The organism is Psychromonas ingrahamii 37 (assembly GCF_000015285.1).
GTDB lineage: Bacteria > Pseudomonadota > Gammaproteobacteria > Enterobacterales > Psychromonadaceae > Psychromonas > Psychromonas ingrahamii.
This window is the reverse complement of record NC_008709.1, coordinates 1,038,084-1,499,456: the sequence shown is the minus strand read 5'-3', so window position 1 is coordinate 1,499,456 and position 461,373 is coordinate 1,038,084. Positions and strand designations below refer to the sequence as shown.

Annotated in this window: 378 protein-coding genes, 19 tRNA genes, 5 rRNA genes, 1 other RNA gene and 7 pseudogenes (2 of these 410 running past the window's edge); 165 read left to right on the top strand and 245 right to left on the bottom strand. The window is 39.7% G+C overall.

What is annotated here, in order from left to right; genetic code table 11:
- From PING_RS06370 to PING_RS06350, 6 genes are all read right to left on the bottom strand, one after another.
- Nucleotides 1–1,345 carry the 5' end (the start) of an EAL domain-containing protein gene (locus tag PING_RS06370; protein WP_011769597.1) on the bottom strand. 1,460 nt of this gene lie to the left of the window's left edge, so the window shows 1,345 of its 2,805 coding nt (coding positions 1–1,345); it begins with the start codon at nt 1,343–1,345; its stop codon lies beyond the left edge, outside the window.
- 335 nt (nt 1,346–1,680) lie between these two features.
- Nucleotides 1,681–1,836, bottom strand: coding sequence for a hypothetical protein (locus PING_RS21770; RefSeq protein ID WP_408635118.1), 156 nt, complete (start codon nt 1,834–1,836; stop codon nt 1,681–1,683).
- 242 nt (nt 1,837–2,078) lie between these two features.
- Nucleotides 2,079–3,938, bottom strand: coding sequence for a diguanylate cyclase (locus PING_RS06365; RefSeq protein ID WP_011769596.1), 1,860 nt, complete (start codon nt 3,936–3,938; stop codon nt 2,079–2,081).
- Between the two features lie 253 nt (nt 3,939–4,191).
- Nucleotides 4,192–7,230: an EAL domain-containing protein gene (locus PING_RS06360; protein WP_041766071.1), complete on the bottom strand. Its 3,039-nt coding sequence runs from the start codon at nt 7,228–7,230 to the stop codon at nt 4,192–4,194.
- Nucleotides 7,231–7,577: 347 nt separating this feature from the next.
- Nucleotides 7,578–7,952 (bottom strand): diguanylate cyclase domain-containing protein, encoded by a 375-nt coding sequence (locus tag PING_RS06355; RefSeq protein WP_011769594.1) that lies wholly within the window; start codon nt 7,950–7,952, stop codon nt 7,578–7,580.
- Nucleotides 7,953–8,233: 281 nt separating this feature from the next.
- On the bottom strand, nt 8,234–8,473 hold the full coding sequence (locus tag PING_RS06350; protein ID WP_011769593.1) for a GlsB/YeaQ/YmgE family stress response membrane protein: 240 nt from the start codon (nt 8,471–8,473) through the stop codon (nt 8,234–8,236).
- Between the two features lie 1,102 nt (nt 8,474–9,575).
- On the opposite strand from PING_RS06350, the gene arcA reads away from it, so the two are divergent.
- A complete protein-coding gene (gene arcA / locus PING_RS06345; protein ID WP_011769592.1) occupies nt 9,576–10,292 on the top strand; it encodes a two-component system response regulator ArcA in 717 nt (238 codons plus the stop codon).
- Nucleotides 10,293–10,471: 179 nt separating this feature from the next.
- Here arcA and PING_RS06340 read toward each other — a convergent pair.
- The 7 genes from PING_RS06340 to PING_RS06310 all read right to left on the bottom strand — a co-directional run bounded on the left by PING_RS06340 (nt 10,472) and on the right by PING_RS06310 (nt 14,647).
- Nucleotides 10,472–10,557, bottom strand: a tRNA-Leu gene (locus PING_RS06340).
- 14 nt (nt 10,558–10,571) lie between these two features.
- Nucleotides 10,572–10,645 (bottom strand) — tRNA-Cys (locus PING_RS06335).
- A gap of 15 nt (nt 10,646–10,660) precedes the next feature.
- Nucleotides 10,661–10,736 (bottom strand) — tRNA-Gly (locus PING_RS06330).
- 259 nt (nt 10,737–10,995) lie between these two features.
- Nucleotides 10,996–11,547: a CDP-diacylglycerol--glycerol-3-phosphate 3-phosphatidyltransferase gene (gene pgsA, locus PING_RS06325; protein WP_011769591.1), complete on the bottom strand. Its 552-nt coding sequence runs from the start codon at nt 11,545–11,547 to the stop codon at nt 10,996–10,998.
- 151 nt (nt 11,548–11,698) lie between these two features.
- The gene (gene uvrC / locus PING_RS06320; protein ID WP_011769590.1) at nt 11,699–13,528 is read right to left on the bottom strand and encodes an excinuclease ABC subunit UvrC; all 1,830 of its coding nucleotides are present in this window, start codon (nt 13,526–13,528) and stop codon (nt 11,699–11,701) included.
- Between the two features lie 92 nt (nt 13,529–13,620).
- Complete coding sequence (gene uvrY, locus PING_RS06315; RefSeq protein ID WP_011769589.1) at nt 13,621–14,265, bottom strand: UvrY/SirA/GacA family response regulator transcription factor; 645 nt, start codon at nt 14,263–14,265, stop codon at nt 13,621–13,623.
- A gap of 291 nt (nt 14,266–14,556) precedes the next feature.
- A tRNA-Ser gene (locus PING_RS06310) sits at nt 14,557–14,647 on the bottom strand.
- A 293-nt stretch (nt 14,648–14,940) separates the two neighbouring features.
- On the opposite strand from PING_RS06310, the gene PING_RS20455 reads away from it, so the two are divergent.
- Nucleotides 14,941–15,087 carry a hypothetical protein gene (locus PING_RS20455; protein ID WP_157035312.1) on the top strand — a complete coding sequence of 49 codons (147 nt, stop codon included), beginning with the start codon at nt 14,941–14,943 and terminating at the stop codon, nt 15,085–15,087.
- Here PING_RS20455 and PING_RS06305 read toward each other — a convergent pair.
- Nucleotides 15,066–15,156, bottom strand: a tRNA-Ser gene (locus tag PING_RS06305). The two genes, PING_RS20455 and PING_RS06305, sit on opposite strands and share 22 nt — an antisense overlap.
- A gap of 292 nt (nt 15,157–15,448) precedes the next feature.
- Between PING_RS06305 and leuS the strand changes: the two genes are divergently transcribed.
- The 5 genes from leuS to PING_RS06280 all read left to right on the top strand — a co-directional run bounded on the left by leuS (nt 15,449) and on the right by PING_RS06280 (nt 20,759).
- The gene (leuS, locus tag PING_RS06300) at nt 15,449–18,028 is read left to right on the top strand and encodes a leucine--tRNA ligase (protein WP_011769588.1); all 2,580 of its coding nucleotides are present in this window, start codon (nt 15,449–15,451) and stop codon (nt 18,026–18,028) included.
- Nucleotides 18,029–18,171: 143 nt separating this feature from the next.
- On the top strand, nt 18,172–18,687 hold the full coding sequence (locus tag PING_RS06295) for an LPS-assembly lipoprotein LptE (protein ID WP_011769587.1): 516 nt from the start codon (nt 18,172–18,174) through the stop codon (nt 18,685–18,687).
- 10 nt (nt 18,688–18,697) lie between these two features.
- The gene (gene holA, locus PING_RS06290; protein WP_011769586.1) at nt 18,698–19,693 is read left to right on the top strand and encodes a DNA polymerase III subunit delta; all 996 of its coding nucleotides are present in this window, start codon (nt 18,698–18,700) and stop codon (nt 19,691–19,693) included.
- Between the two features lie 21 nt (nt 19,694–19,714).
- On the top strand, nt 19,715–20,359 hold the full coding sequence (nadD, locus tag PING_RS06285; RefSeq protein ID WP_011769585.1) for a nicotinate-nucleotide adenylyltransferase: 645 nt from the start codon (nt 19,715–19,717) through the stop codon (nt 20,357–20,359).
- 193 nt (nt 20,360–20,552) lie between these two features.
- Entirely contained in the window at nt 20,553–20,759 is a 207-nt protein-coding gene (locus PING_RS06280; RefSeq protein ID WP_041766068.1) for a hypothetical protein, read from the top strand.
- A gap of 324 nt (nt 20,760–21,083) precedes the next feature.
- Here the strand turns inward: PING_RS06280 and PING_RS06275 are convergent, their stop codons facing one another.
- Entirely contained in the window at nt 21,084–21,386 is a 303-nt protein-coding gene (locus tag PING_RS06275) for a hypothetical protein (RefSeq protein WP_041766065.1), read from the bottom strand.
- An 837-nt stretch (nt 21,387–22,223) separates the two neighbouring features.
- Here PING_RS06275 and PING_RS06270 point away from each other — a divergent pair.
- Nucleotides 22,224–22,466, top strand: coding sequence for a hypothetical protein (locus PING_RS06270; RefSeq protein WP_232279407.1), 243 nt, complete (start codon nt 22,224–22,226; stop codon nt 22,464–22,466).
- Between the two features lie 119 nt (nt 22,467–22,585).
- Here PING_RS06270 and PING_RS21295 read toward each other — a convergent pair whose 3' ends face one another.
- From PING_RS21295 to PING_RS06260, 3 genes and pseudogenes are all read right to left on the bottom strand, one after another.
- Nucleotides 22,586–23,257 carry a PEP-CTERM sorting domain-containing protein gene (locus tag PING_RS21295; RefSeq protein ID WP_041766059.1) on the bottom strand — a complete coding sequence of 224 codons (672 nt, stop codon included), beginning with the start codon at nt 23,255–23,257 and terminating at the stop codon, nt 22,586–22,588.
- A 425-nt stretch (nt 23,258–23,682) separates the two neighbouring features.
- Nucleotides 23,683–23,845: pseudogene (locus PING_RS19775) on the bottom strand (transposase); the annotation flags it as partial.
- Between the two features lie 128 nt (nt 23,846–23,973).
- A protein-coding gene (locus tag PING_RS06260; RefSeq protein WP_086004603.1) for an IS3-like element ISPin2 family transposase occupies nt 23,974–25,135 on the bottom strand; the annotation gives its coding sequence in 2 pieces (ribosomal slippage) (nt 23,974–24,874 and nt 24,873–25,135; 1,164 coding nt in all).
- A gap of 718 nt (nt 25,136–25,853) precedes the next feature.
- On the opposite strand from PING_RS06260, the gene PING_RS06250 reads away from it, so the two are divergent.
- The gene (locus PING_RS06250) at nt 25,854–26,480 is read left to right on the top strand and encodes a recombinase family protein (RefSeq protein WP_011769579.1); all 627 of its coding nucleotides are present in this window, start codon (nt 25,854–25,856) and stop codon (nt 26,478–26,480) included.
- A 181-nt stretch (nt 26,481–26,661) separates the two neighbouring features.
- Here PING_RS06250 and PING_RS06245 read toward each other — a convergent pair whose 3' ends face one another.
- From PING_RS06245 to rsmI, 5 genes are all read right to left on the bottom strand, one after another.
- On the bottom strand, nt 26,662–27,750 hold the full coding sequence (locus PING_RS06245) for an acyltransferase family protein (protein ID WP_011769578.1): 1,089 nt from the start codon (nt 27,748–27,750) through the stop codon (nt 26,662–26,664).
- A gap of 410 nt (nt 27,751–28,160) precedes the next feature.
- Entirely contained in the window at nt 28,161–28,670 is a 510-nt protein-coding gene (locus PING_RS06240) for a tyrosine-type recombinase/integrase (protein ID WP_269571629.1), read from the bottom strand.
- Nucleotides 28,671–28,762: 92 nt separating this feature from the next.
- Complete coding sequence (locus tag PING_RS06235; protein ID WP_041766051.1) at nt 28,763–29,638, bottom strand: DUF6538 domain-containing protein; 876 nt, start codon at nt 29,636–29,638, stop codon at nt 28,763–28,765.
- An 80-nt stretch (nt 29,639–29,718) separates the two neighbouring features.
- Nucleotides 29,719–30,085: RNase P RNA component class A (gene rnpB, locus PING_RS19675), an RNA gene on the bottom strand.
- A 57-nt stretch (nt 30,086–30,142) separates the two neighbouring features.
- Nucleotides 30,143–31,003: a 16S rRNA (cytidine(1402)-2'-O)-methyltransferase gene (rsmI, locus tag PING_RS06225; RefSeq protein WP_011769577.1), complete on the bottom strand. Its 861-nt coding sequence runs from the start codon at nt 31,001–31,003 to the stop codon at nt 30,143–30,145.
- A 110-nt stretch (nt 31,004–31,113) separates the two neighbouring features.
- Between rsmI and PING_RS06220 the strand changes: the two genes are divergently transcribed.
- From PING_RS06220 to PING_RS06205, 4 genes are read left to right on the top strand one after another with little or no spacing between them, the layout of a single operon-like run.
- Entirely contained in the window at nt 31,114–33,075 is a 1,962-nt protein-coding gene (locus PING_RS06220; RefSeq protein ID WP_083761725.1) for a penicillin-binding protein activator, read from the top strand.
- Complete coding sequence (locus tag PING_RS06215; protein WP_011769575.1) at nt 33,044–33,412, top strand: YraN family protein; 369 nt, start codon at nt 33,044–33,046, stop codon at nt 33,410–33,412. Before PING_RS06220 ends, PING_RS06215 begins: the two co-directional genes overlap by 32 nt.
- A gap of 14 nt (nt 33,413–33,426) precedes the next feature.
- Nucleotides 33,427–34,014 (top strand): SIS domain-containing protein, encoded by a 588-nt coding sequence (locus PING_RS06210; RefSeq protein WP_011769574.1) that lies wholly within the window; start codon nt 33,427–33,429, stop codon nt 34,012–34,014.
- Between the two features lie 8 nt (nt 34,015–34,022).
- Nucleotides 34,023–34,592 (top strand): BON domain-containing protein, encoded by a 570-nt coding sequence (locus PING_RS06205; protein ID WP_011769573.1) that lies wholly within the window; start codon nt 34,023–34,025, stop codon nt 34,590–34,592.
- 83 nt (nt 34,593–34,675) lie between these two features.
- On the opposite strand, the gene PING_RS06200 is transcribed toward PING_RS06205, so the two are convergent.
- The 9 genes from PING_RS06200 to PING_RS06160 form a co-directional block, all read right to left on the bottom strand.
- Nucleotides 34,676–34,906 (bottom strand): zinc ribbon domain-containing protein, encoded by a 231-nt coding sequence (locus PING_RS06200; RefSeq protein ID WP_011769572.1) that lies wholly within the window; start codon nt 34,904–34,906, stop codon nt 34,676–34,678.
- Nucleotides 34,906–36,375: a ribosome biogenesis GTPase Der gene (der, locus tag PING_RS06195; protein ID WP_011769571.1), complete on the bottom strand. Its 1,470-nt coding sequence runs from the start codon at nt 36,373–36,375 to the stop codon at nt 34,906–34,908. Before der ends, PING_RS06200 begins: the two co-directional genes overlap by 1 nt.
- An 80-nt stretch (nt 36,376–36,455) precedes the next feature.
- On the bottom strand, nt 36,456–37,655 hold the full coding sequence (bamB, locus tag PING_RS06190; protein WP_011769570.1) for an outer membrane protein assembly factor BamB: 1,200 nt from the start codon (nt 37,653–37,655) through the stop codon (nt 36,456–36,458).
- Nucleotides 37,656–37,668: 13 nt separating this feature from the next.
- Nucleotides 37,669–38,349 (bottom strand): tetratricopeptide repeat protein, encoded by a 681-nt coding sequence (locus PING_RS06185; RefSeq protein ID WP_011769569.1) that lies wholly within the window; start codon nt 38,347–38,349, stop codon nt 37,669–37,671.
- Nucleotides 38,350–38,384: 35 nt separating this feature from the next.
- A complete protein-coding gene (gene hisS / locus PING_RS06180; RefSeq protein ID WP_041766975.1) occupies nt 38,385–39,659 on the bottom strand; it encodes a histidine--tRNA ligase in 1,275 nt (424 codons plus the stop codon).
- Between the two features lie 549 nt (nt 39,660–40,208).
- Nucleotides 40,209–41,318 carry a flavodoxin-dependent (E)-4-hydroxy-3-methylbut-2-enyl-diphosphate synthase gene (ispG, locus tag PING_RS06175; RefSeq protein WP_011769567.1) on the bottom strand — a complete coding sequence of 370 codons (1,110 nt, stop codon included), beginning with the start codon at nt 41,316–41,318 and terminating at the stop codon, nt 40,209–40,211.
- 208 nt (nt 41,319–41,526) lie between these two features.
- Nucleotides 41,527–42,654, bottom strand: coding sequence for a RodZ domain-containing protein (locus PING_RS06170; protein ID WP_011769566.1), 1,128 nt, complete (start codon nt 42,652–42,654; stop codon nt 41,527–41,529).
- Nucleotides 42,647–43,432: a type IV pilus biogenesis/stability protein PilW gene (gene pilW / locus PING_RS06165; RefSeq protein ID WP_011769565.1), complete on the bottom strand. Its 786-nt coding sequence runs from the start codon at nt 43,430–43,432 to the stop codon at nt 42,647–42,649. The genes PING_RS06170 and pilW overlap by 8 nt, the downstream gene beginning before the upstream one ends.
- A gap of 441 nt (nt 43,433–43,873) precedes the next feature.
- Complete coding sequence (locus PING_RS06160) at nt 43,874–44,992, bottom strand: bifunctional tRNA (adenosine(37)-C2)-methyltransferase TrmG/ribosomal RNA large subunit methyltransferase RlmN (RefSeq protein ID WP_011769564.1); 1,119 nt, start codon at nt 44,990–44,992, stop codon at nt 43,874–43,876.
- 610 nt (nt 44,993–45,602) lie between these two features.
- Here PING_RS06160 and PING_RS06155 point away from each other — a divergent pair.
- Nucleotides 45,603–46,574, top strand: a complete 972-nt coding sequence (locus PING_RS06155) for an IS30 family transposase (protein WP_041766039.1) — start codon at nt 45,603–45,605, stop codon at nt 46,572–46,574.
- Nucleotides 46,575–46,663: 89 nt separating this feature from the next.
- Complete coding sequence (gene yciH / locus PING_RS06150; RefSeq protein WP_011769562.1) at nt 46,664–46,990, top strand: stress response translation initiation inhibitor YciH; 327 nt, start codon at nt 46,664–46,666, stop codon at nt 46,988–46,990.
- A 100-nt stretch (nt 46,991–47,090) separates the two neighbouring features.
- On the opposite strand, the gene PING_RS06145 is transcribed toward yciH, so the two are convergent.
- The 5 genes from PING_RS06145 to coaE all read right to left on the bottom strand — a co-directional run bounded on the left by PING_RS06145 (nt 47,091) and on the right by coaE (nt 49,286).
- The gene (locus PING_RS06145) at nt 47,091–47,252 is read right to left on the bottom strand and encodes a HopJ type III effector protein (protein WP_083761723.1); all 162 of its coding nucleotides are present in this window, start codon (nt 47,250–47,252) and stop codon (nt 47,091–47,093) included.
- 46 nt (nt 47,253–47,298) lie between these two features.
- Nucleotides 47,299–47,643 (bottom strand): HopJ type III effector protein, encoded by a 345-nt coding sequence (locus tag PING_RS06140; RefSeq protein ID WP_041766036.1) that lies wholly within the window; start codon nt 47,641–47,643, stop codon nt 47,299–47,301.
- A gap of 17 nt (nt 47,644–47,660) precedes the next feature.
- Entirely contained in the window at nt 47,661–47,852 is a 192-nt protein-coding gene (gene yacG, locus PING_RS06135) for a DNA gyrase inhibitor YacG (protein WP_011769561.1), read from the bottom strand.
- 26 nt (nt 47,853–47,878) lie between these two features.
- Nucleotides 47,879–48,610, bottom strand: a complete 732-nt coding sequence (gene zapD / locus PING_RS06130) for a cell division protein ZapD (protein ID WP_011769560.1) — start codon at nt 48,608–48,610, stop codon at nt 47,879–47,881.
- A 79-nt stretch (nt 48,611–48,689) separates the two neighbouring features.
- Entirely contained in the window at nt 48,690–49,286 is a 597-nt protein-coding gene (gene coaE / locus PING_RS06125) for a dephospho-CoA kinase (RefSeq protein ID WP_011769559.1), read from the bottom strand.
- Between the two features lie 161 nt (nt 49,287–49,447).
- On the opposite strand from coaE, the gene nadC reads away from it, so the two are divergent.
- Nucleotides 49,448–50,302: a carboxylating nicotinate-nucleotide diphosphorylase gene (gene nadC / locus PING_RS06120; RefSeq protein WP_011769558.1), complete on the top strand. Its 855-nt coding sequence runs from the start codon at nt 49,448–49,450 to the stop codon at nt 50,300–50,302.
- Between the two features lie 239 nt (nt 50,303–50,541).
- Nucleotides 50,542–51,381: a DNA ligase gene (locus PING_RS06115; RefSeq protein ID WP_011769557.1), complete on the top strand. Its 840-nt coding sequence runs from the start codon at nt 50,542–50,544 to the stop codon at nt 51,379–51,381.
- Nucleotides 51,382–51,408: 27 nt separating this feature from the next.
- Here PING_RS06115 and mutT read toward each other — a convergent pair whose 3' ends face one another.
- Nucleotides 51,409–51,789, bottom strand: coding sequence for an 8-oxo-dGTP diphosphatase MutT (mutT, locus tag PING_RS06110; RefSeq protein ID WP_011769556.1), 381 nt, complete (start codon nt 51,787–51,789; stop codon nt 51,409–51,411).
- 73 nt (nt 51,790–51,862) lie between these two features.
- On the bottom strand, nt 51,863–54,583 hold the full coding sequence (secA, locus tag PING_RS06105; protein WP_011769555.1) for a preprotein translocase subunit SecA: 2,721 nt from the start codon (nt 54,581–54,583) through the stop codon (nt 51,863–51,865).
- A 372-nt stretch (nt 54,584–54,955) separates the two neighbouring features.
- Here secA and PING_RS06100 point away from each other — a divergent pair, with 372 nt between their 5' ends.
- Complete coding sequence (locus PING_RS06100; protein WP_157035311.1) at nt 54,956–55,408, top strand: DciA family protein; 453 nt, start codon at nt 54,956–54,958, stop codon at nt 55,406–55,408.
- Between the two features lie 51 nt (nt 55,409–55,459).
- Here the strand turns inward: PING_RS06100 and lpxC are convergent, their stop codons facing one another.
- From lpxC to mraZ, 16 genes are all read right to left on the bottom strand, one after another.
- Nucleotides 55,460–56,386 (bottom strand): UDP-3-O-acyl-N-acetylglucosamine deacetylase, encoded by a 927-nt coding sequence (gene lpxC, locus PING_RS06095; RefSeq protein ID WP_011769553.1) that lies wholly within the window; start codon nt 56,384–56,386, stop codon nt 55,460–55,462.
- 84 nt (nt 56,387–56,470) lie between these two features.
- Complete coding sequence (ftsZ, locus tag PING_RS06090) at nt 56,471–57,637, bottom strand: cell division protein FtsZ (RefSeq protein ID WP_011769552.1); 1,167 nt, start codon at nt 57,635–57,637, stop codon at nt 56,471–56,473.
- 34 nt (nt 57,638–57,671) lie between these two features.
- A complete protein-coding gene (ftsA, locus tag PING_RS06085) occupies nt 57,672–58,937 on the bottom strand; it encodes a cell division protein FtsA (protein ID WP_011769551.1) in 1,266 nt (421 codons plus the stop codon).
- 57 nt (nt 58,938–58,994) lie between these two features.
- Nucleotides 58,995–59,732: an FtsQ-type POTRA domain-containing protein gene (locus PING_RS06080; protein WP_011769550.1), complete on the bottom strand. Its 738-nt coding sequence runs from the start codon at nt 59,730–59,732 to the stop codon at nt 58,995–58,997.
- A 4-nt stretch (nt 59,733–59,736) separates the two neighbouring features.
- Nucleotides 59,737–60,657: a D-alanine--D-alanine ligase gene (locus tag PING_RS06075; RefSeq protein WP_011769549.1), complete on the bottom strand. Its 921-nt coding sequence runs from the start codon at nt 60,655–60,657 to the stop codon at nt 59,737–59,739.
- Nucleotides 60,654–62,117: a UDP-N-acetylmuramate--L-alanine ligase gene (gene murC, locus PING_RS06070; RefSeq protein WP_011769548.1), complete on the bottom strand. Its 1,464-nt coding sequence runs from the start codon at nt 62,115–62,117 to the stop codon at nt 60,654–60,656. The genes PING_RS06075 and murC overlap by 4 nt, the downstream gene beginning before the upstream one ends.
- A 57-nt stretch (nt 62,118–62,174) precedes the next feature.
- The gene (murG, locus tag PING_RS06065; protein WP_011769547.1) at nt 62,175–63,242 is read right to left on the bottom strand and encodes an undecaprenyldiphospho-muramoylpentapeptide beta-N-acetylglucosaminyltransferase; all 1,068 of its coding nucleotides are present in this window, start codon (nt 63,240–63,242) and stop codon (nt 62,175–62,177) included.
- Entirely contained in the window at nt 63,232–64,452 is a 1,221-nt protein-coding gene (gene ftsW / locus PING_RS06060; protein ID WP_011769546.1) for a putative lipid II flippase FtsW, read from the bottom strand. Before ftsW ends, murG begins: the two co-directional genes overlap by 11 nt.
- Nucleotides 64,452–65,789, bottom strand: coding sequence for a UDP-N-acetylmuramoyl-L-alanine--D-glutamate ligase (gene murD / locus PING_RS06055; RefSeq protein WP_011769545.1), 1,338 nt, complete (start codon nt 65,787–65,789; stop codon nt 64,452–64,454). The genes ftsW and murD overlap by 1 nt, the downstream gene beginning before the upstream one ends.
- A gap of 1 nt (nt 65,790) precedes the next feature.
- Nucleotides 65,791–66,873: a phospho-N-acetylmuramoyl-pentapeptide-transferase gene (gene mraY / locus PING_RS06050; protein ID WP_011769544.1), complete on the bottom strand. Its 1,083-nt coding sequence runs from the start codon at nt 66,871–66,873 to the stop codon at nt 65,791–65,793.
- 39 nt (nt 66,874–66,912) lie between these two features.
- A complete protein-coding gene (locus PING_RS06045; RefSeq protein WP_011769543.1) occupies nt 66,913–68,382 on the bottom strand; it encodes a UDP-N-acetylmuramoyl-tripeptide--D-alanyl-D-alanine ligase in 1,470 nt (489 codons plus the stop codon).
- A gap of 76 nt (nt 68,383–68,458) precedes the next feature.
- Nucleotides 68,459–69,967: a UDP-N-acetylmuramoyl-L-alanyl-D-glutamate--2,6-diaminopimelate ligase gene (murE, locus tag PING_RS06040; protein ID WP_157035310.1), complete on the bottom strand. Its 1,509-nt coding sequence runs from the start codon at nt 69,965–69,967 to the stop codon at nt 68,459–68,461.
- A gap of 23 nt (nt 69,968–69,990) precedes the next feature.
- Nucleotides 69,991–71,823 (bottom strand): peptidoglycan D,D-transpeptidase FtsI family protein, encoded by a 1,833-nt coding sequence (locus tag PING_RS06035; RefSeq protein WP_011769541.1) that lies wholly within the window; start codon nt 71,821–71,823, stop codon nt 69,991–69,993.
- Nucleotides 71,820–72,134 carry a cell division protein FtsL gene (ftsL, locus tag PING_RS06030; protein WP_041766028.1) on the bottom strand — a complete coding sequence of 105 codons (315 nt, stop codon included), beginning with the start codon at nt 72,132–72,134 and terminating at the stop codon, nt 71,820–71,822. The genes PING_RS06035 and ftsL overlap by 4 nt, the downstream gene beginning before the upstream one ends.
- A gap of 1 nt (nt 72,135) precedes the next feature.
- Nucleotides 72,136–73,083 carry a 16S rRNA (cytosine(1402)-N(4))-methyltransferase RsmH gene (gene rsmH / locus PING_RS06025; protein WP_011769539.1) on the bottom strand — a complete coding sequence of 316 codons (948 nt, stop codon included), beginning with the start codon at nt 73,081–73,083 and terminating at the stop codon, nt 72,136–72,138.
- Nucleotides 73,083–73,541: a division/cell wall cluster transcriptional repressor MraZ gene (gene mraZ, locus PING_RS06020; RefSeq protein WP_011769538.1), complete on the bottom strand. Its 459-nt coding sequence runs from the start codon at nt 73,539–73,541 to the stop codon at nt 73,083–73,085. The genes rsmH and mraZ overlap by 1 nt, the downstream gene beginning before the upstream one ends.
- A gap of 302 nt (nt 73,542–73,843) precedes the next feature.
- Between mraZ and rsfS the strand changes: the two genes are divergently transcribed.
- Genes rsfS through PING_RS05995 form a run of 5 tightly spaced genes read left to right on the top strand, consistent with a single transcriptional unit; the run spans nt 73,844 to nt 78,425 of the window.
- Nucleotides 73,844–74,170 carry a ribosome silencing factor gene (gene rsfS, locus PING_RS06015; RefSeq protein WP_011769537.1) on the top strand — a complete coding sequence of 109 codons (327 nt, stop codon included), beginning with the start codon at nt 73,844–73,846 and terminating at the stop codon, nt 74,168–74,170.
- A complete protein-coding gene (gene rlmH / locus PING_RS06010; protein WP_011769536.1) occupies nt 74,170–74,640 on the top strand; it encodes a 23S rRNA (pseudouridine(1915)-N(3))-methyltransferase RlmH in 471 nt (156 codons plus the stop codon). The genes rsfS and rlmH overlap by 1 nt, the downstream gene beginning before the upstream one ends.
- Nucleotides 74,641–74,646: 6 nt before the next feature.
- The gene (gene mrdA / locus PING_RS06005; protein WP_011769535.1) at nt 74,647–76,533 is read left to right on the top strand and encodes a penicillin-binding protein 2; all 1,887 of its coding nucleotides are present in this window, start codon (nt 74,647–74,649) and stop codon (nt 76,531–76,533) included.
- A gap of 2 nt (nt 76,534–76,535) precedes the next feature.
- The gene (gene rodA / locus PING_RS06000) at nt 76,536–77,636 is read left to right on the top strand and encodes a rod shape-determining protein RodA (protein WP_011769534.1); all 1,101 of its coding nucleotides are present in this window, start codon (nt 76,536–76,538) and stop codon (nt 77,634–77,636) included.
- A gap of 6 nt (nt 77,637–77,642) precedes the next feature.
- Complete coding sequence (locus PING_RS05995) at nt 77,643–78,425, top strand: septal ring lytic transglycosylase RlpA family protein (RefSeq protein ID WP_011769533.1); 783 nt, start codon at nt 77,643–77,645, stop codon at nt 78,423–78,425.
- Nucleotides 78,426–78,480: 55 nt separating this feature from the next.
- Here PING_RS05995 and pmbA read toward each other — a convergent pair whose 3' ends face one another.
- Nucleotides 78,481–79,806, bottom strand: coding sequence for a metalloprotease PmbA (gene pmbA, locus PING_RS05990; protein WP_011769532.1), 1,326 nt, complete (start codon nt 79,804–79,806; stop codon nt 78,481–78,483).
- 324 nt (nt 79,807–80,130) lie between these two features.
- On the opposite strand from pmbA, the gene yjgA reads away from it, so the two are divergent.
- Nucleotides 80,131–80,637: a ribosome biogenesis factor YjgA gene (yjgA, locus tag PING_RS05985; RefSeq protein WP_011769531.1), complete on the top strand. Its 507-nt coding sequence runs from the start codon at nt 80,131–80,133 to the stop codon at nt 80,635–80,637.
- Between the two features lie 114 nt (nt 80,638–80,751).
- On the opposite strand, the gene trhA is transcribed toward yjgA, so the two are convergent.
- From trhA to gyrA, 17 genes and pseudogenes are all read right to left on the bottom strand, one after another.
- Nucleotides 80,752–81,444, bottom strand: a complete 693-nt coding sequence (trhA, locus tag PING_RS05980) for a PAQR family membrane homeostasis protein TrhA (RefSeq protein WP_232279406.1) — start codon at nt 81,442–81,444, stop codon at nt 80,752–80,754.
- A 106-nt stretch (nt 81,445–81,550) separates the two neighbouring features.
- Nucleotides 81,551–82,996, bottom strand: coding sequence for a metalloprotease TldD (gene tldD / locus PING_RS05975; protein ID WP_011769529.1), 1,446 nt, complete (start codon nt 82,994–82,996; stop codon nt 81,551–81,553).
- A gap of 19 nt (nt 82,997–83,015) precedes the next feature.
- The gene (locus tag PING_RS05970) at nt 83,016–83,840 is read right to left on the bottom strand and encodes a carbon-nitrogen hydrolase family protein (RefSeq protein WP_011769528.1); all 825 of its coding nucleotides are present in this window, start codon (nt 83,838–83,840) and stop codon (nt 83,016–83,018) included.
- Between the two features lie 143 nt (nt 83,841–83,983).
- Nucleotides 83,984–87,868 (bottom strand): YhdP family protein, encoded by a 3,885-nt coding sequence (locus tag PING_RS05965; protein ID WP_011769527.1) that lies wholly within the window; start codon nt 87,866–87,868, stop codon nt 83,984–83,986.
- Nucleotides 87,869–87,950: 82 nt separating this feature from the next.
- Nucleotides 87,951–89,426 (bottom strand): ribonuclease G, encoded by a 1,476-nt coding sequence (rng, locus tag PING_RS05960; RefSeq protein WP_011769526.1) that lies wholly within the window; start codon nt 89,424–89,426, stop codon nt 87,951–87,953.
- Between the two features lie 358 nt (nt 89,427–89,784).
- Complete coding sequence (locus tag PING_RS05955) at nt 89,785–90,363, bottom strand: Maf family protein (RefSeq protein ID WP_011769525.1); 579 nt, start codon at nt 90,361–90,363, stop codon at nt 89,785–89,787.
- 2 nt (nt 90,364–90,365) lie between these two features.
- Nucleotides 90,366–90,848 (bottom strand): rod shape-determining protein MreD, encoded by a 483-nt coding sequence (mreD, locus tag PING_RS05950; RefSeq protein ID WP_049752946.1) that lies wholly within the window; start codon nt 90,846–90,848, stop codon nt 90,366–90,368.
- Nucleotides 90,832–91,812 carry a rod shape-determining protein MreC gene (mreC, locus tag PING_RS05945; RefSeq protein WP_011769523.1) on the bottom strand — a complete coding sequence of 327 codons (981 nt, stop codon included), beginning with the start codon at nt 91,810–91,812 and terminating at the stop codon, nt 90,832–90,834. Before mreC ends, mreD begins: the two co-directional genes overlap by 17 nt.
- Before the next feature lie 192 nt (nt 91,813–92,004).
- Nucleotides 92,005–93,048: a rod shape-determining protein gene (locus PING_RS05940; protein WP_011769522.1), complete on the bottom strand. Its 1,044-nt coding sequence runs from the start codon at nt 93,046–93,048 to the stop codon at nt 92,005–92,007.
- A gap of 941 nt (nt 93,049–93,989) precedes the next feature.
- A complete protein-coding gene (locus tag PING_RS05935; protein ID WP_011769521.1) occupies nt 93,990–94,907 on the bottom strand; it encodes a sensor domain-containing diguanylate cyclase in 918 nt (305 codons plus the stop codon).
- Nucleotides 94,908–94,987: 80 nt separating this feature from the next.
- A pseudogene (locus tag PING_RS21290) lies at nt 94,988–95,306 on the bottom strand (ISAs1 family transposase); the annotation flags it as partial.
- The gene (locus PING_RS05930; RefSeq protein ID WP_011769520.1) at nt 95,299–95,697 is read right to left on the bottom strand and encodes a thioredoxin; all 399 of its coding nucleotides are present in this window, start codon (nt 95,695–95,697) and stop codon (nt 95,299–95,301) included. The pseudogene PING_RS21290 and the gene PING_RS05930, both read right to left, overlap by 8 nt.
- A 459-nt stretch (nt 95,698–96,156) precedes the next feature.
- Nucleotides 96,157–96,555 carry a hypothetical protein gene (locus tag PING_RS05925; protein ID WP_011769519.1) on the bottom strand — a complete coding sequence of 133 codons (399 nt, stop codon included), beginning with the start codon at nt 96,553–96,555 and terminating at the stop codon, nt 96,157–96,159.
- Between the two features lie 778 nt (nt 96,556–97,333).
- Nucleotides 97,334–98,620, bottom strand: a complete 1,287-nt coding sequence (gene aroA / locus PING_RS05920) for a 3-phosphoshikimate 1-carboxyvinyltransferase (protein ID WP_011769518.1) — start codon at nt 98,618–98,620, stop codon at nt 97,334–97,336.
- Between the two features lie 8 nt (nt 98,621–98,628).
- Nucleotides 98,629–99,741, bottom strand: coding sequence for a histidinol-phosphate transaminase (gene hisC / locus PING_RS05915; RefSeq protein WP_011769517.1), 1,113 nt, complete (start codon nt 99,739–99,741; stop codon nt 98,629–98,631).
- Between the two features lie 116 nt (nt 99,742–99,857).
- Nucleotides 99,858–100,946, bottom strand: coding sequence for a 3-phosphoserine/phosphohydroxythreonine transaminase (gene serC, locus PING_RS05910; protein WP_011769516.1), 1,089 nt, complete (start codon nt 100,944–100,946; stop codon nt 99,858–99,860).
- A 314-nt stretch (nt 100,947–101,260) separates the two neighbouring features.
- Entirely contained in the window at nt 101,261–103,957 is a 2,697-nt protein-coding gene (gene gyrA / locus PING_RS05905; protein ID WP_011769515.1) for a DNA topoisomerase (ATP-hydrolyzing) subunit A, read from the bottom strand.
- 378 nt (nt 103,958–104,335) lie between these two features.
- On the opposite strand from gyrA, the gene ubiG reads away from it, so the two are divergent.
- Nucleotides 104,336–105,061: a bifunctional 2-polyprenyl-6-hydroxyphenol methylase/3-demethylubiquinol 3-O-methyltransferase UbiG gene (gene ubiG / locus PING_RS05900; RefSeq protein ID WP_011769514.1), complete on the top strand. Its 726-nt coding sequence runs from the start codon at nt 104,336–104,338 to the stop codon at nt 105,059–105,061.
- Between the two features lie 855 nt (nt 105,062–105,916).
- Nucleotides 105,917–108,190, top strand: a complete 2,274-nt coding sequence (nrdA, locus tag PING_RS05895; RefSeq protein ID WP_011769513.1) for a class 1a ribonucleoside-diphosphate reductase subunit alpha — start codon at nt 105,917–105,919, stop codon at nt 108,188–108,190.
- Nucleotides 108,191–108,516: 326 nt separating this feature from the next.
- Here the strand turns inward: nrdA and PING_RS21600 are convergent, their stop codons facing one another.
- Nucleotides 108,517–111,381 carry an EAL domain-containing protein gene (locus PING_RS21600; RefSeq protein ID WP_011769512.1) on the bottom strand — a complete coding sequence of 955 codons (2,865 nt, stop codon included), beginning with the start codon at nt 111,379–111,381 and terminating at the stop codon, nt 108,517–108,519.
- Between the two features lie 18 nt (nt 111,382–111,399).
- Nucleotides 111,400–112,404 carry a substrate-binding domain-containing protein gene (locus tag PING_RS05885; protein WP_011769511.1) on the bottom strand — a complete coding sequence of 335 codons (1,005 nt, stop codon included), beginning with the start codon at nt 112,402–112,404 and terminating at the stop codon, nt 111,400–111,402.
- Between the two features lie 701 nt (nt 112,405–113,105).
- On the opposite strand from PING_RS05885, the gene nrdB reads away from it, so the two are divergent.
- The 9 genes and pseudogenes from nrdB (at nt 113,106) to PING_RS05840 (ending at nt 123,570) form a co-directional block, all read left to right on the top strand.
- Nucleotides 113,106–114,251: a class Ia ribonucleoside-diphosphate reductase subunit beta gene (nrdB, locus tag PING_RS05880; protein WP_011769510.1), complete on the top strand. Its 1,146-nt coding sequence runs from the start codon at nt 113,106–113,108 to the stop codon at nt 114,249–114,251.
- Nucleotides 114,252–114,260: 9 nt separating this feature from the next.
- Nucleotides 114,261–114,512 carry a class I ribonucleotide reductase maintenance protein YfaE gene (yfaE, locus tag PING_RS05875; RefSeq protein WP_011769509.1) on the top strand — a complete coding sequence of 84 codons (252 nt, stop codon included), beginning with the start codon at nt 114,261–114,263 and terminating at the stop codon, nt 114,510–114,512.
- A 691-nt stretch (nt 114,513–115,203) separates the two neighbouring features.
- Nucleotides 115,204–116,174, top strand: a pseudogene (locus PING_RS05870) (IS30 family transposase).
- A gap of 239 nt (nt 116,175–116,413) precedes the next feature.
- Nucleotides 116,414–117,985 (top strand): SEL1-like repeat protein, encoded by a 1,572-nt coding sequence (locus PING_RS05865; RefSeq protein ID WP_011769508.1) that lies wholly within the window; start codon nt 116,414–116,416, stop codon nt 117,983–117,985.
- Between the two features lie 175 nt (nt 117,986–118,160).
- Nucleotides 118,161–119,777 (top strand): cation:proton antiporter domain-containing protein, encoded by a 1,617-nt coding sequence (locus PING_RS05860; protein WP_041766022.1) that lies wholly within the window; start codon nt 118,161–118,163, stop codon nt 119,775–119,777.
- Nucleotides 119,778–119,963: 186 nt separating this feature from the next.
- Nucleotides 119,964–121,634 (top strand): asparagine synthase B, encoded by a 1,671-nt coding sequence (gene asnB, locus PING_RS05855; protein WP_011769506.1) that lies wholly within the window; start codon nt 119,964–119,966, stop codon nt 121,632–121,634.
- A 73-nt stretch (nt 121,635–121,707) separates the two neighbouring features.
- Entirely contained in the window at nt 121,708–122,184 is a 477-nt protein-coding gene (locus PING_RS05850) for a YchJ family protein (protein WP_011769505.1), read from the top strand.
- A 36-nt stretch (nt 122,185–122,220) separates the two neighbouring features.
- A complete protein-coding gene (purU, locus tag PING_RS05845) occupies nt 122,221–123,057 on the top strand; it encodes a formyltetrahydrofolate deformylase (protein ID WP_011769504.1) in 837 nt (278 codons plus the stop codon).
- A gap of 429 nt (nt 123,058–123,486) precedes the next feature.
- Nucleotides 123,487–123,570 (top strand) — tRNA-Tyr (locus tag PING_RS05840).
- Between the two features lie 187 nt (nt 123,571–123,757).
- On the opposite strand, the gene hrpA is transcribed toward PING_RS05840, so the two are convergent.
- Nucleotides 123,758–127,648: an ATP-dependent RNA helicase HrpA gene (gene hrpA, locus PING_RS05835; protein WP_011769503.1), complete on the bottom strand. Its 3,891-nt coding sequence runs from the start codon at nt 127,646–127,648 to the stop codon at nt 123,758–123,760.
- A gap of 471 nt (nt 127,649–128,119) precedes the next feature.
- A complete protein-coding gene (queE, locus tag PING_RS05830) occupies nt 128,120–128,797 on the bottom strand; it encodes a 7-carboxy-7-deazaguanine synthase QueE (protein ID WP_041766954.1) in 678 nt (225 codons plus the stop codon).
- Between the two features lie 183 nt (nt 128,798–128,980).
- On the opposite strand from queE, the gene queC reads away from it, so the two are divergent.
- Nucleotides 128,981–129,646, top strand: a complete 666-nt coding sequence (gene queC, locus PING_RS05825; protein ID WP_011769501.1) for a 7-cyano-7-deazaguanine synthase QueC — start codon at nt 128,981–128,983, stop codon at nt 129,644–129,646.
- A gap of 475 nt (nt 129,647–130,121) precedes the next feature.
- A complete protein-coding gene (locus tag PING_RS05820; protein ID WP_011769500.1) occupies nt 130,122–130,709 on the top strand; it encodes an AAA family ATPase in 588 nt (195 codons plus the stop codon).
- A 356-nt stretch (nt 130,710–131,065) separates the two neighbouring features.
- On the opposite strand, the gene PING_RS05815 is transcribed toward PING_RS05820, so the two are convergent.
- The 15 genes from PING_RS05815 to yceD all read right to left on the bottom strand — a co-directional run bounded on the left by PING_RS05815 (nt 131,066) and on the right by yceD (nt 143,302).
- A complete protein-coding gene (locus PING_RS05815; RefSeq protein WP_157035308.1) occupies nt 131,066–131,248 on the bottom strand; it encodes a hypothetical protein in 183 nt (60 codons plus the stop codon).
- 182 nt (nt 131,249–131,430) lie between these two features.
- On the bottom strand, nt 131,431–131,634 hold the full coding sequence (locus PING_RS05810; protein ID WP_011769499.1) for a cold-shock protein: 204 nt from the start codon (nt 131,632–131,634) through the stop codon (nt 131,431–131,433).
- 846 nt (nt 131,635–132,480) lie between these two features.
- Nucleotides 132,481–133,257: a TatD family hydrolase gene (locus PING_RS05805; RefSeq protein ID WP_011769498.1), complete on the bottom strand. Its 777-nt coding sequence runs from the start codon at nt 133,255–133,257 to the stop codon at nt 132,481–132,483.
- A 164-nt stretch (nt 133,258–133,421) separates the two neighbouring features.
- A complete protein-coding gene (holB, locus tag PING_RS19385) occupies nt 133,422–134,450 on the bottom strand; it encodes a DNA polymerase III subunit delta' (RefSeq protein WP_011769497.1) in 1,029 nt (342 codons plus the stop codon).
- Between the two features lies 1 nt (nt 134,451).
- On the bottom strand, nt 134,452–135,123 hold the full coding sequence (tmk, locus tag PING_RS05795; RefSeq protein ID WP_011769496.1) for a dTMP kinase: 672 nt from the start codon (nt 135,121–135,123) through the stop codon (nt 134,452–134,454).
- Between the two features lie 4 nt (nt 135,124–135,127).
- Entirely contained in the window at nt 135,128–136,126 is a 999-nt protein-coding gene (gene mltG, locus PING_RS05790; RefSeq protein ID WP_011769495.1) for an endolytic transglycosylase MltG, read from the bottom strand.
- Complete coding sequence (pabC, locus tag PING_RS05785; RefSeq protein ID WP_011769494.1) at nt 136,116–136,952, bottom strand: aminodeoxychorismate lyase; 837 nt, start codon at nt 136,950–136,952, stop codon at nt 136,116–136,118. Before pabC ends, mltG begins: the two co-directional genes overlap by 11 nt.
- A 72-nt stretch (nt 136,953–137,024) precedes the next feature.
- Complete coding sequence (gene fabF / locus PING_RS05780; protein WP_011769493.1) at nt 137,025–138,266, bottom strand: beta-ketoacyl-ACP synthase II; 1,242 nt, start codon at nt 138,264–138,266, stop codon at nt 137,025–137,027.
- 170 nt (nt 138,267–138,436) lie between these two features.
- Complete coding sequence (acpP, locus tag PING_RS05775; RefSeq protein WP_011769492.1) at nt 138,437–138,670, bottom strand: acyl carrier protein; 234 nt, start codon at nt 138,668–138,670, stop codon at nt 138,437–138,439.
- Nucleotides 138,671–138,844: 174 nt separating this feature from the next.
- Nucleotides 138,845–139,579: a 3-oxoacyl-ACP reductase FabG gene (gene fabG / locus PING_RS05770; RefSeq protein WP_011769491.1), complete on the bottom strand. Its 735-nt coding sequence runs from the start codon at nt 139,577–139,579 to the stop codon at nt 138,845–138,847.
- Nucleotides 139,580–139,581: 2 nt separating this feature from the next.
- A complete protein-coding gene (gene fabD / locus PING_RS05765) occupies nt 139,582–140,523 on the bottom strand; it encodes an ACP S-malonyltransferase (RefSeq protein ID WP_011769490.1) in 942 nt (313 codons plus the stop codon).
- Between the two features lie 37 nt (nt 140,524–140,560).
- Nucleotides 140,561–141,520: a beta-ketoacyl-ACP synthase III gene (locus PING_RS05760; RefSeq protein WP_011769489.1), complete on the bottom strand. Its 960-nt coding sequence runs from the start codon at nt 141,518–141,520 to the stop codon at nt 140,561–140,563.
- Nucleotides 141,513–142,553: a phosphate acyltransferase PlsX gene (plsX, locus tag PING_RS05755; protein ID WP_011769488.1), complete on the bottom strand. Its 1,041-nt coding sequence runs from the start codon at nt 142,551–142,553 to the stop codon at nt 141,513–141,515. The genes PING_RS05760 and plsX overlap by 8 nt, the downstream gene beginning before the upstream one ends.
- 35 nt (nt 142,554–142,588) lie before the next feature.
- Complete coding sequence (rpmF, locus tag PING_RS05750) at nt 142,589–142,762, bottom strand: 50S ribosomal protein L32 (protein WP_011769487.1); 174 nt, start codon at nt 142,760–142,762, stop codon at nt 142,589–142,591.
- An 18-nt stretch (nt 142,763–142,780) separates the two neighbouring features.
- Complete coding sequence (yceD, locus tag PING_RS05745; protein WP_011769486.1) at nt 142,781–143,302, bottom strand: 23S rRNA accumulation protein YceD; 522 nt, start codon at nt 143,300–143,302, stop codon at nt 142,781–142,783.
- 285 nt (nt 143,303–143,587) lie between these two features.
- On the opposite strand from yceD, the gene PING_RS05740 reads away from it, so the two are divergent.
- Nucleotides 143,588–144,172 carry a Maf family protein gene (locus tag PING_RS05740; protein WP_011769485.1) on the top strand — a complete coding sequence of 195 codons (585 nt, stop codon included), beginning with the start codon at nt 143,588–143,590 and terminating at the stop codon, nt 144,170–144,172.
- Between the two features lie 53 nt (nt 144,173–144,225).
- On the opposite strand, the gene uvrB is transcribed toward PING_RS05740, so the two are convergent.
- Entirely contained in the window at nt 144,226–146,238 is a 2,013-nt protein-coding gene (gene uvrB, locus PING_RS05735) for an excinuclease ABC subunit UvrB (protein ID WP_011769484.1), read from the bottom strand.
- A 970-nt stretch (nt 146,239–147,208) separates the two neighbouring features.
- Here uvrB and PING_RS05730 point away from each other — a divergent pair.
- Together PING_RS05730 and PING_RS05725 are read left to right on the top strand one after the other, a co-directional pair.
- Nucleotides 147,209–147,802 carry a YajG family lipoprotein gene (locus PING_RS05730; protein WP_011769483.1) on the top strand — a complete coding sequence of 198 codons (594 nt, stop codon included), beginning with the start codon at nt 147,209–147,211 and terminating at the stop codon, nt 147,800–147,802.
- Nucleotides 147,803–147,826: 24 nt separating this feature from the next.
- A complete protein-coding gene (locus tag PING_RS05725; RefSeq protein ID WP_011769482.1) occupies nt 147,827–148,369 on the top strand; it encodes a peptidylprolyl isomerase in 543 nt (180 codons plus the stop codon).
- Nucleotides 148,370–148,478: 109 nt separating this feature from the next.
- Here the strand turns inward: PING_RS05725 and minE are convergent, their stop codons facing one another.
- The 3 genes from minE to minC are packed head-to-tail and all read right to left on the bottom strand — an operon-like array spanning nt 148,479 to nt 150,270.
- Nucleotides 148,479–148,745 (bottom strand): cell division topological specificity factor MinE, encoded by a 267-nt coding sequence (gene minE, locus PING_RS05720; RefSeq protein WP_011769481.1) that lies wholly within the window; start codon nt 148,743–148,745, stop codon nt 148,479–148,481.
- Nucleotide 148,746: 1 nt separating this feature from the next.
- Complete coding sequence (gene minD / locus PING_RS05715) at nt 148,747–149,559, bottom strand: septum site-determining protein MinD (RefSeq protein ID WP_011769480.1); 813 nt, start codon at nt 149,557–149,559, stop codon at nt 148,747–148,749.
- A 9-nt stretch (nt 149,560–149,568) separates the two neighbouring features.
- A complete protein-coding gene (minC, locus tag PING_RS05710) occupies nt 149,569–150,270 on the bottom strand; it encodes a septum site-determining protein MinC (protein WP_011769479.1) in 702 nt (233 codons plus the stop codon).
- Nucleotides 150,271–150,391: 121 nt separating this feature from the next.
- Here minC and PING_RS05705 point away from each other — a divergent pair, with 121 nt between their 5' ends.
- The 5 genes from PING_RS05705 (at nt 150,392) to PING_RS05685 (ending at nt 153,273) form a co-directional block, all read left to right on the top strand.
- Nucleotides 150,392–150,688 (top strand): YcgL domain-containing protein, encoded by a 297-nt coding sequence (locus tag PING_RS05705; RefSeq protein ID WP_011769478.1) that lies wholly within the window; start codon nt 150,392–150,394, stop codon nt 150,686–150,688.
- A complete protein-coding gene (locus tag PING_RS05700; RefSeq protein WP_011769477.1) occupies nt 150,678–151,727 on the top strand; it encodes a lytic murein transglycosylase in 1,050 nt (349 codons plus the stop codon). Before PING_RS05705 ends, PING_RS05700 begins: the two co-directional genes overlap by 11 nt.
- Nucleotides 151,728–151,794: 67 nt before the next feature.
- The gene (locus tag PING_RS05695; protein ID WP_011769476.1) at nt 151,795–152,235 is read left to right on the top strand and encodes a YcgN family cysteine cluster protein; all 441 of its coding nucleotides are present in this window, start codon (nt 151,795–151,797) and stop codon (nt 152,233–152,235) included.
- Nucleotides 152,236–152,281: 46 nt separating this feature from the next.
- Complete coding sequence (gene arsC, locus PING_RS05690) at nt 152,282–152,638, top strand: arsenate reductase (glutaredoxin) (protein ID WP_011769475.1); 357 nt, start codon at nt 152,282–152,284, stop codon at nt 152,636–152,638.
- Between the two features lie 254 nt (nt 152,639–152,892).
- Nucleotides 152,893–153,273 carry a DUF2069 domain-containing protein gene (locus PING_RS05685; protein ID WP_041766012.1) on the top strand — a complete coding sequence of 127 codons (381 nt, stop codon included), beginning with the start codon at nt 152,893–152,895 and terminating at the stop codon, nt 153,271–153,273.
- A gap of 60 nt (nt 153,274–153,333) precedes the next feature.
- Here the strand turns inward: PING_RS05685 and hda are convergent, their stop codons facing one another.
- Nucleotides 153,334–154,062: a DnaA inactivator Hda gene (gene hda, locus PING_RS05680; RefSeq protein ID WP_011769473.1), complete on the bottom strand. Its 729-nt coding sequence runs from the start codon at nt 154,060–154,062 to the stop codon at nt 153,334–153,336.
- A gap of 12 nt (nt 154,063–154,074) precedes the next feature.
- Complete coding sequence (locus PING_RS05675) at nt 154,075–155,139, bottom strand: DUF2066 domain-containing protein (RefSeq protein WP_157035307.1); 1,065 nt, start codon at nt 155,137–155,139, stop codon at nt 154,075–154,077.
- 376 nt (nt 155,140–155,515) lie between these two features.
- Here PING_RS05675 and purM point away from each other — a divergent pair, with 376 nt between their 5' ends.
- Both purM and purN read left to right on the top strand, forming a co-directional pair.
- Nucleotides 155,516–156,556, top strand: coding sequence for a phosphoribosylformylglycinamidine cyclo-ligase (gene purM / locus PING_RS05670; RefSeq protein ID WP_041766009.1), 1,041 nt, complete (start codon nt 155,516–155,518; stop codon nt 156,554–156,556).
- A 6-nt stretch (nt 156,557–156,562) separates the two neighbouring features.
- The gene (gene purN / locus PING_RS05665; protein ID WP_011769470.1) at nt 156,563–157,225 is read left to right on the top strand and encodes a phosphoribosylglycinamide formyltransferase; all 663 of its coding nucleotides are present in this window, start codon (nt 156,563–156,565) and stop codon (nt 157,223–157,225) included.
- Nucleotides 157,226–157,331: 106 nt separating this feature from the next.
- Here the strand turns inward: purN and PING_RS05660 are convergent, their stop codons facing one another.
- On the bottom strand, nt 157,332–158,009 hold the full coding sequence (locus tag PING_RS05660; protein ID WP_011769469.1) for an LrgB family protein: 678 nt from the start codon (nt 158,007–158,009) through the stop codon (nt 157,332–157,334).
- 1 nt (nt 158,010) lies between these two features.
- Nucleotides 158,011–158,340 (bottom strand): CidA/LrgA family protein, encoded by a 330-nt coding sequence (locus PING_RS05655; RefSeq protein ID WP_232279404.1) that lies wholly within the window; start codon nt 158,338–158,340, stop codon nt 158,011–158,013.
- 205 nt (nt 158,341–158,545) lie between these two features.
- On the opposite strand from PING_RS05655, the gene murQ reads away from it, so the two are divergent.
- Complete coding sequence (murQ, locus tag PING_RS05650; protein WP_011769467.1) at nt 158,546–159,445, top strand: N-acetylmuramic acid 6-phosphate etherase; 900 nt, start codon at nt 158,546–158,548, stop codon at nt 159,443–159,445.
- A gap of 52 nt (nt 159,446–159,497) precedes the next feature.
- Here the strand turns inward: murQ and galU are convergent, their stop codons facing one another.
- The 4 genes from galU to rnm all read right to left on the bottom strand — a co-directional run bounded on the left by galU (nt 159,498) and on the right by rnm (nt 163,083).
- Nucleotides 159,498–160,325 carry a UTP--glucose-1-phosphate uridylyltransferase GalU gene (galU, locus tag PING_RS05645; protein WP_011769466.1) on the bottom strand — a complete coding sequence of 276 codons (828 nt, stop codon included), beginning with the start codon at nt 160,323–160,325 and terminating at the stop codon, nt 159,498–159,500.
- A 166-nt stretch (nt 160,326–160,491) separates the two neighbouring features.
- On the bottom strand, nt 160,492–161,373 hold the full coding sequence (gene rluB / locus PING_RS05640; RefSeq protein ID WP_011769465.1) for a 23S rRNA pseudouridine(2605) synthase RluB: 882 nt from the start codon (nt 161,371–161,373) through the stop codon (nt 160,492–160,494).
- Between the two features lie 217 nt (nt 161,374–161,590).
- Nucleotides 161,591–162,211 carry an L-threonylcarbamoyladenylate synthase gene (locus tag PING_RS05635; RefSeq protein ID WP_011769464.1) on the bottom strand — a complete coding sequence of 207 codons (621 nt, stop codon included), beginning with the start codon at nt 162,209–162,211 and terminating at the stop codon, nt 161,591–161,593.
- A complete protein-coding gene (gene rnm, locus PING_RS05630) occupies nt 162,208–163,083 on the bottom strand; it encodes an RNase RNM (protein ID WP_011769463.1) in 876 nt (291 codons plus the stop codon). The genes PING_RS05635 and rnm overlap by 4 nt, the downstream gene beginning before the upstream one ends.
- A 691-nt stretch (nt 163,084–163,774) precedes the next feature.
- Between rnm and PING_RS05625 the strand changes: the two genes are divergently transcribed.
- From PING_RS05625 to PING_RS05590, 8 genes are all read left to right on the top strand, one after another.
- Nucleotides 163,775–165,439, top strand: a complete 1,665-nt coding sequence (locus PING_RS05625; protein ID WP_011769462.1) for an anthranilate synthase component 1 — start codon at nt 163,775–163,777, stop codon at nt 165,437–165,439.
- A gap of 4 nt (nt 165,440–165,443) precedes the next feature.
- On the top strand, nt 165,444–166,046 hold the full coding sequence (locus PING_RS05620; RefSeq protein ID WP_011769461.1) for an aminodeoxychorismate/anthranilate synthase component II: 603 nt from the start codon (nt 165,444–165,446) through the stop codon (nt 166,044–166,046).
- Nucleotides 166,047–167,069 carry an anthranilate phosphoribosyltransferase gene (gene trpD / locus PING_RS05615; RefSeq protein WP_011769460.1) on the top strand — a complete coding sequence of 341 codons (1,023 nt, stop codon included), beginning with the start codon at nt 166,047–166,049 and terminating at the stop codon, nt 167,067–167,069.
- Complete coding sequence (gene trpCF, locus PING_RS05610) at nt 167,063–168,472, top strand: bifunctional indole-3-glycerol-phosphate synthase TrpC/phosphoribosylanthranilate isomerase TrpF (RefSeq protein ID WP_011769459.1); 1,410 nt, start codon at nt 167,063–167,065, stop codon at nt 168,470–168,472. The genes trpD and trpCF overlap by 7 nt, the downstream gene beginning before the upstream one ends.
- 59 nt (nt 168,473–168,531) lie before the next feature.
- Nucleotides 168,532–169,719: a tryptophan synthase subunit beta gene (trpB, locus tag PING_RS05605; RefSeq protein ID WP_011769458.1), complete on the top strand. Its 1,188-nt coding sequence runs from the start codon at nt 168,532–168,534 to the stop codon at nt 169,717–169,719.
- Complete coding sequence (gene trpA, locus PING_RS05600; protein ID WP_011769457.1) at nt 169,719–170,531, top strand: tryptophan synthase subunit alpha; 813 nt, start codon at nt 169,719–169,721, stop codon at nt 170,529–170,531. The genes trpB and trpA overlap by 1 nt, the downstream gene beginning before the upstream one ends.
- 61 nt (nt 170,532–170,592) lie before the next feature.
- Nucleotides 170,593–171,162 (top strand): septation protein A, encoded by a 570-nt coding sequence (locus PING_RS05595; protein WP_011769456.1) that lies wholly within the window; start codon nt 170,593–170,595, stop codon nt 171,160–171,162.
- Between the two features lie 2 nt (nt 171,163–171,164).
- Nucleotides 171,165–171,464 (top strand): YciI family protein, encoded by a 300-nt coding sequence (locus PING_RS05590; protein WP_011769455.1) that lies wholly within the window; start codon nt 171,165–171,167, stop codon nt 171,462–171,464.
- Between the two features lie 56 nt (nt 171,465–171,520).
- Here PING_RS05590 and dapD read toward each other — a convergent pair whose 3' ends face one another.
- Nucleotides 171,521–172,549, bottom strand: coding sequence for a 2,3,4,5-tetrahydropyridine-2,6-dicarboxylate N-succinyltransferase (dapD, locus tag PING_RS05585; RefSeq protein ID WP_011769454.1), 1,029 nt, complete (start codon nt 172,547–172,549; stop codon nt 171,521–171,523).
- Between the two features lie 457 nt (nt 172,550–173,006).
- Entirely contained in the window at nt 173,007–173,813 is an 807-nt protein-coding gene (gene djlA / locus PING_RS05580; protein WP_011769453.1) for a co-chaperone DjlA, read from the bottom strand.
- Nucleotides 173,814–174,042: 229 nt separating this feature from the next.
- Between djlA and lptD the strand changes: the two genes are divergently transcribed.
- From lptD to PING_RS05555, 5 genes are all read left to right on the top strand, one after another.
- Nucleotides 174,043–176,415, top strand: coding sequence for an LPS assembly protein LptD (gene lptD, locus PING_RS05575; RefSeq protein ID WP_011769452.1), 2,373 nt, complete (start codon nt 174,043–174,045; stop codon nt 176,413–176,415).
- A gap of 10 nt (nt 176,416–176,425) precedes the next feature.
- On the top strand, nt 176,426–177,745 hold the full coding sequence (gene surA / locus PING_RS05570) for a peptidylprolyl isomerase SurA (RefSeq protein WP_011769451.1): 1,320 nt from the start codon (nt 176,426–176,428) through the stop codon (nt 177,743–177,745).
- Nucleotides 177,745–178,731: a 4-hydroxythreonine-4-phosphate dehydrogenase PdxA gene (gene pdxA, locus PING_RS05565; RefSeq protein ID WP_011769450.1), complete on the top strand. Its 987-nt coding sequence runs from the start codon at nt 177,745–177,747 to the stop codon at nt 178,729–178,731. Before surA ends, pdxA begins: the two co-directional genes overlap by 1 nt.
- 110 nt (nt 178,732–178,841) lie before the next feature.
- A complete protein-coding gene (gene rsmA / locus PING_RS05560) occupies nt 178,842–179,654 on the top strand; it encodes a 16S rRNA (adenine(1518)-N(6)/adenine(1519)-N(6))-dimethyltransferase RsmA (RefSeq protein ID WP_011769449.1) in 813 nt (270 codons plus the stop codon).
- A 2-nt stretch (nt 179,655–179,656) separates the two neighbouring features.
- On the top strand, nt 179,657–180,487 hold the full coding sequence (locus tag PING_RS05555) for a symmetrical bis(5'-nucleosyl)-tetraphosphatase (protein ID WP_011769448.1): 831 nt from the start codon (nt 179,657–179,659) through the stop codon (nt 180,485–180,487).
- A gap of 1 nt (nt 180,488) precedes the next feature.
- Here the strand turns inward: PING_RS05555 and folA are convergent, their stop codons facing one another.
- The gene (gene folA, locus PING_RS05550; protein ID WP_011769447.1) at nt 180,489–180,980 is read right to left on the bottom strand and encodes a type 3 dihydrofolate reductase; all 492 of its coding nucleotides are present in this window, start codon (nt 180,978–180,980) and stop codon (nt 180,489–180,491) included.
- A gap of 684 nt (nt 180,981–181,664) precedes the next feature.
- Between folA and PING_RS05545 the strand changes: the two genes are divergently transcribed.
- The 4 genes from PING_RS05545 (at nt 181,665) to PING_RS05530 (ending at nt 185,106) form a co-directional block, all read left to right on the top strand.
- On the top strand, nt 181,665–182,651 hold the full coding sequence (locus PING_RS05545) for a DUF2333 family protein (RefSeq protein WP_011769446.1): 987 nt from the start codon (nt 181,665–181,667) through the stop codon (nt 182,649–182,651).
- Between the two features lie 477 nt (nt 182,652–183,128).
- Entirely contained in the window at nt 183,129–183,770 is a 642-nt protein-coding gene (locus tag PING_RS05540; RefSeq protein ID WP_011769445.1) for a glutathione S-transferase, read from the top strand.
- Between the two features lie 213 nt (nt 183,771–183,983).
- On the top strand, nt 183,984–184,511 hold the full coding sequence (locus PING_RS05535) for a cytochrome b (protein WP_011769444.1): 528 nt from the start codon (nt 183,984–183,986) through the stop codon (nt 184,509–184,511).
- 25 nt (nt 184,512–184,536) lie between these two features.
- Entirely contained in the window at nt 184,537–185,106 is a 570-nt protein-coding gene (locus PING_RS05530) for a YceI family protein (RefSeq protein ID WP_011769443.1), read from the top strand.
- Nucleotides 185,107–185,172: 66 nt separating this feature from the next.
- On the opposite strand, the gene PING_RS05525 is transcribed toward PING_RS05530, so the two are convergent.
- Nucleotides 185,173–187,659: an ATP-dependent Clp protease ATP-binding subunit gene (locus tag PING_RS05525; protein WP_011769442.1), complete on the bottom strand. Its 2,487-nt coding sequence runs from the start codon at nt 187,657–187,659 to the stop codon at nt 185,173–185,175.
- A 347-nt stretch (nt 187,660–188,006) separates the two neighbouring features.
- Here PING_RS05525 and PING_RS05520 point away from each other — a divergent pair, with 347 nt between their 5' ends.
- From PING_RS05520 to PING_RS05500, 4 genes are all read left to right on the top strand, one after another.
- The gene (locus PING_RS05520) at nt 188,007–188,954 is read left to right on the top strand and encodes a DnaJ C-terminal domain-containing protein (protein ID WP_011769441.1); all 948 of its coding nucleotides are present in this window, start codon (nt 188,007–188,009) and stop codon (nt 188,952–188,954) included.
- Nucleotides 188,955–188,957: 3 nt separating this feature from the next.
- On the top strand, nt 188,958–189,266 hold the full coding sequence (locus tag PING_RS05515) for a chaperone modulator CbpM (RefSeq protein ID WP_011769440.1): 309 nt from the start codon (nt 188,958–188,960) through the stop codon (nt 189,264–189,266).
- 136 nt (nt 189,267–189,402) lie between these two features.
- Nucleotides 189,403–190,779: a Do family serine endopeptidase gene (locus PING_RS05510; RefSeq protein ID WP_011769439.1), complete on the top strand. Its 1,377-nt coding sequence runs from the start codon at nt 189,403–189,405 to the stop codon at nt 190,777–190,779.
- 255 nt (nt 190,780–191,034) lie between these two features.
- A complete protein-coding gene (locus PING_RS05500; RefSeq protein WP_011769438.1) occupies nt 191,035–191,976 on the top strand; it encodes a LysR family transcriptional regulator in 942 nt (313 codons plus the stop codon).
- 74 nt (nt 191,977–192,050) lie between these two features.
- Here the strand turns inward: PING_RS05500 and acuI are convergent, their stop codons facing one another.
- Nucleotides 192,051–193,031 carry an acrylyl-CoA reductase (NADPH) gene (gene acuI, locus PING_RS05495; protein WP_011769437.1) on the bottom strand — a complete coding sequence of 327 codons (981 nt, stop codon included), beginning with the start codon at nt 193,029–193,031 and terminating at the stop codon, nt 192,051–192,053.
- Nucleotides 193,032–193,152: 121 nt separating this feature from the next.
- Nucleotides 193,153–194,637, bottom strand: coding sequence for a carboxypeptidase M32 (locus tag PING_RS05490; protein WP_011769436.1), 1,485 nt, complete (start codon nt 194,635–194,637; stop codon nt 193,153–193,155).
- A gap of 378 nt (nt 194,638–195,015) precedes the next feature.
- On the opposite strand from PING_RS05490, the gene hutC reads away from it, so the two are divergent.
- The 5 genes from hutC (at nt 195,016) to hutH (ending at nt 201,628) form a co-directional block, all read left to right on the top strand.
- Entirely contained in the window at nt 195,016–195,720 is a 705-nt protein-coding gene (gene hutC / locus PING_RS05485; RefSeq protein WP_011769435.1) for a histidine utilization repressor, read from the top strand.
- A 154-nt stretch (nt 195,721–195,874) separates the two neighbouring features.
- Nucleotides 195,875–197,086 carry an imidazolonepropionase gene (hutI, locus tag PING_RS05480; protein ID WP_011769434.1) on the top strand — a complete coding sequence of 404 codons (1,212 nt, stop codon included), beginning with the start codon at nt 195,875–195,877 and terminating at the stop codon, nt 197,084–197,086.
- A gap of 86 nt (nt 197,087–197,172) precedes the next feature.
- Nucleotides 197,173–198,219, top strand: coding sequence for a formimidoylglutamase (gene hutG / locus PING_RS05475; protein WP_011769433.1), 1,047 nt, complete (start codon nt 197,173–197,175; stop codon nt 198,217–198,219).
- 70 nt (nt 198,220–198,289) lie between these two features.
- Nucleotides 198,290–199,969, top strand: coding sequence for a urocanate hydratase (gene hutU / locus PING_RS05470; RefSeq protein ID WP_011769432.1), 1,680 nt, complete (start codon nt 198,290–198,292; stop codon nt 199,967–199,969).
- A gap of 126 nt (nt 199,970–200,095) precedes the next feature.
- Nucleotides 200,096–201,628: a histidine ammonia-lyase gene (gene hutH, locus PING_RS05465; protein ID WP_011769431.1), complete on the top strand. Its 1,533-nt coding sequence runs from the start codon at nt 200,096–200,098 to the stop codon at nt 201,626–201,628.
- Between the two features lie 98 nt (nt 201,629–201,726).
- On the opposite strand, the gene msrA is transcribed toward hutH, so the two are convergent.
- From msrA to PING_RS05450, 3 genes are all read right to left on the bottom strand, one after another.
- The gene (gene msrA / locus PING_RS05460) at nt 201,727–202,317 is read right to left on the bottom strand and encodes a peptide-methionine (S)-S-oxide reductase MsrA (RefSeq protein ID WP_011769430.1); all 591 of its coding nucleotides are present in this window, start codon (nt 202,315–202,317) and stop codon (nt 201,727–201,729) included.
- A 208-nt stretch (nt 202,318–202,525) separates the two neighbouring features.
- Nucleotides 202,526–203,416: a formyltetrahydrofolate deformylase gene (gene purU / locus PING_RS05455; protein WP_011769429.1), complete on the bottom strand. Its 891-nt coding sequence runs from the start codon at nt 203,414–203,416 to the stop codon at nt 202,526–202,528.
- Nucleotides 203,417–203,599: 183 nt separating this feature from the next.
- Complete coding sequence (locus PING_RS05450; protein ID WP_011769428.1) at nt 203,600–206,284, bottom strand: nitrate reductase; 2,685 nt, start codon at nt 206,282–206,284, stop codon at nt 203,600–203,602.
- A 589-nt stretch (nt 206,285–206,873) separates the two neighbouring features.
- On the opposite strand from PING_RS05450, the gene cobA reads away from it, so the two are divergent.
- From cobA to PING_RS05425, 5 genes are all read left to right on the top strand, one after another.
- The gene (gene cobA, locus PING_RS05445) at nt 206,874–207,755 is read left to right on the top strand and encodes a uroporphyrinogen-III C-methyltransferase (protein ID WP_011769427.1); all 882 of its coding nucleotides are present in this window, start codon (nt 206,874–206,876) and stop codon (nt 207,753–207,755) included.
- A gap of 23 nt (nt 207,756–207,778) precedes the next feature.
- Complete coding sequence (gene nirB, locus PING_RS05440) at nt 207,779–210,304, top strand: nitrite reductase large subunit NirB (RefSeq protein WP_011769426.1); 2,526 nt, start codon at nt 207,779–207,781, stop codon at nt 210,302–210,304.
- 10 nt (nt 210,305–210,314) lie between these two features.
- On the top strand, nt 210,315–210,647 hold the full coding sequence (nirD, locus tag PING_RS05435) for a nitrite reductase small subunit NirD (RefSeq protein WP_011769425.1): 333 nt from the start codon (nt 210,315–210,317) through the stop codon (nt 210,645–210,647).
- 73 nt (nt 210,648–210,720) lie between these two features.
- Nucleotides 210,721–212,190 carry a NarK family nitrate/nitrite MFS transporter gene (locus PING_RS05430; protein ID WP_011769424.1) on the top strand — a complete coding sequence of 490 codons (1,470 nt, stop codon included), beginning with the start codon at nt 210,721–210,723 and terminating at the stop codon, nt 212,188–212,190.
- Nucleotides 212,191–212,288: 98 nt separating this feature from the next.
- Nucleotides 212,289–214,058 (top strand): bifunctional protein-serine/threonine kinase/phosphatase, encoded by a 1,770-nt coding sequence (locus PING_RS05425; RefSeq protein ID WP_011769423.1) that lies wholly within the window; start codon nt 212,289–212,291, stop codon nt 214,056–214,058.
- Between the two features lie 262 nt (nt 214,059–214,320).
- Here the strand turns inward: PING_RS05425 and PING_RS05420 are convergent, their stop codons facing one another.
- The gene (locus PING_RS05420) at nt 214,321–215,397 is read right to left on the bottom strand and encodes an endonuclease/exonuclease/phosphatase family protein (protein WP_011769422.1); all 1,077 of its coding nucleotides are present in this window, start codon (nt 215,395–215,397) and stop codon (nt 214,321–214,323) included.
- Nucleotides 215,398–215,978: 581 nt separating this feature from the next.
- Here PING_RS05420 and PING_RS05410 point away from each other — a divergent pair.
- On the top strand, nt 215,979–217,901 hold the full coding sequence (locus PING_RS05410) for an AsmA family protein (RefSeq protein ID WP_011769421.1): 1,923 nt from the start codon (nt 215,979–215,981) through the stop codon (nt 217,899–217,901).
- 237 nt (nt 217,902–218,138) lie between these two features.
- Here PING_RS05410 and aroC read toward each other — a convergent pair whose 3' ends face one another.
- Nucleotides 218,139–219,227: a chorismate synthase gene (gene aroC / locus PING_RS05405; RefSeq protein ID WP_011769420.1), complete on the bottom strand. Its 1,089-nt coding sequence runs from the start codon at nt 219,225–219,227 to the stop codon at nt 218,139–218,141.
- A gap of 112 nt (nt 219,228–219,339) precedes the next feature.
- On the bottom strand, nt 219,340–220,251 hold the full coding sequence (gene prmB, locus PING_RS05400; protein ID WP_011769419.1) for a 50S ribosomal protein L3 N(5)-glutamine methyltransferase: 912 nt from the start codon (nt 220,249–220,251) through the stop codon (nt 219,340–219,342).
- Nucleotides 220,252–220,307: 56 nt separating this feature from the next.
- Here prmB and smrB point away from each other — a divergent pair, with 56 nt between their 5' ends.
- On the top strand, nt 220,308–220,844 hold the full coding sequence (gene smrB / locus PING_RS05395) for an endonuclease SmrB (RefSeq protein WP_011769418.1): 537 nt from the start codon (nt 220,308–220,310) through the stop codon (nt 220,842–220,844).
- A 224-nt stretch (nt 220,845–221,068) separates the two neighbouring features.
- Here the strand turns inward: smrB and PING_RS05390 are convergent, their stop codons facing one another.
- Nucleotides 221,069–221,284 carry a dodecin gene (locus tag PING_RS05390; protein WP_011769417.1) on the bottom strand — a complete coding sequence of 72 codons (216 nt, stop codon included), beginning with the start codon at nt 221,282–221,284 and terminating at the stop codon, nt 221,069–221,071.
- Between the two features lie 236 nt (nt 221,285–221,520).
- On the opposite strand from PING_RS05390, the gene PING_RS05385 reads away from it, so the two are divergent.
- Together PING_RS05385 and PING_RS05380 are read left to right on the top strand one after the other, a co-directional pair.
- Complete coding sequence (locus PING_RS05385) at nt 221,521–223,182, top strand: AMP-binding protein (RefSeq protein WP_011769416.1); 1,662 nt, start codon at nt 221,521–221,523, stop codon at nt 223,180–223,182.
- A 338-nt stretch (nt 223,183–223,520) separates the two neighbouring features.
- Nucleotides 223,521–225,113: an ABC-F family ATPase gene (locus tag PING_RS05380; protein WP_083761721.1), complete on the top strand. Its 1,593-nt coding sequence runs from the start codon at nt 223,521–223,523 to the stop codon at nt 225,111–225,113.
- Between the two features lie 171 nt (nt 225,114–225,284).
- Here PING_RS05380 and PING_RS05375 read toward each other — a convergent pair whose 3' ends face one another.
- A complete protein-coding gene (locus PING_RS05375) occupies nt 225,285–226,181 on the bottom strand; it encodes a LysR family transcriptional regulator ArgP (protein WP_011769414.1) in 897 nt (298 codons plus the stop codon).
- A gap of 296 nt (nt 226,182–226,477) precedes the next feature.
- On the opposite strand from PING_RS05375, the gene PING_RS05370 reads away from it, so the two are divergent.
- Entirely contained in the window at nt 226,478–227,098 is a 621-nt protein-coding gene (locus PING_RS05370) for a LysE/ArgO family amino acid transporter (RefSeq protein WP_011769413.1), read from the top strand.
- A gap of 29 nt (nt 227,099–227,127) precedes the next feature.
- On the opposite strand, the gene PING_RS05365 is transcribed toward PING_RS05370, so the two are convergent.
- The 17 genes from PING_RS05365 to PING_RS05285 form a co-directional block, all read right to left on the bottom strand.
- Nucleotides 227,128–228,348: a class I SAM-dependent methyltransferase gene (locus tag PING_RS05365; protein ID WP_041765997.1), complete on the bottom strand. Its 1,221-nt coding sequence runs from the start codon at nt 228,346–228,348 to the stop codon at nt 227,128–227,130.
- A 243-nt stretch (nt 228,349–228,591) separates the two neighbouring features.
- Nucleotides 228,592–230,157, bottom strand: coding sequence for a Na+/H+ antiporter NhaC family protein (locus PING_RS05360; RefSeq protein ID WP_011769411.1), 1,566 nt, complete (start codon nt 230,155–230,157; stop codon nt 228,592–228,594).
- 142 nt (nt 230,158–230,299) lie between these two features.
- Nucleotides 230,300–231,769 (bottom strand): glutamate synthase subunit beta, encoded by a 1,470-nt coding sequence (locus PING_RS05355; protein WP_011769410.1) that lies wholly within the window; start codon nt 231,767–231,769, stop codon nt 230,300–230,302.
- A gap of 1 nt (nt 231,770) precedes the next feature.
- Complete coding sequence (gltB, locus tag PING_RS05350; protein ID WP_011769409.1) at nt 231,771–236,372, bottom strand: glutamate synthase large subunit; 4,602 nt, start codon at nt 236,370–236,372, stop codon at nt 231,771–231,773.
- Between the two features lie 766 nt (nt 236,373–237,138).
- Nucleotides 237,139–237,660 carry a DUF3833 domain-containing protein gene (locus PING_RS05345; protein ID WP_011769408.1) on the bottom strand — a complete coding sequence of 174 codons (522 nt, stop codon included), beginning with the start codon at nt 237,658–237,660 and terminating at the stop codon, nt 237,139–237,141.
- Nucleotides 237,657–238,193, bottom strand: a complete 537-nt coding sequence (locus PING_RS05340) for a chalcone isomerase family protein (RefSeq protein ID WP_011769407.1) — start codon at nt 238,191–238,193, stop codon at nt 237,657–237,659. The genes PING_RS05345 and PING_RS05340 overlap by 4 nt, the downstream gene beginning before the upstream one ends.
- Nucleotides 238,165–238,701: a DUF2878 domain-containing protein gene (locus PING_RS05335; RefSeq protein ID WP_011769406.1), complete on the bottom strand. Its 537-nt coding sequence runs from the start codon at nt 238,699–238,701 to the stop codon at nt 238,165–238,167. The genes PING_RS05340 and PING_RS05335 overlap by 29 nt, the downstream gene beginning before the upstream one ends.
- Before the next feature lie 10 nt (nt 238,702–238,711).
- Nucleotides 238,712–239,953, bottom strand: coding sequence for an SAM-dependent methyltransferase (locus PING_RS05330; protein ID WP_011769405.1), 1,242 nt, complete (start codon nt 239,951–239,953; stop codon nt 238,712–238,714).
- Nucleotides 239,943–240,692: a DUF1365 domain-containing protein gene (locus PING_RS05325; protein ID WP_011769404.1), complete on the bottom strand. Its 750-nt coding sequence runs from the start codon at nt 240,690–240,692 to the stop codon at nt 239,943–239,945. Before PING_RS05325 ends, PING_RS05330 begins: the two co-directional genes overlap by 11 nt.
- A 24-nt stretch (nt 240,693–240,716) precedes the next feature.
- On the bottom strand, nt 240,717–241,973 hold the full coding sequence (locus PING_RS05320) for an NAD(P)/FAD-dependent oxidoreductase (RefSeq protein ID WP_011769403.1): 1,257 nt from the start codon (nt 241,971–241,973) through the stop codon (nt 240,717–240,719).
- Nucleotides 241,970–242,692 carry an SDR family NAD(P)-dependent oxidoreductase gene (locus tag PING_RS05315; RefSeq protein WP_011769402.1) on the bottom strand — a complete coding sequence of 241 codons (723 nt, stop codon included), beginning with the start codon at nt 242,690–242,692 and terminating at the stop codon, nt 241,970–241,972. The genes PING_RS05320 and PING_RS05315 overlap by 4 nt, the downstream gene beginning before the upstream one ends.
- Entirely contained in the window at nt 242,689–243,114 is a 426-nt protein-coding gene (locus tag PING_RS05310) for a nuclear transport factor 2 family protein (RefSeq protein ID WP_011769401.1), read from the bottom strand. The genes PING_RS05315 and PING_RS05310 overlap by 4 nt, the downstream gene beginning before the upstream one ends.
- 2 nt (nt 243,115–243,116) lie before the next feature.
- On the bottom strand, nt 243,117–244,478 hold the full coding sequence (gene phrB / locus PING_RS05305; protein WP_011769400.1) for a deoxyribodipyrimidine photo-lyase: 1,362 nt from the start codon (nt 244,476–244,478) through the stop codon (nt 243,117–243,119).
- Nucleotides 244,479–244,514: 36 nt separating this feature from the next.
- Complete coding sequence (locus PING_RS05300) at nt 244,515–245,471, bottom strand: YbgA family protein (protein ID WP_011769399.1); 957 nt, start codon at nt 245,469–245,471, stop codon at nt 244,515–244,517.
- 49 nt (nt 245,472–245,520) lie between these two features.
- Nucleotides 245,521–246,171: a ChrR family anti-sigma-E factor gene (locus tag PING_RS05295; RefSeq protein WP_011769398.1), complete on the bottom strand. Its 651-nt coding sequence runs from the start codon at nt 246,169–246,171 to the stop codon at nt 245,521–245,523.
- Entirely contained in the window at nt 246,164–246,784 is a 621-nt protein-coding gene (locus tag PING_RS05290) for a sigma-70 family RNA polymerase sigma factor (RefSeq protein WP_011769397.1), read from the bottom strand. Before PING_RS05290 ends, PING_RS05295 begins: the two co-directional genes overlap by 8 nt.
- A 110-nt stretch (nt 246,785–246,894) precedes the next feature.
- Nucleotides 246,895–247,443 (bottom strand): LON peptidase substrate-binding domain-containing protein, encoded by a 549-nt coding sequence (locus PING_RS05285; RefSeq protein WP_011769396.1) that lies wholly within the window; start codon nt 247,441–247,443, stop codon nt 246,895–246,897.
- Between the two features lie 302 nt (nt 247,444–247,745).
- Between PING_RS05285 and PING_RS05280 the strand changes: the two genes are divergently transcribed.
- Nucleotides 247,746–248,291: a DUF1439 domain-containing protein gene (locus tag PING_RS05280; protein WP_011769395.1), complete on the top strand. Its 546-nt coding sequence runs from the start codon at nt 247,746–247,748 to the stop codon at nt 248,289–248,291.
- Nucleotides 248,292–248,443: 152 nt separating this feature from the next.
- A complete protein-coding gene (locus PING_RS05275; RefSeq protein ID WP_041765994.1) occupies nt 248,444–248,875 on the top strand; it encodes a hypothetical protein in 432 nt (143 codons plus the stop codon).
- Nucleotides 248,876–248,994: 119 nt separating this feature from the next.
- On the opposite strand, the gene PING_RS05270 is transcribed toward PING_RS05275, so the two are convergent.
- The 5 genes from PING_RS05270 to PING_RS05255 all read right to left on the bottom strand — a co-directional run bounded on the left by PING_RS05270 (nt 248,995) and on the right by PING_RS05255 (nt 253,409).
- Nucleotides 248,995–249,579, bottom strand: a complete 585-nt coding sequence (locus PING_RS05270; protein ID WP_011769393.1) for a CREC-EF hand family protein — start codon at nt 249,577–249,579, stop codon at nt 248,995–248,997.
- Between the two features lie 182 nt (nt 249,580–249,761).
- Nucleotides 249,762–250,025, bottom strand: coding sequence for a hypothetical protein (locus PING_RS19765; RefSeq protein WP_083761720.1), 264 nt, complete (start codon nt 250,023–250,025; stop codon nt 249,762–249,764).
- 149 nt (nt 250,026–250,174) lie between these two features.
- Nucleotides 250,175–250,855 (bottom strand): SDR family oxidoreductase, encoded by a 681-nt coding sequence (locus PING_RS05265; RefSeq protein ID WP_011769392.1) that lies wholly within the window; start codon nt 250,853–250,855, stop codon nt 250,175–250,177.
- 451 nt (nt 250,856–251,306) lie between these two features.
- A complete protein-coding gene (locus tag PING_RS05260) occupies nt 251,307–251,990 on the bottom strand; it encodes a response regulator (protein ID WP_011769391.1) in 684 nt (227 codons plus the stop codon).
- 3 nt (nt 251,991–251,993) lie between these two features.
- Complete coding sequence (locus PING_RS05255) at nt 251,994–253,409, bottom strand: ATP-binding protein (RefSeq protein WP_011769390.1); 1,416 nt, start codon at nt 253,407–253,409, stop codon at nt 251,994–251,996.
- 250 nt (nt 253,410–253,659) lie between these two features.
- Here PING_RS05255 and PING_RS05250 point away from each other — a divergent pair, with 250 nt between their 5' ends.
- From PING_RS05250 to PING_RS05240, 4 genes are all read left to right on the top strand, one after another.
- Complete coding sequence (locus PING_RS05250) at nt 253,660–254,109, top strand: YbaK/EbsC family protein (protein ID WP_232279402.1); 450 nt, start codon at nt 253,660–253,662, stop codon at nt 254,107–254,109.
- Between the two features lie 351 nt (nt 254,110–254,460).
- Nucleotides 254,461–254,586: a hypothetical protein gene (locus PING_RS21595; protein ID WP_269571588.1), complete on the top strand. Its 126-nt coding sequence runs from the start codon at nt 254,461–254,463 to the stop codon at nt 254,584–254,586.
- Nucleotides 254,587–255,690: 1,104 nt separating this feature from the next.
- Nucleotides 255,691–257,100 (top strand): PTS mannitol transporter subunit IICBA, encoded by a 1,410-nt coding sequence (locus tag PING_RS05245; RefSeq protein WP_011769388.1) that lies wholly within the window; start codon nt 255,691–255,693, stop codon nt 257,098–257,100.
- 295 nt (nt 257,101–257,395) lie between these two features.
- Nucleotides 257,396–257,935: an MltR family transcriptional regulator gene (locus PING_RS05240; RefSeq protein WP_011769387.1), complete on the top strand. Its 540-nt coding sequence runs from the start codon at nt 257,396–257,398 to the stop codon at nt 257,933–257,935.
- Nucleotides 257,936–258,190: 255 nt separating this feature from the next.
- Here the strand turns inward: PING_RS05240 and PING_RS05235 are convergent, their stop codons facing one another.
- Nucleotides 258,191–260,419 (bottom strand): NADP-dependent isocitrate dehydrogenase, encoded by a 2,229-nt coding sequence (locus tag PING_RS05235; RefSeq protein WP_011769386.1) that lies wholly within the window; start codon nt 260,417–260,419, stop codon nt 258,191–258,193.
- Between the two features lie 388 nt (nt 260,420–260,807).
- Between PING_RS05235 and PING_RS05230 the strand changes: the two genes are divergently transcribed.
- The 5 genes from PING_RS05230 to PING_RS05210 all read left to right on the top strand — a co-directional run bounded on the left by PING_RS05230 (nt 260,808) and on the right by PING_RS05210 (nt 270,531).
- Nucleotides 260,808–261,377, top strand: a complete 570-nt coding sequence (locus tag PING_RS05230) for a pseudouridine synthase (protein ID WP_041766927.1) — start codon at nt 260,808–260,810, stop codon at nt 261,375–261,377.
- Nucleotides 261,378–262,263: 886 nt separating this feature from the next.
- Nucleotides 262,264–262,959, top strand: a complete 696-nt coding sequence (locus tag PING_RS05225; RefSeq protein ID WP_011769384.1) for a hypothetical protein — start codon at nt 262,264–262,266, stop codon at nt 262,957–262,959.
- Nucleotides 262,960–263,055: 96 nt separating this feature from the next.
- The gene (locus PING_RS05220; protein WP_011769383.1) at nt 263,056–263,808 is read left to right on the top strand and encodes a hypothetical protein; all 753 of its coding nucleotides are present in this window, start codon (nt 263,056–263,058) and stop codon (nt 263,806–263,808) included.
- 1,020 nt (nt 263,809–264,828) lie between these two features.
- Entirely contained in the window at nt 264,829–269,553 is a 4,725-nt protein-coding gene (locus tag PING_RS19380; RefSeq protein WP_011769382.1) for a transporter substrate-binding domain-containing protein, read from the top strand.
- 9 nt (nt 269,554–269,562) lie between these two features.
- Entirely contained in the window at nt 269,563–270,531 is a 969-nt protein-coding gene (locus PING_RS05210) for a GGDEF domain-containing response regulator (protein ID WP_011769381.1), read from the top strand.
- Between the two features lie 226 nt (nt 270,532–270,757).
- Here PING_RS05210 and PING_RS20445 read toward each other — a convergent pair whose 3' ends face one another.
- A complete protein-coding gene (locus PING_RS20445; protein WP_157035306.1) occupies nt 270,758–270,934 on the bottom strand; it encodes a hypothetical protein in 177 nt (58 codons plus the stop codon).
- 629 nt (nt 270,935–271,563) lie between these two features.
- On the opposite strand from PING_RS20445, the gene PING_RS05205 reads away from it, so the two are divergent.
- Nucleotides 271,564–272,034, top strand: coding sequence for a hypothetical protein (locus PING_RS05205; RefSeq protein WP_011769380.1), 471 nt, complete (start codon nt 271,564–271,566; stop codon nt 272,032–272,034).
- Between the two features lie 494 nt (nt 272,035–272,528).
- On the opposite strand, the gene PING_RS05200 is transcribed toward PING_RS05205, so the two are convergent.
- Nucleotides 272,529–273,908 (bottom strand): ATP-binding cassette domain-containing protein, encoded by a 1,380-nt coding sequence (locus PING_RS05200; protein WP_011769379.1) that lies wholly within the window; start codon nt 273,906–273,908, stop codon nt 272,529–272,531.
- A gap of 372 nt (nt 273,909–274,280) precedes the next feature.
- On the opposite strand from PING_RS05200, the gene PING_RS05195 reads away from it, so the two are divergent.
- Nucleotides 274,281–274,607 (top strand): immunity 51 family protein, encoded by a 327-nt coding sequence (locus tag PING_RS05195; RefSeq protein ID WP_011769378.1) that lies wholly within the window; start codon nt 274,281–274,283, stop codon nt 274,605–274,607.
- A gap of 221 nt (nt 274,608–274,828) precedes the next feature.
- Here the strand turns inward: PING_RS05195 and PING_RS05190 are convergent, their stop codons facing one another.
- Together PING_RS05190 and PING_RS05185 are read right to left on the bottom strand one after the other, a co-directional pair.
- Complete coding sequence (locus PING_RS05190; protein WP_011769377.1) at nt 274,829–276,466, bottom strand: glycoside hydrolase family 32 protein; 1,638 nt, start codon at nt 276,464–276,466, stop codon at nt 274,829–274,831.
- A 148-nt stretch (nt 276,467–276,614) separates the two neighbouring features.
- Nucleotides 276,615–277,628: a LacI family DNA-binding transcriptional regulator gene (locus PING_RS05185; RefSeq protein WP_011769376.1), complete on the bottom strand. Its 1,014-nt coding sequence runs from the start codon at nt 277,626–277,628 to the stop codon at nt 276,615–276,617.
- Nucleotides 277,629–277,877: 249 nt separating this feature from the next.
- Between PING_RS05185 and PING_RS05180 the strand changes: the two genes are divergently transcribed.
- From PING_RS05180 to PING_RS05165, 4 genes are all read left to right on the top strand, one after another.
- The gene (locus tag PING_RS05180) at nt 277,878–279,335 is read left to right on the top strand and encodes a sucrose-specific PTS transporter subunit IIBC (protein WP_011769375.1); all 1,458 of its coding nucleotides are present in this window, start codon (nt 277,878–277,880) and stop codon (nt 279,333–279,335) included.
- Between the two features lie 119 nt (nt 279,336–279,454).
- Nucleotides 279,455–280,381, top strand: a complete 927-nt coding sequence (locus tag PING_RS05175; RefSeq protein ID WP_011769374.1) for an aminoimidazole riboside kinase — start codon at nt 279,455–279,457, stop codon at nt 280,379–280,381.
- A gap of 121 nt (nt 280,382–280,502) precedes the next feature.
- Nucleotides 280,503–281,159, top strand: a complete 657-nt coding sequence (locus PING_RS05170) for a DUF4328 domain-containing protein (protein WP_011769373.1) — start codon at nt 280,503–280,505, stop codon at nt 281,157–281,159.
- A 260-nt stretch (nt 281,160–281,419) separates the two neighbouring features.
- Nucleotides 281,420–282,997: a BCCT family transporter gene (locus PING_RS05165; protein WP_011769372.1), complete on the top strand. Its 1,578-nt coding sequence runs from the start codon at nt 281,420–281,422 to the stop codon at nt 282,995–282,997.
- An 82-nt stretch (nt 282,998–283,079) separates the two neighbouring features.
- Here the strand turns inward: PING_RS05165 and PING_RS05160 are convergent, their stop codons facing one another.
- Together PING_RS05160 and PING_RS05155 are read right to left on the bottom strand one after the other, a co-directional pair.
- Entirely contained in the window at nt 283,080–283,796 is a 717-nt protein-coding gene (locus PING_RS05160; protein WP_011769371.1) for a 3'-5' exonuclease, read from the bottom strand.
- A 10-nt stretch (nt 283,797–283,806) separates the two neighbouring features.
- The gene (locus PING_RS05155) at nt 283,807–285,684 is read right to left on the bottom strand and encodes a DUF294 nucleotidyltransferase-like domain-containing protein (RefSeq protein ID WP_041765991.1); all 1,878 of its coding nucleotides are present in this window, start codon (nt 285,682–285,684) and stop codon (nt 283,807–283,809) included.
- Nucleotides 285,685–285,993: 309 nt separating this feature from the next.
- Here PING_RS05155 and PING_RS05150 point away from each other — a divergent pair.
- Nucleotides 285,994–286,446 (top strand): annotated as a pseudogene (locus PING_RS05150) (DUF1810 domain-containing protein).
- A gap of 278 nt (nt 286,447–286,724) precedes the next feature.
- Here the strand turns inward: PING_RS05150 and dauA are convergent.
- A complete protein-coding gene (gene dauA / locus PING_RS05145; RefSeq protein ID WP_011769369.1) occupies nt 286,725–288,446 on the bottom strand; it encodes a C4-dicarboxylic acid transporter DauA in 1,722 nt (573 codons plus the stop codon).
- Between the two features lie 389 nt (nt 288,447–288,835).
- On the opposite strand from dauA, the gene PING_RS05140 reads away from it, so the two are divergent.
- From PING_RS05140 to PING_RS05120, 5 genes are all read left to right on the top strand, one after another.
- Nucleotides 288,836–289,141 carry a hypothetical protein gene (locus PING_RS05140; RefSeq protein ID WP_041766921.1) on the top strand — a complete coding sequence of 102 codons (306 nt, stop codon included), beginning with the start codon at nt 288,836–288,838 and terminating at the stop codon, nt 289,139–289,141.
- Between the two features lie 370 nt (nt 289,142–289,511).
- Complete coding sequence (gene mnmA, locus PING_RS05135; RefSeq protein ID WP_011769367.1) at nt 289,512–290,615, top strand: tRNA 2-thiouridine(34) synthase MnmA; 1,104 nt, start codon at nt 289,512–289,514, stop codon at nt 290,613–290,615.
- A 51-nt stretch (nt 290,616–290,666) separates the two neighbouring features.
- Complete coding sequence (hflD, locus tag PING_RS05130; RefSeq protein ID WP_011769366.1) at nt 290,667–291,296, top strand: high frequency lysogenization protein HflD; 630 nt, start codon at nt 290,667–290,669, stop codon at nt 291,294–291,296.
- Between the two features lie 54 nt (nt 291,297–291,350).
- Nucleotides 291,351–292,724, top strand: coding sequence for an adenylosuccinate lyase (gene purB, locus PING_RS05125; protein WP_011769365.1), 1,374 nt, complete (start codon nt 291,351–291,353; stop codon nt 292,722–292,724).
- Nucleotides 292,725–292,857: 133 nt separating this feature from the next.
- On the top strand, nt 292,858–293,985 hold the full coding sequence (locus PING_RS05120) for a ribosomal protein uL16 3-hydroxylase (RefSeq protein ID WP_011769364.1): 1,128 nt from the start codon (nt 292,858–292,860) through the stop codon (nt 293,983–293,985).
- A 211-nt stretch (nt 293,986–294,196) separates the two neighbouring features.
- On the opposite strand, the gene PING_RS05115 is transcribed toward PING_RS05120, so the two are convergent.
- From PING_RS05115 to PING_RS05070, 11 genes are all read right to left on the bottom strand, one after another.
- The gene (locus PING_RS05115; RefSeq protein ID WP_011769363.1) at nt 294,197–294,643 is read right to left on the bottom strand and encodes a universal stress protein; all 447 of its coding nucleotides are present in this window, start codon (nt 294,641–294,643) and stop codon (nt 294,197–294,199) included.
- 481 nt (nt 294,644–295,124) lie between these two features.
- The gene (locus tag PING_RS05110) at nt 295,125–295,628 is read right to left on the bottom strand and encodes an NlpC/P60 family protein (RefSeq protein WP_011769362.1); all 504 of its coding nucleotides are present in this window, start codon (nt 295,626–295,628) and stop codon (nt 295,125–295,127) included.
- Between the two features lie 33 nt (nt 295,629–295,661).
- On the bottom strand, nt 295,662–295,784 hold the full coding sequence (locus PING_RS21765) for a ferrochelatase (RefSeq protein ID WP_157035305.1): 123 nt from the start codon (nt 295,782–295,784) through the stop codon (nt 295,662–295,664).
- Nucleotides 295,785–296,070: 286 nt separating this feature from the next.
- Nucleotides 296,071–296,715: an adenylate kinase gene (adk, locus tag PING_RS05105; RefSeq protein ID WP_011769361.1), complete on the bottom strand. Its 645-nt coding sequence runs from the start codon at nt 296,713–296,715 to the stop codon at nt 296,071–296,073.
- A gap of 208 nt (nt 296,716–296,923) precedes the next feature.
- Nucleotides 296,924–298,828: a molecular chaperone HtpG gene (gene htpG / locus PING_RS05100; RefSeq protein WP_011769360.1), complete on the bottom strand. Its 1,905-nt coding sequence runs from the start codon at nt 298,826–298,828 to the stop codon at nt 296,924–296,926.
- Nucleotides 298,829–299,138: 310 nt separating this feature from the next.
- Nucleotides 299,139–299,564 (bottom strand): universal stress protein, encoded by a 426-nt coding sequence (locus PING_RS05095; RefSeq protein WP_011769359.1) that lies wholly within the window; start codon nt 299,562–299,564, stop codon nt 299,139–299,141.
- 220 nt (nt 299,565–299,784) lie between these two features.
- On the bottom strand, nt 299,785–300,213 hold the full coding sequence (locus PING_RS05090) for a universal stress protein (RefSeq protein ID WP_011769358.1): 429 nt from the start codon (nt 300,211–300,213) through the stop codon (nt 299,785–299,787).
- Between the two features lie 999 nt (nt 300,214–301,212).
- Nucleotides 301,213–301,328, bottom strand: a 5S ribosomal RNA gene (rrf, locus tag PING_RS05085).
- A gap of 193 nt (nt 301,329–301,521) precedes the next feature.
- Nucleotides 301,522–304,413: ribosomal RNA gene (locus PING_RS05080) — 23S ribosomal RNA — on the bottom strand.
- A gap of 538 nt (nt 304,414–304,951) precedes the next feature.
- A tRNA-Glu gene (locus PING_RS05075) sits at nt 304,952–305,027 on the bottom strand.
- A 196-nt stretch (nt 305,028–305,223) separates the two neighbouring features.
- Nucleotides 305,224–306,770 (bottom strand): 16S ribosomal RNA (locus PING_RS05070).
- The 16S, 23S and 5S rRNA genes sit together here with 1 tRNA gene alongside, the layout of an rRNA operon.
- Nucleotides 306,771–307,815: 1,045 nt before the next feature.
- Here PING_RS05070 and PING_RS05065 point away from each other — a divergent pair.
- The 5 genes from PING_RS05065 to PING_RS20435 all read left to right on the top strand — a co-directional run bounded on the left by PING_RS05065 (nt 307,816) and on the right by PING_RS20435 (nt 315,679).
- A complete protein-coding gene (locus tag PING_RS05065) occupies nt 307,816–308,433 on the top strand; it encodes a thermostable hemolysin (protein ID WP_011769357.1) in 618 nt (205 codons plus the stop codon).
- Nucleotides 308,430–310,661 carry an AMP-binding protein gene (locus PING_RS21660; RefSeq protein ID WP_011769356.1) on the top strand — a complete coding sequence of 744 codons (2,232 nt, stop codon included), beginning with the start codon at nt 308,430–308,432 and terminating at the stop codon, nt 310,659–310,661. The genes PING_RS05065 and PING_RS21660 overlap by 4 nt, the downstream gene beginning before the upstream one ends.
- Entirely contained in the window at nt 310,651–311,457 is an 807-nt protein-coding gene (locus PING_RS05055; protein WP_011769355.1) for an SDR family oxidoreductase, read from the top strand. The genes PING_RS21660 and PING_RS05055 overlap by 11 nt, the downstream gene beginning before the upstream one ends.
- An 11-nt stretch (nt 311,458–311,468) precedes the next feature.
- Nucleotides 311,469–312,116: a tetratricopeptide repeat protein gene (locus tag PING_RS05050; protein ID WP_011769354.1), complete on the top strand. Its 648-nt coding sequence runs from the start codon at nt 311,469–311,471 to the stop codon at nt 312,114–312,116.
- Nucleotides 312,117–312,790: 674 nt separating this feature from the next.
- The gene (locus tag PING_RS20435; protein ID WP_011769353.1) at nt 312,791–315,679 is read left to right on the top strand and encodes an EAL domain-containing protein; all 2,889 of its coding nucleotides are present in this window, start codon (nt 312,791–312,793) and stop codon (nt 315,677–315,679) included.
- Nucleotides 315,680–315,761: 82 nt separating this feature from the next.
- Here the strand turns inward: PING_RS20435 and PING_RS21760 are convergent, their stop codons facing one another.
- The 14 genes from PING_RS21760 to PING_RS04980 form a co-directional block, all read right to left on the bottom strand.
- Nucleotides 315,762–315,947, bottom strand: coding sequence for a helix-turn-helix domain-containing protein (locus PING_RS21760; protein WP_198134742.1), 186 nt, complete (start codon nt 315,945–315,947; stop codon nt 315,762–315,764).
- A gap of 235 nt (nt 315,948–316,182) precedes the next feature.
- Nucleotides 316,183–316,259, bottom strand: a tRNA-Met gene (locus PING_RS05040).
- 45 nt (nt 316,260–316,304) lie between these two features.
- Nucleotides 316,305–316,381: transfer RNA gene (locus PING_RS05035), tRNA-Met, on the bottom strand.
- 45 nt (nt 316,382–316,426) lie between these two features.
- Nucleotides 316,427–316,503, bottom strand: a tRNA-Met gene (locus PING_RS05030).
- A 45-nt stretch (nt 316,504–316,548) separates the two neighbouring features.
- Nucleotides 316,549–316,625: transfer RNA gene (locus tag PING_RS05025), tRNA-Met, on the bottom strand.
- A 45-nt stretch (nt 316,626–316,670) separates the two neighbouring features.
- A tRNA-Met gene (locus tag PING_RS05020) sits at nt 316,671–316,747 on the bottom strand.
- Between the two features lie 45 nt (nt 316,748–316,792).
- Nucleotides 316,793–316,869 (bottom strand) — tRNA-Met (locus PING_RS05015).
- 45 nt (nt 316,870–316,914) lie between these two features.
- Nucleotides 316,915–316,991: transfer RNA gene (locus tag PING_RS05010), tRNA-Met, on the bottom strand.
- Between the two features lie 965 nt (nt 316,992–317,956).
- Nucleotides 317,957–318,032, bottom strand: a tRNA-Asn gene (locus tag PING_RS05005).
- A gap of 254 nt (nt 318,033–318,286) precedes the next feature.
- Nucleotides 318,287–318,362, bottom strand: a tRNA-Asn gene (locus tag PING_RS05000).
- Between the two features lie 200 nt (nt 318,363–318,562).
- A tRNA-Asn gene (locus PING_RS04995) sits at nt 318,563–318,638 on the bottom strand.
- A gap of 278 nt (nt 318,639–318,916) precedes the next feature.
- Nucleotides 318,917–318,992, bottom strand: a tRNA-Asn gene (locus PING_RS04990).
- Between the two features lie 382 nt (nt 318,993–319,374).
- Entirely contained in the window at nt 319,375–319,941 is a 567-nt protein-coding gene (locus tag PING_RS04985) for a DUF3379 family protein (RefSeq protein ID WP_011769352.1), read from the bottom strand.
- On the bottom strand, nt 319,934–320,443 hold the full coding sequence (locus PING_RS04980; RefSeq protein WP_232279428.1) for a sigma-70 family RNA polymerase sigma factor: 510 nt from the start codon (nt 320,441–320,443) through the stop codon (nt 319,934–319,936). The genes PING_RS04985 and PING_RS04980 overlap by 8 nt, the downstream gene beginning before the upstream one ends.
- A gap of 276 nt (nt 320,444–320,719) precedes the next feature.
- Between PING_RS04980 and PING_RS04975 the strand changes: the two genes are divergently transcribed.
- The 5 genes from PING_RS04975 to PING_RS04950 all read left to right on the top strand — a co-directional run bounded on the left by PING_RS04975 (nt 320,720) and on the right by PING_RS04950 (nt 324,134).
- Nucleotides 320,720–320,983 carry a BufA1 family periplasmic bufferin-type metallophore gene (locus PING_RS04975; protein ID WP_011769350.1) on the top strand — a complete coding sequence of 88 codons (264 nt, stop codon included), beginning with the start codon at nt 320,720–320,722 and terminating at the stop codon, nt 320,981–320,983.
- A gap of 96 nt (nt 320,984–321,079) precedes the next feature.
- Entirely contained in the window at nt 321,080–321,934 is an 855-nt protein-coding gene (bufB, locus tag PING_RS04970; protein WP_011769349.1) for an MNIO family bufferin maturase, read from the top strand.
- Nucleotides 321,935–322,034: 100 nt separating this feature from the next.
- Nucleotides 322,035–322,763, top strand: coding sequence for a CAP domain-containing protein (locus PING_RS04965; protein WP_011769348.1), 729 nt, complete (start codon nt 322,035–322,037; stop codon nt 322,761–322,763).
- A 175-nt stretch (nt 322,764–322,938) separates the two neighbouring features.
- Nucleotides 322,939–323,688: an HvfC/BufC N-terminal domain-containing protein gene (locus tag PING_RS04955; protein ID WP_011769347.1), complete on the top strand. Its 750-nt coding sequence runs from the start codon at nt 322,939–322,941 to the stop codon at nt 323,686–323,688.
- 8 nt (nt 323,689–323,696) lie between these two features.
- Complete coding sequence (locus tag PING_RS04950; protein ID WP_011769346.1) at nt 323,697–324,134, top strand: DoxX family protein; 438 nt, start codon at nt 323,697–323,699, stop codon at nt 324,132–324,134.
- Between the two features lie 91 nt (nt 324,135–324,225).
- On the opposite strand, the gene PING_RS19370 is transcribed toward PING_RS04950, so the two are convergent.
- A complete protein-coding gene (locus PING_RS19370; RefSeq protein ID WP_011769345.1) occupies nt 324,226–324,705 on the bottom strand; it encodes a hypothetical protein in 480 nt (159 codons plus the stop codon).
- A gap of 230 nt (nt 324,706–324,935) precedes the next feature.
- On the opposite strand from PING_RS19370, the gene ccoN reads away from it, so the two are divergent.
- The 11 genes from ccoN (at nt 324,936) to bcp (ending at nt 334,732) form a co-directional block, all read left to right on the top strand.
- Nucleotides 324,936–326,366 (top strand): cytochrome-c oxidase, cbb3-type subunit I, encoded by a 1,431-nt coding sequence (ccoN, locus tag PING_RS04940; protein ID WP_041765984.1) that lies wholly within the window; start codon nt 324,936–324,938, stop codon nt 326,364–326,366.
- 15 nt (nt 326,367–326,381) lie between these two features.
- A complete protein-coding gene (ccoO, locus tag PING_RS04935) occupies nt 326,382–326,984 on the top strand; it encodes a cytochrome-c oxidase, cbb3-type subunit II (protein WP_011769343.1) in 603 nt (200 codons plus the stop codon).
- 46 nt (nt 326,985–327,030) lie between these two features.
- Nucleotides 327,031–327,222 carry a cbb3-type cytochrome oxidase subunit 3 gene (locus PING_RS04930; RefSeq protein WP_011769342.1) on the top strand — a complete coding sequence of 64 codons (192 nt, stop codon included), beginning with the start codon at nt 327,031–327,033 and terminating at the stop codon, nt 327,220–327,222.
- Nucleotides 327,222–328,187 carry a cytochrome-c oxidase, cbb3-type subunit III gene (gene ccoP / locus PING_RS04925; protein ID WP_011769341.1) on the top strand — a complete coding sequence of 322 codons (966 nt, stop codon included), beginning with the start codon at nt 327,222–327,224 and terminating at the stop codon, nt 328,185–328,187. Before PING_RS04930 ends, ccoP begins: the two co-directional genes overlap by 1 nt.
- A 109-nt stretch (nt 328,188–328,296) precedes the next feature.
- A complete protein-coding gene (locus PING_RS04920; protein WP_011769340.1) occupies nt 328,297–328,776 on the top strand; it encodes a FixH family protein in 480 nt (159 codons plus the stop codon).
- On the top strand, nt 328,773–331,181 hold the full coding sequence (locus PING_RS04915) for a heavy metal translocating P-type ATPase (RefSeq protein WP_011769339.1): 2,409 nt from the start codon (nt 328,773–328,775) through the stop codon (nt 331,179–331,181). The genes PING_RS04920 and PING_RS04915 overlap by 4 nt, the downstream gene beginning before the upstream one ends.
- Before the next feature lie 101 nt (nt 331,182–331,282).
- Nucleotides 331,283–331,495, top strand: a complete 213-nt coding sequence (gene ccoS, locus PING_RS04910; RefSeq protein ID WP_011769338.1) for a cbb3-type cytochrome oxidase assembly protein CcoS — start codon at nt 331,283–331,285, stop codon at nt 331,493–331,495.
- Complete coding sequence (locus PING_RS04905; RefSeq protein WP_011769337.1) at nt 331,488–332,183, top strand: sulfite exporter TauE/SafE family protein; 696 nt, start codon at nt 331,488–331,490, stop codon at nt 332,181–332,183. Before ccoS ends, PING_RS04905 begins: the two co-directional genes overlap by 8 nt.
- 256 nt (nt 332,184–332,439) lie before the next feature.
- Nucleotides 332,440–333,189 carry an FNR family transcription factor gene (locus PING_RS04900; RefSeq protein ID WP_011769336.1) on the top strand — a complete coding sequence of 250 codons (750 nt, stop codon included), beginning with the start codon at nt 332,440–332,442 and terminating at the stop codon, nt 333,187–333,189.
- Between the two features lie 120 nt (nt 333,190–333,309).
- Nucleotides 333,310–334,245: a universal stress protein UspE gene (gene uspE / locus PING_RS04895; protein WP_011769335.1), complete on the top strand. Its 936-nt coding sequence runs from the start codon at nt 333,310–333,312 to the stop codon at nt 334,243–334,245.
- 10 nt (nt 334,246–334,255) lie between these two features.
- Nucleotides 334,256–334,732: a thioredoxin-dependent thiol peroxidase gene (gene bcp / locus PING_RS04890; protein ID WP_011769334.1), complete on the top strand. Its 477-nt coding sequence runs from the start codon at nt 334,256–334,258 to the stop codon at nt 334,730–334,732.
- A 35-nt stretch (nt 334,733–334,767) separates the two neighbouring features.
- On the opposite strand, the pseudogene PING_RS04885 reads toward bcp, so the two are convergent.
- The 6 genes and pseudogenes from PING_RS04885 to PING_RS04870 form a co-directional block, all read right to left on the bottom strand.
- A pseudogene (locus PING_RS04885) lies at nt 334,768–334,962 on the bottom strand (AI-2E family transporter); the annotation flags it as partial.
- A gap of 16 nt (nt 334,963–334,978) precedes the next feature.
- Nucleotides 334,979–335,134 (bottom strand): hypothetical protein, encoded by a 156-nt coding sequence (locus PING_RS20430; protein WP_408635114.1) that lies wholly within the window; start codon nt 335,132–335,134, stop codon nt 334,979–334,981.
- 14 nt (nt 335,135–335,148) lie between these two features.
- Nucleotides 335,149–335,387, bottom strand: a pseudogene (locus tag PING_RS19750) (AI-2E family transporter); the annotation flags it as partial.
- Between the two features lie 38 nt (nt 335,388–335,425).
- Nucleotides 335,426–335,665, bottom strand: a pseudogene (locus tag PING_RS04880) (AI-2E family transporter); the annotation flags it as partial.
- A gap of 38 nt (nt 335,666–335,703) precedes the next feature.
- Nucleotides 335,704–336,789 (bottom strand): AI-2E family transporter, encoded by a 1,086-nt coding sequence (locus tag PING_RS04875; protein WP_011769333.1) that lies wholly within the window; start codon nt 336,787–336,789, stop codon nt 335,704–335,706.
- 66 nt (nt 336,790–336,855) lie between these two features.
- A complete protein-coding gene (locus PING_RS04870; RefSeq protein ID WP_011769332.1) occupies nt 336,856–337,098 on the bottom strand; it encodes a sulfurtransferase TusA family protein in 243 nt (80 codons plus the stop codon).
- 254 nt (nt 337,099–337,352) lie between these two features.
- On the opposite strand from PING_RS04870, the gene bepA reads away from it, so the two are divergent.
- Complete coding sequence (bepA, locus tag PING_RS04865; protein WP_011769331.1) at nt 337,353–338,798, top strand: beta-barrel assembly-enhancing protease; 1,446 nt, start codon at nt 337,353–337,355, stop codon at nt 338,796–338,798.
- A 90-nt stretch (nt 338,799–338,888) separates the two neighbouring features.
- Here the strand turns inward: bepA and PING_RS04860 are convergent, their stop codons facing one another.
- Both PING_RS04860 and arcB read right to left on the bottom strand, forming a co-directional pair.
- Nucleotides 338,889–339,854 carry a S49 family peptidase gene (locus PING_RS04860; protein WP_011769330.1) on the bottom strand — a complete coding sequence of 322 codons (966 nt, stop codon included), beginning with the start codon at nt 339,852–339,854 and terminating at the stop codon, nt 338,889–338,891.
- A gap of 124 nt (nt 339,855–339,978) precedes the next feature.
- The gene (gene arcB / locus PING_RS04855) at nt 339,979–342,240 is read right to left on the bottom strand and encodes an aerobic respiration two-component sensor histidine kinase ArcB (RefSeq protein ID WP_011769329.1); all 2,262 of its coding nucleotides are present in this window, start codon (nt 342,238–342,240) and stop codon (nt 339,979–339,981) included.
- A 403-nt stretch (nt 342,241–342,643) separates the two neighbouring features.
- On the opposite strand from arcB, the gene folE2 reads away from it, so the two are divergent.
- Nucleotides 342,644–343,564, top strand: coding sequence for a GTP cyclohydrolase FolE2 (gene folE2 / locus PING_RS04850; RefSeq protein WP_011769328.1), 921 nt, complete (start codon nt 342,644–342,646; stop codon nt 343,562–343,564).
- 905 nt (nt 343,565–344,469) lie between these two features.
- Here the strand turns inward: folE2 and PING_RS04845 are convergent.
- Complete coding sequence (locus tag PING_RS04845; RefSeq protein ID WP_011769327.1) at nt 344,470–345,141, bottom strand: hypothetical protein; 672 nt, start codon at nt 345,139–345,141, stop codon at nt 344,470–344,472.
- A gap of 5 nt (nt 345,142–345,146) precedes the next feature.
- Nucleotides 345,147–346,418, bottom strand: coding sequence for a tyrosine--tRNA ligase (tyrS, locus tag PING_RS04840; RefSeq protein WP_011769326.1), 1,272 nt, complete (start codon nt 346,416–346,418; stop codon nt 345,147–345,149).
- A gap of 145 nt (nt 346,419–346,563) precedes the next feature.
- Here tyrS and mtnN point away from each other — a divergent pair, with 145 nt between their 5' ends.
- Nucleotides 346,564–347,259, top strand: a complete 696-nt coding sequence (gene mtnN, locus PING_RS04835) for a 5'-methylthioadenosine/S-adenosylhomocysteine nucleosidase (RefSeq protein WP_011769325.1) — start codon at nt 346,564–346,566, stop codon at nt 347,257–347,259.
- A 110-nt stretch (nt 347,260–347,369) separates the two neighbouring features.
- Here the strand turns inward: mtnN and PING_RS04830 are convergent, their stop codons facing one another.
- The 4 genes from PING_RS04830 to grpE all read right to left on the bottom strand — a co-directional run bounded on the left by PING_RS04830 (nt 347,370) and on the right by grpE (nt 352,558).
- Nucleotides 347,370–347,990: an FKBP-type peptidyl-prolyl cis-trans isomerase gene (locus tag PING_RS04830; RefSeq protein WP_011769324.1), complete on the bottom strand. Its 621-nt coding sequence runs from the start codon at nt 347,988–347,990 to the stop codon at nt 347,370–347,372.
- A 541-nt stretch (nt 347,991–348,531) separates the two neighbouring features.
- On the bottom strand, nt 348,532–349,665 hold the full coding sequence (gene dnaJ / locus PING_RS04825) for a molecular chaperone DnaJ (RefSeq protein WP_011769323.1): 1,134 nt from the start codon (nt 349,663–349,665) through the stop codon (nt 348,532–348,534).
- A 128-nt stretch (nt 349,666–349,793) separates the two neighbouring features.
- Nucleotides 349,794–351,716, bottom strand: a complete 1,923-nt coding sequence (gene dnaK, locus PING_RS04820) for a molecular chaperone DnaK (RefSeq protein WP_011769322.1) — start codon at nt 351,714–351,716, stop codon at nt 349,794–349,796.
- Between the two features lie 221 nt (nt 351,717–351,937).
- Nucleotides 351,938–352,558: a nucleotide exchange factor GrpE gene (grpE, locus tag PING_RS04815; RefSeq protein ID WP_011769321.1), complete on the bottom strand. Its 621-nt coding sequence runs from the start codon at nt 352,556–352,558 to the stop codon at nt 351,938–351,940.
- A 215-nt stretch (nt 352,559–352,773) separates the two neighbouring features.
- Here grpE and nadK point away from each other — a divergent pair, with 215 nt between their 5' ends.
- The 8 genes from nadK (at nt 352,774) to ychF (ending at nt 361,424) form a co-directional block, all read left to right on the top strand.
- Entirely contained in the window at nt 352,774–353,673 is a 900-nt protein-coding gene (nadK, locus tag PING_RS04810; RefSeq protein WP_011769320.1) for an NAD(+) kinase, read from the top strand.
- 114 nt (nt 353,674–353,787) lie between these two features.
- Entirely contained in the window at nt 353,788–355,464 is a 1,677-nt protein-coding gene (recN, locus tag PING_RS04805) for a DNA repair protein RecN (RefSeq protein ID WP_011769319.1), read from the top strand.
- A gap of 439 nt (nt 355,465–355,903) precedes the next feature.
- On the top strand, nt 355,904–356,515 hold the full coding sequence (lolB, locus tag PING_RS04800; RefSeq protein WP_011769318.1) for a lipoprotein insertase outer membrane protein LolB: 612 nt from the start codon (nt 355,904–355,906) through the stop codon (nt 356,513–356,515).
- Between the two features lie 382 nt (nt 356,516–356,897).
- Entirely contained in the window at nt 356,898–357,752 is an 855-nt protein-coding gene (ispE, locus tag PING_RS04795; protein WP_011769317.1) for a 4-(cytidine 5'-diphospho)-2-C-methyl-D-erythritol kinase, read from the top strand.
- Nucleotides 357,753–357,846: 94 nt separating this feature from the next.
- Nucleotides 357,847–358,791, top strand: a complete 945-nt coding sequence (locus tag PING_RS04790) for a ribose-phosphate pyrophosphokinase (protein ID WP_011769316.1) — start codon at nt 357,847–357,849, stop codon at nt 358,789–358,791.
- A 281-nt stretch (nt 358,792–359,072) separates the two neighbouring features.
- A complete protein-coding gene (locus tag PING_RS04785) occupies nt 359,073–359,684 on the top strand; it encodes a 50S ribosomal protein L25/general stress protein Ctc (RefSeq protein ID WP_011769315.1) in 612 nt (203 codons plus the stop codon).
- A 2-nt stretch (nt 359,685–359,686) separates the two neighbouring features.
- The gene (gene pth / locus PING_RS04780) at nt 359,687–360,280 is read left to right on the top strand and encodes an aminoacyl-tRNA hydrolase (protein ID WP_011769314.1); all 594 of its coding nucleotides are present in this window, start codon (nt 359,687–359,689) and stop codon (nt 360,278–360,280) included.
- A 52-nt stretch (nt 360,281–360,332) separates the two neighbouring features.
- Nucleotides 360,333–361,424: a redox-regulated ATPase YchF gene (gene ychF / locus PING_RS04775; protein WP_011769313.1), complete on the top strand. Its 1,092-nt coding sequence runs from the start codon at nt 360,333–360,335 to the stop codon at nt 361,422–361,424.
- Nucleotides 361,425–361,517: 93 nt separating this feature from the next.
- Here the strand turns inward: ychF and PING_RS04770 are convergent, their stop codons facing one another.
- The 9 genes from PING_RS04770 to PING_RS04730 form a co-directional block, all read right to left on the bottom strand.
- A complete protein-coding gene (locus PING_RS04770; RefSeq protein ID WP_011769312.1) occupies nt 361,518–362,279 on the bottom strand; it encodes a DeoR/GlpR family DNA-binding transcription regulator in 762 nt (253 codons plus the stop codon).
- Between the two features lie 116 nt (nt 362,280–362,395).
- Nucleotides 362,396–364,108, bottom strand: coding sequence for a polyamine aminopropyltransferase (locus tag PING_RS04765; protein ID WP_011769311.1), 1,713 nt, complete (start codon nt 364,106–364,108; stop codon nt 362,396–362,398).
- Nucleotides 364,109–364,199: 91 nt separating this feature from the next.
- Nucleotides 364,200–365,099, bottom strand: coding sequence for a DUF350 domain-containing protein (locus tag PING_RS04760; RefSeq protein ID WP_011769310.1), 900 nt, complete (start codon nt 365,097–365,099; stop codon nt 364,200–364,202).
- A gap of 12 nt (nt 365,100–365,111) precedes the next feature.
- Nucleotides 365,112–366,050: a hypothetical protein gene (locus PING_RS04755; RefSeq protein WP_011769309.1), complete on the bottom strand. Its 939-nt coding sequence runs from the start codon at nt 366,048–366,050 to the stop codon at nt 365,112–365,114.
- An 8-nt stretch (nt 366,051–366,058) separates the two neighbouring features.
- Nucleotides 366,059–366,826, bottom strand: a complete 768-nt coding sequence (kdsB, locus tag PING_RS04750; RefSeq protein ID WP_011769308.1) for a 3-deoxy-manno-octulosonate cytidylyltransferase — start codon at nt 366,824–366,826, stop codon at nt 366,059–366,061.
- Between the two features lies 1 nt (nt 366,827).
- Nucleotides 366,828–367,007 (bottom strand): Trm112 family protein, encoded by a 180-nt coding sequence (locus tag PING_RS04745; protein WP_011769307.1) that lies wholly within the window; start codon nt 367,005–367,007, stop codon nt 366,828–366,830.
- A complete protein-coding gene (lpxK, locus tag PING_RS04740; protein WP_011769306.1) occupies nt 367,001–367,963 on the bottom strand; it encodes a tetraacyldisaccharide 4'-kinase in 963 nt (320 codons plus the stop codon). Before lpxK ends, PING_RS04745 begins: the two co-directional genes overlap by 7 nt.
- Nucleotides 367,963–369,714, bottom strand: a complete 1,752-nt coding sequence (gene msbA / locus PING_RS04735) for a lipid A ABC transporter ATP-binding protein/permease MsbA (protein WP_011769305.1) — start codon at nt 369,712–369,714, stop codon at nt 367,963–367,965. The genes lpxK and msbA overlap by 1 nt, the downstream gene beginning before the upstream one ends.
- Nucleotides 369,715–369,733: 19 nt before the next feature.
- Entirely contained in the window at nt 369,734–372,124 is a 2,391-nt protein-coding gene (locus PING_RS04730; protein WP_232279401.1) for a DNA internalization-related competence protein ComEC/Rec2, read from the bottom strand.
- Nucleotides 372,125–372,158: 34 nt separating this feature from the next.
- On the opposite strand from PING_RS04730, the gene PING_RS04725 reads away from it, so the two are divergent.
- A complete protein-coding gene (locus PING_RS04725; RefSeq protein WP_011769303.1) occupies nt 372,159–372,668 on the top strand; it encodes a DUF2062 domain-containing protein in 510 nt (169 codons plus the stop codon).
- Nucleotides 372,669–372,856: 188 nt separating this feature from the next.
- Here PING_RS04725 and carB read toward each other — a convergent pair whose 3' ends face one another.
- Together carB and carA are read right to left on the bottom strand one after the other, a co-directional pair.
- Nucleotides 372,857–376,087 carry a carbamoyl-phosphate synthase large subunit gene (gene carB / locus PING_RS04720; RefSeq protein ID WP_011769302.1) on the bottom strand — a complete coding sequence of 1,077 codons (3,231 nt, stop codon included), beginning with the start codon at nt 376,085–376,087 and terminating at the stop codon, nt 372,857–372,859.
- Between the two features lie 42 nt (nt 376,088–376,129).
- On the bottom strand, nt 376,130–377,266 hold the full coding sequence (carA, locus tag PING_RS04715) for a glutamine-hydrolyzing carbamoyl-phosphate synthase small subunit (protein ID WP_011769301.1): 1,137 nt from the start codon (nt 377,264–377,266) through the stop codon (nt 376,130–376,132).
- Between the two features lie 469 nt (nt 377,267–377,735).
- On the opposite strand from carA, the gene PING_RS04705 reads away from it, so the two are divergent.
- The gene (locus PING_RS04705; protein WP_011769299.1) at nt 377,736–379,193 is read left to right on the top strand and encodes an aminoacyl-histidine dipeptidase; all 1,458 of its coding nucleotides are present in this window, start codon (nt 377,736–377,738) and stop codon (nt 379,191–379,193) included.
- 218 nt (nt 379,194–379,411) lie between these two features.
- Here the strand turns inward: PING_RS04705 and glgX are convergent, their stop codons facing one another.
- From glgX to PING_RS04680, 5 genes are all read right to left on the bottom strand, one after another.
- Nucleotides 379,412–381,493, bottom strand: a complete 2,082-nt coding sequence (gene glgX, locus PING_RS04700; protein ID WP_011769298.1) for a glycogen debranching protein GlgX — start codon at nt 381,491–381,493, stop codon at nt 379,412–379,414.
- 303 nt (nt 381,494–381,796) lie between these two features.
- Nucleotides 381,797–382,429, bottom strand: coding sequence for a Spy/CpxP family protein refolding chaperone (locus tag PING_RS19365; RefSeq protein WP_011769297.1), 633 nt, complete (start codon nt 382,427–382,429; stop codon nt 381,797–381,799).
- A gap of 501 nt (nt 382,430–382,930) precedes the next feature.
- The gene (locus PING_RS04690; protein WP_011769296.1) at nt 382,931–383,929 is read right to left on the bottom strand and encodes a hypothetical protein; all 999 of its coding nucleotides are present in this window, start codon (nt 383,927–383,929) and stop codon (nt 382,931–382,933) included.
- 279 nt (nt 383,930–384,208) lie between these two features.
- Complete coding sequence (gene arfB / locus PING_RS04685) at nt 384,209–384,625, bottom strand: alternative ribosome rescue aminoacyl-tRNA hydrolase ArfB (RefSeq protein WP_011769295.1); 417 nt, start codon at nt 384,623–384,625, stop codon at nt 384,209–384,211.
- 41 nt (nt 384,626–384,666) lie between these two features.
- The gene (locus PING_RS04680) at nt 384,667–385,293 is read right to left on the bottom strand and encodes a tRNA-uridine aminocarboxypropyltransferase (protein WP_011769294.1); all 627 of its coding nucleotides are present in this window, start codon (nt 385,291–385,293) and stop codon (nt 384,667–384,669) included.
- A gap of 29 nt (nt 385,294–385,322) precedes the next feature.
- Between PING_RS04680 and rrtA the strand changes: the two genes are divergently transcribed.
- On the top strand, nt 385,323–385,883 hold the full coding sequence (gene rrtA / locus PING_RS04675; protein ID WP_011769293.1) for a rhombosortase: 561 nt from the start codon (nt 385,323–385,325) through the stop codon (nt 385,881–385,883).
- Between the two features lie 271 nt (nt 385,884–386,154).
- Complete coding sequence (locus tag PING_RS04670; protein ID WP_041766904.1) at nt 386,155–387,492, top strand: Na+/H+ antiporter family protein; 1,338 nt, start codon at nt 386,155–386,157, stop codon at nt 387,490–387,492.
- 177 nt (nt 387,493–387,669) lie between these two features.
- Here PING_RS04670 and PING_RS04665 read toward each other — a convergent pair whose 3' ends face one another.
- Complete coding sequence (locus tag PING_RS04665; RefSeq protein WP_011769291.1) at nt 387,670–388,620, bottom strand: AEC family transporter; 951 nt, start codon at nt 388,618–388,620, stop codon at nt 387,670–387,672.
- A 210-nt stretch (nt 388,621–388,830) separates the two neighbouring features.
- On the bottom strand, nt 388,831–388,956 hold the full coding sequence (locus PING_RS21590) for a hypothetical protein (RefSeq protein ID WP_269571587.1): 126 nt from the start codon (nt 388,954–388,956) through the stop codon (nt 388,831–388,833).
- Nucleotides 388,957–388,959: 3 nt separating this feature from the next.
- On the opposite strand from PING_RS21590, the gene PING_RS04660 reads away from it, so the two are divergent.
- A tRNA-Arg gene (locus PING_RS04660) sits at nt 388,960–389,035 on the top strand.
- A gap of 266 nt (nt 389,036–389,301) precedes the next feature.
- Here PING_RS04660 and PING_RS19360 read toward each other — a convergent pair.
- The 9 genes from PING_RS19360 to PING_RS04620 all read right to left on the bottom strand — a co-directional run bounded on the left by PING_RS19360 (nt 389,302) and on the right by PING_RS04620 (nt 402,276).
- Nucleotides 389,302–390,033 carry a hypothetical protein gene (locus PING_RS19360; RefSeq protein WP_011769290.1) on the bottom strand — a complete coding sequence of 244 codons (732 nt, stop codon included), beginning with the start codon at nt 390,031–390,033 and terminating at the stop codon, nt 389,302–389,304.
- Between the two features lie 873 nt (nt 390,034–390,906).
- Entirely contained in the window at nt 390,907–391,470 is a 564-nt protein-coding gene (locus tag PING_RS04650) for a helix-turn-helix transcriptional regulator (RefSeq protein ID WP_011769289.1), read from the bottom strand.
- Nucleotides 391,467–392,840 (bottom strand): type II toxin-antitoxin system HipA family toxin, encoded by a 1,374-nt coding sequence (locus PING_RS04645; RefSeq protein WP_011769288.1) that lies wholly within the window; start codon nt 392,838–392,840, stop codon nt 391,467–391,469. Before PING_RS04645 ends, PING_RS04650 begins: the two co-directional genes overlap by 4 nt.
- 623 nt (nt 392,841–393,463) lie before the next feature.
- On the bottom strand, nt 393,464–393,586 hold the full coding sequence (locus PING_RS21585; RefSeq protein ID WP_269571586.1) for a hypothetical protein: 123 nt from the start codon (nt 393,584–393,586) through the stop codon (nt 393,464–393,466).
- A gap of 559 nt (nt 393,587–394,145) precedes the next feature.
- Nucleotides 394,146–395,465: a DEAD/DEAH box helicase gene (locus PING_RS04640; RefSeq protein ID WP_011769287.1), complete on the bottom strand. Its 1,320-nt coding sequence runs from the start codon at nt 395,463–395,465 to the stop codon at nt 394,146–394,148.
- Nucleotides 395,466–395,643: 178 nt separating this feature from the next.
- Nucleotides 395,644–395,940: a DUF406 family protein gene (locus PING_RS04635; RefSeq protein WP_011769286.1), complete on the bottom strand. Its 297-nt coding sequence runs from the start codon at nt 395,938–395,940 to the stop codon at nt 395,644–395,646.
- Nucleotides 395,941–396,099: 159 nt separating this feature from the next.
- On the bottom strand, nt 396,100–398,604 hold the full coding sequence (locus tag PING_RS04630; protein WP_011769285.1) for a glycogen/starch/alpha-glucan phosphorylase: 2,505 nt from the start codon (nt 398,602–398,604) through the stop codon (nt 396,100–396,102).
- A gap of 898 nt (nt 398,605–399,502) precedes the next feature.
- Nucleotides 399,503–401,155, bottom strand: coding sequence for a phosphoglucomutase (alpha-D-glucose-1,6-bisphosphate-dependent) (pgm, locus tag PING_RS04625; RefSeq protein WP_011769284.1), 1,653 nt, complete (start codon nt 401,153–401,155; stop codon nt 399,503–399,505).
- Between the two features lie 497 nt (nt 401,156–401,652).
- Nucleotides 401,653–402,276, bottom strand: a complete 624-nt coding sequence (locus tag PING_RS04620; protein WP_011769283.1) for a negative modulator of initiation of replication — start codon at nt 402,274–402,276, stop codon at nt 401,653–401,655.
- A 341-nt stretch (nt 402,277–402,617) separates the two neighbouring features.
- On the opposite strand from PING_RS04620, the gene PING_RS04615 reads away from it, so the two are divergent.
- The 5 genes from PING_RS04615 to fur all read left to right on the top strand — a co-directional run bounded on the left by PING_RS04615 (nt 402,618) and on the right by fur (nt 405,104).
- Nucleotides 402,618–403,400 (top strand): alpha/beta fold hydrolase, encoded by a 783-nt coding sequence (locus PING_RS04615; protein WP_011769282.1) that lies wholly within the window; start codon nt 402,618–402,620, stop codon nt 403,398–403,400.
- A gap of 107 nt (nt 403,401–403,507) precedes the next feature.
- Complete coding sequence (locus PING_RS04610; protein ID WP_041765973.1) at nt 403,508–403,729, top strand: DUF2788 domain-containing protein; 222 nt, start codon at nt 403,508–403,510, stop codon at nt 403,727–403,729.
- A 94-nt stretch (nt 403,730–403,823) separates the two neighbouring features.
- Nucleotides 403,824–404,093: a LexA regulated protein gene (ybfE, locus tag PING_RS04605; RefSeq protein WP_011769280.1), complete on the top strand. Its 270-nt coding sequence runs from the start codon at nt 403,824–403,826 to the stop codon at nt 404,091–404,093.
- Between the two features lie 23 nt (nt 404,094–404,116).
- The gene (gene fldA / locus PING_RS04600; RefSeq protein ID WP_011769279.1) at nt 404,117–404,644 is read left to right on the top strand and encodes a flavodoxin FldA; all 528 of its coding nucleotides are present in this window, start codon (nt 404,117–404,119) and stop codon (nt 404,642–404,644) included.
- A 31-nt stretch (nt 404,645–404,675) separates the two neighbouring features.
- Complete coding sequence (gene fur / locus PING_RS04595) at nt 404,676–405,104, top strand: ferric iron uptake transcriptional regulator (RefSeq protein ID WP_011769278.1); 429 nt, start codon at nt 404,676–404,678, stop codon at nt 405,102–405,104.
- A gap of 89 nt (nt 405,105–405,193) precedes the next feature.
- Here the strand turns inward: fur and argA are convergent, their stop codons facing one another.
- On the bottom strand, nt 405,194–406,528 hold the full coding sequence (gene argA, locus PING_RS04590; RefSeq protein ID WP_011769277.1) for an amino-acid N-acetyltransferase: 1,335 nt from the start codon (nt 406,526–406,528) through the stop codon (nt 405,194–405,196).
- 210 nt (nt 406,529–406,738) lie between these two features.
- Here argA and PING_RS04585 point away from each other — a divergent pair, with 210 nt between their 5' ends.
- Nucleotides 406,739–407,122 (top strand): rhodanese-like domain-containing protein, encoded by a 384-nt coding sequence (locus PING_RS04585; protein ID WP_011769276.1) that lies wholly within the window; start codon nt 406,739–406,741, stop codon nt 407,120–407,122.
- A gap of 35 nt (nt 407,123–407,157) precedes the next feature.
- On the opposite strand, the gene PING_RS04580 is transcribed toward PING_RS04585, so the two are convergent.
- The 5 genes from PING_RS04580 to clcA all read right to left on the bottom strand — a co-directional run bounded on the left by PING_RS04580 (nt 407,158) and on the right by clcA (nt 414,267).
- The gene (locus PING_RS04580; RefSeq protein WP_011769275.1) at nt 407,158–407,784 is read right to left on the bottom strand and encodes a trimeric intracellular cation channel family protein; all 627 of its coding nucleotides are present in this window, start codon (nt 407,782–407,784) and stop codon (nt 407,158–407,160) included.
- A gap of 146 nt (nt 407,785–407,930) precedes the next feature.
- Nucleotides 407,931–411,047, bottom strand: a complete 3,117-nt coding sequence (locus PING_RS04575) for an efflux RND transporter permease subunit (protein WP_011769274.1) — start codon at nt 411,045–411,047, stop codon at nt 407,931–407,933.
- A 2-nt stretch (nt 411,048–411,049) separates the two neighbouring features.
- Nucleotides 411,050–412,126 carry an efflux RND transporter periplasmic adaptor subunit gene (locus tag PING_RS04570; protein ID WP_011769273.1) on the bottom strand — a complete coding sequence of 359 codons (1,077 nt, stop codon included), beginning with the start codon at nt 412,124–412,126 and terminating at the stop codon, nt 411,050–411,052.
- A 245-nt stretch (nt 412,127–412,371) separates the two neighbouring features.
- Nucleotides 412,372–412,728 (bottom strand): iron-sulfur cluster insertion protein ErpA, encoded by a 357-nt coding sequence (erpA, locus tag PING_RS04565; RefSeq protein WP_011769272.1) that lies wholly within the window; start codon nt 412,726–412,728, stop codon nt 412,372–412,374.
- Between the two features lie 126 nt (nt 412,729–412,854).
- Nucleotides 412,855–414,267 carry a H(+)/Cl(-) exchange transporter ClcA gene (gene clcA, locus PING_RS04560; protein ID WP_011769271.1) on the bottom strand — a complete coding sequence of 471 codons (1,413 nt, stop codon included), beginning with the start codon at nt 414,265–414,267 and terminating at the stop codon, nt 412,855–412,857.
- 774 nt (nt 414,268–415,041) lie between these two features.
- Between clcA and hemL the strand changes: the two genes are divergently transcribed.
- From hemL to speB, 6 genes are all read left to right on the top strand, one after another.
- Nucleotides 415,042–416,319 carry a glutamate-1-semialdehyde 2,1-aminomutase gene (gene hemL, locus PING_RS04555; protein WP_011769270.1) on the top strand — a complete coding sequence of 426 codons (1,278 nt, stop codon included), beginning with the start codon at nt 415,042–415,044 and terminating at the stop codon, nt 416,317–416,319.
- A gap of 354 nt (nt 416,320–416,673) precedes the next feature.
- Nucleotides 416,674–418,953, top strand: a complete 2,280-nt coding sequence (gene parC / locus PING_RS04550) for a DNA topoisomerase IV subunit A (protein WP_011769269.1) — start codon at nt 416,674–416,676, stop codon at nt 418,951–418,953.
- A gap of 160 nt (nt 418,954–419,113) precedes the next feature.
- Complete coding sequence (locus PING_RS04545) at nt 419,114–419,701, top strand: 1-acylglycerol-3-phosphate O-acyltransferase (protein ID WP_232279400.1); 588 nt, start codon at nt 419,114–419,116, stop codon at nt 419,699–419,701.
- Between the two features lie 12 nt (nt 419,702–419,713).
- A complete protein-coding gene (gene rraB / locus PING_RS04540) occupies nt 419,714–420,079 on the top strand; it encodes a ribonuclease E inhibitor RraB (RefSeq protein WP_011769267.1) in 366 nt (121 codons plus the stop codon).
- Between the two features lie 306 nt (nt 420,080–420,385).
- Entirely contained in the window at nt 420,386–422,299 is a 1,914-nt protein-coding gene (speA, locus tag PING_RS04535; RefSeq protein ID WP_011769266.1) for a biosynthetic arginine decarboxylase, read from the top strand.
- 18 nt (nt 422,300–422,317) lie between these two features.
- Nucleotides 422,318–423,247 carry an agmatinase gene (gene speB / locus PING_RS04530; protein ID WP_011769265.1) on the top strand — a complete coding sequence of 310 codons (930 nt, stop codon included), beginning with the start codon at nt 422,318–422,320 and terminating at the stop codon, nt 423,245–423,247.
- Between the two features lie 75 nt (nt 423,248–423,322).
- On the opposite strand, the gene PING_RS04525 is transcribed toward speB, so the two are convergent.
- The 6 genes from PING_RS04525 to PING_RS04500 all read right to left on the bottom strand — a co-directional run bounded on the left by PING_RS04525 (nt 423,323) and on the right by PING_RS04500 (nt 427,455).
- Complete coding sequence (locus PING_RS04525) at nt 423,323–423,694, bottom strand: DUF2750 domain-containing protein (RefSeq protein ID WP_011769264.1); 372 nt, start codon at nt 423,692–423,694, stop codon at nt 423,323–423,325.
- 1 nt (nt 423,695) lies between these two features.
- A complete protein-coding gene (gene ubiK, locus PING_RS04520; protein WP_011769263.1) occupies nt 423,696–423,989 on the bottom strand; it encodes a ubiquinone biosynthesis accessory factor UbiK in 294 nt (97 codons plus the stop codon).
- A 600-nt stretch (nt 423,990–424,589) separates the two neighbouring features.
- Nucleotides 424,590–424,874, bottom strand: a complete 285-nt coding sequence (locus tag PING_RS04515; protein WP_011769262.1) for an HlyU family transcriptional regulator — start codon at nt 424,872–424,874, stop codon at nt 424,590–424,592.
- Between the two features lie 162 nt (nt 424,875–425,036).
- On the bottom strand, nt 425,037–425,330 hold the full coding sequence (locus PING_RS04510; protein WP_011769261.1) for a YkgJ family cysteine cluster protein: 294 nt from the start codon (nt 425,328–425,330) through the stop codon (nt 425,037–425,039).
- A 72-nt stretch (nt 425,331–425,402) separates the two neighbouring features.
- Nucleotides 425,403–426,284 carry an HTH-type transcriptional activator IlvY gene (gene ilvY / locus PING_RS04505; RefSeq protein ID WP_011769260.1) on the bottom strand — a complete coding sequence of 294 codons (882 nt, stop codon included), beginning with the start codon at nt 426,282–426,284 and terminating at the stop codon, nt 425,403–425,405.
- A gap of 301 nt (nt 426,285–426,585) precedes the next feature.
- Nucleotides 426,586–427,455, bottom strand: coding sequence for a sulfurtransferase (locus PING_RS04500; protein WP_011769259.1), 870 nt, complete (start codon nt 427,453–427,455; stop codon nt 426,586–426,588).
- Between the two features lie 264 nt (nt 427,456–427,719).
- Between PING_RS04500 and ilvC the strand changes: the two genes are divergently transcribed.
- Nucleotides 427,720–429,201, top strand: a complete 1,482-nt coding sequence (gene ilvC, locus PING_RS04495) for a ketol-acid reductoisomerase (protein WP_011769258.1) — start codon at nt 427,720–427,722, stop codon at nt 429,199–429,201.
- A gap of 332 nt (nt 429,202–429,533) precedes the next feature.
- On the top strand, nt 429,534–430,319 hold the full coding sequence (gene tcdA, locus PING_RS04490; protein WP_011769257.1) for a tRNA cyclic N6-threonylcarbamoyladenosine(37) synthase TcdA: 786 nt from the start codon (nt 429,534–429,536) through the stop codon (nt 430,317–430,319).
- A gap of 291 nt (nt 430,320–430,610) precedes the next feature.
- On the opposite strand, the gene PING_RS04485 is transcribed toward tcdA, so the two are convergent.
- Nucleotides 430,611–435,398, bottom strand: a complete 4,788-nt coding sequence (locus PING_RS04485) for an NAD-glutamate dehydrogenase (protein ID WP_011769256.1) — start codon at nt 435,396–435,398, stop codon at nt 430,611–430,613.
- Between the two features lie 735 nt (nt 435,399–436,133).
- On the opposite strand from PING_RS04485, the gene PING_RS04480 reads away from it, so the two are divergent.
- Nucleotides 436,134–436,685: a carboxymuconolactone decarboxylase family protein gene (locus PING_RS04480; RefSeq protein WP_011769255.1), complete on the top strand. Its 552-nt coding sequence runs from the start codon at nt 436,134–436,136 to the stop codon at nt 436,683–436,685.
- A gap of 108 nt (nt 436,686–436,793) precedes the next feature.
- On the opposite strand, the gene PING_RS04475 is transcribed toward PING_RS04480, so the two are convergent.
- From PING_RS04475 to PING_RS04430, 9 genes are all read right to left on the bottom strand, one after another.
- Nucleotides 436,794–438,248: an FAD-dependent oxidoreductase gene (locus tag PING_RS04475; protein WP_011769254.1), complete on the bottom strand. Its 1,455-nt coding sequence runs from the start codon at nt 438,246–438,248 to the stop codon at nt 436,794–436,796.
- Nucleotides 438,249–439,165: 917 nt separating this feature from the next.
- Nucleotides 439,166–440,467 carry an ice-binding family protein gene (locus PING_RS19355; protein ID WP_011769253.1) on the bottom strand — a complete coding sequence of 434 codons (1,302 nt, stop codon included), beginning with the start codon at nt 440,465–440,467 and terminating at the stop codon, nt 439,166–439,168.
- A gap of 731 nt (nt 440,468–441,198) precedes the next feature.
- Complete coding sequence (locus PING_RS04460; protein ID WP_049752944.1) at nt 441,199–441,384, bottom strand: helix-turn-helix domain-containing protein; 186 nt, start codon at nt 441,382–441,384, stop codon at nt 441,199–441,201.
- 570 nt (nt 441,385–441,954) lie between these two features.
- A complete protein-coding gene (locus PING_RS04455; RefSeq protein WP_198134741.1) occupies nt 441,955–443,127 on the bottom strand; it encodes a hypothetical protein in 1,173 nt (390 codons plus the stop codon).
- Nucleotides 443,128–444,248: 1,121 nt separating this feature from the next.
- The gene (gene groL, locus PING_RS04450; protein WP_011769250.1) at nt 444,249–445,883 is read right to left on the bottom strand and encodes a chaperonin GroEL; all 1,635 of its coding nucleotides are present in this window, start codon (nt 445,881–445,883) and stop codon (nt 444,249–444,251) included.
- Between the two features lie 68 nt (nt 445,884–445,951).
- Complete coding sequence (locus PING_RS04445; protein WP_011769249.1) at nt 445,952–446,242, bottom strand: co-chaperone GroES; 291 nt, start codon at nt 446,240–446,242, stop codon at nt 445,952–445,954.
- A gap of 339 nt (nt 446,243–446,581) precedes the next feature.
- Nucleotides 446,582–446,827: a DUF1107 domain-containing protein gene (locus PING_RS04440; RefSeq protein WP_011769248.1), complete on the bottom strand. Its 246-nt coding sequence runs from the start codon at nt 446,825–446,827 to the stop codon at nt 446,582–446,584.
- A 196-nt stretch (nt 446,828–447,023) separates the two neighbouring features.
- Nucleotides 447,024–447,509 (bottom strand): FxsA family protein, encoded by a 486-nt coding sequence (locus PING_RS04435; protein WP_011769247.1) that lies wholly within the window; start codon nt 447,507–447,509, stop codon nt 447,024–447,026.
- Between the two features lie 174 nt (nt 447,510–447,683).
- The gene (locus PING_RS04430) at nt 447,684–448,826 is read right to left on the bottom strand and encodes a 3-phenylpropionate MFS transporter (protein WP_011769246.1); all 1,143 of its coding nucleotides are present in this window, start codon (nt 448,824–448,826) and stop codon (nt 447,684–447,686) included.
- A gap of 541 nt (nt 448,827–449,367) precedes the next feature.
- Between PING_RS04430 and PING_RS04425 the strand changes: the two genes are divergently transcribed.
- Nucleotides 449,368–450,240 (top strand): DUF2914 domain-containing protein, encoded by an 873-nt coding sequence (locus PING_RS04425; RefSeq protein WP_011769245.1) that lies wholly within the window; start codon nt 449,368–449,370, stop codon nt 450,238–450,240.
- A gap of 126 nt (nt 450,241–450,366) precedes the next feature.
- Here the strand turns inward: PING_RS04425 and PING_RS04420 are convergent, their stop codons facing one another.
- The 5 genes from PING_RS04420 to PING_RS04400 all read right to left on the bottom strand — a co-directional run bounded on the left by PING_RS04420 (nt 450,367) and on the right by PING_RS04400 (nt 455,377).
- Nucleotides 450,367–451,578: a DEAD/DEAH box helicase gene (locus PING_RS04420; protein WP_011769244.1), complete on the bottom strand. Its 1,212-nt coding sequence runs from the start codon at nt 451,576–451,578 to the stop codon at nt 450,367–450,369.
- Between the two features lie 240 nt (nt 451,579–451,818).
- Nucleotides 451,819–452,082 (bottom strand): hypothetical protein, encoded by a 264-nt coding sequence (locus PING_RS04415; RefSeq protein ID WP_011769243.1) that lies wholly within the window; start codon nt 452,080–452,082, stop codon nt 451,819–451,821.
- Between the two features lie 237 nt (nt 452,083–452,319).
- Nucleotides 452,320–454,119 carry a sensor histidine kinase gene (locus PING_RS04410; RefSeq protein ID WP_011769242.1) on the bottom strand — a complete coding sequence of 600 codons (1,800 nt, stop codon included), beginning with the start codon at nt 454,117–454,119 and terminating at the stop codon, nt 452,320–452,322.
- 329 nt (nt 454,120–454,448) lie between these two features.
- Entirely contained in the window at nt 454,449–454,847 is a 399-nt protein-coding gene (locus tag PING_RS04405) for a hypothetical protein (protein WP_011769241.1), read from the bottom strand.
- 188 nt (nt 454,848–455,035) lie between these two features.
- Nucleotides 455,036–455,377: a YqcC family protein gene (locus PING_RS04400; RefSeq protein ID WP_011769240.1), complete on the bottom strand. Its 342-nt coding sequence runs from the start codon at nt 455,375–455,377 to the stop codon at nt 455,036–455,038.
- Between the two features lie 223 nt (nt 455,378–455,600).
- Here PING_RS04400 and PING_RS04395 point away from each other — a divergent pair, with 223 nt between their 5' ends.
- The 5 genes from PING_RS04395 to PING_RS04375 are packed head-to-tail and all read left to right on the top strand — an operon-like array spanning nt 455,601 to nt 458,592.
- Nucleotides 455,601–456,641, top strand: coding sequence for a DUF3549 family protein (locus PING_RS04395; RefSeq protein WP_011769239.1), 1,041 nt, complete (start codon nt 455,601–455,603; stop codon nt 456,639–456,641).
- A gap of 11 nt (nt 456,642–456,652) precedes the next feature.
- Nucleotides 456,653–456,970, top strand: a complete 318-nt coding sequence (locus PING_RS04390; protein ID WP_011769238.1) for a DUF3301 domain-containing protein — start codon at nt 456,653–456,655, stop codon at nt 456,968–456,970.
- An 11-nt stretch (nt 456,971–456,981) separates the two neighbouring features.
- Nucleotides 456,982–457,308 carry a hypothetical protein gene (locus PING_RS04385; protein ID WP_011769237.1) on the top strand — a complete coding sequence of 109 codons (327 nt, stop codon included), beginning with the start codon at nt 456,982–456,984 and terminating at the stop codon, nt 457,306–457,308.
- A gap of 2 nt (nt 457,309–457,310) precedes the next feature.
- Nucleotides 457,311–458,087 carry a Zn-ribbon-containing protein gene (locus PING_RS04380; protein WP_011769236.1) on the top strand — a complete coding sequence of 259 codons (777 nt, stop codon included), beginning with the start codon at nt 457,311–457,313 and terminating at the stop codon, nt 458,085–458,087.
- 10 nt (nt 458,088–458,097) lie between these two features.
- Nucleotides 458,098–458,592 (top strand): CreA family protein, encoded by a 495-nt coding sequence (locus PING_RS04375; protein ID WP_011769235.1) that lies wholly within the window; start codon nt 458,098–458,100, stop codon nt 458,590–458,592.
- A gap of 124 nt (nt 458,593–458,716) precedes the next feature.
- Here the strand turns inward: PING_RS04375 and PING_RS04370 are convergent, their stop codons facing one another.
- The 3 genes from PING_RS04370 to PING_RS04360 all read right to left on the bottom strand — a co-directional run.
- On the bottom strand, nt 458,717–459,400 hold the full coding sequence (locus tag PING_RS04370; RefSeq protein WP_011769234.1) for a DUF2982 domain-containing protein: 684 nt from the start codon (nt 459,398–459,400) through the stop codon (nt 458,717–458,719).
- Between the two features lie 1,054 nt (nt 459,401–460,454).
- Nucleotides 460,455–460,570: ribosomal RNA gene (rrf, locus tag PING_RS04365) — 5S ribosomal RNA — on the bottom strand.
- Nucleotides 460,571–460,770: 200 nt separating this feature from the next.
- Nucleotides 460,771–461,373: ribosomal RNA gene (locus tag PING_RS04360) — 23S ribosomal RNA — on the bottom strand (it continues 2,289 nt past the right edge of the window).

Sequence of the window (461,373 nt, the reverse complement as noted above, 5' to 3'; positions counted from 1 at the left end):
GATGCCTTACTATACTGTGGTTTTTTCCAATCAATTCTTCTCGAGAGTAGCCTGAAATTTTACAAAAATTATCATTAACATAAATGATAACACCTTGAATGTCTGCTTTTGAGACAATAGAACTCTTATCTAAAAGTTGTTTATACTGATTTAAGTTCGTATCTGAGACATTAACTAAGTGTATCAGTGGGTTTAATATAGAATGGCCGTTTATCCTTTTTGGAATTTCATCTGGGCTTTGAATAATGTCTGTTTCAGACAAACTCAGCGTCGTTGTAGTGAGCGTTAAAAGGTGATTTTTTGTTTTTGAATAAAAAAACTCTCCATAGCTGAAAAAACCACTCGAAGGGGCGACTTTTTCAATCAGCCCAAGTTCATAATTCAGACATTTTGTTGGGAATCTTTTTCTGCCTGCACAGGAATAAACATAGGTAGCTTCAACGGGATTAGACATTATTTTTGTATATAAATCATCTGATTTTGAGAATGTCTCTACACTGTTTGTTATTGCAAATTTCACTTTATCGCCATTTTCAAAATGACCTATATATAAAAATCCACCGTCTTCATTTATTCTAGCGGCTGATCTGGCAACAGTCATTTCTCCCTCTATTTTTACCAATGGAAATTCAACAACACTCATTGGAAAATGTTGTAGAATATTATCCCCCAGATAATATCTATAAATTTTATCGACAGGCGTGTAATCTATTTCATAGATCACATTATCCACAGCCTTAGTAACAATCATTTCTGTGCCGATAGAAGCACTGCTGAAGGAATGATTTGTGTGTGCATGTAAGCTATCGCTATTCAACGCACAAAGGACGATGCCCTCAAAATAAATTTTATCGTCATAGATAACAAAAGTTTTCCCATATAAAAGATTATCGCCAGCGTTTCCGCCGGAGATGGGGGCATTTTGTTTTTTAGATGAAAACCCTTCGAAAAAAAGTTCAGCATCCCCTTTAAAGGCCTCATTAAAAGCAATAACGGCTTTTGTATTTTGGGAAATAACATCACATGAAGCTTTCTCACCCGTTGTAAAATTTGTTTGAGGGTAATAAAAGAGTTGAAGATTGGTTTTTTCAAAAAGAGAGAAAGAAATTTGAATAGTATTCTTTTTCATGGCGCCAGAAGCTATCTCGCCAGCCGTTGAGCAACCAATGATCGTTGCATGTGGAAGTTTGAACTTTAAAGTATCTAACACTTGCTGAACATGAGCAATATTCAAATCACCACTAAAAACTTGAATTAAAATAGAAATATTAGCATCGTTAATATTTTGATCTATAAAAAGTTCTAAATCATTTTTTGTTCTAAACTGGCAGTTTATTAACTTCATTTAGCACACGCCTTCTTATTGCAGTGCTATATTAAATTTATTTAACATTGCATGCTTCGGTCTGATACGATCATTGATTCCAGTTTAAAGTGGAGTGATTTTACCTTTTAAATCTTTTAAATCTTTTAAATCTTTTAAATCAATTAAATACTATCATTTATATATTTAAAAGGTACAGAAATGAGAATCTCATGCCTAAAAAATGGATCACAATGAGTAAAATCAGATATCTATCACGTCTTAAATTTGATTGTCACTTATTCCATCGTGACATCATTTTTTGCCCATTGATAGCTCTCTCACTATCTCAAAATAAGCCAAGACTGGTTTTACCATCATCTATCAGCAATTTTAATCTTATAGGAGATAGCTTCACAATGATTTCTCTGGTTCATTTGGTACGAAGCGCGATCACCAAAAATTGGGTTTGATGCTGAAAAATCACAAAATGTTTCATAATAGCCCGAGGATAATTTTGCTCCGTAACTGATCTTGAATTCATTATTTACGGTTTTTTCTACATAAAAATACAGGACAGGTTTTCACTAAAATCGGGTTGTAAAAGTAATGCTACACCTGCATTAAGCTTCAAATGGGATATTTATGGGTGCTGATATTATATTGATTAGGGGATTATTTCGTGGAAAATACCACCTGGGTATCTGCATAAAAAGGATCTGCTTTAAAGACCCTGGAAAATTTTCTCTTAGCACTTATTAATGACCACCAAACCTCAAATAAATGCCGCAGATTCTGTTTTTTGACTGGCGTGGTGCATCTTATTCGGCTGTTTTTTTGACGCGCGCTTGTTCTTGTACATCTCATTATCCGCACGGCAAGTCAGGAGATCCAGATTGGCACCGTCCGCAGGCCATTCCGCTATTCCATAACTGAAACTATAAGGCAGACTGTTTTCATTGTAAATAAAGGGGATAGTTTGAAGTTTTGTTTTTATTAATTCAATCTTCTGCACCAGTTTGCTGATATTTATATCTATTAATACAAGGAGGAATTCATCACCGCCAAAGCGGCAAATAATATCAGATTCACGAAATAAGGCGGTCAATTTTTTGGCGAAATCTACAAGTACCGCATCCCCACAAAGATGGCCACATTGGTCATTAATCTCTTTAAAATTATCAAGGTCTATTACGACCAAATGAAATTTTTCATCATAACGCTTTGCGCGATTCTGATGTCTTTCAAATAATTCTTCAAAATATCTGCGGTTGAGCAACCCCGTCAAACTATCATATCGCGCCAGAGTAACATTCTTATCATATAAAAATTGTCGATTAAGAACCTGGATTATTTGACTGCGCACATACTCCATAATAAACAGGTCAGTTTCGTCATAGGCGTCAATATTGCGGCTGCCGACAGTAATGAATCCGATCAATTTTCCTTCGTTAAGAATAGGAGCACCGAGCAGGGAACGTATTTTCAGTTGCTGCAATAAAGCATGCGATTCAATGCTTTTTTGCCTGGAAAATTTGTGGATATCATCGATATAAAAACAGCTTTTTTTATTTTCTGCCATCGCATTCCAGGCCATGGATTTTTCCAATTCCACCTGCACTGGTTTTTTCCATGCGTTGTATAATCCACTGGCAGCCACCATTTTTAAGTTGCCTACAGAATCAAGCATCAGGAAACCGCAGGTTTCAGCCGATTGCATGGCCGAAAGAATACAGTCAAGGACAATCGCATAAAACTGTTCCGATGTGTTCGCATCAGTGATTGCACGGTTTATCTCCATGATCGCGTCTTTAATGTCCATTATCCTTTGCAGTCTATTTTCCATCTGGACGCGATCATCAATGTCATTGATGATACCAATCATTCCAGTTATCTCGCCCTTTTTGTTGAACACCATCGATTTGTTGAAAATCACATTGTGCTCCATCCCATCGGCTGAATGTACTTTTGTTTGATACACTTGTGGTAAGCGCTGCTCAAGAAGATCCCGATCTGCTCGGTGATAAATTTCCGCCAAATGCGGGGGACACAAATCAAATACCGTCTTTGCAAGGATATCCTTCTTTGGCTTGCCCAAATATTCTTCAAAGGCTTTGTTGCAATGGCGATACACCAGTTCAGCATCCTTGAAAAATACCGGACTGCTCAAGCTATCCAGAAGGGTATTAATAAAATCGAGTTGGTTTTCAAGCCCCAATTGCATTGCTATCAAATCTGTGATGTCCTGCGCAGTACCAACCACCCGTTCAATTTCCCCATCCGCTCCCAAGAAAAATCGCAGGGAAATCTTTTTCCATGTCGCATTGCCCTGAGGGTCACAAATTTTAATCTCATATTTTTCACTGCGAAGTGTAAAACTATCAACCCTAGAAGCGATCAAGTTTGATATATTTTCGCCAAGACGCCGTAAATTTTGTTTTTCCGCCGCTTTTTCTGGCGTATAGAAGTCGACGCGCCCTAAATTTGGTTCCCATTGCCAGAACAGGAGATCACCTTCGGCAGCAGACAACTTGATGAAATCAGCGATAGGATCTGGTAGTAATCCATCTGGCATCCGATAGATTTGACTTGAGTCATCAACCTTCCTTACTGCTGATTTTTTATTTTGTACCATTTTTAAAATTCTCCAAGCAAACAGTTAGGAACAGTCATTTTTTGATCTGTGGAGCTGAGTAAAATCTAATTTAGGGGTTAGAAATGCACCAAAAAATTTAGCTTTCTACGCATCAACTCCCACGGCAAAATTATTATAAATTAAAATTCTCCTTAACTGGCGATCAGATTCATCATTTCATTGTTGGTCTTTGATATTACGTCTATTTTTCTTGGAATATTTTAATGCTCTTTATAATCAATTAATTAACCTCTCACGCCACATGAATATGACGCAGCAACAAGCAGCTGAAGTCCTTTTCTGGTAGCGGTTTAGCAAACAAATAACCCTGTCCGTAATCACACCCGGCGGCACTTAGTAAACGCCGCTGCTCCTCATTTTCGATCCCTTCAGCGATCACTTGCATACCCAGCTTGTGTGCCATAATAATGATAGCTTCACAGAGTATCATGTCATCGGAATCCACTTTAAGATTGCGCACGAAGGATTGATCTATTTTGAGGTTGTCGATATGAAATTTTCTGAGATAGGACATCGATGAATAGCCAGTACCAAAATCATCAAGTGACACCTCAATACCGGAATCACGGAACGCCAGCAGCTTGTCGATCACTATCCTACTACTGCCATCAAGTAGAAGACCTTCGGTGATCTCAATAACCACCGCCTGCCCGGGCAGACCGAGTGCCAACAGATGTTCCAACCAGCTGGTAATGTCACTCCCCCCCTCACGGAACTGTACCGGGGATTTGTTGATACTTACCTGAAAGTCATTCTGATACTCACGACGCCAGTGGGCAACCTGATCGGCTGCCTGGCGGAATACCCAGTCACCTATTTCAACAATCGTGCCGGTTTCTTCGGCAATGGGGATAAATTCTGCAGGGCTCACCATACCGAGTTCAGGGTGATGCCAGCGGATCAAAGCCTCAGCTTTACGGATCTGACCTGTCCCTAACGCCACGATCGGCTGATAGTAAAGCTCCAGCTGGTTCTTTTTCAGTGCATAGCGTAGATCGTTTGCCAGTTGCCCCCCACGTTCTACCTGTTCCTGCATAGAGTTGGTAAAATAGTGGTAACAGTTTCGCCCTTTTTCCTTGGCCGAATACATAGCTTGATCGGCATTTTTTAACAGCATTTCGGTTGCCTCCCCATCTTTCGGATAGAAAGTTATGCCGATGCTTGGTGTAATATAAACATTTTGCTCACCCAGCAAGAATGGCTCGGCTAATTCGCACAGGATTTTTTGTGCGACACGCTCAACACTTTGTGTGTTTTTCAACCCACCAATAATTACGGTAAATTCGTCCCCTCCAAAGCGTGATACTAGATCTCTTTTCCGTACACAGTTACGCAGGCGTTGTGCAACATCGATCAGAAGCTGATCGCCCATATTATGACCTAGGGTATCGTTGACTGCCTTAAAGCGATCAAGATCGAGAAACAATAAGCCAACGTTGAGGCCTCTACGCTGTGCTTTATTCTTTTCATGAAGCAACTGGTCATGGAACATCTGGCGATTGGAAAGCCCAGTTAAATTATCGAAGTTCGCTTGTTTCCAGATGATTTTTTCAGATTTTTTCCTCTCGGTAATATCAGAGAACTGCGCAACCCGGCGGTGAACTGATCTATCCTCATTATAAATGGAATTGATCCCCAACAAGGCCATATAGTTTTCACCATTTTTATGGCGGCAACTGACCTCCCCCCGCCAGTGACCGGTACTGTTTAGGGCGAGCTCCATGCGTTGATAAACCCGCTTATCCTGCTGCTTGGAAACAATGAAGGTATGGCTCTTACCGGTTATCTCATCAGCACTATAGCCCGTCATTTCCGTAAACGCCGGGTTGGTGGTAATGATATTGCCATTGCTGTCGGTAACGGTCATTGCCTCACGGCTGTTTTGATAAACCATTGAGGCCAATTGCATCGACTCCTCAGCGAGTTTACGTTTGGTGATATCGGTATGCGTCCCACTCATACGTAATGGCTGCTGATCCTCGCCGTAGTTAACTATTTTGGCGCAATCCAGGATCCACTTGTACTCTCCCTGTCTGGTACGCATACGGTATTCAATTTTGTGTTGCGCAGTTCGCCCTTCCAAGTGGTCAGTCACTGATTGCCAGACTCTCCCACAATCATTGGGATGAACACTATCAAGGTTGATGCTTGTGTCGTTCTGAATATCTTCAAAGCGGTACCCTAGCATTTCTGCCCAGCGAGCATTTCGATGCACTGTATTGGCTTCTATATTCCAGTCCCAGAACCCGAGCTCACTGCCTGACAAAACGGAAAGAAGCTGCTCTTTTCTCCCCCGTATTTTATCTTCGGCATGCTTCCTCTCAGAGGAATCTAAGATGCCGGCAATCACAAATTGGACGGCTCCATCAACCCGATAGCAGGAAATAGTCATATGGACATAAACGCTCTCCCCATCCTTACGGATAAAACGTTTGTCCAGTGAATAACCATCTTCTTCTCCCGTCAGCATCTGGTCATATTGGTATAAATCAAGATGCCGATCATCAGGGTGAGTCAGCTCAGACCAGTTCAGCAGAAGCAGTTCTTCTTCGCGGTAACCAAGTATTTCACAAAGCCTTGGGTTTACCCTTAACCAGCCTTTGCCTGGATAGGTAATGGCAATACCAATACTGCCTAAATCAAATTGGGAGCGAAACAGAAATTCACTTTCCTTTAGCGCATCTGTACTTTGGTTACGTCGCAGTCGCTGGACAAACAACATCCCCAGTAAAGCTGTTATTAAAGGGTAAAGTAGCAGTACCGGCAGGCTAATATTGGAGAGTACCGCCAGTGTCATTTCCCAAGGAAAAATAAAGGTTAGGGCTAACATCACCCCATGGATAATGACCCCAAACAGGTAAATTTCGCGGAACGATAACTCTGACAAAGGATGCGGACGATAATAGCGCCAGGCGATGCCAAGAGTGCCCGACGTTATAATCACTAAAACGCCGATCACAGCAGCTCCGCCCCCCTGAAACAGGCGCAATGTAGCGGTTATCACCATAGCAATTAACGTAGGTATAGTGCCAAAAAATAATCCGGAGATCCCAAGCAACACCGCGCGACTATCAACTATAATACCCGGCGCATACTCCCAGGGTGTTAGCATGATGATAATACCTATCAATCCCAACGCAATACCGGTAAAAATAGCCCAGTAAAAGCCGAATACGGTACGGTTCCGAAAAGCTGCCATATCATAGATGAAAAACATAGCCAATAATAAGGCGGCATTCTGAGTCAACGTGAGAAGCCCAAAAGAGTTCATATACATTTCAATCTATTATTCATTGTTCGATTATTCTCTTATTTTCGAAGGCAAAGTGCACAATAATATCAATTAAGTGGGAAAATAGCCCACAACAATTTGATATATATGATTTTAATCAAATATATCAAATATAATTATAATTTTTTGTATGTGACGTATCTGTACAAATGAAATAATCACCCTGATTAAAATCAGCTCTGTTACATTTTAATCTGGGTATTTTGACTGTTTTTATAGAAACGGGGGGCTTGATCTTTTGCACTAAGCTTTAACTGGCAAGTGTAACGCTGTGCCTTAATTTATTTAATCAAATTCCTGCCTGAGGATTTTGATACACACATGGCTTAATCTGCTTTTTCAATTAAATCCATCGACTTTATGCCATCATCGGGGAACATTAAAATCCAAACCGATGCGCCTATTTGAAGCGTGCTACCAGACAGTTCAACAGGCTTATTAATCACGCTTATAATTCGCTCTGCCACCTGCAAAGTTTCATCTTTTATTTTGGAGTTATTCAGAACTAAAACAAATTCATTTCCCCCTAAACGGGCGACGATATCTGACTGGCGTACTAATTCCAACCGTCTTTTCGAGATCTCTTTGACTCTATTTCGTAATTTTTTTGTTGCGGCTTTGGCATGAGATTTTACTTGCTTGAAATTCAAATAGTGACATGATTTTTGTTTTTTAAAATAACCTTTTATCTGCGGTTTCAACCAATGAAGATACCTTAGTAAAATACTTAAGGTGTTGAGAGGGAAAAATTAATGACTCCTTGTTATCACATTTAACTCATGCTCATCCCCTACTATATCAATATGAATTTTGGTCTTTTACCAATAAACAACTTCTGAGTAACGTTTTTTGAAAAAAGCAGTCATTCATCAGGTGATTTTTATACGGCTTATTTGGCTTTAATGCCTCAGCTGCAAGGGTATTAAAATATGGCAGACCAGCAAGCCCTCGCGGCTGGCAATTGAGTTCAATGTCTTGCAAACTATGACTTAGCCAAACGGACAATGTAAAGCAAAATGACCGCCCCAACCGTCGCTGTAACGATTGAACCAATAAAGCTCCCTGAATGTAGACCCAGTAGTCTAAAGGTAAAGCCACCAATAAATGATCCAACAACACCAATAGCGATATTCCCGATCAGACCAAAACCCGAGCCTTTTGTTAGTTGACCCGCTAACCAGCCGGCAACACATCCAATAATTAAAAATGCGATTAATGACACAATATTATCCTTGTTTTGTATAGATTGTTTTGTATGAATTTTCTAGTTTACACCCATTTTAATAAATTACTTCTTACCCAGCTGGCGTTTAAAGCATTATACAAAGTATCAACGTTCTGGGCAATTTTAGGACAGGAATGACAAAAACAAGGTTTCTAACATCAAATAAATGGCTCTCATATGAAGATATGTAAATTTTCTGAGAATTAAGCTTTTAGTCACTATCCCTAAATTATCCCTAAACCAGGTTAGATAATGTGTTAAATACTTTGTCACAACGCTTTGTATTTTTCCATCAATCCAAATCTTTAAAGTGAGTAATCGCTTATAGATCTTATTTATCGGCTGCCACCCATTTTTTAAAATCTGAGGGGTAATAAGGGCATTGGGGTAAATCATCAAATAGTGTCTGAAACAACTCATTAACAGTAATTTCCGCCTGCGTTGACTGAATTGATCAGTGAACAACCTTTCTTTCGGCTGTTGATTGCTAATAATAGGCAGTTATCAGGTTAAGTTGATTGACCCCTAATTTTGTTTTAATTACTTTTATCTTCAATAAGTTATGCTTATTTATAGGGATAGACAATAATTTTCTAAAAAAGTCTTTTAATAACACCCAAAGGTCTCCGCAGCAAAAATTCAAGCCTATCATTCAATTTAAAATCAATATTTAATAGCATAAAATCATTCGCGTTTAATATTCAACCAATTGATTATTATGTGATTTTAATTTAATAGATAAACTCTTCATACAACGCAGGATCATAATCATCATATTGTTATCATTTAACTATCACGCTACAATCATTTCATAAGCAGTTATGTTGAGCAGTTGATTCATATCAATCATAATCTGTATTTATTACCTTTAAATGACAATCTAGTTGTTATCTAAATGTTAAGTATTTATAGTGAACAGTATTATTTATTAAGAGAACTTTGTTAGCTGCAACATTTATATTAACATTTATTTGCACTGGCGCAGTTTAATCGGGAAATGTATATTTCCACGAACAATCAAAAAACATGAGATATAAAAAACATCTTCACGCCGAATAAGGCAAAGGGATATAAAGATTCGAAAATAGAGAGGTACCTAATGTCAACCGCAAACATACTTATTGTTGAAGATGAGTTAGTCACACGTAACATGTTAAAAAGTGTTTTTGAAGCAGAAGGATATAATGTTTTGGAAGCGAATGATGGTAATGAGATGCACCAGGCCATCAAGGAAAATAATATTAACTTGATTATTATGGATATTAATTTACCTGGTAAAAATGGTCTGTTATTAGCGCGAGAGTTACGTGAACATGAAAATATTGCGCTTATTTTTTTAACGGGTCGTGATAATGAAGTTGATAAAATACTGGGATTGGAAATTGGTGCCGATGATTACATCACTAAACCTTTTAATCCTCGTGAATTAACCATACGTACACGAAACCTGTTAACACGTACTATGCAAGATAATATTTATTTTGAAGAAACAGGTAAAAAAGTAGAAAATTACAAATTTAACGGTTGGACACTTGAAATAGAAAGTCGCTCACTGATTAGCCCTGATGGTAATATCTGTAAATTACCACGCAGTGAATTCAGAGCTATATTACATTTCATTGAAAATCCGGGAAAAATTCAAACACGCGCAGATTTATTAATGAAAATGACCGGACGAGAATTAAAAGCACAGGATCGTACTGTTGACGTTACTATCCGCCGTATCCGCAAACATTTTGAGAGTATTCCTGATGCACCTGAAATTATTGCGACCATTCATGGTGAAGGTTACCGCTTCTGTGGTGATGTAGAATAAAAACAGCAGACTTTATAGCAAAACATATATCAAGGTACACTAAGTGCCTTTTTTATTGCCTAAAATCGATTACAGCCATAAAACAGTGGTTGTTAATAGCAAATAAAATAAATTGTTTTATTTTATTTTTCATCAGGCAAAAAAAAAAGCTTCACGATAACGTGAAGCTTTTTTTAAACTGGTGCCCGAAGCGAGACTTGAACTCGCACACCCATAAGGCGAGGGATTTTAAATCCCTTGTGTCTACCGATTCCACCATTCGGGCAAAACTTTAAAATGTGGAGGCGGAACCCGGAGTCGAACCGAGATGGATGGATTTGCAATCCACTGCATGGCCACTCTGCCATTCCGCCAATATACTTTAAATTTGGAGCGGTACACGAGACTCGAACTCGTGACCCCGACCTTGGCAAGGTCGTGCTCTACCAACTGAGCTAGTACCGCATCGCATTGTTTGCGGTTTTATCATTACGAGTAAACTCGTAACTCCAGTCAGTTCTTTTCAAGGTTGGTCTCGACAAACTTAACTAGTACCACATCACATTTAAACTATTATCTTAAGGTTGTTAGTAAACTAAATCCCCTCTCGATGTGTGCGCATTCTAATGATTATTAGAAATGAGTCAATACACTTTAACAATTTTTTTATCAGTTTTATACTGTTAGCTTCTTTTTTAAACGAAGCGCTGCCTTAATAGACTAATTATAGTGAATTTTTACTCAGTGCTGGCCATGCCGCGCGCAAATAGACAACCATCGACCAAAGTGTTAATCCGGTTGCTATATATAAAGCGATGAAACCTAACCACTCCATGACGATTGAATGCTGCCAAATCAGTAAAAAAAGTGCAGTCATCTGAGCAACTGTTTTTACTTTGCCGATCCATGAAACAGCAACGCTGGATCTTTCCCCAAGTTCTGCCATCCACTCTCGAAGAGCAGAAATGATTATTTCTCGGCAGATCATAACCATCGCAGGAATGGTTATCCAGATAACAGCGTAGTGTTCCACGATCATCACTAATGCCACCGCCACCATTATTTTATCGGCCACAGGATCCAAAAAAGCACCAAAAGCAGTCTGCTGATCGAGTTTTCTAGCGAGGTAACCATCTAAATAATCCGTTATTCCAGCGGTTAAAAAAAGAAAAGCTGCAATTAACTCACCCCAGTTAAAGGGTGAAAAATAAAAAAATACAAAAATGGGGATTAAGAAAAGTCGAAAACCCGTTAATAAATTTGGGATGTTTAACATTAAAATGTCCTTTGATGATCGATCCCCAATTCACTTGGAAATACAAGTTTACAAATTTATAACCAGCTTGATTATAAGCTATTTTTGCATTTTATGGTTTCATTATGCAAATCCTAAAGAGTAATTAATAGGATTACCATTTTAATTTTTATTAATTATGCAAAGCTTCATAAATTGTTTCAGCTAATGAAGCGCTTATGCCGGGAATTTTTTGCAATTCGTCAATACTTGCGGACATAACACCCTGTAATCCCCCTAAGTGGTTTAATAACGCCTGACGACGTTTAGTGCCTACTCCACTGATATTTTCTAATGTACTTGTTCTTCTTGTTTTATCACGTTGCTGGCGATGCCCCATAATCGCAAAACGATGCGATTCATCACGAATTTGCTGTATTAAATGCAGCGCAGGTGAATCACTGCTCAATTCAATAATTTCGTGGGTTCCGGCTAAAATAAGTGTTTCTAAGCCAGGCTTACGGCCTTCGCCTTTGGCAATACCTATCAATAACGGGTATTTATCTTTAAAGTTTTCTTCAAGAGAGCTAATAATATTTTCAGCTTGGTTTAATTGCCCCACCCCCCCGTCGATAAAAATAATATCAGGAATGTTTTCTGTCTCCTGCAGCGCTTTAAAACGTCGCGCTAGCACTTGTCCCATTGCCGCATAGTCATCGCCAGGCGTAATACCAGTAATATTAAAACGACGGTAATCAGATTTTTTTTCCCCCTCACGATTAAACACAACACAGGATGCGACTGTTTTTTCCCCCATCATATGCGAAATATCATAACATTCCATGCGCAAAATCGGTTTACTTAAGTCCAATTTCGCCTCCAGCAGCTGATAACGCTTTAATATGTTGTTTTTTTGGCTGAGATGGCTCTGTAATGCTATTTGGGCATTTTTTTGTGCCAGTTTGACAAACCTCGCACGCTCACCACGCACATCTACTTTTAATGCTGTTTTATAGCCACAATATTCAGTAAATAAATCAGTAAAAATAGCACGTTCAGCAAAATCATCACTGAGCAAAATTTCCCTTGGTATTGCGCGTCCATTTTGCCCGGACAGATAAAACTGGCTTAAAAAAGCGCTTAACACTTCATCTTTACTCGAGTTTTTGGGGATTTTAGGAAAATAATTACGGCTACCTAATATTCGCCCCTGACGGACAAACAGTAGGTGTATACTGGCAAAACCTTGCTCATAACTGAAACCGACAACATCTAACTGTTCAATATCACCGCTGACCCATTGCTGTTCCTGCACTTTTTTTAAGGATTGGATTTGATCGCGTCGCACCGCTGCTTTCTCAAATTCAAGGGTCTGACTTGCCACTTCCATTTCATCAACCAGCTGATTTATCACATTTTGACTTTTACCTTGTAAGAAGGCACTGGCTAATTCAACTTGGTGCTGATATTCAGATTCCGGCATCGCATTGACGCAGGGCGCAAGACAACGTTTTAATTGATACTGCAGACAGGGACGGGAGCGATTGCTGTAATAACTGTCTTCACATTGACGTATTGGAAACAGTTTTTGCATTAAATGCAGACTTTCTCTCACCGCCCCACCACTCGGATAGGGGCCAAAATAGGTCCCTTTTCGTTTACTATTTTGGGTACGCACTAAAGTCAGTTGTGGATGTTTATGGTCACTTAAAAACAGGTAAGGATAAGACTTATCATCACGTAACAACACATTATAATGAGGCTTGTAACGCTTGATAAAGTTGTGTTCGAGGATCAGTGCTTCAGTTTCAGTGTGCGTGACCGTCACTTCAATTCTGTCAATATGACTGACCAGCGCTAATGTTTTAGGGTGTTTTTGGGTAAGGCTAAAATAACTGCTGAGGCGTTTTTTCAGGTTTTTTGCTTTACCAACATAAATCACTTTTTGTTGGTTAAACATGCGGTAGACACCCGGTTCAGAGGTGACCGTTTTTAAAAAATCGGTCGGGCAAAAATCACTCATATAAAAAATAAACCTCGCACAGTAAACTACTTAACAAGGCTAAATTGTGCATTTTCAGTCGCCCTTATTTTTTACATTACATCTGCAACAGATTACAGCATAGCTGTATCAAGCATGCCATAACGTATCGCCAAATGAGTCAAACCAACGTCACCCTTTACATCGAGTTTATCAAACAAACGATAGCGGTAGCTATTAATTGTTTTTGGGCTTAAACCAAGTTGCTCCGATATATCCACCACACGCTGCCCCTTGGTTATCATCATCATAATTTGTAACTCTCTTTCTGATAGCACGCTAAATGGATCATCCGCAGTCGGAGACAGTTGTGAAAGTGCTATTTTCTGTGCAATTTCAGGCGCCAAATAACGTTGCCCGGAATGCACCAAACGGATCGCGTTTAATACTTCATCGGGGCCGGCAGATTTACTTATGTAACCGGACGCACCTGCCTGCATTACTTTTGAGGGGAAAGGATTCTCGGTATGCATTGTTAGCATAATGATTTTTAAATCTTCATTGATACGCAAAATTTTGTGCATTGCATCTAAACCACCCATCCCTGGCATATTAATATCCATTAACACAACATCGGGGTGATTTTTTCGGCACCATTTTACGGCCTCTTCACCACTTTGTGCTTCTCCAATAACTTTCATGCCTCGAACATCATCAATGATACGGCAAATCCCTGTACGAACTAATTCATGGTCATCAACCAACAGGATATTTATCACAAAATTTCTCCGTTAATGCCAAAGCAACAACTAAAACATTAAGCTAAAAATAAAACAAGGACTATAAAAAAGAGATAACAACTGGATAATAGTCTTTTGGTAATCAGGGATTATGATAACGAAAACAACACAGCAGAATAATCAAAGGGGAATAAATATAACATTAAAAATTTGTTTTTATAAGCGAAAAAACACGATTACTGAAGACATTTGAATAAAGTAAAATAGAGGATCAAAATGAAAGACGTCAGAAATGAAAAAACCCACTGCAGGCAGTGGGTTTTCTTAATGTGGCGGAGGAGGAGAGATTTGAACTCTCGGAGAGCTATTAACCCTCGCTGGTTTTCAAGACCAGTGCATTCAGCCGCTCTGCCACCCCTCCGTAACAAAGAAGATAATACAGACTCAAGGCTTAACTTGTAAAGCCTAAAATAACAAAAAAAGTTTGTTTGCACATAAATCAATCAAAAAATGGTTTTTAACAAGATCAATAACAACGGGTAACAGGGTTTGATTGAGTGATAGAAGGCATTGCAAATAAAAATAACGAAGCAGGCGTTTATTTTAAAAAAATTGAGCAGATGTTTATTCGCGTTAAGTGTAATGAACAACGCTAATATTTTTAACCGGGAGGATTAATAACAAGCTTCAGATAAAGATTTAAAAGGTGCAGGAATGAAAAAAGGCTTCTCATATGAGAAGCCTTTTAAAATGGGGCTGAATAAAGAACAGGAGAGATTCAGATTTTCATTACCTACAAAACAAAAAACCCGCTGTAAAAACAGCGGGCTTTTAATGTGTGGCGGAGGAGGAGAGATTTGAACTCTCGGAGAGCTATTAACCCTCGCTGGTTTTCAAGACCAGTGCATTCAGCCGCTCTGCCACCCCTCCGTAACGAGGCGAACAATAGCGATTATAAACTGTAATTGCAAAGCTTATAATAACAAAAAAGAACCGTTTGCCTACAAAAACAACAACCTGCACAGATTATCCGCATAATCTGTTACTTTCTAATCTTAGTTGCCACTAACAGTGGTCGATTAGCTGAATAATTTTTAGCATTAATAAAACAATCATTAGGAAAAAAACAGCTTATTACTCATAGTTATTGTTGCTAAGTCGTTGCTCCTGTATCCTAACGACTTATTTATTATTTCATTTATCATTGCTGGGCAGACACAATATGCAAGAGTTATATAATCCTAAAGAGATTGAAAAAAAATTCCAAACTAATTGGGATGAAAACCAGTCATTTAAGGCCACGGAAGACCCCTCTAAAGAAAAATATTACTGCCTTTCCATGTTTCCATACCCAAGTGGCAAACTGCACATGGGTCACGTACGCAATTACACTATCGGTGATGTTATTTCCCGTTACCAACGCATGCAGGGCAAAAATGTAATGCAGCCTATGGGCTGGGATGCCTTTGGTCTGCCCGCTGAAAATGCTGCCATTAAAAATAATACCGCACCAGCAGGTTGGACTTACGAAAATATCGCTTATATGAAAACACAGCTTAAACAGTTAGGTTTTGGTTACGACTGGAGTCGTGAACTGGCCACTTGCCAACCTGAATATTACCGCTGGGAACAATGGTTTTTTACAAAATTGGTTGAAAAAGATCTGGTTTATAAAAAAATGGCCACCGTTAACTGGGATCCTGTTGATCAGACGGTTTTGGCAAATGAACAGGTTATTGACGGTAGAGGCTGGCGCAGCGGTGCATTAGTTGAACAAAAAGAAATACCGCAGTGGTTTATTAAAATAACCGCCTATGCACAAGAATTATTAGACGATTTAGATAAGCTTGACGAATGGCCAGAGCAGGTACGTACTATGCAGCGTAACTGGATTGGACGTTCTGAAGGTGTCGAAATGGACTTTAAAGTAAGTGGAAAAGAAGAAAGTTTTTCTGTTTATACAACACGTCCGGATACCGTCATGGGAGTCACCTATGTCGCGGTTGCCGCGCAACATCCGTTAGCGCTAGAAGCAGCTAAGAATAATCCAACTCTAGCAGCATTTTGTAAAAAATGTAAAAACGTAAAATTAGCAGAAGCTGAAATTGCGACTATGGCCAAAGAAGGTGTCGATACCGGCTTTAAAGCGATTCACCCTATTAGCGGGTTAGAAGTGCCGATTTGGACCGCAAACTTTGTGCTTATGGGTTACGGCTCTGGCGCTGTTATGTCGGTGCCGGCTCATGATCAGCGTGATTATGAATTTGCCAAAAAATACGACCTAACGATTAAAGCGGTAATTAAACCTGCCAATACCGATCTTGATATCTCCGTTGAGGCTTACACTGAAAAAGGTGTTTGTTTTGATTCTGGCGAATTTGATGGTTTAGACTTTAGTGCTGCATTTGATGCCGTAGAAACAAAATTAGTTGCAGAGAATAAAGGCAAGCGTCAAGTAAACTTCCGTTTACGTGATTGGGGTGTTTCACGCCAGCGTTACTGGGGGACCCCGATCCCAATGCTTAACCTGGAAGACGGTTCCGTTGTGCCTGTCCCGGAAAACGAGCTGCCGGTTATTCTGCCTGAAGATGTACAGATGAACGGTATTGTATCCCCCATTAAAGCCGATCCTGACTGGGCTAAAACAACTTATAACGGCCAGCCGGCAACACACGAAACAGATACCTTTGATACCTTTATGGAATCAAGCTGGTACTACGCACGTTACTGCTCACCGCAAAGCGATGATGCTATGTTAGATCCTGAGAAAGCGAATTACTGGCTGCCGGTTGATCAATACATAGGCGGTATTGAACATGCAATATTACATCTTCTATACTCACGCTTCTTTCATAAATTATTACGTGACTTTGGTTTAGTCGATTGTGATGAACCATACAAAAAACTGCTTACTCAAGGCATGGTATTAGCCGACGCTTATTATTATGAAGATGCCAAAGGTGGAAAAGTCTGGATTGCACCCACGGATGTAGAAACTGAAACCGATGAAAAAGGTAAAGTCATTTCTGCCGCCACAAAAGACGGGCAAACAGTCATTTATGACGGCATGAGCAAAATGTCTAAATCTAAAAATAACGGTGTTGACCCTCAGGTGATGATCGATAAATACGGCGCAGACAGTGTGCGTTTATTTATGATGTTTGCCGCACCTGCTGATCAAACATTAGAATGGTCAGACTCAGCCCTTGAAGGTTCTCTGCGTTTCTTAAAACGTTTATGGAAAATTGCTTTTGACCACTTGGCATTGGGCGCTGTTGCCGATTTAGATCTTAAATCACACACAGAAGCACAAAAAACACTGCGCCGCGAACTACATAAAACAATTGCAAAAGTGACCGATGATATCGGCCGTCGCCAAACCTTTAATACCGCGATTGCATCTGTGATGGAGTTAATGAATAAATTAACTAAAACGGCAACAAAAACTGAGCAGGATCGTGCTATTTTACAAGAAGCACTGCTTGCCATTACTAAATTGCTGGCCCCTATTACGCCGCATATCTGCGCAGAATTATTTGAAGTATTAGGTCAAACTGAAGAGATATTAAATGCACCTTGGCCCACTGTTGACGAAAGTGCCTTAGTTGAAGATTCAAAGCTTATTGTCGTGCAGGTAAACGGTAAATTACGGGCTAAATTGACCGTTGCCGCTGACGCACAACAGGAAACGGTTCAGGCAATTGCGATGGAAAATGAAAATGTGAGTAAATTTACCGATGGGAAAACCATTCGTAAAATCATTTTTGTTCCGGGGAAATTATTGAATATAGTGGCTAACTAAGTAATTGGCACAAACATATAGAAACATTAAATTGTAAAAATGTTTCTATATGTTCACCTAACTAACAGTTACTTAGCAATATATTGTCGGTGTGAGCAAGCTATTTGTTTCGCCGCCTATTTTCACTTCTGAAAAGGTTTCTTATGCAGTCCACAGTACGCACATTTTTTTACACTAAAATAAGCTTAATCTTATTATCTGCTTTATTTATTAGCGGTTGTGGTTTTCATTTAAAGAACAATAATGGTCTTATTGAAAAATACCCCAAAATTTACTTACAAAGTAATGATACAAATGGTCAACTAGCACGTTTTATTAAAATCCGTTTACGGGGTGCCGGCATTCAAATAATGAATCAGCCGGAAGCCAATGTTGCCATATTAAAAGTCTCCCCAGATCGCCAATCATCACGCATCATTTCTCTCTATGTTAACGCGCAGAATGCAGAAAAAGAGATAAGTTATAATGTTAACTATTCAATTCAATCTCCCGGTTACCAAACCCAAGACTTTTCGGTAAATCTATATCGTGACTTTACTGAGAATGCTTCACAAGCGCTCGCAAAATCACGCGAAGCGGAAATATTAACCAAAGAATTGCGCGGTATTGCTGCTGACAGTATTATTGCCACTATGCTCAGCCTAGAAAATAAAAAATAAGCGATAAAAAATGCGTATTTACCCTGAACAATTGAACCAACACCTTACGCAAAAAATACCCAGCTGCTGTTTGATTTTCGGTGATGAGGCGCTACTTTGTTTAGAAGCGACAGAGCAAATTCAGAAAGCGGCAAAAAAACAAGGATATTTGGAAAAATTAAGTTTTAGTCTTGATGGTAACTTTGACAATGATCTTATTTTTGGCGAGTTTCAAACGCTCTCCCTTTTTTCTGAAAAAAAGATTATATTATTAACCCTGACTAAAACAAACAAAGAAAACACTGCTTTTATTCGAGAAATTACGCCCCTATTACATCCAGATATCCTGTTAATTTTACAGGGGCCAAAACTCAACAATCAACAAATGAGCAGTGTTTGGTTTAAAACACTAGAACAAAAGGGAATCTTTGTTGCGACCAACCTACCACAAGCGCATCGTTTTCCCCAGTGGGTTTTTCAGCGTCTTAAAGCACTCAATTTGCACGCAGATAAAGATATTATTGATTATCTTTGTTTGCATTTTGAAGGTAATTTATTGGCAGCTAAACAAGAATTTGAAAAATTGGCGCTGTTATATCCGAAGCAAAATTTAACCCTGCAGCAAGTTGAGCAAAGCATTACTACCCACAACCATTTTAATCTTTTCCAATGGATTGATAGTTTGTTGGCCGGCGATCAGATGCGTTCCGTGCGCATTTTAAAACAGTTAAAAGCCGAAGGAACTGAGCTTTTATTACTCTGTGCAACATTGAATAATGAAGTCCAAAAGCTCCTTAAACTTAGCTATCAAAGCCAACAGCATTCTTTAACGCAATTATTCAACCAGCAGCAACCAAAACTTTGGCCGGCAAAACAACAGTTAATAAGAGATGCATTAACACGTTTGAATATCAACAAGCTTGAAAAAATGATTATTCAGTGTGCAGAAATAGAAATTTCTATTAAAGTAGAAAACAAAGATTCGAATTGGTTAAAACTTAACGAGATTACCTACTCTTTTTTCTGATTTCAAAGGACAGTTATCAATATGGATATCCAACAGCAGGCCATCGGTTTTTTAGGGGGTACTTTTGATCCCATTCATTTTGGGCATTTGCGTCCGGCACTGGAAATCACTGAAGCACTTTCTCTGCAGCAGCTTTTTATTATGCCAAATCATATTGCGCCTCACAAATCAGCCAGCCATGCCAGCGCCAGACAACGCAGCGAAATGGTGGAATTAGCCATAAGCCACCAGGCTAGAATGACCATTGACAAGCGTGAATTAAAACGTCACAAACCCAGTTATACCATTGATACATTAAAAGAATTAAAAATTGAATACCCCAATACCCCAATCTGCTTCATTATGGGAATGGACTCATTAATCTCTTTTGATAAATGGTTTGATTGGAAAAGTATTCTTTCCTACTGCCATTTAATCATCAGTCACCGCCCCGGTTGGCAGAACAAATTCAACAAACAAGTCGGCGCTCTTGTGGCAAAACACCAAACAACCGATAAACACGATTTACATAATATTCAATTTGGTAAAATTTACTTTCAGGCCACCAGCCAATTAGCGATTTCATCAACTGAAATACGGACACTGCTAAATCAAGACATCAGTATTGACTTTTTAACACCGGACAGTGTTATCAACTATATTAAAGAGCAGCATTTATATAAATAACCTTAAGATTTAAATAATAAGTGCATTTTGAATCTTCAAAATGCTTAAGCAGCTATGATTAACCCTGAGCGCCCTATTTCCGGTATTGCTAGGGGTAAAAGAAAGTAATGGTTAATTTTAATCCGCAAGGTTATTTAGAGATGTCGGTGATTTGATATAAGATGACGTTCTGTTTAATATTGCCGGGGCTGAAATGTTCACTATTACTGACATCGTTATTTACATTGTTATTATCTATTTTTTCATTGGCTTATTATATGCGTTAACCTTAAATGCCAAATCGATTGAGCAAAAACCGCTTTGGACAAGCAGTACTGATCCCTTAAAAAGATTATTTGCCATATTGATATGGATGACAACCTGGCCGTTAGTGTTTGTGAAGAATAAAAATAATAAATAATGACCGCTTTTTCTACCTATTCAAGTGATGCACTTATTATTTGAATCTGCCCCCTATTTCAATGCCCTGTAAACGAAAATAAATATCACTTTTTATAGGTTACATTTTCCTGCTACCGAGCCGAACGGGGTTTGCTTTCCCTAATTACCGTTCTCTTAAAAGCAGCTTAATTTTAGGAGAAATAGATTTTCGTTTACTCGCCACCAACACAGAACGCATTTAAAGCGTATAACGACCATGTTAACGCACACAATATAGTTGGCTAAAATGTGAGGAACGAAAATAGCCAACTGCATTTTGTTCTGTTAAACAGCTTGTTAGATTTTAACCCAGTCCCCAAGAACTCTTTTCTGTATCAGACATAGCGTTATAAATACTATTAAATGTATCGCCGAATTCAGTGCTCTCATTCCCAAAGACCTTATAACTTGTGATGAGGTACCTTTTTACTGTCTTAGGCCATTTACCAAAATGATGAGCATCATTTATGATATTTTTTGCATCGAGGTTATTTGTCCCTTTTCTAAGCGCTGACAAACGGCTTTCAAAAGAACCATAACTCCACTCATCAGTTCTGGATTCAAATTCATTTAATAATTCATCTTTATACTTTTCCAATTTTAGCATAAGGCACATCTCCATTTTATTGAGGTAAAGCTAACGGCGTATTAGTCTGCATTCGTACTAATGTGTGGATGAAAATTGTTTATTGAAGGTATTTATAACAGATTTTTTCGTGAACAATTGAGGGTTAAGTTATATTTTTGTTTTTTATTTGATATTTATTGATATAGAAGTCGTACATACCTATCTATAAATGGAGAAAGGCTGGACAGCCAATTTTTTTCTTCAAATTAGATGTTAATAAAAAATGTATATTATCGCCTAATATGATCGAGCAAAAAGGTGTGGCTGTACTCAATTACTACTCTAATCTAATACCGATTTATCTCGGCGCACTGGGTGTCCACAGCCTTTTTATTCGTAAGCTGTCGCTTGTTAGCTATTTGTGTAACCTGCATTGTTGGTCTTCCTCTCTTGATGGCGTGTAGACTATGAGAAACCGAAACGCAGTTTCGCAGTTCGAGGAAGTCATGCTCTTTCAACAGGAAAAAGAATGCTGTATACAGCGACGGCAGAGCCTGTCCCGCTCATAAGCCTGAGCTGCCACTCAATTCACCTAGACGTTTTTTATTCTTGTCTGCTCATAATTTCTTAACTCACCAGCTCGGACAGCACATCCATGTACAGAGCCGAGCCTAATGAAATCAACAAGGGTACGCAGAGCTTAGCCCGCTCATAAGCCTGAACCTGCGTTCAATTCGCTCCATGATTTCCTTTGCTAAAGTCATCGAGCAAACAAGAAAAACGTACAGAAATTTTCGTAGCCGCATTGGTTTGGTGCTTTAGAAACGAAAAGCTTTGGATGCCCCATCTTTTTTACGATATATGGATGACATCATTGTGTTATCACCATCACGGTGGAAATTACGTAAAGCGATAAAAACGGTCAATCAACATTTTGATAAACTAAAGTTAAAACAACACCCTGATAAAACTACAATAGGCAGAATTAAAAAGGGCTTTGATTTTTTAGGTTATCAGTTTGGAAAAGAAAAAATAACTGTTTCAAAAAGAACATTACACTCTTTATTAGGTAAGCACATCCGTCGATTAATGCAGCATGCTTTTAATATAAAGGGATAGCAAAAAAGCATCTACCCAATTGGAAGATGCTTCTTGATGGTTATTGGCAACATTGGGTTACATGGGTTTATTCAGGCATACCGTCGTCGAACATTGATTTTGATAAAAAAACTAACTATTTAAGCTTGTTTCTTAAATCGACGTAACACTAAACCCATCAACCCTAATGCGAATATAGCAACTAATGGTGGCTCGGGTACAGCCGCAACTTGCGCACGTACCAACAGGGTTGAAGAAGTGATAGTATTTGCCGTGTCTCCTCCAATATTTAACCTCCCATTATCCATTAGCCATGAAAAATCTATCCATTGGCTTCGCCGATCATTATAAACACGAAACGCACTATAACCATTTTCCCCGAGGAAAACTCCCGTTGAAAAATCACCACTAGCCGCCCTGTAGTTCGTTCCCATCGCATCCATTACTGGGTCCAATACCGAAACTAACGGAGCGTTACGATCATCCACTCTCCCCTGTCCGGTTCCGTAATAATTAGGATCCACCACCTCAGAACCGAGTCCCAAAAATGCATTTGCCCACATCGCGTACACTTGGCCACTTGTCGGTAGAGACCAACCTTCATATTCCCCGCCAGAACCCAACTGTGAGGCTACGTAGTTATAACTCTGGCCGTTGTTTATACCAAAATCCATCCATTCTAGATTTGTAGTTTGATCAATGAATGAGTTATCAGTTGTATCAGTTATCACGCCTGCATTTGCCACATTAAATAAACAACCAATAGACAAGCTTAAAGTAGCTAAGCCTACTTTTAACGATTTGAATTTCATACGGTTCTCCTTAATTAAATGACTATTGTTGTACTTCACAATAATCCGCCAAACTGAACTTTTCATTCGTTGTAATATGCGAACTGATCGATTTCCCATTATTTTTCACGCGCATTTAATTATAGTAATACTTACAAATCAATTAGTTACGGTACAAGCAACACTTAACTGGAACATAGCGATTAACTATTAACCAATCAACTAACTAAGATTTGCATTAATTGTGCCATGTAAAAATGGTGAACTGATTCAATATAGTGCAAGTTGCCGTAAATATAATGACTTAAAGATGTAAAGAGACTCGACATGATTTCTGACTGTGAGTATAGGTAGAATAAACATCCTTTTTCGTCATATGGAAATATGCTTTGCTTTATGTCTTCCATATTTATCTCTGTTTCACCTCAATGAGGAAGCCAAAGTCAGACATTTCTCGTGCAGTCACGATAGGATGTTTTAAGTTGGTAACGAGTTTTTCCGGAAGACGTTATTGCGAACCTTTTTTCTGACACTGCTGAACGGGTAATATAACGGCACAAGTCTTTCAAGTTCCCCCCTATCCTGCACATTGCTCATTACACCTGCGTGATGAGGGACGGGGCTATAATTTTGAATTTTAAGAAGTTAGGTAAAACGAGGGGCGAGGGCCACCTATGAGTAAGTTCCGGTCAAGCTGGTAGTGACGTGGTCAACTAAATTCACTCACCCTAGTTAAGCTACTTTTTCAAATACCCGTTCATCATTTCAAAAGTGCTTGGGCAACAATAACCTAAGTATGAATGAAGACGATTGCTGTTGTACCACATGGTTATGTAATGCAATATATCTTGTTGTGCTTCATAGCGAGTAGCGTAATTATTCCAATGCACTCTTTCCTGCTTTAGACTGCCAAAAAAGCTTTCAGCGACAGCATTATCCCAACAACAACCTTTTTTGCTCATGCTCCCAATAAAATTATGACTCTTAAGCAATTTACGATATTGGTCACTTGCATATTGAACACCTTGATCTGAATGAACAATAAGCCCTGGAGGTGGGTTTCGTTGCCAAATAGCCCTGGTTAATGCATCACATACAAGACTTGCCTTCATTCGTGATGACATGCTCCAGCCAACCACTTTTCTCGAATATAAGTCAATGATAACAGCAAGATATAACCAGCCCTCGGTTGTCCAAATATAGGTTATATCGCCAACATAAGCTTTATTTGGCTGATCGTATTTGAAGTTTTGCTTAAGTACATTTTTATAAACAGGTTTCTTATGCTCACTGTTTGTCGTCACTTTATATTTCTTTTTATAACGAACCCAAACGCCTGCTTCTTTCATTAATTGTGCTGTTTTCCAGCGTCCAACTGGGAAGCTCAATGCATTTAAGCTTTTCTGCATTCGACGGCTGCCATAGGTGTGATCGCTGCTCTCTGATATTTTTTGTATCATTTCAATCATGTCGCCATGATCTGGATCGAACTTTTTTGTTTCACGACGTTTTAAGTAACTGTAATAATTGCGAATTTCGACACCAATTAAGGGGCAGATAACGCGCACTGGCCAGGTCTTCTTATGCTCAGTAATAAACGAATACTTTATTTCGCTTCTTTTGCAAAGAAGACCGTCGCTTTTTTAAAATTTCACGCTCCATTTTAAGTTTTCTATTTTCTTTTTTGAGTTGACGGATTTCTAATTGTTCGGGCGTTAATTTACCATTGCCTCTGAAAGCGAGGCCGTCGCCTTTTTCGGCTTCTCTAATCCATTTACCCAGTAAACTTGGGCTAATACCTAGGTTTCTAGAGGCTTCAGCATTGTTGTAACCTTGCTCATTGACGAGCGATATTGCATCTAATTTAAATTCTTTTGAATATTTTTTACGTGTTGTCATTCTGTTTCTACAGTTAAGTTCATTATGTCCTAACTGGGGTGTGTGAATCTATTAAACCACGTCATTGTTGCAATTATTGAACTAGACAGAGATGTTTTGATAGTGAAAATTAAGTTATTGAAGCGCCATTATCACGCTATGTAATCGGTTGGATTCTTAGTTGTACTGGGGGGTTCTTTCGAATAATTTCTTGGGAATAAAAGTAATACCCTATCTATTAATTATACCATGTGTGTCAATAGATAGGATACAATGTGCGCTTTATAGTAATCACAACTTTTGGTATTTATGAAGAGGGGCGATACCCTTGACCAATGTTAAGCGTGATTACAACTCCCCGTTCAGCTCCTAAAATGGTCTGCGATGCCCATTATTACAGCTTGTCAGAGTTTATTTCTTCTCATCCTCATTTAAAAAATCGAAAGTGTAATACTTCTAACGACAGATTAAACAATAAATTCAAACTGTTCCCACCTTGTTTCCTTACAGTAATTTTTAATTTTATAAATAAACTCATAATTTAACGCATCGGTGTTAAGTAACCCTTACCTACCCTTTGTTTTACTTGTACGATTTCCTACGCTGATAGAAGCGTACCACCTTGATAACTGTCCACTCTGGTGATTACATTAAAAAGGACAGTTTTGCATTGCACTTTATGTCCACAATAGCGTACAATAAGTGCATTAAAAAGGACACTTAACATTAGGGGCAAGAAATGCCAAATTTTATAGGTTACGTTCGAGTAAGTGACATCAACAAAGCAGACGGTAATTCTCAACGTGAAGCCATCAAAAGTTATGCTGATAAAAACGGTATTGTTATCGCTGAGTTTGTGGAAGAACACATTTCAGGTAGTAAGACAGATATCAGTGAACGTAAACTTAGCGCTTTAATAGCAAGCAAGCAGAGTATTATAGTAAGTGATATCACCCGTCTGGGTCGTAACAAAGTAATGCAGCTGATAGGTGTAATAGCTCAAATTGCTGAGTATGGTGAGTTGCATCTTGCTTATGACGAGCGTGTTATCTGTGCTGATAATGCAGATGACGCAGAGACAATCTTTACGGTAGTAGGTCAATCGTTTGCTAGTGCTGTAGAAGCCAAGAAGCGCTCTGAACGTGCAAAGGCAGGTCATGCTAACCGTAAAGCAAAAGGGTTATCTAGCGGGCGTGCTGTTGGTGCTGTTGTTAAGTCGAAGTTAGACGAGCACTCAGCGTTTATCATTAATGAGTTAGAGAACAAGACAGCAAAGACAGCAATTATAAGGAAGTTGGAAGAGCGTAACTGTAGAGTAACAAGGTCACGCTTCTATAAATGGTTAGAGCAGAGAGGTATCAACTAACCTACATTAACTCAGACTAGGGCTGACAGTTCAGTCTACTAGGGTCAACTTAATCTGACAAATATTAGCTCCATTTCGTTAAGGCGCTTTCGCCTCGAAATTGACTCAGAAATCATTTTTGGAAGATACGGTATTAACACCTAAATCAGCTATCTCGTAAGCGTTACATGGATTTTTCTTGTTATGTTTTCCTTCCACCTGTCACTATGTTTAGTGTTTTTGGAATTGCCATGCTCAGTACTTTGTATGCAGCTAGGGAAATGAGTATAACTGCAATTGGGATTGAAAGGTAGATAGATGTAACTGCCAAGTCAGATGTTGGAACAATTAGTTTATATATAATCTTTTTAAGTATTGTAAGTATTGGTTCATGTACGGCAAACACAAAGAAACTATAATGTGACAATTTTAACAGAACATTCTTTGCAACAGTACTCTGCAAGGCATATTTTGAAAGATAAAGAGCTGTCATTATACCAAATACTATACCAATTTTATGGATATAACTGCTGTAAACTTCCCCTTTTGTTAAAGAATCTGTCACCAAAATAATCAGATAAATAGAAGATATCACCTTCCCATATCGATCTATTGAAAATAAATCAAATTTCATATTACTGAAGTATGCACCTGCATAGAAGAAGAAAAAAGCAGCTAAAGACGGGACATATATAGGCCAAAAACCTATAAACCACAGGGTAAATAAACATGCAAAAACAAAAGTTGATATGTTTTTATTATTAAGGATGAGTAAAAATAATGGAGCTAGAATAACCATTACTATTAAATCCCTTATGAACCAAAACTGATAAGATATTGGCGATTTATTCAACCCAAGTAAATTATTAAAAAAGTCAAAAACATTATATGTAGCTATATATTGATTAGATCCCGAGAAAAACACACTTGTTGATGGTATCGATTGTGCTATAAAAAATACCAATATGCAGATAGCATTCCAAAATAGAAAAGGAATAACAAGAGTCCTTAATCTACTTTTTACTTTTGATTGATATTTTTCTAAAGACCATGTAAATGCTAAGAAAAATAGATATCCTGAAATTAAGAAGAAAAGCGGTACAGCAATTCTTGCTAATCCATTAGAAATAAAAGCTTGTATGAATTCAGAAATGAAACCTATTTGCTCAATACCGGTATTACTGTTTTTTAGCTTTACGCTTGACCCAATTGCATGAATAAATATGACTCCTACAATAAGTGGGAATCTAATAATATCTAATCTCTCAGAAGAGAATCTATCTAACTTCATAATTTACTCATTGGTTACTAAAATACATGACAGTGTGTTGGATTACATGCTCACTAATACGCAAAAATAATCTACCAATAAAGGTGGTTTTTAACAAAATAAATCTTTTTAAACAATATGTTGAATTATATTATACACATATATTTGACATTTACCTTACGTGGCAGTGATAAATGTATTAGTAGAGAGATCTATAAATACATTATATTTCAACATGGTCTGGTCTCCTTATTAGTTACTCTAACTCCATGCCAGTTGCTAGAATTGGTGGAGTCCATATACGCCTCAGGTAGCGAACATTTAAGCTATTGCCACGCTCGCTTCTTCCCGAATATGAGCAATCTGATTAACTAATGGATATGTTAGCTCTTGTCTCGCCCTGTCTTTAAAACTGTCATATCAGAATCCAACTAATCAGAGTAAATAACTGAGTCTACAACAGGCTGTAAGTCCACCAGCGAGATCTTATGCACATATACAGCAGTTTGACCTATTAGCTTGGAATGCCCTACCAGCTCCTGAACCAATTGGATGGTATTACTCTTTGATACTGATTTTGTGATAAATGTGTGTCTGAATGCATGGAACACCCTCTTATTATCGTCTACATCATTTTTAGGTATCTTTAATTCGTCTCTCAGTTTGTTCGCATAATCAGTTATCGGTTTTGCATCTACAACTACAGGTTTTAGGTTGAGAATCCCTGCTTTGATTAATTGCTCGTGAACTGGAATCTTACGAACAGCATTCGGACTTTTACCCTCTTTCAGCTCAAAATAATTTATCCCTTGCTCTTCTTTGATTCCATCTTTTAGGAACTTTACAATCTCACCTCTACGAGCACCAGAATATATTGCGAGCAGTATCACCCACTTTTTCCAACCTGCTTGTTTCAAAGCGTGTGCTTTAAAGGTTTGTATTTCTGAATCAGTATAACAACCACCATGTACCTTTGTAATAGTATGGCGTACATTATCAGTAGGTGATTTATCTAGGATATCGCGCTCATTCGTTAGGTATGTACTAAAAAACTTTGCATAATCGTTAATAAGCCATGAACTGTCTTAGACGATACAAAATCATCTTCATGCATAGCATCAATATCATTTACTGAGAACAAGTAACGCTGTTTAACCGACATATTTTTATATGGTAGCTGATTACCTAATGGCATGCATTTATATGCGTCTAACGCTTTTTTGATATGCTGTTTAGTAATAGTAGTTACACAAATATCACCCCAGTGACTCACTAAGAACAAAAAATAACGGTTATTGTCTTTTGTGACTTTATCAGTCCAACCCTTGAAAGCTTTGAATTTCTCGTACTGTTCTGATAGTAGGTATTTAGGTTTTACTGAGGGAGTTAGCATTGATTGTGCCCTTGACAATAACCCCTCAAATTCAGGCGTACAGCCATGCATAGCGCGTTCTGACTTTGCCTCAAGCAATCGCACAAACAACCTCTGGAAGTCCTTGTGACTCTTGATGTCGATGCTAGGTTGCGTCCTTGTTAGGTCACTAAAGTCAGTCTTGTTATTATCTTGCAAGTCTGAGCGGACTTGATCTTCTACAGTTTGAATTCCTTGAGTTTCATCTGATGTAGCGAACCGTTGATATCGGTTGTAATTATCTATATCCGTGAAGTCTATTAGTTCATCAAATAAGTCTTGGAGTTCATTTCTGGTTGTCTGTTCTGATGTCATATTTTTCAGTTGTCTGAGTAATGGGAGTTTTGTAGCGATAATAACACAAGCATCATTAAACGAATCTGTTTTGAGTGAACGTACTATCTCTGATTTTGATGTAAGAGACTTTAATTCTGTAGGGATTTTGAAGCGAAAGTGATAGGTGTTGTTTCTAATTTGAAGGTGTTTTGTGTACTGCATTGTGTAGCAAACCTTATTAAAGTTATGCCAGAAACAGTAAGAATCCCTACAACCCCTTGAAAAACAAGGGGAGTAGAAGATAATAGAGTCAGCCTATAAGCCGGGTTTTGTCGTTGAATCGTCATTCGTCTAGGCCTGCAATCACTCACAGGCTCAAGCAACCTACCCGCTTCCAGTATGGGCCATACCTCAGGAAGCCTATTTGGTCTTGCTTCGGGTGGAGTTTACCTTGCACCAAACTATTACTAGATGGCCGGTGCGCTCTTACCGCACCCTTTCACCCTTACCTGCATTTATTTACATAAACACATCGGCGGTTTCCTCTCTGCTGCACTTGTCGTTAGCTCACGCTACCCAGGCGTTACCTGGCACCCTGCCCTGTTGAAGCCCGGACTTTCCTCCCCTCTTATTGCAAGCAATAAAAGCGGCGACGATCTGGCCAACTCCGCGGCGGATTATACGGGATAATGGACGCGAATGACAAGGAAAGTCTTTGTTACTGGGTTATAAGTTTTCTAATCCCCATTTATAGAGCTCATTTTTTTTCTGATCGTGAATTTGCGCCGTTAAAGCGGCGGCTTTTTTAAGCGGCAGCTGCTCCTTTAATAAAGTCAGGGTGTTCAGCGCAACCTGTGGAATGGCATCATCATCTTTTTGAGCGCCCGCCACCATTAAAACAAATTCACCACGGCAATGGTTGGTATCCTCTTTTAACCAAACTAACATCTCCTCGGCAGTCAGTGCATAAAAGGATTCAAAGATTTTAGTTAACTCGCGCGCAATAACCAGTTTACGGTCACCACCAAATATACTGATAATCTGCTCAACAGTATCTTGAACGCGACGTGGTGACTCATAAAAAATCATAGTGCGGGATTCTTCAATTAAGGCTTTTAATTTATCTTGTTTACTTTTTCCCTTGGCAGGTAAAAAACCTTCAAAAGAAAATCTGTCCGATGGCATTCCCGCCGCGCTTAATGCCGCTATTGCCGCACAGGCACCAGGAATCGGCACAATATCAACACCTGCTGCGCGGCATTCATTAACGAGGTGGTAACCCGGATCACTTATTAATGGCGTCCCCGCATCGGATATTAATGCGATTGACTGCCCGGCTTTAATTTTTTCTATCAGGACTTGCCCGCGTTGACGCTCGTTATGATCATGTAACGGAAACATGGGTTTTTTGATATGATAATGGCTTAATAATTTTCCACTATGACGTGTATCTTCAGCTGCAATCAAATCGACTTGTTGTAATATTTCTATTGCCCGGTAGGTAATATCACTGATATTTCCAATGGGGGTAGCCACTATATAGAGTTTGGCAGGTAGTTGAGATGAAATTTGGCTCTTTTCAGACATATAATCGCCTTGATAAAGTGAATAAGATTGTTTAACTGATGCGGCAATATTACACTATAGCCATCTTGATACCTACATCGAATACTTGCGAGCTAAAAAGGGATGATATTTTGAATGTTTTAACCTCAGCACAACGCTTTTCATACTTGTTAATGATCTCATTAACAATGACATTTTTAACGGCGTGCAGTACGAGTCCTTCATCCCCCAAGGAGATACCACCAGAACTCTTTTCTGAATTAGCAAACAGTTCGGCATACTACCTGCAAAAGGATCAATTATATCCAGATTCAAATAATGTTGATTGGCAGCTTTTAACCGTTCAAGCCCTTATTGAAGAGGGTCGAGTTGTCCTTGCTGATTCCATTATTAGCCATATGCAAAGCAAGACTCTTTCAGGTAAAGATAAAACATCACTGGGTTTATTAATCGCGCAGAATTTATTTGCAAAAAATCAATTCGACGAATCACAAAAAGCGTTAAGTGCGATTGATCCTGAACAGTTGTCACAACTTGCCTCTATTGCCTCTTTATCGCTACAGGCGGATCTTTATATAAAGCGCGAGAATCATTTAGCGGCATCAAATCTTTTATTAATTCTTACCCCTCTATTACAAAGTGATAAAAGTAAACAAAAATACAATGATATTTTATTAACCCAGCTCTCCTTCTTGCCAGCTAAGACCCTTAATCAATATGAAACAGTAGACGCTGCTAAAAGTCCCATTGAACAGAATTTTGAAAAAGATTTATTTAAAAAAGGCTGGTATGCGCTTGCAAGTATTTTTAAGCGTTACCAATTACGCATTAACCTTTTAAAACAAGGCGTCAGTGATTGGAAAAAAAGCTATCCACAGCACCCGGTACTGTTATTTATGCCGACACAGCTGACTAATATTCATGAAATTCAACCTTTTCAGCCTGAAAATATCGCTGTTTTACTGCCCCTGTCGGGACGTTTCCAAGAACAGGGTAAGTCAATTAAGTTAGGGATATTAGATGCATTTTATCGTCAGCAGCAGTTGAATAAATCGACAAGCACAGATGCTCTTGCAATGAATGCAATTAACTCACCCACACTTCATTTTTATGATAGCCATGCGCAGACGATGAAAGAAATCACCACCCAGTTTGCACAAAATAAGATCGACTTCGTTATTGGTCCATTATTAAAAAATGAGATTGAAACGTTTCTACCTTTAGTTGAAAAAATGCCGGTTTTAGCGCTAAACGGTTTTCCAGAAAACAGTCTGAACAGCACTATTAATAAGCCTGAAACAGTCACGTCTGTAAAGCCTTGGCATTATTCATTTTCACTTTCCCCCGAACACGAAGCCGAACAAGCGGTTCAATTTATCAGTGAAAATAAACACCAAAATCCGCTTATTATTGCGCCTGATTCTGACTACGGTAAACGTGTTGCAGAGGCATTTAAAAATGAATGGCAAACACGGTATAACAGGGAAATTGAACAACATTTTTTCACTTCTAAGTCGAAATTAGATTCTTTTATTGAGCGCGTTTTATACACGGACCAAAGTCAAACCCGTATTAATCAAATGAAAAGCCTGACGCGTCTTTCGCTTGAAACAGCGGTCCGCAGCCGTACCGATATTGATGCGATTTATCTGGTCAGTAAGCGTGATGAACTGATCTTACTTAAACCCTTTATCGATGTCACTGTCAGCCCTTTTGCTGACCGGATACCACTCTATGCCAGTTCTCGTTCTCATCAATTTGACCGCGGTGGTCTGCAAAATAAGGAGTTATCAAATTTCACATTTTCAGATATGCCCTTTCTTATCCATCAACAGGATGAAATAATAACCACGCTGAATGAGGTGTTACCAAGGCAGTCCTATGCTGCGTTACGCTTGTTCGCCTTAGGTTTTGATAGTTACCAATTGATTGGGCAACTAATGCAGTTACAAACCAATAAAGATTATTACTACCCCGGTTTAGGCGGTCAATTAAGCCTGGATTTAAATAATACGGTTCAACCAGCATTGAGTTGGGCAACATACTATCAGGGAGAATTAGTTGAAGTTGCCTCGCCTACTACAAGCGAGTAACTCAAAAGGGGTACTTGCAGAGAAACAAGCCTTATCTTATTTACAAGAACAAGGCTTAAGGTTAATTTGCCAAAATTATTACTGCCGTTTTGGTGAAATAGATTTGATTATGATCGATCAAGATACCCTTGTTTTTATTGAAGTGCGCTATAGAAAAAACAGTGATTTTGGCGGGCCGTTTGCTTCTATTAATAAAAGCAAACAGCGTAAAATAATCACCACTGCGAAGCATTATTTGCGAACATTAGAAGATGAACCCTTTTGCCGCTTTGATGCTATTGCTATCGACAGCAAATCAACCACACCCGCTTGGATCCAAAATGCCTTTCAAGAATAAGATGATATAACATAATGATAAATGAAAAAATTCACGCACACTTTGCCGAAAGTATTCAAACCTCAATAGTCGCAGCTGAAGCGCTACCGGAATTAATTGAAAAAGCAGTAATGTTATTGAGCAAAACACTGATCAAAGGAAATAAAATACTAGTTTGTGGTAATGGCGGCGCAGCCGCTTTGGCGCAGATTTTTGCCTCGCATCTGCTCAATAAATATGAAAAAGAACGCCCTTCTCTTCCGGCTATCGCTATTACGGCCGACTCAGCACTGTTATCAGCCATTGCCACGGACAGCCATTTTAATGAAATTTACGCAAAACAGATTGCGGCACTATCTCAAGATGGAGATCTGTTATTAGTTATCAGTCATGGGGGTAATAGCCGCAATTTAATTAAAGCCGTAGAGACCGCCTTGAGTAAAAATTTACAAATTATTATATTAAATGGCGTGGATGGGGGGGAACTTGCCGGTTTGTTAGGCTCCGATGACATAGAAATAAGAGCGCCGAGTGATAAAGGATCACGTATTGAGGAGATTCATCTTCTGGTTATTAACTGCTTGAGTGATTTGATTGATCAAGAACTTTTCCCACAACAATAAGGATTAATATGCAGAAAATATTTCTAAGCATCTTTCTTGGTACTCTGCTACTGCTGCAGGGCTGTGCCGGTGGTTTAATTGTAATGGCTGGGACTGCCGTAGCAGTAAGCAGTGATGAGCGCAGTATTTCTGAGCAGCTAAGTGATGACTCTTTATCCATGGATGCCTTATATAAAATTAATGAACTTAACATTAATAAGGAAGATATTCGTATTAACTTAATCAGTAATAGCGGTTATCTGCTGATCATAGGCCAAGTGACGAGCCAACAATGGAGTGAGAAAATAGAGAAACAGTTAAACACCTTGCCTAATGTAAAAGGTATTTATAATCAGTTAAGAATTGGTCAACCTATTGGTTTTGCGCAACAAAGTATAGACAGCTGGATCACTACCAAAGTTAAAGGCAAACTGACCGCAAATGATAATGTAAATCCCCTTAAAATAAAAGTGGCAACCGAAAATTCAGAAGTGTTTTTAATTGGTAAAGTAACGAAAGAGATGGCCGATCAAGCAACGGGTATCACCCGTCAAGTTAATGGCGTAAAACGAGTAAATCGCGTTTTTCAACTTAAATAGCTTAGGTCTAAATTAGCGTATAAAAAAAGGCTTAATCCATGATTAAGCCTTTTTTATAAGCCTGAAATAAGGGCTCTTTGCGATTATTTTTCTATTAATGAATAAATAGCTGAAGATTTACTTTTTAATTCATTACACTGCTCACACCATAAATTGGCTGCCCCACAAGCCTGTAATAGCGCAAGTTGGGACCCGCACTGCTCACATAACAAATGAAGTTTTAAGTCACTGTCGCAAGCATCACAATAATAATGTTGTTTCTGTATGCCCTTAGACTCTATTTCATAAGCACATTTAGGGCATTTTAATGCCATTATTTTTTACTTTTTTTATGAAACTTCACCAGACGTTGACGTTTATACATCTGATTTGGTGTCAATTTATTACGACGCCCTGCAAACGGGTTAGTACCTTCACGGAATTCAATACGAATCGGTGTGCCCATAATACCCAGTGAGCGGCGGAAGTAATTCATCAAATAACGTTTGTAAGAATCCGCTAATTTTTTCACTTGATTACCATGAATAACAATCAGTGGCGGATTATAGCCCCCTGCATGGGCATAACGTAATTTAACACGACGACTACCTACCATAGGAGGCTCGTGATCAGCTGCCGCCATGGTCATAATACGCGTTAAAATTGACGTAGAGATACGTTTTGTCGAAGAGTCATAGGCTTCTTCAACAGATTCATATAAATGGCCGACACCCGTTCCGTGCAGCGCAGAGATAAAATGAATTTTTGCAAAATCGATAAAACCTAAACGGCGATCCAGTTCACTTTTAACCCGCTCTTTGTCGTATTCGGTCATGCCATCCCATTTATTGACAGCAATGACTAATGAACGTCCCGCATTCAGGGTAAAACCTAACAAACTTAAATCCTGATCCGAAATACCATCTCGTGCATCAATAATCAAGAGCACAACGTTACAGTCTTCAATCGCTTGTAATGTTTTAATAACAGAGAATTTTTCAACGGTTTCGTTTACTTTTTTACGCTTGCGCACACCGGCAGTATCAATAAGAATATATTCCCGATCATCACGGCTCATGGGAATATAAATACTATCACGTGTTGTTCCGGGCAGATCGTACACAAGAACACGTTCTTCGCCTAAAATTCGATTGGTAAGCGTAGACTTGCCCACATTAGGACGGCCTATTAGAGCCAATTTAATAGGTAAAGCGGCCAGGCGTTCCTGCTCTTTTAGTAATAAAGCTTCATCTTCTTCAACAAATTCAAGACCAGTTTCCAGATCAGAAAAGTCATCTTCCTGCTCGACATCATCGAAGAAACCATCTAAGGCGATCTCAATCATCTGGCGCACACCTTTACCCTGTGCAGCCGCGATATGATAAACCTCGCCAAGTCCAAGCGCATAAAACTCGGCACAAACAGAATCGGCATCAACACCATCTGTTTTGTTAGCAACAACAAAGACTTTTTTATCTTGTTTACGCAGGTGATCTGCGATGGCTTCATCTGCAATGGTCATACCGGCACGTGCATCAACTAAAAACAAAACCGCATCGGCTTCATCAATGGCCAGTAAAGACTGACCTGCCATTAAAGCATCAATACCCTCTTCATCACCGGTAATACCGCCTGTATCAATAACGATAAATTCGTGTTCATCGATTTTCGCCTGACCGTATTTACGATCTCGCGTTAAACCTGGAAAATCCGCGACTAATGCATCACGAGTACGAGTTAAGCGGTTAAACAAAGTTGATTTACCCACATTTGGGCGGCCGACTAAAGCGACAACTGGTAACATATTTCAATCCTATCAAACAAAAAAAAGCCCCTCCGCAATAAATACGAGGGGCTGTAAGTATACAGTAAAAATGTAAGGAATTATTCTACATTTATCGATGGTTTTTCAATCGCAATTAATTTACCACTGCGAGAGAGTAAATAAAGGTGTGTTCCTGTCGTAACAGGCTCTTTATATAATCCATTAGAATCAATTTTTTGTTGCGCAGCAAACTGCCCGGTATCACGGTTGATCCAATGTAAGTAACCTTCCCCATCGCCGACAACAAGATACTCATTAGCAACAGTGACGGCGGTGACATTACGATAAGACAATTGTTCGTTTACCCAAATCTGATCGCCTGTACGGCGGTCAACAGCATACACCCAGCCTCGATAATCCGTTAAATAAAGGCGATTGCCTGATAACGTAATATTATTAAAACCAGAATACTTAGTTGACCAGAGCTGTTCACCCTTGAGCAAGTCAATGGCGGCTAAATTTCCGTTATAAGCGAGTGCAAAAATCTGACCGTTGGAGATGACAGGTTGCATATCGACATCCACAATACGATCTAATTCAGTCGCTCCATGCGGACGAGCGATTGGAAGTTGCCACAATGCCTGACCGGTCTCAAGTAAGGCTGCTGAAACAAAACCATCAGCTCGTCCGTAAATAATTCCGCCTTGAGAAATTGAAGGGGTAGAACTACCGCGTAATGTTAAATTAGGCTGTTTATTGGTCAGTGACCAAAGTTGTTCTCCGGTCTGGCTATCCAGAGCAATCAGCTCTCCACGGCTTGTATGCACAACCACTTTACCGTTTGCGTAGGCGGGTTTAGCGAGCACTTCACCACTGACGCTAGATAACCATTTTAACTCACCACTGTTTTTATCAATCGCTAAAACTTGCGCATTTTCAGTGCCGATAAATAAGGTATCCATTGCCAATGTGATACCACCGGAAAATCGTGCTGAACGGTTTAATTGATTGCTTTCATGTTCACTAAAATCATTGGACCAAAGTAATTCCCCTTCTTTTAGTGTAAAAGCTTTGATTTTTCCTTCACGAGAAGCGGCATAAATAGCATCTGAATCAACAGCAGGTTGTAATTGTGAATAATATTTATCAACACCGTTGCCCACACTTTTTTGCCAGGCAACCTTAGGTTGATAGGACGCTTCAAAAATAGGTAAGTTTGCCATCACCACAACATCTTCTTCACTATTAAAAAGCGAACAGCCCGTTAATAAAAAAGCGGTTCCCGAAATAACAGCAATACTTTTAAGCCATTTTTTCATCTGGTATCTCAATCTATTTTTCAGTTTCAAGAATTGGAGCAGCAATTTTTTTATCATTGACAGTGGCAAGATCATCAAATTGTAATTGCAAAATGGGTCCAATATTTCCCTCAATGGCATTAACCGCATCTTGAAATGCAGTACGCGCTTTTTCAATATCACCCATATTTAAATATATTGACCCTTTAACTTGATTTGCTTTCGCTAAAAAGCTGGGTTCAGTAATTAATGTCAGGGTTTTTAACGCCTGTTCATACTCACCTAGTTGGGCTTCTACGCGGGCTAATCGTAAATTAATAACGGCATTGAGCGGCGCATATTCATTTTGTGATTGCAGTTGTACAAATTGCGCTTTAGCGAGGGCGAAATCTTTTTGCTGTACTGCTTCTTTGGCAAGCAGCAAAGAGGCTAATACACCATAGTTATTATCCTGGTTGCCAGCGATAAAGGCTCTTATACTGTCAAGACCTGCTTCACCACCTTGGCTTTCAAATTTAACTAACATATCCGAATAAGCCTGCGAAGCCTCTTCTTGACCGGTGATCACCGACGCGTTATAAAAACGCCAGCCCCAAAGCCCAGCCAGTCCAATAACGGCTGCAATCATTAATGTATTGCCGTTTTCTTTCCACCATTTTTTAATCGCAATAACCTGCTGTTCTTCTGTTTCGTAACCTTCGATAATATCAACCACTGTTTATTCCTTGTTATAGATTTTTAAAGATAATGTTAAAAATAGCTAGGTAATACCTTAATTAGCTCATTCATTGCAACACTTTGTTGCTCATACTTACCTTGCAAGTCTTTTATTGTGACACAATCGCTCTCTAACTCATTTTCAGCAATGATCAGTGCCAAACGTGCACCACTTTTATCAGCGCGTTTCATCTGTTTTTTAAAGTTACCAGCACCGCAATGGTGCATCATTTTAAGCATCGGCAATTCAGTTCGAATCAGTTCTGCCACCTTAAAACCGGCTATATCTGCACCGTCACCAACAACTATACTATATATATCAACATCTTTTTTAACATCATCATTTAATGCCAGTGTTTCCAGCATCAGAATAATTCTTTCCAGACCCATTGCAAAGCCAACCGCAGGCGTTGCTTTACCACCGAGTTGTTCAACCAATCCATCGTAACGACCACCCGCACAGATTGTACCTTGCGATCCAAGGCTAGTGGTTACCCACTCAAAGACAGTACGGTTATAATAATCTAAACCACGTACTAAACGCTCATTAATAACATATTTAATACCCGCTGCATCAAGATATTTTTGCAGTTGGGCAAAGTGTTCGGCAGATTCGTCATCAAGATAGGCGGATAGTTTTGGTGCATCGACTAATAACGCTTGAATATCCGGATTTTTACTATCAAGAACACGTAATGGATTACTTACCATACGACGCTTGCTATCCTCATCCAGCTGTTCAACATGGGTCGACAAATAGACAACTAATGCTTCTTTGTATAACGCGCGCGCTTCGTTAGAGCCTAAAGAGTTCAACTGTAATTCTACCTGTTTATCTATCCCAAGCGCTCGCCATAAACGCGCTGAAAGTAAAATTACTTCAGCGTCAATATCTGCACTGCCTATACCGAAGGTCTCCACACCAAATTGGTGAAACTGACGGTAGCGTCCTTTTTGTGGGCGTTCGTGTCTAAACATCGGGCCGGTGTACCATAAACGGCGTTCCTGATTATATAATAAGCCATGCTCGTTTCCGGCACGCACGCAGGATGCGGTTCCCTCAGGACGTAATGTTAAGCTATCTCCGTTACGATCGGCAAAAGTATACATCTCTTTTTCAACAATATCGGTCACTTCGCCGATTGAACGTTTGAAAAGAGTCGTATTTTCAACAATTGGCATACGTATTTCAGAGTAACCGTAACTGCTCACGACTTGCCTGAATAATGACTCTAATTTTTGCCAAACGGGTGTTTGTTCAGGAAGGGTATCGTTCATGCCACGAATTGCTTGAATCTTTTTTGCCACAATGATTTCCACATACAGTTGAGAATAAAAGAGTGAGTCATTATAGGGACTTTTCAAATTAGATGAAACCATGCAGCGGGCTTTCTCAGACAATTTTTAATATCTTATTGACTAACTTATGAAAAATCCTGTTATTCCTTAAAAATAACAGGCTGAGTTATGCCCATGATACTTCAAGATGCAAAGTCAGCAAGGAAAATTGTGCCGAGATGCTAGGCATAAAATTGAAGTATAGTTATTCTACAGAGAGATTTTATAACAAAGCAGATTGGTAACATTTTCCTTGCCCTACGGGGTGCTAGCTCGAAAACCAGCGCTGCGTTGAACCAATCGCAAAGGGAATAACCATTTAAGATGTAAATGCTTGCATTTACATCTACCGCTAGAGGATTAACGCAGTTAATCGCTCGAAAGGTCATGTTGCGTCTTGCTCTGGTCTCCGACCTTGCGCCTGACAAAGCATCTTGAAGTAACATGGGTATAGATACCCAAATTACTTAAAAATGCAGGACACTGCATCTTTAAGTGGTTTGGTATAGCGTTAATGATTTAAACTTTTAGGATGATATTGCTCTGATCCGTACGACTGACACGGGCTCGAATTTTCGCTTCAAGCTGATCAATCACGTTATTATTATCAAAACGATCCCGTTGACGCACCCCATCTTCGTAAAAACCACTTTTATTGCTACCGCCAGTAATGCCCAAATCAGACATTAACGCTTCTCCCGGCCCATTGACGACACAACCAATAATCGAGACATCCATTGGCATAGTAATATCTTCAAGACGTTCCTCTAAAGCATTAACCGTCGCAATAACATCAAATTCTTGACGTGAACAGGTTGGACAGGCAATAAAATTAATACCACGGCTGCGAATACGTAATGATTTTAAAATATCAAAACCCACTTTAATTTCCTCTACAGGATCTGCAGCCAAGGATACTCGTAGGGTATCGCCTATGCCTTGGGAAAGTAACATACCTAAGCCAACCGCTGATTTAACCGAGCCACTGCGAAGTCCACCGGCTTCGGTGATCCCTAAATGCAGAGGTTGGTTTATCTGTTTTGCAAGCAGTTGATATGATTCAACCGCCAGCTGTGCATCTGATGCTTTTACACTCACTTTAAATTGATCAAAATTAAGCCGGTCTAAAATATCCACATGGCGTAATGCAGAATCAACCAATGCTTGTGCCGTTGGCTCCCCATATTTTGCTTGAATATCAGCTTCCAATGAGCCGCCATTTACCCCTATTCGAATAGGAATATTATGATCACGCGCACAATCAACAACGCTGCGGATGCGTCGCTCATTACCAATATTTCCCGGGTTAATGCGCAGACAATCAACGCCATATTCAGCGACTTTCAGGGCGATACGATAATCAAAATGGATATCGGCAATCAGCGGGATATTACTTAAGGCTTTAATTTCTCGAAAAGCCTCCGCAGCATTCATAGTCGGCACTGAAACGCGCACCATATCCGCACCAACCGCTTCTAAGCGTTTGATTTGTGCTACTGTTGCAGCAACGTCCGTGGTCAAAGTATTGGTCATAGATTGCACTGTAATTGGCGCATTTCCACCAACAGGTACATTACCCACCATGATCTGTTTTGATACACGACGTACAATTGAAGAAGGATGGCTCATAATACTTTTACTCTTTGCTGATAGACCACTGTTTCAAAGAATAGTCCATTTGGTAATAATATTTCCCCTCAAACCGCATTAAGATGCTCTATTCGCTTTCGAAGAAACGTCCATAAAAGACCTGCTGCTACGTCGTTAGCTGGTTTAGGATTGGGGATAGGGATAGGGATAGGTTTACTATGCAAATTTTTTCTGTTCAAACCAACACTTACTCTGGAATAGAAAACTGCAGCGTTTGTCCCGCGGTAAAATCAGGCTCGATTCTTTTTCCTTGATATTTTACTACAACAGCGCTTGGTGCACCTAATTTTATTTCAAATGGCGCGATTCCGTCGATTGACAAAATATCATCCTGTTTGTAAAGACCAAAAGCTAAACGTTCACCCGTTGCATCAACTATTTCAGTCCAACAATCTGCTGAAAAAGATAAATAAAGAGACTCACTAATAGCCGTTGGTGGCGACTCAAGCTGCTCATTATTTTCAAGCTTAACACTTATATTCTCTGTATTTATTTTATTTGCACTGCTCGTTTGATTGACTGTGCTTTCAATGACAGTCTCGTTGATATTTTTATCAACGGCTGCCTCGCTGATGGTTGTATCAACGACTGCCTTGCTGACGATTGTACCAACGACGGCCTCGCTGACGGTTGTATCAACGACTGCCTCGCTGACGGTTGTATCAACGACTGCCTCACCGATGGTTTCATCAACAGCTGCCTCGCTGACGGTTGTATCAACGACTGCCTCTCCGATGGTTGTATCAACGACTGCCTCGCTGATGGTTTCATCAACGGCTGCGCCCACAGTTGTCTCTGTTAATGCAGGCGAACCCTCGTTATTGATAGCAACCGGATTGAAAGGTTTATTTTCAATATTTTCGCTACTTTCTGCGCTGACTTTAGTCGCTGCTTCCCCCGCGAAAAATAAATCTGGCTGCTTAGCGAACACTATAGCGAGTATCGCGACTAACAATAAAGCAAGTAAAAGCCACCGGGGAATTAATCTTTTTTTGCCAGCGGGCGCCATACTAGCCGTGGCTCTAAGACTCGTGTCCCGCGCCTGATGTTTGGAAAATTGTTGGTATTCAACAAATTCATTCAAGGATTTTAAAGCGACTAATTTTGCATAGTTAGCAAGGTATCCACGTAGATAAATAGGGGCATATTTACCACTTTCAATCAAAGCAGAGATATCATCTTCCAGCTCTCTCACCACACTTTCCTTTAAATTCAAAAGATTAGCAACCTGTTCGACTGATAATGACGCTTTTAGTCTGGCATTATGCAATGCGAGACCCAGTGGGGTAACAATTTGAGGTGTGTCGTTATTCATAGTATCCATGATTTAAATAGTCTAGTGCTTGATGGGATTCGGGAAATTTTTCTAATAATATTCCGGCATATTTATTCATATTTGCATGTTGTCCGGTCGCATAGCTTAACCGAATCCATTGCCATAAACTTTCCGCAGAGTATCCTTTTTGTTTTTGATAATTGGATAAATTTAATTGTGCCTCTGTATAATTTTGTTTCGTGATATTTATCTTTGTTAGTACAAGGTTCAAATATAATTTATTCGGATTATGTGCAAGTGAAGATTGGTAATAAAATAATGCTTTCTCTAGATTTTTTATTTCTTCAGCACATAATCCCGCATTCTCATAGGTATCAGCAACATTACTATAACTAAGCTGTTCAAGTGCAGTTAAAAATGCCTTGTCTGCTTCTGCGTAACGCTTTTGCTGACACAAAAATGTACCATAATTATTGTAAGTATCCGAATTTTTGGGATCTAGGGATAGAGACTTTTTATACATCTGTTCAGCTTTTTCATTTTCCTTGACTGCTTGATAATAATAAGCAAAAACACGATAAACAGTGGCATCTTTAGGCTGGTATTCTAATGCTTTTTCAAGATTTTCTTTCGCTTGCTGCATCTGCTTATTTTCTAAATAAACGAGTGCAAGTTTCACACGTATTCTGGATGCACCCTCTGGGTCCAATGCCATTTTTTGACCCGCACCAGTATTTTTGGTAGTGGTCGTCGTTGCACTCGAAGTACAGCCCGACAAAACGAGCAAGAGCAAAATAGAAAAAAAAGTTTGACGCATATATCCCTTAAAATGGCGTTAACTAATCTAATACATCAAAGTAATAATGCACTAATTTTAGAGTTTCAAATATTCTCAAAGAAGTAATCATATTGTGACGGAAAATACCGGTTCTTTCATTCTTTTTATTGCCATAACGGCATGTCAAGCAGCTGTTCAAGTTATTGAGTCTACTTGTATCGCTACTCGACTTCAAGTTACAAATTAAGAGGAAAGCTCAGACAACTAAGCTGAGCACAATATGCAAAGAATAGCCTATCCTTTTTAAATATTGCAACCAGAGCTGCTACCGAGTTATCTGCTGTAGGAAAGTTCGATAAACAGCGATCTTATCCGTTATTCAGTTTTAATGTGAAATGCCTATTTTTAACTTTATGTCTACAATCCAGACTCTTTTTGAGCTGCTGAGTTGTGCCATTTACAATAAGACAGGCTAAAAAGTTAACCCGCGCTAATCGCGATGTTTTCACCCTGCAGGCGTTTTTTCATGGTGCGTTTAGTCCGATCAATCACATCTCCGACAAGTTGCCCGCATGCAGCATCAATATCATCACCGCGCGTTTTACGGACGGTAACGGTATAACCATATTCCATTAACACTTTATTAAAACGATCCACTCGGCTGTTGCTTGGTTTTTGGTAATCATTACCCGGGAAGGGGTTAAAAGGAATCAGGTTTATCTTACAAGGTGTATCTTTAAGTAAAATTGCCAACTCATGAGCTTGATCAGTCGAATCATTAAAATGGTCCAGCAGTAAATACTCTATATATACTTTACCACGGTTAGCCTTTGATTTTGCGATATAACGTTTCACACCCGCTAAGAAATCAGCAATATTGTACTTATCGTTAATGGGCATCATTTGAGAGCGCAATGTATCGTTGGCAGCATGCAATGAAATAGCTAAAGAAACATCAATGCGATCGCCTAAAATATCAAGCGCAGGAACAACGCCTGATGTTGATACCGTGACACGGCGTTTTGAAAGTGCATAACCAAAATCATCTAACATCAATTCCATGGCAGGAATAAGATTATTAAGGTTAAGTAACGGCTCTCCCATGCCCATCATGACCACATTAGTAATGGGCCGCTTACCGCTTTCCCCTGTTACACCGACAATTTTAGCCGCACGCCAAACTTGACCAATAATTTCGCTAACGCTTAAATTACGGTTGAATCCCTGCTGGGCAGTAGAGCAGAAATTACAGGCTAATACACAACCTACCTGTGAAGAAATGCACAAAGTCGCACGATCTTTTTCTGGAATATAGACAGTCTCAACTTCTTGATCGCCTACCGTCATAGCCCATTTTATCGTTCCATCATTACTGCGTTGTTCGACTTTAATCTCTGGTGCAACAATTTCTGCGCATTCTTTTAATTTTTGGCGCAGTTTTTTATTAACGTTACTCATCAGATCAAAATCTTCACAGCCATAATGATAAATCCATTTCATCACTTGCTCTGCACGAAAGGGTTTTTCGCCCAATTCGACAAAAAACGCACGTAAACCTTCGCGGTTCAAATCCAGTAGGTTTACTTTTTTTATATTCATGAAAGCCTCGTTAACAACAATAAATTATTCAATACTGTCAGGCTCTGTTGAACTTTCTGCAATGAAAGGTTAACAGTCCCGATATAATCAAAATTAGGAAAAGGATTGTACAAAGGTTAGACGCATTTGGCTAGGGTGAAAATAACAAATAAAAATACATTATCTAATGAAAAATCTATTTTCCTATTTAAACAACTGTCAATATTGGTATTTGTAGTTTTTTTAACCAACTGTGATAAATTTCAGGGGACAATTCATCACCCCGTCGATTAATCGTTTTTTGAATTTTCCTTGCGGTAAAAAGTCTAAATTGAGTAGCTTTTACGCATCACCGGCTCTATATCATGGATATTGACGATACTGACCGTTTGCCCTGCCTTAAGATCCGATAAAACCATTTGCCATCCTCTTTAAACCTTAATAAAAAATACAAATGCTAATTATTATCATTTATATTTAATGTTAATACAAAGACTTGCTCCGTTTAATGTTCCAGATCATCTTTATTTACAGTCTTCGATTCAAATAATAAGTGCATAACTTGAATAGGTAGAAAAAACGGTCAGCTGACTATATGCTAATCGCTTTTTCTCCGGCAAGAGATGCAACAATGAAAACATATAACCAACTGACCTACGAACAACGATGCCAGATTTATGCCTTAAAGAAAACAGGTTTGAGTCAAAATAAAATAGCAAAGCAACTAAGTGTTAGCCACTCAACGATTAGCAGGGAGTTGTCCCGTAATACAGGTAAGCGTGGTTATCGTATTCAGCAAGCTCAAATATCATCAGATAAGCGTCGATTAGCCGCTTGTAAAGCCATTAAAATGACAACAAGTCTCATTGAGTTAATTGACTCCAGAATTAAAGAAAAATGGAGTCCAGAGCAGATATCAGGCAGGCTTAGAGAGCAACAAAGCATCAATATTAGCCATGAAACCATTTATCAGCATGTTTGGTCAGATAAAAAAAGTGGCGGTAACTTATTCAAAAAATTACGTAGGAAAGGAAAAATTTACCAAACACGCAATAAAGATAAGCAAGCAGGTAGAGGGTTTATAAAGAACCGCATAAGTATTGATGAGCGCCCACAAGTTGTTGATGATAAAAGCAGAATGGGTGATTGGGAAATCGACCTGGTTATTGGCAAAGGACACAGTGGCGCGTTGGTCACTATTGTAGAGCGGAAAACTAGCTTTACGGTGTCGACACGTGTAGATGACAAATCAGCGAAAACAGTCACAGCAGCGACCATTGCTTTGTTAAAACCGTTTGAAGATTCCGTAATAACGATCACTGCGGATAATGGTAAAGAATTTGCTTATCATGAAGAAATGACTGAGAGTTTGAAATGTGATGTGTATTTTGCAGATCCTTATTGTTCGTGGCAACGAGGATTGAATGAAAACACCAATGGTCTATTACGACAATATTGGCCGAAATCAACAGACTTCAAAAAAGTATCGCAATCAGAAGTTCAAGATGTAATAGTCAAACTCAATGATAGACCAAGAAAAAAAAAAAATTACAAAACGCCAGCCAAATTAATGGCTGAACATAGAGTGGCTATAGCCGCTTAGTGGTTATGCACTTCAAAGTTGAATCTGCCAGTATTTAAAAAAGACTCTGGTAGACTTACGCTCACACAATTCAGAGAATAGGAATTCATATGGACTTCAGCGACCTTAATCTTGTTTATTCGACCGATGGTGGCAAGATTGATAATCCAAAAATTGAAAAAAAAGCAGCTAAAGGTGATGGTATTGTTCGCCTTCATCGTGAAACTAAAGGGCGCAAGGGCAAAGGAGTAACTTTAATAAAAGGGCTAGAATTGGATGAAAAAGCATTAAAAGCACTTGCCAAAGAGATAAAGAAACGCACCGGAACGGGGGGGAGTGTCAAAGATTTCGTGATAGAGATTCAGGGCGACCAACGGGAAATTATTCAACTTCTTTTAGAGCAAAAAAATTACAAGGTAAAATTAGCCGGCAGTTGATAGCAACACGAGCGGCCTTAACAGCATTAAGAAGCAGTATCTTAATCGGGTGCTACTAAGCCCATTCAAGCACTAGAATAATAGGCAGTTGGCGGGATGGTTAAGCATTTTTTTTGTTATAAAGTGCTTGAGATGAAAAATCAATGCCCTGCCAGCCGGAAATCATAAATTGGCGAATATTTTGATGATCCTTCGCCTGCGGATGTTTTAAAACATCTTCCCGGTAATAATGACCAAAACATGCCAGTACTACGAGGTTCATTCTAGCGCTAAAATAATAGTAGGCAGTTGACGGGACGATTAAGCCTTTATTTTTTATAAAGTGCTTGAGATGAAAAATCAATGCCCTGCCAGCCGGAAATCATAAATTGGCGAATATTTTGATGATCCTTCGCCTGGGGATGTTTTAAAACATCTTCTCGGTAATAATGACCAAAACATGCCAGTGTTTGTGGTGCAGTTAAATCGTGTAATTTTGCAAAAGAGAAGATCTTACATGAGCCAGAGTTTTGACCCGCTACATTTAAATGTGGACCATTTTTAAACGCAGTTTCGGTAAAATTATAATTTTTTTCAATTAAATCTAACACATCAGAGAAGGCTATCTCTTGAGGTTGATTTTTTATTTTTTCTAAAAATTCATCAAGCAACATAATAATTATCTCCCCTTTTACGAATCAAAATAAATGGTTTTATCCGCTGGCATGTTTTCGGGACTAACAGACTCACCTTGAATCACCTTCTCTTCAGAAGCCCATTCGCCAAGATCGATCAGTTGACAACGTTTACAACAAAATGGACGGTGACTGTTTTCAATTATCCATTCGACTTGTTTTTTACAGGTTGGGCAGTTAACTATCATACAAAACTCCTAGCAATATAAAACTTCTAGCAACAAATTTGCTGAAACTCAATACTGTCTGACGTATTTTTTTCACTTTCGGCGCTCATAAATCGGATTGAATAACGCTGTTTGTGACCGCTTATAACAGGATACACGGCTTGGTTTTTATCCACTTTGACAACAATAAAACCACACTTTTCAACTTCTGCCTGATAAAAACCATTTTTAGCAATCTGTTTTGTATTGATAGCTTGAGAACGCTTTATTGTTAGAAAAAATGTTAATGCTTTTTCTAAACTGGCAAAATGGCTAAACCAGGATTGTGCATCATTCTGGCGTTTTTCCAGGTCACTGGCTAACCAAAAGTGAAACTGTGGCAAATCAAAATTACAGGTACCACCGGGAATAAAAAAACGCTGTTTTAAAGAAGTTAAAAAACGGTTGTCTTTAAAAAACCGCAGTTTTTTTGACAGGCGCAGTACATCTTGAATGAGTCCCTCAATTTCTGAGATTAAATCAGTCTCTTTTTTATGATCCACTCCATCATGGTTTAACCAATTTTTCATCTGCTCAGATAACAAACGCAAATCTTTGACTAACTCATGACGAATGTCGCTACGTTCAGCTAATTCAAGCAATTCCAATAAGGCTTTAAAAAAAATAGTTGAGTCATTTACATGCTCAAAAGAGATACTCATTTTAAGCTGAGCGAAGAGAAATTCAAAACGTAAATAACTACGATTTTTCTCATTCAGAGGGTATTCAAAAGCGACCATTTTTATCTAGATATCTCGACTAAAAATGGTAACAATACAGTAAAAGTGGGCAAACAGGAAACAAATATCAGTTATTTGATTAGTTTTTCAACTTACGAAATTGAGTATCAAGCTGCTGCACAATTTTTTCTAATGCTGACCGCGCGAGATGGTTGTTATCGATAATAAAATCCGCTTTCTGCAGGCGAGTTTTCCTGTCTATTTGGCTCGCAATAATAGCATAAATAACCTCTTCACCCGCACCATCACGTGCACAAGCCCTTTTTACTTGTAAAGCAGGGCTGGCATCAACAACCAAATCATAATCGGTTAATTTATCCAAATTATTCTCAAATAATAAGGGTGCTTCCAATAAGACATAATCTCCCTTGGCCTTAGCGAGTTGATCAACTATCTGAGCGCGAATAAGAGGATGCAGTAAATTATTTATCCACAATTTTTCCTGCTCATTTTTAAAAATAAGCTCCCGTAAAAAAGGTCGATTAAGCTCCCCGCTCATCAGCACCTCATGACCAAAGTGCTGCTCGATTTCCCGCAATGCCGGTTGTCCCTTTTCAACAACCTGCCGTGCCAAAAAATCCGCATCAATAATCTGAATGCCTAATTCGGAAAAAAAACGGGACACTGTCGACTTCCCACTACCAATCCCGCCTGTCAAGCCAATAATTAATGTCATAATATTCCTTTAGACCCAAATTACTTGAAGATACATCTTCAAATAATTTAGGTCTAGATTAGATTTATTTTTCTTATTTATAAGAGTTGTCACTGTAGAACATTGGTATTAACAATGCATTAAGGTAATATTTGTTTTTTTATTGTTAATGGAAATTCAGCATGGTTGCACAAGAAATAATTCGGAGTGTCAAAATCGCGTTAGATGAAGATTTAAACGGCCTCTCTCCACTTGAAGGTGATATCTCAGCGAATTTAATCCCTGAAGGTAGACAAGCTAAAGCGATTGTTATAACACGTGAAGATGCGGTTTTTTGTGGCCAGGCATGGACCGAAGAAATCTTTCGCCAACTAGGTAATCAAGTGAAAATAACTTGGTTTGTCAAAGAGGGTGATTTTGTTAAAGCCAATAGTCAATTATTTAGTCTTGAAGGAGCAGCGCGCACTTTATTAACGGGTGAACGTACAGCGCTTAATTTTATACAAACATTGTCAGGTATTGCAACAACAGTGAAACAGTATACAGATTTAATCAAGGACACTGATTGTAAATTACTTGATACCCGTAAAACCTTACCCGGTTTACGTCATGCCTCAAAATATGCCGTGTTATGTGGCGGCGGTTTGAATCATCGTTTAGGTCTGTATGACGCCTATTTAATTAAAGAAAACCACATTATGGCTTGTGGCGGCATTGAAGCGTCAGTCAAAATGGCTAAAAAACAACACCCGGAGCGATTAGTTGAAGTAGAAGTGGAGTCTATTGCGGAATTAAAAGAAGCATTAAATGCGGGCGCAGAGCGTATTATGTTAGATAATTTCAGTATTGCAATGATGCTCGAAGCCGTGGCCCTTAATAGTGAAAACCCAAACTCAACGGCAAAGTTAGAAGTTTCAGGTAATGTTAATAGCGACACTATCCTTCCCTACGCAAAAACGGGCGTGGATTATATTTCTGTGGGCGCTTTAACCAAACATGTACGGGCCATCGATTTATCAATGCGTTTTATCGCTTAATACCAAATTCTTTCATTTTTTTTGCATTTATGCAGGTTCAACCACATGATAACTAGATATAAAACACTAGCTTGGTCTTTGCCATTGATTTGATTCATAAAACCCTGTTATTTCACCACTTAGTGAGTGGCCGGCTGAAGTTATACAAAATAGTTCCCTGCGTCTGATTAGTGACATTGCTATGATTTGTATTTATTAAAAACCGCCCTAAGCTTGTTGGACTGTTTAGGGAGTTTTTTATGTCATATAAGATATTATTTTTTCTACTTTGTCTTTTTTCACCTTTATCTCACTCAAACGAAACTTTATCACCTCCGATTCAACTTGCTACCCTTTATCATCAAGATATTAATATCCAGGCATATTGGGTAAGCGAGAAATTGGATGGCGTGCGTGCTTATTGGGACGGCAAACAACTCATTTCCAAGCAGGGTAATGTTTTTAATGCGCCGGGGTGGTTTATTAAAGATTTCCCACAACAGCGATTAGATGGTGAGTTGTGGATTAATCGTCATCAATTTGAACAAGTTTCAGGGATCACGCGAAAACTGCAGCCCATTGATCAAGAGTGGCAAAAAATATCTTTTATGATTTTTGACCTGCCTGGCTCTGATGCTGATTTCACATCCCGTTTACAACAAATACAAAAATTAATTCAGTCAAGTGACTCAGCCTATCTCAAAATGATTAAACAACAACGAGTTGAAAATAATCAGCAGCTGCAATTATTATTAGAGCAGGTACTCAATAATGGGGGTGAAGGGTTAATGCTACATAAAGGGGAAGCTTACTATCAGGCAAAACGCAGTAAAGATTTAATGAAATTAAAAAAATATGAAGATGCTGAGGCGGTTGTTATTCAGTATTTTCCCGGTAAAGGGAGAAACGCTGGTAGGCTTGGATCATTACTTGTTGAAACAAAAGAGGGAATTAAATTCAAAATTGGTACTGGATTCTCCGATCTAGAGCGTGAAAACCCACCGCCTATTGGCGCTACAATCACTTATAAATACACTGGAAAAACAAATAATAATGTTCCCCGTTTTGCCAGCTTTATGCGTATTAGAGACGCTTATTAAAGATTAAAGTATTAAAAATTAAACGGGTTACAGTTTTTTTATAATAGCCGCATTAGCATCGGGAAATGAATAAGTAAGTAATTCAGCTTTATTAACCCATTCCATCCTTTGCCCTTCTTGAGCAAGCGCCTCACCGTCAAATTGACTGACCAGAAAAAAATTAAGATTTAATTGCTTATCGCCATAATCAAAAAAGGTTGACTCTAATAAACGATAATCAACCGCCGTGATTGCGACCTCTTCTTTTAATTCTCTTAACATTGCCTGTTCTGCGCTTTCATTTTTTTTGATTTTTCCTCCGGGAAATTCCCACTTTCCGCCTTGGTGCACATGGTCAGGACGCAAACAGATCAGAAATAAATTTTGTGTGTTTTTTACAACCGCAATACTGATATCAATATTTTTCATAAAAGTCCTTTTAAAAGCATAAAAAAGGCTCTTGTTAAAAGAGCCTTTTTCTAGCCATCAAATTTTAAAAAAACTAATCAAGTTTACCATGACACTGTTTGTATTTTTTGCCAGAGCCGCATGGGCAGGGTTCATTGCGCCCCACTTTTTTTTCGTTGCGTACAAAAGTGTCATCGCCCGTATTTTCATCGCTAACCACTTCCCCCTTATTTACCTGTGCATGCTTCATTTCCAGCTGAGCCTTAGCTTCAGCCTGACGACGTTGTTCTTGAATTACGTCAGCTTCTTCCTTTGACTGCACTTGCACTTTTGAAAGGATAACCACAACTTCACGTTTTAAGTTTTCCAACATTTGTAAAAACAATTCAAATGACTCGCGTTTGTACTCTTGTTTAGGATCTTTTTGTGCATAACCACGTAAATGAATACCCTGGCGTAGATGATCCATTGCAGCAAGGTGCTCTTTCCACAAAGTATCAATAGTTTGCAGCATGACAGATTTTTCGAAACTACCAATAATTGCTGGACCAACCTGTTCTTTTTTCGCGAGATATGAAGCTTTTGCATGCTCAACCACTTTTTCACGAATGCTTCCTTCTTGCAGGTTTGCATCATCAATTGACCATTGTCGAACAGGTAAATCGACTAAAAAATCAGCTTTTAACCGCTGCTCTAACCCTTCAAGATCCCATTGTTCAGTGAGTGAATGGGGAGGAACATATTCATTAACACAATTATGAAATACATCATCCCAGATTTGCTCAATTGTTTCTGTGATCTCTTCACTGTCAATCACACCGTTACGCTGCTGATAAATCACTTTACGTTGTTCATTAGACACATCATCAAAATCGAGAAGAGATTTACGCATATCGAAGTTTCGACCTTCAACTTTACGTTGTGCATTCTCAATAGCACGTGAGACCCAAGGGTGCTCAATTGCCTCCCCTTTTTCCATGCCCAATTTTTTCATCATATTAGATACTTTCTCTGAAGCAAAGATACGCATCAGAGAGTCTTCCATTGATAAATAGAAACGGCTTTCACCAGGATCACCTTGTCGCCCAGAGCGGCCACGTAGTTGGTTATCAATACGACGAGATTCGTGCCGTTCAGTACCGACAATATATAAGCCACCCGCCTTTAATACTTTTTTATGCTCTTCTTTCCAAAGCTCTTTTTCTGCTTCTATTTCCTTGGGGCTCACATCGCCTAACTTATCCAAACGAGCTTCCAGATTACCACCCAGAACAATATCGGTACCACGGCCCGCCATATTTGTTGCAATGGTGACACTGCCTAATGCACCCGCTTGAGCAATAATATCTGCTTCTTTGGCATGAAATTTAGCGTTTAAAACACTGTGTTTTATTTTTGCCTTATCCATTAAATCGGATAATAACTCAGAGTGTTCAATAGATACCGTTCCAACCAAGATTGGTTGTCCTTTCTCCAGACGCGGTTTAATATCATCGACAATAGCTTGATATTTTTCCTGTTCAGTTAAATAAACCAAGTCTCCGCCATCTTTACGGATCATCGCTTGATTGGTTGGAATCACAATGGTTTCTAAACCATAAATAGACTGAAATTCAAATGCCTCAGTATCAGCAGTACCGGTCATGCCGGCCAATTTTTCATAGAGACGGAAATAGTTTTGGAAAGTGATCGATGCTAATGTTTGGTTCTCATTTTGAATTTGTACACCTTCTTTAGCTTCTACCGCCTGGTGTAAACCTTCAGACCAGCGCCGTCCGGGCATTGTCCGTCCAGAGTGTTCATCAACAATAACGACTTCGCCTTTTTCTGTGACTATATATTCAACATCTTTTTCAAACAGGGTATGCGCACGCAATGCTGCATTGACATGGTGTAATAAACTAATACTGGCGGCTGAATAGAGTGATTGATTTTCATCAAGTAAACCACGCTCTTGTAAGATAACCTCTACTTTTTCTTGGCCACGTTCAGTGAGTAAAACCTGCTTATTTTTTTCATCAACAGTAAAATCCCCTTCCCCGATATATTCTTCAGTATCTTCTTTGTCCTGTTGAGTTAACATTGGGATAACAGTATTCAACTCAGTATATAAAGTAGCATCACCATCAGTCGGGCCTGATATAATAAGCGGCGTTCTCGCTTCATCGATTAAGATTGAGTCAACTTCATCGATAATGGCATAATGTAACGAGCGCATAACACGCTGCTGCGCTTCAAACGCCATATTATCGCGCAGGTAATCAAAACCAAATTCATTATTAGTGCCATAAGTGATATCAGCGGCATAAGCAGCTCGTTTTTGATCCCCGGACATACCCGATATATTAATACCAACGGTGAGCCCTAAAAATTCAAAAAGTTTAGCATTCCACTTAGCATCACGACCTGCAAGATAGTCATTTACCGTTATAATATGCACACCTTTACCGCTTAGTGCATTAAGATAAGCTGGCAATGTAGCCGTTAATGTTTTACCTTCACCAGTACGCATTTCAGCAATTTTATTGTCATTTAAGACCATACCGCCAATTAATTGCACATCAAACTGACGCATACCAAAGACACGCTCGGATGCATTACGTACCACAGCAAAGGCTTCAACAAGAATTTTATCTAAGCTTTCACCCGATGCGAGACGTTCTTTAAACTCGATCGTTTTAGCTTTTAATTCCTCATCCGACAGCGCTTTCATTTGTGGTTCTAACTTATTAATTTCATCTGCTACTTTACGTAGCTTCTTCAAATAACGGTCATTACGACTGCCTATTATTTTTGTTATTAGCCCTGTAATCATTTCACTTTCTCATTCTATAAAAATTAAAATTTTGATGTAAACGCGTTTTGCACCAACGATACGTTTGAAAACTGTTAACACTTCTTTAAAACTACGCGTTGATAAAATTATTGCCGATTAAAAAACCGACCAATTTAACATAATGCCTGAACAGCAACTCTATAACCAATCTATACTGAAATGGACTTTAATTAAAGTAAATGGAGATGACTTTTTGTAATTTCAAGCCCTTAAGTCAATTTTTTGTTTATCCTACCTAAAAAAAAGAAATCAGCAGGCATTTATTTTTATCATTAAAAACGTAGAATCTATTTCCTTACTTGAATAGATAACCGCTATACTGGTCATTGTCTCTTCAAAATGATGAAATTAATGAATAGAACCCGACAACCAAAATCCGTTTCTGCGTTATTAAATAAAAGCGGTTTGCAACATGATGTAACAGTGATAATGGCGTTAAACAGTTTACTACAAAGCCATTTGAAACAACATAATATCCCTGGATGCAGGATAGGCAGCTTACAAAATGGGAGCTTGCTTATAGAAATCCCAGATGCAACTTGGATGATGCGCCTGAAATTTATGCGAGCTGAGCTGCTGACATTATTACGTCAACGGGTTCCATCTCTATTACGACTCAAAATCAAGGTAAATCCGGCACTCTCGAGTACTCATAAAATGCAGCATAATCCGCCGAAAAAAGATATTAAACGTGCGGCTAAAATGCCCGCTGATGTTGCAGAATCATTTTTAGCATTAGCTGAAGATGCAGAGCCGGGATTGCAAAAAGCGTTACGCTCGTTAGCCGACTATTCTAAAAAATAAGTTGATAAAAATAACAAAAAAAATCCTTTAGAAAACTAAAGGATTTTTTATTTAGAGAGCAAAAACAGGAGATACGTATTGAATGGGGGATTCACTTACTGGCTCTTCAAAGGTGACCATTTCCCAAGCTTCTTGGTCTGCTAATAAAGCACACAAAAGTTGGTTATTAAGTGCATGTCCTGTTTTAAAGGCTTTAAGATGACCTAAAATAGTATAACCAGAAAGATAAAGGTCACCAATGGCATCCAGTACTTTATGTTTTACGAACTCGTCTTCATAACGTAAACCATCAGGATTTAATACCCGAAACTCATCTAAACCAATCGCATTATCCAAACTAGCCCCTAAGGCTAAATTATTTGATTGTAAATATTCTACACTTTTCATAAAACCAAAGGTTCTGGCGCGGCTGATCTCTTTTACAAAAAGATCACCGGAAAAGTCCATTTTTATATGTTGATTTTGACCTTCAAAAACGGGGTGATCGAAGTCGATTTTAAAATCTAAACTAAAGCCTTTATTCGATGGGTGTAATTCAGCCCATTTACCCTCTTTTTCATCTTCAACCCGAACCATTTTTTTAATACGAATGAATTTTTTCGGACTGTTTATCTCTTCAATACCTGCCGATTGCAGGAGAAAAATAAAAGGACTTGCACTGCCATCCATAATTGGAATTTCAGGGGCGTCAACATCAATAATTATATTATCAATACCCAACCCGGCAAGTGCAGCAGAAAGATGTTCTACCGTTGATATTTTTTGGCCCTGATCGTTAACTAAGCAAGTGCATAAAAGCGTTTCTTGGACCGCTTGTGCATGCGCTTTAAAACTAACAATAGGATCAAGATCGGTACGGCGGTATACAATACCGCTATTGGCTGGTGCAGGGTGGAATTCAATTTTCACCTTATTACCTGAGTGCAGGCCAATACCTATTGACTTGACACTCTTCTTAAGTGTTCTTTGTTTAATCATTGTTCCCCCTACCGCCGCTCTAGCGTTATATAATAAGCGGAATTTTAGCAGTTTGTGATGAATATCGCAAACTGCTAATAATGATTAATCAGCCTGTTTACGTAAAAATGCTGGAATATCCAAGTAGTTTCCTTCGGGTTTTGCCGAACTTACAGGCTCTTCGGTTAACACAGGTTCGCGGGTAATTTCAGGTGCCTGCGGCTCAGCCTTTACCGGCGAACTTTTGACAGCAGAAAGATCTGATTTTCGCTCTCCAAGACCAGTCACAATAACAGTCACATGCAATTCCCCACTATCAATTTCAGGATTTACTGTTACCCCAAAAATAATTTGTGAGTCATCGGAAGCAAACTCTTTCAGCGCATCACCAACAATATGGTATTCATCCCAGCTAAAATCTAATCCGGCGACTATGTGCACTAACACGCCACGGGCATTGGAAAGGTCAACATCCTCAAGCAATGGACAAGAGATAGCTTTCTCGACCGCCACTTCTGCACGGTCTTCACCTGAAGACACACCAATTCCCATTACGGCTGTCGTACCTGCTTCCGTCATAACAGTTCGAACGTCAGCAAAGTCAATGTTAATGGTACTTTCTTCATTATTGATGATCGCAGAAAAACCAGATACGGCATCATATAACACGCCATTTGCAGCACTTAATGCATCGAGGAACGAGACTCCGCGCGGCAGTGATTTTTGCAATTTATCATTCGGGATGATCAGCAATGAATCAATATGTTCAGCCAAACGCTCAATCCCTTGATTGGCATAATTAATACGTTTTTTACCTTCAAAGGTAGAAGGTTTAGAAACCACGCCAATAGTCAAAGCACCCAGTTCTTTAGCTATCTCAGTCACAACCGGAGAAGCCCCTGTCCCTGTACCACCGCCCATGCCTGCGGCAATAAAAACCACATCGGCACCGGTGAGTACCTCACGAATTCTGTCTTTATCTTCTAAAGCAGATTTATATCCAATTTCCGGATTTGCTCCGGCACCGAGTCCATTGGTAATACTCGCACCAAGTTGTAAACGAATATCAGCTTTTGATGAGCGTAATGCTTGTGCATCAGTATTCATGGCAATAAATTCAGCACCCGCTAAACCCTTTTCGATCATGTAGTTAATAGCATTACCACCGCCGCCGCCTATGCCGACCACTTTGATAATAGCTTGTTGTTCATGCTCATCACTGACTATTTCAAACATTTGCTCTTTTTCCACTTTATATAGATTATCAGACATAGTATCACCGCCTTGGTTATACAAAAATTGATTGTTAATATTCTTTTTTAATTCTATTTATAATCACCGAGAAACGACTTCTTATTCTACTTATAATCACCGAGAAACCACTGACATCCGGGCTTTCATCATTTTTGCTAAACGGTGTAGTTTTAAAACGTAACAAACCTAAAACGGTTGAATAAGCAGGTGTCGCAACATCATCGACTAGACCTTGTAAATTCTCTGGTTTTCCTATCCGTACTTGCATATTGTCAAATACTTTCTCTGCAACCTCAACCAAACCTACCATTTGTGCCGCACCGCCTGTTATAACAATACCCGCCGCCAATTTCTGTTTTAGACCTTCCATTCCAGATCCACTGCTTAGTTTGCATAACTCTTTTTTTATTAACTCTAATAATTCACTATAGCGGGCTTCAATCACATCAACTAACATTTGCCGTTGCAGCGTTCGCGCATTCCTCCCGCCCACACTGGTCAATTCAATCATTTCGTCAGGATCGATACTATCGCGTTGTAAACAGCCATATTTAATTTTAATTTTTTCCGCTGAGCTTTGTGGTGAACTAAAGGTAATGGCAATATCATTGGAGACTGAATTTCCAGCATAAGCCAGCACTGAACTATGCCTTAATGCGCCTGCAATATAAACAGATATGTCCATCGTGCCGCTGCCTATATCAACAATACAAACACCTAACTCTTTTTCATCTTCACTTAAAATAGCGGCACTCGACGCAACACCGGAGAAGGTGAGTTGTTCGATTAACAAACCACATAATTCAACCGCTTTTTCTAAATTTTTAACAAAATCATTATGACAGGTAATTAAATGCACATCCGCTTTTAGTTTAACCCCCGCTAATCCCAGCGGGTTACTAATACCTTCTTGAGAATCAATTGAATATTGTTGTGGGATCACATGTAATAAACGTTGATCATCACGTATTTTTATTGATTGGGCGTTATGCAACACACTTTCAATATCATAAGAAGAAACAGCATTATCGTCGATAGCCCAGGTACCCGATTCATTCGTTGATTCAATATGCGCACCAGAAACAGATAAATTCACCGAGGATACTTTACAATTGGCCATCTCTTCAGCAACCGTTAATGCATTTTGAATCGCAGTGACAACGGAATCTAAATCAGTAACAGAACCTTTATCAACACCTTTTGCGGGCACCTCTCCAATACCCACGATATTGATCATATTATTAGCCATTTGTTCTCCAATTAGGAGGACAATTTTACTGCTGCCAATATCTAATCCAACTGTATAGTTACTTTCCATACTCAAACTCACCGTTATCTTCATTAAACTGCATAATCTTGGATTATATATTAAATATCAAGATTTACCTTTTTGCCAACCAATCGCTATTCCAGTATCGTAACGCAAATCTAAATAGTCAATTGTATCAACATTATATTTTTTTTCTATTAATGGAAAGACACTTAAAAAGCGTTGAATACGATCCAGTTTTTGTTCTTTACCTAAGCGTAATGCAATACCATTATTTAAAATAATGTTACTTGAGTTACGCTTATCGCTGCTTAATAATTTAATCTTAAATTTATTCACTTTTAATAACAGTTCAACTTCCAAGTAAGTTTGTAATACTTGCTTAACAAATTCATCTTCACCATTGAGCTTAATATATTGATCCGAAATATCCTCCATAGGGGTGTAAATAATATCGCCAGCCTGATTTAACAGCGCGCTATTGTTCCAAATAGCAATAATTGACTGTTCAACAATGTGAATTTTTATTGTATCAGGCCATTGTTTGCGTATCGACGCAGAATAGACCCATGGCATATCTTCAAGCTGTTTTTGAATTTGTGCAATTTCCAGAGTAAAAAAATTTAAACTATCTTTTTGCTCTTTTAATACGCCGCGCACATCGTCCGATGAAACGTGCTGCATATCACCCGTTAAAATTAAAGAGGTTAAGGGTAAAGATTGTTCATCGGTTAACCATGATTTTAATTTTGAATAACTGTTCTGTAACCCGTACATTAAAATAAGAAAAAAAATCAAACTAATCCATTTGCCAATGTTGATTTTTTTTAATTTATAGATCATATAATTACAGTGTTTGCTTTAAAATTTCGATGGTCAGCTGATCAAAATCGTAACCCGCTTCTTTTGCAGCTTTAGGCACTAAGCTTGTTTCTGTCATACCGGGCACGGTATTGACTTCTAATAAATACCATTGCCCTGACTTATCCAGCATAAAATCCACTCGTCCCCATCCGCGACACCCAATGGCAGCAAAGGCATCTACCGCTAATTGATTTAATTCAGCGAGCTTTTCTTGTTCAAGACCACAAGGACAATAATATTGTGTGTCCGTCGATTGATACTTAGCCTGATAATCATAAAATGTATTATTAGTGTGCATCCGGATAGCCGGCAATGCTTTTCCATTTAAGATTGATACAGTGTACTCTTGCCCGGTGATCCACGTTTCAAGTAATACTGTCTGATCAAATTTAAAAGCCTCAGTCAGTGCTTTAATAAGCTCCTTTGCAGTGCTTACTTTTGCCATACCGAGACTGGAACCTTCACTGACGGGCTTAACTATCGCTATGCCCGATAAACCTGCCAGTATCTGTTCAGCCTGTGCGGGGTCAAATGCCTCTTTAATGATAATTCGGTACTGGGCGGTTGGTAATTGCAGACTTTGCCAAATTTGCTTGGTCTTTGATTTATCCATTGCAATAGCCGAACTTAAAACATCACTGCCTGTATAGGGAATATCCAATGTACTTAAAAATCCCTGTATAACACCATCTTCACCTCCTCGCCCATGCAAAGCAATAAAAACACGATCAAAATTTAATTGTTTTAGCTGCAATAAATCATCAAACTTAGGATCAATAGCATAGGCATCAATCCCTTGCCGCAACAATGCATTTAACACCGCTTTTCCAGAACGTAACGACACTTCACGCTCCGCACTGTGACCACCAAATAAGACGGCAACTTTACCAAAATCTAAACTCATTGTACGCGGCTCGCTTTTTTCATTTTTTCTATATTGAGTTGCAATTCAGCTAATGTTTTAACCACCGCACCAATATTGCCAGCCCCCTGTGTTAAAACAAGATCACCATCGTCAATTATCTGCGCCAGCATAGCAGGCAACACTTCAGGACTGGCAACAAAAATAGGCTCTTTACCACTACGTTGCCGGATAGTACGGCATAAAGAGCGGCTATCAGCGCCGGCGATAGGCGTTTCACCGGCAGCATAGACATCCAGCAGTAATAATTGATCTACTTGCGCTAAGACATGCGCAAAATCTTCATAGAGATCACGTGTTCTTGTATACCGGTGTGGCTGATAAGCCATTACTAAACGTTTATCCGGCCAAGCCGCGCGCGCAGCATCAATGGTTGCTTGTACTTCCGTCGGATGGTGACCGTAATCATCAACCAAAATAGCTTTACCACGTCCAGTTTCAAATTCCCCGTATTGTTCAAAACGACGGCCAATACCGGCAAATTCATTAAGTGCCTTTGAAATGGAGAAATCATCGATATCGTCTTCCATTGCGACAGCGATCGCGGCAGCTGCATTTAATGCATTATGTTTTCCCGGAAGATTAAGCTGAATTTTCATTGCTGGTTTATTAATTCTATGAACTGAAAATTCACTGCGGTTTACGCATTGTGAGAAATCTGAAATACGAACATCCGCTTGTTCGTGGAAACCATAAGTAACAGTTTGTCGCGCAAAACGTGGGATCAATTGTTCAATAACAGCATCATCAAGGCATACCACTGCAGTGCCATAAAAAGGCAAGTTTTGTATAAAGCGAACAAAGGTATCTTTCAATACTTCAAAATTTCCTTCGTAGGTATCCATATGGTCAGCTTCAATATTGGTCACTACTGAAACCATAGGTTGCAAATGTAAAAATGAGGCATCACTTTCATCAGCTTCTGCGATTAAATAGCGACTTTGCCCTAATTTTGCATTGGTGCCTGCGCTATTTAATAGACCGCCGATCACAAAAGTAGGATCGAGTTGAGCTTGCCCATAAATACTCGCGATTAAGCTTGTTGTAGTGGTTTTCCCGTGTGTACCGGAAACGGCAACACCATGACGATAACGCATCAATTCAGCCAACATTTCTGCTCGGCGCACCACCGGAATTCGGGCCTGTTGCGCCGCTAATAGTTCTGGATTATCAGCATTAATGGCAGTTGAAACAACCACCACTGACGCACCATATATATTATCCTGTTGATGACCAATGAAAATCTCAGCGCCGAGTGAACGTAATCGCCTGACGACCGGATTTTCAGCAATATCAGATCCTGAAATTTTATAACCTTCATAGGCTAATACTTCTGCAATGCCGCCCATACCTGCGCCACCAATTCCCACAAAATGAATTTGTTTAACACGACGCATTTCAGGTACTGTAGTGCGTATTTGGGCTAGGTCAATTTTTATCATAATAAATCACTTGTCTAAAATAAAGTTGTAAGCCAGCAATATGTCATTGCGTATTGCTTAAACTAATTGATTACAGATAGATGCAACACTCTCTGTTGCATCAATAATGGCTGCTTTTCTACTCTTTTGTGACATCGCAGTCAATAATTTTCTATTTTGTAGAAATAGACGCAAATAATCGCTTATTTTTTTTGCAGTTAATTCTTTTTGTGCGATTAACACCGCCGCCTCTTGGGAGACTAAATATTGGGCATTTTTAGTTTGATGATCATCAACGGCATGTGGCAAGGGAACAAAAATCGCGGGTAAACCGACAACCGCTAATTCCGCAACAGTTAACGCCCCCGCGCGGCAAATAACCAAATCAGCCCAGTCATAAGCACTCGCCATATCAGTAATAAATTCTTGCACATTTGCCTTAACAAGCCGTTGTTCATAACCTTTTTGCACAGCCTGATAATGTCCTTCACCACTCTGATGCATAATATTAAAGTTTTCATTGTCAAACGAACTAAAAACGGCGGGTAATAAGTCATTTAATACTTTAGCCCCTAAACTCCCACCAACCACGAGTACTTTAAGGGCCACATCCTCAGACGAGATTTTTTTTACAGGCAGATCAACAAGCTGCTTGCGCACAGGGTTGCCCACCAAAATAGCTTTACCACTTTTAAAAGCACCTGAAAAGCCCATTAATACACGCTTGGAAAATAGTGATAGAATTCGATTTGTTAGTCCGGCCACGGCATTTTGCTCATGTAAAATAACCGGAATCCCCATGCTCCAGGCGGCAATACCACCCGGTCCGCTGGCAAATCCCCCCATTCCCAAGACTAAATCAACCCTGCGTTTTTTTAACACAGAACGTGCTTGCCAGATTGATTTAATGATCCGAATGGGTGCCATCAATAAACGTTTTAGGCCATTTCCCCGTATGCCGGCAATATCGATAAAATCTATTTCATATCCATGTTTAGGGACAAGTTGCGCTTCCATACGATCCGCTGTGCCCAACCAACTGACTGCCCAACCCTGCTCTTTTAGTGCATCTGCCACTGCAAGTCCCGGGAATACATGCCCACCGGTACCGCCTGCCATGACCACTAATGTTTTTTTATTGCGCATCAACTTCACCTACTGTTTCTTTTAATTTAGCTTTTTTAGATCCTTTGATTTTTTTAATAAGCGTTTCTGCAGTTGCAATACGGGTTTCATAATCAATACGTAATAATAAACCTATTGCCAGCGAGATAGTAATCAGGCTAGAGCCGCCATAACTCACTAAAGGAAGCGTTAACCCTTTGGTTGGCGCAATGCCAGATGCAGCGCCAATATTAACAGCCGTTTGGAAAAAAAACCAAATGGCAATACCGATAGCAACATAACCAGCGAAAACAAAGGTTTGCTTAAGGGCATTTTTACCAATAGAAAAGGCTTTATAAACCAAATAAAATTCCAAAATAAGGACCAGACTAACACCTATAAAACCTAATTCTTCTGCCAGTATTGCCATTATAAAATCCGTATGTGCTTCGGGTAGATATTCTAATTTTTGGACGGAATTGCCTAAACCTTGTCCAAACCAACCACCCCGGCCAAAGGCCATCAGCGATTGAGTTAATTGATAACTTCGGCCAAAGGGCTCAGCCCAAGGATCTAAAAATCCAAAAACACGTTCCATACGATAAGATGAGGTCATAATCAGCGCAATGATCGCAGTCAACAACGCGGCTCCGATACCAATAAATGAAATCAACTTTGCATTGGCAATAAATAACATCCCCATCATAATAACAATAATGACCACTATTGACCCCAAATCGGGCTGTTTTAGTAACAATAATGAAAAAGCAAATAATACTATCAGGGGTTTCATAAAACCTTTTATGGTATCGATCACTTCTTTTTGACGGCGATACAGATAACTTGCTAAAAAGAAAATAATCGCAGGCTTAGCAAATTCTGATGGTTGTATATTAGCAGGACCTAATCGCAACCAGCGATGCGCACCGTTTACTTCGGTACCCACCAGCAGAACCGCAATCAATCCTAAAAATATCAAACTAAGTATTATTCCTTGATGCTTATACCAGTGTGCCATAGGAATACTTACAACTGCGCACAGCAGTATTAAACAAAGTAATAAATAGAATGCTTGACGCTTAAGAAAACTAAAGGGATCTGCTGAGAGGGCAATACCTTCGGGAATTGAAGAAGATGCAACAATCACCATGCCAATACACATAAGAATAAACGTAGCAATTAAAAGTTGCCTGTCATAGGGCTCAGAGGAATTGTTGGTACTCCTTTGTATAAAAAGATTAAATAATGCCATCAGTTTTTTCTCGCTGGCAATGCCTTGACTAAGCGTTTAAAGTGATCTCCTCGTTGCATAAAGTTTTTATACATATCTAAACTGGCACAAGCAGGGCTTAATATGACCAAGTCCCCTGCTTGTGCCGTTGTGAAAATGTTCTCAACGGCCTGCTCTAAATTTTCAACCAGCAGTGCGCGTTTATGTTGTGCCGCTATTTTTTTTCCGTCAACTCCAAAACAGACGATCATCCCTTGGATCTCTTTCAGCACCAGCGCTAACTCACTAAAATCGGCACCTTTGCCATCACCGCCTAAAATAACATGCACATTACCCGGTATGGTTTCGGACAAACCCAATAATGCAGCCTGTGCGGCACCTATATTGGTGGCTTTTGAATCGTTTATCCAACGAACATTGTTTATCTCAGCAACAAATTCACAACGGTGCGGCAAACCAGAATATGCTTGTAAGGCTGTAAACATTCCGATTTCGCTTAAACCGACAGCCTCACCCAATGCAAAAGCGGCCAACGTATTCATCCAATTATGCTTACCACTCAATTTCAATTGTTTAGCAGCGAGTATTGGGGAACCATTTTTTGCCAAAAAAATCTGCTTATCTGCATCGGTTACCAATCCATAAGCAAGCTTATCAAAACCAAAGCTGGTTTTATTAAGACTATGATTTTTTGGGTAAGTGAGCTTATCATCGCGATTATACAGTGCCATTTTACATTGCTGATAGAGACGATGTTTCGCTGCCGTATACTGCGCATAGGAGTCATATCTGTCCATATGATCTTCACTAATATTTAATAACGTTGCGATATCCGCATTTAATGAAAAGGTAGTTTCTAATTGAAAACTCGATAACTCTAAGATATACAAATCAATTTCAGGAGAAAGTAAATCAAGGGCGGGAATGCCAATATTACCACCAACAGCCACTTTTATTTTTGCAGCGACCGCCATTTCGCCAAGTAAACTGGTCACTGTACTTTTACCATTTGAACCGCTGATAGTAACTAATTTAGCATGTGCATAAGCAGGTTTTGAAAGCTCTCTAGCAAATAACTCTATATCACCAATAATCTCACAACCATTGGCCAGAGCAAATTGTAATGCCGGCGTCGCCAACGCGATGCCCGGGCTTGCAATAATTAAATTAAACTTGGCGAGCAACTCAAAGCTTAATTCACCTTTGATAAGTTTAACTGAACTATCAAGCTTATCCTCACCGGGAGGGCTTTGCCGCGTATCAAATACAGTCACTTGCTCACCTTGTTTTAATAAAAAATTAACACAAGATAATCCGGTTTCTCCAAGCCCTAGTACTGCAATCTGTTGGTTTGACATTTTAACGTACCTTTAAGGTCACTAAACCTATTAATACTAACACTATGGTAATAATCCAAAAACGGACAATAACACGCGGCTCAGGCCAACCTTTTTTCTCATAATGATGATGAATGGGTGCCATTCTAAAAATACGCCGTTTACGCATTTTATATGAACCTACCTGTAAAATAACCGACAGTGTTTCCACTACAAATATCCCCCCCATAATAACCAGCAGGATTTCTTGACGAACCAAAACAGCAATTACACCGAGTAAAGCCCCTAATGCCAGTGAACCCACATCACCCATAAACACTTGTGCAGGATAGGTATTGAACCATAAAAACCCTAACCCCGCTCCTACTATAGTACCGCAGATAACCACCAATTCACTGGCCTTAGGAATGTAGGGAATATACAAATAATGCGCATAATTAACATGGCTTGTCAGGTAGGCAATTAATGCAAATGCAGCTGCAACCATCACAGTCGGCATAATAGCCAATCCATCTAAACCATCGGTCAAATTAACAGCATTACTGCTACCTACCACGGTAAAATAGACTAAGGGAATAAAAGCCAAACCAAGATAAGGCATATATTGTTTAAAAAATGGCATAACAAAAGTCAGTTCCGCCGGCGTTGTTGCGCTTAAAAATAAGACAACAGCAAGAACAAGCGCAGTAACAGATTGCCAAAAATATTTCCAGCGGGCAATTAAACCGTCAGGGTGTTTACGGACCACTTTTAAATAGTCATCCATAAAACCAATTGCACCAAAAGCAAGCGTTGTGAACAGCACTATCCAAACATAAGAATTGTCCAATCTAGCCCATAATAAGCTTGAGAAGGTGATTGCACCAAGAATCAAAATACCACCCATGGTTGGCGTCCCAGCCTTACTGAAATGAGATTCTGGGCCATCCTGCCGGACGATTTGACCAATCTGAAACTTTTGTAAAAAACGTATTAATTTAGGCCCAAAAAACAGCGAAAATGCTAACGCGGTTAATACCGCCATAACTGTTCGCACTGACAGATATGTTAGTACATTTAAAAATGTAAATTGGCTTGAAAGTAACTCTGCTAACCAGACGATCATAGTCTTATACCCTATTATTTAATTATTATTGTTAGCACATCAAGCGCTGAATTTATTGGCTGCCTGCTTGATAAAGTTAACAACCTCTTCCATTTTTGAACCACGCGAGCCTTTCACTAAGATCGTCAGCTTATTTTTTTGCTCTAATAGTCTGTTTTCTAAGTAAGCATTTAATTGTTTCTTATCAGCAAAATGCAGGGCTTCACCCTGCCCTGCTTGCTTGAAAGCCTGGTATGTTTTAAACGTAAGCTTACCGAAAGTGATTAACGTTTGAATCCCTTTTTGCGCTGCATACTCACCAATCAGAAAGTGCTCATGTTCACTAAAATCGCCTAATTCAGCCATGTCGCCAAGAACAAGAAGATGGGAAGAAGCGTATTGTTGGAGCAGATCAATAGCCACTTTCACAGAAGCAGGGTTAGCATTATAAGTATCATCAATCAAGGTCACTAATTTATTGAGTTCACGACTATCAACTCGCCCCTCAACCTGTTGCACTAAACCTAGACCCGCCTGTATATCCTTCAGGTTACAGCCTAATGCAAGTGCCATTGTTGCGGCAGCAAGCGCATTACTTACATTATGTAATCCAGCTAAATTCAATTGAATAGAGATTGCTTGCGGGTCCCTATTAAGCATCACATTAAGCCGAAAAGATGCCTTACCCAAGGAAGAAAAAATAATATTTGACGCACTCACATGGGCTTTTTCACTCTCTTTAGAAAATGTGAATACCTGTCTATTTAATTTTTTTAATTGGGTTAAATACTCACTGGCGAAATCAGAATCTAAATTCACCACCGCGATGCCAGTGTCTCCAAGACTTGACCAAATTTCCCCCTTTGCTTGTGCGACACCCTGCAGCGATCCAAAACCTTCAAGGTGAGCAGGCATTACATTATTTATTAATGCCACATCGGGTTTTGTAAGTTGCGCCGTATAGGCAATTTCACCTAAATGGTTAGCACCTAACTCGACCACGGCATAACGTGTTTTTTCGGTTAAACGTAATAAAGTAAGGGGTAAACCGATATCATTATTAAAATTACCCGCGGTTGCTAACACATTTTCATTATTACCAGTATGGCAGCAAAGTATTGCACTGAGTAATTCTTTGGTGGTTGTTTTACCATTACTGCCGGTAATAGCGGCGCATTTTAACCTGCCTATTTGCTGCCTGACATAACTCGCTAATAGGCCTAATGCAATTCTCGTATCTTGTACCAGAACACAGGGTAAATCACTCCTTTTTTTCTGATCAATTAATAACGCCCCCGCCCCCTGTTGCACGGCTTTTTCTAAAAATTGGTGCGCATCATAGCGTTCACCGCGCAGTGCGATAAAAAGATCACCCGATTTGATTTGTCTGGTATCGGTACTGATATTATTGAAAACTGCCTCTGGGTGCTCACAATTAATTATCTGCCCAGCGGTTGCTTTGGCTATTTCAGCAAGTGTTAGGCTGATCATGTTAATACCTTCTTCTTTTTTTATTGTGGTAAAGGTCATTATTATGCCTGCTCGCTCTGGCGTGACAGTCACTTTTTATCATACTTTACCATTATTTCTTACAGATAGGTTGTGCTTATTTATGTGCAGAATAATCGACCAGATCGGCTGATTTTTGTAATGAAGCTAAACATTCTCGATCGCTATAATGCACGCGTTGTGTGCCAAAGATTTGGTAATCTTCATGTCCCTTCCCAGCCAGCAGCACAATATCATCGGATTGTGCTGAATTTAATAAAAAATTCACTGCTTGGCGGCGATCATGGATCACCTCAACTCTATCGGGTCTGGCAAAACCTTGTAATATATCTTCAATGATACTCTGAGCATTTTCTGTGCGTGGATTATCATCAACCAACACCACTTTTTGAGCATAAGATTCCGCAATGTTAGCCATTTGTGGACGTTTACCCGTATCGCGGTCCCCACCACAGCCGAAAACACAAATCAGACGACCTGAAGATTTATGTTTCTGCAGTGCCAGTAATACCTTCTCTAATGCATCGGGTGTATGTGCGTAATCAACCACAAAGGTGATGTTTTTTTCCGCAAAGTAATACTGTTCCATCCGCCCAGGCACGGTACTTAATTTAGGAAAGATTGTTTGTACATGTTCTATGCTGACATTTTCTACCAATAATTGCGTTAATACAGCAGCCAAATTTGACACATTGAAATCACCATAAAAGGGGGCTGATACGACTCCCTTCCCCCAACTTGAGTGAAATGCAAAAGTGACACCTTGAGCATGATAATCAACATCTGTTACCCGTAGATAAGATTGTTTATCAGTTAAGGCTTTGGCATTAAAACCATAACTGATAGCATCCGGAAAATCAGTTAACCACTGTGCGCCGATTGGGTCATCTGCATTGATGATACGTTGCTTGAGAGGATACTTTTCAAATAGGCTTTTTTTAGCTAAATGATAATTCTCCATCGAGCCATGATAATCAAGGTGATCGCGGGTTAAATTAGTAAATATTGCGCTAAAAAAAGGTACGGCGGAAACACGCCCCTGGTCCAGTCCATGAGAGGAGACTTCCATTATCGTATATTCAGCCCTCTGCTGCTGATAACAATGCAACTCAGAAAATACCGATATAGCGTCTAAGGTTGTATTTAAGCTGCTTTTTAATTGCCCGAATAAACCGTTTCCAATGGTGCCCATTTGCGCGCTCTGTTTACCTAAGAGCATAAAACTGTCAGCTAACAAACTTGCTATCGTGGTTTTTCCATTGGTCCCCGTCACAGCAATCACTTTATGTAACTTGATTTTCCTAAAAAAGAAACGATAGGCTAGTGCACTTAAAATAGCCGCAGGTTTGTAAACTGCGAACACTGGCACACCTGATTTTATAGTTACCTGACCATGCTCGGATCGGTTTTTAGTTTCCGATAAAACAGCACAAGCGCCCATTTTGAGGCTTTTTTCAATAAATAAACGCCCGTCATGTTGTGCTCCCTGAAGTGCGATAAACAGGTAACCACGGCAAATTTGACGACTGTCTAAGGTTAGACCGGAGACCCTAATCGAAGGATCATAGTCACTTAACCAAGGTTTAATCAAATCGTCTAATAACATTATTTGCGAGTCGTTATGCATGATTAATTTGACTCTAAATAAGTATAACTATCATTCTCATCATCAGGACGAACGTGACTTAATAAAAGTGCACTTTTCATCACAGCTGAAAAAACCGGCGCAGCCACATCACCCGCATAATATCGGTCGCCTTGCGGCTCATTAATCATTACAACTATTGCAAAACGCGGGTTACTTGCAGGCGCTAATCCGGCAAAAACCGCGACATAATCATCTCCATACCCCCCCGCTACGGCTTTACGTGACGTCCCAGTTTTACCTGCAATTCGGTAACCTTCAACTTTCGCTTTAGGCGCAGTCCCTCCCTTTTCAGTAACGCCCTCCATCATGGCCACAACCTCTCGGGCAATATTATTTGGGATCACCTGCTCTCCTTGTACCGCAGCTGCATTTTTCAATATCGAGACGGGGTATTGCACACCGCCACTGCCTAAAATGGCATAAGCTCTGGCAAGTTGCAGGGTAGTCGTTGTTATACCGTACCCAAAAGACATGGTCGCCAACTCAAAATCAGACCATCGGCCACGCAGTGGCAAACGACCAAAACTCTCTCCTATTAAACCAATGCCAGTATTATTACCGAAGCCAAAGTCAGAAAAAGTTTGTTGTAATTGATCAGGTTGCAGGCGCAGGGCTAGTTTACTGACACCAATGTTACTGGATTTTTTTAAGATCATGGCCAGATCTAATTTCCCCAGATTATGACCATCGTGAATCCTTCGACCACCGATATTCATCCAACCCGGTGAAGTATCTATCACTTCATCAACATCCGCTTTTTTATAAATAAGGGCACTCGATACTACTAATGGCTTAACCGTTGACCCTGGTTCAAAGGTGTCTGTTATGGCACGATTTCTTAGTTTGTATGGCTGGTACTGAGCACGATCATTCGGGTTAAAGGAGGGCCAGTTTGCCATCGCATAAAGTTCTCCCGTATTAACATCTAAAACAACAATAGACCCCGATGTTGCATCATTTATTTTAATCGCACGTTTTAGCTCACTGTAAGCAACCGCCTGGATTCGCTGATCAATGCTAAGTTGTAAGTTGCCTGCCGCTTTTTTAACTTTAAGCACTTCGATATTATCAATAACATTACCCAGGCGATCTTGACGTACTCTTTTTTGTCCACTTTGCCCCTGGAGATAATTATTATAACTTTTTTCAATGCCTTCGATACCTTGAGAATCAAGATCGGTTAAGCCTAAAATATTGGCATTAATTTCTCCTGTAGGATAAAAACGGTGTGACTCAAGCTGTTCGGAGATTCCGGCTAAGTTCAGTTGGTTGATATATTCTACAATCTGTTGGTTTACTTGGCGTTTAAGGTAAGAAAATCGGGAGTTGGGTTTTTGGAGAATCTCAGCAAGTTGATCCAGCTCAATATCCAAAACGTCAGCTAAAGCGGCCCATTTTTTTGACTCGTAGAAAAACGTTTTATTAACTGTCTCTTTGCCTGTTTCAGGATTAACAACAATACTGTCTAACCATTCCTGCTCCGTAAAAGCGAATGCCGCTTTTACTCTTTTAGGATCCGCCCAAATTGCATAGGCAGGTACACTGATCGCTAACTCTTCGCCATTTCGATCTTGAATGTTACCACGATGAGCCACTGATTCTGTGATGCGTAAACTACGTTTATCCGCTTCGTTGGTTAAATATTCAGGTTCAATAATCTGCAGATAAGCTAAGCGACTGATTAACAGCAATGCAATTGTCGCAACCGTGATTGAAACAAAAATATAACGCCACGAGGAAAAGGTTTCATAAACATTTTTCCCGGGTGTTTTTAGGGCCATTTTTTGCTTTTTCAAATGCCGTTTTATTTTCATCTCAGTTCCACCAATACACTGTTCTTTTTTGTTGCCTGTGACATGGACAATTTTTTAAGCGCAATACGACGAATACGACTGTGCTCATCCAATGTGTGCTCTTCAATTAATAAATTTCGCCACTCCATCATCAAGTCGTCTTTATCCTGTGCTAAGCGCTCTATTTGAGTGACCAATCCACGTGTTTTATGGGTAGTATAAACATTGTAAATCGCGCTACATACAATCAGCATCCCAACCAAAACAGCAAAAAAATGTTTGCGTAAATCGGTGGCTATTAAACATAATAAATGCGTATTGGGTGTGCTCAAGTTATTCGCTCTCTGGTTCTGCTATTTTCTGTGCAACACGTAAAACAGAGCTGCGTGCTCGCGTATTCTCATTAATTTCTTCCGCACTTGGTTTTAGTGCTTTAGCGAGAGATTTAAGCGTTTTGCCATGTTGCATCTGTGCTTCTGTTAAGGGTAAACCGGGGGGGTACTCTCGCCCTTTCTCCTGTTTACGTATAAAACGTTTAACTATTCTGTCTTCTAAAGAATGGAAACTGATCACCGATAACTGTCCACCAATAGCTAATATCTCCAGTGCGCCATCAAGTACTTTATGAATCTCTTCCAATTCACTATTAACATAAATCCGGATAGCCTGGAAACTGCGGGTTGCAGGATGTTTTTTCTTTTCTCTTTTAGGACAGAGACGTTCAATTAATTGAGCCAATTGCAGCGTGCGTAAAAAGGGTGTTTCCGTGCGATCCGCAACGATAGCGCGGGCAATACGGAAGGCAAACTTTTCCTCTCCAAAGGTTTTTAATACCCATCCAATGTCATCAACATCCGCTTTTGCCAACCACTGTGCTGCACTTATACCCGAGGTAGGATCCATGCGCATATCCAACGGGCCATCACGCATAAAACTAAAACCACGATCAGCATCATCAATTTGCGGAGAAGAAACACCCAGATCTAATAACACACCATCTATTTGCCCTGCGAGCCCCAACTCTTTTATATATTCCGCTAACCCGGAGAATGGACCATGGATAATAGTAAAACGAGGATCTTCTTTCATCAGCGCTTCGCCGGTCTCAATCGCACGTGGATCACGATCGATTGCTATTAATCTTCCCTGTGCCCCTAACTGGCCAAGAATATGCCGAGAATGCCCTCCACGTCCAAAGGTACCATCTACATATATACCGTCTGTTTTTAAACCTAAGCCGTTAACCGCTTCATCCAATAATACTGTTGTATGTTTTGCCATTAAAGTGAAAACTCCCTTAACCCTGAACTTAATTCTATTCCTGTCGGCAACCCATCCTCTAAATCATTTTTTATCTGTTGATTCCACATATCTTCGTCCCACAATTCAAATTTATTTAATTGCCCCACCAGCATCACTTTTTTTTGTAGTTTTGCATGTTGTCTAAGGGTTGGTGCGATTAAAGCTCGCCCACTTTTATCTAATTCGCTTTCTGTTGCATATCCCAAAATAAGACGCTGTAAACGACGCTCTTGTGGGTTAGTACTCGATAAAGCACGTAATTTTGTTTCAATCAATAGCCATTCATTAAGCGGATAGATAAGTAAACAAGGCGACTGGATATCGATAGTACAGACAAATTGACCTTGACAAGTATCCCCCAACCAATCTCGATATCGAGTTGGAATAGCGATTCTTCCTTTTGTATCAAGATTAATTGCATTCGCGCCACGCAACATGATTATCTAAAATCCATCTTTTTATTGTAATGAAAACGAGCTAATTTAGAGAAAAAGATCCACTTTTGTGCACTTTCCCCCACATTTGATCAGAAGTCTAATAAACTATGCCATTTTTGCAAGGAAAGGATCTAATTATTTAACGGTATAGTTGGCAGCAGTCACAATAAATGGGGCTAATTAAATCAATCGGTGTGAATATAAAAAGGTCAAATGATCATCAAGACTATCCCGGCAGAGATTGGTCGTGGTATACTATGTGACTGATTAAATTTTTAACTCAATTATTAAAGGAATTCCCTTTGCAAGACGCACAATTAAAAAAATTTGTATTACAACATCTTGAAGATTTCAAAGCGAAAGATATTACTGTAATCGATGTTTCTGCCACCTCAGATGTAACTGATACTATGATTATCTGTACGGGTAATTCTAAGCGTCATGTTCGTTCTGTCGCAGAACAAACCGCACTGGCAGCCAAGAATGCAGGTGAATCCCCGTTAGGTATCGAGGGCTTAGAGGGCAGTGAGTGGGTATTACTGGACTTGGGTAATGTTGTTGTCCACGTTATGCAGGATGAAACAAGACAGTTTTATCAACTTGAAAAACTTTGGGAACAGTCTGCTTAATGAAAATTCAGTTAATCGCAGTCGGCACAAAGATGCCCGACTGGGTTGAAAAAGGATACCAAGAATATGCGCGACGCTTTCCAAAAGAGATGCAACTTGAATTGCTGGAAATCAATGCTGGGAAGCGTGGTAAAAATGCGGATATAAAACGGATATTGAAAAAAGAGGGGGAATTGACCCTTGCAGCAATCCCCAAAGGTAATAAAATTGTCACACTGGAAGTGACGGGACAAGCATGGACAACTGAACAGCTTGCCGATGAGATGGGCAAATGGCAGTTAGATGCAAGAAATATTAGTTTATTAATCGGTGGACCTGAAGGGCTTGCGCCTGAATGCATTACAAAGTCTGAACAACGCTGGTCACTTTCAGCGTTAACCTTGCCCCATCCTTTAGTACGAGTTATCGTCGCCGAAAGTTTATATCGCGCTTTTACTTTAACAATTAACCACCCATACCATAGAGAATAATACGACGTGGTTAAAAAACGCATTCCCATAAGGAATCATTCCGCAGAATCCGCACTCTTTATGCGCCGTACTCTGGTAATTTTTATTGCGATAGTCATTGCAATAGGGGTATTAATTAGCAACCTCTATTACCTGCAAATAACCTCCTTTGAAAAATATCAAACACGTTCAAATGACAACCGTATAAGTGTACAAACGATCTCGCCAAACAGAGGCCTTATTTATGATCGTAATGGCATCATTATTGCCGAGAACCGGCCAGTTTATAATCTGCAGGTGATCGTTAATAAGACAGAAAATTTAGATGAAAATATCCTTGAATTACAAAAATTATTAGCGTTAACGGATCAAGAAATCAAAAATTTTAACGAACAAAACCGTTATGCAAGATCCTTCAAAGCTATCATCATTCGCCAACAATTAAGCGAAAAAGAGGTCGCTCTTTTTAGCGTTAATCAACATAGATTTAAAGGCTTTTCGATTCAAGCGAATCTTAAACGTTTTTATCCTTTTGCTGATACCTTCACGCATGCTTTGGGTTATATCGCCAAAATTAATAGCGCTGACCTGCGACGAATTGAAAAGCGGGGCGAAAGCGCACGTTATCGGGCAACGGAATATATCGGTAAACTGGGCATCGAAAAATATTATGAAGATTTATTACATGGGGAGCCTGGCCAACGTCAAGTTGAAGTAGACAGTTGGGGAAAAGTAATACGTACTCTGAGCTTTACCCCGCCTATCCCGGGAAAAGACATTATATTAAACCTTGATGTCAAACTGCAATTAAAAGCACAACAATTATTGGGTGAAAATCGCGGTAGCGTGGTTATACTGGATGCGAACACAGGTGGCGTTTTAAGTTTAGTCTCCAGTCCAAGTTATGATCCTAACCTTTTTGTGCAAGGCATAAGTCAGCGGGAATATCAGGCACTCCTGCAATCAAAAGACCGTCCGCTGATTAACCGGGCCACTCAGGGACGCTATCCGCCAGCCTCAACCATTAAACCACAAATGGCTTTGCTCGCGTTAGATGCCAGTGTTATAACCGAACAAACAGAAATATTCGATCCTGGTTGGTGGATTGTCCCCAATTCTAAACGCCGCTTTCGTGATTGGAAGCAATGGGGCCATGGTACAGTTGATGTTCACAAGGCCATAGAACAAAGCTGTGATACCTTTTTTTATCAAACCGCCTATAAAACGGGTATTGACCGCATGAGTCCTTTTATGAAAAAGTTTGGTTTTGGCAATTATAGTGGTCTTGATATAGGGGAAGAAACAAAAGCAATCATGCCTTCTCGTGAATGGAAAAAAGCAAGATTTAACGAGCAATGGTACGACGGTGATACAATATCGGTGGGTATCGGGCAAGGTTACTGGACGGTTACACCGATTCAACTAACCAAAGCCACGGCAATCTTAGCCCGGAAAGGTAAGGTAATAGAGCCACATATGCTGCAGTCCATTATTTCAGGGGAGAGTACTTTTACCCCCACACGCGAAGCGCAAAAACCGATCCAGCTAAAGGATGATCATTACTGGGAAGTCGCCTTAGATGCTATGTATGCCGTTACTAATAAAAAAGCCGGTACTGCTGATAAAGCATTTGTCGGCACCTCCTATTCCGTAGCCGGTAAATCGGGTACGGCACAGGTTGTTAATATCAAAGAAAATGAATCCTATGATGCCGATAGCATGAAAGAGCGTCATCGGGATAATGCAATGTTTGTAGCATTTGCGCCCTTTAAAGAGCCTGAAATTGTCGCCAGTGTTGTTCTGGAGAATGCCGGGGGTGGTAGCAGTCACGCAGCCCCGATTGTCCGTTCTTTGTTTGATGAATATTTTAAAAATACGTCACCCTCTCCTGCTACTCAATCGTTAGGCTTATAATAATGCTCAGCACGCAAGCTCAAAAGAGCATTTTTTATCGTTTGCACATAGATCCGCTGCTACTAATAGGATTATTTTCTTTAATGGGGTTAAGCCTAACCATATTATATTCTGTTGCTGGTTATGAGATGTTAATCAGGCAAGTCATTCGTTTAGCCATTGCCCTTGCCGTCATGTTTGTAATAGCGCAAATTCCCCCTGAAATTTACCAACGCTGGACACCGGCTATTTTTGTTATTATTATATTACTGCTAATCGCAGTGCTGGTCATTGGTCATACAGGCAAAGGCGCGCAACGCTGGTTAGACCTGGGTTTTACAAAATTTCAACCGTCTGAAATAATGAAACTGATTATGCCATTTATGGTCGCTTATTATATAAGCGAATACAATTTACCACCACGTTTAAAACAGATTTTTGTATCCTTGTTAATTGTCCTTGTCCCGACCCTCTTAATAGCAGTACAACCAGATTTAGGCACTGCTATATTAGTCGCGTCATCGGGTGTTTTTGCACTTTTCCTTTCAGGGATTTCATGGTTGTATCTTTCAATAGCCGCGACCGCTTTGATCGCATTTGTCCCCGTCCTGTGGTTTTATTTAATGCATGATTATCAGCGAAGTCGTGTATTAACTCTGTTTAATCCTGAATCTGATCCGCTTGGCGCGGGGTATCATATTATCCAGTCCAAAATAGCGATCGGTTCAGGTGGCCTCTCGGGTAAAGGTTGGTTACAAGGAACACAATCTCAGCTTGAATTTTTACCTGAACGCCACACTGATTTTATTTTTTCTGTTTTTTCAGAAGAGTTTGGTTTTATCGGTATCTTAATGTTGTTAACCATTTATCTGTTTATTATTGCGCGTGGTTTATGGATAGCAAACAAAGCCCAAGATGCTTTCACAAAATTAGTTGCAGGCAGTATTACCCTTACTTTTTTTGTTTATGTTTTTGTAAATATTGGCATGGTGAGTGGGTTATTACCCGTAGTAGGCGTCCCCTTGCCGTTAATAAGTTATGGAGGCACCTCAATTGTTACTTTAATAGCCGGTTTCGGGGTGTTAATGTCTATTAATACCCATAAACGTTTTAATACAAACTGATAAAAAATGCGCAAATTTAAAATATCACTCATATTTCTGCTGACTATGATGCTTATTGGATGCAGCTCTCAGGATACTGCCGACGGCCGTTATCAAATAGAGAATGATCACCGTCCGGATAACCCTCCCCCATTGGGTCATGTTGAAGATGTTAATCCTCGTTATGAACCTTATTCTCTGGGTGGCAATAAAGATTATACTGTGCGTGGTATTGATTACAGGGTGCTGACAGGTATTACCAAGCTGAGCGAAAGAGGCATAGCCTCGTGGTATGGTAATAAATTTCATGGCCACTTAACCTCAAATGGTGAACGTTATGACATGTTTGCAATGACCGCAGCCCATAAAAACTTACCTTTACCCAGTTATGTTAGGGTAATAAATTTGGAAAATAACAAACGGATCGTTGTGCGGGTCAATGACCGAGGACCCTTTCACGAAGGACGAATTATTGATCTGTCATACGCTGCGGCCTATAAACTCGATATTTTAAAAACGGGTACGGCAAAAGTTGAAATTCAACTTCTCCATTTCCCTGTACAGGAAGATTTGAGCAATCAGTTTAACGGCGATTATTACATTCAGTACTTAGTCACTTATTCCGCAGACAAAGCTAATGATTTAGGTAAAAAATACAGGGCTGAATATCAAGTAAAAAGTTTATTTATCGAAGAAGATGAACTTTACAAATTACGTTTAGGACCCTTTAATAGTCAGTTAAGAGCAGAAAAAATATTGGCTGAAATAAAAAATGGTTACCCGCAGGCATTTATTGTGCATAAGAAATAATGTTTAAATAAAATAAGCCTATTCGAAAATAGGCTTATTTTTTATACCCAAACTATTATTGCCCGGCTATTTTCATTTTGTTAATTAAAATAGAGCCTGTTTTAAGGCTGCTGCGCGGATCAATATCATTGCCGATCGCTTCAATCCCCATAAACATCTCTTTTAAATTTCCCGCAATGGTAATTTCATGTACAGGACAAACAATCACCCCATTCTCAATCCAAAAACCGCTCGCTCCGCGAGAATAATCTCCACTCACCAAATTCACACCTTGCCCCATTAATTCGGTAACAAACAACCCAGTGCCCATTTCTTTAAATAATCCGGGCAAATCTAAATCACCTGTTTTAACATGCCAGTTATGAATGCCTCCGGCATGGCCTGTACTTTCCATTTTCATTTTGCGAGAAGCATAGCCGGGTAATAAATAGGTCTGCAGTACGCCACTTTCAACAATATTTCGCTGAATCGTTTTGCACCCTTCCTGGTCATAGGGCGCACTGGCTAGACCTTTCATAATATGCGGGTGCTCCGAAATTTGCATCCATTCAGGAAATATTTTCGTCCCTAAACTATCCAGTAAAAAACTTGATTTTTTATACAAACTCATCCCACTGATAGCACCAACGAGATGCCCAAATAAGCCGGTAGCAACTTCTGGGGCAAAAATAACCGCGCTTTCTTGGGTTTTTATTTTAGTTGCACCTAAACGATCTAAAGTACGCTTTGCAGCATCTTCTGCCACCCATTTTGCGCTCAATAGGTCATTAACGTCCCGCCCGCTAGTGTAACTGTAATTTCGTTGCATTTCCTGTTGCTGCTTTGCAATTAACACACAACTTAAACTATGACGACTGGTTGCATAACTGTGCAGGAAACCATTGGTATTACCATATACTTTGAGACTTGAATGACTGTTAAATGCGGCCCCATCGGAGTTCACAATACGCGAGTCACTGGATAATGCGATCTCCTCACACTCTTTGGCAACTGCCAAAAACTCTTCTGTCGTATAGTTGCAGGGATGATAAAGATCTAAATCAAGTGGATTTTTTTCTAAAAATTCAGGATCCAATAAACCGGAGAACGGGTCTTTACTGGTAAACTTGGCAATATCTACCGCAGCTTTAACGCTTGAGTGAATGGCTTCTAAACTTAAATCAGCCGTTGATGCACTTCCCTTACATTGGTTTACATACACGCTAATTCCCATCGCACCATCATGATTAAACTCAATATTTTCGACCTCTCCCAAGCGTGTATTAACAGAAATACCCGTCGCCTTTCCGAGTGCAACTTCAGCCTGATTAACCCCAAGCTGCTGAGCAAATGTTAATGCCTCATTAACCGCATTTTCGAGTTGTTGTTTCTGTTCAATCATTATTAATACACCACTTAGAATAAAATAAAATTTGATCGTGAAAAGTATCCGAATCAGTTAAAAAACAAATTCCTGGTTAATAAGAATACGCCATAAAAATCAGCTAACAAGCTTTTGCCAATAACCCTTCCCGGCAACAATATCATGTTATTAGCCACTTTATGACGCGCACTTATCATGCTGAAAAATCACCTCTTGGCACAGTGAATACTGCATTTTAGAATCGTTCGCGTATAATAGAATAACATGCTTTAAAGCAAGCTTCTTGTGATGATGTTATCATGTAAGTAATTATTCCATTTAACTGTGATAGAAAATAAATTTATGAATAAAAAAGTTGTAGAAGTTGTTGAGGATGAAATCAGTAAATCGCAAATTAAACGTGATGCTGAAGCCCTGAAATTGGTTGGTCGTGAACTAGTTGCATTAAATAAAAAACAACTTGCTCAGATACCCGCAAGTGAATCACTTTTTCATGCTATTTCTGTTGCCCATAAAATTAGCGGCAAGCACGAAGCACTGCGCCGTCAAATACAATATATAGGTAAAGTACTCAGAACCGAAGACATTGACGTGATTCAAACTGCCCTTGATAAATTGAACAATAAACATCAGCAGTTAACCCATGCGACACAAAACTTAGAATTGTTGAGGGATCAGTTAATCGAGCTTGGGGATAATAAAGTAGAGCAGTTATTAGTAGAATATCCGCAGCTTGATCGTCAAAAATTGCGTCAACTTGTGCGTCAGGCAAATAAGGAAAAAAAATTAGAAAAACCCGCCAAGGCTGCCAAGGATTTATTTACTTACCTAAAACCTATTTGTTTATAACTTTCGGCCCATCAAAAAAAAGAGAAATGCTCAACTCATTTCTCTTTTTAGATTTACAACTCTTCCGCCATGCGAGTACTGCTTCAATATCGTGTTATTAAACCAATTATTCACTCATCTGACATATCCAGCAATAGAGATGAAATGGCAGATAGAGCCCGATAAAACAAACAGGTGCCAGATGCCATGAGCATGGGTTAATTTATTCAGCGTGTCCAAAATATAAAAAAGAATACCTGCCGTATAAGCTATTCCCCCAACGGTCAGCCAAATCATCCCTGCAGCGGGGATAGCGGCCTGAAATTGTGAATAATTAAACAGGCAAATCCAGCCCATTAACAAATAAATTGACACTTGTAACCATTCAATACGTTTGCTAACCAACATATCGACGAGTAAACCAATAATAGCTAATCCCCATACTATTATCAGCATCAGCAGACCGTTATTATTTTCTAATGAGACCAGCATGTAAGGTGTATAGGTGCCTGCGATTAACAGGTAAATTGAGATGTGATCGAGCTTCTGGAATATTTTTTTAAGTTTCGGAGAGTGCAAGCTGTGATACAAAGTAGACATAGAATAAAGCAGCACAAGGGTAAAGCCAAAAATAGTAAAACTGACCAATATTCGCCAATTATTCTCTTGCATAGCCAGTGTTAATAATACACCAAAACCAATGAGGGCTAAAACCGCCCCCACCAGATGCGTGATGCTATTGAGTCTCTCACCGTAATACATAACACGGCTGATAAAATAATATAACGATAGACAACCTAATAACAATCCACATAAAAATCCAATCAATTTTTTGCGTTAACATTAACCCTAACTTAATTATTTTAAATCCCTAAAATAACCAGCCTAAGCCTAGCGCTTCACACTAGACCAGTTTACTTTGCAGAAAATTTGTTTAATTAGTCCCGCCAACAGTTAGTTGATCAACTTTCACTGAGGGTTGTCCCACGCCCACAGGCAAACTCTGCCCCTCTTTACCGCATACACCGACACCTGAATCCAGCGCCATATTATTGGCGACCATAGAGATTTGTTGCATCGTATCAAAACCGTTACCAATCAGGGTAGCACCTTTAATCGGTGTAGTGATTTTACCATTTTCAATCAGGTAAGCCTCGGAAGCGGAGAACACAAATTTTCCCGAGGTGATGTCAACCTGACCTCCACCAAAGTTAGGTGCATAAATACCTTTTTTAACACTTTCAATTAATTCTTCATGAGCATAAGTGCCATTAAGCATAAAAGTGTTGGTCATACGCGGCATTGGCAAATGGGCATAGGATTCTCGGCGGCCGTTGCCGGTAGGTGCAACCCCCATCAATCGAGCATTCATTTTATCCTGCATATAACCTTTTAAAACACCTTTTTCGATTAACACATTACGTTGAGTTTTAGTGCCTTCATCATCGATATTAAGAGAGCCGCGACGATCTCCAAGGGTACCGTCATCAATGATAGTACACTGCTCTGACGCGACTTTGTCACCAATGCGTCCCGCGTAAGCCGATGAACCTTTACGATTAAAGTCACCTTCTAAACCATGTCCTACTGCTTCATGTAATAACACACCCGGCCAGCCTGCACCAACAATAACAGGCATTGAGCCTGCGGGCGCGTCGATAGCCTCAATATTAGTCAAAGCTTGATGAACGGCTGCACGCGCATAACCGAACACAACTTCTTCTCCTTCGCTGCTATCAATAAAATAGTCCAAATCAAAACGTCCACCGCCACCTGCACTGCCACGCTCTCGTTTACCCTTTTTTTCAATCAACACCGAGCAACCAAAACGAACTAACGGGCGAATATCAGTGGCTAAGGTACCGTCGGTCGCGGCCACCAGAATTTCTTCATAAACAGCATTTAGAGAGACAGTGACATCGGTGACCGAAGGCTCTAAGGCGCGGGTAAACTGATCAACCTGCTTTAAGAGCGCAATTTTTTTCTCTCTCGATAAACTTATCAGAGGATCGGATTCACCATAAATTAACTTCGAAGGGGTTGGCAGAATAAGTTTTAGCTGTTTTTCCTGACCACTTTTAACAATACTTTTAGCCGCATCAGCGGCCTCTTTAATTGCTTTTAACGAAATTTGATCAGAATAGGCAAAACCTGTTTTTTCTCCTGAAACCGCACGGATGCCAACACCTTTCTCAATGTTATAACTGCCATCTTTGACAATCCCATCTTCCAACAACCACGATTCGTGTCGACTTGACTGAAAATAAAAGTCGGCATAATCAATTTGATTGCTATTAAGAGCTGCAAGCTGAGATTCTAAATCACTAATTTGTAATTGTGCAGGGGCTAAAAATCGTTCGCATACTTTATCGAAGGACATGAATATTTCCTTTAAACTTTTAAAAGCTGGTTAAGGTTGTAAAACGGTTATGCTCAAGTATCGGCATAGCTTGACGAATTTTTTCTATCTGTGATTTTTCAAAGAGGTGGTGAATACTGCCTTCACCCTCTGCTAATTGTTCAAGTACTTCACCCCAGGGTGAAATAATCATGGAATGACCATAGGTTTCATGGCTGCTCTGATTCGCAGCAATAATATAACACTGATTTTCTATTGCCCTGGCTTGTAATAAAGGTAACCAGTGCGCCTGTCCTGTTGTTTGTGTAAAGGCGGCGGGCACTAATAAAATATCCGCTCCCTGTTTGCGTAATGTTTGAAATAAACCCGGGAAACGTAAATCGTAACAGATAGTTAATCCAACTTTGACTGAATAAGCGCCACAGTCCCAGTTAAACAACTTCACTTCTTGCCCGGGAACAAAGGTATCTGACTCTTTATAAATTCCTTTGTGGTCCGCAACCTGTGCGTCAAAAAGATGCATTTTATGGTAGTGACTGATGAGTTCACCCAAAGGCGAAAACACCAAACAAGTTGTAAATATTTTATCCGTTATGGTACTTTTAATCGGGAAACTGCCACAGATTAAATAACATTGGTAATGCTTTGCAAGGGCGCTCAACAGTGACTGATAATAACCCTTTCCCAAATTTTCGGATAAAGCTAAATAATGGTCTTTGTCTGCAATACAGAGAGCATTCTCAGGCAATAGCACCAATTGCCCTGGAATAGGAGACAATGCCGCTAACAAGACCCTTAAACGCGCTAAATTCTCACTAGGAAGACTCAAACTGTGCATTTGTATTGCTGATAGACTAAAACTCATTGTCAGTTTCCTTTCATAGTATACAGATCATGATCCTCAATAATACTGCAGACGTTAACATCTGCACGGCTAATGAGTAAAAACAGGTGCAGAAATAAACTCAAACCACGCTAAAATAGAGAGCCGAGATCCTACCATGAGCATTAACTCTTGGCATTTTTTTGCTTGAGTTCTTCTATTGCATGAAGCACTTCAGTGTTTTGCAGTGTTACTTTACCTTTTTTTCTGTTGATAAGTTTGATTTCAGGTGAATTCAACGGACCTTTAACCGTAAAATCAACTCGAATAATCGTCTCTACAACAGGTTCTAAAATTTTAGCCAACATAAAAACGGCAGCTCCGGTCAAGGGACTTATCACAAATGCAGTTAAAACGGGTAAACTTGAGGTGATTGCAGGGCTGTAACTAATCTGATAATTAGTATCATTATTTGGCAAGTCGATAAGCCCCTTACCTGATATTTTCCCGGCAGAGCCATTTAAATAAAAATCATCATTTTTAACAATACCATCGGTAATACTACCTGAAAAGTTTGCTTGATCAAAATTCAAACCTTTTGAAAATACATTGTTAAATTCATTGTTTAGTGTGCGGCGAATCCCATCAAGACTAAATAAACTTAATAAACGCGCACCGTTATCATTAACCTCAGTGATAGCACCATCGGTTAATTTGGCAGAAAAAGTACCCTTCAAAGAATCTAAATTAAAAGACCAGGGTGCGCCAATCCAATTTAAAGCCCCGCTTAATTCAGCTTTAGAATAGATCATCGGGCTGCTATAACCTAGCCTTTTTACAATATCGTTGACCTCGTTACCGACACTTTTAACAATCAGGTTAGTTTTATATTGATCCCAAACGCCTGATATCTCGGTAAATTCTTTCTCATTCCCAATTTTAATGTAATTAATATTAAGATTTTTTTTGTTAGGAAAAATATGCAGGCGCATTGGCGATAAATTTATATCGCCATAAATACACTCTAAGCAATCAACCAAAATTTCGGGGTAATCCTTCAATAAATTACGATCTTGTGCTTGATTATTTGAGTCCAATCCTTGATCTGCATTGATATTTGATAAATCCAGCGAGTGGAAATTCAACTTTTTAATATCAAAATCGAGCCGCATAGGTTCTCCATTGCGCAACTCCACTGCTGTTTGTAAATTATCAGAGTCAACGGCCATATCCCACTTTTTATGATCGTTGACAGCGCGTACTTTTAAATTATTTAAGGGTTGTGAAAATAAATCAGCATGTTGAATGCTGACGTTAATTTCATCCAACTTAATCCTTTGACTGCTTTTTCCTTGTGTCTTAAGCTTGCCCCTCCACTTGTCAAACAACACCCATTTTTGATACCAACTGGCGATATTAAGGTTATCCAGATTAACATTAATAACCTGCTTGGTTTTATCAATTTCAGAGACATTATCCGTCCCTATATTAAGCACAAAATAGGGAATATTATTGTGTTTTTCTCGATAGTCAACGATTCCACTAAACCACAAGGTGTTTTTTATTTTTGCCTCAATAGTGCTGCTGTTTTGGTCACCTGAAACAACGATATCTGTCGGCCAGGATTGCAACGCATTTTTTTCAAAGGGATAAGGAAGCGCGATATCCACTCCCCGTGTTGCAGAATTAAAGGCAACATTATATTGATAACCACTCGCCAGAAAATTATCAAAGTTTATCGCGGCAGCCCAATCTAATTGTCCTGATATTTTTAGCGGATTCAGAATGGTTTGTGCATCTGTTAATCCCATCAAATCCCAATTTCCTGACAAATCGGCGTTCACTTGATATCTGTCTTGTTGTGCTTCACTGTTAAAAGAAATCTGTATTGGTTGTTCAAATAATTGGCCCTGAAGGTTATTTGCCATCAAGTTGCCATTGATAAAACTAAACTCTCCCCGCACGTTTTTTAAAGGCAGGATCAGATCTTCAGCTAACTTAATATTAACATTATTTTTTGCCAGCTGAATGGTGCCCAAGGTTTTGCTCTTCTGCGTTTTTTGATTAAAAGGGATGGTTAACGTTAGTGCACCGGTTAATTTTTTTTCGACTTCAATAACCGAGAGTGCTTTACCCACACTTTCCTTAAGAGGAGAAGCTTTTAAATAGTCACTTATTTTTTGTGCGTCTTCAGTGATTTCTGCGTTAACAGTTAAAATGCCATTGGGATTTAAATGATCAATGCTCGCCGTCAATTTTTTAACCTCCACCTCCTGCAAAGAGGCGCTATGCGCATTCATAGTCAGTCCATCATTCTCAAAGAGAATATCTAAATCGAGATTGGTGAGTCCTTGCCAGTCGCCATAAAAATCGTATTCGGATCCTCGTAATGGTACCCAAGCCTGGAAAATGCCGTTATTCTGACCGTAGGGATATTGATTTAATGCACCGTACCATAATATTTTCGCCCCCTTTACCTGTCCTTTTTTTAGGGTTGGCTGCAGGTAATTAAAGACTTTATTACCCAGCGCTTTAACGGGTAAATAATATTGTGCTTTACTGGCATCATTGAGATCTGCATAGCTATACAAACTTAAAAAAGGACTTTGATTTTTCTGGTCTTGATTGGGGAAAAAAAGTGAAAACGCAGTAGTGCTATTAAGATCGCGCGTATTTAATACCGTATGCTCACTAAACACTTTAAATCCAGTAGGCATTTGTAACCATTGTAAATCAAGTTGCGCACTTTCAAGCGGCATTTCTCGGCTAAATTGCCCATCAAAAGTGAGACTCTGTTTAGGTAAGGTAATATTTAACTTACCTTTTGAAAGATCACCAATAACGTCAATCTGAGCATCACTTATTCCGGGCATGGCACCTTGAGGTTCGCTCTTAAATTGGCTTAGATGGGCAGAAAACTGCAGCTTATCCGCACTGTTTTTAAACAGTGAAAAATCATCGAGTCGTGCGTTAAGGTCAAAAGCTGACAAGGAATTTATTGTTTTTGCTTGTAAATCAGAACGTAATAAATATAAAGGCATTAAATCTTTTATGTTTACCCCATCAAGTGCAAAATAAGCACTCGCTGCCGTACCGTGCCCTTGAACATTAAGACCTTGCATTTTTTTTTGGTTTGACTCTATATCAAGATTGTAACTGTCTAATAACCACGCGTCATTAGTGTTTGTAAATTGCACCAATCCACTGTTTATCTTCCATAGATAATCTTGCCCCAATTGTGACCAATGCAATTGGGTGTTATTTAATTGCAATTGCAGCTTTTGCAGTCTATTAGAGGAAAATTCAGCCCAAGCTTTAAAACCTAATACCGCATCAAATAGTTGCGCATTAGGATTTACTTGTGCAGTTAAATAATGACTAATATTGAAGTTATCGGCTGCAACATAAAGATGACCAGCCAAAGGCTCATTTTGTCCAACTAAATCCACCACAAAATTCAGAGAGTTATCGGCAAGGCCGTTGAGCATTGAAGCATAACCTCTCCCCTGGTGACGCCCTTCTTCGTTTATCCAATTTAACTTTTCTATCACAACCGTTTTATTGCGTTGCAGGGGATCTGTAAAATGAAGCTGGCTATCTTTTATTGAAAACTTACTCAGTTGCACTAATAAAATTTTCTGCAATGCCGCCGTAGTGACAGAGGAGCTTTCAGATTTAGCATTATTTTTCCCGGTTGGTTTAATTGTAATATCTGCACCCTGCGCAGATATTCGGTTAAACACTAAGGTTTGTTCGCTGAGGCTCTGCCAAAAATTAAGGTAAATAAACAAATGATCAAGTTTAAACTGATAAGGCAGATCAACAGAATCGACCAATTCAATCCCGCTGACATTTAAAATAAGTCCTGAGAAGTCAATACCGGCAGAGATATCTTCAAAGGTTAAATTAACATTATATTCGGAGCTTAACCATTGCATTGCATAGATTTTATAGTCGTCAATTCTGACAAATATAATGCGTGATAAGGTTAATAAAAAAGCTAAAATAAACAGCTTAACTGCAATTAATGCATATATCCGTTTAAGCCATTTTAAAGAGCAGAATTTCAATTTACCGACTCAATATGAAAGAAAATAAAGCCTAGATCAGCACTTCGAATACCTGAATTTTTAAAGGTCATATATCTTCCTATCACATCATTACAACATCAAACTGTTCTTGACCATAGAGAGGCTCAGCATTAATTTTAACCGGTTTTTCCATAAATAAAACTAATTCAGCCAGGTTATGAGATTCATCCCCCGTTAATGCCTCAGCCACTTTAGGTGACGTATAAACAACAAAACGATCAGCATCATAGGCGCGATTCACGCGTAATATTTCACGCAGAACTTCATAACAAACGGTTTCTACTGTTTTAATATAACCGCGTCCACTACACTGCTCACAAACACCACAGAAAATATGCTCTAAACTTTCCTGCGTGCGTTTGCGTGTCATTTCAATTAAACCTAAGGGAGAAAAATCATTGATATTGGTTTTAACACGATCTTTTGACAATGCTTGTTCTAAACTGTTAAATACTCTGCGTTTATGTTCAACTGACTGCATGTCGATGAAATCAATAATAATAATACCGCCTAAATTGCGTAAACGTAATTGCCTGGCAATAGCCTGTGTCGCTTCAATATTGGTATTAAATATCGTCTCTTCAAGATTTCTATGGCCAACAAATGCACCGGTATTAATATCAACAGTGGTCATCGCTTCGGTCTGATCAATAATCAAATATCCACCTGATTTAAGTTCCACCTTACGCTCTAATGCACGCTGCACTTCATTTTCAACATCGAACAGATCAAAAATAGGGCTTTTACCCCGGTAACATTCGATTTTATCCTCCAGTTCAGGTACAAAATCATGGGTAAACTTCTGAATCAGACTAAAATTTAATCGCGAATCAATACGTACTCTGTCTATTTCCTCACCAACAAAATCTCTCAGTATACGAAATGCGAGTCCTAAGTCACGGTAAAGTAGCCTGTTTTTGCTAGCAGTCCGCTTACGACGCGTCAATACTTTACGCCAAACTCGGAGTAAAAAAGCCGCATCGTTAATCAACTCCTTTTCCGGTGCGCCATCTGCCGCTGTACGGATAATAAAGCCGCCCAGATCATTGACACAGCAGCCTTGGGCGATTACCTTTAAACGTTCACGTTCCTGTGCACTTTCAATACGCTGTGATACACCAACATGGCCTGTTCCAGGCATAAAAACCAAATAGCGTGAAGGCAAGGTTATATCAGTTGTAAGACGGGCTCCCTTAGTGCCGAGCGGATCTTTAACCACCTGCACCATAATATCCTGCCCTGGACGGACAAGTTGTGAGATATCTGCAACTTTAAATTTTGCTTTTTCATTCTTGGCAACACATTCTGTAAAGGGCACAATGTCTGAAGCATGTAAAAATGCCGCCTTTTCCAAGCCAATATCAACAAAAGCGGCTTGCATGCCGGCTAACACTCTGCTGACTTTGCCTTTGTATATATTACCAACAATTCCTTTGGTCGCCTGACGCTCTATATGTAGCTCTTGCAGTACACCACCTTCAACTAACGCAACGCGTGTTTCGGTGGGGGTGATATTCATTAATAATTCAACGGACATTAGACCAATTCCTTTAAAATTTTTTATAAGCTGTATCGCTTAATAATATAAACAATATGAAGCAGCAATTTATACCCAAACTTCTTACTACATCGCCAAGAGGCTTGGGTATAAATACTTATTAACAAGCAATAACCTCATGAGTCATCAATTACTTGTCTTTACTTTTCATTCTCTAACGACAAATTTATTATTTAATTTCCTACTCAGATTCGCGCTGTTATGTCAGTTACAAAGGTCTTGATTTAGCAAGCCTTCCTTGCAAATTGGTGCCATAACAAAAAAATCAAACGGGCAAGTTTACAATCAAAGAAAGCGTTCTCAACAGCATTTATTAATTTCATTTATAAATTTTATCTTAATGATTAACTTCTTCCATAAACTCACGAATCAGTTCTGCTGTTTCAAAAAGCGGCAGCCCAACAACGCCACTATAACTACCTGATATATTGTTAATGAACTTTCCGGCAATTCCTTGAATAGCATAACCAGCAGCCTTACCAACAGGTTCACCGGAGCGCCAGTAATCAGAGATATCCTGCTCACTCAATTTTTTAAAACTCACCTCGGTTTTAACCAGAGTACTTTTTGTATAAACACCTTGTACCAGTGCCACTGCAGTAAAGACTTGATGAACTCGCCCCGACAATAATTGCAGCATCTCCCGGGCATGTTTTTTATCACGTGGTTTTTCTAATATTTTTTGATCAATAACAATAATTGTATCAGCCCCTAAAACGGGTCTCTCTTTATCGCTATTTTTGAAACCTGCTTGCGCTTTTTGTAATGCTAAACGTAAAACATAATCCTGCGCTGATTCACCTGTTTCCGGTTTTTCTTCAATGGCAGCTTTCACTCGATCAAATAAGACTCCAATTTGATTTAGAAGTTCACTACGACGAGGTGAACTCGATGCAAGATAGATAGAAACGTTCATGCTTATACGACCTTAAAACGGCGACGAATAAAACGCAAAAAAAGAAAAAACCAGGGCCAAACCAGCATCGAGGTAAAGACTGACCAGAAATAAGATTGATGTAAAATAATATCTTGTAAGCTTGATGCCATCAAATATAACGCCAGTTTCGACAGTAAAGAATACAAACCGACTAAGAGGGTTGTTTGTACCAGAGTGAAATAACGAAAAAGTTGGTAATTGGTAATGACTATGTAGGCTAAAAATGAAAATAATAAGGCATGCATGCCTAACGTAGAGCCTAATAAAAGGTCAAATACTACCCCTAAAATAAACGCATGCACGATGCTAACCCGATGCGGTAATGCGAGTACCCAATAAAAAATAATAAGGATCATCCAATCGGGACGAAAAGCATTCAGCATGATAGGAAGAGGAACAATAGCACAGACTAAACCTGCAAAATAAGTAAAGTAAATGGCCATATAGTTACTGAACAATGACATTTTTCGATTCCAGCGGTTCGATTTTTTTGTCTGTCTCTAGCGTGTTCAGAGAATCAGGGCTTGTCTTTGAATTATCAGCATTCTCTGTGGCCAGTGCCGCTGATGTTGTTAATCTATCCTTTGATAAATCAGATTCATTATATTGATCCTCATTCCATAACAACAATAAATAACGGCTGCGGTGGAGGGGAGCAACAGGTGTTGCGCTCACATCAGCGTAAGCCGCGCCTTCTTGATAATTAACATGGCTTATTGTCGCAACCGGGTAACCTGCAGGGAAACGCCCCCCCAAACCTGACGTGACCAGTAAATCACCTTCTTTTAAATCGGCATTACTTTGTACAAAAGGCACATTTAGCCTATTCCAATCACCACTACCATGGAGCACGGCAATAAGATCATTACGCTGAACGCGCACCGGAATACCATGGCTTACATCAACAATCAGTAAAACCCGACTGGTTGTACTGCCTACCTGAGAAACTTGTCCAACCACACCATCTTCATTAATAACAGGTTGGCCGACATAAACACCGTTTACCGCGCCTTTATCGATCAATAACTGATGAGAAAAGGGATCTGAGCGTAAACTCATCACTTCGGTTATCATTCTTTTGTTGGTAAAGGTGCGATTTGAGCTGAGCAGCTCACGTAACTGCTTATTTTCATTTTCTAATTGGGTGAGTAATAGGCGGTCAGCTTTGAGATGTAAATTGTCTTTTTCTAACTGTTGATTACGCGCTTTTAACTCATGGCGAGTCATCACACTAGCAGAGATGGCACTGAATAATTTTTCAGGCAGATCAGCAACGTATTGCACAGGGCTGACCAGGGAGTTTAAATAAATACGTGATGATGCAAAGAGATTGAAGTTGCTGTCAGCAACAAATAAAAAAACCGAAAAAACTACCACTATGGATAGTCTTAATAAAAATGAAGGGCCGCGCGTAAAAATTGTTTTCATTGTGACAGATTAATTAGGAAAAAGTTATTACAGCAAGTACATTAAACAATGCCTGCTACTTGGGACTCAGGGTAAATTAGAAGAAGCTAGCTATCAATTGCAACAAACAGGTTATCAATCAATTAATAACTAGGCTATCAAGGCGTTAAATCGATCCGTTAATGAGTCTAACGGTCATGACTCGGCGCGTTATCAGTCTGAGTTAAACAGATCACGACCATAGGTATCAATCATTTCAAGTGCCATACCGCCTCCACGAGCCACACAAGTAAGCGGCTCGTCAGCAACAATCACCGGAATGCCGGATTCCTCAGAAAGCAATCGGTCTAATTCACATAATAATGCCCCGCCTCCGGTTAAAACCATGCCCGTTTCAGCAATATCAGCTGCCAATTCAGGTGGTGTTTTCTCTAGCGCCAGCATAACTGCAGAAACAATCCCACTTAAAGGCTCCTGCAGGGCTTCTAATATTTCATTACTATTAAGTGTAAAGCTGCGGGGAAGGCCTTCGGCAACATTCATTCCGCGTACTTCAATCTCTCTAATCTCGTCGATCGGGTAAGCTATTGCAATGCTGTGTTTAATACGTTCAGCCGTGATTTCGCCAATAGTACAGCCATAGTTACGACGGACATAATTGATGATCGCCTCGTCAAATTTATCACCGCCAATACGTACCGAGGCAGAATAAACCACACCATTTAAAGAGATCACAGCAACTTCCGTCGTGCCTCCGCCAATATCCACAACCATCGAACCTTTTGCTTCGGACACCGGCATACCCGCTCCGATGGCGGCAGCCATTGGCTCATCAATTAAATAAACCTCTCGTGCACCCGCACCCTGTGCAGATTCACGAATAGCACGACGTTCAACTTGGGTTGATCCGCATGGCACACACACTAAAACGCGTGGGCTCGGGCGTAAAAAGCTATTGTTATGTACCTGCTTGATAAAATGTTGAAGCATCTTTTCGGTAATATAAAAATCTGCAATGACACCATCTTTTAGCGGACGAATGGCTTGAATATTACCAGGTGTTTTACCTAACATCTGCTTAGCTTCATAACCCACAGCAGCAACACTTTTACCCGCACCGTTTTTATCTAAACGAATTGCAACAACTGAAGGCTCATTTAAGACTATGCCTTGGTCTTTTACATAAATAAGCGTGTTGGCAGTTCCTAAATCGATCGACAGATCGTTAGAAAACATACCCCGGAACATTTTAAACATGAAATTTTTCCATTAATGGCGAATAAATAAAGTAACGTACTTTACCAATCTAGCCATATTTCATCAAGAAAAGAAAGTAAATAGTACAAGGAATTATCACTTTATTTTAACGATTGAATTTTTTCTACGGCGAAAAGCAACAAACAGGGGTTAGCCCGATTATTTACCCCTATTTATTCAAAATAAGATGAGTGAATTTAGAATAGTTTAATGAGTGGCGATTAAAAATAATAAACTCAAAGTGCTACTTGTCAGTAATACCGTTTAAAAGACCCCCATTAACAAAACACCTAGATGATTTATTTACAAACTGACAGATGCTAACTTTTTAAAATAATCAGAAAAGATTTTTAAGCGACCTTTAGGGTTATTAATAATAACCGGTGTATTACTCAATACCACAAATAAAAAACAGAAAACCCTAAGCTTATCAGCGACAAAAAATAACAACCGATCGTCGAGCAAAAAAAACATAATATCGTCTGCAAAGCGGCCATATTATTAAAGCGATCATACAAATCCTGAAAGTAAAAAGCCCTGTTCATCTCTTTACGCTGCATCCGGTATCACCGAGAAGTACTGGTTTATTAGTCGTTAAGAGACAGCACACTTAACTCTTTCGCTGAACAGGCTTTTGCACCATGACGGCAATAAAAAATTATTATTGGCAATCTCAATACCACTGTCTGATCGGCACACTTTAAAAATCGGCAGAAAAACAGTTTATTAATCAACAGCAGCAATCCTTTTTCGACATTTTCTGTTGGTCTTATAACGGGGAGAACCCGCTTCTGGTTCTGCTCAGCAGCGCTTATATCGATCATTGTCTGATCAGTGATTCATTTGAGGTTATCAGCAAAGATTACCAGCTTGTCCCCGACTCAGATCATAGATTGCTGGTTACTGAGTTTGGGATGTAAGATCAAGGATAATACGCAGGTCTAAAGGTTCGACTCAACTCGATTTCTTCCCTTCTTTTTTGCTCTGTAAAGTGATTTATCTGCTTTAGCAATGAGACTTCTTGTATCATTTTCTTGACTGGGTAAGACAGTAGCCAGACCAATACTCACTGTTAATATTGCTTTGGTGGGTGATTTTTTATTGGGAATGTTAAGAGCTGCGATAAGTGTTATAAGTTTACTGGCAATATGCACAGCCTGAGCGTTTGATGTTTGTGGCATAATGATTGCAAACTCCTCTCCACCGTATCTGCAACAGAGGTCGGCAGGTCTTTGAGCTAAGTCTTTAAGCAGATTGCCAATCATTACCAGACTATTATCACCGGCTTGATGCCCATATGTGTCATTGAGCAACTTAAAATGATCAACATCAATCATGGCAAGTGTAAGTGGTTGTTTTGAACGAGCACAGCGCTTCCACTCATTTTCAAGGGTCTCATCAAAATATCGCCTATTGGCAATACCGGTGAGACCATCAATCTGGGATAAGTGAAGGACTTTTTCCTCGGCTAACTTTCGATTAGTAATATTTTTATGAGAGATGACAAAAAATTGGACTTCCTGATGTATAAAAGGTGTTACCTGCATCATGAAAAATCGTTTTTCATCTGGACTATGACAAGCATATTCAAGGTAAAAATCAGGCTGTTGCCCGATAATGACGGCTCGAATTCCATTTACTGCCGTAACGCCGAAATCAGCGTCTGCCCCAGAAGTATTATCATATCCATTAAGGTAATTTATGCCAATCCATTCAGTCTTTATTTGACAATCATTATCCCGGCCAAACTCAGTCCAGCTGTGATTGACAAATTTTATATCACCGTTCTTATCTATAACAACTATCTGGTCGGTGATCGTATTAAGTACTGATTTAAGAAATTCAATTGAATCTGACATTATTAACGCCCGTAATAGATTTACCTATATTAGCCGCAAAGGGTAAGATTATGAACCGTTTTAGCTCACACTTCTCGCCCCTATTGACACATTGATAAAGAAATCAGAGAAAGTCCTGACACCATTTTTTCCTCTATAGTCGTCACTTCTATTTACTTGTTTATGCTTTCTTTTAATTCCACCTTTAAAAAGATCTATCTGTTCTTAAGAGATTTAAAGTAGCATAACGTACTGTTGCTAAATTCTCAGTAGAATTTTTTGTTTTATCCTGCATGCACCTTCATTTATGGATATATCTAATTACCAATGCCAGTTATTTTCAACAGACCAGTGCTCTCGAGCAGCCGTTAAAAGAGATTTTGCATTAAGCTCTCCTGAGCTAATATAAAATTTAAAGGCTGTCTTTGATACACTGGCTATTACTTAACAGCAGAGTAAATTTATTCGCTAAGGTTGCAAGTTGCTCAGCACTGATAATTTCGATATTATCTGAATCAACTATTTTATTACCTAACATTAACACCGTACGCGGATAACCGCGCCCGCCAAGTTTAATCGTCAGTGCTTTATGTTGTGCTGACAGATATTGATCTTTAATGTTCTGCACATTGAGTTGATAAACAGGCATTCCCTGATCGGAAAGTAACTGTGCAAATGCGGGTAAATTTTCAGCTTGTGCCGTGCAGTCGCTGCACCATAAAGCGACTATATTCAGGATAAAGGCATCACTGCCGCTTAAAAGTTGCTCCGCCTTGGTTATGTCGATGGTTAGGTCAATATTTTTAATCATGTTTACATTCCGTTATTTAAAAAAGTTGATTCTAAAAAGAAAAAACACCAAACCTTATATTTTTTATCTAAAAGGTGTAAAAAGAACACCAATTCAACTGCTGTTGATTTGCTTTTTATAGGCCAGTGTATGTTGGTTTACTTTTTAGTTGCAATGCCAGCCTGACGGCCTGTTAATTTATGACAACCACAGGTGAGACTTCAAGCTTTTTTTACTCTCGCTCGCTTATCAATTTATTTTTACAGGCTTAGAGGCAAAAGTTTTCAAGCAGAGATCACGCTTTGTGTCCGGTGGCTAAGCTGCCACCGTTATTGAGTGTTTTCAAAAACAGTGGCAATGGAATAAAGTGCGAGTGTCGCAACTGATACCAATTCCACTCATTTAAGTGATCTGTTTAGCCACAGGAAAAATGCCTGCATAAATGAACAAAAAATGAATAGATTTAGTATTAGGCAAGTATTACTGGCATTCTGCTGCCGCAGCAACAAAAGGGTTATCCCCTAAGTTTAATGAAAAATATTGATAAAGCTTTGTGACACTGCCTGAATCTTTATTTTCAATATCTGCTAAGTAATTGACAGTGTTCGGCTTTTTACCAGAACCATCTTCCGGATCAGTGCCATAACTTTGGGCTGAAACAGAATAACCGTCAGCTATTTCTACTGAATTGACGACCCCCCAATCATCAAATTTATTTACCCAGGCCGACCATTTATTTTTAACACAACTTGCAACATCTTTGGCATCTTTCTGACTTGAAAAAACCTGATCTACTCCCGCAGAACGGATTTGATTTGGGCCTACACTACAAGCTGATATTGATAATACGGCAACAGTCAATATTATTAATTTTTTCACTATTATTTCCTCTTGTTTTGTTTAAATATAATGACTCCCCACGACGGTGCTAGCCTCTTATTCGCAGGTTACTTAGTCGTTGTGGTAAAAGAAACCAAATAAAGGCTAGCATATATAATAATAGCATTATTTTCATGGGGTTAGACACCCATAAAAGTGTTGTTCAAGTCGCTTATTGTAAGGATAATAGATTGAGCAAAGCAATCCATCAAGGTTTAGGAGCAACCCTTTTATTCTTTATTGTGCCTGCATACAGCCCCTTTCCTCCACCAGCGCACTTGTAATACCCTTTTGCAAAGGCATTCTCATAATGCGCATAGGCACGCTTAAAAATACTCGTAAAAAAACCGCCCGAATCTAGGAACGCTCAGTAAGCAGCGATTTGCATAATAAAAGCAGGACAAATTAATGGCTGGTAAACTTAATGTTTTAATTGTGGAAGATTCCGCACTGTAAGCACCTCGAATGATCAGCTAAGCACACCTGCCAACGCCTTTAAATACGCTATCAAGTAAAGTAAAAGCACAATCGCAGACCATGCTATTAAGCGGTTGATAATAGCTTTAGCGTGATCGGAGCATTAGCGAATGTTAAACGGAAAAATCAAGACTGCACGCAATTTTGATGATGCTAATATCCCAAAGCAGCGGCTTTTCTAGATGTCAGTCCATCACCTATCTACCGAAAAACAGGCATGGGAATAATGGGAAATGAAAAGAACAGAAAAACATAATCACGCCCTGCACTGCAGGGCGTGATTATGGGTAAGCGCTATTGATTAGCAACTCACAGAAGCCAACTTTTCAAAATAATCAGGAAAGGTTTTTGAGGTACATTTAGGATCGTTAATAGTCACCTGTGTATTACCCAACGCCACTAATGAAAAACACATCGCCATTCGGTGATCGTCATAGGTATCAATTTCAGCATGAATTAATTTTTCGGGCGCAGTGACCTCAATAAAATCATGCCCTTCAACAACGGTTGCGCCAACTTTACGTAATTCTGTCGCCATCGCGTATAACCGGTCGGTCTCTTTAACGCGCCAGTTATAAACGTTGCGAATTTTGGTCGTACCCGTTGCGAAGAGAGCGGCAACAGCAATCGTCATTGCGGCATCAGGAATGTGATTCATATCCATATCAATGGCTTTTAACTCACCTTTACTGGCTTTAATATAATCATCACCCCATTCTATTTTTGCCCCCATTGCTTCCAATGCATCGGCAAATTGAATATCACCCTGAACCGATTTTTTACCGATACCAGTCACTTTAATACAGCCCCCGGCAATCGCGCCTGCGGCTAAAAAATAGGAAGCTGAAGAGGCGTCTCCTTCAACTAAATAATGCCCGGGCGCACTATAAGTTTGTTTGCCTTTAATAATAAAACGTTCGAAATTATGATTATCAACATCAATGCCAAAATCATGCATGATTTGCAGGGTGATTTTAATATAAGGTTTTGACACCAATTCACCGACTATTTCAATTTCAGTATCTTCCATTGCCATCGGTGCGGCCATTAAAAAAGCGGTTAAAAATTGACTGGAAACACTGCCGTCAATTTTTATTTTACCGCCCTTAAGCCCCGTTCCTTTGATTTTTAAGGGCGGATAATTTTCATTTTCAAGGTATGTCACCTGTGCACCGGCCTGCTGTAATGCATCCACTAAACTGCCGATAGGACGTTCAAACATTCGCGCCTCACCGGTTAGAATGTATTCTCCTTGACCTAAACACAAAGCGGCACATAGCGGCCGCATCGCTGTGCCGGCATTGCCTAAAAAGAGTTCCAATAGACCTGATTCAGCAGTATTAAACGCCCGTCCTAAACCTTCAACAACACACTGTTTTTTATCCTTTGAAAGCTGATAATTGACCCCTAATTTTTTTAATGCATTTAACATATGACGAATATCATCACTGTCTAACAGGTTGGTCAGTGTCGTTGTACCCTGCGCTAAAGCGGCCAGCAAAAGCGCACGATTAGAAAGGCTCTTAGAGCCAGGTAGGTTAATTTCACCGTCCACCTTAGCAATTGGCTGTAATAATAATTGTTCCATCCTATCCTCTATTTTTGATCTAACTTAAGCACTTTAACTAAGGCTTGTTTAAAACGCTGGTTTTCATCGAACAGGCCGATGCTAATACGCAGATGGTCGCTTAAGCCGTAGCCCGTTATCGGGCGTACAATCACACCTTCATGTAATAACGCCTGATAGACAACGTCCCCAGATTGGCCAACATTGACCGTAATAAAGTTTCCCATTGAAGGAATATATTCAAGGTTATGTTGACTGAAAAAAGCACTTAAGTCTGCCATGCCCGCATTATTTAACTTAATCCCCGCCTGTAAATACTCATCATCTTGTAAAACGGTCTCTGCCGCTTTAAGCGCTAGAGCATTACAGTTAAAGGGTTGGCGTACGCGATTAAGGATATCTGCAATTTGCGGATTTGAAACGCTGTAACCGACACGCAAGCCCGCAAGACCATAGGCTTTTGAGAAGGTTCGGGAAACAATTAAATTGGGAAAATCTTTAATCCATGCGATAGCATTACCACGTCGTTCGGGCGCTGCATATTCAAAATAGGCCTCATCCAATACGACTAAGACATGCGCCGGCACCTTACTCAGAAAGGCTAGAATGTCAGCCGCTTCTAGAAAAGTGCCCGTTGGGTTATTCGGATTGGCAATAAAGATAAGTTTTGTTTTATCCGTCACGGCAGCGGCCATTGCCGCTAAATCATGACCGTAATGCTTTGCCGGAACAACCACTGCTTTTGCGCCAATCGCTTGTGTCACTATTGGATAAACAACAAAAGCAAACTGCGCAAATATCACTTCATTTTCAGCGCTTACAAATGCCCGCGCAACCAGTTCAAGCAAATCATTTGAGCCGTTTCCTAGGGTCACCTGATTTAACCCGACGTTATATTTATCGGCAAGTGCCTGCTTAAGGTAAAAACCGTTGGCATCTGGATAACGGGCTAATTCAGAAAATTCACTTTGCAGTGCAGATTTCACTTTCTCACTCAGACCTAACGGATTTTCATTGGAAGCAAGTTTGACAATATCACTGATGCCAAGTTCTCGTTCTAATTCAGACGTTGGTTTACCGGCTTGGTAGGGATGCAGTTTTTGCACCCCCGCATTAGCAAGCGTTAAAAAATCACAGCTCATCTTTAATCCTTAGTTTCTAATAGCAATTTGTATTAACCGATTATCACCCCCTCTACTGAGGGTGTTTAAACTGGATGGTTTTAGGGAACTTTTTAAGTGCTTATTATAAATCAATTTTATGCGTAGTTAGCTTCAAACTTTGCCATAAAATCAACTAACGCCTGCACACCTTCAATTGGCATTGCATTGTAGATACTGGCACGCATTCCACCGACTGCCCGATGACCTTTGAGGGTCAGCAGGTTAGCGTCTTTAGACTCTTTTAGAAAAAGTGCATTTAAGTTTTCATCTGCAAGTTGAAAGGGAATATTCATACGGCTACGCACTGATTTGTCGATATTATTGCGATACAACTTGGAACTGTCGATAAAATTATAAAGTAACTCGGCTTTTGCTATATTTTTCTTTTCTATTTCGACCAAACCACCCTGCTCTTTTAACCACTTAAAAACGAGGCCTGCCAGGTACCATGAATAAGTTGGCGGAGTATTAAACATTGATCCGGCATCAGCCTGCACTTTATAATCAAAAATAGACGGAATAACTTTGCGTGCTTTGCCGATTAAATCGTCACGCACGATCACGATTGCCAAACCCGATGGGCCGATATTTTTTTGTGCGCCAGCGTAAATAACACCGAATTTAGAAACATCAATTGGACGGGATAAAATCGTTGAACTCATATCGGCAACCAGCGGCACAACCCCTGTTTCAGGTACTTCAAAAATTTCAATACCTTCGATTGTTTCATTGGGGCAGTAATGCACGTAAGCGGCGCCAGCATTAACGTTCCAGTCAGCAGCGGCTTTAACACTTACCTTACCCTCGGCTGTTTCGCTGAGAACACTGGTTTCGGTCACTCGGGCGTGTTTTTTCGCTTCATCTACCGCCAACTTTGACCATTGTCCGCTGATTAAATAATCCACATCCAGTTTATCGCCCAGCAGATTTAATGGCACCGCAGCAAATTGTCCGCGTCCACCACCATGACAAAAAAGGACTTTATAATTATCAGGTACAGCCAACAAATCACGCAGATCTTGCTCAGCTTGCTCGGCCATTTCAATATATTCGGGACTACGGTGGCTGATTTCCATCACAGAAACCCCCAGCCCTTGCCAGTTACAAAACTCTTCTTGTGCTTTTTCCATAACGGCTTCAGGTAACATAGCCGGACCTGCGCAGAAATTAAATATTTTACTCATCGGTTTTCTTCTTTAGAATATAAGAGGGTGAATTAAATTATTTAGGGTGGTAAAACTAGCATTAAATGTAAGATGAAGAAACAGCTAGTGCCAACAAAATCAAGTTCGTATGATTAATTTTTGATACCTTGTGTTTTTTTAAAATAAGATTATCAATAAAAAAAGGCATATTTACTTAATATTGACTGCACGCGTTAATCCCCATTGCGATTATTCGTCTGCAAAAACAAAAAACGGCAAAAGCCGTTTTTTTAAACCTATAAACCCAAACTACTTGAACAGGCAGATTCAAGTAATTGGGGGATGACTTACGGTTATACTTCTTCTGTCTGATCAGCAGAAGCTTCAGCGTTTAATTCAGTCGTTTCACTGCCGGTTACCTCGTCTTCTTCATAAACGGGCAGATCCTCAATTTCCTCAATACGTTGTAGAGCAACGATTTTCTCACCTTCAGCGGTGCGAATCAGCGTCACCCCCTGAGTATTACGCCCAACCACTGACACTTCACTAACGCGGGTACGTACTAACGTCCCTCTGTTGGTGATCAGCATGATCTCGTCGTTTGTATCAACTTGAACTGCCCCCACTACTTTACCGTTACGCTCGCTGACTTTAATTGAGATAACACCTTGAGTTGCGCGGCTCTTAGACGAGTAATCTTCAAGGGGTGTACGTTTACCGTAACCATTTTCAGTGGTGGTTAAGATATGGCCGGTTTCGTTTGGAATAATCAAGGACACAACTTTTTCGCCCTCTTTTAATTTAATACCACGAACGCCAGTTGCGGTACGCCCCATTGCACGAACACCTTTAACTTTGATTTCAGGATTACCCTCTTCATCTAGTACCGGCGCACCATTTTCATCAAGTACTGCACTTTCTTCTGCTTCTTTAAAGCGCACCACCTTACCTGCATCGGAGAAAATCATAATTTCATTGCTGCCGTCGGTGATACCAACGCCAATCAACTCATTATCCTCATTAAGATTAATTGCAATCAGGCCACTGTTACGTGGGCGACTATAAGCGCTTAATGCGGTTTTCTTGACCGTGCCGTTTGCTGTCGCCATAAAGACAAATTTATCATCGGCATAATCACGAACAGGTAAAATAGCCGTAATACGTTCGCCTTCTTCAAGCGGCAGAATATTAACAATAGGACGACCACGTGCCTGACGTGATGCTAACGGTAACTGAAATACCTTCAACCAATATAAACGGCCACGTGTAGAGAAACATAAAATCGTATCATGGGTGCTTGCAACTAATAGTTTTTCGATGAAATCTTCATCTTTCATCTTAGTTGCCGCTTTGCCTTTACCACCACGACGTTGTGATTCGTAATCGCTTAATACTTGGTATTTAACATAACCTTCGTGGGAAAGAGTGACCACCACATCTTCTTCAGTGATCAAATCTTCTATGCTTAAATCGGTTTCACTGGCGGTGATTTCAGTACGACGAGGATCAGCAAAGTTGGCTTTAATCTCTTCTAACTCTTCACGGATAACTTCCATCAAACGTTCAGGGTTCTCTAGGATAAATAATAATGCCGCAATAATTTCAAGCAGTTCTTTGTATTCAGTTAATATTTTTTCGTGTTCAAGACCGGTTAGTTTTTGTAAACGTAAATCGAGAATAGCCTGCGCTTGTACTTCAGTCATAAAGTATTGGTTGTCACGAACACCAAATTCAATGGCCAAACCATCAGGACGTGCCGCATCAACACCTGAGGCCTCAAGCATTGCAGACACATGACCTAAATTCCAACCCTGCGCTTGTAACGCGATTTTAGCTTCGCCTGGCGTTGCTGAATGGCGAATCAATGCAATGATAGGTTCTATATTCGCAAGAGAAATAGCTAAACCTTCCAGTATATGTGCACGTTCTCGCGCTTTTTTCAGCTCAAAGACAGTACGACGCGTGACCACTTCACGTCGGTGTAAAATAAAGGCTTCCAACATCTCTTTGAGGTTAAATAACTTTGGTTGACCATGGTCAAGCGCCACAGCATTAATACCGAAGGTCACTTGCATCTGTGTTTGTGCGTAAAGGTTATTTAAAACCACCTCACCCACTTCGCCACGTTTAACTTCAACCACCATCCGCATGCCGTCTTTATCAGACTCATCACGTAACGCGCTAATACCTTCTATTTTTTTATCTTTTACGAATTCAGCAATTTTTTCAATTAAACGCGCTTTATTAACCTGATAAGGAAGTTCATGCACCACAATCGTTTCACGACCGGTTTTGTCATTAACTTCAATATCCGCTTTTGCGCGAACTTTTATTTTTCCTCGGCCAGTGTGGTAAGCATCAATAATACCCTTGCGGCCATTAATAATACCTGAAGTAGGGAAATCAGGTCCGGGAATAAATTCGATTAATTGATCAATAGTAATGTCTGCATCTTCAATCAGAGCTAAACAACCATCGATCACTTCACCTAAATTATGGGGTGGAATATTGGTTGCCATACCGACCGCAATACCTGATGATCCGTTAATTAATAGATTAGGAATTTTTGTTGGCATTACTTCAGGAATAAATTCTGTACCGTCGTAGTTAGGCACAAAATCAACAGTTTCTTTCTCTAAATCAGCGAGTAATTCATGCGCCAATTTCTGCATACGAATTTCCGTATAACGCATTGCAGCAGCACTATCTCCATCGACTGAACCAAAGTTACCCTGGCCATCAACAAGCATATAACGAAGAGAGAAATCTTGCGCCATACGAACAATAGTATCGTATACCGCAGTATCACCGTGCGGATGATATTTACCTATCACATCACCAACAATACGGGCTGATTTTTTGTAAGGTTTATTCCAGTCATTACGCAATACATTCATGGCAAATAAAACACGGCGGTGAACCGGTTTAAGACCATCGCGTACATCGGGTAAAGCTCGCCCAACAATGACGCTCATTGCATATTCAAGATAAGAAGTCTTTAATTCATCTTCAATGTTGATCGGAGAAACGTCTGATACAAATTCGCTCATAGAGGCCAAGATCCTTATTTTATTAATATATCGATTGAATTTTTGTGAGTTGCGCATTCTAACACATATTATTGATGAAGAGATGAATTGAGCGGCATTTTTCAATTAATATAAGCTCAGAATCAATCTATGGCGCAAATAAGCGGCAAGAGGTCCTTTGTGGTCTTTTTTTGTACAGCCCTATGTTTATCTAAAGCTTCTGCAGGGGGTTAATTTTAGCTATTTAACTGCCTTTCCCAACTTAATCCGCTGAAACTTCTCTGATTAGAAGTCATCACCCTTTAAAATATTTTCGAAAATCTATGGGCGGCTTAGGTTAATTGTTTTATCTTTTTTACTCGTTATAATGTCTTATCTACAAAAACCGGGTAAAGATTAATGTCAGTCAATAACAGTACAACTGCAAACAATGTTGATCCAAAAGAAATTGAAAAGTTCTCAGCAATGGCCGAACAATGGTGGGATTTAGAAGGTGACTTCAAACCATTACATATGCTTAATCCAACTCGGTTACGTTATATAGAGCAGGGCGCCGAGGGATTATTTGCCAAGTCAATTGCAGATATTGGCTGTGGTGGCGGTATTCTCAGCGAAAGCATGGCAAAAAAAGGAGCGAATGTAATAGGCATCGATATGGCGCATGCTGCGTTACAAATTGCTAAGCTGCACGCATTAGAGACGCAAACAAAAGTACAGTATCAAAAAATAACCGCAGAGGATTTTGCATCACAACATGCAGGTCAATTTGATCTAGTGACTTGCATGGAGATGTTAGAGCATGTACCGGATCCTGCCTCTATTGTGCAAGCTTGTTGCGATTTGCTCAAACCGGGTGGTACGGTTTATTTTTCTACTATTAATAAAACCTTCAAGGCTTATTTAATGATGATTGTGGGTGCCGAGAATTTATTGAAATGGGTACCTAAAGGCACCCATGAATATGAAAAATTTATCCGCCCTTCGCAGTTATTAACGGCTATTGATAGCACCACATTAAACTGTGAAGATTTATGCGGTGTAGAATTTAATCCGCTGCAGAGCGAGTTTGTTATTACTAAAAATGTCAATGTTAATTACATGCTAAGGTGTACAAAAGCTCTGTAATTATTATCAACAGGGTCAGATCTGCAGGGACGTAGTGACAGAGAAGCATACATCCCCTGCTTCTTTGTCACTATGCTTATTAAGCAAGCATCTTGCCGAATGAAAAATATGACAACAAACTGACATATAAACACTATTTTCACCATTTTCATTATGAAAGTACTTACCCTGCAAAAAGATATCCGTGTGACAATTTTCTTGCGCAGGTAACTTCATCATCTTTACCGCATGTTATTTTTTAAATTTAATTAATAACAAACGGTATTAATAGCAATCGCATTCATTATTAACCTGCCCTTGAAGCACCTATGAGATTAACTTTTGCAGCCTTTGTTGATCTCGATGTCAATATGACCCTAAACTACCCAAAGGTTTGACAAATTTATTGTCAATAACTTGATTGTGAACATACACTCCTATGCTCGCGTTTCTAAAACAGCAGCGATTAAAACGACAGCACACAATAATTGAAAAAACTTTCTTATTTTTGCCCACGTTTAATCGACAGAAAATGCAAAAACAGGAATAGAGTAGAAGTTAGTTGAATTTTATTCCTAATTATATTTACTGATATAATTATTATCCGGGGTTAAAAATAAAGGTTGCATTTCATTGATCTCAGCCCCTCCCTTAAGCTATTTGTTAGTTAATACTAACCTGTTTTTTTATGCGCTAGTTATCCACAATTTTATCCACTGTAAAGCTAAAAACATTTGCTTGAAAAAAACTTAAAAAGCTTTATCTTGTGTCACCTCGCGCTATCAAACACAATATGTTGTGTTTTTGACCAATGAGCAACACTATTAAAACTGCATGTTAAGTAACACAGTTGTCGCTAGATATAAGGTATCCTGAATGAAAAAAAACCTATTTGTCACAAAACGAAATGGCAAAAGAGAACGCATTGATCTTGATAAGATTCACCGAGTTATCACTTGGGCTGCAGAAGGCTTAAAAAATGTTTCAGTCTCTCAGGTTGAATTAAATTCACATATTCAGTTTTATGATGGTATCCGTACCGATGATATACATGAGACTATTATTAAAGCGGCCGCTGACCTTATCTCAGAGACATCACCAGACTACCAATATTTAGCGGCACATCTTGCGGTATTCCATTTGCGTAAAAAAGCTTATCGACGTTTTACGCCGCCAAGTATCTTTGAACACGTTAGTAAAATGTGTTCTAAAGGCAAGTACGATATGCATCTTCTTGAAGACTATAGCAAGCAAGAGTTTGAAGAGATGGAAAAATTTATCGTTCATGATCGTGATTTAAAATTTTCCTATGCCGCAGTAAAACAGCTTGAAGGTAAATACCTCATTCAAAATCGTGTCACCGGTGATATTTATGAAAGTGCACAATTTCTTTACATGATGGTGGCAGCCTGTCTGTTTTCTAATTATGAGCCTGCCATACGTTTATCTTATGTTAGACGTTTTTATGATGCGGTTTCACAATTTAAAATTTCATTACCCACGCCTATTATGGCAGGAGTGCGCACGCCAACGCGTCAATTTAGTTCATGCGTATTGATTGAAACGGGTGATAGTCTTGATTCGATCAACGCGACATCAAGCGCAATTGTTAAATATGTTTCACAACGCGCCGGAATCGGCATTAATGCTGGTCGTATTCGTGCATTGGGCAGTGCTATTCGAGGTGGTGAGGCCTTCCACACAGGTTGTATCCCATTTTACAAACACTTCCAAACCGCGGTAAAGTCATGCTCTCAGGGTGGCGTACGCGGCGGTGCAGCGACGGTTTTTTACCCTGTTTGGCATTTGGAAGTTGAATCTTTATTGGTGTTAAAAAATAATCGTGGTATTGACTCCAACCGCATACGTCATCTCGACTATGGGGTGCAACTAAGCCGCTTATTCTACCAGCGCCTGATAGACAAAAAAAATGTCGCCTTGTTCAGTCCCTCGGATGTCCCCGGTTTATACGATGCTTTTTTTGAAGATCAAGATGAATTTGAGCGTTTATATAATTTATACGAAGGTGATCCTGATATTCGTCAAAAAAGTATTTCAGCCGTTGAGTTGTTCTCTCTCTTAATGCAGGAGCGTGCCAGTACAGGCCGTATTTACATTCAAAATGTAGATCACTGTAATACACACAGTCCCTTTGACAGTAAGGTTGCCCCTATTCGTCAAAGTAACTTATGTCTTGAAATTGCCCTGCCAACGAAACCCTTGCAGCACATCATGGATGAAGAAGGTGAAATTGCCCTGTGTACCTTATCGGCATTTAACTTAGGCGCAATTGAGTCACTTGATGAACTGGAAGAGCTTGCAGAACTTGCTGTGCGCGCATTAGATAGCTTATTGGATTATCAGGATTACCCGGTCAAAGCAGCTGAAAACAGCAGTATGGCACGTCGAACGCTAGGCATAGGGGTTATCAACTTCGCTTATTATTTAGCTAAAAACGGTGTTAAATACTCAGATGGCAGCGCCAATAATCTAACCCATAAAACCTTTGAAGCCATTCAATATTATCTTTTAAAAGCGTCTAACAAACTAGCTTTTGAGCGTGGTGCATGCCCTAAATTTAACGAAACACGTTACTCACAGGGTATTTTACCGCTCGATACATACAAAAAGTCCTTAGATAATATTTGTGATGAGCAGTATCATCTCGATTGGGAAACCCTGCGCAGTGATATTGTTAAACACGGTTTGCGTAATTCTACCTTATCGGCATTAATGCCCTCTGAAACATCGAGTCAAATATCTAATGCAACTAATGGTATTGAACCACCACGCGGTTTTGTAAGCGTTAAAGCAAGTAAAGATGGTATTTTAAAGCAAGTGGTGCCTGAGTATGAAAAATATAAACAAAACTATGAGTTATTGTGGGATATTCCAAACAATCAAGGTTACCTTGAATTAGTTGGCATAATGCAAAAATTCATCGATCAGGCAATTTCAGCAAATACCAATTACGATCCAAAACGCTTTTCTGAAGGGCGAGTGCCAATGACTAATCTTTTAAAAGACTTGTTGGTTGCTTATAAAATGGGTGTTAAAACATTGTATTACCACAATACCCGCGATGGTGCAGATGATGAAAACATCATAGATGAAGCCGATGACTGTGCTGGCGGTGCATGTAAAATATGACTGGTGAGTTTTTATTAATGTCTCATTTTTGTGGATAAGTTGAAGTAATACTTATATTTAAATAACTTAAAGGATGTGTTTTACACATCCTTTCTTTTAGACTCTATTTATATCTCTTTGCTGCATTTATTTCATTATGAGATACAGTAAAAACATGAAATATTCAGTAAAAATAGTACCTCACCCTCAATATGATACTCAGTTTTTACCACTTTTACCTGCGACTTTTTATGGGAGCAGATGTTACCGTTATCAACACCTGCCGATAATTTACGAATAGGAAAGACTGGATAGCCAATCCTTCTATAGGCAATTGAGCAGAACCATTATTCAGGGGGTAGCAAACCTTTAGATCTAGATAAATGCTCGCGTATAAATTCCGTTAATTGACTGGCTGGTGCAGGCTTCGCTATAAAGTAACCCTGAGCGTAATCACAGTTTGCGATACTTAATAATCTTTGTTGGGCTGCTTCTTCTATTCCCTCTGCGGTGCATTTAATACCAAGGTTATGAGCAAAATTAATGATTGCTTGAACGAGCTTATCTTCCTTCGAATTTACACCGAGCAGCTCAATAAACGAACGATCAATTTTTATAAGATCTATTTGAAACCCAACCAAGTGGCTAATAGAGGAGTAGCCTGTTCCGAAATCATCCAAATGAATGTGAATACCGTACTTTTTAAAATCATTTATAACTTTGATTGCTAATGCTTTTTTGTGAATGATTGCGGTTTCTGTAATCTCAATGGCTATCTCTGAGCCTTTAATATTGTAGGTATCCATTAGTTTAGGAAAATTTTTCAAAAATAGTTTATCGAGAAACTGTACGGGTGACATATTAATCGACAAGACTAAGTTATCAAAGCCTGTAAACTCTTCTTTCCACGCTTTCAATTGAATAAATGCGGATTCAAAGACCCACTGGCCCAACTGAATAATAGTACCGTTAGCTTCAGCTAACGGAATAAAAACATCAGGGCTAACATTGCCAAGTATTGGATTGTTCCATCTTAATAGCGCTTCAAAACCAGTAAGTCTCCCATCAGACAATGAGATAATAGGCTGATAATAGAGTGTCAATTCATCGTTTTCGATGGCTTGTCGCAGCAATTTTTCGGTGTCAACTTGCTTAAGCAGTTGAGAACGCATCTCTTCATCAAAAACAATGTGGCAATTTTTACCATTGAGCTTAGCTCGATACATTGCGATATCGGCATCCCTTAGCATTTCGTAAGCATCCTGATACCCTGTCTCAAGTAGCGTGATACCAATACTTGCACCTGTGTGGATATAGTTATTATTTATTGAGAACGATAAGGAAAGTTGTTCAATAATTCGCTCAGCAATTTGTATAAAACGATAATTTTCATCACTTTTAAGCAAAATAACAAATTCATCCCCACCAAAACGTGCAAGCATATCGGTCTCACGGAGACATTTTTTTAAGCGCTCAGCAACATAAATGAGTAACTTGTCACCAGCAGCATGACCGAGAGTGTCATTGACTAGCTTGAATTGGTCCAAATCTAAAAATAGGACGGCAAAATTTAAATTTTTGTTTCTTGAGTGGCCACTTAATAATTCCTGTAAATAACTTACGAACCAAGATCTATTATAAAGACCCGTAAGACTATCGTGAAAGGCATCATATCTTAATTTGTCTTTTGCATCTCTCTGATCGCTAATATCACTGTGACTAGCGGCCATTCGTATTGCCTCACCAGAACTATCCCAAATGGCAAGTCCCCTTGAAAGAATCCAACGATAACGGCCATCATGATGTAATAATCTGTACTCGCATTGGAAATGGGCTGTTTTACCATTCAAACAATCATTTATTGCTGATTTTACCAAAATAATATCCTTTGGATGAATTAGCTTATACCAGTCTTCGATAGTATTTAAGGAACTATTCTCATCTACATTTTTTCCAAGAAGAGCAAAAAACCGGGGTGAAAAATACATCTCATTTTTTGTGATATTCCAGTCCCATAAGCCTTCATTTGTAGCATTGGCAACTAATGCATATCGCTCTTCACTTTCCCTAAGCGCATTTTCGTATAACTCACGCGCCTCCAGATTATCCAAAGAGGTATTGAACCATTTTACCAATTCACCCACTTCATCATCACTTCTTACAGGAAGTCTCTTTGTCTGTTTAAGCGTCTTATTTTGCAGGCCCTTGTAGGCGGTAATAACATCTTTGATAGGCTGTACAATATTATGAGAAAAATACCAACCAGCAATACAGGTCAATAATATTCCCGCGAATACAAGGTAGAAGGTAATAACCCCTATTCTATTTATATCCCGGCGCAGATTTTTTTGAGGAATCAGGCTGAAAATTTGCCAATTATACTTAGTGATTGCACGGCTTTGAATAAAGTAGTCGTTTCCATTCCAGGTATAGCTGTTCAAACGCTGCTGCTTAGCGACAGCAAAAGGAAAGAGCTCTTTTACAGATTGGCCTATCTCATTCTTTTTATGGCTATAAGCTATATTATCTCGTTGATCGATAAGATAGGCGCTAACGCCCCCATCGCTCTCTTTATCCGTAATGCTTTCATTTAAATTTTCTATATTAATGCTGACTAATATCAATGCAATAGGTCGAGTCTTCAATGAGATATGATCAATCTTTTTAATTATCTTTGCTGCGCCTAACACCATTTTATGGCTTGATGATTTATTAACGTTAGGTAATATTCCTGACCAATATATCTGTTTCGGACTAGCAAGTGTTTCTTGCCAAATCAGCTCTCTAATGTCGTTTCTATTTTCTCCTACATTTAAGCTGTCGCCAACATGGTATTGTGTGCCACCAGAAGTGAAAATATCGATTGAAACTAACCCTTGAAGGCTTAAGTAACCATTTAGTATGTAGCCGATTTTGGCCTGTGTGGCGAGATCAGTGTAGGTATTCGACTCAGAGAATTCATCATCAAGTGCATTGGTTATCGCTTCTACACTGGATATATTAACAATTAAACTTTCAACTTGATCTAATTTTGATTCCAACAATTCAATTTTATGATTAAGTAACTCAGTTGAGAATCGTCTTGCGGCATCCTGGATTGCTTGGCTGGCATTATGATATGAAATAATCCCGACGGCTAACAGAGGGATCACGCTAACGATCAACAGAAAACCGATATATTTTGGAAATATTTTTTTGTAACTGATATTCATAACCACCTCGAGCAACTATTATTCTAGTTTAGTGATAATTTTGGCTTCAATGGTAATCTTGAGGGGTGTTTTTTTGCCGGATAGAATGTTGTTGGCAGATAAAATACCTTGATAGCCCTGCTCTGCCGCGTCCTGATCTACTGTCGCGAGAAGCACACCTGATTGAACCGCGTTCAGGGCTTGGGGGATAGCATCAAAAGCCACTACCTGCACATTATCTTTTCCCGTCGATTGAAGGTATTCAATAACCCCCAATGCCATCATATCATTAGCGCAAAATATAGCGCCGATATTGGGGTTTTTGTTATAGAGTTTTGCAGCCAGTTCAAAGGCTTCATCAATTTTCCAATTGGCACTTTCTGTTGCAACGAGGGTTGCAAATTTACTTTCAGAAAATGCTCGGATAGCGCCGTTTTTTCGAAGCTCAGCATTTAATGCACCACGTATCCCTTCTATAATAGCCACTTCTGTTGGTTGAGTTAATTTTTCAGTTAGCACTTTGGTTGACTTGTAGGCTGCCAGTTCATTGTCAACGCTGATAAAAGGAACATTTAGCAGACCCACTTTTTTTGAGTATTCTTGATCCAGAAGATTATCGATATTAATCACAATAATACCCTTATCTTGAGCGTGCTTTAAAATTGGAATAAGCTCAACAGAATCACCCGGGGCAATCACTAGTGCATCTACCTTGAGCTCAATAAGGTCAGCAACGATGCCAATTTGTTGCTGTATGGACGTCTCTTGTGCAGCAGTTTTGACCAATAAGTTAATCCCTAAATCTTTTTCTGCCCGACGAGCCCCCCGTTCCATCTCTTTAAAAAAAGGATTGGTGAGTGTTTTCATCACCAGCGCAATAGTGTGTTTATCTTGTGGTTCGTTCTGTATCACTTTGCTTTTTAATTCTACTGAGAATTTCGGTGCGGCGTCTTCACCGCAGCCCACCATAAAGAGCGTAAGCAGTATAATGCCTGTAAATTGAACAAATAAAGCGGAAGTAAATATTCTGATAGTAGGAGTCATAACCACAGCACCTCAAGGTTGATAATAAAATGACATTGATTTTAATAAGTAATAGAATCAATATACTATATATCAGAAGAGCGATATTACGAACAGCTTATTTCACAAAAATAGATCAGGTCTATTGTAATAAAATTTATTTTATATGAGCGAAAGCACCGTACTGGCCTAGGCTACTTTAACTTATTGTGCAAACATTCCTTTTTTAGCCTCAGCGCCAGTTTATTAAGTGAATTCATGTTCCCCTTAATCATCTTTTCCACATTACAAATAGGCTCAAAATGTAAATAAAAAAATCAGCATTTAGATCAAAAGATGATTTAATATGTTAAGTAATTGAATATAATAAGGTCTCATGAAAGTTTGTATACTTAACAAATAAAACACTATATCTTGTGTCAAAATTAATTCCAACACACTAATTCAAGTGATATAATTTAGCTTGTAGACAGTTAGTAAGGTGTTAATAGGTATGAAAAAGATGAATAGCTTAAAAGTAAAGGGTTTTATCCCCCCCTCTCAGTGATACACATTTTTCAGCACATAACAAAATATAATCAACTATGACGACAAAAGAAATGCTCGCTTAATATTATAAGCTGAGCATTCTATTGATTATAATTAAACTTGCTTAGCCTCGCTAACAACAATAAAATTTTAGACTCTTTATTCATAATTTAAACGTTCATCTGGAGCATTCTATGGCTTATACAACTTTCTCGACAATTCCTAATGATGCAATGAAGGAACCCATGTTCTTTGGCAATCCGGTCAATGTAGCGCGTTATGACCAACAACGCTTTGCTGTATTTGAAATGTTAATTGAAAAGCAGTTATCGTTTTTCTGGCGACCAGAGGAGATTGATGTAAGCCGTGACCGTATCGATTTTTTAAACTTACCAGATCATGAGCAGCATATTTTCATCTCCAATCTAAAATACCAAACATTATTAGATTCAATTCAGGGTCGTAGCCCGAACATTGCGCTACTACCTATTGTTTCATTACCAGAACTTGAAACTTGGATTGAGACATGGTCATTTTCTGAAACAATTCACAGTCGCAGTTACACCCATATTTTACGTAATCTATTTACTGAACCGGCTGAAATTTTTGAAGATATCGTCACTAACGTAGAAATTCAAAAGCGCGCGACGGATATTTCCGGTTATTATGATGCTTTAATCCATGCTACGCAGTTTATGCAACTGCACGGATTGGAACAAACTGACATTGATTATATCAATCTGGAAAATCAAGTTGAAAAATTAAACCTGCGCGCCATTAAGAAAAAACTTTACCTTTGTATCTGCTCTGTTAATGCGTTAGAAGCCATTCGTTTTTATGTTTCTTTTGCTTGTTCATTTGCCTTTGCCGAACGTGATCTATTAGAAGGCAATGCAAAAATAATAAAATTAATTGCGCGGGACGAAGCCCTTCACCTCAATTCGACGCAACAAATTTTAAACCTTTGGGCTGATGGAAAAGATGATCCTGAAATGGCTGAGATTGCTATTGAATGTTTTGCTGAAGGGCGGGAAATATTTTTACAAGCGGCTCAGCAAGAAAAAGATTGGGCTAAGTACCTGTTTAAAGACGGATCAATGATTGGCCTAAATGAACAAATATTGTCCCAATATGTTGAATATATTGCAAATCTGCGTATGCAGGCAATTGGTTATGCCCCTGAGTTTGAAGTTAAGAGTAACCCAATTCCATGGATTAATAATTGGCTGGTAAGTGATAACGTACAGGTTGCTCCGCAAGAGACAGAAATCAGTTCCTATCTGGTAGGGCAAATTGACAGTAAAGTTGACAGTGAAGATCTCAGTACCTTTGAGTTATAAACAGCCATTATGAGTAAAAAAATAACCGTTAACGGGATTGAATATCCACTCGATACCAAAAAAACATTGCTTGAGAATTTGGAAGCTCAAGCAATTCATCAGGAATATCATTGCCGTGATGGCCATTGTGGTGTTTGCCGCTGCAGATTAATTGGCGGCAAAGTTGACTATATAAACTACCCAATGGCCTATCTTCGTGATGGCGAAGTGTTAACCTGCTGCACAAAATCCCAGCAGGATATTATCCTGGAAACCTATTAACCTCATTAATAGTGATAAAGCACCTATTTTGACTCAAAGTTGACAGGATAATTTTCACCAACTTATGGGTCTCTCCCCTTCAGTAATATGACTTTTCATCAACAGCAGATGCCCTATCCTTACCATGTTGATCTGAAAAATAATGCCGCAGTCAATAACCAGTCCCAAAAAATGTCAGTTCAGATAATTAACTTCTAATTCAATATATTGTTTTAAAATAAGCTTATCAATTAAAATACGCATACTTAAACCGGAATACACTGGCGGTTACATTAAGCTAGATTATTAAATATATTGTAATAAATCTTAGCCGTTGGCTAGATTAACTATTTTTGTCGTTTGGTAGTATTCACTGCATCATATTTTTGCAAATTTTCAACCTCTATTTCATCGAAACTAAGCTCTTTAATTAGTTTAATTAGTTTAATTAGTTTAATTAGTTTAATTAGTCAAGTCTAATAATACTAAAAACATGATAAGTAAAGTAATTAACAGTGATACCTTTCACAAATAATTAATATTTCTGAAAAATTATAGCGATCACAGATGATAACTCCCTATATAATAAAAAATAATTAAAATATATATATTAACCCTTCGATTCAAATAATAAGTGCATAACTTGAATAGGTAGAAAAAACGGTCAGCTGACTATATGCTAATCGCTTTTTCTCCGGCAAGAGATGCAACAATGAAAACATATAACCAACTGACCTACGAACAACGATGCCAGATTTATGCCTTAAAGAAAACAGGTTTGAGTCAAAATAAAATAGCAAAGTAACTAAGTGTTAGCCAATCAACGATTAGCAGGGAGTTGTCCCGTAATACAGGTAAGCGTGGTTATCGTATTCAGCAAGCTCAAATATCATCAGATAAGCGTCGATTAGCCGCTTGTAAAGCCATTAAAATGACAACAAGTCTCATTGAGTTAATTGACTCCAGAATTAAAGAAAAATGGAGTCCAGAGCAGATATCAGGCAGGCTTAGAGAGCAACAAAGCATCAATATTAGCCATGAAACCATTTATCAGCATGTTTGGTCAGATAAAAAAAGTGGCGGTAACTTATTCAAAAAATTACGTAGGAAAGGAAAAATTTACCAAACACGCAATAAAGATAAGCAAGCAGGTAGAGGGTTTATAAAGAACCGCATAAGTATTGATGAGCGCCCACAAGTTGTTGATGATAAAAGCAGAATGGGTGATTGGGAAATCGACCTGGTTATTGGCAAAGGACACAGTGGCGCGTTGGTCACTATTGTAGAGCGGAAAACTAGCTTTACGGTGTCGACACGTGTAGATGACAAATCAGCGAAAACAGTCACAGCAGCCACCATTGCTTTGTTAAAACCGTTTGAAGATTCCGTAATAACGATCACTGCGGATAATGGTAAAGAATTTGCTTATCATGAAGAAATGACTGAGAGTTTGAAATGTGATGTGTATTTTGCAGATCCTTATTGTTCGTGGCAACGAGGATTGAATGAAAACACCAATGGTCTATTACGACAATATTGGCCGAAATCAACAGACTTCAAAAAAGTATCGCAATCAGAAGTTCAAGATGTAATAGTCAAACTCAATGATAGACCAAGAAAAAAATAAATTACAAAACGCCAGCCAAATTAATGGCTGAACATAGAGTGGCTATAGCCGCTTAGTGGTTATGCACTTCAAAGTTGAATCTGCCACCTTATTACTTAGCACTGACTAAATAAACGCTATAGGCAAGTCAAACTAATGCTCATGGATTTAAATTTAATGGATTATTACACTGTTTAAGTTAGCAGCCATTGCACTTCTTAGTACGGTCTTATTAAGCTCGAATTCTTTCGCTCGCCCTAATTTTAATGACGCCTATGAAGCCGCCCAGGCTGGTGACTACACGCGTGCAGCTTCATTGTGGAGAAAATTAGCAAAGCAGGGAGATCCTGCCGCGCAATATGCTTTAGGCTGGATGTATGAAAGTGGACAAGGAGTTTTAATAGATATCAAGCAAGCTGCCAATTGGTACAAAAAATCTGCAATCCAGAATAATGTTGCAGCACAATATGTCCTGGCATCTATTTATGACAATAGTACTGAAGCGATAGCAAACCCTGAAAGCGCGGTAGTATGGTATTTAAAAGCCGCTAATCAAGGTCATGTAGATTCCCAATTTCAATTAGGTTTACACTATCAAGATGGTAACGGTGCACTGCAAAATGATCTGCAAAGTTTTCTTTGGTTTAGTAAAGCGGCTGCGCAAAGGCATCTCTCTGCACAGCTCCATTTAGGGAAAATTTACCAATCGGGTAAAGGCGTTAAACAAGATTATCAGGCAGCCATAAAATGGTATAAAGAGGCATCCTCACAAGGCAGTGCCAATGCAACTTTTTACCTTGCTCAACTGTATGAATTGGGCCGTGGCGTTGTTCAGGATAACCAACGTGCGCACTCTTTATACTTAGCATCAGCAGCAAAACATTTTGCGCCTGCAGCTTATAAATCGGGTGAATTTTACGAAAATGGTAAAGCGGGTAAAATCGATTTGAAAGAAGCGATAAAATGGTACGAAAGCGCGGCAAATAAGGGTGATAGTGCTGCACAATATAAACTTGCCAAGCTTTATCAAGGTGGCAGCGGTGTCGAGCAAAACATTCGCCTTGCGATTAATTGGTACAAGCAAGCCGCAATCAAAAATCATCCCCAAGCTTATCATCATCTTGGTCTTATTTATGAAAATGGTGAACAGGGTATAAACGTTGATAAATCTAAAGCCTTTGATTACTATCAAAAGGCTTCAGAGTTAGGGGATGTGTCCGCAAGCGCGCAGTTAGCTGCTTATTATGAGCAGGGTATAGGTGTGCCCATAGATATTGAGTACGCGCTAAAATTATATCAAGAATCCCCTGAAACTTGGGCTAAGGTTAACTATCAAAAACTATCTAAACACAGATTTTGTTTAGAAAATGCCACAACAGAGCTTTTTTCAGTGCGGATAGCCTGTACTAATAGACAGATATTATCCAAAGAAATCAAAAATAAGCAGATAACCGTTATTTCTGAAAACCCTGCCGATTGGTCAGATACGTATTTTACGGGTGCTATCGTTGAAGGAACAAGTCAGCTGGAAATAACCTATACACGTGAAGATTATTTTGCCAGCGCTCATTATACTTTTATCGGCAGAAGTGATCCTGATTTAATTACTCGTATTAAAGAGACTGTGAAACAAAAATATGGTGAACCTGATACCTCTGAAGGTGAACCTATGGAAGGCGAGGCAAGTTTTCAATGGTTATTAGAGGATGGCATTAAATTAGTAGTGCAACGAAAATGGCCAGATACAACAACCTTTCTAACTTATTCACTGCCTAAGCATATTGAGTTACTAAAAGCACAACAAAAACAATCCCCAAATAAAATCGACCTAGCCCATAATAAAGTGGGCAATAAAACAACCAAAAAAGTTGATCCTTCCTTTTTTTAACCTAATTGTTTTAACTGATGCATGTCAAAATATTGTAAAATATTATAAAATCAATTTACCACCGTTTTTTATTAAAAGGTTTTAAATGCGCAGGAAAATATAATAAAAGCAGCAATCAAGTTGAACCGCAATGTGTCATTGGCATTACTTCTCCCCTTTATCAAATGAGCTTCATATGGATTTTTCTATACTACTTTTTATTGGCACCGCCTTCACCTTCGGTATGGTGGTTAACTTTACTAGCTTACCGCCAATGGTTGGGTTTTTAATAGCGGGTTTTGTCCTTAATTTTTTCGGTTTTGAATCGAGTGAAGGGTTGGTTAGTCTGGCGAATTTAGGTGTCACCTTATTACTCTTTTCTATCGGATTAAAATTAGATATCCGCACCCTCTTTAAAAGCGAAGTTTGGGGAGGTGCGAGTATTCATCTTATCGCCAGTATTATTTTTTATACCCTGCTGCTCTTGTCCTTAAAAGTGATTGGTTTAATCTTTTTTATTGATCTCAAAATAATGGAGTTAATACTTGTCTCCTTTACATTAAGTTTTTCAAGTACCGTATTTGCGGTGAAAATTCTAGAAGAAAAAAGTGAAACAAACTCACTTTATGGCAGGATAGCAATCGGTATTTTGATTATGCAGGATATTTTTGCTGTCCTGTTTTTAACCGTTTCGATCGGGGAAATGCCATCAATTTGGGCCGTTGCATTATTAGGGTTACCCCTTATCCGCCCTCTTTTATTTAAACTATTAGATAGAGCAGGCCACGGCGAATTATTAGTATTATATGGTTTCTTTTTAGCCTTGGTTGTCGGAGCAGGTTTATTTGAATTTGCCGGCTTAAAGGCAGATTTAGGCGCGCTAATCGCAGGAATGCTACTTGCGGGACACCCCAGTGCTAAAGATATGGCCAAATCTTTATTTAATTTGAAAGAGCTGTTTTTAATCTGCTTCTTTTTGAGTATCGGCTTGGGTGGATTGCCAAATATTGATCATGTTATGGTTGCAGGCATTTTATCCATTTTGTTATTAGGAAAAATTACACTTTATTTCCTCACCTTAAGCCGATTTAAATTACGCTCACGGACTTCTCTGTTCACTTCGTTTTCATTGGCAAATTATAGTGAATTTGGCTTAATTGTCGCCGCCCTTGCCACCCATAAAGGTTGGTTATCTCAAGATTGGTTGATTATCATCGCCATTGCCGTCTCGTTTAGCTTTATTATCGCCTCGTTATTGAATAAATTTTCGGATACTATCTACAGCCGCTTTAGCCATCCTTTAAAACGTTTTCAGGCAAAACGTTTACATAAAGATGATCGCCCGGTGCGGGTGGGTGATGCACAAATATTAGTGTTAGGGATGGGTCAAATAGGGACAGGCGCCTATGAGGCGCTAAAAATAACCTACGGTGAACGGGTAATGGGGATTGACTACAATCATCAAAAAACCCTAGATCATCGCGCCCATGGAAGACGGGTGATAACCGGTGATGCGTTAGATTCAGATTTTTGGAATAAATTACAACTAACAGATAATATTAAACTTATTTTATTAGCTATGCCGGATCATAATGGTAATCGTTATGCGGCAGAGCAACTTAATAAAATTAGCAGTGCCAATTTTAAAGTCGCAGCACTTGCCCATTATAAAAGCGATCAAGCGGAATTAAATGAATTTGGTGTTAATCAAGTTTACAATATGTATGAGGAAGCAGGCTCTGGTTTTGCGCGCCATGTTTGTTCTGAATTACAGATTTCATTGCTAAAAGATCACCATAAACAAGAGTTATAATCATTCATTTGTCCAAATAGACTTATTTATAACTTATTACTGTGATTTAGTGTGACTTTTATTGATTATTCTGCAAAAATCGTCTATCAAATTATTGTTTTTTGTTTTTTCACAGTAAATGGACAAACATTAATAACTTAGCACTCGATATCTTGTAGATATCCGCTTTAAATAAAAGGTAACATTATGTGTTCTATTTTTGGTGTACTTGACATTAAAAGCGATCCGATCGCTTTACGCCAACAAGCTATTGAAATGTCTAAACTACTTCGTCACCGTGGCCCCGATTGGTCCGGTGTTTACTCGTCTGATAAAGCAATACTGGTTCATGAGCGTCTTTCCATTGTAGATGTCAATACCGGCGCACAACCGCTGTACAATCAGGATAATACACATATCCTTGCAGTGAATGGTGAAATTTATAACCACAAAGCGTTAGAAGCTGAATTAACCTGTGGTTATCAGTTTAAAACAAAATCAGACTGTGAAATTATCTTAGCTTTGTACGAAGAAAAAGGGTGTGATTTTCTGGATGATTTAAATGGTATCTTTGCTTTTTGTTTATACGATGCCAAAAAAGATAAATACCTGATTGGCCGTGATCATATGGGTATTATCCCGCTCTATATGGGCTGGGATGAACATGGCAATTTTTATGTGGCGTCAGAAATGAAAGCATTAACACCTATCTGCACAAAAATTCAGGAATTCCCAACGGGATCCTTTTTAGACAGTGAAGTGGGTGAAATTACTCAATATTACGCGCGTGACTGGATGGAATATGATGCAGTTAAAGATAACGGCGGCAGCGCGGCTGAAATTGGCGAAGCACTTGAAGCATCTGTTAAGCGTCAATTAATGTGTGATGTACCCTACGGTGTTTTACTGTCCGGTGGATTAGATTCATCTGTTATCTCGGCTATCACGCAAAAATTTGCTAAACAGCGTATTGAAGATAATGGTGAAAGCGGCGCATGGTGGCCACAACTGCACTCTTTTTCTGTCGGACTTGAAGGCTCGCCTGATTTAGCCGCCGCTGCAAAAGTAGCCAAAGAATTAGGCACTATTCACCACCCTATTATCTTTACCGTACAAAATGGTATCGATGCGTTGCGTGAAGTTATTTATCATATTGAAACTTACGATGTAACCACTATCCGCGCTGCGACACCTATGTACCTAATGGCACGTAAGATTAAGGCGATGGGCATAAAAATGGTTCTTTCAGGTGAAGGAGCTGATGAAATATTTGCCGGTTACTTGTACTTCCACAAAGCGCCAAATCCAAAAGAATTACATGAAGAATTAAACCGTAAACTCAGTAAACTGCATATGTTTGACTGTCTACGTGCTAATAAATCAATGGCGGCTTGGGGCATTGAGGCACGCGTACCTTTCTTAGATAAAGAGTTTATGGATGTCGCTATGCGTACCAATCCTGAACTTAAAATGATCAAAGATGGCCGTATTGAAAAAAACATTCTTCGTGAAGCCTTTGAAGGTCAGCTGTTAAGTGAAGTTTTATGGCGTCAAAAAGAGCAGTTCTCCGATGGTGTCGGTTACAACTGGATAGATACGTTAAAAGCGCATATTGAAACGCAAGTAACAGATCAACAATTAGAAACTGCGCAGTTCAAGTTTCCAATTAATACCCCCGATACCAAAGAAGCTTACTTCTACCGTACTATCTTTGCCGAGCACTTCCCGCTGGACAGTGCTGCAGAATGTGTACCGCACGGTAAATCAGTTGCCTGTTCAACCGTTGAAGCATTAGCCTGGGATGAGAGTTTCCAAAATAATGCAGATCCTTCTGGTCGTGCAGCAGGCATTCATAATGATGCATACAATCTTGCCTAACTAAATGTAAATGCTTAGTTAACTTTATAAAGCGTTCCGCGGAACGCTTTTTTTATACGCAGCCGAATATAAAATGTCTAAATTAAATCAGCAAACCTGCCCTTGTCAAAGTGAAAAAACATATCAACAATGTTGTTTTCCATTTCATATAAAAACCGTTAAACCTGTTACCTGCGAGCAACTGATGCGCTCCCGTTTTAGTGCCTTTGTGTATCAACTAGGTGATTATTTATATAATACTTATCATCCTGACTACCGGGGGGATTTGAGTGTTGAAGTCTTAACCGAACAAACGGTTGATTGGAAAAACTTACAAATTTTAAGCACGGCAAGTTTTTCCGATTCAGGTTACGTGGAATTTAAAGCCTGGTACTTAGATCAGGGTAAACTCTTCTGTCACCATGAACGTTCTAATTTTGTGAAAGAAAATAATGGTTGGCTTTATTGTGATGGACTTATTTATCCTGAGCAAAAATCAGGTAAGATACCACGCAATGACCCCTGTCCCTGCGGCAGCGGTAAAAAACACAAAAAGTGTTGTGCTAAATAACGCAGCGCATTAGTCACAACAAAGAAGAGATGAAAAATGGAAAAGAAAACACTACTGACGGATTGCCCTGACAGCAAAGGTCTGATTGCTCAAATCACCAATATTTGCCACAAGCATCAGTTAAATATTATTAAAAATAATGAATTTGTCGACCACCAGCATGGGCGTTTTTTTATGCGTACTGAAATTGAAGGTTATTTCAATGATCAGACGCTATTAGCCGATTTAGATTTTAGCTTACCAAAAGGCTCTCATCGGGCATTAATCTCAGCACAAAAAAAACGTATTGTCATTTTGGTCACCAAAGAAGCCCATTGTCTTGGTGATATTTTAATGAAAAGTACTTACGGTGGTCTTGATGTTGAAATTGCAGCTGTTATTGGTAATTACAATACACTCGAAGAGTTAGTGACTAAGTTTAATATCCCCTATCATACCGTCAGTCATGAAGGTTTAAATCGTGAAGAGCATGAAAAAAAAGTGCTAGAGGCTATTTCGCCCTATGCGCCTGACTATGTGATTCTGGCTAAATATATGCGCATTTTAACGCCTGAATTTGTTAAGGTTTATCAAAATAAACTGATTAATATTCATCACTCATTTCTGCCCGCGTTTATTGGTGCTAAACCCTATCAGCAAGCCTTCGATCGTGGAGTGAAAATTATTGGCGCGACGGCTCACTTTGTCAATAATGACCTTGATGAAGGACCTATTATTACTCAAGATGTAACCCACATTGATCATTCTTATACTGCTGATGATTTAGTAAAAGCAGGACGAGATGTAGAAAAATCTGTATTAAGCCGTGCATTACAGCAGGTATTAGATGACAAAATTTTTGTTTATGCTAATCGCACCGTGGTTTTTCAATAAACAAACGTTCAATCTCAGCAGCGCTAAACCTGAGCAATAATGTAAAAGGAGCCAATGTCAGTTTGGTCAATTATTCGACAGGTCATACTTTGGTCGCTCTGGGTGCTATGAGTATTTCACAGCAATCAACGGTGCAAGTCGGTCGGTTAAATTGTGCTGATAACGGCTTTTTCAAATGTTTTCCCTTGGTAAATTGGTCTAAGGATTTATCCGTTAAAATTTCTCAGTAGCACACACTTGAAAATCCCCCTGTCAATGCTGTTATTTAACAGCATTTTCCCTCCTCCCATTTATCTTTAATTTAAACACTTTTTGTTACTTATTGTACAAAACAAGAGAAATATGCAACAAGCTGATTTTATTTACTGTTTTTCTATTTCCAAGGCTTCACAAACGGTCAGTTTCTGCTATTATCCATCGCGAAATGAAGGAGGGGTTCCCGAGCGGCCAAAGGGAGCAGATTGTAAATCTGCCGCGAAAGCTTCGATGGTTCGAATCCGTCCCCCTCCACCATTTCAATCCTCTCTATTAAGTTTGTGAACACCTTCTAAAATCAATCTCACTCTAATAACAAACACGATAAAATGAAAAGATTTTTCTGTTCATTTTATCAGTCAAGAGTCATCAATCTTTTTTGTAGGCTAAAAAAAGCCCAACATGCTGAACATGATGAGCTTTTTAAAAGGGCATATCGGAAATATTATCCCTTTAATTCAGCTAACTTTAATTTGATACGTTTTTCTGAAACGGGATAAGCGGTGCCTAACTGCTGCGCAAATAAAGACACCCTTAACTCCTCCATCATCCAATAGATTTCAGCTAATTGTTCATTATCATTTTCGCTTGCAAGTAGGGTTTTACAAAGACTATGGTAACGCGTTTCTAACTCATTGAGTGCGATAGTATGCAGACGATCCTGGTTTGGATTGACAGGAAGCTTTTCTAAGCGTTTTTCCAATGCCATTAAATAACGTTTTAAATCCGTTAATTTAGCCTCTCCAACCTGACAAGCAAATCCAGGGAAAATAAGACGATTTAATTGCGCTTTAATATCTCCCTGGGCCACCAGCAGAGTTAAATCAATTTTTCCCTTGAGTTTTTTATTCACCGCATAAGCGAGGGTTAATATCTGTTCAACCAACTGCGTGATTTTTAATGTTGTGTCAGCCAATTCTGCACGTACTTTCTCTTTTTCCACTTCAAATTCAGCTTCTGTACTGGGGCTTTTTTGATCCTTTAAAATCGTATCAATAGCACAGTTAATACAATCATCAATTAACTCTTTTACTTGGCCAAAGGGATTAAAATAGAGGCCTAATTTGGCCTTATTAGGCAAACTTTTTTGCAGATATTTAATGGGTGACGGCACATTTAATAAGACTAAACGGCGCAGACCTTCGCGGCTCATTTGAGCGGCTTTTTGTTCACTGTCAAACAGTTCAATGGCAACACTTTTCTTTTTATCCACCAGTGCCGGGAAAGCTTTAACTTGATACCCGCCATGATCTTTACTAAATGACTTAGGTAATTTGCCAAAACTCCATGTCACTAAATCTGTTTTTTCAATGCCCTGCTTCGACACTTTAGACAAGGTCTCTTTTACTTTTCCTTTTAACTGATGCTGTAAAAGTGTTAAATCTGTCCCTTGATTTATGATTTTTCCCTGCTCATCAATAATATTAAATTTTATTTTAAGATGTGTTGGTAATGCCGTTATATCCCATGAATTCTCCGGAATACGTACCCCGGTCATGCGCAGCAGTTGTTTCTCAAATGCTTCAAGCAGAGGTGTTTTTAGCGGCTCCATCACGGCCAATGCGGCCTGTGCGTAATTTGGCGCGGGTACAAAATTACGACGTACTGGTTTTGGCAGAGTTTTAATCAATGCAATTAATAATTCTTCACGCAATGCGGGTATCTGCCAATCAAAACCACTGGGCTGCAGTTGATTTAATAATGCCAGCGGGATATCAACAGAGACTCCGTCCTGAGCAGTACCGGGCTCAAAAGCATAACTTAAGCGCAGCTTAAAGTTTCCCTGCTGCCAACAATCAGGGTATGCATTTTCAGTCACTTGATCTGCGCCGTGGGCCATCACTAAACTGCGTTGGTAATTTAATAAATCAGGTTGTTTTTCCTTTTCGCGATTCCACCAGCTGTCAAACTGTTTAGCACTGGCTACATCGGTTGGGATATGCTGATCATAAAAATAGTATAAAGTGTCATCATCCACCAAAATATCGCGGCGACGGGATTTATGCTCTAATTCCTCAATATCTTCAAGTAACAGTTGGTTCTCTTTAAAAAACTGATGACGAGTGACAAATTCACCTTCTACCAGCGCATGACGAATAAAGAGCTCCCGGCATAAAAGCGGATCTATTTTTGTGTAAATGACCTTACGTTTAGTAACAATCGGCACGCCGTATAGGATCTGGCTTTCAAATGCGCCAACCACCCCCAGCTTTTTCTGCCAATGCGGCTCACTGTAACTGCGTTTAATTAAGTGTTGTGCCTGCTGTTCAATCCATTCAGGTTTGATACGTGCAGCCGTTCGTCCAAACAGTTTCGCTGTTTCCACTAATTCAGCCGCCATTATCCATTTGGGCTGTTTTTTAAACAGAGCAGATCCTGGAAACAGATAGAACTTACTGTTACGCGCACCGAGGTATTCAGCTTCTTTGTCTTTAAAACCTATGTGCGATAATAACCCCCCTAATAACGCTTGATGAATAGCATCAAAATTTGACGCTTCGCTATTGATTTTAATGCCTAACTCATCAATAACCTGTTTAATTTGCGTATAGATATCCTGCCACTCGCGCACCCGCATGTAAGCCAGAAACTCTTTTTGACACATTTTACGAAAGTGACTGCTAGAAAGCTCATGACGCTGCTCTTTGATATAATCCCAAAGATTCACAAAAGCGATAAAATCGGAATTTTTGTCAACAAATCGGCGATGCTTTTCATCGGCGGCTTGTTGTTTATCCATTGGCCGTTCACGCGGATCCTGAATACTTAATGCTGCACTTATCACCATCACTTCATGCACACAACCATACTCTTGCGCCGCTAAAATCATTCGTGCCAAACGTGGATCAACGGGCAGTTTAGCTAATTGCCTGCCCAAGGGGGTAAGTTTTTTCTGCGCTTCCTGAAGGGTAAGATCAACGGCCCCTAACTCTTCTAATAAGACTAAACCATCTTTAATATTACGATCTTCAGGCGGTTGCACAAAGGGGAATTTATTAAGATCGCCGAGGCCTAACGAGAGCATCTGTAAAATAACCGATGAAAGATTGGTGCGTAGAATTTCCGGATCGGTAAACGCCGGACGGGCAAGGAAATCATCTTCACTATAAAGGCGAATACACACCCCTTCACTGACACGTCCGCAACGCCCTGTACGCTGATTTGCACTTGCTTGTGAAATAGGTTCAATTGGTAAACGTTGTACCTTAGTACGGTAACTGTAGCGACTAATACGCACTGTACCGGTATCAATAACATATTTAATACCTGGGATCGTAAGGGAGGTCTCTGCCACGTTAGTTGCTAACACAATACGCTGGCCTTGATGCGGTTGGAAAATACGATTCTGCTCGGCAACACTTAACCGCGCAAACAGCGGTAATACTTCAGTATCACGTAAATTACGGCGGTTTAGTGCGTCGCTTGTATCTCGAATTTCTCGTTCACCATTCATAAAGATCAGAATATCACCACGCCCTAAGCGCTGTAACTCATCGACTGCGTTAAAGATACCTTCAATTTGATCACCCCCCGCATAATCTTCTAACGGACGATATAAGGTTTCAACGGGAAAAGTACGGCCGGAGACTTCAATGATCGGCGCTTTTTTACCACGGGCAGAGATAAAATGGTTGGAAAAGCGTTCGGGATCAATAGTCGCAGAAGTGATAATAACTTTAAGATCCGGACGGCGCGGTAATAAACGTTTCAGATAACCTAATAAAAAATCGATGTTCAGACTGCGCTCATGGGCTTCATCGATAATAATAGTGTCATATTTACTTAAAAAACGATCGTTTTGAATTTCAGCCAATAAAATACCGTCGGTCATTAACTTAATATAAGACCGTTCGCTGACTTTATCCGTAAAACGTACCCGGTAACCGACCGTTTCACCCACAATAGAATCAAGCTCTTCAGCAATACGGTTGGCCACTGTACGTGCCGCAATTCGCCTGGGCTGCGTGTGGCCGATCAGGCCCGACACACCACGACCTAGCTCTAAACAAATTTTAGGGATCTGAGTGGTTTTACCCGATCCAGTTTCCCCGGCAATAATAACCACTTGGTTATCACGAATAGTAGCCAAAATATCATCTTTCTTCTGGCTCACGGGTAAGTTTGGCGGGTAACTCACTTTAGGTAAATTGAGTAGTCGCAAGGCGCGTACATCGATTGATGACTGAATATCGCAGGCTACTTTAACCAGAGCATGCTCTACTTTTTCAGCTGTTTTTTGTTTTTTAGCTGCATCAATACGACGCGCCAAAGCAAATTGGTCTTGGTATAAAGCCTGGGAGAGATGTTTTTTTAAAGTAGCAGCAGAAATGGTCAAAAGAAATACCTAACAAGAATCAAAAAACAGATCCTAGCAAGGTGCATACAATAAAGACAGCAGTGCTTTATCTTATACTCAAACTATTTAAGAATTCAGCTTCAAATAGTTTGGGTATATACCCATGTTACTTCAAAATGCTTTGTCAGGCGCGAGATCGGAAACCAGTGCAAGACGCAACATGAGGTAATGGTTATTCCCTTTGCGATTGGTGCAACGCAGCGCTGGTTTTCGAACTTGCGCCCCGTAGGGCAAGAAAAATGGTACCAATCTACGTTGTTATAAAATCTCTCTGTAGAATAACTATACTTCAATTTTATGCCTTGCATCTCAGCACAATTTTCCTTGCTGACTTTGCATCTTGAAGTATCATGGGTATAAGTACACACGAGGGCCGCTATTACTGCAACTTTGGTCCCCCTTCAGGAAAATTATCGATTTTTCAAAAATCAAATAGTCTATTGACTATCACTAATCGATTCCCAGATACTTATGCATCTGCACCGATAAACGCCAGTTACGTTCGATACAGACCTGACTGCATAAAAGCGTCGCTTTTACCTTTTGCGAAATTGGCTGTAAACAGATAACTTTATCTTCTATCGATTTAAGATTTTCCAATAATGCATCTAACTGTTCGATATCTTTTTCAGTACCAACAGGATGTTTAATTTCATCGGCACGTTCAAGAGCCGATTGCAAAACAACTTTACCTGCGCGCATATTAACCTTTGGAGAGAGAGTCACCCAGGTCGGCGGCGCAACTAAAACAGGATAAGTGCCACTGGTTTCGATCTGAGTTTTAAAGTCAAACTCATGCAGTACAGTGGTTAACTCTCGCAAGTCTGCAAGACAAGGTTCGCCACCGGTGATCACCACTAAATTAGCGCTATATCCAAGACGTTTAATTTCAGCAACTATCTCCCGCGCGTTAACATTTGCCCAACGTGTTGATTCATTACTGCTGCCGGTTAATAAAATCAGTTCTGTCTGTTTATCTGGGTTTATTTCCCAAGTATGTTTAGTATCGCACCAGGCACAACCTACATCACACCCCTGTAAACGTAGAAAAATAGCAGGTACACCGGTATTAAAACCTTCTCCCTGAATAGTTTGAAATAATTCGTTTACTTTATAGTTTTGATTCATTGCTTTATTATGCTCGATTGGTAGCAGGATCTTGTCAGTGTAACGCAATAAGTAAGTGAACATATTTAAAACTTAATTTTTATATAGAACAAAAAGATAACAATAAAATTCAAAGGGTTCAAAAACTTATGTATTATTACTCAGGATCCGCTTTATATGTAAATCAATTGGGAAAAATGCCTTATGTCTAAAAAAGTTGTCGTAATTTACTCTGGAGGCATGGATTCTTTCACCGTATTACACAAAGCCATGCAACAAGGTTTAACCCCTTATGCTTTAACATTTGATTATGGGCAGCGCCATATTAAAGAGATTGAAGTGGCGCGAGAGGTCTGTGAAGAATTAGGAGTCCACCACAAAGTTATTGATATTTCAGCCATTAACCAGTTAATTGGCGGTTCTTCATTAACCGACAGCAGCATTGATGTTGCGCAGGGCCATTACCAACAGGAAAGCATGAAATCCACGGTAGTCCCCAACCGTAATATGATTTTATTATCTTTGGCTATTGGTTACGCCGTTTCACTCGGTGCCGAACAGGTTTATTACGGTGCACATTCGGGGGATCATGAAATTTATCCCGATTGCAGGCCAATTTTTGTTGAAAAAATGAATGACGTCGCTGCCGTGGCTAATTATGAAAAAGTAGAAATTTTTTCGCCCTATTTAAACAATAACAAAAGCGGTATTTTAAAAGATGGACTGGCAATGGGTCTTGATTATAGTAAAACCTGGACCTGTTATAACGGCAGAGAGAAAGCCTGTGGCAAATGCGGATCCTGCGTTGAACGCCTAGAAGCCTTTGCCGCTAACGGCCTTAAGGATCCCATTGCATATGAAGACACTTAATTACACCCTCGCTGATGCCAATATAATTAAAGGCATTATAATGATCCCAGTAAATATGAAAGCACAATAATATGCCTGTGCTGTCCAGCACTTAAAAGCCTTAGCAGTGATCATATTAACAACCCAATTGGGCATAGAATAAAATTTAGCGTCTGTTTACCTTTCGTCTACACATGTTGCTCAATCTAAAAACGTTCTGCGCTGGGCACCGGCAAAGAGACTGTATTATTCAATATAAACTTTGATCAGCGCAGCGCAGAACACTTTTATACCAAGACACATAAATATCAGCTCAATCCTGCCGCTTTAAATAAACGCCTTGCCAATATTTTTTAACCTAAAGAATAGCTAAGTACAGATATTGAATAATAATAATTAATAGCCATAATTTTTATTACTCTATAAAAATTCCAAAATAACAATATGTTGGAAATTGGTTAAGATTTTTACTAAATCTATCAATATGGGAAGTACTATGAATAAATTAAATATAAAGAGACGTATTGTGTTAACCGGTGGCCCCGGAGGTGGGAAAACAACGGCTCTGGATCTGTTTCGACGTGAATTAAAAGGAAAAATCGTCTCGGTGCCTGAAGCTGCGACGATGATATTTAGTGGTGGTATTGATCGCTCCTTCGTAACAGAAGTAGCCTGCGCACAGCAAGTCGCCATCTTTAATTTACAAAGGCACTTAGAAGATATTCAGCGAAAAACGACCCCAGATGGCCTTATCCTGTGCGACAGGGGTTGTTTAGATGGACTTGCCTATTGGCCACATTCAGAAGAAGACTTTTTTAAAACAATGAATACTTCATTGAATTTTGAATTAAGTCGCTATGATGCGGTCATTTTTTTTGAAACGGCTGCGAAGTCAGGTCAAGAAATCAAAAGTAATAACCCGGTCAGAAATGAATCAGCTCAAAAAGCAATTATTCTGGATCAAAAACTACAGCAGATATGGTCCCAACATCCCAATTTCAATTTAGTTTCTAGCTCAGAATCTTTCATTAAAAAGATTATGTTTGGCATTACGACCATTGAGGATGTAATCGATAAAATATAAACCGCCCATAACACTCTTAGCAGACGGTATGAACGTCAGAATGTGCCTACAACCCGCACTTTGTTCATTTTATTATTCAATAGCATGAGTAATAAAGGTTTTTACTGTATTATTATTTTTCACAGATACGCTGAAGGTCGGAGTAATAAAATGTGGTACGAGCAACCTTTTTTATCAATCTGAGAGGTCTAAACTGGATGAAATATTTACCACTAAGCAGATAGTTAAAATTACCTTGCTGTTTATAGCTATTCAGAATCAACCTGAAATCCTTGATATAATGATAATCTTTTGAGCAGTGCAGTAATGACACTGTTTGCTTATCGTCCACATAATATGTTTCTTTAAGACTTAAATTAAAAGCTAAAACGGTAATCCTCTAAATCATCCTCTACCACAAGGTCTTCTTCAATTGCCCGTTGCCATGCCTCAGAATAATATTCCTCATCTGAAGGTTCATGGTCTAGCTCGACGAAACTTATTTCGTAGGATGCCACTATGCGCTCACCATCATTTTCAATGATTGAAACTTTCATCATTATTCTCCTTCGTTGCCCATAAAGTGATACAGATTAAAAAATACTGGCGGCAACAGCGCCTGTCCTTATGCGCAAAACTAACAATACGGCAACAGCGCCTATCTTTTTGTGCAGATTGACAATGCGCCATCAATACCTATCCTTGTGCACAGACTAACTCTGTTGCCGTAAAATACTTACTCTTAAAGAGGCACAACGTTATTGGCACAGGGTCCCTTCTGACCTTCCCCAACTTCATATTCAACTTTCTGGCCTTCGTTGAGAGTCGCATACCCTCCCGTTTTAATTTGAGAATGGTGTACAAACAAGTCGTTTCCCCCTTCCTCTGGTGTAATGAAACCAAAACCTTTATCTGCATTAAACCACTTAACTGTCCCAATACTCATAACGTAGATCCTCTTTTATATCTTACCTCGGCCTTTCTACCATAATAAAAATTCACATAGGCAAAGCCAGTAATATAGTATTTATTTAAATAGCAACAAATTTGACTGCATGTTTGCCAGCAATACCAATCTATATCATTAAATAACCCAAAATGCTTGACAAAATGGATGATAACAAAGTGTTTGATCGACCAATATTTTGCTCTATTGGAATTGAAATAACCTTGTCAATAACATTGTCAATAACATTGTTATTATCTGCTTTAACCAGCATAGTTGATTAGATATTTATACAGATCAGTATCATTCAACCTGACACAATAAATTGTAGTTCATCATCAGCAAAATAAGCCAAAAAACACTAAAAAATTACGCTTAAAAATAGAGATGGAATTGATTTTGCAGCGAATAACAGGTAACAGCTTAAAGATAAAGTTGCCCCCTAGCCAGGTAACTAAGAATAGTTTAAAAACAGTTACTTTTATGCTGTCTCTTAGGGGAAATGAGGATAGAGGGTAATGATCAGGTCAAGCAATTTTATTTCACCTGTTCAGTAAAAAACCGAGTTAAACTGGGCTAATCTTAAAGTTAGCACGGCTATTCATAATATTTTACATTTCAGGCCACACAACAGTCTTAGCGGTTTGCGCATAAATATAATTGGCAAATCCTTTGATTTTTCCAATGCTATCAGTTGCGGCGTGAAATTAAGAAGATTAGATCAAATAATGACCGCGAGCAGCTGGGACGGCTTGGTGACATAACACGATTTACTTATCAAGCCGTTGTTTATCAAGTTATTGTTTATCAAGCCAATGTTATAGCACTTTATTAATAAGCAGGGCTTTATTTTTTCGCATGCGCAAATAACCTAAAAAAGTTAGCCGTTGTCACTGCAGCCAACTCTTCTAATGTGACCCCTTTTAAGGCTGCAACAAATTTAGCAACATCGCGCGTATAAGCAGGCTCATTTTCCTGCCCCCGATGCGGAACAGGCGCTAAATAGGGGGAATCAGTTTCAACTAATAATCGCTCCAATGGAATTTCTTTAATCACAGCTTGTAACTCCTTTGCATTTTTAAAGGTAACAATCCCTGAAACAGAAATATAAAAGCCCATCTCCATTGCCGCTTGGGCCATTTCTAGGGATTCCGTAAAACAATGCAGAACACCGCCAACCTGCTCAGCGCCCTCGCTACGCAAAATTTCTAAGGTCGCTTCACGCGCATCACGGGTATGCACTATTATCGGTTTGTTAACTATTTTTGCCACGCGAATCTGGCTTCTAAAAGAAGCTTCCTGCTCGGCTTTATTTTCTGGCGAATAGAAAAAATCCAGGCCCATCTCACCTATCGCAACGACTTTTTCCTGTCGTGCATATTCAAGTAAAAGGTCCTCATTAAGCACTTCATCCTGATAAAGCGGATGCACACCACAGGAGCTGAATATCTCCTGAAATGGCGCAATTAATTCAGCCATTGCAGGATAATCTTTTAAGGTCACGCAGACACTTAACAGGTGGTCTATCCCCTGTTCTTTGGCTTTATTAACCACGTCAGATAAATCTTTATGCTTATTTTTGTAATCTAAACGATCCAGATGACAGTGCGAATCTACTAACATTTTAATTCCTTAACTTACCTATTCTGCAAAAGTTGTTAACGCCTATTTACGCTGGCGTTAAACTCAAAGTACCTGCTTATTCACTATCAATTTCACGCGAGGATTAAGCTCAAAGCAGCTGCTTGTTCACTATCAATATTGCTGATTAAACAACCCAGTAATGATCATTTAAATTCATTTTTTATTTTGATTAACAGGGCATTAATCAAAAGTTCTTTTTTTAATGCCGAATGCTCAACTAACAGATTACGCGTTTGCAATAATTCGTCGCATAAAAAACGTAAACTTTTTAAGCTTATTCGATTTTTCCAAATCTGTAATTGTGGATAAGCAAATCCATACACGGCATCGCTTTCTAATTGAATTTCGTTGCCGGCAATACACTCGGCTAATTTTAGCTTGTGTAAATCATGTAAAAGATAGAAAAGTAATAACAAACGTTGTTCCGCCTGTTCCGCCAGAAACACACTAAAGGTAAATAAAGTTTCCGGGTGACTGAGCAAATAAAACAACCCCTCGACACACTCTCGGCGTTCATCATCCCCTGTTTCTGCCCGCACGCTCTGCAAGTGACTTAATAAAGCAAAAGGACTATTTTGATAGAGGCGCAATAAACCTATATCTTGAATATTAAATCCCTGCAAAGCAAGCCAAGCGAACAACTCGGTATCTTCCGGCGTATGTAAATGAGTATGCTGAACACGGCTTAATAAGGTCGGCATAAGTTGGTGATGGCTGCGCGTAAGCAGAATCAAGTAACTATTACCCTGTGGCTCTTCCAGAGTTTTAAGTAATGCATTGGCTGCTGCCGTGGTTAATAAGTTGGCATTTTTAATAATAACCACTTTATTATCCCCTAAATGGGGACGCTCATTAAGCTTAGCAATTAAGTTTCTTACCTGTTCAATACCAATCGATTTATTAGTTTCATTTTGTAATAGATGAAAGTCTAAATGATTTTGCGCCTCAAAAAGCTGACAGGAATGGCAATGTCCACAGGACGCAGCTTGTTTATTGGAGCATAAAAGGTACTTGGCAAGGTGCTTTCCAAGTTCAAACTTACCAATTCCCGCACAACCTGTAAATAATAAAGCATGCGCAAATCGACCCGCCTGAAAAGTGTTTATTAATTGCTTAAATACCGGCGTTAACCAGGGAGTAACGACGGATTTTTTGCTGTTTTCCAAGGTCATATCAAGCAAGACTCATTACCCATTTATCTAAGGCCACAAAGATAGCTTTTTCAACTAACTCTGGGGACTGACCAGCATTAATGGTGACTGCATTTTTATCCTTTGCTACTAAAGAGAGGAAAACGGCTCGCGTACGATCAAAAAAATCAATCGCTTGCCGCTCAATACGATCTAACTCTCCGCGCCCTCTTGCGCGTTGTAAACCAAGTTCGGGATCAATATCCAGATAAAGTGTTAAGTCTGCTTTAAAGTCACCTAATGCCAACTTTTTGATCACTTCAATCAGCGCTAAATCAATGCCTCGCCCACCACCTTGATAAGCTAAAGAGGACATATTATGGCGATCGCCCACAACAATTTTTCCCGCAACTAATGCCGGTTTAATTATATGCTCAACGAGTTGCACACGGGCTGCATACATCAGTAATAATTCCGCTTTATCATCTAATTTTTCACCAGTGACTTCGATCTTCACTATATCGCGCATTTTTTCCGCCAATTCCGTGCCACCCGGCTCACGCGTATAAACAGTATCGCAGGTCGCTATATTCTGCTTGAATAACCACTTGGTTATATAAGAGACAGCCGTACTTTTGCCAGCTCCCTCAAGGCCTTCTATAACGATAAATTTACTCACTAATATTTCTGCAGCTGACTTTTTCGAAACGGGCATGTTGTTATTTTCCTAAAATATATTTTTGCACAGCATTATTATGCTCTCTTAGACTCTTAGAGAAATAAGAGGTGCCATCCCCCTTGCTCACGAAGTACAAGTATTTTGTTGTCGATGGGTGCAGCGCGGCATACAGCGCAGCTTCACTTGGCATCGCAATGGGTGTAGGGGGCAACCCATTAATACGGTAAGTGTTATAATCCGTTTCCTCACGCAAATCTTTACTGCGGATTCGTCCATCATAACGATCCCCCATACCATAAATAACGGTTGGATCGGTTTGTAAGCGCATACCAATGCGCATCCGATTAATAAAAACCGAGGCAATTTTATCGCGATCAGCTGACAAGCCACTTTCTTTCTCAATTATTGATGCGAGAATAAGTGCCTCATAGGGCGTTTTAAAAGGCAGTGTTTTATCCCTGTCAGCCCATAGTTTTTCTAATATCTGCTGCTGATTTACATAGGATTTTTTAATTATCTGAAAGGCACTCATGCCCGCACTGTAATGATAAGTTTCAGGAAATAACAAACCTTCCAATTTTTCATAAGAACTATTCAGGCGCACTAATATCTGCGCTTCAGTTTCCTGTAACGGTTTCATAAAGGGAGCGTTATTTAATATCGGTAACCACTCCTTAAACGTACTGCCTTCAACAAAAGTAATAATGAATTGATGCTCAATACCTTTATTAACGGTCATTAATATATCATTTAATGTAAAGCCCTTCTCAAACTGGTAAGTACCTGATTTTATATTGATTAATTCAGGATGTAGTTTACCCAGCACTTTCCACCAAGTCAGGTCAGAGATAATTTCTGTCTTTAACAGGTTATTACCTAAATGGTGAAAATTACTGCCATTATTAATAGTGAATAAGGTAGGTTGGTTCACCAGAGGCGTATTTAAATAACTGTTTAATTTTTTCTGACCCCAAATAACGCTGCCTAAGACCAGGAATATCAAAAAAAACAGGCTCAAGACAATCTTTTTAGTCGGCATTAAACACCTCTCCTTTCTCTACTAGTGACTGTAATTTTTGTATATGCAAAAGACTGGATTCAGGGTAACAATGGGATTGGTATTGAATAACAGGTACTATTCCCATTAATGCGTTGCTTAAGCAGACAGCTTGGGCATTTAATAGATCATTAATGGTTATCTTCATTTCCCTAATGGGCTGCCCCGCTTTGGCTGATAATTCCATAATTTGTCGACGTTTAACACCTGCAATACCAGAGCCATCAAGTTTTGGTGTCACCCAGTGATTTTTTAGTTTAAGAAAAAGATTAGCACTGCAAGCTTCAATAACGTGGCCATCATTATCACAAACGATCCCCTCAAAGGCATCTTGCGCTTCTAATTCATGTTTTATCAATATTTGCTCTAAACGATTTAATGTTTTTAAACCCGCTAATTGTCTATTAATCGCTAATTTCTGCCTGCATTGGATTACCTTTAATCCATCCCTTTGCCATTGTTGATAAAAGACCGGGTAAGGATGGACAGATAAGATACGTTGTGGTGAACTGCATCCTTGAATACTATACCCCCGTCCCCCGGAGCCTCGTGTTAGCATTACTTTAATCACAGCAAAAGGCTGCTCAGCAACCGTCTTTGCTAAATAGTGCAGTTCGCTTGATAATAATAACCAATCAACTTCAGGGAAAAAAAGCTTTTTTGCACCCAATTGCAACCTTTGCAGGTGATAATCCCACAGTTGCACAATACCACGTTCAACTTTTATGGTTGAAAATAGACCATCTCCGTAGGCTAAACCCCGGTCATCGGCTGCAATTGTTGTAGATTCAGTGCCGTTTATTAACATAAATTCAGTTCTATTAGCTATAAAAAACCCGATGTTAGAATCGGGTTATTATTTTAACTTGATTTGACAATACTAGATACGTTTAAAGATCAACGAAGCGTTTGTCCCGCCAAAACCAAATGAGTTTGACAAAGCATATTCAATATCAGCAGGACGGGCTTTGCCATCAGTAACATAATCTAAATCACAACCTTCACTTGGATTTTCCAAGTTGATCGTGGGTGGAGCAAGCTGATATTTTAAAGCCAGTACACTAAAGATAGCCTCAATTGCACCCGCGGCACCCAACAAATGCCCGGTCATCGATTTTGTCGAACTCATCATCACATCGTTAACTGCATCACCCCAAACAGTTTTTACTGCTTGATTTTCAGCCAGATCACCTGTAGGTGTAGATGTACCATGGGCATTAATATATTGAATGTCTGTAGCGTTAATTTTAGCATCTTTAATAGCATTTCTCATTGCTGCGGCAGCACCTGCGCCATCAGCTGGAGGTGAAGTCATGTGGTAGGCATCACCGCTCATACCAAAACCAACGAATTCAGCATAAATTTTTGCACCCCGCGCTTTTGCATGTTCATATTCTTCTAAAACTAATATGCCTGCACCATCACCCAGTACAAAACCATCACGATCTTTATCCCAAGGACGGCTTGCTGTTTCAGGAGAATCATTACGTGTCGATAAAGCGCGTGCAGCACCAAAACCGCCCATGCCAAGTTCTGTTGATGCTTTTTCCGCCCCGCCAACGATCATTATGTCAGCATCACCATATTGAATCATACGTGCACCAAGACCGATACTGTGCGTTCCGGTTGTACACGCAGTGGTTACCGCAATATTGGGACCTTTTAGGCCTTTATTGATTGATACATGTCCAGAGATCATATTAATGATGGTTGAAGGGACAAAAAATGGACTTATCTTACGAGGGCCACTTTTATCAAAACTCTCTTTGTTTTTCTCAATTAACCCCAAGCCGCCAATGCCGGAGCCAATAGCAACGCCAATGCGATCTTCATTTTCTGCGGTTACAACAATCCCAGCATCTTGAAATGCCTGCTCGGCAGCAGCAATGCCATACTGAATAAAGAGATCCATTTTTCGGGCTTCTTTACGCGGCATATATTCTTCGACATTGAAGTCTTTAATCAAACCGGCAAATTTCGTAGAAAACAGTGTTGTATCAAAAAAATCAATATTTGAGATACCACTTTTCCCTGATTTAACCGCTTCCCATGACTTATCGACCGTGTTGCCTACGGGTGTGATCATTCCTAAGCCTGTGATAACGACTCTTCTTTTTGACATTATAACTTCTCCTAATATGTATAAATTAGACTAAATAAATACTCATCTAATGATAAAATTTAAGTGTTAATTTAGTTAGTATAATTATCTGTTTAAACACTGTGCAATACATACACAAAAGGCGGTCAAAAGACCGCCTTTAGAAAGACTTTATCATTTAAGAACAATGATTAACCGTTATTTACAACGTAATCGATAGCTGATTGAACAGTCGTGATTTTCTCAGCTTCTTCATCTGGAATTTCTGTATCGAACTCTTCTTCAAGAGCCATTACAAGCTCAACAGTATCTAGAGAATCAGCACCTAGATCGTCAACAAAAGAAGCTTCGTTTTTAACTTCCTCTAGTTGAACACCAAGTTGTTCAACGATGATGTTTCTTACGCGTTCTTCGATATTGCTCATGTTTATTTTCCTTTGTGTATTACGCAGTTGCGCCAATGGTAATAACAACAATATATGCTATTACGTTTAATTTCGAGCATTGTACCACTAGTTAAAAATTATTTTTAAGGATATTAGTCAAAATTTGTCTAAATGCCCATTTTTTAACTACCAAATCTAAATATATAGTCGGAATTAGACCATATACATGCCACCGTTTACATGAATGGTTTCACCGTTTATATAAGCTGCGCCATCCGAGGCTAAAAATGCAACTGTTGCTGCAATCTCTTTGGGATCTCCGAGACGGCCAGCAGGCACTGCAGATAAGGTCGCAGCGCGTTGCTCATCAGTTAATGCTTTAGTCATATCCGTTTCAATAAAACCCGGTGCAACAGTATTAACCGTAATACCGCGACTTGCAACTTCACGCGCTAACGATTTAGTAAAACCAATAACACCTGCTTTAGCCGCAGCGTAATTAGTTTGTCCCGCATTGCCCATACTACCCACCACTGAACCAACATTAATAATACGGCCCTGGCGTTTTTTCATCATCGCACGGATAGCCGCTTTACTCATTTTAAAAATAGGCGTCAAGTTAGTGCCTATGATGTCATCCCACTCATCATCTTTCATGCGCATTAATAAATTATCACGCGTGATCCCAGCATTATTCACCAGTACATCCACCGCGCCATATTGTTTTTTAATATCACTAAACAGTGCAGCAATTGAGTCATTATCGGTCACATTTAAAACAAAACCTTTGCCTGTTTCAGCAAGATAGTCGCTGATCGCATTGGCGCCATTTTCACTGGTTGCCGTGCCTAAAACAGTCGCACCTAATGCAGCAAAGTGCTCTGCAATTGCGCGGCCAATACCACGACTCGCGCCCGTCACTAATACAACTTTATCTTCCATGCTCATCTTTATTCTCCTTTAACCGCAGCTAATGCTTTTTCAAGCGTCGCATTATCGTTAATAACTTGCGCAGTTAGACTTTTATTAATACGACGAACTAAACCACTTAATACTTTACCAGGGCCAGCTTCAACTTGTATTGTAATGCCATCGGATGCCATTTTTTCAACAATATCACTCCAACGCACCGGACAAAATAATTGGCGGACAAGCGCATCTTTAATTTTTTCAACATCACTTTCGGCAACCACATCAACATTATTAATCACAGCAATGTTTGGAGTATTAAAATGAATCGATTGTAATGCAACGGCCAATTTTTCCGCAGCAGGTTTCATCAAGGCACAATGTGATGGCACACTCACGGGTAAAGGCAATACACGTTTTGCACCGGCTTCTTTTAATAGGATTCCAGCACGCTCAACCGCTTCTTTATTACCCGCAATAACCACCTGGCCCGGTGAATTAAAGTTAACCGGCGACACAATTTGTCCCTCGGCAGCTTGTACACAACATTCGGCAATTTTATTATTATCTAAACCAATAATGGCAGACATTGCCCCAGTGCCTGCTGGAACAGCTTGCTGCATTAGCTGCCCGCGTAATTCAACCAATTTAACGGCATCTTTAAATTCAATCACTCCGGCACAGACTAATGCTGAGTATTCACCCAAACTATGTCCTGCAATAACAGAAGGTGTTGGACCCTTCTGCTCAGCCCAAACGCGCCAAAGTGCAACGGAAGCTGTTAATAAAGCGGGTTGTGTTTTATCTGTTTGGTTTAATATTTCCGCAGGGCCTTGTTGAACAAGATCCCAAAGATCGTAACCTAGCACATCACTTGCTTGTTTAAACGTTTCAACCACAACGGGGCAAGATTGTGCAAGCTCGGCCAACATGCCAACATGTTGAGAGCCTTGACCGGGGAAAGCAAATGTAAAGTTTGTCATTTTTTATATTTCCAGATATTGATTGATTTTTATTTATTCACATGCGCACTAGCGCTGAGCCCCAGGTAAATCCGCCGCCAAATGCTTCTAATAAGATTAACTGGCCGGGTTTTATTTTCCCTGAACGTACTCCCTCATCTAAGGCGAGAGGCACAGATGCAGCAGAGGTATTACCCTGATTTTCAAGCGTTAAAATAACTTGATCCATGGACATACCCAATTTTTTTGCGGTAGCAGTAATAATACGCTTATTAGCCTGATGCGGCACTAACCAGTCCAGTTGCTCTTTTTCGATATTATTAGCAGCCAGTGTATCAACAACGACTTGGCTTAACTTTTTAACGGCAACTTTAAAAACATCGTTACCCGACATTGATAGGTAAGCTTCATGAACTGTTTGGGCATTACCACGCTGTGGATTGGGTAATTTTAACAATTCACCAAAACGGCCATCGGCATTGATATGTGTTGATAAAATACCTTCATCTTCAGTGGCACTAATAACAACCGCACCTGCACCATCACCAAATAAAATGATAGTCGAACGATCCGTTGAATCACAAGTTGCAGCTAAGGTATCAGCCCCTATGACTAATACTTTTTTTGCACTACCGGCTTTAATAAAGTTATCAGCAGCACTTAATGCATAGGTAAAACCGGCACAAGCTGCTGAAATATCAAAGGCAGGTATATCATATATACCTAATAAATTTTGTATTTCACAGGCGGCAGACGGGAATGCATTATGGTTACTTGTCGTCCCTACAATAATCAGATCCAAATCTTCAGCGGTTAAATTGGCAGCCTCTAACGCTTGCAAAGCTGCTTCTTTACCCATAAAGGCAATTGTCTCTTGTTGATTGGCAATACGACGCTCTTTAATACCTGTGCGGGTTGTGATCCATTCGTCACTGGTATCAACCATTTTTTCTAAGTCGTCGTTGCTACGCACTGTTACTGGTAAATAGCCACCAGTACCTATAATTTTGCTATTCATGTGATAAATCATCTCGCTCTGATAATACAGTTTCTAACTTTTTTGAAATACTTGCAGGAATCTGCCATTGAGTCTCTTGTATGGCATGCTCAATAGCGCAGGTAAATGCAATTTCGTTGGCGCTGCCATGACTTTTTACAACAATACCACGTAATCCAATTAAACTTGCGCCATTATACATATCCGGATGCAAATGTTTTAATTGCTTTTTTAATATGGGTCTTAATAATTTTCCCAGCAACTTGCTGTATAAACTTGAATTTATCGCTTTATCCAGTTGTTCGCTGAAGACTCGCCCCATACCTTCACAACTTTTCAGTGCAATATTTCCACTAAAACCATCGGTCACAATAATATTAGACCTGCACGTAAATAACTCATTAGCTTCAACAAACCCGGCATAATTTATATGCTTAGTTTGCTTTAATAGTTCAGCACAATGCTGGAGCACATCCCCACCTTTATTTTTTTCTTTGCCAACATTTAAAATAGAGACACGGGGAGAATTAATTTGGTCAACCTTTTCGCAAAGCACACTGCCCATCACCGCAAAATTAAATAAAGTATGACTGTCACATTGTAAATTAGCCCCTAAATCAAGCATATAAGTATGCCCTAAATGCATATTAGGTAAAGATGAGATAAGTGCAGGACGAGAGATACCCGGTAGGGTTTTTAAAGCTTGCTTGGCGAGCAACATTAATGCACCGGTATTACCGGCACTGACACAAGCATCCACTTTACCCTGTGACACAAGTTTAAGGGCGATATGCATAGAAGAGTCTGACCTATGACGTAATGCATAAACAGGATTAACTTCCATAGATATCTCGTTATCAGTATGAATTAAACTTAAGCGAGCATGCTCTGATAGCTGGTATTTTTTTAAAACAGGGAGCAGTTGAGTGCGGTTTCCCACAATAATAATGTGTAGATTGGGGTGTAACTGAAGTGATTTTAAAGCGGCTAAAATAGGAATATGGGGGCCGACATCGCCCCCCATTGCATCGATAGCAATAGTAAGTTTAGACAATCTAATTGCTTACTGTTGGATCACTTTGTAATTGCTTACAGTTCGATCACTTTTTTGCCACGATAGAAACCATCAGCAGTCATATGATGACGACGGTGAGTTTCACCAGAAGTTGCATCAACAGAAAGTTGCGCTGGCGCAGTGAGTGCATCATGTGAACGACGCATGCCACGTTTTGAACGAGTTTTACGACTTTTTTGTACAGCCATGTTAAAAATTCCTACTGGTTACTTGTGCTTTAATTGAGCTAGAGCATCAAATGGGTTGGGACGCTGTTTCTCTTCATCAACTTCACCAAAGGTAAGTTCAAACTTACTTTGCTGACATTCTTCAATTGCATGTTTTGCAATTTGCGGAAGAGTCACTATCAGTTCATCTTCTACAACTTGATGAAGATTCACCTCACCATTTTCATCATAATAAATGGCTTCGTAGGCGTCAGGTAAATTATTTTCCTGTTCTTGGTTATGAACAGGACAGTATTTAAATTCAGCTTCACACTGATAAATCATAGGCTCATTGCACCGTTGACAAATAAGCTCTACTGCAACACTGGCTTTACCATTAAATATTCTTAGCTTTTGCTTATCAATATCAAATGAAAAAGCAGTCTTGATATCAGACTGAATACTGATTGTTGACTCTGCTAATCTGCTCAAAAGCGCTTTTGGAATTATAGCGTCTAACTCCAACTGATTTTGTGCAGCTCTAACAGGATCAACCATTATCGGTAATTTAACGTTTTGCATGGCCGCGAATACTATAGATTGCTGTCAAGATAGTCAAAGAAAAAGCGCTCTTTTTCTTAAATTTCTCGATTCTAAAGCTTAAATATTTTTTAAGCTTTAGAATCGAGAAATTTGTGCTCTATAAAGCGTTAGCAGCAGATAAAAACTTATCCCGTTCCACCTATAAATATTTATCAGCTGAATAAATTCGTCATTCATATAAAATATTTTTTAAGCTAAACTATCGCTTTATTATTTGTCTCGCCATAAAATGCGTTAACCTTAAATTTTAACAGAGAGCATTATATGTCTCAGAAACTGATCTTAGCTTCCACCTCGCCTTTTCGGAAAGAATTATTAGATAAGCTCAATCTGGTATTTGATACGGCAAAACCTGATGTTGATGAAACACCGCTGCCTGAAGAGACGGCCACTGCACTGGTTGAACGTTTAGCAATAGCCAAAGCACAAGCCATTGCGCCTGAATTTACTGACGCATTAATCATTGGATCTGATCAAGTCTGTGTGAATCAAGGGCAAATTCTTGGTAAACCCGGTAATATCGCTAATGCCTTTGCGCAATTAAAAGCCGCCAGTGGGAAGCGTATAACTTTTTACACTGGCCTTGCATTGCTTAATACTCAAACAGGTACTGTGCAATCACTGGTTGAGCCTTATGTGGTACAGTTCCGAGCATTAAGTGATCAAATGATCAACCATTATCTGGAAAAAGAACAACCTTTCAATTGTGCCGGCAGCTTTAAAAGTGAAGGTTTTGGCATTGCTCTTTTTGAATCATTAGAAGGAAAAGATCCAAACAGCCTGATTGGATTACCCCTTATATCATTAATTAACATGTTGGAAAAAGAGAATTTTCCCGTGCTAGGTTAAGTCCTTTTTACCCTAAACGTTTAACTATTTTTAATCCTTAAACGTTTAGGATATTATCCTATACTTACTAACTGCTCGTGTAACTTAGTCACCTCATCTCGAAATAAAGCCGCTTTTTCAAACTCTAAATTTTTAGCACAGGCAAACATCTGTTTTTCTGATAATGCTATCTGTTTAAGAATATCTTGTTCGCTATGTATCTGGTAATTTGCTTTATATTCAGCAACCTTACCCTGTTTTAAATTACCTTTTTTAAGGTTTTTTTGCCCCAACTGCATTACATCGTTAACTTGTTTCGACAAACCTTGCGGAATAATGCCATTTTCAATATTAAATTTATTTTGTAATTCACGCCGATCTTCGGTTACTTTGATCGCTTTTTGCATAGAGCCTGTAATACGAGCGGCATATAAAATGGCTTTACCATTTAAATTACGGGCGGCACGTCCCATGGTTTGAATAAGTGAACGTTCGGATCGCAGAAAGCCCTCTTTATCGGCATCTAAAATAGCCACCAAAGAAACTTCTGGAATATCCAGGCCTTCGCGTAACAAGTTAATGCCAATTAACACGTCAAAAATACCTAAGCGTAAATCTCTGATTATCTCAACACGTTCAACCGTATTAACATCGGAGTGAAGATAACGGGCTTTAATACCGTGCTCGTGCAAATAATCAGTCAAATCCTCCGCCATTCGCTTGGTTAACGTCGTCACTAAGACACGTTCTTTTAAGGGTAAACGGATATTAATCTCTGAGAGCAGATCATCAACCTGCGTTGTCACCGGGCGAACTTCTATAACAGGATCCAGTAAACCGGTAGGACGTATAACCTGACGTATGATCTCACCTTGAGATTTATTAATTTCATAATCGCTGGGGGTGGCTGAAACATAAATAGTTTGTGGTGCTATTTTTTCAAACTCTGCAAATTTCAAGGGCCGGTTGTCCAGGGCAGAAGGTAACCTAAAGCCATAATTAACCAGGTTTTCTTTACGAGAACGGTCTCCTTTATACATGGCACCAATTTGCGGCACGGTGACATGGCTTTCATCGATAATTAATAAAGCATCTTTAGGCAGATAATCAAACAAAGTAGGAGGTGCTTGGCCCTCGCTGCGCCCCGAGAGGTACCTTGAGTAGTTTTCTATACCAGAGCAATACCCAAGTTCATTCATCATCTCAATATCGTACAGAGTACGCTGCGAGATGCGCTGCTCTTCAAGCAGTTTATTCTGCTCAAGAAACTCTTTTTTACGCTCATTAAGCTCTACTTTAATCGCGTCGACGGCTTTAAGGATTTGCTCTCGCGGAGTAACATAATGGGTCTTAGGGTAAACGGTCACACGCGCAAGCTTATCTATTCCTTGGCCGGTAAGCGGATCAAACACTGAAATTTGCTCGACCTCATCATCAAACAACTCAATTCGTAAGGCTTCTTTTTCCGAATCTGCAGGAAAGATATCAATCACTTCACCACGTACGCGAAAGGTACCGCGACTTAGCTCGGTTTCATTACGGTTATATTGTAAATCGACTAAACGCTGCAGTATCTCACGGCTTGATATTATCTCCCCGACAGTGAGGTGCAGCATCATTTGCAAATAAGCGGTTGGATCACCCAAACCATAGATTGCTGAGACGGAAGCCACTAAGACGACATCTTTACGTTCTAAGAGCGCTTTGGTCGCAGAAAGGCGCATCTGTTCAATATGCGCGTTAATAGCCGCATCTTTTTCGATAAAAGAATCTGAACTGGGTACATAGGCTTCAGGCTGATAATAATCATAATAGGAAACAAAATATTCGACGGCGTTATTGGGAAAAAATTCTTTCATTTCACCGTATAACTGTGCAGCAAGTGTTTTATTGGGCGCAAGAATTAAGGTCGGACGGTTAAGCTTTGCAATCGCATTCGCTAAGGTAAATGTTTTACCCGATCCCGTCACACCCAGCAATGTCTGAAAAGCGAGACCAGACTTAAGACCATTAATTAATTGTTCAATGGCTTGGGGTTGGTCACCGGCAGGTGAGAATTGAGAAACAAGTTGAAAGCGTTTATCCATCTATCACCTCTTACTTAACCTAAATATCTTAATATTACCCCATAATAGACCACAGCAAAATAGTTAATAACAGTTTAAAAATTCAGTCTGTATCAATGCCAACCAAGATACTGATTACTCCAGCTTACGTTGCCTGTAGAAAAGGGGGGCATGGCTAAAACAAAAAAACAGTGAAAATGATGCTTTAGCAAAAAAAAACATTGCCTACCCTGCTTTTTAGTCACTTATCTGTTTGGCATATGGGCTGTTTTAGCGATTTTTGGCTATTTTAAATAAGCAAATAAAATAGATAACAGATCCATAAAAGTATTATCTGAGAGAACTTTTAATGTAAACAGGATAGATATCGCGTTTAAATAATCAAGAATAAAATCAATTACTTTCTTTGTATGTCAATCATTTTTTTATTTTTAAGTAATAATAATTAACATTTAAATATTGACTTTATAACAATTCAATTTTTATTAACTTATGACGAAACGCCCCACTAACAATGCATTTGACATTTTCAACTCATTGTTTTTATTATATAATTTATTTTGTTCGTTTTTACTGCAATGTAATAAAAACCAAGTAATGATAAGGCCTACAGGCTGCTTTTACAAATTTCCCCACAGAGTTATCCACAGAAAAAGTGGATAACCATTCTAAAGCGAGAGACCATAAGGCTTGTAGTACCAAATCAAGTAAAGAAAAAAGATCTCAAATAAACGATCTTTAAATATTTTGCGGTATTTAAAAAAAAACATAAAATACTCAATAACAATAAGGCTGGCTAATAAATAACACCTAATGACATAAAATAGATCTTAATCTATATTTTAAACACCTTATTTTAAACACCTTATTTTAACAATTAAGATACAAACTATTCAAAAAACAGTTCGCTTTTTTATTTAAAAACAGCATAAATTAAACTGATTTGCTATCATCTTTATTTCACTTTTATTCACCAGTAGGAATATCCGTTATGATTCACACATGGTCTAAAAAAATCCGTTTTTTCACATTAGTATCAGCGGCCTTTTTTTTATTTTCTTGCAGCAATGTCCCAAATACCATTCAGATTCAACCTAAAATTTCCACTGAAAAAAATATACCCGCGATTAATAGCAATATCACTTGGTCACTGAGCAGTCAAGATCGACGTATTGCGCACTATTTAATTGAAATAAGCGCAGGTGACGGCCTTGCAACACTGGTCAATGAATCAAACAGTAGTCGTCTGATTATTCAGCAAACTTTAAATGAACAATGGGTGGCTCAGGGATTAAACCTTTCTCCTAACAATGATTACAAAATAGATGTTCAGCTCATTAAATTACTCGCAAAAGTCAAACAGTCCACCTATAAGCATAAAATAAATTCTGAGGTGGTTATAAAAATCCAACTTAAATCGAATAACAAAACATTCAGCAAAACATTTAATTCACACACAGTGTCAGAAGCTCCCCTTAATGCCGATGGTGTAAAAATAAGCGCACAACTTAATAAGCAGTTATCACTATTGTTAACTGAAATAGTGATAGATCCAGAACTTAATACCAAGCTGCAAAAATTCTAATTTATATCAATACAAGGAAACACCATGAAACACTTAATATCTATTTTTCTGCTCTTTCTTAGCTTCTCTGTATTTTCAGACGAAAATCCAACTGTTTTAATGGAAACATCCCAAGGCCCCATTATTATTGAATTGTATCCAACACTAGCCCCCAAAACAGTGGACAATTTTTTAAAATATGTACAAACAGATGGTTTTAAGCAAACTACCTTCCACCGTATTATTAATAATTTTATGATCCAGGGAGGAGGTTTTGAGGTGTCTGGAAAAAAAGCGGTCACTTTTGCAGCAATAGAGAATGAATCCCGCAATGGTTTAAGCAACAAACGCGGCACCATTGCCATGGCAAGAACCAACAATCCGCATTCTGCCACTCGCCAATTTTTTATTAATCACAATGATAATCATTTTTTAGATGCACAAGATGAACGCTGGGGTTACAGTGTATTCGGCAAAGTGATTAAAGGGATGGAGGTTGTCGATAAAATAGCAATGGTCAAGACAGGCGCTGGCGATAAACCCATTCAGACTGTTATTATTAATCGCATCTCAGCAGGTAAAAAATAAGTATAAAGAATCAGCACTTAAGTAAGTGCTGATTGGAAATTTTTTATACTCAAAGCAGGGAGTTAGCAAACTAACTCCCTGCTAGTTTAGTATAATGGACATTTAAAAATTATCTGTTTTTAGGTAAGGTGATATTCACTTCTAATACAGACATGTCATCTTCGGCATTATCTGAAAATTCACATTTAACATCATCATTTGATATCTTCATAAATTTTCGAATCACCTCAATAATTTCATTTTGCATTTCAGGTAAATATGCCGGGCACACTGCATTTGAATGCTCGTGCGCAACGATAATTTGCAAACGATCTTTCGCTAATTTTGCACTGCTTTTTTTTGGTATATCACTTCTGAAATATCCTAACAATCCCACACTAACCTCCAAACATACGGCTTAAAAAACTTTTTTTCTCATAGTTGACAAAACGAAGCTCACGTTCAATCCCTTGTAAACGATCTACTGCATCTTGGTACGCTTTTCCTGCATCGCTATCTTTATTAAGGATAATAGGTTCACCTAAATTTGAAGCGCTTAACACGTCTTTGGATTCAGGAATAACACCCAATAATTCAAGGCCTAATAAATCATTAATATCTTCGATACTGAGCATCTCTTCTCGCTGAACGCGTTCTGGGCAATAACGGGTAACTAAAAGATGTACTTTTACAGGGTCAAGTTGTTGTTCTGACCGGTAAGATTTACTGGATAACATTCCAGTGATGCGATCTGAGTCTCGCACCGATGAAACTTCAGGATTGGTTGTAACGATAGCTTCATCTGCAAAATAAAGTGCCATCATAGCCCCCTGCTCAATCCCTGCAGGTGAATCACAAATAATGTACTCAAATCCGTCCGCTTTTAGTGTATTGATGACATTCGCAACTCCCTCTTTGGTTAATGCATCTTTATTGCGGGTTTGCGAAGCGGGTAAGATATAAAGATCATGAATTCGTTTATCTTTAACTAATGCCTGCTGAAGGTTTGCTTCTCCGTTTATCACATTAATAAAATCGTAAACAACTCGACGTTCGCAGCCCATAATCAAATCCAGATTACGCAGCCCAATATCGAAATCAATAATAACGGTTTTTGCTCCCGTCATTGCAAGCCCGCTACCAATTGCAGCACTGCTTGTTGTTTTACCGACACCACCTTTTCCTGATGTTACGACAATTACTTTCGTCATTATTATTCCTTAAACCTGATCTAATTTGCTCAATACAATTTGTTCATTGTGTAATGAGACCATACAACTTTTAGTGACATAATCATTTGCTAAATCATCGCTTAATTTGTAAATTCCAGCGATCGAAAGCAACTCTGGTTTTAGTGCTTGACAAAAAATACAGGCACTTTTATCACCCCTTGCACCGGCTAACGCTTTACCACTTAATCTACCATAAATATGAATATTACCATCGGCGATAACTTCAGCTCCGGCGCCAACATCACCATTGATCACAAGATCGGTTTTTTTAGCATAAATCTGTTGTCCAGAGCGAACTCGTCCAGTATAAATTTTTGTTTTAAGCGCATTTTCCGAATGCGGTACATCACTCGGCTTGACCGCTGCCGATATAGCACTTGTCATTTTTTTAGATTGGCGCAGAGAACTTCTCAATATGGCGATATGCTGCGCGCTGATCAGCTCTTTTTGCTCACCAGATAAGTCACCTGAAATACCGACTAAAATAAAACCTTCTTCATTTATGCTGTGTTTCAGATTAGCATAGTCTATTTTAAGTTCTGTATCTTCGATATTGACCACCACTGGTGCATTTTTAAAAAAATCCGGTGCTGTAATACTTTTTTTGTGAAGTTCTTCCGTCAAAGTAGTCAGGTTTTCTCTTTCAAGATTCACTACTAGAAGAGTAAAATTTGATGATTTTAAGGTCATACTCATCCTATCCATGATTATCATTATTATTTGACTTAAAATACAGTATATTTTTTAAAAAAATATACTGATGCATGTTATAGTTTGCCAATTAAATAGGCAAGTCAAGGACTACATTAGTATGTTATGTGCTGTATATAAAAGTATTCGAAAATCGCAGACTTATCTGTTTATTGCAAAACGTGATGATTTCTCTTCAGTACCGGAACCACTACTGGCACAATTTGGTCCGCCGCAGTTGGTCTCTTTATTAAATATTACTTTGCAGACAAAATTTGCTATGGCAGAGGCTGAGAAAGTACTCTCTGCAGTGAAAAATAATGGTTATTATCTGCAACTTCCTCCTCCCCCGGTTAATCATCTGCAAGAACACAAAGACTGGAAAAAAAAACGGCAGGAGAATAAAAATGAAATCTGATAAAAATTTCACTTTATCATCACCAATGAAAATGCTTTTTATGACTTTTTTCAGCAGCTTACTATTTAGCCAGCTGGCTAATGCAGGTAAAGTTAATGATAATGAAACCCTGCAAAAAATACCATTTGCTGAGTATGTAGAACAGATCAAAATTGAAGCCAAAGAAAATGGAATTGATCCCGATGTTATCGAAAATGCATTTGCTAACGTTGAGTTTTTACAGCGCAGTGTTAAATCCGATAAAGAACAACCCGAATTTAAATTAACGCTTGATACTTATATACCAAGAGCCGTGCCCGAGTGGAAAGTAAAACAAGCACGGAAAGCTTATCAAGAACATTACCAGCTGCTGCATGAAATAGGCAATGCATACGGTGTTCAGCCGCGATTTATTGTCGCATTATGGGGTATTGAAACAAATTTTGGCCGTTTTACCGGCAACCATTATATTATCTCCTCTTTAACAACCATGGCCTACGAAGGTCGCCGTGAGGCATTATTCAAAAAGCAGTTATTCGCAGCATTAATTATCTTGCAGCAAGGACACGTAGACCCTGAAGATTTTATCGGTTCATGGGCTGGTGCAATGGGGCAAGTACAATTTATGCCCACTTCTTATCTAAACTATGCGGTTGATTATGACGGTGATGGTAAAAAAGACATTTGGAATACTAATGCCGATATCTTTGCTTCTGCTGCAAATTACCTGAAAACAGAGGGTTGGAATAACAATGAGACTTGGGGACGACAAGTCTTATTACCCGATAATTTTGATCTTCAATTGTCCGAAAGCAAGCAGAAGAAATCACTTCAGGAATGGCAAGATTTAGGTGTCCGACGTTATGACGGAAGTGCTTTACCCAAAGTTGATATTAATGCTTCTATCGTTATCCCCGATGACAAAGATGGCCGAATCTATCTTGCATACAATAACTACCATGTTTTAATGCACTGGAATCGTTCATACTATTTTGCCACGGCAGTGAGTTATCTGTCCGAGCGTATTAATGAGCCGCGTATCGTTGTAACAGAGAAGTGATCACTATTTGGTGAACAAAAATGATCCAATAATAGAGTGCAGATCCAATTTAATAAATAAGAGAAATATGAATAAATTCTGGGAATATAAAACACTATCGAGAATGTCAGACACAGAATGGGAGTCTCTGTGTGATGGTTGTGGTAAATGCTGCTTAAACAAATTAATAGATGATGAAACAGAAGAGTTACATTTTACTAATGTTTCTTGTCACCTATTACATACAAAATCATGTCAATGTCGCAAATACGATCAGCGCTTTAAACTGGTCAACGATTGTGTAAAAGTATCGCTGGATGACATTCAGCAGTTTCATTGGTTACCATCAAGCTGCGCATACCGACGCTTAGCGGAAGGAAAGCCGATACCAGAATGGCATCCGTTAATTACAGGCAGTAAATCAGCGATGCATAAAGGAGGTTTTTCAGTGCGGGGAAAAATCATATCAGAAAAAACCATCGACCCTGACAAACTGGGAGATTATATTGCTATTTGGCCCGCCGAATAATTATCTCTTGTAAAAAATATAACAAACTAATTCGTAAGGGAAAAAGATGACTGGCATTATTATTTATCACAACCCAATTTGCTCTAAAAGTCGCACAACGCTGGCACTACTGAAAGAGCATAGCGATAACGATAACATAAAGGTAATAAAGTACCTTGAAACACCGCCAACGGTTGAACAACTGCAAGACATCATTAATCGATTAGATTTTGACTCTGCTCGTCAACTGATGCGCTGCAATGAAGATTTGTATAAAACCTTAAAGCTCAAAGATCAAAACAATGAGCAATTGTTATTACAAGCGATGGTGGAAAATCCTAAATTAATTGAACGCCCGATTGTATTAGCGAATGGAAAAGCGATCATTGGTCGCCCTCCCGAGTCGGTATTAACAATCCTTTAATCGCTCGCTTAACGTCAAACCCGCACGGCTTTGGCTATAAAGGTATCAACAAGGATTATCATTTTTAATAAGTTGTGCCTTATGCGGTCAAAGCCAAAACTGCTTTGGCTGTTTTACATCGCTCGATTAACTAAGCGTTATCATTTTTAATAAGTTGTGTCTTATACGGTCAAAACCGACACTGCTTTGGCTGTTTTACATGGTGCGATTAACTAAGCGTTATCATATAAAACTCTTTTAATAAGTTGAATTTTATGCAAACCCGACACTATCAATTGCTTGCCAAAACTGGATATTTTGGATTACTATTGCTCATTCCTGTTTGGCATTTGTGGTTATCTCCACCTTCGTTAAATATAAACCCCTGGCTAGTTACCTGTATCTGGTTTATTCCCCTGTTATTTCCCTTAATGGGTATTTTACAGAATAACCCTTATACCTATGCATGGTCTGGTTTTCTGGCATTATTATATTTAATGCACAGCATTGTTATCTTAATGAATGAACCAGGTGAATTAATATTGGCGAGTATAGAATTATTGCTAGCTGGGTTTTTCTTAACGGGAAATATCTATTTTGCAAAATACAGGGGTCGTGAATTAGGCTTAAGCATTCGTAAGAAAAAGAGTCACTAGAAAAGAGTCAACTTCCCTCACTTCAAGATGCTGCATCTTGAAGTGCTTTATCCCCAAGCTTTATAAGACTAATACCTCTTTGACAAAGGGAATCGTTAATTTACGCTTAGCTTCTAGCGATGCATTATCTAATTGATCAAGCGTGTCCAATAACGTATTCATATCCCGTGATAGACGATTTAATAAAAAACGCCCAACATCTACAGGCAACTTCATGCCCTTTAATTGAGCACGTAATTGCAGAGCACCTAGCTTGTCTTCTTCATTAAGCGGGGTTAAATGGTAACAAGCCCCCCATTCAAGTCGTGAAACAAGATCATTAAGTTTTAGACCAAGTTGCTTAGGTAAATGATTTGCGCAAAACACTAAACTGGCACCCGATGAACGATTTTCTTTATTATCGGACCAGCGATTATAAAAATCAAAAAGTGCTTTTTCCCATTTTTCATCACCGGCGATTTCCTCAATATCATCGATGCAGACAAGCGTTACCTGTTCCATATTTTCAAAAATATCTAACGTCATACTCTGGTAATGTCGCAGTGGAATATAGGCAACACTGTCGCCACGCTCATCGACTTCTGAACATAAAGCATGTAATAAATGAGAACGACCGCTACCAGATTCTCCCCACATATATAAGACCGGCTCACCCAGACCCACAACACTATTTTTTAATTGTGTTAATACACTGTAATTTTGACCAGGATAAAAACTTGCAAAGGTTTCATCATCAGGAAATTTAAGTGCTAATAAAGGATATTGAAAACGTAATTCATCCTGCGGCATGAAGTTCCCTAATTAACGCCAGTTAAAGTGAAAACGTTCACTTTGAGAAGCATCTAATTGTAAGTTAGTTTGTATATTAAGTGCATTTTCAAAACTATTAATGCCACCATTGACCTTCACATTGACCTTTACCTGCTTCACATCAACGCTGACGACTTCATAGGATGCAATTGCCAGAATACCTGATAGTACTTGATTTAATTTTTCATGCTGTTGCAATGAACTGATCCCGCTGATGTAAATACTTTGCGAAAATTTCTCAGTATCCGTTGCTAATATTGCATATTGGTCAGCATAATAATCAGCAATCTTGTTGGTCATACTGGTTAAAATAACACTTTTTTCACCATGTAATTGCTCCGATGCAACTATTTCATTTTTCTTTGATTGTGGGGTGTTATAAACTAATTCCCACTGCAAATCCCATGTTTTTTCATCTTTTTGTTTTAAATTAGCAACAATAAACAGGCTGGCATCATAACGCTCAGAAGCCTTTGCTATCTGATCAAAAAACCGCCCAGAAATATCGAAGAGAGAGACCGCCAAATTATCATCAAGATCCATTAGCGGAAAGTGTAAGCTAATACCGCGCTCCTGCTGTGTACTTTTAAGTACGAAAGAAAGCACATCATCCTGATCACTGTTAATCATAGTATCTGAAATAAGTTTACGTTCACTGTCACTATCGACAATTAACCAAACTAATGTCCGGGGCCGAGTTTCACCCCAAACAGGCTGGCGCATCTCTTTTAATGCCTGATTTATTTTACTGGGATCAAACACCGCCATAAAATAGCGATTATCTTCAATATTACGATAACCAAATTGAGATAATAGACTTTGTGTTTTTGTCAATAATTGTTGGCTTTCATCCAGTATATTGACCTGCGAGTTGCCTGACACTTTAATTAATACTTGCTGTAATGCCAGCTCCTTTAACTGCTGTTCACTCTGGTTCTCTACAATAATATTTCCCTGATAAAGGTTTTCAAACTGGTTGGCTAACACGCAAGACGTGAAAGAGATGAACGAAATAAATAGGACAATAAAATTACGCACAACAAATATTGGTTTCATTAATATAACTACCATTCAAGCAACAATAACGTGATCATAAGCAGATATAATTCTATTGCAAGTTGATAATTAGATTTAATAGCAATTACACAGATAAGTACCAGCTATGATAGAAATTATCTTGAAAATATTAGGCAAAGAAAGTAACAGAAACAAAAATAAGATACTATATGGATTAAATAGTGATTAAATCTTAAGTCATATCCTAATAAAGAGGGACCTGATTTAAAAAAAACGTGAAAACTGACTTAAACAAGCCATTCAATGCATAAATAATTAGATCCTTGTCATATAAATGCTAAAATGCTGCTGTTTAAATCCATCAAATTCTATAAAAGCGAAATAGCTTTTAAATTTAATTCTGCGAGGAATGCAAGTGAGCAACGAAAAAACCTCTTTAAGCTATAAAGACGCGGGTGTTAATATTGACGCTGGTACTGCATTAGTTGAACGCATTAAAAGTGTAGCAAAACGTACTAAACGCCCGGAAGTAATGGGTGGATTGGGTGGTTTTGGCGCATTATGCCAACTGCCAACAGGGTATAAAGAGCCTTTATTAGTTGCAGGGACTGACGGTGTCGGTACAAAACTGCGTTTGGCAATTGACCTGAAAAAACATGACACAGTCGGTATCGATTTAGTGGCAATGTGTGTAAACGATCTTATCGTTCAAGGTGCTGAACCGTTATTTTTCCTGGATTATTATGCAACAGGAAAACTGGATATTGATGTTGCTGCTGCCGTTGTAACCGGTATCGGCGCGGGTTGCGAGCTTGCAAACTGTTCGCTTATTGGTGGTGAAACTGCCGAAATGCCAGGTATGTATGAAGGTGACGATTACGATATCGCTGGATTCTGTGTGGGTGTTGTTGAAAAAGCAGATGTTATTGACGGAACGAAAGTAGCCGCGGGTGATGCGCTTATTGCAGTCGGTTCAAGTGGCCCGCATTCCAACGGTTACTCTCTAGTGCGTAAAATTTTAGAAGTATCAAAAGCCGATACCAGTGCCCCCTTTGGTGACTCAACATTGGGTGAAACATTATTAACACCCACTAAAATTTACGTAAAATCAACGCTTGAATTAATCAAAAACTGCCCTGTGCATGCAATTTCTCATATCACAGGCGGTGGTTTCTGGGAAAATATTCCACGCGCATTACCCGCCGGAAGCAAAGCGGTTGTTGATGGTAAGAGCTGGGTATGGCCTGAGATTTTCAACTGGTTACAAGAGAATGGCAATGTCAAAACAGAAGAAATGTACCGTACCTTTAACTGTGGTGTTGGTTTAGTGATTGTTGTGCCTAGCGCTGAAAAAGACAGAGCAGTTGAAATATTAACTGCTCAAGGTGAAAATGCCTGGGTACTTGGTCATATCGAAGACGCCGCAGCAGATGAAGCACAAGTCGAGATTAACTAAACAATTATGGCAACTGTAGCAACTAAAAAAATTGTCGTTCTGCTCTCTGGTAACGGTAGTAACCTGCAAAATATTATTGACAAGCTTCATAATACAACGCTTAACAATCAACATATCGAAATTGTTGCTGTGTTAAGCAACAAAGCCGATGCCTATGGTTTACAGCGCGCTCAGAATGCGGGTATTAAGCATAAGGCGATTATCAGTAAGGGGATTAGTTCACGCGAGCAATATGATGCTTTATTAAGCCAAGAAATTGATCAATATCAACCCGACTTGATTGTTATGGCGGGTTTTATGCGCATATTGTCAGCGCAATTTATTGATAAATATCCAGGCAAGATGCTCAATATTCACCCCTCTTTATTACCTAAGTATCAGGGTACAAATACGCATCAAAGAGCGATAGATGCAGGTGACTCAGAGCATGGAGTAAGCGTTCATTTTGTGACAGAAGAATTAGATTCTGGCGCAACGGTGATACAAGCTAAAGTGCCTATTTTCAGTGAAGATAGCGCTGAAAAGCTGGCCGAGCGAGTATTAACTCAAGAACACTTAATCTACCCTTTAGCCATACAATGGTTTTTATCCGGTCGTTTAAGTATGGTAAATAGTCATGCACTATTAGATGGTTTGATCTTGCCTGCTAATGGTTATGCTGCTGATTAATTTTATATATAAGCAAACTACTTGAAGATCCGGACTCCTGCACCTTAAAGTAGTTGGGTATAATACAAGCTCAGAAAACCGAAGTTAATCTTCGGTTTTTTTTTCGTTAAAAAAGCACAGCATATAACAGAGGCATCAAAATGGCGGATAAAATAGCGCAGATAATAAGTGAAATAGACGCAAAAGCGCCAGCCACTTTATCTGTTTCCATTATTTTAGCTGTGCCAAGCGCGTGTGCTGCACACCCCATTGCGACACCCTGAGCCTGATTATCTTTAATCCCACATAATTTATAAAAAGCCAGCCCAACACTTCCACCGAAAATACCAACACAAACAACCATCGCAGCCGTTAATGAAGGGATCCCATTTAAACTACGACTTATCTCCATCGCGATTGGCGTAGTAACATGCTGTCCGGCCAAGGAAGCAGCAGTCACCAAATCGGCGCCTAAAAGCGGCATAAGAAATAACGCACAACTAAAAGCTATCAACACGGCTAACAAACAAGCGCTTAAAATAATATTAAATTTTTCTTTAATAAGGTGCAGTTGTAGATAAAGCGGTAATGCAAGAACCACAACGGCCGGCTCTAATAAAGCGACGAGCAGAGATGTCCCCTCCTCATATTGTGAATAATCTAATTTAAGAAAATAATGAAGTAATAACAAGGATAAAACAGATAATACAAAGGGATGGAATATTGCCCAGGGTTTAATTGCGTATAACGCTTTACTGGCAAAAAATATTACTAAGGTGCAGGGCAGGGCCAGATAGAACAGCATATTAAAGATCCTCTTTTTTATTTAAAAACTGGTACAAATGCCCCACGGATAAAAGAATTAATAAGGTTGTAAAGAAAAATGAAAATGTAATCACAAACCAATTGTCAAAAATAAGCGCTAAATGATTGATTAACCCGACACCGATAGGGACAAATAAGAGGGCCATATACTTTAGCAGCAGGGAGCCAGACATCATTATCCATTCAACTTTGATAAGTCGCAAATTCAATGCCGAAAACAGCAAAATCAACCCGATAATACTGCCTGGAAAGGCAAAGGGCAGATAACTACTGATTATTTTACCAACACTTAAAAATAATAAAATTATCAAAAAACCTCTTGAAAAATCAACAATTTTCCCAAATATGTTAACGTTTTTTAATTGTAAAAAGAGATTGTTAAAGTTCATCATATTATATTGAATCTATTAATTTTTAGAAGATTTGTATATTATATCGAAAGACTGAATTGAAGGATAATAACTTTGTTTATCTGAATCAAAAAATTCACCTACTTATTAATTAAAGAGCATAAAAATGTCAGCACCTCCAGAAAATTTAATGACCGAGAGCCGCAATCCCGCAAGCAGTCACATTGATACGCTATCGACCCTTGAAATGCTTAAAGTGATGAATGCAGAAGACAAAAAAGTTGCATTGGCGGTGGAATTGGCGCTTCCTTCGATTACCCAAGCGGTTGATTTAATTAGTGCAGCTTTTCATAAAAAGGGACGACTAATTTATTGTGGTGCGGGCACCTCGGGCCGTTTGGGTATACTAGATGCCAGTGAATGCCCACCAACTTTTGGAACACCGGCGAAGCAGGTAATGGCTTTAATTGCGGGCGGTCATCGGGCGATATTAAAAGCTGTAGAAAACGCAGAAGATAATCTGCAAGCGGGTCAGTCTGATTTACAAAATATCAACTTTAATGAAAACGATATTTTAGTGGGCATAGCAGCCAGTGGCTCTACCCCCTATGTTATCGGCGCGATGCGCTATGCAAAATCGATTAATGCCCAGGTAATCGCTATTAACTGTAACCCCAACAGTCTGATGTCCAAGGAGTGTGATGTTAATATCTGTGCCGTAGTCGGCCCTGAAGTGCTGACGGGTTCATCACGTTTAAAAGCCGGTACAGCTCAAAAATTAATTTTAAACATGCTTACCACCGGTGCGATGATCCGTACCGGTAAAGTCTTTGGTAATTTAATGGTGGATGTTCAAGCGACAAACGCTAAGCTTGTCGAACGGCAAAAAATGATCGTGATTGCAGCAACCGATTGCCTGCGGGAGGAAGCTGAAAAGGCCTTGCTGCAATGTAATGGCCACTGTAAAACAGCCATTGTAATGATCTTAACCAATACAAATACCGCTCAGGCTAAATCATTATTAGCTAAAAATAACGGTTATATCCGTCAATCGATCGTTAAATAAAGGGGTTTTAACCCCCACTATCAAAGGATTAGTATATCTTGAATTGAAGGGCTTATTTATCTTCGTAAATATTATCATAAACATAATTTGTAGCTTCAATATATCCCGGTACACTACCACAATCAAAACGCTTACCTTTAAATTTATAAGCCAGCACGCATCCTCTTTTAGCCTGTGTCAGTAGCGCATCGGTAATTTGTATTTCGCCACCTTTACCGGGAGTTGTCTCCTCAATAATATCAAAAATATCAGGCGTTAATATATAACGACCAATAATAGCTAAATTACTCGGGGCTGTGCCGGGTGCAGGCTTTTCGACCATATCATCAACACGGTAAATATTATCTTTGATCATCTCCCCTTTGATTACCCCGTATTTGTGTATCTGATCTTCAGGCACCTCTTCAACGGCCACGATTGAGCAACGGAATTGTTTGTACAAATCAACCATCTGTTTTAAAACACCATTAGCATGATTGATACACAGATCATCAGCAAGTACCACAGCAAAAGGTTCATCACCAATCAACTCTTTACCAACTAAAATAGCATGGCCCAGACCTTTCATTTCGCGTTGACGAATATAAGTGAAATTTGCCCGATCCATTATTAATCGAATATCTTTTAATTTATCTTCTTTCGGTGTGCCGTTGATTTGATGCTCTAATTCATAATTAAGATCAAAATGATCCATTAAAGAGTGTTTACCACGCCCGGTAACGATACACATATTAGTCATGCCGGCTTCTAAGGCTTCATCAACACCAAACTCAATAAGCGGTTTGTTAACAATCGGCATCATCTCTTTTGGCATTGATTTGGTGGCCGGTAAAAAACGGGTACCATAACCCGCTGCGGGAAATAAACATTTTTTAATCATGAGATTCCTATTTAATACAATGAGTTAATATAGTTGATGGTGCGTGAAAATAATTTACCATTAATATTAGAATATAAAAACATAAATAATCAAATTAACATATTTATTACAAACAAAAAAAGCAGACCTCAGTCTGCTTTTTCTAAAAATAGTATTGGGTTTAAAATTAACTGCGCGTACGTGTCTTAGTACGACGACGTTCGCCTGCCTTACGGTGCTGAGCATGTTTTTTTACCGCTCGACGGATACGTGCCTGCGGATTTGTAAATTTAGACTCAGTCACATCTACCTTTACTTTTGACTCAGTCTCTTTAGGCATATCGACTAATTTACGTAAATAGTTAACTTCTTTAAGATTAAGCTCATGCCAACCACCCTGTGGTAATTGCTTACTTAAGGTGATATTACCGTAACGCACCCGCATTAAACGACTAACCTGCAGCCCTTGGCTTTCCCATAAACGGCGTACTTCACGTGTACGACCTTCGGTTAAAACAACGTGGAACCAGCGGTTAATTCCCTCACCGCCAGATTCTTTAATGTCTAAAAATTTCGCTTCACCATCCTCTAATTGAACGCCCATGCGTAAGCGATTAAGTATCGCCTCGGTCACATCACCAAATATACGGACTGCATACTCGCGCTCAATTTGTTGGCTTGGATGCATCATTTTATTGGCAAATTCACCGTCGGTAGTAAACAGCAGTAAACCCGAGGTATTAATATCTAAGCGTCCGATAGAAATCCAACGAGCACCTTTCAAGCTCGGTAAGCGTTCAAATACCGTTGTGCGCCCTTCTTCATCACTGCGGGTACAAATTTCACCCTCAGGTTTGTTATAGGCAAGAATTCGACACATTGTATTTTCAGGGGTTAGATTCTTGACGATATGCCCATCAACACGAATAACCTGTACGTCGGTAACACGCTCACCTAAACCCACCACTTTGCCATCTACACTGACACGCCCTTCCTGTATAACAACTTCCATTTTACGACGAGATCCTAACCCTGCTCGTGCTAATACTTTTTGTAATTTTTCACTCATTTTATATTCCTTGGGTAATTCTCATTATGCCAATACCAGTAGCGGTTTTTTTATCAGATAAACAATAAAATTCCCCGCTGCCGGCAAACTATTTTACTTTTTACTTTTTAATAAGTTATTGCGGGATAATTTCTGAGCAACAACTTATGGTTTTTAATTCCCAAACGACTTAAAGATGCAGACTTCTGCACCTTTAAGTGATTTAGAGATAATACTTTTATTGAAAGGGTGTTATATCCCCGGCACCTATCCGCGTGATAACCACATCATCATCGGAAAAATCAATCACAGTGGTTGGCGATTCACCTAAATACCCACCCGTCATAATTAAATCTACTTGATTGGATAATTTGTCTTTAATATCTTCAGGATCAAATTCAGTGCTGGTATTGCCAGGCAGAATCAAACTTGTGGTCATTAAAGGCTCACCTAACTCAGCCAATAATGCCAGTGCAATTACATTATTGGGAATACGAATACCGATCGTGCGTTTAGTCGGATTCATTAAACGTTTGGGCAAATCTTTAGTGGATTTGAAAATAAAAGTATAGGCACCTGGTGTGTTATTTTTAAGCGCACGGAAGGCATGATTATCCACACGTGCATAGGTCGCTATTTCAGATAGATCGCGGCACACCAAAGTGAAGTTGTGTTTTTTATTTAAATCCCGAATTTGACAGATTTTGTCCAAACCGTGTTTATTGTCCATTGTGCAACCTAATGCATAACCGGAATCCGTTGGATAAATAATCACCCCACCCTTTTTTAATATCTCTACCGCTTGCTTAATCATGCGAACTTGAGGATTTTCAGGGTGTACATAAAAAAATTGACTCATTGTATTTTTTCTTCTTTCGATACTAACATTGCTGACAAATAACTTGGCCAATCAGCCCAAACGGGGTTTGCTGTCTCCGGTAAATGTAGCGCTTTACCGAGATCCCGCCAACGACCAACAAAATGGAAGTCACTGCCCTGTGAAGCGAGCAACTTATACTCATTGCTCCAAATTGCAAGCTGTAAACGTATTTGTGGTGATTGTTGCCCCATTGCCACTTCCATTGCATCGCCGTTAAACTGCTTAAATTCAGTCAATAAACGACGTATCCATTTGTTTGATAAACCGTATTGATTAGGGTGTGCTAAGATTGCCTGCCCACCGGCTTGATGGATAGCCTTTATGGCGCACTCCAAATCCACCCAATCATGGGGTACATAACCGGTATTTCCACGACTTAAATATTTATCAAATACCTTTTGGAAGGTCGGTGCGACACCTATCTCAACTAAATAACGCGCAAAATGTGCCCGCGTAATGGCTCCCTCACCAGCCAATGCCTTTGCGCCTTCGTAAACATCAGGTATTTTCGCTTTTGCTAAGCGCGCTCCCATCTCAACAGCCCGCGCTTCACGTTTTTCTTTTTGCAGTTTGATGAGGTCGCTTAACCCTGAATGCGCCGGATCGATATTAACACCGACCACATGTATCTCATGGTTTAACCAGTTACTGGTTAGCTCAATACCATTAATAAGCGTGAGCTTAAGTTTATTATCAATAATGGTTTGCTTCGCCTCAGCTAACCCATCAACGGTATCGTGATCGGTAATGGCTAATATGTTAACTTGACGATTTGCGGCTCGTACAACCAATTCTGTAGGCGTTAACTGCCCATCGGAAGCTTTTGTATGTGAATGAAGATCAATTAACATGAATATCCCAAAGGAGTGAACGTGAATAAACAACCACTAATATCAATCTCTAAAAAATGCGCAGGTGAATCAAATCCAAATAACGGTAATATCCTAAAAATTCACATGTGAATTAAATCCAAATAACGATGATATCCTAAAAATTCGCATCTGAAACAAATCTAAATAAAGATAATATTCTAAAAATTCGCATCTGAAACAAATCTAAATAACGATAATATCCTAAAAATTCGCATCTAAATTGAATATAAATAACGATAATATCCTAAAAATTCGCATGTGAATCAAATCCAAATAACGATAACATCCTAAAAATTCGCATGTGAATCAAATCCAAATAACGATAATATCCTAAAAATCACCTTGACATTAATAGCATAATCGCAAAAGATGGTTGTTATAACTTTATGGAACACATGATATATGATTTTAACAACAATTTCTCTTAATGATTATTGGTGGCACTCATTCTCCTAAGCGAGCAATGAGGTTTTTTTATATTCGTATATTTTCCAAAAAACTAAATTTTAAGCTCGCAATATGCGGGCTTTTTTTGTATTTGGGCATTAGCTTTTTAATCACATATTTGAGAAAAAACATGAATAATACCAATAAAATCCTTAAACAATCTTGGCGATGGTGGTGAACACAATCCATAACCCATTAACAGATATAATTTTAAAGGATAAAAATGAATACTAATCATCCCATCGGCGTATTAAAAAGCCTTTCAGCAGACTGTCAATATATCAGTGACTCGCTTGGTTTATTTCAAACTTTTAGTGCCAATACAGACAATCATCTATTATTTGATTCTGCCGAAATTGAAAGTAAAAACCATCTTAAAAGCTTAATGCTGATTGATGCCTGTATGAAAATCACCTGTCATGGTCTAACCGTCACACTCGATGCCTTAACTGATAACGGTAAAGACCTGCTTACTTTTATTACACCGCAATTTTCCACACAAATAATCAGCCAACATTCCGCCCATCAACTACAGCTTGTTTTCCCAGCATCAGACGCCACTGGCGATGAAGATCAGCGTTTAAAATCATTATCACCAGTAGATGCTTTGCGTTTTATTGTTAAAGGTATTAAAACGCCATCATCTCATCAGCAGGCATTGTTTTTGGGCGGTATCTTTGCCTATGACTTTATCGCTACCTTTGAAGATTTAATGGCAGTGCCTGAGAGTGATAACATCTGTCCTGATTTTATGTTTTATGTCGCTGAAACATTAATGATTCAAAATCATCAAACTCAGAAAGGGGAATTAATCGCTTCGGTATTTGGCGGATTATACTCCGATGAGAATGAGCAGCGCCTGAATGCGCGTTTAGCAGAAATACAACAACAATGTATTAATTTTGAAACAACCGAAAACCCTGTTACTCCCTTAACCGGAAAAGTCAGTACGGATGTTTCAGATCAAGAATATTGCGCTATTGTTGAAGAGCTTAAAAAATACATCGTAAAAGGAGATATTTTTCAGGTAGTGCCTTCACGTAGTTTTTCGCTTTCTTGCCCTAATCCGATTGCCGCTTATGCAAAACTTAAACAAACAAATCCAAGTCCTTATATGTTTTATTTAAAAGACAGTGATTTCACTCTGTTTGGCGCATCTCCGGAAAGTGCACTTAAATACACCCAAGCCTCAAATGATGTTGAGATTTATCCCATTGCAGGGACTCGCAGACGAGGATTTAATCCCGATGGCAGCATTAACAAAGATTTAGACAGTCGTTTAGAGTTGGAATTACGTTTAGACCAAAAAGAAACATCTGAGCATTTAATGCTGGTTGATTTAGCCCGTAATGACGTGGCGCGCATTAGCGAACCAGGTACCAGGCATGTGGCAGACCTATTAAAAGTAGACCGTTACAGTCACGTTATGCACTTAGTTTCTCGCGTTATCGGCAAATTACGCACGGATTTAGATGCACTGCACGCCTACCAGGCATGTATGAATATGGGCACTCTCGTAGGTGCGCCTAAAATCAGTGCATCGAATCTGGTCCGTCAAGTAGAAAAAAAACGCCGTGGCAGTTACGGTGGTGCAGTCGGTTATATCAACGGCTGTGGTGATATGGATAGCTGTATTGTTATCCGCTCGGCATTTGTAAAAAATGGTATCGCACAAGCGCAAGCAGGTGCAGGGGTTGTATTTGATTCAATACCACAGGCAGAGGCTGATGAAACCCGTACTAAAGCCGCGGCGGTATTAAATGCGATTGCATTAGCCCATGGCACAACACTTGCGGAAGTATCTCGACCTGATGTGTCTTTACCTGATACCTCTTTACCTGAAACGCCCTCAACAGGCGCTTCCTCAACCTTAGCTAATGGAGAGTAAAAAGATGGAGATAACTAAAAAACAAACACTCTTTTTCCTGGATAACTTTGACTCTTTTACTTATAACCTGGTTGATCAATTTAAGGCATTGGGTTATCCGGTAAGAATTTACCGTAATAATATACCCGCCACGCAGGTTAAAGCGCATATTGATGCTTGTGAAAATGATGTGGTTTTAATTCTTTCACCTGGGCCCGGCACGCCAAGTGCGGCAGGTTGCCTGATTGAATTGATCGGTTTATGCAGAGGGCAAATTCCGATGATTGGGGTGTGCTTAGGCCACCAGGCGATTATCGAGCAGTATGGTGGCACTGTCGGTCAAGCGGATCAAATTATGCATGGTAAATCATCGTTAATAGAACATTGCGGTGACCGAATGTTCAGCGGTTTAAGCCAGCCGCTTTCCGTTGCCCGCTATCATTCATTAATCGGTACCTTTGTACCGGCATCGCTCGAAGTAGTAGCACATTTTAATGGCATGTGCATGGCCGTTTATAATGAAGCAGATAAAGTGATAGGTGTTCAATTTCATCCTGAATCTATTTTAACCTGCGAAGGTGCAAAATTATTAGAGAGCAGTTTAAATTTAGTCACGGGGAACAGTTAAATGAGTTCATTCAACATACATGAAATTTTAGAGCAGTTATACGCCGCTAAATCACTGACCAGTGAGCAAAGCCAGGCATTCTTTGAACGGGTTGTTCAGGGACAAGTTGATCCTATTATTTTGTCTTCGGTGCTAACGGCATTAAAAATAAAGGGTGAAACAGCGCAGGAAATCACCGGCGCCGCTAATGCGCTGCTTGCACAGGCAACACCTTTCCCGCGTCCTGATTATGACTTTACCGATATCGTTGGCACCGGAGGGGACGGTTTAGGGACGATTAATATTTCCACTGCCAGTGCCTTTGTAGCCGCCGCTTGTGGCCTAAAAGTATGCAAGCATGGCAGCCGTAGCGTATCGAGTAAATCCGGCTCATCGGATTTGCTGGCAGCTTTTGGTCTTAACTTGGATATGAGCGCACAACAGGCGCGTCAGTGTTTAGATGATTTAAATATCTGTTTTTTATTTGCCCCGCAATATCATGCGGGCATGCGTTTTGCCGCCCCGGTACGTGCTGCATTAAAAACCCGCTCGATCTTTAATGTCCTTGGCCCCTTAATCAACCCTGCTCGTCCGCAATTTGAACTAATGGGTGTCTATGCCCCTGAACTGTTAAAACCAATTGCAGAAGTCCATAAAGAGTTAGGAATGAAGCGTGTTATGGTGGTTTACGGCAGCGGTCTGGATGAAATAGCATTACATGGTGAAACCCAAGTGGCAGAACTGATTGATGGTAAAATTATAGAATATACCTTAACACCGGAAGATTTTGGCGTTCAACATTACCCTGTTGAGGCGATTATTGGTGGGGATCCCTCCGAAAATAAAATAATCATTGAACAAATATTACAGGGTAAAGGCAGCGATGCGCAGCAGGCAGCTGTGGCCGTTAATGTTTCCGCTTTACTGGTCTTAAACGGTAAAGCCGATAACTTTAAAGAGGGCACAAAACAAGCGCTGGCAATGATGTTAACCGGTAAACCATTACAACTATTAAAAACACTTGCGGAGCGAAGCCAATGTTAAATGATAAAAGCCTAGAGAATACTATTCTGGGAAAAATTATAGCGGATAAGGTCGAGTGGGTAAAAGCGCGTCAGCAAAAACAACCCCTGATAAGCTTCAAAGATAAAATAACAGAGAGCGATCGCTATTTTTATGAAGCATTAGATAAACCTGACACTGTCTTTATTTTAGAGTGTAAAAAAGCCTCCCCGTCGAAAGGGTTAATTCGGGAAAATTTTGATTTGGATCTGATTGCCGGGACTTATAAAAATTATGCCAATGCAATATCGGTACTGACGGATGAAAAATACTTCCAAGGTGATTTTGAATATATCCGTAAAGTTCGGGAGCAAGTATCCCAACCGGTCATTTGTAAAGATTTTATTATTGATCCCTACCAAATTTATCTGGCACGCTATTATAAAGCCGATGCGATATTATTAATGCTGTCTGTTTTAGATGATGATGCTTATCAGGCTTATCGCAACACTGCACATAGTCTTAATATGGGGGTCTTAACAGAAGTCAGTAATGAGCATGAGCTGGTACGTGCCATTGCATTAAATGCAAAAATTATTGGCATAAATAATCGTGACTTACGTGATCTAAGTATTGATTTAAATCGTACCAAAGAGCTGGCAGCTAAAATACCGGCAGACCGTATTGTTATTTCTGAATCGGGTATTTACAACCATAGTCAGATTAAACAGCTGAGTAAATATGCAAACGGTTTTTTAGTTGGTAGCGCAATTATGGGCCAACCCAATATTGATAGCGCTTGTAGAAAATTGATTTTAGGCAGTAACAAAGTTTGCGGTTTAACCCATCCTAGCGCTGCTGCGGATGTTTATAAAGCGGGCGCAGTTTATGGCGGTTTAATCTTTGTTGAAAAGTCAAAACGTTTTGTGGATATGGAGGAAGCGCGTTTAGTGATGCTCGGTGCACCACTATTATATGTAGGTGTTTTTCAAAATGAAGAGCCTGAATTAATCAGCTATACCGTTAAACACTTAGGATTAACGGCTGTACAGTTACACGGTGATGAAAATCCAAAATATATTAAAGTGTTACGCGCTTTGTTGCCGGAAAAATGTGAAATATGGAAAGCCCATGGTGTGGTGGATAGTTTGCCTGATTTTGAAAAATTTAATGTTCAAAAGCACCTATTAGATACCCGGGTCGGTGAGCAAACAGGGGGAACAGGTAGAGCCTTTGACTGGACTTTGCTGGACAGTTTAAGCAGTGAGATTAAAAGCAAGATAATACTGGCCGGTGGTTTAACCCCTGAAAATGCACAGCAAGCCTGTTTGATAGGCTGCGCAGGGTTAGATTTCAATTCAGGTGTTGAATCTGCACCCGGCAAAAAAGATCCGCTAAAATTAAACGCCGCATTTTCAGCAATAAAACATTACCTGCAGCGATAAAATATTATTCATTTATTCTAAGGTGGCATCACCTTGTATAAAATAAAAGGTTATTAAAAATGGAAAAACTAAATCCTTACTTTGGTCAATTTGGTGGTATGTTTGTACCCCAAATTCTGGTCCCCGCATTAAAACAGTTAGAAGCTGAATTTGTAAGAGCGCAAACAGATCCTGAATTTTTAGCAGAGTTATCTGAATTATTAACCGAATATGCAGGTCGCCCGACGCCCTTAACATTATGTCGCAACCTGACTAAAGGTAAAAAAACCAAACTTTACCTTAAACGCGAAGATCTGCTCCACGGAGGTGCACATAAAACCAACCAAGTTTTAGGGCAGGCATTACTCGCTAAACGCATGGGTAAAAAAGAAATTATTGCAGAAACGGGTGCCGGCCAACACGGTGTTGCAGCGGCATTAGCTTGTGCATTACTTGGACTTAAATGTCGTGTTTATATGGGTGCTGTGGATTGTGAACGTCAAAAACCCAATGTCTTCCGTATGCGTTTAATGGGCGCGGAAGTGATTCCCGTTCATTCCGGTTCATCAACATTAAAAGATGCCTGTAATGAAGCATTGCGTGATTGGGCTGGCAGTTATGATACTGCGCACTATTTATTAGGGACAGTGGCCGGCCCACACCCTTTTCCAACGATTGTACGTGAATTCCAGAAAATAATTGGTGAAGAAGCGAAGCAGCAGGTATTAAAAAAAGAAGGTGTGCTACCTGATAAAGTGATTGCCTGTGTCGGCGGGGGCTCTAACGCCATCGGTATATTCAATGATTTTATAGACGATCCAAGCGTTGAACTGATTGGTGTTGAGCCAGGAGGACGCGGTATTGAAACCGGTAAACACGGTTGCCCTATCACCTATGGTTCAAAAGGTATCTTCTTTGGTATGCATTCCTTAATGATGCAGGATAAACATGGTCAGGTTAAAGAGTCTTATTCGATCTCTGCCGGACTTGATTTCCCGTCCGTTGGTCCGCAACATGCTCACCTTGCAGAAACGGGACGCGCCCAATATGTTTACGCTACCGATGACGAAGCGCTAGATGCTTTCCATGAACTCTCTTTAAAAGAAGGTATTATTCCGGCTCTTGAGTCCGCACACGCATTAGCACATGCCTTAAAACTAATTAAACATGATGATAAGGAGCAAATCATTATTGTTAATTTATCCGGCCGTGGTGATAAAGATATCTTTACCGTCGCTGAAATTTTTGAAGAAAGAGGAATTCTCTAATGAGCAAACGTTATCAGGCTTTATTTGCCCGTCTTAAAACTGAAAACCAGGGAGCCTTTGTTCCTTTTGTGATGCTTAGTGATCCCAATCGCGCCCTCTCCTTGAAAATAATTGATACTTTAATTGATGCCGGTGCAGATGCTTTGGAGTTAGGGATCCCCTTTTCAGATCCTGTCGCCGATGGTATTGTTATTCAAGATGCCTCTATTCGCGCTTTGAATGCCGGTGGAACACCAGACAGCTGCCTGGAAATCATTGCGGAAATTCGTCATAAACATCCGACCATTCCCATTGGTCTATTATTGTATGTAAACCTTGTTTATCGTAATGGTATTGAAAATTTTTATGAACGTTGTTCTAAAGCGGGTGTCGATTCTATATTAATAGCAGATGCACCACTTGAAGAAAGTGCGCCTTACCGCGCTGCGGCTGGAAAATTTGCCATTAACCAAATATTTATAGCGCCCCCTAATGGCGATCAGGAAACATTACAAAAAGTGGCTGAATATGGACAGGGTTATACCTACTTGTTAAGCCGCGCGGGGGTGACCGGTGGACATGCCAAGGCAGGTATGCCTATTGGAAATATGTTGACGACATTAAATAAATATCATGCGCCGCCGTCATTACTGGGTTTTGGTATTTCCACACCTGAGCAGGTACGTGAAGCAATAAAATTGGGAGCTGCTGGCGCAATTTCAGGTTCCGCTGTGGTTAAAATTATTGAAAAACACTTAGATAACCCGGATAAACTGCTTTCTGAAATGCATAAATTTATCAGTAAAATGAAAGCTGCCACCGATAAAAAATAAATTAATAAAAGTGCAATGCTTACTTTAAAGTAACTTTGCACTTTTTCTAATAGGAAAAAGAATGAAACAATTTTTTGAATTTATTCCACTAATTATCTTTTTTGTGGTCTTTAAGACGACCGATATTTATATCGCAACGGGCGCATTAATAGTCAGCATGGGGTTAATGCTCGCTTTTAACTATTACAAAGATGGTAAAGTTGAGAAAATGCAGGTTATTACCTTTGGCATGGTGCTGGTATTTGGCACTTTAACTATTGTTTTGCACGATGACGTATTCATTAAATGGAAAGTCACTGTGGTATATGCCTTGTTTAGTTTAGCTTTACTGGTCAGCCAGTTTTTCTATAAAAAGCCGATTATCAAACAGATGCTGAGTAAAGAAATCAACCTGCCTGCCAATATCTGGAATAATCTAAACATGGCCTGGGCATTGTTGTTTGCGGTATTATCAGCGGTCAATGTTTATGTTGCATTCAGTTTGTCGCAGGAGACTTGGGTTAATTTCAAAGTGTTTGGCTTATTGGCAATCACCCTTGCATTTACGCTTTTAAGTGGCCTTTATATTTATAAATACTTACCTGCAACGGCAGAAAAAAAGATCTCTGCCAATAAAAATCCAGAGGAATAGAGATGTTATATGTTATTTTTTCACAAGATGTGGAAAACAGTTTAAGTTTGCGCCAACAAGCACGCCCAGCACATCTTGCACGTTTACAACAATTAAATGAGCAGGGGCGGTTAATTGTGGCAGGTCCGATGCCAGCGATTGACAGTGAAGATCCGGCTGATGCAGGCTTTACCGGCTCGACCATTATCGCCGAGTTTGACAGTTTAGCAGCAGCACAAAATTGGGCAAATGCGGATCCTTATATGGACGCCGGCGTCTATAAAAAGGTCATCGTAAAACCCTTTAAAAAAGTATTACCCTAGCTTATAAAAAAAGGGACTCGATTGAGTCCCTTGCTTGTTTTACTGTATATAAAAATTTAGTTTGAATGCAGCATACTGTTCAATTCAACCGCGCTTTTATTCACTAAGCATTCAATCTGTCCCGTCATTGAATTACGGCGGAAAAGCAAATCATCTTTATTTGCAAGTTCACGCGCCTTAGCATAACCTGCTTCTTTACCTTCATTATCAAGCATTTTCACTTTTGAACCCGCTGTTATGTATAATCCGGCCTCGATAGTGCAGCGATTACCAAGTGGAATCCCTAAACCTGCATTAGCGCCTAATAAACTGTTTTCACCAATAGTGATGACCATCTTGCCACCACCACTTAAGGTCCCCATGGTCGATGCACCACCACCAATATCAGTACCTTCACCCACCATTACACCGGCAGAAATTCGTCCTTCAATCATGCTGACGCCAGCTGTGCCGGCATTGAAATTGATAAAACCTTCATGCATCACAGTAGTGCCTTGCCCCACATGCGCGCCCAAACGTACGCGAGAGGTATCAGCAATGCGTACACCGCTTGGTACAATGTAGTCAACCATTTTAGGAAACTTATCAACGCAATCAACGGTGATAGTTTCACCCTTTAAACGCGCCTCTATCTGGCGGTCAGATAATTCAGGAAGATCGATTGCGCCTTTGTTGGTCCAGGCAATATTATGCAGTAGGCCAAAAATACCGTCTAAAATTAAACCATGGGGTTTAACTAAACGATGCGAGATAAGCTGCAGCTTCAGGTAACCTTCAGCGACACTTTGCGGCGCATCATCTGTTGCCAGAATAACTAAGACTAAAGGTTGGCTTGATTTTGCCGCGGCCGTTGCAAAATCCGCATTTGCGCTGTCATTAGCGCCGTTGAAAGCAGCCGCTAAATATTCGGACATTTCAGCTTTTATTTCAATAACTTGATTACCCTGTTCATAGCCTGTAATAGCACCGATAACAGAAACCAGATCATCACTTGGATTCAAGATAGGATTAGGAAAGAAAGCTTCAATAATTTTTTGATCGCGGTTTTTTGTGGCAGTACCAAAAGCAAGTGCAAAAGTTGACATTAATATAACTCCGTTTTAAAAATTCAATATAGTGTTTTATTAAATCATAATCAAGATGCGGATTACAGATTTATCCCCAACTCACTTGAATATGCAGGAATCAGCAAGCGGTTTGGGACTATCCAAAAACGTAAAAAAAATGATAATTTTAGTCCGCCACTTAACGGCGTGGTGTAATTTTAGAATGCAAAAAGAAAACTTTCCTGGCGAACAGAGCTGATATAAAAGTGGCAATTCTAATAACAGAGAAACGATCAATGTTGTAACTGTTTGCGTTTCAGTAAGAGAGAGGTATTTAACTGCCCAGCTAAACACCATAAAGGTTCGACGAGCGACGTATTTAATCGTTTTTTATGCTTACAGCTAATTAAAACCAATAGATTTGCCGATTACCCATGCAGAGGTAATCTGTACAGAGACGTTTTAAACCCTAATGCTGTAAAAATGCTATCAACACTTATTTAAATCCCCGAGAGGTACGCAGTGTCTCATAGGCACGTTGGATATCCTGTGCTTTTTCTTTGGCTAAATTCATCATTTCATCGGGCAACCCTTTGGATACCAATTTATCAGGATGATGTTGGCTCATCAGTTTGCGATAGGCGCGCTTAATCTCTTTATCAGTTGCAACCTCTTCAACACCAAGTACTTTATAAGCGTCTTCTTTATTAGCCGCTTGGGTTTGCTGTTGCTGACCTTGATGGAAATGTTGCTGACCTTCCATCATCTGTAATAAACGTTCCAGTTCAAACCTTGAAAAACCTAGCTGCTGGGCAATATTATATAAAATCTTTTTTTCATTTTCGTCTAGTACACCGTCAGAATAAGCAACCTGCACCTGAATACCCAAAAACATTTGCAGAAGGTTGCGTTCCCCCCGCACCATCTGGGTAAACTCAGAAAGTGTCTCTTTAAGTGAGAACTCCCCCGCCTTACCCTGTGAAAACGAAGTCTGTGCCCGCTCTCGAGCCGCACCCTGTAGACGCATTTGATCCATATAAGCGTTAGCAATTTGTATATCAGTTTGTGTTACCTGCCCTTTTGCTTTAGCAACATATCCCATGACAGAAAACGTAGCGTTAAAAAATATTTTTTGCCGTTCCTGGCTATTGGCAGCATTACCAAATAAACTATTTTTCGCACTGAAATTATTAGCCCGTGCACGATCAAAACGATGCCCTAACCAGACGCCCAGCAACATGCCAAAAATATTACCAAACATAAAACCAAAAAAGCCGCCGAGTAGTTTTCCCCAAATGCGCATAACGTTAAAATACCTTGTTTATTAGAAAGAGAAAGAATCAATATTATTTTAATTTGCTTAACTATTGCTCATTTTGCCTCTTTTTCACCTAAAATACAGAACTTTAACATATTTATAAGTAACAAAGATTGGAGCTCTGATAAGTTTGTTCTATTATAACCAGATCTATTTTATTTTATTTTATTTTAGCTTAGCGTTTTCAATTTCTAAGCATATTTGTGAGTTACTCATGTTAAAAATACTACCTTCATTACTCTTTTTCTTACCTTTATTTGCAAATGGAGCGGAAGAACCTGCAGAATCTGTGCCTGAAAAAGAAAGCACACAACAATATGCTGTTACCAATAATACGTCAACTACTGAAGAACTACCTGCAGGTCAAGAACGTGATACGAAACATTTTTTCCGTCAGTGTTATATACATGTTCCACCTAGAGTAGATGATCCTAATACTCTGCCTGTTGAACAACAACCTATTAATATTGATGCGCAGAAATTATATGCGATTCCAAGTAAGTTGGTTTATGAGGAGGATGTTAATCTCACCCAGGGGAATAAAAATCTAAGCGCTGATAAATTAACCTATTATCCTGAACAGGAAAAGATCATTGCAGAAGGTAATGTGAATTTTAATGATGGCCAAGTGACCTTATTTGCAGACGTTATCGACAGGCAATTAACCAGTAATAAAACATCTTTATATCAGGCAGATTATCAGTTTCACGGTCGGGGAGGGCGTGGGGATGCAGATAAAATTTATGATAACGGTGACAATCTGTATGAGCTGAAGAACTCCTCCTATAGCGCCTGCCCCCCTGGAGATAATACCTGGTCGATTGATTCAACGACACTTTATATCGACAATAAGGCAGACACTGCCAGTGCTTATAACGCGATACTCAAAATAAAAGACATCCCGGTTTTTTACTTGCCTTATATTACTTACCCTATTTCGGATAAACGTAAAACAGGTCTTTTATTTCCAAGTTTTGAATTTGCAAGTTCCAACGGTTTCACCCTTAGCCAACCCTTGTACCTCAATATTTCAGAAAATATGGACGCCACCATTACGCCGACCTATATGCAGAATCGAGGCACTCAAGTTGCGGGTCAATATCGTTATCTGCTCGATGCCGGCAGCGGTAAAATACAAGGCGAATATTTAGCCGATGATAAAATTTACAACGAAAGCCGTTATCTATACCATTGGGATCATGCGCTGAGCTTTGCTAGTAACTGGCAGTTTAATCTAAATTATAATCATGTCAGTGATGATTATTACTTTACGGATATTGCGACAGAGTATGGTTCGCGTAGTGCTAACCAGTTATTACAGACGGCCAGTTTAAAATATAATCAAAATAATTGGAGCAGTGAATTAGAGGTCAGAAGTTTCCAAATATTGGGTAACGGGGACACACCCTACGAAGTGGTGCCAAAACTTTCATTCAATGCTTATCAACCCCTTAACTTTCATAGTTTACAATTAGACTGGCACTCAGAAATTTCAAAATTTAACCACAGCGATACTGACGTTTATACCGGTACCCGACTCCATTTAGAACCTAAACTGTCGCTACCCTTGTATTACAACTCTCTGTTTGTTAATACTGAATTTAAATATATGCTTAGCTTTTATCAGCAAGATTTAAGCAATGCGACTAAATATTCGAGGTATGATGAATTAAGCAAAACGGCAACCCGTTACCTGCCCTCTTTTAAAATACATTCCGGGGTTAATTTTGAACGTACATTATCAATATTGAATAACAAGTATCGGCAAACGCTGGTACCGCAAATTCAATATTTATACGTTCCTTATCAGGATCAATCGGCCATCGGTATTTATGATAGTACCGCGATGCAGGTCGATTATTACGGTTTATTCCGTGATAATCGATTTTCAGGATATGACAGAATTGCAGATGCTAATCAGATAACCTTTGGTGTTTCCAGTAGCTTGATTAACCCGCAGGGGCAAAAGAAAGTACGTTTAGCGATTGGACAGAATTATTATTTTTCTCCTTCGCAAATCTATGTACCAGATTACAGCGAGGATAATAACAAGAGTAATACCGCGAGTCGCTCTTCACTTATTAGTGCGTTAGATATTAATTTTGAAAATGATTATTTTTTCCATGCGGGATTAGCAGTGGATTCAAATAAAGGAAAACTTAAAAGCTCCAATTTTACTCTGGAGAAACGTTGGGCCAATAATACCTTTGCGCAGTTAAATTATCGTTATTATGCAAATCCGGAAGATGAAGCCTGGGACATAAAAATTAATCAGCTGGGGACTAAAGTCAATTGGGCAATGAATTCACAATGGACCTCTTATCTCAGTTACTATTATGACGTGGATTACAAACACGCCTACGAGAGTATTGTTGGCTTAAAATATCAATCATGCTGCTGGGCAATCAACTTATCCTACGATAGCTATATGCAAGCATATTATGGTTCAGAGGATTCAATAAAAGAAAGTTATGAAACCGAGAACAATTTCAAACTAAATTTTGAACTGACCGGATTAGGTGGTGTTGGATTTAGCTCTGGTAATCAAAGTTTATTTGATTACGGTCGTCCTTTTTACTTACAATAATGGAAAAAAAATGAAAGTTATCAAGAATATTCTCCTGCCTTTACTTTTTGCGTCTTTGGCCGCAACGCAGGTGTTTGCGGAAAAGATACCGTTAGACAAAATAGAAGCAGTTGTTAATCAAGAAATTATTCTAAGCAGTGATTTGCAGCGCGCACAACTTGACATTCAAGAGCGTTATAAAAATAGCGATCAAACATTACCCAGTGGCGATAAATTAACCAAGCAGATTCTTGATAAATTAATCACTGACCGTTTACAGCTGCAAATTGCACAACGCATCGGATTACGAATAAACGATGCGCAACTGCAACAAACGGTACAGCAAATAGCTCAAAAAGAGGGGCTTACCAGTGAACAGCTACAAGCAAAACTTGAAAAACAGGGCAAAAATTACGCTGCCTTTGTTGATACTATTCGTGACGAATTGACCATCAATGAAATTCGTCAAATTGAGGTTCGCCGCCGTATAACGATTTCGGATCAAGACGTTGAACAGATGGTAAAACGGATCAATGCTGAGGGACAAAAAAACACCCAATTTAGTTTTGTACATCTTCTTTTTAAGTTAGACAAAGAGAGTTCAGCGGCAGAGCAACAACGTATTGAAAAAAAGGCACAGGATCTGGTTAAAAAAATCAAACTCGGGGCCAATGCTTCACAGTTAGCACTGCTTAACTCGGAAGGGCCAAAAGCGTCTGAAGGAGGTGACTGGGGATGGCGGACGATCAATGAAATGCCCACTTTATTTGCAGGCATATTTAATGAGCAGCAAACTAATAAAGGGGATGTAATAGGTCCCTTTAAGTCAGACCTTGGCCTTCATATTATAAAGATAATGGATAAAAAAGGAGCTCAAAATGTGATGACGGTTGAAGTCAATGCACGACATATATTGATTAAATCTAATATCATTCTGAGCGATCAAAAAGCACAAAAATTATTGACGGGTTACCGTCAGGATATTATCAACGGCAAAAAATCCTTTGCAGCACTTGCCCGCGAATATTCTCAGGATCCAGGTTCAGCCGTTAAAGGAGGAGATTTAGGTTGGGCAGATCCCAGTATGTATGTGCCTGAGTTTAAAGAATTAGCGCTCTCTCTGCCCGTTGGAGAAATCAGCCAGCCGTTTCGTACTATGCATGGTTGGCACATCCTCGAGGTCATAAATAAACGCGAATCAGACACCACAGAACAGGCGACTAAACAAAAAGCTTACAGCCTGTTATTTCAACAGCGTTTTCCCGCAGAAGTTTACGCCTGGATGAATGAAATACGTCAGGAAGCCTATATTAAAATACATAATCCGAATTATATGATTGAGAAAAAATAATGGTAAAGCGTTTAATTATCACTGCCGGAGAACCGGGCGGTATTGGCCCAGACTTAATTCTACAACTTGCTAAACAAGTCTGGCCTGTGGAATTAATTATTTGTACAGACAAAAGGTTATTGGCTGAACGTGCCTTACAACTTAATGAACAAGTAACCTTGCTTGATTATGATCCGAAAATAGCAGCTAAAGCCAATCAAATTGGCTCCTTAAAAGTAGCTAATATTAACTTGCGGGCACCCGTTGAAGCGGGAAAATTAAACACGCTAAATGCGCAATTTGTATTAGATACCCTGAGTTTTGCAAGCCGCGGTTGCCTGTCTGGCGAATTTTCAGCGGTGGTCACAGCACCTGTGCATAAAGCGGTTATTAATGATGCGGGGATCACCTTTAGCGGTCATACCGAGTTTTTTGCTGAACAGGCGGGTGTTGATCTGGTCGTTATGATGTTAGCGACAACCGGACTGCGTGTGGCATTAGTCACAACGCATCTGCCTTTAGCCGATGTATCTGCCGCCATTACCGAGTCGCGTCTGACTAAAATAATCCACATACTGGATCAGGAATTACAAACAAAATACGCCATCAAGCAACCCCGTATTTATGTTTGCGGTTTGAACCCTCATGCAGGTGAAGGTGGCCATATGGGCCGGGAAGAGATTGATACCATCGAGCCGACATTAGAGCGGTTACGTACAGAAGGGATCAACTTAATCGGCCCCCTGCCGGCGGATACACTCTTTCAGGAAAAATATTTAGCAGATGCAGATGCTGTTTTAGCCATGTATCATGATCAGGGCTTGCCTGTTTTAAAATATAAAGGATTTGGCAAATCAGTCAATATCACTTTAGGTCTACCCTTTATCCGCACCTCTGTGGATCATGGTACTGCGTTAGACTTAGCCGGCACGGGTAACGCCGATCCAGGCAGCTTGTTATGCGCAGTCAATGAAGCCATTACGATGATTCAGAGCACCAATAAATAATAAACCAAAATAGTTAAATAACTGTTTTATTTTGCGGGTTAACTTTCCGAGCTAACCCTGAGCAGAACAGATAATTAATATTTTGGTATAAGCAACAAGGCAAAATCAATATGAATGATAAAACACACTTAGGTCATACCGCGCGTAAACGTTTTGGACAAAACTTCTTACACGATGATTATATTATTGATTCTATTGTTGGGGCGATCGCACCTCAATGGGAAGACAACATCGTTGAAATAGGCCCGGGCTTAGGCGCACTAACAGAGCCGGTTGCAAGTAAAGTGAAGTGCTTAAATGTCATTGAGCTCGATAGAGATTTGGCTGCCCGTTTAGCAGAGCATCCCGTATTAGGTGATAAATTAAATATTACCCAAGCCGATGCGCTACAATTTGATTTTGGAAAGTTAGCCAGTACAGAAAGACCACTGCGCGTTTTTGGTAACTTGCCCTATAATATTTCAACACCGCTGATGTTTCATTTGTTCGAATATGCAGACAAAATTTCTGATATGCATTTTATGCTCCAAAAAGAAGTGGTTAATCGTCTCTGTGCAGGTCCGAACTGTAAAGCCTACGGACGCTTAACCGTTATGGCCCAATATTATTGCCGCATTATTCCTGTATTAGAAGTACCACCGACGGCTTTTAAACCGGCTCCTAAGGTTGATTCAGCTGTTGTACGTTTAGAGCCCTATGACACCCCACCCTTTATCGCTAAAAGCTTAAAATGCCTTACCCAAGTGTGTTCCATGGCCTTTAATCAACGCCGTAAAACAATTCGTAATGGTTTGCGTGATTTGTTAAGTATTGAACAATTACAAGAAATTGGCATTGATACAACCAAACGGGCAGAAAATATCAGCGTTGAAGAGTACGTTAATATTGCCAATTATGTGTTTGATTTAAAAGAAAATAAATAAAGGTGGCTACCTATATAGTGGGTGATGTCCACGGCTGCTTCGATGAACTTCAAGCTTTGCTTGAACTCGCGCAATTTAAAAAAAATAAAGATCAGCTTTGGATAACCGGCGATCTTGTCGGACGGGGTCCAAAATCGCTGGAAACATTACGTTTTGTTAAAAGCTTAGGTGACAGTGCGAAGATTGTACTGGGTAATCATGATCTGCATCTTTTGGCCATTCATCAAGGTATCCACAGTGATAAAGAAAGTGATAAATTAAGCGCATTATTAAATGCGCCAGACTGTGATGAATTACTGACTTGGTTGCGTTTTCAACCGCTTTTTAGACGCCATCCTGAATTTAACTTTGTGATGGTTCATGCGGGCATATCCCCACAGTGGACTATCCAACAAGCGCAAGGTTATGCTCAAGAAGTACAAAACATTTTGCAGGGTAATGAATTTAAAAAACTGCTTAAAAACATGTATGGCAACCACCCTGCCTCATGGAATGATAGTTCACAGGGTATTAAGCGGTTACGTTTTATTATTAACGCATTAACCAGAATGCGTTATTGCCTGTTAGACGGGTCATTAGAATTTTATAGCAAACTTGCCCCTGAGCAAACCGATAGCACTATCATTAAACCCTGGTTTGAAATTAACACGTTGGATCAGAGTAGTGACATCATCTTTGGCCATTGGGCGGCGTTATTAGGCACGGGGACTAAACAGGGAATTTATGCTTTAGATACCGGATGCGTCTGGGGAAATAGCCTGAGTATGTTACGTTGGCAAGATAAAAAAATGTTTTCTTTTGCTTGCCAACGCCAGAGAGTTCACAGTAAATAAATCAGCTTACTCGGTCCAATGTTATAAATTGATAATTATAACTGTTTTGCGCATCGCTCTGATGCGCTTCTTTCTGTACTTCTCGCCAATCGGCAATCATTTTATAATCGGGAAAGTGTGTGTCACCCGCTGTTTTTAAATCGATAAAAGTAATATATAAACGGCTTGCTTGTGGTAAAAACTGCTCATAAATCGTCGCTCCACCGATCACCATGACTTCATCACAATCTTCCACCAGTGCGAGTGCCTGCTCAACAGTTTGCACGCAGCAAACCCCCTCTATGTGAAGATTTTTATCACGGCTTAGTACTATGTTTTTTCTTCCAGGTAACGGCCGCCCGATTGACTCGAAGGTTTTCCGCCCCATAATAATGGGTTTACCTAATGTGACTCGTTTAAAAAACATTAAATCGGCAGGTAAATGCCATGGCATTTTATTATCCAAACCAATTACCCTATTCTCCGACATCGCAACAATCATTGAAATTTTCATAACTCACCCTGTTCAACTATTTTGCAGGAAGATTACCATAGAATACCAAATCCACTTATTTTCTCTTTACTTATGCTGATACTATCTGATAAAACTGCATTTTAATCTTTACTATTAATTTGATTCGTAGCCTCATGTTCGTGACCCACTAAAGCCGTTCCTTACTATTTAGTATAATGAGAACCACGAGTCACTAACATCAATGCCTTGCTTTCATGCATTTTTTCGACGCCTCAATAGATGACCTAATGAGTGAAATTGCTATAAGACCTCTACAATTTTTGCTCTATTCTGTTAGGGTTGTTAATCTATTTCAGAAATATTCCCTGCATTTATTTGATGCGTTTAGTATTAGTGCTAATTTTTCCTTTGCAATTATTGCTCACTTGATTAATTCTTTGGGCATAACACTATTTTTCAGGCTTTGTTATTAATTTGATGCATAACATGTTGTGAGGCGCTGAAGTACTTTAGAATAGTTAGGTACGATTTTGTATCATTAGAACAACTTACACTAATTAATATCTTGCATTGATCCGTTTCCCTGCGCCGAAAGGGACTCTCTGATCAATGGAAGTGCTATTATTAATCTTTGTCTAAAGCAGACACTAAAATCTTAAACGCTTGTTATTGATTAATTAACTCTTTAAAATATTTTTCCGAATATCAAGATTAGGGACTAAAATGACTTCAGTAAAAAAAGGAATTTTCACCAGCCTTGCGCTCATTGTATTGATACTGTGGATAGTATCAATTTGGTGGGGATTCCCCCCCGCAGCCTATGATGTAAAAACGAAAGCGCTAGAAACAGCTAAAATAAATAACCATAAAATAGTGCCTGGTTATACAATAACGACAACCTTAATAGATGTCACAAGCTGGTTAATTGAAAAACCTGGCGGATTTTTCTCAAATGATGTCACACCACCAGGATTATTCATGGATAATGTGCCGGCTTTTGAATATGGCGCCCTCAAACAGATAAGAGATTTATCATTAGCCATGCGTTTAAATTTTAGCCGCTCACCATCCCAGACAACGGGTGATAATGATTTAGAAAAAGCACAGGAAAAAATTAACACTTCGCACAAAAATTGGGCGCTGCCAAGTGCTGAAAAAGAGTACCGACAAGCTATTGCCTCTCTGGTGCGTTATCGCACACGTTTAGTTAAAAACAGTCAAAATGAGGCACAATTTTACACCAGAGCAGATAATTTAAGTGCTTGGTTAAGTGCCGTGGAAAAGCGTTTAGGCTCTCTCTCACAACGCTTAAGCTCAAGTGTTGGGCAAGACAGTTATAACATCGTATTAGCCGGTGATTCCAGTACCAAGCAATCAACCGAAACAGCACAGCAGATGCAAATAAAAACCCCTTGGTTTCAAATTGATGACGTGTTTTATGAAAGTCGCGGTGCAACCTGGGCTATTTTGCATTTTTTGAAAGCCATCGAGGTTGATTTCACTGATGTCTTAGAAAAGAAAAATGCACAAGTCAGTTTAAATAAAATAATTAAAGACTTAGAATCAACGCAAGCTGTTGTTTGGAGTCCGGTTATTTTAAATGGCAGTGGGTTTGGTCTATTGGCAAACCATTCATCGGTGATGGCAAGTTATGTATCGCGTGCCAACGTTGCCTTAATCGATCTGCGTCGTTTATTAGAGCAAGGTTAAACGCGCGGTCGCAATACGACAGCGATCGGCCTTCAGTTGATTTGGGTATAGCCGTTTTGGCGGTAAATGTCCTCGAGTTGTTGACAGCAAAAAATAATTAAGTGATTACATTGTCAAACAGACATAAATAGCTCAATGTTTAATTTAAATAGAGTTTCCCATCTTTTAATTCAAATCATCATTTTATTTTTTGCTATCAGATAGCTAAAAATTGCTCCATAGTATCTTTTAAAGTGATAAAAATCCCCCTACAATCTGGATCCTGTGACTCGATTCTACAGTTTTTAATGTTGAAGATGACATGAAATTTTCAGACTTTTCATATCAATAAGATATCTCCATTGGTTCAAATCTTGGATAAGGCTTGAAAAGTTCATTAATTCTTTTGTGATGGTAAGTTAAACACCTATTTTTAAAAATAAATTGATCGTAACATGGTCACAATAGACCTTCCTTACTTTTTATAACGAGGTATTTATGACCAATACTTTATATTCATTCCGTCGTTGCCCTTATGCAATACGTGCCCGTTTAGCCTTAGCGGTCAGTTCACAGTCTGTTTTTTTACGTGAAATAATACTTAAAAATAAACCGGCTGAAATGTTAGCACTTTCCAGTAAAGGGACGGTGCCTGTTTTACAATTGAGCGATGGAACTGTCGTCGATGAAAGCTTAGATATTATGGTTTGGGCGCTCGCACGCCGCGATCCAAATAACTGGTTACAGGGCAGTTTTACTGAGATGTTAAGTTTAATTGATGAAAATGATTTTGAATTTAAAGGCTGGCTCGATAAATACAAATATGCGGATCGCTTTCCAGAACACTCCACGCTTTATTACCGGGAGCATGCGGAAGATTTTTTAATGCAACTAGAAAATCGTCTCAGTTATACCCCTTATCTTTTCGGCCAAAAAATCAGCCTGGCCGATATGGCAATATTACCTTTTATACGGCAATTTTCCGGTGTTGATAAAGACTGGTTTGAGCAAAGTGCCTACCCGTTCCTAAAGGTCTGGTTAGCCAACTTTATCAACTCTCAATTATTTACATCGGTAATGAAAAAATACCCAATCTGGCTTGAATCCGAACAACAAAGCATCTTCCCAGAAATACAGTGATTTGTCAGATTTGATGATATAAACGGTAGACTCTTAGGGTGAATAAATGCGGTTAATACCTTTAAATTATCAATAGAATTAAAGCATTAATAGAGTAAAGCATCAAAATATTTGAATAAACTATTCTACTTTTCTATCTTTGCTTATCAAATAGTTAATCTACAATGAACTTAATTAAAATTTTGTTAAGTTCACATTTAAAAAGGGCATTAAATGTCACAAGCAGTCACAAAATATAATATCACCGCTAAACTCCTGCATTGGGTTTCAGCTCTGTTAGTTATTGGCTTATTTAGTTTAGGGCTGTGGATGGTTGATCTAACCTATTACAATGACTGGTATAATACAGCACCCTATATACATAAATCCGTTGGCTTGTGTTTATTTGCACTGACCCTGATGCGGGTTGTCTGGAAACTGTTCACCGCCCATCCTGACATTGAAGGTCAAAAATGGGAAATTAAAGCGGCTAAAACAGCCCATTTCGCTCTTTACCTTTTATTATTCAGTCTTTTTATTGCGGGATACCTGATTTCAACAGCCGACGGTCGTGCGATAGCAGTGTTTAATTGGTTTTCCGTGCCCGGTTTTGGCTCGTTTATTGAAAACCAGGAAGATATTGCTGGTATTATTCATTATTATCTGGCATTTACATTGATTGGCTTAGCCGCTTTGCACGCCTTAGCTGCCCTAAAACATCACTTTATTAATAAAGATAATACACTCAAGAAAATGCTCTAACTTAAACTCGAATAGGAATTAAATAATGAAAAAATCACTTATCGCAGCCGCACTCAGCACAGCGCTGTTTATGCCAACCTTTGCCAACGCCGCTGATTATAAAATAGATACCGATGGCGCACACGCTTCAATCAATTTTAAAGTAAGCCACTTAGGTTACAGCTTTATTCAAGGTCGTTTTAACAAATTTGACGGTCAATTTAGTTTCGATGAAACTAATATTGCAGCCTCTAAAATAACCGTCAACGTGGATACCAGCAGCCTGGATTCAAACCATGCAGAACGTGATAAACATATTAAAAGTGACGACTTTATTAATGCCGGTAAATTTTCAGAGGCAAAATTTGTCAGCCAAAAATTCACTGAAAAAGCAGATGGCAGTTTAGTGATTAACGGCAGTTTAACACTGCATGGCATCACTAAACCTATTACTATTGATGCTAACTTGGTTGGTGCAGGTGAAGATCCTTGGGGCGGATACCGCGCAGGTTTTCAAGGCACAACACGTTTACAGCTAGTTGACTTTGGTATTCAGGTAATGGGTCCTGCAAGTTATGTGGACATGGAATTAAACGTTGAAGGTGTGCGTCAGTAAATTTAATATTTTAAAAATGGCAAACCCGTAAAGGTTTGTCATTTTATTTACTACAAAAATAAAACGCTATTTAGTCATCTTCTGCTCGGTGAGAAAAACAATCTCCTTATCCTGCATCTTAACTTGAACCACACTGTTATCTGAGAATTCATTCCGCACAACTTTCATTGCTAATACATTTTCTATTTGACGCTCCACTTCACGTCTTAAGGGTCGCGCACCATAAATAGGATCAAAACCGTCTGCCGAGAGTTTATCAATCACAGCATTATCGACTTCAAGCACAATGCCCCTCAGTTTCATTCGTTCGACTAATTCAGCGACAAACATCTGTGCTATCTGACGGACATGTTCTTTTTCTAAATAATGAAAGACGATGATGTCATCAAGCCGGTTAAGAAACTCTGGTTTAAAGAACTTCTTAACTTCGTGCATCACCAAATCTTGTGTTTCCTTATAGTTTAGCGAATCAGAATGAATAAATCCGATCGGACGCTTGTCAGGGGAGAGTGACCCGGTGCCCAGATTAGAAGTTCCTATAATAACGGTATTGCGAAAGGAAACTTTACGCCCTTTAGCATCCGTTAGTTGCCCATCTTCAAGAATTTGCAGTAACATATTAAACACATCCGGGTGAGCTTTCTCCATCTCATCCAGCAATACCACTGTATAGGGGTTATGACGTACACGTTCTGTTAATTGCCCTCCTTCACCATAACCGATATACCCTGGTGGTGCGCCAATCATTTTAGAGACTTCATGTCTCTCCATATACTCCGACATATCAAGACGAATTATTCTTGTTTCATCATCTAACAAAAAGGCAGCCAAGGCACGGGCGAGTTCAGTTTTCCCGACACCAGTAGGGCCCAGAAAAAGAAATGAGCCAATAGGACGTCGGCTGTTTGTAATACCGGCCCGATTGCGACGAATGGCATCTGCAACAGCGCGGACAGCATCTTCCTGGCCAACGATCCGCTGATGCAATTTTTCTTCCATTCGGGCCAGTTTTTCAGACTCCGATTCAACCATTCTCGCAACGGGAATACCTGTCCAGCGTGCTACTACTTCGGCAATATCATCCGATGTCACCATCGCATCTTCCTTGGCCCGCCCCTGTTGCCAATCACTGCGTGCCTCTTTAAGCTTTTGATCGCTCTTTAAAATCTCCATCTGCGTTGCTGCTACCTGCTCAAAATTTTGCGCATTAAAAGCGCCGGTCTTATCGCGTAATAACCCTTGATGCTTACGTTCAAGATCCCGCAAATTTTGAGGAATAGCGGTAAGACGAAGATGTTTCCGCGCGCCTGCTTCATCAATCAAGTCAACCGCCTTATCGGGTAAACAGCGATCCGCAATATAACGCTCAGAAAGTCGTGCTGCAGCTTCGAATGCTGGTAACGCATAATGAATATCATGGTGCTTTTCATAACGGGGAGCCGCGCCCTGCAAAATAGCAATGGTTTCCTCAATACTCGGCTCCCGTACTAAAATAGGATGAAAGCGCCGCTCAAGGGCTTTATCTGTTTCTATATATTTTTGATATTCATCCAAAGTATCAGCCCCTATAACCTGCAGGGTTCCCTGAGCCAGCGCGGTTTTCAACAGACTCGGAGCATCAATACCACCGGATCCGGCATTAGCGCCAACCACGGTATGCAATTCATCAATAAACAGAATAACCTTGCCTCCCGCCTCAATAACGGCATCACGCACAGATTTTAAGCGCTCTTCAAATTCACCGCGCATTGAAGCCCCGGCCACCAGCTCTCCCATATCCAGCGCAAGTAAACGCTTATTTAGCTGACTATCGGGCACATCAGCAGCCACAATCCGTTGTGCCAAACCTTCGACAATAACCGTTTTACCTACCCCGGGTTCACCAATCAGGGCAGGGTTATTTTTCTTACGCCGGGACAAGGTTTGAATAATCAATTCGATCTCCTCCTCCCGACCAATAACAGGATCTAACTCCCCTTTGCGCGCCATCTCGGTGAGATCTTTAGTATAGATATCCAATATATCTGGTTTTCCTTCCGCATCTTGACTATTAAGCTGATGCCCCCGTCGAATATGCTTTAATGCTTGACGCGCCTGGTCAACGCGAATACCTTCATTATTCAAAATATCAGCAACATGCCCCGCATCCTTATGAAAAAAAGCAAGAAATAAAGTGCCTGTACCAATATAGTCATCGCCAAAGTCTTTAGCCTCGTCGTAGGCAACTCGAAATACTTCGACTATCTCTTGAGAAGCCAAAATTTGCCTTGCCTGGACGTTACTTGCGGGGGGGTATTTTTGCCTTATCTGACCAACGATACGCAATGGAGCATCATCTTCATTTGGCAATAACTCCTGCAAAATTTTGTGCGCTTCGCTGTCCGGTTGAGAAAGTAACGCAACCAGCAAAAAATCGGACGTCAATATATTCAGCCGTAAGCTTCCTAACTCGGCAAAAGCAATCTCCAAACAGCCAATCACCTTTTGGGTACTCTTCTGAACATAATTATGTAACATGGCTCCTTTGGCCGCCGGGTTATTCCAATCGGACATAATAAAACTCCTTACGTTATAATTTCATGAACTTGAATGGGTTAATCCTCCAAAAACATATTACATATAATTCTAGTATCCTTAATTCGCCCTGCACTGTTATTTTTTTAAATGCCAACATATTGCGTACCTGATCAAGAATAATCGTCATAAAGTTCGCAACATCATAATCTATAGATTCAAAAGACTGGCAGATCCTCCATCTCCAAGTAAAAGCGGCATAACCAGTACTGGATTATAAAATTATGCAGACTAATCTCTAATTAAGCTTCTCCAATCTAGGGGCGATTTTTTACGCCATTTTTTTAATGATTTTATCGTTGAAATTTCAATAAGGTAGATCGATCATGGAATATAAAGATTATTACAAAATAATGGGTCTACAGCGCAATGCTTCAAAGGATGAAATCAAACGCGCATACCGCAAGTTAGCGCGTAAATATCATCCTGACATCAGCAAAGAGCCCGAAGCTGAAGCTAACTTTAAAGAGTTGTCCGAGGCCTATGAAGTACTTAGGGATCCCAAAAAACGTGCAACCTACGACCGTTTAGATCCAAATTTAAAATCCTGGCAGCAGTTCGACAGGCAAGCAGATAGAGATTCAAGTTTTGATTTTAACAAAGGGGGATTTGACGATCTCCATGGTGGTACCTTTAGCGATTTTTTTGAAGCCTTTTTTGGTCATAAAGATCAATACACTGATTTTAATCCTAGTGCACAGTTTAATGCACGTGGATCTGACCACCATGCCAGCGTTCGGATTGACTTAGAAGATGCCTTTTACGGTGCTACACGTAGCATTGATCTGCAAAAACAGGAAGCAGATAGTCTTGGAGTAATACAGGCAGTTAATCGTACGCTTAATATTAAAATTCCCAAGGGCATCAAAGATGGGCAACAGATTCGCCTTTCCGGACAAGGCTCGAACGGTATGGGGCAGGGAGCAAAAGGAGATCTTTATCTGGAGGTTCATTTTAACCCTCACCCCCTTTACCGACTCGAGCAACAAGATCTGCATATGCAACTGCCAGTGACTCCCTGGGAAGCGGCGCTGGGCGCAACGGTAAAACTTCCCACTCCCGCTGGCGTGGTGGACCTTAAAATTTCACCCGGATCAAACAGTGGCAGCAAGCTGCGCTTAAAAGGGCGAGGTATCCCTAGTAATCCTGCTGGGGATATTTATGTCATACTCAGTGTTGTCACACCACCAGGGACGAGTGAGGCAGCCAGAAAACTTTATAAAGAGATGGCAAAGACAATGGCATTTAACCCAAGGGTTAAAATGGGGGTATAAAACATGATCAAGCAAACCGTATTATCAGGGTTGATTGTTGAGAAAGCGACCATTTTCACTCTGGAGGAACTTAGCCATGCCTGTGGTAAGCCTACCGAGTGGATTTTAAAATTAGTAGAAGAAGGTGTTATTGAGCCGGTGAAAAACGATCAAAAGCACTGGCAATTCAGCGGACACTGCCTGCGTCGTGTGCTTATTGTACAACGACTCGAATCGGATCTCGGGGTTAATCTTGCTGGGGCCGCACTCGCGTTAGAATTACTGGAAGAAGTCGAAACACTCAGAAATAAAATTGCATTATTGGAGCATTAAACAGCTCTTTTATAGACTTAAAGAGTACAATTAGCGGCCAAAAAATTTAACCGGTGAAACGCCCTTTTGTAAGTTAACTAAGTGCTCAATTTATACTATTTCTCATCAATTGTTTAATTAACGTTAAGGAAAAAACATGAAGATAAAATCAGCTCGGTTATTAGTGATGATGCTTTGCCTGAGTTTAAGTTACAGCGTAAATTCAGCAATACCTAATGTTACGGCCCAGGGAAAACCTTTTCCATCTCTTGCACCAATGTTGAAAAAAGTGAATTCCGCAGTGGTTAATATCGCCACCTATTCAACCAAACAGGCGTTAGTCAATCCCTTATTAAATGACCCTTTTTTCAGGCACTTCTTTGATATCCCAGAGCAGGGAAATTTACAACAGAAAGCACCTCAAAAGCGCCAGAAAAGTGCCGGTTCCGGGGTGATAATCAATGCTCAAGATGGCATCGTCATGACCAATTACCATGTAATAAAAGACGCTGATGAAGTGCAGGTTTCATTGATCGACGGACGCAGTTATAAAGCGAAAATAATAGGTTCAGACCCAGAATTGGATATTGCTATACTGTCAATAAAAGCTAAAAAATTGACGCAGGTAACAATATCCGAGTCGATTCTTTTAGAAGTTGGTGATTTTGTCGTTGCCATTGGCAATCCCTTTGGTTTAGGTCAAACAGTGACTACGGGTATTGTCAGTGCGCTCGGACGCAGTGGTTTAGGGATAGAAGGTTATGAAAACTTTATCCAAACCGATGCCTCTATTAATCCGGGTAATTCCGGGGGAGCACTGGTTAATTTGAATGGTGAATTGGTCGGTATCAATACGGCTATTATTGCGCCGGCAGGCGGGAATATAGGAATAGGATTTGCCATTCCAATCAATATGGCTGAAGCAAGCATGCAGAAAATCATAAAATACGGTGAGGTTAAACGCGGTCAGATTGGTGTTTCTATTCAGGATATTACGCGAGATTTAAGCGAGGCACTGGGCCTTGAAAATGGTCAACTGGGTGTACTTGTTGCGGGTGTAACAAAAGGCTCTCCCGCTGAAAAAGCGGGGTTAATCCCGGGCGATATTATCACCGGTGTTGATGGTCAACTAACCAAATCTACCGGACAGTTACGTAGCCAAATAGGCTTGAAAAGTATCGGTGATACGGTCAAGGTTACATTATTGCATAATGGCATTAAAAAAACAGTGGATGTTGGCATTGGCAAACCACAAACCTTGAGTACTGCAGATTCATCCGGAGAATTGCACCCTTTACTTGAGGGCGTTTCATTTGCCAATAATAACAAGGGACAAGGTGTAAAGGTCACCGAAGTACAGGCAAATTCTCCGGCCGCCTACAGCGGGTTAGAGGAAGGTGATCTGATTATCGCCACGAATAAACATAGCGTTGATGATTTATTATCCTTTAAAAAAGCGCTGGGACTTGCTAAGAACAGCATCTTATTACAGGTCAACCGCAATGGAATGTCTTTATTTATTGCCATTCGTTAATTAAAAACATGCACATTGTTGCTGCGTGGTGAATCATTTTACCACGCAGCATAAACTGAATTTCCTCAAATACCTCCCCTTTTTTATCTTCGCCAAAAGTAGAGCACAACTGGATATTAGACTGAACTATAACCAGCAAACAAACTTTACATATTAGCGGCTCGACAGATCTTGGCATCAATAAATAAAAGGAATAGCGGTTGTGTTTAATCTTATCCATAATAACCCACTGTTATTGAAAGCGTGGATCAAAATATGGAACTGGAAGATGTTTACCGCAAAGACTTAAATCTCTTAATTGCATTAAAGGTATTAGTTGAAGAAGGCAGTGTCAGTCATGCTGCTGTCAGGCTTAATTTAAGTCAATCAGCATTGAGTCGTATATTGGGGAGGTTAAGAGACCTGCTTGGCGATCCGCTTTTTATTCGTCATGGCCAACATCTGCAGCCGACACAACGCGCTATCGAGTTAAACCTTGCACTTAATGATCCTCTGCAATCATTACGGACCTTGTTATCACCCAATGATTTTGAAGCAATAAATTGCACGCAACATTTTAATATCGCCGCGACTGATTATGCACTGCAGACAATTATGCCCTATGCACTGCCCCGTATTTACAAAGAGGCACCCAATATATCGCTTGAATTTGTGCCACTGAAACATAAACAGATGATCAGTCAGTTAACCAGTGAAGGGGTTGATATAGCTATCTGCCGTCCGGATTATTCAATTGCCCCGTTACAACGGGATAAACTTGGCTTAGTCAGCGTATTTTGTATGTTATCAAAGTCTCATCCCCTTGCCGATAAAACATTAACTCTGGAAAATTATCTTACTTATCCGCATGCTTTAATTGCTATTAGTGATGGCGTTAAAGCACTGCTTGATGCCACGCTAAGTGGGCATAAAAAGCAAAACACTGTTTTACGGGCATCTTATTTAAAAACGGCCTTAGCTATTATTGACAGTATGCCGCTGCTTATTACCGTGCCTGCAGATCTCGCCTATTTAGTGGCAGAAAAATATGACTTGATTGTAAAACCCCTACCTTTTGAATTTAAACCTTTTGAATATTCACTTATCTGGCATCCACGTTATGAATACTCCCCAGCACAAATTTGGCTTCGTCGTGTATTAAAAGAGGAATGCAGTCAGTTAATTGAGCAGCGGATAGATGATATGGGATTGGGTTAGTGAGAAAAATTAATTAAAAAAAGCCTGCAGTAGCAGGCTTATTATACTATTTTATCGGTCAAGCAATATAATATTTACAGCTTGATGACTATACGTCCGGTCACTTGTCCGTTAGTGATAGCTTCGGCATATTCTGCTGCTTGTTCTAACTCGATTTCGTTGCAGGCTTGCTGGTAATAACTGGCCGGCAAAATTTCAGCGATACGTTTCCACGCTGCCATACGGCGCGCATAGGGGCAAGAAACAGAATCAACACCTAATAATTTAACACCACGTAAAATAAACGGCATAACAGTCGTTGGTAAATCAAAACCATTGGCCAAACCACATGCTGCAACCGCACCGTCATAACTGATTTGCGACAGGACTTTAGCCAGTATTTTACTGCCGGCTGTATCCACGGCCCCTGCCCATAACTGTTTGTCTAATGGGCGGATTGGCTCTTCAAGTTCAGAACGCGGGATAACTCGGCTGGCACCCAGTTGCTTTAACAGCTCGCCATTTTCTTCTACTCTGCCGGTCACAGCAACAGCCCGATAACCCAGTTGTGCCAATAAAGTCACAGCCACCGAACCAACACCGCCACTTGCACCGGTCACTAATATTTCACCGCTTTCAGGTGTAATGCCTGCATCTACTAAGGCTTGTACACATAACATAGCCGTTAAGCCTGCGGTGCCAATCATCATCGCCTGTTTACCGGTCATTCCCTGTGGAAGAGGCACCAGCCAATCAGCTTGTAAATTCGCTTTTTCTGCCATGCCGCCCCAATGGCCTTCACCGACGCCCCAACCTGTTAATACAACATTATCGCCTGCCTGATAACGTGCATCCTTAGATTCAACCACCTGACCGGCTAAATCGATACCCGGTACCATAGGAAATTGACGAACAACTTTCCCTTTACCAGTAATAGCTAAACCATCTTTATAGTTTAATGATGAATAATCAACATCAATTAAGACTTCTCCTTCAGGTAACTGAGATTCATCAATTTGGCAAATTTCTGCAATGGTTTTTTTGTCTTGCTGATTTAGAATAAGTGCTTTAAACATAGAGAGACTCCGTAAATAATAAAGATGCTTTAAAAAATAGATATTTTAGGTCAAAATAGTTTATGAAAAAAATGAAACTTAATCATATTATCTATGCATAAACTGCATAAATTGGAAAATCTTAACTTAAATATCTTTGTTGCAGATGCTTCCCGTATAAAGCGGGGTTAAGGGTTTCACCTGTTGCCTGCTTAACTAACTGATCGGTTGTCAATAAACTTGCTTTGCTCCAAATATTTTTATTTAACCAATTGAAAATAGGCTTTAAATTTTGTTCGCTCAGACAGGTATTAACGTCCACCTGTTTTTTCATCGCGGTCATAAACTGCGCCGCGTACATAGCGCCCAAGGTATAACTGGGAAAATATCCAAACGCGCCATCTGTCCAGTGTATATCCTGCATACAACCATTTTTGTAGTTACCCGCAGTTGAAATACCTAAATATTGCTGCATTTTAAGATCCCATAATTCCGGGATATCCGTATAATTGATATTGCCATTCATTAAATCACGTTCTATTTCATAACGTAACATAATATGAGCTGGATACGTGACCTCATCGGCATCAACGCGAATTAATCCGGGATTAACACGCGTGTATATTTTCTGCAGATTATCAGCCTCAAATACGGCAGGATTATTATCCGGAAAATGTTTTAAAACTAAGGGCACAAGTTGATCAATAAATTCCTTACTGCGGCCCAACTGCATTTCAAAAAAGAGACTTTGAGATTCATGGATACCCATCGAACGGGCTTCACCAACCGGCAGCCCCTTGAGTGATTTGGGTAAACCCTGCTCGTAACGGGCATGCCCGGTTTCATGGACAATGCCCATCATAGATTGTATAAAGTCCGTTTCATCATAACGTGTTGTGATCCGGACATCTTGACTGGTGCCACCACAGAAGGGGTGTGCACTGATATCTAATCGCCCGTGATTAAAATCAAACTCAAGCAGCTTCATAATATCCAGACCAAGCGCATTCTGCTGCTTAGTACTGTAATTTTCCGTCGGTTTGATAAATTGCTGACCGCTTTGGCGCAGCTGAACTTTCTGAGTTAAATCAGGCAGCCAGGTTTTTAAATTTCCAAAAATACTATCTAGCTGCTCACTCGTCGTGCCAGGTTCATAAAGATCTAACATGGCATCATAGGGGGTTTTATTAGCGGCATCTGCTCGAATCGACGCTTCTTCTTGAGATAACAACACCACCTCGGCAAAGTTTTTAGAAAATCCCTGCCAATCATTTTCGCCGCGTTGCGTACGCCAGGCGTGTCCGCATTTAGAACCGGCTAATGATTGAGCCTCTACCAAACGAGCCGGTAGCACAGTCGCTTTTTGCCATGACGCTTTCATTTCACGTAAACTCGCGGACTCAATAGCGCTTATATTTTCCGATTGCGCATCAGCAAACAATTCTCCAAGATGTTCCGACGTTGATAACTGATGTATATGAACGGAGAGTTCAGCCATGGCTTTTGCCCGAGATTCATTGCCCCCCGCAGGCATCATCACCGCCTGATCCCAGCCGGCGACCGAGGCCAAGTGTTCAAAATTGGCAATTTTTTTATAATGCTCAGAAAGTTTGTTGTAGTGCTTCATAATTTTATCCTACGAATCAAAGGTGAAATGATTATTTATCTGCTTGAAAAAAAGCAATACGGAAATCAATTTAAATTCAAATAGTTATTCTACGCGATCCCTATCAATATGCATTATACCTACGAGTATTATATGAATGCGCATCAATACCAGCTCAGGCTTGCAGGTTTTAAAAGACTCACTTCGATTAGCCAACCACGCTACTTGACTAGGTCAAACAGTATATGGTGCAAAAAACTAATCCTTTGCGGATGACTGAATCAAACATGTTACTGATGCCTACTCCTTCAAGTAATTCGGCTATATCACTTGATTTATCTTGATAAAAAAGAGATTATTTGTATAGTCAATTAATTATAATATACATAAGGTAATTTAATGAGTAAATCACCACGTTATATCCAAATCAGAGAATTTATAAATGCAAAGATTAGCAGTAATGTCTGGCCGGTGGGCAGTAAAATCCCAACTGAAATGGCATTAACTGAGCAATTTGGGGTCAGCCGTATGACAGTCAATAAAGCTATTCGAGATTTAGTGACGGCAGGGTTATTAAAACGAACGGCACGGGTTGGCACTTTTGTTTGCCAGAATAAAATGGAATCCCCATTAATCGATATTCGTAATATCGCCGATGAAATCCGCCAGCGTGGCAAGCAATACAGCAGTAAAGTCCTAACTCAATTAACCCTGCATGCCGATCCCCAAACGGCAATACGTTTAGGGGTACCGATTGATACACCCATCTACTTTAGTGAGATTGTCCACTTAGAAGATAACAGCCCACTACAACTAGAAGTGCGCTGGGTAAACCCATCGTTTGTACCCGATTATATCAAACAGGATTTCAGCCATTCGACCCCCAATGAATATCTAACAAAAAATTGCCCGTTAAGCTCGATAGAGCATACCGTTGAAGCTGTGATGGTTAATGAACGCATTCAGGAATATTTGCACTTATCGACTAACCAACCCTGCCTGCTTTTAAACCGCAGAACATGGAGCAAACAGGATTTGATCAGTGTCGCCCTGCTTTATCACCCGGCCGACAAATATAAATTGAGTTTAAAAACTAACCTTTAACCCCTAAGTCACGAGCGATCAGCTGTCTGCGATCTGCGATCAACAGACAGCCGTCAGCAGACAGCTCAAAACCACAAATTGTTAACATAATGCTTGCGCTTTATTTTTTAACTGCTAATCTAATTGTATATACATTTAAACAGGTGCAAATAAAATGAATTTACTCTTAACCAATGCCAGTATTGTTACTGTGGAAACAAACGACACGGGTTACCTGATTAAACATAATCATTTTATTAATATCATTAACGGTAAAATCGCACAGATAGGTGGAATGGCATCCTGCCCGCTTGCATCATCGGGTAAACAACTCGACTGTGAACATAAACTGCTTACGCCGGGGTTTATCGACTGCCATACCCACCTGGTTTTTGCCGGTAATCGTGCCAATGAATTTGAGCAACGCTTAACCGGTGTGCCCTATCAAGAAATTGCCCGTCAAGGCGGCGGAATCATGACGACGGTCAACGCTACGAGAAAAGCCACGGAAGCACAATTGTTAGAAAAAGCCCTGCAGCACCTTTCGGGGTTAATTAAAGATGGCGTTACCACGGTTGAAATAAAATCGGGTTATGGCCTCGACCTTGAAAGTGAATTAAAAATACTGCGTGTCGCCAAACAGATTGAGCAACAGGCAAATATTAAAGTTTCCACCACACTTCTCGCAGCGCATGCAGTCCCGCTGGAATTTAAAGATAATCCGGACCGTTATATTGATTATGTGTGCAATACAATTATTCCGGCAGCTGTTAAGGCACAGCTAGTCGATTATGTTGATATATTCTGTGAGGGTATTGGTTTTAACCTTAAGCAAACAGAACGGGTTTTTAAGTCAGCGTTATCTTTTGGTCTGGGCATCAAGGGACATACCGAGCAGTTAAGTAATTCGGGCGGCAGCGCATTAGCCGCAAAAATGGGCGCAAGTTCTGTTGATCATCTTGAATATCTGGATGAAACAGGCGTTAAAGCTCTTGCTGACAACGGTACGGTTGCGACCTTATTACCCGGCGCTTTTTATTTTTTAAGAGAAACACAATTACCGCCTGTTGAATTACTGCGCACATACAAAGTACCGATCGCATTAGCCACGGATTTTAATCCCGGCACCTCCCCTATTGCATCGCTTTTAATGATCATGAATATGGGCTGTACACTCTTTGGTTTAACACCGGAAGAGGCGTTACGCGGTGTTACTTGTCATGCGGCAAAAGCATTAGGTTTAGCCCAGCAGCGCGGTCAAATCAAAGTGGGTTTTGAAGCCGATCTGTGTCTTTGGAATATCCAGCACCCGGCACAACTCGCCTATGAAATAGGCACCAATTTACTAATATCCCGGATCATTAACGGCGTGTTATGCAATGACTGATGTGGTTAATAATCAACGCCGGCATCAAGAAATGGCAGCGACGATATTACCGGCTGCCCGAATCATTATTAATGGAGTGTTAAACAATGACTGATGCAGTTAATCATCATCTTTACCAACCGACTGCGGCTGCTATCTGGCAGGGGCGGACAGACATAGAAGATGGCTCGAGCGGCAAACGTTTCCACCATATGGTCAGTCTTACGGCCTCCGAGCAAGATTCTTCCGGCATTACTCTGTTGGGTTTTTGCTGTGATGAAGGCGTTAGACGCAACAAAGGGCGGATAGGCGCATTCCATGGCCCGGATTTGATTCGTCAGGCATTAGCTAATAGCGCATGGCATCATCAAACGGATTCAGGGGCATCCTTCTATGATGGCGGTAATGTTTTTTGCCATCAAAAAAACCTTGAAGAAAGCCAGAAAGCACTGGCAAAAAAGGTAACAAATGCGCTTAACCAGGATCATAAAGTCATAGTATTGGGTGGCGGTCATGAAATCGCCTGGGGTTCTTTTCAGGGACTCGCCGCGCATCTGCAGGAAGCACCTATCAACTCGCCTAAAATAGGCCCTAAAATAGGCATCATCAACTTTGATGCACATTTTGATCTGCGCACCTACACAAAAGATAGCCCCCAATTTCCAAGCAGTTCCGGCACCCCTTTTCGCCAGATAGCCGATTTTTGCACAGCTCAGGGCTGGGCATTTAACTACGCCTGTTTAGGCGTTTCCAGAGCAAGCAATACTCAGGCATTATTTTCCTGTGCCGACAGTCTGAAGGTTTTTTACCGCGAAGATAACGAGCTTGCAAGCCATCTGATGCAAAAAAGAATCACTGAACTAACCGACTTTATAGCGCAAGTTGATTACCTTTATCTGACCATAGATATTGATGTTTTTTCTGCGGCCATAGCGCCCGGCGTCAGCGCACCTGCTGCAAGAGGACTTTCTTATGAGACGGTCGAGCGTTTGCTGCAGCCGATTTTTGAGGCCACCAATAATAAGGGTAAAAAAAAGCTGCTGTTAGCGGATTTAGCGGAATACAACCCGGAATTTGATATCGACAAACAAACCGCCAAATTAGCGGCTAGACTGGCCTGGGATATCTCCCATGCCATGTTCAAAACGCTATAACTATTTATAACAAGTATGATAACCCCGTCTGTTTTATGAAGGGATAAATTACTATTACGAGGAAATAAAAATGACTGATAAGCGTTTAGATACTTCGCGCACTATTATTGCACCACAAGGTACAAAATTGAATGCTAAATCTTGGCTAACGGAAGCGCCCCTTAGAATGTTAATGAATAATCTTCATCCTGACGTTGCTGAGCACCCGCATGCCTTAGTTGTCTATGGTGGTATCGGCCGTGCTGCACGTGATTGGCAGTCCTATGACAAGATTGTCGAAGTACTGCAGCGTTTAGAAGATGACGAAACCTTATTAGTCCAGTCAGGTAAACCCGTCGGTGTTTTTCAAACCCATAAAAATGCGCCACGGGTACTGATTGCCAATTCGAACCTCGTGCCCCATTGGGCAAACTGGGAACACTTCAATAAACTCGATAAGCAGGGTTTGATGATGTACGGACAAATGACCGCGGGCTCTTGGATTTACATTGGCTCTCAGGGAATTGTGCAAGGTACTTATGAGACTTTTGTGGCCATGGCGAAAAAACATTTTTCCGGCAGCGCTAGCGGTCGCTGGATATTAACTGGCGGCTTAGGCGGAATGGGGGGGGCACAACCCCTTGCTGCCACGATGGCAGGCTTTTCAATGGTGGCCGTAGAATGTGATGAATCGCGTATTGATTACCGTTTACGGACAGGTTATGTGGATCAAAAAGCCACTTCTTTGAATCAGGCATTAAGACTGCTTGAACAGGCAAAAGCGGATAATAAAACCACTTCAATTGCGCTGCTTGCCAATACCGCGGATATTTTTACCGAGCTGGTTAAACGTCAAATAACCCCCGATGTGGTCACTGACCAGACCTCGGCACACGATCCCTTAAACGGTTACCTGCCTCAGAACTGGACTATGGAATACGTGGCAGAAATGCGTAAAACCGATGAAGCTGCTGTTATTAAAGCCGCTAAAAAATCCATGGCAGTACAAGTTAAGGCGATGCTGGATCTCCAGTCTGCGGGCGCTGCAACCGTTGATTATGGGAATAATATTCGGCAAATGGCCCTTGAGGAAGGAGTTAAAAATGCCTTTGATTTCCCGGGATTTGTACCGGCTTATATCCGTCCGCTATTTTGTGAAGGTATTGGTCCTTTTCGCTGGGTTGCGCTGTCTGGCGATCCAGAAGATATTTACAAAACAGATCAGAAAGTAAAAGAGCTTATTCCCAATAATCCAGATCTGCACAACTGGCTGGATATGGCGCGGGAACACATCCAATTCCAAGGTCTGCCGGCACGTATTTGCTGGGTTGGTTTAAAAGATCGTCAGCGTCTGGGACTGGCATTTAATGAAATGGTTAAAAATGGCGAACTGAAAGCCCCTCTTGTTATTGGCCGTGATCACCTTGATTCAGGCTCGGTCGCAAGCCCAAACCGCGAGACTGAAGACATGCTGGATGGTTCCGATGCGGTGTCAGACTGGCCATTATTAAACGCGTTATTAAACACCGCCAGTGGTGCAACATGGGTATCACTGCATCATGGTGGTGGTGTCGGTATGGGGTTTTCACAACATTCGGGCATGGTCGTGGTCTGTGATGGGACAGATGATGCCCACCAGCGTATTAGCCGGGTATTAAGAAACGATCCGGCCACAGGTGTAATGCGTCATGCCGATGCGGGTTACGAGATCGCTAAAAAATGTGCTCGCGAGCAGCACCTTGATTTGCCTATGCTCGATACCGAACAGTAAAAATATTAAATAATAGATATCGAATAGTAAAAATATTGAATAACAGATATCGCATAGCAAACCGCATTCAACTAAATATTATTGTCATGATAGGTAATCCAAGCTGTCATGACTGTGGAGAAAAAGATGTACGAATTACATATTAAACCGGGACAATTAACACTTTCTCAACTGCGTAAAATCAGCCGTCATGCGCTTAAAGTCAGCTTAGAATCAAGTTGTATTGAGGCCATTCATGCCAGTACACAAGTTGTCAATCAAGTGATTGCAGAAAATAGGGTTGCTTATGGTATTAATACCGGTTTTGGTTTGCTGGCTAATACTCGAATCGCCCCGGAAGACTTGGAAACACTGCAGCGCAGTATTGTCCTTTCCCATGCGGCGGGTATCGGCGAATTGATGAATGATGAAACCGTGCGGATGATGATGGTATTAAAAATCAACAGTCTGGCGCGGGGTTTTTCAGGGATTCGTTTATCTGTTATTGAAGCATTAATGACACTGGTAAATGCACAGATTTACCCTTGTGTGCCCAAAAAAGGGTCAGTGGGTGCATCGGGTGATTTAGCACCATTAGCACACATGAGTACGGTGTTACTAGGTGAAGGTGAAGCGCGTTATCAGGGAAACATAATTTCAGGTGCAAAAGCGTTAGAAATTGCCGGCATGCAGCCTATTACTTTGGCTCCTAAAGAAGGACTCGCATTATTAAACGGTACTCAGGCATCCTGTGCTTTTGGCCTGGAAGGGCTATTTGCCGCTGAGGATCTGTTCGCTTCTGCCACTTTATGCGGCGCAATGACGGTCGATGCCGCATTAGGCAGCCGTCGTCCCTTTGATGACCGGGTACATCAAGTACGCGGTCATCAATCACAAATAGATTCAGCTTTAATCTATCGTCATATACTCGATACACACAGTGAAGTAAGTCATTCACATACAGCCTGTGAAAAAGTGCAGGATCCCTACTCTCTTCGCTGTCAGCCCCAGGTAATGGGGGCCTGTTTACAGCAAATTCGTAATTCTGCCGCTATTTATGAAATTGAAGCAAATTCTGTCTCGGATAATCCGCTGGTCTTTGCCGAGGATGGTGATATTATTTCTGCCGGTAATTTCCATGCTGAACCTATTGCTATGGCCAGTGATAATTTAGCCTTAGCCATTGCTGAAATTGGCAGTTTATCTGAACGCCGTATGGCATTGTTAATTGACAACAGTTTAAGTAAATTACCGCCCTTTTTGGTCAATAACGGCGGCGTTAACTCCGGCTTTATGATTGCTCAGGTAACGGCAGCGGCGCTTGCCAGCGAAAATAAATCCCTCGCTCACCCGGCCTGTGTGGACAGCCTGCCAACATCGGCCAATCAGGAAGATCACGTTTCAATGGCAACCTTTGCCGGTCGGCGCTTAAAAGAGATGGCGGAAAACACCCGCGGTATTTTAGCGGTGGAGTTATTGGCCGCAGCCCAGGGGCTGGATTTTAGATCCCCGTTAAAATCCTCTGAATTAATAGAAACAGCCAAGGCTGAATTACGGGAGCGGGTTGATTTTTATGATAAAGACAGATATTTCGCACCCGATATTAAACAGGCAAATCAGTTGTTAATTGAAGCCATGCATAACAAACTGATCCCGGAAGGTTTACTGCCGAGCCTTTAAAAACAGAAATCAGTAAAACTTGCGAATATAATGCATAAAAAAACGCTGAATTATCAGCGTTTTTTATATTAGTCAGCTAGCTGTCAGTCACGCACTAATCAGTGAGTCACCTTCTCGCCCCAAATTTCCTTGAGACGTTTATCCCGCCCGCAATTCCAACGATAAGCCTTATAACGAATCGGGTTGTTTTCAGCATAGTTCTGATGATAACTCTCGTTACCTTTAATCGGATAAAAAACCGCTGCCGGTAAAATGGGCGTAACAATGGTTTGATCGAGAAACTGCTCTGCTATCAACGCTTTAGATTGTTCTGCTGTTTTCCTTTGCTGTTCATTGGCAACAAAAATAGCACTGAGGTAACTTGGCCCTTTATCGCAAAACTGCCCTCGCTCGTCAAAGGGGTCGATATTGACCCAATAATGATCCAGCAGTGCCTGGTAACTTATTTTATCCGCATCATAGGTGATTTCCACTGCTTCATAGTGCCCCTGGTGATTACCGTTATAGGTTGGGTTTTTTAATTTCCCGCCGGTAAAACCTGAGACGACATCATTCACCCCTTCAAGTTTTTCAAAGTCTGCTTCCATGCACCAAAAACATCCTCCGGCCAGGACAGCTTTATCTGCCAGTGCATTGGCACTGTACAACAGACAACTGCTTAAAATAAAGAGTATCAATTTAGATTTCATTAAGCTTATTCCTTGGTAAAAAATTGCGTTTAAAAAAGCCAAGCAGTTGCTTAGCTTAATGATAATACGAAACGCATCAAATAGATGATCAGCCTTGCTCGTGTTAATTTTTCCTCCGCAATGCAAGATCACATCTGAACACACTTAGTATAAAGCCAAAGAGCAAATAAGCAGGCACTCGAAAGATGACTGAAAATTTATTCAGCATTTATTTTGCGAAAACTACCGACTTTTCACCATGTAAAAAAACACGCTGTTCAATATGCCAGCGCACCGCCCGTGATAATGTCTGGCATTCAATAGCTTGCCCCTTAGCCGCTAAATCCGCTGGATAGTGACTGTGGTCAACAGTTTCAACCCCTTGAGTGATAATAGGCCCTTCATCCAGATCATCACTGATATAATGGGCTGTGGCTCCGACTAATTTAACCCCTTTATGATAGGCCTGATAATAGGGTTTAGCACCTTTGAATCCCGGCAGTAGTGAGTGATGAATATTAATCGCCCAACCCGCCAGTCGTTGACACATCTCACTGGATAAGACCTGCATATAACGGGCAAGCACCACTAAATCGGCATCACAGTCCTGAATGATTTTCCAGATCATCGCTTCCTGTTGTGGTTTTATGTCTTTATTAACCGGTAGATGAAAATAGGGAATACCATGCCATTTAGCCAGTTCTTCAAGGTCCGGATGGTTGGAGATAATAGCGGGGATTTCTATTTTTAAATCGCCCGTGCGATAACGGTAGAGTAAATCATTTAAACAATGATCATGCTTGGAAACCATGATCACCACTTTTGCCTTATCGTCTTTTCTGGTCAGCGTCCAATCCATATCAAAGCTTGCTGCCTTAGTTTTAAAGCCACTGATAAAATTTTCGCGGTTAAATGCGCTTTGCCGATCCGGCCTGAATTCTATGCGGATAAAAAAACGTTGCGTATCGATATCATCAAATGAGTTGATTTCATTAATATAACAGCCCTGTTGATACAGGTAAGCAGTGACAGCATCGACCGTCCCCAGACCGCCGGGACAGCTTGCGGTGATAATCTGTGTATCTGAAACTTGTTCCTGCACAGATGTTGAAAGTGACATGGCGACTCCAAGTATTCGCAGAGACTAAAAGTATTTTTTAGTCAGAGTTTAGTTGAGTAGCACTTTATAACAGATTTAACAGCTTAAAAAAGTTGGCTCGATCATTTAATTAACAATTAGGCTCGGCATCAGGCAGTCTTTAAACAAGCCTGGTGTAGTCTTTAAATAAGCCTTGTACGGACTTTAAACAATCATCGTGCAGTCTACTAAAATCGCCTCCACTTCCCCTAAGCAGGAACCGCATCCCGTACCGGCGCCGGTATGCTCACTGATGGCTTCCAGATTACCCAGCTGCTGCTCGACTATCGCATTTTTAATGGTTTTTTCACCGACTTGTTTGCAGGCGCAAATCAGTTTCCCACAGGCAAGTTTGCCTTCTACCTCCCCTGAAATAAGTGTGCGTTCAATACTGCTGTCAATTGTTTCATCCAGCAGGTTTTGCAACCAGTCTAGATCTTGCTCCTGCAGATTTTTGCCGACAATATAGGCCTGCTGCATTTTTTGATCGGTAATATTAGCGTAACGGTAAATCGGTGCTGTGCTTTTAGCACCAGGAGAATTAGTCAGCGTTTTGCCGCCATTATGGTCCATTAAATTGGACAGTTTAATGGTCATCTCAAGAGGATTAAACTCTGCGGCAAGACGGTACAGATAACCCGCGGCCACTTTTTGTTTTACCCAATAATCAAAATCAGACAAGTCCATCTCCGTCCGGCTGAGTAACCAGGCTTCACTTTTGTATGCCCATTTAACAAGCTTTACTGGGGTAAATTTAAATTCCGGTTGCCCTGAATTTGGGTCCACATTGGCTTTGATTAGGGCGCAGATAGCAGCTTTACTTGCTGTTGTCTGACTCCAGTGTATTGGCATAAACAACTGCCCGGGTTCAATATCGTCAGAAACCGCTAAACGCACTAATACCGAACCGCTGGCACTGCTGATAGTCACTAACTGACCTTGCTCAAGTTGTTGCTTTACTGCGTCAATAGGGTTGATTGAAACAAAAGGTTCGGGTTGATATGCGCTTAAGCGGCTGGAAAGCCCCGTTCGGCTCATCGTATGCCACTGATCGCGAATGCGGCCATTATTAAGCACAAAAGGGTAATCTGCAGTGCAGCGGCTAAGAGGCTGCTTTTGTGAAATAGGGATTAAGCGCGCTTTTTTGTTTTCCGTAAAAAAAATATTATCGGCAAACATGCGCTGATTAACCACCTCTTTTTGATATTCAGGCACCGGCCATTGCTGCGGGGTAAGGTGATTGTAGGCATCAGTACCAAGATTCGCCAGACCAATCAAATTTAGCGCACGTAATTTTCCGTCGCGGTTGCCCAATGCAGTCATTTTTACATATTCATCAAAAACCTGCCCTTCATGGTCATAATCAAAAGCCTTTGCAAAGCCCATTTTTTTTGCCACTTCACTGATTATCCACCAGTCCGGTTTACCTAAACCCGGGGTAGGTAAAATTCGCCGTTGACGGGAGATTCGACGTTCTGAATTAGTGATCGTTCCGGACTTTTCACTCCAGCCCTGGGCTGGTAATAACACATCCGCAAAAGTGCTGGTCGCCGTCTCTTTGATACAGTCCGAGACCACCACTAACGGGCATTTTTTTAATGCCGCCTTAATTTTATCACTGTCGGGCAAGCTTACCACCGGGTTTGTTGCCATTATCCAAACGGCTTTAATAGTACCGTCATCAATCGCATCAAAGAGTTCAACAGCTTTTAAGCCCGGTTTGCTCGCTAACTGCTCAGTTTGCCAAAATTCACTGATCCTTTGATGATCCTGCGCATTGCCAAATTCCATATGGGCAGCTAAAGTGTTCGCCAGACCACCCACCTCTCTGCCGCCCATGGCATTGGGCTGACCGGTCACCGAAAAGGGCCCCGTGCCCTCTTTGCCAATACGTCCCGTTGCCAGAAAACAGTTCAAAATACTGTTTACTTTATCAGTCCCTTGAGATGATTGGTTTACTCCCTGGGAATAAATGGTAAGCACTTTTTCGGTCTGAGAAAAATGCTTATAAAACAATTCCAGCTGACTTTCCTCAATACCCAGACGTTTTAAAAATGCTTGCCGATCCTGACATTCGTCAATAGCACTGGCTAAACTCGCTTCAAACCCCTGGGTATATTGGTCGATATAATCCCTGTCTATAGTTTTATTTTCGGCAAGATAAGCTAATAAACCGTTAAACAGAGCAACATCACTGCCCGGCTGAATGGCCAAATGACAATCTGCAATTTCACAGGTCGCGGTTTTTCGCGGATCAATCACCACGATAAAAAGTTCCGGACGTAAGGCTTTAGCCGCTTTTAAGCGCTGAAATAAAACCGGATGACACCAGGCTAAATTGGAGCCGGTAATGACCACCATATCGGTTTTTTCAAGGTCCTGATAACAAATCGGGACAGTATCGGAGCCAAAGGCACGTTTGTGCCCGGCGACCGATGAAGACATACACAGACGCGAGTTGGTATCAATATTGCCGCTGCCGATAAAGCCTTTCATCAGCTTATTAGCCGCATAATAATCTTCAGTCAATAGCTGCCCTGATACATAAAATGCAACGGAATCAGGTCCGTATTGCTTTATGGTGTCGGAAAATTTATCGGCCACAAGCGTTAGAGCATCCTCCCAATTTGACGGAGCCCCATTAATTTCCGGGGTTAATAATCGCCCGTCATGGACAACGGTCTCACCAAGTGCCAACCCTTTAGAGCACAAGCGCCCATAATTTGCAGGGTGATCCTGATCGCCTCTAATATCTAATAAACCAAGTTTATTGGGTTTTGCTTCCACGCCGCAACCAACGCCACAATATGCACAAGTGGTTTTTGTCCATAGGCTTTTTTCTGCTGTCATGTGACCTCTCTTGGTTTCAGCTTTTATCGGCTGTTTTATGCCTGATTAGGTTTTATCTATCAAATTTATCTATTTAACTTATTTAACTTATTTAACTTATTTATCAAGTTTATCTATTTAACTTATCTGTTCTATTTAATTAAGCAATTTACGCGCCAAATCATGCGCATAATAAAAGTTTTAAAAAACGCCACAGTTAACAGCGCATAAACAAGCAATTAAGACCCTACAAACAAACAGTTAACAAAAAACAGCAATCAGTTCAGCAGCATTATCCTTAAACAGTCAGCCATAAAAATAGCGTTTCAAGCTTCAATACGGATCATTTTGGTGCTGACCGCCCTATTAATGACCTTTTTTATATATCAATAATGTTCCCCACATTTATCCGATTGTTTTTAAAAATCAAAAAAATAACGACTAACAAACTGATTTAAAAAGCTTTAAATTTTTAATTTAGCAGATCATTTATTTATTGGCACTGTATTTGCTTAGATTAAATAAATCATAAATAACTAACAAATTTATAACACCAGCTTAACCAAAACCTAACGATAGCTGATGACCAAACTTGCAAACAGGTGGCAATATGAACATACAAAAAAGTAACAATGTGGTTACCACTTTTGTTTTACATGAAAAAAAAGGTGCTGATTGGATATCACTAAAGGACAAAAAAACAACACCTTCCGGTAGGGTTTTTTTAGTGGGTGCCGGCCCGGGTGATCCGGATTTGCTTACGGTGAAAGCACTGCGTTTGATCCAAAAATGTGATGTTATTATTTTTGATAACCTGGTGAGTAAACAAATTAGAGAGCTGTTTTCTGCGCAGGCTGAACTCTTATATGTGGGTAAAGCCAAGAATAATCACAGTATTAGCCAGTCCGAAATCAATCAGCTATTAATCAATAAAGCCCAACAAGGTTTAAGTGTTTGCCGTTTAAAAGGCGGTGACGCTTTTGTTTTTGGCCGTGGCAGCGAAGAGATGCTGGCCCTGAAAGAACATAATATTAAAGCCGAAATCGTGCCGGGCATAACCGCTGCGGCAGGTTGTGGCAGTTACGCAGGCATTCCCCTTACACATCGTGGTCTTTCTCAAGGTTGTACTTTTGTGACCGCACATGCAGAAAAAACCCTGGATATAAAATGGCAGGCCCTGGCTAAACTGGATCATACCCTGGTCTTTTATATGGGGTTAAGCAAAGCAGAATTAATTGAAACGCAGCTAATAAAAGCAGGCTTGGATAAAAACACACCCGTGGCTTTGATTGAAAACGGCTGCTGTCCGCAGCAAAGAGTGATTACCGGTCATCTCAATCAACTTTCTTCATTAGTACAAACGCGACAAATAAAATCACCCGCTCTGATCATGATTGGCAAGGTTATCGCCTTAGCTGAGCAATTACAGTGGTTCAACGAAAAACCATCAATCGATAGTGCGATTAATGAGTTAACACAATTATCAGCTTAAAAATTTAAAAGGATTTTGACATTATGAACAAACAACGCATTGTGGTGGTCGGTAACGGCATGGTCGGCCACAAGTTTATCGATACTCTGATTACAGACGAAAGTGTTGACTACGATATCATTACCTTTTCAGAAGAATCTCGCCTTGCCTATGATCGCGTGCAACTCAGTGGCTTTTTCTCGGGTAAAACAGCCGATGATTTAGCCCTGACCGATGCAACTTACTATCAAGAAAACGGTATTAACTTTGTGCTCAACGATAAAGTTGTCAAACTTGATACCAAAAATAATCAGGTGGTCACCAGCAGTGGCCGGATTGAATCCTACGATAAATTAGTGCTGGCAACGGGTTCATTTCCTTTTGTGCCCCCCATTTCAGGCAATGATAAAGAACATTGTCATGTCTACCGTACTATTGATGATTTAGAGGACATAACGGCCTCTGGAAAAAGCAGTAAAGTAGGGGTTGTTGTTGGTGGCGGTCTGTTAGGTCTTGAAGCTGCCAATGCACTGGTTAATCTTGGTTTGGAAACCCATGTGGTGGAATTTGCACCACGATTAATGGCTGTGCAGTTAGATGACGGGGGTGGTCAATTACTGCGCCGTAAAATTGAAGCATTAGGCGTACAAGTACACACCGAAAAAGCGACCACGGAAATTGTCGATGGTGATAACTGCCGCTACCGGATGAACTTTGCCGATGGCAGTTTCTTAGAAACCGATACGATTGTTTTCTCTGCGGGTATTCGCCCTCAGGATGAACTGGCCAGGCAGTTTAATTTAACGATTGGCGAGCGTGGCGGCATTGCTATCAATAACCAGTGCCAGACTAATGTTGCAAATATTTATGCGATTGGTGAATGCGCGTTATGGGATAACAGAATTTTTGGTTTAGTGGCCCCCGGTTACCAAATGGCAAAAGTTGCCGCAGCCCATATTAAAGGTGAATCACTTGCCTTTACGGGGGCTGATATGAGCACCAAACTTAAATTATTAGGCATTGATGTTGCCAGTATTGGCGAAGTACACGGTCAGACACCCGGCGCACAGTCTTATACCTACCACGATGAAATTGAACAGGTTTATAAACGTTTAATTGTCTCGGAAGACGGCAAAAAAATTGTCGGCGCAGTGTTAGTCGGAGATGCAGAGGCTTACGGCACATTATTACAACTGTTACTCAATGATATGACCCTGCCGGAAAACCCAGCGGTATTGATTCTACCCAGTACCGGTGAAGAACAAGCCGCTGGATTCGGAGTCGAAGCCCTGCCCGAAACAGCGACTATCTGCTCATGTTTTGATGTCTCTAAAGGCGATCTTAAAAGCGCGGTGATCGCAGGTTGCTGCACTATGGGCGATCTCAAAACGCAAACCAAAGCATCAACAGGCTGTGGTGGCTGCAGTGCACTGACTAAACAAGTATTAGACAGTGAATTAGCGAGCTTAGGTTTTGAAGTCAATAACGATCTTTGCGAACATTTTGCCTACTCAAGACAAGAACTTACGGACATTATTCGGGTTAAAAAAATCACCACCTTTGATCAATTACTGGAAAATTACGGCAGCGGTTTAGGCTGTGAAATTTGTAAACCCACCGCCGGCTCTATTTTAGCCTCCTACTGGAATGAATATGTATTAGAAGATACCCATCTTGAATTACAGGACAGTAACGATCTCTATCTTGGTAATATTCAAAAAAACGGTACTTATTCCGTCGTACCACGGATAGCAGGTGGTGAAATCACCCCGGATAAATTGATTGTGCTCGGTGAAGTTGCCAAGAAATTTGATCTTTATACCAAAATAACCGGTGGTCAGCGGATAGATTTATTTGGCGCGCAGTTACATGAATTACCGGTTATTTGGCAGGAACTGATCGATGCCGGTTTTGAAACCGGTCACGCTTACGGTAAATCCTTACGCACAGTGAAATCCTGTGTCGGTAATACCTGGTGCCGTTTTGGGGTTGATGACAGCATGACCTTAGCCCTCAATCTTGAAAATCGTTATAAAGGTTTGCGTTCCCCGCATAAAATAAAATTTGCCGTATCCGGTTGTACCCGCGAATGTGCCGAAGCCCAGAGCAAAGATATTGGCCTTATTTCCACCGAAAATGGCTGGAATATGTATGTCTGCGGTAATGGGGGTATGCGCCCCCGTCACGGCGATTTATTTGCCTCAGGCCTTGATGAGCAAACCCTTATAAAATATATAGACCGCTTTTTAATGTTCTATGTCCGCACCGCAGATCGCCTGCAGCGTACGTCAGTTTGGATGGAAAATATGGAAGGCGGATTAGATTACCTAAGGGAAGTGGTGATTGAGGATAAGCTTAATCTGGCCGATGAACTTGAGCAGGAGATGGAAAATAACATTAAAAACTATCAATGTGAATGGAAAACCACGCTGCAAAATCCAGAAAAACTAAAACGCTTTAAACACTTTATCAACAGTGATGACACCGATAATCAGTTGGCATTTGAACTCGAGCGCGAGCAGCGTATACCCGCCCAGCAAACAATCAAAGTCCTAGAATTAACGGCATAAGGAAAAACTCATGAGCCAGTGGTTTAATATTTGTAAGTATGAAGATCTTGCTCCTAACAGCGGCATTTGTGCCCAGTTTGAAAGTCAGCAAGTCGCGATTTTTTTCTGTCAACGTAACCAGGATTTATATGCAGTTTCAAACTTTGATCCAATATCACAGGCGAATGTTATTTCGCGCGGAATAATAGGGTCAACGCAGGGAGAAACCTATGTTGCATCACCTTTGTATAAACAGCGTTTTAATTTAAAAACCGGCGTCTGCTTAGATTTACCTGAGCATATCTTAAAAACCTATGCAGTGCGCATTGAAGCCGATCACGTACAACTGCAAGCGACAGCTTAATTATTAAGTTGAAGCTATTAAAGGAGCCCTATCTGCTAAGCAAATAGGGCACAAAAAATTAAAGGAAAGAATCATGGATAGAACTTCATTTAATATATTATCTTTTACTGGAAAGATGAAAATTCTGCATTTAAGCTGGATGGCTTTTTTTATTACTTTTGTTGTCTGGTTTAACTTCGCCCCCCTGCTGCTTGCGGTAAAAGAATCCTTGGGTTTAAGCACCGAAGAGATAAAAACCCTCTTAATTCTTAACGTCGCCTTAACTATCCCGGCCCGAGTGATTGTCGGTTCATTAACCGACAAATACGGGCCAAGAGTGGTGTACTCTGCACTGCTGGCGGTTTGTTCTATTCCTTGTTTTATGTTTGCTTTTTCAGATACATTTTTAGAAGCGGCGATCGCCCGTTTTCTGCTGGGTTTTATCGGTGCAGGTTTTGTCATTGGTATCCGCCTGGTGTCTGAATGGTTTCCACATAACGAACTTGGCACCGCTGAGGGGATCTACGGCGGTTGGGGTAACTTCGGCAGTGCCGCGGCAGCCTTTAGTTTACCAACTCTGGCATTACTGTTTGGCGGTGAAGACGGATGGCGCTATGCAACGGCCATCACAGGTCTTATGAGTTTAGTTTTTGCTTTTGTATTTTATGCTAAGGTTAGCGATACCCCAAAAGGCTCGACCTATTTTAAACCGGCCAATTTAACGGCCATGGAAGTGACCTCTAAGGGCGATTTTTTCCTATTATTATTAATGAAAATTCCGATGTACGCAGCTCTGGCGTTACTTGCATGGAAAGTCTCTCCAAGCAATATTGCGATGATTTCAGCTGAAGTGACTTATCTTATTTACGCCACACTGATTGCGCTTTATATTTATGAATTATCACAGGTTTGGAAGGTCAATAAATCAATTTTCACGACACCAGTCCCTGAAATTCATCAGTATAAATTCAAACAAGTTGCTGTGCTAAATGTCCTTTATTTTGCAACCTTTGGATCTGAGCTTGCCGTGATTTCAATGTTACCCTTGTTCTTTTCTGAAACCTTTGAATTAACCCCGGTAATGGCGGGTATGGTGGCATCAGCTTATGCCTTTATGAACTTAGTGTCCCGCCCTGGTGGCGGCTGGATTTCCGATAAATGCGGGCGTAAAATCACTCTGGTGATTCTTACCGCGGGACTGGCCTTGGGTTATCTGTTAATGGCACAAATTACCAGCGGCTGGACGCTGTGGATTGCAGTTGCAGCGGCGATGTTATGTTCTTTCTTTGTGCAGGCCGGTGAAGGTGCCGTATTTGCCACCGTACCGCTGATTAAACGCAGAATGACCGGACAGATTGCCGGTATGACCGGGGCTTACGGTAACGTTGGAGCAGTGGTCTACTTAACGATACTGTCCTTTGTTGATTACCAAACGTTCTTCTACGTGATTGCCGTGACTGCGTTTTGTGGTTTGGTGACTTTATCTCTGATGGCTGAGCCCAAGGGACAAATGGCCGAGCTTAATCCCGATGGCAGTGTCACTATGATTGATGTTAGCCACTAAACTAATACTAAAAGAACCAAAAGAACTAAAACGGCGGGTGTTGATTATATTAACACCCGCCATTTTTTTCTCTATTGTCTAAAAAGGAAAGCATTAATTTGAATATCCCAGCCAAGCAACCTAATAATGCACTTGAACTGATTGTCGGGGGATATTCTGAAACCGGTAAAAGGGAAATTAATCAAGATGCTTTTGCGGTCAAAATACCCACCTCCTATACAGAAAAAAAGCATAAAGGGATTGTGGCGAGTATTGCAGACGGTGTTAGTTGCAGCACTAAAAGTCAGCAGGCAAGCCACACCAGCGTCACACAATTTATCAATGATTATTACTGCACGCCAGATCATTGGGGAACCAAATTATCCGCCGGCAAAGTATTAAATTCACTTAATACCTGGTTATATCAACACGGTAATAATGACCAGATACGCCACGACGGGCTAATAACCACCTTCAGCTCGGTCATTTTCAAATCCACCAGCGCTTATCTTTTTCACGTTGGCGATACCCGTATATACCGCTACCGCAACTCACAATTAACCCAGCTCAGTAAAGATCATAGCCGCACTCAATACGGTAACAACACCGTGTTAACTCGTGCGCTTGGTATGGATTCCCATTTAGAGGTCGACTTTCAAACAACCGATCTGCAGCAGAATGATCTGTTTTTTTTATCATCCGATGGTATTCATGACTGGCTAAGCAAAACTGAACTGGCAAAACATCTTGCCAGCCTAGCACCGGAAAAATCAAATGCTGCGCACTTTGAAACATTGGCTAAAACAATAGCTCAAAACGCCCTTGATAACGGCAGTACCGATAACCTGACTTGTTTACTGCTAAAGGTTAAAAGCTTACCGGTCGTCGCAGTTGATGAACTGCAAAAAAGATTAACCCAATTAACCATTCCACCGGCACTGCATGAAGGCAATGAAATTGATCACTTCCAAATAAAAAAAGTGATTCATGAAGGCCCGCGCAGCCATGTTTATCTGGCCATGGATAAATGGTCTAAACTTTTTTTTATTTTAAAGATGCCGTCATTAAATTTCAGTGATGATTTGGTTTATCTCGATGGTTTTTCAAAAGAGCAGTGGGTAGGCCGGAAATTATCGCATCCAAGCATTATGTCCATCATGCCAAAAGTAGATGGATCGCCTTTCTTATACCATATCTGTGAATATATTAAAGGTATTACCCTCAGGCAGTGGATCTATGATAATCCCAATCCTCCCTTAGAAATAGCGCGAGAGATTATCAATAATATCGTTGCGGCGGTAAGAGTATTACAACGTTCCGGTATGGTGCATCGGGATTTAAAGCCGGAGAATATTATGATCTCCAACGATAAAAAAATAACCATTATCGATTTTGGCACCATAAAAATAGACAGTTTGAATGAAATATCAATGGCTCCCACCAGCGAACAACCTTTAGGTGCCACGGATTATATCGCGCCCGAGTATTTGAATGAAGGGTTCGCCAGTTCAGCATCGGATCTGTTTTCTATTGCGGTTATTGCCTATGAGTTATTAACCGGGCACTTACCCTATAAATCACTTAATTCTCAATCCTTAAGCCGGGCAAGAAAGGCACAATGGAAATATCGCCCGATTAAACAGTTTAGAGCTGATATCCCCGATTGGATTGATTTAACCCTGCAAACAGCCGCACATCCTGTGTTGGCGCAGCGTTATAATGCCATGAGTGAATTTACTCAAGATCTCTATACGCCTAATACTAAAATGCTCAGGAGCCGCGAGCATGCCCCCTTATTAGAGCGTAACCCGGTCAAGTTCTGGCAGATTTTAAGCACCCTTTTATTTTTTACTGCCTTAATAGAATTAACCTTACTTCTGGGAGATTAAGCTTTAGCGCCTGTTTATATTTCGGGATTGTTATTGCAGCAACTTGTAGATTCTTTCTACAAGGCAGAGCTTATGCAGTATTATTATCCTACATAAAAAAGCGATAACGCCGTAGAAATGAGCGACAATCACATCACTCGTAGGGTGCGCTCCGCGCACCGATTAACACTGTTTGCGGTGCATAGAATGCACCCTACCGCTAACATAAGACCAAACGCATCAATAAAATAATCCGATTTATTATTCAATCATCACGACTGTTTTAAGAGCGTAACTGCAGAGTCACCAGAACAACACCGTGGTCGGTACTTTCGCCGTCACGATCAAAAATAGGATTAATCAAATGCCTGTCGTAGGTATTATATTCACTGACCTCAAATAAGCTTGAATGATAGTTAGCATCAAATTCACAGGATAATAAAATATAATCTAAGACTGAACTCGATGCACCAAAATAGTGTGTCGGTTTACGCAAAATATGCTCAGTATTATTTTCTGTCCCCTGAAATAAATCCCATGAATCTTTTAAGCAGTATTTTTCAAGATAAGCATCACTGTCCAATTTTGACACAAAACGCAGCGTATCAGTGACCAGATGGTCTAATACCCCGTCTGCCAGAATATTATTAAAATCCCCCATCAAAATCATGGGTAATCCGGTTTCTTCGCGGCGCGCTATCATATTAACCAATAACAGTGCGGCTTCGCTGCCGCGCTGAATAGTGGAGCCCCAACCACCGGCGACTTGTGCCTTTAGTTTTTCGATAATGTTTTTTTCACCCGACAAGCTTTTACTCTCTTCATGCTCAAGCATCGGACGTTTCGATTTAAAATGCACTACATAACAATCGCAATCGCCAATATGGGGTAAATTAATGGTTGCGCGTAATACCTGCCGGCTAAAGGAAAAATCCTCTTTCAGCCCCATTGCAAGCGCTAGGGTTGTATCTGCCTGCACCGCCTCAATATCAACAATCGGATATTTTGAGGCAATAGCGACCACCGGGCTACGACAGATAAAATCATCAATAACTTCTGGCTGATCAACCACCTGAAAAAATTCATAACCTTGCTCTCTTAATAATTCAGCCAGTGCTTCAGGACTGAAGACCTCCTGAAATCCAATCACATCAGGTTGAAACTCATTAACATAATCCGTTATCCACTTTTGTTTTTTAGCCCATTGTTCGGCGCTGTAAATCCGTTCAAAATCATAATAGGCAAAAGGCGGTTCAAGATAATTAAACAGATTAAAAGTCGCTATTTTAAGACGGGAATGAGGAATAGATGCAGCAGCATTGTTAACGGATGTTATTTCAGGGGAATGATTAAATGACAAATTATTTTCTCTGTAGTGTTTAGGCTGCCAGTATAACGGAAATCAGCTCGGCTTGTGGAGAAGCTTGATTATTTTTACCTTTCTCAATGGGCAGTATTTGATTGCATGTTGGTTTTGCCCAAGTATTAATTGTATTAAAGCAATAATAATAGGTGGCGGGATTTATATTATTACTTTTAAAAAATTCAGCTTTGCTTAAAAAGGAAAGCATCACAGGTCACTTCACGCGCTTCTATTCGCCCATAATCTGAATCCATCATTATATAAAGAAACTAAGCCAATAACCCACAGTATTTCAATGCTTTCAAAGGCTGCAAATTTATGATTAAAAGCAGAGCGGAATATCGAATAGACTTAATCTCCCCATTAATATTGTCAAAGCATTGCCTATAGTATTAGTATCAATAAATAGACGATTTATTGCTTTTTTTTGAAGGCACTGAAAAATATATGAAAAAATAATCTCATCAACAATCATTAAATGTTATAAAACTGACGCTAAGAGCTTAATCTCAATTTAACTCCTTTATCAAATTGTTATAAAGGGGTTAAATTTAAATAACACCGATAAGGAAAATTCAATGAAACTATTTCTTAAATTATTTGCGGGATTGGTGGTGCTATTGATAGTCGCCGTTGTACTGTTAATAACCACAATCGATCCCAATGATTATAAACAGCAAATTCAAACTCAAGTTAAAAAGTCCATTAACAGAGACTTGGCTATTAATGGCGATATTAGCTGGGCGTTTTATCCGCAGTTAGGTTTTAGCAGTGGCGAAATTGAACTGCGTAACCTTGATGGATTTAATCGTCAAAATTTACTTAAAATTGATCAGGCTTCCCTTGGTATAGATCTTGTACCTCTGTTAAAAGGTCAAATTAAAATTGGTGAATTAACTGTCAATGGTTTGGTTGTTAACCTTATTACCAATAAAAATGGCCGTTCAAATCTGGATAATATGCAGGCCAGTGGCGCGCCCGATCCGAAAGAAAAAGCACCCGAGAAAGACATAAGCAGCGAGACTGAAAAAGGCTTTTTTGCGCTGGAAAATTTGCAGTTAGCCGGTATTAATATCAATGATGCGCAAATAGAGATTCAGGATCTTAAAGCCGCTACCACCCATAAAGCCAATATCAAAAAAATTCAACTCGGTAAATTTTCACCCGGACAGGAAACGGATTTATCCGTGCAGGCCGATCTGATCCTCGATAATCTGCAGGCGCAATTAGATTTGCAATCGAAATTACTGGTCGCTTCGGACTTTTCAGCGGTTGAGCTTAAGCAATTTTCTCTTACAACATTATTGACCGGAGAAACCTTACCCAACGGGAAAGTAGACGGCTCGATTAATACCGATATCAAATATGATCTTAACAATGCAAAAGCGGAATTAACTGATTTAATTATTAAGCTTGATAAAATCCAGTTATCTGGACAGCTTTCGGTACAAACCAAGCAGTTAACCACAGTACGTTTCGCACTGAAAGGAAATCAATGGGATTTCGCGCCCTATTTACCTGAGCCTGCAGCAGCTTCCACTGAAGCAGCAAGTACTGAAAAAACCAGCATCGAAACAACCAATGCTAAAAAAAGTGAACAGGAGCCGGATCTTAGCATATTAAACAGTCTGGATATCAACGGCACATTGTCTATCGAGGGCGTCAAAGCATCGGGTTTAACCATTGGCAAAATTAATTCAAAAATTATTGTCAATAAAGGCAAAGCACAACTAACGCCATTAACCGCCGAGCTTTATCAGGGTCTATTAACTATGGAGGCATCCATTGAAGAGCGTAAAGGATTAAACAGTTACCAGATTTCAAGCAATCTAAACAACGTACAAATACGTCCTCTGCTGATTGATGCAGCTGAAATTGATTTTATTAGCGGCACAACTGACTTTAACTTTGCAGGTAAAGGACAAGGTTTAACCGCCTCTAAAATAAAAAAAGGGTTAACGGGAAAGGGAGATTTTAAATTATTAGATGGTGAGTTATACGGTATTAACCTTTCTCAGGAAGTGCGTATCCTAAAAGCGAAACTGACCGCGGCCCCGCAACCCACTGAAGCTAATATTAAAAAAACCGATTTTGCATCATTAACTGGAAATTTCACTATCGATAATGGCATTGTCGATAACCAAAAATTATTAATGCTTTCACCTGTGATGCGTCTTGATGGTAGTGGACTGGCTGACATTTTAAAAGAGACATTGGACTATCGTTTAAGTGTCACTCCTTTATCAAAAAGCACCGAAAAAACCGAACTGGGCGATCTCAGTGGTTTAGTTATTCCACTGCTTATTAAAGGGCCTTTTTCTGATCCTAAATTTACTTTAGACACCGAAGGCGCTATCAAAGAGCGGCTTACTCTGGAGAAAAAACGTCTAGAGGAGAAACTTAAAAAAGAATCTCAACAAAGAATAGAAGAGCAAAAAAATAAGCTGGAAGATAAAGTAAAAGATAAATTAGGAGATAAACTCAAAAATCTGTTTGGTTAAGCATTTTAGACTTATATCTCAGCGGATATATTGATGGTGTATAAAGCACTGAACGTGGAAACGCTCGGTGCTTTCTTTTTAGGCCACATAAAAAAGAAAGTAGCGGGATGATTTTCTAATCTGGACTCGATCGTAATCCGGGAAAATATCAACTAATAAAAAAACCACTTGAAGAGGCATCCACAAGTGGTTTGTTTATATAATACCCATCATTCAATTAGTGGCTTGTCAGCCAACTTATTTAATAAAGGGTGTATTGGTCGTTACATGTAAGTTCTGTGCGCGATGACGCAATAGATGGTCAAGCAAGGTAATGGCCATTTGTGCTTCTGCAATGGGCACTGCGCGAATACCGACACAGGGATCGTGACGCCCTTTGGTTATCATGGTAGTCGCTTCGCCATTGGTGGTAATAGTGCGACCGGGAATAGTTAAACTTGAGGTGGGTTTTAGAGCGATATGGGCGATAATGTCCTGACCCGTTGAAATTCCGCCTAATATGCCGCCCGCATGGTTTGATAAAAAACCGCCCGGGGTCATTTCATCACGATGCTCAGTTCCCTTTTGACTAACAGCTGCAAAACCGTCACCAATTTCAACCCCTTTAACCGCATTAATACTCATTAATGAATGCGCAAGCTCTGCATCTAAACGATCAAAGACCGGCTCGCCCAGACCAACGGGCACACTCGATGCAACTACGGTGACTTTCGCCCCTACTGAGTTACCCTCTTTAATCAGGGCTTTCATATAATCTTCAAGCTGCGTGATTTTAGACAGATCAGGGAAGAAAAAGGGATTGTTTTCAACTTCATCCAAGTCAATTGAATCGGCTTTAATATCACCTAACTGACTTAAATAACCACGAATAACAATACCAAACTGTTCATTTAAATATTTTTTAGCAATCGCACCGGCGGCAACACGCATCGCTGTTTCGCGCGCAGAAGAACGACCCCCACCCCGATAATCGCGGTGTCCAAATTTTTGATGGTAAGTGTAATCGGCATGTCCCGGACGGAACAAATCCTTAATTTCAGAATAATCCTTGGAACGCTGATCAGTATTTTCAATCATTAAACCGATACTGCTGCCGGTTGTTTTACCTTCAAAAACGCCGGAAAGAATCTTAACTTGATCCTTTTCCTGGCGCATTGTTGTATAACGTGACTGCCCGGGGCGACGCCGGTCTAAATCATGCTGCAGATCAGCTTCACAAATTTCTAAATTTGGTGGAATACCATCCACAATACAACCTATTGCTGCACCGTGACTTTCGCCAAAGGTGGTGACTTTAAAGAGTTGACCAATACTGCTGCCCGCCATAATTATTTCCCGTTTTTAAATTGTACAAAACTGCAGACCATTAAAATTTGCAGCAGTTAATCTGAAATATTGCTTAAAAAAATTAAATTTTAATATTTTTAATTTTAATTTTTTAAATCTTGATAGTATCAAGTTGTGCTTTGGTTAAGACAAAGACACCATGCCCACCCGCTTCAAACTCAATCCAGGTAAAGGGAATGTCAGGGTAAGCTTCTTGAAGATGGACTTGAGAATTACCGACTTCTACAAATAACACACCCTCTTCATTTAATTTTGAACTTGCCTGAGACAACATCTTACGTACCAAATCTAAACCATCAGCGCCGCAAGCTAAGCCTAATTCGGGTTCGTGTTTATATTCTCCCGGTAAATTGTCCATATCCTGTGCATCAACATAGGGAGGATTAGACACAATAAGATCATATTTTTCATTTTCAATACCTGAAAAAAGATCTGATTGAATAGGGAAAACCTGTTGCTCCAGCCCGTGACCTTGAATATTAATTTCAGCGACGTCCAATGCGTCTTCTGAAATATCAACGGCATCCACTTCGGCTTCCGGAAATGCATAGGCACAAGCGATGGCAATACAGCCGCTGCCGGTACATAAATCTAAGATACGTTTAGGCGCTTTATCCACCCAAGGTGCAAAATGCGCTTCAATTAATTCAGCAATCGGTGAACGGGGAACCAGCGTACGTTCATCAACATAAAACTCCAATCCGGCAAACCAGGCTTTATTGGTTAAGTAGGCAACCGGAATACGCTTTTCAATACGTACAATAATCCTGTCCACCAGCATTTCACGCTCTCGACGTGTTAAACGCGCATCAAGAATCGTAGGTTTACTGTCTAAGGGTAAATACAACGAAGGTAAAATAAGCTGTATGGCTTCATCCCAGGCATTATCGGTACCATGCCCGTAAAAAAGCTCTGCGCGATTAAATTCTGTCGCTGCCCAGCGCAATAGATCCTGGACTGTTAGCAGTTCATTTATTGCTTCTTCTTTAAAAATCGTGTCCAATTTATGCTCCAATTAAGGTAAACTTGTTCGGCATACAAAACAGCGCAGGAAAGACCATGACTAATAATAATAAAAATGATGATTTTTCACTGTTTAGTGCAGAGTTTTCAGGTATTAAAAAATTACCACAGGATACCATAATACTGCCGACTAAAAATATGAAGAAAAGGCAGATCCTTAAAAAAATCCGTGAAGAATCATTTGAAACAAGCCATTTTTCCGATGGTTTTGAACCTCTTCTGGCAGAAGAGGGGCCAGTGCGTTATAAACGCGAGAATGCTGAAAAGTATTTGTTTAAGCAATTACGACGCGGTGATTTTGCACCTGAAATTATTTTAGATTTACACGGCTTAACCCAAGACGAAGCTAAACGTGAATTAGGTGCCCTGATTACTTGCTGTAAAAAAGAGGGATTATATTGCTGCAGTGTGATGCACGGTGTTGGTAAAAATATTTTGAAAAAAAAGGTGCCATTATGGTTAGCCCAACACCCGGGTATTTTAGCTTTCCATCAGGCACCGCTTGAGTTTGGCGGACACGGGGCTTTACTCGTCTTAATCGAACTTGAGGACTGGCAAAAACGCGAGTATTAAAAAAAATTGCCACTGTATCGTAAATAACAGTTCAGTCTCGATTAAAACTAACCCGGCATCGCCAGATTAGCTAGCTAAATGACATGACCAAATTACATGTCCAAGTTATATGGTTAAGTTACATCTTGAGGTTAGATAATCAGGTTACATGGCTAAGTGAGATAGTCAGGGGAGATAGTATTAGAATATAACGTGTTTATAACCTTAACGCCCTTTCACATTAATTAGCTATGTTCTATTCTAAAACCTATTTTAATGGTTACCTGAAAGTGACCCACTTTGCCATCAACGATATGACCGCGCGTGTCTACAACTTCAAACCAATCCATGTTTTTAATCGTCTTATCGCATTCTGTAATAGCATTGCTGATCGCATCTTCAATACTAATTTTAGATGAACCCACCATTTCAATTTTTTTGTAAATACGGTGTTTAGACATATTAACCTCCGGTATCTTAATAACTCATTGCCAAAACTAGACAAAACTATACAAAACTAGATAAAACTATAGTTGAATAGCAAGCAGCTTGCCAACTCGAATAACTGACTTGATAACAGTGAATGATCTAATGGAAGTTATGTTATTCCCAGAGTAAATAATTATTTTAAACCTGCATCTTGTCTGTCGTCAGTTATAATAATAATAAAAATCTACCACTCGAATAAGGCTACCCTATGACGCTAACCGATAAAGCTTGGTATAAAAGCTATCCCAGTGATGTGCCTCACGATATTAATATGACTGAGTTCGATAATTTATTATCTTTGTTTGAACATTGCTGCAAAAAATACGCGGATAATATTGCCTTTATCAATATGGGCCATTCACTCACTTATCAGGAGTTAGATTTAAAGAGCAAAGCCTTTGCGTCCTATTGCCAAAACACACTTTTGATGCAACCGGGGGAAAGGATTGCATTGATGATGCCCAATCTGCTGCAGTATCCAATTGCATTATTTGGTGCATTACGGGCAGGACTGGTGGTGGTTAATATTAATCCGCTGTATACCCCAAGAGAGCTGCTTCACCCCTTAAAAGATTCGGGTGCAACGGCTATTGTGGCGGTTACCAATTTTGGTAACAGTCTGCAGCAGGTGCTGGCAGATACCGCTATTAAACATATTATTTTAACCCGCATTGGTGATCAATTAGCCGCTCACAAACGCACTCTGGTTAATTTTGTCATTAAATATATTAAAAGAATGGTGCCTAAATATTATCTGCCATCGGCTATTTCAATGCGCAGAGTATTAACCCAGGGAGCATTGCAATCTTATAGTAGACCGACTGTTTTACCGTCTGATATTGCCTTTTTACAATACACAGGCGGCACAACCGGTATTGCTAAAGGGGCCGTATTGACCCATCAAAATATTATAAGCAATGTACTTCAGGTTTTCGCCCATTTTGGTCCAAGAACATTATTGGATAAAGAAAAAGCGGTCACCCCTTTACCCCTTTACCATATTTTCGCCAATACCGTCAGTATGATGATGCTGATGTTTATGGGCGGACAAAATCTATTAATAACGAATCCAAGAGATATCAAAAGTTTTGTAAAAGATTTACAAAAGTACCCTTTTACTATGTTATTTGGCTTAAATACACTGTTAAATGCGCTATTAAAAACCCCTTCCTTTAGAGCACTCGACTTTAGCCAGGCGCGCATTGTTATTGCCGGCGGGATGGCAACCCAAAAAAAGATAGCGGCCGAATGGGAAGCATTGACCGGCATGACTATTATTGAAGGTTACGGGCTAACCGAATGCTCACCCGTTGTAGCGGGCGGTCTCCATACGCAGCAACGTTTTCAGGCAAATATTGGTGTACCACTTCCGAGTACGGATATGCGTATTGCCGATGTTAACGATAACCCGCTTACGGTCGGTGAAATTGGTGAAATACAAATTAAAGGCCCGCAGGTGATGCCCGGTTACTGGCAGCAGCCGCAAGAAAGCGAGAATGCTTTTACCCAGGATGGTTTTTTTAAAACAGGTGATATTGGGCAAATGGATGATCGCGGCTTTTTCACCCTTGTGGATCGCCAAAAAGATATGATGTTAGTCTCCGGGTTTAATGTTTATCCTTCTGAAATTGAAGAGGTGGCAGTACTGCATCCAAACATTATTGAAGCAGCGGCTATTGGTATCCCTGATGAAATAATCGGCGAAAAAATAAAATTATTCTATGTTAGCGATATTCCTTTAAGCAATAAAGAAATCCGATCTCACTGTAAAAAATATCTGACCGGTTATAAGATTCCGCGCTTATTTGAACAAAGAGATGCACTGCCTAAAAGTAATGTCGGCAAGATACTGCGTAAGGATCTTAGGTAAATAACCTTAAACGCTCCTTTTGCTAGCCGGTAAAAACCGGCAATACCCATAACAAATAACAGTTCAATGATAATAAATCCCAAAATAAGTGTTTTCGTTGAAAGATACAACAAAAAAACTCGATGACTTATTATTCGGCAAGAATAATTTAATTATTGAAATTTAACTCGTTTTATTATTTTGTTTATTTATTATTCGTTTTTAAAGACGAAGTGTAATGCGGTTAACACTTTTCACTGGTATACTCTGCCACCAAATATTATAAGGTAATTTTTTTTATATAACCTTACCTTTGAATTTAAAGAATTTTAAGAATTTTAACGTGGAGTGAACAAATTATCATTAGTACAGCTAACATCACTATGCAGTTTGGCGCTGAGCCTTTGTTTGAAAATATTTCAGCTAAATTTAGTAAGGGCAACCGCTATGGTCTAATTGGCGCGAATGGTTGCGGCAAATCTACTTTTATGAAAATCCTCAGTGGTGAGCAGGCACCAAGCTCAGGTAATGTGTCTCAGTCAGTGGGGCTTAAAGTAGGTATTCTAAGCCAGGATCAATTTGCGTTTGAGCAATATAATGTTATTGATGTTGTCATAATGGGCGATCTTGCATTATGGAAAGTTAAACAAGAACGTGATCGTATCTACGCAAAAGCTGAAATGACTGAAGCCGATGGGATGGCTGTTGGCGAATTGGAAAGTGAATTTGCTGAAATGGATGGTTACACCGCAGAAAGTCGTGCCGGTGAAATTTTGTTATCCGCGGGTATTGAAGAAGAATTTCATTTTGGCTTGATGCAGCAGGTTGCACCGGGTTGGAAATTACGTGTACTGCTTGCACAAGCATTGTTTGCTAATCCCGACCTTCTGCTGCTTGATGAGCCTACCAATAACCTGGACATTAATACTATTGACTGGTTATCGGGCGAGCTTAACCAGCGTAAATGTACCATGATCATTATTTCTCATGACCGACATTTTTTAAACTCAGTCTGTACACATATGGCTGATATTGATTACGGTGAATTACGTATTTACCCCGGTAATTATGAATACTTTATGGCCGCAGCAGGTTTGATTCGTGAACAATTATTGGCCGAAAATTCCAAGAAAAGTGCTGAAATTAACGAATTACAAGACTTTGTTAACCGCTTTGGCGCCAATGCCTCTAAAGCAAAACAGGCGAGTTCGCGCGCTAAAAAGATGGATAAAATTAAACTTGATGAAGTTAAACCATCAAGTCGTATGTCACCTTCATTGAGTTTTCCAGAGGGTAAAAAAATGCACCGCCAGGCATTAATACTGGAAGATATTGGCCACGGTTTTGATGATCAGATGTTATTTGAAGGTGGTGAACTGATTTTAGAAGCCGGCGCAAAATTAGCCGTGATCGGTGAAAACGGTGTGGGTAAATCCACTTTTCTGCGTTGTTTAGTGAATGAACTGCAAAACAAAGAAGGTGTGGTTAAGTGGTCTGAAAATGCATCTGTTGGTTATTGCCCGCAGGATAGTACTGCTGACTTTGATAATGACTTAAATCTGTTTGATTGGATCTCACAGTGGCGCACCATTAAACACGATGACCTTATCGTACGGGGTATGTTGGGCCGTTTATTATTTACCGCCGATGATGCTAATAAAAAAGCCAGAAATTGCTCCGGTGGTGAAAAAAATCGCCTGCTATTTGGTAAGTTAATGATGCAGGATATTAATGTATTAGTCATGGATGAGCCGACTAACCACATGGATATCGAAGCGATTGATGCCTTAAATGATGCCCTGAAAGTTTATCAGGGTACCTTGATTTTTGTCAGTCATGACCGCAAATTTGTTTCATCGTTAGCGACGCGCATTATTGATATTAAAGATAAAAAATTGGTTAACTTCCAGGGTACTTATAATGAGTATGTTGCTAATCAACGTTTTGCTTAATAAAGCATCCTTTAAATAAAATTAAAAAGCACAGTCAGTTTTTCTGACTGTGCTTTTTTGTTTATAGCAAAGGAGTTAATTAATGGAATCGGTATTATGTTACCGGTAGCTGTGCACCGCAATCGCTGCGCACCCTACGATCTACTTCAAATAACCCTCTGCAGCCTAGTATTAGTTTTCTAAAACTTGTCGCCCGTAAGCCACGATTTCCTGCGAGATTTGTTTATTTAACCCTTTCACTAATACCCAACTGTGCCAGTAAAGTGTTTCGCTTAACCGATAATTCGGACAGAGATTAATCAGTTCCCCCTCGGCCAGCTCCCTTTCTATCTGCAATTGCGGAATTAAACAGCAAACTAAACTGCGTTTTGCCAAATCGACAAAGGCTTCTGAGGAGCTTATTGTATGACTGGAGTATTCGCTGGCATTCAAGTCAAAGTGTTTGCTAATAAAATTCTGGTGCATATTATCTTTAGAATCATAGTTAATACTCGGGGCCATTTTTAAGCTTTCCTTATTCACCCCCTGACTAAAATATTTTTTTTGGAAATCCTTTGAGGCAACTAATATATAATTCATTCCCCCGAGTTTAAAAGAGCGATAACCGGGCAGAGGCGATTCAATATTCATCACGGCACCAACCGCTTGCCCAGAGCGTAACTTATTCAGGGTTTCTACCCCATTAGCAATGATTAAATTCATTTCAATAAGATATTTTTTTAAAATCGGTGCCATCGCATCAAGAAACCAAGTTGCAATACTGTCTGCATTCACCGCTAAAGATATTTTTACCGGGTGACTCGATATAGTGGGAAATAAATTTGTCATTAAATCATTCTCTAACTGCTGCACCATTTTAAAATGACTTAAGAGTTTTTCACCGGCGGGGGTAACCCTAATGGGATGTCCACGAATGACGAGCGGTTGACCGACCTTCTCTTCCAAATTTTTCAGGCGCAATGAAATCGCAGGTTGGCTGATAAATAATTTTTTAGCAGCAAGTTCAAAACCTTGCTGTTCAACAATTTCATTTAATGCAGATAATAGTTTGTAATCTAAATTAATCATAAGCCAAATTTATATACCATAAATATTATTCATTATACTTATGTGGCTAAAACGTGCAAAATCCTGCCTCACTTAAATAACCTCAACTCGGAATAATGAAAGCGTAATATTACTTAATCTCATATTGTTACACTTTTATATTATACAGTGCCCTTAGTGTTGTGTAGTTCAAGGCAAATTATCAACGCAATAGCGGGCTATTGTTAGATGATTTAACACAGAAATACGCGAAAATAACGGTATTGTATCGTTTTGCTTATCCCGGGCTGAGGTTAACCATAAAGGTTTTAAATAAAATGAGTTTAATATTGTTAGCAAAAGGATTTGCCCTTGGGATCAGCATGATTCTTCCACTCGGAAGTCAAAATGCAATGATGCTAAATCAGGGAATTAACCGCAATTATCATTTATTAACCGCATTATTTTTTGCGTTGTCTGATATTTTATTAATTACCTTTGGTGTAATGGGTGGCAGCTTTCTGTTAGCCAGTAATGAAATAATCTTTGATTTGTTAACCTGGGGTGGCATTATTTTTTTATGCAGTTACGCTGCGATGTCAGTCAAAGCTGCTTTTAGCCGAACAGTGGATAGTAGCACAAGCAGTTCGGCAAAAAAGTCGTTAAAAATAGTTTTAATCAGCAGTTTCTTAGTCACCTTTTTAAACCCGCATGTGTACATTGATATGCTTATGATTATCGGCAGTGTTGGCGGGCAATATCAAGGCAGCAATAAAATATACTTTATGCTTGGGCTTATGTCTGCATCGGTTTTTTGGTTTTTCACCTTAGCAATCGGGGCTGCCAGGTTGTCGAAACAACTGAGCAAACCCCGTATCAAAGGTGCCATTGATATCACTGTTGCGGTTATTATGTTTTCAATTGCCTGGTCATTATTGACCACTTGGTTAGCAAAATAACAACGCTGCGGGTGATTAGCTGTGGGGTATTAATTGCAGCTGCTTTCATCTAATAAGGTTTCAAGGCAATGCTCTTTAATACCGTAAAATGCTTTGATTTCCGCAATCTGTTTAAGTAATTTGGTTTTGTCCCGGGCATTGTGTTGACTCTTTTTAACGGCCAAAATCATTTTATTTTTATTGGTATGCTCAAGGCTGATAAATTCAAACACTTTAGTTGTATAACCATGTGCTTCTAAAAATAGCGCGCGTAATGAGTCGGTCACCATTTCAGCTTGTAGCCCCATGTGCACGCCATACTGCAGCATAGGTTTGAATAATTCAGGGCTGTGCATTTGCGGGCGGATCTGTTTATGACAACATGGGGAACACATAATAATGCTGGCATTGGCGCGGATACCATAATGAATGGCATAATCTGTAGCAATATCACAGGCATGCAGCGCAATCATCACATCGGTTTGTTTGGGCGCATGGGTTTTGACATCTCCGCAAACAAAGGATAACCCTTGATGATCCAGTGTAGATGCGGTTTCATTACATAAATCGGCTAAGCCCTGACGTAATTCAACCCCGATTACCTGGGCATTATTATGCAGGCTATGGCGTAAATAGTCATGAATGGCAAAGGTTAAATATCCCTTACCTGAGCCAAAATCAACCACCTTAATGGGCTTTTGATCTGTTTGTGGTGAAACGTCTAAAGCCTGGCTAAATACCTCGATAAATTTATTGATCTGTTTCCATTTCCGCGACATGGCAGGAATAAGATGATGCTGCTTGTCTGTTACCCCGAGCCTCTCTAAAAATGGGCGATTAATATCCACAAAACGTTTTTTTTCACGATCATGCTGTAACGGACTGCTAGCCGTTTCTTTAACTTTACCACTCGCTTCCTTGACTTTATGAGTAGTTATATTGATTTTACCTTTTTTGCTGATTTCCAATTGCGTTTCAACGGATTCTGCCGATAAGTAGGCACTTTTAAAATCATCGTTTAATAACAATTTAATAGCAGCGATGCCTTCCTCATAGGAATAATTTTTAGTAATATCATTGGTTTGATGACGGTACACAAAAGACAGGACAGGCGCGTTTTGTAATATAACAGGGCGAACAGTAATACGTTGTAAGCTCTTATCATTACCTCTATATTTGCTTAATAACAGTTTTGTGAGACTGTTATTTTCAAGGCTTTCGGCCAATAGTCGGTAAAAATCATCAAAAGAATTGAGTGCAGAATGAGGCATAAAGTTTTCCGGGAAAGTAAAAAGAATGAGCAGAGTGGTCATACTAACAGTTATCTGCGCTTAATAATAAATTTATTGATTTTTGAGAAAAAGGACTTCACTCTGCGCTTTTAGGCCTTAAAAAAGGGTTATATCTTAAAAAAAATCGCATTTTTTGAGCAATGATTACTTTATAAAACGCCCTTTAAATACAGGGCGTTCACATATTGAATAAAAGCTAAGAGACTATTACCGCTTGTACCATTACCTCTTAGACAAGAATTTCATCACAAAAATAAGCGCGCTAAAAGCGATAAACGAAGCGACCAAAGAGAGGCTCAGGGAATTGGTAAAGCCAATCACCACAAAACCAACGGCAGAAACGCCGGCAACGGATAATGCATAGGGTAATTGGGTTGCTACATGATCGATATGCCTGCAACGTGCGCCCGTTGAAGAGAGTATAGTTGTATCGGAGATAGGTGAACAGTGATCGCCAAAGACAGAGCCCGCCAGTACCGCGCTTAACATAGGCAACATTAAGCTGAGCTCTGTCGCACCTGACATATCACCGGCAATCGGCAGCATAATGCCAAAGGTACCCCATGAGGTACCGGTAGAAAAAGCCATTGCCCCGGATAATACAAACATAATAACTGGTAACCACTGCACCCCGATATTACCTTGTACCAATGAAGATAAGTAAGCCCCAGTTTTCATATCGCCTATCACAGTGCCGATTGCCCAGGCAAAAAACAGGATAATAATAGCACCAAACATAGATCGGCCACCAATCCAGGCGGCGTGAAAAATTAACTTAAAGGCTATTTTTTGTTTTAGTACAGTGAATAAGGTAAATGCTAATCCGACCAGCGCACCGTAACAAAGAGACATACCCACATCGGTATTCTCAAAGGCACCTAACACTGAAAACGGTTTTCCACTGGCCGCCAGGGCGAGATTTCCTGTGTACTGCATAAAAAACAGGGTGCCTGCAATTAGCGCAAAAATAGGTAAAACAAGATCTGAGACTTTCCCTTGTTCACTTTCGTTTATGCCAAATTCATCATGCAGATCGACGGCTTGATGATCACCTTTTGTTTGTGCGCCATTTTTTTCTGCTTCAATTTCATGGTTTTTCATTAAACCAATATCAAGCTTAAACCAAATAACCGCAAACACCATTAACAGGGTAAAGACGGCATAAAAGTTCATTGGTATCAGTCTGACGTAAGCACCTAATGCTGAGTATTCAGTAATACCGTGACTTAATAAAATACCGCCAATAATAGTCATAATATAAGCCCCCCAGCTCGAAAGTGGCATGAGAATGCACATGGGCGCTGCGGTCGAATCCAGTATATAAGCTAATTTTGAACGAGAAACATTGAACCTGTCCGTCACTGGCCGAGCAATTGAACCGACTGCCAAGCTATTAAAGTAATCATCAATAAAAATGAACACACCTAAAAATGCAGCTAACAGTGATGCGCCGCGTTTATCTTTAATATGATTGAGTGCCCATAAAGAAAAGGCACGCGTGCCACCCGAAAGCGTTAACAGTGCTGTCATCATTCCCAGCAGTAACAAAAAGCCCACTATACTCATATTCCAAGTATTGATTCCGCCCTCATCGATCAAGACACTTTTAACCGTGGTCAGAATATAAATCGTACCCTTCGAAAATGAGAAATCCACCAATAATAACGCACCAAAAACGATACCTAATCCTAAAGAGAGCAAAACACGACGGGTAATAATTGCCAAACCTAATGCGACCACTGCCGGCATAACCGACAGGGGTGAGGTTGCAAAATCCGTTAAAATCATTAATTTACCTTTAAATTTTATTTGTATTTAAAAATGGAAAAGCCCCCTGCTCTTAAAAAGAGAGGAGGCTGCTTTTTTAATGAACCGATAAATCACAGGTCCATTTTTCAAATGTTCTTACTTAGATAACATTCACATGATCTTAATGAGATAACATTAAGGAGTCGGCCATTGCTTCAAGGTTCGATGTGCCCATCAAATAAGCATCAATTGCACGGGAAGCTTCACGACCTTCGTTAATACAGCGAACAACTAATGATTGCCCTGTACGCATATCCCCAGAAGCAAAAACACCTTGTTGGCTAGTGGCATAATCAGTTGTTTGAACATTGCCACGCTCATCCAAGGCGATATTAAGCTGCGCTAAAATACCCGTCGGCTCCGGGTGTAAGAACCCCATTGCTAAAAAGGCTTTAGTACAAGGAATGCTGCGAACAGTCCCTTCAATCTCGGTGAAATTAGGACGTTTACCGGGTTCCGCTTTTTCCCACTCGATATCAGCAACAACTAACTCTTTAACGTTGCCGTTTTCATCACCAATAAATTTTTTGGTAAGAATAGACCAATGACGATCGGCACCTTCCTGATGTGAACTCGTTGTTTTTAAGATCATTGGGTAGGAAGGCCAAGGCATATTAACCGTACGTTTTTCAGGCGGAACCGGCATAATTTCCACTTGCGTAATGCTTGCCGCTTGATGACGATTAGAAGTACCAACACAGTCAGAACCTGTATCGCCGCCGCCAATAACAACAACATGATCGTCTTTGGCGTGAATCTCTTCGCCTTTAATCTCCATACCGTTAGCACGACGGTTATTTTGAGAAAGGAATTCCATCGCAAAATGGACACCTTTCAGATCTCGGCCTGGAATAGGTAAATCACGAGGCACCGTTGAACCACCTGTCAATAACACCACATCAAACTGCTTACGCAACTCTTTAGCATCAAAATCAACGCCAATGTGTGCATTCACCACCATCTTAATACCAGCAGCTTCCAACACATCAATTTTACGATCAATAACATCCATACCCAACTTAAAGTCTGGGATACCAAAACGCATTAAACCGCCAACTTTTTCGTCACGTTCATAAACAGTCACCGTATGACCGGCACCGTTTAGCTGCTCAGCGGCAGTTAAACCAGCAGGTCCACTGCCCACGATTGCAACCGTTTTGCCAGTGCGTGATGTTGGAATTTTAGGCTTAGCATAACCATTTTCATAAGCTTTGTCGGCAATGGTTTTTTCTATGCTGCAAATCGTAACAGGATCCTGGTTAATACCAAGAACACAGGAGGTCTCACAAGGCGCCGGGCAGACACGCCCGGTGACTTCAGGAAAGTTATTCGTTGCACTTAATATATCCCAAGCTTCTACCCAACTTTCACGGTAAACCGCATCATTGAACTCAGGAATAATGTTACCAATCGGACAACCATCGTGACAGAAAGGTACACCACAATCCATACAACGAGAAGCTTGGTCACTGACTTTGTCGCCAAACTCATCGTTTTTTACAAACTCTTTATTATTTTTGATCCGTTCTATTACTGGTACTCTACCAGGTAGTTCACGACCTAATTCTAAAAATCCAGTTGGCTTACCCATTTTATACGTCTCCTATCTTGCATGCATCAAGAGTTGTTGCTTTAGCCGCTTGTTTCTCGCTGTTCGAGATGCTCTCTTTTGCAAGCTGAAGGCCTTTATTTTTTTTCGCCAGCAAAACCGCTTTGTAATCACGCGGCATCACTTTTTTGATTTGACTCAGGCTTGCTTCAGGATCAGCTAAAAATTCTTGAGCAACGTTTGATTCAGTTAATTCTAAATGTTTAGTCACTTTAGCAAGTATCAGCGCTTTATCTTCTTCCTCGAGCGGATCAATATCCACCAGTTCCATATTACAATTGCTTTCAAAGCACTGCTCACGATCCCAAACATAAGCCACACCACCACTCATACCTGCGGCGAAGTTACGTCCAGTGACACCCAGAACAATAGCGATACCGCCAGTCATATATTCACAACCGTGATCACCAATACCTTCAACAACTACTTGTGCACCGGAGTTACGCACACAGAAACGTTCACCTGCCATGCCATTAATGTATGACTCGCCAGAGGTCGCACCATAGAAACAAACGTTACCGATGATAATATTATCTTTAGCAACAATCGTTGAGTTACGGAATGGATAAACGACAATTTGACCACCGGACAAACCTTTGCCCCAGTAATCATTTGCATCACCCTCAACGGTAAACTCAACACCTTTTGCCAGAAAACAACCAAAAGATTGTCCGGCAGAACCGGTAAATTTAACCTGCATAGGTTTTGGTAAACCCTGTTCGCCGTACACTTTTGATATTTCGTTAGAAAGCATCGTACCGCAACTGCGATCCGTGTTTTTGAGAATAAACTCAGCACTAACGGCTTCACCTTTTTCAAGCGCAGGTTTGGCAAGCTTAATTAACTCTCTATCTAACACATTTTCAAGATTATGCATTTGACCCGTCTGATTAAACAGACCATCAGCTTCCTGAGCAGGTTCTTTAAATAAAATAGTGCTTAAATCTAAATTTTTGTATTTCCAATGTTTAATATTGTCACGCACTTTCAGGTTTTGTGTTTGTCCAACCATCTCATTGATAGTCGCATAACCCAACATCGCCATATTTTCACGCATTCCCTCGACCAGATATTGGAAGAAAGTAACAACATCTTCAACACGACCGTCAAAACGCTCTCGCAGTGTTTTATTTTGTGTCGCGATACCTACAGGACAAGTATTTAAATGACACTTACGCATCATAATACAACCTTCAACAACCAGTGCTGCGGTTGCAACGCCCCATTCTTCCGCGCCGAGTAATGTAGCAATAGTTAAGTCACGAGGCGTTTTCATCTGCCCATCGGCCTGCACTACAATACGGTTACGCAAACCATTTTTAAGCAGGGTTTGGTGCGTTTCAGCTAGACCAAGCTCCCATGGTAAACCCGTATGGCGGATAGATGATAGTGGCGATGCGCCTGTACCACCGTCAAAACCAGCGATTAAAACAACGTCTGCTTTCGCTTTACAAACACCTGAGGCAATGGTGCCCACACCCGCTTCTGATACCAGTTTGACATTCACACGCGCTTTACGGTTAGCATTTTTCAAATCGAAAATAAGCTGTGCTAAATCTTCGATTGAATAGATATCGTGATGCGGTGGAGGAGAAATCAAACCAACACCCGGTGTCGAGTGACGGGTACGACCAATCCAGTCATCCACTTTATGGCCCGGCAATTGACCACCTTCACCTGGTTTAGCTCCCTGTGCCATCTTAATCTGAATTTCATCGGCATTAGTCAGATAGTATGAGGTCACACCAAAACGACCCGATGCCACCTGTTTAATCGCAGAACGTTCCCAATCCCCATTTTCTTTTGGTAGAAAACGCATTGGATCTTCACCACCTTCACCGGTGTTGGATTTTGCCCCAATTCGGTTCATTGCAATCGCCAGCGTTGAGTGGGCTTCATGAGAAATAGAACCAAAGCTCATCGCGCCGGTTGCAAAACGTTTTAGAATACTTTCAGATGATTGAACCTGATCGAGCGCGATAGGCCCCGTTGCATTAGGTACAAATTCAAACTGACTGCGTAATGTTGCTGCATTATCACCCTGCGCGTCAACAGCGGCACAATATTCTTTAAACTCCGCATAATTTTTGTTACGCGTTGAATTTTGTAATAAAGGGATAGTCGTCGGGTTAAATAAATGTTTTTCACCACGCTGTTTCCATTGGTAAATACCACCTACATCTAAACGGTTGACGGGTACTTCACGTAGCGGGTAAGCAAAACGATGACGCACTAGAATTTCAGTTGCAATATCATCAATTGATAAACCTTGAATACGTGTCACAGTGCCTTTGAAGTAACTTTCAACAACCGATTTACTGATACCCAGTGCTTCAAATATTTGCGCACCTTGGTAGGATTGAATGGTTGAAATACCCATTTTAGAAAATATTTTCAGCAGGCCGGAGTCAATTGCCTCTTTATATGAAGCAAAAAGTTCTGAGACCTTTTTATCTGCAGGTAATCGTTTTTTCACCTGCAGGTCAACAATCATTTCTTCAATTAAGTAAGCGTTAACCGCTGATGCTCCGTAACCTATCACAGTTGCAAAATGATGAGTTTCACGTACATCGCCGGTTTCAACGACGATATCACAAAGCGCACGCAGGCCGCGTTTAATCAGATAATGATGTACCGCAGCCGTTACTAACATCGCAGGAATAGGAGCGTGGTCAGAGGTCGCACTGCGATCTGACAGAATAATGATCGAATAACCATCATGAATCGCATCTTCCGCATAGCGGCAAATACGATCTAATGATCTGGCTAACTTGCCCGGCTCACCCGTTGCTCTAAATAATGTATCTAATGTTTTAGCCTGCAGGTTTTTATCATCTAACGCATTGATTTTTTGCAGTTCGGCATTACTTAATACCGGAGACTCAAGCTCGACTTTATGACAATGCTCAGGTGTTTCCGATAATAAATTTTGATCTTTACCTAAGTAAGTTTTTAGCGACATAACCATACGCTCACGAATCGGATCGATTGGCGGGTTGGTTACCTGTGCGAACAACTGCTTAAAGTAATGAGATAAATGCTGAGCTTGATGGGAAAGGACAGCCAGTGGCCAATCGACACCCATAGCGCCCAATGGCTCTTTACCATCACGCATCATCGGCAATACAATCTCATTCATCTCTTCCGAGGTCACACCAAAACCTTGTAGACGGCGCAATAAGTGACCATCTTCAGGCTGAAGATTACGCTCTAATGCTGCCGGCTGGTTTTCCAACTTAACCAGGTTATCCGCTAACCAGGTTTCATAGGGCTGTCTTGCTGCGATACTGTCTTTTATTTCATCATCGGAGATGATTCGGCCCTGTTTAAGATCCGCTACAAAAATACGGCCTGGTTGCAGACGACCACGAAGTTTAATATTTTCAGGTGGAATATCAACCACACCGGTTTCCGATGCCATGATTAAGAAATCATCTTTAGTCACACAATAACGTGAAGGGCGTAGACCGTTTCGATCCAGCGTCGCACCCACTTGCACACCATCGGTAAAACAAACAGAAGCTGGGCCATCCCAAGGTTCCATTAAGTTTGCATGATATTGGTAGAATGCACGACGAGAAGGATCCATCGTCTTATTTTCTTGCCAAGCTTCAGGGATCATCATCATTAATGCGTGTGGCAGGCTACGACCGGAAAGCACTAATAATTCTAAGGCCATATCAAAACTTGCAGAGTCAGACATGCCATCGGTACAGATTGGCATTAACATATCTAGTTCTGAACGTGTAAAAAACTCTGCTTGCAGCAAAGCTTCACGGGCTTTCATCCAGTTAATATTACCGCGTACGGTATTAATTTCACCATTATGCGCAATATAACGGAAAGGCTGCGCTAAACGCCAGCGCGGGAAGGTATTAGTTGAGAAACGAGAATGTACAAGTGCAAGCGCGGTCACCATGCTTGGGTTTTGCAAATCAAGGAAATACTGAGGTACTTGCTCGGTGGTTAACTGACCTTTGTAAACAATTGTTTTGTAAGAGAATGTATTAATGTAAAAATTATCACCGATCTCATCAACTGACTGCAAACAGATGCGTGTTGAATAATTACGCAGGATAAATAATTTACGTTCCAATACAGCGGGGTCCATATCAGGTCCCCCCGTTACAAACATATGTTCGAACTGTGGTTCCGTGCTTAATGGATCTTCACCAATCATTGAATTATCGGTCGGAAGGACACGGTAGCCGATAAGTTCAAGACCTAAACGCTGCACATTTCGTTCTAATATTTCACGACATTCTTTACGTTGGTTAATCTCTTTTGGAAAGAGGATTGTACCCACGCCATATTGGTCGAATTTTGGTAAAGTAATACCCATTTTTAACGCTTCAGTTACTAAAAACTCATGCGGTTTTTGTAAAAGAATACCGGCACCATCACCACTGCAGGGATCACACCCTTGTCCACCCCGGTGCTCCATACGTGCAAGCATGTCTAAAGCTTGGGTAACAATTGCATGTGACTTGCTGTTTTTCAAGTGTGCAACAAAGCCTATACCACAGGCATCATGTTCCATCTCTGGCACATAAAGGCCTTGAGCGTTTTGCTCTATATCAGTCATAAATACGTCCTTGAAGATAAAACGGTAACGAAAACGATACTGTTTTACATCTCTTGTTTTCAAAGTGCTAGTTAAGGCTTAATTTGTAGGTAAACACAAAAATAAGCAATCAATATTATTTTATAGAAAGGAAACTACTGGTTAGTAGGGGCAAATTTGCACTTTTAAAAAAACTTCCTGATTCAAAAAATAACGCTAATAGCGTCCCCACACAAGCGAAAGCTCATGTAAATATTGCTCTTTAATCAATCTAATGACATGGAAAATAATTTCCTTATTCTACCGTCTCAATAATATAAAATCCAACTTTGTTAATCTAACAACTCTTTGATGTTAACATCTTGTTAAATAAGGTTTTAACATAAAAAATCTACATTTTCACTTACAAAAACCATTTTATTTTGGCATTGATTTGACTTTATTTGGGGGAAAGTAAGACAAAAGACAGTTAAAATCTCAAAAAAAACGGTAGTTATGTAAAATAAACGATTAAAAATTCATTTACCAGCATAATTTAACATTAATGATAAAAAAGTTTAGTCTCATTAATTCTCAATCCGTACAGTTGAATCTCTTCGAGTCGGTATTATGCATTTGCAGCTTACCTTAAGAAAGTGTCTTGGGGTAGTTTGGAGTAAGTCTATTTTAACCTTTGTGTATTAGTCTTAGATTCACATTATAAATAGGGTTGAAAACTGTTTTGATGGTTTTTAACCCTATCGGTCCGCTTGATGGATCTGAGTGATTAAATAAACAAATAACAACGTTATTTTTTAGTGATCACCAAAATCACTTCACCCACTCTAAATCCCCATTTAGTGATAAAACTGCGATTTATGACGACCTTGTTATCCACCTGGTATAACCAATCATCAAAGGTTACTTGTATCTCTTTACCGTCAACAGGCAAATCCAATTGATAATCCCAATGCAATGCAAAACCGTTACTTTCTCCAATGGCTTCGCCAACCACATCACCCGCAGTACCAATATAATGGCCCTCTTTTAATTTAGTGATTTGCCAGGTACGTGTGGTTTTTTCGCCGTCATCAAATACAAACCACTCCTCTAATTTTCCTTGACCATCTTTCCAGGTGCCAAGCATCTCAACCGTAAAGCGCCGTGTTACCTTGCCACCGCGATCCAGAACAATACCCTGTGCTTGTAATGGCCCCTTGAAATAATTCTCAACATCAAACTTTGGGGAGCTATTCGCATAGTCATCCAGGTTTTGCGAGCTGCATCCTAAAATCATCAAACTGAAAATTAAACTTATCAATATTTTCATTTTATTTCACCTATTAATTGTCTGCGTAAATCAGGTTCACTGGTTTTTTTTGATAACCATATATCCAGAAAAGCACTGCTAAAATTAGGGTTTTCAATATCACCTAATAAACGATCATTATGATAAAAAGTGCCCTGACCATTTCTCGCCACCAAAAAGGTGAGCGTATCGCCACTGTCTACATTCGGCCATAAAGAAAAAAGTTGTGCTAGCCAGGGTTTATATAATGGAGTGGCAATATTCATTTTTTGCCATTCGTCAGCCGTTGCTTTGATCAACCCCTCTTTCTTAAAAGAGCGCTGGTAGCGAATTTTTAAGGCTTGAGGGTATTCTTGGTGGACGTAACGGCCATCGGCACTGTGTAATGAAACCTGATAAACGTCCATAAATAACCATGACATTTCTCCCTTACCGACGGTTTTAAGCTGCGCCGTCACATTTGAATATGCCAGGTTAGAAAAAAGCAGGACAGCCGCAAAACTGAATACTAATAAAAGTCGTTTCTTAGCTATATTTTGGTTTAGATTTGTCATAACGATCACCGTAACTTCGCGATATGGACAGGTATACCGGTAGAAGTATTGCCCAGATCACTATAAATATAAATACTGTCTGTAAAGGGGGAAGTGGAAAATCAACCGCCCCGAATTTGTACCCGGCGTAATAGCTGAGCGGTCCGAATAATCCGCCAAAAACAACTTGAAAATAGAGCGGAATTTTATTCAACCAAGACATGCCATGATTGAGTGCCACAGCAAAGTGAGCCCATAATAAAACTAACCAGAGCGGTAAAAGAGCCGCTTCGGGAAAAATCATTATTCCAAGCCAGGATAATAACAGATCGACCGTTCCCCCAATTGCCGAGATAGTGATTAAACTGGCTAAATCAAATTTACGATCAGGCGACAAATAAAAATGCAGCAGTAAGGAAAATATTAAAAAAATCTCCCCGCTGACCGTAAAAAAAACAGCAATAAACCACATTAACTGGAACCAAATAAAATTAAACCAGTAAAAGTGTTTTCTAATAAAGCACCGCATATTAAAAACCTCAGGCTCTAAAAGCGGGTTTAGCGGCAATCAGATGCACCGCACTGATATTTCTTTCCAGGAAGGCACCTTCGCAATAACAGAAATAAAAACGCCATAAACGAATAAAATCATCGTTATATCCCAATTTTTTTATTTCAAGGAGAGAAATCTCAAACTGCTCACGCCAGTGGTTTAATGTTTGGGCATAATCCATGCCAATGTCATGCAATGAAGTGATTACCATATCGGTTTTATTGTTGATATTATTGGCCATTACACTGATCGAGGGCAAGCAGCCACCAGGAAAAATATAACGCTGAATAAAGTCCACACTAGAGCGGTATTGGTCATAACGCTGATCCGCAATAGTAATAGCTTGAATCAACATTTTTCCATGCGGTTTCAGGTGGTTATTACAGATTTCGAAAAAACTCGCCAGGTATTCATGGCCAACAGCTTCAATCATTTCGATTGACACTAACTTATCGTACTGTCCGGTCAGATCTCGATAATCGGATTTTAATAATGTAATACTGCCTTCTAATCCCAAGCTTTTGACACGTGCTTGTGTGTATAAAAACTGTTCTTCTGAAATAGTAGTAGTAGTGACTTTTACGCCATAATGCTGTGCTGCATAAATGGCCAGGGCACCCCAGCCGGTTCCTATTTCCAGTAATGTTTCGCCTTTTTTTAACGCAAGTCTGTCACAAATAGTTTTTAATTTATGCAGCTGGGCTTCTTCTAAACTGGCATCTGAGGTTGGATAAATTGCGCTTGAGTAAAGCATCTCTTTATCTAAAAATTGCTCATAAAGATCATTGCCAAGGTCATAATGTGCAAGAATATTCTTTTTTGAGCCGCTACGGGTATTTTTGCGGGCCTTATGATAAATCCAAGTGGGAATCGCCATCACTTTTGCAAGACGTTTTTCAATTTCGTCCTGTACCCCCTGTTCACGTCCTAATACTTGAATAACCTTAGTCAAGTCCGGGCTGCTCCACCAGCCTTGAATATAAGACTCCCCTGCAGCAACGCTTCCGCCCAACAAAATTTTCCGATAGGTTTTACTGTTTTTTATAACAATTTTGCCTTTTAAGCTTGCGTTAGGATCCCCTAAAATAATTTCCTGTTGCTGATCGACTAAAATCAAACAGGCCTGCTGCATTTTTCCTAATATCGATACCAATACCTTTTTAGCAAACTGATCTATATAAGCCATTGCTTCAATATCTGTATTTAGTTTTGTTGTATTAACGGCCATTATCAATTTCCTTTTTTACAGCGTGACCAATAAAAGGCACACCTTTAATAAACAGTTTTAAAGCTTGCCAATAAATACCGGCCAAGGTTTTTAGGGTCATCACGGGGATGTTAAGCAAACATTGTCGTAAATTTTTGTTACAAAATTCGATACTTTTCATATTCAAGCTGGCTGTAAATATTTTTTTATCCGTGTGGTTCTCAATATGCAAACTCAACTGTTCTCCGGGCGCTTTAATGTGCCAATGATACTGCATCTCTAAATCCATAAAAGGTGACACAGGGAATGCTTTATCACAGATTAAATCCTTATTTATATCAATAAGGTAGTAGTGTCGTTCATTCCAGGGAGTATTACTGACTTCCGCGAGTAAATAACTTAATTGGTTATCTTTCTGGTAGCAATAATATAAATTTATCGGACTAAAATACAGCCCAAAACAGCGCATCTGTCCAATAAACATAACCCGACCCGCTAAATTCTCTCCGCCTAACTGCGCTACTTTTTGCCAAACAAGTTGTTTATTAATGGTTTTTTTGTGCTCTAAATAATCTCTCGAACGAAAACTTAAAGGCGCAAATTTATCCCACTTAAACCACCGACCAAGTTCACTGAGTTTTTCTATCTCATCAAGATCAATCGCCAAAAAAAATATCTTGTAGGAAAAATGATGTTCACGCGGCGTAAAACGTTTATGACCGACTTCACCAACATAAATACAAGAGTTAAGCTTTTCCATTAAACACTCCTCTTATTCGGCAGCTTAAAGAGAAACACCAAAACGGCGGCACACATCAAGTGCACTCTCCACACCATCTTCATGGAAACCGTTATACCAATATGCCCCCGCAAAATGGGTATTATTTTTCCCGCAAATAGCCAACCTGTTTTTTTGTGCATCGATAGAAGCTTGATTAAAAACCGGATGTGAATAGTTAAACCGCCCTAAAATTTTATTCGCATCTATCGACTGAGTGTGATTTAAAGTAACGCAAAAAATGGGTGCATCGGCAGGTAGATTTTGCAATATATTCATATTATAAGTCACCGCAACAGGCCGCTCATTATCACTGTTTAAGTGATAATTCCATGCCGCCCAAGCAAGTTTCTTTTTAGGCAACATACTTATATCGGTATGCAGAACGACCTCATTTTTTTGATAAGCCATTTTACCTAGGATATCCTGTTCATCCTGACTTAAGTCTTTGAGTATCGACATCGCTTGATCGCTGTGACATGCCAGAATCACTTCATCGAATATCTGCCAATCACCCTCTGCTGTTTTTAATTTAATATGGCCATTCTCACGGAAAATTTCAGAGACTGGCGCATTAAGATGGACCTTATCTTCAAAACCTTTAATTAACGGTTCCACATAAGAATCAGAACCGTTAGGAACCACATACCATTGCGGACGATTATTAATAGTTAATAATCCGTGGTTATAAAAAAAACGCACAAAAAAATACAGAGGAAAAGCTTCCATATCATGCAGACTGGCAGACCAAATAGCCGCGCCCATGGGTAATATATAATGTGAACGAAAATATTCACTAAACCCTTGCTGATCCAAAAAAGACCCTAAGCTTATCTTATCGTCTAGTTTTTTAGATTCCCAGGCTGACTGACATAATTTATTAAAACGCAGGATCTCTTTAATCAGTTTAAGAAATTTCAGATTGAAAAGGTTAGTACGTTGAGCGAATAAACCGTTTAAATTACTGCCGCTATATTCAAGCCCGGTATCCTCATTTCTGACACTAAAACTCATTTCAGTGGCCAGTCTATCGATACCAATCTTGGCCATTAATTTTTCGAAATTTGGATAGGTTCGATCATTAAAAACAATAAAACCAGTATCAAGTCGCCACTTTTTTCCCTGATAGAGGATATCCTGAGTTGCCGTATGCCCACCGATATAATTCCCTGCTTCAAAAACAGAGATATCGTGTTTTTCATTTAACAGATGCGCACAAGTAAGTCCCGAAATACCACTTCCTACAATGGCTATTTTTTTCATTTATTAATCATCCTTGTCGCAATAAAAAACCAAACGGCGTCCGGAAAGAAGGCTAATATTTTCAGCGTAAAGGTAAAAAAAGCAGGAAAATGTATTTCTTTTTTACCTTTAAGCAACCCTTTAAAAATATAGTCAGCAGCCTTATCAGCTGTTATCAGCATAGGCATAGAAAAAGCATTTTTATCCGTTAAAGGCGTTTTCACAAAACCGGGATTAATCAAACAAACACTGATCTGATCATCAATAAGGTCGATCGCCAAGGTTTTAGCTAAATAAGCAACCCCCGCTTTACTCGCCCCGTAGGCTTCTGCCCGAGAAAAAGGTAAATAAATTGCGCTTGAGCCCATTAAAGCGAGTTGTCCGCCTTTTTTTATTTTCGGTAACACACTCTGTAAGCAATAGCCCAAAGCGATTAAATTGGTGGTAATAACGCGTGCAAAGAGATCCCCGTCAAAATTTTTGGCATTATCGATATATTCGCAACTACCCGCATTTAAAATAACCATGTCTAACTCAGGCAGTGTTCTCAGAGCCTCTTCGACTTGCTCTTTGTCACTGATATCAAAGCTTAATGTTGACACATTTTTTAAACTACGCAGTTCATCTAAGGCTTGTTGATTACGACCACAGGCAATAACGGCATAACCTTGCTTCTGATAAAGCAAACACAAGGCTTTACCAATGCCGGAGGTGGCGCCTGTAATTAAGATACGTTTCATGAAGCAACCCGGTTTTTAACCATTCGAATAACGCCACCGAGCAAGGGCAGATGCTCATACAACATTTGCCCCATATCAAGAAAATCTCGGTGGTAATAAATTTTTTCATTAAATTTAAGGTGAGAACTGCCATTTACAGAGATAGTATTACCCTTATTGATTTTTGGATGCGCATATTGCATCGTCCATATAATAGAGGCTTTGCCTTCCTCCTCAATCACCTCTTCAATATTAAAATTGCAGTAAAGAAGATGCCCGTAAAGATGGCTAAAATACTCGCTTAATTGATCTAACCCTTTAAGGTTATGCAGCGCATCAATGAAATTTATATTATCACTGTAAACGAGCCCCAGCTGGCTTAGATTATTCTTATCTAATCCCTGATATACACGACAAAAATCATCAATCAGTGCACTTGTCATTATTAACCCTTTTTTAATACTGAATATCTATCTAACGCATTTAATCTTGCTTGTTTATGTTCAACTATTGCGTTTACCGGAAAATGAATTTTTTTATTATCGAATCCATTTAGTTCTTTGACGTATTTACGGATGAAAAGTCCCTTTGGATCAAACTTTTGACTCTGAATAATAGGGTTAAAAATTCTAAAATAGGGTTGTGCATCACAACCTGTACTGGCAGCCCACTGCCAGCCACCGTTATTGGATGCCAAATCACCGTCTATTAAATGCTCCCTGAAATAAGCCTCACCCCAACGCCAATCGATCAGTAAATGCTTAGTTAAAAAACTGGCAGTTACCATTCTTAAGCGGTTATGCATCCAGCCAGTTTGATTTAACTGACGCATCGCAGCATCTACCAATCCATACCCTGTCCGCCCTTCACACCAGGCTTTAAAGTCATCGGGGTTATTGCTCCAAGTGATATTATCTGCCAGTTTATTGAAATTTTTCCCTTTACATAATTGCGGATTAAAGATCATTAGATGGCGATAAAATTCACGCCAAACAATTTCATTTATCCAACTAAAGACACTTGAGTCCTGAGCATCTAAGGCATCGGGAAAAGCCGCCAGTACCTCATAAACACAACGTTTGGCACTGATAACGCCGAATTTTAAATAAGCAGATAACCCGGATGTGCCATCGAGAGAGGGAATATCTCTGTTGTGATGATAATCTTCTATATCCTGTAATAAAAAATGCCGTAAACGCCGCAACGCGGCAGTCTCTCCCGCAGGCCAGGCTTGGCTGGATTTTTTGTCATAATTAACACTTATATTTTTCGACCAACTCACATTTAAGGAGGGCATCTGATCAGCAGGTTTGGGTAATGGCGTGAGATCTGTCTGTTTTACTTCTTTCATCCAGGCATTTCTAAAAGCGGTGAATACTTTATACATTCCACCTTGCTTCGTAAGTACGCTGCCCGCCTGTAAAATACAGTCACACTGATAAAGTACTAAAGGCAGCCCGGCTTTTTTGACCGCTTGATCGCGCTCTTTTTCATTAATTTCGGGCTCATCATTGGCATGAATAGTATTAATATGGTGATCTTTTTGGATCTGCTTAAGGCGTGCCGGGATATGAGAAAAGTCAGCGACTTCTTCGATTAACAAGGGAATACCTAATGCCGCTAACTCTTCAGCTAAAACTTTTAAATTTTGCTCAATAAAATCAGCTTGAATAGGCGCTAATTGGTGATTTTTCCACTGCCCGGGGGTAACAAAATAAATGCCTGTTACCGGGCCTTTTAAACAAGCATAATATAAAGCTGAATTATCTGACGTACGTAAATCGTTACGAAACCAAACCAAGTGCATCTTTGTGATCCTTTACCATAAAAAGTGAGTATTTTGTTAATGCGAATAGCGTAGTTTTAGTTCTTCCGGATGAGGGTGCAGATAGACCTGCTGCTTTAAATAAGGATCGGGATATAAAGTAAGATAATGCGTAATTAACGTTATCGGGACCATTAGCGGTAACAAACCTTTGCGGTATTTATCAATGTCATTTGCCAAATCCACACGCTCGGCACTGCTGAGTGAACGCTTAAAATAGCCTTGCAGATGCGATAGCGTATTAGTGTGACTTTTACGATTAGGTAAGGTTTTAAGGGTCGCCATAAACCCCTCAATGTACTGCTTAGCAACCACCTCAATGGCTTCTTTGCTACCACTTAATAGTGGGCCTAATTTATAATAAAGTTTGACATTATGGGACATTAATAAGTATTTATGCTCGGCATGAAACTGAATAAGTTTGCGAATACTTAAACCGCCTGCGACTAATGATTGCCACCTATGGTAAGCAAAAACGCGAGTGATAAAATTTTCCCTTAATAACAGATCATTTAAACGACCCTGTTCTTCTACTGGCAGCAGAGGATGATCCGCCATCACCTTTGCAGCAAACACGCCGACTCCGTCACGATTACCCTGATTAGTGCCCTCATTATAAAGAGTTACCCGTTCCATACCGCAAGTGGGCGATTTAGCACAGAATATATAACCGCTCAATGAGGTTAATAAAGGGCTGGTTTTTTCGCCGAATTCAGTTAATTGTTCAGTGACTTCAAAACTACCATCACTAGCCATAACACGGATCCTGTCTTCATCTTTAACCAAGCGAATCGCTTTTCGAGGTGTCCCTAATCCAATGGCCATTTCCGGACAGATAGGCTGAAAATCAAAATAATCGGATAAGACTTTAGTGCAATATGAACTCTGCTTATGCCCGCCATCAAAACGGACTTTGTTGCCAATTAAGCAACTGCTTATGCCAACTTGAATTTTTTCATCTGAAAACTCAACCATATTTTTACCTTTTTTATTTAAAATATAGGTTATTGAGGCCTATTTATCTTTAATAAATTAATTGACCAAGCGGATTAAGTGCCTGGCTGATACCCGAGACAAAACGCAGTGGCGCATCTTGAACCGCATAACAAAGACACCCCTCTTTAGTAAAGGGGGTATGTTCAAGGTCGTTATTCAGCCAGATGAAATCACCTTTGTTATAAACACCACTTTCGTCGCTAAAAGCCCCCTCTAATAATAGCGTAAGCTCATAACCTTTATGGGTATGGCTGGGAATAATGCTATTTTTGTCGATATGTAATAAACTAGCACGAATATTATCTGTATCCTTAACCACGCGCGCACGGCTTATTGCACCAAAAGAAGACCATTTAAGATCCGTAAAATGGGTAAATGCACGCGGTAATTGGTACTCAGTCCCGGCAACAGAAATGCTATTCATCACTACTTTTTTAGGCTCTACCTGCCGCTCGGGTTGATGCTCAAAAATTTTATCTAATATATTAGAAAAATTGATATTCTTTGTGACATCCTGTGCTTCAAAAAGATCTGATTGTTGTTCCGTTATTTGTCTGGTAACAGTGACGCATTTAGGGCACATTTCAAGATGGGCACTCACCGCAATTGATAAAGACAGAGGGAGTTGTGCAGCGCTATGGCTGGCTAATAATGCGGATGTTGGATGATGTTTAATCAAGATCTGCCTCCAATTTTGATTTTAATTTTGATATCGCCAATCTAAGCCGGGATTTAACCGTACCTAAGGGGAGATCAAGATGAGTGGCTAATTCCTGTTGAGTCATTTCTTGCAAATAAATAGCTTCAACGACTTGTTTTTGCTCTAAGGGTAAACTTCCCAGATGGCTTAATAATAAGCGATTCTGTAAATGATCATCTTTATCATCCGGTACTTGCTGCTCAATAACCGGCCAAAGATCATCACTGATCGTATCTTCTTTCTGAGTTTGTTTTTTACGCAGCATATCGAAACAGTAATTACGCATTATGGTGTAAATCCAAGTGCTGGCTTTACCTTTATCCACATTAAACAAAACGGCTTTTCGCCACACTAATAACATCGTCTCTTGTACCAAATCCATTGCCAGTGCTTCTTGTTTAAAACGCTGCATACCGTGCGCACGAATTCTCGGTGCAAACCATTTGAACAGCTCAGAAAAGGCTTCTTTATCCTGCTTGGTTGCAACCAATTTTAACCACAAATTTATTTTTAATTGTTCACTATCTAGTGAATTAAGTTTTGTATTATTCAATGTAATGTCCGTCGAGTTATGAGCTATTCTGGCTATCATAGTTTATATTACCCTTCCAACATTATAAGAACAACTTATCTGTATGAGACACTCTATACGGTCAAAATTTGAGATTAGATCATTAAATAATAATTTTTATTCACAAACAGCTACTGAATTACTTCACGGATAAACTCAACAGTAGGCTCTGGGCCGCTTTGCCGAGCAAGCCAGTATTTTTTATCGGCAGGCACAGGTAATATTTCTAACCAACGCTGACAAATCCAGCTCAAATTATTAAAGCCTTGTTGATTAACTTGTTCCACATGTAAAGGTATAGACGTTAAAACGGCTTTTAAGGGGGCCAGCATAAACTCATATTGAGGCGTCATTTGAATGCTTTCCCATCCATCTATCAGAGTTACATCAGCATGCCTTAAACCGTCAGAATCTGAGCTTACATCGTCAAATGTAAATCTATCAGTGCCTTTGATATCAATAATTAAAAAACCATTTTCGTCCTGATCAAAATTATATATTTCAACGCGAATGCCTATATCATAGAGATTATGCCCTTCCTTCGGCAGGCATAATCCAAAACCTTGCCCCGTTGACATAGCCTCTGCTACTAGCCTCTTATAACGTGGTTCAAAAATACGTAACCTTGTTAACCCTTCGGGCAGTAAAAAAACAGGCAGTGGAAATAAAGCTAATCTCATATAATTCTCCTTGATATTCCTAAGGATACGAGAGAGCCGTTCAATTTGATCTCTTTCAATGGCGAAATAGGTTATAAAAACACGTAACTAAAACAAAATAACCCTTTATGTCCCTCTATTGATAGGAATAAGCATTAATTTTTTTATTGTGAAGAAAATAGGGTGAAGAAAAATAGGGGTATGGGAAAATCCAAAGGGTTAGAAATATTTAAGCGATTGAATAAATAATTTTTTAATTGCTATTATCTTTAATCGTTATTAACTGCTATAAAGTTATTTTCACCGCGCTATAAGGAAAAACAATGCTTCATAGAATATTTTTTATCTGCTTATTAACATTGTCCTCATTGTCTACATTACCTTCGTTTGCAACCGCCCTTCCCTATACCTTGAAAATCACCGAGCAGGAGCTGCAGGAGAAACTCACTAAAGAGCTGCCAATAAAAAAAGAAGCCGCTTATATTTCAGCTAAAATATACGATTCTCGCGTCGATTTAATTGAAGGAAGCGATCAAATTGGAGTATTTACCCGTATCGATATCACTGTACTTGGAAATATAAAAGGATCTGGCTGGGCGTATGCAAAAGGGGTCATCACTTACAATGCAGAAAAAAAGGCTTTTTACCTTATTAATCCAAATATTATCTCTTTAGAAATAGAAAATATACCACCGGATTTAATGCCAGAAATAAAAAAAATTGCGCAATTAAGCTTAGAAAAGGCAGTGCAGTTTTCTCCGTTCTACCTATTTAATGATCAAAAGACACAAGAAAAAATGGCCAACTCGTCATTACAATCAATTTTGGTTAAAAACCAAACATTGTTAATCAAAATGAGCCTTTTATAAAACCTATTCGAATCCTCTTTAGGTTCAAAAGGGGGTGTTTTTCTTAGTAAAGGGCTTGATTTGTCTTGGTAAAGGACTCGCGCGTTTAAGTGCGTTCAGAGAAATATTAAAGTATAATATCGGCGATTTTTATTAACCAGATGGTATTCCAAGTGACAGAATTAACCCTTACAGCTATTAGCAAGCAATTGACTGCATTAAATTTCAATGCGGATAAAATCAAAATTATAACCGTCAGTGCAATGGATGAGGCCGCTTTAAACAACTGTACCAGTAAAGAAAATGAGAGTTTTTACAACAGTTATATGAATGTCATTTATCGCCGCGGTGAAAGGTATGTACTTGGTTACCGTTGTGAAGACCCTTTGCTTGAACATGCCATCATTAAAATTGGGGATCGCTACTTTGATCCGACACAACAGGCGAATAGTGAATTTATCCCCTATCAGTTTGCTGTATTAACTGAGTTTAAAATCTTCGATATGATGAAACATGCCAAAACAAACAAAGATTTTCCGCCTGATATTGATTACTTGCTGACCAAGAAAAAACATTTCAAAAATATTATTAATAGCGAAAAATAAAAAATCCTGTTCGTATAAAAAAAAACCATACGCTCAATTTGACTTTATCAGCGTATGGTTTTCAGATTAAGAATAAGCCAGTGCAATATTAATTAGCCATTTTTTAACTGTGATTATTTTTAACTGTGATTAACAACGGCATTAAACTCTTCAGCCGAAAGCACCCCATCACCATCAAGATCTAACTGCTCAAAATTAGGGCGATAATCACGATTTCCTTTGTGATGTCCTTGTCTGCCCTGTTTACCCATATCGAAACGGGCATTAAACTCATCGGCCGACAGTGTGCCGCTGGCATCGCTGTCTAAATTATCAAAATGAGCCAATAAACGGCCGCGCACTTCATCTTTAGCTAAAAAACTGTCATTATTAATATCCAGCTGCGCAAAGGTCGGATGATTATAACCATTTTTTTGGTGATGATCTTTGTGATGCCCTTGTTTACCCATCTCTACACGGGCATTAAACTCATCGGTTGACAGTGTGCCGCTGGCATCACTGTCAACGCTATCGAAGTTTGCTAATAAGCGTCCACGCACCTCATCTTTAGATAAAACACCATCGGCATTTGCATCCAATTGGGCAAATGTCATGTGATGTTTATTGACTCTCGAGGTTGCAGCATTCTGATTTTGCTCCGCGGCAAAGGTTGAATGGGTTGTTGCCATTAATAAAGCGCCGGTAATCAACAGTAATTTTTTCATAATGTTGCCTCTTTTATTGTTGTTGGAGAATTAAGTATTCTATTTAGAAAATCATCCCCCTTGGTAGGTAATGATTTTCTTTATGAATAAACTATAGAGGGCAACTGTGCAGGAAATATGGAGAAAAAAAGGATTTTTAAAGCGTTAATTTGTAACTAATACCGTAAATGGATTTAATGCATTCACTTTCCGGAGCAACATCCTGCATTTTTGATCATCAATCGATTATTTAGGATATCCATGGAGTGTACTAATCCCTTCCTAAAACGATGTAAAATATTTTCAACTCTAATCACTCGCTCTCTGGGACTGTAGGGTTTACAGATGTAATCGTCTGCACTCAATTCGATCAATCTCGTCAACCCTGCAGTGGCCATCACCACAGGTACCTGACTGAAAGTGCGCAACTCCCAGTCGATATTGAGGCCGTTACGCCGGGGCAACATTAAATCAAGAATCAGTAAATCGGGCTGATGGCATTATGCCAGTAACCTAACGCTTTAGTGGGTGAGATTACTGGACAGTTTTTTGCTTATTTACGCCTCTAACGACCATTCGGGGCTGTGGTAACAGATATATGGACGTCGCCCGTTTATTAGTGGGTTGGCATCAGAAAGATTTCACGCACATTACAACGCTGCTCAGCTTCAATAGCAAATAGTACCGCTTCAGCGACATCAACCGGGTCTAATTTATCGGGTTTAGGCTCATCAAAAAACGCAGTGTTGACCATGCCAGGGGCAATGGTGGTGCAGCGTCCGCCCCATTGAGCCATTTCTTCAGCCAAGTTCTGACCAAAGCCATAAGCAAACCATTTACTGGCACCGTAAATGGAACCTTTATGTGCCGTACGCCCGGCCACTGAGCTGGTTAAAATAAAATGCCCCTTGGTCTCACGCAAGTTGGGTAGAGTTAACTTGGCCGTCCATAACAAGGCTTTGATGTTGATATCGATCAGTTTTGACCACTCATCTGGATCTCCCTGTTCTGTACCTGAAATGGATATTCCGGTGCCCGCGTTAGCGAAGGCCACATCCAGTCTGCCAAACTTGTTGATGCCAGCTTTTACTACCTTTTCTAATGCATCAAATTGGGTGGCATCGGCGGCAACAGCCAGAGCGTTATCTTCCCCTAGCATTGCTACCAGTTTATCCAATTTTTCTTGTCTGCGGGCGGTCAGTATTACCTTATGTCCACTTTTGACTAACGTTTTGGCTGTGGCTTTACCGATACCGCTGGATGCACCTGTGATTAACACTATTTTCTGTTTTGTCATATAACACTCCCTTGGCTGTAAAAAAATTAATGCGCTTAGTATATTAATTTTCTTCATTAATACAAACTATTGGGCGCTATCACCCAGTAAAAATCATTTAATTGTGGTTTAAAGAAACTTTTTTTAATTTCCCCGTGATCATCTATTTTTATATAATCGCAAATTAGCCAGTATGTTATACCAAAAGCACTAAAAAGATGATCACCCTTGCTGGTTAAAATTATCCCTAACTGCGTTGTGAGTCTTATTCAGAACATCCTGTTCTTCTCCACTTTGTGGCCAGCTAAAGCTGTTCAAAATCGTTCCATACCATTTTGTGAAGGAGAATAACGATCGAATGCAACTCACGCCTTGTTAGTACTCATTTTTCCTTCGCAATCATTGATCACTTCATTAATTCTTTTGGTATTACTCATCGGATATAATAGGCACTTTAATAAACGCTCCTTTTCTATAGCGTTAATTTGTAACCAATACCGTAAATAGATTTAATACATTCACTTTCCGGAGCAACATCCTGCATTTTTTTACGTAAATTTTTGATATGACTGTCAATCGTCCGGTCAGTTACAATACGGCCATCGGAGTATATTTGGGTCATTAATTGCTCGCGACTAAAAACCTGTTCCGGATGTTTATTAAAAACTGACAATAAACGAAACTCTGCCGGGGTCAAAATAATCGTCTGCTGATTAAGCGAAGCCATCATTTTTTGTTCATCAATCTGCAATCCAGCATATCCCTGCAGTGTGCCGTTTCCTTCCTTGGAACGACGTAAAATATTTTTAACTCTAATCACCACCTCTCTGGGACTGTAGGGTTTGCAGATGTAATCGTCTGCCCCCAATTCCAATCCTAAAAGGCGATCAATTTCGTCAATCCTTGCGGTGGCCATCACCACGGGTACCTGACTGAAAGTGCGCAACTCCCGATAAATATCAAGGCCGTTACGCCCAGGTAACATTAAATCCAGAATCAACAAATCGGGCTGATAATTTTTAACCCAGTCGATGACTTCCAATCCATTATCAATAATATGCGTTTGAAATCCAGATTGTATAAAGTACTCACATAATACGCTGGCGAGCGCCGGTTCATCTTCAACAATCAGAATCGTTTTATCTTGATAATTCATCTTCTAAATATCCTTGGCAGGGAGGGTTATTTTGATTTTAAGGCCGCCTAAAGGTGAGTGATCTGCACCAATCTCCCCACCCTGTGCTTTAACAATATTTTGGCAAATAGATAAACCTAAACCAGAGCCTCCATTGGCTCTGCTGCGTGATTTATCAACGCGAAATAAACGCTCGAAGAGTTTTGGCAGAGCATCATCGGGCACGGCGGGTGCACTGTCTTCGATAATCAATTCAACCCTATTGAGGCGCTGCGACAAAGTAAGCTTAAGCTGTCCATCCGGGTCAGTATAACGATAACTATTTTCAAAAAGATTTAAAATGAGCTGCGATAGTGCGTTAGGATCAGCCTGCAACAGAGTGGCTTTACTGGAATCGTAACAACGCTGCAGGTGGATATTTTTTTCAGCTAATCGTAATTCATTCTGATTTGCAATATTATCTAACAACCGGGTTAAATTTACCCGCTCTGTATTTTTAGTCAGCACACCTGCATCAGAAAGTGATAATTGATAAAGATCATCAACAAGGCGACTGAGATTCATTACCTGCTCATGTAATGATTTAATATATTTAGGCTCAGGTTTGCGAATACCATCCTCAATAGCTTCTATTTCACTGACTAAAACGGCAATAGGTGTGCGTAATTCATGGGAGATATCCGCAATCCATTGCTCTCTAGAGACTTTTTGCAGCTTAAGCGTATTGGTTAAATGATTAAAAGTTTTTGATAATTCAGCTAACTCATCCTGTCCCTTCACCGGGATTTGATAATTAAAATCCCCCCTTTGTAAGGCCTTTACACTAAGGCCAAGATTCTTTAAAGGCTGAAGAAAATGTCGCACTAATAAAGCTGCAACCACAAAAGAAAACAGCGCCGCCCAGGCGGCAATCCAGTAAAAATTATTTAATTGCTGTTTAAAGAAAATTTTGGTTAATTTTCCCGTGATAATCTCTTTTTGTATAATCGCAATCCAGCCAATATTTTGTTCATCCAATATAATGGGCACTTTAATAAACTGATCTCTTTCATTGCGCTCTTTCATTTTTCTGGCGCGATCCAGCACCGCTTCCCCCTGTACATTTAATAGAAAAATGCGCGGGTTTATTAAAAATTGTTCTTGAGGAGGACGATCTCTATGCGAATTAGCTCTTTCTCTGGCAGGATGATTTCCTACTTTTCTTAAAAGATTGGTCCATAAATAGGGCTGTTCTTCAATCATTCTCCAGCCATTTTCAGGCGAGTAATATTGGCTGATTTTTTCAGCAATAACCTGCATTTCTTCTGTTTCCCGGTGGTTAAGGTAGTTCTGTAATCCGGTTTGAAAACTATTATTAATAAGCAGCGCCATGCCGACCATCATGATAGAGCTAATCAGCAACAACGAGATAAATAACTTACGGAAAAGGGTTAAACGCATTGAGGTTATCCTGAGTAATTAATTTATAGTCTTCGTGTTATACCGCTCAATATTTATTGAGGCATTGAAAAGATTTAACCTATGGTAAGTAAATTCTTTATTATTAGCTACTGTGTTGGTTAATAGAGCATCTTGAAAAGCTAACTTAGTTGATGTCATTACGTCAGTAGTCTGCATTGAGCTATACTTTTAATATCATTTTCATGGAGGGGATATTCCGATGAGCATTGCAAACAAAGTGAGAGAATACTTGGATAAAAATCATATCAAGTATCAGCTATTGCAACACAAACCAAGCAAAAATTCCCTTAGTTCTGCCATTCAAGCCCATATTAAAACATCACAACTTGTCAAAGCTATCATGCTTGAAGATCTTCAGGGTGGTAAGTTGATGGCAATTTTACCGGCTAGTCATAAAATCAGTTTAAATGCATTAAATACACATTTTAATCGCCAGTTTCACCTTATGAAAGAATCGCATATTTACGAAATTTTTGAAGATTGTAAACATGGTGCTGTCCCGCCTCTCGCACAGGCATATGAAATCAACAGAGTCTATGATGAGTTTTTAATGCGCCAGGATAATTTATATTTGGAAGCCGGTGATCATATTTCTTTAATACAACTTTCTCCGGAAGAATTTAAGAAACTAATGCAGTATTCTGTGCCTCTGAAGTTCAGCTACCGCTTATTTCATTAAGCTTGATATTTTACTGATGGACCCTGACAAAATAGTGAAAAATGGGTCCATTAATTGCTTCTATAAGACCAAAATTATTCATTTTTAAGATCAAAAACGATTACATTTATTGATTTTTTTATTGACCACCAGCCTGTATTCTGAGTTTTTCTGATTCCCAGCCTTTATAAATCGTGATCTCTTCCTCTTAGCAGGAAAGTTTTTTTCCTTTCTAGAGCAACCTTGTGTCAGATCAAATTTTTAATTATTTTTTCAACTACTTTAAGCTCATAAGGACTTAAGTTAATACAACAAGGACTTAATCGGGTGACTGCCGTCATCTACTTTATAGGTAAAAAGCAGGAGGTTAAAATGGATTATTTTTCTGTGTTAATGGATAACTCAGTCGTTGTCACTTTTACGATCATGATAGTGCTAAACGCTGTTTTTGCTGGTTATATGAAGTACCATTTCATAAAACGCAGTGACAAAAAATAAAAGGAATAAAAACCAAAAAATAGAAAGACAAAAACAAAAAAGTATTCTTTGCTTAAAAAACAAGTGGTGAAAATAGGTTTTCACCACTCTGTAAAAACAGACCTTAGGCTATGTATCAATCAAGCATTTTCTTTCTTATACCAAACGCATTAATTAAGTGACCAGATTTGCTCAATCCCTTTGGCAAAGTGTTTTAACCTCTTCTATCTGATGCCTAACGTTATTCCCTCCTCGACTAACCTTAACAACGATATGTACATCATTTTTAAATGCAAAATTGGCTAAATTATCGAATTTAATTGCCTGACTTGTGCAATATATTGGCGATGGAACAAGCCAGTAGGGTGCGCTCAGCACACGTATTTACACTGCTTGCGGTGCGCACTACCGATAAAATAAGACCCATTCCATTAATTAATTTGTCATGTTGATTCAATCTATTGAACAGAGTGTTTACATTCTCTCTTGATCACTGATAAAAATATTCCTCGGGCGGCTACATTTATTAATACCAAACGTATTAGCGTCTATTGACCTTTCCTGTGCATTTTTGCAGCAATTTGTGCGGGCATTATACAAGGTGGAGTCTGCCCTGTGTCGTTATTCTACCTAAGCAGGCGATAACGTAGTAGAAAGTGTGTAATAACTGATTATCAATCAGCCTTCGGCAAAATCATCAAGCAATCACTCGACGCTTTAATTGTGTAATAAAATTACATTTATTTAAAGCGAGGGAGATCTGCCTGTTTTAAAACCATTTTAATTACATTTTTCCATGTGGAAAGTTTGTAATTTCAAGGTTTTGTTTTATTTTAGTGATCTACATCTCACCCAGCCTGCCCTTATAGTTTTCTTATATCGTGACCTACTTATCAAAAACTAATTTGCTCCAGCCATTATTATGTGTTTTGTCTTAAAGTTACTATGCCATTTGTGATCTGAATCTACATCTATTTTTCTTTTTGACGTATTTTTGTAAGCAATATCACATATAGCTATTTACGACGTTCGCTTTTAAAATAATGTGGTACTTTTGCTCGTGAAATTTCAACCTCATTAATTATTTCACCCATTTTGGGTGAATGAAGACACTCGGAGCAAATTATGCTGTCATCACAATCCAAGATTAAAGTACAAAACTTTGGTCGCTTATTGTCAAATATGGTTATGCCAAATATTGGCGCCTTTATCGCATGGGGTTTAATTACCGCATTATTCATTCCAACGGGGTGGATACCTAACGAAACATTAGCCACCATGGTTGGGCCGATGATCAAATATATGCTGCCGCTCTTAATTGGTTATACCGGTGGTAAAATTATAGCCGGAGAGCGTGGTGCCGTTGTAGGTGCAATAGCGACAATGGGTGTGATTGTTGGTACAGATATTCCAATGTTTATGGGTGCGATGATTGTTGGTCCGTTAGGCGGCCTGGCAATTAAGAAATTTGATGCTGCCATTCACGGTAAAGTGAAAAGTGGTTTTGAAATGTTGGTTAACAACTTTTCATCCGGTATTATTGGTATGGTGCTGGCGATTATTGCTTACGTAGTGATTGGTCCTGCTGTTAAAATGTTATCGACAGCCCTTGCTGCTGGTGTTGATGTTTTAGTAGTCAATAACCTGCTTCCTTTGACTTCTATTTTTGTTGAACCGGCAAAGATTTTGTTCCTTAATAATGCGATTAACCATGGTATTTTCACGCCGCTGGGTATTGCGCAGTCAGAGTCTCTTGGTCAATCTGTTTTCTTCTTAATTGAAGCAAACCCGGGTCCAGGTTTAGGTCTTCTTTTAGCCTACATGGTGTTCGGTAAAGGTTCTGCAAAAGAAACAGCTCCTGGTGCCGTCATTATCCACTTCTTTGGTGGTATCCATGAAATTTACTTCCCTTATGTATTGATGAATCCGCGTCTTATCCTATCTGTTATTGCAGGTGGTATGACAGGCGTATTCGTTCTTACTCTATTCGATGCCGGTCTTATCTCTCCTGCATCTCCTGGTTCTATCTTTGCTGTTTTAGCCATGACGCCTAAAGGCGCATATATGGGTATTCTTCTATCTGTTGCTGCTGCTGCCGCTGTTTCTTTTGTTGTGGCATCTATTCTGATGAAAACACAAAAAACGGTTGCCGGTGATGAAGTTGCACTAGAAGAAGCTGCAAACCAAATGCGCGACATGAAGCAAAGCGCTAAAGGTCAAGCAACAGGAAATGACCGCGTTGATATGTCTGCCGTTAAAAAAATCATTGTTGCTTGTGATGCAGGTATGGGTTCAAGTGCAATGGGCGCAAGTCTATTACGCAAAAAAGTGCAAGCTGCAAATTTAAATATTGAAGTGATTAATACTGCGATCAATGATTTGCCTGGTGATGTTGATATTGTTGTTACTCATAAAGATTTAACCGACAGAGCACGTAAGCATGCGCCCAATGCACAGCATATTTCATTAACTAATTTCTTAGATAATGCGATGTATGACAATTTGGTTAAAGATCTTAAATCGGCTAAAAGCTAGATTGAGCAAAAAAGCCTGAAGGTCCTATCTTTCAGGGACTCAAGGCGACTAAATATTAAAGGCTAGATTTTCTAGCCTTTTTTATATTTAGGGAAATATTTATGATAAAAACGATACATTTTTGCCATTTTTTATTGGTAAGTTTTATCGGATGCATGTATTGCAGTAACCCTGATGCATTATTTACAACCGACTGCTGACCGTTAAACAAGCCAAGCAGGCTTGGAAAAGCTTAAATAATCATGCGATGAAGTCCTGCTTTACGACATTTATTTAACCATTAGATAGAAAAATAATGCCAACATTTTCTCGCCTAAAGTTTGATATTGATATTGTCGAAACGCTTTCTGAAGCGGAAACAGCTTATGTTTTTTTTACCGCCAGTTTTGATCTGTTTGAAGATGCCATTGATATTCTAATTCAAAATGTTTTTAGAAAAGATGATTATGCGGTGAAATATGCTGTGGAGCCCTTATTAAACAATGATGGTCCATTGGCACAGTTAGCTATTCGTATCAAACTGTTATACGGGTTAGGGTTATTATCTCAGGACGCCTATCAAGATATTGAGAAGTTTATTGCCTTAAAAACGTTTGTTCAGTCCGAAGGTGAATCAATAGATTTTCTTTCACCTCTGCTATTTGAGCGCATAAATGCGATTAGTGCAGTGGCTGAAATGATTCCTATTAATGCAGATGATAATCAACCAGAAGAAAGTTCGCATTTTATAGTGCAGATGAAACTGGATCATAATAGACAGGTCATTAAGTCGTCATTGATTCTGGCCATCACTGAAATCATAAAAGAACTGCATAGAGATACTTCATTAAGTTAAAAACTATTCCAAGGTAGCAAGAATATTCCGCTGTTATCTAGCAAGGAGTGCATGTTCCTGCGTGGAACAATCCACACTAAAATACCCTGTAAAAGAACATACTCAAACTCTGAATACCCTTATCGATCATTAAAAAAAAACGCCCGATGCAGTGCATCGAGCGTTTTAAAAGGGTAAAAATATCAACTTACCTCAAAACCAGATTTCCCTGATCATTTAATTAAAGAAAGTCCCTCGCAGAACCTAATTCTAAAATTAAAGCGTTGCCAGTGCAGCATTTAATATTGTGCTTGGACGCATTGCTGCTGCCATTTTCACCGGATCTGTGTGGAAGTAACCGCCTAAATCAACTGGAGTACCCTGCGCTGCAGCTAACTCAGCCAGAATCTTTTCTTCATTGTCAGTAAGTACTTTGGCAAGGGGTGCAAATTTCGCCTGCAGTTCAGTATCTTTAGACTGTGCTGCAAGTGCCTCTGCCCAATACATTGCAAGATAGAAATGGCTACCACGGTTATCAATTTCTTTGACTTTACGTGATGGGGATCTGTCTTCTTTTAAGAATTTTCCATTAGCTACATGCAGTGTTTCTGCAAGAACGAGGGCTTTCTTATTGCCTGTTTTTTCTGCCATATCTTCAATGGACACAGCAATGGCTAAGAATTCACCGATCGAATCCCAACGTAAATGCCCTTCTTCAATAAACTGCTGAACGTGTTTAGGTGCACTGCCACCAGCACCTGTTTCAAATAAACCACCACCAGCAAGAAGAGGAACAATTGAAAGCATTTTCGCACTGGTACCAAGTTCTAGAATTGGGAACAGATCGGTTAGGTAATCACGTAATACATTCCCTGTAACAGAGATTGTATTTTTACCTTCTGAGACACGCTGCAGGGTAATTTTAATCGCGTCGATAGGCGATAAAATGCTAATATCCAAACCATCTGTATCGTGATCTTTTAAGTAATGATTTACTTTAGTGATGAGATTCCCATCGTGAGCACGTTTTTCATCTAACCAGAAAATAGCGGGTTGTCCGGTTGCTCTGGCACGGCTGACCGCAAGACGCACCCAATCTTGAATTGGAATATCTTTAGCCTGACACATGCGCCAGATATCACCTTCTTCAACAGCATGTTCCATTAAAGTATTGCCCGCTTGATCAATCACTTTAACGCTACCAGCTTCTTTAATAATAAAAGTTTTATCGTGCGAGCCGTACTCTTCGGCTTTTTGAGCCATTAAACCTACGTTAGATACATTACCCATAGTCGCAGGGTCAAATGCACCGTGTTCACGACAGAAAGAGATAGTCTCTTGATAAATGCCTGAGTAACAACGATCTGGAATCATCGCTTTAGTATCATGAAGTTTTCCGTCTAAGCCCCACATGCACCCTGAAGTACGGATAGCAGCCGGCATAGAGGCATCAATAATCACATCACTTGGTACATGTAAATTACTGATTCCTTTGTCTGAATCAACCATTGCAAGCGCAGGACCCGTTGCATAAGCTTCTTGAATATCCGCTTCTATCTGCTCTTTTTGTTCTGCGGGTAAATTTGCTATTTTGCTGTAAACATCACCCAGACCGTTACGGGGATCAACACCTAACTCGGCAAATAGCACTGCGTGTTTAGCAAACACGTCTTTAAAGTAAACCGTCACTGCATGACCAAACATAACAGGATCGGATACTTTCATCATGGTCGCTTTAAGATGCAACGAGAGCATAATGTTATTCTCTTTGGCATCCTGCATTTGTGTTTCGTAAAAATCACGTAATGCAGAACAGCTCATTACCGATGCATCAATGACTTCATCTTTTAATACGGGTGTTGATGCTTTTAATACTGAGACTGCACCGGAAGTAGAAGTAAATTCAATTTTGACATCATCAGCTTCCTTTAATACAACTGACTGTTCGCTGCCATAAAAATCACCTTCGGACATATCCGCAACATGTGATTTTGACTCTTTAGACCAAGCTCCCATACGGTGAGGATGATCCTGTGCATACTGTTTAACCGCATCAGCCACACGGCGGTCTGAGTTACCTTCACGTAAAACCGGATTTACAGCACTGCCTAATACTTTTGCGTAACGGGCTTTTGCTTCTTTTTCTGCTTCGGTTTTTGGGTCTTCAGGGTAGTTTGGAATATCAAAACCGTGTGATTGTAATTCTTTAATTGCGGCATGAAGCTGTGGAACCGAAGCGCTCACATTAGGCAATTTAATAATATTGGCCTGCGGTTGTTGAGCAAGCTCACCCAATTCGGTCAATGCATCGGCCTGTTTTTGTTCTGCACTTAAATTATCAGGAAAAGTAGCCAGAATACGGGCAGCTAAAGAGATATCGCGCGTTTCAACTGTTATATCTGCGGCCTGTGTAAAGGCACTAACAATGGGAAGTAGAGAATAGGTTGCAAGTGCGGGTGCTTCATCCGTCTGTGTGTAGATGATCTTTGCAGATTTATCAGTCATATTTATTCCTTTAACAAGTTTTAAGATGTTTATTGGCTAGTTATCTACTAAAACAATGGACCGTAGAGCAGATTTATTAGTTATAACGCATGGGTGACAATGTTGTGGATTTGTTACTTAGTGATATTTTCGTGCATCATAATAACGAAAAATGTTAAATAATCCAACAACCACCGCGCTATTTTAACTTTATTGACCCTTTTATATAATAGACAAAGCAGTATGGCTTCCCTTGTTTTGTCTATTAAACCTCTCTTCTGTTACAATTCATTTTTATTTATTTTAAGGTGTTTTCGTGGTTAAAACTAAAAATTCCAATAAAAAATCCATCTGGTTTTCGAAAGCTAAAATAGGCAATGCAGCAAAGCACCCTTCGGTCAAAAACAAAATAAATACACAACAGCTGCCGCCCGTAAGCGATGCAACACGCAAAATACTTTTATTTAATAAACCCTTTAATGTATTAAGTCAGTTTACTGATCAGGACAATCGTCAAACATTAAAAGACTATATTGATATTCCTGAGGTCTATGCTGCCGGTCGATTAGATCGTGATAGTGAGGGATTATTATTATTGACCAATGATGGTAAATTACAAGCCAAGATCACCGAACCCAACGCTAAAACCAGTAAAACTTATTGGGTACAAGTAGAAGGCAGACCGACTGAAGCGGATCTGCAAAAATTACGTGATGGCGTTAATCTTAAAGATGGTTTAACCCTGCCGGCCGGTATTGAGTTAATGGAACAGCCCGCTATTTGGGCGCGTGTACCCCCTATTCGCGAACGAGCCAATATTCCGACTACCTGGTTAAGCATTACTATTAGTGAAGGCCGTAATCGTCAGGTACGGCGTATGACGGCGCATATTGGTTTTCCAACCTTACGGTTGATTCGTTATCGGATTGGTGATTGGACAATTGATGATATTGATAATGGGCAATATAAATTGCTATAGGTTTTCTGTTTAGCTTTTACTTGTTGTTTTGATCGACAAATAAACTACACCTCATCGTCATTCTCTCAATGAGTTTGTAACCTAGCTGATTTGGTGTGATTGTAGGCTTTCGCTTGTAAGCGTTTGGTTTAACTTTTTTTGTTGGTCTTCCGCCCTGACGGCGTGTGACTTTCACTTGTTGTTTTAGTCGACAAATAGACTACTCATCGTCATTCTATAATGAGTTTGTAACCTAGTTGATGTGATTGGTTTGCAGGCTTTCGCTTGTAAGCGTTTGGTTTAACATTATTTGTTGGTCTTCCGCCCTTGATGGCGTGTAGACGATGAGAAACCGAAACGCAGTTTCGCAGTTCGAGGGAGTCATGCTCTTTCAACAGCAAAAGAAAAGTAACCAAAAGAATGCCGTCCGGGACGTTTTTTTATCTTACTAAATAAATCTCTTTTTAACGCACCAGTCCGGACAGCACATCCATGTGCAGAGCCGAACTTAGTGGAAACATCCATGTTTCCACTTGCTAAAGAGATTGATTGAGCAATAAAAACGGTCGGAAATTTCCTAACCGCATTGGTTTGGTGAACCTAGTATTTTGAATTCATAACAAAAAATGGGTATACAACCTTTTCCAATGAAAAAAACACAACCTCCTACTCTATTTTCAAAACTAATACACCCCGCTGTATTATTTCGATTCCATGTTTCCACCGCAAATACGGAATAATCCCCCTTACCACAATAGCTAAATCTTGTTACAAAATGTAACCATTTGATAAGTAGCCTCAAAACATGTAATGTTTATTTTTTCACAAATATTTGATGGCTATATTTCTTGTGGAAACACGGGATTTTACGTCTGATAAGACATTATATTAATCAGGTGTTATTTCAATGTTCAGTAAAAATACAAAAAACCCCTATGACTTTCTTAGTCATTCTGCGACATCTCAAACTATAAGTAATCGAATAAATGTTGTGAAAAATCACTTTAATTCTTCTGAGGAACGTCATAAGCAAGACAGAGATCAATTATTAAATCAGATAAGCCAAGAACCACATGAGGAAATGAAAGAAGAACTTGAATTAGAACTTCATTTCTTTGAGCATTTCTTTGACAGAATTCATCGTGTTTCGACTCTGCTGATCACTTATTCATTGCTAGAAAATTTGATGGCAAAAATATGCAAAGAAAAATCTGAAAGATATCAAATTTCTGAAAGCTTTGAAGAATATGTCAATATAAATGGTTATGGAGTCCCGAAATTTAAAGAGTACCTTCAAAAACATTTCAAAGCAGACTTTTCTGAGGATAAAATAGAAAAACATTGGTCAAAAATTTGTACTTTGAATAAATTAAGAAATGCCCTTGCTCACAGTGAAGGTGATTTAGATCAATATCGTCATTGTTCTGTAAGTGCATGTAAAAACTTATTGAACACCATAAAGAGTACAAAAGGTCTTAGTTTATACTCAAGTACAATAATTATCTCTGAACAATATGTTAATGAGAGCTTTGTAGCGGTAGAAGGTCTTTTGTTGCGTCTTGCCGAAATTAATATAAAAATGAATAGGCAGGAAAATTTTTAATATATTGTTTTTAAATGAAAATTAAATCTCGATAACGTGTGCTTTTTCTTAAAATGAAGAAATTCCACATCCTTGTTATATGTATATCAGATTGGAGTGTTTATTATTAACTGGTCAAAAATCGAAAAGGTATTCAGATTATTTTTCCCTGAGTTTTCTAACAAAGTTACTTGGGCTGTTATTATCACTGGGCTTGGCCTCACTTCGTCTTCCATTTTTCAAAACATTCTAAATGAAGTGCTTAAAAAGGAGTTTGATTTTCAAATCCTAGGTGCATATGACTCGTTGGTGGGTATAGTTCTGATAGCTTTGGGGTTAACTCATAATATTCTTTTACAAAGAGAAAAAACAAAAATCGAAGTAAATGGTAAATTTGATAGTGAATCTGAGGGGAAAGTTCTAGCTCGCGAACATGACTTAAAACTATTTCAAAAAATAACTGATGGCTTTGAAGAATACTTTCTAACTGAATATATATCCTCATTAAACGATGACCACTCATACAGCACAAGCGATAAAAGTAGGCTAAGAAATTTTGTTTATTATTCAGAAGAAACTGAATATGACTTTATCAATGCCGATCTTAATAAAAAATTTACTGAGTTTGGTCAATCGTTATCAACAGTTATGAATTGGACTGCAACTCATTTTTTTCATCATCCTTCACATCTCGTTATGGAGAATCAGCGGTATTGTTTATACCCTGAACTTAATCCTGATCGTGGTGGAGAAGAAGATACCTTAGGGAAATATAACGAACATGCAGTTGAAATTATAAATTTAACTGATGACTTATTTGAGAAGTACAAGCAATTTAGAACGAGTGTTAAGTACGAGCTATACATATAACGAATTATGGGACATACAAACCTTTTTTAATTGAGCGCCAAAGCCCACGGCTCTGCACAGGGATGTGCTGTCCAAGCCGGTGCGTTAAAAAGAGATTTATTTAGTAAGATAAAAACGTCTAGGCGAATTGAACGGCAGTTCAGTCTTATGAGCGGGAAAGGCTCTGCCGTCCCTGTATACCGGACTGTGAGTTATGCGACAGCATAGTGTCACGAGCGGGCTAAGCTCTGCGTGACCTGTTTTCTTTTGCTGTTGAAAGAGCATAACTCCCTCGAAGAATAAAAACCATCAGCTCACAAGCGAAGGCTTACAAACCAATCAAATCAGCTAAGTTATACACTCATTAGAGATTCTCGACTAAAGATCTCGAGAATGACAATATGTATTTTCTTTGGCTGTAGAACGAAAGACTAGACACAACGAAAGACTGGATAGCCAAACCTTTTCCAACAATGAAAGTTACAACAAGTGCTAGCAAGCGAAGGCCTACCCACCAGCGTTAGCCGAAAAATCCCAAGCCGGTGAATTGAAATCCAGCGTATTTCTCGCTAATAACCAGCCATAGTACTGTTACTTAATCCTCGTAATATCAATAGTTTGAGGTGACGCGCACAGAGTGTATGAAAATAACTTTGTTTGCTTGCTTTCATAGTAGACTCCGAGTTAAATGGTTCATTATTAAGCATACTTAGAGATTAGTTGCAAGACTGGTTTTTTTTCTGCCGCAGAGTGGCTTCGTTCAACAAATTTCGGCATTCGGACTCGATGCATTTGTCGCGGTTTTAGCTAAAAAAGGCAGCAAAAACAACACCAACTTACTCACCGGTGGTTATCTTTATGAGCACATCTTTTACAAAAATCATTTCGAAACCCTGATATGATAAATTATGGTATTTCTGTTGGAAAACAAAAGCCTGCAAAATAGAATTCTTCAGGGGATAAATAGAAGAATGTTGTTTTCGGACTGCCTCCTGCTGATCTATGCCTTGGAATTATTGAAAAAAATTAGAAGGGACAAAAATGAAAGAAAAAGTAAATCGGTTGGTGGTATTTTTGTTCCTGCTCGTTAGCATCTGTTTTTACCCATCAATGTCACAGGCCGTGCAAACTTCTACTGCGGCAGTCAATATACAATCGCCAATCACAGGCAGTCAGGTAGTGCCCGAATCTGACAGAGATAATTTGTCATTGACGGTTGAAGAACGTTCCTTCCTTGCTGTTCATCCTATTGTCCGAGCCCACAATGAACAGAACTGGATTCCGTTTAATTTCTATCGTGATGGGAAACCCCAGGGATTCAGCATAGATTTAATGAATATTCTGGCAAAAAAGCTTGGCATCAAAATCGAATATATCAGCGGCCCCACCTGGGATGAATTTATGGGAATGTTGAAGAACAAAGAGATAGATATCATAGGGAATATGGTGGAAACCGAGGATCGAAAAGAATTTGCGAATTTTACCCTGCCTACCATTAAAAATCCCCTTAATATTATCAGCAAAACCAATACGCCATTTAGAAATCTCAAAGAACTGGAGGGTCACACAGTATCTATTGTAAAAGGTTTTTGGTATCAAAATTTATTAGAAAAAAATTTCCCGGCTATAAAGCTTAATCTGGTGGATACCAATGTTGATGCGCTAAAAGATGTCGCTTTTGGGACTGCAGACGCCACCATAGATATTGGAGTCGTGATGCAGCATCTCATTCTGGAGTACAACATCCCCAACCTCACGATTTCTGGAGAAACTAAGATTCTAGGGGGAGAAAACTTTTATAATCGTATCGGCGTTCGAAAAGATTGGACACTTCTGGCGAGCTCCTTAGATAAGGCTTTGAAGTCGCTGACATTTCAAGAGAAATATCAGCTGAAAAAAAAATGGCTTACTATGCAATCAACCACGGAAAGTGCGCGTATAACATTAACTGAACAGGAACAGGGCTATCTTAAAATCCATCCGACAGCGTCAATCGCCTTAATAAGTGATTATGCCCCATTCACATATCAGGAGAACGGTGAAGTAAAGGGTTTTGTCAACGATCTGCTACTGCACATTTCTAAAAAAACCGGCCTTAAATTTGTCCAAAAAGTAGATCATTGGGGCAATAACCTTAATAAATTCAAGAAAAAAGAGGTCGATATCATTGCAGACATTTCTTATAAAAAGGAACGGGAATCATTTACCCTTTTTACCACACCTTATTATGAGATCCCCGTGGTTATATTTACCAGAGAGGACTTTAAAAATTTTCAAGGCTTAAAAAGTCTCAAAGGGAAAAAAGTGGGCATTCAGGAGGCTATCTTTTATGAAAAAGAACTTCGCGAAATGGGTGGAATGGAACTTGTCAGTTTTGATAATTATGAAGATCAATCTAAGGCCTTGGCCTATGGAAAAATTGACGCATTAATTCAAAGTCTGTCTGTTATTAATTATCAAGTTCGCAAATATGGTCTTAGCAATATCCGAGTTGCTGGCGAGTTTGAGCTGGAAGGCATAGGAAAAGAAGATTTGCGTTTCGGTGTTAGGACTGACAAAAACATATTATACAATATCCTGCAAAAAGGGCTGGATAGCATCAGTGAGGAGCAGTTGGCTATAATAACAAATCGCTGGCTTAGTACCGACTTGAAGGTAATAGATTCGAAAGAAAATAAACTTTCACTCTCCTCAGCTGAACAGCATTACCTCGAAAATAGAAATGAGATTCTGATGTGTGCCAATCCAAACTGGATGCCATTTGAGTCAATCAGCAAGGCTGGCATCCACGAGGGTATGGCGGCTGAATTTATGAGTATCATCAGTCAGAGAATTGGTAAAAATATCAAGTTGGTGCCAACAAAAAATTTCAGCGAGACCTTGAGTATTTCGAAACAGCATCAGTGTGACATTCTATCTCTGCTGCAGGAAACAACAGAGAGAAAAGAATATCTCAACTTTACTGAGCCCTACCTCCAGACCCCCATTGTTATTGCCACCCGGTACGATGAGCTATTCATCGATGATATAAATAAAATTTTAAATAGAAGATTTACGGGTATTAAAGACTTTGCCTATATAAACAAACTGAAGAATAAGTATCCTGGTATCATTATTGATGAAGTTTCCTCTGTCGAAGAGGGTCTTAAAAAAGTTCGTTCGGGCGAGGCCTATGGCTTTCTATTTTCCCTGGCAGCCATCCGCTATAAAATTCAACAATCAAGAATAACTGACATTAAGATCGCAGGTAAGTTTGATCTGAATAATGATCTGTCTGTCGCAGTGCGCAATGATGACACGATGTTATTTTCTATTATGCAGAAAGCGGTTGGGTCTTTAACAGACACAGAAAGACAAAATATCTATAATAAGTGGGTTTCCATCGTCTTTGAAAAAACCTTCGATTACGCCCTGCTTTGGAAAATATTGGCGATCTTTCTTGCGGTTCTGCTGGGTATTTTCTATTGGAATCGCAGATTGACAATGATGAATCGGGCCATCCATAAAGCCAATATGGCCAAAAGTGAGTTTCTGGCCAATATGAGTCATGAGATTCGAACACCCATGAATGCCATTATTGGCTTATCTGAGCTATCCCTTAATCAGGATATGACTCCCCAATTGAGAGATTATCTTTCAAAAATACATTCTTCTGGCAATTCTTTATTGGGAATAATTAACGGTATTCTCGATTTTTCAAAAATCGAGGCAGGGAAACTCGATCTGGAAAATATTGAATTTTCTTTGCTTGATGTTCTGGATAATATCTCCAATACCTTTTATTTCACTCTGGCCGAAAAAAATATTGAGTTGATTACCTCCATTGATCCTGATGTGCCCTGGCATCTTGTCGGTGATCCTCTACGAACAGGCCAGATATTCACCAATTTGATTAACAATGCCATCAAATTTACCAACAAGGGCCAGATTACGATTTGTGCTTCTTGCCTGGAAAAGGATGACAAACAGGTGAGATTGCTTTTTTCAGTCGCTGATACAGGTCTAGGGATTCCAAAAGACAGGATTGCCAGCCTGTTTGAGCCCTTTGCCCAGGCCGATGGTTCGACATCAAGAAAACATGGCGGAACAGGTTTAGGCCTATCAATTTGCAAACGATTGGTTGAGGAAATGAATGGCAGGATCTGGATTGAAAGTGAACAGGGAAAAGGAAGTGTTTTTTCTTTTGAGCTTGAGTTTGGCGTCAGTCAAAGTAATGAAGATAACAAATTACTGCTACCTCCTGCGCTGAGAGGCCTGCATGCCCTAGTGGTTGACGATAATCCCGTTACGCTAAAGGTAATAGAAAAGATGCTGATTCATCTAAAATTCAATGTTACTACGACAGAGTCTGGAGAAAAAGCGCTATCGGTACTGGAAAATGCGCTTGGAAATAACACTGTCGACCTGGCTATCATTGACTGGCAGATGGGTGGAATAGATGGCATTGAAACAGCTAAAAAGATAAAAGAAAATCCGTCGATTCCCAAAATGCCAATGGTTTTAATGTCTGGCTCTGATAGGGATGGTTTGCTTGGCCAAAAATCGAAACAGGTTGGCTTTGATTCTTTTGTGTTAAAACCAGTTAACCGCTCAATTTTGGTTGAGACGATACTGACTGTCTTTGGTTACAGGGATGATATCAATAAAAATCTGAAGAGAAAAATTAAAGTAGACTCGGCAAGGTTGGATGCAATCGGGGGTGCAAAAATATTGCTTGTTGATGACAATGAAATTAACCGGCAGGTGGCCAGAGAATTTCTGGAGAATGCGGGATTGTTAGTCACAACAGCGACCAATGGGAGAGAAGCGGTGAACTCAGTGAAAAGCCACGTATTCGACGCAGTGCTTATGGATGTTCAAATGCCTGAAATAGATGGCTATGAAGCCACTCAAAAAATTCGAAGATGGGAAAAAACGCGGGTTGATCTACAGCCTACCGATGGCTCTCCCGTTTTACCCATCATCGCCATGACAGCCCATGCTATGGAAGGCGATAAAGAAAGATGTCTTGCCGCAGGAATGAATGATTATGTCACCAAACCCATTGATACAAGACAATTGTTTGAGGCTCTCAGCAGGTGGATTAAGCCTGGCGATAGGAAAAAAGCTAACATTACAGCCGCCCCTGAAAAAGATGAGACTCACATCCCGAAAGAGATCAGTGGAATTGATATTGTGACAGGACTTCAGCGGGTAGGAGGAAACAAAAAGCTTTATAAATCATTGTTATTGGCTTTTGTTGATATACATTCTCAAACAGTTCAACAGATAAGAAGTGCCTTAGAGAGCAATGAAATCAAAAAAGCAGCGGATCTTGCCCATACATATAAAGGGGTCAGTGGCAATATCGGGGCGACAGCACTATTTTCATTAACAAGCGAATTAGAACAAGTCATTAAGCAGGACTGGCAATCTGAAATCAATGGATTGCTGAACAAGCTTGAGGAAGAAACTAACATCATGACCCATTCCATTGCCCTATTGCTTGGGCGCGAGAAAAAGGTTGGAAATAGAGGGCCGGACTATAACGTGACGTCATCGCCTGTTGATAGTTCTCTTCTTCCAGTTGTCCTGGATTCATTGGCATCCTGCCTGCGGGACAATGATCTTGATGCCATCGATAATGTTAAAAAATTAGCGACTATAATAGGTGCTGACCATCAACAGAGCTTGGAAGAAATTGAGGATCTGGTAAATGATTTACAATTTGAAGAAGCAGCCCTAAAATTGAAAGAGCTGTGCAGTGCACTTGCTCTTTCGACTTAAGGTGTAATTATGCCTGAGAAAGTAAAACAAAAAGTATTAATTGTCGATGATATCAAAGATAATATTAAGGTATTAATCGATCTGCTGAAACCAGAATATAAAACATTTTTTGCGACTAATGGTGAAAAAGCCCTTGAATTAGCTCAAAATATGTCCCCTGATATTATCTTACTGGATATTGTAATGCCAGAAATGGATGGCTTTGAAGTATGCCAGAAATTGAAATCTAACCCCATCACCTGCGATATTCCTGTTATCTTCATATCGGCAATGAGCGATATTGGGGATGAAACAAAGGGCTTAGAAGTCGGTGCGGTGGATTACATTACCAAGCCAATTAGTCCGGCGATCGTTAAAGCCAGGGTGAAAAATCATTTAAAACTTCAGGAAGCCATGCAGGAACTGAAACGACTATACAACACAGCACTTGATTCCAATCCCAATACCGGTCTTCCTGGTAATAACAGTGTTGCAAAACAGATTAAAAGTGCATTGGATACCCAAGAAAATTTGTGCGTTATTTATTCTGATTTGGACAATTTTAAAGCATTCAATGATAAATATGGCTTTGCTTTGGGGGATGAAGTTATCAAGTTTACCTGCCAGGTATTTCAAGATGTTATCGGTGAGCTAAATATCAAGGATGCATTTATCGGTCATATTGGGGGGGACGACTTTGTTCTGATTGTGCCGTCTGACCTGACTCAAACAGTTGCTGAAAAAATCATTCAACGGTTCGATCATGGTGTTATTAAGTTTTATTCCAGCAAAGATGCAGAAATCAAGTGTATCCAGTCTGTTGACCGCCAAGGTGAAAGCCAGATCTTCCCGATAATGTCAATCAGTTTGGCAGGTGTTGATTTGGCACATGGCATCTACAAGGAGTACATGGAAGTGAATGATGTCTGTGCGACCACCAAAAAAATAGCGAAATCAATGCCAGGGAGTAGCTTTTTTTTAAACAGACGAGATAAATGAGTCTGTTGATTTACTGGAATTTTGGTTAGAGAACAACAAAAGATGGGACCCCCAAACCTTTTTTTGAATACCGTACTGGTTATCTGTAAGCTTTCGCTTGTTGTTTTCATCGACAAATAAACTACTCCTCAGCGTCATTCTCGATATCTTTAGTCGAGAATCTTTAATGAGTTTGTAACCTAGCCGATTTGATTGGTTTGCAGGCTTTCGCTTGCAAGCTGATATTTTAGCTTTCGTCGTTGGTCTTCCGCCCTTGACGGCGTGTTACTTTTCTCTCAACAGCAAGAGAAAAGTAACCAAAAGAGTGCCGTCCGGGACGTTTTTTTATCTTACTAAATAAATTTCTTTTTAACGCACCAGTCCGGACAGCATCCATGTGCAGAGCCGAACTTAGTGGAAACATCCATGTTTCCACTTGCTAAAGAGATTGATTGAGCAAGAAAAACGTACGGAAATTGCCTAGCCGCATTAGTTTAGTGCTTTAGAAACAAAAAGCTTTGGTTGTCCCATCTGTATTTTAGCTTTCACTTGTTGTTTTAATCGACAAATAAACTACTACTCATCGTCATTCTCGAGATCTTTAGTCGAGAATCTTTAATGAGTTTGTAACCTAGCTGATGTGATTGGTTTTCAGGCTTTCGCTTGTAGTTGTTGGTATTCCGCCTGTGACGGCGTGACACTTTCACTCGTTCCCATGCGCTGCTTGGAAATGTAGAATATACATAGCCGATTTGATTGGTTTGCAGGCTTTCGCTCTAAGCATTTGTTGTAGTCTTTATCGTTGGTCTTCCGCCCTTGACGGCGTGTTACTTTTTCTCAACAGCAAGAAAAAGTAACCAAAAAGTGCCGTCCGGGACATTTTTTTATCTTACTAAATAAATCTCTTCTTAACGTACCAGTCCGGACAGCACATCCATGTGCAGAGCCGAAATTAGTGGAAACATCCATGTTTCCACTTGCTAAAGAAATTGATTGAGCAAGAAAAACGTACGGAAATTTCCGTAGCCGCATTGGTTCGGTGAACCTAGTATTTTGAATTCACAACAAAAAAGTGAGTGTCCAAGCTTTCCCGCCTTTCCACAATCGCTAAATCCCATCAAAAAATTAAAGCAACGATTCAAAGAACTCTGGGCACAGTTAGATACCCTAGAATCAACTAAGAAGATCGTCACTGGATCTCTTGGGCAAAGAGAGGTTATCGATACTGGTATGTTTACTAGTTGGAAAGTAAAAGTCAAAAACCTTCTTGTTATAGCATGCGGTGAAAATTCACAGCACTTCAAGGCATTTATAGAAGGTGAAAAACCCAGTTCAATGGAATCAGAATATAGTATCAAAAAACGCTTAGGAGCTATTTTCGAAGCTGCAAAAGAAGATTTTGAAGGCGGTTATTTAGTCTCATTGAAACAACTAGTTCAGGCCGAATTTTTTGAAAGTGAGTTAGAACAAGCTGAAGAATTATTAAACAACAAAAGATGGGACATCCAAATCTTTTTTAATTGAGAGTCCAAACTCACGCATATAAGAGCTAAAGACTGGACAGCAAACTTTTTTAATTGAAAGCTAAAGCCCACACCTCTTCAAGCATATAACCCGACTGTAGCGGCTAGGCAATTTCCGTACGTTTTTCTTGTGCTGAACAAACACTTTAGCAAGAGAAAACATGGATGTTTTCTCTAACCTCAGCCAGTACAGGGATGTAATGTCTGAGGTGGTGCGTAAAAAAGTGGTTGGGCAGTGCAAGAATAAAAAACGTGTCGGAACGGCATTCTTTTGGTTACTTTTCTTTTGCTGTTGAAAGAAAAGTAACACGCCGTCAAGGGCGGAACTCCCTCGAAGAATAAAAACCATCAGCTAGCAAGCGAAAGCCTACCAACCAGCGTCAGCAGCAAAAGCGGAATTAGTGAAACATAACAAATAAAATAACGAAAAATAGAATAGCCAAAGGCCACATACTTATACCCTTTGCATAAGTATGTTCGATAGTAATGCACGCCTTAAAGCTTAATATGTTGCTTAAATATGGATAAAAACTCATCCTTACGATGGCTTACTAATAACATTGTACTGTGTTTTTGTGTTGCTAAATGCTCTAAAAAGTTAAGTACTCTATGCCTATTAAGTTCATCTAAACCTTGGGTTGGCTCATCTAAAATTAATAAATAAGGCGATTTAACTAACGCTCGCGCAATTAATGCGAGCCGTTGTTCACCATAGCTTAAGCTTTGAAATAAACTCTTTTGGTGTGTTAATAACCCTATTTTATCTAACCACTGGCGAGCAATATTTATCTGGTATGGTGTTGTTTGTTGGTAAACACCAATAGAGTCATAAAACCCTGAAAGAACAACCGTTAATAGGTCACCATTTACTCTGTATTGTCGATGGAGTTCTGAGCTCACAATACCCATCTGTTTTTTAATTTCCCAAATAGCCTCACCGGAACCGCGTTTATATCCAAGTACATGAATATCGTTGCTATAACATTGTGGGCAATCCCCTGTAATTAACTGCATTAGGGTTGATTTTCCACTGCCGTTAGCACCAGTTATCAAAGTATGCTGCAAGGGTTTTATTTCAACATCTAAGTTTTCAAAAACATTGACACCATTATAATGAACAGTGCCTTTAGAAAGCTTAACTAAATATGGATGCTTATAATCTGATAATTCTTGCATATTTTCTGGCCAACTGGTTTTATCAGTTGCAGGACTTAATAAAGCATCCAATTGATTTTTAGTGTCAATATTGTCCAATTTACCAATCACATCAAATCGACCTCGTTCAATAAAGGCAATATTGTGACACCAAACAGGGATATCTTGTCGGTTACTTAACATCAGCAATACAGTCACACCTGTCTTAGATAAGCGCTCTAAGGCAATGGACAATGCTTCACATGATTCGCTATCTAAGCTGTCAAAAGGATTATCGCAGACTAAAAGCTCAATGCCGCTAAAGATGGCTTGTAGAATTAAAAGCTTTCTACTTTCACCTGTGCTTAATTGAATATACCTTGTTTCAAGTCGGTGGCTTAAACCAAATTCATTAATAAGTGGATCATTCAATCTATCTTTTGGGAGAAAGTTTTTTGCTTTAGTGCCCACATCGTCTGCATCGATATCATCTGGTGCTTCTAGTTTAAGCGTCTGCTCATAGGTATCTTGCTGCATTTCAAATGAAATGATCCCTACTTTCTCTTTATCAGGTGATTGTAATTGTTCAAAACTCGTTGGCTCTAGCGCGCCGGTTAAAAGCTGATTCAGATACTGCTTTCCAGAGCCATTACGGCCTAATACACACCAATTTTCATTTTCACGTAGTTGCCAGTTTTTGATGGTTAACTTGTTATGCTCAAAATTTACAATATTTATCATAGCGTATTCAGTTTCTTTTAAAGGGGGTTATTTGTTTTCTTTGGTATCTTATATCAAACTATTTGATTGAGGAAGACTGGACAACTATGGACGCACCACACCCAAGGAAAATATGACCACCAGCGCCTGAAAATAAGAAAATTAATTAGCTAAGATTCGGATATTTTCTCCTTATAAAATATCCCCTGTTTTTATCTTCACAAAAAAGAGAAAAGCTCCCCTTTAATCGGGTGTCCTTACTTTTTAAATTCAAAATCTTGATGTAAGCATCATTAAAAATATCAGCTATTATGTAGGATAGCCAATGACCAAATTCCTTAAATAAAAGGAGTTTTTACTGTTTTCTAGTTTTTGTTATTTAAGAGAGATATTATGAAACACGCAAACGCTTACCAACCTTTTTTTCTGTCCAGCCTTCAAAGAGTCCATACCCTTACTTTAAATGATCTGAAATGGACGGCATTTGAAGCACATGATTTTTTAGGTGATGGAGAAGACTGGGCATTAGTGATAGAAAATATGTTATTAGAAAAAAATCCAGAAATATTAAAAAAAATAAAATTTGGCAAAGAGAGGGATATGTTTTGTATTAGCAGTGAAGATAAAGATGCACTGCATGAAATTGCTGAAATGGTTGCTGAATTTTATGAAGATCGCGCCCTATTAGAGGAACAAATTGAAAAATATGCCAAGTACTAATTTGAACCCGGCAGATTTTAGGAGCACTCACTTAGAAAATTAATATTTTAAGATATAATAACAATAATACTGAGTAAAGGCCTGGCCTCACTAGAATCTACTTGTTATCAGCCGCGCAAAAAAAAAATTAAAATAACTTTTCCAGGTGCATTTTAACGAGAATTTAATCCTTTTAGTGAATGATTAAATCCTCGTTTTAATTCTCATTTAAATTAAGTGTTTTAAGATATGAAGGGAGCGCTTGCTTTATTTAATAACCAGCAGGCCTGTATCTGCACATCTCCATCGAAGCTCAACTGTGTGGAATTCTTATCGGTAAACACACGCGCTGACATTACCGCTTCCCCCTCATTAATAAAAACCTCTAATGACGAAGTATCAGAGAATATGTGCAGCTGAACCGAATCAGATTCGGCCAAAGACATTTCACGCACGGTATCTCCTTCGCGTATCAGGGTATTACTGCGATCAATATATAATCGACGCGATGCTGAATCTAGACGAATTTCACAATAACCGGACTCAGACTGGTGTAAACGTAAAACACTGCCCCACTGCATTGAAACTTGCAGCTCAAATGCTTTACTGTGCAAATCAAAAGAAGTTTCATCTTTCGATAGCACAATCGGCGTATGACGAAGCGTTGCCAACTCTTTAATGGGTTTTTGGATTAACGCACCATTGTCATAGGATAATTCCCGCATTGTGGTTAATTGATGTACCCAACCATTGTCGGCGCTCGGATGATCGATTTCATCGGGCAACCCCATCCAGGCACACATAATTCTTCGCCCGTCGGGGGTCTCTAATGATTGCGGGGCATAAAAATCAAAACCATAATCTAAAGGTTGAAAATCAGATAACAGGGCTTTGCCGCTTGTCTCCAGTTGCGCTTTGACAATACCGTTGTGATGCGGGGCGGTATGGCTCTTATCAGGCGATCTAATGCCCTGCGGGCCAATAACAATAAAGTCTTGCTGGTTTAAGGTGAAAAAATCAGGGCATTCCCACATATAACCAAAATCACCCAACTCGTCACCACACAGGGCAATAAATGTCCAGGTTTTGAGATCCTCCGAGTGGTAAATCGCTAAACGGCCAATTTCATCTTCACGCTGTACACCCAGCAACATTAACCAACGGTCATTATGACGGATAACTTTGGGATCGCGGCAATGCGGTGTCACCCCCGGTGGCAATTCAGGCACAACCGGGCCCTGTTTAGTAAAGTGAATACCATCCGTTGAAGTGGCCAAACATTGGGTGGTGTGTCTGTCTCGCTGCTCACCAATACGCACATTGCCGGTATAAAACAACATTAACAGATCATCCTGACTAATCGCGTGACCTGAAAAAACACCGTAGCTGTCAAACCAGTCCGAGGGCGTTAAAGCAACTGGTTGCCACTGCCAGTTCACTAAATCTTTGCTGGTTAAATGCGCCCAATACTTATCTTTGTGTACACAAGTATAGGGGTACCACTGATAAAAAAGGTGATATTGTCCTTGGTGATAAATAAAACCATTCGGATCGTTTAACAAACCTTGTGGGGGCGAGATATGCCAGTCGGGACGAAACTCACATTCAACGGGCGCTGTATAAGGCGTAATGTCCTGCCGCTGTTGATCACTGATTAGCTGGCCAATCTCTAATAGTTGCGCCCCAAATTCATCTTTATTTTCAATAACAGTTTGCTGATAAGTCACCTGCTTTAGAGTTAAATTATAAGCTTGTTGTTTTGCCTCTGCAGATAACAATTCAAACTCATGAATCTCAATAATAATACGCGAATCAGGGATAAGAACACGCTGGATATTATGAATACCACCACAGTCTTTAATAATTGAGAATAACGACATATAACACCTGTATTAATTCATAAAAAGTATAAATATAAATGGGAACGTTTGCAGAATATAAAAATAAAGGCATATTTGCAATAAGATGATTTTTTATTTAAACAAAAAAATCTTTGATTGCTGTTTATACAAACCCGCAATAAACGAACTAAGACGTTTTATTTTCTGACAAGTAACAACTTTCCCGATCGATAATTTCAAAGCTCATCACCAGTTTACTGACGCTTGACTGTTTATTTTCAATTAAATCCAACAACATATTAGCTGACTTTTCTCCTGTTAAATCAAATGCATAAGAAAATGTTGATAAGCTTGGGGTAGATACTTGACTTAACTCGTCATTACCCACTCCCAGTACTTTAATCTCTTTCCCCGGCACTTTACCCGATTCAGAGATTGCCTTCATTGCCCCTATTGCGATTCTGTCTGTCGCACAAAACAAACCGTCTAATTGTGGCCAATCAATTAATAGCTGTTTAGTCTGCTGGTAACCAGATTCAATTGAAAACGCGCCACGGCTGTGAAAAAGTGGCGAGATCTGCTTTGTATGCTGCAATGCTTGTCTCAATCCTTCAAAACGGCACTGGTCCACAGCAATATCCTGACTGTTGACCCCAATAAAACCAATATTTGATGCGCCCGCGCCAAACAGTCTCTGCCCTGCGCTGAAACCAACACTCAGATCATCGTAAATGACACTGGGAATATTAAACAGAGATCCGTCCTGCCCGATTAATACCACGGGGGCTTTAGATTGTTTGATCGCATCAACCAATGCCGAATCTAAATGGGTTGCGTAAAGTAATATTCCTTCAACACGTTTTTGATTAAAACGCTTTATATATTCAATCTCTTGTGCGTGATTTTGCTGACTGTTTGCCAATAAAACGTACTTACCCGCTTGATCAATAATCGAACTTAGACCATCAAGGCCTTTCGCAGTCGCATTTGAATACATACGCGGGACTATCACGCCAATAAGATTGGTTTTCTGAGATTGCAGATCCCTGGCAACTTGATTTGCGATATAACCGCACGCGTCGATTGCTTTCTGAACCTTTTCTTTGGTGCTCGCTTTCACACCGGACTCATTATTAATCACGCGAGAAACGGTCGATTTTGATACCCCGGATAATTTTGCTACGTCATGCAGGCCTGTCATGGCTTGTTTCCTATAATTTGGGATCGTTTGCAGGTATGTTAACAAAAAATAAGAAGTTAAGCGTAACAAGTAGCTTTTTTGATTGCTTTTTAAGCAAAAATAATGACATTCATCACACTTACAAGCTGTATCACTTGAATAAAGCGTATGGCTGCCTGAATATGCGTTTAGCAAACGTTCCCAAAAAACAATTAATAACCTTTTGTAAGTAGCATGACTATTACAGAAATGATCATACGGAGTATAAAGATGAATTACCCTAAAGTTGCAAGCCAGCTAATAGAAATGCTTGGCGGTAAAGATAATATTAAAGCACTGGCGCATTGTGCTACGCGTTTACGTCTTGCGATTAACGACGAATCCCTGATTAATGAACAAGGCATTGGCGAACTTGAAGGTGTTAAAGGCCAGTTTAAGGTCGCAGGTCAATACCAAATCATTTTTGGTTCCGGCATCGTTAACCAGGTTTATACGCAGATGACAAAACTGACTGGTATAGATGAGATGAGCACCAAGGATGTTGCCTCTGCAGGTGCCGAGAAACAAAATATTATCCAACAAGCGGTTAAAGGCTTGTCAGATATATTTGTCCCTATTATTCCGGCAATCGTTGCCGGCGGCCTGTTAATGGGTATCTTTAACCTGTTAGTCGCACCGGGATTATTTATTGACGGACTGTCACTGGTTGAAGCGAATCCGGGGTTAGCCGATCTTGCTGCAATGATTAATACCTTTGCTAATGCGCCCTTTGTATACCTTCCTATTCTTATCGCATTTTCTGCCAGTAAAAAGTTTGGTGGCAACCCCTATTTAGGCGCTGCGCTAGGCATGTTGATGGTTCACCCGGACTTACTTAATGGTTGGGGATTCGGTGGTGCAGCGGTTGCCGGTGATATTCCGGTTTGGAATATCCTTGGTTTTGAAATCCAAAAAGTGGGTTATCAGGGGTCTGTATTACCGGTATTAGTCGCAGCCTTTATTCTAGCCAAAATTGAAAATGGCCTGCGCAGATTTATCCCATCGGTGTTAGATAACCTTCTAACTCCCCTGCTTGCTCTCTTTATCACCGGTGTGCTTACCTTTACCATTGTCGGTCCCTTCACCCGTGATCTTGGCTTCCTGCTGGGTGACGGTCTGAACTGGTTATACGATTCTGCAGGTTTCATCGGTGGCGCCCTCTTTGGCTTCATCTACGCTCCCTTTGTCATAACAGGTATGCATCACAGCTTTATCGCGATTGAAATTCAACTGCTTGCTGATATTGCAGTGACGGGCGGTACCTTTATCTTCCCTATTGCAGCAATGTCAAATATTGCCCAAGGCGGTGCTGCATTAGCCGTCGGATTTACAACCAAAGATATCAAAATGAAAGGTATTGCAATGCCATCCGGTGTGACGGCGCTGCTGGGTATTACCGAGCCGGCTCTGTTTGGTGTTAACTTGAAACTTCGCTATCCGTTTATTGCGGCAATTTGTGCAGCAGCCGCTGCAAGTGCATTTATTACACTCTTTAATGTGAAAGCCAGTGCGCTAGGCGCAGCCGGTCTACCGGGCATTATCTCTATTCGTCAAGGCGATGTGACACCTTATGTTATGGGCATGGCGATTTCATTTGCAAGCGCATTTGTGCTAACAGTAATACTCGGTAAACGTGCTGACGCGAAAAATAAAAAACAAGCTGAAGTAATCCAACAAGCGACGGCATAATAGTCATTGGTTAGATATTATTTGAAAAACCAGTAGTGCTTATCAGATACTGGTTTTTCTGTATCAAAAACAGTATTCTCAATAAAATACTGGTTTTTTACGATAATAAAGGAGTGGTTATGAATAAAGTTTGGGTTACCGGCGATGCCGTTGTAGATTTAATTCCAGAGAATGAAAAAAGCTATCTAAAATGCCCCGGTGGTGCGCCGGCTAATGTGGCGGTTGCGGTCTCAAGATTAGGCGGGGATAGCGCCTTTTTTGGCCGTGCCGGTCAAGATCCATTCGGTCAATTTATGAAAGAAACGCTCAATAACGAGGGCGTCAATACTGATTTTATGATCCTTGACCAAGCGCAACGCACCTCTACTGTGGTTGTTGGCCTAAGTGCATCGGGTGAGCGTAGTTTCACCTTTATGGTTAAGCCAAGTGCGGATCAATTTTTACTGCCAACAGATATCCCTGATTTTTCAAAAAATCAGTGGTTACATCTTTGCTCCATTGCACTGGCTAACGAACCGAGTCGCAGCAGCACTTTTTTAGCTGCCCAGAAAATTAAATCTGCAGGCGGATTTATCAGTTTTGATCCCAACCTGCGTGATGAAGTATGGGCTGATCCAAGCGAAATAAAATCAGTAGTATTAAAAGCGGTAGCCATGGCTGATGTGGTTAAATTTTCAGATGATGAACTGCTGTTTTTAACCGATACAAAGTCAATCGACGCAGGCTTGGAGGCAATCAAAAAATTTCAAAATCCCCTGGTGCTTATTACGCAAGGTGCAAAAGGCGCATTAGTTATTACTCAGGGCAACCAAGAGCTCATTGCAGGTAAAGCGGTTAAACCAATAGATACGACCGGCGCAGGAGATGCTTTTGTGGGTGGATTAATCACTTATCTTGCGCAAAGCAGCAACTGGCGTGATATTGAGCACATTCGCCATGCAGTACAATGGGCAAATGGCTGTGGTGCTTTAGCCACGACCCAAAAAGGCGCAATGACCGCCCTGCCTTTAAAAGATCAACTGACACAATACGTGGCCAATTTGTAATCCGTTTTTAAGCAAGTTACTTTGTGATAAAACCAACCTTACTTTCTAGACATAAGCGGTTTAAGCTGGTGAATAGTCGCAATAAGCACGGCTTATAAGCCTCTAATAAGGATAAGATAAATTGTCATCGACCAAAGCCGGATTTAAACGTTTAGACAACCTCACAAAGTGGATTAAATACGTGCTTTATGCGCAGATTTTGCTCGCTGTTTTAGCCATTATATTTCAGTTTATAGAGTATCAATTATTATCCGCTTTCCAGCAGGGGCTTTATGCCTCGCTAGCGAATGCTTATGGCGATGCTGAGCTGGCGATTGAGATACTCCAAACCATAGGCATTGCGTCCTTGATTGCCTTTATTGCTTCGGCACTGTTAATTCTACAGTGGATTTATAGGGCCAATGATAATGCCCGCCGACTTAATGCGCAGAATATGCACTATACACCGGCTTGGTCTATCGCTTATTACTTTATTCCTGTGTTTAATCTATGGAAACCCTATCAGGCAATGAAAGAAATTTGGCTGGCCAGTAGAAATCTCGTTGATGGAGATTTGTCAAAAAGCAGTCTCATTCTGCCACTTTGGTGGACGCTGTGGCTTGCCTCTAATCTCTTAGGTCAAGCTGTTTTCCGCTTATCGGCCAGTGCAGAAAAACTGCCTGAATTAATAAATCTTAATTTTATCTCACAAGCTTCTAATCTCATCGATATCCTGCTGGCGATAGTGACTTATACTATGATAAAGGCTATTTATAGAATGCAAAGCAGCCACAAATAATAAGCAGATTAAAGCGCCAGCCTTCGCTCAGATAAAAGCTATTCACTCCCCAGAACATCCACCATCATTACAAAGGATATGTCTGAGTCGTTACCTTTACAAAACTTGACCATTTTATTATAACTAAATGATATTAATATGTTATTTTGTTTTTTATTTTGAAATAAGCCTGATATTATCATCTGATTTTGTTAAAATATTTTTGGAAAATTCAATCGACTGTTACATTAACAGAGCCATGTCGCTCTAAGCGAGGATGTATGAAGACAAATAAGGATAAATACAGTATAGATAATACCGATTATACTGTCGGACAGGATAACGTTCAAAAATGGGGTTTTGATATACATAACCCTGTATTTGGTGCTAGTGCAGGTTTAATCTCACTCTTTTTAATTACAATTTTAGTTATCGATCCGGCAATATCAAAAGATTTTTTAGATGGTTTAAAATGGAACATTATAGGAACATTTGATAGCTTCTTTATGTGGTCGGCCAATTTTTTTGTAATCTTCTGTTTGGCATTAATTGTCTCTCCTTTCGGTAAAATTCGCTTAGGTGGCGACGATGCAAAAGCGGATCATTCAAGACTTTCCTGGATAGCGATGCTTTTTGCTGCAGGGATGGGGATTGGTTTGATGTTTTGGGGTGTTGCTGAGCCCGCAGCGTATTACACAGGCTGGTATGAAACGCCACTAAATGTAGTCGCTAATACACCGGCTGCAGCAGAGCTTGCATTAGGTGCAACTATGTACCACTGGGGATTACACCCTTGGGCGATTTATGGCGTAGTGGCCTTATCCTTATCATTCTTTGCTTATAATAAAGGCTTGCCGCTTTCAATACGATCTGCTTTTTATCCGATATTGGGAGACCGTACTTGGGGCTGGCCGGGACATATCATTGATGTGTTAGCCGTATTAGCCACATTATTTGGTCTAGCAACATCACTAGGCTTAGGCGCGCAGCAAGCTGCTGGCGGAATCCAGCATGTATTTGGCATTGAAGCCGACCTCACCCTGCAAATCACTATTATTGTGGTGGTGACTATGCTGGCTATTGTCTCGGTGGTACGTGGCCTTGAAGGTGGTGTTAAATTAATCAGTAATGTCAATATGTTAATTGCTGTTGTTTTAGTCGTTTTTGTTGCACTCGTGACCCTGGCGGTTTCGATCGGCTCTATCCCCACAACTATAATGGGTTATGTTAAGAATATTATCCCCTTGAGTAATCCAATGGGTCGCGATGACGAAGCCTGGATGCAAGGTTGGACGGTCTTTTATTGGGCATGGTGGATTTCATGGTCTCCTTTTGTGGGTATGTTTATTGCGCGGATATCGCGCGGCCGTACGGTACGTGAATTTCTTACCGCAGTAATGATTATACCAACAGCAGTCACTATTTTATGGATGTCTGTATTTGGTGGTGTCGCTATTGACCAAATTGTCAATAATGTCGGCATATTGGGGAGTGAAGGTTTAACGGACGTTTCGCTTGCCATGTTCCAGATGTTTGATGCTTTGCCATTAGGTAGCATCTTATCAATGATAGCTGTGCTACTGGTAATGGTTTTCTTTATTACCTCTTCCGATTCCGGTTCGCTGGTTATAGACAGTATTACTGCGGGTGGTAAAATTGATGCGCCGATTCCACAACGTATTTTTTGGGCAACAATCGAGGGTGCAGTTGCGGCTGTTTTACTCTGGGTTGGTGGCACTGAGGCGATTGAGGCATTACAAGCGGGTGCTATTTCGACTGGCCTACCCTTTACCATTATTCTATTAGTAATGTGTGTCAGTTTGTTGATGGGTATGCGCACAGAAAAAAATAAAAGCTAGTTTTTACTCGCGATAAAAAAAGCCGATGAATTATTCATCGGCTTTTTTTTTACCTATTAATCTTCGCTAATCAGCTTAGACTTTATAACCATAATTTTTTAATCGCAGTGTCAGGACTAAAATGATATTTAATTTGAGCCTGCAGTAATTCCGCAGTAGCAATTGCATCAGTTAAGGCATCATGAGGCGGATAAACGGGTAAGTTGTAACGAGCACGACTATCGGCAAGACGAATTGACTCTGGTCGTTTTTTGTTAAAGAAATTAAACAACCCCTGCGATTTACGCCGTTGCAAATTGGCCTCAATCTGCATGGTATCAATAACTGGAAATAGTATACCTTCATCAATCAAAATGCGTAAAGTGTGATCAAGAAAATCACGCTCAATACGACGATAATGCACCACCACCACTTTTCCGGCCAGTTCATCTAAAAGCTGCTCCAAAATCCTCAGAATATCAGGTGCATCTTGTAAATCCGAGTGGGTAATACCATGAATAATAATCGAGTTTTCTTGTAAATTATCCTGTGGATTGATGTACCATTCTTTTACTTTTCGGCAAAAAATACGCTGTAAATTAAAGGGCACCAGACCAATGCTAATAATACCGTTTTGCTGTGAATCTAAGCCTGTCGTTTCAAAATCCAGTGCGACAAAATCAATGTCACTTAATGGCGTTTCAGCGTGATAGGTTCCTGTCTTATAAAAATTCTTCAAACGTGAATCTTTACTGAGCTGCTCTTTTAACTGCAGAAAGGCTGCCCAGTTTAAAATCTCATGGTCATTGAAATTATTCATTATTTAACCTTTAAAATTTATTGCCACTATAACGATATTTTAAAAAGTTTTGCGCATTGCTAAGCACTAAAAAGGCATCTTTAAGATTACGCCTTTCAAAATCAGACATACTTTCTGGTTCAATATTATTATCCGGTTCAATCCCCGACTTTATATCCATTGCCTGATGACGTAAACGTACCAGAGAGAGAAGCTCCATTGCATGCTTTAGATCTTCGCCCTTTGATTTTGGCAAAATACCCGCTTCGATAATATCGTCTAAGCGTTCAAATGAGTTTTGCGATGGCGAGCCAATCGCCAGTGCATGCACGCGCACAAGATCCGCAAGCGGCGCCGTGCCACGACGTTTTAAATTAATTGAATTGTTATGGCGGCCGTCTTTTTCCATCACAAAATCTTTAAAGAAACCCAATGGAGGAGTCCGATTACGCGCATTTTGCGCCAAACAGGCAAGGAAACGGTTATTTTTCTTGGCTCTACGCAGGATAAAAGCATTTAACTGCTCAGCCCATTTTAACCTGCCATAAACACCCGTCAAATCAAAGAAAATAGAGCAGTTTAATAAAGCTTGCGGGTTTGGATTATCTATCCAGTCAGCAAAACAATCTTCCCACTGGGATTGTGTTTTACGGTACTCAGGATTGGTTGCCATAATATAACCCGTGCAGTAAGTGTAACCACAGGCGGCTAAACCATCACAAACAAACTCGGCTAACTGCTCGAAATATGGACCATGCAGATCGATCTGATAACTATTATCAAGAATAAGAGCATTATCCTGATCGGTGACCATAAGCTGTTCATCTCGAGCCATCGAGCCAAGCGCTAAAAAACAGTAGGGTATAGGGGGTGGGCCCAACTTTTCTTCTGCGAGCGTCAGTAAACGCTGCTTAAAGCTGCGGCCAATTTCAGACATTGCACGTCCAACCATATGAGAATTAGCATCCTCATTAACCATGCGTACAAAACAGTTTTTTAACTGCGCAGAAAGATGTGCTAAATCCTCGCTACTTTTTTGCTGGAAGATACTGCTTACAAATAACAAACTATTTTGCGATTCGTAACGGATAATATCTGCCACTTCAATCAGACCAATGGGTTTTTTGTTTTTTAGAATAGGTAGGTGATGAATGTTATAACGCAGCATAAGCAGCATCGCCTCAAAAATATAAGCGTTATGATCCAGTGAAATTAAATCAGTCGACATGACTTGTGAAATAGGATTATCAACACTTAATCCCAATGCAATAACGTTAGCGCAGAGATCATGTTCCGTAATAATACCCACGAAACTGCTACCCTCCTCATCCTCCGCATCAGGATCATTAATCAATGCTGCAGAAATATTTTCGCTGGCCATTATCTGCGCGACCGCTTGAATAGTGCTGCTGCGGGGAAGCACCAGTGGCGCTCTAGTCAGCAATGTTTTTACTTTGGACGTGGTCAGCGCTTTATCACTGTCGCTTTTACCTTTTACCGCCTGTTTTAAACGCATGCTGTCCTCTACCTCAACAAAGTCAGCGAAATCGTCATAAGATTCGCACAACTCATTGAAGACAGACTCAGGAATAACGTATAAAAGTGTGTCTTTTACCGCTTTGGCAGGAAAACGTACTTTATTATTCGTTAGCAACCCCATTTGTCCAAATAACTGCCCTTGATCAAGACGATTATAAAGTTCACCTTTACGGCGATATAACTCTACTACCCCACTGCGGATAATATACAGTTCATGAATTTTGTCATTAAAGTCAATAATCATGCTATCTGCACGGTAATAAGAGATTTCAACACTTTGCGCAACTTTAACTATTACTTGTTCAGGAAGCTGATCAAAAGGGGCGTACTGAGCAATAAAACTTTGAATTTCGAGTAGTTCGGCTGTCATTAATTGGCCTGCTAGTTGTTGATGACTGGAGCTTATGTTGATCTTCATGTAGATATTATAGGAGTAAAAGGTCAGCCCCTAATTTACAGGCATATCATCGCGTAATAATAGTAAAAAAACTAAGGCATGCAGATCTCTCTGTCTCAAATAACAACGTTAAATAACAAAGTCGAATAGAGATACGCCCCACCGCTGGATGATGATCTGAATCTGCATATTATACCAAACCCATTAAATTTATGCCCATTTATGCTGGTTTGGGCTTAAAGTTATTACAGATATAAAACTTTACAGCAACAGGGTGATCATATGCAGCAATACGGGCAAGACAGATTTAACCTCAAGCGGTTTATTGACGCGCAGGATATATGCTACGCAAGGGTTCAAAAAGAACTCACACAGGGGAAAAAGGGTTCGCACTGGATGTGGTTTATCTTCCCGTAAATTGATGGACTGGGGTGCAGCCCAACAGCAAAAAAATATGCCATAAAGTCTTTAGAAGAAGCAACAGCATATTTAGAAGATCCCATATTGGGGAAAAGATTAATTGAATGTACCCGTTTAGTGATGTCTATTGAAAATAGCAGTGCCCAAAAAATATTTTCTTTCCCTGATTATTTAAAATTCCACTCATCGATGACTCTGTTTGCCAGTACAGAGAAAAGTCCTGATATTTTTAAAAATACGCTGCTTAAGTTTTTTGGTGGACTGACAGACAAAAAATCTGTGGATATTTTAAATAATACCAATTCCACTAATTAGATGATCTATTTAGGCGCCGGAAAAACGCATGAAAGCAAGGCATTGATTGCAGTAACTAGTTATTCTAATTATAAAATAAATAACAAAGACTAAAACGTAGTTTTATGTCTAGCTAGCATGTGTTTTAACAAGCATAAATAGGCATGAATTTAATGGATTTGGTATAAAACCGAGGTAACAGATAAAGATGACCTAACAGCGTTATAAAAATAGGTAACCGCAGAGTCCATTTCAGGTGGACTCTGCGGTTACTTCTTGGCATGCTCTTTTCTGTGATGTTACTTTTTCAAAAAGGCAGCTTGAGCGGCTTGAACAGTAGTAAATAAAGCGATCCGCTGATCCCTCTTCAACCTAGCTTTGATAAGCGCCCGTGCAACCGGTCGGTTCATATTGCTGAGGTGAATTTTAGTACCGGAAGCGTTACATTCCTCGATTAACTTTAATAATGATGAGATACCACCCGAATCAATCATCGAGGCATTTTCTAGATTTAATAAAATCCCATCACATTCCTGCGTTAATAAGAAGCCTAACTCACCAAAAATCCTATCAGCAGCAGCAAAAAACAGCGGACCATTAATATCAAAAACTTTAAATAATTGACCCGCGGGTTGCACTGAATAATATTTTTCAGTGGTATTTTTAAGCTCAGTCAATTCTGACATGCTGCGCACAAATAATAATGAAGCGAGCAAAATACCGGCGATAATAGCAATTACCATATCAAACAGAATAGTCAGTGAAAAACAGGTAAGAAACACCGCAATATCACTTTTACTGGCTGTTTTTAAGAGGTTCAGTGATTTGTGAAATTCGCCCATTTTCCATGCCACGATAAGCAATAAAGCCGCCATACTTGGCATTGGAATATAAGATAAAAGAGGGGCCGCGAATAAAATAGCCAATATAATAAAAATCCCATGGAAGACCCCGGACAATGGGCTTTTGGCGCCGCTTTTATAATTTGTAGCAGATCGGGCAATGGCACCGGTCGCCGTGATCCCGCCTAGAAAAGGGGTAACAATATTACCGATACCCTGACCCAATAATTCACTGTTTGCGCTATGGCGCGTTTGGCTCATTTCATCAAGGACGACGGCACAAAGTAGCGATTCGATTGCCCCGAGCGCAGCGATCGCAACTGCAGCAGAGAGCAGATCAGTAAAGAGTGAAAGATTCCAGATTAAGACAGGGTCGCCAGGTAACTGCCGCAGCCAGGGAAGCTCAAAATTGGGCAGAAAAGGAGGAATACCGTGACCCATTGAGCCATCAGGAAATAAAAATTGATAAGTTGAGCCAATGGTTGCAACGGGCAGATGTATTGATTCAAGCACTACTGCAGCTACCCCGCCAACCACAAGCGCAGGTAAATGTGGCGGAATTGATTTGACAAAATAGGGCCAGATAATCAATACCAACAGGGTGATTGCACCAACAAATAACGAAGTAATATCAAATCCAGGTATCTCGGCAATTAATACCCCCACTTTTTCATAAAAATGGGTAGGGAACTCAGTGATTTCTATACCGATAAATTCATCAACCTGCAAAATGGCAATGACCACGGCAATCCCCCCCGTGAAACCTAAGGTAACGGCTTGCGGTACATATTCAATATATCGCCCCAGCCGTAAAAAAGCCATCGCGAGCAGCAGGATACCCGATAGCACAGTGGTAACCAGTAAACCAGATAAGCCATATTGAAAAACAATAGGTTGAATAATCACCACAAAGGCAGCAGTCGGCCCTGAAACGCTAAAGCGTGAGCCCCCCACCAGAGGAATCAAAATACCCGCTACGGCTGCGGTGTAGAGACCATACTGCGGTGGAACCCCGGAAGCAATAGCCAGTGCCATTGCCAGCGGAATAGCGATAATTCCAACGGAAATCCCGGACAATAAATCTTTGAGCAGATCATGCCGTGAGTAAGTATTGTTTATAAAAGATTCGCGCATCGCATAAGCGATACGCAGAGAAAACAGGTGGGCACGATGGGACAAGGTCTGACCTTCACTTATATTCGGCTAGTTAGGAAGGACTAATGCTACTACTAATAATAGATAATTCAATATTAATTTTATAAATATCAAATAATTATAAGCAGGATATCGGGGCTCCAATGGATAATTAACACTAGGCTCGTCTACCGCCATGCTAGAGAAGACAAGGTACTAAGCCAATTTATCGGAGATCTTCTCAAAGCAGACTTGGCGGATAAGTGCTTGTCATATTAGTATAATTAGCGTTTAATAATCTATTATTATTTAAAGGGTTATTTTCTTATGGATAAATTTTACCTGAACAGTTTATGCCCATACCAGGAAAACGACTGGTAATAAGCAGTCTGGTAGAAACACTATATTTTCAGATTAAGTTGAGATTGATGAAAATGAAAAAAGTCATGATTAGCCTGTTGGCTATAGTACTCACCTTTGCTTTTAGCAGCGTAGAAGCAAAGTCCGATCACGAAAAATCACTTCCACCTGGATTGCAAAAGAAAGTGGCACGTGGAGGCAGCCTGCCTCCCGGTTGGCAAAAAAAGCTTGCCGTTGGTGAAAAACTGGAAAGACAAGTCTATGACAGTGCTGATATTGTTTTTCCTGTTGACGACCAGGGGATAATAACCATAAAAGTTGAAGGTAGGGTTATTAGGCTAATTAAGGAATCACTGGATATTGTCGAAATTTTGCAGTAAGCATAACGCAGTCAACATAACAGTGCAGTTTGAACCTATAAAACAGCGTATCTTTTGGGTTTACTGAGTATCCTTGTCTGCCAAATAAAAACATCCGCAACAAGTTAATACTATAACCCTCATTCAACTTCTCAACGCCAAGATAAATAACATAAAAACAGACAAAAGCTTGCTTGAAAATAGTGTGCATTAACCCATCTTTATGAAGTAATGCATGATTGACTAAAAAACATTAGCGCAATCGTTAATAACCCCCTATCACCAGTAAGATATTAATGCTTTTTTATTAAAAATAAGAATAAAATCCATTCTGTTTTCTTGTCTTATTTCTGCTAAAATCTCGCTTCAATTAGTAGTAGGAGAATTATTTATGACAGACAATAGCCAAGTTAAAGTGATCGTCGGAATGTCCGGCGGTGTAGATTCCTCAGTATCTGCGTATTTATTACAGCAGCAGGGGTATCTGGTCGAAGGGCTATTTATGAAAAACTGGGAAGAGGATGATACCGATCAGTATTGCGCCGCAGCCCAAGACCTTGAAGATGCACAGTCTGTCTGTGATAAATTAGGCATTCCACTACATACTATTAATTTCGCAGCAGAATACTGGGACAATGTATTTGAGCATTTTCTTGCCGAATACAAAGCGGGTCGTACGCCAAATCCGGATATTATGTGTAATAAAGAAATTAAATTTAAAGCATTTTTAGAGTTTGCCGCAGAAGATCTCGGTGCAGATTATATTGCCACGGGTCATTACGTGCGCCGTCGTGAAGTTGATGGTCACGTACAATTATTACGCGGTTTAGATAATAATAAAGACCAAAGCTACTTTCTCTATGCGATTGGTGAAAAACAAATTGCCAAAAGTCTGTTCCCTGTCGGTGAATTAGAAAAGCCGGAAGTGCGCCGAATAGCAGAACAACAAGATTTGATCACCCATAATAAAAAAGACAGTACGGGTATCTGTTTTATTGGAGAACGTAAATTTACTGATTTTTTACAGGAATATTTACCAGCACAACCGGGTGATATTGTGACACCGACCGGCGAAGTCATTGGTCAGCATCAGGGTTTGATGTATCACACCCTTGGCCAACGTAAAGGTTTAGGTATTGGCGGTTTACAAAACTCCAATGAAAATCCCTGGTATGTTGTTGGCAAAGATATGGACAACAACCGTTTATTGGTTGCCCAGGGTGCGGATCATCCTGCACTGTTCTCCTACGGTTTGATTGCCAAACAGTGTGATTGGGTTGACAGAACACCTAAAAAATCAACCTTTAGATGTACAGTCAAAACGCGTTACCGCCAACAAGATATCCCATGCACTGTCACGCCGCTTGATGATGATACATTAAAGGTTATTTTTGACACAGCCCAAGCGGCAGTAACTCCGGGGCAGTCAGCAGTATTTTATAACGATGAAGTATGTTTAGGTGGCGCGATCATTGAAGAGCATTTGCAAAAGTAATTTTTGAAAAGATCCTAACTAACTGTATTAACATATTAATAGAGAAAATTTATGTCATTTAACAATATAGAATCTCGTTGTCTCGCTTTTGCAGCCATCTGCCAGGCGGCTTATCTTCTTGATAAAATAGCAACCAAAGGATTATGCCCCGATGCGGTTGCTTTTGATGCTTCTTTACAATCAATTATGCGCGTTGAAAGTGACTCTCCAATAGAGATCTTTGGTGGTTATGACGTACTTGAAGTTGGTTTTAAAAGCATGATTGAGCAATTGGATAACGGTAGTAATAGCCGCAATATGCAGGTCACTAAATATATTATCGGTATGATAAGCCTTGAGAAAAAACTGAGTAATAACAGTTCAACACTTAATCTCCTCAGCCAACGTATCAATCAGGTTCAACGTCAACTGGCCCATTTTGATATTAATGACAGCAGTGTACTGAGTAACTTAGATTCTATCTATAAAGATCTTATCAGTACCTTAGGGCCCAAGATTCAAATCAATGGCAGTCCTACCTGCCTGCAACAAGAACATACTCAGCACAAAATCCGCGCATTATTATTAGCCGGTGTACGTGCCGCGGTATTATGGCGTCAACTGGGCGGTAAACGTCGTCAACTAATTTTTTCCCGTAAGGCGATGATCCACCAAACAAAACAAAATTTACACCGTGTTTGAACATATTTATATAACTATACCTCAACCTGCACTACATAATATCAGGAGCAACAAATGGAACTTTCAGGACTAACAGCTGTATCACCAGTTGATGGCCGTTACGGTAGCAAAACCCAACTTTTACGCACCATTTTCAGCGAATTTGGTTTAATCAAATTCCGCGTGCAAGTTGAGGTTCGCTGGTTACAAAAGCTGGCTGAAACTGCTGATATCGCAGAAGTTCCTGCTTTCTCAGCGGATGCTAATGCACATCTTGATGCTATTGTATCTGAGTTCAGTGAGGCGGATGCTGCCCGCATTAAAGCCATTGAAGCGACAACGAACCATGATGTTAAAGCGGTTGAGTACTTCTTAAAAGAGAAAGTTGCAAATGTTGCTGAATTGAATGCTATTTCGGAATTTATCCACTTTGCCTGTACTTCTGAAGATATTAACAATCTATCTCATGCATTAATGCTTACTACCGCTAAAAAAGACGTTATTCTTCCTTACTGCAATAAAATTATTGCGGCGATCGCGGCTAAAGCACATGAATATAAAGCAATGCCAATGATGTCCCGTACCCATGGTCAGCCAGCTTCTCCAACAACAATGGGTAAAGAAATGGCTAACGTTGTTGCACGGTTACGACGTCAAGTAAAACAAATTGAAGCAACAGAAATGTTAGGTAAAACGAATGGCGCGGTGGGTAACTACAACGCTCACCTGAGCGCTTACCCAGAAGTGAACTGGGAAGAGTTTGCTGAACAGTTTGTGACCAGCTTAGGGGTGACATTCAATCCTTATACGACGCAAATTGAACCACATGACTACATCGCCGAGCTGTTTGATGCGATTGCACGTTTTAATACTATTCTTTTAGACTTTGACCGTGACGTATGGGGTTATATCTGCCTTGGCCACTTCAAACAAAAAACCATTGCCGGTGAAATTGGCTCTTCAACCATGCCGCATAAAGTTAACCCGATTGATTTTGAAAATTCTGAAGGTAACTTAGGCCTAGCAAACGCGCTCTTTGATCACTTAGCGGCAAAACTGCCCGTTTCTCGCTGGCAGCGTGATTTGACGGATTCAACAGTATTACGTAACTTAGGTGTTGCAATCGGTTACTCTGTTATTGCCTATGAAGCAAGTTTAAAAGGTATCAGCAAGTTAGAAGCAAACGAAGCAAACATGCTAAAAGATCTGGATTCAAACTGGGAAGTATTAGCAGAGCCAATCCAAACAGTAATGCGTCGTTACGGTATTGAAAAACCCTATGAAAAATTGAAAGAATTAACCCGTGGCAAACGTGTTGATGGTCCTGGTATGGCGCAGTTTATCGATACACTTGATCTCACTGATGCGGTTAAAGCAGAGCTTAAGGCGATGACACCCGCTAATTACATCGGTCAGGCAATAAACTTAGTCGATAAATTAACTGACTAAAAGTAATTGAAGAGCAATTTGCTCTTAATATTGTGATTAAATGATAAGGCAGCCTGAGGTTGCCTTTTTTGTTTATTATCTACTATCCCCAAAGCATCATCCCGGTGAGCTGCAAATTTTTTAACGAGGTAATATGTTCGAACTTAATTTAGATATTAACGATTTTCTTGACACCTACTGGCAGAAAAAACCAACCGTTATCAAACAAGGTTTTGTTGATTTTGAAGATCCGATTATGCCCGATGAAATGGCCGGATTAGCAATGGAAGAAGAGCTTGAGAGCCGCCTTATTTATCAAGAGGATGGTGAATGGCAAGCACTGAGCGGTCCTTTTACAAGCTTTGAAAGATTGGAAAATGATGGTGCAACATTATTAGTACAAGCAGTGGATCACTGGCATCCCGATGCACAGGAGTTAATACGACCTTTCCGCTTTTTACCTAACTGGCGGATTGATGATCTAATGATCAGCTACTCCACGCCAAAAGGTGGAGTAGGCCCACATATTGATAATTATGATGTATTTATTATTCAAGGCCTTGGAAAACGCCATTGGCGGGTTGGTGATAAAGGAGCATTACCAGAATTTGCTGCCCATGATGCACTTAAACATTGTGAGTCCTTTGATGCCATTATTGATGTCGAACTTGAACCGGGTGATATTCTGTACATTCCCGCCGGTTATCCACATGAAGGTTATTCGATTGAAACATCACTTAATTACAGCATCGGATTTCGTGCCCCTGATCAAAATGATCTATTAAGCAGTTTTACCGATTACTGTATCGATACGAATCCAGCACCAGAACGTTATGCAGACAAGGAAATGTTATTACGTGAAAAGCCGGGGCAAATTGAAACTCCCGAGCTTAACGAATTACACCGTATCATGTTAGCCAATTGTGCAACGCCAGAAATGCTTATGCCTTGGTTTGGCCGTATGATTAGCGAAGCTAAACATGATCTTGATATAGCCGAACCCGAGCAACCTCATACGGCACAATCTATATTAGAGCAGCTGGAAGAGGGAGCACAATTTGTAAGGTTAGGTGGATTACACGCGGTCTACTTTGAACAAGCCCCGGAATTACTGTTTATTAATGGAGAGCAATTTAATTGTGAAGGTTTTACCGAGTTAGGGCATCATCTTTGCGATCAAGATGAGGTCGGTGGTGAATTATATGATCTGTTAATTGAAAATAAAAATGCGCTAATACTATTTACTGATTTAGTGAATCAGGGTTACTGGTATGCAGCTTAAGTACACTTAGCTTTGAATAATTTACAATATTTTTAAAATCAATATATATTAATAAGCAGGGCTATCCCCTGCTTATTAATAGATTCAATTCAAATATAAACAGCCCCTATTTATACACTCTGTGCAAAGCGATAAAACAGCTTTTAATCTGATCATTATCAGTTAAAAAAATAAAGCCACAGATAATATAACGAGTGAGCGAAATTAATGATCAGTCATCTAGATGAACAATAAGTAAATCTATAGGAGAAGTGTCCACTAGCTCACGCACTGAAGAGACAACACGGCTCCAAAAATTATGATGGTGTCCACAAACGAGCAGGTCAACATCCATTTTTCGAATAGTTTGTTCCAATTTATAACGCAATCCACCGCTTACGACCAATGTATTTGTAATAGGGTAATCAGCCCGATCAGCTAATGCCTGCAACTGCCGTTGTAATTCCTCTTTCGATGCACTCTTCGAATTAGATATCTCTTCAGCAGGCGTTTCATCACACTCCCTTAAAATAGAAAAGTTCTCTGTACAACTGAGATCCACATGAATGAATGAAACTTTAGCGCCCGTCGCTTTTGCTAATGATAACGCTCGATCAATGACTTGTTGGTTGATTTTAGTTAAATTAACAGTAACTAAAATATGCTCATAGTTCATCATTTTCTCCACCTTCAGCTTTCTCTCTTAAGATTAGCACCAATGCCAATTAATTCATTACAATACTCTTTTAAAATGCCCCAAAAAAACCTTGAGTTCTTAGCCAACTTTGTGTGGATAGCTATTTTTGATTGAAATTTTTATATTTTTTTTGCCGTACAGGAATCAGTAAAATCAGATTTTTGACAGCAGGTTATTGAGCTTATAACGCTAAATTGACCTCTGCTAACGACCAGAATCCCTTTTTATCAGCAACCCCACACGGTTTTAGCAATATCTATCAGGGCGTTACAACGCTTAAAAGGACTAATAACCTTATGTACTGGCTCTAGGAGGCAAGCAAAAAACAGTATTGAAATCCTGTTTTTAAATCCTGTGTTAAAACAATAATAAGATGAATGATAAGCTGCAATTGCCTGAAGGTGTAACTAAAATAAAGCAGTATGTATATTATCTGTTATGCCGAGAGGCAGTAATGTTTTAGTCAGTTGAGGATGCGTCGGGACTGCCAATATTTGGAACGCCAATAGCTATTATTTAATACGGAGATCATCACCCCCTGGCTGCTGGAAGCGTGTAAAAATAGACCATTACCAATAAAAATACCAACATGATTATCAGTTAAACTTGTTTTGAAAAACACCAAGTCACCCACCTGTAATTTACTTTTATTAATAAGATAACCTTGCCGAGATTGTCTTTTAGTGGTGCGCGGCAATTTTAGATTGAAACTGCTTAAGTAGATTTTTTGTATCAAGGCTGAACAATCTATACCCTGCTTATTCGTTCCGCCAAAGCGATAGGGAGTACCTTCCCAAATATCAAATTCATTACGTAATAAAACACTGGCGACCTCTTCCATCAATGTTCCATCTGTTATTTTTTTAAAAGATTCTGATTGCCCCGCAACAGGGGAAGAACTCGAACATGCACTCAGCATGATTAATAAAATAATAGAGCAGCAGCTCACCTTTAACTTATTTACCATCAATGCAATTCACCTTAATGTAGTTACTAAATCCTAGTTATTTTTTACTAAAGCTTCCATCATTTGTATATGCTGATCGTTATCATTCAAGCATCGAATATAGTCGTATTTTTCACCACTACGGTCTAAAAATAATGCTTTATTTTCGATCGACAATGATCTTAAATAAAATTTTCTAAGGCTTAAATATACAGGGGATGATCATGGTAATCATGGACAAAATTAATAGCGGTAAAATAACAACGTTTAATAAGGCTAGCAAAAATCAACAAGGTTGATCGAATAAAATAACATGAAATTGGTGAACACTCTTTTTCAATGAAGAGTTTGGTACCCCTAAGTTAACCAGTAGAACGGCGGTTTTTTTACCCATTTTTTGTCTATTTCTTACGGCACAATAAAAAAGGGGCTAAATGCCCCTTATTTTATGTCATAAAATCCATTAACCAAGAACAGTTGCTAACTCAGCACTGATAACGTCAACAGTTTTAGTGCCATCAAATTTATGATATTCGCCATTACCCTGCCCAGCTTCATTTTTATAATAAGCAACAAGCGGCTCCGTCTGAGTATGGTAAATATCAAGACGTTTACGCACGGTTGACTCTTCATCATCAGGACGAATCGACAGGTCATCACCAGTTACATCATCTTTATCCGCTACTTTTGGCGGGTTGTAAACAATGTGGTAAGTACGACCAGAACCCGCATGGACACGACGACCCGCCATACGTTTAACTATCTCTTCATCTGGCACATCAAATTCAAGTACGAAATCAACCGCAACACCAGCTGTTTTCATTGCATCAGCCTGTGGGATAGTACGAGGGAATCCATCAAGTAGGAAACCTTTAGCACAGTCTTCTGCGCTAATACGCTCTTTTACTAAATCAATAATTAATTCATCAGAAACAAGTTGCCCTGCGTCCATTAGCTCTTTTGCTTTTAAACCAAGTTCTGTGCCTGCTTTTGCTGCTGCACGTAACATGTCACCCGTAGAGATTTGCGGAATGCCATATTTGTCCATCATAAATTGAGCCTGTGTACCTTTTCCGGCACCTGGAGCACCTAACAAGATAATGCGCATCTTACATCCTTTGTAATAAATAAATTGAAAGCGAAATTTACACTTTTTAGGTAAATTTCTCAAGGTGATATGCCCAAACTTGCAGGGCGATACAAAGAATATTAGATCTAAGTTCAATATACAAAATAGGATTCTTTGACTTTAGCATTCGATTAGATAAAAAAAAGACCAACATAAGTTGGCCTTTTAAATAAACTAACGAGCAGGATTAAGCGAGTAGCAGCTTGTTGATGCGGCCAACAAATTCAGAAGGATCATCTAAACTGCCTTTCTCAGATAAAATTGCTTGTTCAAGTAATAGTTCTGACCACTGGGCAAATAAGTCTTCATCAGCCATATCAGCTAATTTAACAATCATTACATGTTCAGGATTCAGTTCAAAGACGGGTTTGCTCTCTGGTACTGGTTGTCCCATTTGAGCCATTAATTTAGCCATTTGTGTGCTCATATCATCGTTGTCAGCTACGATACAAGAAGGCGTTGATGTTAGGCGATGCGTTAAACGTACATCTTTAACTTTATCACCTAAGACAGCTTTTACACGCTCAACAAAGCTGGCAAATTCAGTTTCTTGTTTTTCTTGTTCTTTTTTCTTTTCTTCACTGTCAAGCTTACCTAAATCAAGATCTCCCTGGGTAACAGAAGTAAAAGTTTTGCCATCATATTCAGGTAAATGGCTTAATAACCATTCATCAATACGATCTGAAAGTAATAATACTTCGATACCTTTTTCACGTAACACTTCTAAGTGAGGACTATTTTTTGCCGCATTAAAACTATCAGCAGTAATGTAATAAATCTTATCTTGTCCTTCAGTCATACGGCTGATATACGCATCTAAAGAAACAGTTTGTTCAGTTGAATCAGTTTCAGTCGAAGAGAAACGGAATAGCTTGCCGATTTTTTCTTTGTTTGATGAATCTTCAGCAGGACCTTCTTTTAATACTTGACCAAACTCTTTCCAGAACAGGTTGTATGCGTCATCATCTTTTTTAGCAAGCTTGGTAAGCAAATCAAGAACACGTTTAGTACATCCGCTGCGTAACTTGGCGGTAACACGTGTATCTTGTAAGATTTCACGAGAAACATTTAATGGTAGGTCGTTTGAGTCAAGCACACCTTTTACAAAACGTAAGTAAGTTGGCATGAACTGCTCTGCATCATCCATAACAAAGACACGTTGAACATACAGTTTTAGACCATGCGCTTTTTCACGGTTCCAAAGATCATAAGGAGCACGTTTAGGGATATAAAGTAAGCTTGTATAGGCTTGCTCACCTTCAACTTTGTTGTGGCTCCATGTTAGAGGATCTTCAAAGTCATTAGCAATATGTTTATAAAACTCTTTATATTCTTCATCTTTAAGTTCGCTCTTAGAGCAACTCCAAAGTGCTGTCGCTTTATTGACGGCTTCCCAAGTTGCTTCTGTCGCAGGAACTTTTTCGCCATCAGAACCTTCAGACTCTTCAGTTGCTTCTTTGAACATTTCAACAGGAATACTGATGTGATCAGAATATTTAGAAACAATACCACGTAATTTGTAGTCATTTAAAAATTCAGTTTCATCATCTCGAAGGTGAAGCGTTATTTCAGTACCACGACCCGCTTTTTCTATATCAGCAACGGTGTAATCTGACTCGCCAGTAGAAATCCAGCAGGTACCTTGAGAAGCTGGCTCGCCCGCTTTACGCGTATTAACAGTGACTTTGTCTGCAACAATAAATGAAGAATAAAAACCAACACCAAACTGACCTATAAGTTGCGAATCTTTAACTTGATCACCAGAAAGTTGCTCAAAGAAATCACTGGTACCTGATTTTGCAATAGTACCTAAGTGTTCGATAACTTCATCTCGGCTCATACCGATACCATTATCACTAATAGTAATAGTTTTAAGATCTGCATCAAAGCTCAAACGAACACGTAAGTCACCATCATTTTCAAATAAAGAACCGTCAGAAAGTGCTTTAAAACGTAACTTATCGGCAGCATCTGCTGCATTAGAGACAAGTTCACGTAAGAATATTTCTTTATTGGAATATAAAGAATGAATCATTAACTTAAGAAGTTTGCCGGTATCCGCGCTAAAAGTATGATTTTGTTGATGTTCCATAATATCTATTTCTCTCAGATTTAGCCTAAACAAGACTTTGGTATAAACGATGAAAATAAAATGGGGTCATAGGATAAGATTTCAAGGTCCACAAGATGTTTTTTACAAAATAAACTTAACGAGGCATGTGCTAAATAATGACAATATAGTTAATTAATTGATCTGTTTATATTTTCAGGTCTGCTTGCAATACAGCCAGCACACCTGAAGTCACATTTCCAAAAACACCATTGGCATAGCAATTAATATTAAGCTGTCAAGCCATATTCTGAGCTAACCATAAGCAGGAGATTGTAAATTTAAACTCAAACTACAATTGGACAATTAACATATCTATTAATGATGAGTTCACCAACTTGCGTACCGAAGAGAGTAAACGGCTCCAAAAGTCGTGATGGTGTCCGCACACTAATAAGTCAGCACCTATCTCCTTAACGGTTACCTGCAGATTTTTATTTAAATCACCGCTTACAAATAAAGTATTAGTGATAGGATAATCAATTTGTTTAGCTAATTCTTGTAACTCTTTTTCCAATATAATGCTTCTTCCACTAATGGGCGCTAATTTATTAAACTCTGAATAACTTAACCCTGTGAAATTATCTGCATAATCTACATCAACATAAATAAGTGAGATGGCAGCATTACTATCTTTAGCCAGTGAAACAGCCTTAGCAACAATAAATTCGCTTGACCGTGATAAATCAACAGCGACTAATATATGTTTATAACTCATAATCTTTCCCCAAATGTTCTGCATATGTATTTAATGCTAATTGATTAATAAAGACTCCATTCAGAGCCACTTTTCTATTTCAGTTTAAGGCGCATAAATTCATAAGAGCATCAATATATGATCACTCATGTTCCTACCTAAAACGGTCTGAATTCCAGCGGAGCAAGAAAGAACAGTTATTTATATTTAGTTTTTTAGTATTAATAACAAACTCGATTGCTTAGCTATCAAGATAAATAATTAATAGATCGGTAGTTGTCGAATTAAGTATTTTACGTGTGGCTGATAGTAATCGACTCCAAAAATCATGGTGATGCCCACAAACCAATAGGTCAGCACCTATTTTTTCAACGGCTGCGTTTACCCTGCGGTTAAAATTTCCCATTACTATAATGGCATTTTCAATAGGATAATCAGCTTTAACAGCTAAGGCCTGCAGGTCTTGTTGTAATGTTTTCTCTCTTTCCTCAATAGAAGGCAGGCTATCAATTTCTAAATTCACAAGTCCAATGTTAGATACGTTATCTACGTCGACAAAAATAAGTGAAACTTTAGCGTTTGTATCTTTAGCCAACAAGACAGCCCTACTGATCACTTTCTCACTTGATTTAGATAAATCAACTGCAACTAATATATGTTTATAGCTCATGTCATCCTCACAATTAACTCTATTAATAAATAAAATAATCCTTTAATCTAACGGCTTAAATATCAAGAAAATATACTTTAGCATCGAAAAAAAGACTCCAATCTAAAATAGAATTAATACTAAACAGTTATAATCGCGTTTTAAAAACCTTCAACATAAGATTAGCACCAGCCCCAAAAATATCATGTATTCCATGGTGTTTTATTGCTTTATATCAATTTTAACCCTGCTTCACTATTTAAAAATATACTTTATAAAAAGCCGCTTGGCGATAGAACAGGGTCCGCAGAGCTAGTCTGTTTGTGACACTCACTTCCGCAAAATTCGCCTCCCTACTCTCACATAAAAGGAAACTACAGGACGCGCAGAGCTTGTCCGCTCGTGAACCATCGCTGCTGCGATACTCGCCCTGCAGCATGCTTTTTCCTTTCCCATGTTCGAGTTGGTCATCGTCCAAGCGCTTAAACGAAAAAATCCCTGCTGACGTTAATCAACAGGGATTGTTTTAGATTTAATTGCTCAGCTTGTGCGAGATACTTGCGATGGAATAGGGTTCGCAGAGCTCACCCGCTCATGAACCTTGGCTCTCGCCAAATTATCCAGGGCACGTAAAAACTTAGCCCGTTCGTAACACTCAGCTGTCGCTGAACTCACCCCGACTATCACATGGATTGAATGCCACTGTGTGGCTGCTCTTTATATCCCATATTCGAGTTAGTCATCGCATCAAGCGCTAAAACGAAAAAATCCCTACTGACGCTAGTCAACAGGGATTTATCGTTTATTAGGCGCTTGGCGATGGAACAGGATTCGCAGAGCTCACCCGCTCGTAAACCTTGCCTACCGGCAAACAACCAGGGCACGCAGAGCTTAGCCCGCTCATGACACTTTGCTAATGCAAAATTCGCCTCCCTACTCGAGAGTAGGTCATCGTCTCAAGCGATTAAACGAAAAAATCCCTGCTGACGTTAGTCAACAGGGATTTATCGTTTATTATGCGCTTGGCGATGACCTACTCTCACATGGGGAGACCCCACACTACCATCGGCGCAATTACGTTTCACTGCTGAGTTCGGAATGGGATCAGGTGGTACCACAATGCTATGGTCGCCAAGCATAAAAAGTTAATTAGAAAAGCTGCTTTTATTGTTGTTTTTATCAAGCAATCATAAATATTTGTAAAATATGTTTCGCAAGCATATTTTCTTGGTTACACACTAACCTAACTTGAGTTTTCAAAGAGAATGTTAATAACATTCTCTGACACTCATCGCCTATTGGGTCAGTCCAACACGCTTTAGGTGTTGTATGGTTAAGCCTCACGGGTAATTAGTACAAGTTAGCTCAATACATTACTGCACTTACACACCTTGCCTATCAACGTTGTAGTCTCCAACGGCCCTTTAGGGAGCTTAAAGCTCCAGTGAGAACTCATCTCGAGGCTCGCTTCCCGCTTAGATGCTTTCAGCGGTTATCGATTCCGAACGTAGCTACCGGGCAATGCATCTGGCGATACAACCCGAACACCAGCGGTTCGTCCACTCCGGTCCTCTCGTACTAGGAGCAGCTCCTCTCAATTCTCAAACGCCCACGGCAGATAGGGACCGAACTGTCTCACGACGTTCTAAACCCAGCTCGCGTACCACTTTAAATGGCGAACAGCCATACCCTTGGGACCGACTTCAGCCCCAGGATGTGATGAGCCGACATCGAGGTGCCAAACACCGCCGTCGATATGAACTCTTGGGCGGTATCAGCCTGTTATCCCCGGAGTACCTTTTATCCGTTGAGCGATGGCCCTTCCATTCAGAACCACCGGATCACTATGACCTACTTTCGTACCTGCTCGACGTGTCTGTCTCGCAGTTAAGCTGGCTTATACCATTGTACTAACCTCACGATGTCCGACCGTGATTAGCCAACCTTCGTACTCCTCCGTTACTCTTTAGGAGGAGACCGCCCCAGTCAAACTACCCACCAAACAGTGTCCCAAACCCCGATTCAGGGGCCATGGTTAGAACTCAAAACATACAAGGGTGGTATTTCAAGGTTGGCTCCACGTCATCTAGCGACAACGCTTCAAAGCCTCCCACCTATCCTACACATGTAGGCTCTAAGTTCACTGCTAAGCTGTAGTAAAGGTTCACGGGGTCTTTCCGTCTAGCCGCGGGGACGCAGCATCTTCACTGCGATTTCAACTTCACTGAGTCTCGGGTGGAGACAGCATGGCCATCATTACGCCATTCGTGCAGGTCGGAACTTACCCGACAAGGAATTTCGCTACCTTAGGACCGTTATAGTTACGGCCGCCGTTTACCGGGGCTTCGATCAAAAGCTTCGACCTAAGTCTAACCTCATCAATTAACCTTCCGGCACCGGGCAGGCGTCACACCCTATACGTCATCTTACGATTTAGCAGAGTGCTGTGTTTTTAATAAACAGTTGCAGCCATCTGGTATCTTCGGCCTCCAACAGCTCAGAGAGCAAGTCTCGTCACCGTCGGAGGCGTACCTTCTCCCGAAGTTACGGTACCATTTTGCCTAGTTCCTTCACCCGAGTTCTCTCAAGCGCCTTAGTATTCTCTACCTGACCACCTGTGTCGGTTTGGGGTACGATCCTCTATTATCTGAAGCTTAGAGACTTTTCCTGGAAGCATGGCATCAATGACTTCATCACCTTGGTGACTCGACATCGTGTCTCAGCGTTAAAAGAAACCCGGATTTACCTAAGTCTCCCGCCTACGCACTTGAACCTGGACAACCATCGCCAGGCCCACCTAGCCTTCTCCGTCCTCCCATCGCAATAATAAAGGGTACGGGAATATTAACCCGTTTCCCATCGACTACGCCTTTCGGCCTCGCCTTAGGGGTCGACTCACCCTGCCCCGATTAACGTTGGACAGGAACCCTTGGTCTTCCGGCGGGGAGGTTTTTCACCTCCCTTATCGTTACTCATGTCAACATTCGCACTTCTGATACCTCCAGGATGGTTTACACCTTTCCCTTCGACGGCTTACAGAACGCTCCTCTACCATGCCTATAAATAAGCATCCGCAGCTTCGGTGATATGTTTAGCCCCGTTAAATCTTCCGCGCAGACCGACTCGACTAGTGAGCTATTACGCTTTCTTTAAAAGATGGCTGCTTCTAAGCCAACTTCCTAGCTGTCTGAGCCTTTCCACATCGTTTCCCACTTAACATATACTTAGGGACCTTAGCTGGCGGTCTGGGTTGTTTCCCTTTCCACGACGGACGTTAGCACCCGCCGTGTGTCTCCCGTGATTGCACTTGTTGGTATTCGGAGTTTGCATGGGGTTGGTAAGTCGGGATGACCCCCTAGCCCAAACAGTGCTCTACCCCCAACAGTGATACACGAGGCGCTACCTAAATAGCTTTCGAGGAGAACCAGCTATCTCTTGGTTTGATTGGCCTTTCACCCCCAGCCACAAGTCATCCCCTAATTTTTCAACATTAGTGGGTTCGGTCCTCCAGTTGATGTTACTCAACCTTCAACCTGCTCATGGCTAGATCACCAAGTTTCGGGTCTAATCCCAGCAACTATTCGCCCAGTTAAGACTCGGTTTCCCTACGGCTCCCCTATTTGGTTAACCTTGCTACTGAAATTAAGTCGTTGACCCATTATACAAAAGGTACGCAGTCACGGAACACAATGTCCGCTCCTACTGCTTGTACGTACACGGTTTCAGGTTCTATTTCACTCCCCTCACAGGGGTTCTTTTCGCCTTTCCCTCACGGTACTGGTTCACTATCGGTCAATTAGGAGTATTTAGCCTTGGAGGATGGTCCCCCCATATTCAGTCAGGATTTCTCGTGTCCCGACCTACTCGCTTTCACTGTAAAGAAGTTTTTGTGTACGGGGCTATCACCCTGTATCGCGGCACTTTCCAGAGCCTTCCACTAACTTTTAAACAGCTTAAGGGCTGTTCCAATTTCGCTCGCCGCTACTATCGGAATCTCGGTTGATTTCTTTTCCTAAGGGTACTTAGATGTTTCAGTTCCCCTCGTTCGCTTCGTTAAGCTATGTATTCACTTAACGATGACACTAAGTGCCGGGTTGCCCCATTCGGAAATTCCAGGATATAACGCTTGTTATCAACTCCCCTGGACTTATCGCAGATTACCACGTCCTTCATCGCCTCTAATTGCCTAGGCATCCACCGTGCACGCTTATTCACTTAACCATACAACACCTAAAATGTGTCACTTTAAGCGTTTTTATGAATGTTAATAACATTCAAAAAACACATAAGACAACAAAATCTAGATTTTGTATTTATTTGAGTTTCCAAGACGCTTGCGATTTCTCATATTTTACAATACAAAAAACAACATTCGTTTTTCGTGCACCTAAGAATAATTGAATTAACAATCACTCAATAGATACGTACATTATCCAAAGTATCAGTTTGAATAATATTTATTTTTGCTTGATTCATTTACTAACACCTAAGTGTTAATAAACGAGAACTGTTTATATTTCACTGTGTGAAATACAAACTTTTCGTTTAATTTACCACACCAATCAACACCTGAGTGCCATTGTTATTGTGTGATAAAAAGAACTTTTATCAGCTTTCCTAATTGTTAAAGAGCAGTGTTAAAAAAACACTTAATAAATATTCTAAAAGAATCTTTATTAAGTATCTTTCAATTAATACGTAAATTTGTTGTAGCTACCAAGAGTAGTAAAAAAAGATTAATAATCTTTTTTTATTGTAGTGGTATCCCCAAGGGGATTTGAACCCCTGTTACCGCCGTGAAAGGGCGGTGTCCTAGGCCTCTAGACGATGGGGACATAGAAACTACTTGCGCTTTATCATTCTAATCAAACAATCTGTGTGAACACTCAATCATTATTTGCGTAGCAAATAGTGATGCCGAAAGGTGAATTTGCAGAGCAAAATCGCCGAAAGGCTTGTACTGTGAAGCACTTGCAAGCAAGTCTTCGATGTATTAATTCGCAAGCGAGTTAACTGATGTGTCTCTTTACGTAAGGAGGTGATCCAGCCCCAGGTTCCCCTAGGGCTACCTTGTTACGACTTCACCCCAGTCATGAACCACACCGTGGTCATCGCCATCCCCGAAAGGTTAAGCTAATGACTTCTGGTGCAGCCCACTCCCATGGTGTGACGGGCGGTGTGTACAAGGCCCGGGAACGTATTCACCGTGGCATTCTGATCCACGATTACTAGCGATTCCAACTTCACGGAGTCGAGTTGCAGACTCCGATCCGGACTACGACAAACTTTATGAGATTCGCATACCTTCGCAGGCTAGCAACCCTTTGTATTTGCCATTGTAGCACGTGTGTAGCCCATCCCGTAAGGGCCATGATGACTTGACGTCGTCCCCACCTTCCTCCGGTTTATCACCGGCAGTCTCCCTAGAGTTCCCACCATTACGTGCTGGCAACTAAGGATAAGGGTTGCGCTCGTTGCGGGACTTAACCCAACATTTCACAACACGAGCTGACGACAGCCATGCAGCACCTGTCTCAGAGTTCCCGAAGGCACTCTACTATCTCTAACAGATTCTCTGGATGTCAAGGGATGGTAAGGTTCTTCGCGTTGCATCGAATTAAACCACATGCTCCACCGCTTGTGCGGGCCCCCGTCAATTCATTTGAGTTTTAACCTTGCGGCCGTACTCCCCAGGCGGTCTATTTAATGCGTTAGCTTTGAAACCCACGGCATATAGCCACAAACTTCTAATAGACATCGTTTACTGCGTGGACTACCGGGGTATCTAATCCCGTTTGCTCCCCACGCCTTCGCGCCTCAGCGTCAGTCTTTGTCCAGGTGGCCGCCTTCGCCACTGGTATTCCTTCAGATCTCTACGCATTTCACCGCTACACCTGAAATTCTACCACCCTCTACAAAACTCTAGTTAACCAGTTTCAAATGCAGTTCCAAGGTTGAGCCCTGGGCTTTCACATCTGACTTAATTAACCGCCTACGCGCGCTTTACGCCCAGTAATTCCGATTAACGCTCGCACCCTCCGTATTACCGCGGCTGCTGGCACGGAGTTAGCCGGTGCTTCTTCTGCGAGTAACGTCACAGATAATGGATATTAACCATTACCCTTTCCTCCTCGCTGAAAGTGCTTTACAACCCGAAAGCCTTCTTCACACACGCGGCATGGCTGCATCAGAGTTTCCTCCATTGTGCAATATTCCCCACTGCTGCCTCCCGTAGGAGTCTGGACCGTGTCTCAGTTCCAGTGTGGCTGGTCATCCTCTAAGACCAGCTAGGGATCGACGCCTTGGTAAGCCATTACCTTACCAACTAGCTAATCCCACTTGGGCTCATCTTGTCGCGATAGCATATAAATAGAGGCCACCTTTGGTCCGGAGACATTATGCGGTATTAGCAGTCGTTTCCAACTGTTGTCCCCCGCAACAAGGCAAATTCCCAAGCATTACTCACCCGTCCGCCACTCGTCAGCAAAATAGCAAGCTATTCTCTGTTACCGTTCGACTTGCATGTGTTAAGCCTGCCGCCAGCGTTCAATCTGAGCCATGATCAAACTCTTCAATTTAAAGTTTAATTTGCAGCTTGCGCTGCGACTCAATATAACTGACTAAAACTAATTACTCTTTATTTCAATACCTAAGTATAAAAACAATGAATAACTTATTATTCTGAATAAATAAATTTATTCGTGTGTCACTTTTATTGATGAGTAAGCTATTTACGAAGTAAAAAGTTACTGCCTTTACAAGAAAGGACTTTGATTTTTTGAAATCACATCAACAATAAGTGTCCACACAGATTGTTTGATTAAATTGTTAAAGAGCGCGCCTTTCGGCGAGGTGCGTATATTACGCTACCTGCAAACGATGTCAATGGTTATTTTTAATATTTTCAATCAACGTGATACGTTATTAAAAACTTAACCTCTTTCGTTCTAAGTAACCGGATTGACTTGCGTCTTTCCCGTTTCCGTGGGGCGCATTATAGGGATTTAAAGTACATTGGCAAGGGCTTTAATGACTATTATTTCAATAAAATACGCGAACGATTAATTAACAAACAAACCGTTTTAAAAACAGACTATTTAAACAGAAATCTGCATTTTTTTGTTTCTTTAAATAAACATTATCCTGCTTTTTTCTTTCTATTAACGAGTTGTTCTTATCTAAGTTTCATTAATAACAGGTATATAGGGGCTTTTCTTAGAAATTGACTATTAAAGAAGGGAATTCGAATGATGCCATTCTAATTATTAGTCTGGCGAACCATCTTAACTATAAGAATTTAGAAGCTAATTTCATTTAGTCGGCCGTTATGCATACGCTGGTATTACATTCTGGTATCTGATTGCGTTTTTTCCATTTCCTATTTACCTGTTACCTTCTATCTCTGTCTTCGTTCGCATAAGATTTTCCTTGTTATAAAGAATCTACGAATTACTGCAAAAAACATCGACAGATAAACACATCCTAATCCATTGCTCCTTTCTTTTATCCCCTCCCCTAAGTAGTTACAATTTTTGCATAAAAATCCTAATTTTTATTTTTCTTAAGTGTTTATTAAGTCTTGATGCCTAAAGTGAGTGAAAAGGTCGTTAAGAGGGCACTACAATGAAACCAAAAGAACTCGTGACATTAAAAGTTATTAACAAATCACATCCGTTACGTCAAAAAGTAGAGCAATACGTCGCATCTCGATATTTGCTGGCATTTGACGCTCATATCACAGAGTTTATGCCTACTTTTTTAGGCGTTTATTCTGAAAAAAACGAATTACTTTCGGTTTGTGGTTATCGTATTGCCAGTCAGGAGCCTCTTTTTCTTGAACAGTATTTAACGAAGCCGGCAGAGCAGATAATGAGCGGGCAATTTTCACAGCCTATTGTGCGTTCCACCTTAATTGAATTTGGTCAACTGGCAAGCTTCTCTAAAGGTATTTCACCATGGCATTTTTTATTAATGGCCAAACACCTTATTGAGCAGGGTTTTGAGTGGTGCATATTCACTGCAACGGATCCCTTGTATGTAATGATGGTGCATTTAGGGTTAAAACCTGCCGTACTCGGTAATGCCGATCAACAAAACATCAATAATGCACAAACGACTTGGGGCACTTATTACCATACACAGCCCCGTGTATCGGCAGGTAATTTAAAAGCGGGCTTAGCACAATTAATCCAACGTTATGATGAAATCTCTAGCCGCCAATCGCGAGTGAAAATCTCATGAAAAGGTTATTAAAAAAAATTGAATATTTCGCACATAACACGCCAAATAACATTGCATTACAAGGCAGTTCAGCACGTAGCGCCGAATTGGTAGAGTTAACTTATCTGCAATTATGGCAGGAGATTAAAAGGACTGAGCAACAATTGATCGACAATGATTGCCAATGTATCGCATTACGCGCGGAAAACAGCATTGATTGGGCAATCATTGATTTAGCCACGCTATTAGCGAAGATCCCGATTATTCCTATCCCAATGTTTTTTACTGAGCAGCAAGTCAGACATATTTTAAACTCGGTCGGCATTGATACTTTGATTGGCGATTGGCCACATATCAGCAACAGCGCATCAATCCCCTTCGCATACCTTAGCGGTTATAAAGTGATCCCCGCTAAAAATACTGCCCCCTTATTTACAGGGACAGCCAAAATAACCTTTACGTCTGGTTCAACCGGATCGCCAAAAGGTGTGTGCTTAAGCCAGGCACATTTAGGGGAGGTGACGCAGTCATTAATCAACACCATCAACGGCGATAATAAACCATTACGTCACTTAGTATTATTACCTTTATCGACCTTACTGGAAAACCTGACGGGTATTTATGTGCCGTTACAAATGGGTCTTTGCAGTGTGATCCATCCAGGAGAAAAGGTCGGCTTAATGGGTTCAAGTCAATTTGATCCGGCTATTTTCTGCCAGGCGCTAATGACTCATCAACCGCACAGCTTAGTATTAACACCGGCTTTATTGCAGGCTTTGATTCAAATAAAAACACGACAACCACAACTGGTCAGTGGGCTTAAATTTGTTGCGGTAGGCGGCGCCCAAGTTTCAGAAAAAATAATGCAGCGAGCTTTTGCACTTGGTATTCCTGCTTATGAAGGTTATGGCTTATCGGAGTGTGGTTCGGTGGTGAGCTTAAACTCTCACATAAATACTAAATTGGGTAGCTGTGGTCAAGCATTAGGTCATTGCAAAGTAGAGGTTGCCAATGATGGAGAAATACGGGTAACGGGTGCATCTATGCTGGGTTATCTTGGTCAGGCAGCCAGCGGCACGGTGATTAAAACCGGCGATATTGGTTATCTTGATGAGCACAATTATCTGCATATTACCGGCCGTAAAAGTAACTTGTTGATCAGCAGTTATGGACGAAATATTTCCCCTGAATGGATTGAATCAGAAGCACGCGCTTACCCTGAATTACAGCAGATAGTAGTGATGGGTGATGCACAACAAGCACTAACAGCAGTAATTGATAACTCGCATATTGACCAGCAAGAGATTATCGCTGCGGTTAAAAAACTAAATAATAGTTTACCCGATTATGCACAAATACACACTCTTATTATTACCCGACCCTTTGCGGATTATGAGGGATTGGTCACTGCTAATGGCCGCCCTATTCGCGCTAATTTCAATAAAAAATTTACGCCTGTTATACAACATTCAGAGTCTCAATCGACAACGAACGACCCGACTATGACTCTGATTTCAATTAAGGATAAGACAATGCAGCAAACAAGTGATTTTTTCAGCGTATTGCAACAAGCAACCGCAAAAGAGCAGCAGGTGATGTACCAGTCACCTATTTTTGCGGCTTGCCAGCGTGGTGAAATTTCACTGCAAACTTACCATGCCTTTTTAACCCAGGCTTACCATCATGTAAAACAGACGGTGCCATTGTTAATGGCTTGCGGTTCACGTTTATGTGAAGATTACGAATGGTTACGTTATGCATTGGCACAATATATTGAAGAAGAAAAAGGCCATCAAGAATGGATCTTAAACGATATCACAGCCTGTGGTTTTGATGCTGAAATAGTGCGTAATAACGAAGGAGTCGGCAAGATTGGTACGGCTATGGAACTAATGGTGGCTTACCTTTACCATCAAATCGATCGCAAAAACCCATTGGCATTTCTAGGGATGGTCTGGGTATTGGAAGGCACCAGTGTCAATGTCGGTGGAAAAATAGCTGAATTAGTACAACATAAGTTGGATTTACCTGATACTGCAATGAGTTACCTCACGTCACACAGTACATTAGATCAAAAGCACATTAAGTTATTTGCTTCCTTAATGAATAAGATTACCGACAAAAATGACCAACAGGCGATTATTGACGGTGCAAATATGGTCTTCAAACTTTACGGTGAAATGTTAAACGATCTCTCATCGAATGCTATTGAACAGATTCAGCAAAGCGAGTTCTGCCATGAAGCTTAAAGATAAACGCGTGTTATTAACGGGGGCAACAGGCGGTATTGGTCGCGCTCTTTCCCTGGCATTGGTTGAGGCTGGTTGCCACTTAATCTTAGTCGGCCGAGAACAGGCTAAACTTGATCAACTCATTGATGACTTGCCGCACAGCAGTAATTATTTATCTATCGCAGCAGATATCGGCTGCGCAGAAGGTATTAAAGCCGTTGATAAGGAGTGCCAGTTATATATACAAGAAGGCATCCCTATTGATATCGTCATTAACAATGCAGGCTGTAATACTTTTGATTATCTCACGCAACGGACCTTAACCTCTATTGAGCAAGAGATTGCGGTTAATATCAGCGCGCCAATGCAATTGACTAAACTCTCTCTGACCTGGTTAAGTTATCCGGGCATTATTTTAAATATTGGATCCACCTTTGCCGCTATCGGTTATCCGGGTTATGCCACTTACTGCGCAACAAAAGCGGCTTTACATCGTTTTAGTGAAGCAATGCAACGCGAATTAAAGGATACCGGGCGACAAGTATTATTCGTCGCACCACGTGCCACGGACACCGATTTAAATGATCAACGCGTGACTGCGCTTAATAAAAAATTAGGTAACAGCACCGATAGCCCCAAGGCCGTCGCCAAGCAGATATTAAAAACGCTGCAAACAGAGCAAAAAGTGTGCTGGATTGGCTGGCCTGAAAAATTATTTGTACGAATTAATCAACTATTTCCAAGCTTAGTCGCTTCCTCTATCCACAAACAAAAAAAACATCTGAACAAAAGTCTTTCTGACATTAATGAATAAAGGAAAATAGGATGAAAACTACAAATTTTACAATATCACTACTGGGCTTCGCACTGTTATTAGGCAGCAGTTTTACAGCAGCACAAACAGTAGCGGGTACTTTGCTCAATATTCAACATGAATGGGCCAGCTGCCAATACAATCTGGTCGAAAAAGATCTTAAGATCAGTTGTCTGGAAAAAGTCATCATCGCCAATGAAAATGCATTAAAAATCACGCCTGCAAGTAGCAAGCTAAAAATATGGTTAGCGATTAATAATAGTTCATTGGCTGGCGCAAAAGGTGGCTTAGGTGCATTATCATTAGTCAAAAAATCAAAACAATTATTAGAAGAGGTGATTGCAGTCAATCCAGCAGTGCTTGAGGGCTCCGCATATACCAGCTTAGGTTCGTTATACTATCAAGTACCAGGTTGGCCAATTGGTTTCGGCAATGATAAAAAAGCGGAAGTAATGCTTAAAAAAGCGTTAGCAATCAATCCTAATGGTATTGACCCAAACTATTTTTACGCTGATTTTTTAGCGCAAAACGGTAGAAAAAAAGAAGCCATTGCACACTTTAAAAAAGCTCTACTTGCATCATTACGCCCTGCTCGCCCATTAGCCGATAAAGGTCGTTTGCAAGAAATTGCCAATAAACTTAAGGAATTAGAAAATTAGTGCGGCTATTATTAGCTAAAAATGATGCTTTACTTACATTCAGTCGCGGTGGTTATAGCACAGATTAATATTCTGATTTAGCTTCTTAAAATCAATTACCTTGATTTTAAGAAGCTAAATTTTAATGCCCCTACCCCATTCAGCAACACTTAACATGTCCTGTTTTGGCTTTAAATAAATCACAACCTAGCCTCACAACACCATCACAACTTAGAAATCTTGGTGATTTAAATCTTCGCATTTACTTTGCTTGTTGCCGAGTGCTTGGCGGGATAAGCCACACCGATGCTTTTTAATCTTACGCTGGAAAATAGTCATCTAACGGTTGTGATACTTTCTATAAAGCCTGCTTAAAAGGCTTATATACAATGATTTGAAATTATTAATTATTAAAATTTTTTATTAAGATAGGATAGAATAAAAATACAATAGACATAATTTAATTAGACAGGCTGAATATGCGTCAATTCACTCATCAATATGCGACTGATTTTGAACTTAGCAGATGGTGCTCAAAACAAAGTGACAGAAATAAGGTTCTATTTTATCAAACAGTTTAAGAAGGAAATGTGTTATATAATCAACTCATAAATATGGCGCTAAGATCCCTTTTTCAAGCGAGGCGATAGCCTTCGGATCAATGTAGCAACTAAAAAAATAAAAAGGCTGTAGAGATGACTCTAGAGAGTAAAAGAAAATATAACTTTATTCTTGTAACCATACTTCTGTTCTTGTCCTACCCCCTACTCAGATCGATAGAGTGGCATGGAAGCACTCATCTTCATACTTTCATGGAAATAATTGCTACGTTATTAGCACTGTTTGTTGGAATATTATCCTTTATTCACTACCACACAAACAAAAGTAATCAATTATTTTTATTAATAGCGGTTGGTTTCTTTGGAACCGCTTTTTTAGATGGCTATCACGCAATAGTCACCTCCCTCTTTTTTGCTGAATATTTTCCCAGTATACCTTCGTCCCTTATTCCCTGGAGCTGGATAGCGTCCAGGCTGTTTTTATCAATATTTCTCTTTTGGAGTTATATCCATTTTAGATATATGCACAGCACTACTATAAATGAAAGGCACCTTTATACTTTTGCTTCCCTCAGTACCCTCACAACATTCCTGTTTTTTGCATTTGTCCCGCTTTCTAATGCGTATAATACGGAATTTATATTTCACAGGATGGCGGAATGGGTACCAGGATTGTTTTTCTCATTAGCGCTCTGCGGCTATCTTGTTAAAGGAAACTGGAAAAAGGATATTTTTGAATATTGGCTTACGCTTTCATTAATTGTCAGCGTGATATCACAGATTGTTTTCATGTCTTCTTCAGAGGTCTTGTTTGATATTGAATTCGACGCTGCGCACTTATTGAAAAAAATCAGTTATATATTGGTGCTAATAGGACTGTTAAAAAGTATATATAAACTGGTTCTATATGGGGTAATACAGCGGGCAGAGTTGATCAAACAAACATATAAACTCAAAAGGTATCAAAGAATTGCGGGATTAGGAAGTTATCTTCTTAATTTTAAAACAGGAATATGGACAAGTTCAGAGATACTGGATGAGTTATTCGGAATAGATCAATCTTATAATCATTCAACAGAAGGATGGACTCTTATCGTTCACCCTGATGATCGTATCAAAATGGATGACTATTTGAAAAATGAAGTGCTTGCCAAGGGTAAACCCTTCGACAAAGAATATCGTATTGTACGTCAGACTGACCAATCTATACGCTGGCTTCATGGTCTAGGAAAACTTGAATTTGATAACGATGGGTTACCTGTAAAAATGGTCGGCACTGTTCAAGATATCACGGAACAAAAACGTGCTTCTGATTCGCTGCTCAAACTCTCATTAGCTGTTGAACAAAGCCCAAATTCTATTGTTATTACCGATCTTGATGGCAAGATTGAATATGTTAATAATATGTTTATAAAGGTAACCGGATACAGTCGGGATGAAGTACTTGGTCAAAACCCTCGTATATTGAAATCAGGTAAAACACCGCAAACAACCTTTAAAGAGATGTGGGCCCATTTGACACGCGGTGACATATGGCATGGTGAAATTATAAATCGCCGCAAAGACAAAAGTATCTATATCGAATCGGCTACCATCACGCCCGTAAAACAAGCTGATGGCAAAATAACCAACTATGTGGCTATCAAAGAAGACATTACTGAAAAAAAGAAGGCTGAAGCCTATACTGAAAACCTCGCTTATTTCGATCAGCTCACGGGATTACCAAACCGTCGTATGCTGCAAGCTCAGGTTAAATACCGGCTTAATATGGCACAAAGCAATCATCAACCTTTAACGGTGATGTTCCTGGATCTCGATAATTTCAAAAATATCAACGATTCTTTAGGACATACTGTTGGCGATCAAGTATTAATAAAGATCGCAAAACGAATCAAGAAAGCAATTCGGGAAGTAGATACCGTGTCGCGTTTGGGAGGTGACGAATTTATTATGCTTTTCCCTAATACCGATGCGAATGCGGCAATGCATATTGCCACAACTCTGATTCAAGAAATTTCCAAAGCTTCTGTCGTTGAACACAATGAGCTGACTATAACGCCTTCAATCGGGATTGCTATCTATCCAAATGACGGTAACGATTTCAAAACACTGCTAAAAAATGCCGAGACTGCTATGTACAGGGTCAAGAATGACAGTCGCAACGGTTTTCATTTCGTTACACCGGAGATGCAGTTAAGTGCATCCCGTAACCTGCAATTGGAAAATGCACTGCGCCATGCACTAAAACGTAATGAACTGCAACTATATTATCAGCCACAAATTTCAACATCTAACGGACAAATTATAGGGGCTGAAGCCTTATTAAGATGGCATCATCCAGAACTTGGAATGATCTCTCCTGCTGAATTTATCCCAATAGCAGAAAGTAGCGGTCAAATTATTGAGATTGGGGAATGGGTTCTTCGCACCGCGATAAGGCAAACAAAAAACTGGATGGACGACGGATTTACTCCCATGATAATCGCAGTAAATTTATCTGTAGTGCAGTTTAGACAGAAAAACTTACTGACTCTGATCACCGACATTCTGGCCGAAGTACAATTGCCAAACGAATATCTGGAATTGGAACTGACCGAAGCGGTTACGATGCATGATCCGGAGTCTGTGATTAATGTTATGAATACGTTTCACGAGCAGGGAATCCGCATGTCCATCGATGATTTTGGTACAGGATATTCTTCTCTAAGCTATCTGAAAAAGTTCAAAGTATACAAACTGAAGATAGATCAATCCTTTATACGTGATATTTCAAATGATCCTGACGACCGCGCTATTGTCAGTGCCATCATAGATATGGCAAGCAACCTAGGATTACAAACTATTGCAGAAGGCGTCGAAACTGCCGAACAGTTAGCCTTCTTGCGGCTACATGGATGTCATGAGGTACAAGGATACTATTTCAGCAAACCGCTTCCTTCTGTGGAGTTTGAACAGTTCCGACATAATCATGATTTGACTTCCCCTCCGCTAAATCAGCAAGCTGACTTTGAAGGAGATTATTAGTCGTCACCCACTAAGTGGAATAACTGACGAGCATTTTTATTTTTAAAGGTTTAGTACATCCCAAAAAGTTGGTAAAGACTGTTTACTGTGGTGATAAAGATGCGACTTCTTTCAACCAGACGAACTTAGGATCTTTTCTAAGGTTCGCCAGTATTTTACTCAAAACTGAATAGTTAATGCTCGTACTATCTTTATAGTAAGCATCGCTGCAAATTTTCAAAATTCGGTCATAAACAAAGCGTACACAGCCACATGTTTTTGTTAGCAACAAAGCCTGATCATCTATTGGATATAATCTAATTATTTATCGCTATAAAAATTAGAAAACAGTATTTACGAAAAAGACAAAATTTAGAATAGTTAGCATTTTTTATTGTATTTTTTTTCGGGGGATTTAAATTAGAATATGAATTGGTTGCCAGAGCAGGATTTGAACCTAAGACCTTCGCTAGTGTTTATAAGAGTTGAGCCCGATGAACTCTTTCTTTTAAACATTTTAAAGTTGGTTGCGAGAGCAGGATTTGAACCTACGACCTTCGGGTTATGAGCCCGACGAGCTACCAGACTGCTCCATCTCGCGTCCGATATTGGTATTTCTTTTTTCTAAATCTTTAACAAGTAAAGTTGGTTGCGAGAGCAGGATTTGAACCTACGACCTTCGGGTTATGAGCCCGACGAGCTACCAGACTGCTCCATCTCGCGTCCGATATTGGTATTTCTTTTTTCTAAATCTCTAACAAGTAAAGTTGGTTGCGAGAGCAGGATTTGAACCTACGACCTTCGGGTTATGAGCCCGACGAGCTACCAGACTGCTCCATCTCGCGTCCGATATTGGTGTTTCTTTTTTCTAAATCTTTAACAAGTAAAGTTGGTTGCGAGAGCAGGATTTGAACCTACGACCTTCGGGTTATGAGCCCGACGAGCTACCAGACTGCTCCATCTCGCGTCCGATATTGGTGTTTCTTTTTTCTAAATCTTTAACAAGTAAAGTTGGTTGCGAGAGCAGGATTTGAACCTACGACCTTCGGGTTATGAGCCCGACGAGCTACCAGACTGCTCCATCTCGCGTCCGATATTGGTGTTTCTTTTTTCTAAATCTTTAACAAGTAAAGTTGGTTGCGAGAGCAGGATTTGAACCTACGACCTTCGGGTTATGAGCCCGACGAGCTACCAGACTGCTCCATCTCGCGTCCGATATTGGTGTTTCTTTTTTCTAAATCTTTAACAAGTAAAGTTGGTTGCGAGAGCAGGATTTGAACCTACGACCTTCGGGTTATGAGCCCAACGAGCTACCGGACTGCTCCATCTCGCGTCCGTATTAACTTTTCTTAGGCGGTTAATAAACATCACTTCGATGAAATATACAGCTTTAAGAGCGGCGAATGATATAGAGATCACATTATTATAGCAAGCACTATTTGATACATTAACACTGAGTGTTTAAATAGTAATCACAACCAATAATATTCTCGAAATAAACCCTTATGCTCCGAATAATATCTACTCATTACTCTAATTTTATTATTTAAACTCACAGGTATGTTTGATATGAAAAGTGAAATATTTATCAAATTATTAGGCCGTATTAGCTTTCAAAAGTTCATAAGAAATAAATTATTTTAAAATACTGCACCCATCAATTTTATGCTCTACTTAGCTGAAGTAGAAATGAACAAAAAAGCATTGATTGCAGTCACCAGATAATTAAACACCCTGATCTTTCAAATGCAGGGTAATCTTATTGTCAGTACATAAAAAACATTAAAAAACCCATATAATTAAAAATACTGGTGTTGGTGCTGATTTAGCAGAAGATCTTATCCAAGGTTTTATTTTTACAAATAATAAAGTGCTTTCTAATACGGAAATGACACCGAGTTAATTTTCTTTACGCTTAATTAATATGAAACCAGTAAAAATTATTTTAAAGCTTGTGGCACATATATAAGTTGCAATAGCGACTAGGCATGATGCAAAGCTTATATGCCCCAATTCAAAAAGTGATAAACATAATTGTATAAGCCTCCCTTATATCTGGCATTACGTTTACTGCTAGGGACAATATAGAGCAGCAGCAATTGTAATCAACGATCCGCTCGCTAGATTAGCTATACAACAAAAGACTGCCTTGAGTAAACCATCTGGTGCTTTATTATCGAAGTTTATATTAGGCTTTCAGCAAGAAATGCTTCCTTGTATAGTGCGGATTTTATTAATCTTCTCATTTTTTGGCAAAAAAAAACCTAAGCTTATATTTAAGCTTAGGTTTTTTTAATGTGGCTCCCCTTGCTAGACTTGAACTAGCGACAAACGGATTAACAGTCCGTTGCTCTACCAACTGAGCTAAAGAGGAATTGTCTTTTATTTACATTATTCAGTGTAACCTGATTAACGTGCCTCAACTGCTCTACAAACTGAGCAAAAAAGGAATTGTCTTTTATTTACATTATTCAGTGTAACCTGATTAACGTACCTCAACTGCTCTACCAACTGAGCTAAAGAGGAATTGTCTTTTGCATACGCGACTTTATTAGCTCGGCTAATAGACTAGTGTATGTTTTAAGTCTTCCGACTTTTTATTATCACTTTAGCAATAATAACTAAATGTGGCTCCCCTTGCTAGACTTGAACTAGCGACAAACGGATTAACAGTCCGTTGCTCTACCAACTGAGCTAAAGAGGAATTGTCTTTTACTTACATTATTCAGTGTAACCTGATTAACGTGCCTCAACTGCTCTACAAACTGAGCAAAAAAGGAATTGTCTTTTACTTACATTAATTCAGTGTAACCTGATTAACGTGCCTCAACTACTCTAATAGAAGTTGTAGGCATTTTAAGTCTTCCGACTCGTTATTATCACCTTATCAATAATAACTTAATGTGGCTCCCCTTGCTAGACTTGAACTAGCGACAAACGGATTAACAGTCCGTTGCTCTACCAACTGAGCTAAAGAGGAATTATCTTTTACTTACATTAATTCAGTGTAACCCAATTAACGTGCCTCAACTGCTCTACAAACTGAGCTAAAGAGGAATTATCTTTTACTTACATTAATTCAGTGTAACCCAATTAACTTGCCTCAACTGCTCTACCAACTGAGCTAAAGAGGAATTGTCTTCTACTTACATTAATTCGGTGTAACCTAATTAACGTGCCTCAACTGCTCTAATAGAAGTTGTAAGCATTTTAAGTCTTCCGACTTGTTATTATCACCTTAGCAATAATAACTAAATGTGGCTCCCCTTGCTAGACTTGAACTAGCGACAAACGGATTAACAGTCCGTTGCTCTACCAACTGAGCTAAAGAGGAATTGTCTTTTTAGATTAACTATTTTATTAAATAATCTCAAGAGGTGTTTTATTTTTCTCTTGTTCAAAACAACATGCAATTAAATGCAGGAGTCTTTAAGACGGGCGCAGTATATTTTTTGCAGTACTTACTGTCAACAAAAAAGGTGCACAAAAAGATTGGTTGCCGATAATTCAAGCAACCAATCACAAAAGTACTGCCTATTACTCAAAGAATGGGAACAAAAAATACATTTTTATATTTGCCACTGAATATTTTCTTTTAGTTTTAGTTGCATCTTTTCAAGCGGTTCGTTCTTTTTACCAACAATAACCAAACTTACTTTTCCTAATTTTTCAGTCAAACCTTTAAAATTTTGATTATGAAAATCAGGTGAGTTTATTCACCCATCGTCATCCGGCACAACAAACACGGTAATACGTCCTTGCTCACCCTGAATAATCATATGCAATCCGGGCCTCCCGTCAAAAGCACAGTGATTCACATAAAGAACGTCGCCTAGATCATCTTTTGCCAGACCACCATAACTTGCAAGCTTGGCATTGACAGTAGAGAGCTTGGCTTTTTCATTGACTTTTTCAGTAAAAGAATACTCTTTTTGGATATGTTGAAGCGCTACTGTCCCTATGTCTTGAGTAAAGTTATTCAGATTATTTAATAGTGGTAAACTTATTCCAATAATAAAAGCGACTGATGCTGCAATAGCTAAATGCCAACGCTGGTTTACGTTCTTTTTATTTTCAATCGCAAAACTTTGCTCTAACAGGATTTTATCGATCATGTCATCCGGCGGATCAACGTTTAATACCGACTCTAACTCTAAATCAAATTTTTTTGCCTGATCAACAAAGGTTTTATCTTGCTCTGAATCAAACTGCCTGCGCAAAAATTCGTCACTTTTGTCATTCGGCGTCGCAATTGCAGTATGACGAAATAATATATCATCCATGTGCTACCCCACTACTTTTAGTTGTTGCTGATAATGATGATTTTAATAAATTCTTTGCTCTAAACAACCGCGTTAATACGGTGTTTTTATTTAAATTTAGCTGCTGCGCAATTTCCTCAGTGCTAAAACCTGCGATAAGCTGCAATAACAAAGGGTCTTTATATTCATCTGCTAAGCGCAATATTTTACGACGTAATAATTCTTTATCCATCTCTTCTGATGAATCATGATCATCCGCCACTTCGTTATCAGCGATATCGACTAAAGAAAACTGCTTGCGTTCAAAACGACGTGCATTTTCACGACGTAATATGGTAAATAACCAACCTTTAGCGGCTTTATCGTCCAATAAACTGTCCAGACTCTTCCAGGCGCGCAAGCAGGTCTCCTGCACTAAATCTTGTGCTATATGAGGATCACGACAGATCCAAAATGCATAACGGTAAAGATCCGGGCTATAGATATTGACGAGTGCTTCATAACGTTTCTGTTTTTTATTCATATCCTTAAAGACCAAGGATTTTGAACTTATATTTCGTTTTCGATTAAATAAATTCATTTATTTCTCTTCTTAGGAAAAATTATATTTTCAAAAAATGCTTATAAAACAACCTCACCACAACCCCTTGAAAATAAATGATTAATTTAAAAAATTTAAAGAAAAGTGACTAATTTTGAAATTTTTGTTCTGATAACTCGGTTTATATACTTGAAACTACAACAATGCATAATTGCTATTTCAGCATTTGCTTAATTTTATTATAGAGGAATATCTATCATGAAAAAATCTAATCTTGCTTTAGCTGCTACGTTTTCAACTCTGATCGCTGTTGGTGGTGCACTTGTTTCGACTCCCGCAATGGCCGCCGGTAAAGAGAAATGTTATGGCGTTGCAGCGGCGGGTCAAAATGACTGCGCTACAAAAACAAGCTCATGTGCAGGGACTTCTAAAGTTGATAATCAAGGCGATGCATTTCTTGCAGTGCCTGAAGGGTTGTGCGCTAAATTAGGCGGTGGTTCTTTAGAGCCTAAAAAAGCATAACTTTTTTATTTGATGCCGAGATTTTTAACTGCCAAATAATATCCAAACCACTTCTAAGCAAGAGGTTTGGATAGACATTTTTTAGGATTAAAGACATTGAAAAAAATACAGGCAGGCACTGTTGGGATAGGACTTCGTCACCCCCATTATCAGACCCTATTAGATCAATTGCCGACATTGGGTTTTCTTGAAGTGCACAGTGAAAACTATTTTAATCCGCACAGTCAAAACCGTTTTTATCTTGAACAAATCGCGGCTCATTACCCTCTTAGCTTTCACGGTATTGGGTTGTCAATCGGCAGCAGCGAAGACATCAGTAAAACACATTTACAAAACCTTAAACAGATTATTGATATTTTTCAACCAGTATTAGTGTCCGATCACATCAGTTGGAGCTCATTACAAAGCAATTTTTTTAATGATTTATTACCCATCCCTTACACGAAAAAAGCATTGTCATGTTTTGTAAATAACCTCAACCAGACTCAAGAGCACTTACAAAGGCAAATTCTGATAGAAAACCCCTCTTCTTATTTAGAATATAATGACAGTGAAATGAGCGAACCGGAGTTTATCAATGAAATTGTCAAGCAAACTGGCTGTGGCTTGTTATTAGATCTTAATAACGTTTATGTGAGTGCTACTAATCATCAATTTTCAGTGGAAAAGTATCTCGATATCATCGACCATACAACAGTGCAGGAAATTCATTTAGCAGGTTTCACTCAAAAACAGGTTAACAATAGCACTATGCTAATTGATACCCACAGCACCTTAATAAGCCAATCTGTTTGGGATATTTACCAAACATACATGTCGACAAAAAAAACAGATGCGCTGACATTAATAGAGTGGGATCTGGATATCCCCAAACTTGGTACCTTGATAGAAGAGCATAATAAAGCGATTAATATCAAACAATCGCTTTGCACCAGTGATAAGCATGTATAACGATTCTACTAATGCAAAACAACCTTATTTAACGAGATTTCCCCAGAACTTTTAATCGCTTAATAAAATAACTCAGGCAAGAGATTTAAGGAAAATATTTATGACAAAAATTAACTTACTTAATGACGCTATCTCTTTAATACAAAAAACCTTGTGGCTTTCTATCTGCTTAAGTATGACGGTTAGTACAGCATCAGCGTCCATCGACTGGCCAACGGCTGGGTGGCCAGTCAAAAAACTAACCCCGGCAGACGATCTAAGTTATTTAAGCGTATTAGAGAAAAATATAATTTTACACCTTAATATGGCAAGAACAGATCCGAGTCGCTATAGCCAAGAATTTATAGCTCCGCGCAGCGCTTTTTACAATAATAAAATGTACTTAAAGCCAGGTGGAGCTGAAAATTTTATCGGACTGAAAACACAAGAGGGTCTAAGCGCGGCTGATGAAGCAGCTAAAGTAATGAGCAGCACAAAAGCTTTAGGGTCATTAAAAGCACATAAAAAATTAACCTTAGCGGCCCAAGATCATGCCGCTGACCAATCTAAATATGGCGGTATTGGACACGTTAGCCATAATGGCTCAACCCTGCAAAATAGAATTGAAAGATATGGAAAATGGCAGCATACAATAGGTGAAAATATTATCTATGGCCCAGATTCTGGACGAGAAGTCGTGGTTCAATTATTGATAGATGATGGTGTTAAAAGTCGCGGTCATCGCACTAATATACTGAAAAATGATTATAAGGTAGTGGGCGTCGCCTGCGACAAACATCCTTCCTACGGCATTGTGTGCGTGATGGACTTTGCAGGTGGGATCGAGTGAATCGTTATCTGCATGACTTATATCCCAAAATATATTACAGAGACGCTAAGTATTTTGGCTTTAGTGTCTTTTTAACAATGTATCTATATCAACGATCTCTTCTGGTCATTCAATACGCAGCGCCTTTGATCAAGCGCTCAACCGATGAGAATACGGTAATGACGGGGTCTCAAGGATGAATATCAAACAACTTCAGTGGCAATTTAGCGACACACTTTTATATAAAAACGATCAAATTGCTAAGCAAATTAAACCCAAAAAAGCATTCACCAGTAATGAGTTATTACAGATATACCGTAATAATTTTGTGATGGGCGTAACGGAAGCACTCTCTGCGACTTACCAGCATACCTTATCCCTGGTAGGTGAAACCTTTTTTAATACGGTAGCAAGAGGGTTTATTTTACGCCACCCCCCTCAAGAAAATAACATGATGACCTATGGTGACGGTTTTAGTGAATATTTGCATGAGCTTGAACAACTCAAAGCATTACCCTATGTAGCCGAAATGGCACGTTTTGAGTGGTTATTAGAACAAACAACCAATACAAAATTACAACCCCTTTCACTTGATTTTCAGCAGCTGAAATTGATACCAACAGAGCAATTAGACAACATTAGTTTTCAAATTGCTACGCAGGTATCGATATTTTCAAGTAAGCAAAACATTCAGCATTTGTACCGAATGATAATCCACAAACAAATACAGGAAACTGATTTAAACCAAATTTGCTATTTAGCACTTAAAAAGCAATTAAATTTTAGCGTCGAACTTATTTTGTTGAGTGAGGCTGAATTTCTGCTGCTGCAACAAATTATGCAGCAAAAAAAAATGGGGCAAATAGCGCCACAATCGTTACTTGAGGGATTGCCTCAATTATTAGAGAAAGATCTACTTTACGGATTTACATTAATAAATGCCTAGGAGGCATTATGCTCAATTTTTACCAACTCATTGTGGACAAAATGCAATGTTACTTTACCCCTATATTGCTGTTATTCACCCGTCTTTGGGTCGCCTCTGTGTATCTAAAATCTGGTTATTTAAAAATAACCAGCTGGGATAGTACCTTGTACCTATTTGAAGAGGAGTATCAGGTTCCCTTTTTACCCTGGGAATTAGCCGCATATTTAGGAACAGCAGCAGAGTTGCTACTGCCGATATTTCTGATTTTAGGTTTATTAACACGCCCAATGGCGGCCATTTTATTTGTTTTTAATATTATGGCCGTTGTCTCATACCCGGTTCTTTGGGAGGGTGGTTTCTATGATCACCAGCTATGGGGCTTAATGATATTAATAAATGTTGCTTGGGGAGCGGGATTAATCTCGATTGATCAGCCATTAAAGAAACATTTTTTTGCAAAATAATTTAGAGTCTGCTTATCTTTCGAGGTTAATTCTTGGAAATTAACAGATCCCAGCCGTAATAACCTTTTTGGATATGACGGCGCAGGCAATTTTATTTTTTAACCATAAAATCAAATAAGAGCTGATCTTTAATCCCATTTACCAGAATGTTAATTTTTAGTTGCCAGATCATGGCCGGGGTTGTGCAGGCTCCAACCAAGGTTTTTGCAGAGAAAAACCCTTTATCTGTCTTCACAAAAGTAACCGGAATACGCCCCATAAACATTTCTTTTCCCACTATTTTGGCATCGATCACGCGCCACTCTTGTTCATCACTCTCAAGCCTGAAATTAATCCATTGTTCTGCTTTAATAGTTGGGTTATCAACACTTAACCAAAAGCGCCCCTGAGAGCTTAGCAACTCACAGGGTACCAAATAATCACACTCAAGCTGTCCAGATGACCGTTCAGTGGAGGTTAAATCAATGTTCATCTGTTGCTCTGTCTTAATATTAATAGTACGCCATATAAAAAGCGACACTAAAACGATCAGCATGAATAATAATTGTATAATTTTACTTTTTGTTAACATTTAAAGTCCTTATAAAAATAATGGTTAACACGCATTTTTCAACATAAACAATAAGTTTATTAACAATTAATCCACCTACAACTGTTAATTAGAAAAATGTTCACGTAAACTTAGCGCGAATAATTATGTTTGTATGCAGTGATCTGACACATAGTTATTTATGGATAATTATTACTTATTGTGACGTTTTAAAATACGTAAATTGTAAATAAATGCATGGAATCAAAATAATGACAAGCGCTACTACGATTCAACCTGATTACAACTATAAAGTTGTCCGTCAGTTCACACTTACCACCATATTTTGGGGTATTATTGGCATGAGTGTCGGGGTATTAATTGCAGCTCAATTAATCTGGCCGGCACTTAACTTCGACACACCCTGGCTAACCTACAGCCGTTTGCGTCCGCTACATACTAATGCGGTTATTTTTGCATTCGGTACCTCGGCACTAATGGCAACCTCTTTCTACATAGTGCAGCGAACCTGCCAAACGCGATTGTTTGGCGGGCATCTGGCTTCTGTGGTCTTTTGGGGATGGCAACTGGTTATTATCTCAGCCGTCATTTCATTGCCTTTGGGCTACACAACGTCAAAAGAATACGCCGAACTTGAATGGCCAATCGATCTGCTGATTACCGCAGTGTGGGTGGTTTACGCTATTGTATTTTTTGGCACTTTAGCAATACGTAAAACATCACATATTTACGTGGCAAACTGGTTCTTCGGCGCATTTATTTTAACCGTTGCAGTGTTGCATATAGTAAACAGCATGGCCATCCCGGTTTCAATGGGCAGCATGAAATCTTACTCAATCTACGCTGGTGCGGTTGATGCGATGGTACAATGGTGGTACGGACATAATGCAGTGGGTTTCTTATTAACCGCTGGTTTCCTGGGCATGATGTACTACTTTGTACCCAAACAAGCAAACCGTCCGGTCTACTCTTACCGCTTGTCTATTATCCATTTTTGGGCTTTAATCGCTGTCTATATTTGGGCTGGACCGCATCACCTGCATTACACTGCCCTGCCTGATTGGGCACAATCCTTAGGCATGGTGATGTCATTAATTCTGTTTGCGCCATCCTGGGGAGGCATGATCAATGGTATTATGACACTTTCTGGTGCTTGGCATAAACTGCGTACCGATCCTATTCTGCGTTTCTTAGTGGTATCACTGTCTTTCTACGGTATGTCTACCTTTGAAGGTCCGATGATGGCGATTAAAACAGTCAATGCGCTCTCTCATTATACTGACTGGACGATTGGCCATGTACATTCTGGCGCATTAGGCTGGGTTGCAATGGTAACGATAGGCTCGATCTACCACCTGGTTCCAAAATTATTTAATCAAAAAGGGATGTACAGTGTCGCTTTGATTAACTTGCATTTCTGGTTGGCAACTATTGGAACGGTCTTATACATAGTCGCAATGTGGATTTCGGGCGTTATGCAGGGGTTGATGTGGAGAGCTGTGAACGATGACGGAACCTTGACATATACTTTTGTTGAGTCACTGGAAAAATCCTACCCGTTCTACACTATCCGTTTTGTCGGTGGTTTAATCTTCTTAACTGGTATGTTGGTGCTGGCTTACAATACATACAAAACAGTTACTGCAAAAGATGGCTCTATCCAGCCTCAAGAACTTGGTTAGTCACGGAGTGAGATAATGAAACACGAATTTATTGAAAAGAATGTTGGGTTACTGGCTATCCTTATCATCATTGCCATCAGCTTTGGTGGTTTGGCGCAAATTACACCATTAATTTTCCAAAAAGAAACGAATACACCCGTTGATACATTACGCCCCTATACTGCATTAGAAATGGAAGGTCGTGATATTTATATTCGCGAAGGATGCAGTGTGTGTCATAGCCAAATGATACGCCCTTTCAGAGCAGAAACAGAACGTTATGGACACTACAGTGTCGCTGGTGAAGGTGTTTGGGAACATCCATTTTTATGGGGTTCAAAACGCACAGGACCGGATCTGGCGCGTGTTGGTCAACGTTATTCAGATGCCTGGCATAAAATTCACCTGCTTAATCCACGTGATGTTGTACCACAATCAAATATGCCTGGCTTCCCATGGCTTGCAGAGAACCACTTAACAGGTGAAGATACAGCGCGTAAATTGGACATCTTTAAAAATAACTTCGGTGTTCCGTATACGGATGAGGATATTGCAGGAGCAAAAGCAGCAGTTGAAGGAAAAACTGAAATGCAGGCGTTAATTGCTTACCTGCAGTCACTTGGACATGCTTTAAGATAACGATGGCGCCCTGTTTGCGGGCGCTTTTTCAACTACTGGGGGCTTTATGGATTTTGCAACTTTTAACGGGCTATATACGCTGTTCTTAATTATTATTTTTGTTGCTTTAATTGCGTGGGCATACAGTAAAAAACATAAAAAGAATTTTGATAATATCGCAAATTCTATTTTTGACGATGATCAAGACTCAACAAAGTATGCGGGCGAAAAAAGCAAACATACAGGAGCTAAAAAATAATGAGCATTTTTTGGACATTATGGATCACGATAATCACACTGACCGTTATTATCGGTTGTGCAGTATTACTTAGAGCCACCACAAAAAATAATACTGGCGTCGAAGAAGGCCAACCGATGCCACATACTTATGATGGTATTCAAGAGTTAAATAACCCGCTGCCTAAATGGTGGGTGGGCTTATTTTGGTTTACTATTGTCATTGCTTTACTGTACAGCATAATGTTTCCAACCTATGGCAGTAACTGGAATGGATTGCTTAATTGGAGCAGTTCAGAGCAAAGTACATTAACACGACAAGAAAGAAACGAATTAGCCAAAACCTCGCAGTCCCAGTACCAACGTGAAATGAATGCAGCTGAGGAAAAATATGGTGCAGTCTTTAAGCAACTTACTTATGATGAAAATGGTGTTTATAAAGACCTCACTTTAGTGGCTCAAGATTCTGAAGCAATAAAAGTTGGCCAACGTTTATACCTGCAGAATTGTTCTCAGTGCCATGGCTCCGATGCACGTGGAAGTACCGGATTTCCCAACCTGACCGACAATGATTGGTTATATGGTGGTGATGCCGATACCATTAAGCTAACGCTTATGCATGGTCGTAAAGGTGCTATGCCAGCATGGGCGGACATCCTAGGCGAACAAGGCATTAAAGAAGTCACCAGCTATGTATTACAATTGAGTGGCCGCCGCGTTGATTTGCTTGAAGCAAAAGCCGGAAAAGAACGTTTTGTTGTCTGCAGTGCCTGTCATGGTGCTGACGGTAAAGGAATGCATGCAGTGGGAGCGCCTAATCTGACAGATACCATATGGTTATATGGTGGCTCTCGTAAAGCTGTTGAAGCGACACTTAGAAACGGTCGAAATGGTGTAATGCCAGCTTGGAAGGATGTATTAGGTGAAGATAAAATTAATTTGATCTCAGCTTATGTCTATTCTCTTTCTCAGCAGGATAGTCAATAAAATAAACCCCCTCTTTAGCTATAAAAAGCCTCGTTTAGAGGTTTTTTTATAGCTAAAAATTATTGCAAATGATAGGTTTAAGATCTGCTTAATACCCCACAGGATAAACATGACAAACAATAATAATAAACCCTGGTTCAAACAATTCTGGCCTTGGTTTTTAATCCTTTTGCCTCTATTATCTGTTGTTCGTGGGGTTGTGACTGTTATTATCGCTGCAGATAATAAACCAGATATGGTCGTTGATGATTATTATTCGAAAGGTAAAGCAATTAATAACGATCTTGCCTTAATAAAAAAGGCACGGGCTAACAATATTAGTGCTTCAATAACACAATCAGGTGATGAACTAATCATCGACTTAAGTGGCGTTCAGGATAAAAGCTCTATTCAGTTGTTTTTATATCATTCAACTCAAGCTGAACGCGATTTATCACAACTATTAACCGCCGATGGAAGTGGTCGTTACCGCTACCAGTCAGAGCAATTATTATCGGGTAAATGGCAGATACGTATCGAACCCTTTGATAAAAGTTGGCGCTTACAAAAACGGGTTGCCTTACCCAAAGAAAATTTTATATTAGAATGACATTACAAAAAAACTGTTTCCATTGTGGTGAAGAAAATCCTCCATCCACTGATTTTAATGTGCAAATAAATACGGTTTCACAAAGAATGTGCTGCCCAGGTTGCCAAGCAGTGGCCCAAACAATTGTTGATAGTGGTTTAACTTCTTATTATGAGCATCGCAGCGAACCAGCCGAAAAAGGCCTGTTATTGGTTCCCGATGTATTATTGCAACTTGAAGATTATGATATTGGGAAAATTCAGGAAGATTTTGTCGATAACGTTGTAGATAATAATGAAAACCTCAGTACCACCACCCTGAGTGTTGAAGGTATCACCTGCCCGGCTTGTGCCTGGTTGATAGAAAAACAGCTGCGTTCATTACCCGGATTAGTCTTTATTAATGTTAATACAACACTTAACCGTGCGGTTATAAAATGGGATCAACAACAACTTAAACTCAGTCAAATTTTAACTGGAATTCAAAAAATAGGGTATAAAGCTTACCCCTTTCAAGTTAATAAACAGGAAGCCTTTTATACACAGCTGACAAAATCTTACCTGCAACGCTTAGGTCTAGCAGGTCTTGCTACCATGCAGGTGATGATGTTTGCTATCGCATTATATGCTGATTTTTTTTCAGGAATGGAAGAACAGTTCATACACTATTTCCGCTGGGTTAGTTTTATATTAGCGACACCTGTTCTGCTTTACAGCGCTCAACCTTTTTATTTAAATGCATGGCGTAATATCCGCAACCAGACGTTAGGGATGGACATCCCCATATCCATCGCTTTATTAGGTGCTTATACTGCCTCTGGTTATGCAACTATTGTGGGTCAAGGAGAAGTCTACTTTGAATCTGTTTCAATGTTTACTTTCTTATTATTACTCGGTCGTTTATTAGAGCTGCGCGCCCGTCGTAAAGCCTCTGAAAGCAGCAGTAATTTATTACGCTTATTACCCTCAATGGCGACCCTTATTGAGGATCCGGATAATCTGCAAATTCAATCAGTTATTCCCGCAAAAACATTAACCGTCGGCCAATATATTATCGTTAAGCCGGGACAAACTATTCCCGTCGATGGGCTGATCTTAAAGGGTGCCAGCAACATTGAAGAGTCTATGCTGACAGGTGAGCATTTACCCGTTAGCAAAGCGCAAAACGCGCCAGTATTTGCCGGCAGTGTCAATATAACCAGCCAGTTGATTATTCGTGTTGAGAAAGTGGGCAATAATACGTTAATTGCAGATATCATTCATCTTCAGGATAACGCCCAGCTTAATAAACCAAAAATAGAAATTATTGCAGATACAGCGGCCAGATACTTTGTCGCTGCGCTGCTTATTGTTGCCTCTTTGACTTATATAAGTTGGAGTTTTATTGCACCTGATCAAGCTTTTTGGATCACGCTTTCCGTCCTGGTTGCAACCTGCCCCTGTGCACTCTCCCTAGCGACACCGACAGCCCTGACCTGTGCAACGGCGCAACTTAATAAACAGGGTATATTAATTAAACAGCACCATGTATTGGAGACAGTGAATAAAATTAACCATATTGTTTTTGATAAAACAGGTACGCTAACGAAGGGTAACTTTAAACTGCTAAATACACAGTATTATAGCCATTATTCAAAACAGGAATGTATAGACTTAGCGGCACAATTAGAGAAAAATTCAGAGCACCCTATTTCACTGGCATTTAAAAAGCAGCAGAAAAATAGCATAGTATTAAATGATGTGGTTAATAGACCGGGACAAGGATTACAGGCCAAGTATTTAAATAAAACCTTAAAATTGGGTCACGCCGTTTTTTGTGGTGTTGAGAATAATATTAACAGTAAAGAATTAGTCATTTACCTCACCTTGGATAAGCAACTGCTTGCCAGTTTTGAGTTAGGTGATGAATTACGTCCCAGCGCACCAGAGATTCTGAGCTATTGCCATCATCACAATATTAACAGTACTATGTTAACGGGTGATATCTCTTTAAAAAGTGAAGAGGTTTGCGAAGTGCTTAGCATTAGCCAGTTGCAAAAAGGAGTCACTCCGCAACAAAAACTGCAATATATACAGCAACTGCAAAAAACAGATAAGGTTATGATGATTGGAGATGGTATTAATGATGCGCCGGTGATGGCCGGTGCGCACGTCTCTGTCGCTTTAGCGAGCGGCACTGATATTGCTAAAAATAGTGCAGATGTTATTTTATTGGGAGAAGACTTAAATAAATTAGCCGCTTTACATAAAATGGCTAACAGAACGACACTTATCATTAAAGAGAATCTTGTTTGGGCATTTGGTTATAATATTATTATTGTACCTTTAGCGGTGATGGGATATGTTCCCCCCTACATCGCAGTATTAGGCATGTCCTGTAGTTCCCTTATTGTAGTCTGTAATTCTTTACGATTATTAAAATCATAACCGTTCCCGATGATTTTTATCACTTATTAATTGTACTATTTATATCTTTAATTAAGAGTACTATTTATATCTTTAATTAAGAGTACTAAGAGTTTATTAATATGAGTATTATTTATATATTAATACCGATCGCAATGATATTTGTTACGATCGCTATTATAGTCTTTTTTTGGGCTGTAAAATCGAATCAGTATGATGATTTAGATCGTGAAGGTGTCAATATTTTATTCGATGAAGATCTGCCAGCCCCACCAATAAAAGAAGACACAGAAAGTCAGCAAAAAACCATCAAACCGAGTGATTTAAATGATTGAAGGGACGTTATTAAATGATTTTATTGCCGCGCTTTTAATTGGTTTGTTAGGCGCAGGGCATTGTTTAGGTATGTGCTCAGGTATCGCAAGCGCAATCACTTTTTCCTTTAAAAAAGATCAAAAAAAATCAACCTCTATTTTATCCTTATTACTTTACAATCTTGGTAGAGTGAGTAGTTACTCACTTGCGGGCTTTTTGTTTGCAGCAAGCAGCAGCACACTGATTATCTGGTTTGGCGGCAAAGAAGCATTAATTTATTTGCGAATATTAGCCGCTATTTTAATGTTAATGCTGGCGTTATATGTCGCTAAATTATGGCATGGATTATTAAAATTAGAACAAGCGGGCCAATTCGTCTGGAAATTTATCAAACCGCTAGCACAAATATTTATCCCGTTAAAACACCCCCTTTTTGCGTTTCCTCTGGGATTTTTATGGGGATGGTTACCCTGCGGTTTAGTTTATTCAACTTTATCCTGGGCTGCAAGTAGTGGCGACCCACTTAATGGTTTGTTTATTATGTTAGGTTTTGGCTTAGGGACTATGCCTGCAATGCTAACAGTGGGTACCTTTAGCCATCAATTGAAACAAATACTTAATCACCACTGGTTTCGCTATAGTAGTGGCGCACTATTAGCCATTTTTGCGTTCCATACCCTGTATGTCGCAATACTGCAGTTAAGTTAAAGTAAGATAATCAGAAATAGCCATTTACATAAAGAAGTCAGCACGCTTATTTGATGATTTCACGTCCCATATCCTGTATATCATAATATTATAAATAAAGTAATTTAATCAGTAATAGTCAATTACATTAAGAGGTTAACATACTAACATACTCTTATTTGATACTTTCACTGTGATAAATATTTAATTATTAGCATCTATTCAAAGCAAGTTGAATAGATGCTAATATCGATGCGTATCAATTATGGGAAAAATAATGACTATGGAAAAAAGTAATACTAATCGAATTCAAAGCAGTCGTTCTGCTATTCATTGTCAAGACTGCAGTATAAGCCAATTGTGCATTCCTTATTCGCTCAATGAAGATGAATTAGAGCGTTTAGATAATATTATAGAGCGGAAAAAACCGATTCAAAAAGGACAAGAAATATTTAAAGCGGGTCAAGAGATGAAATGCCTTTATGCCATTCGCTCTGGTACGTTAAAGTCCTATACGATTACAGAACAAGGTGATGAGCAAATTACTGCTTTTCATCTCGCTGGTGATTTAATTGGTTTTGATGCGATTAGCTCGGGGACTCATCCAAGTTTCTCCCAAGCACTTGAAACTTCGATGATTTGTGAAATTCCCTATGACACACTGGATACACTTTCTATTAGCATGCCAAAGCTGAGGCAGCAAATATTACGCTTAATGAGCGGTGAAATTGTTGGCGATCAAAATATGATTTTATTACTTTCTAAGAAAAATGCTGAAGAACGACTTGCGTCGTTTATTTTCGACTTATCACAGCGTTTTGCGGCACGAGGATTTTCACCGAAAGAGTTTCGTTTATCTATGACGCGTGGCGATATCGGTAATTATTTAGGTCTCACGGTTGAAACTATCAGCCGTCTTTTAGGACGTTTTCAAAAAATGGAGATGATTGCTGTTAAAGGTAAATATATTAGCATCTTAGATGATGCGCAACTGACTCTTCTGGCTGGCGCATTGAAAAAAGATTAGGTTAACTCACAGATCTATAACTATCTGGTATAAGTAGCCTTTTGATCTAAAAAAAGCTAACAATTTTACTTTTTTTGATATAAGTTATAGGTATCTTTCATACTATTTTGGGAACTTCTTATGCTTAAATATCGTAATATTTTAGTTTTTATTGATGTGGACCAGGAATCTCAACCCGCGCTGGAGAGAGCAGTCTCTATTGCGGAAAAAGAAAAAGGTGCAAAAATAACACTATTCTTGTGCTGTTATGATCTGACCTTTGAAATGACTTCTCTAAGCTCTGCTGACGAAAGAGAAGCAATGCAACGCATTGTGATTAAAGAAAATAAAGAGTGGCTTAAATCGATTGCAGCGCCTTTTACAGAGCAAGGTTTGGATATCCATTGCCAGGTACGTTGGCATAATCGCCCCTTCCAAGCTGCTATTATTGAGGTGTTAAAAAACAATCACGATCTTCTCGTTAAAGCCACTCATCAACACTCCAAACTAAGTGCCATTTTATTCACACCTACCGACTGGAATTTATTACGTAAATGTCCCGTTCCAGTACTATTAGTGAAAAATCACCTATGGCCTAAACAGGGTAATATTCTCTGTGCTATTGATTGTAAAAGTATTCAGGATGATGAGCATCATCAATTAAATCAGCAAATTTTAAAAGAAGCTGCTGTCATGGCAGAAATTGTCAATGCTAATATCCATATTGTTAATGCCTACCCCAGCCCACCAATGAATATCATGCTCGAGTTACCAGAATTTGACCCAATAAATTACGAAGATGGTCTAAAAAAATTCCATCAAAAAACATTAAATGACTATGCACAAACATTGAATCTTCCTAAAGAACAAGTTCATCTTGCCCAAGGTTTACCTGAAGATGTTATTAGCGAAGTAGCTGAAAAAATTGACGCCGAATTAGTCATTTTAGGTACTGTTGGACGCTCCGGACTAAGTGCAACATTATTAGGCCACACAGCAGAGCAGGTTATCGATAATTTGAACTGTGATTTGCTGGCTTTAAAACCTGCTGGCTTTATTAGTCCAATTACACTGTAAAGGGAAAATTATGAAACGATTGGTGGCTGGAGATAAGGCTCCATTATTTAATTTACATGATGAGCAAGGTAAGATGATTGCTTTAGCTGATTTAACCGGTAAAAAAGTGTTGGTTTATTTTTACCCTAAAGCGATGACCCCAGGTTGTATTAACCAAGCCTGCGGTTTGCGCGATGTAAAAACACAACTTGATGATTTTAATACTCTGGTCTTCGGTATCAGCCCGGATCCGGTGAAAAGTTTAGCTAATTTTGTGACTAAAAAGGAGCTTAACTTTCCACTTTTATCTGACCAAGATCATGCGGTGGCAGAGGAATTTGGTGTTTGGGGAGAAAAGAAGTTCATGGGTAAAGTCTATGATGGTATTCACCGTATTAGCTTCCTGATAAATGAACAAGGGATCATTGAGCACGTATTTGATAAATTTAAAACCACTGACCATCAACAGGTGGTCTTAGACTATTTGAAAAACAAAGAAAGCATTTAATCAAAAGAAGGGCCAACGGCCCTTCTCGGTTTAACCTAACCTAACTTATCTTCTTCTGCATTTTCAATCTTAGCTTGTATGTTTGGCCAGGCGTTTAATACCGCCTTAACAAGTGTCGCTAAGGGAATAGCAAAAAATACGCCCCAAAAACCCCACAACCCTCCAAATATTAATACCGAGATAATGATCACCACTGGATGCAAATTAACGGCTTCTAGAACAATACGAGGATAACAAAAACACGCTTCAGAACCACCACAACCCTCCAAATATTAATACCGAGACAATGATCACCACAGGATGCAAATTAACGGCCTCTAAGAACAACAACACCGGAACAATAACATTGCCATCAAGCGCCTGAATAATAGCGTAAGCATCATCAAAGATAAAAAGAGCCAACGGCCCTTCTCGGTTTAACCTAACTTATCTTCTTCTGCATTTTCAATCTTAGCTTGTGTGTTCGGCCAGGCATTTAATACCGCTTTAACAAGTGTCGCTAAGGGGATAGCAAAAATACGCCCCAAAAACCCCACAACCCTCCAAATATTAATACCGAGACAATGATCACTACAGGATGCAAATTAACGGCCTCTAAGAACAACAACACCGGAACAATAAGATTGCCATCAAGCGCCTGAATAATAGCGTAAGCATCATCAAAGATAAAAAGAGCCAACGGCCCTTCTCGGTTTAACCTAACTTATCTTCTTCTGCATTTTCAATCTTAGCTTGTGTGTTCGGCCAGGCATTTAATACCGCCTTAACAAGTGTCGCTAAGGGGATAGCAAAAAATACGCCCCAAAAACCCCACAACCCTCCAAATATTAATACCGAGACAATGATCACCACAGGATGCAAATTAACCGCCTCTAAGAACAACAACACCAGAACAATAACATTGCCATCAAGCGCCTGAATAATAGCGTAAGCATCATCAAAGATAAAAAGAGCCAACAGCCCTTCTCGGTTTAACCTAACTTATCTTCTTCTGCATTTTCAATCTTAGCTTGTGTGTTCGGCCAGGCATTTAATACCGCCTTAACAAGTGTCGCTAAGGGGATAGCAAAAAATACGCCCCAAAAACCCCACAACCCTCCAAATATTAATACCGAGACAATGATAACTACAGGATGCAAATTAACGGCCTCTGAGAACAAAACGGGGACGATAACATTGCCATCAAGCGCCTGAATAATAGCGTAAGCAACCATCAAATAGAAAAATTCAGGTGATGACCCCCATTGGAAAAATGCCACAATCGCAATCGGCACAGTGACAACAGCTGCGCCTATATAGGGAATTAAAACAGATAAACCAACCAATACAGCTAACAATGCTGAATAACGTAATTCCATAAAAAAGAAAGTAAAATAAGTGCCAATACCAACAATCAGGATTTCAATGATCTTACCGCGAATATAATTCATAATTTGACCATTCATTTCAACCCAAACCTGATCGGCTAGCTTGCGATCTCTTGGTAAAAACTGAACAAAACTTGTAATTAACTTATTTTTGTCTTTGAGCATAAAAAGCATCATCAGAGGCACAAGAATGCAGTAAACAAGTAATGCTGCGACATCTAATAATGAAGCCAATGAATGTGATAGTAAAAACCCCCCGGTATCTAAGATATAAGTACGTAAATTTTCAACAAGCAGGGTAAAAGTAGCAGGATCAATGAGATCAGGATATAGAATAGGAAGCGTTAAAATATATTCCTGCACTTGGTTGAACATGACGGGCAGGTCGCGAATAAAAGCAACCCCCTGCCTGAATACGGTTGGTAAAATTCCTAAGAAGGCAAAAAATGCTAAGGATAAAAAAACAGCCATCACAATTAATGTCGACAGGGTTCTATTGAACTTCAAACGCATCAAATAGTTTATCGGCCAATCAAGTAAATACGCCAAAACTAATGCCACAAAAAGAGGCGTTAAAATTCCGCCTAAAAAGTAAAAGACGGCAAAAGCACCGAGCAGCAATAAAAAAAGAACACTAAGGTTGGGATCCGCAAAGTGATGTTGATACCAATCATTTAACTGTTTTAACATGAAATTTATTACACCTTTAAGTTTAGATATTAGCTCTGATTCGCATAACCAGAGCCTTTCGCAAGTTTAGTTGTTGGCACTGATGCGCATCACTATCGCCACTTGCTTGTCTGTTATAATACTTGAATAGTCATACCTCTTTTTATCCAGATACAAAATAATGTCCTGCATTGCCTGTTGATTAGAAAAGAGTAGACAAAGTTGGCTATCCTGTTGTTTATTCGAAGACGCATCATAGAATAACAAATAACGTTTCAGCTTGACTAGTGACATTGGACAACGTATTTTTTGTAAATCTAAAACCTCCATATCGAGTAATTATCCTACTATTTAAAATTAAAAGCTGTGCACCTTGCCAACAAATAGACTCAAGCTGTACGTTCGTATTGTGATGGCTAAAAGACGACTAAGCCTGTCATAGATAAGTAAAATAAACTAATTTTTAAATATTAGTGCCTTTAATACAGCAATTTTTACCTCAGTAACGATCTCAGACAATCATCACTTGCAATAAAGTGGTGATTGTTTATGCTTTTATTATATTTTTATGTTGAGTAGCTCTAGTGTTGAACAAATCTCTGCTTCTTGCACTTTATTTTTTCCTTTCTTTTTTTTCGGGTATTGCAAATTCAAGTAATGCTCTTCCTGAGATTGGTACAGTGGGAGCCGCCACATTAAGCATTGAAAAAGAACAGGAATATGGTTGGGCTTTTAGATTAATGGCAAATCAAAGTCTGCCAATCATCCATGATCCAGTTCTTAACCAGTATATCAATGAACTGGGTCAAAGCTTAGTTTCCCATGCAGAATCCGTGAGAATGCCATTTGATTTTTTCCTAATAGAGGATAATGAGATTAATGCGGCTGCATTTTTAGGCGGTAATGTAAAAATTCATACGGGGCTGTTCTTATATGCCAAGAATGAGAGTGAACTTGCGAGCGTCATTGCCCATGAAATAGCACATATCACACAACGCCATCTTGCCCGTATGCTAGAACAACAGTCCTCCAATACTCCAACATCACTTGCTGCAATGGCGGGCTCCATTTTACTGACTTTGGTATCTCCCGCCGCGGGCATGGCAGCTTTAACGACAACAATGGCAGTGTCGATACAGTCACAAATTAATTATACCCGAACACATGAATATGAAGCCGATAGAATTGGTATAAAAACCTTAGCTGATGCCGGTTATGATCCGAATGGTATGGCACAATTTTTTGGCGAACTTGCTGAAAAATATAAGTATGCCAGCCTGCCTCCGAAAATGTTATCCACTCACCCGCTACCTGAAGCGCGTTTATCTGAAGCGCGTTTACGGGCGAGTCAATACAAGACAAAAAACATTACTAACAGCTTAGATTATCAGCTTAGTAAAGCACGCATTACCGTCCGCTTTAGTAGTATCAACCCCACATCAGCCATTAACTTATATGAAAGTCAGCTCAAAAAGCAAAAATACGAGATTAAAGAAGCTGCTTTGTATGGTCTTGCTCTGGCCTATTTTGAAAATAAAGATTTTTTACAAGCACAAGATATTATTAATGATTTATTAAAAGCACAATCCGGTAACCTGTTTTATATAGACTTGGCAACAGATACAGCACTCGCTTTAAATAAGGCGGATGAAATTATAGAAAAACTACAGCAGTTATATAAAAAGTCACCCGACAATCCCGTTTATACCATTAACTTAGTTGCTGCACTACAGGAGGATAAACGCTATGCGGACGCTGAAAAGATTCTTGAACTGTTTATCCGCTCTCATCCTCGCCATATTTTGGCCCAGATAATCGCCGTTGATCTTTATAGATTGTTAAATAATCGCGCTAAGGAACACGCAAGTAAAGCGCAATATTTAGCATTGCAGGGACGTTTTAAGGAAGCAATCCAAGAGGTCGGTAATGCACTTATTTATACGGAAAACCCGTTAGACAAAGCAAGATACGCTGCAATGATGGCGGGTTATCAAAAAGATAATTTACGTTTGCAGGCATTAACAAAATAATGCACCCAGATGACTTGTAGAGGCCAGAATCAGCCTCTACAAGTCATCTGGGTCGATAACCCAACATAAAAAATTGAGGTTATGTTTTTTTTAGAGACCTAAATTTATTCCCTTGTTGTCACTAACCAATTGATTAGCAAAACCATTACCTATTGAAATACCTAAACGTTTAGTTAATTTTTCAATAGTAGAAGGTTGTACAGAATAATTCACAATATTTTCTGCTCTAACAATCTCTCTGGCAACAAATCCCGGACTTCCTAAACCGTCAATTAGACCTAGCGCTAAAGCTTGTTCACCATTCCAAATCAAACCAGAAAACAGATCCGTTGAATTTTTATCTGAATTAATACGATCGCCTCGTCCAGTTTTAACCACATTAATAAACTGCCGGTGAGTCACATCTAACACTTCCTGCCAAAAATCTCGTTCGGCTTCTTTGCTGGGTGAAAACGGATCTAAAAATGTCTTATGTTTGCCAGAAGTATAGTGGCGACGTTCAACCCCAACTTTATTCATCAGATCAACAAAACCAAAACTGGATGCAGTCACCCCAATCGACCCGACAAGACTCGCTTTATCCGCATATATCTGGTCAGCTGCAGCTGCAATATAATAACCACCCGAGGCACCTAATTCAGCAATAACGGCATACAATTTTTTATCCGGGTATAAAAGACGCAGACGTTGTATTTCATCAAATACATAACCTGCCTGAACGGGACTACCACCAGGGCTATTGATCACTAACATAACCGCCTGACTGAACTCATTTTTAAATGCAGCACGTAAACCGGTGACAATAGTATTTGCATTCGCTTCTTTATCTGCGGCAATAACACCTTTTATTTGCACCATAGCGGTATGCGGCTCTTTTTGTTGATCACTTAAGAGATTCGTTTGAGTATTAAAAAAGAAAAAGATGGCGCCAAACAGATACAAAAAAGTTAATGATTTGAAGAAAATTCCCCAACGCCGCGTTCTTTTCTGCTCTGCGAAATTTTCCTTGATAAAAGCTTTTATCCAGCGGTCTTCAGTCTGTGTTTTATTTTCCATTTTATATACCCAGTTTGTAGGTTAAGGATGATTAAATGATTGCAAGGTCACTGCCAAGCCCCCCCTAAAATACTGAGATCAGCAGGTCCAGACATAATGACATTCTAACCACATTTAAAAGGTTTTATTTACCATTAGCGACAATCCATTTTTTCAAAGCCGTTATATCCTTTGGAGATTCAGATTTAATTAACGCTACCCAATCATCAATATTATCCCACCAGGCAGGAAGATCCGGTGATTGGAGTTGTTGGGCAATGCCCTGTATTCGCTTTAAGCCAACAGAGCCTGCAGCGCCTTTGATTTTATGAGCTTCATTTACAATACCTTTTTGATCCTTGGCAATCATATTAGAATCCAAAATTTCAAGGTATTCCGGCAGTAATTTTTCAAATAAAGCGACATTCTCTAAAATTACTGACGTGGGTAAAAACGCCATTAATTCTAAAAGCATTTCTTGATTAAACAAGGTATTAGTCTGTTGCATCCTTTGCTGCATTTTTAATACCGAGTCCATTTTCTGATGCTTATTAGAAGGGACAAATAATTTTTTAATCATCGAATTAAAAGGGTTAACACTAAGCGGTTTGCCCAATGCGCCATCCATTCCCTGCTCTATAAACCCCTTACTGTCGGCAAATACGTTAGCGGTCAGGGCGACAATAGGAGGCAGCTTATGTCCGTGTATTTCACGTAATTTTTGAGTGACCTGATAACCATTCATATCGGGTAGTTGAATATCCATCAGGATCAATTGATAGGCATTATCTGCAACCTTATTCAGTGCCTGCGCACCATTGACAGCGCTATCAACTTTATGGCCAAGCTTTTCTAATAACGATGTTGCGACCAAAATATTCAGTTCGATATCTTCCACAAGTAAAATAGAAAGCTTGGGCAGATTATCCTTTATTTGTTGTTCTTGATGTTCTTTTGCCGGGCAATTCACCGTTAAGGTCAGCTTAAACATACTGCCTTCGCCAAGTTTACTCTTTACGCTTATAACGCCTCCCATTGCTTGCGCAATTTTAGAGGTGACAGCAAGCCCTATCCCCGTACCAGTCGCAAATGTATTACCTTCAACCTGATAATACATTGCAAAAATTTTATCGAGCTGATCCTCGGGAATACCAATGCCTGAATCTTCAACCTCAAAACACAGCTCAACCTGATTCTGGTTGAGCTGATGACAGACACAGCGGATCGTTATCGTTCCTTTTTGGGTGAACTTCACCGCATTGCTTATCAGGTTCCATAAAACCTGCCTTAAACGGGTATCATCTGTTTCAATAATGTCTGGAAAATGACCGCGTTGCTCAAAATTTAATACTAGTCCCTTCTGCTCAGTCTGAATAAAAGATAAACTTTTTAAGTCACTAATAAAATCCAACATATTGATCTTATTGGTTGCCAACTTCAGACGGTTACGATCTAATTTATCCAAGTTAATAATATCACTGAAGATATTGCCCAAACTAATGGCGCTGATATGAATGGTTTTAAGATGTTTCATCTGTTCACTGGTCAACTGCTCATCTAATAACATGCGGCTTAAACCCACTATGCCGTTTAAAGGAGTGCGTAGCTCGTGACTAATTGAAGAAATAAAATCAGTTTTTTCGCGAATATTTTTGTCGATAGATTCTTGATGTTTTTTACGCTCGGTTATATCCCGACCAAAACCAATAATACCAATACACACAGCCTCACTATTAAAAAGTGGCAATGTTCTGACTTCAAAATAAGCTTTTTTTCCGTTTGGAAAATGTAACCAATGCTCATGAATTTGTTCTTTTTTTTGTTTCTTCACATTTTGATCACGGGTGACAGCTTGGTGCGCATAATCCTCGGGAAATATATCAAAGGGTGTTAAACTAATAAGCTGTTTTTCTGTTTTACCGGTGAGCATCTCCATCGCTTTATTACAGCTGACAAAGCGACTCTTTAAATCTCGGTGAAAGACCAAATCAGGAGAGGTATTCAGAAATGATTTTAATAAACTGGCAGCTTCGACCAATTTCTGCTGGCTTGCTTTACGCTCAATAATTTCTTTTTCTAACTCGTGGGTTTTAATCCGCTCTTTTTGGCGCACCTCGCGGAGACTAGCAACAGTATTATCTAAATGCATTCTGGCTTCCTCCAAATCTCCAACCACAACGGTCAAAAAATACACGGCCCAGGGTGTTATTAAAAGCCCGATTAAAATTGAACGGGAAGCACCGGCAATGCTTAAGGGCTCATCAAAATAAATTGTAAGGAAGACTTGTAACGCGGAATCAGCACTTATAATTGCAATGGCAAGTAACAAACTAAAACGCAAGACTCCTAGGCGTTTCAGTAATGCAACATAATAATGCACCCAAGTTTTAAGGTTAAATAGGCTCAAATTAACTCCAGTTAAATAGATAGATAACACCTCATCTTGGTTCCAGAAATTGATAAAGGTTCAGCTTCCATCGAGAGGTCCATTGATTCTCCATTCTATACTCAACCAATTCAAGATGCAGAAATTAATAAGCCGAAAAACAGGATAAACTTGTTTCAAGTAATGCTTTCCTTTTCAGCGTAAGCACAATCACAACATAAACTTGTTTACAAACTGAAGATAAATAACAGACTCAGCACCGAATTAAAACAGACATAATTTATCAAAACACGCCTTGTTTTTGGTCATTAAAGTAATCCTTTTCATTTCATGGTTTTTAATTCTGCGTAACAAGTCTATAATGCTCGCTTTTAATTTCTATATTTTAATACATGCTGTTGCATGTTTACTGGAGTTTTTTCTAATGGCAATGCCAGATATCGCAAATAGTGCACAAGCTCAAACTGAAGGTAAACTAGATCGGGTTGGAATGAGTAATATTGAGTTACCTCTTATGGTTCAAACTGATGATTGCCCTCCACAGCAAGTCAGTGCAAATGCCGAAGTATTTGTTAATCTTGGTGACGCACAAGCAAAAGGCATTCATATGTCTCGCTTATATCTCCAACTTGATGAACTTTCGACAGAGTCTGAATTAAATATCAGTACATTAACGGCTTTACTCCAGGGTTTTATCACCAGCCATCATGAATTAAGTCAGCGCGCTTTTGTTAAATTTTCATTTGACTATCATCTACGTCGTAAGTCATTAATTAGCGAAAAACGGGGCTGGAAGGCTTACCCTGTCATTATTATCGGACGACTGTCCGAGGGTAACTTTGAAGTTGAGCTGCAAGTAAACGTACCCTATTCCTCTACTTGCCCTTGTTCTGCTGCGTTAGCAAGGCAACTTATCCAGCAAGCTTTTTCTCAAAAATATGACCAACAAACTGAAGTTAATAAAGAGGAGATATTTGCATGGTTGGGCTCCACAAAAGGCATTGTTGCCACCCCGCATAGCCAACGCAGTATTGTTGAGGTAAAAGTTAAACTAAATTCATTAAACCAATCTTTCCCTATTATTGAGTTAATTGATTTAATTGAAAAGACCCTAAAAACGCCCGTACAAGCAGCAGTAAAAAGAGAAGATGAGCAAGAATTTGCTCTTTTAAACGGTCAGAATTTAATGTTTTGTGAGGACGCCGCGAGACACCTACAACACTCGCTCCACCAAGAAACTAAATTTGATGATTTTTGGTTACGTGTAAACCATTATGAAAGCTTACATGCCCATGATGCTGTGGCAATGACAACGAAAGGTATTGAAGGTGGTTACTTGGCTTAAAATATAAGTCGAGTATTGCACCTTTATACCCATGATACTTCAAGATGCAAAGTCAGCAAGGAAAATTGTGCCGAGATGCTAGGCATAAAATTGAAGTCTAGTTATTCTACAGAGAGATTTTATAACAACGCAGATTGGTACAATTTTGCTTGCCCTACGGGGCGCCAGCTCGAAAACCAGCGCTGTGTTGCACCAATCGGAAAGGGAATAACCATTTAAGATATAAATGCTTGCATTTACATCTACCGCTAGAGGATTAACGCAGTTAATCGCTCGAAAGGTCATGTTGCGTCTTGCTCTGGTCTCCGAACTTGCGCCTGACAAAGCATCTTAAAGTAACATGGGTATATATGGGGGGTTAGACTCCCATATTAGATTAATGTACCGCGCCTGCCATTGCTGCGTCATACCAGCCTGAGTCAACTTCAGCCATTAAATTGAAGCTTACTAGCAGCGTATAGATAGTAGGGTGCGCTTTAGCTCCCATTGCCGCTGTCTGCGGTGCATAGAATGCACCCTACCGATAACCATTCCATTAATTAACTTACCATCTAGATTCAATCTCTTGAACAGAGTATTTGCACTCTCTCTAGATAGCGGATAAAAATATTCCACGCGTGGCTACCTTCATTAACAACAAAAGAAATAATTAAATGATCATATTGTAAAAAAGCATAAATACTTCAACTGTTGATTTAAATGGATATTCACACCTTTTAATTAAAATCACAATTTAATTTACTGTGCTATTAGTACCCTTTGGATTCTGCCTAAAAAAAAAACACCGAACGTTTCCACGTTCAGTGCTTTATATACCATCAAGATATCCGTTAAAATATAAGCTTATAATTGCTCAACCTAACCGTATTGGGATACACAGTAGCTTTTTGATACATATTTTTACGCTAAAAAGCTAAAGTAAAGTTAGCCCAAAATTCAGCATTCTCATCCAAATGAGCCTCAATGCCTACATTTTCAGCTAACTCATAACCTATATCGACGGTGCCTTTAAATTCCTTAACGTTGGCACCTTTTAGTGCATAAAGATATCGTGGCGTAGCGCCAATCCAAAATAGATCCGAGACGGCATAACGTGCAGCCATTTCAACGTCTAAATAGGTGGTAGTGCTAATATTATTGCCCCACATCATGCCAAGCTTCATGGCGGGATAGAGAGTAATTTTCTTATTTTTTAATGGCACTTTTTTAATTACACCGAAAGCCGTTTTATCAACGGACTGTCCTTTATAATCGTAACTCCAAGTGCTATCAAGTAAAAAACCGCTATTATTACGGCTGTTGAAAACCATATAATTCAGATTGTAATAATCTAAATCATGTTTTGCTTCCAGTGTTAACTGATGTTTCATTTGCCAGCCTAAATAACCGGCAAATGATCCAAATACATCAACTCCCTCAGTTCCAGCGCCAATACCGGCCTTGGAGTAAACCGCAGTAGGATCTGCAAAATCCACACTACGATATTTAGTTTGCGCCGGCTGTTGCGCCACGGCTTGACCTACAAAAATACAAAAGAAGGCGCTACTTAATAGCTTTATTTTTTTAATCTTCAACATCTCACTTATCTCCATATAAATAAATTGAACAAGCGTTTACCACGCTTAATCACAGTATATTTACCAAATAACGCATCTAATTTTTGTAAAATGACTTCACTATCGGTTTGTTTTTCGCCATTAATACTGACCGCACCATTTTTAATAAATTCTCGCGCCATTTTATTCGATTTAGCAAGCTCACAACTGGTCAATAATTCAACTAATGGTTTTTCTGTCCCTTCAACAAAGGTTGCAGGTAAACCATCCTGCGCAAGTTGTGCCAGATCCGATTCATCTAATGCGCTTAAATCACCAGAAAACAGGGCTTCGGTAATACGTTGTGCTGAGCCTAAACCTTGTTCACCATGAACCATCTTTGTAACTTGCTGCGCCAAAATATTTTGCCCTTCAGGACGGCCTTGAATGGTTTTATCATTTTCTTCAATCGCAGCAATTTCTTCAACAGATAAGAAAGTAAAATAATGAAGAAATTTGTAAACATCCGCATCTAATGTTGTTATCCAGAATTGGAAGAATGCATAAGGCGATGTTTTTGCGGCATCAAGCCAGATAGTGCCTGCTTCTGTCTTACCAAATTTTGTGCCGTCAGATTTAGTGACTAAAGGTAGCGTCAAACCAAATACTTTTTCTTGATTCATGCGCCGTGTTAAATCAATACCGCCGGTTATATTACCCCATTGATCTGAGCCACCAATCTGCAGTGAACAACCATTAGCTTTATTTAAAGCTGCAAAATCATAAGATTGTAATAACATATAGGTAAATTCAGTAAATGACATACCCGAACCATCACGATCAATACGCTGTTTAACAGATTCTTTTTGAATCATGGCATTAACACTAAAATGTTTACCCACATCACGCAAAAAGGAAATAGTATCCATTTTGCCAATCCAATCAAGGTTATTAACAACCTCTGCTGAATTTTCCCGATCACCAAATTCGATAAAAGCACTGACTTGCCCTTTGATTTTTTCCGCCCAATCTGCAACAACATCATCAGTATTTAATTTACGTTCCACCGCTTTAAAGCTTGGATCACCAATCAATCCGGTTGCGCCACCGACCAAAGCTAATGGCTTATGACCCGCGTCCTGGAAACGTTTCAATGTGACGAGTGGCACTAAACTTCCGATATGCAGGCTGTCTGCCGTCGGATCAAATCCACAATAAAGTGTTTTGCAGCCACTTGATAAATGTTCATGTAATTCTTCATCTGCAGTCATTTGCGCGATTAAACCTCGCGCTTGTAAATCTTCAAGTAGAGCATTCATTTATTTACTTCCTGATCATTAAGAATCCAATATTTTATGCTCAAGATATTACACATTTAAGAGACACAAAAAAACCATAGAGTGCCGATATAAGGCACTTTATGTTAGCATTAGCATTATTTTTTAATGACAAAGAGCAGAACAGATGAAAATAGGCATTATTGGTGCGATGGATGAAGAAGTCAGCATCCTTAAAGCGAAGTTAAATAACATGGAAACAACGATCATTGCAGGTTGTGAATTTTACCAGGGTGAATTAAATGGTAAACAGGTTATCTTAACCAAATCAGGCATAGGTAAAGTTGCTGCTGCCGTGGCAACGACACTGTTACTGGAAAGATTTAATCCAGGTCAGGTAATTAATACGGGTTCCGCTGGGGGTTACGATACAACGCTTAATGTAGGCGACATTGTGATATCAACAGAAGTACGTTTTCATGATGTCGATTTAACTGCATTTGGTTATGAAATTGGCCAAATGGCGCAATTGCCTGCCGCTTTTCCAGCAGATAAAAATCTGATTTTCGCAGCACAAAAAGCCGCTGAAACGATTACCCATTTAAAAACCATTCAGGGATTAATCTGTACGGGTGATATTTTTATGGCGGATCCAACAAAAGCTGAAATAGCACGTCATAATTTCCCAACAATGGCGGCATGTGAAATGGAAGCTGCGGCCATTGCACAGGTTTGTTACCAGTTTAAAGTGCCTTTTGTGATCATCCGTTCACTCTCGGATATTGCCGGTAAAAAATCAGAATTATCCTTTGAGCAATACCTGCCGATTGCTGCTAAAAATGCATCAATACTTGTTGAAGAAATTATCAATAACTTAAACTAGTTTTTACTGTTTTTTATTCGCTTTATTATACATATAAAAAAAGCCCTAATCTGTTACCAGAGAAGGGCTTTAATATTTTCATGTCCTACTTATGACAGTAGGCAAGTAAATTATTTAATAGCTAATAATTCAACTTCAAATACTAATGTAGCATGTGGTCCAATTGCAGCGCCAGCGCCACGCTCGCCATAGGCAAGATCTGCAGGAACAGCTAATTTGAATTTTGAACCAACAGGCATAAGTTGTAATGCCTCAGTCCAACCAGCAATAACACCACCAATAGGGAATTCAGCAGGTTCGCCACGTTCAACAGAACTGTCAAATACAGTACCGTCAGTCAACGTTCCGTGGTAATGAACACTAACAGTAGATTCAGCAGTCGGTTTTTCACCTTCACCTAGCGTGATGACTTCATAATGAAGTCCAGATTCAGTCACTGTCACACCTTCTTTAGCTGCATTTTCAGCAAGGTAAGCTGCACCAGCTGCACCCAATACTTCTGCTTGCTCAGCAGCAGCGGCTTGCATACGTCCAGAGATAACTTCAAAAGCAGTTTGTAAATCTTCGCGAGATACTTGGCTTTCAGCGCCGGCAAATGCGTCTGAGATTCCTGCAGAAATAGCAGAGATTTCTAAACCGTCAAAAGGATTAGCAGCAAGTTGCTCTCCCATTTGTAGACCGATACCGTAACTTGCTTGTTTTTCTTGAGTGTTTAGCTGTAGTTCAGACATATTTATTCTCTTAATTTATTGAATGTATTTGCTTAATTCTATCATATATGGTGACTTAATAAATGGCTCTGTTCCATTTGCTCGCAGCTTTCGTTATATCCTATTAAATGACAGTCAGTTATCAAGCAATGCAATTTATTGCAATCTCAGTATTTATAAGCTGTCAGGCGGATATAATAAAACCACTTAGATTCAAATGAAGCACACCCTAATAAAGATATGGGGTACTTAATTTCGTTTTAAAGGGGTGTGGAATGATTTTTTTAAATTTGATCTGCTAGTCCCACTCATTAGGCAATCTATTTAGGTGCAGGTAAACACTTCAAAGCAATACATTGCTACGGTAACGGGTTGTTCTAATTGCATAAATAAGTGGTAAATGGCTTCAGTTGGCCACATAGAGATGAATAACAGAGACTAAGACAGTGTTTTATCTCAGGCGACTAAATTATAACCGAATAGAAAATCACTGCCGCTGGAAGCCAAAAAAAATGCCTCCAGTCAGGAGGCATTAATAATAATAGTTAATAATTTAACTGCATTAACTGCTTAAATCATCAAAAAAGGTTTTGATGCTGGTTAAAAAACCTTCTGACTTTGGCTTATGTTTGGTAGAACTTGATGAACATAAAGTTTCAAACTCTTTTAATAAGTCGCGCTGTTTACTCGATAATTTAACTGGTGTTTCGACCATCACTTTGCACATTAAATCACCCGTCGCATGACTGCGCACTGATTTAACACCTTTGTTACGCATACGAAAAACACGTCCTGTTTGCGTTTCAGCAGGAATTTTAAGCTTTACGCGACCATCAAGTGTAGGTACTTCAATTTCGCTCCCTAATGCAGCCTCTGTAAAACTAATTGGCACTTCACAATGGAGATTGTTGCCGTCACGTTCAAACACATGGTGCGGAAGCACATTCATTTGCACATATAAGTCACCAGCAGGGCCGCCATGTTCGCCCGCTTCACCTTCACCACTTAAACGAATGCGATCGCCGGTATCAACACCAGCTGGGATTTTAACAGACATGTTTTTACTGCGTTCGTAACGACCATGACCGTGACATTTATGGCATGGATCACTGATAATTTTTCCCTGGCCACGACATGTCGGACAGGCTTGATTGACAGCAAAAAACCCCTGACGCATCTGCACTTGTCCTTGCCCATAACACGTACCACAAGTTTTTGCTTCTGTGCCTTTCTTAGCACCCGAGCCATTACACTGTTCACAATGGACCTGAGTAGGAATTTGAATCTCTTTGGAAATACCTCTAACAGCTTCTTCAAGCGTTAATTCCATGTTATAGCGAAGATCTGATCCCTGCTGCGGACGTTGTCCACCACCGCCACCACCGCGACGACCGCCTCCAAAAATATCACCAAAGATATCACCAAACTGGTCACCAAAATCAGAATTGTCAAATCCACCACGTCCCTGCTGGTTTACACCATCATGTCCATATTGATCATAGGCTGCTTTTTTTTGTGAATCATTAAGAATTTCGTAAGCTTCTTTAACTTCTTTGAATTTGACTTCAAGTTCATCATTACCACTGGTTCTGTCTGGGTGGTATTTCATTGCCAAACGTTTATACGCTTTTTTAACTTCTTTTTCTGTCGCATCACGGCTTATGCCAAGTACTTCATAACAATCACGTTTTGCCATATCTTTTCTCAAAATGTCAATTTATAACCAAACTACTTGGCTATATGTATAAAACAAACACGCGGATTATAGAAAAATCTATAACCCGCGTGCCATTAAAACGATTATAACTTAATTAGTTTTCCTAATTATTTTTTATCGTCTTTTTTTACTTCTTCAAACTCAGCATCAACAATGTCATCTTCTTCCTTGGTTTTTTCTTTAGGCTGTTCCTCGCCTCCGGCTTCTGCTGCCTGTGCTTTTTGTTGTACAATTTCCATCAGTTTTTCTGAAGCTTCAGCAACGGCGGTCGTTTTAGCTTCAATAATATCTTTATCTTCACCTTTAGTCGCTTCATCAAGCTCTTTAAGTGCAGCTTCGATTTTTTCTTTTTCATCGGCTGGCAACGCATCACCCGCTTCTTCAATTTGCTTACGTGTTGTATGAACTATTGCGTCAGCTTGGTTACGTGCTTTTACTACTTCTTCAAATTTCTTATCTGCTTCGGCATTTGCTTCCGCATCATTAACCATTTTTTCAACTTCTTCTTCGGAAAGACCTGAACTAGATTTAATAGTTATTTTTTGCTCTTGCTTAGTGTCTTTATCTTGAGCAGATACATGTAAAATACCATCGGCATCCATATCAAATGTCACTTCAATTTGAGGAGTTCCACGACTTGCTTTGCGGATACCTTCAAGGTTAAATTGACCAAGAGATTTATTGTCAGTAGCACGTTTACGTTCACCTTGTAAAATATGAATCGTTACTGCGCTTTGGTTATCTTCAGCTGTGGAGAATGTTTGTGATTGTTTAGTTGGGATAGTGGTATTTTTATCAATAACTTTAGTTAAAACACCGCCCATTGTTTCGATACCTAATGATAAAGGCGTAACATCTAATAATAATACGTCCGTTTTCTCACCAGAAAGTACCGCGCCTTGAATTGCCGCGCCCATAGCAACAGCTTCATCAGGGTTAACATCTTTACGCGCTTCTTTACCAAAGAACTCAGTAACCAATTTTTGTACAAGTGGCATACGTGTTTGACCACCAACCAAAATAACATCATCGATATCAGCAACAGATAAATCTGCATCTTTCAAAGCGATACGTAAAGGTTCAAGCGTTGATTTAACCATATCTTCAACAAGAGACTCTAATTTAGCACGAGTGATCTTGATATTTAAATGTTTAGGACCAGATTGATCCGCTGTGATGTAAGGCAGGTTGATATCTGTTTGTTGTGCACTTGACAGTTCAATTTTTGCTTTTTCAGCTGCTTCTTTAACACGTTGCATTGCAAGCGGATCATTGGTTAAATCAAAACCTTGTTGTGTTTTGAATTCAGCCACTAAAAAGTTGATTAAACGGTTATCAAAGTCTTCACCACCTAAGTGAGTATCACCATTTGTTGATAATACTTCGAAGGTTTTTTCGCCATCTACTTCATCAATTTCAATGATTGAGATATCAAAAGTACCACCACCTAGGTCGTATACAGCAATAACACTGTCGCCTTTAGAACTGTCGACACCGTATGCAAATGCAGCAGCCGTTGGCTCATTGATAATACGTTTAACTTCAAGACCCGCAATTCGACCAGCATCTTTAGTTGCTTGACGTTGCGCATCGTTGAAATATGCAGGTACAGTGATTACTGCGCCAGTCACTTTCTCGCCTAAATAGTCTTCAGCTGTTTTTTTCATTTTTTTCAAAACTTCAGCAGAGATTTGTGGCGGTGCCATTTTGTTGCCGTGCGCTTCTACCCATGCATCACCATTGTCAGCTTTAACAATTTTGTAAGGCATGATTTTGATATCACGTTGTACTTCTTCATCTTCATAACGACGACCGATTAAACGTTTAATCGCAAAAAGAGTATTTTGAGGGTTAGTGACCGACTGACGTTTTGCAGGTTGTCCAACTAAAGTTTCACCTTCAGTGTAAGCGATGATTGAAGGTGTTGTACGTTCACCTTCTGCATTTTCGATGATTTTTGCTACGCCACCAACAAGTACAGATACACATGAATTTGTTGTACCTAAATCAATACCGATTATTTTGCCCATTTTACTCTTCTCCAAACTTATTTATGTTTTGTGTTGTTTAGTAAGCAGACACAGTATTTAATTTCATTGTAAAATACTGTGCCACTTTAATTGTCTTATATATGAGGTACTATTTTTTACTTTCAAGGGCTAGCATCAAAAAAAATGTATTTTTATTATTTTTTATTACCCGTGAAAAAGCGCTTTGCAGCACTTTTCATTGACCAGCCAAAAAAGTATAATTAGTCCTCAGCCTTAGACACCATGACCATTGCCGGACGAATAACACGGCCATTTAATTCATACCCTTTTTGCATAACAGCAATAACTTGATTAGGCGCTACATCAGGGACTGCGCGCATGCTCATCGCTTGGTGTTTTTCAGGGTCAAAAGCTTCATCTTTTGGATCAATCACTTTTAAGCCAAACTTGTCGACTGTATCAAGCATAGATTTTAGTGTTAATTCAACGCCTTCAATCATAGGTTTTAGCGTTTCATCTTCTTTGTCGGCGTGGCTAATCGCCATTTCTAAACTGTCGATCACGGGTAATAAACCATCAGCAAATTTAACCAGTGCAAATTTGTGTGCTTTCTGAACATCTTGAGCGGCAATCCGACGTGCATTTACCACATCAGCTTGGGCACGGGCAACATCAGCCTGCTGATCGACAATCTGTTGCTCTGCAAGTGCTAATTTTTTATTCAGTACTTCAATCATATTTAAGTCTTCGTTAGAGGCTTCAGCCTCTTCTTGTGGTTGTGCAGATTCATCATTTTCAACTAGCTCGGCTTCAACTTCTTCTACTACAACTTGCTCAGCTTCAACTTGTTCTTCTGGAATAGTTTTTTTGTCTTCCGTCATGCTTTTATCCTAATCAATTAAAGATTTAAATTTTTATATACTCTATTATGGGGATTACAATTATAGTTTCAAGCCTGTTGTGAGGATATGAATAAATTATTCTCCTCTTTAGCGACCAATAAATCGTAACAAATTGACCTGAAAGAAAATAATTACTGCTAGAACATTATATCAGGTTATCCTTTAACTATAATATTAACTAATAAAGGAACTCTATGGGTGCCCAGCACGACAATTTAATTGAATTTAAAACGATTGGTTTGATTGCCAAAACTCAACATCCCGATGCTAAACTGACATTATTAGCTTTATATCGTTTTTTGAAAGCTAAAGGCGTAAAGCTGGTCGTTGATCAGCGCATCGCCGATGAACTTCCTATGAATGGATTCGACCGCGCGGACTTGGTTGGTATCGGAAGCCGTTGTGATTTAGCGATAGTGATAGGTGGAGATGGTTACATGCTTGGCGCTGCCCGTGTATTGTCACGTTTTGACATTGCTGTTATTGGTGTAAACCGGGGTAACTTAGGCTTTTTAACGGATCTTGATCCGGATAATTTTGAGCAGCCATTAGAGCAAGTATTATTAGGTAATTACCAAATAGAAAAACGTTTTTTATTAGAAGCGCAAGTACATCGCCATGGCGATATGAAAAGCTCCAATACTGCAGTTAATGAAGCTGTTTTACATCCAGATAAAATTGCGCATATGCTTGAATTTGAAGTCTATGTAAACGATGACTTCATGTTGAATCAACGCGCTGACGGTCTAATTATTGCAACACCAACGGGTTCAACAGCATACTCTCTATCAGGGGGTGGCCCAATTTTAACGCCAAATTTAGATGCCATTAGTCTGTTACCTATGTTCCCCCATACATTAAATAGCCGCCCCATTGTTATTGACGCTAATAGTTGTGTGCGTTTGAAAATTGCACAATCGAATAAAAGTGAAATGCAAATAAGCTGTGACAGCCATGTAAATTTATCCGTTCTACCTGGGGATGAAATAATAATCAAAAAAAGCCAAGATCAATTAAAATTAGTTCACCCAAAAAACTATAACTATTTCCATGTCTTACAAAATAAATTGGGGTGGGGCAATAAGCTTTATTAACTGGTCAGAAAAAAATAGAAGAAAATTCAACACATCTCATCTTTACTGTTTAAAAAAACAGTATTAGACTGTGCAAATAAACAGTGTTAATACTCAGTCTTTGGGATGTAAATTATGCTTAGCCACTTAACTATTCAACATTTTGCCATTGTTCAATTTTTAGAATTAGAATTTCACCAAGGCATGACGACCATCACAGGTGAAACCGGTGCTGGTAAATCCATTGCTATTGACGCGCTGGGTTTGTGCCTTGGTGATCGCGCCGATGCCAATATGATAAGGGTTGGCACTGAACAGGCTGAAGTGAATGCCCGTTTTACCTTAAATGATACCCCTCACGCAAAAAGCTGGTTAAAAAAAAACGATCTTGAAGATTCCCCAAGTGATAATGCGGAGTGTTTATTACGCCGAATTATTACCAAAGAAGGCCGTTCGCGCGCTTATATTAATGGCACCCCAGTCCCGCTCTCACAGCTTAAAAGTCTGGGACAATTACTGGTTAATATTCACGGTCAGCACGCCCACCAAAGCCTTCTGAAAAATGATATTCAACTTTCTGTTGTCGATGAATATGCAGGACATCATCTATTATTACAAAAAGTGAAAGATACCTATCAAGGCTGGCACTTCCTTAATAAGCAACTCAAGCAGCAACAACTTAATCAGCAAGAAAAACAGGCTAGCAAACAGTTGCTTGAATACCAAATTGAAGAGTTAGATGCCTTTGCGCTCGCTGAAGATGAGTTTCAAGAGATAGAGCAGGAGCATAAACGTTTAGCCAATAGCGGTGCTTTATTAACCATGTGCCAAATTAGCCTTTCACAGTTAAGCGAAGGAGAAGAGTTTGATGCCTTGAGCCTATTGCGTAAAACGGTTTCTGCACTTGAGCATCAGGTAGATAACGATCCTTCACTAAGGGCTATTCTTGAAAGCTTACAGGAAGCCATTATCCCAATCGAAGATGCCAGTTATGAACTGCGTCATTTTAGTGACAACTTAGAACTTGATCCTGAACATTTCCAACAATTAGAAACGCGCATGAGTGAAGCGTTATCTTTAGCCCGTAAGCACCAAGTTCAACCTGAGTTTCTTTTCGAGCATCACCAAAAATTAAACAAAGAATACCAAGCGTTAAATGATTGTAATGCGCAAATAGAACAACTTATTATCGACTTAGAAGAGGCTGAACTCAATTATTTCCAGCAGGCAAATAAACTCAGTCAAAGCCGTTTTCGTTACAGTAAAAAGTTAAGTAAAAAGATCACCGCAAGTATCCAACAACTTAATATGGAAGAGGGAATATTCGAAGTATCCTTAACCCAAGCAAGTCGCAATACATTGAGTCCCTTGGGGATAGACAGTATTGAATTTAAAGTAGCAACAAACGCAGGACAACCCCTACAGGATTTAGGTAAAGTCGCTTCAGGAGGTGAATTATCGCGTATTGGTTTGGCCATTCAAGTAATCATTAGCCAACGCGTTTCTACACCAACACTGATTTTTGATGAAGTTGATGCAGGGATCAGTGGCGCGACAGCGACCGTCGTTGGGAAATCATTACGTAGTCTGGGTGAGAATACGCAAATATTTTGTGTGACGCATTTACCGCAAGTAGCAGGTAATGGTCATCAACAGATGTTTGTTAATAAACAAAGTGATGGTAAAACCACGAATACCACTATGTTTAAACTAAATCCTGAAGATCGTATCAGTGAATTAGCAAGGTTATTAGGCGGAGACCGTATCACTGAACACACATTAGCGAATGCACAGGAATTATTAGTTCAATAAATCAATATGCTTGTGTGCTTGTGTGCTTGTGTGCTTGACCAGGCAGTGTTGTTTCGCTGCCTTTTGGTCTAAAATTATTTTTTAAATAAAGGTGCAGGTAAAACAACGGCATATTGAACTATCAAGCGATATCTCTGCCTATTTTAAACAATCTACGTGAATGCGTAGGCGTGTAAATCAATGATACAGTTAATATTTCCGTCTCCGCATGAAAATAATTTTTACTCTCTCTGCAGCAATCACTTTTGAATGGTTATTAGAAATTAGTCTGGCAGAATTGATTATATTATAAAGATAAGTTTTTTGTGCTTTATTATCTTTTTTTAAATAAAACGCTTTGCTCGCTTTGTTTTTAAATAAAAATAAACCTGTCTTTATTTTTATGACTGGTTAGTATTATTTATTTACCTATTTATTTACCTAAGTGGTTTTATTAAACATGAAAACATTCCTTCCCTGCCTCTTTTTTCTTCTAATACTTGTTGGTTGTGCGCAAAGACCAACACCTCCCGCAACCAAGACTGCGGATTGGGCAGCACATCAACAACAGCTTAATGACTTAACCGATTGGTCTCTGCGCGGAAAAATAGCCATTATTACACCTGAAAACCGTCATAGCCTGAATATTTACTGGCAGCAAAGCGGCGACAATTTTCATATTACATTAACCAGCTTTCTAGGATCGACTATTTTAGATGTCAAAAAGACAGCACTGAGCACTCGAATAATTGACGATCAAGGTAAAATTTATTTTGGTAAAAATACGCAGACACTAATGACTCGATTGTCAGGGATTGAGTTACCCGTAGAAGTTTTACAACAATGGATTAAAGGCAATCCGATTGGTGCTGTTTATCAGCTTAATGAAAATAATCAGTTAGTGAGCCTGACCGGGCAAGATAACAAAAATGAGAACTGGTCTGCCAATTACCAAGATTATAAAACGGTTCAGGAAATAAGCCTGCCCCACCAGTTAAAGCTTACACGTCAGGATTTACTTATAAAATTTGCAATCCAAAAATGGCTATTAGAGAAAACTGAAATATTTTAAATAAGAGCTGGAACCTCGGTATCTGCAGACTAAAACAGTCGTTATAACTTATACCAAAAGAATTAATGAAGTGATCAATGATTGGGAAGGAAAAATTAATACTAACAAGACGTGAGTTGCATTCGATCGTTATTCTCCTTCACAAAATCGTATGGAACGATTTTGAACAGCTTTAACTGAACACAAAGTGGTGAAGAACAGGACGTTCTGAATAAAACTCACAACACAGTTAGGGATAATTTTAACCAGTAAGGATAATCATCTTTTTAGCTCTTTTGGTATTATCATCTTCTGAGCTGTCTTTATAAACCATAAATCGCTACTATCTTGTCTTTAAAATAACCTCCTCAACGATAATAATTTTCAAATAGAGAGATAACCCATGATACATAATGAAACTATTCGTTGGCCTGCTCCTGCTAAACTGAACTTATTCTTATATATAACGGGCCAACGGGAAGATGGTTACCATGAATTACAAACCCTATTCCAATTTATCGATCTATGTGATTATTTAACTATCACGCCTAATCTCTCTGGAAAAATAACGCTTACGCCAAACATCGAAGGGTTGGCATTAGAAAATAACCTAATCTATAAAGCGGCGATGATATTAAAAACCCATACGGCAGCAAATAATGGGGCACATATTACTCTGGAAAAGAATTTACCGATGGGCGGAGGCTTAGGTGGAGGTTCATCCGATGCAGCAACAACACTGGTTGCATTAAATCATCAATGGAACATCAATTTAACAAAAGATAAATTGGCAGAAATAGGCGTTTTATTGGGCGCGGACGTACCTGTTTTTATCTTTGGCAAAGCCGCGATAGCAGAAGGTATAGGTGAAAAATTAACCCCGGCTTACCCCGCAGAGCGGAGTTATCTGATTGCTGTACCCGATTGCCATATTTCAACAGCCGCCGTTTTTCAGGCAAAAAATCTCATTCGCAATACCAAAAAAAGAACCCATTTACAGTTAATAAATCAAAATTGGCTGAACGACTGCCAGCCCTATGTGAAAAAAAATTATCCTAAGGTTGCCAAGGTTATAGAGTGGTTGATAGAATATGCGCCAACTCAATTGACTGGCACTGGTGCATGTGTTTTTAGCACATTTAACAGTATTAATGAAGCTGAAATTGTGTTACATAATACTCCTGACTGGTTAGCAGCATTGACCGCAAAAGGATTAAATAATTCGCCATTAAATGAATTATTAGCAACACTTAAATAAAATTTATTAATTGCATTAAGGTAATTAATAACAAATGTTAATCAGCATTATTGCTTTTTGACACACACCCCTTAGGATTACAGAGGTCCTCACAGTGCCAAATATGAAACTATTTGCAGGTAACGCGACACCCGATCTAGCCAAGAAAGTTGCAGAGCGTCTTTTCGTTAAACTAGGAAGCGCGGATGTTGGGCGCTTTAGCGATGGAGAGATCCACGTACAAATTAATGAGAACGTACGCGGTGATGATATTTTTATCGTACAGTCTACATGTGCTCCCACCAATGATAATTTAATGGAATTAATCGTTATGATTGACGCACTTCGTCGTGCATCAGCCGGACGTATTACTGCCGTTATTCCATACTTTGGTTATGCCCGTCAAGACCGTAGAGTTCGCTCAAGTCGTGTTCCGATCACTGCAAAAGTGGTTGCAGATTTCCTATCAAATGTTGGTGTAGACCGTGTATTGACCGTTGACCTGCATGCAGAGCAAATCCAAGGATTTTTTGATGTGCCGGTTGATAATGTATTCGGCAGCTCAGTACTTCTTGAAGATATGTTAGAGAAGAAACTGGATAACCCAATGATTGTGTCCCCTGATATTGGCGGTGTTGTTCGTGCGCGTGCACATGCTAAATTACTCGATGATGCCGATTTGGCGATCATCGACAAACGTCGTCCAAAAGCAAACGTTGCGCAAGTAATGCACTTGATTGGTGATGTTGAAGGACGTAACTGTATTATCGTTGATGATATGATAGATACCGGCGGTACATTATGCCAGGCAGCTTTAGCACTTAAAGAGCGCGGTGCAAGCTCTGTTTACGCTTATGCGACACATGCGGTCTTCTCTGGAAAAGCCGCTGAAAACATCAAAAACTCTGTTATTGATGAATTCATTGTTACTGACTCAATTCCGCTTTCAGCAGAAATTATTGCAACGGGTAAAGTTAAGCAGTTAACATTAAGTGGCATGCTGGCTGAAGCAATTCGTCGCGTCAGTAACGAAGAATCAATCTCTGCAATGTTTCACTAATCTCGGTCATCTTCCGCTGTTAATGGCGGTTAAGTAACCCTTTTAACTTTTGTTAATTGTCTTTGAACACAAAAAACACTTTACTGTTTTACCGGAAAGCGTTTTTTGTGCTCGGAATTAGTTTTAATGTTGTACAAAATTATGATGGCGCGCTATTATGGCGCGCCTTTTTTATCTGCAGCTTAAAGCTGCCGGTAAGGTGGTTTTGTCTGGTCGCAAGATGAGACCTATTTTAAATTTGAGGAACTTTATAACAGTATCCTCACTATTGGAGTTATACCATGTCTATTAAATTAACAGCAACAACCCGTACAGACCTAGGGAAAGGTGCGAGCCGCCGCCTACGTCATGCGGATCTAGTACCAGCAATAGTATACGGAGCTGATAAAGAAGCCGTTTCTCTTACTTTTACACATAAAGACATCATTAAAGCAGAAGGCATTGAAGCGTTCTACTCTTCAGTATTAGATCTAGAAATAGATGGTGTTTCTGAGCAAGTCGTTCTTAAAGATCTACAGCGTCATGCTTTTAAAGCGCGCATTCAACATTTAGATCTACTGCGCGTTGATGCAAAACATAAACTTCACACAACGGTTCCTCTGCACTTCATCAACGAAGGCCTTTCAGAAGCGATTAAAAATGGCGGCATAGTTTACCGTACAATTAACGAAGTTGAAGTCTTATGTCTACCTAAAGATCTTCCTTCATTCATTGAAGTAGATATCTCTACAATGGAAATTGGTGATACATTACACCTTTCTAATATCACACTTCCTGCTGGTGTTGAGTCTGTTGAACTAAATAAAGGTGAAGAACATGACCTTCCTATGGTTTCAATTGCACTTTCTAAAAAAGCACCTGCTGAAGAAATAGAAGCTGAAACTGCTGAATAATAGTGTCAATTACTATTAAATTGCTTGTGGGCCTGGCTAATCCAGGCCCAGAATATGCGCAAACTAGACACAATGCCGGACAGTGGTATGTAAGCCAACTCGCCTCTCAAGAAAATATCCAACTTAAAGCTGAACCAAAATTTTATGGTCTAACGGGAAGAATTCAATTTGCCGGTAATGACCTGCGTCTTCTTGTTCCAACTACCTTTATGAACCTCAGTGGAAAAGCAGTTGCTGCGATGGCAAATTTTTATCGCATTAAACCTGAAGAAATCCTCATTGCACACGATGAGCTGGATCTGCTTCCTGGTATAGCGAAGTTTAAATTGGGTGGTGGTCATGGTGGACATAACGGTTTAAAAGATATTATCCAAAAACTGGGTAATGATAAAAATTTTTATCGTCTGCGTATTGGCATAGGTCACCCCGGTGATAAAAACAGAGTCAGTGGTTATGTGCTCGGTAAAGCGCCGAGTAGTGAACAAAACTTGATTGACCAAAGTATTGATGAAGCAGCACGTTGTACCCATATTTTAGGGCAGGACGGACTGGAAAAAGCGATGAATCGCTTACATAGTTTTAAAGCAGAAAAATAATCCGCTTAACACCCCGCAATTAACACACAACTAACAAAATAGGATATAAATCATGGGTTTCAAATGTGGCATAGTAGGCTTACCCAATGTTGGTAAATCAACATTATTTAACGCGTTAACAAAAGCGGGCATTGAAGCTGCTAACTTTCCATTTTGTACGATTGAGCCTAATACGGGTATCGTGCCGGTACCGGATCATCGCCTCGATAAACTAGCTGAAATTGTTAATCCGCAGCGCGTTTTACCAACAACAATGGAATTTGTTGATATTGCAGGTTTAGTTGAAGGCGCCTCTAAAGGTGAAGGACTGGGTAATAAGTTTCTCGCGAACATCCGTGAAACCGATGCCATTGGGCACGTTGTGCGCTGCTTCCAAGATGACAACGTTGTTCACGTCGCGGGTAAAATCGATCCTAAAGACGATATTGACATTATCAATACCGAACTGGCATTGGCCGATTTAGACAGTTGTGATCGTATCCTTTTACGTCTCACCAAAAAAGCCAAAAGTGGCGACAAAGATGCCAAATTTGAAGTACCGGTGTTGGAAAAAATAAAAGCGCATCTTGAAGCTGACGGTTTAGTACGCGGGCTTGAATTAACGGTAGAGGAAAAAGCAGCGGTTGCCTACCTTAACTTTCTGACCGGCAAACCGACCATGTACATTGCCAATGTCAGTGAAGATGGTTTTGAAAATAACCCCTATTTAGATATTGTTCGTGAAATAGCAGAAAAAGAAGGTTCAGTGGTCGTCGCTGTTTGTGCTTCAATAGAATCTGAAATCGCTGAGCTTGATGAAGAAGATAAAAAAGAGTTTCTCGAAGGCATAGGTCAGGAAGAAGCTGGCTTAAACCGCGTTATCAATAGCGGCTATCAATTATTGCATCTACAGACCTACTTTACAGCCGGTGTTAAAGAAGTGCGCGCCTGGACAGTTAAAGTCGGTGCAACAGCACCACAGGCAGCTGGTGTTATCCACACTGATTTTGAGCGTGGTTTTATCCGTGCAGAAGTAATAGCCTATGATGATTTTGTTGAATGTAAAGGTGAAGCAGGTGCTAAAGAAGCCGGTAAATGGCGCTTGGAAGGTAAAAACTACGTAACTAAAGATGGTGATGTAATACATTTCCGCTTTAATGTTTAACATTTAACCTTAGCATTTATCTTTAAAAGGCAACTTCTGTTGCCTTTTTTATATTACCTTTAAAAGTATTTTATTATTGTTATTACGCTTTAACTAATCAGCGCAAAGCGTTATTTTTACACCTTTAGTTTGTAATAATTTCAATACCTTCGGATTCGATTCTGAATCTGTCACCAGCACATCCAATTTATTACTGTTACAAATTTTATAGGTTCCCACCTTCCCTAGTTTCAATGAAGATCCTAAACTAATAACCAACTCAGATTGTTCAATTATCGCGGCTAATGTTTCAGCTTCATCTAAACGGTTAATGGTCAAACCCTGACTTGGATGCAGCGCGTAAACACCTAAGAAACAGACATCAAAATGAATTTTCCTAAGCATGGCATTGGTTGTCGCCCCAAGCGCCATCACCGCTGATTTAGACACTTTACCGCCTAATAAAATTAACTCTATATTATTATGATGCATTAATTTAGTCGCAACTAAGGGGCTTGGTGTGACCACAGTAAAATTAAAATCAGTTGGCAAATTCATCGCCAATTGCAAACAAGTCGTTCCTGAGTCAATCAATATAGTTTGATGCGCTTTAATAAAGGGAATTGCAGCTAACGCGACACGCTTTTTTAACGGATCAACTTCATCCTGCCGATCGCGATACTCTTGAAATTCCTGCTGCAGCGGCAATGCACCACCATGCACCCTGCGCAACTTTTTAAGCTCATCTAATTGTTTTAAATCACGACGGATTGTATCTTCGGATACCTGCAGGCTTTGACTTAATCCGGCCGCATAAACCCGGCCTAATTGGCTGATCAAATCCAATATTTTTTCATGCCTTTCTTGTTGTAACATCTTCTATCCTTCGCATTTTATTTCCTAATCTTACTTAATTTAACGCTAATATTCAGGTCAATAGAGCGCTTGATGCTCGCTGCTCCATGTTAAATAAGTGTCTGTTATCCATGCCATCAATCGGCATTTGACGGTGGCAACTCAGTCTCTCTTTCCCATGCTCGCTGATGGTATCGGTAGAGTTGATTAGATCCTAAATAATTTACTTTAATACTATTGATATCATCATAAAAACCTTTATTAAAAACAAAAGCACTTTTTAATAAAGGCAGAGTTAACCAGCTTGTTGGCACTGACAATGATGGTGCATTTTGTAAACGTTTACTGACACTGGCACCCAATTTTGTAGAAATGGTCCAGCCCCACTCACCAAATGAAGGCACATTTTGATGGTATTGTTCCACAAAGGGAAATTTAGCTTCTTTTAGAGTTTTAGCAATTGAGATAAAAGCATTTTTAGCATGAAAGGGCGATGTAGACTGGATCGCTATCACGCCATCCCCATTTAACAAATTATTGAGCCGGTAATAAAAATTAACACTGTAGAGCTTATTTAAATCAGGGTGGCTTGGATCCGGCAGGTCAATAATAATCACATCAAACATTTTTTTGCGCTGTAATAACTTATCAATGGTTATAAATGCATCATCATTAATAACAGTGACACGTTTATCATTAAAGCTGTTTTCGGTTAACGCGCTAATTTTCTTTGCTAAATAAGCGGGTAATACAGCTTGAGGAGATTTAAACAATTCAACTAACTGCGCATCCAAATCAATTAAAGTGACCTTCTCAGGCTGCCATTTTAAGACCTCGCGCAATGCCAAACCGTCACCCCCACCAATAATCAATATCTTATTTTGCCGTGCCGCCGCCTGCATTGCAGGATGAACTAAAAACTCATGGTAAATTTTTTCATCCAGGCTGGAGAATTGTAAGCGCCCATTAATATAAAAGTTGAAAATGGGCTCAAGATTTCCACCTAAATTGCGCTGCGTAAACACTAAATTTTGATAAGGTGTTTGGGTTTGGTAAACCACCTTATCTTGATACAAAAGGTTTTGCATTTTCTGTTGCCAACTGCCGCCATATTGGAAAACCAAAAGCACTAAAATAGCTAACAAGCCATGCCCTAATAATAGTTTTTTAATGTGCCTTAAGTAGTGCTTAAAGCGTAGCAGAAAAACAAACCCTGCCACTAAATTGAGAGAAGCGGTGAGTGCTGCAGCCTGGCTGATTTCAATACGCAGCATAAACAATACCCAAATCGCGGCACCAAAACCCGCTCCGATATAATCAGCCCCGTAAATAGTCCCCGCATTATGGGCTAAATGATGCCCGTATACGGTTTCACGAATTCGCGCAATCAGCGGTATTTCCATGCCAATCAAAAAGCCAAGAAGAAATGCAAAAAAGTAAGGTAATTGTATGCTCAACCAGTTGAGTTGGGCAATCATTCCTCCCTCTGGTCGTGTGTCCATCGGGATTTGATAGGTTTCAGCCAACAGATGCGGTAATGTCTGCCCAAACCCGATGATCGAGGCGATAAACAGAGTCGCACAACAACCGATTAAAGCAACGGCTAATTCTAAAATAACAAAACCTTGAAAGGCATTGGAAACTTTTTTGGCGGCAAAGGCGCCTAACCCCATTGATACAATCATAATACCAATAATCGCATAAATAACCGTTTCAACACTACCAAGAATACGTGCTGAATAATGAGAAAGTAAATACTCATAAATCAGACCACAGCAAGCCAGTACTGCCATGATTAATATCAGCAGGCTGTCATCGATAAGCAGTTTTATTTTTTTTGCCTGGACCATATTTTTCTCTAACGGGGATAAAAAAAGGCCATCAAAAGATGACCAATTAAATAAGCGCTTAGCTGAAAGCTGTCAGCTGTCGGTTCGTTGCTCAGGCCATTAATGCCATCAGTAATAATGCGATGGCAAAAGAGGTGGTCAACTCGACCGTGGCAATACCAATATTATCCTGATCTTCCACCTCTTCGCGGCGGTTTATTCCCCACAGGACGATAAACTTAGCAACGGTGGTTAATAATGTTAATGCCAACATCAAAATAACACTCATAATTGTCCATTGTGTTATACCTGCCCATACAGATTGCGCATCGTAGACCACAAAATAACTTGCCGCAGTGACTGACATGGCAGTTGAAATCAAATACCCGGAGTAACGAATAGCTAAAGCCATATGCCCTTTTTCTAAGGTTGTCTGAAAGCTAATAGCATTATTTTGAGAAAATCGCCATTCAAAGATTCGAGTAATCATAACCAGCATAATTTGTGAAATTATCCACGCACAGAAAATGGCGACAAAGGTTTTAATCCCCAATCCCTCGGCCCACAGCAGTGCGGCACGGACTACAATCGCAGTAGCAATAACTGAAGCAGCATCGACCAGCCCAACAGGAATATTTCTTTGTAGAATTTGCTCCTGTTTATCAAAATCAGGTAAGGCAAATTTATCGTGAATATATCGTCCCGCTTTGATCAATAATAATCCAATCAATCCGTAGGTTAGCATGCCTATTAGCTCGACCGAATAGGAGCCGGCCAACTCTCCCGTAATGGCGCCACTTAAGGCAATGCCCATGGCCGCCACGCTACCCGCAAGACTGATACCGTAGGCAAAGTTGTCATTTATCGCTAACTCATTTTTGGTGTTAATATTACCGATAAACCCCATGGTATAACGAATTCCGCCTAATAAAAGAATCGCAACTGCCATATCAATTAATAAGTAAATGACCAAACTGCCGTTTTGCTCTAATGTTGCCATTAATTCATTCATATTTTTTTAGCCTTATTTTCCGCGACTTATACCGCGAGAGGTCGTTGTTTTGCTATTTCTAAAACTGCTCGATGACTTTGCTTTTGAGTAACTAGACTTTCCCGCAAAAGAGGTTGTTTGCTGCGCCTGACGACTGGAAGTCGACATACGGCTTGCCCCCGTTTTAGATTTTGCATAGGGGCTTCGAAAACCGCCCTTATTGGCAAATTTTTTTTTGGTTCTGGCGGCTAAATTATCCTGAGATTTTACTTGTTGTGGTGAGGTATAACGGTTACGGCCTACATCATTATAATAACTGTAATCTCGGCGTGATGACCAGCTATCATAGCGAGTGCGGTTTGGGGAAAGAGCTGAAAACATGGAGTACATGCCATACCACTGCCAAAATGAGGTACCGCCACTATTAGTTTGCCATTGCCCGTAACCGGGATTACCCACTAACTGACTGCCAGCGCCATTATCTGCAGCCGCATTTGCCTGCAGACTCTGCTGCTTGCTGATGGCATTAACCCGGGCTAATTCTCCTTGGGACAGATCAGCAATCACATTAATGGGATCCGATAAGGCATCATTAAATAAAGCCGGATCCGATGCTGCAATAAGATTTTCACTTTCAAATAGCTGCGCCTCAATATCGCCCAGTACCTGAGGCTGCTCTTTAAGGGTTTTTAAACGCTGCAGCAGACCTTGATACATAGGCCCTTGGCGCGTTGCATCACGACTTAATGCAGTTAATAAAGGTTTAAGTTGCGGTTTATCTTCACTTAACAGTCTTGCATATTCACTTAAAATAGCCGCATTAGCTAATGCCTTTGTATCAAGATTTTCGCCCAGATTAGTTGTTAAATATTCGGCTGTTCGAGTATTAGCCTGAAGTTTTTCGGGACGCTCGTCTCCGCAGGCGAGAAGCAAAAAACTCAGCCCTAAAATAAATAACATGTTAGTTTTCATTGCGTTTCCTAGTGCGATAAACAATCAATAACACGCTGCAAATCATCCTGAGTATCGATTCCAGGTGGTGGGATTTTATTTGCCTGCTCAACGTGAATTTTAAAACCATGCCATAATACACGCAGCTGCTCCAGCTTCTCGAGCAGTTCCAGCGGTGAAACGGATAACGTTGCATACTGCCTGAGAAAACTAGCGCGGTAGGCATAAATACCAATATGACGTTGTAAAGCAGTAAAATCTACGGATTTTTCAGCCTGATTTTCGACACTGAAATCATCACGATTCCATGGAATGGTGGCGCGACTGAAATATAACGCCATATTATTTTTATCACAAACCACTTTTACGGCATTAGTATTAAAAACATCGGCAACGTCTTCAATCGGTGCACTTAATGTTGCCACACTAGCAGCACTGTTTTGCTGCAGGTTAGTCGCAACCTGTATAATGACGGATGGGGGAATTAAGGGTTCATCTCCCTGCACATTGACTATTATCTCATCATCGGCCAATTTAAATTGCTGGCAAACCTCAGCTAAACGATCCGTGCCGGACTGATGATCCTTGGATGTCATGCACACATCAATCTCGTTAAGATGCTTTAAAGCATCAACAATGCGCTGATCATCGGTCGCCACGATAACTTGTTTGGCGCCACTTTTTAAAGCTTGGTTAGTCACCCGCTCAATCATGGTTTGCCCTAAAATATCAAGCAGCGGTTTAGCCGGTAAACGCGTTGAATGATAACGCGCGGGTATCACGACAATAAATGACATATTACTCCTCATCGGACGAGATGGTACGCGCTTTGACTTTCAACAGAGCAGGGATCCCGTCAATAACGGGGTAGGCAAGATGATCAAACTTACAAATAAGTTCATTGCTGTTTTTTTTATAACTTAACTTACCTTTGCATAATGGACAGGCGATAATATCAAGTAATTTAATGTCTAACATTTTATTTCCTTAATCCTATTTAATAATTGTTGTTCAAAGCCCGCCGAAAATTCGGCTGAAACAGGTAAATACCACCAATTTGGCTGTGCAAAATCAGTGCATTTAACAGCGTCTTTTTCTGTCATTAACAGCGGAATAGACGCTTCAAATTGAGTAAAATCATCTTTTGAAAAGGCATGATGATCATTAAAACCGACGGCTTTTAATATTTCAAACTGCTGCTGGTTAAGCGTATCAAAAAATCGTTGCGGATAACCAATCGCCGCACAAGCGTTGACTTGAACACCGCTGCTAAGTTGTGCCGTTTCTCCATCAACACGTTGACAGTTTTGTGCCTTTAACAACATCGTTATTTCATTAACCTGCTGTCCTCCATTATTAACGACAAAATCAACACTGTTTAAACGTGATAGGTTTTCCCGCAATGGACCGATCGGCATCAGGTGCTGGTTACCAAAACGGCGCTTGCCGTCAACAATAACAATTTCAATATCTCGTTGTAATGCATAATGCTGCAATCCATCATCGCTAATAATGATATCAGCCAAAAAATGCTGCTCGATATATTTAACTGCATTTTTACGGTTTGGATCAACCACCACAGGAATCCCCAGGCGTTTATGGATTAAGACCGGCTCATCACCCGCCTCATGGCCCTTAATATGATCGCCCACAAGCAACGGATAATGGTTGCTTTTTCCGCCATAACCGCGACTAATCACGGCGGGTTTGTAACCCACCGTGATTAGCATTTCGCATAACCAGATAACAAAAGGTGTTTTACCGTTACCACCAACAGAAATATTACCGACGATAATAACAGGTAACTTACTTTTATAACGTTTAAAAAAACCTTTTTGATAAGCCAAGCGGCGGCAGAAACTGATCATTTTAAACAGTAAAGCCAGTGGCAAAAGTAACCACGCCCAAGTAACAGGGCGGTACCAAAATGGCATTATAACTCTCCAGACGCTTGAATTTTGCTAAGGCTGTGATAAATCGCTTTTTTCTCAATAAGCTCTGCATGCGTACCACGCTCGACGACGCTACCATCATCAATCACTAAAATTTGATCGGCATGTTCAATGGTTGATAAACGATGCGCAATAACAATAGAAGTTCTGTCTTTTTGTAATATATCAAGTGCCGCTTGAATATGGCGTTCAGATTCCGAATCTAACGCGGAGGTAGCTTCATCAAGAATTAAAATGGGTGCATCACGCAATAATGCACGTGCAATGGCCAATCGTTGACGTTGCCCGCCCGACAACAAAGCACCATTTTCACCAATAACAGTGTCTAATCCATTTGGAAACTGCTTAATAAACTCCATCGCATTGGCGGTTTCAGACACTTTGATAATATCTTCCCGGGTAAATTTACCGTCGCTGGCATAAGCGATATTATTAGCAATAGTATCGTTAAACAGATGCACACTTTGTGAAACTATCGCCACTTGATCGCGTAACGAGGCAAGGGTGTATTCTTGAATATTGACACCATCGATAGTGATCACACCGCTATCAATATCGTAAAAACGGGTTAATAAATTGGCAATGGTGGATTTGCCACTGCCTGAACGCCCAACTAAGGCAAAAGTTTCCCCCGCCTTGACCTTAAAACTAATATTGTTTAAAGCAGGTTTTTCGGTCGTTGGGTAGGTAAATACAATATTCTTTAGTTCAATATCACCCTTGGCACGTTTAATCACTTTAGTGCCGGAATCTAGCGCAGAAGTTGTATCTAATACTTTGAATAAACTCACACTGGCAGCAATACCACGCTGTATATCACCCACCACCTCGGTAATGACTTTTAGCGGTTTCATTAATGCCATCATAGAAGAAATAATAACAATAAAGGTACCCGGGGTTAAGTCATTAATAATTGAAGGTTTGGTTGCCAGAAACAAAATAAAGGCTAAAGCAAAAGAGGCGAGGGTTTGTACTACAGGAGTACTTATCGCCTGTGCGCTGGCCATTTTCATATTTTGAGAGCGAACAGAATTACTGACCTGATTAAACTTTTCATTTTCAACTTTTTGGCCGCCAAACATTAACACTTCTTTATGACCTTTTAACATCTGCTCTGAAGCCGTTGTCACTGAACCCATTGCATCTTGTAAATTTTTACTGATTTTACGAAAACGTTTACTGACCACGCTAATCGCAATCCCCACGATCGGCGCAACCAAAAAGAAAACTAATGATAACTGCCAGCTTTGTATAAACATCAGTCCGACCAAAGCTATAATAGTCGCGCCGTCACGGAATATTTTTATCAAGGCTTTGGTTGAGGCTGACGTTACCTGATTAGCGTCGTAGGTGATTTTAGAGAGCAAGTCACCGGTATTGGTTTTATCAAAAAAGCTGATAGGTAACGCTATTAAATGGCTAAATAACTCACGTTGTAATTTCATGACCACATGTGTGCCTACCCACGACATGCAGTATGAACTAACGAAGGCAACCACTCCCCTTGCCGCAATAATTAAAATCACAAAAATGGGCATAAAAGTTAAGATTTCAGGACTCTGCCCGGTCAACCCTTTATCCATCAGGGGCTTTATTGAGTAGATAAAAGCAGTGTCGACAACGGCATAACCAATCATTGCGATAATGGCAGCCACTAAGCCCAATTTAAACTCTTTAACGTATCCCAGTAAACGCTTAAAAACCAGCCAACTATTTACTTCTTTATGTTCCATGATTCACCAAGTACTTCTATTAGAGAGAAAAAGAGTGATGATACCAATAAGGGGCAAGATCTTCTCGATATGTTTGCATGATAATGTTATCTGTTGTTATTTTAAAACGAATAAACCCATTCAAACCGCTGTTTACCATTCTAACATTTTGATCTTGATAACGTAACTTTACCTCTGCTGCTGGAAATCCCCATCGATTCATAAATCCAGCACTGAAAACAACCCACTGTGGCGCGACGGTTTTAATAAAGGCGTTGGTTGATGAATGTCGACTTCCATGATGAGGGGCAAGCAAAATCGTACTTTTTAAATCCCCTCTATATTGTACAATTAACTTAATCTCTTGTTTTTTTTCAATATCTCCCGTCAATAAAAGTGAATAATTACCATCATCAATACGTAAAACACAAGAGTTATTATTATTGTTTGTACCCGTCTTTAAGGGTGATAGCACTTTTACTGACAGTGAACCTAATGACCATTTCATGCCTGCACGGCACAATATCGTTTTTTCATTTTGCAGTGCTGGAGGCGCTAACGGCTCGCCTACCAGTATATATTCAGGCAGAAAAGCGCGGTTAATGATATCCGCGCCACCCGCATGGTCAATATCACTGTGACTTATCACAAAATAATCTAATCGTTCAATGCCAATAGAGTGTAAATAGGGCAGCGTCTCAACAGCAGCAGTGGTAAATCCTGACGGATAACGAGGACCGGTATCATAGAGTAGGCTTTGTCCTTGGCTTTTGACTAACACTGACAACCCCTGCCCTATGTCTAGGATCTCGACCTGCCAATCGTGAGATTTATTTTGTTTTTCTGACCATAATAATAATAAAACCGATGAGAGTAATATAAAAGTAAAAAAATAACTGAGGCGAGCATTAACATGCTGTAGTTTAAATAGAATATAAAGCACTACAATTAAAACAACAAAAAAGATAAGTAAACTCCCCTGATCATAGGAAAAGGACAGATAGGCAAATTTTGCTTGCTCAAACACAATAAAAAAATAACTGATCAAACGATCTGCAATGGTAAATAACAGCACTGCGATTGGTTGATGCACAACCGAAAAAACAACCGCTAATAAAGTAATAGGAATAATTAACAGTGAAAAAAGTGGCACCGCTAGCAGATTAATAAACGGCGCTAGCATTGAAAAAGATGAAAAACTTAATAGCTGAATAGGTAACATTAACAGACTCAAAGAGAACTGAATAAGCAGTAAAAATTTAAAATAATGTTTTATTTTTGTAAATCCAAAAATCTCACCATTTTTTTCTTCCCTGTTTTTAAATTGAGGAAAATGCCATAAAACAATTAATATTAAACATACTGCCACATAAGATAACCACAAGCTTAAACTGAGTAGCGCCAAAGGATCCCATAATAAAATCATAAAAAATGTCAGGCCTAATAGATCGATCAAACTGCACTTTCGTTTCATTGATAAAATACAAACTGCAAATAACAACATTAAAAATGCACGCTGAGTCGGTAAGGAAAAACCGGCTAAATAAGCATATAAAAATGCCCCGAGTAACGCCGTTAAGTTTACAAATCGCCAAGAAAACCAGCCAAGGTATTTCTTGGGGAAAAAACGCTGAGTAAAATAAGCCACGCATAAATAAATACAGGAAAAAAACAGGCTAATATGTAAACCTGAAATAGCGAACAGATGAGCAATGCCCAACTGTTGAATTAACGCTTTTTGCGCTGATTTTATTAGTGATTTATCTGCAAAAGATAAGGCTAGAATAGCGCCTTGGTTGTTTAAAGAGTCGGAAAGATTTAACACCCTTTCATATAAATAAGCTCTTAAGGAGAAAGCAGATTTTTGCTTTTTAATATGCGACTTTATAATAGCCTGGTAGCCAATATGTTCAGAGTACTTGTATTTTTGCTGATCAAATCCTGCCGGATTAGCGCGTCCATAAATAGGTTTAAAACGCACTTTAAAGAGATGTCTTTCGTTTTCCTGTACCTTTACTGTCGGTGCGTACCAGCGCATTTCCAATAAAGGAGAGTAACTTAAGTGATGCCCATCAAGTTCAACTAACTTAGCGCGAAAATATCCTCTATTTTGATCACTGATTAAGGATTTAATTTGCACAACTATGCTATGGTTTCGCCCATCGACAGAAGCCTGCAGGGGGGCTGAGTTTGAAAAGGGGAGATTAGTCACGGGTTGAAAAGCAAAAAAACTTCCCGTTAATGCTAAAGAAGTATAAAGTGAGAAATAGACAGCAAAAAATGGAATAACCGCGAGAATACGCAGGCGCGGAATCAACATTAAAGAAATAAATAAAACGCCACAAAATATTATCTCGTTATTGTCTAATAATCGTGGCCAAAATAGGCTTGATATAAAAACAATAATTGACAGCCACAATAATAGACGCATTGTCATTCAATCCATTTAAGTAAACCTTAATTATATGCCAAAAAAATTTCTTAAACGTTTTACTCCAAAACCTGAAACGTTAAAAGCACATCCTCACCTTAGGCATTTTGGCGAAATGCTGCATAATCCCAATCTATGGCACTTAAACCGCCGCAGTGCAGCAGGTGCAGTGGCTGTTGGTCTCTTTTGTGCCTGGATACCCATTCCTTTCCAGATGTTCTTAGCCGCTGCTATCGCCATTATATTTACGGTTAACCTGCCTTTATCCGTTGCCTTAGTTTGGCTTTCAAACCCGCTGACGATGGGGCCGTTATTTTATGGCGCTTACCGTTTAGGGGCTTATATCATGCATCTGCCTGTGCAGCATTTTAACTTTGAATTATCTTATAGCTGGTTATGTGCAACTTTTGAAACCATCGCCCCACCACTGTTTCTAGGTGCACTGCTCCTTGGCAGTATAAGTGCCTTTTTGGGGTATTTCCTATTTCGTGCTTTTTGGCGTTTTACTGTTACCAAAAAATGGCAACGCAGAAATAAAAAATAACCCCGGTAATCTGCAAGTCCATTGATTTTTTTCATTAATGCGGGATAAAATATCTGCTAACGAGACATAAAATAATGTTTTAGTCTTTGCTATTAATTTTATGCATAAAAAAAGGCTGAGCAATTAATTGCTCAGCCTTTTTTTATCACGCAAGAAGCGTTAACGGTTAACGCTTCGCTTAATTAACATTAACCGTTTATGCGTTTATGTAACTCTTGTACTGAGTTGACCGTCGCCTCTGGTGCCGTCGGATCTGCAAGATGCGCCTGGCATGTTGCAAATGCACCCTTCAAAGTAGTCGTATAATTTACTTTATAACGCAGCGCTGCACGGCGCAGTTGACGTGAATCTTCAATAGCAATACGACCTTCAGTGGTATTCACCATGTAAGTGTATTCGCCATTTTTAGTGCGATCCAGAATATGCGGACGACCTTCATGTACTTTATTAACAAGGCGAGCGTTAATACCCGCTTCCTGCAATACAATCATAGTGCCATGGGTTGCATCAATCTCATATCCAAGTTCGACTAAATTTTTAGCCAGTTTTGCGACGCGTTTTTTATCACTGTTACGTACCGAGATTAATGCTCGACCTATGGTTGGCACATCTTTAATCGAACCAAGCTCCGCTTTTGCATAAGCTTCTGCAAAAGTATCACCCGCCCCCATTACTTCACCCGTACTGCGCATTTCAGGCCCTAAAATAGGATCTGAACCCGGGAATTTATTAAAGGGTAACACCACTTCTTTAACGGAGAAGTAAGGAGGGATAACTTCTTTGGTTACGCCAAGCTCTTTAAGTGTTTTACCGGCCATTACGCTTGCGCCAATTTTAGCAATCGGCACACCTGTCGCTTTCGACACAAAGGGCACAGTACGTGCTGCGCGCGGGTTAACTTCAATCATGTAGACTTCGTTGTCTTTGACCGCAAGCTGGGTATTCATTAGACCAATAACACCGAGTTCTAATGCAAGTGAGCGAATGTAACCACGTATTTCATCTTGGATTTCCACACTGAGAGTGTAGGCAGGTAATGAACATGCAGAGTCACCGGAGTGAACACCGGCTTGTTCAATATGCTCCATAATAGCACCGATAACCACGTCCGTACCGTCACAGATGGCATCAATATCTACTTCTATGGCATCATCTAAGAAACGATCCAGCAGTACCGGTGATTCATTAGATACACTGACCGCATCTTTAAAGTAACGGCGTAAATCAACTTCATCATAAACAATTTCCATTGCACGGCCACCTAATACATAGGATGGACGAACCACCAGCGGATAACCTATATGCTTAGCTGATTCAACCGCTTGCTCAAGTGTGGTGACAGTATCATTTTCAGGCTGTTTAAGGCCTAAACGCTCAACCACTTGCTGGAAACGCTCACGGTCTTCGGCGCGGTCAATCGCTTCCGGTGAAGTACCGATTATAGGCACACCGGCAGCTTCCAGTGCACGTGCCAGTTTTAGCGGTGTTTGACCACCGTACTGTACGATCACCCCTTTTGGTTTTTCAACACGGACTATTTCAAGCACATCTTCCAGAGTAATAGGTTCAAAGTAGAGACGATCTGATGTGTCAAAATCCGTAGAAACGGTTTCTGGATTACAGTTAACCATAATGGTTTCATAACCGTCGGCACGCATTGCCATGGCAGCATGTACACAACAGTAATCAAATTCGATCCCCTGACCTATCCGATTAGGACCGCCACCAATGATCATAATTTTTTCATTGTTCGTGGGGTTAGCTTCACATTCTTCATCATAGGTCGAATACATGTAAGCAGTGTCAGATGAAAACTCAGCAGCACAAGTATCTACCCGTTTATAGACCGGGTGCAGATCAAAACGTTCACGCAGTTTACGCACTTCAGCTTCAGTAACACCGACCACAGTGGCGATACGACTATCAGCAAAACCTTTACGTTTTAGACGTTTAAGCACGGCTTTATCTAAACCGCGTAAACCGCCTTCAGCGATTTTACCTTCTTCAAGAATCAAGTCTTCGATCTGTACCAGGAACCATTTATCAATCATAGTAATAGCATAAATTTCATCTATGCTCATTCCTAAACGGAATGCATCACCGATATACCAGATACGCTCAGCACCGGCTTCGCCCAGTTCGTATAGTACTTTTTCTTTTGCACCTTGATCATTTAAATCAACCATCGGGTTGAAACCGTCAGCGCCGACTTCCAAACCGCGAAGCGCTTTTTGTAAAGACTCCTGCTGGTTACGGCCGATTGCCATGACTTCACCCACAGATTTCATCTGTGTAGTAAGACGATCGTTTGAATTTGAGAATTTTTCGAAGTTAAAACGCGGAATTTTAGTAACAACGTAGTCAATGGTTGGCTCAAAGGATGCCGGTGTTTTACCGCCGGTGATATCATTTTGTAATTCATCTAAGGTGTAACCAATCGCCAGTTTTGCCGCGATTCGCGCAATCGGGAAACCGGTCGCTTTTGATGCCAGTGCAGATGAACGTGATACGCGAGGATTCATTTCGATTAGCACCATACGGCCGTCTTCGGGATTAATACCAAACTGGACGTTTGATCCACCCGTTTCAACACCAATTTCACGCAGTACAGCGAGCGATGCATTACGCATTAATTGGTATTCTTTATCGGTTAATGTCTGCGCAGGTGCAACCGTAATTGAGTCGCCGGTATGAATGCCCATCGGGTCAAAGTTTTCAATCGCACAAACGATAATACAATTATCATTTTTGTCACGAACCACTTCCATCTCATACTCTTTCCAACCAATTAATGATTCATCAATTAATAGCTCAGTGGTAGGTGAAAGGTCCAGACCATTTGTACAAATGTCGTCAAATTCTTCTTTGTTGTAGGCGATACCGCCGCCTGTTCCGCCCATAGTGAAAGAAGGACGAATAATACAGGGGAAACCAACCATGTCTAACACAGCGTAAGCTTCATCCATATTATGTGCGATACCGGCACGAGGACACGCAAGGCCTATTTTTTTCATGGCAGTATCGAAACGGCTACGATCTTCCGCTTTATCAATAGCGTCAGCTGTTGCACCGATCATTTCAACATTATATTTAGCTAATATGCCTTTCGCTTCTAACTCAAGCGCACAGTTTAATGCTGTTTGTCCACCCATAGTCGGTAGAATCGCACAGGGACGTTCTTTGGCGATGATCTTTTCAACAACCTGCCAATGAATCGGTTCGATATAGGTTGCATCAGCCATATCGGGATCGGTCATTATCGTTGCCGGGTTAGAATTAACCAGGACAACACGGTACCCTTCCTCTTTTAAAGCTTTACATGCTTGTGCGCCCGAGTAATCAAACTCACAAGCTTGGCCAATAATAATCGGTCCGGCGCCAATGATTAGGATAGTTTTTAAGTCATTACGTTTTGGCATCTGAAATTTACCTTTCTATTCGGTGTTCTATTTTCTGATTAACTAGGCTTTTTTGTACTCTTCAATCAACTCAATAAAGCGATTAAATAATGGCGCAGCATCATGCGGACCCGGACTTGCTTCTGGGTGGCCTTGGAAACTAAATGCAGGTTTATCAGTACGCGCCATTCCCTGCAGTGAGCCATCAAACAATGAAATATGCGTGGCACGCAAATTATCCGGTAATGATGATATATCAGCAGCAAAACCATGATTTTGGCTGGTAATCATAACGACATTACGATCTAAATCTTTTACCGGATGGTTGGCACCATGATGACCGAATTTCATTTTGGATGTTTTAGCACCACTTGCTAACGCAAGCAGTTGATGGCCTAAACAGATACCAAAGACGGGAATCTCTGTTTTTAGAATTTCTTGGATGGCGGTAATCGCATAGGTACAAGGCTCCGGATCGCCCGGGCCATTTGACAGAAATATGCCATCAGGATTCATTGCTAATACATCACTTGCGGAAGTTTGTGCCGGCACAACCGTTACGCGGCAGCCCCGGTCAACCAACATACGTAAAATATTACGTTTAACACCATAATCAAAAGCGACAACATGATATTTCGAATCCGTCGCATCTGCAGGTAATCCGCCGGTCAGTGTCCAGCTACCCTGTGCCCAATTATAGGCTTCAGTAGTACTCACTTCCTTAGCCAAATCCATTCCTTTAAGACCGGGAAAGGCTTTAGCTTGAGATAAAGCAAGCGCTTGATCGAGGTTTTCATCCGCAACAATACAACCAGCTTGCGCACCCTTTTCACGTAAAATACGGGTTAGTTTACGTGTATCAATTTCAGCAATAGCGACAATATTATGTTTTTTTAAATAATCACTTAACCCAAGTTGATTACGGAAATTGCTTGCAAGCAGCGGCAAATCACGAATAACCAAACCACAGGCATGGATAGATGTTGACTCTTCGTCTTCGTTATTTGTTCCGGTATTTCCGATATGAGGGTAGGTTAATGTAACAATTTGGCGTGCGTAGGATGGATCTGTTAAAATTTCCTGATAACCCGTCATTGACGTGTTGAAAACAACCTCACCGATAGAACTACCATCAGCACCGATTGAGATACCTTCAAATACAGTTCCATCTTCCAATACCAATATGGCAGAATGACTCAAAATAACCTCCGTAGGGAAATAAAAATAAATTTATTGATAACTGGAGGAAAATAATGTTTTTTTTCCACCAAATAATCATAAACTTTGGCAAATTGGCGACATGTTATAGATCTTCACCACAATTAACCAATAAAATTTTGTTTTCACGGAAAAAAATTACTGTGAATAAAATAACCCATTTATAAAAAAGGTTATTTTAGTAATTTCACACTTCTCCGGTCGGAGGTATTAGATTAACCCAGGACTTTAAAGAGCGTCAAGGCGGCAGGCAAAGTCGGGATAAGCATCACAACCAGAAAGCCTAAAAAATAACGAATTGAATATGGATCTTTAAAATTTTCTTCTGACATTGTACCTTCCCTAAGAAATTAAATATGTTAATGTTATTGATCTAGATCAATTTAAGTATACCCCGAACGGTTGTAGATTAGCAGCAACTCATTCCGTATTTTTCAAAACAGGATCTTTTATGCAGGCTTTACACTCAACAATCGCTTCCCCCGTTTGGTCTTATTTCTCGACTATTTGCTCTATCCCGCATCCTTCTAAACACGATCGGAAACTTGCAGATTGGATAATCCATTGGGCGAAAGAAAAAAATATAAGCTGTGTACAAGATGAAATTGGTAATCTAATTTTAAAAAAAGCCGCAAGTCATGGTTATGAAAATAACACGGCTATTATTCTTCAGGCGCACCTTGATATGGTGCCGCAAAAAAACAACAATATTGACCACAATTTTTTAACCGATGCGATTAAGCCTATTATCGAGGGTGAATGGTTACGCGCTGACAATACAACATTGGGTGCAGATAACGGGATCGGCATGGCAGCTTGTTTAGCTGTATTAGCTGATAACACACTACAGCATGGCCCCCTTGAAGTACTTTTAACAACCGACGAAGAAACCGGCATGACCGGTGCATTTGGCCTGAAAGCGAATGCACTCCAGGGAAAAATCCTACTTAATACGGATTCTGAACAAGAAGGTGAACTTTTTGTGGGTTGTGCGGGAGGCGTTAATGTAACGGTGACCCTACCCTATGAAATAATGGAACGTGAACCGGACAACAGTGCGTTTGAAATTTGTCTGGATGGCCTTAAGGGAGGGCATTCCGGTTGTGATATTAATTTGGGCCGTGCAAATGCAATAAAAACACTGGTATCAGTGTTGAACAACCTCGAGGGCATTCCATTTCACCTTGCGTATTTTGAAGGCGGCAGTTTACGTAATGCTATTCCACGAGAAGCGAGTTGTGTCATTATTTGTGACCCTCAGTATCAAAATAGTATAGAAATCATCATCAATACCCTGCAAAAAAATCTCTGTAGTCAATTTAAAGCGTCTGAGCCTAATTTAGCACTTTCGGTGAAATCCTGTGCCTTACCCGGTTTTATCTTAACCCATAAAAGCCAAGCTAATTTATTAACCAGCCTGACCCAATGTAATAATGGAGTATTCAGTATGGATAATAATTTTTCTGATGTAGTGCAAACCTCTTCAAATTTAGGCGTTGTTTCACAAAACAGAAATAACCGTGGCGTTTTTGATATTCAGGTCTTAGTACGTTCTCAGGTTGAGCAGGAAAAACAAGCTGAAGCACAAAAAATTGCACAACAATTTGAGCAGCATGATGCAACCGTTTCGTTGACGGGTAACTATCCCGGCTGGACGCCAAACCCGCACTCAGAAATTTATAAAACAGTTGAAAAACAATATGTTAAACTTTTTGACAAACAGCCCAAAGCAATGGTGATTCATGCAGGATTAGAATGCGGTTTGTTTAGTGCTGAATATCCACAATGGGATATGATTTCATTCGGCCCAACCATTAAATTTCCGCATAGCCCCGATGAAAAAGTGCAGATCAACAGTGTTGATAAATTTTGGCAATTATTAGTGGCAACATTAAAAGCGATTGATTAGGCTATCTTGGCGCTTTAATTAATTATTTTCTATTTATTTATACCAGTTAAAACGAATACTGGCTGGTGATCACGCACGGTTTTGGCGTTGGTTATTGATTTTCCTGCGCCTGAGAAAATAACCTAAAGGGTTGGTCTTAAAGGAGTGTGAAAAAGGCTGTCACCCTGTGTGTTTTTTTCAGCCTTTATTGCCGCCTGTCAGAATAAAAAAGATTGGGCTTAGCAGATCGGATCTTTTTTTGAAATTAAGACAACAACACTGCGCGCATTCACTTTATAATGCGAACCGCTATGCACTATTTCCTCCCCGGTTTTAGCGATATCTAAAGGAGAGGATAAGAATGTATCAATGGCGCGATACCACTTCTCTCCTTCAATATCCGGCAACTCAAATTCAAGTCCTTCCCAATACATATTAAACATAATATGTATATCTTCCCCGTCGGCCCGTTCTCCAAGTGTCATCGCTAATGCCAGCCCGCTTGGGTCATACCAACCAGGTTTCCCCAGTTCACATCCATGCCATAATATATCGGATAATCCACTCTTGTTTATTTCACTATTGTAATATTTATTGCGAAATAAACGCGGGTGAACTTTACGAAAAGCGATCAGCCGTTGCCAGAACTGCAGCATAGACTTATTGGTATCAACATCCTGCCAATTGAACCAGGATAGTTCGTTATCCTGACAATAAGCATTATTGTTTCCCTGTTGTGTTCTGCAAATTTCATCGCCTGCAACAAACATCGGGACACCTTTGGATAACATTAAAATAGCGGCAAAATTTTTGATTTGTCGCTTGCGCAGCATATTGATTTGTGGATTATCGGTTATACCCTCAACACCACAATTCCAACTTCTGTTATTATCAATACCATCACTATTATTTTCCCCATTCGCCTGATTATGTTTATGGTTATAGGACACAAGATCATTAAGGGTAAAACCATCATGGGAATTAATAAAATTAATACTGTTACCGGGTAATTCATATTGGGACTCGTAGATATCGGCACTGCCGGTAATACGCCGGGCAAACGTGCCCAGCATACCCGCTTTACCGCGCACAAAATCACGCAGATCATCTCGATAAAGACCGTTCCACTCCGCCCAACGATGTCCGGGGAAAGATCCCACCAGATATCCTCCCTCCGCATCCCAAGCTTCTGCAATCACCTTAGTATCGGCTAATTGTTCAGATAATTCGATAGCCCAAACAACGGGAGGATTGGCAATTAAATTACCGTTATCCCCACGTGCTAAGATAGTGCCTTCGTCAAAACGAAAACCATCGACATGCATATCCCGCACCCAATATTCTAAACAATCAACAATAAATTTTTCACCAATAGGATGGTTGCATTTAAAAGTATTACCGCATCCAGAATAATTACAGTAAAAATTTTTATGCTTATCCATTAAAAAATAATAGCTATTATTAGCAAAACCTTTAAAAGAGTAAACTGGCCCTCGATGATCACTTTCATCGGTGTGGTTAAAAACAACATCCAGAATCACACTAATATCAGCCTGGTGTAGCGCCTTAACGAGATCTCTAAATTCATCAAGGTGGTTACCTTCCTGTGGATTGACACAGTACCCCGAATGCGGTGCAAAAAAATTAATGGTGCTATATCCCCAATAATTAACTAATTTATTGCCATTAAAATAACGCACCTCAGAGTCTTCAAATTCAAATATGGGTAACAACTCTACCGCCGTAATACCTAATGCTGTTAAATAGGGTATTTTTTCTATTATGCCTGCATAGGTACCCGGATGTTTTACCCCGGAGGTCGGTGATTTAGTAAATCCGCCGACATTCATCTCATAAATAATACTTTCATTGAGATGATGATTAGGAGGGCTATCACCCTGCCAGTCATAATCCGTTAGCTTGAGTACGCAACTGCGCATCGAAGTGTGCAGATTATCACCCGCTTTGCAGGCATCATTTCGCTGCCATAAACTACAATTAATACCTTTTGAGTAGGGATCAATTAATACTTTTTGCGGATCAAAAACCAGCCCGTTTTCAGGTTGAAAAGGGCCACCAACACGGTAAGCATAATGTGTTTTTTCCGGTAAACCCTTTACAAAAATATGCCAAAAATAAAAGCTACGATGAATCAGGGGATCGAACCGGATAATCTCGTAAGGTTCAAGCGCATTATGCTGTTCAAACAGAAGCAGCTCGACGGAGGTTGATCGTTCATCACAATAGAGGCAAAAATTAACCCCCCCATCCTCCACCGTGGCACCGATAGGATGGGTTTTACCTGGCAGTAATTCATACATTCGGGACTCTTTATGTAACCAAAGTGTTATGACCAACTTTAATCAAAAAGGGGTATTAATCAATGGCGCTATTGCGCAACAAGGATTAGGATACTGATCAAAGGATCTGGCCAACTCCAATGATATTGCAGCTAAGAGTGCTTTAGCCTCTGGCGTTAAAATCACACTGACTTTTTGCATACACTGACAATCTAAAGATTGTTGGCACTTCAATAAAAGTGCCAACAATACTTGGCGGTTAAAGCGTAATAAACTGAATAACAAATATAGTCAGCAATGTTATTGACCCATCTCATGACATTGCTACTGCTGAAACCCCTTCATATATTGCTGCATCAGGGCAAGATGTTCTGCCATCAAAGTATTAACTTGTTCTTGCTGCGCCTCAGTTAACACTTGAAACGCGTGATGATGTGCTTTTAACATCTGCAATTGATTATCAACCATTAAGGCCTGCTGTTTACTTATTATTTCACGTGCTTTAGCGTCGTCAAAGGTTGGGCTATTTAACAGTGCTTGTGATTCTGCTGTACTAGCTTGCATATTTGTCATCATGTTTGGCCCACTGTGCATCGAAGCCATAGCCGCTGTCATAATAGATTGAATTTGCTGCTGCTGTTCACCCGTCAGGTTTAATGATGAGAACATCATGCCGCCATTCATCATGCCACCATTCATCATGCCGCCATTCATCATGCCACCATTCATCATGCCGCCATTCATCATACCACCATACATCATGCCGCCATTTATCATGCCACCATTCATCATGCCACCATTCATCATGCCACCATTCATTATTCCGCTATCCATCATGCCGCCGTGCATCCAGCCACCGGCATTATTTTGCATACCTCCGTGTGCCTGACTCACTGAAATATTGGCGAAAGTAAGGCCAAGCGCCAATGCTATGATGCTAAGTTTTTTATTGTTCATCTTCTGCTCCTGATATTTATGGTTAAATAATTTTTAAATGCAAAATGTCTATTTTTCTTATGTAAGATAAAATCCTAAAAAAGAGATTACCCACTCGATTGATACTTCCCAAAGTATAAGAGACATTGCACATTGTGCTCAAAAAAAGAGATGAAAATTGAAAAGAAAAAGTGAGGAGTGCTGAAATTCTGAGTGTTATTTTTAAACAGCCTAAATTAGCAGATATGTTCCAGATTATTGCTGTTAGCTTTATTATTTATGCCCAACATCTTCTGAATATTAAGATTGTAGTGATTTTTATGTTTTCATAACGCATTGTAATTTAGAGAATCAAAACGCATTGTAATTTAGAGAATCAAAACGCATTGTAATTTAGAGAATCAAAACGACAACAGCGACTAAATAGAACGATTCTGAATTTTTACTCGTATATTGTGAAGAAGAGATAATTTTACTTTTCAAATAGCTAACGTAAAAAAAGTAAAAATAAGCTCACTTTGTTTAGACCGATTCACCCTGCCAATTGAAATGACGATTTGCTTTCTGGGTAACCAAACCTTTTTCTAATAAACCAAAAAAGATCAGATCAACTTCTTCAGCACTGATAGCAAGCTTATCGGCAATCGCTTTTTTAGTGCAGCGAACATCGCCCTTCAGTAATACATCCAGCGCTTTTTGAAATAAAATATCAGAGCGCGAGATGACCATTTCATTATCTACAGCCAGACTTTTTTGAGCAACTTCTGACGATTGCATAGGGCTTTGCGGAAGCGCCCCTGCCAAAGTGCGTCTAAATCTCAGCTCTTCCCCGATTAAACCGACAAAAAATGCCGCAAAAAGATCCAATAAGACAGATAAAAATACCACCAGCCCCAGTTGAGCATCCGTGGCATTGATCTTAAGTCCGTCGGCAATACTGCCAATCAGACCGAAGACTGAGCCTTGACTTGCAACGGGTAAATGGTCTCTCTGCACGGCCAGTTCAACCTGTTCTTGTCGCAGTAAAGCATTCTCTTTTTGAATCCTGACAACCCCCGTTGCAATGCGGTTAAGTTCAATATATTTTTCGGCAGCAATATTGTTTAAATCGATCTGCTTTTCGAGCGCCGCAATCTGCAGATTAAAAATAGCCACTTTATTTTGCTGTACATCAACATAACGTTGAGCAGTATTAGTCGCACTATTAATGCCGCCTATACTGCCCCCAATTGAAATAGCAGCCAATACGCTATAAAAGGAAAAGGCCGAAAAGGCTGCGATCAAATGACGCCTTGCGATACGTTCACCAAATTCATACCATGCAAAAAACTTACCCAGTTCAAAAATCACCGCCAATGCGCCAAATAAAACCTTCATCCAGGGATTTTCGTCGATAGAAAGAAATAATAAGAGAGAAAATATTATCGAGGCTAAAATGGCTGCGCCGGTGAAACTGTATACAACAGTCATCGCAAAAGGACCTTTAGTATGCCGTATACGCGTATTTTTTAAATGAGTCATGATCTGCTAAGAATATTGAAATGGAAAATATGGAGCATATTGTAGATTGCTAATAGAAAAAACACCAGTTATCAACAGAGTAGATAGGTTATTATCATAAAAAAGTATTATTTTTGCACTATTCAGTTACCCCCTATCTGCTGACTAACGCGCAGCGGCATAACGGCCGCAAGGGAATAACGCTTCCCTTAATATTGTATCCCATTTTGACCGGCCTACTTCAGGAAACAGTTTAAATATAACCCATGCTTAACAGAGTATTTACCAGCTGATTGAGTATTAATCATCATTATTTTTACTGCGCAGATTTTTAATCCGTCCCCTTTGGGTTTTTTTATCCATACGTTTACGTTGTGAACCTTTTGTGGCTCTCGTCGCTCGTCGTACTTTTTGAACCACAGCTGCCGAGACAATCAGGTTCTTTAAACGCTGCAGTGCATCATCTCTATTTTTCTCTTGCGTGCGATGGCTTTGAGCTTTGATTATTATCACGCCATCGCCTGTGATACGGCTATCGGATAATGCTAATAATCTCTCTTTATAAAAATCGGGTAAGGTTGATTTTTTGATATCAAAGCGTAAATGAATCGCGCTGGAAACTTTGTTCACATTTTGCCCGCCGGCTCCCTGTGCACGAATGGCAGTCATGTCGATTTCCCAGTCAGCAAGCTCGACATTATTTGATATTTTTAACATTACACTCCTTTAACTTATAAATTATCTTTTAATTTGTTAGGTCACTTAAACATTTCTTTGGATGTTGGTTTTTTATCCAGATAGTGCTTTTTATAGATCGCCGCCGGCATAGATGCTATTTGATAGTCGATCATTCTATTAAAACTGGTTAATAAGGGGACAAATTTTTCTTTATTTTCTTCCAATTGGGAAAGTAAATAATAACCCGCTTCAACCGTCGACAAACCATCATCACGTGGTGATTTACGAATACGATACTCGCTTTTTTTATCTATATTAATTGATATCTTCGGCAAATTCTGTAAAAAAACATTACTCATCAATAATTTGTAGGCTTTTTTCCAACTGCCATCGAGCAAAATAAAAACGCTGTGGTTATTAATTTTTTTCAGATTAACAAGCTGCTCCGTAGGGACTGCCGAGGCATCGGGAAAAACTAAATAGCTATTCTGTAAATCAAATAAACCGGCATCAAACAATACCCCTACGCTAATTTTTGATCGTTTTAATGACAGCCCCAAAATTCGCGCAGTGCCTATCGCATTTTTTTCTTCACCGGGATCTTGCAATACATGCACAAAGTGTTGATTATCAATCAACTGGATCGCTGAGCAGATACAGGCAGATTGGGCTTTTAAGCAGCGTTTGCAAACAGCTCTTTTACTCATTTATAAAAATCTCTTAATAAAGGAAACCGATGCGCTCTCTTATTATCGAAACGTCATTGATAATATTACTGACTCTTATACTTTATTTGTTTGAGCCGGAAGCCAGTGAACTACTGGCATATTACCATAATGGCATAGCAGAAGGAGAAATTTGGAGACTGATTAGTGCCACATTTTGCCATACTAATTTTAATCATCTGGTATTAAATATCGTGGGCTTAGTGATCACTTTGGCATTATTTGTTGATCTTTTTAAGACCATTAAAATTTTCCCAATCATTATTTTCTGCAGTTTATTTATCGGGTTATGCCTGTTTTTCTTTGATACTGAGGTTATTTGGTATGTGGGCTTATCGGGTGTTTTACACGGTTTATTTAGCTACGGGGTTGTCACCGATATTGCGAAGAAAGATCCCTGGGGTTATCTGCTGGGAGCAGGTCTGGTTATTAAGATTATTTATGAGCAAATGTTTGGCGCATCGCAAAGTACGATCAATTTAATTGCGGCAGAAGTATTAGTTAATGCGCATCTTTACGGCGCTATCGCGGGTTTTATTTTTTTTGCATATAAAAAAAAGATTGATAAATAATAAAGCATCAGACTTATCTAATGGCCTTCTGGGAAAAGTATTATAATTTATTAATTAAAATATACCATTCTGATTTTATTCTCTGCACTGAAGACAGTAAGAGATGAAATGTTTATCAGCCATTTGCAGTATTGAATGCGTAAATGGTTAAGTGAAATGTATTAATAGCCCTAACAAAAAAGCGTCTAATATCCTTAATTAAATTTGCCATCAAAAAATACTCGCGTAAGATGCCGACTTTATTTTATTGAATGAGTTAGGAAAATTTATGATCAACCCCGTTGTACTCTCAGTCTGCGTGATGCTGGCTTTGTCTTTAATGCGTATTAATGTAGTAATAGCATTAACATTAAGTGCATTAATCGGAGGGTTAAGTGCCGGTATGTCAGTCTCTGATACCGTCAGTGCTTTTGAAGGAGGATTGGGTGGCGGTGCAACCATTGCATTAAGTTACGCTATGCTGGGTGCATTTGCAGTGGCAATTTCTAAATCAGGTATTACCGATTTATTAGCACAAACAGTTATTAATAAAGTACATGGCAGGCACCCGGATCATTTAACCTACGTGATAAAATATGTGGTGTTATCTTTAATTTTATTAATAACTATTTCATCACAGAATATTATCCCTGTGCATATCGCCTTTATTCCCATTTTAATTCCACCACTGATCAGCGTATTTACAAAATTACGTTTAGACAGACGCTTAGTGGCGTGTATATTAACCTTTGGTTTAATCACGCCTTATATGGTTTTACCGATAGGTTTTGGCGGTATCTTTTTAAATAATATATTATTAAAAAATTTACATGATAATGGCCTGGAAGTAACCGCCAGCCAGGTTCCAACAGCAATGATCTTACCTGCTTTAGGTATGGTTACCGGTTTACTGATTGCAGTCTTTATTAGCTACCGTAAGCCACGGGATTATCCTCAGGGAGAGTCACTATTTACACCCGCAGAAAATCAAAAACCCGCAAAAACCCCCTTAAACAAGCGCCATATAGTGGTTGCCTTGATTGCAATTTCAGCAACATTAAGCATACAGTTATTGTCAGGCTCGATGATAGTCGGCGCATTGGCTGGATTTGTCGTCTTTACCTTTGGTGGTGTTATAGCTTGGAAAGAAACGCAAGATGTATTTACTAAAGGTGTGCATATGATGGCAATGATCGGTTTTATTATGATTGCCGCTGCCGGTTTTACAGCCGTAATGAAAGCCACGGGTAGCGTAGACACCCTGGTTGAGATGTTATCTGCAAATATTGGCCAAAATAAACCACTAGCAGCCGTATTAATGCTGGTAGTCGGTTTGTTAGTGACCATGGGAATAGGCTCTTCTTTTTCAACTATTCCAATTATTGCCACTATTTACGTTCCTCTTGCCCTCTCATTTGGATTTTCACCGATGGCAATCATCGCATTAGTTGGAACAGCAGCGGCGTTGGGGGATGCAGGTTCACCGGCGTCGGACTCGACTCTGGGGCCGACAGCGGGTCTAAACGCCGATGGTAAACACGATCATATTTGGGATACCGTTGTACCGACCTTTATTCACTATAACCTACCCTTAATGGTATTTGGCTGGATTGCAGCGATGAGTTTGTAACCCTTAAAACATGGCCACTACGTTTAATATAGTGGTACTAAAAAAGCAGGCAGCTAAACTGCTTGCTTTTTTACAGGGATAAAAAAATAAAGCACTTAGCATCCTCTTTAACCATTACTCATTGCTTGTTACTTATTACTCGTTACTCGCGGCTCATTACCCGTGACTCCTTACCCGCTACATTAAATTGAAACTATAAAGCATTGAAAGACCAATACTGTAAGTCACCAGCGAGCCAACTGTCGTAGAAGCTATTACATTCGCAGCTAAGCTGGCATTAGCGCCCATCGCCCTGGCCATCACATAACTTGCAGCAGCCGTTGGGGCCGCGGTCATCAAAAAAGTCAGCCCTAACGCGAATCCTCTAAAACCAAGAAAATAAGCCCCCCCGGTGATTAATACGGGAGCAACAATTATTTTTAGAATAGTTGCAAAGCCGATAATAAAACCATCTGAATTTAAGGTCTTTAAATGCAGTCCACCACCTGTACATAATAATGCCATTGGCAGGCTCATCCCCGCAAAATATTGTCCGGCATCAAGCATCACATCAGGCACCGGTATGGCGAAGAAAAAGAATACAACACCCAACAAAATGCCAATAATTAATGGGTTTTTGAAAATTGATTTAAACAACCCTAAGCACATCTTAATGCTCATTTTCTCTTGTTTAGGCATCAGTATTAACACCGATAAAACATTAAATAAAACAACATGAAATGCGACATAAACAGCAGCCAACGCAAGACCTGAATCCCCATAAATATTATCAACATAGGCTAAACCGATAATAGCTAGATTGGATCGGAAAGCGCCTTGGATAATAGCCCCATGATCATCCCGATTGCGGGCTAACAGTTTAGTTAAAATAACCGCCAGTAAAAAAAATAAAATATTCGCCAATAGTGAATAAGAAATCAATGAAAAATTAATATCTGCATCACGATCCGATTTTATAATATTAAGAAAAAGAAGGGTTGGTAAAGTGACGGTAAAAACCAATTTTGATCCGATCAAAATGAATTGTTCATTAATAAAATCTATTCGCCTGAGAAACCAACCCAGAAAAAGTAACAGACAGATTGGCCCGGTCACTGAAAAAGAAAACATAAGTGACTCTAAAAACATAAACTATCCTTCATTATTTTCGATTTTTAAGCAGATGACTGAATTTTGAGCTATCGGAGGAAATGTCTGTTTTTATTTCAATGGGAGAGACCAAGAATATTTAATAATGACAGTTTCCCGTTAACAATCTTCACTAATACCCGACTTTACTACAATGATCTGTTATTAGGGATTTTTTTTATCCTAATTATTGTATATAATTCAATTAGTTTACAGCTCTTCTAATGTCGCCTGATAATTAAAAGGTGAGCGGTGAATAAAGAAGAAATCTAATGCGTTATAATTGATTGTTCCTTTAAGCAATTTCCCGTAGTCAGATAGGTATAAAGTGAACATCTAGTCCCCTTAGTTCAGCTGGATAGAACAAGGACCTCCTAAGTCTTAGACGTGAGTTCAAATCTCGCAGGGGACACCACTTTCTCTTTTAAGAAAGTCCAGCAAAGCCCACCAGCCCCAACAATATCCCAATAAAACCCTAATGAAACCAGTGGTTAGCGCTCAACTACGTCCAGTTGCGATTTGTAATAGTCATTAGCAGGACTTCTGACTACAAACTCTCAATTTGCCCATCAAAAAGCCCACAAATCACAAAAAAGGCACTGCCAACTAAATATGATGCTAATGCTTAAATATTCGCCAATAACCTTGGGTGACTTTTTTTACTATCGCAAGAAGCACTTGTCAGGGAATTGAGCACTCAAAATAGCCGTCCTTTTCCGCTGTGTTTGGACACCAGTGAGACATATTGACAATGTACGAGTCCTTTCGGCGCTCATTTGCCTTCTTAAGAAGCTGCTCCGCGTATAATCTGTCGGTAACTGTTGCGACACTGCGGTAAGAATCTTGTCGGAAATAGACTGCTGCGTTTGTTAATCCTAATTTCGGAGCGATTGTTTGAACCTCATACTGCGCAGCCTCTAGAGTGCGATCACCGCTATAGACAACCCCCCAGGTAACAACTATTCCTGTGTCGCTTTGTGCTTTCTGAATCAAAGCGGCATTCGCCGAGGTAGTTGTTTCTGCGGCTGCTTGAACTTTCGCCGAACTGGCCGCTAAGTAGGTGTTGAGTTTATTAAGTTTCGTTATGTTCGCTTTAACCTCAGCACTGTCTGTCCGGGAATTAACTTCAGAGAGCGCGCTATTCAGTTTTTCATTCTGCGCTATTAGATCAGCAATGGTCGCTTGGGCTTTTAGAAGGGTTTCATCTGATTGGGTCAATTTAGCTTTCCATTTCAATCCTGCAAAGCTTCCTTCTTCAAATCCCGCTTCTACAAGAATGTTGTTGACGGTTTTTGGCCACCCGATTAACAGGACAACTATTAACAGCAGCATCGCATCTCTTAACATTGCGACCAGATCTTTGCCCGTGGTTGCGATTATAGACAAAAAACTGTTGTTGCTCTTTTCCGGCATAGTGAAATCTCCGTTTACCTCTGACAAGGAACCTATCTGCAGACACATATTAAATTTTATTTTCTGATAAAAATTATAGAACAACAAACATAAAAAATGCTCAGATAGCCTGTATCTCTGATCGTAAATTGATTTTTTATATTGGAGAAATGACCGTTTGCATTTACAGATATCTCTACAAATGCAAATCATAAGCAGACGAAAGAGATAAGTAATAATGAAATAGAAGGTTTTTAAATCAATTAACGGTAAATAGGCAAGTGAGTTCAAATATTCGGCATTTAGCGTTGTACGCAGTTATATTCATAACTAGGCATGTTCTTAAACAGGAGATGACAGGGCTCAAATATCTCAGACTTTAAAAAGTCAGCTTATTCGCTGACTTTTTGGTCGTTCAAGAAACCACTAAACATTGGGGCAATGTTATTGCCCCAGTTTAATTTCTTTAATGATTAGGAATGTGAATAGAGAATGTGAATAGGCTCGTGTCTTGCCTTTTAGTTGGCCACATATTTATAAGCTGTTATGGGGAAAAAGCACCTTAGCGAAATAGTTCAAGCAGTACATGAATATTAAAATCGACTTTACAGGCAAGGAACTTTGATTTTTCTTGTGGGAGAAAGCGCACGTAAATGAGGTAATTCAACAAATTAATAGTACAAAATTTCTAAGGTTCTTACGCCTTCAAAGCACCTTAGCAACTTATAAAATTGTGGCCAATATTAATTAACCACAACATATCGGTGGTTGTCAGAAAAGTGGCTTTGTTAAGCGTACCTTTGATAAGAACGCACAGCGGTTTAAGCCAAAACCCAAATCATCTCATTCTTAATGAATTAGAAAGTTAAGCCATGTAGTTAGTGGCCTAGGTGGTTAGTTGGTGCCATTATCTAGAAGATTTTTCAATACAGTGGGTGAGATTGGGATCAAACCTACATTTAAACCAAAAGGCTTAAAAACTTTATTCAAAACTTCAACGCTTGGGTTGCTCCTGTTATTTTCTATATCAGAAATTTTTTTACGAGAAACATTAACTAATTTCGCATATTTTTCTTGGTTAAAACCTAGTACCTGTATGCGTAACTGAATTAAGGCATCTCCTTGTGTAATGTCAGAAAATAGTAATTTAGTAACAACACTATTAATAACTGCCTTACGTAACTTAGCATCCTTAATAGCCGTGTTCGTAGACGAACGTTGCCTAGTTTGAGTATCCTCCCAGCGAGTGAGTGGATCTCTCTGAACAACAACAGGCTCTCCAGTATCTTCAACTGTCATATGGACAAGGCGGCTATCAACTCGATTAGTTACAATTTGGCCCTGCGCATTATCGTTTCTAGTCCCGATACGTTCACCCTCGCTGTTAAATTTCATATTTCTATCAGAATTATGTTTTTTTAAGAAATTGACTGTATTCATTAAGCTTTTCTTTTTCATAATAATCCCCATAGTTCCAATTTTTCATCTAGAAAATCAAACCCAAATATTGGCATATTAACTATTTGATCAGGAACACCACGACCTATTAGCCTCTGCTTTAAGCCTACTAGTTGATGTGCTGTTGTCCTTAGTTCATTTATCAATAGTTCTGGGTCAATTAAATCACTTAAGGAGTATGCAATCTCGACAAAATTAAATTTTCCACCAAGCTCTAAAGCTGGTGCAGCCCATTTCGTTGTTCTTGGTATACCTTCTGGATCAGCTTTCATAGGAGCAAAGTCATAAATGGGTGTTAACCTTATTCCCTTCTCATCTTTATAGAATGAAGTATTTCGTCCGTGGTTATCGCTATTGCCAAACGCAATATTTAATAAGTCACGGCGAACCCATTCAATGATAAATGCCTCTACATCAAAATGTAGGTTCTTCTCCTTGACAGTGTTACTTTCAGTGATCAAAACAATCAAATCACGTATTGTCTCGCCATGATCTAAAATAGTAGCTGGCGGTTTTTTTAGCATTGAGTACACAGACTCCATCCCATAACGTTTGGTCGTCCCATCTGCTTGAGTCTCTATATCGAACCTTGGCAGCCAAAGTGAATGATAGTTTTCACCTTTTTCTAGTTTCATGTCTGCTACGGGTATAGTATTAAAACCCATATCTGTTAACTCATGGTAATAGTGGTACTCGGCAACTAACACCGCATCATTAACTCCACTTCTGATCCCTCTTGGGAATTTAACGAGGTAATACATATCATCGATATTGGTATTGTCTTGATAGGTATCTATCCACACAACATCGTCTTTGCTGCGTCTTAGTAGTAGTTTTGGGGCTTCTCCACCGGCTCCAGTAGCTCCACCAACTGCTGCACCCCGAGTTTGTGCGTAACTCAAAAAGTCTGCCGCTCTACCTGCTACGTCTGAAACTTCAAAGTATTGCGTAGGGACTTTATTAACCGCTTCGATAGATTCTTTGATGCGCAAATTCCCAATGGGAGCAATGGTACCATATGCTAGTAACACGAACTTTTGTTGATTGGCTGACATCCCCTCTGTATCTATTTGCGTTAGCCAGTACTTACGGCTTGAGCCACTAGGTATGATGTCGTCAATGAACTTCAACCAACCTTGTTGTCCATTGTCATCAAAAAATAATTCAACAGGGTGATTTATAGAGACTGCATGGTGATCATCGGCATAAAGGTTATGAATGGCATAGTCCGAGTCATAATCAACCTCGCTAACATCATACGTGTAGTCAGCATTCTTTGGGAATGTAATCTTCGCAATATCCTTCCATGAATTATCAATGAAAGCTTGTACAGTAAGATCATTTAAATTTCCAAGATTAATCGCTTCCATTGAACACTCTTTTCTATATTTAATGAAAATTATAGTACTCAAAAAATGCGAATTGTCAAATAAAGTGCTTTTTAGTACTCAATAACTATTGTTAATTTCAATTATTGAGTATAATACGACTCATTTAGTTGTTTGTGTTTGAAGTTAATTTGGTTCATTAGAAGATTATTGCGTTGACCATAAATGCGTCTGATAATACTCAATAATTACTATAATTGCTTTCTATTGACCTTTATAGTACTCAATAACTCGTGCGCTAGCTATATTTTGAGTATTATACAACTCATTTCCAACTTGTGGCGCTTAATCATGTGGCGCATGAATTAAATAATTGATGAAACTTGGTTAACTTTCACAAACATGCCAACTCGGCATGTAATCGTTGCAATTGCCGCATAGCAACAGTCCCTTAACATCCATCAAGTAAGCGCATTTCTTACAGAAAGTGGTGATACCACTCATAGAATAATAGCCTTCACTGTCTTTGATAGACTCAATAACCACTTGTTTGCCATAACGATCCTTAATTGCTTGCTCATCAAACTTTACGGAAGCCTTGTGACGCTATACCAGCTTAATCTTAGATATTTTCTTTTTGGCAGCGCCGGTATGCTCCAATTTTGTTAATGGTGTTTTGAATGAATTTCGGCAAGGTCAAATGACTCGACCGCCTCTGGATTTTGTAGCCAGACAATCTCACTGCTAGCCCCAAACTCAGATAAAGCGCCAAACAACAAACTGTACATTGAACCCTTTATTTATGAAAAATAAATTAGACCTGCACTTGCGAATGCTAAATGAATATATTACTTTTTTTAAATAAAACTAAGGCTAAATATAAATATGACAAAATTTTTTGTAGAAAATTCAGCGATAATAGAGCTCGTAAGTCGCATTGCAAAAGTTTGTAGACAAGAAATTTGGCGATGACGGCTATTTTAACGATGAACATCGAACTTCTTACACCGAGGTGTACTGGATAAGTAATTCTGACCACTAAGCTAGAGTCAAAGTAGTCCTTTTTCTATGGCGCTTTGTCTACTTTATTGCTATGGCTAGAATGACCAAGCGACTAAGCGAATACTTAAGTTAACAAAAATCAATATTATAGAACAAGTCGAATAGAGGTGATGAAATGCCAAGAGGTTTTAATTAAGGGGGAGCAAAAAACTATTTTCTAAAAAGTAAAAAGTCAGCTTATTCGCTGACTTTTTGGTCGTTCAAGAAACCACTGAATACTGCGGCAATGTTATTACCCCAGTTTAATTCCTTTAGTGATTAAGCATAGCGAACTACTCTTTGTTTCTATTCTTCAATCTTTTTCTTACGGCGCATCGGTGTAAAACCAGCCTCTTCCGCTTCATGGAAAATTTTGTTGGGGGCAGCTTTAGGTTTACGCGTTTTACTGCTCTGTTTCTTTTCAGCTTTATGACTGACAACTTTAGTTTCTGGTGCCTTAACTACTTTTTCAACAATACCTTTAAATTGAGGTTTAATGCCATCAACACGGTTAAAAGTTAACTGTCGCTGCACAAACTCTTCGACTTTTTTAAAGTTTACCCAGTCTTTAGGGCCAATAATTGAAATCGCATCCCCCTTCTCACCTGCGCGACCTGTCCGGCCTATCCGATGAATATACTCTTCCGTATGTTTAGGGATATCAAAATTAATCACATGACTGACATTGAGTAAATCTAATCCGCGGGAGGCGATATCCGTTGTCACTAATAGCTGGGCTTTACCACGGGAAAAACTGTCCATAATGCTGTTACGGTTATTCTGCGTTAAATCGCCATGCAGGGCCAAAGTACCATAGCCTTTTTCACTTAAAGCAGCACTTAGACGCTGTGCATCCAGACGCGTTGCGGTGAAGATAATAGCCTGCTTAATTTCTTCATTTTTTATAAAATGGAAAAGTAATTTTTCTTTTTGATTTAAGTTATCTGCCAGATAAAAACGCTGTGAAATTTCACTGTGCTGCTGATTTTCTTCACCAATAGCAATACGTACGGGTGCTTTTAATAATTCACTGGCAAATTCATTAACTTCGGCATGCCCTAAGGTGGCTGAAAATAACAATGTTTGGCGCAAACGATGGTTCGCTGCCGAGTTAACCGCCTTTAATTGCTCTGCAAAGCCTAAATCCAACATACGATCTGCTTCATCTAAAATTAATAACTCTAAGCCTTCTAAATGTAACAACCCTTTTTTTAAATGATCAACAATTCGTCCTGGTGTTCCAACAACAAAATGCGGGTCTTTATCCAGCGCTTTAACTTGATCATTAAAGTTTTCTCCCCCTGATACTAGGGTTGATTTCAAACTGGTATTTGACACTAATAAACGCAATTGTGCATAAACCTGTTTTGCAAGCTCACGTGTTGGCGTTAATATTAAAACACGCGGATCACGTTTGGTTAATGCCCGTGTTTTTAAAACGCGCTGCATAGCAGGTAGCAAATATGCTAATGTTTTACCCGACCCGGTTTTTGATGATGCCAGTAAATCTTTCCCAGCAACGGCAATGGGAACGGCTTTAGCTTGAATTTCTGTGGTTTCAGTAAATCCAAGGTGGGATAACGAAATGATTAAACGGCGGTCAACGGGTAAATCATCGATCAGCAAAGTACTCTCCAAAAGGCAATATTAGTAATAATCTGAGTAGTATAACGATTAAGCACCAAAAGAAGAAAAAAAATTTACATTGTGCGGCAATTAATCTCTTTTAATGTCAAAGCACAAATACAAAAAAAACCACACTAATTGGCTTTTAATAATATAAAATTGATCTAACCACAGTTGATTAAATGGCGCTTAAACCCATTTCAAAAATAAGTTTTTCAGCTGTACAATCAAAATTAAACGTAACCTCTAAGGTAACCAGATCATCAGCGGTTATTTCCTGCTCGGTCACAACAACACTATCGAAACGTGTTTTTGCCGCATCAATATATTTTATTGCCAGTGCTGTAACCGCAACACTCTCTTTTCCGGTAAATGGCAACACTAATACCGTATCATCGTCGCTAATCACACTGCCTAATTCAACAAATGAACCACATGCTTCGCATATGTCATCTGCGTTTTTATCTTGAGACATAACAACCTCTATTCAATGTTTTTTGTGGGGTTATTATAACCTGCTTTAAAGATAATCCCAACAAATTTGAAAGGCGTTGATATTAGTTATTTCCCCTTCTAATCAGGTAAAAAAAAGGCGATATAAGAATATCGCCTTTTAATTAATTAAGCTTCTAGATCACGCTAACGGGTATTTTTTCAAATGCCAAACATTTTCTACATAGTCCTCAATGGATCGATCAGAATTAAATTTACCCATTGCGGCGGAGTTTCTAATCGCTTTTTCGGCCCATAAGGCTTTATTTCGGTAGGTTGTATCAATTGCGTCGTGAGCTTTACAGTAAGACTCATAATCAGCTAAACAAAGGTACTCATCACCGTATTCAAGCAAGCTGCGTTTGATATCGGATAACGCGCCCGGCTGTCCCGGTGTAAAGAAATCAGTGTCTAACCAATCAAGCACCGCTTTCAGCTCAGGATTATTGTAATAATAATCGTAAGGGTTGTAACCCGCTGTTTTCAGCTCTTTAACTTCAGCAACACTTAAACCGAAAATAAACATGTGCTCAGCACCGATCTCCTCGGCCATTTCAATATTTGCACCATCCATAGTACCGACGGTTAAGGCACCATTAAGCGCAAATTTCATGTTACCTGTACCGGAAGCTTCCAAACCTGCCGTTGAAATCTGTTCAGATATGTCGGCTGCCGGGAACATTTTTTCAGCAAGTGAGACACGGTAATTTGGTAAGAAAACAACTTTCAGCTTACCTTTGATACGTTTATCACTGTTTACTTTCTCTGCAACTTTGTTCAATGCATAAATGATCTGTTTTGCCATATGGTAACCAGGCGCGGCTTTTGCACCAAATAAGAAAACCCGCGGAACCATATCGTAATCTGGATTATCCAATAAACGCCTGTACAAGGTTAAAATATGAATCAGGTTTAACTGCTGACGTTTGTATTCGTGCAGACGTTTAATTTGAATGTCAAAAATGGCATCTGCAGAAACTTCAATACCGGTCAAGTCTTTAATGATGTTAACTAACTCAACTTTATTGTCGCGTTTAATCTCCATAAAGCGCTTTTGGAAGACAGTGTCAGTCGCTTTTGGTAATGCATCTTTTAATTTATCAAGATTTACTACCCAATCTTTACCCACCGTTTCATCATATAATGCAGCAAGTGCGGGATTACAAGCTTTTAACCAACGACGTGGAGTAATACCGTTAGTAACATTAATTAATTTAGTCGGGTACAGTTGATCAAATTCAGGGAACAAATCTGTTTTCACCAATTCAGAATGAACCGCTGCAACGCCATTAACTTTGTGAGAGGTTACAACACACAAATTAGCCATGCGGACCATGCGCTGCGAACCTTCCTCAACAATAGATAATTTAGCTTTTATGTCGTTATCACCAGGCCATTTTTGTTCAACTGTTTCAAGAAAACGACGGTTAATTTCATAAATAATTTCTAAATGGCGAGGTAATACTTTTTCAAATAATGCGACGGACCATTTTTCTAACGCCTCTGGCAATAAAGTATGGTTTGTGTAAGAAAAAATCTTCTCACAAAGTGACCATGCAAAATTCCAGTCAAGACGCTCTTCATCAACCAGAATACGCATTAACTCGGGAATGGCGATGGTTGGATGGGTATCATTTAATTGAATTGCCACTTTTTCAGCTAATATTGGCCACTTATTTCCTGCACGTCTAAAGCGACGTAAAATATCTTTAACTGAACATGCACAGAAAAAGTATTGTTGAATTAAGCGTAATTCTTTCCCTTCATCTGTTGAGTCATTTGGGTATAATACTTTTGAGATTGTCTCAGCTTTTGATTTTTCAACTTGCGCATCAACATAACCACCGGCATTAAAGACATCCCAGTCAAATGCTTCATCGGCACGGCTTTCCCATAAACGTAGAATATTGACAGTTTTAGCACCATAACCCACAATGGGCACATCCCATGGTACGCCTTTAAGTTTTTGACCCGCATGCCAAACTTTATGTGAGATACCGTTTTCATCAATAACGGTTTCAACGTAACCATATAATGGCACATGCTGAATAGATTCAGGGCGACAAATTTCCCAAGGATTACCGTATTCACGCCATGTATCAGGGCGTTCAATTTGACGGCCGTCTTGGAATGATTGAGCAAAGAGACCATTTTCATAATGGATACCGTAGCCAATTGCCGGGTAGCCTAATGTTGCTAAAGAATCAATAAAACACGCAGCTAAACGGCCAAGTCCCCCATTACCGAGGGCCATATCCGGCTCTTCCTCGCAAATTTCATATAAGTCTTTGCCTAAACCTTTTAATGCATCCTGTGCTACATTGAATAATTCCAGGTTATGTAAGTTATTTGAAAGCAGACGGCCCATCAAAAATTCAAGTGACAGGTAATTGACAGCCCGGGTATCATGCCCTGAGTGACTCTTTTGTGTATCTGTTAATTTTTCAAAAAGTAATTCATTCACAGCGTAACAAGTTGCATTCCACCACGCTTTGTTATTTGCCTTGCTTTCTTCTGTCGCTAAACTTTTATGCAGACGATCCAGAATAGCTTGTCGCATTTGCTTTGTTGTGCAGGCTACGGCTGGCACTATTTCAGCTGATTTATTTTTAATGATTGTTTTTTTTGCTGCCTGTTTCTTAGTCATTTTTTTTTCCTCTACTGCCGCTTTTAGATCCGCTTTTATTGTGTTTTTTTTCTTGTTCGTTTTAGTTGGCATATAATATTCCTACCATTCTTATAAGTAATTACGTCATTTCCATAGAATATGGCAATACGCAGCTTTCAAATTGAAAAAACCAAGTTAAATTTTATTTTTTTGATTTTACCTTATTTCTTTATTTTACTTCATTTTTTAATTTTACTTTAATTGTTTGTTTTTTAAGTGACAAATTGATGAATTTTTTAAAAAATAATAATCATATTAATCTTTGAAAATATCACTTTTTTCCTCTATTCCTAAATATAAATCTATTTATTTAGATTAAATTTTCACCTTCAAGACAGAGTAATAAAATCCGATTTATTTTCGATAAGCCGATAAAACATATTATTATTAGAAATTTAACATATTATGTTTACCCGCATGATGATTAAAATCAACGAGTCAATCTGTGATTTGGCATTTTTTGTGCGTGTACTCCCATAAAAAGTCACATTACTCATTTATTTTAATAAAGAACGGCAGATTCAACTATTAATTTAATTGAACAAAATATCACTGTTCAATAGAACGCCCGATTGATCTCATCAAAAGATTTATAATGCATCCTTTAACGTTTATTTTTTGTCCTGCTAATAATTTTACTGATAAATTTGTATTTTTAGGAATAGAGGGTAATAGACTTGATTAGAATAAAGCAGGTGCACAGATAGCTATTAAAGCTATGAACAACGGGAAGGAGGATCAACAGAAAGTGATAATAAACAGCGATAAGGGGTTTGCTGAGATGACAAAATTAAAAGCAAAAAACGAGGGTGATAACCCTCGTTTTTAAAAAATATTTCACTTTATTTAAGCTGATCATGCACTGTAAAAGAGTGGATTATAATCCGGCTTTGGCAAAGGCTTGGGCAACAATTACCTGTGCTTCTTTTTGAATCAATGCAATATGCTCTTCACCAATAAATGACTCTGAGTAAATTTTGTAGATGTTTTCCGTACCCGATGGGCGCGCGGCAAACCAACCGTTTTCAGTGGTCACCTTTAAACCGCCAATAGCAGCGCCATTACCTGAAGCGTGGGTTAATTTGGCGGTAATTTTTTCACCGGCTAATGTTTCTGCTTCGACCATATCCGCAGTTAAGTTGGCTAATACTTTCTTCTGTTCAGCGCTTGCGGGCGCATCAAAACGCGTATAAACAGGTGAACCAAATTTTTCTGTAAATTCAGCATAATGCTCACCAGGATCACGACCTGTGACAGCAATAATTTCCGCGGCTAATAACGCCAAAATAATACCGTCTTTATCCGTCGTCCATACCGTACCATCTTTGCGCAGAAAAGAAGCACCGGCACTCTCTTCGCCACCAAAACCAAATGAGCCATCGAATAAACCATCAACAAACCATTTAAAACCGACGGGCACTTCAGACATCTGACGACCTAATTGTGCAACAACACGATCAATCATTGAGCTCGATACTAGTGTTTTACCTACTTTTGCATTCTCAGACCAGCCAGTGCGGTGAGTGAATAAGTAATTAATAGCCACGGCAAGGTAATGATTTGGGTTTAATAAACCGGAGCTTTTGGTAACAATACCGTGACGGTCGTAGTCAGGGTCGTTAGCGATAGCAACATCAAATTTGTCTTTTAATTTAATTAAACCCGCCATGGCATAAGGCGAAGAACAATCCATGCGGATTTTGCCATCTTTATCTAAGGTCATAAAAGAGAAAGTAGGATCGACACGATCGTTGACAACTTCAATATTCAAACCATAGGTTTTCGCAATCACAGGCCAGTATGCAACCCCAGAACCCCCTAGCGTATCCACACCAATTTTGATCCCCGCTTTTGCAATAGCATCCAAATCAAGGACATTTTTCAAATCATCAACATAGGGTTGAATATAATCGTATTCTTCAACCAAGTCTGATGCCATTGCCTCGCTGAAATCCCATTGTTCGATATCATCAAAATTATCATTTAAAATTTCATTGGCTCTGTCTTGGATAATTTTTGTCACATCACTGTCTGCAGGACCGCCGTTGGGTGGATTGTACTTAAACCCGCCATCTTCCGGTGGATTATGCGAGGGAGTGATCACAATACCATCAGCTAAATTGTCTGGATTGGCTTTATTGTATTGCAGAATGGCATGTGAAATAACGGGTGTTGGCGTGTAACCACCGCCAGCTTGTACAATTACTTTAATATTATTGGCAACTAAAACCTGCACCGCAGAAACAAAAGCAGGCTCAGATAACGCATGGGTATCTTTACCAATAAACAGAGGCCCAGTATAACCTTGCTGAATGCGGTATTCTGCTAATGCCTGGCTAATCGCTAAGATATGCAGCTCAGTGAATGCATTGTTAAATGAACTGCCACGATGCCCGGAGGTACCAAATGCAACTTGCTCGCTTGCAACACTCACATCGGGAAGGTTAATATAATACGCTGAAATCAATTTTGGTATATTAACTAAATCTTGAACCTGTGCAGGTTGCCCTGCGCGGGGATGAATTGCCATAATAATGTCTACCTCGATTAGGTTAAATAAAATGTGGTTACAAGTTCGTAAATGTATTTTCGACCGTTTGACTAGACTGCTTCACCCTAGTTCGTCAAACACGGTATTGGTTTAAATAAAAATGTGGTTACAAGTTCGTAAATGTATTTTCGACCGTTTGACTAGACTGCTTCACCCTAGTTCGTCAAACACGGTATTGGTTTAAGTAAAAATGTGGTTACAAGTTCGTAAATGTATTTTCGACCGTTTGACTAGACTGCTTCACCCTAGTTCGTCAAACACGGTATTGGTTTAAATAAAAATGTGGTTACAAGTTCGTAACTGTACTTTCGACCGTTTGACTAAACTGCTTCACCCTAGTTCGTCAAACACGGTATTGCTTTAAATAAAAATGTGGTTACAAATTCGTAAATATATTCAAAGCACTCGCAAAACATTTTCAACGGTTTGGCTAAACTACTTCACTGTGGTCCGTCAAAAAATAACATTAACCCTTACTAAATTTCTTCTTTTATACGTTCAATTAAATAATGGGGGTATCCCATTGATGCCATCATTTGGGTAATAATAATACGTTTCCTCCCCGTGTTTGCATTGGTTATAACCCAAAATGGCGTATGGGGAATGTTACGAGGTTTGCTGGCTTTAAAAAAGTTCTGCTCTTCCTCGCTATCCGCTGCCAATAAAGCATTTAAATTCTGCCCCAGATAATCCCGGGTACGTCCCTTGGTTTTATCCGCAGCGTCTTCAAATGCATTTTTATTTTCATAATACATAGTCGCCAACAACATCATAAATTTATTAGTCACAACGGCTTCTGTTTTAAATACCTCGCTATCAAATAAAGCATTAACACCGTGAGCAAGGGGCTCTGGCAATGAAATATTCGCACGATCAAGCACCTTAGGCGTGACCGCCTCAAAAACAGAGGACTCATCATTAACGGCTTCTTGACGGGGAGCGCTTGGCGTTACGGATGAGGTAATTGGGGTTGCATTGTCTGGGGATGCATTCGGTAAAGATAACAATCTGCGCAGAATCTGCGAGGGTGTTTCTCCAAAGGCTTCTATATTAGCCAAAATATATTTATAAAGGTCATCTTCTATCTCTATATTTTTCATTCTTTCACCATGCGATATTCACCACTTCACGAGTTATTTTGCTTTATTCTATTCTATTCTATTTCAATCTGAAAATTAAAAAAACTACTCAAAAAAATCATAAGGATAAGCTTTACCTTAGAAAGACGCTTTCCTTAAAAATAACCCGTTAATATTAAACTAAAAAAAATATTATTTATTGATCTATTTCCTTTCTACTCAAAAAGCCAAGTGTTTACACATTTTAAGTCTTTACATCCTCCATAATGCAATATTTTGTCATTTATATATAATCTGCAAACATTCTTATTTTTCATATGTAATAATGTTTGTCCGTATATTTAGCTTTAAGACAGAATCTGATGCTCCTTAATTACCAACAGAAAAAATCGACTTTACCCGAGTCAAAACAACCCGCTGAAAATATTTTCATCATACACGGGTTATTTGGCAGTTTATCAAACCTCTCTGGTTTGGCGAGTGAATTACAAGAGCTATATCACACTATTTCTGTTGATTTGAGAAACCATGGTAACAGCCCGCATGATAACTCAATGACTTATATCGAAATGGCTAATGATATATTTTCATTAGCAGATCATCTTAATATTGAACACTTTTCTATTGTGGGCCATTCGATGGGCGGAAAAGTAGCCATGGCCTGCGCTTTATTAAATCCGCAGCGTGTTAATAAAATAATCGTCGCGGATATTGCACCGGTAGTCTACACCGATAAACATAATGATGTCTTTATTGGCTTAAATGCGCTTGCAAATGAACCAATTCAAACCAGAAAAACAGCGGAATTAACCTTAAGCCCCTATATTACAATACCGGAAACTCGTCAGTTTTTACTTAAGTCATTAAGAAAAAAGGGAGAAAACTTTCACCTGCTGTTTAATTTACCGGCACTTAGCGCAAACTATGCGACCATTAGAAGCTGGCCGGAATTTGATGATATTTTTAATAAAGAAGCGCTTTTTATAAAAGGAGCCGATTCTGATTATATCCTGCCTGAATATCAGGCTAATATTTTACACTACTTCCCCAATGCCAAAGCCAAAATGATTAAAGATACAGGCCATTGGTTACATGCTGAGAAACCCAAGACCTTTAATCGTTTAGTGAAAGAATTTCTCAAATGAAAAACAAAGCATGTGTTTTTCACCCGGAAGTCAAGTGCCTAAAATCTTACTCCCAATAGCCCAATGTATATGTTATATTCTCCCCTCTTTTTTGAATGGAGAGTAATGTGTTACAGGAATATACTGAACAGATTGAGACTATTGGTCTTTATGGATTTTACCTTCTCCTTTTTTTATTAATGGGGCTTGCCATTCAAGATGTATTAAAGCGCGGTAATGTGCCTAAATTTGGTCGCCAAGTGGTTTGGGCTGTGCTTTTTTTTGGTTGTACCGGTTTTATCGCCAAAGCAATTATCGAAATTGTTTGGACTAGCAGAGGTCTTGGCTAGCCATAACAAAACATACTAATACGCTGAACTAATGGTTTATTATCTATCTATGAGTTCAATCTATTAGCAGAAAATAGCAGTTTTAGGTAAAATAATGGCAAAAGAATCATTTGATCGCATAACACACGATCTTTTTGCTGATGAGGTGCGTCCAGGCAGACCGAAGAGCAATCCGCATTGTCGTCAAGTTCAGCTTAAAATGAATAAAAAGAAGCAGGTACTACGGGACAAGCAGAAAGGTTTAAAACGTATTGAGTTAAAAGTGGATAGTGAATTATTTGAAAAACTAAATCAGCTATCAAAAGATCAAGAAATTACCCGTGGAGAGTTAATTAAGCAGTTACTTCACGAGCAATTAATTTAATTTATAAATAAAGGTAATCGACTATGGCTAGCGTGGGTATTTTTTTTGGTAGTGACACGGGCAACACTGAAGCTGTTGCTAAAATGATCCAGAAAGAGTTAGGTAAAAAATTAGTTGAAGTAAAAGATATAGCAAAAAGCACCAAGGAAGAAATTGCTGAATATAGTTTGATCCTATTTGGTATTCCAACTTGGTACTACGGTGAAGCGCAATGTGACTGGGATGATTTTTTTCCGGAATTAGAAGAGATTGATTTTAACGACAAGTTAGTGGCTATTTTTGGTTGTGGTGATCAGGAAGATTATGCAGAATACTTTCTGGATGCGATGGGTCAACTCGGTGACATAGTAGAAAGTAAGGGCGCTATTATTGTTGGCCACTGGCCTAGCAAAGGTTATTATCATGAAGCATCCAAAGCGCAAATTGATGATGACCATTTAATTGGCCTTGGTATTGATGAAGATCGTCAGCCTGAATTAACCGCTGCTCGCGTAAAAGAATGGTCAAAACAGGTTTATGATGAAATGTGTCTTGCTGAACTTGCAGATTAATTATTCGCAGCGAAAATCCTAGGAATCCAGCATGTCGATAGAAAATGATGCATTAAAAGAAGCCGGACTAAAAATAACATCACCACGAGTGAAAATTTTGAGTTTATTACAACGACCTGATAATCAACATATTAGTGCGGAAGATCTCTATAAAAAACTACTTGAACAAGGTGATGAAGTAGGTGTAGCGACGGTTTATCGTGTATTAAATCAATTTGACGATGCAGGAATAGTCACTCGCCATCATTTTGAGGGTGGAAAATCCGTTTTTGAGCTTGCCAATCAAGAGCATCATGATCACCTTGTCTGTTTAACCTGTGGAGAGGTTATTGAATTTAATGATGATCTAATAGAAAATCAGCAACAGCTCATTGCAGAAAAACACGGAATTAAGTTAACTAATCACAGCCTTTATCTGTTTGGTGAAGCAATTGATGGTAAATGCAAGCATAAAACATAGCCAATAGTTATCATCTGAAAGCCTCAGTTATCATATTAAAAGCCTCGTTTAGCCTATTGTAAACGGGGCTTTTTTTTATACATAACAAGCTAGCGTATGTTACGTATTAAGATGCGAGAGTTGCGTTTAAGGTTGTAGAGCTCTTTTTTAGCGGCAGGTAACTGGCTGAGTTCTGCAAATTCAAAGCCCCGTTCCCGAAACCAATGAATACTTTGTGTTGTCAAAACAAAAACAGACTCCAAACCTAGTTTCCTTGCTTTGCGCTCGATATGGGTAACCAGGTTATCCGCTCTTGCATTTCTCCGGTATTCAGGATGACTGACTAAACAAGCCAGTTCACCCATTTTTTCAGCAGCAAAGGGATAAAGTGCAGCACAGCCAATCACCATGCCGTCCCGTTCTACAATTTCAAAATATCCAATTTCATTCTCTAATAGCTCACGTGAACGTTTGACTAAAATGCCCTGTTGTTCGAGCGGCTCTATCAGTTCCAATAAACCACCAATATCGTCAATCGTTGCTGTTCTTATTTTCTCATAACTCTCTTTTACTATCTGAGTACCAACCCCGTCTCGGGTAAACAACTCTTTTAATAAAGCACCATCCTGGTAATAACTTATTAAATGGCTACGCGCCACACCTGCTTGACATGCCGCTAGCGCCGCACGTAAAAAACGTAATGTACCAGAAGCATGTTCAGACTCTTGCTCCATTAAATCAACATACTGTTGCGCTTGCTCAGGTAATAATTCAGTAATAACCTGACCCTGCTCATCCAGCAACCCAGTATTAGAGCAAAAACCAATCAATTTATCAGCTTGTAATCCGACTGCTACTTGTGTTGCCACTTCTTCAGCAAGAAGATTAAAAACCTCACCGGTGACAGAATAACCAATAGGTGAAATAACGGGAATAGCACCTGCTGCAAGTTGTGTTCTTATTCCCACAACATCGATTTTTCTGACCTTACCTGCATGGCAGAAGTCGATACCATCTTTTATTCCTATCGGCTGTGCAGTGACCACATTGCTAATCACTGTTCGTATCGCAGCACCCTGCATTGGAGAGTTAACCAAACCCATTGATAGTCGTGATTGTAATTCAATCTGTACCGTACCAACTGCCTGCTTGATAAGGGTCAGGGTTTTGTCGTCGGTAATACGCAAATCATCAGCAAATTGACTCGTGTGCCCATTTAATTCCAGTTGTTTTTGAATTTGCGGACGCACCCCATGCACTAAAACAAGCCGCACCCCCAAACTGTTCAATAATGCAATATCATTAATAATATGCTGAAAATTATCTGTTTCTAGGGCTTCCCCCCCGAGCATCAGCACAAAGGTTTTACCACGATGCGCATTAATATAAGGAGCCGAATTACGGAACCAATGCACTAACTGTTTTGAATCTTGTACGACTTCCATTACAACACCTATTTAAACACCTATGTCTAATATATTATCAATCAGTCCGCAAAAATGCATTAATATTTAATGACTTTCGTTCATTAGTTATACACCAGAAATCACCCATAGGACGGTTTGCACTCTATTATTCCCAAGATGCGATTTTCTGCCACTTTGTTATTCCTATTATTGTGTTATATTAGCTAAAACTAATAATAGGGTAATACAATGATCATTAAAAATATGCTTAAACTGGCCACTTTATTGTTGTTTAGCAGCTTTTGTAACGCACAAGTTTCACATATAGAGCCACAACAACTTATCAAACAGATTCAAAATGAAAAGTTGTTGGTGATTCTTGATGTGCGCACAGAAAATGAATATACCCAAGGGCATATTCAAGGTGCTATTAACATCCCCTATGACCAATTACGCAAAGAGCAGGACAAAATAATTGCTTATAAAGACCAACAAGTGATTCTTTATTGCCACTCTGGAAGGCGTGCAGACATGGCAGCAAGGACTTTACAGGCACTGGGCTTTACAAAACTCATTGACTTAACCGGGCATATGGTTTTATGGGAGCAATTACAATACCCACTGGTTAACTAATAGCTTACCCTCTCATTCTTATAAAACCTTATTAATTAGGCTTCCCGGTCCGACGCAAAGACGGGCAGGGAAAGGTGCCAATAGATAGCACTCAAGCGTAGTGATAAGGTCCCGCTGATTGCGATGCTCATCGCTAAAATGGGTGTAAATTCAAGATAGCTGCATAATACAAATAATACTCCACCCAGAACAGAGGCTGTTGCATAGATCTCTTTTTGTAACACAAAGGGTATTTGACCGCTTAACAGATCCCGAATCATACCGCCCACAACCCCGGTTATACACCCCATAGCAATAGCGACAGGTCCGCTAAAACCTAACGCTAATGCTTTTTGAGCACCCACAATAGTGAAGATTGCCAGTCCAAACGCATCTAATATCATTAATAGATAAGGCGGGGATCGATGAATATGTTTTAACCAGAAAACAGTTAAAATAGCCGTTATTGTAATCACATAAGTATAATTATTATCAACAATCCAAAAAACTGGCGTTGCTCCCATCATCATATCCCGAAGTGTGCCGCCACCTATCCCGGTCACGGCTGCAAGCACAATAATACCAACGGGATCCATACGTAACCTAGTTGCTACCAGCACACCTGAAATAGCACAGGAGATAACGCCAATCATATCTGCAATATAGATAAATTGTTCTAACATCTTTGATTATCCACTTATTATTCTCCATTTCATAAAAAATGGCACATTATATACCCAAACAGGCTTAAGGACTGAGTTAGTTGATTTTATTTTGCTTTATTTGGACTAATTTAAGTTACTTTAAAGATAAATAAGAGTAGAAAGAACTACTGTTTTTTTGTTGTATGGCGCTTAAAATATGCTGATGAATTAACACCAATCATTAATAAACAAGGTGTCAAAACAAGGGTCAATAAGGTTGCAAAGGTCAACCCTCCCGCAATCGCAGTCGCCAGTTGAGCCCACCATTGAGTAGAAGGTGCACCAAATTCAATACTGCGTGTAAAAAAATCAAGATTAACTTTTAAAACCATGGGAATTAAGCCAAAAATAGTGGTGACAGTGGTCAGTAACACTGGCCTGATACGCTGTGCCCCGGTCCTTAAGATTGTATTCTCAGTGGTTTCCCCAGTGTTTTTTAAAACATTATAAGTATCAATTAACACAATATTATTGTTGACCACTATCCCCGCCAGAGCAATAACACCAATGCCTGACATTACTATGCCAAAAGCACTTTGGCTTAAAAACAACCCGAAAAAGACCCCTGTGGTTGAAAAAACAACGGCGCTCAAAATTAAAAAAGCTTGATAAAAAGAGTTAAATTGCAGTATTAAAATCAGGGCCATCACCGCCAGTGCAACCATAAAAGCATTTTTTAAAAACGCGGCGGCTTCCTGCTGATCTTCATTTTCTCCACGCACTTTCAAACTAATGCGAGGATCCAGCGCTAAGCCCAGTAACTCTTTTTCAAGCTCTGGTAAGATAAGACTTAAGTTATAACCTTCAGCCATATCTGCACTGACCGTCATCACAATACGGCTATCCACTTTTTTTATTGAGGATTGTTTTACGGATGGGATAAGCGCCACAAAATGACTGACCGGCACCTGCCCTGCACGAGTCTGCAAACGCAGTGCTGAAAGTTTACTTAAGGTCCTTTCATTCTCAGGGTAACGGACCCGAATATCTAACTCGTCATCAACGTCATCGGGACGGTAGCTCCCGAGCATTAACCCATTGGTTAAGAACTGCACGCCACTTCCCAGCAGAGTAGCATCAGCCCCATAACGTGCTGCATCAGCACGATTAATGATAAATTGCCATTCAATACCGGGTTTTTCACCATCATCTTCAATATTGACAAAATACGGTTTTTCCTGCAGCGCATGGCGAATTTTATCGGCATTTTCCTGTAACAGTTCCGGGTACCTTGAGCCTATTTCAATTTGTAAGGCCTTACCGCCCGGTGGGCCGGCCTGATCTTTTGTTATCTCAATTTCAATACCCGGAAGATTTTTTGTACGATCAAGTAGATCAGCAATAATGTCCGTTGCACTGCGCCTGTCTTGCCAATCAATTAAATTAAGACGCATACTGCCAATCGATTCCCCCGTGGTATCACCCGTTTTAAGATAAAGCGTATCAATTTCATCCTGCAGTGGTAATATTTTTTGCTCAATACCAGACATAATCTGATCTTGTTCATCGATTGAAAAATCGCCATAGGAACGCACTTTAATATTAATACCCGATGGCTCAACCTGTGGAAAAAACTCTACGCCCAAATTTGATTTTGCGAACAAAACAACGCCGGAAATGGCAACCGCAGTGGTCAAAAACAAGACGATCCAGGGACTTTTAATGGCTTTATGGAGTGTTTTTACATAGAAACCAGTAAAACCGGTTAATTTTAATAAGTTGCCGTTTTCTGCCAATAGGGCATTATTTTTTTCTTTTGTCGATAATAAGCGCGGTTTTCCAAAAACACTGCCCAGAACCGGCACAAAGATCAGTGCCATCGCCAAAGAAGCCGTTAGGGTTGCAATTAACGTGAGTGGCAGGTATTTCATAAATTCACCGGTAATACCGGGCCAGAATAATAACGGGGCAAAAGCTGCCAGCGTGGTGGCTGTTGATGCAATAATAGGCCATGCCATGCGCTTGGCAGCATTAAGGTAAGCATTATGACGATCTGTCCCAGCCGTCATCTCCCGATCGGCAAATTCGGTGACCACTATGGCACCATCGACTAACATACCAACGGACATAATCAGTGCAAATAACACGACTATATTAACCGTAATGCCGGACATCCAAAGTACTAGAATGCCGGTTAAAAAGGAACCGGGAATAGCGATACCCACCAACGCTGCACTTCTAACGCCAAGAATAGCAACGATCACAATGACCACTAATAATACTGCGCTAAGGACATTGTTTTGCAGATCGTTAAGCATGTTTTTTACATCTTTAGCGCGATCGCCAGCGTAACTTATGTGGATATTATTCGGCAATAAGACTTCGTTCTCAACAATAAAGGCTTTCACTTTATCGACAGTCGCAATAATATTTTCACCCGGACGTTTAACCACTTCCAGAGAGATAGTCGGTAAACCATTAACTCTGACAAAGCCAGCGGGATCTTTAAAGGTGCGCCTAATTTGGGCAACGTCAGCAAAAGTTAGCACTCGATCACCGCTAACCTTAATCGGCATTGCCATGACATCTTGAATGGTTGAAAAAACAGACGGAACTTTAATAGGAAAACGCCCCTTACCGGTATCCATGATACCGGCGGCAACAAGACGATTATTACGAGAAACTAAGGTGTAGATATCATTCATATTAAGCCGGTAACTTGCCATTAATAATGGATCCACTAAAATCTCCACCATTTCTTCACGATCCCCCCCTATCTTAACCTCTAAAACTTCTGCAAATCCTTCGATATTATCGCGCAGAGTGCGCGCCAGAATAACCATTGCCCGCTCGGGCGCACTGCCGGATAATAAAATAGTGAGCGCGGGATTTTCCGTTGCTAAGGTCACTTGTTTAACAATCGGCTCATCCCCTTCCTGCGGCAATTTACCCTTTGCCTGATTCACCTGCTCACGCACATTGATCAACGCATCTTTAATATCAATTCCGACATAAAACTCCAAAACAATAGAGGCATAGTCGCTACTGGCGGTGGATTTCATCTCCTTAACCCCCTCAATGCCACGCAATTCCTGCTCTAGGGGACGTAACAGTAAACGTTCAGCATCTTCCGGCGAGATCCCCTCATGGCGAACAGAGACGTATATAATGGGAATAGGCACATCGGGCTCGGCCTCTTTAGGGATATTAATATAAGCAGAAAGACCCGCGGTCAATAAAAAAGCTAACAACGTTAGGACCACACGTTTACGTGATAATGTCCCCTCAATAACCCCTGTCATGATTATTTCTCCACTATTATCGCCTGCACGCGATCACCCGATTTCACAAAACCTTGCCCTAAGGTGATAATATCCACTTCACCAGCAAAACCCGTTAACCAAACACCATTAATATCAGCTTCAACCAGATTAATTTTTTTAAAACTAACCCGCTCATTCTGTACTAATTTAACCCCTAAATTGCCCTCTTTATCCAATGCTAACGCTGAAGGCGAGAGATAAATCGCTTGTACGGAATAAAGCGGGATAGAGAGTTGCGCACTCATGCCGGAAAATATTTTCCTATTCGGATTTGCAAATTGCGCTTCAACACGAAAAGTACTGCTCTGCGGGTCAGCCATTGATGCAATGTAAGTCAATTTACCGGTTAATACCTCAGCCGATAATAGTGTTGCTCGAACTTCCTGGTTTAAGCTTAATTGGTTAACATAATGCTCAGTTGTGTCCCCACGGAAAACAATAGGATCAATATTTTCGAGACTAAAAAGAGGATCACCCACCTTTACATAATCCCCTTGTTCAACAAATTTCTCCTGCAGAACACCCGTAAAAGGCGCAGTAATATGCGTATTTTTTAAGGTTAAGCCTAACAGTGCAAGGTTGGATTTGGCTGCTAATAACAAACTGTTTGCTTCAGCTAAATAAATGTCGGCTTGTAATCCTTTGGCATTTAACAATTTGACTGCGTTATAATTTAACTGCCTTTCATACAAAAGGGCTTTGGCTTGTTCAAACCTGAAAGGGTGTTCGTTTTTATCTATTTCTGCCAAGTTATTGTTAATTTCCACATAGTTGCCCTTTTCAACATAGGTTTTACTGATTCCACCGGCAACCTCTGCCCGCACTATAATGTGACTTTCAGCCTCACTGTGGGCATATAAGGTTAATGATTTAGTCATTTGTCGAGGAATAAAATGGGTTATTTGCACTTGGGGAAAGTTTTCTTGTGGTTTTTTTACCGCTGTTGGGGATCTGTTTTCTTCACTGCCGGAAAACATCCATAAGAATAATAAGAGGCTGATAAGCAACGCCAGCCAATAAGGGCGCAACGAAAAGAAATAAGCAATACGAGCAAACATAGCAGAGCCTCAATTTTACTAACAACTTATAATTTAGTTGATAAAAAAAACTGCGCGAGTTAATAACCGAGAAAGGCATTGAATGAAGTCATATTTTGTTAGAAATGGTCTGGTTATTATAATGGAAGCAATATTTGTGTTAAAAATGCCGTTGTTGGAATGGAGGAAATAACTTGAAAAGGCAGAAGTGGTTTAAACCCATTCTACCTCAACAACCAGATGTAGAATGGGTATCGCTATTGAGGTTACATTGAAAAAGAAGAGCCACAACCACAAGTCGCCGTTGCATTTGGGTTATTAACAAAAAATCGAGATCCCTCTAATCCATTGGTATAATCAACTGTACCACCGACTAAATATTGTAAACTCATCGGATCCACCAACAGAGTTACACCAGCATTTTCAATCTTGGTATCATCCTCATTTGCAGTTTCAGCAAAAGTAAAACCATAAGAAAAACCAGAACAACCACCACCAGTAACATAAACTCGCAATTTCATATTTGGATTTTCTTCTTCCGCAATCAGTCCTTTGACTTTATTTGCAGCACTGTCGCTAAAATAGATTGGCATTGCCACTTCGACTTGGACTTCGGATGTCATCATAACCTCTAGAAATATGTAAACAGAATAACATTATCTAGTACCTGACTAATTAGTTCAAGTATTAACTCTACCAAATAAAGTTAAATTATCTATCGTCGAAAGATTCAAAAAAATGATCAAAAATTATCTTTGATTACGCTCGAGATGAACCATTGCTTTACGCGCTTGCTCTTGACGTTTTTGGCGCATTGAAATGCGCATTGTCCGTTCTAATAATTGCGTATAAATTGGACGTCCGCCAAGCGTTTGCGCGACCATAGTGGCTCCTAAACAGGTCACTATTAAGGGTAAAATCATCTCATAATTACTAGTCATTTCAATCACTAACAATATCCCGGTGATCGGTGCACGAACCGATGCGGCAAATAACCCGCCCATCCCGGCAATAGCAAATCTGCCTGGTTCAGTGACAAGTTCGGGAAATAAAGCATGGCATGCGAGTCCAAATAACATGCCAAATAAGGTGCCTAACGCTAAGGTTGGAGCAAAAACACCGCCAGGCGCACCTGAGCCGAAGCTTGCTAAGGTTGTGACGATACGAAATAAAAAAATAATCATTAGAGCACCAGAAAGATAATGCCCACCAGCGATCTCGGGAATTAACTCCAGGCCACTATAAGCTAACTGCGGCTCTAATACCGATAAAGCGCCAAAAACCGCCCCCAAAAACAAACCAACGGAGACAAAGCGCCAGCGTTTATTTTTATGTATAAAGAGATACATATCTTGCGCTGCAAGCAACAGCTTATTAAAGAAAAGCCCAATTACGCCAAAACAAAAACCCAATAATAAATATAACCATAATGACAGTAAATCAGGATGTGAATAGTGGGTTACGCTGATCACCGCATCTTGACCAGACATAAAGCGCATTACGATCGTGGCCATTACAGCGCTCATAAAAACACTTTTTGTAGAGGTTAAACTGTAATTAAATTGTGAACGCATCTCTTCGATAACAAACATAATGCCCGCAAGGGGTGCATTAAATGCAGCCGCTAATCCACCGGCTGCCCCGGCAGCTAACAGCGCCTGAGCATCTGCCTGATCTACTTTAAAAATGTCAGAAATCATACGCCCGATATTGCCGCCCATTTGCACGGAAGGCCCCTCTCTCCCCAATGCCATACCACTGCCGAGCGCGAGGAGACCGCCAAAAAACTTCACCGGAATAACTCTTTTCCAACGCACCGGTCGCATTCCTTCCATCGCACCTTCTATTTCAGGAATACCACTGCCACCCGCTTCAGGGGCAAATCGATGAGTAAGGTAAAATGCAAGACCTGCCATAAACGAGGAAATGGGGATAGCAACGATCCACAGCGGAATATCCGAGTCACCAAAAGAGGCAATTAACTGTAAACGTAATTCGCTGATCCAGATAATACCATGGTCAAACAGCGCTGACATGGCACCCGCTAAAATACCAATAATGGCCGATAACCAGATAAGTAAGGCACTACTTTTACGGGTAAAAAAATGAGTAATAAAACGCTTTGGTATACTAACAGAGGACGTTGGTGTTTTTTTATTCATTAAATAAATACAACTATTTCAAGATAAGGAGAGTGCAACTCGTCGCTCAAAAAGCCGCAAACGTGAATACAGGATGAACATTATATAAAAATATCGCTACAAACTAATATGATTTAACGCAAAAAACAACTGAACAAAGTTATAAATAGGAAGTTAATCAACAAGTAAATTCAATACCCCCACTAAAGCAGCTAAGTTAGGATTTATGGACTAAAGTCTGGATTGAATCAAAGACCCGTTGCTTTAACGCTTTTTTAAAATAATGAGAAGGTTTAGGCGCACCATAATGGGCTAAATATTCTTTAAGCATTGCTCTTTTGATGTAGCACAAAATGACGCGCCAATATCGCTTTTAAATCAGCGGAACTTTCAAACAATCTAGCTCAGGATCAGACCTTCATTCTCCACCTTGTTTTACCCTTACTACCGTATCACTTTTCACCTTATTTCATTCGGAGTTTATTCGGTGGAGCTGAAACTAAAAGGCACTTACTAACAGCTCAATTTCCAAGCATCAGATCAACTTTCTTAGCTTTAGTCCAATAGAGATATTGAGTAAAAATAAGACTGAATCTAAAAAAACCCGATAACGACCACAGCATCGATAATCCATTATCGTTGCAAAGAGAATACCTATCCGAATAGAATAGCTAAAGTCGATAGTTTCAATCTTTTTAGGAAACGAATAAAAAGCCATGATCAACTCTCATATATACTTAAATAGAGGATTTGTTATTATAGCGGACTAATTTAATGATCTTTGATAGGACTTTTATGAGCATATCTAACCAACTTTTCGATCGGGCACAAGCAATTATTCCAGGTGGTGTTAACTCTCCAGCTCGCGCATTCAATGGCGTTGGTGGTGACCCTCTATTTATTGAAAAAGCACAAGGTGCTTACATTTATGATGTTGATAAAAAAAGCTATATTGATTATGTCGGGTCATGGGGACCGATGATTTTAGGACATAATCATCCGGAGATTAAAGCGGCGGTTATTGCAGCTGTTGAAAATGGCTTAAGTTTTGGTGCCCCAACCGAAATAGAAATCATCATGGCAGAAAAAGTAAAAAGTTTAGTGCCGTCAATGGAGCAGGTGCGCATGGTAAGCTCAGGGACTGAAGCCACCATGAGTGCAATACGTTTAGCCCGAGGTTACACAGGTCGTGACAAGATTTTAAAGTTTGAAGGTAATTATCACGGCCACTCCGATTCATTATTGGTAAAAGCAGGATCCGGCGCACTTACATTAGGCCAACCAAGCTCTCCCGGTATTCCAGCTGATTTTGCAAAACACACTCTAACAGCCACCTATAACGACTTAGCCTCTGTACAACAACTGTTTACTGAGTATAAAGATCAGATCGCCTGCATCATCGTTGAACCGGTTGCAGGTAACATGAACTGTATTCTTCCTCAAGAAGGGTTTTTACAGGGATTAAGAGAGATTTGTGACGCTAATGATGCATTGTTAATTTTAGATGAAGTCATGACAGGTTTCCGGGTTGCGCTCGGTGGCGCACAAGCTTATTACGATATCAAACCAGATTTAACCACTTTAGGCAAAGTGATCGGCGGTGGCATGCCGGTTGGGGCATTTGGTGGCAGTAAAAAAGTCATGCAGCATATCGCCCCTACGGGTCCGGTATATCAAGCAGGCACACTGTCGGGTAACCCCATTGCTATGCATGCGGGTTTAGCGGCTCTGACCGCCCTTGATAGACCTGAATATGCACAGCTTGCCGAAAAAACAAAAAAATTAGCATTAGGTTTAAAGCGCGTCGCAAAAGAAGAAAATGTACCGTTAGCTATCAATTATGCTGGCGGAATGTTTGGTTTCTTTTTTACCGAAGCGGAACAGGTTAGCAATTACACACAAGCTTGTGCCTGTGACATAGAAAAATTTAAAAAATTCTTTCATTTGATGCTTGAACAAGGCATTTATCTCGCCCCTTCTGCCTTTGAAGCTGGATTTTTATCTTTAGCCCATAGCGATCAAGATATTGAAGATACGTTAACGGCTGCTAAAAAAGCCTTCTCAATGCTTTAAAAAAGATAAGAGCTTAAGCGGGTGTTCGTTTAAGCTCTTAATATAAAATTCCATCACTAGTAAGTTCTTATTATTAATGTCGATACACCTATTATTTTAAATAAGATGATCAATAAAAATATGCATACTTACTTAGGCCTGAATACACTACAGACAAACAAATGACAATTTTCCCGAGCACTATATTGTACAAAAAATAACATAAAATCGCATAAAAAGCGCTTTCATCTTATGCAGAGTAGTCCGATGGTTTTATTTTCTTTTATAATACTATATGTCATTTGTATTTTTTCCTTAGAATGCATTTACGTTATAATAAGCGTTTTTGCACGCCAATAAACAGGGTCGTTTCACATGAGTAATCTATTAGATTTAAGCTTAGAAGGTGTTGAAAAACTGCCTCTAACTAAATTTACCGAGGAAGCCTATCTCAACTATGCCATGTATGTGATCATGGACAGAGCACTACCGCATATTAGTGATGGCTTAAAACCCGTTCAAAGACGCATCATATATGCTATGTCTGAACTGGGATTATCGGCACTTTCCAAACATAAAAAATCAGCCCGTACCGTCGGGGATGTATTAGGTAAATACCATCCACACGGTGATAGCGCCTGTTATGAAGCCATGGTATTAATGGCACAACCCTTTTCCTACCGTTACCCTTTAATAGATGGGCAGGGAAACTGGGGCGCACCGGATGATCCTAAGTCGTTTGCTGCTATGCGTTACACTGAATCCCGTTTATCCGCCTTTTCAGAATTATTGCTCTCGGAAGTAGCCTTAGGTACCACGGATTGGAAACCCAATTTTGATGGCACCATGAAAGAGCCGGTGTTATTACCGGCACGTTTACCTCATATACTGTTAAATGGTATTAGCGGTATTGCGGTTGGTATGGCAACCGATATTCCGCCTCATAACGTCCGCGAAGTAGCCGCTGCTTGTTGTCATTTGATTGACCATCCTAAAGCAAACCTGATTGATTTAATGGCCTTTGTACAGGGACCTGATTATCCCACTGAAGCTGAAATCATCACCCCTAACAGTGATATAAAGAAAATTTACGAAACCGGCCGTGGTAGCTTCAAAAGTCGCGCCGTTTATACGGTAGAAAATGGTGAAATCGTTATTACGGCCCTTCCCCATCGCGTGTCTGGTGGCAAAATTCTCAAAGAAATAGCCAAACAGATGCAGGATAAAAAATTACCCATGATTGCAGATTTACGCGATGAATCTGATCATGAAAACCCGACCCGACTCGTTATCATCCCGCGTTCAAATCGAATTGATATTGAAGGGTTAATGCACCACCTGTTTGCTTCAACGGATTTAGAGGTTAATCATAAAGTTAACCTCAATATGTTGGGATTAGACCAGCGTCCACAAGTTAAAGGTTTAGTGACCATTTTAAACGAGTGGTTAGTGTACCGGATGAAGACAGTGCGTCGCCGTTTGCAGTTTCGATTAGACAAAATTTTAGCGCGCCTGCATATTTTAGAAGGTTTATTAGCCGCCTATTTAAACATAGATGAAGTCATTGAAATCATTAGAACTTGTGATGATGCAAAAGCCGAATTAATGTCTCGTTTTGAGCTTTCAGCAATACAAGCACATGCTATTTTAGAAATCAAACTTCGCCAACTCGCCAAGTTAGAAGAGATCCAAATCCGCGCTGAGATGGATACGCTTACCGATGAGCAAACAAAACTAGAACGTTTATTAAGCTCAGAGCGACGCTTAAACACACTGGTTAAAAAAGAAATTCAGGCAGATGCGCTAAAATATGGCGATGATCGTCGCTCTCCGCTTATTGAACGTATTGAAGCAAAAGCACTCACTGAAAAAGAATTAATGCCCAGTGAAACTGTGACGGTCGTATTATCAACCCAAGGTTGGGTGCGCTCGGCCAAGGGATTGGATGTTGACGCACAGGCATTAAATTATAAATCCGGTGATGAGTTCCTGACCAAGGCACAAGGGCGAAGTAATCAAAGTTGTATTTTTATTGATGCAAGTGGCCGGGCCTATTCATTAGATGTACACTCCCTGCCATCAGCGCGTTCACAGGGCGAGCCGCTAACGGGGCGATTTAATCAAAATGAAAATGTTCCTTTTGTCTGTGCATTGATAGGGGATGATGATGATCGTTATCTTATCAGCAGTGATCATGGTTATGGATTTATTGCCAAATTTAGCGATATTAATAGCCGCAACAAAAACGGTAAAACACTTATTAACCTCACCCCCAACGCACAATTAATGCCGCCGAAAAAAATGACCGCAGCTGATGATGATTGGTGTTTAACCATCAGCAATGAGGGACGTTTATTACTCTTCCCGGTAAACAGTTTACCAAGCCTCAGCAAAGGTAAAGGAAATAGGATGCTCAACATCATCTCTGCCAAAGCGACTAAACGTGAAGAGTTTGTTACTATGCTTGAAATTATCCCGCAGGCAAGTTCGGTCACGCTGCATGCAGGAAAACGTAAATTGACTTTAAAGCCCAGTGATTTGGTACATTATCAAGGCGAACGAGGCCGGCGTGGCAGCAAACTGCCGCGCGGTTTACAACGTGTAGATAAAATCGAAATTATTGAAGCTGCGCAAATACATTCAAGAGACTCTTAATATTATGTTATTTATTATCCGCGTTATAATGCTTTTTGTGATAGTTATATTGATGACCGTCTATTCATTATTTTATTGCTTATTCAGCCCCCGCAATCCCAAGAACACTTATCATTTTGCCATATTATTTAGCAAATTATCTTGGTTGTTCGGGTTAAAAGTGACCCTACGTATTCCTGAAAGTGCCAAAAATAACGGCTCGGTCGTCTACCTTGCAAATCACCAGAACAGCTATGATATGGTAACGGTGTCCGGTGCTGTTCAGCCTGGTTCAGTGACTATTGGTAAACAAAGTTTGGTGTGGATTCCCTTTTTTGGCATTATCTACTGGCTAACGGGTAACATATTAATTAGCCGAGATAATAAAAATAAATCACGTAATACTATTAACGAAGTAGTGGATCAGATGCGCGCTAAAAACTTGGCTGTTTGGATATTCCCGGAAGGTACCCGCAGCCGTGGTCGTGGTTTATTACCTTTTAAAATGGGGGCATTTCATACGGCATTACAAGCCGGTGTCAATGTTGTCCCCACGGTGACGTCAAATACGCATAAGCAGGTCAATCTAAACCGTTGGAATAATGGTGAAGTGATTGTTGAAATGTTAGAGCCCATTGATATTACCCAGTATAAAAAACGTGAAATCAGGCGCTTAATGGAAGACTCTCACGCTATTATGTTAGAAAAATACCAGCAATTAAATCAAGAAGTAAACCGCCCTGATACCAATTCAGACCGCCGCGATTAAGAGGAATTAATAATGGAAAAAGCATTAAGTTTAGAAGAGTTACTGGCAGAATATCGTGAAGAAACAGAAGAAATTGTAGAAGCCATTTTAGAAGATGGCAGCAACCCTGATGCTGTCTATATGATCGAGCATCATCTTTCCTGTACTGATTTCGATGTGCTGGAAAAAGCCGCGATTGCCTGCTTTAAAAAAGGTTATGAAGTCACCGATCCTGAAGAGTGTGAATTAGAGGATGGTTCAATCATCTTAAGTTTTGATGTGACTGTCGAAATGAATTTAGATGAAGAAGCTATTATGGAAGATATTGAGAAGTTAGTGGTACTCGCACAGTCGTTCTCAATTGACTATGACGGCTGGGGAACCTATCCGGAAGAATAAAAACGATTAATAGTACCCTTCAGAAAGCGCAGCAGAGTCCCTCTTTAGTGCAATTCAAATATACGACTTATCCAGCAACTCCAATCAAAGGGATTGGAGTTGCTGAATAATAATGCTTGTTTAAGCATAAATCAGCATTTTTATTTATATAAATTATTGACTTACCTTCCCCTGTACTATAATACCAGCAACATCATAATTTAATTAAAAAATATTTTTTTATTCGTTTGACTTTACAATCCTTGCATCTATTCTCACAGGTTAAAATCACCCTTGTGGTGATTTCATTTTACTCTAGGAACTTAAATGAAAAAAACAACTTCACTTGATGATCTTCGTGATTGCTACAACGTGCGTCACTGGGGACAAGGCTACTTTGGTATTAATGAGCAGGGTGATGTTTACGTCGCGCCTAAAAGTGGTCATCAAGATCAGACTATTGTGATCAGTGACATTGCTGAAAAAATACAGGAAAAAGGACTGTCTCTTCCAGCTCTAGTGCGTTTCCCACAGATTATTCACCAAAGAGTGAATGGTTTATGTGAAGTATTTAACAATGCCATTGAACAATATCAATATAATGAAAAATATTTATTGGTTTACCCTATTAAAGTCAATCAACAGCGTGAAGTTGTTAATGAAATTCTGGCCAGCCAGGACAATAAGGAAGTTAAACAACTGGGCCTTGAAGCCGGCAGTAAAGCTGAATTGCTGGCGGTACTCGCTTTGGCACAAAAAGCCTCATCAGTTATTGTCTGTAACGGTTATAAAGACAGAGAATATGTCCGTCTGGCGCTAATCGGTGAAAAACTGGGCCACAAAGTACATCTTGTTTTAGAAAAAATGTCTGAACTGGAAATGATTTTAAGTGAAGCTAAAAAACTTAATGTTGCGCCTCGTTTAGGCATCCGTGTGCGTTTAGCCTCACAGGGTAAAGGTAAATGGCAGGCAAGTGGTGGCGAAAAATCGAAATTCGGTTTATCCGCCTCACAAGTCTTGAAAGTGCTGGATGTATTAAAAGAAAATAATAAACTGGATACCTTACAGCTTGTTCATTTCCATTTAGGCTCACAAATCGCAAATATCCGTGATGTGCGTTTGGGTGTGAGTGAAGCTGCAAGATTTTATTGTGAATTACGCGATTTAGGGGCAGAAATCACATGTATGGATGTGGGTGGCGGATTAGCTGTTGATTACGATGGGACTCGCAGTCAATCTCATAATTCAATGAATTACAGCTTAGCGGAATATGCTAACAATATTGTTTATACCATTGGCGATATTTGTAAAAGCTACGATCAGCCCGTTCCAATGATTATTTCTGAATCAGGACGTTCGCTGACAGCCCATCACGCGGTATTAATTTCCAATGTTATTGGTGCAGAGTCTTACGCACCGGAGAAGCTGACGAATCCCAAAAAGAATGATTCTCTGTTGCTGAAAAATATGTGGCAATCCTGGGAGCAATTAAATACGCGCAATGATGATCGCGCACTGATCGAAATTTACCATGACACCCAAAATGACCTTGCTGAAGTGCATAGCCAATTTGGATCAGGGTTAATTAATTTATCACAACGCGCATGGGCTGAGCAGGTCAATTTACGGGTTTGTTATGAACTTAACCAGTTAATGGATAATAAAAACCGTTTTCATCGCCCTATTATTGATGATTTAACCGAAAAATTGGCGGATAAATTTTTTGTTAATTTTTCATTATTCCAATCACTGCCGGATAGCTGGGGAATCGATCAAGTTTTCCCTATATTACCCCTAAACAATTTACAATCGACACAAAAAAAACGTGCTGTTTTACTTGATATTACCTGTGATTCCGATGGCGCCATTGAGAATTATGTAGATGGTCAAGGCATTGAAAGCACCTTATTAGTACCAGAATGGCAGGAAGATAAACCCTATTTAATGGGCTTTTTTCTGGTCGGGGCTTATCAGGAAATCCTAGGTGATATGCATAATTTATTTGGTGATACACACAGTGCTGTCGTGATGGTAAACGAGGCGGGTGAAGCTGAACTCACTGAAATAAATGAAGGTGATAGTGTTGAAGATATGCTTAGATACGTGAACTTAAATGCCGAGGAATTCAAACAAACCTATGCTGAATTGGTCAATAGAAAATTACCTGTTGAAGAGCGCGAAAGTATCATTAATGAATTAATCACCGGTTTACAGGGTTATACCTATTTAGAAGATTTTTAAGGTGGAGAAAAAATTATAATGAATTCTATTTTTAACCAAGTGGATAATTCCCTTTACTCAAATGCAATGACCTTTTTACGTCTGCCCATGCCGACAGATCCGGTTTCCACGGATGCCGATATTGCAGTATTAGGTTTACCCTTTGATTTAGCCACCACAGGGCGCTCTGGCGCACGTATGGGGCCAACAGCAATACGTCAGGCATCTATTAATCTTGCATGGGAAGGTAAACGCTTCCCTTGGAAATTTAATCTCCTAAAAAAAACCAAGATCATTGATGCCGGAGACTTAGTTTACAGCACCGGTGATGCCAATGCGTTTACCCAAAAAGTAACCGCCGCAGCAACACAGTTACTCGCTTCAGGAAAGGCCATTTTATCCCTCGGAGGGGATCACTTTGTGACCTTACCTTTGTTGCGTGCCCACCATCAAAAATTTGGGAAAATGGCCTTAATACATTTTGATGCGCATACTGATACTTATCATGATGGCAGTGCTTATGATCATGGCACTATGTTTTATCATGCGCCCAAGGAAGGCTTGATTGATCCGGAAAAGTCGGTACAAATAGGGATCCGCACGGCTTATAATGAAACTGGCCACGGTTTTAATGTCATCAATGCACCCCAAGCTAATGATATGCGAGCTGAGCAGATTGCCTCTTTTATTAAAGAGAAAGTTCAGACTATGCCTGTGTATCTTACTTTTGATATCGATTGTTTAGATCCGGCCTTTGCACCCGGTACAGGCACACCCGTATGTGGTGGATTAAGCACAGATAAAATATTAAAAATATTACGCGCATTAACGGATATCAATATTGTCGGTATGGATGTTGTCGAAGTTGCACCCGCCTATGATAATAGCGAGATCACCGCGCTGGCGGCTGCCACAATAGGGGTGGAGTTGCTGCATTTGTGGACAATAAAAAATAAAGACATCTGCTAACACTTAGATTCAAATAATAAATAAAATCCGATGATGTCTATTATCGGATTTTATTTTTTCCAAGCAATATTGCGCTTAATCAGTTAACTCTTGTGATTTCTCAAATAAAGAGTTTTTCAACACCATGGCTTCAATTTCCAAACCATATAAATTTTCATCCCAGTTAAGACCTGCAAATACCTGCTGCTTCTGCATACCATCCAACCAAGACTCTAAAAAGAGCGACAGCGAAATTGCCTGAACCTGATAGTTAGCCCATTCTTCATTTCTTAATTTTTCAGCCGATGCGGCCTCTGACCAGAAAAGATAAACAGCCGTTGCATCTTTATTATCATGAGCATGACAATTAGCCCAACCCTGGCTGTCCTCATACAAGCCAAATAACTGTTGTTGTGCAGTCACCTGTTCCACAAACTTTTCCGCATTTTTCAAATATTGCTCTTTCATCTTATTTCTCGATATTTTCTTGAGTTGTCTTTGTTAGATCAAGCTTTTCCTGGTCAAGCTTTTTTTCAAACTCAGCAAACTTTGCTTCCATCTCTGCCAGTTTTTCACGCGTACGTAATAAAACATGTGTTTGCACATCAAACTCTTCACGGCTAACCATATCTAGTTTGCCCAATTGTGCTTGTAATATCTGCTTGATTTTACGATCAGCTTCGTCACCAAAACTTTTTACACCGGGAGGAAGAGCATCACTTATCTGTTTCGCTATTTGTTCTAATTTTTGAGGGTTAAACATGGTTTCTCCTTAAATTTAATCCCTATTGTAAACCTGCATTTTGTTAATTTCTATGTAAATTTATTAAGCGTTGATAGATCGTTTTTGGAATAACCTGATTGCTATGGGGTATGATTATTCTGAGCCAATGACTCCTTAGCCAACCGCTTTGAGCAACGGGTAAATCTGCAAAACTTAACATTATCAATACAGGTAAACGGCGTTGGAGAATTTATTAATTATTTTCTGGATGATAGTGTCTTATTGGCTTCTTTTTCAGCCTCACAAACTGCTCAGAATGGGGTCAATGACAGTAGTTAGGCACTCAAGATACTGAAACGGGCGACTCCTATCGAGTAGGCGCAACATGCACGTTTTTTGGCAAATATTGCCGATTACGGAGCATCATTGTGGAAAGTGCTCAGGATATACGGGTAATGATCCGTTATAACAACTAAGCTCAGTTATAAAATAAAAGCGCTAAAATTAAGATATAAACAATTTTTAGTAACATCTTGTTTATATCTTTTTTATTCGCCATCAAAACAGAAAAATAAAAAAATAAAAACATTACTTAACATTATTATTTAACATTGTTACTTAATGTTTTCGCCTGCAGCCCTATTTAAAGATGTCATCACCAGACTGATCGATAAACATTTTACATTTCAACAGCGTTAATTCAGCGGTTTTTTCACTGCTTGCCTGACTATCAGAGCGGATAAAATGATGTTGTTTAAGTGTTTCACCTTCCCCTTTTTCTATCATAGCTGCAACGCGAAATTGCCCGTTATCCTTCATTGGTTCCGGTCTAATAGTAAACCCTTTGTATTCAATACTTGGAAAAACCACGGCAGGAGCCGGTTTGCCGCTAATTAATTGCGCGAACTGTTTAAAAAATCCCATTTTACATCCTCATTTTTGTCTGGAACTGTTGTTAGTATTAGTATGAATATTGAACTATTTTAATCATACCAATACTTTTTCTGCATAACCTAAGTTGTACTGCTCAACCTTTATTTCAATGACGGCTGGCAATAACCTTAAAAAACCAGTAATAAACACATGTTACATATTCTCGTTACGTTCGGTAATACATTCATCGGATGCCACTTCAAAGGCCCGGCAAACCCATGGCCGTTGCTCGTAAATACTGCACATCAGGGTATTACGATCCAATGCCGCGCACCAACCGTCTTCTGAACGACGCATCGTTTCACTGCCCCACTTGTCTCGCTCAATATACTCATCCGGCACACCAGTATCCGACATGATGATTACTTCAAGCCGGCAACAGCAAGCCTCGCAATTAGAGCAACTTATTTCAACGGGTGCGACGTTTGTAACTTCGATATTGCTCATAAACAGATACTCTTATTTTAATGACCAACAGAATAACCTAAACAAACTTGTATTTCGACATTCAAATACGGCTTATCCTTCTATGCAACCGATGAAAGCACTGATTAACGCCTCGTTTACCCGTGTTTTATAACAGCAAATGCCTAAATTAAAGGACTGCAGCGGTACCGGGGTAGATATATTTTGTACCCGATCCCGTACCGGGCTATTTTCAACCACTATATCGGGTGCAATACCGACACCACAACCCAATGCGACCATACTGACCAAGGCCTCATGCCCGGCGACCGTGGCATAAATTTGTGGTTTACCAACTTTTAACAGACGATACCAATTATCAAAACGACGACGAATAGCCCCATGTTCAGGCAAAATAAAAGTGATATTTTGCCAATCAATTTTCGCTTGATTAACTTGCTGTGTCACCGCACAGGGAGTGGTTGGCGCAATAATAGAGAGCGGTATTTCAGCCAGTTTTATAAAGTGCAACCGTGTCGATAAATTATCCGGATGCGCAGTGATAGCAAAATCAACCTGATCTCCTAATACCTGATCAATCGCCCGTTCACTGTCCCCGGTGCTGAGCTTAATTTCAACCTTAGGATGTAAGCGTCGAAAACGTTCTAAAATGGGTGGCAAGTGGCTATAAACTGCCGTCACTGAACAATACAGGTTGATCTGCCCTTCCAACTCACTTTTACTTTGATTGATAGCCCGTTTTAGTAACAGCCACTGTTCAATCTGCTGCAGTGCATAATGTTTAAACAGGACCCCTGCTTCGGTTAAAACAACCGAGCGATTATCACGAACAAACAGGACAGTACTTAATTCCTCCTCAATACGCTGGATATTACGACTCAGGGTTGATGGGCTAACGTGCATCGCCTGTGCCGTTTTAGAAAAATGCAGGCTGCTGGCCAGATGCACAAAAAGCTGCAGAGATTTAATATCCATTTAACTCGATTCCGTAGTTTTTAATTTTAAAGATGGCACGAAACTTTCTGATTTTCTATATCAATAAGATAGCTTCATTGGTTCAAAGCGTGGATAAAAAGCTATTTTGTTTTAAAAAATAAAAATTATGTAACTATTTGAATTTAAAACAAGTGAAGTTTCATGCCAAAGCCGCAACAAAAAAACTGCGGAATCAAGTTTAAGTAATGAAGCATAAGTTTTCGAACATGTGAATTCACTATCCAATTGCTATATGTAGATATTACATTATAAATATGTTTGATTTTATATATTCACCTACTTAATGGCTGTTTTCTTCTGCTATAACAGGAAGATCGACTCTGCTTCCCCATTCAGCCCATGAACCATCATAAACGCCAATATTTTCATAACCTGCGAGGCTCGCGGCCAGTGCTAAAATACAAGCCGTCACCCCCGAACCACAACTAAAAATAACCCGTTTATCTTTTCCTGAAAGGGCCTCAAAAATTAACGCAAGTTGATAAGCATCCTTCATCTTATTATTTTCAAGGACACTGGTTGAGGGTAAGTTTTGCGCATTAGGCATATGTCCTACCCGTATACCGGCTCTTGGCTCTGCTTGTTGCCCTAAAAAGCGCGCAGAGGGGCGAGCATCAATAATACTCTGCTGAGAACTGCCGGATGCCTGCAATACATCTTCCGCAGTGCAGATCAATGCCTTCTGGTAGTTTGCGATAAAATCGCCTTTTACAACTGGTTGAGGGATATGCCCACTTTCAATGGGTAATGATTTTTCTAACCAGGCAGGAAAACCGCTGTCTAATACGGCGACATTTTCAAATCCCATGGTTTTAAACATCCACCAGACGCGCGGGCTTGAGAATATCCCCACGGTATCATAAACAACAATAGTACTTCTTTGATTGATACCGAGGTTTTGTACAGATTCTTGAAAGTCTGATTCACTTGGCATCATATGCGGTAGGGGATTGTTCTGGTGACAAATTTCACGGTTAAAATCAAAAAACAGTGCGCCGGGTATACGCTGTTTAAGGCATTCTAATTTGCCATCGCGTTTAACACTGGGCATATGCCAGCTACCGTCCAGAATAACCAGATCAGGGTGACTAAGGTGTTTTTCTAACCAGTCTATTGAAACCAACGGGCCGGGTATTTTTAACGATGGCATAATAATTCCTTGTGCGAAAGAGTGTCTGCGAGTTCAAAATAAGAACAATAATAACGGCTTTTTAACAAACCGTTAATTTATCATATAATTCTGATATTAATCTCTTATTATCGTTCCAATGCTATGTTTCATTATCTGCAACACAGTATTGTAAATATATCATTTTGTGCAATATAAGTTATAGGCTATAGTACTTATTCAAAATTAAAAGCAATGATTGTTATCTGCTTTAATCCCTATCAACTATTTTTGGAGTGTCATTCAATGGCTAACTATTTTAATACCCTTTCTCTACGTGAAAAGCTAAATCAACTAGGTCAATGTCGTTTTATGGATCGCAGTGAATTTACCGACGGTTGTGACGCTTTAAAAGGTAAAAAAGTAGTCATTATCGGTTGTGGTGCTCAGGGTTTAAACCAAGGTTTAAACATGCGGGATTCGGGTCTTGACGTCTCTTACACGCTGCGTGCACAAGCCATTGCAGAAAAACGTCAATCATGGAAAAATGCAACTGAAAACGGCTTTGTGGTTGGCACATACGAAGAACTTATTCCTGAAGCCGACCTTTTATGTAACTTAACACCGGACAAACAGCACACAGCTGTTGTTGGTGCAGTTATGCCCTTAATGAAAGAAGGTGCAACACTGTCTTACTCTCACGGTTTTAACATCGTTGAAGAAGGTATGCAGGTCCGTGAAGATTTAACCGTTATTATGTGTGCGCCTAAATGTCCTGGTTCTGAAGTGCGCGAAGAATACAAACGTGGTTTTGGTGTGCCAACACTGATCGCTGTTCACCCGGCAAACGATCCGCAAGGTCAGGGTTTGGTATGGGCTAAAGCCTATGCAAGTGCAACGGGTGGCGATCGCGCCGGTGTGCTTATGTCATCATTTGTGGCAGAAGTTAAATCTGACCTGATGGGTGAGCAAACTATCCTTTGTGGTATGTTACAAACTGGTGCCATTATTGGTTATGAAAAAATGGTTGCCGATGGTATTGAACCAGGATATGCATCAAAACTGATTCAATACGGTTGGGAAACGGTAACAGAAGGCATGAAATACGGCGGCATCACTAATATGATGGACCGTTTATCAAATCCTGCAAAAATCAAAGCATTTGATATGTCTTTAGAGCTAAAAGAGATTTTACGTCCGCTATTTAACAAGCACATGGATGATATTATTGAAGGTGAATTCTCCCGCACTATGATGGAAGATTGGGCCAACGATGATAAAAATCTTTTACAATGGCGCGCTGAAACGGCTGAAACGGGTTTTGAAAAACAACCTGCAGGCGACATGAAAATTGATGAGCAGGAATTCTACGACAACGGTATTTTTCTTATTGCGATGATTAAAGCGGGTGTTGAACTGGCGTTTGATGCAATGACAGCTTCCGGCATTATTGCAGACTCAGCTTATTATGAATCACTGCATGAAACTCCGCTTATCGCCAATACTATTGCACGTAAAAAACTGTACGAAATGAATGTTGTTATCTCAGATACAGCAGAATACGGTTGTTACCTGTTTGATCATGCTGCTAAGCCACTACTTGCTGATTTTGTTAAAGCATTAGATCCTGAAATGCTGGGTAAACCTTTAACAGTGAAAAATAATGCTGTTGATAATGCACGCCTAATCGAAGTTAATGAAGCCATTCGTTCTCACCCTGTCGAAATCGTTGGTAAAAAACTACGCGGTTACATGACCGAGATGAAAACAATAATAACAGCTTCTTAATTAGCCCCTTTAGTTAAAACTGACCAAGCCAGAATTTGATTCTGGCTTTTTTTTGCTCTTTTTTTAGAACTACGACTTTGCTTACGCCAGTGGGTTTTGCGAATTGTTATGACTCCGCCTTAATTCACTTAACTGATATCAAAACTATCCTGATGGCTGCTTTATAAGCGCTCTTTTGTTAAAATTTAAGATCAAGGGATAATACTGGTTGAGCACTTTTGTAAAATGCGCCATCAAATAATTTTTCTTTGTTAAGCAGTTAGTCATATAATGGCAGTCCAGTCCCATTAGAAGCGGCTGCTTTTTTATTTTATTTTTGATTGAGTACTGACATGACAGAACAATACGAAAACCGATTTGGTGGTATTAAACGCTTATACGGTAGTAAAGCGCTTAATAAATTTCAACAAAGCCATATTTGCGTCATTGGTATTGGTGGTGTTGGTTCATGGGTTGTGGAGGCTCTGGCGCGTTCCGGTATTGGCCAAATTACATTAATTGATATGGATGATATCTGTGTCACTAACACCAATCGCCAGGTACATGCATTAACCAATACCATCGGCGAGATGAAAATAGAAGCCATGGCAAACCGCTGCCGTTTGATAAATCCGGATATTAAACTGAATTTAATTGATGATTTTATTGATAAAGAAAATTGCTTTGAATATTTATCATCCGAATTTGATTATATCTTTGATGCAATCGACAGTATCAAAGCTAAAGTGGCCTTAATTGCGCATTGTAAACGTAATAAATACCCGCTGCTTACCTCTGGAGGTGCGGGGGGGCAGTTAGATCCCACACAAATTCAAGTTGCCGATTTAGCACGTACAGTCCAGGATCCTCTGGCCTCTAAAGTGCGTTCGGAATTACGCCGATTTTTCAATTTCAGTAAAAACCCTAAACGAAAATTTAGCGTGGATTGTGTTTTTTCTACCGAGCAATTAAGTTACCCCGATCAACAGGGAGAAGTGTGCCAACAAAAATCGGAATCCGATGGTAATATGAAAATGGATTGTGCGACGGGATTTGGCGCATCAACTATGGTAACCGCAAGTTTCGGCTTTGTAGGTAGCGCCTATATGCTCAAAAAAATAGCCCAAAAAGTGCGATAAAAGCGGCTGTCAGCTATCAGCTATCAGCTATCAGCTATCAGCTATCAGCTTCGAGCTTCGAGCTTCGAGCTTCGAGCTTCGAGCTTCGAGCTGACGGCTAACGACTAACGACTGACAGCTAACGACTGACGGCTAACGACTGACAGCTAACGACTGACAGCTGACGACTGACAGCTGACGGCTAACGACTGACAGCTGACAGCTGTCAGCTGTCAGCTGTCAGTTATCGGCTTCGGGCTGACGGCTGACGGCTGACGGCTTCGAGTTTTGAGCCTTCGAGCCTCGAGCTTTCTAACTCTGAGATAGATCCAGCAGCTCACGTAACGCCACCTGACACATACTAAACTCTGGAGGACTAGCGGCCAATAGTGCATCAGCCATACGTTGCCAGCGATCAAAAAGCATATGATTTGAGGTGTGCCAATCAACATAGGCATCCCCAACATCTGTACTTTCTTTGACCATTTCTAATATACTCTTAGTGATCCGCATATGCTGCCATTCAAGATCATCACGCATTGCTTCTCTGGCAAGCGATTGCCAATTATTATCTGCCGGTAAAAGGCTAAGTTGCTCAGCGACATCAAATAATTTCAAATGATCACCGCAGTGGAAATAAACCTGCACTGCAAGTTGAGGTTCAATTTTCACTTTTGCGGCAACTGAAATAACACCCAACATGGCATAAATTTTATCCACACTTGCCAGAGAATGTGCCAATTTATCCGGTACATTCTTTGCGGTTAATTCAGTCAGGGATTTTTGTCTATGAAGAAGAGATGATCCGGTTAATATGTTATCAAATTGTTCCGCTAACGTACTCAGAGGCTCCTGATATTGTTTAATCAGCATGCTGATATCAAGATCTGTACGATGGGTACTAATGATCCAACGCGTACCGCGCTGCACCATACGTTTTAACTGCAGCATTAAATCATTTTGCACACTGACAGGAACTTGATTATCTAACCCTTCAATATCTTCCAAAAGCGAAGTCATAGCGAAAATTTCTCTTGCTGCCACCCACGCTTTACAGACATCTAAAAATGAGCAGCCTGCGCTGGCCATTAAACGATGTACAAAGGTTGTCCCCATGCAGTTGAAAATATCATTACTTATTTGCGTGGCAACAATTTCATTGATAAGCGGATGACGATGAACTTCATTTTTATATTTATCCACCAGCGATCGAGGGAATATTTTTTCTGCCTCTTTAATCAAACAAGGATCAGAAGCAACATGCTCAGCGACCAGGGCTTCTTTCAATTCATTTTTGGCATAAGCTAACATCACCGCAATACAAGGTCGCGTCAAACCGAGGTGACTATTTTTACGTTCATTAAGCACATCCTCCGTAGGAATAAATTCAAGTGCACGGTTAAGCTTGCCTTTTTCTTCTAAATTACATATCAGACGACGATACTCTTCAATACGTTTATATGATTCAACGTAAGAGAGGCTGATACTCTGCGCTTGCCGATAATTATTTTTAAGCACCAATTGTCCAACCTGATCGGTCATAGTAACTAACCAAATATTACGTTGTTTAACCGTTAAATCCCCATCAGAGACCAGTTTATCAAGTAGGATTTTAATATTAACTTCTAAATCCGAACAGTTCACTCCTCCTGCATTATCAATCGCATCGGTGAAACATAAACCGCCGTTTAATGCATATTCAATACGGGCAGATTGTGTTACACCTAAATTTCCACCTTCACCCAGCACACGACAGCGCAGTTGTTTTGCATTGACACGTAACACATCATTGGCTTTATCACCTACATCAGCATGACTCTGACTGCTGGCTTTTATGTAGGTACCGATGCCACCATTCCAAATCAGATCAACTTGCGCTTTTAATAATAGCGAGATCAATTCATTAGGTGTTACTTTCTGTTTTTGAATATCGAAACGTTTGGCCATTTCAGGAGAAACGTTTATTGACTTAGCTCGACGTTCAAAAACCCCGCCTCCTGCAGAAATTAACGCTTTATCGTAATCATTCCAACCCGTTTTCGGCGTATCATATAAGCGTTTTCGCTCCGTAAAACACGCCGCTTGATCAGTCGGATTCGGATCAATAAATATATGCAGGTGATTAAAGGCAGCAACCAAGCGTATCGATTGTGAACTTAACATACCGTTGCCAAATACATCACCCGCCATATCACCTATACCGATCACACTGATAGGATCCTTTTGTACATTAACACCCAATTCACGAAAGTGACGCTGTACACTAATCCATGCACCACGCGCGGTAATACCCATGACCTTATGGTCGTAACCATGGCTACCACCCGAGGCGAATGCATCATTTAGCCAGAAATTTCTTGCTACCGCGAGTTCATTGGCAAAATCAGAAAAAGTAGCTGTTCCTTTATCTGCTGCAACAACAAGATAGGTATCATCTTCGTCATAACGAACCACATCAACGGGTGGAATTACTCGGCCTTGATCGAGGTTATCGCTAAGATCAAGTAATGCGCTAACAAACAATTTGTAGCTGCTAATCCCCTCCTTCATAAAACTATCTCTGTCCATAGAAGCATTGAGTTTTTTAGCAACAAAACCGCCTTTAGCACCGACGGGCACAATCACCGCATTTTTAACCTGCTGTGCTTTCACTAATCCTAATACCTCAGTACGGTAATCTTCACGACGATCAGACCAACGCAAACCACCACGGGCAACTTTGCCGCCGCGTAAATGCACTCCTTCTACGCGCGGTGAATAAACAAAAATTTCAACATTTAAACGCGGTAACGGAATCTCAGATAATTTAGCGTGATCAAACTTAAAACTGATATAAGGTTGATTTTCTCCCTCACTTTTCTGGAAATAATTGGTCCGAATAGTGGCCATGATAAGCTCAACATACTGCCTTAATACACGGTCTTCATTAAGATTAGTCACGTCATTTAATGAGGTTAGAATTTTTTCTTCTAATTTTTGCTGCTTTTCTAAATTAATTTCGTTACTTGGGTCAAAGCGTAACTTAAAGAGTTGCACTAACTCGATAACTAACTTGCTATGGTCTAACATTGTTTTTGCTATTGCAGATTGACTAAAACCAAAACGTATCTGTTTTAAGTATTTGGCATAAGCACGCAACATTGCAATATCACGCCACGTTAATCCCGTCCTCAAAATTAGTTTATTAAAAGAGTCATTTTCAGCTCTTCCATACCAGACAGATAAAAATGTATCGACAAAAACATCGTGGTAAGCATCTGGATTAAAATCAGTAACACGTGAATAAATTAAGGTGAAATCATATAACCAGAATGACTGTTCTCTATTCGGGGTCACTTTATAAGGGTATTCTTCCGCCACTTTAAGCCCGAGATTTTCCAGAATAGGGATAAGATCCGATAATAATAAAGCACCATCCTGATGGAAAAGTTTTAATTTTAACTGACTGCCATTAGGATCCAGAGAACGATAAAAACGCAATGCCATAGACCGTTCTTTATCTGCATAGACGGACTCGATGCGTTCAATATCGGACACTGCAACGCGGGCACTAAAACTGTCTTTATAACTTGTTGAAAATGATGACTGGTATTTTTTAACCAGTTTTATACCACGTTCTTCGCCAAAGTTTTCAACTAAAGATTCCTGTAAACCCTCGCTCCAGAGCTTGGTTAACTGTTTCATGCGATCTTGTATGGCCTGCACTTCTAATGGGTATTCAAGGGGCGCTTTTAAGCGTAATACCAAACGTAAACGTGCTAAATTTGATTCACTTAAGTAGGTTTGAAAATCACGATCAGTGACTTCCAGAGTACGACAAATTAACTCTTCAAAATCAAGTCTTACCCTCGTATTATAAACATCTCGTGGAACATATAAGATGGCAACGACAAATTGATTATTACCATCCATACGTAAAAATAATTTTAATTCTTTGCGCTCCTGAGCATGTAATATTTCAGTGGCATTTTTTAATAATCCAGTTTCATCACATAACAGTAAATCTTCAATCGGGTAGGTATATAATATTTGTGATAACTCTTTATAATAATGCCCCCCTTGACTATAAGGCGATTGTTTTAACATATTCGCTAATTTGTCACGTATTACGGGCATCTCAGTGGGTGTACCACTGTAAACCGAAGAGGTATATAAGCCGACAAAACGAAAACCGGAAATCAGCTCCCCTGCGGCATTAAAACGTTTGATATAAATAACATCAGGAAAAGCTCTGCGGTGAACCATCGCACGTTGAGAGGCTTTGCTGAAATGGATAAATGTCTTCTCATTAAGTATTGAAAACGATTCAAAATCATGGGCTTTAGTCATAAAATCAGGACGCTTCAATAAACCTAACTGACTCCCCTCAATGACATTGATTTTTCCATTTTCAACACTAAATTGATCACAACCGAGAAAAGTAAAATGATCCTTTAACACCCATAATAAATAGGTTTGCTGTTCTCTTAAGTTATCAATATGTTCTTTTAAATTATCCGTTTTACTGATTTCGATGGCTTCTGTCAGGGTGTTTTTTAATGCTGCAAAATCATCACCCACTAAAGCCACATTTTCTAATGCTGTTTGTATTTTAGCTGATATCTGATCGCGTTCTTTTTTTGAACTGGTGTTATCAATTTCAAAATAAAGTAACAATTCATTTAATTTTTCTTCATTGAAAGAGATTAATGTCCCATTTTTGTCCCGTTGGCTGGACATTTCCCCATAATAAACACGATGTAATTTAATATTTTGCTCATTGAGGACAAGTTTTAGCGTATCAATCACAAAGGGAGTATTACGGCATAATACCGTCAATACCGTATGAGTAGATTTCCATTCATCTTGCTCAACATCGGGATTAAAAACACGTACTTTTGCCCGGCTACCTTTCCATTTAGCCGTCTCTCGCCATAATGAACCCGTCAGTCCGGCCAGATCTGTTAATGGTATTGGCGTTAAATCGGCGATAGCCACATCACGGAAAATAGTTTTAATAAACTGCTCGACAGTTTGTTGTTCCGATTCAGAAAAATAACTTTTTAATTGAGAAAAAATTTGATCTAAAATGTCATTTTTTTGGTTGAGTATTGATTTCATGTACACGACCCTTATTAAGTACTTATAAATCCTCTCACTATAGGTTGGTGTAAACTAAAAGGCTATTTAAAAAAAATATAAAATGAGAGGTGATAGAGAGTTACGGTATTTGCTTCACAAATTTTCAACATATCAATTAAATCCTTATCAACTACAACAGGAAGATTAGGGATAGGCCGAATACACGCCTTTAGATTCATTTTTATTAGCAAAATTGTTATTAGCAATAATTGTTATTAGCAATAATTATTATCAGCAAAATTTTTTAGAAACTTCGCATAAAAAGCAGCCAAAATTGCTTTTAAAATCAATTATTGTAGAAAACTCATTATGCCGCCTACTTGGCTAATAACCGACGGTGACAAAATAATAAAATTTCAACGACCAATCAAAGTCCCCCTCATTACTCCCCTACTTGTTATCGTCACGCATCAAAAAATATTCTAAGGTGCAAACGTTGCCATAACACCTCAAACGAACACTCAATTAACCCTGATACAATTAAAGCATCAGGCTTCCTTTCGGCAAAAAACGAGCGTGACGATAGTTTGAACTTTTACAACCTGAAATAAAATCCATTAAAAAACACACTTTTTATTTGTGCCCTGACAAGTTAACTGAACGATCGCTCAAAATAAATCTTGAACGATCGCTCAATTGTATTTATAGTACTCTTAATTCAAGGAACAACGGTTCCAATTAAATGAAATTTAAATCAATAGAGAGAGAACCATTATGTCAAACTTCAAAATCCATACCATTGAGTCGGCTCCCGCAGAAAGTAAAGAAATCCTAGAAGGTGCAAAAGAAAAGATGGGTGTTGTTCCTGGTCTTTTCGGCGTACTGTCTGAATCCCCCAACACACTTAAAGCTTACACTCAGTTACACCAGCTCTTTGCAAGCTCATCTTTTGATGCAGAAGAGCTAACCGTTGTATGGCAAACAATTAACGTTGAGCACGACTGTCATTACTGCGTGCCTGCGCACACAGGTATTGCACATTCAATGAAGGTCGATCCTGCTCTGACTGAAGCGTTACGTAACAGTGAAGCAATGCCAACTGAGAAACTACAAGCATTACAAGACTTTACCTTAAGCATGGTGCGTAACCGTGGTAATGTTTCTGAGCAACAGACGCAAGCATTCTTTGCTGCGGGCTACGGACAACAGCAGATTCTTGAAGTGATTCTTGGTCTTTCTCAAAAAGTGATCAGTAACTACGTGAACCACTCTGCAAAAACGCCCGTCGATCCTATGTTTGAACAATTCGCTTGGACTAAAAAATAAGCGTCATAAAAAATTAAGATTGCTTCTTCTCTTTTTGAAGGGGCAAACCAAGTGTCATCATTTTTCTTCACCATCCGGTTATATTGCTCTTTGCTATATTGCCCTTTGCTATAATTTTTTCTTTAGACAGCGTCCTCTCGGTTCATCCCCTTCATGAAGCACGACATCTGAATGCAGAAACTGTGCAGCCTCTGCTGAATCCTTCACTTTGGTCCCACTGCGTTGCAACATTTCTGATTCAAACTCTGTTAACACAGTCTCCCTCAGGCCCGTTTTTCTCCATTGCGATAAAGGTCTGCATGCTTTTTTGATCCCCCGAGCCAGCGCCAGCGCATCGAGCAAAGCTTGATTTGCTCCCTGTCCTTTGAATGGACTCATCGGGTGCGCCGCATCTCCGATTAGAGTCACTTTAGCCCCCCTCGCCAACCATTCGGCTTCGATCGGTGCTCGATCATAGACAGGATAACCAGAAATCTTATCTTCCTGCGTTGCCGCTAAAATCTGGGGAATAGGATCGTGCCACTGACATCGACGACATGCCTCAAGCTTAAGTGCTTGAGCTCCTCGAGCACTTAAGGCCTTAGCCTGTTTTTCTGACATTGGAAAGCTAAGCTGCCACATCACCGAGTTTGACGTATAAGGCATAATATAGATCCGCTCATTACCGTTGGCTGTTTGGAATACCGTGGCCGAGTCCAGCAAAGAACGATCAAGACCTTCGTTGTCTTCTATCGCCTCCAAAGGACAAATTCCTAAAATCACAATACAACCTAAGTAACATAATGGGGAAGCCTCCTCACCAATCAACAACCTGCGCACCGAACTGCGAATTCCATCCGCCCCCACCACAAGATCTGCATTAGCATGCTTGATCTTCCCTTCTACTTGAAAGCTCAAATCAACACCTTCGCCCTCACATTCATTAAAACCAACTAACTGGTGCCGCCACTGCACCGCATCATGTCCACCTAACTGCTCAAGCAGCGCTAAGCGCAGCGCCTGCCTGGCTATATGCACATTAGTGCGTTTCGCTGATATTTTCTCATCTGGCAGCCCCAACTTTCTTCTTCCCCATTCACCGATAACGGATCCTTCGGTAGTATGAACCACATGCCGGGTTGAAATCACGCCCGCTGCTAACGACACAATTCCCAATCCCTCGATAGCTCTACTCGCCTGTTGCAGAGTGAGTCCATAACCCTGAGATCGTATATCAAAGCCGCTGTCACGTTCATAAAGCGTAAAGGGAATTCCGCGGTGCAGACAAGCCACTGCCAGTGCTACTCCGCCTATTCCACCGCCAATGATGGCAAGATGAGGGTAGTTTTCTTTATCCGCTAAAGGAGGCTGAGCTGAAGGAATCAATCCGGACCCTTTACAGTTCAAGCAACTATCAAGGTGACCCTTAGGACGAACGGGGGCCGTCCCTTCGCTGTTGGTTTTTTCAAATTGCGCAAGCTCCCTCTGGTAACGGAGCCTCACTTTCTTGCGCAGCCCCTTACTTTTTTTGCCTCGTCCCTGACATACAGGGCAAACAGCCCATTTATCATCTTTATTTTTCACCTTTTCAACTCACTTTTATTTAACCAGCTATCGCTTTCCCTTAAATAGAAAAAATCACAGCCAATATGGCTGATATTAAGGCTGATAGGTGATTATAACTTTCATTACGGCCTAACTCGAGAAAACTTCTGAAGCAATGGAAGCGCGTTTGACCGTCTCCAAATCCATACTATTTTTCAAACACTTTTTTAAAACCGCCAGCTTATGTCGATATTAATACAAAAAAAAGCCCGTAAAGCATGGCGTTACGGGCTTAATGAAACGTGATGCGTTCCTATGAAATGGCTAGATGCGGTTTACATCATACCGCCCATTTGAACGATATAACATTGATATTTAAAGTTATAGTTAAAATTTAAAATCAAGGTACCCCGCTTTATACCCCTGCTTGTTCTCGGTAGTGCATCAAACAATACGCTAAGCCACAAACGCTTCATTGCGGCTTAGAGTAGATGCTAATTATTAAAAAACTGCAAAATGAAAAACTTGACCCCCAGCCCATTCGGTTGTCGCTGGCACTTACGCAAGGCCTTGAGAATAGTCAATCAGCACTTTAATGAATTAAAAATCGCGCAGCGCTGGATAAGACCTTTATCGGTAGAATCAGTCGCGGGTTATTCCAGGCATCCTGCCTTTCACCCTGCGGGCCAACTAAAGCTGTTCAAAATGACTCCCGGCAATTTTGTGAATTTCTCGGTTATCATTTTGATGGCAAACAATTAACCGTCGCAGCAAAGACGGTAGAAAAACACGTTGTGCATTTTAGGCAGCTTTATGAGCAACTAAGAAAGAAAAAAGCCACCTCAGATGAGATGGCTATAGCCTTAGGTCAGTATGTAAAACGTTGGCAGCGATGGGTCAAGGCTGGACTGGGAACTAAGGATTGCACCTCTATGATAAACGAAGCCTCTCCCAGCTCAGTTGGTCTGGTTTATAAAAATATCGTGTAAATCCGTGCGGCAAGCGGCGGCGGCTTCATCGTAATCCTTTTTGAGCATATCATCTTGCTTTATTCTAGCAACATTGGAAGTATATCCATCGCTTAAGTCGGTATGACGAAGGAAAATCGAGTTCATGATACTATATTGTGCGTCTGTGATGACGAGGAACTGTCCATATGAAGTGGGGCTATCGAATCGATATTTAGTGGCAAGTCCGCCATAACCTGTGGATGCTGGTGCTTCTTTTAATTTTAAATCCGGCGATTTAAATATTATGTCCCTGTAATGTTTCCATGCGTCTCCCCCGTAATTTGCATCCAATTTCTCCCATAATGGGCACTCGGAAATTCGCTTCCCCTGTGGTATAAAAGAATATTCACCTTCTTCTATCGAAAAATCGGCCAACTGGTCAGCTGCGACTTTACAATCATCACCCCCGATGCTACCGATGTTGCCGATAGAGATGGCGCCCGTAGCATATAAGTTACCACAACTAACCGATGCGGTCGCACCGGACACGGCGCCCTCTACAAATGCGGTGCCAAGGAAAGTTGAGCCAGCACCCAGAGTAAGTGCGCCGCCTATATCCCAAATAACAGCATTATTATCGCCTGCGTTAATTATTTCAAATTCACTACCTGCACCTACGGTCATTGCCCCACTCAATTTGAAAATCCAAACCCCGTCCTCCCCATTAGCATCAAACGTAATGAGCGTGTTCGCGGGTATGGTAATAGCAGCGCCCTCATATACGCCAGTGTCCATGCTGCCTACCAACGTATACGCATCCACTAATGAGGAAGCGGGGATAGTATCTAAAGCAGACTGTGCACTTTTTATCTGAGCGTTCGCTGCATCGAAGTCGCTGGTGACTACCGCTGGCGCTGAATCGCAAATCACATCTCTATCCGCCAACGCGCCCAACGTGACAGCTCCACCTGCACTCAAAATGCCGACTGTACTGCCCGCGCCTACGGCAATGGCGGCTCCAGCATAAATATCGCAGGTTTTAGCAGCTGCCCCTATACCCGTAGCGGCGCCACTAACGATGTTTTGAACTACAGACCCAGCTCCTGTGGTAACGGCCGCTTGCGAAGCTATATGACCGTCTACGAAAGAGTCTGCAGAGATACTTATCGCAGCAGCGGATATAGCAGCATGGGACGTCAACTGCTCCTTAAAGATTTTTACTGGTTCGCCTGCATCTTGAGCATTTGCTAAACCAGCAACGGACAAAGCCAAAGCGGTTAAGCAGGTTTTTAATAATATATTTTTCATTATTTACTTCCATTTAATATAATGTGAGATACCCCATCATGAGGTGACTGTATTTGTGAGGTAAGGACCTCCAATTAATCAACACTCATTACGTGAAGTGACTGATAATATGATTTTCTGAAGAGGCGACTTGTTATATCCTCATACTATATTTCATGCCATATTGCATAACATACTTTATATCAATAATAAACACCATATTTAAAAAATGTATTAGTTGATTTTGCACTTTTAATATAGATGAATAGATAAAATAACTGGACACATACAATGGGATAAAAACCCGTAAACACCGAGCTGTAGGCGGATTTCACCCTTTAAAATCCGTCAAAATGTGTAAAAAACCTGACATGTCTTATTTTGGCTAAAAGTAGATGTAATAAGCAGGTCAAATATGCGCGCCATCTCCGTGCTCTGTCATTACTTGATTGGCCGTGGTTTGCTAAATAATGCAGATAAAGGGAAGCTTTGATGGCATGTCAGCAATGATGTTGACCGCCTGGTATTCGCGAGCTTGAAGCAGACCTTAGGAATAATAAGTTGCTAGCCCCCGCGAAGCGCACTAGAGACATTATAATCAACTGACTAGCATTAAATTCGAATTAAGTTTTGTATCGATAACACCTTGCTCACCGGAGAATGTGCAGCGCAGCGAGTGGTCTATATTTGGAGAGGCTTCTGCCATTCATTCTCTAGGGCATTGATATAAAATAGGTATTATTAGAATCATTCTATGCTAAAGCGTTATAGACAGTAGTACGGGAACAATCCAACGTATTAGCTATTTGCATCTTATTGATGCCCTGCGATGATAAATTTTTAATTTTTTCGTGTAAATCTTGATTCACCGGCTTGCCATTGTGCTTGCCTTTTTGTTTTGCCAATGCAATACCTTCACGTTGACGTTCCAACATCATTGAATGCTCAAGCTGTAGATACCACACAACATTGTTAGCATCAGATTTTGCCTTGGATTATCATCGCCAGTGAACGTCAAAGACTCTTTGTGAAACACAAGCTCAACGCCATTGTCAGAGAACGCTTTAACAAGTGATTAACAAGGCCGTGAGGACAGTCAATCAGCACTTTAATGAATTAAAAATCGCGCAGCGCTGGATAAGACCTTTATCGGTAAAATCAGTCGGGGGTTATTCCAGGCATCCTGCCTTTCACCCTGCGGGCCAGCTAAAGCTGTTCAAAATGACTCCCGGCAATTTTGTGAATTTCTCGGTTATCATTTTGATGGCAAACAATTAACCGTCGCAGCAAAGACGGTAGAAAAACACGTTGTGCATTACCGGCAGCTTTATGAGCAACTAAGTATGAAAAAAGCCACCTCAAATGAGATGGCTTTAGTCATAGGTTTGTATGTAAAACGTTGGCAGCAATAGATCAAAGCTGGCATCGGGGTGTCGGTTGCCTCCCCAATGATTACTAGTTGCTGCTCTACGATCTTTAGGAGTAAACTATCCTACGGCAATCCGCTCTTACTGCTGTAAGCGACGGTTAATCTCAACCGTCAGGATATCAAAACATAAATGGTTATCTGCCAGCGATATCTTGTTTTTAGACCATGGCATACTATTATTGTTACTAGATCTGAGAATTGGTTCTGGACTCGCATGAGGGTCATTGAAAAATAAATAACCTTCATAATCAGCGTAAACGCGACCATCAACCCTAAACAGATTCTTTCCATGATCATCATCATCTCTATTACGAAGTTTTTCTCCAGTTATCAAACCCTTACGAGTATCACCATTTTCCGACCCATATAAATCTTCTAATCGTATATGTTTACCTTTCATTGCCTGCAATTCCGATGCTGTCCATATCGGGCAACTCGGCTCATCGATTGGTGATACGCACGGAGTCCCTATAGAACCTATGCTTATGGCGCCTGTAGCGTATAAATTCCCACATACGACATCACTCGTGGCGCCATTTACCGCGCCATTCACATACGTTTCGCCCCTAAACTTAGACCCGGCCCCAAGATTGAGGGCACCGCCTAATATCCAGGTAACATTCGCACCATTTCCCAGCAATATTTCTGCCCCGGCGCCCAGGGTTATCGCCCCACTGGTAATGACCGTCACGTTCCCTTCTATGGTCAGTGTGGTATTCGCCTGCAGGTTGATCGCACTGTAATATTCCGTCGTCTCCCCGCCCTCAACGCCAATAGTAAGACCCGACAGGCCCGTATATGTTTCGACCTTGTTGACATCAACTGGATTAGCATGGAACTTATTGGTGATGGCCATCATCGCAGCTGTCATCTCAGCGGGACCTTTGATAAATCCTTGATCGATGTAATCATTCCCCGTAGCGTTATCCGTGGAACCCGCACCATAGGTGACTACCGTGTCATTGGTAGAGTACGCCGTCGCATTGGCGCCCAACGTGATGGCAGCGCCAGCTATGATATCGCCGACATTAGCAACAGCGCCAACTACCACGGCAGCACCTGCATTGACGTCCCCAGCGGTGGCATTCGCCCCAATGCCCGCGGCTGCGCCAGCTTTGATTTGGTTAACTTTTGACCCAGCACCGGTGGTAACCGCAGCGCCAGCATAAATATCATTTACAGTAGTATTGGCACCGATAACAACGGCCGCTTGTGCAGCGAGATGACCGCCAACATTGGGAGCAGTCGACAATTCGGGTTGGGCGGCTATATTCACCGCAGCTTTCGATATTGCAGAATATGAGCGCAATTGAGTATCGGTGATTGGGTCTGCATTTGCTAAACCAGCAACGGACAAAGCCAAAGCGGTTAAGCAGGTTTTTAATAATATATTTTTCATTATTTACTTCCATTTAATATAATGTGAGATACCCCATCATGAGGTGACTGTATTTGTGAGGTAAGGACCTCTAATTAATCAACACTCATTACGTGAAGTGACTGAGAATATGATTTTCTGAAGAAGCGACTTGTTATATCCTCATACTATATTTCATACCATATTGCCTAACATACTTTATATCAATAATAAACACCATATTTAAAAAATGTATTAGTTGATTTTGCACTTTTAATATGAATGAATAGATAAAATAACTGGACACATACAATGGGATAAAAACCCGTAAACACCGAGCTGTAGGCGGATTTCACCCTTTAAAATCCGTCAAAATGTGTAAAAAACCTGACATGTCTTATTTTGGCTAAAAGTGGATGTAATAAGCAGGTCAAATATGCGCGCCATCTCCGTGCTCTGTCATTACTTGATTGGCCGTGGTTTGCTAAATAATGCAGATAAAGGGAAGCGTTTGATGGCATGTCAGCAATGATGTTGACCGCCAATGACAAGGTGACCCTTAGGGCGAACGGGGGCCGTCCCTTTGCTGTTGGTTTTTTCAAATTGCGCAAGCTCCTTCCGGTAACGAAGCCTCACTTTCTTGCGCAGCCCCTTACTTTTTTGCCTCGTCCCTGACATTTAGGGCAAACAGCCCATTTATCATCTTTATTTTTCACCTTTTCAACTCACCTTTATTTAACCAGCCAGCTATTGGTTTCCCTTCAATAGAAAAAATATCAGCCGATACGACTGATATTAAGGCTGATAGGTGATTATAACTTTCATTAAGGTCTAACTCGAGAAAACTTATGAAACAATGGAAGCGCGTTTGACCGTCTCCAAAACCATGCTATTTTTCAAATACTTTTTTCAAACCACCAGCTTATGCCGATATTAATACAAAAAAAAGCCCGTAAAGCATGGCTTTACGGGCTTAATGAAACGTGATGAGTTCCTATAAAATAATCAAAGGATGATCACATCATACCGCCCATTCCACCCATACCGCCCATATCAGGCGCTGCTGCTGAAGCCGCAACAGGGCGATCGGTGATCATACATTCAGTCGTGATCATAAGAGCAGCTACCGATGCAGCAAACTGCAGTGCGCTACGGGCTACTTTAGTCGGGTCAATAATACCCATCTCTAACATATCACCGTATTCACCTGTAGTTGCATTGTAACCGTAGTTTCCTTCACCCTGGCGCACATTGTTTGCTACAACAGAAGCTTCTTCACCGCAGTTTTCTACGATTTGACGCAATGGTGCTTCCATGGCGCGCAGTGCAACACGAATACCCACATTCTGATCTTCGTTCTCACCCGTTAAGCCTTTTAATATAGCAGCGACACGTACCAGAGCAACACCACCACCGGCAACAACACCTTCTTCAACCGCAGCACGTGTTGCATGCAATGCATCATCTACGCGATCTTTTTTCTCTTTCATTTCAACTTCAGTGGATGCGCCAACTTTAATAACCGCAACACCACCAGCTAATTTAGCTGAACGTTCCTGCAGTTTTTCTTTATCGTAGTCAGACGTGGAAGCTTCAATTTGTTGTTTAATTTGGCTTACTCGTGCATTGATAACGGACTCGTCACCAATACCATCAATAATAGTGGTTTCATCTTTGTTGATCACAACACGTTTAGCCTGACCTAAATCTTCAAGTTGGACTTTTTCCATATCCAAACCAATCTCTTCAGAGATAACCGTACCGCCCGTTAATGTGGCAATATCTTGTAACATTGCTTTACGGCGATCACCAAAACCAGGTGCTTTAACGGCGCAGACTTTAACGATACCACGCATATTGTTGACTACTAATGTTGCTAATGCTTCACCTTCTACATCTTCTGCAATAATCAGTAATGGCTTAGAGGCTTTTGCAACGGCTTCTAATGTAGGCAATAATTCACGAATATTACCGATTTTTTTATCAACTAATAAAATATACGGGTTTTCAAGTTCAACCGTACCGGATTCATGATTTGTCATAAAGTAAGGAGACAGGTAACCACGATCAAACTGCATACCTTCAACCACGTCTAATTCAGTTTCTAGACCTTGACCTTCTTCTACCGTGATAACACCCTGGTTACCAACTTTTTGCATCGCTTGCGCAATGATTTCACCAATTTCATGATCCGAGTTGGCTGAGATAGTGCCTACCTGTGTGATGGCTTTTGAATCTGAACAAGGTGTAGATAATTTTTTTAACTCAGCAACAGCCGCTTTTACGGTTTGATCAATACCGCGTTTTAAATCCATTGGATTCATACCAGCAGCAACGGCTTTTAAACCATCAGCAATAATAGCCTGCGCCAATACGGTTGCCGTTGTTGTTCCGTCACCGGCAGCATCATTAGTTTGTGACGCAACATCTTTTACCATCTGTGCGCCCATGTTTTCAAACTTATCTTCCAGTTCAATTTCTTTAGCAACCGTGACACCGTCTTTGGTAATTTGTGGCGCACCGTAACTTTTATCGATCACAACATTACGACCCTTTGGCCCTAAAGTGATTTTAACTGCATCGGCTAAGATATTAACGCCGTTTAACATTTTGCTACGAGAATCATTTCCAAATTTAATTTCTTTAGACATTATTATATTCCTTTAAATCTTTAATATTGAGAGTCTTACTTGTTGAACGCTAGAGAAGCAGATAGGCGTTATTCAACGACGGCAAGGATATCGTTTTCACTTAAAATAAGGACTTCTTCGCCTTCAATTTTTTCTGTTTTTAAGCCGTAACCTTCAATAAAAATAACAGTATCACCCACTTTCACATCAAGGGGTTTCACTTCACCGTTATCTAGAATACGACCTTTACCGACAGCAAGGACTTCACCACGTGTCGATTTTTCAGCTGCGCTGCCTGTTAAGACAATACCACCAGCTGATTTAGTTTCTTTTTCTGTACGCTTTAAAATAACTCGGTCATGTAATGGACGAATAGTCATGTTTTTTCCTCAAGGGTAATAGATACTTGTACGTAGCTCATAGATGGTGCTTAAAAATTAGTTTTCAAGTAAAAAGGATAAAAAAATAATTTTTTGCAAAAAACGGTCTTAAAATGGCAGTTTTGAATATAAACAAGCAACTGAAGAGGCAGGATTTTGCAAACCGGGGGATAACCCCTTTCTTATAAACAAGGAGGGGATACCTGAAGATGAAATTTAGTCATTATAAATCAATGCATTACAAATCAATGCATTACAAATCAATGCATTGAACGCTGAGCAGGGTGGTGTTGAGCCGATAAACGGTTTGCTCGAAAACCTACTCTGCGTGATAACAGATTAAAAAGATGAAACTTTAGCTTGGGATAGTTCATTAATGATGCGATTGATTTCACTGACCGTAATCTGGAAATTTTTATCGTTTTTTTGATGCTGGTAAATTGCTACCTTACCTTCAATAACCCTTAATCTCCCCAAGCCTACAATAAATATACGACCATTAAAAAACGCTCGTACAAACTTGGCAATTTGGCGTGGTTGGTATTTTTTAAACGTTCGCAGTGTAATAGATTTCTTGATATTCACTTTTGACCCCTGTTAAGTTCCATTTATAAAGTTTTGTATTTTTATTCTTTAGTTATTATTCATTATTTATTTATATTAACTTGATAATAAAACGTGGACAATATGATGTTAACACATTATTTCAACTTTATGACTTAGCTCTATTTTACAAACTGTTATTTAATAAAAATTTCACAATCAGGATACTTATCTGCGACTAGTCTTTATTATCATCTTTACGTTCAAATTCACCTTCGATGATATTGTCATTGGATTTTTTATTTTTAAAATTATCACCAGAAGTTGAGCCGCTTGATGATTGGGAAAACCCGCCAGACATTGCTGAATTTATTTGAACATTATCTAATATATATTTAGCAACCCTGCTGCGAATGCTTGGCTGTAAAATTAATAACCCTAAAAAATCCGTTACAAAACCAGGCGTGACCAGTAATACCCCGGTAACAAGTAACATAAAACCTTCAATTAACTGCTGTCCGGGCAACTCTCCCTGGGCAATGCGTTGTTGAAATTCTCGTAATACCTGTAAACCCTGGCTACGTACTAGTGCTGAGCCAACAAATGCAGTGACTACCACTAAAGCGACCGTTGGCCACGCACCTAAAAAACCACCCACTTTGATCAGAACATAAATCTCTAACAAAGAAACGCTGACCATAGTTAAAAATAACTTTGCAAACATACTTACTCCTAAAATTAAAATATTACTGGTACTCATTTGGGGGCAATTTTTAATAATTCAATACAAAAACCAATTACCTTGGTAGTAACAAGGTTTTGTCTAAGAAATACCTTAGAAGTTCACTATTTAATTCATTAATGTATTAAATAGTGTTAAAACTAAAAAGGGGGTCACTTATTCAGCTTTCCATCTTTTAATACACCAAAAAACAGGCATTAATAATAGAGACATGATTAAGAAGATATAACCATGTAGCTCTTCATAAAAAAGACCGGAAAGATAAGTGAATCCTGCCATCATTAAACCTAACGCCACTGCGGAGTAGAGTGATTGATAAGAGACCATTTCTGCGTTTTTTTGTAAACTAATATAACGAATAGCCGCTAAATGTGTCACCGCGAACGTTAATGCGTGAAAGGTTTGAAAAATTGCCAGCACATAAAAATCATCACTAACGGAAAAGACCAACCACCTAATTATCGCGGCAATAAGACCTAATAACAGCATCTGCTTAATTGACCAGTTGATAAATAATTTTTTATTAAAACGCATTAATAATATTTCAGCAAAAACACCGATTGCCCATAACCAGGCAATACTCACACCTGAAAGGCCAATTGCATTCCAGTGAATAGTACCAAAGGCATAAAAAGCACCATGACTTCCCTGAATTGAGCCAACAATAATTAAAAAAAACAGTACACTGGGTCGTTTAAACAGTGTAAACAGAGATTTTTTTTCATCTAAGTTTAAGTCAATTTGATCATGCAATTGCGGCGATAAGTTTAATAATGAAAGTAACCACATTATTAATGCCGCACCCATAATTGACCATAAAATCGCATCGTTTCCTAACCCAACAATCAACCAACCAACACTGGTTGAACCGACAATAAAACTAAGAGAACCCCATAAACGAACCCTGCCATAATCGAGCTGAATTTGATTCACTAAACGGGCACCAATAAGGTCACCTAAAGGCGCTAATGGCCCCATCATAAAATTGGCAACTAACGTAATGCCGGCTAACCACATATAACCATTAAAAAATAATAACAATGCAAAAGCCAGTACCGTGAAAAATCCTAATATTCTTAATAAACGTAATGTGGATTTCGCACTGGAGACCATAGGTAATAAGGTCAGATTACTGACAAACCTTAACAGTAAACCGACTGAAAAAAACAAACCTATACTTTCACTGGACATGCCCTTACCCGATAACCAAATACCCCAAAATGGTAAAAACACTCCCCAAATAAAAAAAAAACTAATAAAATATAAGCTCAACCAAAATGAAGCAGGGATAGCAAACAAGGTGCACCTCGAAAGGGTTAGAAAGAAATAAAAAGAATCAAGAGAATCAAGAAAATGTTAGATCACCATAGCGGGAAACTGACAGTAACAAGTTAAAAATGACACTGTAACTCGATTCCGACGTTTTTTTATTGCGGCTTTGGCATAAAATTTTACTTACTTGAAATTCACATACTTACATGATTATTGCAGCCTAAAAAAGAGTATTGTTCACTATCACTTAAGCCAATGAATATATCTTATTAAGATTAAAGAATAAAAGATAAAAACCTTTAACTCCCCTTCTCAGGAACATCCTGATAATAGAGACTTTTTTGTTAACATTTTATGATGATCATCACCCTAAGCAGCAGTTTTTTAAAGTTGCAAAAAATCAAATTTTCAAAAAATCAGCATACCCATTCCTCGAGTTTTTCTTATAATTTGCATCTTATCTTTTAGCTGCCTGATTGGCCCTCGCATCAGGCAAATAATAGACTAAAATAAAGTATGAATGGTACCAATCTGCATTATTCCTATCAACGCCTGTGAGCATCATAAAATGAATAAACTAAAAAAACTCACCATACGCATTAATTTTCGCGCAGAAAAAGACAGAGCGCCTGAAAATAAAAAACGCTATCATTACCACTGGGGAAGAATTACAGGCATTTCCTTGGCCGCGGTAGTTACCATCGCTTCCCTGCTTAGCGCGGGCTCCTATTATTTAAATCAAGAGAAGATTGATAGCGAATATGTAAAATCAGTCACGGATAAGAACATCGCCTATCAAGATCAATCATCGCTGAAAAAAGAGGCCGTTTTAGCTGCGTTACAAAAAGAATCTCAGCTGACGGCAACGGCACTTCCGGCAGTAGAAAACAGTTTACCGAAAACAGCTAAAATAGAGAGCAAAAAAACACCTTCAGGGCCTTCGAATGAGTCCCTAATACAAGCAGTGGAAATCAGTCCATCCGCGGTCAGAACAGTAAAGCCTGCAGCGACGGAAACAAAGACGATTCCTGCAGAGATCACCCTCATTAAGCCCGCAGTTTCTGAAAAAAAGTCTATTTCAGAGCGACTATTTACCCAATCCCTGAAAAAATCATTCTCTGATAACGTCATTCGTTTTGTTATTTCCCAAGCCGTCGAAGGCAATGAACCGATCGGCACTATCGATAAGGTTCATTTTGACAGCAACAATATTGCGACTGTCTATGCATACTCCGATGTTAATGGATTAAAAGATCAAACTCTCTATTACCAATGGAGCTTGAATGGCAAAAATATAGCGAAAATCAAAGTAGAGGTCGGCGCTAATCGTTGGAGAAGTTACTCAAGTAAGTTTATTCAGCCCGATATGCACGGCGAATGGAAAGTTGAGTTACAAAATCACACAGGGGAAAATCTCGCTATCAATCAATTTAGCTACTAATTAGCTACTAATTAGCTACTAATTAGCTACTCGCTAGATGTGCAAAATAAATAAGAGCCAAACCATTTGAAAACGCAGATTTCTGTATTTCCCAGCGGTTTGACTATATTTTTCCCGGTGATGAGACTACTTGTTCTTGGCGTTATGGCGTCTCGGTTTTTGGGGTTTCTTTGGAGCATAAGCAACATTCGAGGCTGGCACTTCTAATTTTGGCTCAAATCCGTCAATTTTTTTGCGGGTAATAAATTCGCCCAAACGATTTTCGATAGCACAAAGGTTTCTAAAATCATCTCGGGAAACAAATGAAATCGCTTCACCTGATACGCCTGCACGACCGGTACGGCCAATGCGGTGCACATAATCATCGGCTTCGTCGGGTAAATCATAGTTAACCACGCGAGCAAGTGAGTCAATATCAATACCCCGTGCAGCAATCCCCGTCGCCACTAAAAAGTTGAGTTGCCCCGATTTAAAGTCCGCTAAAAGTTGCGTTCGTACTGCCTGGCTGCGACCACTATGGATAGCCTCAGCTTTAATACCACGTTTTTCAAGCTGACTGACTAACTTAGCCGCGCCACGTTTAGTTTCGATAAAGATAAGTGCCTGTTGCCACTGATTCTCTATGATTAAATGACTCAGCAATGCAGATTTATTATCTTTATCAACACTGATCAAGCATTGCTCAATCTGAGGCGCGGTTCTGTAATCAGGAGAAATTGCTATTTCAACAGCATCGGTAATAGCCGTTTTAGCTAAAAAGCGGACTTGATCAGAAAGCGTTGCTGAAAACAGCAGGTTCTGTCTTTGTAACGGTAAGCGTTCAACAATTTTATTAATATCAGGCAAAAACCCCATATCGAGCATACGGTCGGCTTCATCTATCACTAACACTTCTAACTCATCAAAATGGATCGCTCGACGAGTATACATATCCAATAACCGGCCCGGTGTGGCGACTAAAATATCAACACCTTCGATCAGCTGCTGCTTTTGGGGCTCTGAGTCAACACCACCATACATAGCCATCGATTTAAGGGGCAGATATTTTCCGTATTGGGCAATATTATTCTCAACCTGTACAGCCAGTTCTCGAGTGGGTGTCAGGATTAAGACGCGAATACGCTTTGCCCGCACAGCAGGCGCATCAATCAGGTTTTGTAATATAGGTAAGACAAAACTGGCTGTTTTACCTGTGCCTGTCTGCGCAGCGGCGATCAGGTTTTTACCCGCTAAAATAACAGGAATAGCCTGCTCTTGAATAGGTGTCGGGGTTTGGTAACCGAGCTCAGTTACCGCTTTGACAATCGGATCGCTTAATTTAAGGGTGGAAAATAGCATTTGGCATCTCAGGGGTATGATTAATAAATAAACAGTTAGGTATAAAGGTAATAACCTTAGAAGGTAAGCATTCTAGCATGAAATACAGCATTCGGGGACACCAAGATACAGACATAAACGCACTTAATCAGCACAGTTGTTGCTCGTTGCAGATGGAGGTTTTTATTATAAAAGCCCCCTTTATCTCACCTTCAAAACAATTTACGCAGTTGCTGTTAGGAATGCACCACTTTATCTGTTTTACTGCTTCTTTGGTAAGGCTGAGTTAGCAAAAATGGCGGTTGTTATACCAAAAAAAATGGACAGCATCGCCAGTCCAAGTTTTGCATTATTAGGTATGCCAATAGTAATTAAACAGATCCCTGTTACGATCAACAACATACCAATAAAAAGGAAAAGCTGAGGATATCGGCTAATCACACCAGGGTGTTTATTCGCATTTTTTAGAATCTTATTTTGATTCGAATGATTGACCGTTTTACGCTTATGTTTTCCTGTTGACATAACACTCTCCCAGAGCCCTACAATAAAGCATCAGATTGTATATAAACACAGATCGTTTATTCATTAATGATAGTCCTTTTTATAACAAAATTGATCATCTCAAACAGTAAGTTAGATCCCATTATTGCTATCGGAAGAGAGTAATTTTAACTGACTCTGCTGTTGTTACATAAGTTGTTATATAACAGGTGCGCGATGCTTAAGCCGCTTCCAGAGGCGATAAAGTTAATATTCACATTAACTCAGTGGCAGCAACAGGGTAAACGTCGAACCATGATTTTCGATACTGCTAACGGAGATAGTTCCTTTATGTTTTTCAACAATATTTTTTACAATCGATAGACCTAATCCTGTTCCACCTAAATCCCGGGAGCGAGCTTTATCGACACGATAGAAGCGTTCAAAAATACGTTGCTGATGTGACAAACTGATACCAATGCCGGTATCCTTTACTATTATCTGAGCCTGCTCATCTAACGCTTTTAAAGTCACACTGACATGACCTAACGAAGGTGTGTATTTAATGGCATTACCGATCAGATTATCAATGAGTTGATTTATTTCTTCCTTGTCACCATTGATCAACATTTCTCCCTTTGGTAACCTATTTGAAAGGGTTATTTTTTTCTCCCGGCAAATATTATCTACATTAGAAAGCGCATTTTTGACACTGGCCGTTAAATCTACTGTTTCAGTCATTACGCCATTTTGAGTTGTTTCTAAACGAGAGATACTCATTAAATCAGTAACTAATGAAGAAAGGCGCAATGTTTGTGTTTGTATATCACCCATAAACCGAGTGCGCATGTTCTCAGGCATATCTTTATAATCTAATATGGTTTCAGCTAAACCCAAGATCACCGTGATTGGGGTTTTAAGCTCGTGAGAGGCATTTGCAACAAAATCACGCCGTACTCTTTCCAAATAAGCAAGCTCAGATATATCATTGAGTACCACCACAACGCCAACAGATTCACCTAAATCATTACTGAGTGCGGCAACATAAATATCGATAACTTCGGCATTTTTAGCGTGATCATTATTTTGAATTTTCGTTTTAACCACACCTTGGTTTGCAATCGCAGCCTGCACTGCAGCTGTTATCTCAGGTACCGGAATCTGTTCTGCTAAGGGTTGATTAATAGAGCTAGTATTCGACAAGTTAAACATCTGCGCGGCCACTTGATTCATGTGGATAATCTGAAGGTGCTCATTAATATAAATAACCCCTTCCACCATACCCGCAAAAATGATGGCTAAACGGTTGCGTTCTGTTTCAATTTGATCGAGGCGTTTTTCAGCGCTTTGTGCCATCAGATTAAAGGAATTTGCCAATAAGCCAATTTCGTCCTTTTGATGGGTAATAATACGTTTGCTATAATCACCTTTGGAGATAGCCTCTGCCACTGCCGTTATTTTTCTTAACGGTGCTGAAAAACGTTCCACAAAATAATAACCTAAAATTAATGCCACTAACGCAGAAATAAAGGCACTGAGTGCCAATGCAAAACGTAATTGCGATAATTTGTTATCTATTATAGTGATCGGTAAAGACACACGAACAAAACCCTGAACTTTTTGCTCAATAATAATGGGCAGTGCGAGATAAATCATATTTTTTTGTAAAGTATCGCTAAATCGCGTGGTGGGGACAATATGTTGTTGCCGTGCTGCGATAATTTCGGGGCGATTAGCGTGATTATCCATGCTCTGAGGGGCTTTTTGGGAGTCGGCCAATACTCTGCCGTTTTCGGTAATAAGTGTTAGTCTACTTTGTGTTTTTTTACCTAATGCTACAATTTTCTGATTGAGGGCAGCCAATGATGCTTGAGGAGGTGTGGGGAAAACAGATTTTGATAATTCGGCCAAAAACTGTGCGCGAATAAGTAAAGAATGATGGATTTCTTGTAAGGTATTTTCAGTAGTTTGTCGGCTAATTAATACACTCACAATAATGGTTAGACTTAGTATAAGAACCACATACCCGACAAATAAACGACGCAGTAAACTGGGTTTAAACAGAGATGATTTTAACATGTATGACTCATTTTCTATAACGCGATAGATCTAATAAAACGATAGGGTGGAGGTATTAATTTATAAGTACTAAACCTTAAACATAAGTCACTGTAATCATGACATCAAAACCTTGCCGCTGTAAACAATCACTGGGTGCTTCGATAATATAGGCGTTATCTTCTACTGCCTTTATTTTTTTATTGCTCATAAAAATCCTTCTTATAATCAGTGTTTGACGGGATCTTACAGTGATATGACGAATTAATTAAGAACTAATGATATTTTTTTCACCTCAACTTTAAAAAATGACACATAACATTAACTGCTCAATATTATTTGAAAAAAGGTTAGTTTTTTAACCCTTTTTGCCAATACAGCAGTGCAGGTAATAACACTAATAGAGTCGTAAGAATATCAGCAAAGGAGTGGTAGTTAAGTTTCAGCATTAAACAGCAATAAACAAGTAAAGACAATGGAGCGAACAGCCGCAATATTTTATTTCGCCAGGTTAAGTTAACCACAAAGATCAATGCCAGCCCGCTATGAGTGCTGTAATCCAATTCCCAAGTTGCCCATATATTGAAATAGTTATCTAAAAACATAACGGTATAAACAAGCAGTAATGAAAGCAATAAAACCTTTATTTCGGCACCACGGGTTGCACCTTCCTGATATAAATAAAATAACCAGATAAAGATTAAAAGAGGTGTATAAAGATCGGCGATAATCGCCAGCAGGTGCATCATTAAACATTCAAATTAATTAAAAAATAACCGCTAGCAATAACTTAACCGCAGTTTAGACAAAGAGATTGTTTTAAAAAACATAAACTCCCCCACCCTTGCCTGACCCAATATCATGGTTTAATGTATAGTCAATAAAGCTCCCCCTTAACATCTTGCCCCTTAAAGAGTTCACCTGGCTGGGTTGCAAATTATTCGCTAAATAACAAATCAATACGGCCGATAATATCGGTTATTTCAGCACTATTGACCGGCAAACTTTTAAAATATTCCTGCGCCATCGGTAAGACCTGCATTCCACTTGGTAAGGGTTGCGGCAAACGCACAAGTTTAGCCATCTTATCTAAGAAAATAAATTGTAACCACTGCACAAAGCTTAAGCTGTCAATCGCAAAAGGTTCCCTGCTATCGAGTGCCTGCTGGTCAGGTTTAATCTCCTGCCATAAGCCCTTATTACGTAATTCATCTTCTAATGCAGTCAATAAAGGCAAAATAAGGCGGCGTTTTTTTAATTCCGATTCAATTTTTAACATGATTCTTTCTAACTGAAATAGATTTATAATGCCAATATCATATAGATTAAGGCGGCAGAGATCACTGACTCATTGGTTAGCCAAAAGTTTAAGACTCTGTATAATCCCAGCTTACTTATAGAAGCTGCAGCCACGGGTTAGCAAAATCATATAAACTCCTAACAATATCAAGTTAGTAATTGATATAATCCAGACACTTTACTAAATAGCAGAACAAATAACTATGAACATAAATAACCTTAGCGAATTTTTAAAACAATCAAATTGCCAATTTAGTGTTTATGATTTGGGACGTAAAGTTTGCAACATATCCAACAGCTTTTTTAAAGAGATTGAACTTAACCAATTACCTTACCCCTACCCCATTCAGCAGCACGCTTTTATTGCATTAACGTTTTGGCAAACGGATGCACAAAAAGAACACTTCATTTGGTTTTTAAAAATGCCATTAGATGAGCAGGGTTTATTACAAATCCCCGCACAGATAAGCTTTATCAAAATGGTTGTAGAAGCGCTGGGTGAGGATTTAACCGCAGATGTGAGTGATAAATTACAAGAGCGCATGGCCAGTAACCCGTTTCTATTTAAGCCAAGCACAGAAAAATTGGCTATTTTTAATGCGATTATGAATGCCCGTTTCATTCGCCCAGCTTCCTCTTTTTATCGCGGTGCACAGCGCTATTTTTCAGGTTCAACAAGCTGGAAAGAGTGGCAAGAACTCGGCATTCAGGGGATTGCCGACTTAACTGCCCGTTTAGATCATGATAATAATCAGCAGAATTTAATTAATGCTCTCCCTTATTTACCACAACAGCCTTTGCAGTCCCTCGCATTGTGTTTAGAGCATCAGAATAAAATAAATCCTGATTTACACCAGGCAATTGCCACACAAATAAGAGTCGAACTGCAGGAAAATCGCCAGGAAAATGCGATTTTATTATTACGGGCATTGGCAAGTTCCCCCTCTATTGCTATCACCAAAAAATTGATAGAAGAGCAATTTTCTTCGGACTTAATCCATAACGTACATTGGTATGTGGGTATTGCAGGACGTTTATGGACAGTGCTTGAAGATGAAACCTTACTTAATCGCTTTCTTGAATCTTTAGCAAATAACCAAGCAGCACTTTTTCCGCAGCTCTTTACAGATATTGTTGCGATTCCTTTATTACGCGAAAAAGTGCTCAGACAAATACGTTTACCAGCACGCTCACCCGCTTTAACAGAAGCGATTGGACGATTATTTTCAGGTAGTCAAAATTAGGTGGAGTTATAATGGTCGAGCTGCTATTTATTTTATTAACGGTACTTTTGAGCGCTATTATTTGGAAATTACGTAAACAATCGGAATATGCTCGAGAGCAGATCACCCAGCATTGTTTTAAATTAGATCTGCAGTTACTGTCGGTTTCTCGTTCTAACTTTAATTTTAAATTAGGTGAACACTTTTTACAGGCCAGTTTCGTTTTTGAATTTAGCAGTGACAACAACAACAACTACCAGGGGCATTTATTTATGCGCGGATTACGCCGGCCAAGATTTGAACTGCCAGTTTACCGCTCGGTGGAATCCCCCCATTCACTTAATTTATAACAAGGCTTTTTATGGATAGTATTATTCTAATTGCACAGCAGATTGCCAAAGAAGGTAAACAACCTAATACCGCATTGATCAAAGCACGCTTGCCTAAAAATGTGCCCTTGCCAACGATTATTCAAGGTCTAAAAATGTGGATCAATGATCCTCATAAAGTCATCAATATTCCAACAGAAGTAACAGCAAGTGAAAATTTGGACAGTAACACAACGATCGAGACCTTAATCGACACTAAAATTAATCAAGCCATTGCGCCTTTAATAAAACAGGTTGAGTTGTTAACTAAACAACTTGTTGATTTAAAAAAACAACTTAAAATACAAGAAAAAGAGTAGCCGTGTTTATTAAAGAGATAACTTTTGAGTGTTATAAAAATACCCAGTACGCAGCCGTTGAAAAAGCCATTAATAACTACTTTGATATGTTACGCTATAATGGACAAATTCTGGGTCGTGAATTTCCGATCGCCATGTTTGAGGCTTGGTTTGTCTCAAGCTTGGTCTGCCCGGAAGAAAACAGTTTAAATGATATTTTTAATAGCCCGCAAGTAAAGCAGGCATTACAGGGTTTAACAGAAGCTGGATTACTTTCACCTAAAATCAAAAATATTGCTGAAGATTTAAACTCTTTGTGCTGCGCAGAGAAATTTCAACCAAGTTGGCAGCTTTTATACACAACTTTTTTAGATACCTGCTCCCCACTGCGCTGCGGTGAAAGCCTCGCCCCTATTCCGCTCTATCGAACGCCCGAAGCAATTAGTAATGGAGATCGTAAAGCCATTCTAAAATGGCAGGAAGAGTGGATTAATTGCGATGAACTGCAAATGAACGGTTCAGCGGTTTCGAGCGTTGCTTTAAAAGAGATTGGCGAGATCGGCAGCAGACTATTTTATCGCGGCACTAATTTATGTGAGCGCATTGAAGAGATTACTAAAGTACCAACCTATTATTACCTATACCGTGTTGCCGGTAACAGTTTAATAGCAGAACAGGAGCGAAAATGCCCCGCTTGTGGGGGAGATTGGAAACTAGCTGCGCCATTATTTGATATCTTTGATTTCAAATGTGAGCCATGTAAACTATTGTCAAACATATCTTGGGATTTCAAAAAATAAGGGAAAAATAATGGTAAAAAAAATAAAGTTTTTCGGCGCGATCGGTATCATTCTTGTTATCACTTTTTTCGTTTTATACAGCTGCTCCAGAGATGAAGTCGGTACGGTTTCTCTGGGACTTTTCACCACAAAAGATATTAAAATTGAAAAACTAAATGATCCGTTAATACCTGGTGTAACTTGCCATATTTCTAATATTGTTGCTGATTTAAGTTTTGCCGATCCATCGGATTCATCCATTAGCTGCCGTCAAACGGGTGAAATCACCCCAGAAATGCTCAGCCTTATAGATAAGTCAAAAAGTGGCGATGTGGTTTTCTCAAAATCGAAAAGTATTTTATTTAAATCATTAAAAATCAGACGTATTTTTGATCAATCAACACAAACGATACTTTATATTTCCTACAGCACTAAAGAAATTGAGGGTAGCTTTAAGCATGCAATGTCTACCGTTCCACTATGGGGAACAAAAGCTTATTCTGCACCTGTGATAGCTGCAGAGTAAGTATCAGCTAACAGTATTTAATACATTTTTTATTAAAAGGCTTAATTATTATATAATTAAGCTTTTTTTTGAGCTTGAATAAGATAAAACTTTTTTTACAATGCATTAATATGATCAGCAATAATTAGTTGCCTTGGTAGCTATTAATATAATGGTGGCATTCTTTCAATAAACCTAAAAACTCCATTGACTCACGATCAAAACTATTTATCGGTAAATAGAGATGATAACCATAAGCTTTACTCAGCTCTTCTGTCCGATATAACCATGCGGCGATCGGGCCTTTGTAGGTAACCCCATTTAATTCAAAGGGTTCAAAGTTAATCAGATCCTCTGGCAGATCAATTTCACGGTTTTTTACCGCTAACATTAATAGCTCCAACTGCTCATGAAGTAATTTATTAGCCAACCTTGGTGAGATAGTTTGCGCTATATTTGCCAAGCTATTTAATTTTATGCCCAAATAAGGTAATTTCACATGCTGCCCCCGTATATCAGCTGGGATATCACCAATGCGCAGAATATCTTGCCAGGGTAAATGCCAATGACCGTTAAAATGATAATAAGAGATAATCTCCGGTGTTATGAAGTAACTTATTGGTGGCTCTAAAAATTTAAGCAAAGCAACAAATAACATGATAAAACTGGCTGACATAATAAAGATTAACGGGAGCCTATAGTCGTCCCAAAATACAAGATTTAACAACAAACAAACGCACAACAATAAAGAGCCTAAACATAATAAAAATAAACGATTATGTTTTGAATTTGGTTTAACCTGAATGACTCTTTGTGCTTTTTTTTGCAAGTCTCGTACTCCTTAAAAATTTTTTAATACAATGATAATAGCAAATGCATTCAAAATGTAATCTTGTAGTACGCCAGAAAAATCAACACTAGCAATGCATAGGTTGCAGGAAGTCGTTTTTCCATCCTTTCATAAAATAATATGGAAGGATTTTGCACCGCTTCAGCTAAGCAAAAAGAGATAAAAAATAGAATGTTCTAAATAAAACTAATCTCAAAGACTAAAACATAGTTTCATCTCTAGCGAACATTTTCCAACCAAAATAAAGGAATCGACAATGAGTGGTATTGGTATAACCCTAAAAATAGCTGAAGAATAGCACTTAGGAAAGTATATATTTCAATAAATTTAGAGATATAAAAAATGCCCATGAATTGCTTTCTACCTTAACCATGGGAGAACAGCTTATTATACCAAACGCATTAATTAAGTGATCAGATTTGCCTACTCTCTTTGGCAGAGTGTTTTTACCTCTTCTACCTGATCCCTAACGTTTGTACATAATCTTTAAATACAAAGTTGGCTAAATTATCAAATTTAATTGCCTGACTTGTGCAATACATTGCCGATGAAACAGCCCGTAGGGTGCGCTCCGCGCACCAATTTCTGCCGCTTGCGGTGCGCGGAGCGCACCCTACGGATAACATAATACCATTTAGCTTGTGCGAGATATTCGCGATGGAACAGGACTCGCAGAGCTCGTCCGCTCGTGACACTTACCTATGGCAAACTCGCCCTACTCTCACATGGGGAGACCCCTTTTGCATTGCAGTCCCTTGAACAAGGTTCAAGGAAACAAAATGCAACTAAGTACCATCGGCGCAATTGCGTTTCACTGCTGAGTTCGGAATGGGAAGGAAAACAAGGTCCCTTAGTCCGGAGGACGAAGGGCAAAACGGCAGGATAGCCGTTTTGAACAGCACCGCTGCCCGTAGGGTAAGCAACATGGATGTTGCGCATTAAACTTTGTTTGACGTTGATGGTACCACAGCAATAAATGCTAAAAGCAAAAAGGCCCCACCAGAATTAACCAGTGGGGCCTTTTTAAATAGGAGTCTAGCAATGACCTACTCTCACATGGGGAGACCCCACACTACCATCGGCGCAGCTGCGTTTCACTTCTGAGTTCGGAATGGAATCAGGTGGTACCACAGCGCTATGTTTACTAGACAAAAAAATTAATTAGAAAAGCTGGTTTTATTGTTGTTTTTATCAAGCAATCGTAAATATTTGTAAAATATGTTTCGCAAGCATATTTTTATTTGTCTTGGTTACTGTTGTTTCAACCCTTAGCTCGATCAGAGGGAATGTTAATAACATTCACTGACCAACTATGCGTCTACTGCAACTCAACACACTTTAGGTGTTGTATGGTTAAGCCTCACGGGTAATTAGTACAAGTTAGCTCAATACATTACTGCACTTACACACCTTGCCTATCAACGTTGTAGTCTCCAACGGCCCTTCAGGGAGCTTAAAGCTCCAGTGAGAACTCATCTCGAGGCTCGCTTCCCGCTTAGATGCTTTCAGCGGTTATCGATTCCGAACGTAGCTACCGGGCAATGCATCTGGCGATACAACCCGAACACCAGCGGTTCGTCCACTCCGGTCCTCTCGTACTAGGAGCAGCTCCTCTCAATTCTCAAACGCCCACGGCAGATAGGGACCGAACTGTCTCACGACGTTCTAAACCCAGCTCGCGTACCACTTTAAATGGCGAACAGCCATACCCTTGGGACCGACTTCAGCCCCAGGATGTGATGAGCCGACATCGAGGTGCCAAACACCGCCGTCGATATGAACTCTTGGGCGGTATCAGCCTGTTATCCCCGGAGTACCTTTTATCCGTTGAGCGATGGCCCTTCCATTCAGAACCACCGGATCACTATGACCTACTTTCGTACCTGCTCGACGTGTCTGTCTCGCAGTTAAGCTGGCTTATACCATTGTACTAACCTCACGATGTCCGACCG

What these genes read in the sequence shown, in the direction of transcription:
- PING_RS06365 (WP_011769596.1), bottom strand. Translation starts at nt 3,938, where the DNA reads ATGGTACAAAATAAAAAATCAGCAGTAAGGAAGGTTGATGACTCAAGT.
- PING_RS06360 (WP_041766071.1), bottom strand. Translation starts at nt 7,230, where the DNA reads ATGAACTCTTTTGGGCTTCTCACGTTGACTCAGAATGCCGCCTTATTA.
- arcA (WP_011769592.1), top strand. Translation starts at nt 9,576, where the DNA reads ATGTCAACCGCAAACATACTTATTGTTGAAGATGAGTTAGTCACACGT.
- pgsA (WP_011769591.1), bottom strand. Translation starts at nt 11,547, where the DNA reads ATGTTAAACATCCCAAATTTATTAACGGGTTTTCGACTTTTCTTAATC.
- uvrC (WP_011769590.1), bottom strand. Translation starts at nt 13,528, where the DNA reads ATGAGTGATTTTTGCCCGACCGATTTTTTAAAAACGGTCACCTCTGAA.
- PING_RS20455 (WP_157035312.1), top strand. Translation starts at nt 14,941, where the DNA reads ATGAAAAAAGGCTTCTCATATGAGAAGCCTTTTAAAATGGGGCTGAAT.
- leuS (WP_011769588.1), top strand. Translation starts at nt 15,449, where the DNA reads ATGCAAGAGTTATATAATCCTAAAGAGATTGAAAAAAAATTCCAAACT.
- PING_RS06295 (WP_011769587.1), top strand. Translation starts at nt 18,172, where the DNA reads ATGCAGTCCACAGTACGCACATTTTTTTACACTAAAATAAGCTTAATC.
- holA (WP_011769586.1), top strand. Translation starts at nt 18,698, where the DNA reads ATGCGTATTTACCCTGAACAATTGAACCAACACCTTACGCAAAAAATA.
- nadD (WP_011769585.1), top strand. Translation starts at nt 19,715, where the DNA reads ATGGATATCCAACAGCAGGCCATCGGTTTTTTAGGGGGTACTTTTGAT.
- PING_RS06280 (WP_041766068.1), top strand. Translation starts at nt 20,553, where the DNA reads ATGTTCACTATTACTGACATCGTTATTTACATTGTTATTATCTATTTT.
- PING_RS06275 (WP_041766065.1), bottom strand. Translation starts at nt 21,386, where the DNA reads ATGCTAAAATTGGAAAAGTATAAAGATGAATTATTAAATGAATTTGAA.
- PING_RS21295 (WP_041766059.1), bottom strand. Translation starts at nt 23,257, where the DNA reads ATGAAATTCAAATCGTTAAAAGTAGGCTTAGCTACTTTAAGCTTGTCT.
- PING_RS06250 (WP_011769579.1), top strand. Translation starts at nt 25,854, where the DNA reads ATGCCAAATTTTATAGGTTACGTTCGAGTAAGTGACATCAACAAAGCA.
- PING_RS06245 (WP_011769578.1), bottom strand. Translation starts at nt 27,750, where the DNA reads ATGAAGTTAGATAGATTCTCTTCTGAGAGATTAGATATTATTAGATTC.
- PING_RS06235 (WP_041766051.1), bottom strand. Translation starts at nt 29,638, where the DNA reads ATGCAGTACACAAAACACCTTCAAATTAGAAACAACACCTATCACTTT.
- rsmI (WP_011769577.1), bottom strand. Translation starts at nt 31,003, where the DNA reads ATGTCTGAAAAGAGCCAAATTTCATCTCAACTACCTGCCAAACTCTAT.
- PING_RS06210 (WP_011769574.1), top strand. Translation starts at nt 33,427, where the DNA reads ATGATAAATGAAAAAATTCACGCACACTTTGCCGAAAGTATTCAAACC.
- PING_RS06205 (WP_011769573.1), top strand. Translation starts at nt 34,023, where the DNA reads ATGCAGAAAATATTTCTAAGCATCTTTCTTGGTACTCTGCTACTGCTG.
- PING_RS06200 (WP_011769572.1), bottom strand. Translation starts at nt 34,906, where the DNA reads ATGGCATTAAAATGCCCTAAATGTGCTTATGAAATAGAGTCTAAGGGC.
- der (WP_011769571.1), bottom strand. Translation starts at nt 36,375, where the DNA reads ATGTTACCAGTTGTCGCTTTAGTCGGCCGCCCAAATGTGGGTAAATCA.
- bamB (WP_011769570.1), bottom strand. Translation starts at nt 37,655, where the DNA reads ATGAAAAAATGGCTTAAAAGTATTGCTGTTATTTCGGGAACCGCTTTT.
- ispG (WP_011769567.1), bottom strand. Translation starts at nt 41,318, where the DNA reads ATGAGCCATCCTTCTTCAATTGTACGTCGTGTATCAAAACAGATCATG.
- PING_RS06170 (WP_011769566.1), bottom strand. Translation starts at nt 42,654, where the DNA reads ATGAATAACGACACACCTCAAATTGTTACCCCACTGGGTCTCGCATTG.
- pilW (WP_011769565.1), bottom strand. Translation starts at nt 43,432, where the DNA reads ATGCGTCAAACTTTTTTTTCTATTTTGCTCTTGCTCGTTTTGTCGGGC.
- PING_RS06160 (WP_011769564.1), bottom strand. Translation starts at nt 44,992, where the DNA reads ATGAATATAAAAAAAGTAAACCTACTGGATTTGAACCGCGAAGGTTTA.
- PING_RS06155 (WP_041766039.1), top strand. Translation starts at nt 45,603, where the DNA reads ATGAAAACATATAACCAACTGACCTACGAACAACGATGCCAGATTTAT.
- yciH (WP_011769562.1), top strand. Translation starts at nt 46,664, where the DNA reads ATGGACTTCAGCGACCTTAATCTTGTTTATTCGACCGATGGTGGCAAG.
- PING_RS06145 (WP_083761723.1), bottom strand. Translation starts at nt 47,252, where the DNA reads ATGAACCTCGTAGTACTGGCATGTTTTGGTCATTATTACCGGGAAGAT.
- PING_RS06140 (WP_041766036.1), bottom strand. Translation starts at nt 47,643, where the DNA reads ATGTTGCTTGATGAATTTTTAGAAAAAATAAAAAATCAACCTCAAGAG.
- yacG (WP_011769561.1), bottom strand. Translation starts at nt 47,852, where the DNA reads ATGATAGTTAACTGCCCAACCTGTAAAAAACAAGTCGAATGGATAATT.
- zapD (WP_011769560.1), bottom strand. Translation starts at nt 48,610, where the DNA reads ATGGTCGCTTTTGAATACCCTCTGAATGAGAAAAATCGTAGTTATTTA.
- coaE (WP_011769559.1), bottom strand. Translation starts at nt 49,286, where the DNA reads ATGACATTAATTATTGGCTTGACAGGCGGGATTGGTAGTGGGAAGTCG.
- nadC (WP_011769558.1), top strand. Translation starts at nt 49,448, where the DNA reads ATGGTTGCACAAGAAATAATTCGGAGTGTCAAAATCGCGTTAGATGAA.
- PING_RS06115 (WP_011769557.1), top strand. Translation starts at nt 50,542, where the DNA reads ATGTCATATAAGATATTATTTTTTCTACTTTGTCTTTTTTCACCTTTA.
- mutT (WP_011769556.1), bottom strand. Translation starts at nt 51,789, where the DNA reads ATGAAAAATATTGATATCAGTATTGCGGTTGTAAAAAACACACAAAAT.
- secA (WP_011769555.1), bottom strand. Translation starts at nt 54,583, where the DNA reads ATGATTACAGGGCTAATAACAAAAATAATAGGCAGTCGTAATGACCGT.
- PING_RS06100 (WP_157035311.1), top strand. Translation starts at nt 54,956, where the DNA reads ATGAATAGAACCCGACAACCAAAATCCGTTTCTGCGTTATTAAATAAA.
- lpxC (WP_011769553.1), bottom strand. Translation starts at nt 56,386, where the DNA reads ATGATTAAACAAAGAACACTTAAGAAGAGTGTCAAGTCAATAGGTATT.
- ftsZ (WP_011769552.1), bottom strand. Translation starts at nt 57,637, where the DNA reads ATGTCTGATAATCTATATAAAGTGGAAAAAGAGCAAATGTTTGAAATA.
- ftsA (WP_011769551.1), bottom strand. Translation starts at nt 58,937, where the DNA reads ATGGAAAGTAACTATACAGTTGGATTAGATATTGGCAGCAGTAAAATT.
- PING_RS06080 (WP_011769550.1), bottom strand. Translation starts at nt 59,732, where the DNA reads ATGATCTATAAATTAAAAAAAATCAACATTGGCAAATGGATTAGTTTG.
- PING_RS06075 (WP_011769549.1), bottom strand. Translation starts at nt 60,657, where the DNA reads ATGAGTTTAGATTTTGGTAAAGTTGCCGTCTTATTTGGTGGTCACAGT.
- murC (WP_011769548.1), bottom strand. Translation starts at nt 62,117, where the DNA reads ATGATAAAAATTGACCTAGCCCAAATACGCACTACAGTACCTGAAATG.
- murG (WP_011769547.1), bottom strand. Translation starts at nt 63,242, where the DNA reads ATGCGCAATAAAAAAACATTAGTGGTCATGGCAGGCGGTACCGGTGGG.
- ftsW (WP_011769546.1), bottom strand. Translation starts at nt 64,452, where the DNA reads ATGGCATTATTTAATCTTTTTATACAAAGGAGTACCAACAATTCCTCT.
- murD (WP_011769545.1), bottom strand. Translation starts at nt 65,789, where the DNA reads ATGTCAAACCAACAGATTGCAGTACTAGGGCTTGGAGAAACCGGATTA.
- mraY (WP_011769544.1), bottom strand. Translation starts at nt 66,873, where the DNA reads ATGATCGTCTGGTTAGCAGAGTTACTTTCAAGCCAATTTACATTTTTA.
- PING_RS06045 (WP_011769543.1), bottom strand. Translation starts at nt 68,382, where the DNA reads ATGACCTTTACCACAATAAAAAAAGAAGAAGGTATTAACATGATCAGC.
- murE (WP_157035310.1), bottom strand. Translation starts at nt 69,967, where the DNA reads ATGTTATTAGACGATTTGATTAAACCTTGGTTAAGTGACTATGATCCT.
- PING_RS06035 (WP_011769541.1), bottom strand. Translation starts at nt 71,823, where the DNA reads ATGAAAATAAAACGGCATTTGAAAAAGCAAAAAATGGCCCTAAAAACA.
- rsmH (WP_011769539.1), bottom strand. Translation starts at nt 73,083, where the DNA reads ATGGCAAAACATACAACAGTATTATTGGATGAAGCGGTTAACGGCTTA.
- mraZ (WP_011769538.1), bottom strand. Translation starts at nt 73,541, where the DNA reads ATGTTGCGTGGCGCGAATGCAATTAATCTTGATACAAAAGGAAGAATC.
- rlmH (WP_011769536.1), top strand. Translation starts at nt 74,170, where the DNA reads ATGAAAATTCAGTTAATCGCAGTCGGCACAAAGATGCCCGACTGGGTT.
- rodA (WP_011769534.1), top strand. Translation starts at nt 76,536, where the DNA reads ATGCTCAGCACGCAAGCTCAAAAGAGCATTTTTTATCGTTTGCACATA.
- PING_RS05995 (WP_011769533.1), top strand. Translation starts at nt 77,643, where the DNA reads ATGCGCAAATTTAAAATATCACTCATATTTCTGCTGACTATGATGCTT.
- pmbA (WP_011769532.1), bottom strand. Translation starts at nt 79,806, where the DNA reads ATGATTGAACAGAAACAACAACTCGAAAATGCGGTTAATGAGGCATTA.
- yjgA (WP_011769531.1), top strand. Translation starts at nt 80,131, where the DNA reads ATGAATAAAAAAGTTGTAGAAGTTGTTGAGGATGAAATCAGTAAATCG.
- tldD (WP_011769529.1), bottom strand. Translation starts at nt 82,996, where the DNA reads ATGTCCTTCGATAAAGTATGCGAACGATTTTTAGCCCCTGCACAATTA.
- PING_RS05970 (WP_011769528.1), bottom strand. Translation starts at nt 83,840, where the DNA reads ATGAGTTTTAGTCTATCAGCAATACAAATGCACAGTTTGAGTCTTCCT.
- rng (WP_011769526.1), bottom strand. Translation starts at nt 89,426, where the DNA reads ATGTCCGTTGAATTATTAATGAATATCACCCCCACCGAAACACGCGTT.
- PING_RS05955 (WP_011769525.1), bottom strand. Translation starts at nt 90,363, where the DNA reads ATGAACGTTTCTATCTATCTTGCATCGAGTTCACCTCGTCGTAGTGAA.
- mreD (WP_049752946.1), bottom strand. Translation starts at nt 90,848, where the DNA reads ATGTCATTGTTCAGTAACTATATGGCCATTTACTTTACTTATTTTGCA.
- mreC (WP_011769523.1), bottom strand. Translation starts at nt 91,812, where the DNA reads ATGAAAACAATTTTTACGCGCGGCCCTTCATTTTTATTAAGACTATCC.
- PING_RS05940 (WP_011769522.1), bottom strand. Translation starts at nt 93,048, where the DNA reads ATGTTTAAAATGTTCCGGGGTATGTTTTCTAACGATCTGTCGATCGAT.
- PING_RS05935 (WP_011769521.1), bottom strand. Translation starts at nt 94,907, where the DNA reads ATGTCAGATTCAATTGAATTTCTTAAATCAGTACTTAATACGATCACC.
- PING_RS05930 (WP_011769520.1), bottom strand. Translation starts at nt 95,697, where the DNA reads ATGATTAAAAATATTGACCTAACCATCGACATAACCAAGGCGGAGCAA.
- aroA (WP_011769518.1), bottom strand. Translation starts at nt 98,620, where the DNA reads ATGGAACAATTATTATTACAGCCAATTGCTAAGGTGGACGGTGAAATT.
- hisC (WP_011769517.1), bottom strand. Translation starts at nt 99,741, where the DNA reads ATGAGCTGTGATTTTTTAACGCTTGCTAATGCGGGGGTGCAAAAACTG.
- serC (WP_011769516.1), bottom strand. Translation starts at nt 100,946, where the DNA reads ATGAGTAAAATATTTAATTTCTGCGCAGGTCCGGCTATGTTACCTGAA.
- gyrA (WP_011769515.1), bottom strand. Translation starts at nt 103,957, where the DNA reads ATGAGCGAATTTGTATCAGACGTTTCTCCGATCAACATTGAAGATGAA.
- ubiG (WP_011769514.1), top strand. Translation starts at nt 104,336, where the DNA reads ATGTCAGTCAATAACAGTACAACTGCAAACAATGTTGATCCAAAAGAA.
- nrdA (WP_011769513.1), top strand. Translation starts at nt 105,917, where the DNA reads ATGAAAAAAAACCTATTTGTCACAAAACGAAATGGCAAAAGAGAACGC.
- PING_RS21600 (WP_011769512.1), bottom strand. Translation starts at nt 111,381, where the DNA reads ATGAATATCAGTTACAAAAAAATATTTCCAAAATATATCGGTTTTCTG.
- PING_RS05885 (WP_011769511.1), bottom strand. Translation starts at nt 112,404, where the DNA reads ATGACTCCTACTATCAGAATATTTACTTCCGCTTTATTTGTTCAATTT.
- nrdB (WP_011769510.1), top strand. Translation starts at nt 113,106, where the DNA reads ATGGCTTATACAACTTTCTCGACAATTCCTAATGATGCAATGAAGGAA.
- yfaE (WP_011769509.1), top strand. Translation starts at nt 114,261, where the DNA reads ATGAGTAAAAAAATAACCGTTAACGGGATTGAATATCCACTCGATACC.
- PING_RS05860 (WP_041766022.1), top strand. Translation starts at nt 118,161, where the DNA reads ATGGATTTTTCTATACTACTTTTTATTGGCACCGCCTTCACCTTCGGT.
- asnB (WP_011769506.1), top strand. Translation starts at nt 119,964, where the DNA reads ATGTGTTCTATTTTTGGTGTACTTGACATTAAAAGCGATCCGATCGCT.
- PING_RS05850 (WP_011769505.1), top strand. Translation starts at nt 121,708, where the DNA reads ATGTCTAAATTAAATCAGCAAACCTGCCCTTGTCAAAGTGAAAAAACA.
- purU (WP_011769504.1), top strand. Translation starts at nt 122,221, where the DNA reads ATGGAAAAGAAAACACTACTGACGGATTGCCCTGACAGCAAAGGTCTG.
- queE (WP_041766954.1), bottom strand. Translation starts at nt 128,797, where the DNA reads ATGAATCAAAACTATAAAGTAAACGAATTATTTCAAACTATTCAGGGA.
- queC (WP_011769501.1), top strand. Translation starts at nt 128,981, where the DNA reads ATGTCTAAAAAAGTTGTCGTAATTTACTCTGGAGGCATGGATTCTTTC.
- PING_RS05820 (WP_011769500.1), top strand. Translation starts at nt 130,122, where the DNA reads ATGAATAAATTAAATATAAAGAGACGTATTGTGTTAACCGGTGGCCCC.
- PING_RS05815 (WP_157035308.1), bottom strand. Translation starts at nt 131,248, where the DNA reads ATGATGAAAGTTTCAATCATTGAAAATGATGGTGAGCGCATAGTGGCA.
- PING_RS05810 (WP_011769499.1), bottom strand. Translation starts at nt 131,634, where the DNA reads ATGAGTATTGGGACAGTTAAGTGGTTTAATGCAGATAAAGGTTTTGGT.
- PING_RS05805 (WP_011769498.1), bottom strand. Translation starts at nt 133,257, where the DNA reads ATGTTAGTAGATTCGCACTGTCATCTGGATCGTTTAGATTACAAAAAT.
- holB (WP_011769497.1), bottom strand. Translation starts at nt 134,450, where the DNA reads ATGACCTTGGAAAACAGCAAAAAATCCGTCGTTACTCCCTGGTTAACG.
- tmk (WP_011769496.1), bottom strand. Translation starts at nt 135,123, where the DNA reads ATGCCCGTTTCGAAAAAGTCAGCTGCAGAAATATTAGTGAGTAAATTT.
- mltG (WP_011769495.1), bottom strand. Translation starts at nt 136,126, where the DNA reads ATGCCGACTAAAAAGATTGTCTTGAGCCTGTTTTTTTTGATATTCCTG.
- pabC (WP_011769494.1), bottom strand. Translation starts at nt 136,952, where the DNA reads ATGTTAATAAACGGCACTGAATCTACAACAATTGCAGCCGATGACCGG.
- fabF (WP_011769493.1), bottom strand. Translation starts at nt 138,266, where the DNA reads ATGTCAAAAAGAAGAGTCGTTATCACAGGCTTAGGAATGATCACACCC.
- acpP (WP_011769492.1), bottom strand. Translation starts at nt 138,670, where the DNA reads ATGAGCAATATCGAAGAACGCGTAAGAAACATCATCGTTGAACAACTT.
- fabG (WP_011769491.1), bottom strand. Translation starts at nt 139,579, where the DNA reads ATGAGCATGGAAGATAAAGTTGTATTAGTGACGGGCGCGAGTCGTGGT.
- fabD (WP_011769490.1), bottom strand. Translation starts at nt 140,523, where the DNA reads ATGACAAACTTTACATTTGCTTTCCCCGGTCAAGGCTCTCAACATGTT.
- PING_RS05760 (WP_011769489.1), bottom strand. Translation starts at nt 141,520, where the DNA reads ATGAATAGCAAAATTATAGGTACTGGTGGCTATTTACCAGTAACAGTG.
- rpmF (WP_011769487.1), bottom strand. Translation starts at nt 142,762, where the DNA reads ATGGCTGTACAAAAAAGTCGTAAAACTCGTTCAAAACGTGGCATGCGT.
- yceD (WP_011769486.1), bottom strand. Translation starts at nt 143,302, where the DNA reads ATGCAAAACGTTAAATTACCGATAATGGTTGATCCTGTTAGAGCTGCA.
- PING_RS05740 (WP_011769485.1), top strand. Translation starts at nt 143,588, where the DNA reads ATGTCTCAGAAACTGATCTTAGCTTCCACCTCGCCTTTTCGGAAAGAA.
- uvrB (WP_011769484.1), bottom strand. Translation starts at nt 146,238, where the DNA reads ATGGATAAACGCTTTCAACTTGTTTCTCAATTCTCACCTGCCGGTGAC.
- PING_RS05730 (WP_011769483.1), top strand. Translation starts at nt 147,209, where the DNA reads ATGATTCACACATGGTCTAAAAAAATCCGTTTTTTCACATTAGTATCA.
- PING_RS05725 (WP_011769482.1), top strand. Translation starts at nt 147,827, where the DNA reads ATGAAACACTTAATATCTATTTTTCTGCTCTTTCTTAGCTTCTCTGTA.
- minD (WP_011769480.1), bottom strand. Translation starts at nt 149,559, where the DNA reads ATGACGAAAGTAATTGTCGTAACATCAGGAAAAGGTGGTGTCGGTAAA.
- minC (WP_011769479.1), bottom strand. Translation starts at nt 150,270, where the DNA reads ATGACCTTAAAATCATCAAATTTTACTCTTCTAGTAGTGAATCTTGAA.
- PING_RS05705 (WP_011769478.1), top strand. Translation starts at nt 150,392, where the DNA reads ATGTTATGTGCTGTATATAAAAGTATTCGAAAATCGCAGACTTATCTG.
- PING_RS05700 (WP_011769477.1), top strand. Translation starts at nt 150,678, where the DNA reads ATGAAATCTGATAAAAATTTCACTTTATCATCACCAATGAAAATGCTT.
- PING_RS05695 (WP_011769476.1), top strand. Translation starts at nt 151,795, where the DNA reads ATGAATAAATTCTGGGAATATAAAACACTATCGAGAATGTCAGACACA.
- arsC (WP_011769475.1), top strand. Translation starts at nt 152,282, where the DNA reads ATGACTGGCATTATTATTTATCACAACCCAATTTGCTCTAAAAGTCGC.
- PING_RS05685 (WP_041766012.1), top strand. Translation starts at nt 152,893, where the DNA reads ATGCAAACCCGACACTATCAATTGCTTGCCAAAACTGGATATTTTGGA.
- hda (WP_011769473.1), bottom strand. Translation starts at nt 154,062, where the DNA reads ATGCCGCAGGATGAATTACGTTTTCAATATCCTTTATTAGCACTTAAA.
- PING_RS05675 (WP_157035307.1), bottom strand. Translation starts at nt 155,139, where the DNA reads ATGAAACCAATATTTGTTGTGCGTAATTTTATTGTCCTATTTATTTCG.
- purN (WP_011769470.1), top strand. Translation starts at nt 156,563, where the DNA reads ATGGCAACTGTAGCAACTAAAAAAATTGTCGTTCTGCTCTCTGGTAAC.
- PING_RS05660 (WP_011769469.1), bottom strand. Translation starts at nt 158,009, where the DNA reads ATGCTGTTCTATCTGGCCCTGCCCTGCACCTTAGTAATATTTTTTGCC.
- murQ (WP_011769467.1), top strand. Translation starts at nt 158,546, where the DNA reads ATGTCAGCACCTCCAGAAAATTTAATGACCGAGAGCCGCAATCCCGCA.
- galU (WP_011769466.1), bottom strand. Translation starts at nt 160,325, where the DNA reads ATGATTAAAAAATGTTTATTTCCCGCAGCGGGTTATGGTACCCGTTTT.
- rluB (WP_011769465.1), bottom strand. Translation starts at nt 161,373, where the DNA reads ATGAGTGAAAAATTACAAAAAGTATTAGCACGAGCAGGGTTAGGATCT.
- PING_RS05635 (WP_011769464.1), bottom strand. Translation starts at nt 162,211, where the DNA reads ATGAGTCAATTTTTTTATGTACACCCTGAAAATCCTCAAGTTCGCATG.
- rnm (WP_011769463.1), bottom strand. Translation starts at nt 163,083, where the DNA reads ATGTTAATTGATCTTCATTCACATACAAAAGCTTCCGATGGGCAGTTA.
- PING_RS05625 (WP_011769462.1), top strand. Translation starts at nt 163,775, where the DNA reads ATGAATACTAATCATCCCATCGGCGTATTAAAAAGCCTTTCAGCAGAC.
- PING_RS05620 (WP_011769461.1), top strand. Translation starts at nt 165,444, where the DNA reads ATGGAGATAACTAAAAAACAAACACTCTTTTTCCTGGATAACTTTGAC.
- trpD (WP_011769460.1), top strand. Translation starts at nt 166,047, where the DNA reads ATGAGTTCATTCAACATACATGAAATTTTAGAGCAGTTATACGCCGCT.
- trpCF (WP_011769459.1), top strand. Translation starts at nt 167,063, where the DNA reads ATGTTAAATGATAAAAGCCTAGAGAATACTATTCTGGGAAAAATTATA.
- trpB (WP_011769458.1), top strand. Translation starts at nt 168,532, where the DNA reads ATGGAAAAACTAAATCCTTACTTTGGTCAATTTGGTGGTATGTTTGTA.
- trpA (WP_011769457.1), top strand. Translation starts at nt 169,719, where the DNA reads ATGAGCAAACGTTATCAGGCTTTATTTGCCCGTCTTAAAACTGAAAAC.
- PING_RS05595 (WP_011769456.1), top strand. Translation starts at nt 170,593, where the DNA reads ATGAAACAATTTTTTGAATTTATTCCACTAATTATCTTTTTTGTGGTC.
- PING_RS05590 (WP_011769455.1), top strand. Translation starts at nt 171,165, where the DNA reads ATGTTATATGTTATTTTTTCACAAGATGTGGAAAACAGTTTAAGTTTG.
- dapD (WP_011769454.1), bottom strand. Translation starts at nt 172,549, where the DNA reads ATGTCAACTTTTGCACTTGCTTTTGGTACTGCCACAAAAAACCGCGAT.
- djlA (WP_011769453.1), bottom strand. Translation starts at nt 173,813, where the DNA reads ATGCGCATTTGGGGAAAACTACTCGGCGGCTTTTTTGGTTTTATGTTT.
- lptD (WP_011769452.1), top strand. Translation starts at nt 174,043, where the DNA reads ATGTTAAAAATACTACCTTCATTACTCTTTTTCTTACCTTTATTTGCA.
- surA (WP_011769451.1), top strand. Translation starts at nt 176,426, where the DNA reads ATGAAAGTTATCAAGAATATTCTCCTGCCTTTACTTTTTGCGTCTTTG.
- pdxA (WP_011769450.1), top strand. Translation starts at nt 177,745, where the DNA reads ATGGTAAAGCGTTTAATTATCACTGCCGGAGAACCGGGCGGTATTGGC.
- rsmA (WP_011769449.1), top strand. Translation starts at nt 178,842, where the DNA reads ATGAATGATAAAACACACTTAGGTCATACCGCGCGTAAACGTTTTGGA.
- folA (WP_011769447.1), bottom strand. Translation starts at nt 180,980, where the DNA reads ATGAAAATTTCAATGATTGTTGCGATGTCGGAGAATAGGGTAATTGGT.
- PING_RS05545 (WP_011769446.1), top strand. Translation starts at nt 181,665, where the DNA reads ATGACTTCAGTAAAAAAAGGAATTTTCACCAGCCTTGCGCTCATTGTA.
- PING_RS05540 (WP_011769445.1), top strand. Translation starts at nt 183,129, where the DNA reads ATGACCAATACTTTATATTCATTCCGTCGTTGCCCTTATGCAATACGT.
- PING_RS05535 (WP_011769444.1), top strand. Translation starts at nt 183,984, where the DNA reads ATGTCACAAGCAGTCACAAAATATAATATCACCGCTAAACTCCTGCAT.
- PING_RS05530 (WP_011769443.1), top strand. Translation starts at nt 184,537, where the DNA reads ATGAAAAAATCACTTATCGCAGCCGCACTCAGCACAGCGCTGTTTATG.
- PING_RS05525 (WP_011769442.1), bottom strand. Translation starts at nt 187,659, where the DNA reads ATGTCCGATTGGAATAACCCGGCGGCCAAAGGAGCCATGTTACATAAT.
- PING_RS05520 (WP_011769441.1), top strand. Translation starts at nt 188,007, where the DNA reads ATGGAATATAAAGATTATTACAAAATAATGGGTCTACAGCGCAATGCT.
- PING_RS05515 (WP_011769440.1), top strand. Translation starts at nt 188,958, where the DNA reads ATGATCAAGCAAACCGTATTATCAGGGTTGATTGTTGAGAAAGCGACC.
- PING_RS05510 (WP_011769439.1), top strand. Translation starts at nt 189,403, where the DNA reads ATGAAGATAAAATCAGCTCGGTTATTAGTGATGATGCTTTGCCTGAGT.
- PING_RS05500 (WP_011769438.1), top strand. Translation starts at nt 191,035, where the DNA reads ATGGAACTGGAAGATGTTTACCGCAAAGACTTAAATCTCTTAATTGCA.
- acuI (WP_011769437.1), bottom strand. Translation starts at nt 193,031, where the DNA reads ATGTTTAAAGCACTTATTCTAAATCAGCAAGACAAAAAAACCATTGCA.
- PING_RS05490 (WP_011769436.1), bottom strand. Translation starts at nt 194,637, where the DNA reads ATGAAGCACTACAACAAACTTTCTGAGCATTATAAAAAAATTGCCAAT.
- hutC (WP_011769435.1), top strand. Translation starts at nt 195,016, where the DNA reads ATGAGTAAATCACCACGTTATATCCAAATCAGAGAATTTATAAATGCA.
- hutI (WP_011769434.1), top strand. Translation starts at nt 195,875, where the DNA reads ATGAATTTACTCTTAACCAATGCCAGTATTGTTACTGTGGAAACAAAC.
- hutG (WP_011769433.1), top strand. Translation starts at nt 197,173, where the DNA reads ATGACTGATGCAGTTAATCATCATCTTTACCAACCGACTGCGGCTGCT.
- hutU (WP_011769432.1), top strand. Translation starts at nt 198,290, where the DNA reads ATGACTGATAAGCGTTTAGATACTTCGCGCACTATTATTGCACCACAA.
- hutH (WP_011769431.1), top strand. Translation starts at nt 200,096, where the DNA reads ATGTACGAATTACATATTAAACCGGGACAATTAACACTTTCTCAACTG.
- msrA (WP_011769430.1), bottom strand. Translation starts at nt 202,317, where the DNA reads ATGAAATCTAAATTGATACTCTTTATTTTAAGCAGTTGTCTGTTGTAC.
- purU (WP_011769429.1), bottom strand. Translation starts at nt 203,416, where the DNA reads ATGTCACTTTCAACATCTGTGCAGGAACAAGTTTCAGATACACAGATT.
- PING_RS05450 (WP_011769428.1), bottom strand. Translation starts at nt 206,284, where the DNA reads ATGACAGCAGAAAAAAGCCTATGGACAAAAACCACTTGTGCATATTGT.
- cobA (WP_011769427.1), top strand. Translation starts at nt 206,874, where the DNA reads ATGAACATACAAAAAAGTAACAATGTGGTTACCACTTTTGTTTTACAT.
- nirB (WP_011769426.1), top strand. Translation starts at nt 207,779, where the DNA reads ATGAACAAACAACGCATTGTGGTGGTCGGTAACGGCATGGTCGGCCAC.
- nirD (WP_011769425.1), top strand. Translation starts at nt 210,315, where the DNA reads ATGAGCCAGTGGTTTAATATTTGTAAGTATGAAGATCTTGCTCCTAAC.
- PING_RS05430 (WP_011769424.1), top strand. Translation starts at nt 210,721, where the DNA reads ATGGATAGAACTTCATTTAATATATTATCTTTTACTGGAAAGATGAAA.
- PING_RS05410 (WP_011769421.1), top strand. Translation starts at nt 215,979, where the DNA reads ATGAAACTATTTCTTAAATTATTTGCGGGATTGGTGGTGCTATTGATA.
- aroC (WP_011769420.1), bottom strand. Translation starts at nt 219,227, where the DNA reads ATGGCGGGCAGCAGTATTGGTCAACTCTTTAAAGTCACCACCTTTGGC.
- smrB (WP_011769418.1), top strand. Translation starts at nt 220,308, where the DNA reads ATGACTAATAATAATAAAAATGATGATTTTTCACTGTTTAGTGCAGAG.
- PING_RS05390 (WP_011769417.1), bottom strand. Translation starts at nt 221,284, where the DNA reads ATGTCTAAACACCGTATTTACAAAAAAATTGAAATGGTGGGTTCATCT.
- PING_RS05385 (WP_011769416.1), top strand. Translation starts at nt 221,521, where the DNA reads ATGACGCTAACCGATAAAGCTTGGTATAAAAGCTATCCCAGTGATGTG.
- PING_RS05375 (WP_011769414.1), bottom strand. Translation starts at nt 226,181, where the DNA reads ATGATTAATTTAGATTACAAACTATTATCTGCATTAAATGAAATTGTT.
- PING_RS05370 (WP_011769413.1), top strand. Translation starts at nt 226,478, where the DNA reads ATGAGTTTAATATTGTTAGCAAAAGGATTTGCCCTTGGGATCAGCATG.
- PING_RS05365 (WP_041765997.1), bottom strand. Translation starts at nt 228,348, where the DNA reads ATGCCTCATTCTGCACTCAATTCTTTTGATGATTTTTACCGACTATTG.
- PING_RS05360 (WP_011769411.1), bottom strand. Translation starts at nt 230,157, where the DNA reads ATGATTTTAACGGATTTTGCAACCTCACCCCTGTCGGTTATGCCGGCA.
- PING_RS05355 (WP_011769410.1), bottom strand. Translation starts at nt 231,769, where the DNA reads ATGGGTAAGCCAACTGGATTTTTAGAATTAGGTCGTGAACTACCTGGT.
- gltB (WP_011769409.1), bottom strand. Translation starts at nt 236,372, where the DNA reads ATGACTGATATAGAGCAAAACGCTCAAGGCCTTTATGTGCCAGAGATG.
- PING_RS05345 (WP_011769408.1), bottom strand. Translation starts at nt 237,660, where the DNA reads ATGAAAATATTGATAAGTTTAATTTTCAGTTTGATGATTTTAGGATGC.
- PING_RS05340 (WP_011769407.1), bottom strand. Translation starts at nt 238,193, where the DNA reads ATGACAAATCTAAACCAAAATATAGCTAAGAAACGACTTTTATTAGTA.
- PING_RS05335 (WP_011769406.1), bottom strand. Translation starts at nt 238,701, where the DNA reads ATGCGGTGCTTTATTAGAAAACACTTTTACTGGTTTAATTTTATTTGG.
- PING_RS05330 (WP_011769405.1), bottom strand. Translation starts at nt 239,953, where the DNA reads ATGGCCGTTAATACAACAAAACTAAATACAGATATTGAAGCAATGGCT.
- PING_RS05325 (WP_011769404.1), bottom strand. Translation starts at nt 240,692, where the DNA reads ATGGAAAAGCTTAACTCTTGTATTTATGTTGGTGAAGTCGGTCATAAA.
- PING_RS05320 (WP_011769403.1), bottom strand. Translation starts at nt 241,973, where the DNA reads ATGAAAAAAATAGCCATTGTAGGAAGTGGTATTTCGGGACTTACTTGT.
- PING_RS05315 (WP_011769402.1), bottom strand. Translation starts at nt 242,692, where the DNA reads ATGAAACGTATCTTAATTACAGGCGCCACCTCCGGCATTGGTAAAGCC.
- PING_RS05310 (WP_011769401.1), bottom strand. Translation starts at nt 243,114, where the DNA reads ATGACAAGTGCACTGATTGATGATTTTTGTCGTGTATATCAGGGATTA.
- phrB (WP_011769400.1), bottom strand. Translation starts at nt 244,478, where the DNA reads ATGCACTTGGTTTGGTTTCGTAACGATTTACGTACGTCAGATAATTCA.
- PING_RS05300 (WP_011769399.1), bottom strand. Translation starts at nt 245,471, where the DNA reads ATGGTTGAGTTTTCAGATGAAAAAATTCAAGTTGGCATAAGCAGTTGC.
- PING_RS05290 (WP_011769397.1), bottom strand. Translation starts at nt 246,784, where the DNA reads ATGATAGCCAGAATAGCTCATAACTCGACGGACATTACATTGAATAAT.
- PING_RS05285 (WP_011769396.1), bottom strand. Translation starts at nt 247,443, where the DNA reads ATGAGATTAGCTTTATTTCCACTGCCTGTTTTTTTACTGCCCGAAGGG.
- PING_RS05280 (WP_011769395.1), top strand. Translation starts at nt 247,746, where the DNA reads ATGCTTCATAGAATATTTTTTATCTGCTTATTAACATTGTCCTCATTG.
- PING_RS05270 (WP_011769393.1), bottom strand. Translation starts at nt 249,579, where the DNA reads ATGAAAAAATTACTGTTGATTACCGGCGCTTTATTAATGGCAACAACC.
- PING_RS19765 (WP_083761720.1), bottom strand. Translation starts at nt 250,025, where the DNA reads ATGTTGCCCCGGCGTAACGGCCTCAATATCGACTGGGAGTTGCGCACT.
- PING_RS05265 (WP_011769392.1), bottom strand. Translation starts at nt 250,855, where the DNA reads ATGACAAAACAGAAAATAGTGTTAATCACAGGTGCATCCAGCGGTATC.
- PING_RS05260 (WP_011769391.1), bottom strand. Translation starts at nt 251,990, where the DNA reads ATGAATTATCAAGATAAAACGATTCTGATTGTTGAAGATGAACCGGCG.
- PING_RS05255 (WP_011769390.1), bottom strand. Translation starts at nt 253,409, where the DNA reads ATGCGTTTAACCCTTTTCCGTAAGTTATTTATCTCGTTGTTGCTGATT.
- PING_RS21595 (WP_269571588.1), top strand. Translation starts at nt 254,461, where the DNA reads ATGGATTATTTTTCTGTGTTAATGGATAACTCAGTCGTTGTCACTTTT.
- PING_RS05245 (WP_011769388.1), top strand. Translation starts at nt 255,691, where the DNA reads ATGCTGTCATCACAATCCAAGATTAAAGTACAAAACTTTGGTCGCTTA.
- PING_RS05240 (WP_011769387.1), top strand. Translation starts at nt 257,396, where the DNA reads ATGCCAACATTTTCTCGCCTAAAGTTTGATATTGATATTGTCGAAACG.
- PING_RS05235 (WP_011769386.1), bottom strand. Translation starts at nt 260,419, where the DNA reads ATGACTGATAAATCTGCAAAGATCATCTACACACAGACGGATGAAGCA.
- PING_RS05225 (WP_011769384.1), top strand. Translation starts at nt 262,264, where the DNA reads ATGTTCAGTAAAAATACAAAAAACCCCTATGACTTTCTTAGTCATTCT.
- PING_RS19380 (WP_011769382.1), top strand. Translation starts at nt 264,829, where the DNA reads ATGAAAGAAAAAGTAAATCGGTTGGTGGTATTTTTGTTCCTGCTCGTT.
- PING_RS05210 (WP_011769381.1), top strand. Translation starts at nt 269,563, where the DNA reads ATGCCTGAGAAAGTAAAACAAAAAGTATTAATTGTCGATGATATCAAA.
- PING_RS20445 (WP_157035306.1), bottom strand. Translation starts at nt 270,934, where the DNA reads ATGTTTCCACTAAGTTCGGCTCTGCACATGGATGCTGTCCGGACTGGT.
- PING_RS05200 (WP_011769379.1), bottom strand. Translation starts at nt 273,908, where the DNA reads ATGATAAATATTGTAAATTTTGAGCATAACAAGTTAACCATCAAAAAC.
- PING_RS05195 (WP_011769378.1), top strand. Translation starts at nt 274,281, where the DNA reads ATGAAACACGCAAACGCTTACCAACCTTTTTTTCTGTCCAGCCTTCAA.
- PING_RS05190 (WP_011769377.1), bottom strand. Translation starts at nt 276,466, where the DNA reads ATGTCGTTATTCTCAATTATTAAAGACTGTGGTGGTATTCATAATATC.
- PING_RS05185 (WP_011769376.1), bottom strand. Translation starts at nt 277,628, where the DNA reads ATGACAGGCCTGCATGACGTAGCAAAATTATCCGGGGTATCAAAATCG.
- PING_RS05180 (WP_011769375.1), top strand. Translation starts at nt 277,878, where the DNA reads ATGAATTACCCTAAAGTTGCAAGCCAGCTAATAGAAATGCTTGGCGGT.
- PING_RS05175 (WP_011769374.1), top strand. Translation starts at nt 279,455, where the DNA reads ATGAATAAAGTTTGGGTTACCGGCGATGCCGTTGTAGATTTAATTCCA.
- PING_RS05165 (WP_011769372.1), top strand. Translation starts at nt 281,420, where the DNA reads ATGAAGACAAATAAGGATAAATACAGTATAGATAATACCGATTATACT.
- PING_RS05160 (WP_011769371.1), bottom strand. Translation starts at nt 283,796, where the DNA reads ATGAATAATTTCAATGACCATGAGATTTTAAACTGGGCAGCCTTTCTG.
- PING_RS05155 (WP_041765991.1), bottom strand. Translation starts at nt 285,684, where the DNA reads ATGACAGCCGAACTACTCGAAATTCAAAGTTTTATTGCTCAGTACGCC.
- PING_RS05140 (WP_041766921.1), top strand. Translation starts at nt 288,836, where the DNA reads ATGAAAAAAGTCATGATTAGCCTGTTGGCTATAGTACTCACCTTTGCT.
- mnmA (WP_011769367.1), top strand. Translation starts at nt 289,512, where the DNA reads ATGACAGACAATAGCCAAGTTAAAGTGATCGTCGGAATGTCCGGCGGT.
- hflD (WP_011769366.1), top strand. Translation starts at nt 290,667, where the DNA reads ATGTCATTTAACAATATAGAATCTCGTTGTCTCGCTTTTGCAGCCATC.
- purB (WP_011769365.1), top strand. Translation starts at nt 291,351, where the DNA reads ATGGAACTTTCAGGACTAACAGCTGTATCACCAGTTGATGGCCGTTAC.
- PING_RS05120 (WP_011769364.1), top strand. Translation starts at nt 292,858, where the DNA reads ATGTTCGAACTTAATTTAGATATTAACGATTTTCTTGACACCTACTGG.
- PING_RS05115 (WP_011769363.1), bottom strand. Translation starts at nt 294,643, where the DNA reads ATGATGAACTATGAGCATATTTTAGTTACTGTTAATTTAACTAAAATC.
- PING_RS05110 (WP_011769362.1), bottom strand. Translation starts at nt 295,628, where the DNA reads ATGGTAAATAAGTTAAAGGTGAGCTGCTGCTCTATTATTTTATTAATC.
- adk (WP_011769361.1), bottom strand. Translation starts at nt 296,715, where the DNA reads ATGCGCATTATCTTGTTAGGTGCTCCAGGTGCCGGAAAAGGTACACAG.
- htpG (WP_011769360.1), bottom strand. Translation starts at nt 298,828, where the DNA reads ATGGAACATCAACAAAATCATACTTTTAGCGCGGATACCGGCAAACTT.
- PING_RS05095 (WP_011769359.1), bottom strand. Translation starts at nt 299,564, where the DNA reads ATGAGTTATAAACATATATTAGTCGCTGTTGATTTATCACGGTCAAGC.
- PING_RS05090 (WP_011769358.1), bottom strand. Translation starts at nt 300,213, where the DNA reads ATGAGCTATAAACATATATTAGTTGCAGTTGATTTATCTAAATCAAGT.
- PING_RS05065 (WP_011769357.1), top strand. Translation starts at nt 307,816, where the DNA reads ATGAAACCAAAAGAACTCGTGACATTAAAAGTTATTAACAAATCACAT.
- PING_RS21660 (WP_011769356.1), top strand. Translation starts at nt 308,430, where the DNA reads ATGAAAAGGTTATTAAAAAAAATTGAATATTTCGCACATAACACGCCA.
- PING_RS05055 (WP_011769355.1), top strand. Translation starts at nt 310,651, where the DNA reads ATGAAGCTTAAAGATAAACGCGTGTTATTAACGGGGGCAACAGGCGGT.
- PING_RS05050 (WP_011769354.1), top strand. Translation starts at nt 311,469, where the DNA reads ATGAAAACTACAAATTTTACAATATCACTACTGGGCTTCGCACTGTTA.
- PING_RS20435 (WP_011769353.1), top strand. Translation starts at nt 312,791, where the DNA reads ATGACTCTAGAGAGTAAAAGAAAATATAACTTTATTCTTGTAACCATA.
- PING_RS04985 (WP_011769352.1), bottom strand. Translation starts at nt 319,941, where the DNA reads ATGGATGATATATTATTTCGTCATACTGCAATTGCGACGCCGAATGAC.
- PING_RS04980 (WP_232279428.1), bottom strand. Translation starts at nt 320,443, where the DNA reads ATGAATAAAAAACAGAAACGTTATGAAGCACTCGTCAATATCTATAGC.
- PING_RS04975 (WP_011769350.1), top strand. Translation starts at nt 320,720, where the DNA reads ATGAAAAAATCTAATCTTGCTTTAGCTGCTACGTTTTCAACTCTGATC.
- PING_RS04965 (WP_011769348.1), top strand. Translation starts at nt 322,035, where the DNA reads ATGACAAAAATTAACTTACTTAATGACGCTATCTCTTTAATACAAAAA.
- PING_RS04955 (WP_011769347.1), top strand. Translation starts at nt 322,939, where the DNA reads ATGAATATCAAACAACTTCAGTGGCAATTTAGCGACACACTTTTATAT.
- PING_RS04950 (WP_011769346.1), top strand. Translation starts at nt 323,697, where the DNA reads ATGCTCAATTTTTACCAACTCATTGTGGACAAAATGCAATGTTACTTT.
- PING_RS19370 (WP_011769345.1), bottom strand. Translation starts at nt 324,705, where the DNA reads ATGTTAACAAAAAGTAAAATTATACAATTATTATTCATGCTGATCGTT.
- ccoN (WP_041765984.1), top strand. Translation starts at nt 324,936, where the DNA reads ATGACAAGCGCTACTACGATTCAACCTGATTACAACTATAAAGTTGTC.
- ccoO (WP_011769343.1), top strand. Translation starts at nt 326,382, where the DNA reads ATGAAACACGAATTTATTGAAAAGAATGTTGGGTTACTGGCTATCCTT.
- PING_RS04930 (WP_011769342.1), top strand. Translation starts at nt 327,031, where the DNA reads ATGGATTTTGCAACTTTTAACGGGCTATATACGCTGTTCTTAATTATT.
- ccoP (WP_011769341.1), top strand. Translation starts at nt 327,222, where the DNA reads ATGAGCATTTTTTGGACATTATGGATCACGATAATCACACTGACCGTT.
- PING_RS04920 (WP_011769340.1), top strand. Translation starts at nt 328,297, where the DNA reads ATGACAAACAATAATAATAAACCCTGGTTCAAACAATTCTGGCCTTGG.
- PING_RS04915 (WP_011769339.1), top strand. Translation starts at nt 328,773, where the DNA reads ATGACATTACAAAAAAACTGTTTCCATTGTGGTGAAGAAAATCCTCCA.
- ccoS (WP_011769338.1), top strand. Translation starts at nt 331,283, where the DNA reads ATGAGTATTATTTATATATTAATACCGATCGCAATGATATTTGTTACG.
- PING_RS04905 (WP_011769337.1), top strand. Translation starts at nt 331,488, where the DNA reads ATGATTGAAGGGACGTTATTAAATGATTTTATTGCCGCGCTTTTAATT.
- PING_RS04900 (WP_011769336.1), top strand. Translation starts at nt 332,440, where the DNA reads ATGACTATGGAAAAAAGTAATACTAATCGAATTCAAAGCAGTCGTTCT.
- uspE (WP_011769335.1), top strand. Translation starts at nt 333,310, where the DNA reads ATGCTTAAATATCGTAATATTTTAGTTTTTATTGATGTGGACCAGGAA.
- bcp (WP_011769334.1), top strand. Translation starts at nt 334,256, where the DNA reads ATGAAACGATTGGTGGCTGGAGATAAGGCTCCATTATTTAATTTACAT.
- PING_RS04875 (WP_011769333.1), bottom strand. Translation starts at nt 336,789, where the DNA reads ATGTTAAAACAGTTAAATGATTGGTATCAACATCACTTTGCGGATCCC.
- PING_RS04870 (WP_011769332.1), bottom strand. Translation starts at nt 337,098, where the DNA reads ATGGAGGTTTTAGATTTACAAAAAATACGTTGTCCAATGTCACTAGTC.
- PING_RS04860 (WP_011769330.1), bottom strand. Translation starts at nt 339,854, where the DNA reads ATGGAAAATAAAACACAGACTGAAGACCGCTGGATAAAAGCTTTTATC.
- folE2 (WP_011769328.1), top strand. Translation starts at nt 342,644, where the DNA reads ATGGCAATGCCAGATATCGCAAATAGTGCACAAGCTCAAACTGAAGGT.
- PING_RS04845 (WP_011769327.1), bottom strand. Translation starts at nt 345,141, where the DNA reads ATGTTGAAGATTAAAAAAATAAAGCTATTAAGTAGCGCCTTCTTTTGT.
- tyrS (WP_011769326.1), bottom strand. Translation starts at nt 346,418, where the DNA reads ATGAATGCTCTACTTGAAGATTTACAAGCGCGAGGTTTAATCGCGCAA.
- mtnN (WP_011769325.1), top strand. Translation starts at nt 346,564, where the DNA reads ATGAAAATAGGCATTATTGGTGCGATGGATGAAGAAGTCAGCATCCTT.
- PING_RS04830 (WP_011769324.1), bottom strand. Translation starts at nt 347,990, where the DNA reads ATGTCTGAACTACAGCTAAACACTCAAGAAAAACAAGCAAGTTACGGT.
- dnaJ (WP_011769323.1), bottom strand. Translation starts at nt 349,665, where the DNA reads ATGGCAAAACGTGATTGTTATGAAGTACTTGGCATAAGCCGTGATGCG.
- dnaK (WP_011769322.1), bottom strand. Translation starts at nt 351,716, where the DNA reads ATGGGCAAAATAATCGGTATTGATTTAGGTACAACAAATTCATGTGTA.
- grpE (WP_011769321.1), bottom strand. Translation starts at nt 352,558, where the DNA reads ATGACGGAAGACAAAAAAACTATTCCAGAAGAACAAGTTGAAGCTGAG.
- nadK (WP_011769320.1), top strand. Translation starts at nt 352,774, where the DNA reads ATGGGTGCCCAGCACGACAATTTAATTGAATTTAAAACGATTGGTTTG.
- recN (WP_011769319.1), top strand. Translation starts at nt 353,788, where the DNA reads ATGCTTAGCCACTTAACTATTCAACATTTTGCCATTGTTCAATTTTTA.
- lolB (WP_011769318.1), top strand. Translation starts at nt 355,904, where the DNA reads ATGAAAACATTCCTTCCCTGCCTCTTTTTTCTTCTAATACTTGTTGGT.
- ispE (WP_011769317.1), top strand. Translation starts at nt 356,898, where the DNA reads ATGATACATAATGAAACTATTCGTTGGCCTGCTCCTGCTAAACTGAAC.
- PING_RS04785 (WP_011769315.1), top strand. Translation starts at nt 359,073, where the DNA reads ATGTCTATTAAATTAACAGCAACAACCCGTACAGACCTAGGGAAAGGT.
- ychF (WP_011769313.1), top strand. Translation starts at nt 360,333, where the DNA reads ATGGGTTTCAAATGTGGCATAGTAGGCTTACCCAATGTTGGTAAATCA.
- PING_RS04770 (WP_011769312.1), bottom strand. Translation starts at nt 362,279, where the DNA reads ATGTTACAACAAGAAAGGCATGAAAAAATATTGGATTTGATCAGCCAA.
- PING_RS04765 (WP_011769311.1), bottom strand. Translation starts at nt 364,108, where the DNA reads ATGGTCCAGGCAAAAAAAATAAAACTGCTTATCGATGACAGCCTGCTG.
- PING_RS04760 (WP_011769310.1), bottom strand. Translation starts at nt 365,099, where the DNA reads ATGAATGAATTAATGGCAACATTAGAGCAAAACGGCAGTTTGGTCATT.
- PING_RS04755 (WP_011769309.1), bottom strand. Translation starts at nt 366,050, where the DNA reads ATGAAAACTAACATGTTATTTATTTTAGGGCTGAGTTTTTTGCTTCTC.
- kdsB (WP_011769308.1), bottom strand. Translation starts at nt 366,826, where the DNA reads ATGTCATTTATTGTCGTGATACCCGCGCGTTATCATTCAACGCGTTTA.
- PING_RS04745 (WP_011769307.1), bottom strand. Translation starts at nt 367,007, where the DNA reads ATGTTAGACATTAAATTACTTGATATTATCGCCTGTCCATTATGCAAA.
- lpxK (WP_011769306.1), bottom strand. Translation starts at nt 367,963, where the DNA reads ATGCCATTTTGGTACCGCCCTGTTACTTGGGCGTGGTTACTTTTGCCA.
- msbA (WP_011769305.1), bottom strand. Translation starts at nt 369,714, where the DNA reads ATGGAACATAAAGAAGTAAATAGTTGGCTGGTTTTTAAGCGTTTACTG.
- PING_RS04730 (WP_232279401.1), bottom strand. Translation starts at nt 372,124, where the DNA reads ATGCGTCTATTATTGTGGCTGTCAATTATTGTTTTTATATCAAGCCTA.
- PING_RS04725 (WP_011769303.1), top strand. Translation starts at nt 372,159, where the DNA reads ATGCCAAAAAAATTTCTTAAACGTTTTACTCCAAAACCTGAAACGTTA.
- carB (WP_011769302.1), bottom strand. Translation starts at nt 376,087, where the DNA reads ATGCCAAAACGTAATGACTTAAAAACTATCCTAATCATTGGCGCCGGA.
- PING_RS04705 (WP_011769299.1), top strand. Translation starts at nt 377,736, where the DNA reads ATGCAGGCTTTACACTCAACAATCGCTTCCCCCGTTTGGTCTTATTTC.
- glgX (WP_011769298.1), bottom strand. Translation starts at nt 381,493, where the DNA reads ATGTATGAATTACTGCCAGGTAAAACCCATCCTATCGGTGCCACGGTG.
- PING_RS19365 (WP_011769297.1), bottom strand. Translation starts at nt 382,429, where the DNA reads ATGAACAATAAAAAACTTAGCATCATAGCATTGGCGCTTGGCCTTACT.
- PING_RS04690 (WP_011769296.1), bottom strand. Translation starts at nt 383,929, where the DNA reads ATGACTCATTTAAAAAATACGCGTATACGGCATACTAAAGGTCCTTTT.
- arfB (WP_011769295.1), bottom strand. Translation starts at nt 384,625, where the DNA reads ATGTTAAAAATATCAAATAATGTCGAGCTTGCTGACTGGGAAATCGAC.
- PING_RS04680 (WP_011769294.1), bottom strand. Translation starts at nt 385,293, where the DNA reads ATGAGTAAAAGAGCTGTTTGCAAACGCTGCTTAAAAGCCCAATCTGCC.
- rrtA (WP_011769293.1), top strand. Translation starts at nt 385,323, where the DNA reads ATGCGCTCTCTTATTATCGAAACGTCATTGATAATATTACTGACTCTT.
- PING_RS04665 (WP_011769291.1), bottom strand. Translation starts at nt 388,620, where the DNA reads ATGTTTTTAGAGTCACTTATGTTTTCTTTTTCAGTGACCGGGCCAATC.
- PING_RS21590 (WP_269571587.1), bottom strand. Translation starts at nt 388,956, where the DNA reads ATGTTCACTTTATACCTATCTGACTACGGGAAATTGCTTAAAGGAACA.
- PING_RS19360 (WP_011769290.1), bottom strand. Translation starts at nt 390,033, where the DNA reads ATGCCGGAAAAGAGCAACAACAGTTTTTTGTCTATAATCGCAACCACG.
- PING_RS04650 (WP_011769289.1), bottom strand. Translation starts at nt 391,470, where the DNA reads ATGAAAAAGAAAAGCTTAATGAATACAGTCAATTTCTTAAAAAAACAT.
- PING_RS04645 (WP_011769288.1), bottom strand. Translation starts at nt 392,840, where the DNA reads ATGGAAGCGATTAATCTTGGAAATTTAAATGATCTTACTGTACAAGCT.
- PING_RS21585 (WP_269571586.1), bottom strand. Translation starts at nt 393,586, where the DNA reads ATGTACAGTTTGTTGTTTGGCGCTTTATCTGAGTTTGGGGCTAGCAGT.
- PING_RS04635 (WP_011769286.1), bottom strand. Translation starts at nt 395,940, where the DNA reads ATGTCTCAAGATAAAAACGCAGATGACATATGCGAAGCATGTGGTTCA.
- PING_RS04630 (WP_011769285.1), bottom strand. Translation starts at nt 398,604, where the DNA reads ATGACTAAGAAACAGGCAGCAAAAAAAACAATCATTAAAAATAAATCA.
- pgm (WP_011769284.1), bottom strand. Translation starts at nt 401,155, where the DNA reads ATGGCAATTCATCCCCGCGCAGGGCAACCTGCACAGGTTCAAGATTTA.
- PING_RS04620 (WP_011769283.1), bottom strand. Translation starts at nt 402,276, where the DNA reads ATGAAAAATATAGAGATAGAAGATGACCTTTATAAATATATTTTGGCT.
- PING_RS04615 (WP_011769282.1), top strand. Translation starts at nt 402,618, where the DNA reads ATGCTCCTTAATTACCAACAGAAAAAATCGACTTTACCCGAGTCAAAA.
- ybfE (WP_011769280.1), top strand. Translation starts at nt 403,824, where the DNA reads ATGGCAAAAGAATCATTTGATCGCATAACACACGATCTTTTTGCTGAT.
- fldA (WP_011769279.1), top strand. Translation starts at nt 404,117, where the DNA reads ATGGCTAGCGTGGGTATTTTTTTTGGTAGTGACACGGGCAACACTGAA.
- fur (WP_011769278.1), top strand. Translation starts at nt 404,676, where the DNA reads ATGTCGATAGAAAATGATGCATTAAAAGAAGCCGGACTAAAAATAACA.
- argA (WP_011769277.1), bottom strand. Translation starts at nt 406,528, where the DNA reads ATGGAAGTCGTACAAGATTCAAAACAGTTAGTGCATTGGTTCCGTAAT.
- PING_RS04585 (WP_011769276.1), top strand. Translation starts at nt 406,739, where the DNA reads ATGATCATTAAAAATATGCTTAAACTGGCCACTTTATTGTTGTTTAGC.
- PING_RS04580 (WP_011769275.1), bottom strand. Translation starts at nt 407,784, where the DNA reads ATGTTAGAACAATTTATCTATATTGCAGATATGATTGGCGTTATCTCC.
- PING_RS04575 (WP_011769274.1), bottom strand. Translation starts at nt 411,047, where the DNA reads ATGACAGGGGTTATTGAGGGGACATTATCACGTAAACGTGTGGTCCTA.
- PING_RS04570 (WP_011769273.1), bottom strand. Translation starts at nt 412,126, where the DNA reads ATGTTTGCTCGTATTGCTTATTTCTTTTCGTTGCGCCCTTATTGGCTG.
- erpA (WP_011769272.1), bottom strand. Translation starts at nt 412,728, where the DNA reads ATGACATCCGAAGTCCAAGTCGAAGTGGCAATGCCAATCTATTTTAGC.
- clcA (WP_011769271.1), bottom strand. Translation starts at nt 414,267, where the DNA reads ATGAATAAAAAAACACCAACGTCCTCTGTTAGTATACCAAAGCGTTTT.
- hemL (WP_011769270.1), top strand. Translation starts at nt 415,042, where the DNA reads ATGAGCATATCTAACCAACTTTTCGATCGGGCACAAGCAATTATTCCA.
- parC (WP_011769269.1), top strand. Translation starts at nt 416,674, where the DNA reads ATGAGTAATCTATTAGATTTAAGCTTAGAAGGTGTTGAAAAACTGCCT.
- rraB (WP_011769267.1), top strand. Translation starts at nt 419,714, where the DNA reads ATGGAAAAAGCATTAAGTTTAGAAGAGTTACTGGCAGAATATCGTGAA.
- speA (WP_011769266.1), top strand. Translation starts at nt 420,386, where the DNA reads ATGAAAAAAACAACTTCACTTGATGATCTTCGTGATTGCTACAACGTG.
- speB (WP_011769265.1), top strand. Translation starts at nt 422,318, where the DNA reads ATGAATTCTATTTTTAACCAAGTGGATAATTCCCTTTACTCAAATGCA.
- PING_RS04525 (WP_011769264.1), bottom strand. Translation starts at nt 423,694, where the DNA reads ATGAAAGAGCAATATTTGAAAAATGCGGAAAAGTTTGTGGAACAGGTG.
- ubiK (WP_011769263.1), bottom strand. Translation starts at nt 423,989, where the DNA reads ATGTTTAACCCTCAAAAATTAGAACAAATAGCGAAACAGATAAGTGAT.
- PING_RS04515 (WP_011769262.1), bottom strand. Translation starts at nt 424,874, where the DNA reads ATGGGATTTTTTAAACAGTTCGCGCAATTAATTAGCGGCAAACCGGCT.
- PING_RS04510 (WP_011769261.1), bottom strand. Translation starts at nt 425,330, where the DNA reads ATGAGCAATATCGAAGTTACAAACGTCGCACCCGTTGAAATAAGTTGC.
- ilvY (WP_011769260.1), bottom strand. Translation starts at nt 426,284, where the DNA reads ATGGATATTAAATCTCTGCAGCTTTTTGTGCATCTGGCCAGCAGCCTG.
- PING_RS04500 (WP_011769259.1), bottom strand. Translation starts at nt 427,455, where the DNA reads ATGCCATCGTTAAAAATACCCGGCCCGTTGGTTTCAATAGACTGGTTA.
- ilvC (WP_011769258.1), top strand. Translation starts at nt 427,720, where the DNA reads ATGGCTAACTATTTTAATACCCTTTCTCTACGTGAAAAGCTAAATCAA.
- tcdA (WP_011769257.1), top strand. Translation starts at nt 429,534, where the DNA reads ATGACAGAACAATACGAAAACCGATTTGGTGGTATTAAACGCTTATAC.
- PING_RS04485 (WP_011769256.1), bottom strand. Translation starts at nt 435,398, where the DNA reads ATGAAATCAATACTCAACCAAAAAAATGACATTTTAGATCAAATTTTT.
- PING_RS04480 (WP_011769255.1), top strand. Translation starts at nt 436,134, where the DNA reads ATGTCAAACTTCAAAATCCATACCATTGAGTCGGCTCCCGCAGAAAGT.
- PING_RS19355 (WP_011769253.1), bottom strand. Translation starts at nt 440,467, where the DNA reads ATGAAAAATATATTATTAAAAACCTGCTTAACCGCTTTGGCTTTGTCC.
- PING_RS04460 (WP_049752944.1), bottom strand. Translation starts at nt 441,384, where the DNA reads ATGATGTTGGAACGTCAACGTGAAGGTATTGCATTGGCAAAACAAAAA.
- groL (WP_011769250.1), bottom strand. Translation starts at nt 445,883, where the DNA reads ATGTCTAAAGAAATTAAATTTGGAAATGATTCTCGTAGCAAAATGTTA.
- PING_RS04445 (WP_011769249.1), bottom strand. Translation starts at nt 446,242, where the DNA reads ATGACTATTCGTCCATTACATGACCGAGTTATTTTAAAGCGTACAGAA.
- PING_RS04435 (WP_011769247.1), bottom strand. Translation starts at nt 447,509, where the DNA reads ATGTTTGCAAAGTTATTTTTAACTATGGTCAGCGTTTCTTTGTTAGAG.
- PING_RS04425 (WP_011769245.1), top strand. Translation starts at nt 449,368, where the DNA reads ATGAATAAACTAAAAAAACTCACCATACGCATTAATTTTCGCGCAGAA.
- PING_RS04420 (WP_011769244.1), bottom strand. Translation starts at nt 451,578, where the DNA reads ATGCTATTTTCCACCCTTAAATTAAGCGATCCGATTGTCAAAGCGGTA.
- PING_RS04415 (WP_011769243.1), bottom strand. Translation starts at nt 452,082, where the DNA reads ATGTCAACAGGAAAACATAAGCGTAAAACGGTCAATCATTCGAATCAA.
- PING_RS04410 (WP_011769242.1), bottom strand. Translation starts at nt 454,119, where the DNA reads ATGTTAAAATCATCTCTGTTTAAACCCAGTTTACTGCGTCGTTTATTT.
- PING_RS04405 (WP_011769241.1), bottom strand. Translation starts at nt 454,847, where the DNA reads ATGATGCACCTGCTGGCGATTATCGCCGATCTTTATACACCTCTTTTA.
- PING_RS04400 (WP_011769240.1), bottom strand. Translation starts at nt 455,377, where the DNA reads ATGTTAAAAATTGAATCGGAATTAAAAAAACGCCGCCTTATTTTGCCT.
- PING_RS04395 (WP_011769239.1), top strand. Translation starts at nt 455,601, where the DNA reads ATGAACATAAATAACCTTAGCGAATTTTTAAAACAATCAAATTGCCAA.
- PING_RS04390 (WP_011769238.1), top strand. Translation starts at nt 456,653, where the DNA reads ATGGTCGAGCTGCTATTTATTTTATTAACGGTACTTTTGAGCGCTATT.
- PING_RS04385 (WP_011769237.1), top strand. Translation starts at nt 456,982, where the DNA reads ATGGATAGTATTATTCTAATTGCACAGCAGATTGCCAAAGAAGGTAAA.
- PING_RS04375 (WP_011769235.1), top strand. Translation starts at nt 458,098, where the DNA reads ATGGTAAAAAAAATAAAGTTTTTCGGCGCGATCGGTATCATTCTTGTT.